This is a genomic window from Phytobacter sp. MRY16-398 (assembly GCF_003925915.1).
GTDB classification, from domain to species: Bacteria; Pseudomonadota; Gammaproteobacteria; order Enterobacterales; family Enterobacteriaceae; genus Phytobacter; species Phytobacter diazotrophicus.
This window is the reverse complement of record NZ_AP018756.1, coordinates 228674-690046: the sequence shown is the minus strand read 5'-3', so window position 1 is coordinate 690046 and position 461373 is coordinate 228674. Positions and strand designations below refer to the sequence as shown.

Annotated in this window: 441 protein-coding genes, 4 tRNA genes, 4 rRNA genes, 1 other RNA gene and 3 pseudogenes (1 of these 453 running past the window's edge); 177 read left to right on the top strand and 276 right to left on the bottom strand. The window is 53.4% G+C overall.

Annotated features, from left to right (window positions below; translation table 11 throughout):
- The 4 genes in view from MRY16398_RS03370 to MRY16398_RS03355 are tightly spaced (at most 31 nt apart) and all read right to left on the bottom strand, a layout consistent with a single transcriptional unit that may run on beyond the window.
- A protein-coding gene (locus tag MRY16398_RS03370) for an S-ribosylhomocysteine lyase (RefSeq protein ID WP_039077535.1) crosses the window boundary here: on the bottom strand, positions 1–437 show its 5' portion. 19 nt of this gene lie to the left of the window's left edge; 437 of the gene's 456 nt are visible here — the first part of the coding sequence; the start codon lies at positions 435–437; its stop codon lies beyond the left edge, outside the window.
- Positions 438–468: 31 nt separating this feature from the next.
- Entirely contained in the window at positions 469–1137 is a 669-nt protein-coding gene (locus MRY16398_RS03365) for a methionine ABC transporter permease (RefSeq protein ID WP_039077534.1), read from the bottom strand.
- Positions 1130–2143, bottom strand: coding sequence for a methionine ABC transporter ATP-binding protein (locus tag MRY16398_RS03360; RefSeq protein ID WP_039077533.1), 1014 nt, complete (start codon positions 2141–2143; stop codon positions 1130–1132). The genes MRY16398_RS03365 and MRY16398_RS03360 overlap by 8 nt, the downstream gene beginning before the upstream one ends.
- 8 nt (positions 2144–2151) lie before the next feature.
- Positions 2152–2958: a MetQ/NlpA family ABC transporter substrate-binding protein gene (locus MRY16398_RS03355; RefSeq protein WP_039077532.1), complete on the bottom strand. Its 807-nt coding sequence runs from the start codon at positions 2956–2958 to the stop codon at positions 2152–2154.
- Between the two features lie 220 nt (positions 2959–3178).
- Between MRY16398_RS03355 and MRY16398_RS03350 the strand changes: the two genes are divergently transcribed.
- The 4 genes from MRY16398_RS03350 (at position 3179) to sstT (ending at position 8290) form a co-directional block, all read left to right on the top strand.
- Positions 3179–4354 carry an aminotransferase class I/II-fold pyridoxal phosphate-dependent enzyme gene (locus tag MRY16398_RS03350; protein ID WP_125125626.1) on the top strand — a complete coding sequence of 392 codons (1176 nt, stop codon included), beginning with the start codon at positions 3179–3181 and terminating at the stop codon, positions 4352–4354.
- Between the two features lie 110 nt (positions 4355–4464).
- On the top strand, positions 4465–5463 hold the full coding sequence (locus tag MRY16398_RS03345) for a Gfo/Idh/MocA family protein (protein ID WP_125123830.1): 999 nt from the start codon (positions 4465–4467) through the stop codon (positions 5461–5463).
- A gap of 430 nt (positions 5464–5893) precedes the next feature.
- Positions 5894–6862 carry a TerC family protein gene (locus MRY16398_RS03335; protein WP_039077529.1) on the top strand — a complete coding sequence of 323 codons (969 nt, stop codon included), beginning with the start codon at positions 5894–5896 and terminating at the stop codon, positions 6860–6862.
- A 183-nt stretch (positions 6863–7045) separates the two neighbouring features.
- The gene (sstT, locus tag MRY16398_RS03330) at positions 7046–8290 is read left to right on the top strand and encodes a serine/threonine transporter SstT (RefSeq protein ID WP_125123829.1); all 1245 of its coding nucleotides are present in this window, start codon (positions 7046–7048) and stop codon (positions 8288–8290) included.
- Here sstT and MRY16398_RS03325 read toward each other — a convergent pair.
- The 3 genes from MRY16398_RS03325 to uxaC form a co-directional block, all read right to left on the bottom strand.
- Positions 8287–8841: a YgjV family protein gene (locus MRY16398_RS03325; RefSeq protein ID WP_039077527.1), complete on the bottom strand. Its 555-nt coding sequence runs from the start codon at positions 8839–8841 to the stop codon at positions 8287–8289. The genes sstT and MRY16398_RS03325 overlap by 4 nt on opposite strands.
- Positions 8842–9045: 204 nt before the next feature.
- Entirely contained in the window at positions 9046–10533 is a 1488-nt protein-coding gene (locus MRY16398_RS03320) for a UxaA family hydrolase (protein WP_125123828.1), read from the bottom strand.
- A gap of 17 nt (positions 10534–10550) precedes the next feature.
- Positions 10551–11963, bottom strand: coding sequence for a glucuronate isomerase (gene uxaC, locus MRY16398_RS03315; RefSeq protein WP_125123827.1), 1413 nt, complete (start codon positions 11961–11963; stop codon positions 10551–10553).
- A gap of 455 nt (positions 11964–12418) precedes the next feature.
- Between uxaC and MRY16398_RS03310 the strand changes: the two genes are divergently transcribed.
- Together MRY16398_RS03310 and exuR are read left to right on the top strand one after the other, a co-directional pair.
- A complete protein-coding gene (locus MRY16398_RS03310; protein WP_039077524.1) occupies positions 12419–13720 on the top strand; it encodes an MFS transporter in 1302 nt (433 codons plus the stop codon).
- Positions 13721–13856: 136 nt separating this feature from the next.
- Entirely contained in the window at positions 13857–14633 is a 777-nt protein-coding gene (exuR, locus tag MRY16398_RS03305) for a transcriptional regulator ExuR (RefSeq protein WP_039077523.1), read from the top strand.
- A gap of 209 nt (positions 14634–14842) precedes the next feature.
- Here the strand turns inward: exuR and MRY16398_RS31145 are convergent, their stop codons facing one another.
- Positions 14843–14971 (bottom strand): hypothetical protein, encoded by a 129-nt coding sequence (locus tag MRY16398_RS31145; protein ID WP_255423333.1) that lies wholly within the window; start codon positions 14969–14971, stop codon positions 14843–14845.
- A 3-nt stretch (positions 14972–14974) separates the two neighbouring features.
- Here MRY16398_RS31145 and yqjA point away from each other — a divergent pair, with 3 nt between their 5' ends.
- From yqjA to MRY16398_RS03260, 9 genes are all read left to right on the top strand, one after another.
- Entirely contained in the window at positions 14975–15640 is a 666-nt protein-coding gene (gene yqjA / locus MRY16398_RS03300; RefSeq protein WP_071194463.1) for a DedA family general envelope maintenance protein YqjA, read from the top strand.
- Positions 15640–16023, top strand: a complete 384-nt coding sequence (gene mzrA / locus MRY16398_RS03295; RefSeq protein WP_039077521.1) for an EnvZ/OmpR regulon moderator MzrA — start codon at positions 15640–15642, stop codon at positions 16021–16023. Before yqjA ends, mzrA begins: the two co-directional genes overlap by 1 nt.
- Before the next feature lie 145 nt (positions 16024–16168).
- The gene (locus MRY16398_RS03290) at positions 16169–16537 is read left to right on the top strand and encodes a DUF1090 domain-containing protein (protein WP_125125625.1); all 369 of its coding nucleotides are present in this window, start codon (positions 16169–16171) and stop codon (positions 16535–16537) included.
- A 39-nt stretch (positions 16538–16576) separates the two neighbouring features.
- Entirely contained in the window at positions 16577–16882 is a 306-nt protein-coding gene (locus tag MRY16398_RS03285; RefSeq protein ID WP_039077519.1) for a DUF883 family protein, read from the top strand.
- A gap of 2 nt (positions 16883–16884) precedes the next feature.
- Positions 16885–17283 (top strand): phage holin family protein, encoded by a 399-nt coding sequence (locus MRY16398_RS03280; protein WP_071194462.1) that lies wholly within the window; start codon positions 16885–16887, stop codon positions 17281–17283.
- Positions 17280–17570 (top strand): YqjK-like family protein, encoded by a 291-nt coding sequence (locus MRY16398_RS03275; RefSeq protein ID WP_039077517.1) that lies wholly within the window; start codon positions 17280–17282, stop codon positions 17568–17570. Before MRY16398_RS03280 ends, MRY16398_RS03275 begins: the two co-directional genes overlap by 4 nt.
- 212 nt (positions 17571–17782) lie before the next feature.
- A complete protein-coding gene (locus MRY16398_RS03270; RefSeq protein ID WP_039077516.1) occupies positions 17783–18175 on the top strand; it encodes a DoxX family protein in 393 nt (130 codons plus the stop codon).
- Positions 18176–18247: 72 nt separating this feature from the next.
- On the top strand, positions 18248–19234 hold the full coding sequence (locus tag MRY16398_RS03265) for a glutathione S-transferase family protein (protein ID WP_108700579.1): 987 nt from the start codon (positions 18248–18250) through the stop codon (positions 19232–19234).
- Between the two features lie 114 nt (positions 19235–19348).
- The gene (locus tag MRY16398_RS03260) at positions 19349–19711 is read left to right on the top strand and encodes a DUF805 domain-containing protein (RefSeq protein ID WP_039077514.1); all 363 of its coding nucleotides are present in this window, start codon (positions 19349–19351) and stop codon (positions 19709–19711) included.
- 13 nt (positions 19712–19724) lie between these two features.
- On the opposite strand, the gene yhaJ is transcribed toward MRY16398_RS03260, so the two are convergent.
- A complete protein-coding gene (gene yhaJ, locus MRY16398_RS03255; protein WP_039077513.1) occupies positions 19725–20621 on the bottom strand; it encodes a DNA-binding transcriptional regulator YhaJ in 897 nt (298 codons plus the stop codon).
- A 106-nt stretch (positions 20622–20727) separates the two neighbouring features.
- On the opposite strand from yhaJ, the gene MRY16398_RS03250 reads away from it, so the two are divergent.
- Together MRY16398_RS03250 and MRY16398_RS30510 are read left to right on the top strand one after the other, a co-directional pair.
- Positions 20728–21429 (top strand): pirin family protein, encoded by a 702-nt coding sequence (locus MRY16398_RS03250; protein WP_125123826.1) that lies wholly within the window; start codon positions 20728–20730, stop codon positions 21427–21429.
- A gap of 26 nt (positions 21430–21455) precedes the next feature.
- Positions 21456–21623, top strand: coding sequence for a hypothetical protein (locus MRY16398_RS30510; protein WP_165157949.1), 168 nt, complete (start codon positions 21456–21458; stop codon positions 21621–21623).
- 52 nt (positions 21624–21675) lie between these two features.
- Here MRY16398_RS30510 and MRY16398_RS03245 read toward each other — a convergent pair whose 3' ends face one another.
- The 6 genes from MRY16398_RS03245 to MRY16398_RS03220 form a co-directional block, all read right to left on the bottom strand.
- Complete coding sequence (locus MRY16398_RS03245; RefSeq protein WP_039077511.1) at positions 21676–22086, bottom strand: YybH family protein; 411 nt, start codon at positions 22084–22086, stop codon at positions 21676–21678.
- A 243-nt stretch (positions 22087–22329) separates the two neighbouring features.
- Positions 22330–22711: RNase P RNA component class A (rnpB, locus tag MRY16398_RS03240), an RNA gene on the bottom strand.
- Positions 22712–22743: 32 nt separating this feature from the next.
- Entirely contained in the window at positions 22744–23889 is a 1146-nt protein-coding gene (gene garK, locus MRY16398_RS03235; RefSeq protein ID WP_039077510.1) for a glycerate 2-kinase, read from the bottom strand.
- Positions 23890–24018: 129 nt separating this feature from the next.
- Complete coding sequence (gene garR, locus MRY16398_RS03230) at positions 24019–24909, bottom strand: 2-hydroxy-3-oxopropionate reductase (protein WP_039077509.1); 891 nt, start codon at positions 24907–24909, stop codon at positions 24019–24021.
- Positions 24910–24944: 35 nt separating this feature from the next.
- Positions 24945–25715 (bottom strand): 2-dehydro-3-deoxyglucarate aldolase, encoded by a 771-nt coding sequence (garL, locus tag MRY16398_RS03225; protein ID WP_039077508.1) that lies wholly within the window; start codon positions 25713–25715, stop codon positions 24945–24947.
- A gap of 30 nt (positions 25716–25745) precedes the next feature.
- Positions 25746–27080, bottom strand: coding sequence for an MFS transporter (locus tag MRY16398_RS03220; RefSeq protein ID WP_071194457.1), 1335 nt, complete (start codon positions 27078–27080; stop codon positions 25746–25748).
- Between the two features lie 422 nt (positions 27081–27502).
- Here MRY16398_RS03220 and garD point away from each other — a divergent pair, with 422 nt between their 5' ends.
- The 8 genes from garD to MRY16398_RS03180 all read left to right on the top strand — a co-directional run bounded on the left by garD (position 27503) and on the right by MRY16398_RS03180 (position 35588).
- Positions 27503–29074, top strand: coding sequence for a galactarate dehydratase (gene garD, locus MRY16398_RS03215; protein ID WP_125123825.1), 1572 nt, complete (start codon positions 27503–27505; stop codon positions 29072–29074).
- 190 nt (positions 29075–29264) lie between these two features.
- Positions 29265–30119, top strand: a complete 855-nt coding sequence (locus MRY16398_RS03210) for a tagatose bisphosphate family class II aldolase (RefSeq protein ID WP_125123824.1) — start codon at positions 29265–29267, stop codon at positions 30117–30119.
- Between the two features lie 50 nt (positions 30120–30169).
- A complete protein-coding gene (gatZ, locus tag MRY16398_RS03205; protein WP_125123823.1) occupies positions 30170–31441 on the top strand; it encodes a tagatose-bisphosphate aldolase subunit GatZ in 1272 nt (423 codons plus the stop codon).
- A gap of 14 nt (positions 31442–31455) precedes the next feature.
- Positions 31456–31923: a PTS galactitol transporter subunit IIA gene (gene gatA, locus MRY16398_RS03200; protein WP_039077503.1), complete on the top strand. Its 468-nt coding sequence runs from the start codon at positions 31456–31458 to the stop codon at positions 31921–31923.
- Between the two features lie 26 nt (positions 31924–31949).
- Entirely contained in the window at positions 31950–32234 is a 285-nt protein-coding gene (gene gatB / locus MRY16398_RS03195; RefSeq protein ID WP_039077502.1) for a PTS galactitol transporter subunit IIB, read from the top strand.
- A gap of 4 nt (positions 32235–32238) precedes the next feature.
- Complete coding sequence (locus tag MRY16398_RS03190; RefSeq protein ID WP_107223811.1) at positions 32239–33615, top strand: galactitol-specific PTS transporter subunit IIC; 1377 nt, start codon at positions 32239–32241, stop codon at positions 33613–33615.
- A gap of 45 nt (positions 33616–33660) precedes the next feature.
- Entirely contained in the window at positions 33661–34704 is a 1044-nt protein-coding gene (gene gatD / locus MRY16398_RS03185) for a galactitol-1-phosphate 5-dehydrogenase (protein WP_125123822.1), read from the top strand.
- Between the two features lie 110 nt (positions 34705–34814).
- Positions 34815–35588, top strand: coding sequence for a DeoR/GlpR family DNA-binding transcription regulator (locus MRY16398_RS03180; protein WP_039077499.1), 774 nt, complete (start codon positions 34815–34817; stop codon positions 35586–35588).
- Between the two features lie 128 nt (positions 35589–35716).
- On the opposite strand, the gene rsmI is transcribed toward MRY16398_RS03180, so the two are convergent.
- Positions 35717–36583 carry a 16S rRNA (cytidine(1402)-2'-O)-methyltransferase gene (gene rsmI / locus MRY16398_RS03175; protein ID WP_039077498.1) on the bottom strand — a complete coding sequence of 289 codons (867 nt, stop codon included), beginning with the start codon at positions 36581–36583 and terminating at the stop codon, positions 35717–35719.
- 62 nt (positions 36584–36645) lie between these two features.
- Between rsmI and MRY16398_RS03170 the strand changes: the two genes are divergently transcribed.
- From MRY16398_RS03170 to dolP, 4 genes are read left to right on the top strand one after another with little or no spacing between them, the layout of a single operon-like run.
- On the top strand, positions 36646–38763 hold the full coding sequence (locus tag MRY16398_RS03170) for a penicillin-binding protein activator (protein WP_125123821.1): 2118 nt from the start codon (positions 36646–36648) through the stop codon (positions 38761–38763).
- Positions 38721–39116 carry a YraN family protein gene (locus MRY16398_RS03165; RefSeq protein WP_039077496.1) on the top strand — a complete coding sequence of 132 codons (396 nt, stop codon included), beginning with the start codon at positions 38721–38723 and terminating at the stop codon, positions 39114–39116. The genes MRY16398_RS03170 and MRY16398_RS03165 overlap by 43 nt, the downstream gene beginning before the upstream one ends.
- A gap of 23 nt (positions 39117–39139) precedes the next feature.
- Positions 39140–39730, top strand: coding sequence for a DnaA initiator-associating protein DiaA (gene diaA / locus MRY16398_RS03160; RefSeq protein WP_039077495.1), 591 nt, complete (start codon positions 39140–39142; stop codon positions 39728–39730).
- 9 nt (positions 39731–39739) lie between these two features.
- Positions 39740–40315: a division/outer membrane stress-associated lipid-binding lipoprotein gene (dolP, locus tag MRY16398_RS03155; protein ID WP_125123820.1), complete on the top strand. Its 576-nt coding sequence runs from the start codon at positions 39740–39742 to the stop codon at positions 40313–40315.
- Positions 40316–40362: 47 nt separating this feature from the next.
- On the opposite strand, the gene MRY16398_RS03150 is transcribed toward dolP, so the two are convergent.
- Positions 40363–41400: a permease gene (locus MRY16398_RS03150; protein ID WP_071194453.1), complete on the bottom strand. Its 1038-nt coding sequence runs from the start codon at positions 41398–41400 to the stop codon at positions 40363–40365.
- A gap of 74 nt (positions 41401–41474) precedes the next feature.
- A complete protein-coding gene (locus MRY16398_RS03145) occupies positions 41475–42113 on the bottom strand; it encodes an NAD(P)H-binding protein (protein ID WP_125123819.1) in 639 nt (212 codons plus the stop codon).
- A 118-nt stretch (positions 42114–42231) separates the two neighbouring features.
- Between MRY16398_RS03145 and MRY16398_RS03140 the strand changes: the two genes are divergently transcribed.
- A complete protein-coding gene (locus tag MRY16398_RS03140) occupies positions 42232–42750 on the top strand; it encodes a type 1 glutamine amidotransferase domain-containing protein (protein WP_039077491.1) in 519 nt (172 codons plus the stop codon).
- Here MRY16398_RS03140 and MRY16398_RS03135 read toward each other — a convergent pair.
- Positions 42730–43173, bottom strand: coding sequence for a YhbP family protein (locus MRY16398_RS03135; RefSeq protein WP_071194451.1), 444 nt, complete (start codon positions 43171–43173; stop codon positions 42730–42732). The two genes, MRY16398_RS03140 and MRY16398_RS03135, sit on opposite strands and share 21 nt — an antisense overlap.
- Before the next feature lie 53 nt (positions 43174–43226).
- On the opposite strand from MRY16398_RS03135, the gene MRY16398_RS03130 reads away from it, so the two are divergent.
- Positions 43227–43520 (top strand): GIY-YIG nuclease family protein, encoded by a 294-nt coding sequence (locus tag MRY16398_RS03130; protein WP_071194450.1) that lies wholly within the window; start codon positions 43227–43229, stop codon positions 43518–43520.
- On the opposite strand, the gene MRY16398_RS03125 is transcribed toward MRY16398_RS03130, so the two are convergent.
- On the bottom strand, positions 43517–44020 hold the full coding sequence (locus tag MRY16398_RS03125; protein ID WP_039077488.1) for a GNAT family N-acetyltransferase: 504 nt from the start codon (positions 44018–44020) through the stop codon (positions 43517–43519). The genes MRY16398_RS03130 and MRY16398_RS03125 overlap by 4 nt on opposite strands.
- A complete protein-coding gene (ubiT, locus tag MRY16398_RS03120) occupies positions 44014–44538 on the bottom strand; it encodes a ubiquinone anaerobic biosynthesis accessory factor UbiT (RefSeq protein WP_108702279.1) in 525 nt (174 codons plus the stop codon). Before ubiT ends, MRY16398_RS03125 begins: the two co-directional genes overlap by 7 nt.
- Before the next feature lie 240 nt (positions 44539–44778).
- On the opposite strand from ubiT, the gene ubiU reads away from it, so the two are divergent.
- The 3 genes from ubiU (at position 44779) to MRY16398_RS03105 (ending at position 47812) form a co-directional block, all read left to right on the top strand.
- Positions 44779–45774 carry a ubiquinone anaerobic biosynthesis protein UbiU gene (gene ubiU / locus MRY16398_RS03115; protein ID WP_125123818.1) on the top strand — a complete coding sequence of 332 codons (996 nt, stop codon included), beginning with the start codon at positions 44779–44781 and terminating at the stop codon, positions 45772–45774.
- Between the two features lie 8 nt (positions 45775–45782).
- Positions 45783–46661 (top strand): U32 family peptidase, encoded by an 879-nt coding sequence (locus MRY16398_RS03110; protein WP_071194449.1) that lies wholly within the window; start codon positions 45783–45785, stop codon positions 46659–46661.
- Between the two features lie 143 nt (positions 46662–46804).
- A complete protein-coding gene (locus MRY16398_RS03105) occupies positions 46805–47812 on the top strand; it encodes a luciferase-like monooxygenase (RefSeq protein ID WP_125123817.1) in 1008 nt (335 codons plus the stop codon).
- An 87-nt stretch (positions 47813–47899) separates the two neighbouring features.
- Here the strand turns inward: MRY16398_RS03105 and mtr are convergent, their stop codons facing one another.
- From mtr to MRY16398_RS03040, 12 genes are all read right to left on the bottom strand, one after another.
- Positions 47900–49144, bottom strand: coding sequence for a tryptophan permease (gene mtr / locus MRY16398_RS03100; RefSeq protein ID WP_125123816.1), 1245 nt, complete (start codon positions 49142–49144; stop codon positions 47900–47902).
- Between the two features lie 137 nt (positions 49145–49281).
- Positions 49282–51201 carry a DEAD/DEAH family ATP-dependent RNA helicase gene (locus MRY16398_RS03095; RefSeq protein WP_039077483.1) on the bottom strand — a complete coding sequence of 640 codons (1920 nt, stop codon included), beginning with the start codon at positions 51199–51201 and terminating at the stop codon, positions 49282–49284.
- A complete protein-coding gene (yrbN, locus tag MRY16398_RS03090) occupies positions 51194–51274 on the bottom strand; it encodes a protein YrbN (protein ID WP_103245196.1) in 81 nt (26 codons plus the stop codon). Before yrbN ends, MRY16398_RS03095 begins: the two co-directional genes overlap by 8 nt.
- 107 nt (positions 51275–51381) lie before the next feature.
- Positions 51382–52266: a lipoprotein NlpI gene (nlpI, locus tag MRY16398_RS03085; RefSeq protein ID WP_039077482.1), complete on the bottom strand. Its 885-nt coding sequence runs from the start codon at positions 52264–52266 to the stop codon at positions 51382–51384.
- A gap of 108 nt (positions 52267–52374) precedes the next feature.
- Positions 52375–54510 carry a polyribonucleotide nucleotidyltransferase gene (pnp, locus tag MRY16398_RS03080; RefSeq protein ID WP_071194447.1) on the bottom strand — a complete coding sequence of 712 codons (2136 nt, stop codon included), beginning with the start codon at positions 54508–54510 and terminating at the stop codon, positions 52375–52377.
- 250 nt (positions 54511–54760) lie between these two features.
- A complete protein-coding gene (gene rpsO / locus MRY16398_RS03070; RefSeq protein ID WP_004385056.1) occupies positions 54761–55030 on the bottom strand; it encodes a 30S ribosomal protein S15 in 270 nt (89 codons plus the stop codon).
- Positions 55031–55174: 144 nt separating this feature from the next.
- Positions 55175–56122, bottom strand: coding sequence for a tRNA pseudouridine(55) synthase TruB (truB, locus tag MRY16398_RS03065; protein ID WP_107223801.1), 948 nt, complete (start codon positions 56120–56122; stop codon positions 55175–55177).
- The gene (gene rbfA, locus MRY16398_RS03060) at positions 56122–56526 is read right to left on the bottom strand and encodes a 30S ribosome-binding factor RbfA (protein ID WP_039077479.1); all 405 of its coding nucleotides are present in this window, start codon (positions 56524–56526) and stop codon (positions 56122–56124) included. Before rbfA ends, truB begins: the two co-directional genes overlap by 1 nt.
- 212 nt (positions 56527–56738) lie before the next feature.
- Positions 56739–59453, bottom strand: coding sequence for a translation initiation factor IF-2 (infB, locus tag MRY16398_RS03055; RefSeq protein ID WP_039077478.1), 2715 nt, complete (start codon positions 59451–59453; stop codon positions 56739–56741).
- A 24-nt stretch (positions 59454–59477) separates the two neighbouring features.
- Positions 59478–60965 carry a transcription termination factor NusA gene (nusA, locus tag MRY16398_RS03050; RefSeq protein ID WP_039077477.1) on the bottom strand — a complete coding sequence of 496 codons (1488 nt, stop codon included), beginning with the start codon at positions 60963–60965 and terminating at the stop codon, positions 59478–59480.
- 28 nt (positions 60966–60993) lie between these two features.
- Positions 60994–61446: a ribosome maturation factor RimP gene (gene rimP / locus MRY16398_RS03045; RefSeq protein WP_047373469.1), complete on the bottom strand. Its 453-nt coding sequence runs from the start codon at positions 61444–61446 to the stop codon at positions 60994–60996.
- A 208-nt stretch (positions 61447–61654) separates the two neighbouring features.
- A tRNA-Met gene (locus MRY16398_RS03040) sits at positions 61655–61731 on the bottom strand.
- Between the two features lie 379 nt (positions 61732–62110).
- Between MRY16398_RS03040 and argG the strand changes: the two genes are divergently transcribed.
- Positions 62111–63454, top strand: coding sequence for an argininosuccinate synthase (gene argG, locus MRY16398_RS03035; protein ID WP_039077476.1), 1344 nt, complete (start codon positions 62111–62113; stop codon positions 63452–63454).
- A gap of 182 nt (positions 63455–63636) precedes the next feature.
- On the opposite strand, the gene MRY16398_RS03030 is transcribed toward argG, so the two are convergent.
- The 6 genes from MRY16398_RS03030 to rlmE all read right to left on the bottom strand — a co-directional run bounded on the left by MRY16398_RS03030 (position 63637) and on the right by rlmE (position 69195).
- A tRNA-Leu gene (locus MRY16398_RS03030) sits at positions 63637–63723 on the bottom strand.
- 11 nt (positions 63724–63734) lie between these two features.
- Positions 63735–64067, bottom strand: a complete 333-nt coding sequence (secG, locus tag MRY16398_RS03025) for a preprotein translocase subunit SecG (RefSeq protein WP_071194444.1) — start codon at positions 64065–64067, stop codon at positions 63735–63737.
- Positions 64068–64293: 226 nt separating this feature from the next.
- Positions 64294–65631, bottom strand: coding sequence for a phosphoglucosamine mutase (gene glmM, locus MRY16398_RS03020; protein WP_039077474.1), 1338 nt, complete (start codon positions 65629–65631; stop codon positions 64294–64296).
- On the bottom strand, positions 65624–66478 hold the full coding sequence (gene folP / locus MRY16398_RS03015) for a dihydropteroate synthase (RefSeq protein ID WP_079497058.1): 855 nt from the start codon (positions 66476–66478) through the stop codon (positions 65624–65626). Before folP ends, glmM begins: the two co-directional genes overlap by 8 nt.
- Positions 66479–66578: 100 nt before the next feature.
- Positions 66579–68510 carry an ATP-dependent zinc metalloprotease FtsH gene (gene ftsH, locus MRY16398_RS03010; RefSeq protein WP_039077472.1) on the bottom strand — a complete coding sequence of 644 codons (1932 nt, stop codon included), beginning with the start codon at positions 68508–68510 and terminating at the stop codon, positions 66579–66581.
- A 55-nt stretch (positions 68511–68565) separates the two neighbouring features.
- Complete coding sequence (gene rlmE / locus MRY16398_RS03005) at positions 68566–69195, bottom strand: 23S rRNA (uridine(2552)-2'-O)-methyltransferase RlmE (RefSeq protein ID WP_039077471.1); 630 nt, start codon at positions 69193–69195, stop codon at positions 68566–68568.
- A gap of 121 nt (positions 69196–69316) precedes the next feature.
- Between rlmE and yhbY the strand changes: the two genes are divergently transcribed.
- Entirely contained in the window at positions 69317–69610 is a 294-nt protein-coding gene (gene yhbY, locus MRY16398_RS03000) for a ribosome assembly RNA-binding protein YhbY (RefSeq protein ID WP_039077470.1), read from the top strand.
- A gap of 153 nt (positions 69611–69763) precedes the next feature.
- Here yhbY and greA read toward each other — a convergent pair whose 3' ends face one another.
- Positions 69764–70240 carry a transcription elongation factor GreA gene (greA, locus tag MRY16398_RS02995; RefSeq protein WP_125123815.1) on the bottom strand — a complete coding sequence of 159 codons (477 nt, stop codon included), beginning with the start codon at positions 70238–70240 and terminating at the stop codon, positions 69764–69766.
- 249 nt (positions 70241–70489) lie between these two features.
- Here greA and dacB point away from each other — a divergent pair, with 249 nt between their 5' ends.
- Positions 70490–71923 (top strand): serine-type D-Ala-D-Ala carboxypeptidase, encoded by a 1434-nt coding sequence (gene dacB, locus MRY16398_RS02990; protein ID WP_125123814.1) that lies wholly within the window; start codon positions 70490–70492, stop codon positions 71921–71923.
- An 85-nt stretch (positions 71924–72008) separates the two neighbouring features.
- Here dacB and cgtA read toward each other — a convergent pair whose 3' ends face one another.
- The 4 genes from cgtA to rplU all read right to left on the bottom strand — a co-directional run bounded on the left by cgtA (position 72009) and on the right by rplU (position 74841).
- On the bottom strand, positions 72009–73175 hold the full coding sequence (gene cgtA, locus MRY16398_RS02985) for an Obg family GTPase CgtA (protein WP_039077467.1): 1167 nt from the start codon (positions 73173–73175) through the stop codon (positions 72009–72011).
- A gap of 15 nt (positions 73176–73190) precedes the next feature.
- Complete coding sequence (locus tag MRY16398_RS02980; protein WP_039077466.1) at positions 73191–74156, bottom strand: DMT family transporter; 966 nt, start codon at positions 74154–74156, stop codon at positions 73191–73193.
- Positions 74157–74251: 95 nt separating this feature from the next.
- A complete protein-coding gene (rpmA, locus tag MRY16398_RS02975) occupies positions 74252–74509 on the bottom strand; it encodes a 50S ribosomal protein L27 (RefSeq protein WP_003861831.1) in 258 nt (85 codons plus the stop codon).
- A 20-nt stretch (positions 74510–74529) separates the two neighbouring features.
- Positions 74530–74841 (bottom strand): 50S ribosomal protein L21, encoded by a 312-nt coding sequence (gene rplU / locus MRY16398_RS02970; protein ID WP_003025032.1) that lies wholly within the window; start codon positions 74839–74841, stop codon positions 74530–74532.
- 258 nt (positions 74842–75099) lie between these two features.
- On the opposite strand from rplU, the gene ispB reads away from it, so the two are divergent.
- Positions 75100–76071: an octaprenyl diphosphate synthase gene (ispB, locus tag MRY16398_RS02965; RefSeq protein ID WP_125123813.1), complete on the top strand. Its 972-nt coding sequence runs from the start codon at positions 75100–75102 to the stop codon at positions 76069–76071.
- 208 nt (positions 76072–76279) lie between these two features.
- A complete protein-coding gene (gene sfsB, locus MRY16398_RS02960; protein ID WP_039077464.1) occupies positions 76280–76552 on the top strand; it encodes a DNA-binding transcriptional regulator SfsB in 273 nt (90 codons plus the stop codon).
- A 52-nt stretch (positions 76553–76604) separates the two neighbouring features.
- Here sfsB and murA read toward each other — a convergent pair whose 3' ends face one another.
- From murA to mlaF, 7 genes are all read right to left on the bottom strand, one after another.
- Complete coding sequence (murA, locus tag MRY16398_RS02955; RefSeq protein WP_110295872.1) at positions 76605–77864, bottom strand: UDP-N-acetylglucosamine 1-carboxyvinyltransferase; 1260 nt, start codon at positions 77862–77864, stop codon at positions 76605–76607.
- Between the two features lie 53 nt (positions 77865–77917).
- A complete protein-coding gene (gene ibaG / locus MRY16398_RS02950) occupies positions 77918–78172 on the bottom strand; it encodes a BolA family iron metabolism protein IbaG (protein ID WP_039077462.1) in 255 nt (84 codons plus the stop codon).
- Positions 78173–78298: 126 nt separating this feature from the next.
- The gene (gene mlaB / locus MRY16398_RS02945; protein WP_039077461.1) at positions 78299–78592 is read right to left on the bottom strand and encodes a lipid asymmetry maintenance protein MlaB; all 294 of its coding nucleotides are present in this window, start codon (positions 78590–78592) and stop codon (positions 78299–78301) included.
- Positions 78592–79227, bottom strand: coding sequence for a phospholipid-binding protein MlaC (gene mlaC / locus MRY16398_RS02940; protein ID WP_039077460.1), 636 nt, complete (start codon positions 79225–79227; stop codon positions 78592–78594). The genes mlaB and mlaC overlap by 1 nt, the downstream gene beginning before the upstream one ends.
- A gap of 16 nt (positions 79228–79243) precedes the next feature.
- Complete coding sequence (mlaD, locus tag MRY16398_RS02935) at positions 79244–79795, bottom strand: outer membrane lipid asymmetry maintenance protein MlaD (protein ID WP_039077459.1); 552 nt, start codon at positions 79793–79795, stop codon at positions 79244–79246.
- A 4-nt stretch (positions 79796–79799) separates the two neighbouring features.
- Positions 79800–80582 carry a lipid asymmetry maintenance ABC transporter permease subunit MlaE gene (gene mlaE / locus MRY16398_RS02930; RefSeq protein ID WP_039077458.1) on the bottom strand — a complete coding sequence of 261 codons (783 nt, stop codon included), beginning with the start codon at positions 80580–80582 and terminating at the stop codon, positions 79800–79802.
- A 7-nt stretch (positions 80583–80589) separates the two neighbouring features.
- On the bottom strand, positions 80590–81402 hold the full coding sequence (mlaF, locus tag MRY16398_RS02925) for a phospholipid ABC transporter ATP-binding protein MlaF (RefSeq protein WP_108700569.1): 813 nt from the start codon (positions 81400–81402) through the stop codon (positions 80590–80592).
- A gap of 232 nt (positions 81403–81634) precedes the next feature.
- Between mlaF and MRY16398_RS02920 the strand changes: the two genes are divergently transcribed.
- The 11 genes from MRY16398_RS02920 to npr all read left to right on the top strand — a co-directional run bounded on the left by MRY16398_RS02920 (position 81635) and on the right by npr (position 89566).
- Entirely contained in the window at positions 81635–82612 is a 978-nt protein-coding gene (locus MRY16398_RS02920) for a calcium/sodium antiporter (protein WP_125123812.1), read from the top strand.
- Positions 82613–82626: 14 nt separating this feature from the next.
- On the top strand, positions 82627–83613 hold the full coding sequence (gene kdsD, locus MRY16398_RS02915) for an arabinose-5-phosphate isomerase KdsD (protein WP_039077455.1): 987 nt from the start codon (positions 82627–82629) through the stop codon (positions 83611–83613).
- 14 nt (positions 83614–83627) lie between these two features.
- A complete protein-coding gene (gene kdsC / locus MRY16398_RS02910; protein ID WP_039077454.1) occupies positions 83628–84194 on the top strand; it encodes a 3-deoxy-manno-octulosonate-8-phosphatase KdsC in 567 nt (188 codons plus the stop codon).
- Entirely contained in the window at positions 84191–84766 is a 576-nt protein-coding gene (lptC, locus tag MRY16398_RS02905) for an LPS export ABC transporter periplasmic protein LptC (protein WP_039077453.1), read from the top strand. Before kdsC ends, lptC begins: the two co-directional genes overlap by 4 nt.
- The gene (lptA, locus tag MRY16398_RS02900; protein WP_071194439.1) at positions 84735–85301 is read left to right on the top strand and encodes a lipopolysaccharide ABC transporter substrate-binding protein LptA; all 567 of its coding nucleotides are present in this window, start codon (positions 84735–84737) and stop codon (positions 85299–85301) included. Before lptC ends, lptA begins: the two co-directional genes overlap by 32 nt.
- A 6-nt stretch (positions 85302–85307) precedes the next feature.
- Positions 85308–86033 (top strand): LPS export ABC transporter ATP-binding protein, encoded by a 726-nt coding sequence (gene lptB / locus MRY16398_RS02895; protein ID WP_039077451.1) that lies wholly within the window; start codon positions 85308–85310, stop codon positions 86031–86033.
- A gap of 48 nt (positions 86034–86081) precedes the next feature.
- A complete protein-coding gene (rpoN, locus tag MRY16398_RS02890) occupies positions 86082–87515 on the top strand; it encodes an RNA polymerase factor sigma-54 (protein ID WP_071194438.1) in 1434 nt (477 codons plus the stop codon).
- A gap of 22 nt (positions 87516–87537) precedes the next feature.
- The gene (hpf, locus tag MRY16398_RS02885; RefSeq protein ID WP_039077449.1) at positions 87538–87825 is read left to right on the top strand and encodes a ribosome hibernation promoting factor; all 288 of its coding nucleotides are present in this window, start codon (positions 87538–87540) and stop codon (positions 87823–87825) included.
- Positions 87826–87905: 80 nt separating this feature from the next.
- A complete protein-coding gene (gene ptsN, locus MRY16398_RS02880; protein ID WP_039077448.1) occupies positions 87906–88397 on the top strand; it encodes a PTS IIA-like nitrogen regulatory protein PtsN in 492 nt (163 codons plus the stop codon).
- Positions 88398–88442: 45 nt separating this feature from the next.
- The gene (rapZ, locus tag MRY16398_RS02875; RefSeq protein ID WP_039077447.1) at positions 88443–89297 is read left to right on the top strand and encodes an RNase adapter RapZ; all 855 of its coding nucleotides are present in this window, start codon (positions 88443–88445) and stop codon (positions 89295–89297) included.
- Positions 89294–89566, top strand: a complete 273-nt coding sequence (gene npr, locus MRY16398_RS02870) for a PTS phosphocarrier protein NPr (RefSeq protein ID WP_039077446.1) — start codon at positions 89294–89296, stop codon at positions 89564–89566. The genes rapZ and npr overlap by 4 nt, the downstream gene beginning before the upstream one ends.
- A 38-nt stretch (positions 89567–89604) precedes the next feature.
- Here npr and mtgA read toward each other — a convergent pair whose 3' ends face one another.
- The 4 genes from mtgA to MRY16398_RS02850 form a co-directional block, all read right to left on the bottom strand.
- Entirely contained in the window at positions 89605–90309 is a 705-nt protein-coding gene (mtgA, locus tag MRY16398_RS02865) for a monofunctional biosynthetic peptidoglycan transglycosylase (protein WP_223886948.1), read from the bottom strand.
- Positions 90310–90329: 20 nt separating this feature from the next.
- On the bottom strand, positions 90330–90983 hold the full coding sequence (gene elbB, locus MRY16398_RS02860; protein WP_039077444.1) for an isoprenoid biosynthesis glyoxalase ElbB: 654 nt from the start codon (positions 90981–90983) through the stop codon (positions 90330–90332).
- Between the two features lie 231 nt (positions 90984–91214).
- Positions 91215–93554, bottom strand: coding sequence for an aerobic respiration two-component sensor histidine kinase ArcB (gene arcB, locus MRY16398_RS02855; RefSeq protein WP_039077443.1), 2340 nt, complete (start codon positions 93552–93554; stop codon positions 91215–91217).
- A gap of 89 nt (positions 93555–93643) precedes the next feature.
- Positions 93644–94567, bottom strand: a complete 924-nt coding sequence (locus tag MRY16398_RS02850; protein WP_039077442.1) for a TIGR01212 family radical SAM protein — start codon at positions 94565–94567, stop codon at positions 93644–93646.
- 679 nt (positions 94568–95246) lie between these two features.
- On the opposite strand from MRY16398_RS02850, the gene gltB reads away from it, so the two are divergent.
- Together gltB and gltD are read left to right on the top strand one after the other, a co-directional pair.
- Complete coding sequence (gltB, locus tag MRY16398_RS02845; RefSeq protein ID WP_125123811.1) at positions 95247–99707, top strand: glutamate synthase large subunit; 4461 nt, start codon at positions 95247–95249, stop codon at positions 99705–99707.
- A gap of 9 nt (positions 99708–99716) precedes the next feature.
- Positions 99717–101135: a glutamate synthase subunit GltD gene (gene gltD, locus MRY16398_RS02840; protein ID WP_079497052.1), complete on the top strand. Its 1419-nt coding sequence runs from the start codon at positions 99717–99719 to the stop codon at positions 101133–101135.
- 63 nt (positions 101136–101198) lie between these two features.
- Here the strand turns inward: gltD and nanQ are convergent, their stop codons facing one another.
- The 11 genes from nanQ to MRY16398_RS02785 form a co-directional block, all read right to left on the bottom strand.
- Positions 101199–101666, bottom strand: coding sequence for an N-acetylneuraminate anomerase (gene nanQ / locus MRY16398_RS02835; RefSeq protein ID WP_125123810.1), 468 nt, complete (start codon positions 101664–101666; stop codon positions 101199–101201).
- On the bottom strand, positions 101663–102538 hold the full coding sequence (gene nanK, locus MRY16398_RS02830) for an N-acetylmannosamine kinase (RefSeq protein ID WP_125123809.1): 876 nt from the start codon (positions 102536–102538) through the stop codon (positions 101663–101665). Before nanK ends, nanQ begins: the two co-directional genes overlap by 4 nt.
- A complete protein-coding gene (locus MRY16398_RS02825; protein ID WP_125123808.1) occupies positions 102535–103224 on the bottom strand; it encodes an N-acetylmannosamine-6-phosphate 2-epimerase in 690 nt (229 codons plus the stop codon). Before MRY16398_RS02825 ends, nanK begins: the two co-directional genes overlap by 4 nt.
- 6 nt (positions 103225–103230) lie before the next feature.
- Positions 103231–104721 carry an MFS transporter gene (locus MRY16398_RS02820; protein WP_125123807.1) on the bottom strand — a complete coding sequence of 497 codons (1491 nt, stop codon included), beginning with the start codon at positions 104719–104721 and terminating at the stop codon, positions 103231–103233.
- Positions 104722–104828: 107 nt separating this feature from the next.
- Complete coding sequence (gene nanA / locus MRY16398_RS02815) at positions 104829–105731, bottom strand: N-acetylneuraminate lyase (RefSeq protein ID WP_071194430.1); 903 nt, start codon at positions 105729–105731, stop codon at positions 104829–104831.
- A 145-nt stretch (positions 105732–105876) separates the two neighbouring features.
- Positions 105877–106659, bottom strand: coding sequence for a transcriptional regulator NanR (nanR, locus tag MRY16398_RS02810; protein ID WP_409349123.1), 783 nt, complete (start codon positions 106657–106659; stop codon positions 105877–105879).
- Positions 106660–106834: 175 nt separating this feature from the next.
- Positions 106835–108901, bottom strand: coding sequence for an FAD-binding protein (locus MRY16398_RS02805; RefSeq protein WP_125123806.1), 2067 nt, complete (start codon positions 108899–108901; stop codon positions 106835–106837).
- 11 nt (positions 108902–108912) lie between these two features.
- On the bottom strand, positions 108913–110136 hold the full coding sequence (locus MRY16398_RS02800; RefSeq protein ID WP_071194427.1) for an MFS transporter: 1224 nt from the start codon (positions 110134–110136) through the stop codon (positions 108913–108915).
- A gap of 57 nt (positions 110137–110193) precedes the next feature.
- Entirely contained in the window at positions 110194–111027 is an 834-nt protein-coding gene (locus MRY16398_RS02795; RefSeq protein ID WP_039077431.1) for a sugar phosphate isomerase/epimerase family protein, read from the bottom strand.
- A gap of 9 nt (positions 111028–111036) precedes the next feature.
- Complete coding sequence (locus tag MRY16398_RS02790; RefSeq protein WP_039077430.1) at positions 111037–112188, bottom strand: Gfo/Idh/MocA family protein; 1152 nt, start codon at positions 112186–112188, stop codon at positions 111037–111039.
- A gap of 15 nt (positions 112189–112203) precedes the next feature.
- Entirely contained in the window at positions 112204–112992 is a 789-nt protein-coding gene (locus MRY16398_RS02785) for a 3-ketoacyl-ACP reductase (RefSeq protein WP_052249198.1), read from the bottom strand.
- Positions 112993–113157: 165 nt separating this feature from the next.
- Between MRY16398_RS02785 and MRY16398_RS02780 the strand changes: the two genes are divergently transcribed.
- Complete coding sequence (locus tag MRY16398_RS02780; protein WP_071194425.1) at positions 113158–113808, top strand: TetR/AcrR family transcriptional regulator; 651 nt, start codon at positions 113158–113160, stop codon at positions 113806–113808.
- A gap of 32 nt (positions 113809–113840) precedes the next feature.
- On the opposite strand, the gene sspB is transcribed toward MRY16398_RS02780, so the two are convergent.
- The 5 genes from sspB to zapE all read right to left on the bottom strand — a co-directional run bounded on the left by sspB (position 113841) and on the right by zapE (position 117542).
- Positions 113841–114338, bottom strand: coding sequence for a ClpXP protease specificity-enhancing factor (sspB, locus tag MRY16398_RS02775; protein WP_039077428.1), 498 nt, complete (start codon positions 114336–114338; stop codon positions 113841–113843).
- A gap of 4 nt (positions 114339–114342) precedes the next feature.
- Complete coding sequence (sspA, locus tag MRY16398_RS02770) at positions 114343–114981, bottom strand: stringent starvation protein SspA (protein WP_039077427.1); 639 nt, start codon at positions 114979–114981, stop codon at positions 114343–114345.
- A gap of 314 nt (positions 114982–115295) precedes the next feature.
- Positions 115296–115688: a 30S ribosomal protein S9 gene (gene rpsI, locus MRY16398_RS02765; protein ID WP_002437466.1), complete on the bottom strand. Its 393-nt coding sequence runs from the start codon at positions 115686–115688 to the stop codon at positions 115296–115298.
- A 15-nt stretch (positions 115689–115703) separates the two neighbouring features.
- Complete coding sequence (rplM, locus tag MRY16398_RS02760; RefSeq protein WP_013364512.1) at positions 115704–116132, bottom strand: 50S ribosomal protein L13; 429 nt, start codon at positions 116130–116132, stop codon at positions 115704–115706.
- A 285-nt stretch (positions 116133–116417) separates the two neighbouring features.
- Positions 116418–117542 (bottom strand): cell division protein ZapE, encoded by a 1125-nt coding sequence (gene zapE, locus MRY16398_RS02750; RefSeq protein WP_125123805.1) that lies wholly within the window; start codon positions 117540–117542, stop codon positions 116418–116420.
- Between the two features lie 189 nt (positions 117543–117731).
- Between zapE and zapG the strand changes: the two genes are divergently transcribed.
- The 3 genes from zapG (at position 117732) to degS (ending at position 120829) form a co-directional block, all read left to right on the top strand.
- Complete coding sequence (zapG, locus tag MRY16398_RS02745) at positions 117732–118130, top strand: Z-ring associated protein ZapG (protein ID WP_039077425.1); 399 nt, start codon at positions 117732–117734, stop codon at positions 118128–118130.
- 170 nt (positions 118131–118300) lie between these two features.
- A complete protein-coding gene (gene degQ, locus MRY16398_RS02740) occupies positions 118301–119671 on the top strand; it encodes a serine endoprotease DegQ (RefSeq protein ID WP_039077424.1) in 1371 nt (456 codons plus the stop codon).
- A 90-nt stretch (positions 119672–119761) separates the two neighbouring features.
- A complete protein-coding gene (gene degS / locus MRY16398_RS02735; protein ID WP_039077545.1) occupies positions 119762–120829 on the top strand; it encodes an outer membrane-stress sensor serine endopeptidase DegS in 1068 nt (355 codons plus the stop codon).
- 87 nt (positions 120830–120916) lie between these two features.
- Here the strand turns inward: degS and mdh are convergent, their stop codons facing one another.
- On the bottom strand, positions 120917–121855 hold the full coding sequence (gene mdh, locus MRY16398_RS02730; protein ID WP_039077423.1) for a malate dehydrogenase: 939 nt from the start codon (positions 121853–121855) through the stop codon (positions 120917–120919).
- Between the two features lie 404 nt (positions 121856–122259).
- On the opposite strand from mdh, the gene argR reads away from it, so the two are divergent.
- The 3 genes from argR (at position 122260) to yhcN (MRY16398_RS02715) (ending at position 123714) form a co-directional block, all read left to right on the top strand.
- The gene (argR, locus tag MRY16398_RS02725; protein WP_039077422.1) at positions 122260–122730 is read left to right on the top strand and encodes a transcriptional regulator ArgR; all 471 of its coding nucleotides are present in this window, start codon (positions 122260–122262) and stop codon (positions 122728–122730) included.
- Positions 122731–123091: 361 nt separating this feature from the next.
- The gene (yhcN, locus tag MRY16398_RS02720; RefSeq protein WP_039077421.1) at positions 123092–123355 is read left to right on the top strand and encodes a peroxide/acid stress response protein YhcN; all 264 of its coding nucleotides are present in this window, start codon (positions 123092–123094) and stop codon (positions 123353–123355) included.
- 95 nt (positions 123356–123450) lie between these two features.
- Complete coding sequence (yhcN, locus tag MRY16398_RS02715; protein ID WP_039077420.1) at positions 123451–123714, top strand: peroxide/acid stress response protein YhcN; 264 nt, start codon at positions 123451–123453, stop codon at positions 123712–123714.
- A 61-nt stretch (positions 123715–123775) separates the two neighbouring features.
- On the opposite strand, the gene MRY16398_RS02710 is transcribed toward yhcN (MRY16398_RS02715), so the two are convergent.
- The 5 genes from MRY16398_RS02710 to aaeX form a co-directional block, all read right to left on the bottom strand.
- The gene (locus tag MRY16398_RS02710) at positions 123776–124042 is read right to left on the bottom strand and encodes a barstar family protein (protein ID WP_039077419.1); all 267 of its coding nucleotides are present in this window, start codon (positions 124040–124042) and stop codon (positions 123776–123778) included.
- A gap of 45 nt (positions 124043–124087) precedes the next feature.
- Positions 124088–125542: an NAD-dependent succinate-semialdehyde dehydrogenase gene (locus MRY16398_RS02705; RefSeq protein WP_107223886.1), complete on the bottom strand. Its 1455-nt coding sequence runs from the start codon at positions 125540–125542 to the stop codon at positions 124088–124090.
- A gap of 83 nt (positions 125543–125625) precedes the next feature.
- Entirely contained in the window at positions 125626–127593 is a 1968-nt protein-coding gene (aaeB, locus tag MRY16398_RS02700; protein ID WP_125123804.1) for a p-hydroxybenzoic acid efflux pump subunit AaeB, read from the bottom strand.
- 5 nt (positions 127594–127598) lie between these two features.
- Complete coding sequence (aaeA, locus tag MRY16398_RS02695) at positions 127599–128531, bottom strand: p-hydroxybenzoic acid efflux pump subunit AaeA (RefSeq protein ID WP_039077416.1); 933 nt, start codon at positions 128529–128531, stop codon at positions 127599–127601.
- Positions 128532–128538: 7 nt separating this feature from the next.
- Positions 128539–128742, bottom strand: a complete 204-nt coding sequence (aaeX, locus tag MRY16398_RS02690) for a p-hydroxybenzoic acid efflux pump operon protein AaeX (protein WP_039077415.1) — start codon at positions 128740–128742, stop codon at positions 128539–128541.
- 173 nt (positions 128743–128915) lie between these two features.
- Here aaeX and aaeR point away from each other — a divergent pair, with 173 nt between their 5' ends.
- A complete protein-coding gene (gene aaeR, locus MRY16398_RS02685; RefSeq protein WP_071194419.1) occupies positions 128916–129839 on the top strand; it encodes an HTH-type transcriptional activator AaeR in 924 nt (307 codons plus the stop codon).
- Positions 129840–129887: 48 nt separating this feature from the next.
- On the opposite strand, the gene tldD is transcribed toward aaeR, so the two are convergent.
- The 8 genes from tldD to csrD all read right to left on the bottom strand — a co-directional run bounded on the left by tldD (position 129888) and on the right by csrD (position 142183).
- The gene (tldD, locus tag MRY16398_RS02680; RefSeq protein ID WP_039077413.1) at positions 129888–131333 is read right to left on the bottom strand and encodes a metalloprotease TldD; all 1446 of its coding nucleotides are present in this window, start codon (positions 131331–131333) and stop codon (positions 129888–129890) included.
- Between the two features lie 86 nt (positions 131334–131419).
- On the bottom strand, positions 131420–135229 hold the full coding sequence (yhdP, locus tag MRY16398_RS02675) for an AsmA2 domain-containing protein YhdP (protein ID WP_125123803.1): 3810 nt from the start codon (positions 135227–135229) through the stop codon (positions 131420–131422).
- Positions 135230–135270: 41 nt separating this feature from the next.
- Complete coding sequence (gene rng / locus MRY16398_RS02670) at positions 135271–136740, bottom strand: ribonuclease G (RefSeq protein WP_039077411.1); 1470 nt, start codon at positions 136738–136740, stop codon at positions 135271–135273.
- Positions 136730–137323: a Maf family protein gene (locus tag MRY16398_RS02665; protein WP_039077410.1), complete on the bottom strand. Its 594-nt coding sequence runs from the start codon at positions 137321–137323 to the stop codon at positions 136730–136732. Before MRY16398_RS02665 ends, rng begins: the two co-directional genes overlap by 11 nt.
- Before the next feature lie 8 nt (positions 137324–137331).
- Positions 137332–137820 (bottom strand): rod shape-determining protein MreD, encoded by a 489-nt coding sequence (gene mreD, locus MRY16398_RS02660; protein WP_039077409.1) that lies wholly within the window; start codon positions 137818–137820, stop codon positions 137332–137334.
- Entirely contained in the window at positions 137820–138824 is a 1005-nt protein-coding gene (gene mreC / locus MRY16398_RS02655) for a rod shape-determining protein MreC (RefSeq protein ID WP_071194416.1), read from the bottom strand. Before mreC ends, mreD begins: the two co-directional genes overlap by 1 nt.
- Positions 138825–138889: 65 nt before the next feature.
- Complete coding sequence (gene mreB, locus MRY16398_RS02650; RefSeq protein ID WP_006818047.1) at positions 138890–139933, bottom strand: rod shape-determining protein MreB; 1044 nt, start codon at positions 139931–139933, stop codon at positions 138890–138892.
- A gap of 309 nt (positions 139934–140242) precedes the next feature.
- Positions 140243–142183 carry an RNase E specificity factor CsrD gene (csrD, locus tag MRY16398_RS02645; RefSeq protein ID WP_125123802.1) on the bottom strand — a complete coding sequence of 647 codons (1941 nt, stop codon included), beginning with the start codon at positions 142181–142183 and terminating at the stop codon, positions 140243–140245.
- Positions 142184–142463: 280 nt separating this feature from the next.
- On the opposite strand from csrD, the gene msrP reads away from it, so the two are divergent.
- The 17 genes and pseudogenes from msrP to MRY16398_RS02560 all read left to right on the top strand — a co-directional run bounded on the left by msrP (position 142464) and on the right by MRY16398_RS02560 (position 158505).
- Positions 142464–143465: a protein-methionine-sulfoxide reductase catalytic subunit MsrP gene (msrP, locus tag MRY16398_RS02640; RefSeq protein WP_039077406.1), complete on the top strand. Its 1002-nt coding sequence runs from the start codon at positions 142464–142466 to the stop codon at positions 143463–143465.
- Positions 143466–144065 (top strand): protein-methionine-sulfoxide reductase heme-binding subunit MsrQ, encoded by a 600-nt coding sequence (gene msrQ, locus MRY16398_RS02635; RefSeq protein WP_125123801.1) that lies wholly within the window; start codon positions 143466–143468, stop codon positions 144063–144065.
- Between the two features lie 234 nt (positions 144066–144299).
- Positions 144300–144549, top strand: a pseudogene (locus MRY16398_RS02630) (type II 3-dehydroquinate dehydratase).
- A gap of 21 nt (positions 144550–144570) precedes the next feature.
- Positions 144571–145047, top strand: coding sequence for an acetyl-CoA carboxylase biotin carboxyl carrier protein (gene accB, locus MRY16398_RS02625; RefSeq protein ID WP_125123800.1), 477 nt, complete (start codon positions 144571–144573; stop codon positions 145045–145047).
- 10 nt (positions 145048–145057) lie between these two features.
- Complete coding sequence (accC, locus tag MRY16398_RS02620) at positions 145058–146407, top strand: acetyl-CoA carboxylase biotin carboxylase subunit (RefSeq protein WP_039077403.1); 1350 nt, start codon at positions 145058–145060, stop codon at positions 146405–146407.
- Positions 146408–146521: 114 nt separating this feature from the next.
- Positions 146522–146764, top strand: a complete 243-nt coding sequence (locus MRY16398_RS02615; RefSeq protein WP_071194414.1) for a YhdT family protein — start codon at positions 146522–146524, stop codon at positions 146762–146764.
- A complete protein-coding gene (gene panF, locus MRY16398_RS02610) occupies positions 146754–148205 on the top strand; it encodes a sodium/pantothenate symporter (protein WP_125125623.1) in 1452 nt (483 codons plus the stop codon). Before MRY16398_RS02615 ends, panF begins: the two co-directional genes overlap by 11 nt.
- Before the next feature lie 11 nt (positions 148206–148216).
- Positions 148217–149098, top strand: coding sequence for a 50S ribosomal protein L11 methyltransferase (prmA, locus tag MRY16398_RS02605; protein WP_071194412.1), 882 nt, complete (start codon positions 148217–148219; stop codon positions 149096–149098).
- A 358-nt stretch (positions 149099–149456) separates the two neighbouring features.
- Complete coding sequence (dusB, locus tag MRY16398_RS02600; RefSeq protein ID WP_039077399.1) at positions 149457–150422, top strand: tRNA dihydrouridine synthase DusB; 966 nt, start codon at positions 149457–149459, stop codon at positions 150420–150422.
- 23 nt (positions 150423–150445) lie between these two features.
- Positions 150446–150742 carry a DNA-binding transcriptional regulator Fis gene (gene fis / locus MRY16398_RS02595; protein WP_000462905.1) on the top strand — a complete coding sequence of 99 codons (297 nt, stop codon included), beginning with the start codon at positions 150446–150448 and terminating at the stop codon, positions 150740–150742.
- A gap of 158 nt (positions 150743–150900) precedes the next feature.
- Entirely contained in the window at positions 150901–151065 is a 165-nt protein-coding gene (locus tag MRY16398_RS02590) for a DUF2556 family protein (protein ID WP_039077398.1), read from the top strand.
- Between the two features lie 141 nt (positions 151066–151206).
- Positions 151207–153285: a putative bifunctional diguanylate cyclase/phosphodiesterase gene (locus tag MRY16398_RS02585; protein WP_039077397.1), complete on the top strand. Its 2079-nt coding sequence runs from the start codon at positions 151207–151209 to the stop codon at positions 153283–153285.
- Between the two features lie 365 nt (positions 153286–153650).
- Positions 153651–153872, top strand: a complete 222-nt coding sequence (locus MRY16398_RS02580) for a putative periplasmic lipoprotein (RefSeq protein ID WP_039077395.1) — start codon at positions 153651–153653, stop codon at positions 153870–153872.
- 476 nt (positions 153873–154348) lie between these two features.
- Complete coding sequence (locus MRY16398_RS02575; RefSeq protein WP_039077394.1) at positions 154349–155374, top strand: amino acid ABC transporter substrate-binding protein; 1026 nt, start codon at positions 154349–154351, stop codon at positions 155372–155374.
- 70 nt (positions 155375–155444) lie between these two features.
- Positions 155445–156626: an amino acid ABC transporter permease gene (locus MRY16398_RS02570; RefSeq protein ID WP_039077393.1), complete on the top strand. Its 1182-nt coding sequence runs from the start codon at positions 155445–155447 to the stop codon at positions 156624–156626.
- 9 nt (positions 156627–156635) lie between these two features.
- A complete protein-coding gene (locus MRY16398_RS02565; RefSeq protein ID WP_071194400.1) occupies positions 156636–157739 on the top strand; it encodes an amino acid ABC transporter permease in 1104 nt (367 codons plus the stop codon).
- Positions 157740–157746: 7 nt separating this feature from the next.
- A complete protein-coding gene (locus MRY16398_RS02560) occupies positions 157747–158505 on the top strand; it encodes an amino acid ABC transporter ATP-binding protein (protein ID WP_039077391.1) in 759 nt (252 codons plus the stop codon).
- 160 nt (positions 158506–158665) lie between these two features.
- Here the strand turns inward: MRY16398_RS02560 and rrf (MRY16398_RS02555) are convergent.
- The 6 genes from rrf (MRY16398_RS02555) to MRY16398_RS02530 form a co-directional block, all read right to left on the bottom strand.
- Positions 158666–158781, bottom strand: a 5S ribosomal RNA gene (gene rrf / locus MRY16398_RS02555).
- Positions 158782–158818: 37 nt separating this feature from the next.
- Positions 158819–158894: transfer RNA gene (locus tag MRY16398_RS02550), tRNA-Thr, on the bottom strand.
- Positions 158895–158908: 14 nt separating this feature from the next.
- Positions 158909–159024 (bottom strand): 5S ribosomal RNA (gene rrf, locus MRY16398_RS02545).
- A gap of 194 nt (positions 159025–159218) precedes the next feature.
- Positions 159219–162120 (bottom strand): 23S ribosomal RNA (locus MRY16398_RS02540).
- A 216-nt stretch (positions 162121–162336) separates the two neighbouring features.
- Positions 162337–162412, bottom strand: a tRNA-Glu gene (locus tag MRY16398_RS02535).
- 85 nt (positions 162413–162497) lie between these two features.
- Positions 162498–164037, bottom strand: a 16S ribosomal RNA gene (locus tag MRY16398_RS02530).
- Together the 16S, 23S and 5S rRNA genes with 2 tRNA genes alongside form the textbook arrangement of a ribosomal RNA operon.
- Positions 164038–164510: 473 nt before the next feature.
- Here MRY16398_RS02530 and MRY16398_RS02525 point away from each other — a divergent pair.
- Positions 164511–165059 (top strand): gamma carbonic anhydrase family protein, encoded by a 549-nt coding sequence (locus MRY16398_RS02525; protein ID WP_039076835.1) that lies wholly within the window; start codon positions 164511–164513, stop codon positions 165057–165059.
- On the opposite strand, the gene MRY16398_RS02520 is transcribed toward MRY16398_RS02525, so the two are convergent.
- From MRY16398_RS02520 to dprA, 6 genes are read right to left on the bottom strand one after another with little or no spacing between them, the layout of a single operon-like run.
- Positions 165041–165298, bottom strand: coding sequence for a DUF1488 family protein (locus tag MRY16398_RS02520; RefSeq protein WP_071193701.1), 258 nt, complete (start codon positions 165296–165298; stop codon positions 165041–165043). The two genes, MRY16398_RS02525 and MRY16398_RS02520, sit on opposite strands and share 19 nt — an antisense overlap.
- On the bottom strand, positions 165295–166113 hold the full coding sequence (gene aroE, locus MRY16398_RS02515) for a shikimate dehydrogenase (RefSeq protein ID WP_107224659.1): 819 nt from the start codon (positions 166111–166113) through the stop codon (positions 165295–165297). Before aroE ends, MRY16398_RS02520 begins: the two co-directional genes overlap by 4 nt.
- Before the next feature lie 4 nt (positions 166114–166117).
- Positions 166118–166690 carry an L-threonylcarbamoyladenylate synthase type 1 TsaC gene (gene tsaC, locus MRY16398_RS02510; RefSeq protein WP_039076832.1) on the bottom strand — a complete coding sequence of 191 codons (573 nt, stop codon included), beginning with the start codon at positions 166688–166690 and terminating at the stop codon, positions 166118–166120.
- A complete protein-coding gene (locus tag MRY16398_RS02505; protein WP_107224658.1) occupies positions 166680–167237 on the bottom strand; it encodes a DNA topoisomerase family protein in 558 nt (185 codons plus the stop codon). The genes tsaC and MRY16398_RS02505 overlap by 11 nt, the downstream gene beginning before the upstream one ends.
- Before the next feature lie 26 nt (positions 167238–167263).
- Positions 167264–167737 (bottom strand): DUF494 family protein Smg, encoded by a 474-nt coding sequence (smg, locus tag MRY16398_RS02500; protein ID WP_039076830.1) that lies wholly within the window; start codon positions 167735–167737, stop codon positions 167264–167266.
- A complete protein-coding gene (dprA, locus tag MRY16398_RS02495) occupies positions 167709–168833 on the bottom strand; it encodes a DNA-protecting protein DprA (protein ID WP_125123799.1) in 1125 nt (374 codons plus the stop codon). The genes smg and dprA overlap by 29 nt, the downstream gene beginning before the upstream one ends.
- Before the next feature lie 127 nt (positions 168834–168960).
- Here dprA and def point away from each other — a divergent pair, with 127 nt between their 5' ends.
- From def to mscL, 5 genes are all read left to right on the top strand, one after another.
- Complete coding sequence (def, locus tag MRY16398_RS02490) at positions 168961–169470, top strand: peptide deformylase (protein ID WP_039076828.1); 510 nt, start codon at positions 168961–168963, stop codon at positions 169468–169470.
- Positions 169471–169484: 14 nt separating this feature from the next.
- Entirely contained in the window at positions 169485–170432 is a 948-nt protein-coding gene (gene fmt, locus MRY16398_RS02485) for a methionyl-tRNA formyltransferase (protein WP_125123798.1), read from the top strand.
- Positions 170433–170480: 48 nt separating this feature from the next.
- Positions 170481–171770, top strand: a complete 1290-nt coding sequence (gene rsmB, locus MRY16398_RS02480) for a 16S rRNA (cytosine(967)-C(5))-methyltransferase RsmB (RefSeq protein WP_039076826.1) — start codon at positions 170481–170483, stop codon at positions 171768–171770.
- 22 nt (positions 171771–171792) lie between these two features.
- A complete protein-coding gene (gene trkA / locus MRY16398_RS02475; RefSeq protein ID WP_039076825.1) occupies positions 171793–173169 on the top strand; it encodes a Trk system potassium transporter TrkA in 1377 nt (458 codons plus the stop codon).
- 139 nt (positions 173170–173308) lie between these two features.
- Positions 173309–173722, top strand: a complete 414-nt coding sequence (gene mscL / locus MRY16398_RS02470; RefSeq protein WP_039076824.1) for a large-conductance mechanosensitive channel protein MscL — start codon at positions 173309–173311, stop codon at positions 173720–173722.
- Here the strand turns inward: mscL and MRY16398_RS02465 are convergent.
- The 31 genes and pseudogenes from MRY16398_RS02465 to rpsJ all read right to left on the bottom strand — a co-directional run bounded on the left by MRY16398_RS02465 (position 173613) and on the right by rpsJ (position 188554).
- Positions 173613–173938, bottom strand: a pseudogene (locus MRY16398_RS02465) (alternative ribosome-rescue factor A). The gene mscL and the pseudogene MRY16398_RS02465 overlap by 110 nt on opposite strands.
- Positions 173939–173995: 57 nt before the next feature.
- A complete protein-coding gene (gene zntR / locus MRY16398_RS02460) occupies positions 173996–174421 on the bottom strand; it encodes a Zn(2+)-responsive transcriptional regulator (protein ID WP_125123797.1) in 426 nt (141 codons plus the stop codon).
- A 2-nt stretch (positions 174422–174423) separates the two neighbouring features.
- Complete coding sequence (locus tag MRY16398_RS02455) at positions 174424–174792, bottom strand: DnaJ family domain-containing protein (RefSeq protein ID WP_125123796.1); 369 nt, start codon at positions 174790–174792, stop codon at positions 174424–174426.
- Positions 174793–174899: 107 nt separating this feature from the next.
- On the bottom strand, positions 174900–175286 hold the full coding sequence (gene rplQ, locus MRY16398_RS02450) for a 50S ribosomal protein L17 (protein WP_001216372.1): 387 nt from the start codon (positions 175284–175286) through the stop codon (positions 174900–174902).
- A gap of 40 nt (positions 175287–175326) precedes the next feature.
- Positions 175327–176316: a DNA-directed RNA polymerase subunit alpha gene (locus tag MRY16398_RS02445; RefSeq protein ID WP_034461761.1), complete on the bottom strand. Its 990-nt coding sequence runs from the start codon at positions 176314–176316 to the stop codon at positions 175327–175329.
- Positions 176317–176341: 25 nt separating this feature from the next.
- Positions 176342–176962 carry a 30S ribosomal protein S4 gene (rpsD, locus tag MRY16398_RS02440; RefSeq protein ID WP_000135224.1) on the bottom strand — a complete coding sequence of 207 codons (621 nt, stop codon included), beginning with the start codon at positions 176960–176962 and terminating at the stop codon, positions 176342–176344.
- A gap of 33 nt (positions 176963–176995) precedes the next feature.
- On the bottom strand, positions 176996–177385 hold the full coding sequence (gene rpsK / locus MRY16398_RS02435; protein WP_002919257.1) for a 30S ribosomal protein S11: 390 nt from the start codon (positions 177383–177385) through the stop codon (positions 176996–176998).
- 16 nt (positions 177386–177401) lie between these two features.
- Positions 177402–177758: a 30S ribosomal protein S13 gene (gene rpsM, locus MRY16398_RS02430; RefSeq protein WP_003863308.1), complete on the bottom strand. Its 357-nt coding sequence runs from the start codon at positions 177756–177758 to the stop codon at positions 177402–177404.
- A gap of 146 nt (positions 177759–177904) precedes the next feature.
- Positions 177905–178021: a 50S ribosomal protein L36 gene (gene rpmJ / locus MRY16398_RS02425; RefSeq protein WP_000868187.1), complete on the bottom strand. Its 117-nt coding sequence runs from the start codon at positions 178019–178021 to the stop codon at positions 177905–177907.
- 30 nt (positions 178022–178051) lie between these two features.
- Positions 178052–179383 carry a preprotein translocase subunit SecY gene (secY, locus tag MRY16398_RS02420; RefSeq protein ID WP_039076820.1) on the bottom strand — a complete coding sequence of 444 codons (1332 nt, stop codon included), beginning with the start codon at positions 179381–179383 and terminating at the stop codon, positions 178052–178054.
- Between the two features lie 7 nt (positions 179384–179390).
- Positions 179391–179825 (bottom strand): 50S ribosomal protein L15, encoded by a 435-nt coding sequence (rplO, locus tag MRY16398_RS02415; RefSeq protein ID WP_039076819.1) that lies wholly within the window; start codon positions 179823–179825, stop codon positions 179391–179393.
- Between the two features lie 3 nt (positions 179826–179828).
- Positions 179829–180008 (bottom strand): 50S ribosomal protein L30, encoded by a 180-nt coding sequence (rpmD, locus tag MRY16398_RS02410; RefSeq protein WP_001140434.1) that lies wholly within the window; start codon positions 180006–180008, stop codon positions 179829–179831.
- Between the two features lie 3 nt (positions 180009–180011).
- Positions 180012–180515, bottom strand: coding sequence for a 30S ribosomal protein S5 (rpsE, locus tag MRY16398_RS02405; RefSeq protein ID WP_039076818.1), 504 nt, complete (start codon positions 180513–180515; stop codon positions 180012–180014).
- A gap of 14 nt (positions 180516–180529) precedes the next feature.
- Entirely contained in the window at positions 180530–180883 is a 354-nt protein-coding gene (gene rplR, locus MRY16398_RS02400) for a 50S ribosomal protein L18 (RefSeq protein WP_039076817.1), read from the bottom strand.
- Between the two features lie 9 nt (positions 180884–180892).
- Positions 180893–181426: a 50S ribosomal protein L6 gene (rplF, locus tag MRY16398_RS02395; protein ID WP_039076816.1), complete on the bottom strand. Its 534-nt coding sequence runs from the start codon at positions 181424–181426 to the stop codon at positions 180893–180895.
- Positions 181427–181438: 12 nt separating this feature from the next.
- Positions 181439–181831 (bottom strand): 30S ribosomal protein S8, encoded by a 393-nt coding sequence (gene rpsH / locus MRY16398_RS02390; RefSeq protein WP_039076815.1) that lies wholly within the window; start codon positions 181829–181831, stop codon positions 181439–181441.
- 33 nt (positions 181832–181864) lie between these two features.
- The gene (gene rpsN, locus MRY16398_RS02385) at positions 181865–182170 is read right to left on the bottom strand and encodes a 30S ribosomal protein S14 (protein ID WP_039076814.1); all 306 of its coding nucleotides are present in this window, start codon (positions 182168–182170) and stop codon (positions 181865–181867) included.
- 14 nt (positions 182171–182184) lie between these two features.
- Complete coding sequence (gene rplE, locus MRY16398_RS02380) at positions 182185–182724, bottom strand: 50S ribosomal protein L5 (protein WP_007702494.1); 540 nt, start codon at positions 182722–182724, stop codon at positions 182185–182187.
- A gap of 14 nt (positions 182725–182738) precedes the next feature.
- Positions 182739–183053, bottom strand: a complete 315-nt coding sequence (gene rplX, locus MRY16398_RS02375) for a 50S ribosomal protein L24 (RefSeq protein WP_035894981.1) — start codon at positions 183051–183053, stop codon at positions 182739–182741.
- A 10-nt stretch (positions 183054–183063) separates the two neighbouring features.
- On the bottom strand, positions 183064–183435 hold the full coding sequence (gene rplN, locus MRY16398_RS02370; protein ID WP_008457164.1) for a 50S ribosomal protein L14: 372 nt from the start codon (positions 183433–183435) through the stop codon (positions 183064–183066).
- A 162-nt stretch (positions 183436–183597) separates the two neighbouring features.
- Positions 183598–183852: a 30S ribosomal protein S17 gene (gene rpsQ / locus MRY16398_RS02365; RefSeq protein ID WP_000130100.1), complete on the bottom strand. Its 255-nt coding sequence runs from the start codon at positions 183850–183852 to the stop codon at positions 183598–183600.
- Positions 183852–184043, bottom strand: a complete 192-nt coding sequence (rpmC, locus tag MRY16398_RS02360) for a 50S ribosomal protein L29 (RefSeq protein ID WP_032614707.1) — start codon at positions 184041–184043, stop codon at positions 183852–183854. The genes rpsQ and rpmC overlap by 1 nt, the downstream gene beginning before the upstream one ends.
- Positions 184043–184453: a 50S ribosomal protein L16 gene (gene rplP / locus MRY16398_RS02355; RefSeq protein ID WP_007369814.1), complete on the bottom strand. Its 411-nt coding sequence runs from the start codon at positions 184451–184453 to the stop codon at positions 184043–184045. The genes rpmC and rplP overlap by 1 nt, the downstream gene beginning before the upstream one ends.
- Positions 184454–184465: 12 nt before the next feature.
- A complete protein-coding gene (rpsC, locus tag MRY16398_RS02350; RefSeq protein WP_000529945.1) occupies positions 184466–185167 on the bottom strand; it encodes a 30S ribosomal protein S3 in 702 nt (233 codons plus the stop codon).
- A gap of 17 nt (positions 185168–185184) precedes the next feature.
- Positions 185185–185517, bottom strand: coding sequence for a 50S ribosomal protein L22 (gene rplV / locus MRY16398_RS02345; protein ID WP_002919773.1), 333 nt, complete (start codon positions 185515–185517; stop codon positions 185185–185187).
- A 14-nt stretch (positions 185518–185531) separates the two neighbouring features.
- Positions 185532–185810 carry a 30S ribosomal protein S19 gene (rpsS, locus tag MRY16398_RS02340; RefSeq protein WP_001138115.1) on the bottom strand — a complete coding sequence of 93 codons (279 nt, stop codon included), beginning with the start codon at positions 185808–185810 and terminating at the stop codon, positions 185532–185534.
- Positions 185811–185826: 16 nt separating this feature from the next.
- Entirely contained in the window at positions 185827–186648 is an 822-nt protein-coding gene (rplB, locus tag MRY16398_RS02335; protein WP_039076813.1) for a 50S ribosomal protein L2, read from the bottom strand.
- A gap of 17 nt (positions 186649–186665) precedes the next feature.
- Positions 186666–186968, bottom strand: coding sequence for a 50S ribosomal protein L23 (rplW, locus tag MRY16398_RS02330; RefSeq protein WP_000617546.1), 303 nt, complete (start codon positions 186966–186968; stop codon positions 186666–186668).
- Positions 186965–187570, bottom strand: a complete 606-nt coding sequence (rplD, locus tag MRY16398_RS02325) for a 50S ribosomal protein L4 (RefSeq protein ID WP_039076812.1) — start codon at positions 187568–187570, stop codon at positions 186965–186967. The genes rplW and rplD overlap by 4 nt, the downstream gene beginning before the upstream one ends.
- Before the next feature lie 10 nt (positions 187571–187580).
- A complete protein-coding gene (rplC, locus tag MRY16398_RS02320) occupies positions 187581–188210 on the bottom strand; it encodes a 50S ribosomal protein L3 (protein ID WP_039076811.1) in 630 nt (209 codons plus the stop codon).
- Positions 188211–188242: 32 nt separating this feature from the next.
- Complete coding sequence (gene rpsJ, locus MRY16398_RS02315; RefSeq protein ID WP_001181005.1) at positions 188243–188554, bottom strand: 30S ribosomal protein S10; 312 nt, start codon at positions 188552–188554, stop codon at positions 188243–188245.
- 370 nt (positions 188555–188924) lie between these two features.
- Here rpsJ and MRY16398_RS02310 point away from each other — a divergent pair, with 370 nt between their 5' ends.
- Complete coding sequence (locus MRY16398_RS02310) at positions 188925–189410, top strand: prepilin peptidase (protein WP_125123795.1); 486 nt, start codon at positions 188925–188927, stop codon at positions 189408–189410.
- On the opposite strand, the gene bfr is transcribed toward MRY16398_RS02310, so the two are convergent.
- From bfr to fkpA, 11 genes are all read right to left on the bottom strand, one after another.
- Positions 189394–189870 (bottom strand): bacterioferritin, encoded by a 477-nt coding sequence (gene bfr / locus MRY16398_RS02305; protein WP_039076809.1) that lies wholly within the window; start codon positions 189868–189870, stop codon positions 189394–189396. The two genes, MRY16398_RS02310 and bfr, sit on opposite strands and share 17 nt — an antisense overlap.
- 70 nt (positions 189871–189940) lie before the next feature.
- The gene (gene bfd / locus MRY16398_RS02300) at positions 189941–190135 is read right to left on the bottom strand and encodes a bacterioferritin-associated ferredoxin (protein ID WP_039076808.1); all 195 of its coding nucleotides are present in this window, start codon (positions 190133–190135) and stop codon (positions 189941–189943) included.
- Positions 190136–190322: 187 nt separating this feature from the next.
- Positions 190323–191507 (bottom strand): elongation factor Tu, encoded by a 1185-nt coding sequence (gene tuf / locus MRY16398_RS02295; protein WP_047372876.1) that lies wholly within the window; start codon positions 191505–191507, stop codon positions 190323–190325.
- 70 nt (positions 191508–191577) lie between these two features.
- The gene (gene fusA / locus MRY16398_RS02290; RefSeq protein ID WP_041851438.1) at positions 191578–193692 is read right to left on the bottom strand and encodes an elongation factor G; all 2115 of its coding nucleotides are present in this window, start codon (positions 193690–193692) and stop codon (positions 191578–191580) included.
- An 88-nt stretch (positions 193693–193780) separates the two neighbouring features.
- Positions 193781–194251 carry a 30S ribosomal protein S7 gene (rpsG, locus tag MRY16398_RS02285; RefSeq protein WP_035894363.1) on the bottom strand — a complete coding sequence of 157 codons (471 nt, stop codon included), beginning with the start codon at positions 194249–194251 and terminating at the stop codon, positions 193781–193783.
- Between the two features lie 95 nt (positions 194252–194346).
- Positions 194347–194721 carry a 30S ribosomal protein S12 gene (rpsL, locus tag MRY16398_RS02280; protein ID WP_000246815.1) on the bottom strand — a complete coding sequence of 125 codons (375 nt, stop codon included), beginning with the start codon at positions 194719–194721 and terminating at the stop codon, positions 194347–194349.
- Between the two features lie 124 nt (positions 194722–194845).
- Entirely contained in the window at positions 194846–195133 is a 288-nt protein-coding gene (gene tusB / locus MRY16398_RS02275; RefSeq protein WP_041851437.1) for a sulfurtransferase complex subunit TusB, read from the bottom strand.
- Positions 195134–195140: 7 nt separating this feature from the next.
- Positions 195141–195500, bottom strand: coding sequence for a sulfurtransferase complex subunit TusC (gene tusC / locus MRY16398_RS02270; protein ID WP_041851436.1), 360 nt, complete (start codon positions 195498–195500; stop codon positions 195141–195143).
- Positions 195500–195886: a sulfurtransferase complex subunit TusD gene (tusD, locus tag MRY16398_RS02265; protein WP_125123794.1), complete on the bottom strand. Its 387-nt coding sequence runs from the start codon at positions 195884–195886 to the stop codon at positions 195500–195502. Before tusD ends, tusC begins: the two co-directional genes overlap by 1 nt.
- On the bottom strand, positions 195886–196608 hold the full coding sequence (locus MRY16398_RS02260; protein WP_041851434.1) for a helix-turn-helix transcriptional regulator: 723 nt from the start codon (positions 196606–196608) through the stop codon (positions 195886–195888). The genes tusD and MRY16398_RS02260 overlap by 1 nt, the downstream gene beginning before the upstream one ends.
- A 282-nt stretch (positions 196609–196890) precedes the next feature.
- Complete coding sequence (fkpA, locus tag MRY16398_RS02255) at positions 196891–197748, bottom strand: FKBP-type peptidyl-prolyl cis-trans isomerase (protein ID WP_125123793.1); 858 nt, start codon at positions 197746–197748, stop codon at positions 196891–196893.
- A 234-nt stretch (positions 197749–197982) separates the two neighbouring features.
- Here fkpA and MRY16398_RS02250 point away from each other — a divergent pair, with 234 nt between their 5' ends.
- Positions 197983–198201: a protein SlyX gene (locus MRY16398_RS02250; RefSeq protein ID WP_090084062.1), complete on the top strand. Its 219-nt coding sequence runs from the start codon at positions 197983–197985 to the stop codon at positions 198199–198201.
- Positions 198202–198360: 159 nt separating this feature from the next.
- Here MRY16398_RS02250 and slyD read toward each other — a convergent pair whose 3' ends face one another.
- From slyD to kefG, 4 genes are all read right to left on the bottom strand, one after another.
- Positions 198361–198954 carry a peptidylprolyl isomerase gene (slyD, locus tag MRY16398_RS02245; protein WP_041851431.1) on the bottom strand — a complete coding sequence of 198 codons (594 nt, stop codon included), beginning with the start codon at positions 198952–198954 and terminating at the stop codon, positions 198361–198363.
- A gap of 94 nt (positions 198955–199048) precedes the next feature.
- Positions 199049–199249 (bottom strand): YheV family putative zinc ribbon protein, encoded by a 201-nt coding sequence (locus MRY16398_RS02240; protein WP_125123792.1) that lies wholly within the window; start codon positions 199247–199249, stop codon positions 199049–199051.
- Between the two features lie 10 nt (positions 199250–199259).
- Positions 199260–201065 (bottom strand): glutathione-regulated potassium-efflux system protein KefB, encoded by a 1806-nt coding sequence (kefB, locus tag MRY16398_RS02235; RefSeq protein WP_041851429.1) that lies wholly within the window; start codon positions 201063–201065, stop codon positions 199260–199262.
- Positions 201065–201619 (bottom strand): glutathione-regulated potassium-efflux system ancillary protein KefG, encoded by a 555-nt coding sequence (kefG, locus tag MRY16398_RS02230; protein ID WP_072039772.1) that lies wholly within the window; start codon positions 201617–201619, stop codon positions 201065–201067. The genes kefB and kefG overlap by 1 nt, the downstream gene beginning before the upstream one ends.
- Positions 201620–201789: 170 nt before the next feature.
- Here kefG and MRY16398_RS02225 point away from each other — a divergent pair, with 170 nt between their 5' ends.
- Both MRY16398_RS02225 and MRY16398_RS02220 read left to right on the top strand, forming a co-directional pair.
- Positions 201790–203694, top strand: a complete 1905-nt coding sequence (locus MRY16398_RS02225) for an ABC transporter ATP-binding protein (RefSeq protein WP_125123791.1) — start codon at positions 201790–201792, stop codon at positions 203692–203694.
- 18 nt (positions 203695–203712) lie between these two features.
- The gene (locus MRY16398_RS02220; protein ID WP_041851426.1) at positions 203713–204645 is read left to right on the top strand and encodes a LysR family transcriptional regulator; all 933 of its coding nucleotides are present in this window, start codon (positions 203713–203715) and stop codon (positions 204643–204645) included.
- Positions 204646–204657: 12 nt separating this feature from the next.
- On the opposite strand, the gene mdcH is transcribed toward MRY16398_RS02220, so the two are convergent.
- The 10 genes from mdcH to prs all read right to left on the bottom strand — a co-directional run bounded on the left by mdcH (position 204658) and on the right by prs (position 214292).
- Positions 204658–205560: a malonate decarboxylase subunit epsilon gene (gene mdcH, locus MRY16398_RS02215; RefSeq protein WP_041851425.1), complete on the bottom strand. Its 903-nt coding sequence runs from the start codon at positions 205558–205560 to the stop codon at positions 204658–204660.
- Positions 205561–206175: a malonate decarboxylase holo-ACP synthase gene (locus tag MRY16398_RS02210; RefSeq protein ID WP_107223551.1), complete on the bottom strand. Its 615-nt coding sequence runs from the start codon at positions 206173–206175 to the stop codon at positions 205561–205563. It lies immediately after the preceding gene.
- Positions 206176–206178: 3 nt separating this feature from the next.
- The gene (locus tag MRY16398_RS02205; protein WP_041851423.1) at positions 206179–207138 is read right to left on the bottom strand and encodes an AEC family transporter; all 960 of its coding nucleotides are present in this window, start codon (positions 207136–207138) and stop codon (positions 206179–206181) included.
- A 130-nt stretch (positions 207139–207268) separates the two neighbouring features.
- The gene (gene mdcE, locus MRY16398_RS02200) at positions 207269–208069 is read right to left on the bottom strand and encodes a biotin-independent malonate decarboxylase subunit gamma (RefSeq protein WP_125125622.1); all 801 of its coding nucleotides are present in this window, start codon (positions 208067–208069) and stop codon (positions 207269–207271) included.
- Positions 208069–208902, bottom strand: a complete 834-nt coding sequence (locus tag MRY16398_RS02195; protein ID WP_041851421.1) for a biotin-independent malonate decarboxylase subunit beta — start codon at positions 208900–208902, stop codon at positions 208069–208071. The genes mdcE and MRY16398_RS02195 overlap by 1 nt, the downstream gene beginning before the upstream one ends.
- On the bottom strand, positions 208895–209194 hold the full coding sequence (gene mdcC / locus MRY16398_RS02190; RefSeq protein WP_041851420.1) for a malonate decarboxylase acyl carrier protein: 300 nt from the start codon (positions 209192–209194) through the stop codon (positions 208895–208897). The genes MRY16398_RS02195 and mdcC overlap by 8 nt, the downstream gene beginning before the upstream one ends.
- 9 nt (positions 209195–209203) lie before the next feature.
- Positions 209204–210061, bottom strand: coding sequence for a triphosphoribosyl-dephospho-CoA synthase (locus MRY16398_RS02185; RefSeq protein ID WP_041851419.1), 858 nt, complete (start codon positions 210059–210061; stop codon positions 209204–209206).
- Positions 210061–211716 carry a malonate decarboxylase subunit alpha gene (gene mdcA / locus MRY16398_RS02180; protein ID WP_125123790.1) on the bottom strand — a complete coding sequence of 552 codons (1656 nt, stop codon included), beginning with the start codon at positions 211714–211716 and terminating at the stop codon, positions 210061–210063. Before mdcA ends, MRY16398_RS02185 begins: the two co-directional genes overlap by 1 nt.
- A 211-nt stretch (positions 211717–211927) precedes the next feature.
- Complete coding sequence (locus MRY16398_RS02175) at positions 211928–213418, bottom strand: nicotinate phosphoribosyltransferase (protein ID WP_125123789.1); 1491 nt, start codon at positions 213416–213418, stop codon at positions 211928–211930.
- A 13-nt stretch (positions 213419–213431) separates the two neighbouring features.
- Positions 213432–214292 carry a ribose-phosphate diphosphokinase gene (prs, locus tag MRY16398_RS02170; RefSeq protein WP_125123788.1) on the bottom strand — a complete coding sequence of 287 codons (861 nt, stop codon included), beginning with the start codon at positions 214290–214292 and terminating at the stop codon, positions 213432–213434.
- 192 nt (positions 214293–214484) lie between these two features.
- On the opposite strand from prs, the gene MRY16398_RS02165 reads away from it, so the two are divergent.
- The 4 genes from MRY16398_RS02165 to MRY16398_RS02150 all read left to right on the top strand — a co-directional run bounded on the left by MRY16398_RS02165 (position 214485) and on the right by MRY16398_RS02150 (position 217451).
- A complete protein-coding gene (locus tag MRY16398_RS02165; RefSeq protein ID WP_041851415.1) occupies positions 214485–215204 on the top strand; it encodes an NUDIX hydrolase in 720 nt (239 codons plus the stop codon).
- A 90-nt stretch (positions 215205–215294) separates the two neighbouring features.
- Positions 215295–216311, top strand: a complete 1017-nt coding sequence (locus tag MRY16398_RS02160; RefSeq protein ID WP_108700536.1) for a hydrolase — start codon at positions 215295–215297, stop codon at positions 216309–216311.
- The gene (locus MRY16398_RS02155) at positions 216312–216530 is read left to right on the top strand and encodes a YheU family protein (RefSeq protein WP_041851414.1); all 219 of its coding nucleotides are present in this window, start codon (positions 216312–216314) and stop codon (positions 216528–216530) included.
- Between the two features lie 51 nt (positions 216531–216581).
- On the top strand, positions 216582–217451 hold the full coding sequence (locus MRY16398_RS02150; RefSeq protein WP_041851413.1) for a phosphoribulokinase: 870 nt from the start codon (positions 216582–216584) through the stop codon (positions 217449–217451).
- A 90-nt stretch (positions 217452–217541) separates the two neighbouring features.
- Here MRY16398_RS02150 and MRY16398_RS02145 read toward each other — a convergent pair whose 3' ends face one another.
- On the bottom strand, positions 217542–217946 hold the full coding sequence (locus tag MRY16398_RS02145; protein WP_041851412.1) for an OsmC family protein: 405 nt from the start codon (positions 217944–217946) through the stop codon (positions 217542–217544).
- A 309-nt stretch (positions 217947–218255) separates the two neighbouring features.
- Between MRY16398_RS02145 and crp the strand changes: the two genes are divergently transcribed.
- Positions 218256–218888 carry a cAMP-activated global transcriptional regulator CRP gene (crp, locus tag MRY16398_RS02140; RefSeq protein WP_000242758.1) on the top strand — a complete coding sequence of 211 codons (633 nt, stop codon included), beginning with the start codon at positions 218256–218258 and terminating at the stop codon, positions 218886–218888.
- Positions 218889–218941: 53 nt separating this feature from the next.
- Positions 218942–221020 (top strand): YccS/YhfK family putative transporter, encoded by a 2079-nt coding sequence (locus MRY16398_RS02135; protein ID WP_041851411.1) that lies wholly within the window; start codon positions 218942–218944, stop codon positions 221018–221020.
- On the opposite strand, the gene argD is transcribed toward MRY16398_RS02135, so the two are convergent.
- The 6 genes from argD to MRY16398_RS02105 form a co-directional block, all read right to left on the bottom strand.
- Entirely contained in the window at positions 221017–222237 is a 1221-nt protein-coding gene (argD, locus tag MRY16398_RS02130) for a bifunctional acetylornithine/succinyldiaminopimelate transaminase (RefSeq protein ID WP_125123787.1), read from the bottom strand. The genes MRY16398_RS02135 and argD overlap by 4 nt on opposite strands.
- Before the next feature lie 79 nt (positions 222238–222316).
- Entirely contained in the window at positions 222317–222889 is a 573-nt protein-coding gene (gene pabA / locus MRY16398_RS02125; protein WP_125123786.1) for an aminodeoxychorismate synthase component 2, read from the bottom strand.
- 30 nt (positions 222890–222919) lie between these two features.
- Positions 222920–223522, bottom strand: a complete 603-nt coding sequence (locus MRY16398_RS02120; protein WP_125123785.1) for a putative adenosine monophosphate-protein transferase Fic — start codon at positions 223520–223522, stop codon at positions 222920–222922.
- Positions 223512–223682 carry a YhfG family protein gene (locus MRY16398_RS02115; RefSeq protein ID WP_064572417.1) on the bottom strand — a complete coding sequence of 57 codons (171 nt, stop codon included), beginning with the start codon at positions 223680–223682 and terminating at the stop codon, positions 223512–223514. Before MRY16398_RS02115 ends, MRY16398_RS02120 begins: the two co-directional genes overlap by 11 nt.
- 106 nt (positions 223683–223788) lie before the next feature.
- Complete coding sequence (gene ppiA / locus MRY16398_RS02110; RefSeq protein ID WP_041851407.1) at positions 223789–224361, bottom strand: peptidylprolyl isomerase A; 573 nt, start codon at positions 224359–224361, stop codon at positions 223789–223791.
- Positions 224362–224513: 152 nt separating this feature from the next.
- On the bottom strand, positions 224514–225809 hold the full coding sequence (locus MRY16398_RS02105) for a cytosine deaminase (RefSeq protein ID WP_125123784.1): 1296 nt from the start codon (positions 225807–225809) through the stop codon (positions 224514–224516).
- A 240-nt stretch (positions 225810–226049) separates the two neighbouring features.
- Here MRY16398_RS02105 and nirB point away from each other — a divergent pair, with 240 nt between their 5' ends.
- From nirB to MRY16398_RS02060, 9 genes are all read left to right on the top strand, one after another.
- On the top strand, positions 226050–228593 hold the full coding sequence (gene nirB, locus MRY16398_RS02100) for a nitrite reductase large subunit NirB (protein ID WP_041851405.1): 2544 nt from the start codon (positions 226050–226052) through the stop codon (positions 228591–228593).
- The gene (gene nirD / locus MRY16398_RS02095; RefSeq protein WP_041851404.1) at positions 228590–228916 is read left to right on the top strand and encodes a nitrite reductase small subunit NirD; all 327 of its coding nucleotides are present in this window, start codon (positions 228590–228592) and stop codon (positions 228914–228916) included. Before nirB ends, nirD begins: the two co-directional genes overlap by 4 nt.
- Before the next feature lie 69 nt (positions 228917–228985).
- Entirely contained in the window at positions 228986–229795 is an 810-nt protein-coding gene (nirC, locus tag MRY16398_RS02090) for a nitrite transporter NirC (protein WP_108700531.1), read from the top strand.
- Between the two features lie 74 nt (positions 229796–229869).
- On the top strand, positions 229870–231234 hold the full coding sequence (gene cysG, locus MRY16398_RS02085) for a siroheme synthase CysG (RefSeq protein WP_125123783.1): 1365 nt from the start codon (positions 229870–229872) through the stop codon (positions 231232–231234).
- A 321-nt stretch (positions 231235–231555) separates the two neighbouring features.
- Positions 231556–232896: a fructoselysine/psicoselysine transporter FrlA gene (gene frlA / locus MRY16398_RS02080; protein WP_041851401.1), complete on the top strand. Its 1341-nt coding sequence runs from the start codon at positions 231556–231558 to the stop codon at positions 232894–232896.
- Positions 232897–232917: 21 nt separating this feature from the next.
- Complete coding sequence (gene frlB / locus MRY16398_RS02075; protein ID WP_041851400.1) at positions 232918–233940, top strand: fructoselysine 6-phosphate deglycase; 1023 nt, start codon at positions 232918–232920, stop codon at positions 233938–233940.
- 50 nt (positions 233941–233990) lie between these two features.
- On the top strand, positions 233991–234821 hold the full coding sequence (gene frlC / locus MRY16398_RS02070) for a fructoselysine 3-epimerase (RefSeq protein WP_071194939.1): 831 nt from the start codon (positions 233991–233993) through the stop codon (positions 234819–234821).
- Positions 234818–235603: a fructoselysine 6-kinase gene (gene frlD, locus MRY16398_RS02065; RefSeq protein WP_107223559.1), complete on the top strand. Its 786-nt coding sequence runs from the start codon at positions 234818–234820 to the stop codon at positions 235601–235603. Before frlC ends, frlD begins: the two co-directional genes overlap by 4 nt.
- A 96-nt stretch (positions 235604–235699) precedes the next feature.
- On the top strand, positions 235700–236431 hold the full coding sequence (locus MRY16398_RS02060; RefSeq protein ID WP_041851397.1) for a GntR family transcriptional regulator: 732 nt from the start codon (positions 235700–235702) through the stop codon (positions 236429–236431).
- 114 nt (positions 236432–236545) lie between these two features.
- Here the strand turns inward: MRY16398_RS02060 and trpS are convergent, their stop codons facing one another.
- The 12 genes from trpS to MRY16398_RS01995 form a co-directional block, all read right to left on the bottom strand.
- Complete coding sequence (trpS, locus tag MRY16398_RS02055; RefSeq protein ID WP_041851396.1) at positions 236546–237550, bottom strand: tryptophan--tRNA ligase; 1005 nt, start codon at positions 237548–237550, stop codon at positions 236546–236548.
- A complete protein-coding gene (gene gph, locus MRY16398_RS02050; RefSeq protein WP_125123782.1) occupies positions 237543–238304 on the bottom strand; it encodes a phosphoglycolate phosphatase in 762 nt (253 codons plus the stop codon). Before gph ends, trpS begins: the two co-directional genes overlap by 8 nt.
- Positions 238297–238974 carry a ribulose-phosphate 3-epimerase gene (gene rpe / locus MRY16398_RS02045; protein ID WP_041851394.1) on the bottom strand — a complete coding sequence of 226 codons (678 nt, stop codon included), beginning with the start codon at positions 238972–238974 and terminating at the stop codon, positions 238297–238299. Before rpe ends, gph begins: the two co-directional genes overlap by 8 nt.
- Before the next feature lie 79 nt (positions 238975–239053).
- Entirely contained in the window at positions 239054–239875 is an 822-nt protein-coding gene (gene dam / locus MRY16398_RS02040) for an adenine-specific DNA-methyltransferase (protein WP_041851393.1), read from the bottom strand.
- 125 nt (positions 239876–240000) lie between these two features.
- Positions 240001–241326 (bottom strand): cell division protein DamX, encoded by a 1326-nt coding sequence (damX, locus tag MRY16398_RS02035; RefSeq protein ID WP_071194941.1) that lies wholly within the window; start codon positions 241324–241326, stop codon positions 240001–240003.
- 90 nt (positions 241327–241416) lie between these two features.
- Positions 241417–242505 (bottom strand): 3-dehydroquinate synthase, encoded by a 1089-nt coding sequence (gene aroB / locus MRY16398_RS02030; protein ID WP_071194942.1) that lies wholly within the window; start codon positions 242503–242505, stop codon positions 241417–241419.
- Between the two features lie 55 nt (positions 242506–242560).
- The gene (gene aroK / locus MRY16398_RS02025) at positions 242561–243082 is read right to left on the bottom strand and encodes a shikimate kinase AroK (RefSeq protein WP_035892101.1); all 522 of its coding nucleotides are present in this window, start codon (positions 243080–243082) and stop codon (positions 242561–242563) included.
- A 294-nt stretch (positions 243083–243376) separates the two neighbouring features.
- Positions 243377–244615, bottom strand: coding sequence for a DNA uptake porin HofQ (gene hofQ, locus MRY16398_RS02015; RefSeq protein ID WP_125123781.1), 1239 nt, complete (start codon positions 244613–244615; stop codon positions 243377–243379).
- Positions 244578–244934 carry a HofP DNA utilization family protein gene (locus MRY16398_RS02010; protein ID WP_232034373.1) on the bottom strand — a complete coding sequence of 119 codons (357 nt, stop codon included), beginning with the start codon at positions 244932–244934 and terminating at the stop codon, positions 244578–244580. Before MRY16398_RS02010 ends, hofQ begins: the two co-directional genes overlap by 38 nt.
- Complete coding sequence (locus MRY16398_RS02005) at positions 244921–245385, bottom strand: HofO family protein (protein ID WP_125123780.1); 465 nt, start codon at positions 245383–245385, stop codon at positions 244921–244923. The genes MRY16398_RS02010 and MRY16398_RS02005 overlap by 14 nt, the downstream gene beginning before the upstream one ends.
- Positions 245369–245908, bottom strand: a complete 540-nt coding sequence (locus MRY16398_RS02000) for a PilN domain-containing protein (RefSeq protein WP_125123779.1) — start codon at positions 245906–245908, stop codon at positions 245369–245371. The genes MRY16398_RS02005 and MRY16398_RS02000 overlap by 17 nt, the downstream gene beginning before the upstream one ends.
- Positions 245908–246693 (bottom strand): type IV pilus biogenesis protein PilM, encoded by a 786-nt coding sequence (locus MRY16398_RS01995; protein WP_108700526.1) that lies wholly within the window; start codon positions 246691–246693, stop codon positions 245908–245910. The genes MRY16398_RS02000 and MRY16398_RS01995 overlap by 1 nt, the downstream gene beginning before the upstream one ends.
- A gap of 120 nt (positions 246694–246813) precedes the next feature.
- Between MRY16398_RS01995 and mrcA the strand changes: the two genes are divergently transcribed.
- On the top strand, positions 246814–249366 hold the full coding sequence (gene mrcA, locus MRY16398_RS01990) for a peptidoglycan glycosyltransferase/peptidoglycan DD-transpeptidase MrcA (protein WP_079497005.1): 2553 nt from the start codon (positions 246814–246816) through the stop codon (positions 249364–249366).
- A gap of 98 nt (positions 249367–249464) precedes the next feature.
- On the opposite strand, the gene nudE is transcribed toward mrcA, so the two are convergent.
- The gene (gene nudE, locus MRY16398_RS01985) at positions 249465–250025 is read right to left on the bottom strand and encodes an ADP compounds hydrolase NudE (RefSeq protein WP_041851386.1); all 561 of its coding nucleotides are present in this window, start codon (positions 250023–250025) and stop codon (positions 249465–249467) included.
- A 320-nt stretch (positions 250026–250345) separates the two neighbouring features.
- Between nudE and MRY16398_RS01980 the strand changes: the two genes are divergently transcribed.
- The 5 genes from MRY16398_RS01980 to pckA all read left to right on the top strand — a co-directional run bounded on the left by MRY16398_RS01980 (position 250346) and on the right by pckA (position 256503).
- On the top strand, positions 250346–252484 hold the full coding sequence (locus MRY16398_RS01980) for an intracellular growth attenuator family protein (RefSeq protein WP_125123778.1): 2139 nt from the start codon (positions 250346–250348) through the stop codon (positions 252482–252484).
- A 64-nt stretch (positions 252485–252548) separates the two neighbouring features.
- A complete protein-coding gene (yrfG, locus tag MRY16398_RS01975) occupies positions 252549–253229 on the top strand; it encodes a GMP/IMP nucleotidase (RefSeq protein ID WP_041851384.1) in 681 nt (226 codons plus the stop codon).
- Entirely contained in the window at positions 253229–253630 is a 402-nt protein-coding gene (gene hslR, locus MRY16398_RS01970) for a ribosome-associated heat shock protein Hsp15 (RefSeq protein WP_041851383.1), read from the top strand. Before yrfG ends, hslR begins: the two co-directional genes overlap by 1 nt.
- 24 nt (positions 253631–253654) lie before the next feature.
- Complete coding sequence (hslO, locus tag MRY16398_RS01965) at positions 253655–254533, top strand: Hsp33 family molecular chaperone HslO (protein ID WP_041851382.1); 879 nt, start codon at positions 253655–253657, stop codon at positions 254531–254533.
- Positions 254534–254883: 350 nt separating this feature from the next.
- Positions 254884–256503, top strand: coding sequence for a phosphoenolpyruvate carboxykinase (ATP) (gene pckA, locus MRY16398_RS01960; protein ID WP_041851381.1), 1620 nt, complete (start codon positions 254884–254886; stop codon positions 256501–256503).
- A gap of 57 nt (positions 256504–256560) precedes the next feature.
- On the opposite strand, the gene envZ is transcribed toward pckA, so the two are convergent.
- Together envZ and ompR are read right to left on the bottom strand one after the other, a co-directional pair.
- Entirely contained in the window at positions 256561–257913 is a 1353-nt protein-coding gene (envZ, locus tag MRY16398_RS01955; protein ID WP_041851380.1) for a two-component system sensor histidine kinase EnvZ, read from the bottom strand.
- Positions 257910–258629: an osmolarity response regulator transcription factor OmpR gene (gene ompR / locus MRY16398_RS01950; RefSeq protein ID WP_001157751.1), complete on the bottom strand. Its 720-nt coding sequence runs from the start codon at positions 258627–258629 to the stop codon at positions 257910–257912. Before ompR ends, envZ begins: the two co-directional genes overlap by 4 nt.
- A 216-nt stretch (positions 258630–258845) precedes the next feature.
- Here ompR and greB point away from each other — a divergent pair, with 216 nt between their 5' ends.
- From greB to feoC, 5 genes are all read left to right on the top strand, one after another.
- Positions 258846–259319, top strand: coding sequence for a transcription elongation factor GreB (gene greB / locus MRY16398_RS01945; protein WP_041851379.1), 474 nt, complete (start codon positions 258846–258848; stop codon positions 259317–259319).
- Between the two features lie 98 nt (positions 259320–259417).
- The gene (locus MRY16398_RS01940) at positions 259418–261748 is read left to right on the top strand and encodes a Tex family protein (protein WP_125123777.1); all 2331 of its coding nucleotides are present in this window, start codon (positions 259418–259420) and stop codon (positions 261746–261748) included.
- Between the two features lie 502 nt (positions 261749–262250).
- Positions 262251–262478, top strand: a complete 228-nt coding sequence (gene feoA, locus MRY16398_RS01935; RefSeq protein ID WP_041851377.1) for a ferrous iron transporter A — start codon at positions 262251–262253, stop codon at positions 262476–262478.
- 30 nt (positions 262479–262508) lie between these two features.
- A complete protein-coding gene (feoB, locus tag MRY16398_RS01930; protein WP_071194948.1) occupies positions 262509–264827 on the top strand; it encodes a Fe(2+) transporter permease subunit FeoB in 2319 nt (772 codons plus the stop codon).
- An 11-nt stretch (positions 264828–264838) separates the two neighbouring features.
- Positions 264839–265084: a [Fe-S]-dependent transcriptional repressor FeoC gene (gene feoC, locus MRY16398_RS01925; protein WP_041851375.1), complete on the top strand. Its 246-nt coding sequence runs from the start codon at positions 264839–264841 to the stop codon at positions 265082–265084.
- 28 nt (positions 265085–265112) lie between these two features.
- Here the strand turns inward: feoC and MRY16398_RS01920 are convergent, their stop codons facing one another.
- Both MRY16398_RS01920 and bioH read right to left on the bottom strand, forming a co-directional pair.
- On the bottom strand, positions 265113–265382 hold the full coding sequence (locus MRY16398_RS01920) for a YdgH/BhsA/McbA-like domain containing protein (RefSeq protein WP_041851374.1): 270 nt from the start codon (positions 265380–265382) through the stop codon (positions 265113–265115).
- 118 nt (positions 265383–265500) lie between these two features.
- On the bottom strand, positions 265501–266274 hold the full coding sequence (gene bioH / locus MRY16398_RS01915) for a pimeloyl-ACP methyl ester esterase BioH (protein WP_125123776.1): 774 nt from the start codon (positions 266272–266274) through the stop codon (positions 265501–265503).
- Between the two features lie 38 nt (positions 266275–266312).
- On the opposite strand from bioH, the gene gntX reads away from it, so the two are divergent.
- From gntX to gntT, 3 genes are all read left to right on the top strand, one after another.
- Entirely contained in the window at positions 266313–266996 is a 684-nt protein-coding gene (gene gntX, locus MRY16398_RS01910) for a DNA utilization protein GntX (RefSeq protein WP_125123775.1), read from the top strand.
- Between the two features lie 58 nt (positions 266997–267054).
- Entirely contained in the window at positions 267055–267630 is a 576-nt protein-coding gene (nfuA, locus tag MRY16398_RS01905) for a Fe-S biogenesis protein NfuA (protein WP_041851371.1), read from the top strand.
- 332 nt (positions 267631–267962) lie between these two features.
- Positions 267963–269279: a gluconate transporter gene (gene gntT, locus MRY16398_RS01900; RefSeq protein ID WP_041851370.1), complete on the top strand. Its 1317-nt coding sequence runs from the start codon at positions 267963–267965 to the stop codon at positions 269277–269279.
- Positions 269280–269346: 67 nt separating this feature from the next.
- Here gntT and malQ read toward each other — a convergent pair whose 3' ends face one another.
- Positions 269347–271434 (bottom strand): 4-alpha-glucanotransferase, encoded by a 2088-nt coding sequence (gene malQ, locus MRY16398_RS01895; protein ID WP_071194951.1) that lies wholly within the window; start codon positions 271432–271434, stop codon positions 269347–269349.
- Between the two features lie 9 nt (positions 271435–271443).
- Positions 271444–273837, bottom strand: a complete 2394-nt coding sequence (gene malP / locus MRY16398_RS01890; protein ID WP_107223566.1) for a maltodextrin phosphorylase — start codon at positions 273835–273837, stop codon at positions 271444–271446.
- A 639-nt stretch (positions 273838–274476) separates the two neighbouring features.
- Here malP and malT point away from each other — a divergent pair.
- Positions 274477–277182 carry an HTH-type transcriptional regulator MalT gene (malT, locus tag MRY16398_RS01885; RefSeq protein WP_041851367.1) on the top strand — a complete coding sequence of 902 codons (2706 nt, stop codon included), beginning with the start codon at positions 274477–274479 and terminating at the stop codon, positions 277180–277182.
- A gap of 40 nt (positions 277183–277222) precedes the next feature.
- Here malT and MRY16398_RS01880 read toward each other — a convergent pair whose 3' ends face one another.
- From MRY16398_RS01880 to glpE, 3 genes are read right to left on the bottom strand one after another with little or no spacing between them, the layout of a single operon-like run.
- Positions 277223–277981, bottom strand: a complete 759-nt coding sequence (locus MRY16398_RS01880; protein WP_041851366.1) for a DeoR/GlpR family transcriptional regulator — start codon at positions 277979–277981, stop codon at positions 277223–277225.
- 17 nt (positions 277982–277998) lie between these two features.
- Entirely contained in the window at positions 277999–278829 is an 831-nt protein-coding gene (gene glpG / locus MRY16398_RS01875; protein WP_125123774.1) for a rhomboid family intramembrane serine protease GlpG, read from the bottom strand.
- 59 nt (positions 278830–278888) lie between these two features.
- Positions 278889–279218, bottom strand: coding sequence for a thiosulfate sulfurtransferase GlpE (glpE, locus tag MRY16398_RS01870; RefSeq protein ID WP_041851364.1), 330 nt, complete (start codon positions 279216–279218; stop codon positions 278889–278891).
- 241 nt (positions 279219–279459) lie between these two features.
- Between glpE and glpD the strand changes: the two genes are divergently transcribed.
- On the top strand, positions 279460–280965 hold the full coding sequence (glpD, locus tag MRY16398_RS01865; RefSeq protein ID WP_041851363.1) for a glycerol-3-phosphate dehydrogenase: 1506 nt from the start codon (positions 279460–279462) through the stop codon (positions 280963–280965).
- Positions 280966–281013: 48 nt separating this feature from the next.
- On the opposite strand, the gene MRY16398_RS01860 is transcribed toward glpD, so the two are convergent.
- The 7 genes from MRY16398_RS01860 to asd form a co-directional block, all read right to left on the bottom strand.
- Positions 281014–282534, bottom strand: a complete 1521-nt coding sequence (locus MRY16398_RS01860; protein WP_125123773.1) for a PstS family phosphate ABC transporter substrate-binding protein — start codon at positions 282532–282534, stop codon at positions 281014–281016.
- Between the two features lie 131 nt (positions 282535–282665).
- Positions 282666–285113 carry a glycogen phosphorylase gene (gene glgP / locus MRY16398_RS01855; RefSeq protein WP_041851361.1) on the bottom strand — a complete coding sequence of 816 codons (2448 nt, stop codon included), beginning with the start codon at positions 285111–285113 and terminating at the stop codon, positions 282666–282668.
- 19 nt (positions 285114–285132) lie between these two features.
- Positions 285133–286566, bottom strand: a complete 1434-nt coding sequence (glgA, locus tag MRY16398_RS01850) for a glycogen synthase GlgA (protein WP_041851360.1) — start codon at positions 286564–286566, stop codon at positions 285133–285135.
- 91 nt (positions 286567–286657) lie between these two features.
- Positions 286658–287944: a glucose-1-phosphate adenylyltransferase gene (gene glgC / locus MRY16398_RS01845; RefSeq protein ID WP_041851359.1), complete on the bottom strand. Its 1287-nt coding sequence runs from the start codon at positions 287942–287944 to the stop codon at positions 286658–286660.
- A gap of 14 nt (positions 287945–287958) precedes the next feature.
- On the bottom strand, positions 287959–289935 hold the full coding sequence (gene glgX / locus MRY16398_RS01840; RefSeq protein WP_125123772.1) for a glycogen debranching protein GlgX: 1977 nt from the start codon (positions 289933–289935) through the stop codon (positions 287959–287961).
- Positions 289935–292118, bottom strand: a complete 2184-nt coding sequence (glgB, locus tag MRY16398_RS01835; protein ID WP_041851357.1) for a 1,4-alpha-glucan branching enzyme — start codon at positions 292116–292118, stop codon at positions 289935–289937. Before glgB ends, glgX begins: the two co-directional genes overlap by 1 nt.
- A 263-nt stretch (positions 292119–292381) precedes the next feature.
- Positions 292382–293488 carry an aspartate-semialdehyde dehydrogenase gene (asd, locus tag MRY16398_RS01830; protein WP_041851356.1) on the bottom strand — a complete coding sequence of 369 codons (1107 nt, stop codon included), beginning with the start codon at positions 293486–293488 and terminating at the stop codon, positions 292382–292384.
- 162 nt (positions 293489–293650) lie between these two features.
- On the opposite strand from asd, the gene MRY16398_RS01825 reads away from it, so the two are divergent.
- Complete coding sequence (locus MRY16398_RS01825; protein ID WP_041851355.1) at positions 293651–294244, top strand: YhgN family NAAT transporter; 594 nt, start codon at positions 293651–293653, stop codon at positions 294242–294244.
- A 320-nt stretch (positions 294245–294564) separates the two neighbouring features.
- Here the strand turns inward: MRY16398_RS01825 and gntU are convergent, their stop codons facing one another.
- From gntU to MRY16398_RS01800, 5 genes are all read right to left on the bottom strand, one after another.
- Positions 294565–295905 carry a gluconate transporter gene (gene gntU / locus MRY16398_RS01820; RefSeq protein ID WP_041851354.1) on the bottom strand — a complete coding sequence of 447 codons (1341 nt, stop codon included), beginning with the start codon at positions 295903–295905 and terminating at the stop codon, positions 294565–294567.
- A gap of 12 nt (positions 295906–295917) precedes the next feature.
- A complete protein-coding gene (gene gntK, locus MRY16398_RS01815; protein ID WP_064572416.1) occupies positions 295918–296439 on the bottom strand; it encodes a gluconokinase in 522 nt (173 codons plus the stop codon).
- A 136-nt stretch (positions 296440–296575) separates the two neighbouring features.
- Positions 296576–297571: a gluconate operon transcriptional repressor GntR gene (gene gntR, locus MRY16398_RS01810; protein ID WP_041851352.1), complete on the bottom strand. Its 996-nt coding sequence runs from the start codon at positions 297569–297571 to the stop codon at positions 296576–296578.
- A 102-nt stretch (positions 297572–297673) separates the two neighbouring features.
- On the bottom strand, positions 297674–298369 hold the full coding sequence (locus MRY16398_RS01805; RefSeq protein WP_041851351.1) for a pirin family protein: 696 nt from the start codon (positions 298367–298369) through the stop codon (positions 297674–297676).
- A 123-nt stretch (positions 298370–298492) separates the two neighbouring features.
- On the bottom strand, positions 298493–299530 hold the full coding sequence (locus MRY16398_RS01800; protein WP_125123771.1) for an oxidoreductase: 1038 nt from the start codon (positions 299528–299530) through the stop codon (positions 298493–298495).
- A 298-nt stretch (positions 299531–299828) separates the two neighbouring features.
- Here MRY16398_RS01800 and MRY16398_RS01795 point away from each other — a divergent pair, with 298 nt between their 5' ends.
- Complete coding sequence (locus MRY16398_RS01795) at positions 299829–300470, top strand: bactofilin family protein (protein WP_107223571.1); 642 nt, start codon at positions 299829–299831, stop codon at positions 300468–300470.
- Positions 300471–300685: 215 nt separating this feature from the next.
- Positions 300686–301177 carry an N-acetyltransferase gene (gene yhhY / locus MRY16398_RS01790; RefSeq protein WP_041851348.1) on the top strand — a complete coding sequence of 164 codons (492 nt, stop codon included), beginning with the start codon at positions 300686–300688 and terminating at the stop codon, positions 301175–301177.
- Positions 301178–301243: 66 nt separating this feature from the next.
- Here the strand turns inward: yhhY and ggt are convergent, their stop codons facing one another.
- Positions 301244–302998, bottom strand: a complete 1755-nt coding sequence (ggt, locus tag MRY16398_RS01785; protein WP_079496994.1) for a gamma-glutamyltransferase — start codon at positions 302996–302998, stop codon at positions 301244–301246.
- Between the two features lie 121 nt (positions 302999–303119).
- Between ggt and MRY16398_RS01780 the strand changes: the two genes are divergently transcribed.
- On the top strand, positions 303120–303572 hold the full coding sequence (locus tag MRY16398_RS01780; RefSeq protein ID WP_125125620.1) for a DUF2756 family protein: 453 nt from the start codon (positions 303120–303122) through the stop codon (positions 303570–303572).
- On the opposite strand, the gene ugpQ is transcribed toward MRY16398_RS01780, so the two are convergent.
- The 10 genes from ugpQ to livK all read right to left on the bottom strand — a co-directional run bounded on the left by ugpQ (position 303569) and on the right by livK (position 313767).
- A complete protein-coding gene (gene ugpQ, locus MRY16398_RS01775) occupies positions 303569–304309 on the bottom strand; it encodes a glycerophosphodiester phosphodiesterase (protein ID WP_125123770.1) in 741 nt (246 codons plus the stop codon). The two genes, MRY16398_RS01780 and ugpQ, sit on opposite strands and share 4 nt — an antisense overlap.
- The gene (locus tag MRY16398_RS01770) at positions 304306–305379 is read right to left on the bottom strand and encodes a sn-glycerol-3-phosphate import ATP-binding protein UgpC (protein ID WP_125123769.1); all 1074 of its coding nucleotides are present in this window, start codon (positions 305377–305379) and stop codon (positions 304306–304308) included. The genes ugpQ and MRY16398_RS01770 overlap by 4 nt, the downstream gene beginning before the upstream one ends.
- Before the next feature lies 1 nt (position 305380).
- Positions 305381–306226 (bottom strand): sn-glycerol-3-phosphate ABC transporter permease UgpE, encoded by an 846-nt coding sequence (gene ugpE, locus MRY16398_RS01765; protein WP_041851344.1) that lies wholly within the window; start codon positions 306224–306226, stop codon positions 305381–305383.
- On the bottom strand, positions 306223–307110 hold the full coding sequence (ugpA, locus tag MRY16398_RS01760) for a sn-glycerol-3-phosphate ABC transporter permease UgpA (protein WP_041851343.1): 888 nt from the start codon (positions 307108–307110) through the stop codon (positions 306223–306225). Before ugpA ends, ugpE begins: the two co-directional genes overlap by 4 nt.
- Positions 307111–307224: 114 nt before the next feature.
- Positions 307225–308541, bottom strand: coding sequence for a sn-glycerol-3-phosphate ABC transporter substrate-binding protein UgpB (gene ugpB, locus MRY16398_RS01755; RefSeq protein WP_041851342.1), 1317 nt, complete (start codon positions 308539–308541; stop codon positions 307225–307227).
- Positions 308542–308804: 263 nt separating this feature from the next.
- The gene (gene livF / locus MRY16398_RS01750) at positions 308805–309518 is read right to left on the bottom strand and encodes a high-affinity branched-chain amino acid ABC transporter ATP-binding protein LivF (RefSeq protein WP_041851341.1); all 714 of its coding nucleotides are present in this window, start codon (positions 309516–309518) and stop codon (positions 308805–308807) included.
- 1 nt (position 309519) lies between these two features.
- Positions 309520–310287 carry a high-affinity branched-chain amino acid ABC transporter ATP-binding protein LivG gene (livG, locus tag MRY16398_RS01745; protein WP_041851340.1) on the bottom strand — a complete coding sequence of 256 codons (768 nt, stop codon included), beginning with the start codon at positions 310285–310287 and terminating at the stop codon, positions 309520–309522.
- Positions 310284–311561 carry a branched chain amino acid ABC transporter permease LivM gene (gene livM / locus MRY16398_RS01740; RefSeq protein WP_041851339.1) on the bottom strand — a complete coding sequence of 426 codons (1278 nt, stop codon included), beginning with the start codon at positions 311559–311561 and terminating at the stop codon, positions 310284–310286. Before livM ends, livG begins: the two co-directional genes overlap by 4 nt.
- Complete coding sequence (livH, locus tag MRY16398_RS01735; RefSeq protein ID WP_041851338.1) at positions 311558–312484, bottom strand: high-affinity branched-chain amino acid ABC transporter permease LivH; 927 nt, start codon at positions 312482–312484, stop codon at positions 311558–311560. The genes livM and livH overlap by 4 nt, the downstream gene beginning before the upstream one ends.
- Before the next feature lie 173 nt (positions 312485–312657).
- Entirely contained in the window at positions 312658–313767 is a 1110-nt protein-coding gene (gene livK, locus MRY16398_RS01730; RefSeq protein WP_041851337.1) for a high-affinity branched-chain amino acid ABC transporter substrate-binding protein LivK, read from the bottom strand.
- 427 nt (positions 313768–314194) lie between these two features.
- Between livK and panM the strand changes: the two genes are divergently transcribed.
- Positions 314195–314587, top strand: coding sequence for an aspartate 1-decarboxylase autocleavage activator PanM (panM, locus tag MRY16398_RS01725; RefSeq protein WP_041851336.1), 393 nt, complete (start codon positions 314195–314197; stop codon positions 314585–314587).
- Between the two features lie 495 nt (positions 314588–315082).
- Here panM and MRY16398_RS01720 read toward each other — a convergent pair whose 3' ends face one another.
- On the bottom strand, positions 315083–316186 hold the full coding sequence (locus tag MRY16398_RS01720; protein WP_162303313.1) for a branched-chain amino acid ABC transporter substrate-binding protein: 1104 nt from the start codon (positions 316184–316186) through the stop codon (positions 315083–315085).
- Between the two features lie 252 nt (positions 316187–316438).
- Positions 316439–317704 (bottom strand): 4-aminobutyrate--2-oxoglutarate transaminase, encoded by a 1266-nt coding sequence (locus MRY16398_RS01715; protein WP_125123768.1) that lies wholly within the window; start codon positions 317702–317704, stop codon positions 316439–316441.
- A gap of 107 nt (positions 317705–317811) precedes the next feature.
- Between MRY16398_RS01715 and pdxR the strand changes: the two genes are divergently transcribed.
- A complete protein-coding gene (pdxR, locus tag MRY16398_RS01710; protein WP_125123767.1) occupies positions 317812–319332 on the top strand; it encodes a MocR-like pyridoxine biosynthesis transcription factor PdxR in 1521 nt (506 codons plus the stop codon).
- 62 nt (positions 319333–319394) lie between these two features.
- On the opposite strand, the gene rpoH is transcribed toward pdxR, so the two are convergent.
- From rpoH to ftsY, 4 genes are all read right to left on the bottom strand, one after another.
- Entirely contained in the window at positions 319395–320252 is an 858-nt protein-coding gene (rpoH, locus tag MRY16398_RS01705) for an RNA polymerase sigma factor RpoH (protein WP_041851334.1), read from the bottom strand.
- A 267-nt stretch (positions 320253–320519) separates the two neighbouring features.
- Entirely contained in the window at positions 320520–321578 is a 1059-nt protein-coding gene (gene ftsX / locus MRY16398_RS01700) for a permease-like cell division protein FtsX (protein WP_041851333.1), read from the bottom strand.
- Positions 321571–322239 (bottom strand): cell division ATP-binding protein FtsE, encoded by a 669-nt coding sequence (ftsE, locus tag MRY16398_RS01695; RefSeq protein ID WP_041851332.1) that lies wholly within the window; start codon positions 322237–322239, stop codon positions 321571–321573. The genes ftsX and ftsE overlap by 8 nt, the downstream gene beginning before the upstream one ends.
- Positions 322240–322241: 2 nt before the next feature.
- Positions 322242–323612 carry a signal recognition particle-docking protein FtsY gene (gene ftsY / locus MRY16398_RS01690; RefSeq protein WP_079496992.1) on the bottom strand — a complete coding sequence of 457 codons (1371 nt, stop codon included), beginning with the start codon at positions 323610–323612 and terminating at the stop codon, positions 322242–322244.
- Between the two features lie 190 nt (positions 323613–323802).
- On the opposite strand from ftsY, the gene rsmD reads away from it, so the two are divergent.
- The 4 genes from rsmD to zntA all read left to right on the top strand — a co-directional run bounded on the left by rsmD (position 323803) and on the right by zntA (position 327693).
- On the top strand, positions 323803–324405 hold the full coding sequence (gene rsmD, locus MRY16398_RS01685; protein ID WP_041851444.1) for a 16S rRNA (guanine(966)-N(2))-methyltransferase: 603 nt from the start codon (positions 323803–323805) through the stop codon (positions 324403–324405).
- Positions 324389–324664 (top strand): DUF1145 family protein, encoded by a 276-nt coding sequence (locus MRY16398_RS01680; protein ID WP_041851330.1) that lies wholly within the window; start codon positions 324389–324391, stop codon positions 324662–324664. The genes rsmD and MRY16398_RS01680 overlap by 17 nt, the downstream gene beginning before the upstream one ends.
- A 125-nt stretch (positions 324665–324789) precedes the next feature.
- A complete protein-coding gene (locus MRY16398_RS01675; RefSeq protein WP_041851329.1) occupies positions 324790–325416 on the top strand; it encodes a lysoplasmalogenase in 627 nt (208 codons plus the stop codon).
- A gap of 75 nt (positions 325417–325491) precedes the next feature.
- Positions 325492–327693: a Zn(II)/Cd(II)/Pb(II) translocating P-type ATPase ZntA gene (zntA, locus tag MRY16398_RS01670; RefSeq protein ID WP_125123766.1), complete on the top strand. Its 2202-nt coding sequence runs from the start codon at positions 325492–325494 to the stop codon at positions 327691–327693.
- A gap of 590 nt (positions 327694–328283) precedes the next feature.
- On the opposite strand, the gene MRY16398_RS01665 is transcribed toward zntA, so the two are convergent.
- The 4 genes and pseudogenes from MRY16398_RS01665 to tusA form a co-directional block, all read right to left on the bottom strand.
- Complete coding sequence (locus MRY16398_RS01665; RefSeq protein ID WP_041851327.1) at positions 328284–329570, bottom strand: TRAP transporter large permease; 1287 nt, start codon at positions 329568–329570, stop codon at positions 328284–328286.
- Between the two features lie 10 nt (positions 329571–329580).
- A complete protein-coding gene (locus MRY16398_RS01660; RefSeq protein WP_041851326.1) occupies positions 329581–330090 on the bottom strand; it encodes a TRAP transporter small permease in 510 nt (169 codons plus the stop codon).
- A gap of 23 nt (positions 330091–330113) precedes the next feature.
- Positions 330114–331096 (bottom strand): annotated as a pseudogene (locus tag MRY16398_RS01655) (TRAP transporter substrate-binding protein).
- 186 nt (positions 331097–331282) lie between these two features.
- The gene (gene tusA, locus MRY16398_RS01650; protein WP_041851324.1) at positions 331283–331528 is read right to left on the bottom strand and encodes a sulfurtransferase TusA; all 246 of its coding nucleotides are present in this window, start codon (positions 331526–331528) and stop codon (positions 331283–331285) included.
- A gap of 304 nt (positions 331529–331832) precedes the next feature.
- Between tusA and MRY16398_RS01645 the strand changes: the two genes are divergently transcribed.
- Positions 331833–332498: a 7-cyano-7-deazaguanine/7-aminomethyl-7-deazaguanine transporter gene (locus tag MRY16398_RS01645; RefSeq protein WP_041851323.1), complete on the top strand. Its 666-nt coding sequence runs from the start codon at positions 331833–331835 to the stop codon at positions 332496–332498.
- A 73-nt stretch (positions 332499–332571) separates the two neighbouring features.
- Positions 332572–333132 (top strand): DcrB family lipoprotein, encoded by a 561-nt coding sequence (locus tag MRY16398_RS01640; RefSeq protein ID WP_041851322.1) that lies wholly within the window; start codon positions 332572–332574, stop codon positions 333130–333132.
- On the opposite strand, the gene MRY16398_RS01635 is transcribed toward MRY16398_RS01640, so the two are convergent.
- Positions 333133–334335, bottom strand: a complete 1203-nt coding sequence (locus MRY16398_RS01635; protein WP_041851321.1) for an MFS transporter — start codon at positions 334333–334335, stop codon at positions 333133–333135.
- A 145-nt stretch (positions 334336–334480) separates the two neighbouring features.
- On the opposite strand from MRY16398_RS01635, the gene MRY16398_RS01630 reads away from it, so the two are divergent.
- Entirely contained in the window at positions 334481–335530 is a 1050-nt protein-coding gene (locus tag MRY16398_RS01630) for an AI-2E family transporter (protein WP_041851320.1), read from the top strand.
- Positions 335531–335537: 7 nt separating this feature from the next.
- Here the strand turns inward: MRY16398_RS01630 and MRY16398_RS01625 are convergent, their stop codons facing one another.
- Positions 335538–336044, bottom strand: a complete 507-nt coding sequence (locus tag MRY16398_RS01625) for a phenolic acid decarboxylase (RefSeq protein WP_041851319.1) — start codon at positions 336042–336044, stop codon at positions 335538–335540.
- A 99-nt stretch (positions 336045–336143) separates the two neighbouring features.
- Between MRY16398_RS01625 and MRY16398_RS01620 the strand changes: the two genes are divergently transcribed.
- The 7 genes from MRY16398_RS01620 (at position 336144) to nikR (ending at position 342506) form a co-directional block, all read left to right on the top strand.
- Positions 336144–337004, top strand: a complete 861-nt coding sequence (locus MRY16398_RS01620; RefSeq protein ID WP_041851318.1) for a LysR family transcriptional regulator — start codon at positions 336144–336146, stop codon at positions 337002–337004.
- Positions 337005–337174: 170 nt separating this feature from the next.
- On the top strand, positions 337175–338746 hold the full coding sequence (gene nikA, locus MRY16398_RS01615) for a nickel ABC transporter substrate-binding protein (RefSeq protein WP_079496988.1): 1572 nt from the start codon (positions 337175–337177) through the stop codon (positions 338744–338746).
- Positions 338746–339690 carry a nickel ABC transporter permease subunit NikB gene (gene nikB, locus MRY16398_RS01610; RefSeq protein WP_071194974.1) on the top strand — a complete coding sequence of 315 codons (945 nt, stop codon included), beginning with the start codon at positions 338746–338748 and terminating at the stop codon, positions 339688–339690. The genes nikA and nikB overlap by 1 nt, the downstream gene beginning before the upstream one ends.
- Positions 339687–340520: a nickel ABC transporter permease subunit NikC gene (gene nikC / locus MRY16398_RS01605; protein ID WP_041851315.1), complete on the top strand. Its 834-nt coding sequence runs from the start codon at positions 339687–339689 to the stop codon at positions 340518–340520. The genes nikB and nikC overlap by 4 nt, the downstream gene beginning before the upstream one ends.
- Positions 340520–341284: a nickel import ATP-binding protein NikD gene (nikD, locus tag MRY16398_RS01600; RefSeq protein ID WP_079496987.1), complete on the top strand. Its 765-nt coding sequence runs from the start codon at positions 340520–340522 to the stop codon at positions 341282–341284. Before nikC ends, nikD begins: the two co-directional genes overlap by 1 nt.
- Positions 341281–342069, top strand: a complete 789-nt coding sequence (nikE, locus tag MRY16398_RS01595) for a nickel import ATP-binding protein NikE (RefSeq protein ID WP_125123765.1) — start codon at positions 341281–341283, stop codon at positions 342067–342069. The genes nikD and nikE overlap by 4 nt, the downstream gene beginning before the upstream one ends.
- A complete protein-coding gene (gene nikR / locus MRY16398_RS01590) occupies positions 342057–342506 on the top strand; it encodes a nickel-responsive transcriptional regulator NikR (RefSeq protein ID WP_125123764.1) in 450 nt (149 codons plus the stop codon). The genes nikE and nikR overlap by 13 nt, the downstream gene beginning before the upstream one ends.
- Here nikR and MRY16398_RS01585 read toward each other — a convergent pair.
- Positions 342454–343560, bottom strand: coding sequence for an iron-containing alcohol dehydrogenase family protein (locus MRY16398_RS01585; protein WP_079496985.1), 1107 nt, complete (start codon positions 343558–343560; stop codon positions 342454–342456). The genes nikR and MRY16398_RS01585 overlap by 53 nt on opposite strands.
- A gap of 244 nt (positions 343561–343804) precedes the next feature.
- On the opposite strand from MRY16398_RS01585, the gene MRY16398_RS01580 reads away from it, so the two are divergent.
- Complete coding sequence (locus MRY16398_RS01580) at positions 343805–344599, top strand: SDR family NAD(P)-dependent oxidoreductase (RefSeq protein WP_079496984.1); 795 nt, start codon at positions 343805–343807, stop codon at positions 344597–344599.
- A 42-nt stretch (positions 344600–344641) separates the two neighbouring features.
- On the opposite strand, the gene MRY16398_RS01575 is transcribed toward MRY16398_RS01580, so the two are convergent.
- Both MRY16398_RS01575 and MRY16398_RS01570 read right to left on the bottom strand, forming a co-directional pair.
- Positions 344642–345616: an AEC family transporter gene (locus MRY16398_RS01575; RefSeq protein WP_107224403.1), complete on the bottom strand. Its 975-nt coding sequence runs from the start codon at positions 345614–345616 to the stop codon at positions 344642–344644.
- A gap of 178 nt (positions 345617–345794) precedes the next feature.
- The gene (locus tag MRY16398_RS01570; protein ID WP_071194981.1) at positions 345795–346067 is read right to left on the bottom strand and encodes a LysR family transcriptional regulator; all 273 of its coding nucleotides are present in this window, start codon (positions 346065–346067) and stop codon (positions 345795–345797) included.
- Between the two features lie 351 nt (positions 346068–346418).
- On the opposite strand from MRY16398_RS01570, the gene MRY16398_RS01565 reads away from it, so the two are divergent.
- The 5 genes from MRY16398_RS01565 to MRY16398_RS01545 all read left to right on the top strand — a co-directional run bounded on the left by MRY16398_RS01565 (position 346419) and on the right by MRY16398_RS01545 (position 352735).
- Positions 346419–347372, top strand: a complete 954-nt coding sequence (locus MRY16398_RS01565; RefSeq protein WP_071194982.1) for a hydroxyacid dehydrogenase — start codon at positions 346419–346421, stop codon at positions 347370–347372.
- A 10-nt stretch (positions 347373–347382) separates the two neighbouring features.
- Positions 347383–348081, top strand: a complete 699-nt coding sequence (locus MRY16398_RS01560) for an RraA family protein (RefSeq protein WP_071194983.1) — start codon at positions 347383–347385, stop codon at positions 348079–348081.
- Positions 348082–348149: 68 nt separating this feature from the next.
- The gene (locus tag MRY16398_RS01555; protein ID WP_079496980.1) at positions 348150–349544 is read left to right on the top strand and encodes a DASS family sodium-coupled anion symporter; all 1395 of its coding nucleotides are present in this window, start codon (positions 348150–348152) and stop codon (positions 349542–349544) included.
- A 16-nt stretch (positions 349545–349560) separates the two neighbouring features.
- Positions 349561–350721, top strand: a complete 1161-nt coding sequence (locus MRY16398_RS01550; RefSeq protein ID WP_108700501.1) for a metallo-dependent hydrolase — start codon at positions 349561–349563, stop codon at positions 350719–350721.
- A 139-nt stretch (positions 350722–350860) separates the two neighbouring features.
- Positions 350861–352735: a sigma 54-interacting transcriptional regulator gene (locus tag MRY16398_RS01545; protein ID WP_125123763.1), complete on the top strand. Its 1875-nt coding sequence runs from the start codon at positions 350861–350863 to the stop codon at positions 352733–352735.
- Positions 352736–353027: 292 nt separating this feature from the next.
- Here the strand turns inward: MRY16398_RS01545 and MRY16398_RS01540 are convergent, their stop codons facing one another.
- The 5 genes from MRY16398_RS01540 to idnD form a co-directional block, all read right to left on the bottom strand.
- A complete protein-coding gene (locus MRY16398_RS01540; protein WP_071194986.1) occupies positions 353028–354965 on the bottom strand; it encodes a methyl-accepting chemotaxis protein in 1938 nt (645 codons plus the stop codon).
- 144 nt (positions 354966–355109) lie between these two features.
- Positions 355110–356108, bottom strand: a complete 999-nt coding sequence (gene idnR / locus MRY16398_RS01535) for a DNA-binding transcriptional regulator IdnR (RefSeq protein ID WP_041851308.1) — start codon at positions 356106–356108, stop codon at positions 355110–355112.
- 69 nt (positions 356109–356177) lie between these two features.
- Complete coding sequence (locus MRY16398_RS01530) at positions 356178–357497, bottom strand: gluconate:H+ symporter (RefSeq protein ID WP_041851307.1); 1320 nt, start codon at positions 357495–357497, stop codon at positions 356178–356180.
- 64 nt (positions 357498–357561) lie between these two features.
- The gene (gene idnO / locus MRY16398_RS01525; protein WP_041851306.1) at positions 357562–358326 is read right to left on the bottom strand and encodes a gluconate 5-dehydrogenase; all 765 of its coding nucleotides are present in this window, start codon (positions 358324–358326) and stop codon (positions 357562–357564) included.
- A 24-nt stretch (positions 358327–358350) separates the two neighbouring features.
- Positions 358351–359382, bottom strand: a complete 1032-nt coding sequence (gene idnD / locus MRY16398_RS01520) for an L-idonate 5-dehydrogenase (protein WP_125123762.1) — start codon at positions 359380–359382, stop codon at positions 358351–358353.
- 215 nt (positions 359383–359597) lie between these two features.
- Here idnD and idnK point away from each other — a divergent pair, with 215 nt between their 5' ends.
- The gene (gene idnK, locus MRY16398_RS01515) at positions 359598–360122 is read left to right on the top strand and encodes a gluconokinase (RefSeq protein WP_041851304.1); all 525 of its coding nucleotides are present in this window, start codon (positions 359598–359600) and stop codon (positions 360120–360122) included.
- Between the two features lie 60 nt (positions 360123–360182).
- Here the strand turns inward: idnK and MRY16398_RS01510 are convergent, their stop codons facing one another.
- From MRY16398_RS01510 to MRY16398_RS01495, 4 genes are all read right to left on the bottom strand, one after another.
- Complete coding sequence (locus MRY16398_RS01510; RefSeq protein WP_125123761.1) at positions 360183–361310, bottom strand: metallophosphoesterase; 1128 nt, start codon at positions 361308–361310, stop codon at positions 360183–360185.
- Between the two features lie 204 nt (positions 361311–361514).
- A complete protein-coding gene (locus MRY16398_RS01505) occupies positions 361515–363050 on the bottom strand; it encodes a DHA2 family efflux MFS transporter permease subunit (protein WP_079496969.1) in 1536 nt (511 codons plus the stop codon).
- Between the two features lie 9 nt (positions 363051–363059).
- Positions 363060–364253, bottom strand: coding sequence for an HlyD family secretion protein (locus tag MRY16398_RS01500; protein ID WP_272879238.1), 1194 nt, complete (start codon positions 364251–364253; stop codon positions 363060–363062).
- Positions 364254–364276: 23 nt separating this feature from the next.
- On the bottom strand, positions 364277–365728 hold the full coding sequence (locus tag MRY16398_RS01495) for an efflux transporter outer membrane subunit (RefSeq protein WP_232034372.1): 1452 nt from the start codon (positions 365726–365728) through the stop codon (positions 364277–364279).
- 104 nt (positions 365729–365832) lie between these two features.
- Here MRY16398_RS01495 and MRY16398_RS01490 point away from each other — a divergent pair, with 104 nt between their 5' ends.
- On the top strand, positions 365833–366432 hold the full coding sequence (locus MRY16398_RS01490; RefSeq protein WP_041851300.1) for a TetR/AcrR family transcriptional regulator: 600 nt from the start codon (positions 365833–365835) through the stop codon (positions 366430–366432).
- A gap of 57 nt (positions 366433–366489) precedes the next feature.
- Here MRY16398_RS01490 and MRY16398_RS01485 read toward each other — a convergent pair whose 3' ends face one another.
- From MRY16398_RS01485 to MRY16398_RS01475, 3 genes are all read right to left on the bottom strand, one after another.
- A complete protein-coding gene (locus MRY16398_RS01485; protein ID WP_075203625.1) occupies positions 366490–367632 on the bottom strand; it encodes an iron-containing alcohol dehydrogenase in 1143 nt (380 codons plus the stop codon).
- Between the two features lie 290 nt (positions 367633–367922).
- The gene (gene map / locus MRY16398_RS01480) at positions 367923–368708 is read right to left on the bottom strand and encodes a type I methionyl aminopeptidase (protein ID WP_071194995.1); all 786 of its coding nucleotides are present in this window, start codon (positions 368706–368708) and stop codon (positions 367923–367925) included.
- Positions 368705–368956, bottom strand: a complete 252-nt coding sequence (locus tag MRY16398_RS01475; RefSeq protein WP_041851297.1) for a ParD-like family protein — start codon at positions 368954–368956, stop codon at positions 368705–368707. The genes map and MRY16398_RS01475 overlap by 4 nt, the downstream gene beginning before the upstream one ends.
- Positions 368957–369155: 199 nt before the next feature.
- Here MRY16398_RS01475 and MRY16398_RS01470 point away from each other — a divergent pair, with 199 nt between their 5' ends.
- The gene (locus tag MRY16398_RS01470; RefSeq protein WP_052249310.1) at positions 369156–369404 is read left to right on the top strand and encodes a biofilm development regulator YmgB/AriR family protein; all 249 of its coding nucleotides are present in this window, start codon (positions 369156–369158) and stop codon (positions 369402–369404) included.
- Positions 369405–369525: 121 nt separating this feature from the next.
- Here MRY16398_RS01470 and MRY16398_RS01465 read toward each other — a convergent pair whose 3' ends face one another.
- The 7 genes from MRY16398_RS01465 to MRY16398_RS01435 form a co-directional block, all read right to left on the bottom strand.
- Positions 369526–369834, bottom strand: coding sequence for a hypothetical protein (locus tag MRY16398_RS01465; RefSeq protein ID WP_041851296.1), 309 nt, complete (start codon positions 369832–369834; stop codon positions 369526–369528).
- 54 nt (positions 369835–369888) lie between these two features.
- Positions 369889–370128 carry a hypothetical protein gene (locus MRY16398_RS01460; RefSeq protein ID WP_071194997.1) on the bottom strand — a complete coding sequence of 80 codons (240 nt, stop codon included), beginning with the start codon at positions 370126–370128 and terminating at the stop codon, positions 369889–369891.
- 302 nt (positions 370129–370430) lie between these two features.
- Positions 370431–370682: a hypothetical protein gene (locus MRY16398_RS01455; protein WP_125123757.1), complete on the bottom strand. Its 252-nt coding sequence runs from the start codon at positions 370680–370682 to the stop codon at positions 370431–370433.
- A 65-nt stretch (positions 370683–370747) separates the two neighbouring features.
- Complete coding sequence (locus MRY16398_RS01450) at positions 370748–370963, bottom strand: hypothetical protein (RefSeq protein WP_041851293.1); 216 nt, start codon at positions 370961–370963, stop codon at positions 370748–370750.
- A 344-nt stretch (positions 370964–371307) separates the two neighbouring features.
- The gene (locus MRY16398_RS01445) at positions 371308–371532 is read right to left on the bottom strand and encodes a hypothetical protein (RefSeq protein WP_041851292.1); all 225 of its coding nucleotides are present in this window, start codon (positions 371530–371532) and stop codon (positions 371308–371310) included.
- 297 nt (positions 371533–371829) lie between these two features.
- Positions 371830–372561, bottom strand: a complete 732-nt coding sequence (locus MRY16398_RS01440; protein WP_041851291.1) for a MerR family transcriptional regulator — start codon at positions 372559–372561, stop codon at positions 371830–371832.
- A 244-nt stretch (positions 372562–372805) separates the two neighbouring features.
- Positions 372806–374026, bottom strand: a complete 1221-nt coding sequence (locus tag MRY16398_RS01435) for a diguanylate phosphodiesterase (RefSeq protein WP_125123756.1) — start codon at positions 374024–374026, stop codon at positions 372806–372808.
- Positions 374027–374372: 346 nt separating this feature from the next.
- Here MRY16398_RS01435 and ycgZ point away from each other — a divergent pair, with 346 nt between their 5' ends.
- From ycgZ to MRY16398_RS01420, 3 genes are all read left to right on the top strand, one after another.
- Positions 374373–374615: a regulatory protein YcgZ gene (gene ycgZ / locus MRY16398_RS01430; RefSeq protein WP_041851289.1), complete on the top strand. Its 243-nt coding sequence runs from the start codon at positions 374373–374375 to the stop codon at positions 374613–374615.
- Positions 374616–374746: 131 nt separating this feature from the next.
- On the top strand, positions 374747–375058 hold the full coding sequence (locus MRY16398_RS01425) for a hypothetical protein (protein ID WP_107224418.1): 312 nt from the start codon (positions 374747–374749) through the stop codon (positions 375056–375058).
- Between the two features lie 55 nt (positions 375059–375113).
- Positions 375114–375380, top strand: coding sequence for a biofilm development regulator YmgB/AriR family protein (locus tag MRY16398_RS01420; protein ID WP_041851440.1), 267 nt, complete (start codon positions 375114–375116; stop codon positions 375378–375380).
- 49 nt (positions 375381–375429) lie between these two features.
- Here the strand turns inward: MRY16398_RS01420 and MRY16398_RS01415 are convergent, their stop codons facing one another.
- Entirely contained in the window at positions 375430–376623 is a 1194-nt protein-coding gene (locus MRY16398_RS01415; protein WP_125123755.1) for a BaiN/RdsA family NAD(P)/FAD-dependent oxidoreductase, read from the bottom strand.
- A 230-nt stretch (positions 376624–376853) separates the two neighbouring features.
- On the opposite strand from MRY16398_RS01415, the gene pitA reads away from it, so the two are divergent.
- Positions 376854–378350, top strand: a complete 1497-nt coding sequence (gene pitA / locus MRY16398_RS01410; protein ID WP_041851286.1) for an inorganic phosphate transporter PitA — start codon at positions 376854–376856, stop codon at positions 378348–378350.
- Between the two features lie 38 nt (positions 378351–378388).
- Here the strand turns inward: pitA and uspB are convergent, their stop codons facing one another.
- Positions 378389–378724: a universal stress protein UspB gene (uspB, locus tag MRY16398_RS01405; RefSeq protein WP_041851285.1), complete on the bottom strand. Its 336-nt coding sequence runs from the start codon at positions 378722–378724 to the stop codon at positions 378389–378391.
- A gap of 518 nt (positions 378725–379242) precedes the next feature.
- Between uspB and uspA the strand changes: the two genes are divergently transcribed.
- Complete coding sequence (gene uspA / locus MRY16398_RS01400) at positions 379243–379680, top strand: universal stress protein UspA (protein ID WP_041851284.1); 438 nt, start codon at positions 379243–379245, stop codon at positions 379678–379680.
- A 484-nt stretch (positions 379681–380164) separates the two neighbouring features.
- Here uspA and rsmJ read toward each other — a convergent pair whose 3' ends face one another.
- A complete protein-coding gene (gene rsmJ, locus MRY16398_RS01395) occupies positions 380165–380917 on the bottom strand; it encodes a 16S rRNA (guanine(1516)-N(2))-methyltransferase RsmJ (protein WP_125123754.1) in 753 nt (250 codons plus the stop codon).
- Between the two features lie 129 nt (positions 380918–381046).
- Positions 381047–383089, bottom strand: a complete 2043-nt coding sequence (gene prlC / locus MRY16398_RS01385) for an oligopeptidase A (protein ID WP_108700488.1) — start codon at positions 383087–383089, stop codon at positions 381047–381049.
- A 231-nt stretch (positions 383090–383320) separates the two neighbouring features.
- Here prlC and MRY16398_RS01380 point away from each other — a divergent pair, with 231 nt between their 5' ends.
- Positions 383321–383770 carry a hypothetical protein gene (locus tag MRY16398_RS01380; RefSeq protein WP_052249309.1) on the top strand — a complete coding sequence of 150 codons (450 nt, stop codon included), beginning with the start codon at positions 383321–383323 and terminating at the stop codon, positions 383768–383770.
- 42 nt (positions 383771–383812) lie between these two features.
- On the opposite strand, the gene MRY16398_RS01375 is transcribed toward MRY16398_RS01380, so the two are convergent.
- On the bottom strand, positions 383813–385084 hold the full coding sequence (locus tag MRY16398_RS01375) for an acid phosphatase (RefSeq protein WP_125123753.1): 1272 nt from the start codon (positions 385082–385084) through the stop codon (positions 383813–383815).
- 193 nt (positions 385085–385277) lie between these two features.
- On the opposite strand from MRY16398_RS01375, the gene MRY16398_RS01370 reads away from it, so the two are divergent.
- From MRY16398_RS01370 to MRY16398_RS01355, 4 genes are all read left to right on the top strand, one after another.
- Positions 385278–386120: a 23S rRNA (adenine(2030)-N(6))-methyltransferase RlmJ gene (locus tag MRY16398_RS01370; RefSeq protein WP_041851280.1), complete on the top strand. Its 843-nt coding sequence runs from the start codon at positions 385278–385280 to the stop codon at positions 386118–386120.
- A gap of 228 nt (positions 386121–386348) precedes the next feature.
- Positions 386349–387701, top strand: coding sequence for a glutathione-disulfide reductase (gene gorA / locus MRY16398_RS01365; RefSeq protein WP_039080270.1), 1353 nt, complete (start codon positions 386349–386351; stop codon positions 387699–387701).
- A 305-nt stretch (positions 387702–388006) separates the two neighbouring features.
- Positions 388007–388372, top strand: coding sequence for a VOC family protein (locus MRY16398_RS01360; protein ID WP_039080253.1), 366 nt, complete (start codon positions 388007–388009; stop codon positions 388370–388372).
- A gap of 33 nt (positions 388373–388405) precedes the next feature.
- Positions 388406–389113, top strand: coding sequence for a helix-turn-helix transcriptional regulator (locus MRY16398_RS01355; RefSeq protein WP_125123752.1), 708 nt, complete (start codon positions 388406–388408; stop codon positions 389111–389113).
- A gap of 65 nt (positions 389114–389178) precedes the next feature.
- On the opposite strand, the gene MRY16398_RS01350 is transcribed toward MRY16398_RS01355, so the two are convergent.
- The 3 genes from MRY16398_RS01350 to MRY16398_RS01340 form a co-directional block, all read right to left on the bottom strand.
- On the bottom strand, positions 389179–389919 hold the full coding sequence (locus MRY16398_RS01350) for a class I SAM-dependent methyltransferase (protein ID WP_125123751.1): 741 nt from the start codon (positions 389917–389919) through the stop codon (positions 389179–389181).
- 144 nt (positions 389920–390063) lie between these two features.
- A complete protein-coding gene (locus tag MRY16398_RS01345) occupies positions 390064–391962 on the bottom strand; it encodes a methyl-accepting chemotaxis protein (RefSeq protein WP_125123750.1) in 1899 nt (632 codons plus the stop codon).
- A 794-nt stretch (positions 391963–392756) separates the two neighbouring features.
- Positions 392757–393704, bottom strand: a complete 948-nt coding sequence (locus MRY16398_RS01340; protein WP_125123749.1) for a bifunctional helix-turn-helix transcriptional regulator/GNAT family N-acetyltransferase — start codon at positions 393702–393704, stop codon at positions 392757–392759.
- Between the two features lie 299 nt (positions 393705–394003).
- On the opposite strand from MRY16398_RS01340, the gene MRY16398_RS01335 reads away from it, so the two are divergent.
- Positions 394004–394762: a glutamine amidotransferase gene (locus tag MRY16398_RS01335; protein ID WP_125125619.1), complete on the top strand. Its 759-nt coding sequence runs from the start codon at positions 394004–394006 to the stop codon at positions 394760–394762.
- 37 nt (positions 394763–394799) lie between these two features.
- Here MRY16398_RS01335 and MRY16398_RS01330 read toward each other — a convergent pair whose 3' ends face one another.
- The 6 genes from MRY16398_RS01330 to MRY16398_RS01305 form a co-directional block, all read right to left on the bottom strand.
- Positions 394800–395792 (bottom strand): fimbrial protein, encoded by a 993-nt coding sequence (locus tag MRY16398_RS01330; RefSeq protein ID WP_158276532.1) that lies wholly within the window; start codon positions 395790–395792, stop codon positions 394800–394802.
- A 601-nt stretch (positions 395793–396393) separates the two neighbouring features.
- Positions 396394–397377, bottom strand: coding sequence for a fimbrial protein (locus MRY16398_RS01325; protein ID WP_172600616.1), 984 nt, complete (start codon positions 397375–397377; stop codon positions 396394–396396).
- Between the two features lie 660 nt (positions 397378–398037).
- Entirely contained in the window at positions 398038–399012 is a 975-nt protein-coding gene (locus tag MRY16398_RS01320) for a fimbrial protein (protein WP_125123747.1), read from the bottom strand.
- Positions 399013–399657: 645 nt separating this feature from the next.
- On the bottom strand, positions 399658–400623 hold the full coding sequence (locus MRY16398_RS01315; RefSeq protein WP_172600615.1) for a fimbrial protein: 966 nt from the start codon (positions 400621–400623) through the stop codon (positions 399658–399660).
- 702 nt (positions 400624–401325) lie between these two features.
- A complete protein-coding gene (locus tag MRY16398_RS01310) occupies positions 401326–402312 on the bottom strand; it encodes a fimbrial protein (RefSeq protein ID WP_125123745.1) in 987 nt (328 codons plus the stop codon).
- Between the two features lie 291 nt (positions 402313–402603).
- Entirely contained in the window at positions 402604–403500 is an 897-nt protein-coding gene (locus tag MRY16398_RS01305) for a LysR family transcriptional regulator (protein WP_039080241.1), read from the bottom strand.
- Positions 403501–403644: 144 nt separating this feature from the next.
- Here MRY16398_RS01305 and aguB point away from each other — a divergent pair, with 144 nt between their 5' ends.
- The gene (aguB, locus tag MRY16398_RS01300; RefSeq protein WP_039080240.1) at positions 403645–404532 is read left to right on the top strand and encodes an N-carbamoylputrescine amidase; all 888 of its coding nucleotides are present in this window, start codon (positions 403645–403647) and stop codon (positions 404530–404532) included.
- The gene (gene aguA / locus MRY16398_RS01295; RefSeq protein ID WP_125123744.1) at positions 404532–405614 is read left to right on the top strand and encodes an agmatine deiminase; all 1083 of its coding nucleotides are present in this window, start codon (positions 404532–404534) and stop codon (positions 405612–405614) included. Before aguB ends, aguA begins: the two co-directional genes overlap by 1 nt.
- 101 nt (positions 405615–405715) lie before the next feature.
- Here aguA and MRY16398_RS01290 read toward each other — a convergent pair whose 3' ends face one another.
- Positions 405716–406120 (bottom strand): GNAT family N-acetyltransferase, encoded by a 405-nt coding sequence (locus MRY16398_RS01290; protein ID WP_110295427.1) that lies wholly within the window; start codon positions 406118–406120, stop codon positions 405716–405718.
- 82 nt (positions 406121–406202) lie between these two features.
- Complete coding sequence (locus MRY16398_RS01285; RefSeq protein ID WP_071195016.1) at positions 406203–406964, bottom strand: sulfite exporter TauE/SafE family protein; 762 nt, start codon at positions 406962–406964, stop codon at positions 406203–406205.
- A 156-nt stretch (positions 406965–407120) separates the two neighbouring features.
- Between MRY16398_RS01285 and MRY16398_RS01280 the strand changes: the two genes are divergently transcribed.
- Entirely contained in the window at positions 407121–408026 is a 906-nt protein-coding gene (locus MRY16398_RS01280; RefSeq protein ID WP_071195017.1) for a LysR substrate-binding domain-containing protein, read from the top strand.
- A gap of 252 nt (positions 408027–408278) precedes the next feature.
- Positions 408279–409928 carry an alpha,alpha-trehalase gene (locus tag MRY16398_RS01275; protein WP_039080235.1) on the top strand — a complete coding sequence of 550 codons (1650 nt, stop codon included), beginning with the start codon at positions 408279–408281 and terminating at the stop codon, positions 409926–409928.
- Between the two features lie 13 nt (positions 409929–409941).
- Here MRY16398_RS01275 and MRY16398_RS01270 read toward each other — a convergent pair whose 3' ends face one another.
- A complete protein-coding gene (locus tag MRY16398_RS01270; RefSeq protein WP_110295429.1) occupies positions 409942–411531 on the bottom strand; it encodes an STY4199 family HEPN domain-containing protein in 1590 nt (529 codons plus the stop codon).
- 152 nt (positions 411532–411683) lie between these two features.
- On the opposite strand from MRY16398_RS01270, the gene MRY16398_RS01265 reads away from it, so the two are divergent.
- Both MRY16398_RS01265 and MRY16398_RS01260 read left to right on the top strand, forming a co-directional pair.
- Positions 411684–412220, top strand: a complete 537-nt coding sequence (locus MRY16398_RS01265; RefSeq protein WP_125123743.1) for a GNAT family N-acetyltransferase — start codon at positions 411684–411686, stop codon at positions 412218–412220.
- Between the two features lie 67 nt (positions 412221–412287).
- A complete protein-coding gene (locus MRY16398_RS01260) occupies positions 412288–412686 on the top strand; it encodes a YdeI family stress tolerance OB fold protein (protein ID WP_039080232.1) in 399 nt (132 codons plus the stop codon).
- Between the two features lie 88 nt (positions 412687–412774).
- Here the strand turns inward: MRY16398_RS01260 and MRY16398_RS01255 are convergent, their stop codons facing one another.
- Positions 412775–413533, bottom strand: a complete 759-nt coding sequence (locus tag MRY16398_RS01255; protein ID WP_039080231.1) for an SDR family NAD(P)-dependent oxidoreductase — start codon at positions 413531–413533, stop codon at positions 412775–412777.
- Positions 413534–413651: 118 nt separating this feature from the next.
- Here MRY16398_RS01255 and MRY16398_RS01250 point away from each other — a divergent pair, with 118 nt between their 5' ends.
- The 3 genes from MRY16398_RS01250 to MRY16398_RS01240 all read left to right on the top strand — a co-directional run bounded on the left by MRY16398_RS01250 (position 413652) and on the right by MRY16398_RS01240 (position 417227).
- Positions 413652–414551 carry a LysR family transcriptional regulator gene (locus MRY16398_RS01250; protein ID WP_071195020.1) on the top strand — a complete coding sequence of 300 codons (900 nt, stop codon included), beginning with the start codon at positions 413652–413654 and terminating at the stop codon, positions 414549–414551.
- A gap of 53 nt (positions 414552–414604) precedes the next feature.
- A complete protein-coding gene (gene yhjD, locus MRY16398_RS01245) occupies positions 414605–415648 on the top strand; it encodes an inner membrane protein YhjD (RefSeq protein WP_039080229.1) in 1044 nt (347 codons plus the stop codon).
- Positions 415649–415910: 262 nt separating this feature from the next.
- Complete coding sequence (locus tag MRY16398_RS01240) at positions 415911–417227, top strand: MFS transporter (RefSeq protein WP_039080228.1); 1317 nt, start codon at positions 415911–415913, stop codon at positions 417225–417227.
- A gap of 161 nt (positions 417228–417388) precedes the next feature.
- Here MRY16398_RS01240 and MRY16398_RS01235 read toward each other — a convergent pair whose 3' ends face one another.
- Together MRY16398_RS01235 and pdeH are read right to left on the bottom strand one after the other, a co-directional pair.
- Positions 417389–419443 (bottom strand): AsmA family protein, encoded by a 2055-nt coding sequence (locus MRY16398_RS01235; protein WP_125123742.1) that lies wholly within the window; start codon positions 419441–419443, stop codon positions 417389–417391.
- Between the two features lie 72 nt (positions 419444–419515).
- Entirely contained in the window at positions 419516–420286 is a 771-nt protein-coding gene (gene pdeH, locus MRY16398_RS01230) for a cyclic-guanylate-specific phosphodiesterase (RefSeq protein WP_039080226.1), read from the bottom strand.
- Between the two features lie 231 nt (positions 420287–420517).
- Between pdeH and kdgK the strand changes: the two genes are divergently transcribed.
- Positions 420518–421447, top strand: a complete 930-nt coding sequence (kdgK, locus tag MRY16398_RS01225) for a 2-dehydro-3-deoxygluconokinase (protein ID WP_039080225.1) — start codon at positions 420518–420520, stop codon at positions 421445–421447.
- 200 nt (positions 421448–421647) lie between these two features.
- Here the strand turns inward: kdgK and MRY16398_RS01220 are convergent, their stop codons facing one another.
- The 9 genes from MRY16398_RS01220 to bcsR all read right to left on the bottom strand — a co-directional run bounded on the left by MRY16398_RS01220 (position 421648) and on the right by bcsR (position 437609).
- Positions 421648–423141 carry a M16 family metallopeptidase gene (locus MRY16398_RS01220; RefSeq protein ID WP_039080224.1) on the bottom strand — a complete coding sequence of 498 codons (1494 nt, stop codon included), beginning with the start codon at positions 423139–423141 and terminating at the stop codon, positions 421648–421650.
- A 218-nt stretch (positions 423142–423359) separates the two neighbouring features.
- Complete coding sequence (locus tag MRY16398_RS01215; protein ID WP_039080223.1) at positions 423360–424646, bottom strand: dicarboxylate/amino acid:cation symporter; 1287 nt, start codon at positions 424644–424646, stop codon at positions 423360–423362.
- A gap of 157 nt (positions 424647–424803) precedes the next feature.
- Complete coding sequence (hmsP, locus tag MRY16398_RS01210) at positions 424804–426810, bottom strand: biofilm formation regulator HmsP (RefSeq protein WP_039080222.1); 2007 nt, start codon at positions 426808–426810, stop codon at positions 424804–424806.
- A 217-nt stretch (positions 426811–427027) separates the two neighbouring features.
- Entirely contained in the window at positions 427028–430519 is a 3492-nt protein-coding gene (gene bcsC, locus MRY16398_RS01205; protein ID WP_125123741.1) for a cellulose synthase complex outer membrane protein BcsC, read from the bottom strand.
- A complete protein-coding gene (gene bcsZ / locus MRY16398_RS01200) occupies positions 430501–431607 on the bottom strand; it encodes a cellulose synthase complex periplasmic endoglucanase BcsZ (protein WP_125125618.1) in 1107 nt (368 codons plus the stop codon). Before bcsZ ends, bcsC begins: the two co-directional genes overlap by 19 nt.
- A 6-nt stretch (positions 431608–431613) precedes the next feature.
- Complete coding sequence (gene bcsB, locus MRY16398_RS01195) at positions 431614–434025, bottom strand: cellulose biosynthesis cyclic di-GMP-binding regulatory protein BcsB (protein WP_107224345.1); 2412 nt, start codon at positions 434023–434025, stop codon at positions 431614–431616.
- A gap of 25 nt (positions 434026–434050) precedes the next feature.
- Positions 434051–436648, bottom strand: coding sequence for a UDP-forming cellulose synthase catalytic subunit (gene bcsA, locus MRY16398_RS01190; protein WP_125123740.1), 2598 nt, complete (start codon positions 436646–436648; stop codon positions 434051–434053).
- The gene (gene bcsQ / locus MRY16398_RS01185) at positions 436645–437409 is read right to left on the bottom strand and encodes a cellulose biosynthesis protein BcsQ (RefSeq protein WP_079496939.1); all 765 of its coding nucleotides are present in this window, start codon (positions 437407–437409) and stop codon (positions 436645–436647) included. The genes bcsA (MRY16398_RS01190) and bcsQ (MRY16398_RS01185) overlap by 4 nt, the downstream gene beginning before the upstream one ends.
- A gap of 11 nt (positions 437410–437420) precedes the next feature.
- A complete protein-coding gene (bcsR, locus tag MRY16398_RS01180) occupies positions 437421–437609 on the bottom strand; it encodes a cellulose biosynthesis protein BcsR (protein ID WP_039080217.1) in 189 nt (62 codons plus the stop codon).
- A gap of 171 nt (positions 437610–437780) precedes the next feature.
- Between bcsR and bcsE the strand changes: the two genes are divergently transcribed.
- From bcsE to bcsG, 3 genes are read left to right on the top strand one after another with little or no spacing between them, the layout of a single operon-like run.
- Positions 437781–439340 (top strand): cellulose biosynthesis c-di-GMP-binding protein BcsE, encoded by a 1560-nt coding sequence (gene bcsE / locus MRY16398_RS01175; protein ID WP_125123739.1) that lies wholly within the window; start codon positions 437781–437783, stop codon positions 439338–439340.
- Positions 439337–439534 carry a cellulose biosynthesis protein BcsF gene (gene bcsF, locus MRY16398_RS01170; RefSeq protein WP_039080215.1) on the top strand — a complete coding sequence of 66 codons (198 nt, stop codon included), beginning with the start codon at positions 439337–439339 and terminating at the stop codon, positions 439532–439534. The genes bcsE and bcsF overlap by 4 nt, the downstream gene beginning before the upstream one ends.
- On the top strand, positions 439527–441206 hold the full coding sequence (gene bcsG, locus MRY16398_RS01165) for a cellulose biosynthesis protein BcsG (RefSeq protein WP_125123738.1): 1680 nt from the start codon (positions 439527–439529) through the stop codon (positions 441204–441206). The genes bcsF and bcsG overlap by 8 nt, the downstream gene beginning before the upstream one ends.
- A gap of 126 nt (positions 441207–441332) precedes the next feature.
- Here the strand turns inward: bcsG and MRY16398_RS01160 are convergent, their stop codons facing one another.
- The 7 genes from MRY16398_RS01160 to bcsO are packed head-to-tail and all read right to left on the bottom strand — an operon-like array spanning position 441333 to position 452674.
- Entirely contained in the window at positions 441333–442331 is a 999-nt protein-coding gene (locus MRY16398_RS01160) for a glycosyl hydrolase family 8 (RefSeq protein WP_025760133.1), read from the bottom strand.
- 8 nt (positions 442332–442339) lie between these two features.
- A complete protein-coding gene (bcsD, locus tag MRY16398_RS01155) occupies positions 442340–442819 on the bottom strand; it encodes a cellulose biosynthesis protein BcsD (RefSeq protein ID WP_025760132.1) in 480 nt (159 codons plus the stop codon).
- Complete coding sequence (locus tag MRY16398_RS01150) at positions 442819–446859, bottom strand: cellulose biosynthesis protein BcsC (RefSeq protein ID WP_125123737.1); 4041 nt, start codon at positions 446857–446859, stop codon at positions 442819–442821. The genes bcsD and MRY16398_RS01150 overlap by 1 nt, the downstream gene beginning before the upstream one ends.
- 13 nt (positions 446860–446872) lie before the next feature.
- Complete coding sequence (gene bcsB / locus MRY16398_RS01145) at positions 446873–449167, bottom strand: cellulose biosynthesis cyclic di-GMP-binding regulatory protein BcsB (RefSeq protein WP_071195029.1); 2295 nt, start codon at positions 449165–449167, stop codon at positions 446873–446875.
- Positions 449164–451278 carry a UDP-forming cellulose synthase catalytic subunit gene (gene bcsA / locus MRY16398_RS01140; protein WP_052249307.1) on the bottom strand — a complete coding sequence of 705 codons (2115 nt, stop codon included), beginning with the start codon at positions 451276–451278 and terminating at the stop codon, positions 449164–449166. Before bcsA (MRY16398_RS01140) ends, bcsB (MRY16398_RS01145) begins: the two co-directional genes overlap by 4 nt.
- Before the next feature lie 17 nt (positions 451279–451295).
- Positions 451296–452099, bottom strand: a complete 804-nt coding sequence (bcsQ, locus tag MRY16398_RS01135; RefSeq protein ID WP_025760128.1) for a cellulose biosynthesis protein BcsQ — start codon at positions 452097–452099, stop codon at positions 451296–451298.
- The gene (gene bcsO / locus MRY16398_RS01130; RefSeq protein WP_107224353.1) at positions 452090–452674 is read right to left on the bottom strand and encodes a cellulose biosynthesis protein BcsO; all 585 of its coding nucleotides are present in this window, start codon (positions 452672–452674) and stop codon (positions 452090–452092) included. Before bcsO ends, bcsQ (MRY16398_RS01135) begins: the two co-directional genes overlap by 10 nt.
- 573 nt (positions 452675–453247) lie before the next feature.
- On the opposite strand from bcsO, the gene MRY16398_RS01125 reads away from it, so the two are divergent.
- The gene (locus tag MRY16398_RS01125; RefSeq protein WP_125123736.1) at positions 453248–454159 is read left to right on the top strand and encodes a LysR substrate-binding domain-containing protein; all 912 of its coding nucleotides are present in this window, start codon (positions 453248–453250) and stop codon (positions 454157–454159) included.
- Here MRY16398_RS01125 and MRY16398_RS01120 read toward each other — a convergent pair.
- Positions 454151–454969 (bottom strand): oxamate carbamoyltransferase subunit AllH family protein, encoded by an 819-nt coding sequence (locus tag MRY16398_RS01120; RefSeq protein WP_125123735.1) that lies wholly within the window; start codon positions 454967–454969, stop codon positions 454151–454153. The two genes, MRY16398_RS01125 and MRY16398_RS01120, sit on opposite strands and share 9 nt — an antisense overlap.
- A gap of 239 nt (positions 454970–455208) precedes the next feature.
- On the opposite strand from MRY16398_RS01120, the gene MRY16398_RS01115 reads away from it, so the two are divergent.
- From MRY16398_RS01115 to MRY16398_RS01095, 5 genes are all read left to right on the top strand, one after another.
- Positions 455209–455871: a cysteine hydrolase family protein gene (locus MRY16398_RS01115; RefSeq protein ID WP_039080206.1), complete on the top strand. Its 663-nt coding sequence runs from the start codon at positions 455209–455211 to the stop codon at positions 455869–455871.
- Between the two features lie 67 nt (positions 455872–455938).
- Positions 455939–457486 (top strand): acyl-CoA synthetase FdrA, encoded by a 1548-nt coding sequence (fdrA, locus tag MRY16398_RS01110; RefSeq protein WP_125123734.1) that lies wholly within the window; start codon positions 455939–455941, stop codon positions 457484–457486.
- A 3-nt stretch (positions 457487–457489) separates the two neighbouring features.
- Complete coding sequence (locus MRY16398_RS01105; RefSeq protein WP_071195033.1) at positions 457490–458890, top strand: YlbE family protein; 1401 nt, start codon at positions 457490–457492, stop codon at positions 458888–458890.
- A gap of 268 nt (positions 458891–459158) precedes the next feature.
- On the top strand, positions 459159–459554 hold the full coding sequence (locus tag MRY16398_RS01100) for an allophanate hydrolase-related protein (protein ID WP_039080203.1): 396 nt from the start codon (positions 459159–459161) through the stop codon (positions 459552–459554).
- 19 nt (positions 459555–459573) lie between these two features.
- Positions 459574–461172 (top strand): regulator, encoded by a 1599-nt coding sequence (locus MRY16398_RS01095; protein WP_125123733.1) that lies wholly within the window; start codon positions 459574–459576, stop codon positions 461170–461172.
- The last annotated feature ends 201 nt before the right edge of the window (positions 461173–461373 follow it).

The following is a 461373-nucleotide window of genomic DNA, read 5'->3' as shown; positions in this document are numbered from 1 at the left end:
TCACTGATACCGGCTTCCAGCACCAGCTTCGCGTACTCCTGAGCGGAGAACAGCGAATGATCGCGATAGTTGCCGCAGGCAAGCGGTGTGACCGCAGGTACATCCGTTGCGGTAAGCACACGCTGCAAGACCCGTGTCAGCGCCGCCGCGATGTGTTTCGGATCGTGCTCATCCCACAGGATCAGATAGAAACCGGTACGGCAGCCCATCGGCGAAATGTCGATAACCCCTTCCAGCTCTTCGCGCAGGCCAAATGCCAGCAGGTGCTCCAGGGTGTGCAGCGCCGCAGTGGGAATGGCATCCACATTAGGTTGCAGGAAACGTAAATCGAACTTCTGCACCACGCTGCCAAGCCGGTGGCGTTCATAACCTGCCACGCGGACATACGGGGCTTTGACTTTGGTATGGTCGAGGGTAAAGCTCTCTACAACTGGCATGTTTATCTCCTGAATAGATGAAATAGCGGCCTTACTCGCGACGAATACGGCGGGCAAAGCGGGTTCCGAGGGTCTGGATAAGCTGGACAATGACAATCAGCACCAGCGCGGTGACCAGCGTGGCGAAGGCATCAAAGCGCTGGTAACCATAGGTAATGGCCAAATCGCCGATACCGCCGCCGCCCACGGTGCCGGCCATGGCGGTCGCCCCCAGCAGGCCAATGGTGGCGGTCGTGAGGGCCAGGATCAGAGATGACGCGGCTTCCGGCAGCATAAAGTGCCAGATGGTCTGTAAAGCGGTGGCGCCCATGGCATCGGCGGCTTCGAGGATCCCCTCGTCCACCTCCAGCAGCGAGCTTTCCACCAGCCGGGAAATATAGGGCGCAATAAAGACAATCAGCGGCACAATCGCACCCGCCGTACCAATAGTGGTGCCCACCACCAGACGGGTGAAGGGTAGAATGGTAATCAGCAAAATAATAAACGGCAGCGAGCGGACAACGTTGATTGTTGGGTTCAGCACCTGGTGCACAAATCGGTTGGGCAGAATGCCGCCTGGGCGGCAAACCACCAGCACAATACCCAGCGGAATACCGAGCAGCGAACCGAAACCCAGCGAAACAGCGATCATCACCAGGGTGTCATGCAATGCCAGCAGGAATTGATCGCCGGTGACAGCGGTGTCAATAAAATCAAACATGGGTGATTTTCACTCCTGCGTCGCGAAGATGGGCAATGGCGCGCCCGGTTTGCTCAGGCTCGCCAAGAATCTGTACGATCATGAACCCCAGAATGCGGCTCTGGACTTCGGACATGCTGGCAAAGAGGATATTCACCTCGATGGCATAGTCCTTGATGATGCGGTTGATAATGGGCTGTTGCGCCGTTGCGCCCACAAACTCAAGACGCAGGGCCTGCGCGCCGTTATCCCGTTGCAGCACAGCGGAGACGCGCTCCGGCAGCTTGTCGTGAATCACCGACTGCACGAAACTGGCGGTGACCGGATGCTGTGGCTGGGCAAACAGGTTAAAAACGTCGCCCTGCTCCACAATGCTGCCGTTTTGCATCACCGCGACCTTGTTACAGATTTTCTGGATTACCGACATTTCGTGAGTAATCAGCACGATAGTGATGCCATAGCGGCGGTTGATCTCCTGCAACAGTAGTAAGATCTGCACTGTGGTATGGGGATCCAGCGCCGATGTCGCCTCATCACACAACAGGACTGACGGGTTGGTCGCCAGCGCACGGGCGATACCGACACGCTGTTTTTGCCCGCCTGACAACTCGTTCGGGAAGCTATGCACCTTATCGCTGAGATTGACGAACTCCAGCAGCTCCGTCACGCGTGCCTGAATAAACGCCTTATCACGCCCCTGTAAAATGAGCGGAATGGCCACATTGTGAAAAACCGTTTTTGAATTCAGCAAATTAAAGTTCTGAAAGATCATGCCAATATCTTTCTTGATGGCACGCAGACGCTTACCGCTAAATTCCTGCAACACTTCGCCATTAATGACCACCTCTCCCTGGCCTGGCGATTCGAGACGATTGATTAAACGTAGCAAGGTACTTTTCCCTGCACCGCTATAACCAATAATCCCGAAAATATCGCCCTTAGCAATACTAAGGTTAATGTCCTTTAATGCCAGAACCGGGTTTCCTTTTCTGGAGAATGTTTTACTGACATGGCGAAACTCAATCATTGCATCGTTCATTTCAAATAATCAGGTTGCAGATAACCGTTATATTGCTCGTGAGTCAGAATGTAATTTTTGAAATCGGCTGAGTGATATCCGGCGACAATATCTTTAGCAAACTGCGCGTCTTTATTTTTCCCGGCGATGGTGACAACGTTTATAAACTGGCTCACCGGGGTTTCAAGCTGTAATGCCGAATTAAGTTTCAGGCCGCTGGAGACGGCAAAATTCCCCTGAATCAAACCGTAATCCACATCTGGCAGCGCACGTACCTGCTGGGCGTTATCCATCTCTTTGAGGACAATTTTATACGGATTTTCGAGGATATTACGCTGCGAGAAGGTGGCCGGGTCGCTGTCTGGTTTGAGTTTTACCCAGCCAAGGCTTTGCAGCACTAACAGGGCACGATATTCATTAGGTGGCTGATTAGGAACAGAAATCACTGTGCCTGCCGCCGGGGTTTTCAGCGTTTTGATTTTACCGCCATACAGCCCCATTGGCGGTGTGGGCACCTGCACGATACCGATGTTGTCGATCCCCAGACGCTCATTCACCGATTTTAAATACACCGGGTGCTGCATGATATTAGCTTCGATGTTGCCACGGGCAACCGCATCGTTTACCTGAATACCATCGCTGAAATCTTTATATTCGACTTTATAGCCTTTCTTAATCAGAAAAGGTGCGACACCTTTTTCAAACTGTTCTTTATAGGGTCCTGGATTAAAGCCAACACGAATAATATTATCCTGCGCCGCAGCCAGAAAAGAAGATGATGACAACAAAGCAAAGACAAAACCTAATACAACTGGCTTTTTCATAACACAATTTCCCTGTTGGTGTGCAATTAAAAGTGATTAAATCACAGCCGACTGTGCGTTGTAAGTCACATTACCGGATTTCATTTTGCTTTTTTAGCATAAATATAATCAGGAAATTCATATCTAAAAATCGCCAATGAATAGCTAATTTTGTTGCTTAGACAATCCACAAAAATAAATTAAAGATGGAAACATATTGATAAATCAATTCGAGAACACCATGCCTGATTTTAATGCCTCACCGCTGGTCGATGCGCTGGAAGAGAATTTATTCAGTGTACTGGAAAAACTGGCCGCCCAGGTGAACACCCCCGATTTACCGCTGATCGATCTTTCGAGCGGCAGCCCGGATCAACCTACGCCGCCGGAAATCATCGCCTCTCTGCAAGCGGCGATCCAGCGGCGTGAAAACCACGGTTATCCCTCATTCTGGGGCAAACCACAGGTCCGCCAGGCGATAGCCGACTTTTATCAGCGTCATTATGGCGTGACACTGGATCCCGACAGTGAAGTGGCGGTCTTTCAGGGCTCGCATATCGGCGTGGGTGGGATCCCTCGTGCGGTACTCAGTCCAGGGCAATACCTGATTTCTACTGACCCCTGCTACCCCATTTACCGCTCGGCGGCGTTGCAGTCGCAGGCACATTTTTACGGCCTGCCGCTTCACGCTGAAAACCAGTTCCTGCCCAATTTCAATGACGTGCCAGATGACGTTGCCGACCATGCCGGGTTGGTTGTCCTCAACTATCCGCATAACCCGACGGGTGCGCTGGCAACACCGGCGCTGTTCGCCAGCGCACTGCAATTTGCACAGCGTTACCACGTGCCCATCCTGCATGATTTTGCCTATGCCGCTATTGGCAGCGATGCCGCAGACACTCCGCTGAGCCTCTTTTCTCAGCCTGATGCGAAAGCGTGGGGAGTAGAGACGTATACCTTCTCGAAGACCTTTAATATGGCGGGCTGGCGCTTTGGTTTTGCGGTCGGTAACGCCTCGATAATCAAGGCATTTAAAAAACTGCATACCCACAGCTACAGCACCGTGTTTGGCGCGATTCAGGATGCGGCAGTCACGGCGCTCACCCTCCCCACTGCGCGTTTAGCGCAACTGGTATCGGTCTATCATCAGCGCCGCGAGCGTGTGTTACACCGCCTGGCGGCGCTGCGCTGGCCGGTAGGCGAAAAGCAAGGCACCTTTTTTCTGTGGCTTGCGGTACCGCCCGCGTTTAGCTCACAGCAATTTGCCCAGTTGTTATTGCAGGAAGCGCATGTGCTGGTCGCGCCTGGCGCTGGCTTTGGGCCAGGGGGAGAAGGGTTTATTCGCATTAGCCTGACGGCGGGGGATGATGCTTTGCAAAGCGCGCTGGATCGCATTGCCGGGCTGCATCTTTTTTAACAAAAAGAGTGACGTGCGAGACGTCTTCCATAACCGGGAGATGAACCTTTTTTCATCTCTGCGCATCATGTTACAGTGCCAGACAGTGCTCAGTTAAAGGAACTCGCTTAATGATACGTTTTGCTGTCATTGGCACAAACTGGATCACCCGCCAGTTTGTCGATGCCGCCCATGAAACGGGCAAATATAAACTCACGGCGGTGTACTCCCGTAGCCTCGAACAGGCGCAGGATTTCTCCAGGGATTACCCCGTCGAACATCTTTTTACTTCGCTGGAGGCCATGGCGCAAAGCGATGAGATTGATGCGGTCTATATTGCCAGCCCTAACTCGCTGCATTTCCCGCAAACCCGCCTCTTTCTCAGCCACAAAAAACATGTGATTTGCGAAAAACCGCTGGCGTCGAATCTGCGCGAAGTGGAAGAGGCGATTGCCTGCGCCAGAGAGAACCAGGTGGTGTTGTTCGAGGCGTTTAAAACCGCCAGCCTGCCCAATTTTGTGCTGCTGAAACAGTCGCTGGCGAAAGCGGGCAAACTGCGCAAAGCGTTTCTCAACTACTGCCAGTACTCTTCGCGCTACCAGCGCTATCTGGATGGCGAAAACCCGAACACCTTTAACCCGGCCTTCTCTAACGGCTCGATTATGGATATCGGCTTCTATGTTCTGGCGGCGTCTGTTGCGCTTTGGGGCGAACCGAAGGGCCTCCAGGCCACCGCCAGCCTGCTGGAAAGTGGCGTTGATGCCCATGGCGTGGTGGTACTCGACTACGGCGATTTCAGCGTCACGCTGCAACATTCCAAAGTCAGCGACTCGGTGCTGCCAAGCGAAATTCAGGGCGAAGCGGGTGCACTACTAATCGAAAAGATCTCAGAATGCCAGAAGCTCTCTTTCGTGCCGCGTGGCGGTAAAGCCCAGGATCTGACGCAGCCGCAACATATCAACACCATGCTGTACGAGGCGGAAACCTTCGCCAGCCTGGTCGAGCAGAATGAAGTCAACCATGCAGGCCTGGCCGTCAGCCGTATTACCACGAAGCTATCGACTGAAATCCGCCGTCAAACGGGGGTGGTTTTCCCGGCAGACGACGTGAGCGTGGAACTGCCTGCGTAAAGGTATGTAAAACAGATGTTACAGATCATTGACGGGAGGAATGGCCTGTCATATTTTGTTACGAGCAAAGGGGAGTAACTTCGTTGCCGGTGGGTCGTCATTACGATGCGTCTACCCTAAAGATTTCGAGTTGCAGCCACACAACGGCGGTTCGAAATATAACGGGTATAAGCATCCGGTCGCCGGGCGTCATTCATGTGACGTAAGTGAGACCTTGCCGAAAGGCGAGGACCCAATTGCACCTAAAGCATGCGGCTGACGTCTTTCGACGTTAGCCGTTTTTGTTTATACACATAATCATTCTGGATGCGTCGCGGCGGCAAGACTGAGAATCACCAGGAGCTTACTCAAGTAAGTGACTGGCGTGAGCAGCCGAAGCCAACAAAGAGGCAGCCAGAAGGATGAAGTGTAAGGTGCTGAGGAACCTCACATGAATACTGTCGGTACACCGCTACTCTGGGGCGGATTCGCCGTTGTTGTCGTTATCATGCTGGCTATTGACCTCCTGCTTCAGGGGCGACGTGGCGTGCACACGATGTCCATGAAACAGGCGGCCGTCTGGTCGCTGGTCTGGGTTAGTCTTTCTCTCTTATTTAACGCTGCCTTCTGGTGGTATCTGGTACAAAACGAGGGCCGCGCCGTTGCCGACACCCAGGCACTGGCATTCCTGACCGGTTACCTGATTGAAAAAGCGCTGGCGGTGGATAACGTCTTTGTCTGGCTAATGCTGTTCAGCTACTTCTCGGTACCTGCTGCGCTGCAACGTCGCGTACTGATCTACGGCGTGCTCGGCGCGATCGTCCTGCGTACCATCATGATCTTCGCCGGAAGCTGGCTTATCTCCCAGTTCGAATGGCTGCTGTATGTCTTCGGTGCCTTCCTGCTGTTCACGGGTGTGAAAATGGCGCTGGCAAAAGAAGATGAAGGCGGCATTGGCGATAAACCCCTGGTCCGCTGGCTACGCAGCCATCTGCGCATGACGGACAAGATCGAAAACGAGCATTTCTTCGTGCGTAAGAACGGCCTGCTGTTTGCCACGCCATTGCTGCTGGTGCTGATTCTGGTTGAACTGAGCGATGTGATATTTGCAGTCGACAGCATTCCGGCTATTTTTGCCGTCACCACCGACCCGTTTATCGTGCTGACGTCTAACCTGTTTGCCATCCTGGGTCTGCGCGCGATGTACTTCCTGCTGGCGGGTGTGGCAGAGCGTTTCTCCATGCTGAAATATGGCCTGTCGGTGATCCTGGTATTTATCGGTATCAAGATGCTGATTGTCGATTTCTTCCATATCCCGATTGCCATCTCGCTTGGCATCGTGGGTGGCATTCTTATGGTAACGCTGCTGATTAACGCATGGGTTAATCACCGCAACGACAAACGCAAGCTTGCTGAATAAGCAGCTCTAAGGGGCTGAGGTCACAACGTCCCTGGTACGCCCTCTTTTCGGAGAGGGCGTTTTTCTGATTTTTTCCCCCGCCAGTACCTGAAACAGCCCCCTGAGCAGCGAATTCTTTATACTCCATCCGTTACGCCTGCTGGCGCAGCACCGATGGAACACCAATAAAACCAAGGAAAAGGTATGCAAACACAACCTGCTACGACATGGTTGCAACGCGTGATGCGCGGCAATATCGTCAAACAAATTCTCGCCGGACTGATACTGGGCATTCTGTTGAGCTGGCTTTCACCTGACTCAGCGCGCGCCGTTGGCCTGCTGGGCACGCTGTTTGTCGGCGCGCTAAAATCGGTAGCCCCGATTCTGGTGCTGGTACTCGTAATGGCCTCGGTGGCTAATCACCAACAGGGGCAAAAAATCAGTATTCGCCCTATCCTGCTGCTCTACTTAATCGGCACTTTCTCTGCGGCATTAACGGCCGCGATCGTCAGCTTCCTGTTCCCTTCCCGGCTACATCTGGTGGCGGCCGCGACCGATGTCATTGCGCCTTCCGGTATTGTCGGCGTATTGGAAGGATTACTAATGAATATCGTGGCAAACCCTGTTGACTCGCTGGTCAAAGGGAATTACATCGGCATCCTGGTCTGGGCGGTTGGTCTCGGCTTTGCCCTGCGCCACAGTAGCGATACCAGTAAGAAGCTGATTAACGATATGTCGCAAGCGGTGACCTTTATGGTCACGCTAGTGATTCGCTTTGCGCCGCTGGGGATTTTTGGCCTTGTGGCATCCACCCTCGCGACAACGGGCGTTGGCGCGCTCTGGGATTATGCGCAACTGCTGATGGTCCTGGTCGGCTGTATGTTACTGGTTGCGCTGGTGATCAATCCACTACTGGTCTGGGTGAAGATGCGCCGGAATCCGTACCCACTTGTTTTTATCTGCTTGCGTGAAAGCGGCGTGACCGCTTTTTTCACCCGCAGCTCGGCGGCGAATATTCCGGTAAATATGGCGTTGTGCGAAAAGCTCGGGCTTGATAAAGACACCTATTCCGTCTCGATCCCATTGGGTGCGACGGTCAATATGGCAGGCGCGGCAATCACCATCACCGTGCTTTCGCTGGCAGCGGTGCATACGCTTGGGGTGGCCGTAGATTTGCCCACGGCGGTGCTGTTAAGCATAGTGGCTTCGCTCTGTGCCTGCGGTGCATCCGGGGTGGCGGGCGGCTCGCTGCTGCTGATTCCACTGGCCTGTAACCTGTTTGGTATTTCAGCCGATGTTGCCATGCAGGTCGTCGCCGTCGGCTTTATTATTGGCGTTGTGCAGGACTCTTGCGAGACCGCCATCAACTCCTCAACCGATGTGCTGTTTACCGCCGCCGCCTGTCTGACAGACGGCGAGCGCGCGTCGTTAGTGCCTCAGCGCGATTAACGCGCAGACGTACTCTCTTTTTGCAGCGCGGTTTCGACTTTAAACGGGTCGATGCCGCGTTTTTGCATCCGCCAGAAACGGATAATGTTCAGCCCGTTTACCACAAGGAAGCTGCCTTCGATCAGGGTGCCGCCAATCGATCCCAGCCACAGGTTATGGGTGACCCAGCAGGCGGTTGAACACCACATGACGCAACGCACGGAAAGCCCTTTGCAGCGAAACAGCGCCCAGGTACTGGCAACCGTACCGATAATCGGCAGCAGTTCGACCGGGTGGTGTAATTTTATCAAACCAAAAAACAGCGTCAGCGCAATAAATACAGCCATAACCCACAGCTTGCGGGTATGCATGGAGATAATTGTGCGTATGGCGTTGAGTTCTGCGCTCATACCGGCAGGCAGTGCGCCCATCAGAAAGAAATGCGCGCCGATGGTGGCGCTGTAAAGGGAAAGCTGGAGTTTGAAGCGTTTTTCGTCGCGGTTAATAAACGTGGTAATACCAATAAGAAAAGCAAGTACACCAACGCCCTGGGCTAACCAATACGCGCTCATGGAGGATCCTTGTTAATGACACCAAAAAAGAAACGACGCTTCATAATATGAAACGTCGTTTTTTAATTCTACTGCTGTGTTACCCAAAAGATGTCGTGCTACAGCCAGGCGGCAAGTCCGGAACCCCTGGAAGCTTACATAAGTAAGTGACCGGGGTGAGTGGATGTAGCCAACACCGCTGTAGCGCGAAAGATGAAGGGTAACTTATAACGTTACGCCGCTCTTGAAGATAGCCAGCTCGCGGAACTCGTTGCGTTCATTGCAGGTCTGCTTACCGTTGGCAAAATCCACGATCACATCCACGAACTCGCTCAGAAGCTGCGGCATGGTTTTTCCGTGAATAAGCTGGCCCGCATCGAAATCGATCCAGTGTTTCTTCTTCGCCGCCAGTTCGCTGTTCGTCGCGATTTTCACTGTCGGAACAAAGCCGCCGTAAGGGGTGCCGCGTCCGGTACTGAACAGCACCATGTGGCAACCCGCCCCTGCCAGTGCGCTGGTTGCAACCGCATCGTTACCCGGCGCGCTCAACAGGTTGAGTCCATGGGTTTTCAGGCGCTCGCCGTAACGCAGCACGTCGACCACCTGGCTGGCCCCCGCTTTTTGTGTACAGCCAAGCGATTTTTCTTCCAGCGTCGTGATGCCGCCTGCTTTGTTACCCGGCGATGGGTTTTCGTAGATCGGCTGGTTATGCGCGATAAAGTACTGTTTGAAGTCGTTCACCATGGTGACCGTCTTCTCGAAGGTCTCTTCGTCGCGGCAATGGCTCATCAGAATCTGTTCTGCACCGAACATTTCCGGCACTTCGGTTAATACCGTGGTGCCGCCGTTACCGATAATGTAGTCAGAAAAACGTCCCAGCATCGGGTTCGCTGTGATACCGGAAAGCCCGTCTGATCCGCCACACTCCAGACCAAATTTCAGCTCGCCCAGTTTGCCGGGCTCGCGCTTGTCGCGGCGCATGGCTTCGTACAATTCGTACAGATGCTCAATGCCCGCTTCCACTTCGTCGTCCTGGTGTTGGCAGATCATAAAGTGGACGCGGGACGGATCGTATTCGCCCAGCGTTTCGCGAAACGCATCAACCTGGTTGTTTTCGCAGCCCAGACCAATGACCAGCACCGCCCCCGCGTTCGGGTGACGCACCATATTTTGCAGCATGGTGCGGGTGTTAATATGGTCATCGCCCAGTTGTGAGCAACCGTAGGTATGGCTAAACAGGTGCACACCGTCGATATCTTCGGCGTTGTGCGTCTCTTTCAGAAAACGGGTCTGGATTTGACGGGCGATGCCGTTAACACAGCCTACTGTCGGCAGGATCCACAATTCGTTGCGAACCCCAACCTCCCCGTTTGCACGGCGGTAGATCTGAACGTCGCGATCGGCCGCCGGTGCATTTTCATCAATGAGATCAGGTTGATAGCTATACTCATCCAAATCGCTCAGATTGGTACGCACATTGTGAGAATGTATGTGTTCACCTGCGGCGATATCTGTTGTGGCATGGCCGATAGGAAGACCATATTTAACAACATTCTCGCCCGTCGGGATGGCCTGCAGGGCAAATTTATGTCCGCGTACCACTGCCTGACGAAGCAGAATCTCATGACCGTCAACCACAACCTCTGTGCCTTCGGCGAGATCCGCCAGCGCTACCGCGACATTATCCAGCGAGTGGATCTTGATGTATTGCATATCAACCTCAAACGGCCTTAGTTCAGTTCAATCGCGAAGTAGTCACGCGCATTGTTAAAGCAGATATTTTTCACCATCTCGCCCACCAGCTGGATATCAGCCGGAGCTTCACCCGCGTGCACCCAGCGGCCAATCATCTGGCACAGAATGCGACGGAAATATTCGTGACGGGTATAAGACAGGAAGCTGCGGCTATCAGTCAGCATGCCCACAAAGCGGCTCAGCAGACCGAGCTGCGCCAGTTGGGTCATCTGACGTTCCATACCGTCTTTCTGGTCGTTGAACCACCAGCCGGAACCAAACTGCATCTTGCCTGGCATACCTTCGCCCTGGAAGTTGCCGATCATGGTGCCCAGCACTTCGTTATCACGCGGGTTCAGGCAATACAGGATGGTTTTCGGCAGCAGGTTTTCTTCGTTCTGCTTGCTGAGTAATTTTGACAGTTCTTCCGCCAGCGGACGGTCATTAATGGAATCGAAGCCCACATCTGGCCCCAGCAGTTTGAACTGGCGCAGGTTGTTATTACGCAGCGCGCCAATGTGATACTGCTGTACCCAACCGCGACGGGCATATTCCGCGCCGAGGAATACCAGAACGGCCGTTTTGAACTGCGCGACTTCATGCTGGCTTAATGCTTCACCCGCCAGACGGCGTGCGAGGATGCTGTCCAGTTCCGCGTCGCTTGCTTCGGCGAAGAGCACAACGTCAAGCGCGTGGTCCGATACTTTACAACCGTGTGCTTCAAAGTGATCCAGACGTTTAGTCAGCGCCGTTTGCAGATCGGCAAAGCGACGGATATCGGTGTCAGACACTTCACCCAGCTTGCTCATGTAATCGTTAAACGTAGCCAGTTCAATATTGAAGGCTTTGTCCGGACGCCAGCTTGGCAGCACTTTGATGGTGAAGGTGGTGTCTTTGGCAACGGCAGCGTGGTGTTCCAGAGAGTCGATCGGATCGTCAGTAGTACCGACCATCTTCACATTCATCTGCTGCATGATACCGCGGGCAGTAAATTTATCCTGCGCCAGCAATTCATTGCCCAGATTCCAGATTTCATCCGCCGTAGACGGAGAAAGCAGCTTACCTGTAATACCAAATGGGCGACGAAGCTCTAAATGGGTCCAGTGGTATAACGGGTTGCCAATCGTATGCGGTACGGTTGCAGCCCAGGCGTCAAACTTCTCACGATCGCTGGCATCGCCGGTACACAGGCGTTCCGGCACACCATTGGTACGCATTGCACGCCACTTGTAGTGATCACCTTTTAACCAGATGTCATACAGGTTTTTAAAGCGGTAGTTATCTGCGATCTGCTGCGGCGGCAGGTGGCAATGGAAGTCAAAAATCGGCTGATCTTTCGCGTAGTCATGGTACAGGCGGCGCGCAAATTCGGTATCTAACAGAAAATCTTCAGTCATAAACGGGGTCATTATCGTCTTCCTCTCAACGAGTGCGTCTGATGCTTACCTTAATGCTGACAAAGTTATCACACCAATTTCCAGTGGCCGAAGACTTTTTCGTGAGTTAGATCAATAAACGATGACAAATATTTACAAGAATGCGCGTCAAAATCACCGCCAGGCCGCGCCAGTACTGGTCTGGTGCCGCAAAGTTAAAAACCACACAAAGAAAAACGCTTTTGTGATGTCACTCACCTTTTGAAGTTGTATGACAAGTTATCTTTCTGCCGTCGAATACATCAGCCGACGGAATGCATTGCCGGTGATTAATCATCGGTCTTTACGGTACGGATACCGAATTGAGCACGTTGAATAGCAAGGTTCGGGTCGTTCCGGTGTTTACCGGTTACGCCCTCCGTTTTCACCTCCCGACCGCAACCGGCAGGTGACCGCGCTAGCGGAATTAACATAACGATGAGGTTTACATGCGTAAAATTAAAGGGTTACGTTGGTACATGATAGCGCTGGTGACGATCGGCACCGTGCTGGGTTACTTGACGCGTAACACGATTGCTGCGGCAGCGCCCACGCTGATGCAAGAGTTGAATATCTCCACACAGCAATACTCTTACATTATTGCGGCTTACTCGGCGGCTTATACCATCATGCAGCCGGTCGCAGGTTATGTACTGGACATCCTGGGCACCAAGATCGGCTACGCAGTGTTCGCCGTGACCTGGGCCATCTTCTGTGGCGCTACTGCGCTGGCAGGCAGTTGGGGTGGTCTGGCGCTGGCGCGCGGTGCCGTTGGTGCTGCCGAAGCGGCAATGATTCCGGCGGGCCTGAAAGCGGCTTCTGAGTGGTTCCCGGCGAAAGAACGTTCTATCGCAGTGGGCTACTTCAACGTCGGTTCTTCTATTGGTGCGATGATTGCACCGCCGCTGGTCGTGTGGGCAATCGTCATGCATAGCTGGCAGCTCGCGTTCATTATCTCTGGCGTACTGAGCTTCGCCTGGGCAATGGCATGGTTGGTTTTCTACAAACACCCGCGCGATCAGAAAAAACTGACCGAAGAAGAACGCGAATACATCATTGGCGGTCAGGAAGCACAACACCAGACTTTCAACGGTAAGAAAATGTCCGTCCTGCAGATTCTGGGCACCCGTCAGTTCTGGGGTATTGCACTGCCGCGTTTCCTGGCAGAACCGGCATGGGGTACGTTCAACGCCTGGATCCCGCTGTTCATGTTCAAAGTCTACGGCTTTAACCTGAAAGAAATCGCCATGTTCGCCTGGATGCCAATGCTGTTCGCTGACCTGGGCTGTATCGTCGGTGGTTACCTGCCGCCGCTGTTCCAGCGCTGGTTCGGTGTGAACCTGATTGTTTCCCGTAAAATGGTAGTGACCATGGGTGCGTTGCTGATGATCGGCCCAGGCATGATCGGTCTGTTCACCAGCCCGTATGTTGCAATCGGCCTGCTGTGTATTGGTGGCTTTGCTCACCAGTCTCTGTCCGGTGCATTGATTACCCTGTCTTCCGACGTGTTTGGTCGTAACGAAGTGGCAACCGCGAACGGTCTGACCGGTATGGCGGCGTGGACAGCAAGTACCATGTTCGCTCTGGTGGTAGGTGCGCTGGCTGACACCATCGGCTTTAGCCCGCTGTTCGCCGTGCTGGCCCTGTTCGACCTGCTCGGTGCGGTAGTTATCTGGACGGTGCTGAAAAGTAAATCCGCCAGTGAATTAGCGCAGGAAAGTGCGGTCGGCGGTACCGCAACACAAAGCTAGTACACGCCTTCTTCGTACTACTGTTTCCCAAAAGCCGCCCACCGTTTCGGGCGGCTTTTTCTTGCCTTGTTGTGGTGAGAATGGCGTAAAAGTGGTATAACAAATCTACTAATGCCTTATCTTGCCTGGAGCGCATATGGAAATCACTGAATCACGTCGTTTGTACCAACAACTTGCCGCCGAGCTGAAAAGCCGGATCGAGCAGGGCGTCTATCTTGTGGGTGACAAACTTCCCGCCGAGCGCTTTATTGCAGACGAAAAAAGCGTCAGCCGGACCGTGGTTCGTGAAGCCATCATCATGCTGGAAGTTGAAGGTTATGTTGAAGTCCGTAAAGGCTCAGGCATTCATGTTATTTCCAATCAGCCTCGTCATACCCAGGCCCCTGACGAATCGCTGGAATTTGCTAATTATGGTCCGTTTGAGCTGCTACAGGCACGTCAATTGATTGAAAGCAACATTGCTGAATTTGCCGCGACCCAGGTGACCAAGCAGGACATCATGAAACTGATGGAAATCCAGGAAAGCGCGCGTAAAGAGAAGTGCTTCCGCGATTCCGAATGGGATTTACAGTTTCATGTGCAGGTAGCTCTTGCGACACAAAACAGCGCGCTGGCGGCGATCGTCGAAAAAATGTGGACCCAGCGTGTTCACAACCCGTACTGGAAAAAACTGCACGACCATATCGACTTGCGCACCGTGGATAACTGGTGTGACGATCATGACCAAATTCTCAAGGCGTTGATTCGCAAAGACCCGCACGCGGCTAAAGTCGCGATGTGGCAGCATCTGGAAAACACCAAACAGATGTTGTTTAACGAAACCAGCGATGATTTCGAATTCAATGCTGACCGCTATTTGTTTGCGGAAAACCCCGTGGTTCACCTTGATACCGTAGCAAGTGGCGTAAAATAATGCTTTTCTCTGTCAGGCGCACAGCCCCTCTGCGCCTGGCCACTTAAGGGTCAGTAAAAAGTATAGAGTGTCAGCCTTTGTAAATACCCTCGCCACCCCTCCTTTCGACAAGCAAAATCATTTTCTGACAAAGCGTAATTTCTCTGCCGCAGAACTATGGCATTTGTTACAATTGGACGCACTTTGCCACTGCGTGAGTTAGCGCTTGCTCACAGCGTTGTTACCGGAATAGTCAGGCTGCTGAATGCGCCACGAGCGACCATAATGTCACTATCAATAATGTCGCCGTGCTGTTTTACAGGTAATCGACGTGCCGTAAACCGATGTACCAGGAACATTGAATGGAACTTTTAAGCCAACTGCTGCATGCCCTCTGGAGCCAGGATTTCGAAACGCTGGCCAATCCATCCATGATTGGCATGCTCTACTTTGTGTTATTTGTCATCTTATTTCTTGAGAATGGCCTGCTTCCGGCCGCTTTCCTTCCTGGCGACAGTCTCCTGGTGCTGGTGGGTGTTTTGATTGCCAAAGGGGCGATGGGCTATCCACAGACCATTTTGTTATTAACAGCGGCCGCCAGTCTGGGCTGTTGGCTGAGCTATATTCAGGGCCGATGGCTGGGGAACACGCGAACCGTGCAAAACTGGTTATCGCACCTTCCGGCGCATTATCACCAACGTGCACATCATCTTTTTCATAAACATGGCCTCTCAGCGTTGCTGATTGGGCGTTTTATTGCATTTGTTCGCACACTGTTACCAACTATTGCCGGAATTTCGGGTCTTAGTAGCGCTCGCTTCCAGTTTTTCAACTGGATGAGCGGTTTGTTGTGGGTGCTGATTCTAACGACACTGGGGTATTTGTTGGGTATAACGCCAGTGTTTCGTAAATATGAAGACGCGTTGATGTCTTGTTTGATGCTCCTTCCCGTTGTGCTGCTGGTGATTGGCCTGATTGGCACACTGGTAGTGTTGTGGAAGAAAAAATACGGTAATCGGGGTCAATAATGGAATCGCAACGTCCCTTCCTGCGCTGGTTTTTTATGGGCATCGCCGCAATGGCGCTGTTCAGCGTACTCTTTTTGGGTTGGGTGACACTGCAAAACCGTGAGTCTACGCTGGCGATACGCCCAATCGCACAGAACACAAGCGTGCCGGATGGTTTTTCCATTTGGCATCATCTGGACGCAAACGGCATCCATTTCAAAAGCATTACGCCGCAAAACGACACGCTGTTAATCAAATTTGAGTCCAGTGCCCAGAGTGCTGCCGCCAAGGAAGTGCTGGACAGAACACTGCCCCACGGCTACATCGTCGCGTTACAGGATGACGAAAGCCAGACCTCTGCCTGGCTTTCACGTTTACGCGATACCACCCATCGATTTGGCTGATCCTCCAGGATTCTGAATCTTTTCACCTACTTTGGTGCTTTAGCCGTTAACGTTCTATGCTTGAGTTAATGGAACCAAAGTCCACGTTATGTCACTGGATGCTGGCGAGCCTTGTTTCGCCAGCCAACAATGGAAGGTTTCGACCATGAAATACCGCATCGCACTGGCGCTAACCCTATTATCTGTAAGCGCGATGTCTCAGGCCGCTTCCCCCTGTCAGGAGAAAGAGCAGGAGATTACGCGTGAAATCAGCTATGCCGAAAAGCACAACAATCAGAGTCGGGTTGAAGGGCTGAATAAGGCGCTGCACGAGGTTCGCACCACCTGTTCCGACAGTAAATTGCGTGCGGAGCACCAGCGCAAAATTGCCAGACAGAAAGACGAGGTTGCCGAACGTCGCGAAGATCTCGCCAAAGCGAAACAAAAAGGCGATGCGGACAAAATAAGTAAACGCGAGCACAAGCTGAAAGAGGCCGAGGCAGAACGTAAGGCGCTTGAAGCGCGTGACTACTGATTTTGATGGAAGTTAACACTCACTCACCTGGAGAGAATTATGTCTAAAGAGGCAAATACTGAACATCTGCGCGCTGAGTTGAAATCCCTGGCGGATACCCTTGAGGAAGTACTGAGCACCTCCGGGGACAAATCAAAAGAAGAGTTGAGCAAACTGCGCAGCAAAGCCGAAAAAGCCTTGCAGGAAAGCCGCTATCGTCTGGGCGAAACGGGGGATGCAATTGCCCGCCAGACCCGCGAAGCCGCTGCAAGAACTGACGAATATGTACGTGAAAACCCATGGGCCAGCGTGGGCATTGGCGCGGCGATTGGCGTCGTGTTAGGCGTGCTCCTGACGCGTCGCTGATTATGGCGGATTCACGACACGCGCAAGGACCGGGCAAAAGCGTACTGGGTATCGGGCAACGCATTGTTTCCATCATGGTAGAAATGGTGGAAACGCGGCTCCGGCTGGCAGTGGTCGAACTGGAAGAGGAAAAAGCAAACCTCTTCCAGTTGCTCATGATGTTAGGGCTGACCATGCTGTTCGCTGCATTTGGCCTGATGAGTCTGATGGTACTGGTTATCTGGGCCATCGACCCGCAATACCGACTCAACGCCATGATCGCCACCACGGTGGTGCTCCTGGTGCTGGCGTTGATTGGCGGTATCTGGACCCTACGTAAAGCCCGCGAATCCACAATTCTGCGCCACACGCGGCAGGAACTGGCCAATGATCGTCAGTTACTGGAAGAGGATAAACCATGAGTCACAAGGCCGAGCGTCTCAAGCGTAAAGCCCTTTTGCTCAGCCAAATTCAGCAGCAACGGCTGGATTTGACCGCCGCTCGCCGTGACTGGGTGGACGCCACCGGTGTCTATGATCGCGGGTGGAACACCTTCCTTAGCCTGCGTTCCTGGGCGCTGGTCGGCAGCAGCTTCATGGCCGTATGGTCGGTGCGCCATCCCAGCATGCTGATGCGCTGGGCGAAACGCGGGCTTGGGCTTTGGAGCGTCTGGCGGCTGGTAAAATCCACGCTTGATCAACAGCGTTAACAGACTCCCCGGCGGTACCATACTGGCCGGGGTAGCAGCCTTTTTTTACACCAACTTCATCAGTATCTTTGAAAAATTTCGACAGTTTTCCTTGCTAACAATCTTTTCCCGCCCCGTTTAATATCCTCTCCATCGACAGCAACCATGCGGCCAGCGCCCGTGATTGCCGAACTTTTCACTAAAAAAGACATTGTGGTTCCCTGGAGAGAAAGATGAAAAAATTAGAAGATGTTGGTGTACTGGTAGCGCGTATCCTGATGCCAATCCTGTTCATTACCGCAGGCTGGGGCAAAATCACCGGTTATGCCGGCACTCAGCAATATATGGAAGCCATGGGTGTCCCGGGCTTTATGTTGCCGCTGGTTATCCTGCTTGAGTTCGGCGGCGGTCTGGCCATTCTGTTCGGTTTCCTGACACGCACCACCGCGCTGTTCACCGCAGGCTTCACCCTGCTGACCGCGTTTATCTTCCACAGTAACTTTGCGGAAGGCATGAACTCCCTGATGTTTATGAAAAACCTGAGCATCACCGGTGGCTTCCTGCTGCTGGCTATCACCGGTCCGGGCGCATTCAGCATCGACCGCGTACTGAATAAAAAGTGGTAAGCGCTCTATACTGATAAAGACATGAAGCGAGGAGACATCTCCTCGCTTTTGCCATCTATAGGAGAATGCATCATGGGACAACTCATTGACGGCGTCTGGCATGATACCTGGTATGATACCAAGTCAACCGGTGGCCGCTTCCAGCGCTCAGTGTCCGCATTTCGTAACTGGCTCACCGCCGATGGCGCACCGGGTCCATCCGGCGAAGGCGGCTTTGCAGCGGAAAAAGACAGATATCACCTGTATGTTTCTCTCGCCTGTCCCTGGGCGCACCGCACGCTCATCATGCGCACGCTAAAAGGGCTGGACGATTTTTTACCGGTTTCGGTGGTGAATCCGCTGATGCTGGAAAACGGCTGGACGTTTGATGATAACTTTCCGGCAGCGACAGGCGACGCGCTTTATCAGCATGAATTCCTCTATCAGCTTTATCTTCATGCCGACCCGCAATACACCGGACGCGTAACGGTCCCGGTACTGTGGGACAAAAAGAACCACACGATTGTCAGCAATGAATCGGCTGAAATCATTCGCATGTTCAACACTGCGTTTGACGCGCAGGGGGCGCGTGCTGGCGACTATTACCCACCAGAATTGCGCACGCAAATTGACGAACTGAATAGCTGGATCTACGACAACGTCAATAACGGTGTCTATAAGGCCGGTTTCGCCACCAGCCAGCAGGCTTACGATGAAGCCGTCGAAAAGGTCTTCGAATCCCTCGCCCGGCTGGAACAAATCCTGGGGCAACATCGCTACCTGACAGGCGATCGGTTAACCGAGGCGGATATTCGCCTGTGGACAACGCTTATACGTTTCGATCCGGTGTATGTGACTCACTTTAAGTGCGATAAGCATCGCATTAGCGACTATCTCAACCTCTATGGCTTCCTGCGGGATATCTACCAGATGCCAGGCATCGCGGAAACGGTCAATTTTGACCATATTCGTACCCACTACTACCGCAGCCACAAAACCATCAATCCGACGGGGATTATCTCCATCGGCCCGTGGCAGGATCTTAACGAGCCTCACGGTCGGGACCTTCGTTTCGCATAATATTTTCGGGCGCAGCCGTTGCGCCCGAAAATATTTCACGCATCCTTTTATCCCCGTCTATTCTTACAGTGATCGCTGAGAAAACAACGTATTGAACGTCTTTCGAGGTAGAGAATGGATTGGTATTTCAAAGTGCTGAGCAACTACGTCCTCTTTCATGGCCGTGCGCATCGCCGGGAGTTCTGGATGTTTATGCTGGTCAACCTCATTCTCTTTGGCGTACTTGTCGTGGTGGATGAAATTTTAGGCTGGCGCACGGGTGGCATTGGCCTGTTAAGCCTGATCTACGCCCTGCTGGTTTTCCTGCCTTCCCTTGCCGTTCAGTCCCGCCGGTTGCACGATACCGATCGCACCGCCAAATGGCTGTGGTTGTGGTGTGTTCCTGTCCTGGGTTGGTTGATGCTGCTGGCCTTCTGGAGCCAGCACGGTACCCCCGAAGAAAATCGCTTCGGCCCTGAGCCAAAAGCGTTTCCTTAAGGGGCCGGGGGAATTATTTTCCGGAGAAGAGTTTCGGTATTTCGCGCAGACACCAGGCTTTCGCTTCGCCCATGCTGTCGCGCCGCCAGGCCATGATGATGTCGACTTCGCTGGTATATTCAGGACTGACGACGCGCAAACGCCCTTCTGCAATGTCCTGCTCAACCAACGGATAAGGCATCGTCGCCACACCCAACCCCGCCAGTAAAGCCTGACGTTTATCCTCAATGGTACTGACCGTCAGACGCGGCTGTTTGTCCAGCAACTGCACCGTCAGCACCGGGCGCTCGCGCGCGGTATCCGCAACCGCCACGCCGCGATATTTCACGCGAGTCACCTCAGACAACGGCTCCGGTTCGTGGTGAATCGGATGGTCTGGTGCCGCGACATAAACGTTCAGTACCTTGTACAGCTTGCGAGAGTTGATTTCCGACGAAGAGCGGAAATGCATATCCGGCGCGATCACGATATCCGCACGCCCCTGCTCCAGCCGCTCCCAGGCGCCTGCCAGCACCTCGGTAATGATCGAGAGTTGCGTGTTGGCTTTTGCCGCCAGTTTATCGACAAGCGGGAAAAGCTCGGGCGTCGGCACCAGTGCTTCGGTAACCAGCGTCAGGTGCGTTTCCCAACCGCGCGCCAGCGCTTCGGCATCGGTAGTGAGTTTGTCAGCCGCTTCGAGCAAAACACGGCCACGTTCCAGCAGCATGCGACCAACGTTGGTAAACTTCGTTCTATGGCCAGAGCGGTCAAACAGAACAACGTCCAGCTCTTCTTCCAGTTTTTGCATCGTATAGCTGAGCGCAGAGGGTACCCGCCCCAGTTCATCTGCCGCGGCGGCAAAGCTACCGCGACGGTCAATTGCGTCCATGACGCGTAACGCTTCCAGCGTAAGTGCCCTATCTTTCGCCATTTTTGTTCTCATTCAGGAAATTTGAACATACCGGGCAGAATATCTGGCTAACAATGCAGCGTCCATACCTTTACCATTGTTTTAGTGTAAAGAGAGGTCAAGAATTATGATTACTACCAGAACAGCCAAACAATGTGGACAAGCGGACTTCGGCTGGCTGCAGGCCCGCTACACCTTTTCCTTTGGACATTACTTTGACCCGAAACTTTTGGGCTACGCCTCCCTGCGCGTACTGAACCAGGAAGTACTGGCACCCGGTGCCTCATTCCAGCCGCGTACCTACCCGAAAGTCGATATTCTGAACCTGATTCTTGAAGGCGAAGCCGAGTATCGCGACAGCGAAGGTAACCATATTCAGGCGAAAACGGGCGAAGCGTTGCTCATTGCGACTCAGCCGGGCATTAGCTATAGCGAACATAATCTGAGCAAAGACAAGCCGCTGACGCGTATGCAGTTGTGGCTGGATGCCTGCCCGGAACGGGAAAATCCGACGGTGCAGAAAGTGATGATTGCCGATCAGGCTCGCCAGTTGCTGGCATCCCCAGACGGAAGCCAGGACAGCCTGCAATTACGCCAGCAGGTCTGGTTGCACCATATCGAGCTGGAAAAAGGTGAGGAGCTGACGTTTCAACTGCATGGGCCTCGCGCCTATTTGCAGTCGATCCACGGTACAATACACGCCGTCATGCCGTGCGAATCGCGGGAAGCGCTCACCTGTGGTGACGGTGCGTTTATTCGTGATGAGGCTAACATAACGTTAGTCGCCGATACGCCGTTGCGCGCTTTACTGATAGATTTACCCGTGTAAGCGCAAGAGTTTTACGGAGTACCAAGGTGAAAAAAAAGAGTGTTCAAAACAGAACGTCAAAACCCATTTCTACAGAGCAAACGACACCGGAAGCATCGCCGCAATCTTTTGATTACGACGATATGTTGACCGAACTGGAAGCTATCGTCGCCGATGCAGAGCAGCGGCTGGCGCAAGAAGACGAAGCAGCGTAACAGAAGCCCTGGTTTAAAAACCGGGGCTTTTTTTGTGAGGTTTGCGGAAAAATTAGCCTGACGGCAACGCGCTATCCAGCAAATCGGTGCCGTAAGAATTATCGATAGTGCATAACCAGCCCTGCGAAGCAGTGTGGCGAAAAACATATGTCGCACGACGGATTGTCTTAACAGTGCCGCCTTTGCCGTCCGGGTAACGCAGCAGGGTTTCCATGATGACCAGCGCGTTATCGGCGCCTTCAATGACCTGCATCTCCCCTTGTTCTACCACCAGATTCCCCTGGAAATAGTCAGCGATGGCCATAAAAGCGTTGCGAATATTGTCTTTTCCTTTGGCAATCATTCCCGGCTTTATGACCAGCGCGGCATCGTCCGCGTAAAACGTCATCAGGGTATCGTAATCTTTTGCTGATATCGCCTTGTCGCAGGCTTCGATGATTTTCCGTATTGGGTGTGAGCTCATGTCAGATGCGTCCTGTGAGTATGTTCCGGTACTCAGTAGAGCATTGTCAGCGGAAAATGTAACGGCGAGACGCGGATAGCTACCGGAAATAGGAGTATGGCGAGACCGTCGTCCCGGTAAACGCAGCGCCACCGGGGAATGTTCAGGCTTCCCCTCGCCCCACTGGAGCCAGAGGGAAGATCGTGCAGAAATTTGAAACCACAAAAAAGCAAAAACCCGCCGAAGCGGGTTTTTACCTGAAAAGATCGAAACTGACCGATAAGCCGGGTTCTGTCGTGGACAGTCATTCATCTAGGCCAGCAATCGCTCACTGGCTCAAGCAGCCTACCCGGGTTCAGTACGGGCCGTACCTTATGAACCCCTATTTGGCCTTGCTCCGGGTGGAGTTTACCGTGCCGCGAACTGTTACCAGCCGCGCGGTGCGCTCTTACCGCACCCTTTCACCCTTACCTGATCCCACTTGCGCGGGCCATCGGCGGTTTGCTCTCTGTTGCACTGGTCGTAGGCTGTTACACCCCCCAGGCGTTACCTGGCACCCTGCCCTATGGAGCCCGGACTTTCCTCCCCTTCGCCTGTCTCCCCCGAAGGAGGACAACGACGAAGCGGCGACTGTCTGGTCAGCTTCGGCGCGCAGTATAGAGGGTTTGCGAGCCGATGTCACCCCTCAGCAGACATGCCAACCTGTAAGGTGGCCGCAATGTTGCGGGATGCATGATAAATATTGTCAAACGCACCACGGAACGCCTCTTCCAGCGTACCAATGCTGGTCAGAACGCTGAATACCGCGTCAATACCATACTGATGCACAATGCCAACATCACGCGTCAGGCTTCCGGCAATACCGATAACTGGCTTGTGGTATTTTTTTGCCACGTTCGCCACGCCCACCGGCACTTTACCGTGGATACTCTGGCTGTCGATACGGCCTTCGCCGGTGACCACCAGGGTACAATCATGAATATGTTCTTCCAGATTCAAGGCCTGGGTTACGATTTCGATACCGCTACGCAGCTCCGCGCCGAGGAATGCCATCAACGCGGCGCCCATCCCACCCGCCGCACCGGCTCCCGGCACATTTTTCACATCAATATGCAGCGATTTTTTAATCACATCGGCGTAATGGGCAAGATTACGGTCCAGCTCAACGATCAGCGCTTCCGTCGCGCCTTTTTGTGGCCCAAAGATACGCGATGCGCCTTTTTCGCCGGTCAGCGGGTTTGTCACATCACAGGCAACACGAATGGTGCAGCCTTCAAGACGCGGATCGAGCCCGGAAACATCAATAGCATTCAGGCTTATCAGGCTACCGCCGCCGTTGCCGATGTCGGTACCATTGGCATCACACAGCTTCGCGCCAAGCGCCTGTACCATACCCGCTCCGCCGTCGTTCGTTGCGCTACCGCCGATGCCGATAATAATGTTTTTCGCCCCATGATCCAGCGCGTGCAAAATAAGTTCCCCGGTGCCGCGTGAAGTGGTGATCAGAGGGTTTCGTAATTCAGGGGGCACAAGTGCCAGACCGCTGGCGGCGGCCATTTCTATAAAGGCTGTTTTACCGTCGCCGGACATCCCCCAACGCGCATCCACATTTTCACCTAAAGGGCCGGTGACGCATGCGCTGTGCACAGAACCTTTTGTCGCGGCAATCATGGCTTCAACCGTTCCCTCACCGCCATCTGCGACCGGAACTGAAACGTATTGAGCATTCGGGAAAATTTCCCGAAATCCTTTTTCTATCGCCTGCGCTACTTCGGTAGCAGAAAGGCTTTCTTTATAAGAGTCTGGGGCGATTACGATTTTCATAGTTGATTAGCCTGACATTGCCGCGCAAGGCATTCATTTCACCTCACAGGCCATTCACGTCACCGCGATTTTCGACCTGCAAGGCGTTGATGCTTAAGAAATTCAGGGTGCGCTCCCGCACCCTTCTTATTAGCGAGAGATTTCTACTTTCGCCAGTTTTTCGTAGTAGCACGCGAGAGCGCTGTGGTCGTCGCTACCGTGACCATCAGCACGCAATGCCTGCATCATTTCCATGACTGCGGCAGTCAGCGGCAATTGCGCACCTACACCATGAGAGGTATCGAGTGCATTGGAGAGATCTTTGATATGCAGGTCGATACGGAAACCCGGTTTAAAGTTGCGGTTGAGTACCATCGGTGCTTTTGCTTCCAGCACGGTGCTGCCAGCCAGACCGCCGCGGATTGCCTGGAATACCAGCTCAGGATTCACACCCGCTTTCGTTGCCAGAGACAGCGCTTCAGACATTGCAGCAATGTTCAGCGCTACGATGACCTGGTTAGCCAGTTTGGTCACGTTACCCGCGCCAATATCGCCGGTATGAACAACGGAACCGGCCATGGCTTTCAGCAGATCGTAGTATTTGTCGAACAGCGCTTTGTCACCGCCAACCATTACGGACAGGGTACCGTCGATCGCTTTCGGTTCACCGCCGCTTACCGGCGCGTCCAGCATCTCGATGCCTTTTGCTTTCAGACCTTCGCTGATTTCACGGCTGGCCAGCGGAGCGATGGAGCTCATATCGATCAGAACAGTACCTGGTTTAGCGCCTTCAATGATGCCGCCTTCGCCCAGCGCAACTTCTTTTACGTGCGGGGAGTTTGGCAGCATGGTGATGATCACATCACACTGCTCTGCGATGGCTTTAGCGCTGCTTGCGGCTTCTGCGCCAGCGGCGATCAGTTCTGCGACCACATCGCTATTGCGGTCGGAGACCACCAGTGAGTAACCTGCTTTAATGAGGTTTTTACTCATTGGTTTACCCATGATGCCCAGGCCAATGAAACCAACTTTCATCGTCATAATTGCGTCTCTCTCTTTATTCAGTGGTGGTTTGGTTATTTTTTAAAGGCATCAGCCAGTTTCTGCGTACCCGCACGGAACACCCCCAGGTCGCTGCCAACAGCAACGATGGTCGCACCCCATTCCAGATAGCGGCGGGCATCTGCCTCAACAGGCGCCAGGATACCGCTCGGTTTACCATGTGCTTTTGCACGCGCAAAAATATGCTGGATGGTGCGCTGTACTTCCGGGTGCGCAGCATTGCCGATATAACCCAGGGTTGCCGCCAGGTCGCTCGGACCGACGAATACACCGTCAACGCCGTCGGTTTTGAGGATAGCGTCGAGGTTATCCACGCCTTCCTGGCTTTCGATCTGCACGATGATGGTGATGTTTTTGTTCGACTGCGCGAAGTAATCCGGTACGGTGCCAAACATATTGGCGCGGTGAGACACGGACACGCCGCGGATACCTTCAGGCGGATAACGGGTTGCCGCCACGGCGTTTGCTGCTTCTTCTGCCGTTTCAACAAACGGGACGAGGAAGTTGTAGAAACCAATATCCAGCAGACGCTTGATCACAACCGGATCGTTCGTCGGAATACGTACCACCGGTGCGCTGACGCTGCCTTTCAGCGCCATCAACTGCGGTACAAAAGAGAGCACGTCATTCGGGGCGTGTTCACCGTCCAACAGCAGCCAGTCAAACCCTGCCAGGCCCAGAACCTCAGTGCTGATATGACTACCCAGCGCCGACCAACAACCGATCTGAACCTGATTTGCCGCCAGCGCAGCTTTAAATTTGTTCGGGAAGATATCGTTACTCATCTTTTGCACCTTAATTTTTTAAGCCGTTGCTTACTTTTTCAATTCCATACGTTTGATGTCGCCTACCACAAACAGGTAGCACACCATCATCATCAGGGCCGAGCATCCGACAAAAATCAGCGCCCCGTTGAACGAATGCAACTCTTTGACCATGTACCCAATTACCAGCGGGGTCACAATCGATGCCACATTACCGAACACGTTAAACACGCCGCCGCACAGACCGACAATTTCTTTCGGTGCGATATCGGAGATAACCGGCCAGCCCAACGCGCCGAAACCTTTACCGAAGAATGCCAGTGCCATCAACGCGATAACCAGCACAGTGTTGTCGGTGTAGTTACACAGAATGATGCTGGAAGCCAACAACATCCCGACTACGATGGGGAATTTACGCGCCATGGTCAAAGTACAACCACGTTTAATCAGGTAGTCAGAGAACAGACCGCCCAGCACACCGCCCCCAAAACCACACAGGGCCGGAATGGACGCGACAAAACCCACTTTCAAAATTGACATGCCTTTATCCTGCACCAGGTAAATCGGGAACCAGGTCAGGAAAAACCATGTGATCGTGTTCAGGAAGTACTGACCGAAGAACACGCCGAGCATCATACGGCTGGATAACAGTTGCTTGATGTAATCCAGTTTCGGGCCAGATTGCTTATCGCTGTCGGTTTTTTTGTGGTCCATATCAACCACCGCGCCGTTAGCAGAAATGTAATCCAGCTCTTCGCGAGTCATACGTGGATGGTCAGTTGGGTTATGAATGTATTTAACCCAGGCCGCCGTCAGCACAAAACCAATCACGCCCATCACGGTGAAAACATGTTCCCAGCCCCACGCGAAGGTCAGCCAACCCAGCAGCGGAGAGAACAGTGCGAGTGAAAAATACTGCGCCGCGTTAAAAATCGCCGAAGCGGTACCGCGCTCTTTTGCCGGGAACCAGGCCGCCACAATACGGGCGTTTGCCGGGAAAGAAGGCGCTTCCGAGAAGCCCAGCATAAAGCGCATGATAAACATCGAGACCCCGGCCCATGCGAGCGGGAATACGTCGACAAAGCCTTGCAAGAAGGTAAAGAGCGACCAGAAGAACAGGCTCCAGGTGTACACTTTTTTCGAGCCATAGCGGTCAAGTAACCAGCCACCTGGGATCTGCATCAGCAGATACGCCCAGCCAAACGCAGAAAAAATGTAACCCATCGATACCGAGTCAAGATGCAACTCTTTCGCGACATCGGTCCCCGCAATAGAGAGCGTGGCGCGGTCCGCATAGTTAACTGCTGTAACAATAAATATAATGAGCAGAATTAAATAGCGAGTTGGTATTCCCCTTTTTACCTCAACTGAACTTTGCACAGACATATGGTTTCCCCTGGTGCAGCTTAATTTAAAGATATAATTTTCTTGATATGTAATTTACCCGATATATAAAAAGAAACTCACGAAAAGTAATATCAGGTAATAGCATGTTTGTATTTTATTACCGCACAGTATAATCACCGCCAGCCAGCCACGCACTGGTGGTTTGCTCAATTTTAATATGAACCATTAAGATTATTTTGAGCATATGCACACATAGCTGGGCGCTGATGCACAGATCTGGTAATTCACATCCTTACAGGACGGGTAATCACGAAAATAAGTGATTTAGATCACATTTTAATATTGAGACTCCTGACATTCTTATTTCATCAAACGAGGTTTTAACTTCTGATAATTACAGAATATCCTCCCTTTCTTTTTTTGAGTAATGCATCGTATCGTTAGCTGGAGATTACTTGATAATGGCCGACATTGAAATTAGACAGCAGTCGCCTACGGCGTTTTATATTAAAGTACACGACACCGATAATGTCGCTATCATCGTTAATGACAATGGATTAAAAGCGGGTATCCGTTTTTCGGATGGTCTCGAATTAATCGAACATATCCCGCAAGGTCATAAAGTTGCGCTGGTAGATATTCCTCATCATGGGGAAATTATCCGTTACGGTGAAGTTATCGGTTATGCGGTGCGTGATATTGCACGCGGAAGCTGGATTGACGAATCCACCGTTGAATTACCGAAAGCGCCGCCGTTGAACACACTGCCACTGGCGACTAAAGTGCCCGAGCCGTTGCCGCCGCTGGAGGGTTACACCTTCGAAGGCTATCGCAACGCCGATGGCAGCGTCGGTACCAAGAATCTCCTTGGCATCACCACCAGCGTGCATTGTGTGGCGGGTGTGGTCGACTATGTGGTGAAAATTATTGAACGCGACCTGCTGCCGAAATATCCGAATGTGGATGGCGTGGTCGGTCTGAACCATCTGTACGGTTGTGGCGTGGCGATTAACGCACCGGCAGCCGTTGTGCCCATCCGCACTATTCACAACATCGCGCTGAACCCGAACTTTGGCGGTGAAGTGATGGTCATCGGCCTGGGCTGTGAAAAACTGCAGCCTGAACGCCTGCTTAAGGGTACAGAAGATGTGAAAGCGATTCCGGTAGACGATGCCAGTATTGTCCGTCTGCAGGATGAACATCATGTCGGTTTCAAATCCATGGTTGACGATATTTTGCAGGTTGCGGTTCGTCATCTGGAAAAACTCAACCAGCGCCAGCGCGAAACCTGTCCGGCTTCTGAACTGGTTGTCGGCATGCAGTGTGGTGGTAGTGATGCCTTCTCCGGCGTGACCGCAAACCCGGCTGTCGGTTACGCCTCTGACCTGCTTATACGTTGCGGTGGCACGGTCATGTTCTCCGAAGTGACCGAAGTGCGTGATGCTATCCATCTGCTTACGCCGCGTGCAATCAATGAAGAAGTGGGCAAACGCCTGTTGGAAGAGATGGCCTGGTACGATAACTACCTGGACATGGGGCAAACTGACCGTAGCGCTAACCCGTCGCCGGGTAACAAGAAAGGCGGTCTGGCAAACGTGGTGGAAAAAGCGCTGGGCTCGATCGCGAAATCAGGTAAGAGCGCCATCTCCGAAGTGCTTTCTCCGGGACAGCGTCCGACCAAACGTGGTCTGATTTACGCGGCAACGCCGGCCAGTGACTTTGTCTGCGGCACGCAGCAGGTTGCGTCGGGTATCACCGTGCAGGTCTTTACCACTGGTCGTGGTACGCCGTACGGTCTGATGGCGGTGCCGGTTATCAAGATGGCAACCCGCACTGAACTGGCCAATCGTTGGTATGACCTGATGGATATCAACGCAGGGACTATCGCAACGGGCGAAGAGACTATCGAGGAGGTGGGCTGGAAGCTGTTCCACTTTATCCTTGATGTCGCAAGCGGTCGTAAGAAAACCTTTTCTGATCAATGGGGCCTGCACAACCAACTGGCTGTCTTTAACCCGGCTCCGGTGACTTGATTCATCAATAAACCTCATCGTTTAGCATGGCTTCGGCCATGCTTTTTTTTTTGCTTTTTTGCCGCCCTTAACTTTCGAAAACCTCCTTTCGCTTTCGTATCTTTCATTTTTCTGACTTAACTCACAAAAAAACGTTACGAAACCCTATATCTTCTTTCGAAGAAAATAAACGAAAGGTTTCGGAGGCAGGATGTACATCATTTCGACGAAAGCGATGCTTAACAAAGCGCAGCAAGAAGGCTACGCCGTCCCGGCATTCAATATCCACAATCTTGAAACGTTACAGGTAGTAGTAGAGACCGCCGCAGAGCTGCGTTCTCCCCTGATTGTTGCGGGCACGCCGGGTACATTCAGTTATGCCGGAACAGGCAACATCGTCGCCATCGCTGGCGATCTGGCAAAAACCTTTAATCAACCACTGGCCATACATCTCGATCATCATGAACAACTTGCTGATATAGAAAGCAAAGTCCTCAGCGGCGTGCGTTCCGTTATGATCGACGGCTCCCATCATCCTTTCGCCACAAATATTGAGCTGGTGAAAAAAGTCACTGATTACTGCCACCGCTATGACGTCAGTGTTGAAGCGGAACTGGGCCGTCTGGGTGGACAAGAGGACGATCTGGTCGTGGAGGGTAAGGACGCCCTTTATACCAACCCCGAACAAGCATTTGAATTCGTACGTCAGACGGGAATCGACTCGCTGGCTGTTGCTATCGGAACCGCTCATGGCCTGTATGCCGCTGAACCCAAACTCGATTTTGACCGCCTTGAAGAGATTTGCCAGCGCGTAAATATACCGTTGGTGCTGCACGGCGCCTCAGGTTTGTCTGCCGATGATATCCGCCGGGCCATTAGCCTTGGCATTTGTAAGGTCAACGTCGCGACAGAGCTGAAAATCGCCTTCTCGGGCGCGCTCAAGTCATATCTGGCTTCACATCCGGACGCCAGCGATCCGCGGCATTACATGGTGCCAGCAAAGGTTGCCATGAAAGAGGTGGTACGGAAAGTTATCGCCGACTGCGGCTGCGAAGGAAAATTGTGAAAGCAGTTAACTAATTATTGAAAGAATTCAGAAATAACCCGGAGGATATAGTGAAAGATATTATTGCCCGCCATAAGGCAGGGGAGCACCTCGGCATCTGCTCAGTCTGTTCAGCGCACCCGATGGTTATAGAAGCTGCGCTTCGCTTTGATGCTCATAGCGTTAACAAAGTGCTGATTGAAGCGACATCGAACCAGGTGAATCAGTTTGGCGGCTATACCGGGATGAGACCGGCAGATTTTCGGGATTTTGTTTTTACTATTGCAAAAGAGGTGGGGTTCCCACTGGAGCGGTTAATTTTAGGCGGCGATCATCTCGGGCCCAACTGTTGGCAGAACGAAACCGCAGAAACGGCAATGGAAAAATCCGTCGACCTTATTAAGGCCTATGTCACTGCAGGTTTCACGAAGATCCATCTTGATGCGTCAATGTCCTGCGCAGACGATCCCGTTCCTTTGGATCCGAAGGTCGTCGCCGAGCGTGCCGCACGTTTGTGCAAGGCCGCAGAAGAAACTGCCAGCGATGAGCTGAAAAAATCGCTGACCTATGTGATTGGGACCGAAGTCCCGGTTCCTGGCGGCGAAGCAAGCAGCATTGATACGGTTCACGTGACCCGAGTAGAAGATGCCGCCAGCACGCTTGAAACCCACCGGGCTGCCTTCCATGCGCTTGGGCTGGATGAAGCGATGAGCCGCGTTATCGGCATTGTCGTGCAACCGGGCGTCGAGTTTGATCACACCCAGATTATTCACTATCAACCTCACGAAGCCGAAGCTCTCTCCGCCTGGATTCGCCAGACACCAATGGTGTACGAAGCTCATTCGACAGACTATCAGTCCCGCCAGGCTTACCGTGCGCTGGTACGCGATCACTTTGCCATCCTGAAAGTTGGCCCTGCCCTCACCTTCGCCCTGCGCGAAGCCATTTTTGCTCTGGCGCAAATGGAAAACGAGCTGGTTATCCCGGAAAACCGCAGTCGTGTGCTGGAGGTGATTGACGAGGTGATGCTCAACGAGCCGGGCTACTGGAAAAAGTATTATCACCCGACATGGAGCCAGGCGATGGTGGACATCCATTTCAGCCTGTCTGATCGCATTCGCTACTATTGGCCACATCCACGCATCCGCCAGGGCGTAGAGAAACTTATCGCCAACCTGAGTGCCATCCCGCTACCGCTGGGGCTAATCAGCCAGTACTTGCCCGTTCAGTTTGAACGTCTATTGCATAACGAGATCGTCGCGACGCCGCAAAATCTTATCAATGACAAAATACAGGATGTATTACGCGCCTACCGTTATGGATGCGCCGAAGAAGCAGCCTGATTTCTGGAGAATGTATGAGTCAACTATTTGTCCGAACCGGAATTGAATTTAGCTCGTGTCAGCAGGCGTTGGCACACATAGGTGAAGAGATGCTGGCGAAAGGCGTCGTGCATGATTCTTATCCTGCGGCATTGCTGGAACGTGAAGCGATTTACCCGACAGGGATCGCCCTTGAACGCCATGCCGTTGCAATCCCGCACTGCGAGGCGACTCATGCAAAGTCAGCGGCAATTTATCTTATTCGACCGGATAAACCAGTGAATTTTCAACAGGCTGATGATGACGGCGACATTGCAGTTTCGCTGATCATCGCACTGATTGTTGAGAACCCTGCGGCACAGCTTAAGCTCCTGCGCCGCCTTTTTAGTGAGCTACAAAACCCGAATGCGCTTGAGGCGTTGATGACGACGCCTTCCGATCGCCTGGCAACGCTTTTTCGGGAAACGATCCTTGAGCCTGAGAATTGCGAACAGGCTTCATAAGATACTGATAATAAAAGGAGTACCCTATGAAACGTAAAATCATCGTCGCCTGCGGCGGCGCGGTCGCCACCTCCACAATGGCGGCAGAAGAGATCAAAGAACTCTGCGAAGCGAATAACATCAGCGTCGAACTGGTGCAGTGCAGAGTTAATGAGATTGAAACCTATATGGATGGCGTCGATCTTATCTGCACAACGGCAAAAGTGGATCGTACCTTCGGCGATATTCCGGTGGTACACGGCATGCCGTTCATTTCTGGTGTCGGCATTGAGGCACTCCAGCAAAAAATCCTGACCATTCTTGTGGGGTGAAGCCATGTTTAGCGAAATCATGCGCTATATCCTCGACCTGGGCCCCACCGTCATGCTGCCGGTGGTGATCATCATCTTCTCAAAATTATTGGGGATGAAGCTCGGGGACTGCTTTAAATCCGGTCTGCATATCGGGATTGGTTTTGTTGGCATCGGGCTGGTTATTGGCCTGATGCTGGATTCTATTGGTCCGGCGGCAAAAGCCATGGCAGAACAGTTTCAAATAAATCTGCATGTCATTGATGTCGGCTGGCCTGGCTCATCCCCAATGACCTGGGCCTCGCAGATTGCGCTTATTGCTATTCCTGTCGCGATTGCCGTGAACGTACTGATGCTAGTCACCAGGATGACCCGCGTGGTGAACGTTGATATCTGGAATATCTGGCATATGACTTTTACCGGCGCGATGCTGCATATCGCAACGGGTTCCTACTGGATCGGGATTTTGGGTGTCGTCGTGCATGCCGCCTTCGTCTATAAACTGGGGGACTGGTTTGCGAAGGATACCCGCGATTTCTTCGGCCTTGAGGGTATCGCCATCCCACACGGCAGCTCAGCTTATCTCGGCCCGATTGCCGTGCTGGTCGACACTATCATTGAGAAAATCCCCGGACTCAACCGCGTTCACTTTAGCGCGGATGATATCCAGAAACGCTTTGGTCCGTTTGGTGAACCGGTAACCGTCGGCTTTGTTATGGGTATTGTTATCGGCCTGCTGGCAGGCTATGACGCTAAAGGCGTACTGCAACTGGCCGTCAAAACAGCCGCCGTTATGCTGCTGATGCCACGTGTCATTAAGCCCATCATGGACGGTCTGACGCCGATTGCAAAACATGCCCGTAAACGTCTGCAGGCTAAATTTGGTAGCCAGGAGTTCCTGATCGGTCTCGATCCGGCACTGCTGCTGGGCCATACATCGGTTGTCTCTGCCAGCTTGATCTTTATTCCGCTGACGATCCTCATCGCAGTGCTGGTGCCGGGCAATCAGGTGTTGCCGTTCGGTGACCTGGCAACGATCGGTTTCTTTGTGGCGATGGCGGTTGCCGTGCATCAGGGGAATCTGTTCCGCACGCTGATTTCCGGGACAATTATCATGGGCATCACCCTGTGGATTGCCACCCAAACTATTGGCTTCCATACACAGCTTGCTGCGAATGCAGGCGCGCTGAAAGCCGGAGGGATGGTTGCCTCAATGGACCAGGGCGGTTCTCCAATAACCTGGCTGCTTATTCAGCTCCTCACCTGGCAGAACATCGTCGGCTTCACCGTCATTGGCGTGATTTATCTCGCCGGCGTACTGCTCACCTGGCGCAGAGCGCGCAACTTCGCAGCCGCGGAAAAGGCCGCCGCCGCGATACAACAAACGCACGTCACATCTTGATATTCAGGGGAGCCACCGCTCCCCTTTTCATTCCTGGAGAGAGTTATGAAATCAGTGGTTATTCACGCTGAGGGGAACATCTGCGTTGAAGAACGTCCTGAACCTCAGTTAAAGCATGACGATGACGTCAAAGTCAGAGTAGTCAGTTCCGGGTTATGCGGTTCTGATATCCCGCGGATTTTCGCAAAAGGAGCCCATTTTTACCCTATTACCCTGGGGCATGAATTCAGCGGCTATATCCAAGAAATGGGGAAAAGCGTTACCGACCTCGCAACGGGCGACGCGGTAGCCTGCGTGCCACTCCTTCCCTGCTTTGACTGCCCGGAATGCCGCAAGCAGTACTTTTCTTTGTGCAAACGCTACCAGTTTGTCGGGTCACGGAGCGACGGCGGCAATGCGGAGTACGTTGTGGTCAGACGGGCAAATCTGATTCGTCTGCCAGAAGAAATGGCCATTGAGGATGGCGCTTTTATCGAACCTATCACCGTCGGTCTGCACGCGTTTCATCTGGCGGGCGGGTGTGCCGATAAAAACGTGGTAATTGTCGGTGCCGGGACGATTGGTCTGCTGGCCATGCAGTGCGCACTGGCGCTGGGGGCGAAAAGCGTAACGGCAATTGACATCAACCCGGACAAATTAGCGCTGGCAAAAAGCCTCGGGGCGACGCACGCCTTTAATAGCCGCGAACTGAGCGCCGCGCAAATTCTCGAAAATCTGACCGACAACCGCTTTGACCAGCTTATTCTGGAGACCGCAGGCGCTCCACAAACCGTTTCACTGGCCATTGAGATTGCCGGTCCACGTGCCCAACTGGCACTGGTCGGCACGCTGCATAATGACCTGACGCTGACCGCAACCGTCTTCGGACAAATTCTGCGTAAGGAGCTAACAATTCTGGGGAGTTGGATGAACTACTCAGGCCCGTGGCCGGGGGAAGAGTGGGTGACCGCCACCCGCCTGCTCACGGAAAAACGCCTTACACTGGAACCCCTTATTGCCCATCGAGGTGGACCAGAGAGCTATGCCCAGGCCGTTCAGGCATTAAACGGCGCGCCAATGCAGGGAAAAATCCTACTGAAGCTGGATTAAATGCAGGAGCCAGCAACCTGAGCTGGCTCACATTTACTTTCGAAAGTTAGCGTTCAACTTTCACAATCCTTCGATTACACTATCCAGAGTTAATTCTCAGGCAAATCAACATGAACTCATTTGAACGAAGGAACAAAATCGTCGATCTGGTTAACGCCCAGGGAAGCGTACTGGTTATCGATCTTTCGAATACCTTTGGTATTTCAGAGGTGACGATCCGCGCAGACCTGCGTTTACTGGAAGAAAAAGGTCTGGTTACCCGTTTTCATGGCGGTGCCGCTAAACCAGGCACGCATATGATGGAAAGCGACAATCAGGAAGTGACGCTGGAAGACCGCTATAAACTTGCCAGCGATCCGAAAAAGCGTATCGCCCAGGCGGCAACCGGCATGATTGCAGAAGGGATGACCGTTATTCTGGATAGCGGAAGTACCACAATGCTCATCGCCGAAGCGCTGGCGAAAAAATCCAACATCACCGTCATCACCAATAGCCTTCCTGCTGCGTTTACCCTCTCTGACAACAAAGACATCACGCTGGTGGTCTGCGGCGGCACCGTGCGCCATAAAACGCATTCAATGCACGGCACCATCGCTGAGCGCTCTTTGCAGGGCATCAGCGCTGACCTGATGTTTGTGGGGGCGGATGGCATTGACACCACTAATGGCATCACCACGTTCAACGAAGGCTATTCGATTAGCGGCGTGATGGCGGCTGCGGCACATAAAGTGGTGGCGGTACTGGACGCCAGCAAGTTCAATCGCCGCGGGTTTAATCAGGTATTACCGATGGACAAAATCGACTGCGTGATTACCGATGAGGGCATCAGCGAGAAGGACAAAGTAGCACTGAACAAGATGGGTAAAGACGTGATGATTGTTTAACGCGTCCACTGCGATGACCGTAACGAAAACAGCCATGGTATGAATAATATGGCTGTTTTGGTCGAAAGCCCGGTGTTCGTAAACAGGAAATCGCCTGGATATAACCCTGTTATGCCCAGGCAGAAAGCTTACGCGTCGCCCTGCTGTTCCAGCGCGTATTTATAGAGCGCATTTTTCTTCACGCCGTGGATTTCCGCAGCCAGTGCAGCGGCTTTTTTCAGAGGTAGCTCAGCCTGTAACAGGGCCAGCGTACGCAGCGCATCGGCAGGTAAGGCATCTTCCTGCGCCTTATGGCCTTCGACGATCAGCACCATCTCACCTTTGCGACGGTTTTCGTCCTCTTTCACCCATGCCAGCAATTCCCCTACCGGTGCGCCATAAATCGACTCCCAGGTTTTGGTCAGCTCGCGGGCCAGCACTACGTAACGTGCTTCACCCAGCACGGCAACGATGTCCTCCAGGCTTTCCAGCAGGCGATGCGTTGACTCATAAAAAATCAGCGTGCGCGGTTCTGTCTCCAGCGATTTTAAGGTGTCGCGACGCCCTTTCGATTTGGCGGGCAGAAACCCCTCGTAACAAAAACGATCGGACGGTAACCCCGCCGCACTTAATGCTGCTATTGCAGCACAGGGCCCCGGCAGTGGAACGACCCGGATGCCCGCTTCACGGCAGGTGCGTACAAGATGGTAGCCAGGGTCGTTAATCAGCGGTGTGCCGGCATCGGAGACCAGCGCGATGTTTTGCCCTTCTTTTAGCTTCGCCACCAGCGTGTCGGCCTTTTGTTGCTCATTATGGTCGTGCAGGGCAAACAGACGGGCGTTAATGGCGAAATGTGAAAGCAGCAGTCCGGTGTGGCGCGTGTCCTCAGCAGCGATAAGATCGACATCCTGCAATACGGTGAGCGCACGCTGGGTAATATCACCCAAATTGCCGATGGGCGTAGGGACAATGTAGAGCTGGCCCTGATAATTGTCCGCAGATTCGTGTTGTTTCATTGTTCTATCCGTATTGCCGATTTAATATTGAGCATTGCGTAAAAAATATCACTGGATACAGTATGCTACCGTCAACATTTCTACGTTCGAAAGCCATGCGCTGCCTGCCTGTCGTGCTGGCCGCTCTGCTGTTCGCAGGCTGCGGCACACACCCGGTCGATCAAAGCACCGGGCACCTGGAGGGCAAGGCTGAGGCTGATTCGGGTTTTTATCTGCACCAGATGCAGCAAAGCTCAGATGATAGCAAGACCAACTGGCAATTACTCGCCATTCGTGCACTGCTGAAAGAAGGCAGGACCCAGCAGGCCAGTGAATTGTTGGGCCAATTACCTCAAGAGTTGAATGACGAGCAGCGCGCTGAGCAAACCTTGCTGAGTGCTGAGCTCAAACTCACGCAACAAGACTACGCCGGTGCGCAGGCACTGCTGAGCAAGGTCGATCTGAAAGGGTTTAGTCAGAATCAGCAAGCCCGTTACTGGCAGGATGTGATCACCGCAAGCCAGAACAAACCGTCGCCGACACTGCTGCGTGCCCTTATCGCACAGCAACCGCTGCTGACTGCGGCACCGGACAAACAAAAGAATATTGATGCGACCTGGCAGACGCTCTCTTCCCTGACGCCCGATCAGGCCAACGCCATTCAGGTGAGTCAGGACGAAACGGTGCTGCAAGGATGGCTGGATTTACAACGCGTATGGTCCAATAACCGCAACGATCCGAACATGCTAAAAGCGGGTATTGCGGACTGGCAGAAACGCTTCCCGCAAAATCCTGGCGCGGTTCTGTTACCGAGCCAACTGGCGAATGTACAAAATTTCCGTCCGGCATCGGTCAATCAAATCGCGTTGCTGCTGCCGTTAAATGGCCAGGCAGCCGTCTTTAGCCGCGCGATCCAGCAGGGTTTTGAAGCGGCGAAAAACGGCACCACTACTGTTTCTGGTCCGGCCGTGCCTGTTCAGGTAGCCCAGGCCGCGACAATGGCGACCACAGCAGACGTTGTCAGCCCCGCACAAACCAATGTCAGCGACCTGACCACGCCGCAGTCCGCGCCTGCGGCTAGCGCGCCGGTACAGGCTCCGGCAGACCAGACGCAACAAACGTCACCTGCTGAGCAAACCACACAGGCTCCTGCTGAACAAACCGATCCGGCCGCCCCGGCAGGACAACCGGTGAATACTCCTGCCGTTGCCAGCACCCCGGCCAATCCGACCGCCGTGCTGAAAGTCTATGACACCAGTTCACAGCCGCTTGACCAGGTGTTGAGCCAGGTACAGAAAGATGGTGCGAGCATTGTTGTTGGGCCATTGCTGAAAAATCACGTCGAAGAGCTAATGCGTAGCCAGACACCGCTGAACGTGCTGGCGTTAAACCAGCCAGAGAAAGTCGAAAACCGCCCGAATATTTGTTACTTCGCCCTCTCCCCGGAAGATGAAGCCCGCGATGCGGCACGCCACATTCACCAGCAAGGCCGTCATACACCGCTGCTGCTGTTGCCGCGTAGCTCACTTGGCGATCGCGTCGCCAGCGCTTTCGCCCAGGAGTGGCAAAAACTGGGCGGCGGTATCGTGCTGCAGCAAAAATTCGGCTCGACGGCAGAATTACGCATGGGTATTAACAGCGGTTCCGGTATTGCAATGACGGGTAGCCCTGTCACGGCCAGTCTGCCGCAGCAGCAGGGCGTAACCATTGGCGGGTTGAATATTCCGGCTCCGCCAACTGAAGCGCAGATCACCGGTGGCGGCAATATTGATTCTGTCTATATCGTCGCGACACAGGATGAAATCGCCCTTATCAAGCCGATGATTGCGATGCGTACCGGTAGCCAGAGCGGCATTGTTCTGTATGCCAGCTCCCGTAGCGCTCAGGGCGGTTCAGGCCCGGACTTCCGTCTGGAGATGGAAGGGTTGCAGTTTAGCGAAATACCGATGCTCGCTGGTAGCAACCCGGCACTGATGCAACAGGCGTTGATGCATACCAATAATGACTACTCCCTGGCGCGCCTGTATGCGATGGGCGCGGATGCCTGGACGCTGGCGAACCACTTCTCGCAAATGCGTCAGGTGCCAGGGTTTGAAATTAACGGTAACACGGGCGATTTGACCGCCACTCAGGAATGCGTGATTAACAGGAAGTTGTCATGGCTCAAATACCAGCAGGGGCAAATCGTCCCCGCCAGTTGACCCGTAAGCAGACCGGTGATGCGTGGGAGTTACAGGCGCGTCACTGGCTTGAGCGCAAGGGAATGCGCTTTCTTGCCGCTAACGTGCGCGAGCGCGGCGGTGAGATAGACTTGATTATGCAGGACAAGTCGACAACGGTGTTTGTGGAAGTGCGCTATCGCAAGTCGTCACTTTTCGGCGGCGCCGCGGCCAGTGTCACCGCCAGCAAGCAACGTAAATTACTGCATGCCGCCCGTTTGTGGCTGGCCCGGCACAATGGGAGTTTTGATACTGTGGATTGCCGGTTCGATGTGGTAGCCTTCACCGAAAATGAAGTTGAGTGGATACAAAACGCCTTTAACGACCGCTCATAATGACTGAATGATAGGGATCACCCGTGCTCGATAGAATTAAAGTTTGCTTTACAGAAAGCATTCAAACCCAGATTGCGGCGGCAGAAGCGCTGCCAGACGCAATTTCACGCGCGGCCATGACCATGGTCCATTCCCTGCTTAACGGCAACAAAATCCTCTGTTGTGGCAATGGAACTTCCGCCGCCAATGCACAGCATTTTGCTGCCAGTATGATTAATCGTTTTGAAACGGAACGCCCAAGTTTACCTGCCATTGCACTTAATACCGATAATGTGGTCTTAACGGCAATCGCAAACGATCGTCTGCATGACGAAATTTATGCCAAGCAGGTTCGGGCACTCGGACACGCAGGCGACATATTGCTGGCGATTTCCACGCGTGGAAACAGCCGCGATATTGTTAAAGCCGTTGAAGCCGCAGTAACGCGCGACATGAGTATCGTGGCGCTTACGGGGTATGACGGTGGTGAACTGGCCGGATTGTTGGGGCCGCAGGATGTCGAGATACGTATTCCTTCCCACCGCAGCGCACGCATACAGGAAATGCATATGCTGACGGTAAATTGTTTATGCGATCTGATAGATAACACGCTTTTCCCTCACCAGGATGATTAAGGAGTACATATGAAGGCATTTACGCCCCTCGCAGTCCTTATTTCCGCACTGCTGCTACAAGGCTGTGTAGGCGCAGTGGTGGTCGGTTCAGCAGCTGTCGGTACCAAAGCGGCAACCGATCCACGTACGGTTGGCACTCAGGTGGATGACGGTACTCTTGAACTTCGCGTTAACAGCGCGCTGTCTAAAGACGAACAGATTAAAAAACAGGCTCGCATAAACGTCACGGCGTATCAGGGAAAAGTCCTGCTGGTGGGTCAGGCGCCAACCATCGATCTCTCGTCACGTGCTAAGCAAATCGCCATGGGCGTAGACGGTGCAACAGAGGTCTACAACGAAATTCGCCAGGGCCAGCCAATTGGTATGGGAACGGCCGCCAGCGATACCTGGATCACCTCAAAAGTGCGTACGCAACTGCTCAGTAGCGACCAGGTGAAATCGTCCAATGTGAAAGTCACCACTGAGAATGGCGAAGTGTTCTTGCTGGGCCTGGTGACCGATCGTGAAGGCAGAGCCGCAGCGGATATCGCCAGCCGCGTCAGCGGTGTGAAACATGTCACCACCGCGTTTACAATGATTAAATAGCGTTGACTCTTCTCCCCGGCGGGCATAGCACCACCGGGGAGAATCAGTTAAAACAATGCCAGCGTTCCGGTAATCACCCCGCCTAATGCCACCAGCCCCCCTGTTAGCCACAGTGCTTTGGCCGGAAAGGATTTGCGCAGCATAATCAGCGACGGCAGGCTGACCGCAGGCAGCGTCATCAGTAGCGCCATTGCCGGGGCTGTCCCCATCCCCGCCAGCATCATTGTCTGGACAATCGGAATCTCCGCCGCCGTTGGGATCACGAACAGACAACCGGCTATCGCCATCGCAATCACCCACATCAGGGAATTATCAATTGCACCATCGGCATGCGGGAACAGCCAGACACGGGCGGCGCCCAGTACCAGCACGGCAAGGATATAAACCGGGATTGTGCTCCAGAACAGAACCCACAGCGCCTTTCCCCAGCGGGCAAAAAAGTGCCCTTCCGGTTCCGGCAACGAAAGATCGACCGGTGCCGTCTGCTGGATATCATCCTTGACCAGATACTGCACCAGTGTCGCCACGCCAATAACCATCACTAACCCGGCAATCAGTCGCATAGCGACAAAATGCCAGCCCAGCACAAAACCCATAAAAACCAGGGTTGCCGGGTTAAGTAGCGGGTTGCCCATCCAGAATGCCAGCGCGCCGCCCATCGAGACCTGCTGACGACGCATTCCCGCCGCAACGGGCGCTGCACAGCAGGAGCACATCATGCCCGGCAGGGAAAACAGCGTGCCAAAGAGTGTCCCGCTCAGTCGCTTTTGCCCAAGAGTACGAATCAGCCAGTTTCGCGGAATAAGCACCTGAATTAACGAACCCAGCAACACCCCCAGCACCGCCGCTTTCCAGACGGCAAGAAAATAGACCATGGCATAGTCAAGAGCCGCCTGGAATGGGCTGGCATCGGCCTGAGCGAGAATAGATTTACCAATACTGTGAGTTTCAGCGGCGGTGAAGGCTTTTCCGTAATAGGGCTGCCACTTCACATACCAGAGACCCACGATCACGACGAGAAAAAAGAGAGCGGGTTTCCACCATTGCACCGGTGTCGCCGCCCGAGATGAAGACTGACCAGTCATACCATTCTCCGGGGGATAAATGCAGAAATAATTACCCGGCGAATAGTACTCCTGGGCTATTTATTTGAAAATGATTAATCACTTGCCATCGCGCGCAGTCGGGCAGATGAGAGGATCTCCACACGTTGCGAAAAAGGAGAAAAGGCCGCTTTCAACATCGCGCTGGCCACATCCTGTGCAGCAATCGATTTCAAGTTCCCCGGCATGATGCGAAACAACGGGGCAAACAGTGACTCGTTAACACGATGCTTTTCACGGTTCCCCAGTAGCATCGACGGGCGCGCAATGGTCAAACGCTCCCACTCTTGCTCCATCAGCGCATTTTCCATCTCGCCTTTCACCCGATTATAGAAAAACGGCGAACGTGCATTAGCGCCCAGCGCACTCACCACCAGCATGTGCCGTGCCCCCAGGCGTAGCCCTGTTAACGCCGTGTCGACTACCAGTGTGTAATCGGCATGTATAAAGGCCTCTTTGCTACCCGCTTCACGTCGTGTCGTTCCCAGGCAGCAAAAAACAGTATCAACGGGCTCCGTCACCATGGCGAGTGCATCGGTTAACTGGGGATCATGAGGATTGAACACACCAGAGATCGGTTCTAATGGCCGACGCGTGGGGGCTGCAATGGCATCAACGCGAGCATCATTCGCCAGCATCCGCAGTAAAATTCCGCCAACCAACCCGGTTGCGCCCGTTATCAATACCCGACTCATATCCTCTCCTTTTGCAGAATAGTCTGCCTTGCAATGTCATCGCCCTGAACCAGGCTTAATAATCCTGATAGTCATTATTGTTGAAAATGACCAGCCTGAGCTGAATAACGGAGGATACATGAGCAAGAAAATTGCAGTCTTGATCACCGACGAATTTGAAGATTCAGAATTTACGTCTCCGGCAGAGGAGTTTCGTAAGGCAGGCCACGAAGTGGTTACGATAGAGAAGCAGGCGGGTAAGACAGTGAAAGGTAAGCAAGGCGATGCCAGCGTGACCATCGACGAAGCGATTGATGACGTCCGGCCCGCCGACTTCGACGCCCTGCTTCTGCCAGGCGGACATTCGCCAGATTCTCTGCGTGGCGACAACCGTTTCGTCACCTTTACCCGCGATTTTATTAACAGCGGTAAACCTGTGTTTGCGATTTGCCACGGACCGCAGCTTTTGATTAGTGCCGATGTTCTGCGCGGCAGAAAACTGACGGCGGTGAAACCGATCGTGGTGGATGTGAAAAACGCGGGAGGCGAATTCTACGACCAGGAAGTGGTGGTTGATAATAACCAACTGGTCACCAGCCGTACGCCGGATGATCTCCCCGCGTTTAACCGCGAAGCATTACGGCTGCTGGGTGCCTGAGTCACGTATCCAGTGAAGCTTTTTACCAAAGCCCAGCGTGTTATCGGTGAATTTCAGCTCGGTGAGGCGAATTTCCCACATCGGCGCCGATAAAACGCGGGCAACAGGAAAGCGTCGGTTGTACTGCGCACGCGGGCCGACGCTTTCCGCCTCCTCAAGACGCCGAATCTCCCCGGTGAATTGCACGCCGCGAATAAGTGCGACCGTCTTTGGTTGCCCATTCACGGTTCCGGCAATGTTTGCCTGCAGGCCGGTCATCTGCGAATGACGCGTATGGTCCTCACTCAGAAGATAAAATGCGACTTTTTGCGGATCATAGATATAAAAAGCATTCGCACACCACAACTCCCCCCTGTTGGCCACACACCAGGTCACAACATGCTGCTTCGCCAGCCAGCGACTAATGGCCGCAAGAGTTTCCATTTCTCTTCATCCTCGTGTTATTTTTCTTTCACATTAGCACAATGAATGACGTTATGACGCTCTGGTCTCTTTATCTCATCCGCACGGCGGACAACAGCCTTTATACCGGTATTACTACCGATGTGGCGCGTCGCCTTATGCAGCATCAAAGCGGCAAAGGCGCAAAAGCACTGCGGGGAAAGGGGGAACTCACGCTGGCATTCTCCGCGCCAGTGGGAGAGCGCTCGCTGGCGTTGCGTATGGAGTATCGCATCAAGCAACTGACAAAACGCCAGAAGGAGCGCCTCGTTGCCGGAGATGGCATCTTTGAAGCGCTATTAGAAGGCCTGGTTACCGCAGCCGATTAGAAGCGATTAAAGTGCTCGTGGTATTCCACCAGCCCCTTCACATGATTTAACGCATCGTCTGCCAAAGGGTGAAGCTGGAAAGCGCTTTCGGTATCCGGCCAACGGCAATGCAGACCGAACTTCGCCGCAGGCTCAAAGCCCAGATGGCCGAAAAAGTCAGGGTTACCCAGCGTCACCACGGCGGCATAGCCAAACTCATTGAGTGAGTCCAACCCTTCGTATACCAACTGGCGAGCAAGGCCCTGGCTACGATACGCCTCATCGACGGCCAATGGCGCAAGGCCAACCCACTGTAAATCTTCGCCCTGCACGGCAACCGGACTGAATGCGACATAACCGATGACCTGCCCTTCATCATCCGTTGCGACAAGCCCAAGTGTAATTAAGCCGTCTTCGCGCAGATCGTGCACCAGCGTCGCTTCGCGCTCATCCGCAAAAGTGCGGCGCAAAAGCGCGTCGATTCCCGGTGCATCAATCCCAATTTCTACTCGAATCAGCATGGTTCACCTACAGAAGATTGTGGCGTTGAGTCCGGCGCTTGCAGGCCGGCTTCAACAAAATCCGCCAGTTGCAGTAGCATGATGCGAAGTGCTTTCGGCATCTGCTCCAGCTCAATGGCGTCCATCAGGTTTTTCACATACAACCCAAGCTCCGTGTCACCTTCAATGACCAGTCGGCGTTGAAAGAACAGCGTATCCGGATCCTGTTTGCGCGCGGCGATCATCAACAGGTCGCTGGCATCTGCGCTGAAACTGACATCAGCCACGGCAGACTCACGCACGATTAATCGTGAATTTTCAACCGAGGTATACCACGTCAGGCCAATATCGCGAACCTGGATACTTAACCAGCGGCCTTCAAGAAACTCTAGCTCCCCGTCTGCCAGCGCCTGTTGGAACTGCCAGCATAAGACCTGTTCCAGAACCTGCCGTTTAATGGCGAAAGGCGTCAGCTTAACCGGCACGCTCAACAAAGACGGGCCAACGTGAACGAGACGTGAGCGCAGTTTTTCCAACACGAGCATTACTCCCTGAAATGAAAATTCCTTCTATTTTGCCATATCAGATAAACGACATGGCGGCGTAAATCAACAATTACGTAAGAAGAATGCCTCGATTATTGATGTCACCAATACACAATTAACTGCCTCAAATCAAAAATTGTCGCTACCAGGTTAACTAAAATCCCAGTTCATTAACAATTTAGCGCCCCACGTGGGTTGCCAGGGCCAATACAGCCCCTGATTTCAGGATAAATTATGGAGTTGCTCTGCCCTGCCGGAAACCTTCCGGCACTCAAAGCGGCCATCGAAAACGGTGCCGACGCCGTCTATATCGGCCTGAAAGATGATACCAACGCCCGCCACTTTGCCGGTCTCAATTTTACAGAAAAGAAACTGCAGGAAGCGGTCAGTTTTGTGCATCAGCACCGACGCAAACTGCATATCGCGATTAACACCTTCGCGCATCCTGATGGTTATCAACGCTGGGAGCGCGCTGTGGATATGGCCGCGCAAATTGGTGCGGATGCGTTGATTCTCGCCGATCTGGCTATGCTGGAATATGCTGCAACGCGTTATCCCCATATCGAACGCCATGTTTCTGTGCAGGCATCGGCAACCAATGAAGAAGCCATTCGCTTCTATCATCGCCATTTTGACGTCGCCCGCGTTGTCCTGCCTCGCGTTTTATCTATTCATCAGGTTAAACAGTTAGCCCGCGTCACCCCTGTGCCGCTGGAAGTCTTTGCCTTTGGCAGCCTGTGCATCATGGCTGAAGGGCGCTGCTATCTCTCCTCTTACCTGACGGGTGAGTCGCCAAATACCGTGGGCGCCTGCTCTCCGGCACGTTTTGTGCGCTGGCAGCAAACCCCGCAGGGGCTGGAATCACGCCTCAATGAAGTGCTGATCGACCGCTACCAGGATGGTGAAAACGCAGGCTATCCGACGCTGTGTAAAGGCCGCTATCTGGTCGATGGTGAGCGCTACCACGCGCTGGAAGAGCCCACCAGCCTGAATACGCTGGAATTATTGCCTGAACTGCTGGCGGCCAATATTGCCTCGGTGAAAATTGAGGGCCGTCAGCGCAGCCCGGCCTATGTGAGTCAGGTGGCCAAAGTCTGGCGACAGGCCATTGACCGCTGCATTGCCGATCCGCAGAACTTCGTGCCGCAATCCGTCTGGATGAACACGCTGGGTGCGATGTCAGAAGGCACGCAGACCACGCTTGGCGCTTACCATCGCAAATGGCAGTAGGAAACACGATGAAATATTCACTCGGACCCGTGCTCTGGTACTGGTCAAAAGAGACGTTAGAGGCGTTTTACCAGCAAGCCGCAAACAGCAGCGCAGATGTGATTTATCTTGGCGAAGCGGTGTGCAGCAAGCGTCGCGCCACTAAAGTGGGCGACTGGCTGGATATGGCGAAACAACTTGCCGACAGCGGCAAACAGGTCGTGCTCTCGACTCTTGCGCTAGTGCAAGCCTCGTCAGAGCTTAACGAACTCAAACGCTATGTCGATAACGGCGATTTCCTGCTGGAGGCCAGCGATCTCGGCGTGGTGAACCTGTGTGCCGAGCGCAAATTGCCCTTCGTCGCGGGACACGCGCTAAACTGCTACAACGCCGTTACGCTGCGTCTGCTGCTTAAGCAAGGGATGATGCGCTGGTGCATGCCGGTAGAACTTTCGCGCGACTGGCTCATTAACTTGCTCGATCAGTGCGAAACGCTGGGTATTCGCGATCAGTTCGAAGTGGAAGTGCTGAGTTACGGGCATCTGCCGCTGGCCTATTCCGCGCGCTGCTTTACCGCACGCTCGGAAGACAGGCCGAAAGATGAGTGCGAAACCTGCTGCATTAAATATCCAAATGGACGCCGTATGCTGTCGCAGGAAAATCAGCAGGTGTTCGTGCTTAATGGCATCCAGACCATGAGTGGTTACGTCTACAACCTGGGCAATGAACTCAAGTCGATGGCGGGTATCGTGGACATGGTACGGTTGTCACCCATGGGGGAAGAGACGTTTGCCATGCTCGACGCCTTTCGCGCCAATGAAAATGGACAAGCGCCTTTGCCGCTGACAGCAAACAGTGACTGTAACGGCTACTGGCGACGTCTGCCGGGTCTGGAGCTCCAGGCTTAAGAAACCGCTCACTTTGTTAACAACAGTCATCAGATTTTAATGCACTATTAAAGATGCAGCTTTTCTGGCCGACGCATCCTGGATGCGCCAGGCTGGAAGAAGACCTTCAATCTGATGACTATGCTGTAGCAAAGTGAGCCGTTATGACCGACAAAACGATTGCCTTCTCGGTGTTGGATCTGGCACCGATCCCACAGGGCGCTTCTGCTAAAGAGGCCTTCGCCCATTCTCTTGATCTCGCAAGGCTTGCTGAAAAGCGCGGATATCACCGCTTCTGGCTGGCTGAGCACCACAATATGGTGGGTATCGCCAGTGCGGCGACATCCGTCTTGATTGGCTATCTGGCGGCCAATACCACCTCTCTGCATCTGGGATCCGGCGGTGTCATGCTGCCAAACCATGCTCCGCTGGTGATTGCCGAACAATTCGGTACGCTTAACACGCTCTATCCGGGCCGTATCGATCTGGGTCTTGGGCGCGCGCCAGGTAGCGATCAACCAACCATGCGGGCACTGCGTCGCCATATGAGCGGCGATGTGGATAATTTCCCGCGCGATGTTGCCGAACTGGTGGACTGGTTTGATGCCAACGACCCGAATCCGCACGTTCGCCCGGTGCCGGGTTATGGCGAGAAAATTCCGGTATGGCTACTCGGTTCCAGTCTTTATAGTGCTCAACTGGCGGCACAGCTTGGTCTGCCGTTTGCGTTTGCTTCGCACTTTGCACCGGACATGCTGTTCCAGGCGTTGCATCTGTATCGCACCCAATTCAAGCCTTCCGCGCGACTGGAAAAACCGTATGCCATGGTGTGTATCAATATCGTTGCGGCAGACAGTAACCGCGATGCGGAATTCCTGTTTACCTCCATGCAGCAGGCTTTCGTGAAATTGCGCCGTGGGGAAACCGGCCAGTTGCCACCACCGATCCAAAATATGGATCAGTTCTGGTCGCCGTCAGAGCAATATGGCGTACAGCAGGCGCTGGGGATGTCACTGGTGGGCGATAAGGCGAAAGTGCGTCACGGGCTGGAGTCTGTACTGCGCGAAACCCAGGCTGATGAGATTATGGTTAACGGACAAATCTTTGATCACCAGGCGCGTTTGCATTCGTTTGATTTGGCGATGCAGGTGAAACAGGAACTGCTGGGTTAGGTTTTTCCCGGATGCAGCGCGCTGTGCTTTATCCGGGTTACCCCACCCGTAGCCCGGCTAAGCAGAGCGCCAGCCGGGACAGGAGCATTAACGGTAAACCGGCAAAAGATCAAAGCTCGACAGCACATGCACCAGCGCATTGCCCACGCCAAACACAAGGATCAGCGCAATCATCGGCTTGCCGCCCCAGACGCGAAAACGCGGGCTACCAAAGCGTTTACGCGATGCGTTAGCCAGTAAAGCTGGCACAATTGCCGCCCAGATTGTCGCCGCCAGCCCCGCATAGCCAATTGCGTAGAGAAAGCCATTTGGCCACAACAAACCACCGACAATCGGAGGCAGAAACGTCAGCAGCGCGGTTTTAAAGCGCCCCTGTGCCGAATCATCAAAACCGAACAGATCGGCCAGATAGTCAAACAGGCCCAGGGTCACGCCAAGGAAAGAACTCGCCACCGCAAAGTTGGAGAAGACCATCAGCAGCAGATCCAGACTGCGGCTGTTCAGCACGCCGCTTAACGCCTGCACCAGCACATCAATATTGCCGCCCTTCTGGGCAATGCCGATAAACTCCGGACGTGGAATATTCCCCATCGTGCCCAACAGCCACACCATATACAGGGCCAGCGCCAGCAACGTGCCATATACCAGGCAACGCGCGATAGTGCGCGGATCTTTACCGTAGAACTTCATCAGGCTCGGCACGTTACCGTGGTAACCAAACGACGCCAGACAAAACGGCAGTGTCATCAGCAAGTACGGCGTATAGGACGCATTGCTTTCCGCCACATTGAATAATGTCGCGGGCTGAACATGCCCCAGCAAACTGCCGAAGGTGAGGAAAAAAGTGATAACTTTCGCCCCCAGCACAATCGCCGTCATCCGGCTCACTGCGCGGGTAGATAGCCAGACGATAAAGGCGACCAGCAGCGCAAACCCAAGGCCTGCAACACGAGGCGGGACGTTTAACGACAGCTCAGCAAAGGTGTGATGCAGAATAGAACCGCTCGCTGAAATATAAGCGTAGGTCAGGATATAGAGCACAAAAGCGATGGAGAGACCGTTAATCACATTCCAGCCGTTTCCCAGCAAATCTTTGGTAATGGTATCGAAGCTCGCACCAATGCGGTAATTGAGGTTCGCTTCCAGAATCATTAGCCCGGAATGCAGCATACAAAACCAGGTGAACACCAGGGCCGCTATCGACCAAAAGAACCACGCGCCTGACATGACCACTGGCAGTGAAAACATCCCCGCACCAATCACCGTTCCGCCAATAATCACCACACCGGCAAGCAACGAAGGGGTCGCTTGTGTGGTTGTCAGTGTTGCCATGCTATCTTCTCCAGTAAGGTAAAATACCGATGCATTGTACCAGTACAAGAGTACATAACAGATAAAAGAAACCCCGATGTTTTGCACCGGGGTTGTATCAATTACTTTACGAAGTGTAAAGCTGGCTTACTGCGCGATTATGCGTCACCGAAACGACGACGGCTGGAGCCTTCTTCGCGGTCACGACGCGGAGCGCGACGTTCGCCACTGAAGTTACGACCTTCGCTACGACCGCCTTCACGACGCTCACCACCGAAGCTGCGACCACCTTCACGGCGTTCACCACCACCGAAGCTGCGGCCACCTTCGCGACGCTCACCACCGCCACGACGCTCAGGACGCGGCTGTGCATCACCCAGAAGCTGCATGTTCATCGGCTTGTTCAGGATGCGGGTGCGAGTAAAGTGCTGCAGTACTTCGCCCGGCATGCCTTTCGGCAGTTCGATGGTAGAGTGGGTACCGAACAGCTTGATGTTACCGATATAACGGCTGCTGATGTCGCCTTCGTTAGCAATCGCGCCAACGATATGACGAACTTCAACACCATCATCACGGCCAACTTCAATACGGTACAGTTCCATTTCGCCAGCATCACGACGTTCACGACGCGGACGATCTTCACCACCACGCTCAGGACGGTCACCACGCGGACCACGGTCGTTACGATCGCCACGGCGTTCAAAGCGGTCGTCACGCTCACGGAATTCACGCTTAGGACGCATCGGCGCGTCTGGCGGAACGATCAGCGCACGTTCACCCTGTGCCATTTTCAGCAGAGCAGCGGCCAGCGTTTCGAGATCCAGCTCTTCACCTTCCGCAGACGGCTGGATTTTCGCCAGCAGAGCACGGTACTGATCCAGATCGCTGCTTTCCAGCTGCTGCTGTACTTTCGCGGCGAATTTTTCCAGACGGCGTTTGCCCAGCAGTTCTGCGTTCGGCAGTTCTACTTCAGGAATAGTCAGCTTCATGGTGCGTTCGATGTTACGCAGCAGACGACGTTCGCGGTTCTCAACAAACAGCAACGCACGACCAGCGCGACCTGCACGACCGGTACGGCCGATACGGTGAACGTAAGACTCGGAATCCATCGGGATGTCATAGTTAACAACCAGGCTGATACGCTCAACGTCCAGACCACGTGCTGCCACGTCGGTTGCAATCAGGATATCCAGACGACCGTCTTTCAGACGCTCCAGAGTCTGCTCACGCAGGGCCTGGTTCATGTCGCCATTCAGCGCGGCGCTGTTATAGCCGCTACGCTCCAGCGCTTCTGCCACTTCCAGGGTCGCGTTTTTGGTACGAACGAAGATGATCGCCGCATCAAAATCTTCTGCTTCCAGGAAACGTACCAGCGCTTCGTTTTTACGCATGCCGTACACAGACCAGTAGCTCTGGCTGATGTCCGGGCGAGTAGTCACGCTGGATTGAATGCGCACTTCCTGCGGCTCTTTCATAAAGCGGCGGGTAATGCGGCGAATCGCTTCCGGCATGGTTGCAGAGAACAGTGCGGTCTGATGACCGTCCGGGATCTCTGCCATGATGGTTTCAACGTCTTCGATGAAGCCCATACGCAACATTTCATCGGCTTCGTCCAGCACCAGACCGCTCAGTTTAGAGAGATCCAGCGTACCGCGTTTCAGGTGGTCAAGCAGACGACCCGGGGTACCGACAACAATCTGAGGCCCTTGACGCAGGGCGCGTAACTGCACGTCATAACGCTGGCCGCCATAAAGGGCAACCACGTTCACGCCGCGCATGTGTTTAGAGAAATCTGTCATGGCTTCGGCAACCTGAACCGCCAGTTCGCGGGTCGGCGCCAGCACCAGGATTTGCGGTGCTTTCAGCTCAGGATCAAGATTGTTCAGCAGCGGTAATGAAAACGCTGCGGTTTTGCCGCTACCCGTCTGGGCCATACCCAGTACGTCGCGACCGCCCAGCAGATGCGGAATGCACTCTGCCTGGATTGGAGATGGTTTTTCGTAACCCAGATCGTTAAGGGCTTCAAGGATAGGAGCCTTCAGGCCCAGATCTGCAAAAGTGGTTTCGAATTCAGCCATGTAGTACGTGTGCCTCGATATTAATGGCGGCCAGTCTACATAACTCATCGTGAAAATTTTCGGTAATTTTCATTAAAAGTGTGAACCGGCTCAAAGTAGGTGTATTAACGAACAACAACGCCCTCACCCGCGAAGGTGATGGCAATCAAAGTAATGATTACGGGCTGATGTGTACGTCAGCTATTGCTGGTCCGATTCTGCCAGGTCATCTTGCTCCTGGCCCAAGAGCGCTAATTCCAACAATGCATAACGGTGCTCAACAAAATTATGAACGTTGTTAGCCACCGCTAATTTGAACAGTGCCGCAGCGCTGTCCTTTTCCCCCAGACTTAGGTAGTACTTACCTAAATAGAAGTTGGTTTCACTGAGATGCTCAGCGAGCGAGGTGTTATCCGTTGCGTCTGCCTTCAGGCGGTTCATTAGCTCTTGTTCGCTAATATCGCCAAGGTAGAACTCGACAATGTTCCATCCCCATTGCTCTTTGCCCGATTTTTCGAAGCGTTGTTTCAGCGCTTCTTTAGCCTGCTTCTCATCGAGCTTCCGCTCAACGATGTAAAGCCACAGACTCCGGAAAGGGTCATTGGGATCGTCTTGATAAAACGCCAGCAGATCATCTTGCGCTAACTTATCGCGACCGCCGTAATATAATGCGATACCGCGATTCAAGTGCGCGTAGTTGTAAGTTGGATCAAGCTCAAGTACAGAATCAAACGCTTCATAGGCAGCATCAAAATTGCCTGCCTGCGTTAAATAAATGCCTAAGTAATTGAATACTTCCGGCATATCCGGTCGGATGGCCAGCGCTTGTGAAAAATCATTTCGCGCCAGTGCTCTCAAACCAAGACTATCATACAATACTCCGCGCTCATATAAAAGCTGTGCGCGTTCATCATCGGATAAAGCCCGACTGGCAAGAATTTGTTCCATGCGCGCCAGAATCACTTCTTGCTGCAAAGTCGGTTGCAATGGCACCGCGAGGACTTCGCTCTTACGCCAGGCAGAGTTGCTGCATCCTGCCAGCGTTAAAGCTGTCGCAACGAAACACCAGCGCAAAAAAGGCTTCATTTCCCACTCCCGAAGACAACAATTGGATGAACGTCCTGTCCCCCGGCTGCAAACACGGCGTCCTGCCAGTTAAATAACCCTCCGCTTTCGCGGAGGGCAAACACCATTTTACTCGCCCTGCTCTGCTTGCGGCGCTTCCGGCGCTGCTTCAGGCTGAGTTTGTTCAGTGGCTTCTTTAATGCTAAGACGAATACGGCCCTGGCGATCAACTTCCAGAACTTTCACTGGTACTTCCTGACCCATCTGCAGATAGTCAGTCACTTTCTCAACGCGCTTGTCAGCGATCTGAGAGATATGAACCAGACCTTCTTTACCGCCGCCGATGGCAACAAACGCGCCAAAGTCAACAATGCGGGTCACTTTACCGTTGTAGATACGACCTACTTCGATTTCTGCAGTGATCTCTTCGATACGACGAATAGCGAATTTCGCTTTCTCGCCATCGGTCGCTGCGATTTTCACGGTGCCGTCATCTTCGATTTCGATGGTAGTGCCGGTTTCTTCGGTCAGCGCACGAATCACAGAGCCACCTTTACCGATGACGTCTTTGATTTTGTCCGGGTTGATCTTGATGGTGTGGATACGCGGTGCGAATTCAGAGATATCGCCGCGCGGCGCATTGATCGCCTGCTCCATCACGCTCAGGATGTGCAAACGAGCACCTTTAGCCTGGTTCAGCGCAACCTGCATGATCTCTTTGGTGATGCCTTCAATTTTGATATCCATCTGCAGTGCAGAGATACCGTCGCGGGAGCCCGCTACTTTGAAGTCCATATCGCCAAGGTGATCTTCATCGCCCAGGATGTCAGAAAGAACAACAAAGTTGTCGCCTTCTTTCACCAGGCCCATTGCGATACCCGCAACGGCTGCTTTGATCGGTACGCCTGCGTCCATCAGAGCCAAAGAAGCGCCACACACGGAAGCCATGGAAGAAGAACCGTTGGATTCGGTGATTTCAGACACCACACGAACGGTGTACGGGAATTTATCCGCTTCCGGCATTACAGCCAGTACGCCGCGCTTCGCCAGACGACCGTGACCAATTTCACGACGCTTCGGCGAGCCAACCATACCGGTTTCACCTACGGAGTACGGAGGGAAGTTGTAATGGAACAGGAAGCTGTCAGTGCGCTCACCCATCAGCTCATCAATGATCTGCGCATCACGGGCAGTACCCAGCGTTGCGGTAACCAGAGCCTGAGTTTCACCACGGGTAAACAGCGCAGAACCGTGAGTACGCGGCAATACGCCAGTGCGCACGTCCAGACCACGGATCATGTCTTTTTCGCGACCATCGATACGCGGTTCGCCTGCCAGTACGCGGCTACGAACAACATTTTTCTCGATAGCGTGCAGGATGTCGCCCAGCTCGTTGGCATCCAGGGTTTCATCTTCTGCAACCAGCGCAGCTACAACGTCAGATTTAATGACATCAACCTGAGCATAACGCTCTTGTTTGTCAGTGATGCGGTAAGCATCGCTCAGACGCGCTTCAGCCAGAGCAGCAACGCGTGCGTTCAGCGCTTCGTTGACGGCTTCTGGCTGCCAGTCCCAACGCGGTTTGCCCGCTTCTTTTACCAGGTCGTTAATGGCCTGGATAACAACCTGCTGCTGTTCATGGCCAAATACGACTGCGCCCAGCATCTGGTCTTCGCTCAGCAATTCTGCTTCGGATTCCACCATCAATACCGCACCTTCGGTACCCGCTACCACCAGGTCCAGTTTGCTGGACTTCAGTTCTTCCTGGGTCGGGTTCAGTACGTATTGATCGTTAATGTAACCCACGCGCGCTGCGCCAATCGGTCCATTGAACGGAATACCTGACAGAGACAGTGCTGCGGAAGCACCAATCATAGAAACGATATCCGGGTTAACCTGCGGGTTAACGGAAACTACGGTTGCAATAACCTGAACTTCGTTAACGAAGCCTTCCGGGAACAGCGGACGAACCGGGCGGTCAATCAGACGCGCAATCAGGGTTTCGCCTTCGCTTGGACGGCCTTCACGACGGAAGAAACCACCCGGGATTTTACCAGCAGCGTAGGTACGCTCTTGATAGTTAACAGTTAACGGGAAGAAATCCTGGCCCGGTTTAGCTTTTTTAGCGCCCACAACGGTAACGAATACCGCAGTGTCATCCATGCTAACCATAACGGCTGCCGTCGCCTGACGTGCCATCATGCCGGTTTCCAGCGTAACGGTATGTTGGCCGTACTGGAATTTACGAACGATCGGATTAAGCAAAATATTATCCTTTCTTAATCTTAATGAATGACAGCAACCCCCAGGGATGCTGTCGTTTAAACCCGATCTTCCTGCATCCTCGCGACTAATGACAACCCTAACCCCGCTCTCGTGGGTAAAGCCTCTCATTAGCCGCGCGAACCTCTGCAACGAAGATCATTCATAGCAACAATACATTATTGTACTGTTAATTACTGCCGTCTGGTTGAAAAAAGGGGCCTTACGGCCCCTTTCTTGAAACTCGCAAGAATTAGCGACGCAGACCCAGACGCTCGATCAGCGCGGTGTAGCGTGCAACATCTTTACGTTTCAGGTAGTCGAGCAGTTTACGACGCTGAGAAACCATACGCAGCAGACCACGACGGCTGTGGTGATCTTTTTTGTGCTCTGCAAAGTGGCCCTGCAGGTGGTTGATCTGTGCAGTCAGCAGTGCAACCTGAACTTCGGTAGAACCGCTGTCGTTTTCGCCACGACCAAACTCAGAAACGATTTTTGCTTTAGCTTCAACGCTTAGAGACATTTTGTACTCCAGTGATAAAAAAATGAGAGGGTGCCGATCTCTAATTCAGCAACCCCGGAATTAATACCAGATATTGTTAAACAATTGACCCGGCATTAAGCGCCAATATTCTACTCTCAGTGACTGGTTATCGCAAGACGAGGCTTAGACTGGCGGGTACTCAACCACCAGACGACGCGGAGCAACACGCCCTTCGTCATCCATTTCGCCCATACCGATAAATTTCGCCTCTTCACCTTCAGTGACACGCACCAGACCTTCATGCGGCACACCGGTTGTTCGCACAGGATTACCGTTGCGGAAGTAAACCGACGAAGTCAACGGAAGGTTAACAACAGGGTAGTCAGCTGCCGGGCTATCCATGGGCATTAACAGCGGATCGAGTAATTGAGCCGCCGGGATATCACGCTGCTCAGCTTGCGCGACCAGCTCATGCAATTGTTCCAGCGTCACCATTCGCTCAGCAGGATATTTACTCACCGCCAGACGGCGCAGATAAATCACATGTGCGCCACAGCCCAGTTTCTCACCCAGATCGTCAACAATTGTACGAATATAGGTGCCTTTCGAGCAGTGAACTTCCAGTTCCAGTTCATCGCCTTCGTGGCGGATGAACAACAGTTCATACACCGTAATAGGTCGGGCTTCACGTGGAACTTCGATACCCTGGCGCGCGTATTCATACAGCTTTTTGCCCTGATATTTCAGTGCAGAATACATTGAGGGTATTTGTTCGATATCGCCACGAAAGGTCTCCAGCGCGGCGGCCAGTTGCTCAGCGCTAAAATCGACCGGACGCTCTTCGACGATTTGACCATCAGCATCAGAAGTATCGGTGCGCTGGCCCAGCTTCGCAACCACACGGTAACGCTTGTCAGAATCCAGCAGATACTGGGAGAACTTTGTCGCCTCACCCAGACAAACCGGTAGCATACCTGTTGCCAGAGGATCCAACGCGCCAGTATGCCCGGCGCGATTGGCATTAAAGAGACGTTTAACTTTTTGCAGTACATCATTGCTGGATGCGCCTTGCGGTTTATCCAGCAACAGCACGCCGTGCACATCGCGACCGCGACGACGAGGACGACTCATCAGTCCTCCTTGCTGTCGTCCGTTGGGTTCACACGACGTTCATCGTCATGTTTCACCACGCTGGTGACGAGGTTAGACATACGCATCCCTTCCACCAGTGAGTTGTCGTAGAAGAAAGTCAGTTCTGGCACGATACGCAGGCGCATAGCTTTGCCGAGCAGCGTACGGATGAAACCGGATGCTTCCTGCAGCGCTTTGATGCCCGCTTTAACGGCGGCTTCATCTTTGTCGTTCAGGAAGGTCACAAACACTTTGGCATAGGCCAGATCGCGAGAGACTTCAACGCCCGATACAGTCGTCATCATGCCAACACGCGGGTCTTTAATTTCGCGCTGCAGGATGATGGCGATTTCTTTCTGCATCTCCTGGGCTACGCGCTGTGGGCGACCAAATTCTTTCGCCATAATAAATTCTCCAGACAAAAAAGGGGCTTATAGCCCCTTTTGAAATTCATACCGGGTGGCGCTGCGCTTCCCCGGTCTACGCTAATCAATTTTCTAAGCTTTTGGGATTCCGGCAAGGCGGCACGCTCATCAATCCCCGGGAGCATAGATAACTATGTGACCGGGGTGAGTGAACGTAACCAACACAGTGGCGGCCCAAAAGCCAACGAAAATTAATCGATGCTACGTTGGATCTCGATAATTTCGAACACTTCGATCATATCGCCAACGCGAACGTCGTTGTAGTTCTTAACGCCGATACCACATTCCATGCCGTTACGGACTTCGTTAACGTCATCTTTGAAGCGGCGCAGGGATTCCAGCTCGCCTTCATAGATAACCACGTTGTCACGCAGGACGCGGATTGGGTTATGACGTTTAATCGTGCCTTCGGTAACCATACAGCCCGCGATCGCACCGAATTTCGGTGATTTGAACACGTCACGAACCTCAGCCAGACCAATGATCTGCTGTTTCAGTTCCGGAGACAGCATGCCGCTCATCGCTGCTTTCACTTCGTCGATCAGGTTATAGATGACGGAGTAGTAACGCAGATCCAGACCTTCGGCTTCGATCACGCGGCGCGCAGAGGCGTCGGCACGAACGTTAAAGCCAACCAGAATGGCATTCGAAGCCGTTGCAAGGGTAGCATCGGTTTCGGTGATACCACCAACACCGGAACCTACGATCTTCACTTTCACTTCGTCAGTAGACAGTTTCAGCAGAGAATCGGTGATAGCTTCCACAGAACCCTGAACGTCCGCTTTCAGAACGACGTTCACTTCGTGGACTTCGCCTTCGGTCATGTTGGCGAACATATTTTCCAGTTTGGATTTCTGCTGACGCGCCAGTTTGACTTCGCGGAATTTACCCTGACGATACAGTGCAACTTCACGCGCTTTCTTCTCGTCGCGAACAACCGTCGCTTCATCACCCGCTGCCGGAACACCAGACAGGCCGAGGATTTCAACCGGAATAGACGGACCCGCTTCGCTAACTTCACGACCAAGCTCATCACGCATCGCACGTACGCGGCCATATTCAAAGCCACACAGAACGATATCGCCTTTATGCAGAGTACCTTCGCGTACCAGAACGGAAGCAACCGGACCACGACCTTTATCCAGGAAGGATTCGATCACAACACCGCTCGCCATACCGGTACGGATAGCTTTCAGCTCAAGGACCTCAGCCTGCAGCAGGATAGCGTCGAGCAGCTCGTCGATACCGGTACCCGCTTTCGCAGATACATGAACGAACTGGCTTTCGCCGCCCCACTCTTCCGGCATAATGCCGTACTGGGACAATTCATTCTTAACGCGATCCGGATCCGCTTCTGGCTTATCGATTTTGTTCACTGCAACAACAACCGGTACCTGCGCCGCTTTTGCGTGCTGAATAGCTTCGATTGTTTGCGGCATCACGCCATCGTCAGCAGCCACAACCAGAACCACGATATCCGTTGCCTGCGCACCACGTGCACGCATCGCGGTAAACGCGGCGTGGCCCGGGGTATCCAGGAAGGTGATCATGCCGTTTTCGGTTTCGACGTGGTATGCACCGATGTGCTGGGTAATGCCGCCCGCTTCACCTGAGGCTACTTTCGTTGAACGAATGTAGTCCAGCAGAGAGGTTTTACCGTGGTCAACGTGACCCATGATGGTCACGACTGGCGCACGCGGTTCAGCCGCAGCACCCGTATCACGGTCGCTCATTACCGCTTCTTCCAGTTCGTTTTCACGACGGAGGATAACTTTGTGGCCCATTTCTTCGGCTACAAGCTGCGCGGTTTCCTGGTCGATAACCTGGTTGATGGTGGCCATTGCGCCCAGTTTCATCATCGCTTTGATGACCTGAGAGCCTTTCACCGCCATTTTGTTAGCCAGCTCGCCAACGGTCAGCGTTTCACCGATCACAACGTCACGGTTAACTGCCTGCGCAGGCTTCTGGAAGCTCTGTTGCAGCGCAGAACCTTTACGCTGTTTGCCGCCTTTACCACCGCGAATGGCCGCACGGGCTTCTTCACGATCGGCTTTGCTTTCGGCATGCTTGTTGCCTTTTTTCGCTGGGCGTGCCGCTTTCGCGTTACGACCACGACCACGACCACCTTCGACTTCACGGTCGCTATCGTCCTCAGCCTGGCGTGCATGGTGAGAAGTGGTTACATGATAGTCGCTGCTTTCTTCTTCTTTATCGCTGCTGGCATTCCAACGGGATTCGTTTTCCTCAGCCATGCGACGAGCTTCTTCCGCTACGCGACGCGCATTTTCTTCCAGCTTACGACGAGCCTCCTCTTCCGCTTTGCGCTTAAGATCTTGCGCTTCAGCTTCACGACGGGCTTTTTCACCCTGGGCTGTCCTGGTCATTTCGTCAGATTGTTGGTTGCTCACTTTGCTATTTTCCGCAGCTTCACGTTTTGCTTTATCAGCAGACTCGCGTTTGGCTTTTTCATCCGCTTCACGCTTCGCTCTTTCTTCGGCATCACGTTTGGCTTTTTCCTCGGCTTCGCGCTTAGCAGCTTCCTCTGCTTCACGACGGGCCTTATCCTCCGCTTCACGCTTCGCCTCTTCTTCCGCTGCGAGACGTTCCGCCTCTTGTGGATCGCGTTTTACAAAGGTGCGTTTTTTACGGACTTCGATCTGCACCGATTTACTTTTCCCACCGGTGCCCTGAATGCTTAATGTGCTACGCGTCTTGCGCTGCAACGTCAGCTTGTCAGGACCTGAGCCGTGTTCACGGTTCAGATGCGCTAACAGCGTCTGTTTTTCTTGTGCCGTCACTGAGTCTTCAGCGGACTTACGGATCCCTGCATCAGCAAATTGCTGTACCAGGCGGTCCACAGAGGTCTGAATCTCAGCGGCCAGCGTTTTTACGGTTACATCTGTCATGCTGTTCCTTCCTGCTACAGTTTATTACGCTTCGCCACCAAACCAGCAAATATTACGTGCGGCCATGATGAGCTCCCCGGCTTTCTCGTCGGTCAAACCGTCGATATCGCTCAGGTCATCTACGCCCTGGTCGGCGAGATCTTCCAGCGTACAAACACCGCGGGCTGCCAGTTTAAACGCCAACGCACGATCCAAACCTTCCAGGTTCAGCAGGTCTTCAGCCGGTTCTTTATTACCGATGCTTTCTTCCTGCGCCAGAGCCAGGGTGGTCAGGGCATTTTTCGCGCGTTCACGCAGGGCTTCAACGGTATCTTCATCCAGACCGTCGATTTCCAGCAGCTCTTTCATTGGCACATAGGCCAGTTCTTCCAGCGTGGAGAAACCTTCTTCAACCAGAACAGTGGCGAAGTCTTCGTCAATGTCGAGGTAGCGAGTGAAGGTGTCGATCGCTGCATGGGCTTCTGCCTGATGCTTCGCCTGCAGGTCTTCAACGGTCATCACGTTGAGTTCCCAGCCGCTCAGCTGTGAAGCCAGACGAACGTTCTGGCCATTACGGCCAATCGCCTGAGCCAGGTTACCGGCTTCAACTGCGATATCCATGGTGTGCTTGTCTTCATCAACAACGATAGAAGCAACATCAGCAGGCGCCATGGCGTTAATAACGAACTGCGCCGGGTTATCATCCCACAGGACGATATCGATTCGCTCGCCGCCCAGTTCGGTTGATACTGCCTGAACACGTGCGCCACGCATCCCTACACACGCACCGACCGGGTCGATACGTTTGTCGTTGGTTTTCACAGCAATTTTTGCACGAGAACCAGGATCGCGAGCAGCCGCTTTGATTTCGATAACTTCTTCGCCGATTTCCGGTACTTCAATGCGGAACAGTTCGATCAGCATCTCAGGTTTGGAACGCGTCACGAACAACTGTGCGCCACGCGCTTCGGGACGTACAGCATAGAGCACGCCGCGAATACGGTCGCCCGGACGGAAGTTTTCACGCGGCAGCATGTCTTCACGCAGAATGACAGCTTCGGCATTGCTACCCAGATCAAGCGTGATGTTGTCGCGGTTCACTTTCTTCACCACACCCGTGATGATCTCGCCTTCATGCTCACGGAACTGGTCAACAACCATTGCACGTTCAGCTTCGCGCACTTTCTGCACGATAACCTGTTTTGCCGTTTGGGTGGTAATACGGTCAAAGGTGACAGATTCAATCTGGTCTTCAACAAAATCACCAACATTCATGCTTTCGTCTTCGAAGCGAGCCGCTTCCAGCGTAATTTCGCGCGTCGGCTGGGTAACTTCTTCGACCACAACCCAACGGCGGAACGTATCGAAATCACCGCTCTTACGATCGATCTCTACGCGGACATCAATCTCTTGCTCGTATTTTTTCTTGGTTGCTGTAGCCAGAGCACTTTCCAGCGCTTCGAAGATTTTTTCACGCGGCAGCGCTTTTTCGTTAGAAACAGCTTCAACAACAGCCAAAATTTCTTTATTCATCGGGGGCCTTTCACCTCAATCCAGACTGTTAAAAGTGGGGGACCAGGTTCGCTTTCTGAATGTTACTCAATGCGAACACTTCATCTTTACCTTCGACCGTAACGGTGATCATCTCGCCATCGACACCTTTGATAACGCCTTGCCATTTGCGACGGTTCTGTACCGCCATACGCAAGACCAGCGACACCTCTTCACCCGTAAAACGCGCGTAGTGTTCCGCTGTAAATAAGGGACGATCAAGGCCTGGTGAGGACACTTCCAGGTTATAAGCAACGGTAATAGGATCTTCAACATCCATCACCGCGCTGACCTGGTGGCTGACATCGGCACAATCATCAACATTGATGCCATCTTCACTATCAATATAGATGCGCAGTGTAGATGTGCGACCACGCACAAATTCAATACCAACCAGCTCGTAGCCCAGTGCTTCAACCGGTGCTGTGATCATCTCTGTTAATTTTTGCTCTAATGTGGACAAGCCCACCCCCAAGACATAAAAAAAGGGCGTAAAGCCCAGTTATTCCGTAGTCAGATAACAAAAAACCCCGATAAATCGGGGCTTTAAATAACTGAACCCTATAGCCGCAACTGCGGCCTGGAGAACCTTCCGGGAGTATTTTTTTCAAATCCAGCGACGAAGGCGTTAAGTCTTCATAGTATATTTGAAAAAGAACACTTAGGGAAAGTGGTTGCGGGGGCCGGATTTGAACCGACGACCTTCGGGTTATGAGCCCGACGAGCTACCAGGCTGCTCCACCCCGCGCCTGAAACGTGGCAAATTCTACTCGGTTAGCAGAAGATTTGCAAATAATGCTGGGATTTGGTACCGAAGACGGGACGTATAATCTGCGTACATTATATTGATAAACATAACTATCTGTCAACCCTGACAGGTTTGCCTTTTATGCGCCCGGACTTGTATTATCATGCGCAATGGCGGATGCATTTTCAGAGGGCATTATCAGCCATTATTGCGATGAAAATTGCACTCTTCTCTTCCTGTCATCGCCAAAAAATGTTTAAATGAAAACTCATTTATTTTGCATAACCATTCATTATCGCAACAACAGTGAATGGTATTAAACATCATGGCGTGGCTGTTAAGTCTCTCACCATAGGTATATTAAGCAGGGATTTATTTTATGACGACGATTCTCAAGCATCTTCCGGTTGGTCAACGTATTGGTATCGCCTTCTCCGGGGGCCTAGATACCAGCGCGGCATTGCTGTGGATGCGCAAAAAAGGTGCCGTTCCTTACGCATACACTGCGAATCTGGGTCAACCGGACGAGGACGACTATGACGCAATTCCTCGTCGTGCAAAGGAATATGGCGCGGAGAATGCCCGCCTGATCGACTGCCGTAAGCAACTGGTTGCCGAAGGCATTGCCGCAATTCAGTGCGGCGCGTTTCATAACACAACGGGCGGCCTGACCTACTTCAACACCACCCCGCTCGGTCGTGCGGTAACCGGTACCATGCTCGTTGCTGCAATGAAAGAAGATGGCGTTAACATCTGGGGCGATGGCAGTACCTATAAAGGTAATGATATTGAGCGTTTCTATCGTTATGGCCTGTTGACCAACGCCGAGCTGAAAATCTATAAGCCGTGGCTGGATACCGATTTTATTGATGAGCTGGGCGGCCGTCAGGAAATGTCCGAATTCATGATCGCCTGTGGTTTCGACTACAAAATGTCCGTGGAAAAAGCGTATTCCACCGACTCGAACATGCTCGGCGCAACGCATGAAGCGAAGGACCTCGAATTCCTGAACTCCAGTGTGAAGATCGTAAACCCGATCATGGGCGTTAAGTTCTGGGATGAAAATGTAAAAATCCCGGCAGAAGAAGTGACCGTACGTTTTGAGCAAGGCCATCCGGTTGCCCTGAACGGTAAAACGTTTAGCGATGATGTTGAGCTAATGATGGAAGCTAACCGGATCGGTGGCCGTCACGGTCTGGGCATGAGCGACCAGATTGAAAACCGTATCATCGAAGCGAAAAGCCGCGGCATCTATGAAGCGCCGGGGATGGCGTTGCTGCATATCGCCTATGAACGTCTGCTGACCGGTATTCACAACGAAGACACTATTGAGCAGTATCATGCGCATGGTCGTCAGTTGGGTCGCTTGCTGTATCAGGGCCGCTGGTTCGACTCTCAGGCACTGATGCTGCGTGATGGTCTGCAACGCTGGGTGGCGAGCCAGATTACGGGTGAAGTGACGCTGGAACTGCGTCGCGGTAACGACTACTCCATCCTGAATACTGTGTCTGATAACCTGACTTATAAGCCAGAACGTCTGACCATGGAGAAAGGCGATTCCGTATTCTCTCCGGATGATCGTATTGGTCAGTTGACGATGCGTAACCTGGACATTACCGATACACGTGAAAAACTGTTCGGTTATGCGCAGTCCGGTCTTCTTTCCGCCTCTTCTGCGACAGGTCTGCCGCAGGTAGAAAATCTGGAAAACAAAGCTAAATAAGCGCTGATCAAAAATGAGAAAAGCCGCGAAAGCGGCTTTTTTTATGCCATACATTTATGCAGTAACATCACGCCGTGGAGACGATAGCCATCAACCCGTGTCCGAGTCACATACATACAAGTGCATGGCCTTTTCTACAGACGAAAAAAAAGACGCTTATTAGCGTCTTTCTTTCGGAATATTGGTACCGAGGATGGGACTCGAACCCACAAGCCCGTTAGGGCACTACCACCTCAAGGTAGCGTGTCTACCAATTCCACCACCTCGGTACGACGACTTCTTATTTCGGGATATCGCTGCTCGGCTGCGCCGGAGCTGCTGGCTGAGTCTGCTCAGTTTGAGCCGGAGCACTCAGTCTTTCCCATTCACTTCCTTTATTGGTTTTGTTGGTATTAATGTTACCCAGCACCAGACTGATGATGAAGAACAGTGTCGCCAACACAGCAGTCATACGGGTCATGAAGTTACCAGAACCACTTGAACCGAACAACGTTGCAGAAGCGCCTGCGCCAAATGAGGCTCCCATATCAGCGCCTTTACCTTGCTGCAGCATGATTAAACCAACAAGGCCAATTGCCACAATAAGGAAAACAACTAAAAGAGCTTCGTACATAATCAACCTGTTCCTTGCGGGGTTGCCGCATGCCAATGCTTCAAACCAATAAAAGTGGGGTTGTTAATGTTTCCCACTGAAGCGGGTGTGAATACTAACCAAAGCGAATCACCTTCGCAAGGCCATTTTAATCGCATTTTATCAAGTGAGGAAAAAAACAGCAAAAACGGGGATGTCGCGCATTAAAAAGGCAGCAAACGCCGCCTTTTTAGACACTTAATGACCGTTAAACCGCTTTAACCGCATCGGCGATACGGTTGGCAAATGCGACAACGTGCTCTTCAACCTCGCCTTCCACCATGACGCGAATCAGTGGTTCAGTGCCGGATTTACGCAACAGCACACGGCCACGATTCCCCAGTGCCGCTTCAACCTCAGCGGTCACGCTTTTAACCTGCTCATCTTCAAGCGGATCAATATCACTGGAGGTGTAACGCACATTCACCAGTACCTGAGGGAACATTGTCATCCCGCTGCACAAATCATGCAGGCTCATATGATTACGCACCATCGCCGCCACAACCTGCAAGCCCGCGACAATGCCATCGCCTGTCGTGGTTTTGTCCAGCAGAATGACGTGGCCCGAGTTCTCCGCACCAAGGCGCCAGCCTTTTTCCTGCAATTTCTCCAGCACATAGCGGTCGCCCACTTTCGCACGTGCAAACGGAATGCCGAGCTGTTTGAGCGCCAGTTCCAGCCCCATATTGCTCATCAGTGTACCGACAGCACCGCCGCGCAGTTGGCCCTGACGCAGGGCTTCGCGAGCGATGATATAGAGAATTTGGTCACCATCGACTTTGTTGCCTTCGTGGTCAACCATGATCACACGGTCACCGTCGCCATCAAAAGCGATACCTAAATCTGCTTTTTCACTCAGAACGCGTTGCTGCAATGCCCGGACATCCGTTGCGCCGCAGTTTTCATTGATGTTGACGCCATCAGGCTCGCAACCCATTGCGATCACTTTCGCACCCAGCTCACGGAAGACACTCGGGGCAATGTGGTAGGTAGCGCCATTCGCGCAGTCCACAACGATTTTAAGCGTGTTCAGGCTGAGCTCATTCGGGAATGTGGCTTTGCAAAATTCGATATAGCGGCCAGCGGCATCCACGATACGGCTGGCTTTCCCCAGCTCTGCTGAATCCACGCAGGTCAGCTCTTTTTCCATCTCAGCTTCAATGGCTTCCTCTACCGCGTCCGGCAGCTTGGTACCGTCGATAGAAAAGAACTTAATGCCGTTGTCATAAAAAGGGTTATGTGATGCGGAGATGACAATACCCGCTTCCGCACGAAACGTACGGGTCAGGTATGCCACTGCGGGAGTGGGCATCGGCCCGGTAAAAGAGGCAGATAACCCCGCAGCAGCGAGACCCGCTTCGAGTGCGGATTCCAGCATATAGCCGGAAATTCGGGTGTCTTTGCCAATAATAATTTTGCGTGAGCCATGACGGGCCAGCACCTTACCAGCCGCCCAGCCCAGCTTAAGCACAAAGTCAGGGGTAATTGGCGCATCACCAACGCGACCACGGATGCCATCGGTGCCAAAATATTTACGATTACTCATAGCGTTTGTTTTCCTTCGCTGACGCTGACAGTGTGGCTTCCACCACCCGCATGGCTTCAACCGTTTCTTTTACATCGTGGACACGAATAATGTGCGCACCTTGCATGGCGGCAATCACCGCACATGCCAGGCTACCACTCAACCTTTCGTTCGGGCCAACATTCAGTAACTGGCCAACCATCGATTTACGCGACATTCCTACCAACAGGGGCAGGTTAAAATGATGAAACTCCGCCAGGCGGGCGAGGAGCGCGTAGTTGTGTGAGAGATTTTTACCGAAACCAAATCCAGGGTCGAGTAACAATTTCTCTTTTGAGATACCTGCCCGCTCGCACCGGGCAATATGATTTATAAAGAAGCTATTCACATCCGTAAATACGTCATCATACTTAGGCGCTTCCTGCATCGTTTTTGGCTGGCCCTGCATATGCATCAGGCAAACAGGCAAACCTGTTTCTGCAGCGGCTTCCAGCGCGCCGGGTTCAGTCAGCGAACGGATATCATTGATGATATGCGCCCCTACTCTTGCCGACTCACGGATAACGTCGGGTTTAGAGGTATCGACAGAAATCCACACTTCAAAGCGCTGCGCTATCGCTTCGACGACCGGAATAACGCGCTCCAGCTCTTCCTCTACACTGACATCTGCCGCCCCCGGACGCGTAGATTCGCCACCGACATCGACAATCGTTGCGCCAGCATTAATCATCAGATTGGCATGCCTGACCGCCTCGACCAACGTGTTATGCGTTCCGCCATCGGAAAAAGAATCCGGCGTTACATTGAGAATTCCCATCACATGCGGATGAGAAAGATCGAGGGTGGTGCCCTGGGCATGCAATTTCATGACGTAAAACCTTTTTGAATATTTGGTTGTGTAAAAAAGAAAAACCCCGGAGCAAGCCCCAGGGTTTCAGCAAAAGAACACATTATCGACAATAGAAAACTTACTTGTCGCCCAACTGTTCAGACATCGTGTTACCCGGGTTCGGCGTACGCGGTTCATCTACCGGACGCGGTGCACGCGGAGTGCCATTGCTGTCAGAATTGTTGGTGCCTGGTTCTTCCCAGCCAGCAGGCGGGCGAACATCACGGCGAGCCATCAGATCATCAATCTGCGGCGCGTCGATGGTCTCATATTTCATGAGCGCATCTTTCATCGCGTGCAGGATGTCCATGTTTTCATTCAGGAGTTGACGCGCACGATTGTAATTACGTTCAATCAGCGATTTCACTTCCTGGTCGATGATACGCGCGGTCTCATCGGACATATGTTTGGCTTTCGCGACGCTACGGCCGAGGAATACTTCACCCTCTTCTTCGGCGTACAGCAACGGACCGAGTTTGTCAGAGAAGCCCCACTGCGTCACCATGTTGCGCGCCAGGTTGGTCGCGACTTTGATGTCGTTCGACGCGCCGGTAGAAACATGTTCAACGCCGTAGATGATCTCTTCCGCCAGACGGCCGCCGTACAGCGTGGAGATCTGGCTTTCCAGCTTCTGACGGCTGGCGCTGATTGCGTCACCTTCAGGCAGGAAGAAGGTCACACCCAGCGCACGGCCGCGCGGAATAATCGTCACTTTATGCACCGGATCGTGTTCCGGCACCAGACGACCAATAATCGCATGGCCCGCCTCGTGGTAAGCGGTAGATTCTTTCTGCGCTTCCGTCATCACCATGGAGCGGCGTTCCGCACCCATCATGATTTTGTCTTTCGCTTTTTCGAACTCAACCATTGAAACGACGCGCTTGTTGCCACGAGCAGCAAACAGCGCTGCCTCATTCACCAGGTTCGCCAGATCCGCACCGGAGAAACCAGGCGTACCACGCGCGATAATTGCCGCATCAATATCCGGAGAGAGCGGTACGCGACGCATATGCACTTTCAGGATTTGCTCACGACCGCGAACATCCGGCAGACCCACAACGACCTGGCGGTCAAAGCGGCCCGGACGCAACAGCGCAGGGTCGAGAACGTCCGGACGGTTAGTCGCAGCAATAACGATGATACCTTCGTTACCTTCGAAACCATCCATCTCAACCAGCATCTGGTTAAGCGTCTGCTCGCGTTCATCGTGACCACCGCCTAAGCCAGCGCCACGCTGGCGACCGACGGCGTCGATTTCATCGATGAAGATAATGCATGGTGCTGCTTTTTTGGCTTGTTCGAACATGTCACGCACACGGGATGCACCGACACCAACGAACATTTCCACAAAGTCAGAACCAGAAATGGTAAAGAATGGAACCTTCGCTTCACCCGCGATAGCTTTTGCGAGCAGCGTTTTACCAGTACCCGGAGGGCCGACCATCAGAACGCCTTTCGGGATTTTACCGCCCAGTTTCTGGAAGCGGCTCGGCTCACGCAGGTACTCAACCAGTTCACCCACTTCTTCTTTCGCTTCGTCACAGCCTGCGACATCGGCAAAAGTGGTTTTGATCTGGTCTTCCGTCAACATTCGCGCTTTGCTTTTACCGAACGACATGGCGCCTTTGCCACCGCCGCCCTGCATTTGGCGCATAAAGAATATCCAGACCCCAATCAGCAACAGCATCGGGAACCAGGAAATAAAGATTGAAGCCAGCAGGCTCGGTTCTTCCGGCGGCTCGCCAACCACTTTGACATTTTTAGTCAGCAGGTTATCAAGCAGTTTCGGATCGTTCACCGGGATGTAAGTCGTGTAACGGTTACTATCTTTCTTGGTAACGTTGATCTCACGTCCGTTGATACGCGCTTCGCGAACCTGGTCCTGGTTGACCTCCTGCAGGAAGGTAGAATAATCCACCTTACGGCCATTAGACTCGCTGGGCCCAAAGCTCTGGAATACTGACATCAGCACAACGGCAATGACCAGCCAGAGTATTAGGTTTTTCGCCATGTCACTCAAGGGATTAACCTCATATTACAACTGTGTTAAAAACAGCGTCAGGTTACTATAGTTTTCGCCCGGTCGCTACAATGTACACTTCTCGTGAACGGGCACGGGAAGAGTCCGGCTTACGAACTTTCACTTTCGTAAACAGAGAGCGAATTTCCCTAAGGTACTCATCGAAACCTTCGCCCTGAAAGACTTTCACAACAAAACCACCACCAGGCGCTAACACATCCCGGCACATCTGCAGCGCCAGTTCCACCAGGTACATAGAGCGGGGAATATCAACTGCTGGGGTTCCGCTCATGTTTGGTGCCATATCTGACATGACAACTTGTACTTTACTGTCCCCGACTCGATCCAGTAATGCTTTCAGGACTAATTCATCACGAAAGTCACCCTGAAGAAAGTCCACACCAACGATTGGATCCATAGGTAAAAGATCACACGCGATGATACGGCCTGTGCCCCCGATTTGCGTGACCGCATATTGCGACCAGCCACCAGGAGCAGCACCGAGATCGACAACCGTCATTCCCGGCTTAAAAAGTTTGTCACTTTGCTGTATTTCATCAAGTTTAAACCAGGCACGGGAACGCAACCCTTTTTTCTGCGCCTGTTGAACATATTTATCGCTAAAGTGTTCCTGAAGCCAGCGACTCGAGCTGGCAGAACGCTTCTTACCTGTCATTTCACATTCCGTCTGGGTTCATCGTATACAGCAACGTAAAATTACACGCGGCGATTTGGTGATATATGGGAGATGGCGGTAGAATGACCCGTTTTCAATCCCAACGTAAGCAAAATATACGATGAATCTGAGTACTAAACAAAAACAGCACCTGAAAGGTCTGGCACATCCGCTCAAGCCTGTAGTTATGCTTGGCAATAATGGTTTGACCGAAGGGGTACTGGCCGAGATCGAACAAGCGTTAGAGCACCATGAACTTATCAAGGTCAAAATCGCTACCGAAGACCGCGAGACTAAAACCTTGATCGTGGAAGCTATTGTACGCGAAACCGGCGCCTGTAACGTACAGGTCATCGGTAAAACGCTGGTGCTTTATCGTCCTGCTAAAGAGCGCAAAATCTCGCTGCCGCGCTAAGAATATCCTTAATTGAACACAAAATCTGTGTAAAACGAGGGGTTTTCGCTAACAGACGAGCAAAATGCCATGCTCACTGAGTTGTTAAAAGGCCGCAATGCGGCCTTTTTCTTTTCTTTACAATACGTCAACAACTGCGGTTAACGAAATTATTCAGAGGTATTCCACTTTGATAATTTCGAATTCGACATCACCGCCCGGGGTACGAATGACAACGACATCGTCTTGTTCTTTACCGATCAGGCCACGCGCGATCGGTGAATTTACGGAGATCAGATTCTGCTTAAAGTCAGCTTCGTCGTCACCCACGATGCGATAAGTCTGCTCTTCCTCGGTATCCAGATTAAGCACAGTTACCGTACTACCAAAAATCACACGCCCATTGTTCGGCATTTTAGTGATATCGATAACCTGTGCGTTGGACAGTTTCGCTTCGATATCTTTGATACGCCCTTCACAAAAGCCTTGCTGTTCGCGGGCCGCATGGTATTCCGCATTTTCTTTCAGGTCACCATGCTCACGCGCTTCCGCGATCGCGGCAATAATTTCAGGACGGCGCACAGATTTCAAAAAATCCAGCTCTTCGCGCAGTTTTTCGGCACCACGTAAGGTCATCGGAATAGCTTGCATTTGTTATACCTCTTAAACATTCCTGTAAGGAGCAGTCTCCCGCCCCGGCTGCTATGTCTGCCCGGATTCAGGCGCATAACCCCCGACCAGAAGCAAAAGAAAACTGACCCGGAGACAAAGCCCCAGGTCAGCAGTAATTTTTCAATTTGATACGCATTTTACCCGGAAGTTCACTATGGGTCATCGTTTACTTTCCGGGTCGATGCGCCGTAGTATGACGGCTTGTTTCCAGGTTGTTAGCGCGAGATTATGCGATTTTCCAGATTTTTCATCGGATTGACCACAAGTATAGCCCTGAATGCCCAGGCCGCGAATGTCGACGAGTACATTAACCAATTACCGGACGGCGCGAACCTTGCCCTCATGGTGCAAAAGGTAGGTGCACAAGAACCGGACATCGATTATCACGGCAAGCAAATGGCTTTACCGGCGAGTACGCAAAAAGTCATTACCGCGCTGGCTGCTTTATTACAGCTTGGCCCTGATTTCCGTTTCACCACCACGCTGGAGAGTAAAGGTACGGTTACCGATGGTGTATTGAAAGGGGACTTGGTAGCGAGATTTGGCGGCGATCCGACGTTAAAACGTCAGAATATCCGCAATATGGTCGCTATCCTGAAAAAATCCGGTGTGCAAAAAATCGAGGGTAATGTTCTCATCGATACATCGATTTTTGCCAGCCATGACAAAGCCCCCGGCTGGCCATGGAACGACATGACCCAGTGTTTCAGCGCCCCGCCCGCCGCCGCTATTGTTGACCGCAACTGTTTCTCTGTTTCGTTATACAGCGCGCAGAAACCCGGAGACCTCGCCTATATCCGCGTCGCATCGTACTACCCCGTGAACATGTTCAGCCAGGTTCGTACACTGGCACGCGGCGCATCCGAAGGGCAATACTGCGAACTGGATGTTGTACCAGGCGATTTAAACCGCTTCACGCTCACCGGCTGCCTGCCACAACGTACTGACCCGCTTCCACTGGCTTTTGCTATTCAGGACGGCGCCAGTTATGCGGGGGCCATAATCAAGGCAGAACTCAAGGATGCAGGCATTACCTATACGGGAACCCTGCTGCGCCAGACCCAAGTCAACGAACCTGGTACAGTTATCGCCAGCACGCAATCAGCCCCTTTGCACGATTTGCTGAAAATCATGCTGAAAAAATCGGACAACATGATTGCCGATACCGTTTTCCGCATGATTGGTCATGCCCACTTTGGCGTACCGGGAACCTGGCGCGCTGGTTCTGATGCAGTTCGTCAAATTCTGCGTCAGCAAGCCGGTGTGGACATCGGAAACACGATCATTGCGGATGGCTCCGGCCTGTCGCGCCATAATCTGATTGCCCCTGCCACTATGATGCAGGTACTCCAGTATATTGCCCAGCATGACAGCGAGCTTAACTACATCTCTATGCTACCGCTTGCGGGCTATGATGGCTCATTGCAGTATCGCGCGGGCCTGCATGAGGCTGGTGTGGACGGCAAGGTTTCCGCTAAAACAGGTTCACTGCAAGGCGTTTACAATCTGGCAGGCTTTATTACTACCGCCAGTGGGCAGCGAATGGCCTTCGTGCAATATCTGTCAGGTTATGCGGTAGAACCCGCCGATCAGCGTAACCGCCGTATTCCACTGGTTCGCTTTGAAAGCCGTCTGTACAAAGATATCTACCAGAACAACTAATAAAAAAGCCGGGTAGCGTTAACGCTTTCCCGGCTCAGAGTGCCTGTAACCCCGTCAGGCTTGCGCCTGCGGGGAAGTAGCAGAATCAATGCTTATAGATGAACTCAACGCCTTCTTCGTCATCTTCGTCCCAATCATCATCGTCCAGGTCGTCTTCTTCATTTTCTTCAAGCTGCTGACGGTGGTAATCGTCCCACATAAACTCGACTTTCTCTGGCTGCTTCTCTTCCTGCGCCTGAGTGATCGGATTTTCGATGATAAAGGTCATCACATCCCAGCAGAGATCCTTAACACCTTGCTGGCTGGCCGCAGAGATAAGGTAATATTTATCTTCCCAGCCCAATGCTTCGGCGATCTCCTTGGCTTTGGCTTCTGCTGTGGCTTTGTCCATCAGGTCAATTTTATTGAAGACCAGCCAACGCGGTTTAGCCGCCAGTTTTTCGCTGTATTTTTCCAGCTCGCCAATGATGATCCGCGCGTTATCAACCGGATCAGAGCCATCAATCGGATCGATATCGATCAGATGCAGCAATACGCGGCAGCGCTCAAGATGCTTGAGGAAGCGAATGCCCAGACCGGCACCTTCAGATGCCCCTTCAATCAGCCCCGGGATGTCCGCGACAACAAAGCTTTTTTCGTTATCCATACGCACGACGCCAAGGCTTGGCACCAGCGTGGTAAACGGATAGTCAGCCACTTTAGGTTTTGCCGCAGAGACCGCTCGGATGAAAGTCGATTTGCCCGCATTCGGCATACCCAGCATCCCCACATCCGCCAGCAGCATCAGCTCCAGCATGAGGTCGCGTTTATCACCCGGCGTACCCATCGTCTTCTGACGCGGCGTACGGTTAACGGATGATTTGAAACGGGTATTACCCAGACCGTGCCAGCCGCCTTTCGCCACCATCAGACGCTGACCGTGTTTGGTCATATCACCCATGGTTTCGCCAGTGCCCTGGTCAATCACACGCGTACCCACGGGTACTTTCACCGTCACATCTTTACCGCGTTTACCCGTGCAGTCACGGCTTTGACCGTTCTGCCCACGTTCAGCGCGAAAAGATTTTTCAAAGCGGTAGTCAATCAGGGTGTTCAGGTTCTCGTCTGCTTCCAGCCACACGTCGCCACCATCACCACCGTCACCGCCATCCGGGCCACCGTTAGGAATGTATTTTTCGCGACGGAAGCTCACACAACCGTTACCACCGTCACCCGCCACGACCAGGATGACCGCTTCATCAACAAACTTCATTTTACTCTCCGTAACTCATTCGCCTGAGCGGGGCAAAGTGACAATCACTTCGCGCTTGCGCCAGCGTCCCCAAAGACGATGGCCAATGGCGGAATACATTGCTCCCGCAACCACGACAAACGCACCGAGATAACCGATAAGGTTTAACATCGGTCTGGCGAAAACATCGGGCCAGGCCATTGATAATAAATCTGAAAAAAACAGCGTAAACAGCGGCGTCAGGGTGATGAGCGCGCTGACCTGCGCGGCCTGCCAGCGCGCCATTGCTTCCGCCAGCGCGCCATAGCCAACCAGTGTATTCAGGCCACAAAAAAACAGACACGCAAGTTGCCAGTTGCTGAGCTGGGAAATCACTCCGGGCCTGGCTAACGGCAGTAACGCTATCGTACATAAAGTGTACAGCAAAAAGAGTATCTGTTGTGAAGCCAGACGCCTCAATAATACTTTTTGCGCGACACCATAACTGACCCAAACCGTTGCCGCCCCGACACCGAAAATAACGCCCCAGGTGTAGTCGGTCAGTTTGGTAAAAATCTCTATCAGGCTGGTATTGAAAAACATGACCAGACCGCAAAGCAACATAATTGCGCCTATCACCTGCGTCCCGCGCATCTTCTCTTTCAGGATAAAGACGCTGGCTACCATCATGCCGACCGGTGAAAGCTGACCAATCACCTGGGACGCCGTGGGGCTAAGATATTGCAGGGAAGAACTAAACAGGATGAAGTTACCGAACAGACCGCCCGTCGCAATAGCCAGCATTACCAGCCAGCGCGGCTTACGAAAGATACGCAGCGGTGGAAGCTTGCCTTTAACGGCCAGAATGGCCCCCAGGCCAATGCTCGCCATTAGAAAGCGATAAAACACCACCGTCGGGGGTTCCATCACTGTCAGCACCTGTTTCATTGCAATTGGCAGTGCACCCCAACACATTGCGGTGGTGAGCGCCAAAAGAATACCAATGCCAGCCTGCTGCTTCATGCCCGTTTTCCCTACAGAAACTTTTCCGGACTTCTAATGTAAAAAGCCCCGCAACGTGTTGCGGGGCTTTCATCCGTTACCGGACCACGAAAAACTTACTCAGCAACGATGCTGATGTATTTACGGTTGTTCGGGCCTTTAACTTCAAATTTCACTTTACCGTCTGCTTTAGCAAACAGAGTGTGGTCACGACCGCAACCTACGTTAGTACCAGCGTGGAATTTGGTGCCACGTTGACGAACGATGATGCTACCCGCCAGAACGGATTCGCCACCGAAACGCTTAACGCCGAGGCGTTTAGCTTCTGAATCGCGACCGTTACGAGTTGAGCCGCCAGCCTTTTTATGTGCCATTTAAATCTACTCCTCAGGTCTTAGGCGCTGATGCCAGTGATTTTCACATCAGTGAACCACTGACGATGGCCCTGTTGCTTACGATAGTGTTTACGACGACGAAACTTAACGATTTTAACTTTCTCGCCACGACCGTGAGCAACAACTTCAGCTTTGATTACGCCGCCATCAACGAAAGGAACGCCGATTTTGACTTCTTCACCGTTTGCGATCATCAGAACTTCAGCGAATTCAACAGATTCGCCAGTTGCGATGTCCAGCTTTTCCAGGCGAACGGTCTGACCTTCGCTTACTCGGTGTTGTTTACCACCACTTTGGAAAACCGCGTACATAAAAAACTCCGCTTCCGCGCACATCATCGTGTGATTCAGAGTGCGCTATAAATATTCACAATAGGGCGCGAATATTACGCAAAACGCGAGCCTTTGACAAGAGCGATCGTCAATCCATGCAGAAAAAAAACACAATGCGTAGGGTAACGTTTATCTGGCGCGTTTTTTCAGTACAATCAACAATACTATTCTAACCCGTAACCCTTCGTTATCCCATTTTGATATGTGGTAAACAGGACTGAAAGCCCGGCTTTTGCGATGAATTTAGAAAAAATCAATGAGTTAACCGCGCAAGATATGGCGGGTGTTAATGCGACAATCCTGCAACAGCTCAACTCTGATGTTCAGCTAATCAACCAGTTGGGTTATTACATTGTTAGCGGCGGCGGTAAACGTATCCGTCCAATGATTGCCGTACTGGCAGCGCGTGCCGTTGGCTACGAAGGCAACGCGCATGTGACCATCGCCGCGTTAATCGAATTTATCCACACGGCGACGCTGCTTCACGACGATGTTGTGGATGAATCAGATATGCGCCGCGGCAAAGCCACCGCTAACGCTGCGTTTGGTAACGCGGCCAGCGTACTGGTCGGTGATTTTATTTACACCCGCGCCTTTCAGATGATGACCAGCCTTGGCTCGCTAAAAGTACTGGAAGTCATGTCCGAAGCGGTGAATGTAATAGCCGAAGGTGAAGTTCTGCAGTTGATGAATGTCAATGACCCGAACATCACCGAAGAGAACTACATGCGCGTAATTTACAGCAAGACCGCGCGTCTGTTTGAAGCGGCAGCCCAGTGTTCTGGTTTACTGGCGGGTTGCAGTGGCACACAAGAAAAAGCGTTGCAGGATTATGGCCGCTATCTGGGTACTGCCTTCCAGCTCATCGATGATTTGCTGGACTACAGTGCAGATGGTGAAACGCTGGGTAAAAACACCGGCGATGACCTCAACGAAGGTAAACCGACTCTCCCCTTGCTGCATGCGATGCATAATGGCACTGCAGAGCAGGCACAAATGATTCGTGAAGCCATTGAGCAGGGCAACGGACGACATCTTCTGGAACCTGTTCTGGAAGCTATGGCAGCCTGTGGTTCGCTGGAATGGACGCGTCGTCGCGCGGAGGAAGAGGCGGATAAAGCTATCGCTGCTCTACAGATTCTTCCGGACTCCCCATGGCGTGAAGCCCTCATTGGCCTGGCCCATATCGCGGTCCAACGCGATCACTGATCACCTTGCTTTCCCGCTGACAACGGGAAAGCGCCAATAAGTTCCTATAAAAATCAACTTAGATTCAAAAACCCATGTTTTTCAGCCTTGATGGATTCTTAAAGCTATCACTCTTACTTGAACTTTTTAGAGCAAAAGCTCTTATATAGTCATGTTAAGCAATAGAATATTGCCATAGCGTTTTAATGGCTTTCACCAGGGAGAGAAAATGGAAAGTAAATTCATTGACTGGCACCCGGCGGATATCATTGCCGGACTGCACAAAAAAGGGACATCACTGGCCGCAGAATCACGCAAGTGTGGTTTGAGTTCATCGACATTGGCGAACGCGCTAACACGCTCCTGGCCAAAAGGAGAGCTCATCATTGCCCGCGCGCTGGATACCGATCCCTGGGTGATATGGCCATCGCGCTATCACGATCCCGTAACCCATGAATTTATCGACAGAACCAGCATGATGCGGCAAAGGAAGCCAAAATAAACAGGATAACCCCCTTCCCGAAACGGGTTGGGGGTTTTAGTGCAAAGAGAGATTATTCGCCTTTTACGCGCTCAATATGGGCGCCCAGCGCACTCAGCTTGTCTTCAATGCGTTCGTAACCGCGATCGATATGGTAAATACGATCCACGATTGTCGTCCCTTCCGCGATACAACCCGCCAGCACGAGGCTTGCAGACGCGCGCAGGTCGGTCGCCATCACTTGCGCGCCGGAGAGTTTTTCAACGCCGTGACAAATCGCGGTGTTGCTTTCGATTTCCGCATGCGCGCCCATACGAATCAGTTCCGGGATGTGCATAAAACGGTTTTCGAAGATCGTCTCGGTGATCACACCCGTGCCTTCCGCAACCAGGTTCAGCAATGTGAACTGTGCCTGCATGTCTGTCGGGAACGCCGGGTGCGGCGCAGTGCGCACGTTGACGGCCTTCGGACGCTTACCATGCATATCCAGGCTTACCCAGTCGTCGCCCACTTCGATTTCCGCACCGGCTTCGCGCAGCTTAGCCAGCACGGCGTCAAGGGTATCGGGTTTCGCGTTACGGCAGATGATTTTGCCACCAGAGATTGCGGCAGCTACCAGGAAGGTGCCTGTTTCAATGCGGTCCGGCAGCACACGATAGACACCGCCGCCCAGACGCTCAACGCCTTCAATGGTGACACGGTCGGTACCCTGACCGCTGATTTTCGCCCCCAGCGCATTGAGGAAGTTCGCAGTATCAACGATTTCCGGCTCACGCGCGGCGTTTTCGATGATAGTTGTCCCCTCAGCCAGGGTTGCCGCCGTCATGATGGTGACGGTCGCGCCAACGCTGACCTTATCCATGACGATATGCGCGCCTTTCAGGCGACCATTAACGCTCGCTTTGACATAACCTTCTTCCAGCTTAATTTCTGCACCAAGCTGTTCCAGACCCGTGATATGCAGATCTACCGGACGCGCGCCAATGGCACAGCCCCCCGGTAAGGAAACCTGTCCCTGACCAAAACGCGCGACCAGTGGTCCCAGCGCCCAGATAGAGGCACGCATGGTTTTGACCAGATCGTAAGGTGCGCAGAATACGTTAACCTTGCTCGCATCGATCCAGACTGAACCGTTGCGTTCAACTTTGGTACCCAGCTGGCTCAGCAGCTTCATGGTGGTATCAATGTCTTTCAGTTTCGGAACGTTGCGGATCTCTACCGGTTCTTCTGCCAGCAGTGCGGCAAAAAGGATCGGTAACGCGGCGTTTTTAGCACCTGAAATTGTGACTTCGCCCTGGAGCCGGGTTGGCCCCTGTACACGAAACTTATCCATTCATCTGATCTCTGTTAAGAATTCACACGCGCTGCGGGCGTAATACCCGTAGCTCAAAAACCGTTTAGTTTGCGATCGCGTGCCCACTCTTGCGGGGTATACGCTTTGATCGAGAGTGCGTGAATGCGGTTGTCCGCTATATATTCCGCTAATGGGCCATACACGGCCTGCTGTTTTTTGACCCGGCTCATGCCGTCAAAAATCTCACCCACAGCAATAACCTGAAAGTGACTGCCGTCGCCAGTGACGTGGGCTTCCTGGAGAGAGAGTGCGTTCATCAGCACTGTCTGAATTTCATGATTTTCCATGGGCGTTAATTTCATCTGATAGTGAAAACAGCCCCACATCTTAGAGGAAAGTGAGGCGGTCTTAAATAAGCAAAAAGCCCCGTTGGTATACCAAACGAGGCTTTAAAGAGTAACGTACTGAAAAAATTAGCGAGGCAATACGTCTGCAGGCAAATTATATAATGCTGCAAGCGTCTGCAAATTCTCGCTGATCCCTTCGAGTGAAACTTGGTGACCCTGAATTTTCCCCTGAGCAATCAGGTGAATTAATAGCGCCACACCAGCAGTATCAACGCGCGATACGGCGTGAAGATCGATGCAGGTTGTCCCTTTCATTGCCTCCTGACGAGCATTCCACAGAGGATTCAGCACATCCTGATCGAGCTCGCCCTGCAACACCAGCCGTTCACCTTCACGCACCCAGCTTAATTGCGGCGTCATTATTTCTTCTGGTCCAGAGTAATTTTCTGGTGAGAAATGGACTGCAACTGCGCGGTCAGACCATCGATACCTTTGGTGCGCAACAGGTCGCTCCATTCATTTTGCTTAGTGGTGATCATGCTCACCCCTTCGGCAATCATGTCATACGCCTGCCAGTTACCGGACTGCGTGTTTTTGCGCCACTGAAAGTCCAGACGCACTGGCGGACGACCGTTAGGATCGATAATGGTCACACGGATCGGCACGATCGTGGCATCACCCAGCGGTTGCTCCGGGGCAATCTCGTATGTCTGACCGTGGTACATTGCCAGCGCCTGGCCATAGGCCTGTTTCAGATATTCACGGAAAGCAGCGAAGTAGGCTTCGCGCTGCGCAGGGGTTGCGTCTTTATAGTAACGCCCCAGTACCAGAGCACCGGCATATTTAATCTGGACGTATGGCAGTAATTCCTGGTCAACCACATCACGTAAATAATCAGGATTCGCGCGAATCTTCGGCTGCTCATTTTTGAGGCGATCAAATGTTTTCTTTGCCGCTTCCTGCATTGCTTTGTACGGATTAGCTTGCTCCGCCGCGTTGGCGAGCCCAAGTGGCGCGATAACCAGCATGGCAACCATTAATAGACGTTTAAACATGCGTCAACTCTCCTCGTTAATTCGTCTTACCAGCAGACGGTGCGCTGGAAGTATCATCCTGCGGTTTTGACTGCGCATCGCCAGAATTCTTATTGTCACTGCCTTTACTGTTGTAAAGGAATTGTCCGATCAGGTCCTCAAGCACCATGGCGGATTTCGTATCCTGGATTGTGCTGCCTTCTTTAAGCATAGAAGTTCCCAGCTCAGGATCCTCAAAACCTATGTTCAAAGCCAAATATTGCTCACCCAGCAAACCTGACGTGCGAATAGCCAGCGAACTTGTATCCGGAATCTGGTTATAACGTTCTTCGATATCCATCGCGACGCGCGGCAGATAGGTTTTCGGATCAAGTTCAATATCCGCAACACGGCCAACCACTACGCCACCAATACGGACCGGCGAGCGTGCTTTCAGACCGCCAATGTTGTCGAAGGTTGCGTACACGCGATACGTCGGTTCGGTGCGCATAGAGGCGACATCGGCCGCTTTCAGGCAGATAAACAGCCCCGCCAGCAGCGCCAGTAACAGAAAAATGCCTACCCAAATTTCACTTTTTTTCGTTTGCATGAACTCAATTCCCAAACATCAATGCGGTGAGCACAAAATCCAGACCAAGAACGGCCAGTGAAGAGTGCACAACGGTACGCGTCGTTGCCCGACTGATCCCAGCAGAAGTCGGGATCGCGTCGTAACCATTAAATAAAGCAATCCAGGTTACAGTGATAGCAAAGACGACGCTCTTAATCAGACAGTTCACCAGATCCAGTCGCCAGTCGACGGCATTTTGCATCGCCGACCAGAAGAACCCTGAGTCGATTCCTTTCCAGTTCACACCCACCAGCGAGCCGCCCCAGATACCAACTGCAACGAAGATAATCGTCAGCAATGGCAAGGAGATAACACCCGCCCAAAAGCGAGGGGAAATCACGCGCCGCAGTGGGTCAACAGCCATCATTTCAAGGCTTGAAAGTTGCTCAGTCGCGCGCATCAGGCCAATTTCCGCAGTCAGTGCAGACCCCGCACGCCCTGCATAAAGCAGCGCAGCGACAACGGGCCCCAGCTCACGCAACAAGGAGAGTGCCACCAGCATACCCAGACTGGTTTCCGCGCTGTAGGTCGTCAGCACCAGATAACCCTGCAAGCCAAGCACCATGCCGATAAAGACGCCGGACACGATAATAATGAGCATCGACAGGACACCCACATTATAGAGTTGGCGCACCAGCAACGGCGCGTGTTTGCCAAATTCCGGCTTACCGACCAGCGCGTTGAAGAGCATTAAACCAGCGCGGCCAAACGTCGCGATCGTCTTAATCCCGCGATGTCCAAGCGACGCCAGTGCATGTAACAACATGAGTGGCTTAACTCCCTGTCTCAAATAAATCGGATTGATATTGACCTGCGGGATAGCGGAACGGCACGGGTCCGTCGGCAATGCCGTCGAGGAACTGACGGACACGAGGGTCGGCGTTTTCTTGCAAGCCTTGCGCGCTGCCCTGCGCCACAATTTTCCGGTCTGCAACTATATACGCATAGTCGGCGATGCTCAGCACTTCCGGCACGTCATGGGAGACGACAACACAGGTTACGCCCAGCGCGCTATTCAGTTCAGAGATAAGCTTCACCAGCACACCCATGGTAATAGGATCCTGGCCGACAAAAGGTTCGTCGAACATGATTAAATCAGGTTCCAGCGCGATAGCCCTTGCCAGCGCCGCACGACGCGCCATCCCGCCAGAAAGTTCAGAAGGCATGAGTTTTGCCGCACCGCGCAGCCCTACCGCCTCCAGTTTCATCATGACCGTACTTTTCAGCAACGCAGCCGGTAAGTTCGTATGTTCGCGCAGCGGATAGGCGACATTATCGAACACGGTCATATCAGTAAATAATGCGCCGGACTGGAACAACATGCTCATCCGTTTACGCACGGTAAACAGCCGGGAGCGACTCATCTCGGGGATATTCTCGCCGTCAAAGAGGATCTCACCCGCGTCTGGCGGTATCTGTCCACCAATAAGACGAAGCAACGTTGTTTTACCAATCCCGGACGGACCCATGATGGCGGTGATTTTACCGCGCGGCACCGTCAGCGAGATATTGTCGAAAATACGCCGACTTCCACGGGAGAAACTCACGCCACGGATATCGACCAGATTCGCCACAGTCTGGCTCATTCTTTCTTCCTTATAAGCCTTGATTGGGTCTAAGCATGATGCCGGATAACAGCAAGAACCCACCATTTTTACAGAATATTACCCGTATGAGTTAGCGAAAGCTGGCATTTGTTTTACTTTTGAGCCGCATAAAGTCAAAATTAAGAATTCTCTACGCCGCTTAAAATTCCCGGTTTTCCCCGGCAATCGCAGCCTGCGGACCGGCAGATTATACCTCAAGAAAGGACTTTAGATGCTTTTAGCGACGGCGCTGTTAATTATTGGTTTACTGTTAGTGGTATACAGCGCTGACCGATTGGTATTCGCCGCCTCGATTTTATGCCGCAGTCTGGGCGTTCCACCGTTACTCATTGGGATGACAGTGGTGAGTATCGGCACCTCTCTTCCGGAGATGATTGTCTCCGTTGCTGCCGCCATGCATGGTCAGCTTGATCTGGCGCTGGGTACGGCCCTCGGCTCTAATATCACCAATATTCTGTTGATTCTTGGACTCGCTGCGCTTCTGCATCCATTTACCGTCCATTCCGATATCCTGCGCCGTGAATTGCCGCTAATGTTAATAACCAGCATGCTGGCAGGGTTCGTCCTGTTTGACGGGCAACTTACCCGGCTGGACGGCCTGTTTTTACTTCTGCTGGCCGTGCTATGGCTGGTATACATTGTTAAAATCGCCCGTCTGGCTGAACTGCAAGGTAGCGATACGCTAACACGTGAACAAGTTGCAGAGTTGCCGCGTGGCGGCAGCCTGTCAGTGGCATTCTTGTGGCTTGGCGTTGCACTTATCATTATGCCGATGTCAACGCGTATGGTCGTAGACAATGCCACGGTGGTCGCAAACTATTTCGCGATGAGCGAATTAACCATCGGGCTGACGGTAATTGCCATTGTGACCGGACTGCCGGAACTGGCGACAGCTATTGCCGGGGCACGTAAAGGAGAAGACGATATTGCGATCGGTAATATCATCGGCTCGAATATTTTCAACATCACGCTGGTGCTGGGTTTACCCGCACTGATAGCGCCGGGTTATTTTAACAGCCTGGCTTTTACGCGAGATTACGGCGTGATGTTACTGGTGAGCGTCATTTTTGCCCTCACCTGCTGGCGGCGTAAGCAGCAGACAGGCAAAGGAACTGGCGCATTATTATTAGGCGGTTTTATCACCTGGTTGGCACTACTGTACTGGGTTACGCCGCGTTTGACAGGATAACTGGACACACATTTATGTCGCATATCGATCTGCAACCGGGCTTCGACTTTCAGCAGGCTGGCCGGGACGTTTTGCAAATTGAACGTGAAGGCCTGGCTCAGCTTGATCAATACATCAATCAGGATTTTGCACAGGCCTGCGAGAAAATTTTCTATTGCAGCGGCAAAGTCGTCGTAATGGGAATGGGAAAATCCGGTCACATCGGCCGCAAAATGGCCGCAACATTCGCCAGTACCGGGACCTCTTCTTTCTTTGTTCATCCGGGAGAAGCGGCGCACGGCGATCTGGGTATGGTCGGTTCGCAGGATGTGGTGATCGCGCTGTCGAACTCCGGTGAGTCGAATGAGATCCTGGCGTTGATCCCTGTGCTCAAACGACTCAAAGTCTTTCTGATCTGTATGACAAGCCGTCCGGACAGCAGTATGGGCCGCGCGGCTGACATTCATCTGTGCGTGAAGGTGCCGCAAGAAGCCTGTCCATTAGGGCTGGCACCGACATCCAGTACTACCGCCGCACTGGTCATGGGAGATGCCCTGGCCGTCGCGCTGTTGAAAGCCCGGGGTTTTACAGCAGAGGATTTTGCGCTTTCCCACCCTGGCGGTGCGCTTGGGCGTAAGCTCCTGCTGCGGGTCAATGACATCATGCATACCGGGGATGAAATTCCGCATGTGAGTAAAGAGGCCACGCTGCGTGACGCCCTGCTCGAAATCACGCGCAAGAATTTAGGCCTGACAGTTATTTGCGACGATCTGATGAAAATCGAAGGCATTTTTACTGATGGCGATTTGCGCCGTGTATTTGATATGGGCGTGGATGTGCGAAATTTAGGCATTGCTGAGGTCATGACGCCAGGCGGTATTCGCGTACGTCCTGGCACACTGGCGGTGGACGCGCTCAATTTGATGCAGTCCCGCCATATCACCTCTGTTTTGGTTGCCGATGGCGACCAATTGCTGGGTGTGTTACATATGCATGATTTGCTGCGCGCGGGCGTGGTGTGAAAAAGGATCGAAGAATGAGTAAGGTTGGAGCGTCGCTTGCGACATGCTACGGACCCGTCAGTACGCAGGTAATGGCGAAGGCAGAAAAAATTAAGCTGTTAATTCTTGATGTAGATGGTGTTTTATCTGATGGATCTATCTACATGGGTAATAATGGAGAAGAGTTGAAAGCGTTCAACGTCCGCGATGGTTACGGTATCCGTTGTGCATTAACGTCCGACATTGAGGTTGCCATTATTACTGGCCGAAAAGCTAAACTGATGGAAGACCGCTGCGAAACGCTGGGCATTACGCACCTCTATCAAGGGCAATCAGATAAGTTGTTGGCTTATCGCGAGTTATTGAGCAAACTTTCGCTGACGCCGGAACACGTTGCGTATGTGGGAGACGACCTCATCGACTGGCCTGTGATGGCTGAAATCGGTTTAAGCGTGGCGGTGGCGGATGCGCATCCGTTGCTCATTCCTCGGGCGAATTATGTCACCCGTACAGCAGGCGGGCGTGGTGCGGTTCGTGAAGTGTGTGATTTGTTATTGCTGGCGCAAGGCAAGCTTGATGAGGCCAAAGGGCAATCAATATGAGTAAAACCAGACGTTGGGTCATCATTGTGCTGTCACTGGTCGCACTGATACTGATTGGGGTGAACCTGGCCGATCGCGAACAGCCAGAACAAGTGACCGTTAACAATACTGACCCAACGTATAAAAGCGAGCATACCGATACGGTAGTCTACAGTCCGGAAGGTGCCTTGAACTATCGGCTGATAGCACAGCATGTTGAATATTATTCCGCTGATGCAATCACCTGGTTTACCCAGCCGGTGCTAACAACTTTCGACAAAGATAAAATTCCCGAGTGGTCCATTAAGGCGGATAAAGCGAAGCTGACCAATGACCGGATGCTTTACCTTTACGGACATGTTGAGGTCAACGCCCTGACCGCGGATGCTCAACTGCGAAAAATTACGACGGATAATGCACAGATAAACCTGATCACGCAGGATGTCGCCTCTGATGATCAAGTTACGTTATACGGAACAACATTTAATTCCACCGGCCTGAAAATGCGCGGCAATTTACGCAGCAAAAACGCCGAGCTTATTGAAAAGGTTAGAAGCTCCTATGAAATTCAGAACAAACAAACTCAGCCTTAATTTTGCCCTGGCCAGTGTCCTTTTTGCCGCCAGTCTTCCGGCGCTTGCGGTGACCGGCGATACCGAGCAACCGATCCATATCGACTCCGATCAGCAGGCGCTGGATATGCAGGGGAATGTGGTGACCTTCACCGGTAATGTTGTCGTGACCCAGGGCACCATCAAAATCAATGCCGACAAGGTTGTGGTAACACGCCCTGGCGGACAGCAAGGTAAAGAAATCATTGATGGTTACGGTAATCCTGCCACCTTTTATCAGATGCAGGATAACGGCAAACCTGTGAAAGGCCACGCCTCCCAGATGCACTATGAGCTGGAAAAAGATTTCGTGGTCCTGACAGGCAATGCCTACCTTGAACAGCTTGATAGCAACATCACGGGCGACAAAATTACCTATCTGGTGAAAGAGCAGAAAATGCAGGCTTTCAGCGATAAAGGCAAACGCGTGACGACGGTTCTGGTGCCGTCGCAGTTGCAGGATAAGAGCAACAATAAAACCCCGGCTCCGGCTCCGGCGCAAAAAAAGAGTAACTAATTCGTTATGGCAACATTAACTGCAAAGAATCTCGCCAAGGCCTACAAAGGTCGTCGTGTGGTGGAAGATGTCAGTCTGACAGTCAATTCAGGCGAAATTGTCGGGCTGCTCGGTCCTAACGGTGCAGGTAAAACCACGACGTTCTACATGGTCGTTGGTATCGTGTCGCGTGATGCGGGCAATATCATCATTGATGATGAAGATATCAGTCTGCTGCCGCTACATGCCCGGGCACGTCGCGGTATCGGCTATTTGCCGCAGGAAGCCTCTATTTTCCGGCGCCTGAGCGTATTTGACAATCTCATGGCGGTACTGCAAATTCGCGACGATCTCACATCCGAACAGCGTGTGGATCGGGCGAACGAGCTGATGGAAGAGTTTCATATTGAACATCTGCGCGACAATATGGGGCAGGCGCTTTCTGGTGGTGAACGTCGTCGTGTCGAAATTGCTCGCGCGCTGGCCGCAAACCCGAAATTTATCCTGCTGGATGAACCGTTTGCTGGCGTTGATCCGATATCGGTTATTGATATCAAACGCATTATTGAGCATCTGCGTGATAGCGGGCTTGGCGTGTTGATTACCGACCACAACGTTCGCGAAACGTTGGCGGTGTGTGAGCGGGCTTATATTGTCAGCCAGGGGCATTTGATCGCGCACGGTACGCCTCAGCAAATCCTTGAAGACGAACATGTTAAGCGCGTATATCTTGGGGAAGACTTCAGACTCTGATAGGGTAGGGTTTATTGACGTGTTTAGTCGGAGAGTACTGCTCTGAATATGAAGCAAGGTTTGCAATTAAGGCTCAGCCAACAGCTAGCCATGACGCCACAGTTGCAACAGGCTATTCGCCTGCTGCAACTGTCCACGTTGGAACTTCAGCAAGAACTCCAGCAAGCTCTGGAAAGTAATCCATTGCTTGAGCAAACCGATCTTCACGAAGAAGTGGATGCACAACAATCCCAGGACAACGAAGGGCTGGACACGGTTGACGCTCTTGAGCAAAAAGAGATGCCCGAAGAGTTGCCCCTGGATGCCAGTTGGGACGAAATCTATACCGCTGGCACCCCTTCCGGTAGCAGCACCGATTACCTTGACGATGAACTGCCTATTTACCAGGGAGAGACCACCCAGTCGCTACAGGATTACCTGATGTGGCAGGTGGAACTCACCCCCTTCTCGGATACCGATCGCGCCATTGCGACCTCCATTGTCGACGCTGTTGATGACACGGGTTATCTCACCGTTCCCCTGGAAGACATCCTGGAAAGCATGGGTGATGAAGAGATCGGTCTGGATGAAGTCGAAGCGGTACTGAAACGTATTCAACGTTTTGATCCGGTCGGTGTTGCGGCCAGGGATCTGCGCGATTGCCTGTTGATCCAACTCTCTCAATTTGCCAAAGAGACCCCCTGGTGCGATGAAGCGCGTTTAATCATCAGTGATCACCTGGATCTGCTCGCTAACCATGACTTCCGAACGCTGATGCGCGTCACACGTCTGAAAGAAGATGTGCTAAAAGAGGCGGTCAATTTAATCCAGTCTCTTGATCCACGCCCTGGCCAGTCAATCCAGACCGGCGAGCCCGAATATGTCATTCCTGACGTGCTGGTGCGCAAGCACAATGGGCGCTGGACGGTCGAGCTGAACTCCGACAGCATTCCACGTTTGCAAATCAACCAGCACTACGCCGCTATGTGCGGTGGGGCGCGTAACGATGCCGACAGCCAGTTTATCCGCAGCAATCTGCAGGAAGCGAAATGGCTGATCAAAAGCCTTGAGAGCCGGAATGACACCCTGTTAAGGGTAAGCCGCTGCATTGTTGAACAGCAGCAGGCGTTTTTCGAGCAAGGCGAAGAATTTATGAAACCGATGGTTCTGGCCGATATCGCTCAGGCCGTCGAGATGCATGAATCAACGATTTCCCGTGTCACGACCCAAAAATATCTGCACAGTCCGCGTGGCATCTTTGAGCTTAAATATTTCTTCTCCAGTCATGTGAATACCGAAGGCGGCGGCGAAGCCTCGTCAACGGCTATCCGTGCACTGGTGAAGAAATTAATTGCCGCAGAGAATCCTGCGAAGCCGTTGAGTGACAGTAAGCTGACTACCATGCTCTCAGATCAGGGTATTATGGTAGCGCGGCGAACCGTTGCGAAGTATCGAGAGTCTTTATCCATTCCGCCGTCTAATCAGCGCAAACAGCTGGTGTGACCTAACCGATAAGGAAGACACTATGCAGCTTAATATCACTGGACATAACGTCGAGATAACCGAGGCCCTGCGCGAATTCGTCACCGCGAAATTTGCCAAACTCGAACAATATTTCGAAAGGATCAATCAGGTCTATGTTGTGTTGAAAGTGGAGAAAGTGACTCATATCTCGGACGCGACCCTGCACGTAAACGGGGGGGAGATTCATGCAAGTGCGGAAGGACAAGACATGTATGCTGCTATCGACGGTTTAATTGATAAACTGGCGCGGCAGCTCACGAAACATAAAGATAAACTGAAACAACACTAATTGTCCGGGCACTCGTCTGGCGCGTATCACCCTGCCGCAACCCGGCAGGGTGTCTGCACTGGCGACGCTTAGGTGAAATTATGATGAACAACGATTCCGCTCTTCAATTGAGCAATGTCCTTAACCAGGAATGTACCCGTAGTGGCGTTCACTGCCAGAGCAAGAAACGTGCCCTGGAAATTATCAGTGAACTGGCTGCAAAGCAGTTGAGCCTGCCACCACAAGTGGTCTTCGAAGCGATCCTGACGCGTGAGAAAATGGGCAGTACCGGCATTGGTAACGGTATCGCCATCCCTCACGGAAAACTCGAAGAAGATACTCTTCGTGCCGTTGGTGTTTTTGTACAACTGGAAACACCTATCGCCTTCGATGCCATTGATAACCAGCCAGTCGATCTGCTCTTCGCGCTTCTGGTTCCCGCCGATCAGACCAAAACCCACCTGCATACGCTTTCGTTGGTGGCCAAGCGTCTGGCGGACAAAACCATCTGCCGCCGCCTGCGCTCAGCGCAAAGCGATGAGGAGTTGTATCAGATCATCACGCTGACAGAAGGCGAAAATGACGATGCGTAACGCAACAGCCGCCTTTCTGTCATTGGTTCTGAGGAGAATTGGCTCATGGTCCTGATGATCGTTAGTGGTCGTTCGGGCTCTGGTAAGTCAGTGGCCCTGCGCGCCCTGGAAGACATGGGATTTTACTGCGTCGATAACCTGCCGGTCGTCCTGTTGCCAGAGCTGGCAAGAACGCTGGCTGACCGCCAGACGTCAGCCGCCGTCAGCATCGATGTGCGTAATATGCCGGAATCCCCGGAAATTTTTGAGCAGGCGATGAGCAGCCTGCCAGACTATTTCTCACCGCAACTGCTGTTCCTGGATGCCGATCGTAACACCTTGATCCGCCGCTACAGCGACACGCGTCGTCTGCACCCTCTTTCCAGCAAAAACCTGTCTCTGGAAAGCGCCATCGATGAAGAGAGCAATCTGCTGGAGCCACTGCGCTCACGCGCGGATCTCATCGTCGATACATCGGAAATGTCTGTTCATGAGCTCGCCGAGATGCTCCGCACCCGCCTGTTGGGTAAACGCGAGCGCGAGCTGACGATGGTGTTCGAGTCCTTTGGCTTTAAGCACGGTATCCCTATCGATGCCGACTATGTGTTTGACGTACGCTTCTTGCCTAACCCGCACTGGGACCCGAAATTACGCCCAATGACCGGGCTGGATAAACCGGTTGCCGCCTTCCTTGACAGACATACGGAAGTGCACAATTTTATCTACCAGACCCGCAGTTATCTCGAACTGTGGTTACCGATGCTGGAAACCAATAATCGCAGCTATTTAACGGTGGCGATTGGGTGTACCGGCGGTAAACACCGTTCCGTCTATGTGGCTGAACAACTTGCGGACTATTTCCGCTCGCGCGGTAAAAACGTTCAGTCTCGTCATCGTACGCTGGAAAAACGGAAAACATGACCGTAAAACAAACTGTGGAAATCACCAATAAGCTGGGTATGCACGCCCGCCCGGCGATGAAACTGTTTGAACTGGTTCAGGGCTTTGATGCTGAGGTGCTGCTGCGTAACGACGAAGGAACCGAAGCCGAGGCCAATAGCGTGATTGCGCTACTCATGCTGGACTCCGCCAAGGGCCGGCAGATAGAGATAGAAGCGACAGGCCCCCAGGAAGAAGAAGCGCTGGCGGCCGTCATTGCGCTTTTTATTGCCGGGTTTGATGAAGACTGACTGCACGGGTTTTCCCTCTCCCAATGGAGAGGGTATCGTCAATGCAGTTTATTGCGTTCCAGGAACTCTTCTCCGCCAAGCTGACGCATCTGGCGCATAATCCACGCCTGACGGCTGCGCACATACCCTGAGGGCGCATCCGCGCGAAAACGTACCGGGTTTGGCAATACCGCCGCCAGCAATGCCGCCTCAGCCATCGTCAACTTGCTGGCGGGTTTATGAAAGTAACGCTGCGAAGCGGCTTCCACACCAAAGATGCCATCGCCAAATTCAGCAATATTCAAATAGACCGTCAGAATACGCCGCTTGGTCCAGACAGCCTCCGTGATCAGCGTTAATCCCGCTTCAAAGCCTTTACGCACCCAGCTTTTACCGTCCCAGAGCAGCAGGTTTTTAATGGTCTGCTGGGAAATGGTTGACGCACCGCGAATACGATTTTCATGCTGTTCATTGTGCGATAAGGCTTTTTCAATCGCGCCAAAATCCAGCCCCCAATGATCCGGGAAACGCTGATCTTCGGCGGCAATCACCGCCAGCGCCGCCCAGGGTGAGATCTCATCCATACCGACCCAGTCCGAGTGAGCGACATAGCCGAAATCCCCGGTAAGCCACGCCCCAAACTGCCGTTCGACCATCACGGCTGAAAACGGCACCGGCAAAAAACTGAACAGAAGAATACCGCCGCCCCAGAAAATGCCCAGCGCCAGCACCACCCGGAGTAATAGCTTTTTGATTTTCGCCATTAGCGGGCCACGCGCCCCTCTCATTCAGTGAGCACCAGAACGCGAGAGACCAGTTTTTCGATCCCGGCGGCCGCCTCCGCAATATTCTGCGCCAGCATATACGCAGGCGTGGTCACCACTTTGTTGTCCTCATCGACCACAATGTCGTCGACAGGGCAAGGCACGTGTTCAGCCCCCATATCTTCCAGTACTTCAGCGGTATCGATATCCGTACCAATCGTCAGACGCAGCGGGAAAGCAAAGATTTTTGGCAGCATCGCAGGCGCAATGCACATAAAGCCGAGCGGTTTCCCCGCCTGGTGCATCTCCAGAGCCAGTCGTTTCAGATCCGGATCGACCACGCTTTCACTACCGAGACTGGCAAAGCTGCTCAGGTTTTTCGCTGCGCCAAATCCGCCAGGAACGATCAGCGCATCCAGATCGTTTATTGATGCCTGCGCGATAGGAAGGATCGCACCGCGAGCAATTCGGGCCGCTTCGATCAGCACGTTCCTGCTTTCCCCCATCGGTTCACCCGTAAGATGATTAATGACATCGGTCTGGGGCTTGTCCGGTGCAAAACATACAGCCTCAGCGCCTTCGCGAGCGATCGCCAGTAGGGTGATGACCGCTTCATGGATCTCCGATCCGTCATAAACGCCTGATCCGCTGAGAACAACACCGATTTTTTTCATTTTGCTCATCCTTTATGCAACGTACTCGGGATAATTAAAAATTTTGATAAGGGCGCTACGCTTCACACATTTCGCTGATTCATGTAACAAATACTTTAAGATTTGCTATCTTATGTGCGTGCAGTTCAAATTTTCCCGACTGCGCCCTTGATAAAAAATAGATAACTTTACGGCGCAGCCACGATTTCCCTGGTGTTGGCGCAGTATTCGCGCACCCCGGTTAATCCGGGGTCATTTTTTTCCAGCGTTTGCCACCCACGCTTTCAAGACGTCAACATCGTGCTGCCATTCCTGCTTCATCTCTTCAACCCATTCACCGACGTTATCCCACCAGGCAGGCAGGTCGGGTGACTGAATTTGTTGACCCAGTTGTTGCAGGTGGCGAAGACCGACCGATCCCGCGGCACCTTTGATCTTATGCCCCTCTTCGACGATCCCTTTTTGATCCCGCGCGGTAAGGTTAGACTCCAGTACACTCAGATAGCCCGGCATCATTTTCTCGAATACCGCCAGCCCATCGGTGATCAGCTTCGGACCGACCAGCTCGATATACTGTTCAAGCATCGGGATATCCAGCAGGTTTTGTGATTTTTGACCCTCGGTAACAGACATTGCGTCTTTCTCCTCTTCTTCGCCCGCATCCCAGAATTTCTTAATCATGGCAGTTAATGCCGGGACCGCCAGCGGCTTGCTTAAGACGTCGTCCATCCCTGCATCCAGATACTCTTTTTTATCTTTCAGTACGTTGGCGGTAAGCGCCACCAGCGGCGGTAAATCGTCGCGGGCAAACTGGCTGGTGAGGATGCGCGAAATGTCCAGCCCGGTCATATCCGGCAACTGAATATCCAGCAGTACCAGGTCATATTCTCCAGGTTTGAACATCTCCAGTGCGGCCTTACCGGTCATTGCCACATCCACACTGTTGCCCAGCTTTTCCAGTACGGAACGGGCAACGATCACGTTAAGCTCAATGTCTTCCACCAACAGCACATGCAGCGCTGGCAGCGGCATATCATCGTCTTCAAACGCATCTTCCACTTCCTCTGCCACCGCAGGCGCGTGAACAGTCAGGGTGAAGATCGAACCTTTGCCCGGCTGGCTGGTAACAACAATGTCACCGCCCATGTTTTTCGCCAGGCGACGCGATACCGCGAGACCAATCCCGGTACCGGTAGCAGGCTTGCCGCCATGGCTATCTTTCACCTGATAATACATGGCGAAAATTTTATCCAACTCTTCGCGAGGAATACCAATCCCGGAATCTTCGACCTCGAAGTGCAGCATATCGCCTTCGTCATAGCGCACACGGACGGTGACTTGCCCCTCACGGGTAAATTTGACGGCGTTGCTGATAAGGTTCCACAGGATCTGCCGCAACCGCGTGCCGTCAGTGACCACCTTATGCGGTAACGGCAGGGCAGGCTCCATGACAAAGCGCAGACCTTTCTGGTGCGCCTGCAGGCCGGAAAGGTTTTCCAGGTCGGCGAGGAAGCTGGTGAAATCCACCGGCTGGTTATCGAGCTGGACTTTACGACGCTCCATTTTATCCATATCAATAATATCGTTGAAGATATTGCCCAGAGTGACGGCAGAGACATGGATGGTTTTCAGGTATTTTTCCTGCTCGGCCGTTAAATCGGTATCCAGCAGAATACGGCTCAACCCGACGATGCCATTAAGCGGCGTGCGCAGTTCGTGGCTGATAGTAGAGATAAAGGTGGTTTTATCGCGGCTGGCACGCTCCAGGGCGTCCTGATAGCGCTTACGCTCGGTGATATCACGCCCGAAGCCCATCAAGCCGTGGCGCTTACCTACGCGGTCATAATAGGGCACCTTGCGAATTTCAAAACAGGCTTTGCGTCCATCCGGATAATCCAGCCACTGCTCATAGGTCAGCGAAACATTGTGGCGAAACACCTTCTCATCGGTCTCAATGACCTTCTCCGCCGCTTCCGGCGCGTAGACATCCTGTGGTTTAAGGTTAATCAGTTGCTTCTCGCTTTTGCCCGTCAGCAGTTCCATTGCCCGGTTACAGCCGGAAAATTCTTTGTCTTCGTTGCGATAGAAAACCAGGTCCGGGGAGGCATCAAGGAAAGAGCGTAAAAAGGTGGATTGCTGTTCAAGCTGAATCTGCGTCTGCTCGCGCTCCTGCATCTCCACTTTAAGCTGCTCAAATGTCGCCTGACGTTCAGCTTCGGCTTTCTCGCGATCCGCCATCTCCTGGTTGAGCCGGGTGATGTTGTCTTTAAGCTGGATATTCAGTTTGAGGTCGCGGTCGCGCATCTCTTCCAGCTTGTCCACCAGCCGCGACAGGCGCTGACGTGACTCTTCAAGCTGCTCAACGACAACCGATAAGAAATAGACCGCCCAGGGGGTAATTAACAAGCCAAAAAAGATAGAGCGAATGACGTCGATGCTCGCCACCTGCCCCTGTAAGACCATCGTCACCGCCATTTGTACGACGATAGCCAGTACCACCAGCGCCAGGGCAAGTAACAGGGAGAAACGAACCAACCCGAGCTTCATCATCAGGTCGACGTAATATTGCGCCAGTAAACGGATTTGCTTCATAGCGATTTCCTTAAACAATTCCGTTCAATAATACCCAATTCTGAGCAACACGTTGAAGGTTGTGCGAAAAATGCGGAGCCAGGCAACCGTCACGGTTGGATCCAGGGGCGACCCACTGCGGAACCTTGCACACCATGTTCAGTAAGATAGCGATCAAGCTCAACCATTCCCGTCCAGCGATTTTCGCACCACAACGGCGCCAGAAGCGTCGGGCGACGGGCGCTGGCAGAGACGCGATGGTAAATCACCTCCGCTGGCGTGGCGCGAATCATCTCCCCGGCGGTGACAGTGTAGTCTTCCAGTTCAATACCCTGCAGACGGCCCGCCTCCCAGGCTTTCGCCATAATGCTGCCCTTCACAATATGCAGGGGATGCAGCTTGATACCGTCTACGCCAGTCTCTACCACGCGATGGAGCGTTTGCAGGCATTCCGACTGCCCTTCCCCCGGCAAACCGACAATAAGGTGGCTACAGACTTTCAGCCCGCGCTCGCGGGCCAGACGGGTGGTTCGCTGGTAACAGGCGAAATCATGCCCACGGTTAATACGGTGCAGCGTTTTATCGTGCGCGGTTTGCAGACCCAGCTCCAGCCAGACTTCATACCCCTGATCTTTGTATTCGCTTAGCAAATCCAGCACCGCCTCGGGTACACAGTCCGGGCGTGTGCCGACACACAGGCCAACAATGCTGGCCTGGCTTATTGCCTGTTGATACATGGAACGCAGCACCTGTACTTCGGCCCAGGTGCTGGTGTAAGCCTGGAAATAGGCGAGGTAGCGTTTAGCGCGATTCACCAGGTTCGCCTGATGTGCCAGTTGTTCGGCAATCGAACGATGCTGCTGCTCTTCATCGGCAAAAGAAGCGACATTGCAGAACGTACAGCCGCCCCGGCCGATGGTGCCATCCCGATTCGGGCAGCTAAAACCGCCGTGAAGCGTCAATTTATGAACCTTTTGTCCATGACGACGGGCAAGATCCCCACCAAACATATTGACTAATTTTTGTAACTGCATAATCTGACAGGCCGTGCCTTTGAAAAGAGGCCAAGCCTGCCATTTTTAGCTTTCGACGGCGATGATGTGGATCAATCGCCCGGCAAGGCTTTTATTCATTGCATAAACAGTCAAGATTACCGCAATTTCATGCACTCCTCGGGCAATTACTTTTCCTTATGTTCAGACGATATTTTGCAGAAATAGTGTCACAAGTGAAAAACAGTGCGTTCATGTGCTCATAAGAACATTCTCAGAATAATATTCTGAAATCCACATTTCCCTTAGTAGGGTAACGCATTAACAACGCTTCCCGATAGTGAGTCAGATCACATTACTCTGCCGCTCCGCGCTGGGCTTATTGATTGTAAATAAGGTTAAATTCATTTACATATCAATTAATTAAACATCCTTTAGCACATTATTAGATAAATAAGCCTGGCATTTGACCTGTGTACGGATTCCCGATAAGTTGGGAATCCGCTGGAAGCTTTCTGGATGAGTGGTCTGCTCATCATATTTATGCAGTTATTGAGATTCCCTCTTAAGCAAGTCCTCAACACTTGTGTACCGATGCGAAAAGGAAATTAAAGAGGGCGACATGCGAGGCTTTATTTAGCCCCGTCGCCATGCTCTTGCTGTGCCCGCGCGCAATCGGTATCGGATGGGAGTCCCGCAGAGCCTGGGGAGGTTCACTGATATGTTGTACGATAAATCCCTTGAGAGGGATAACTGTGGTTTCGGCCTGATCGCCCACATAGAAGGCGAACCTAGCCACAAGGTAGTGCGTACCGCTATTCACGCACTGGCCCGCATGCAGCACCGTGGCGCAATCCTCGCTGATGGTAAAACCGGCGACGGTTGCGGTCTGCTGCTGCAAAAACCCGATCGTTTCTTCCGTATCGTTGCGGAAGAGCGCGGCTGGCGTTTAGCCAAAAACTATGCTGTTGGTATGCTGTTCCTGAATAAGGATCCAGAAAAAGCCAGCACATCTCGCCGTATTGTAGAAGAAGAACTTCAACGTGAGACCCTGTCTATTGTCGGCTGGCGCGATGTGCCAACCAACGAAGGGGTACTCGGTGAAATCGCCCTCTCCTCGCTGCCTCGTATTGAGCAAATTTTTGTTAACGCCCCGGCTGGCTGGCGCCCGCGTGATATGGAGCGCCGTCTGTTTATTGCCCGCCGTCGCATTGAAAAGCGTCTGCAGGAAGATAAAGAGTTCTACGTTTGTAGCCTCTCTAACCTGGTGAACATCTATAAAGGTCTGTGTATGCCGGCTGACCTGCCGCGCTTCTACCTGGACCTGGCGGATCTGCGTCTGGAATCGGCCATTTGCCTGTTCCACCAGCGCTTCTCCACCAACACCGTACCGCGCTGGCCGCTGGCACAGCCGTTCCGCTATCTGGCGCATAACGGTGAAATCAACACCATCACCGGTAACCGTCAGTGGGCACGCGCGCGTACCTACAAATTCCAGACCCCGCTGATCCCGGATCTGCATGATGCCGCGCCGTTCGTCAACGAAACCGGCTCTGACTCCAGCTCCATGGATAACATGCTCGAACTGCTGCTGGCCGGCGGGATGGATATCGTGCGCGCCATGCGCCTGCTGGTACCACCAGCCTGGCAGAACAACCCGGATATGGACCCGGACCTGCGCGCCTTCTTCGATTTTAACTCCATGCATATGGAACCGTGGGATGGCCCGGCGGGCATCGTCATGTCCGATGGCCGTTTCGCGGCCTGTAACCTGGACCGTAACGGCCTGCGTCCGGCACGCTATGTCATCACCAAAGATAAGCTGATCACCTGTGCCTCCGAAGTGGGCATCTGGGATTATCAGCCTGACGAAGTGGTCGAAAAAGGCCGCGTCGGTCCGGGCGAGCTGATGGTTATCGATACCCGTGGCGGTCGCATTCTGCACTCCGCAGAGACCGATGACGATCTGAAAAGCCGCCATCCTTATAAAGAATGGATGGAGAAAAACGTTCGCCGTCTGGTGCCGTTTGAAGATCTGGCCGATGACCAGGTTGGCATCCGCGAAATGGATGACGACCTGCTGACAAGCTATCAGAAGCAGTTTAACTACAGCTTCGAAGAGCTCGATTCTGTTATCCGCGTACTCGGTGAAAACGGCCAGGAAGCGGTCGGCTCAATGGGTGACGATACCCCGTTTGCTGTGCTCTCCAGCCAGCCGCGTATCATTTACGACTACTTCCGCCAGCAGTTCGCACAGGTGACGAACCCACCGATTGACCCGCTGCGTGAAGCCCATGTGATGTCGCTGGCCACCAGTATCGGTCGTGAGATGAATGTCTTCTGTGAAGCAGAAGGCCAGGCACACCGTCTGAGCTTCAAATCGCCGATCCTGCTGTACTCCGATTTCACGCAGCTCACCACCATGAAAGAGGAGCACTACCGCGCAGATGTGCTGGACATCACTTTCGATGTGACCGAAACCTCGCTGGAAGAGACAGTGAGAGCGCTGTGCGATAAAGCAGAACAGATGGTGCGTAACGGCACCGTGCTGCTGGTGCTGTCTGACCGTAACATCGCTAAAAACCGTCTGCCGGTACCGGCCCCGATGGCGGTTGGCGCGGTGCAGACCCGTCTGGTTGAGAAAAGCCTGCGCTGCGATGCCAACATCATCGTAGAAACCGCCAGTGCCCGTGACCCGCACCATTTTGCAGTGCTGCTGGGCTTCGGCGCCACCGCGATTTATCCGTACCTGGCGTACGAAACGCTGGCAAAACTGGTCGATACCAAAGCCATTGAGAAGAATTACCGCACGGTGATGCTGAACTACCGCAACGGCATCAACAAAGGGCTGTACAAGATCATGTCCAAAATGGGCATCTCGACGATTGCCTCTTACCGTTGCTCAAAACTGTTCGAAGCCGTCGGTCTGCACGAAGAGGTTTCCGAACTCTGCTTCCAGGGCGTGGTCAGCCGTATCAGCGGCGCAGGTTTTGCTGACTTCCAGCAGGATCTGCTGAACCTCTCCAAACGCGCCTGGCTGGCACGTAAACCGCTCGAAGCGGGCGGTCTGCTGAAATACGTTCACGGCGGTGAATACCACGCCTATAACCCGGATGTGGTGCGCACCCTGCAGCAAGCCGTCCAGAGTGGCGAGTACAGCGACTATCAGCAGTACGCCAAACTGGTGAATGAGCGTCCGGCAGCGACCCTTCGCGACCTGCTGGCTATCACGCCGAACGGCGAAACCGTCAGCATCAACGACGTTGAACCGGCAAGCGAACTGTTCAAACGCTTTGATACCGCGGCAATGTCCATCGGCGCATTGAGCCCGGAAGCGCATGAAGCGCTGGCAGAAGCCATGAACAGCCTCGGCGGCTTCTCCAACTCCGGTGAAGGCGGCGAAGACCCGGCGCGCTATGGCACCAACAAAGTTTCACGCATTAAACAGGTCGCTTCCGGTCGCTTCGGCGTCACCCCGGCGTATCTGGTCAATGCTGACGTGATTCAGATTAAAGTCGCTCAGGGTGCGAAACCGGGTGAAGGCGGTCAGTTACCGGGCGATAAAGTGACCCCGTACATCGCTAAACTGCGCTATTCCGTACCGGGCGTGACGCTGATTTCTCCGCCGCCGCACCACGATATCTACTCTATCGAGGATCTGGCGCAACTGATTTTCGACCTGAAACAGGTCAACCCGAAAGCGATGATCTCCGTGAAGCTGGTTTCCGAACCGGGCGTCGGCACCATCGCGACCGGCGTGGCGAAAGCCTATGCGGATCTCATCACCATCGCCGGTTACGATGGCGGTACCGGTGCGAGCCCGCTGTCATCGGTGAAATACGCGGGCTGTCCGTGGGAACTGGGCCTGGTGGAAACCCAACAGGCGCTGGTGGCCAACGGTCTGCGCCACAAAATTCGTTTACAGACAGATGGCGGTCTGAAAACCGGCCAGGACATCATCAAAGCGGCAATCCTGGGTGCGGAAAGCTTCGGCTTTGGTACCGGCCCGATGGTGGCGCTGGGCTGTAAATACCTGCGTATTTGCCACCTGAACAACTGCGCAACCGGCGTAGCAACTCAGGATGAAAAACTGCGTAAAAACCACTACCACGGTCTGCCGTTCAAAGTGACCAATTACTTTGAATTTATCGCCCGTGAAGTGCGTGAGTTAATGGCGCAGCTCGGCGTGAAACGCCTGGTGGATTTGATTGGTCGCACCGATCTGCTCAAAGAACTGGACGGTTTCACCGCCAAACAACAGAAGCTGGATTTGTCGAAACTGCTGGAAACCGCCGAGCCGCATCCTGGCAAAGCGCTCTACTGCACCGAAAACAACCCGCCGTTCGACAACGGCGTGTTGAACGCGCAGTTGCTGCAGCAGGCCAAACCGTTTGTCGACGAACGTCAGAGCAAAACGTTCTGGTTTGATATCCGCAACACGGATCGTTCTGTCGGCGCGTCTTTGTCTGGCTACATCGCGCAAACGCATGGCGATCAGGGGCTGGCGGCGGATCCGATTACCGTGCACTTTAGCGGTACCGCAGGCCAGAGCTTTGGCGTCTGGAACGCTGGTGGCGTTGAGCTGTATCTGACTGGCGATGCCAACGACTACGTAGGCAAGGGCATGGCAGGCGGTTTAGTCGCGGTACGTCCGCCGGTAGGCTCTGCTTATCGTAGCCACGAGGCCAGCATTATCGGTAACACCTGCCTGTATGGCGCAACCGGTGGTCGTCTGTATGCCGCAGGCCGCGCGGGTGAACGTTTCGGCGTGCGTAACTCCGGCGCGATTACTGTCGTGGAAGGCATCGGCGATAACGGTTGTGAATACATGACCGGCGGTATCGTCTGTATCCTCGGTAAAACAGGCGTGAACTTTGGCGCAGGGATGACCGGCGGCTTCGCCTATGTCCTGGATGAAGACGGCGAGTTCCGCAAACGTGTGAACCCGGAACTGGTGGAAGTGTTGAGCGTCGATGACCTCGCCATCCACGAAGAGCATCTGCGCGGTCTGATTACCGAGCATGTGCACCATACCGGTTCATCTCGCGGCGAAGAGATTCTGGCTAACTGGCCAGCCTTCGCGGAGAAATTTGCACTGGTTAAACCGAAGTCCAGTGATGTGAAAGCACTGTTGGGTCATCGTAGTCGTAGCGCAGCAGAGCTGCGTGTGCAGGCGCAGTAAGGGGCAGCAATGAGTCAGAACGTATACCAGTTTATCGACTTACAGCGCGTGGATCCGCCAAAGAAACCGCTGAAGATCCGTAAGATTGAATTTATTGAAATCTACGAGCCATTTTCGGAAGGCCAGGCCAAGGCGCAGGCAGATCGCTGCCTCTCCTGTGGTAACCCGTACTGCGAATGGAAATGTCCGGTCCATAACTACATCCCGAACTGGCTGAAACTGGCCAACGAAGGGCGTATTTTTGAGGCCGCTGAACTGTCTCACCAGACTAATACCTTGCCGGAAGTCTGCGGGCGCGTTTGCCCGCAGGACCGCCTGTGTGAAGGTTCCTGTACGCTGAATGATGAGTTCGGCGCGGTCACCATCGGTAACATCGAGCGCTACATCAATGATAAAGCGTTCGAGATGGGCTGGCGCCCGGATATGACCGGCGTGAAGCAGACGGACAAACGCGTGGCGATTATCGGTGCAGGCCCGGCAGGTCTGGCATGCGCCGATGTGCTGACCCGTAATGGCGTCAAAGCAGTGGTGTTTGACCGCCATCCGGAAATCGGTGGTCTGCTCACCTTCGGTATCCCGGCATTCAAGTTGGAAAAAGAGGTGATGACCCGCCGTCGCGAAATCTTCACTGGCATGGGGATTGAATTCAAGCTGAATACCGAAGTCGGTCGCGACGTACAGCTTGATGACTTGCTGAAAGATTATGACGCGGTATTCCTTGGCGTCGGCACCTATCAGTCGATGCGTGGCGGTCTGGAAAACGAAGATGCCGATGGCGTATTCGACGCGCTGCCATTCCTCATCGCGAATACCAAACAACTGATGGGCTTTGGTGAATCGACTGACGAACCCTTCATCAGCATGGAAGGCAAACGCGTTGTTGTTCTGGGTGGTGGCGACACCGCAATGGACTGCGTGCGTACTTCTGTTCGTCAGGGTGCCACCAATGTGATTTGTGCTTACCGCCGTGATGAAGAAAATATGCCGGGTTCAAAACGCGAAGTGAAAAACGCGCGCGAAGAGGGTGTGGAATTCCAGTTCAACGTGCAGCCGCTGGGTGTCGAAGTGAATGCCAACGGTAAAGTCTGCGGCGTGAAAATGGCGCGTACCGAAATGGGTGCGCCAGATGCCAAAGGCCGTCGTCGTGCGGAGATCGTTGCGGGTTCCGAACATGTGGTACCGGCTGATGCGGTCGTGATGGCGTTTGGTTTCCGCCCACACAGCATGGAATGGCTGGCGAAACACAGCGTCGAGCTGGACTCTCAGGGCCGCATCATCGCCCCGGAAGGCAGCGAGAACGCGTTTCAGACCAGCAACCCGAAAATCTTTGCCGGTGGCGATATCGTTCGTGGCTCCGATCTGGTGGTCACAGCCATCGCCGAAGGCCGTAAGGCGGCAGACGGCATCCTCAACTGGCTTGAAGTATAAGGGTTTTCCCGGAAATCCAGGGCAGGCAAGAAAAAGCCGGATGGTACACCATCCGGCTTTTTTTTATGCCGTAAGCAGGCTGGCACAGACCTTAATTACCACCTTTTTAATCTCTTGCGCAGTACCCACCATACACCCCGGCTTATGTGGCTCATCCGGCATAAAAATCGCAAACATGCCAGGCGTTAGTGTGACAACCTGCCCGTCACAAATCGCGGCGCAAAGCTGATAATCGTCCTCAACATGCCAGTCATCGCACTGTCGTGCAGACCCTGGAATGCCATACAAAATGCGCTCTTCACCCGCCAGCAATAGCTGGATATCAATGTAATGCGCATGCAGCTCGGCCTTCTTCTGTTCCGCGGGTTGTGTGGAAAATTGCATGATGTTCATAAAGATAGCGTCACCCTGTAGCGGGTAACTGCCCGGCGGCTTTTCCTGCACGCGCGCATCCAGTGCCAGCGTCAGGGCATTCAGCAGCACCGGATGCAACCCCGAGTGAGCGAGCGACGCCACTTCACCTGTCATCATTTTTTCACTCCTTGCGCCAGCAGCGCGGCACCCAGTAATCCTGCGTCATGGCGATAGTGCGCCTCACTTAACACCACCCGATAGACTGATGGCTCCAGGGCCAGACACGCACGCACTAGCGCCAGATACCCCGGTGCAAGGCCAATACTGCCGCCCACCACCACACGTTGGCAGTCCGTGGTCGCCTTCACATCGGCAACGAGGCGCGCCAGCGTCTGCGCCGAGCGCTGAACCAGTTCGCGCGCCTGCGCATGCCCATTCGCCGCATGGGCAAAAATGGCTTTCGCATCGCAGCCTGCCAGATCACCCTGCGCCGCTGCCGCGATACCGCGTCCGGAAGCGATCGCTTCAACGCATCCCACTCGCCCACAGCCGCAGCGCGGACCGCCAGGATCGGCAAGCGTATGGCCCAAATGGCCTGCCAGCCCCTCATGGCCCATACGCAGCACACCATCGCTCACTACACCGCCGCCTACGCCAGTGGAAACCGTGATAAACACCATATCGTCGATGTTCTCGCCCAATGCGTGGTACTCCGCCCAGGCAGCGGCCTGCGCATCATTCACCGCCAGCGCAGGCAAGCCCGTTATCTCCGTCAGGGTCGAAACCAACGGGAAATGCAGCAGACCACCCAGATTTTGTGGATTGATCGCCTGCAAGGTACCTTCACGAATAATTCCGGTTGAGGCAACCGCCACCTGCCGGGCCTGAGAGGCAAGTGGGGCGACCAACGCCAGGAGTGCCGCCCGCAGGGCATCCGGGGTTTTACTGGCGGGCGTGGGCAACTCACGGCGTTGGTGAATCTGCAGGTCACCGTCCACCAGCGCGGCAGCAAGCTTGGTGCCACCGATATCAATCGCCAGCGTGGTCATGTCGCTGCCTCCTGGAGTGCATCGCAATACCACTGGCAAATGTACTCCAGCCGCGTAATGGCTGAGCCGACGGTCACCGCCCATGCTCCATGGCGCTTCGCCTGCGCCGCCAGTTCGGGCGAGTTATAGCGCCCTTCCGCCATCACCCGGCATCCGGCCTGACTGAGCGTGGTGACCAGCGCCAGGTCCGGTTCTGCGGGGGTGTGTTCGCTGGTGTAGCCAGACAGCGTGGTGCCAATCAACTCCGCTCCTGTTTGCTGGCAATACAAACCATCCTGCTCGCAGGAACAATCGGCCATCGCGATAAGCCCGTGGTGATGAATACGCGCCAGCAGGTCACGCACCGCAACCGGGCGAATACGATCGGTACCATCAATGGCGATAATATCTGCCCCCGCCTGTGCCAGCGCATCGACATCCTCAGCGTAAGGGGTAATGCGCACAGGGGAGTCCGTTAAGTCGCGTTTAATGATGCCGATGATGGGTAGTGTTACAGCCTGACGGACGGCACGCAGGTTGTTAATGCCTTCAATACGTACCGCCACCGCCCCGGCCTGCTGGGCGGCCAGTGCCATCGCCGCCACGATGTCCGGCTTATCCAGCGGGCTATCCGGAACAGGCTGGCAGGAGACCACCAGCCCACCCTGGCGGCCAATTTGTGCATCCATTTTCGCTATCAGAGACATGTCTGGTTATCCTTTCGTTTTTAATAACCCGTTCTTACCATCGCTGTGGCTGACCGCGCCGCTGAATGGCTTACCATCGATCGCATCATGGGTTCGCAGCGCTTCGGGGCGTAGCCAACGCTGTACGCGCGACGGCATATCCAGCCCAATCAATAGGATCACCACAAATGTCAGGCTAAAGGAGAGCGATCCCAGTGCGGTACCCAGATCCAGACGCTGAGCGATCAGCGCCCCCAGGATTGGTGCCAGTGCGCCGCCCAGGGCCCCAACGTTGTAGGTAAATCCCAAACCTGCCGCACGCTGGTCGGTATCGAAGTAGCCGCCGATCAGTTTAGGCAGAATGCCTGAGATCCCCTGCCCCAGCATTTGCTGGAAGAAGAGCAGAAAACCGAGAACCCATACGCTGGTGCCACCAATGGCAAACACCGGGATGATCAGAATTTGGGAGGCGAGAAGACTGTAGACGTAGGCTTTGCGCGTCCCCAACCAGTCGCCCAGAAAACCGCCAACACAACAGCCCACCGCAGCGCCAAAGCCGCTAAAGAACAGCACCTTAGCTACCGTCGCAGGCGAATAGGCCAGTTCGGTTTTGAGGTAAGTCGGCAGCAGCGACTGGATGGGCCACGAGTAGAGAAACGCAAAGAGCACTACCACCATCAGCATTACGCCGGTTGGCCAGCGTTTTCCGCTGCTTTGCACCATAAAGCTGATAAAGATAAACGCGCACACCAGGCCAAGAATCGCCACCAGCGCGGCATTCTTCATTTCACCAGCAAAGCAGTACCACAATGAGGTCGCGGCAATGAGTGTCATCGCCACGTTAATCACGCGATGTTTGCCGCGATACAGAATATCCACCATCGTGCATACCGGCGCTTTACCCGCATGTCTCTCTTTCCAGTCTTCCGCTTCCGGAATGTTTTTCCTCAGCCACAGGGCAAAGACGATGGGCAAAATGCCGATGAAAAACAGCGCGCGCCAGCCCCAGACGGGTACCACCAGGCTGTAGACCTGCGCCGCGATAACGGCCCCGACGGAGAAGCCGGAAATCAAAAAGCCGCTGGCTTTGTTTCGCAACTGTCGGGGCCAGCTTTCAATCACATACGTCGCGCTGGAGCCATACTCTCCGGCCATCCCCATACCGATCACCAGCCGGGCGATAAACATGGTGGTGAAGCCGGGGGCCAACCCGCAGGCCAGCGTACCGCATGAGAACAGAAGGATACTGGTGACCATCGCCAACCGTCGGCCGTAGCGGTCACCCATTGCGCCCAACATCAGCCCTCCAAACCAACGGGAGATAAAGGCTGCGGAGATGAGGCTTGCCGCCTGTACCGTCGTCAGACCAAATTCGCTCTGAATTTCCGTTAACACCAACGCGATAAGGACAAAATCAAAACCGTCGAGCAGATAGCCCAGCCAGGCGGCGCAGAAAGCCCGCCATTGCGCCCGATCAAGATGGCGATACCACGGGATATTTTGCATAGCAGTACTCATGTGATACTCCCGCGATGGGCGTTGCCCATCGCTTATGTAGACCGACAGAGTTAAGAGCGGCTCCGTCTGTCCGGCCAGCGCAGCGCCTCCGGACAGACAGATCCGGATCACTGTTGTTGTTCTTTCTCTTGTTGCAGTGCTGCCGCCAGCGCTTTAAGTTCTGGCAAATATTTTTCCGCCACCGGCGCGAACGGCTTACGACACAGCGGTACCGCCAGGACATCCATGTAGTGCAGCACCGTTTTCAGGCCGCGGAAAACACCGACTTTGATCAGTAGCTCGATAACCTCATTGCATTGCGCCTGCAGGCGCTGCGCGGTGGCAATGTCGCCCGTTTGCAGCGCGCGAACGATACCCAGATAGCGCCAACCCATGATGTTGTAAGTACTGCCGATACCACCATCCGCGCCCGCCATCAGCCCGGATGCAAAGATCTCGTCATAACCGTTATAGAGCACCAGATCCGGATTCGCCCGGCGGATCTGCTCCATCTGGAAGAGATCGCCCGATGTTTGTTTCAGCGCGCCCACGCCCGGCAGGGTAACCAGCGTGTCGATTTGATCCAGCGTGAGTTTCACCCCACTCAGCGCCGGAATGTTGTAAACCACCATCGGCAGACCATTAGCGGCGTCGATCACTGCACGATAGTGGTCGCAGTGCTCTTCAAAGCTGAACGGATAGTAGAACGGAGTAACGGCAGAGACGGCGTCAAAACCATAGCGGCTGGCCGCCTGCGCAAGCTGCCGGGTTTCGTGGGTGCTGACGGTGCCGACATGGGCAATCAGCGTCAGTTTGCCTTTCGCCTCTTCGGCGACGATCTCCAGTACCTGTTCACGCTCAGCAATGCTTTGCACGAACGCTTCCCCGGTGGATCCCCCCACGTACAGCCCATCGATCCCCTGATTGATATTAAAACGCACCAGACGGCGCAGGCTCTCGGTATCCAGCTTTTCGCTGGCATCAAACGGGGTCAACAGCGCGGCCATCACCCCTCTTAACTGAGCAGTCATCATCTTCTCCTGTTGCATGAGTGCGCTTTGACTATATACCTTTATACCTATTATACCAGTGCAAATGATCGCCATCTGGGAGAGAAAACGCTAAATGGGATCTAACGCACTAAACGATCGCTAGCGCGCAAAAGGGATCGGTCAATCAGTTGCTGGATTTTTGCTGTTTATCGAACGCGTGCCAGGTGGCGAAAACGCTGTTGAGGTGAACATGCAACGCGCGATCGGCGGCATCGGGATCGCGCTGGCGAATGGCATTGACGATCTCAATATGCTGCTGATAACTGAGGTTATTGTGCTGATGCAGCTCTTTTTCAGGCACCGTGGGGCGAGCGGCAATCAGCCAGTCCAGCAGGGCAACATGGATCGTCAGAAAGATAGGATTACCGGGGATTTCAGCCAGTACGCGATGGAATTCAACATCGGAGCGAATAAATAGCGCGTTGTCGTCCAGCGACTGACTGTTCAGCTCCAGCGCCTTACCGAGACGTTCAATTTGCTCATCCGTGGCATGTTCCGCCGCATGGCGCACCAGGCTGGATTCGAAAAACAGGCGTAGCTGCTCAAAATGGGCAATACCACCGGGACGGGAGAGAAAATCTTTCGCCATGCCGGAAAGCTCGCCAATGATGGTATCGGCAGATGGGCGGGAAACGCGGGCGCGTTCACCGTTGCTGATTTGCACTAATCCTTTACGCTTGAGCGCCGCCAGCGCTTCGCGTACCGAGGGGCGGCCCACATTGAAAAACGCCATCAGCTCACGCTCGGAGGGCAGCACATCGCCTTCGGCAAACTCCCGGCGGCGGATCATCTGTTCGAGCTCTTCTTCCACCATCTCGGATAATTTTTTGCGCGCCAACGGACGGCGACGCAGCGTGCGCCCGATATTTTCAGCAGTGTTTTCAGCGTGCGAATCTGATGATTTCATAGCGCCCATGGCAGTGGAGTATGACAAATGTGATAGCAACTTCATCATATCACAGGAATATCTGGCTGGCGAAGTTAGCACCAGAGGGGGAAGTCGGCGAGTGATGAGTGGGAATATTCCCGGGTGGCGCTTCGCTTACCCAGGCTACTCGCACTAGCGTAGCCTGAGTAAAGTACTAACGTCGGTAGATCTCCTCCGTCAGATAATCTGGCCAGTTCTTTTCAAAGAAGATCGTCGAGAGGTCATCAAGCGTACGTAATGGCCGCTGCTCGACAACAAACTCGCCGTTGCGCCATGTCACCTGTATTTGCTCCTGCCGGTGCTCCGCCTTTTCAGAGATGAAACGAAACTCAGACAATACCCCTTCACGTGTTTGCGGTGCGACGTCTCCCTGTGCAGAGCACAACATCCGTGCGCCACGGCTACCGCCGCCACGGGCAATATAGCTTTCCAGCGCCACCAGTAACGCTTCCGATGCCAGCGCCATCTGACGCCACTGGAGGCTAAACGCCGTCTGGTTTGGATGGGTTATTGCCACCCCATTTTGCGCAATACGTTGATTGAGTCGACGGGCCGCCTGAACAGCGCCAGGTACCTGCCCGGCATCACAGACAAACCCGGCACGCTCACTCATGCGCTGCTGGATTTCGTCACGAATATCGTCAATCCGCAACGCCTGAGGATGGCTGCTGTCACGCTGGATCTGCTGCAAAAGCTCAGCCGTTTCACGGGCAAAAAGAGATTCCGATGCAGCCCGTGGCGTCGCTGCGATATGCTTCGCGCAGCGCAGCCCAAAGACCTGTCCGGCATTGAGCGCCGCACCGCCGGGGCGCGTTACTCCGTGCGTCCCCGCCGCTTCGCCAATCGCATAGCAGCCACTTAACGTCGAATGGCCCCATGTATCTACCGCAATCCCGCCATTCATATGCTGGTGATTGACATTAAACGGCAGCGGCTGTGTTGTCAGGTCATGACCATGATGTTTATAAAGCTCAATGGCCAGCGGGTTCATCCGCTGCAGGCGAGCAATCGGTAGCTCCAGACAGGCATCGTTATTGCACAGATAGCGGTAAACATCCTCGTCCAGATTGCCAAGGGCAAAGGGTTCATCGCCCGGTACTGGCAGCGGATTGCGGTTAAAATCCATATAGATCGTGCGCCCGGCCTGCGACTCATTATAGATAGCCAAATCCACCAGGCTGGAGCCAAAATCCAGCATTCGCGTGGCGTGAATCGGCCACTGATATCCCTTACGGAAGATATTCGAGGCCAGCTCCCGCGTGGTGCGATAGTAGCGGGCAAGAAAGTTATGCTCCTGGCCCTGCGCATCTATCGAGTAGATATAAGGCATGCTCTGCACGTAGGTGCCGGAGAGGTTCCAGGGGAACTCATCGCGCCGCGTACCGATACCAAACTGATGTTCCGTCAGGTTGACCGTCGCAATCCCCGCCTCCAGTGCCAGCCCCAGCGAACCAAAACAGCGCTTCGGGTAGACGCTGTCGCGGAACAGTTCACCCGGTCCACCGGCCGCCAGGATTACAGTCGCGCTACGCATCAGACATAGCCCCCACGGGTTATCCTCCTGCCGTGCGCCTTTCACAATGGCAAGCACTCCGGCGACCCGGCGCTGCTCCCCTTCCCCTTCGGTGAGCAGACGTACGGCTGTCGCATGATCGACAAACGGCACACCCAGCAGTACCGCCTCTTCCGCCAGCACTTTGACCATCAGGCGGGAAGTACGTGGCCCACAACTGGTTGCGCGGCCCACTTCATCGTGATCGGTCTGGTAGCGCAATACGGCGCCGTAGCGGTCCTCCGGCAAGGGAAGCCCCATGCTTTTCAGGCCGATAAAAGCCTCTACCGAGCCGACCGCTTCAACATACGCCGTGTCGGCATCCATCGCTCCACCCGCGCCAATTGCACTGGCGAGGGCTGTAAAATTATCGCCACGAAAACTGGTCGAGGCGGTATGCAGGGTCTGTTTATCCGATCCGGAGCAGGCCGATGTTCCCCAAAACAAGGTTTGGGTCGCCACCAGAACATCCACTTTGCGGCGACGCAACTCCACCGCCGCGCGCAGCCCGGCGGCGCCGCTGCCAATCACTAACGCCTCGCTGTGGTAGAGCGGAATGCGGTATCCCGCCACGTCCAGCGTCTGTTGCGGCTGCGCCATCGTGACATGGCGCGGCATGGAGACATTCGTAAGCGCTTCCAGGATCGATTGCGGGATCGCTGTGGTCATGTTTTACCTCGTTAAACGCGTGATGACAGCCCGGATATTTCCATCTCTTTCACTGGCCTGGGCGCTTTACGCACCCCCAGCAGCAGTACCGAACTGACGACCATCACGCAGGCCGCTACAAACCAGACGGCAGACATGGAATATTTATCCGCGAAATAGCCCGCCAGGACGGGTGAAATCCCACCGGCCGTCATGCCGACATTCATCACAAAGCCAATGGCGGAGCCGCGAAGCTGTGGCGGTACCAGTTCGGCGGTAAAGGAGAGGACCAGCGGTGTGATGGGGTAACCAAGCAGCCCGAGGAACAACACCAGAATCACCACGGCGAAGACCGGCAGTTGCAGTACCATCGCGGCCATCAACAGACTGCTGGCGAGCGTGATGCCTATCAACACCGCACGCTTACGCGAGAAGTCGCCACGGTCACATAAACGCCCAAGCAGGAAGCCCCCCAGCGCGCCGGTCAGCCCCAGCAGGCTGGCAATGGTTCCTGCGGTACTGATTGGCAGTTGTTTTACATTCATCAGGAAGGTCGGCGCCCACAGCAACACAATCCACCAGCCGCTCAGCAGCAGGAAGTAATAGAACGCCATCAGCATGACGGACTGGTTACGAAACAGTTGTTTTAACGGCACTTTTTCTTTTGTCGTGGCGACAACCACTTTTTTCGGCTCGTTTTTCACCATGAAGGCGTACGCCAGCGCTACCAGCAGACCCAGCGCCCCGGCGACATAGAACACAACGCGCCAGCCGTACACCGGGCCGAGCATTGCACCGAGCCAGGTACCGAAGAAGCCGCCAATCGGATAACCCATCCAGTAAAGGGACATCACCGTGGTGCGCTGTTTCTCGGTGGTAACGTTGGCCACTTCCAGCGATGCGGCGGGCCAGAAGACACCCTCGCCGATACCGGTCATCACACGGTAAAAGATAAGCGATGTCAGACTACCGGCCACCCCCGTCAGGATCGTCGCGAGCGAGAACATCACTAAACCAAGAATAAGCACCGGTTTGCCGCTGAGTTTGTCGGCGATAATCCCGGAGATAAATAAGAAACCAATAAAGCCATAGAAGAATGAACTCATCAGGATCCCGGACTGGGCTCTACCGAGCCCAAAATCCGTCGCGATAAGTCCAATGGCGGAGGAGACAGTCATACGGTCGACGGAGTACATCATGTAGCCAAGGCCACACAGCACCGACACCAGTATCATCTTTTTTGTATCTGTATTCATAATTCCCTCGACTAACCTGGTAAGACTGACGAGACATCAGATACAGCCAAAATCTGATTAACAATGCGTTAAATGACGCGCTTTGCAGGTAGCGAGCACCGTATCCGGGTCACGTTGCCACCAGTCGTGTTCGGAGAAAATCTCCACTTCATGCGCCCCCTGATACCCCAGCGCCTCCACCGCCTGACGGGCCGCGCGAATGTCGATCACCCCATCGCCCATCATGCCGCGATCGAGCAGCAGATGCTGTGTCGGCACCAGCCAGTCGCAGATGTGAAAACCCAGGATACGTTTCCGTCCGGCGCGTTCGATCTGCTGGAAAAACTTTGGATCCCACCAGGTGTGATAGAGATCGACGGCCATTCCTAACCCATCATCACCGAGCTCATCACACAGATCGTTGGCCTGCTCAAGGGTGTTTATGCAGGCGCGGTCCGCGGCATACATCGGGTGTAGCGGCTCAATCGCCAGCGGCATTCCCACCTTGCGCGAATACTCCAGCAGGCGGCCCAGACCATCCCGTACCTGGCTACGCGCGCCGGCAATATCTTTCGAATCACCCGGCAGGCCGCCCACCACCAGCACCAGACAGGCGGCATTCACTGCCAGTGCTTCATCTACCGCCCGGCGGTTATCGTCATCCGCCGCACGGCGTGCCGCCTCATCGATGCCGGGAAACATCCCGCCGCGGCAATAGCCGCTGACGGTCAGTTCGTTACTGCGGATCATCTGCGCGGTACGTTCTAACCCCAGCGCCTGAACCTGATCGCGCCACGGCGAGATGCCGCGAATTTCATGACGGGCGCAGCCGTCGATGATCTTATCCAGCGTCCACTGCTTACGGACGGTGGCGGTATTCATCGATAAACGACGTGGATCGGGCTGTTGCATACGGCCTCCTTAGCGCACCAGTGACGGAACATCGACCCAGCGGCGTTCTTTCCAGCTTTGCAGCGCCAGTTCAACCAATTGCACCCCTTTTGCCCCTTCCAGCAGGTTCCAGCGGAAGTCGATTTCACCATGAACATGGCGCAGAAAGAGTTCCCATTGCACTTTGAAGGCGTTGTCATAGGTGGTGGTATCAGGTACTGGTGCCCAGTCTTCGAAGAAGTCATGTGTCTGGCGAACATCCGGGTTCCAGACAGGTTTCGGGGTGTTCACACGTGATTGCGTCAGACAATCAGTCAGCCCCGCGACCGCAGAACCGTTCACGCCATCCACCTGGAAAGTCACCAGGTCATCGCGGCGCACCCGGACACACCAGGAGCTGTTGATCTGCACGATAGTGCCATTGTGCAGTTCAAATGTGGCGTAGGCGGCGTCATCAGCGGTGGCTTTGTAGGCGTTCCCCTGCTCATCAAAACGTTCCGGAATATGGGTCGCGCCCAGGCAACTGATGCTTTTGATTTCGCCAAACAGGTTGTCGACGACATAACGCCAGTGGCAGATCATATCGAGGATGATGCCGCCGCCATCTTCCTGACGGTAGTTCCATGACGGGCGCTGGGTCGGCTGCAAATCACCTTCAAACACCCAGTAACCAAACTCGCCGCGAACCGACAGCACTTTACCGAAGAAGCCCGCCTGATTGAGCATTTGCAGTTTACGCAGCCCCGGCAGCCACAGTTTGTCCTGTACCACGCCGTGGCAAACGCCCTGCTGCTCTGCATAGTGATATAACTCGACGGCTTCTGACAGGCTGACCGCTACCGGTTTTTCGCAGTAAATATGTTTACCGGCGGCAATGGCTTTTTTCAGTAAACCGGGGCGCGCCTGCGTCGTGGCGGCATCAAAGAAGATCGTATCGTTTGGGTTGGCCAGCGCCGCATCCAAATCCGTGCCCCAACGACTGATACCGGTTTGTTTCGCCAGTGCGGCAATTTTTTCTTCATTACGACCAATCAGGATCGGGTCCGGCATGAGCCTGTCGCCGTTTGCCAGCTCAACGCCGCCCTGTTCACGAATTGCCACGATGGAGCGGATCAGATGCTGATTTTTGCCCATCCGCCCGGTTACGCCATGCATGATGATGCCAACGGAAATTGTCGCCATTGCTGTGCCTCGCAATTAAAAGTGGGATTTGTTCAGGCCGCCGTCGACATCAATAATTTGACCGACAGTGAAAGGTAAGTTGCCGTTTGCCAGCGCATCGACGACCACGGCAATGTCCGTCGGCTGGCCCCAGCGTTTCATCGGCACCAAACCGCCGCCGATCAACTGGTCATACTTCGGTTTCACACCGCTGGTCATGTCAGTTTCGATGATACCAGGGCGAATTTCATAAACACCGATGCCTTCTTCCGCCAGGCGCAGCGCAAAAAGTTGCGTCACCATGCTGGCGGCTGCTTTCGATACGCAATATTCCCCGCGAGAAATCGATAAGCTGTGGGCGCTACAGGAAGTGATGTTGATAATAGAGCGGTGCTGATTATTAAGCTCACCCTGCGAAAGCATGGCGCGCGCCGCTTTTTGGCAAAAGAAGAACATTGCCCTGGTGTTGACGTCCTGACAGTATTGGTAATTATCCGGCGTGACCTCAAGCAGATCGCCACGCTGCTTTGCCGCCGTCCCGGCGTTGTTGACAAGGCAGTCCAGTCGCCCCCAGCGTTGCAAAACGGTGTCCAGCATCCCTTGCTGGAGAATTAAATCTGAAACATCACCCGGTAACGCCAGAGCTTCGATGCCAAATTGTTCTAATTCCGCTACCATGGCTTGTTGTCGGGCGCGACCTTCTTCGTTATCGCGTCCGTTGATTGCGACGTGAAACCCGGCTCTGGCAAGCGCCAACGCGCACGCTTTACCAATTCCCCGTGTCGAGCCTGTCACTAATGCTACCGGACGTTGCGAATGGATCATGAGCATACTCCCTGATGAGTGCCAAACATTTCAACTAAACAGTTGAAACTGTAAAAGCAGTATAGAAAGAGAGAAAAATTAAATTCATGATCGACTTCTCAAAATCAACCAACTGGTTGATTTATTTAAAACTACAATTAAAACAATAAATTGAATGGAGGATCTATGAAAGGGGAAGCCAGAACAAAGCGCAGGCATGATCCAGATCTCACAAAAAGCCTGATCCTTGATGCAGCCAAAAAGGAGTTCGCTGAAAAGGGTTTTGACGGGGCGAGGATTGATCAGATCGCCGCGACGGCGAACGTGAACAAACAGCTGATTTACTATTATTTCGACAACAAAGATACGCTGTTTACCCATGTTTTGCAGGCAGCGTACCAGGATATTCGTACCAAAGAGGCCGCACTGGAACTCGATCATCTGCCTGCCCGCGACGCGGTACTTGAACTGATGGATTTTACCTGGCACTACTACCTTGAGAACCCGGAATTTATCCAGTTGCTCAACAGTGAAAACCAGCTTAAGGCGCGCCATCTTAAGGAAGTGGATACGATTGTCCCCATCAACAGTAGCTGGCTTTCGATAACCCAGCGCATTCTTGAACGCGGTCAGCAGGATGGGACGATCCGCCCAGGTATTGATGCGATGCAGCTAAACATCACAATGTCGGCTTTGGGATTTTTCTATCTGATTAACCAGTCGACGCTGTCGATCATCTATCAGCAGGATCTTAAGCGTCCGGAAGCGCTGGTAACAAGGCGGAAGGTAATGCGCGAAACGATCGCGTGTTGGCTGGCGCCGGGGTTGCTGCCGTAAAAAAAGCAGGGTCGATTGACCCTGCCTTTGTGTTACTTCACGACACGCAGCGATGGACGCCCGCCGCGTGGTGGGGGATCATCATCCGGATCGTTATCGTCCGCATGATCGGGTTTGTCGCCATCGATCACCGACATCACCGTCTCGCCATCCGGCAGAGAGGTTTCGTCGTCGTCGTTCACCGTGACCACGTCTTCATCGTATGCCGTTTCAGGTTCGAACATCGTTCCCGCGCCGTTTTCACGTGCGTAGATAGCAAGAACAGCGGCCAGCGGCACAGCAACCTGACGCGGGACGCCACCAAAGCGCGCATTAAAACGCACTTCATCATTCGCCAGTTCAAGATTACCCACGGCTCGCGGCGCAATGTTCAACACGATCTGCCCGTCGCGCGCATACTCCATGGGCACGCGCACACCCGGCAACGTTACGTCGACGACCAGGTGCGGGGTGAGCTGGTTATCGAGCAACCACTCATAAAAAGCCCGCAACAGGTAAGGACGGCGCGGTGTCAGTTGCGACAAGTCCATTCGATTAACCCCGGCCCAGGCGCATTTCGCGCTCGGCTTCTGTCAGAGACGCGAGGAATGAATCGCGTTCGAAAACACGTGTCATGTAGCCTTTCAGCTCTTTAGAGCCTGCGCCGCTGAGTTCAATACCCAGAATCGGCAAACGCCACAACAACGGCGCCAGGTAGCAATCCACCAGGCTGAATTCATCACTCAGGAAATACGGCTTCTGGCCGAACACCGGAGCAATCTGCATCAGTTCTTCACGCAATTGACGGCGGGCGTTATCGGCCTGCGCGCCACTGCTGGACATGATCACTTCCATCAGCGAGTACCAGTCTTTCTCAATGCGATGCATGTAAAGACGGCTTTCACCACGCGCAACCGGATAAACCGGCATCAGCGGCGGATGAGGGAAACGCTCATCCAGGTATTCCATGATAATGCGTGATTCCCACAGAGTGAGTTCACGATCGACAAGAGTCGGTACGCTTTGATTCGGGTTGAGGTCAATCAGATCCTGAGGAGGATTATCCTTTTCCACGTGCTCAATTTCGAAGCTGACACCTTTTTCTGCCAGCACGATACGGACCTGATGGCTATAGATGTCAACAGGACCAGAAAACAGCGTCATTACCGAACGTTTGTTGGCAGCGACAGCCATGAAAACCTCCAGGTATATTCAGTATTTTTACTGCTACCAGTCTTACTTTGACCGGCGAGATGTTGGTAACCCACCCACGCGCACAGTCACTCTCGTTTAAACATCAAACAAAAAATGAACAATCCCAGGCATTTGGGCAGAAAATTGGATGATAGTTTACCAGATTTTGCGGGCTTTGTGGTGAGGGGATTCTGGAAATGCTGAAAAAGAAGAGAGAATCAACTCATTACTGTGGATAACGTGATTTTTATCCATAAAAAAACCCGGTAGAAACCGGGTTTTTTCGCCAATCGTTCTGCTTTCGCAGAAAGCAATTAACGTTTGGAGTACTGCGGACGGCGACGTGCTTTACGCAGGCCGACTTTCTTACGTTCAACCTGACGAGCGTCACGAGTGACGAAGCCAGCTTTACGCAGTTCAGAACGCAGGGACTCGTCGTACTCCATCAGAGCGCGGGTGATACCGTGACGGATCGCACCAGCCTGACCAGAGATACCACCACCTTTAACAGTGATGTACAGATCGAGTTTCTCAACCATGTCGACCAGTTCCAGCGGCTGACGAACTACCATGCGGGCAGTTTCACGACCGAAGTACTGTTCCAGAGAACGCTGGTTGATTACGATTTTACCGTTGCCCGGTTTGATGAACACGCGAGCAGCAGAGCTTTTGCGGCGACCAGTGCCGTAGTATTGATTTTCAGCCATTGCCTATAATCCCGATTAGATGTCAAGAACTTGCGGTTGCTGTGCCGCGTGGTTGTGCTCGTTGCCAGCGTAAACTTTCAGTTTACGGTACATAGCACGACCCAGCGGGCCTTTTGGCAGCATGCCTTTAACCGCGATTTCAATCACACGCTCAGGACGGCGGGCAATCATCTCTTCAAAGGTCGCTTCTTTGATACCACCGATGTGGCCAGTGTGGTGGTAGTACATTTTGTCTTCACGCTTGTTGCCAGTTACAGCAACTTTTTCTGCGTTCAGAACGATGATGTAGTCACCAGTATCAACGTGCGGAGTGTATTCCGCTTTATGCTTACCGCGCAGGCGACGTGCCAGTTCAGTAGCCAGACGGCCCAGAGTTTTACCTGTCGCGTCAACAACATACCAGTCGCGTTGTACGGTTTCTGGTTTAGCTGTAAAAGTTTTCATTAAAAGCTTACCCAAATAATAAGTTACACGTTGGTGAACACCCAAACGTTTAGTCAGTTGAGGTTCACACGACATTGTCCAGCAAACCTACCCCTTCGAATAGCCTATGCCGGCGCAGAGAAAGTTTTGGGAAAAAAACCTTCTTGTAACGTGGGGTCGCAGGATTATAGAGAAGTCGGGGTCAAAGATCGACCCCTATTTGTGATTTGAAGAGGCTTTTTCGGTGTTGGGGCTGTGCGGTCTGATGCCCTCCCCCCAGCCCCTCTCCCACAGAGAACCGGGCAGTTATGGCATATGTTGCCGCTTGAGGTACTCCTCGCTCTGCATCTCCTGCAGACGAGACAGACAGCGCTGGAACTCGAACTTCAGTCGCTCGCCCTGATAAATCTCGTACAGCGGAACCGCCGCGCTCACCACCAGCTTCACATGCCGTTCGTAGAATTCATCCACCAGTGCGATAAAACGCCGCGCCTCACTATCCATTAACGGTGTCATGACAGGGACATCAAATAGCATGACGGTGTGATACAGACGAGAGAGGGCAATATAGTCGTGCTGACTGCGGGCATCCACACACAGCGTGGCGAACGATACCGCCAGCGTCTGATTTTCCACCCCCAGCGTCGCCAGCGGACGGTGATTGACCTCTAATACTGGAGAATGAGCCCGTTTTGCCCCTGCCAGCGCTTGCCAGAGGTGATCCATCTGTTGCTGCGTCTCTTCATTTAATGGCGAAAGCCACAGATGGGCCTGGGTCAATGTACGCAGACGATAATCCACACCCGCATCGACATTCATCACATCGCAGTACTGTTTGATGGCATCAATGGCCGGTAAAAAACGCGCCCGTTGCAACCCGTTACGATAAAGTTCGTCCGGCGGAATATTCGAAGTGGCGACCAGCGTAATCCCTCTGGCGAAGAGTGCCTTCATTAGCCCGCCGAGCAACATGGCGTCGGTGATATCCGATACGAAAAACTCATCAAAACAGAGCACATCGGTTTCGGCTTTGAAATGGTCGGCGACAATTTCCAGCGGATCGCTATGCCCCTGTAGTTGCGTTAATTCCTCATGCACACGCAGCATAAAACGGTGGAAATGCAGACGCTGTTTCCGTTCCCCAGGCAGGCTTTGATAAAAGAGGTCCATTAACCAGGTTTTACCGCGCCCGACGCCCCCCCACATATAAAGGCCGCGTACGGGGGTAAGCGTCGTGGGCTCACGCTTACCTAACAATTTGCCAAATTTCGCCATCAAGCCACCGCTTTGCGGGGCGGATTGTTCTTTGGTCACAATTTGCTGGTAAATGAGATCAAGACGGCTAACAGCTTCTTTTTGCACATCATCCGGCTGATGGCTACCCTCGTTGAGGGCATTGAGGTAACGCGATGTCGGGGTAAGGCTCTGCATGGTGTTATCGTTATTCCTTGAAAATCGATCCTGCCCACAGGGTTGGCGAAAAAAAGGTCGTTCTACCCTACGCGATGCCGCGTCGGGATTCCACTTCTGCGCGAATAGCGGTTATAGTGGCATAATCAGGCGCAGGCAAGGAGCTTGCAGCTATTACCCTACGGAACCATAAGACAATGGGAGAAGTACATGACCTGGGAATACGCGCTAATTGGGTTAGTCGTCGGCGTCATCATTGGTGCTGTGGCCATGCGTTTTGGAAACCGGAAATTACGCCAGCAACAGGCAATGCAGTACGAGCTGGAAAAAAATAAAGCAGAACTTGAAGAGTACCGTGAAGAGCTGGTCAATCACTTCGCTCGCAGCGCAGAACTCCTCGACAATATGGCGCATGATTACCGCCAGCTTTATCAGCACATGGCAAAAAGTTCCAGCAGCTTACTGCCGGAAATGTCTGCTGAGGAAAACCCATTCCGTAACCGTCTGGCGGAGTCCGAAGCGGGCAACGATCAGGCACCGGTACAGATTCCTCGCGACTATTCCGAAGGTGCCTCCGGCTTGCTGCGCGGCAACGCAAACCGCAAATAATCACTTTATTACCGCATTTTTAACGGGCGCACAGGTTGCGCCCGTCTTGTCTTTATAATCACAGCTATCATTTAGTCATTAACCTCATTGTTACCCGATTGAAATTTCAATAACATCAAACTGTTTTGCATCGTTTTCCCTTTCACTTCAGGTTACGAGAGCCAGCATCAATGAAGAAACAAACCCAGCTGTTGAGTGCGTTAGCGTTAAGTGTCGGGTTATCTCTCTCGGCACCCATCCAGACTATGGCAGCGATGCCATCGCAGGTTCCAGGCCAGGGAGCGCTTCCCAGCCTCGCGCCAGTGCTGGAGAAAGTTTTACCTGCCGTGGTGAGCGTGCAGGTGGAAGGAACGGCGGTACAAGGACAGAAAGTCCCTGATGAACTGAAAAAATATTTTGGCGACGAGTTGCCCGAACAGCAGCAGGCTCAGCCTTTTGAAGGGTTGGGTTCCGGGGTCATCATTGATGCAGCAAAAGGTTACGTGTTGACGAACAACCACGTCATTAACCAGGCGCAAAAAATCAATGTCCAGCTCAACGATGGTCGCGAGTTCGAGGCCAAATTGATTGGCGGCGATGATCAAAGCGACATTGCACTGTTGCAGCTACAAAACCCCAGCAACCTCACGCAAATCGCGATCGCCGATTCCGATAAGTTAAGAGTGGGTGACTTTGTCGTTGCCGTGGGGAACCCGTTCGGGCTGGGGCAAACAGCGACATCCGGGATTGTTTCTGCTCTGGGCCGAAGCGGACTTAATCTCGAAGGACTGGAAAACTTTATCCAGACCGATGCCTCGATTAACCGCGGTAACTCCGGCGGCGCATTGCTGAACCTGAACGGTGAGCTTATTGGCATCAACACAGCAATCCTTGCGCCGAGCGGCGGCAGCGTCGGTATCGGTTTTGCGATTCCCAGTAATATGGCACAGACACTGTCTCGCCAGTTGATTCAGTTCGGCGAAATCAAACGCGGCCTGCTGGGTATTAAAGGGACCGAGATGAGTGCTGATATCGCCAAAGCCTTTAACCTGAATGTGCAGCGTGGCGCCTTTGTCAGCGAAGTGTTGCCGAACTCCGGCTCAGCGAAAGCGGGCATTAAATCTGGCGACGTGATTGTCAGCCTTAATGACAAGCCGCTGAACAGCTTTGCCGAACTGCGTTCACGCATTGCAACGACGGAACCAGGCGCAAAAGTGAAGTTAGGCATCCTGCGTGATGGCAAACCGCAGGATATTGAAGTCACACTGGATAAGAGCACCTCGTCTTCCGCCAGCGCTGAACTGATCTCCCCGGCGCTGCAGGGCGCCTCGTTGAGTGATGGTCAACTCAAAGACGGTACGAAAGGTATCAATATTGAGAACGTAGAAAAAGGCAGTGCGGCTGCTCAGGCAGGCCTGCATAAAGACGATGTCATTATTGGCATTAACCGTACGCAGGTGCAGTCCATTGCCGAGCTGCGTAAGGTTCTTGAAACCAAACCGTCGGTAATTGCTCTGCAAATCATCCGCGGCAATGAAACACTCTATTTATTGCTACGTTAAGCAAATACGATCCCGGACATCACCGCTGCATGTGATGTCCGGAAAACTCGTGCTATGCTGCTGCGACTCCCTAATGACGACGCCTGCATCATGTTTTTGAAGCTCTTACGCTCGGTTGCAATTGGTTTAATGGTTGGTGGCATTATCCTCGCCGCCCTGCCTTCGCTACGCCAGCATAACCCGCTAACCGCAACGCAATTTGACAGTACCGATGAAACGCCCGCCAGCTACAACCCGGCGGTTCGCCGCGCCGCGCCCGCGGTAGTCTATGTCTATAACCGTAGTATGAATACGTCATCCCATAATCGTCTGGAAATTCGTACCCTGGGTTCCGGTGTGATTATGGATCAGCGTGGCTATATCGTTACGAATAAACATGTTATCAACGATGCAGACCAGATCATCGTTGCCTTGCAGGATGGCCGCGTTTTTGAGGCGCTTCTGGTGGGGTCAGACTCCCTTACCGACCTGGCGGTACTGAAAATTAACGCCACTGGCGGCCTGCCGGTGATTCCGATCAATCCGCGTCGTGTACCGCACATTGGTGATGTGGTATTGGCGATTGGTAACCCCTATAACCTGGGGCAAACCATTACTCAGGGGATCATCAGTGCCACCGGGCGTATCGGCCTGAACCCAACCGGTCGCCAGAATTTCCTGCAAACGGATGCCTCCATCAACCACGGCAACTCCGGCGGCGCGCTGGTGAACTCGCTGGGTGAGTTAATGGGTATCAATACTCTCTCTTTCGACAAAAGCAACGATGGCGAGACGCCGGAAGGTATTGGTTTCGCTATCCCCTTCCAGCTCGCGACAAAAATCATGGATAAGTTGATTCGCGATGGTCGGGTGATCCGTGGCTATATCGGTATCGGCGGAAGAGAAATCGCCCCTATGCATACCCAGAACGGCGGTATCGATCAAATTCAGGGAATCGTGGTTAATGAAGTCTCGCCAGATGGTCCGGCAGCCCGGGCAGGCATTCAGGTGAATGATGTTATTGTCAGCGTGAATGGTAAGCCTGCGGTCTCGGCACTGGAAACCATGGACCAGGTCGCGGAAATTCGTCCCGGGTCAGAAATACCGGTTGAAGTGATGCGTGATGACAAGAAACTGAAACTACAGGTCACGATCCAGGAATATCCAGCGACCAACTAAAAGCGATAAAAAAACCGGAGCCCAATGAACTCCGGTTTTTTTTGCGCGTCTCTGGAGGCAAACGGCGTACCAGACGGCGGCAGCTATTTATTTGTTAACAAAATCTTCGCCGAGCTGAATATCTTTTTTCAGGGTTTCCAGCATCCCTTCCAGCGCCTGCTGTTCAAAGGCGCTTAATTTGCCAATCGACTGGCGTTCTTCAATACCATTTTTACCTAACAGCAGCGGCTGAGAGAAGAAGCGGGCATACTGGCCATCGCCTTCAACATAGGCACATTCAACAACACCTTTTTCGCCCTGCAACGCACGCACCAGCGACAGGCCAAAGCGCGCGGCTGCCTGGCCCATAGAGAGTGTTGCAGACCCGCCACCCGCTTTTGCTTCGACCACCTCAGTGCCCGCGTTCTGAATACGTTTTGTCAGATCGGCAATTTCCTGCTCAGAGAAGCTGACACCCGGAATTTGCGACAGCAGCGGCAGAATGGTGACGCCTGAATGTCCGCCCACGACCGGCACTTCAACCTCGCCTGGCTGCTTACCTTTCAGCTCAGCCACAAAGGTATTGGAGCGAATGATATCCAGCGTTGTCACGCCGAACAGTTTGTTTTTGTCATACACACCGGCTTTTTTCAGCACCTCTGCGGCAATCGCCACTGTAGTGTTAACCGGGTTAGTGATCACGCCAATACAGGCTTTGGGGCAGGTTTTGGCAATTTGCGCGACCAGGTTTTTCACAATACCGGCATTCACATTAAAGAGATCGGAACGATCCATACCCGGTTTACGCGCGACGCCCGCGGAAATCAGCACCACATCCGCACCGTGCAGGGCAGGCGTTGCGTCTTCTCCAGAAAAACCTTTAATTTTCACTGCGGTAGGAATATGGCTGAGGTCAACAGCAACCCCAGGGGTTACAGGAGCAATATCATAGAGCGAGAGTTCTGAACCTGAAGGCAGTTGTGTTTTAAGTAGTAGAGCTAACGCCTGGCCGATGCCACCAGCTGCGCCGAGGACTGCAACTTTCATCATAAACTCCTTATTATGGTTAGCTAAATATTTTGTTACTCCATTGCGGCGACCTTAATTCACCCTGATAATTATGGCAACGAACCAGCCAAAATTCTGCGGCATGGCACGCTTTTAAAATATTATAATGGGCTTTCACGACCGTCGGACCGGCAAACCAAGCAACTAAGATTGAGAGTTTACAATATAGCGCTGATATCCATCTAAACAATATCATTTCAGTAACATTTATTTTACTTTTGCTTGAATTTGCGACACATGACACAGTAGGTTCCATAACGTAATTTGATAAAATTTACGTGAACTATAAGAAAATTTGAGTTATTTCCACAGTAGATTATTTGCATAAAAATTCATCCATGTGCATAATAATGTAGTTTTCACGGCCTTAATACGGGTGACTTATGCGAAGCTCGGCAAAACAAGAAGAATTAGTTAAAGCGTTTAAAGCGCTACTTAAAGAAGAGAAATTTAGTTCTCAGGGAGAGATTGTTCTGGCGTTACAAGAACAGGGCTTTGACAATATCAATCAGTCTAAAGTGTCCCGCATGTTGACTAAATTCGGCGCGGTGCGTACGCGCAACGCCAAAATGGAGATGGTGTACTGTTTGCCTGTCGAAATGGGTGTTCCAACCACCTCCAGCCCGCTCAAAAATCTGGTGCTTGATATCGATTACAACGACGCCGTTGTTGTTATTCATACCAGCCCAGGCGCTGCACAACTGATTGCGCGCTTACTGGACTCGCTGGGCAAAGCGGAAGGTATTCTGGGTACTATTGCCGGTGACGATACCATTTTCACTACCCCGGCAAGCGGCTTTACGGTCAAAGAACTTTACGAAGCCATCCTCGTTCTCTTCGAACAAGAGCTTTAATTCCTTCCCCCGGTTTCGTGCCGGGGAAGTGCCTCTGTTAGGGTCACACCTCTTTCTGATCCCCTTTGCTTTAACACAATGTGCGAATTTCTGTCGCATTTCATTCACGCAATGAATGTTTTCGCACAAAAAATCAAAATCACACATCCACTTGATTTTAAATATTAAAAAATAAAACCCCGCTCAAAATCACCCGTTTTTTATGCCTTTTTGACTATAAAAAAAGGTTTCTTTACCACTTACTTACAATAGCAATAATTAGCTCAGTATTAATTTTACACGTTATTAGTGTATACTTGATTTTGTGATGAGGGTCACGAAACAAAGCCCTCAGGAATTAAGATTCGACGAGGTAAGCATTATGAAAATCAAATCAACTGTAGCAACACTCAGCATCCTTTCTGTTCTGTCATTTGGCGCATTTGCAGCAAGCTCTATCGATGCTGGCCAGGCGCAAAATCGCCAATCATTAGGCACCGTCTCCGTCGGTGGCATTGCATCATCCCCGATGGATATGCGTGCGGAACTGAACAAAAAAGCTGAAGAACAGGGTGCGTCTTCTTATCGCATCATCGAAGCACGTACCGGCGATAGCTGGCATGCCACTGCTGAACTGTATAAATAATTAACCGACAACCCTATGTCATCATCACTCAGCGGCACCAGGCATAAAAATAGCGGTATAAACCTTCTCGCCGTTGAGTATTGAGGAGAAAGACAATGAAACGTAACGCAATCATCGCAGCCCTTGGTTTAGCTTCACTGATCTCTTTTGGTGCCAGCGCAGCCACCCAACTGTCCGATAACCAAACACAAAACATGCAGGCCATTGGGACCATTTCTGTTTCCCAGACCGCAAGTTCTCCAATGAGCATCCGTGACGAATTATCTGCTAAAGCGGACGCGGCAGGCGCGAAAGCCTACCACGTGACCGAACTCCAGGAAGGTGATACCTGGCACGCAACGGCGGAACTCTACAAATAAACCCTCGTCGTCTACTCCGACGACTTGCCCCCGCCTGTCGGGGGCTTTTTTTTGTGCTGCATTAGCGCACGTTAAAACGCAACTGCCCTTCCAGCTCTTCCTCCGCTTCATCAAACAGCAGAATGAGCGCGCCGAAACGCCGCCGCAGGGTTTCGCTAAGATGAATGAACTCAATTTCAACCGGTAACGGCAACTTTTCCGTCACCACTATCCATAATGAATCCAGATCGGTAATGCTTGCCCCATTGAGAGCAAACCGGCGGGAAAATTCGCGATAGAACTTACTTTGCGTGTCGATCTCAGCAAAATCGAAGGTATAGGTATTCATTGTCCGCCATCCAGCCCTGTCGGGCGGCTTACGCCACCCGTTTCACTATAATCCCCCGAGATGCAGGGTTTTGACTTCCATAAACTCTTCCAGCCCCAGAACGGAGCCTTCCCGCCCCAGGCCGGACTCTTTTACACCGCCAAAGGGGCCCAGCTCGGTAGATACCGCGCATTCATTGATACCAATCATCCCACTTTCAATCGCCTGGGAGACGCGAAATACGCGGGATAAGTTTTGGGTGTAGAAATAGGCTGCAAGACCAAACGGCGTTGCGTTAGCGCGCTGGATAACTTCATCCTCGGTCGTAAAGCGAAAACAGGCGGCGACCGGGCCAAACGTCTCTTCGTTCGCAAGCTTCATGCCATCGCTACAATCCCCCAGGACGGTGGGCTGCCAGAAATTCCCCCCTAACGCGTGCGCTTTACCCCCAGCCAGAACTTTCGCCCCTTTTGCGACGGCGTCTTCCACGTGTTCACGCACTTTATCCACCGCAGAAGATTCAATAAGCGGGCCAACCACCACACCGTCGTCAAGACCATTCCCGACTTTAAGGGCATTGACCGCCTCTGCCAGTTTCTGCGTGAAGGTGTCATACACCGACTCATGAATATAAAAACGGTTAACGCTCACGCATACTTGCCCGGCATTACGGAATTTATTGGCAACCGCCCCTTTTACCGCCGCATCAATATCTGCGTCTTCAAAGACGATGTAAGGCGCGTTGCCCCCGAGTTCCATGGAGACTTTCTTCATGGTTTCAGCTGCGTTACGCACCAGCGTTTTACCGACGGCGGTAGATCCGGTAAAGGAAATTTTGCGTACATCATGGCTCGCCATGATCGCATCGCTAATTTCCGATGTATTCCCGGCCACCGCATTTAGCACACCGTCCGGCACACCCGCTTTTTTCGCCAGCGCCAGCAGCGCAAAGGCACTGAGCGGCGTGTTATTGGCGGGTTTAATCACGCCCGTACACCCTGCGGCTAACGCAGGTCCCAGCTTACGGGTCAGCATCGCCATCGGGAAATTCCATGGGGTTATCGCTGCCACAACGCCAATGGGTTCGCGGGTAGCAAAAATACGCGATCCGGGTTTTATCGGCGGGATAATTTCGCCATTAGCACGCTTCGCTTGCTCGGCGAACCATTGAATAAAGCTTGCAGCATAGTCCACCTCACCTTCGGCTTCTTTTAAGGGCTTGCCCTGTTCGGTGGTCATCAACCTTCCCAGCCAGCTTTTGTTTTCAATGATCAATTCGTACCAGCGATAAAGGATAGCGGAACGCTCTTTTGCCGTTTTCGCACGCCAGGCGGGAAAAGCCCTGGTGGCTGCGGCGATAGCGGCTTCCGTCTCTTTTTTCCCGGCTTTTGCTACCTTTGCGACAACCTCGCCGGTCGCCGGGTTCAGTACGTCAAATGTCGTGTCCAACGATTTCCAGACGCCATCGACAAGATAGCCCGTCTGGAAAAGTTCGCTGTCCTGCAATGCCTGCGTTGTCATTTGTCCTCCTGATCTGTGATTTACAAAAGCTCCCGTAAAGTATAGCCATAAAAAAACCGACGCTTCTGGCGTCGGTTTTGGGTCTAGCTGCTGGTTAGGGCGTGCTGATATTTATGTAACATTCCGGTAAGTCGTTTTACCGGCTCGGTCACCTGCGGCGGCGCATCCCAGTGCTGCAATTTCGCCTGATAGACTTCCAGCTCCTCCAGCAACTGCGAGAAATAGTGCCGTCGTCTGCTGTCAGATCGGGCGGAGATGACGCTGTCAGCCGTACGGCGAAGCTGTCGATGGAACGCCGAAAGCTCATCATTCACCGGTACAGGCGCATCACGTAAACGCTGATGAGCAATGATCAATGTCAGCGCCAGGCGGAATTTCGCCACATCGCCAGGGAATTTATTCAACAGTAAAAAAAGCTGCTGATAGAGCGCAGGAAGATGGTTCTCTTTACGTCGCGCGCTGTTGGTTGTCATCGCCGAAACGGCCGCCGAGACAAACTGATTGAGCAACATCCGTCCGGTACGTGCCTGCGAATTATCCCGCACAAGCAAAATGACGATCAGCGCCAGCCCGCAGCCGATAATTTGCCCGAGCGCGCTATCAAGAAATTGGCTGAACTTAAACGTCATCGGGTTATCAAGCACGATAATGTTGATGGTACTTGCCAGCGCCCCCAGCGAACCCAGCCGCCGTTTCTGCACCTCGACACCGGCAAAAAAAGCCAGTACAGCCAGGCTGATGCAGAGCAATAGCATGCTCTGCTGCGTCGAAGGGATGATAAACAGAAAATAGAGCGCACCGACCGGCAGGGCGACCAACGTCCCTATCAGAAAATCAATAGCCACCATTTTCGGATTTGGCAGACGCATTGCCAGCGACGTCACCACCGCGATCATCACCATGGTTCCACTGCCGGAAGTCCAGCCGCTCCACAACCAGAATAAGGTTCCTAATCCGCAGGATAGAGTGGTACGCCAGAAGTTGACCATCGCATGATGGCGTTCCGCCGATGCCGGTTTGATAACCACTTCGCCGCGCAGGACTTCTTCTTCCGTCGCACTGATTTTGGTGTTGCTCACCACGCCGCGTTTGAGCAGCAAATACCGTGTTGCCGCCCCCACCCAGCTATAGATGGTGACTGGTGTTTCACGTTCACCGGTCCAGGCAATCACCCGGCGCATCCGCTTCATTTGTCTATGCACATCCTGAACGGTTTCTACGGGCTCATCGAACAGTTCGCGGAACGTGTCGGTAATCAATTCGGGTCGCGTATTTTGGATCAGATACGTTTCACAGGCCTGGGTAATCAGCGTAAGCGACAACGTATTGATCGCTGTCAGACGGCGGTTGGCGCGCCCCCAGCGGGAAGATTCAATTTTCAGGTTGCTGCGCATCCCTTCCAGGGCAGTCGTGCGCCGCACCAGCGCTCCCCAGGCTTTATCCACATCTTCAGGGTCACCATGTTTAATGCACAACTGCATTAGCTGGTATTGGGCCACCAGCAAACTGTCCAGCTCGCGGTCAATCTCGCGTTTAATCGAACGGGGCGAAAACAGCAAATCTGCCGTAATGGCGCAGACAATACCGATAACGATTTCACTGCAACGCTCAACGGCAAACTGAGGGGCCAGCAGCGGTTCGCTCTGGATCGTCACAACAATAATCAGCGCCGTATAGCCTGCCAGTCCCCAGGCATAAGAGTTCTCCACACGGACGAGCGAAGAAACCCAGGTACAAAACCCCGCCCAGATACAGCAGACCGTCAGCATCAGGAATGGAGCGCGGATCATGGCGATGATGATGGTCAGACCGGCGATAGAGCCAATAAAAGTACCGACAATACGCAGCATACCGCGGTAACGAATCGCGCCCGACCAGGGTTCTCCCCCGGCAGCAAAAGCCGGACCTGCCGCCACAATCGCCGCCGTCAATACTGCCCAGCGCGGTGTTTCCAGTTGGAAATGAAAACCGACAAACAGCGCCAGTACGATAGCGCATGCGAGTTTGAGGGCGAAGCGAACGTGGTAGCTGGCGATGGAAAACATAGCCATAGGGATTAACCAAATTCACGCAGGCGATGAGCCAGTTTGCGGAAAAATGAGTCGTGGCTCTCATCGCGATCGGTTTGCCCCGTTACCACAACCGTAGCCGTCGTGCCTGCTGGCCAGAGATTCCCCTGCTGCTCATCCAGGCGAATACGTACCGGCACGCGTTGCGCCAGACGTACCCACTCAAGATTCGAATCAATGGTCGCCATCCCTTTGCTGTCATTGCTGCTGCTGGCATTGGTCACCCCGGCGGCCACGCTCTCTACCGTGCCTTTCAGAACCCGGTTACTGCCCAGCGGAGTGATTTCGGCCCGGAAGCCAGGATGAACGCCCTCCAGTTTGGTCTCTTCCATATAAGCCTGAACATAGAAGGAGTTCTGTTTGACCAGCGCGACGGCCGTTGAACCACGGGTAATAAACTCCCCGGCGTAGACATTGAGGTTGGTAACCCAGCCGTCTGCCGGTGCGCGAATCACCGTGCGTTCCAGATCCAGTTTTGCCAGGTCGCGTGTGGCCTGCGCTTTCGCCAGTTGATGTAATACTGTCTGCAGGACGTTGTTGGCCTGATCGATTTCTTCGCGGGACATCGCCTGAACGCCAAGCTGGTTACGGCGGCCTGCTTCACGGCGCTTTTCACTTTCCAGCGCCTGGTAGTAAGCGACATCCGCTTCGGCCTCTTCCAGCGCTTTCTGATAACGCGGCTGATCGATGGTAAACAGCACCTGGTCTTTTTTAACCAGTTGGTTATCGTGAACGCTGACGTCGGTAATTAATCCGGCGACGTCAGGCGCGATAGCGACCACGTCGGCGCTAAAGCGCGCATCGCGGGTCCAGGGGGATTCTGTGTAGTACACCCATGCGCGGAAAATAGCGATGAAAGCGAGGATAACCAGCGCCAGGGTGATGGCGGTACGAAAGAAATTTCTTGTTAGTGTTTTCACTTCTACCTCAAACAAACAGACGCGACAGCAGGTAAAACAAGCAGCAGTAGAGCGCAGTATTGAACAACGCCGGATGCCAGACAAAATCATAGATCCCGGTTGGGATCAGCATGCGGCGCACCAGCCAGAAGATCGCCAGTGACAAAAGCAATTCAAAAAAAATCGGTGGGAACGACAGACCGAACACCACGATAACGGGAAACAGACTCATGTTGACCTTGATTAGAGAGAATGCAGGCGACAATATTTCTTATACGCACCGCAGCGGAGCAGGAAGCAAGGCGAGATCGGCACGTTAATTATTCAGCGAATAGTATATTAACGTAACTGTTATGCTGTTATCTATATTATGTGATCTAAATCACTTTTAAGCCAGAGTGAATAATGGAACGACTTAAACGCATGTCGGTATTCGCCAAAGTGGTGGAACAAGGCTCGTTTACTGCCGCGGCCCGGCAGTTGCAAATGAGCGTATCTTCCATCAGTCAAACGGTGGCGAAGCTGGAAGATGAGCTACAGGTTAAGCTGTTAAACCGCAGTACACGCAGCCTTGGGCTCACCGAAGCCGGGAAAATTTATTATCAGGGTTGCCGACGCATGCTGCATGAAGTGCAGGATGTCCATGAACAGCTTTACGCCTTCAATAACACGCCCATCGGTACGCTGCGCATTGGTTGTTCTTCAACCATGGCGCACAATGTTCTGGCGCAGATGACCGCCGCGATGCTGAAAGAGTACCCCGGTTTATCGGTGAATCTGGTGACGGGCATTCCCGCGCCGGATCTGATTGCCGACGGGTTGGATGTCGTCATCCGGGTGGGCGCATTGCAGGATTCCAGCCTGTTTTCACGTCGTCTGGGCGCGATGCCGATGGTCGTCTGCGCTGCTAAAAGTTATCTGGCCCAGTACGGTATTCCGGAAAAACCCACGGATCTTGTTAATCATTCATGGCTGGAATACAGCGTCAGACCAGATAATGAATTTGAGCTGATCGCACCAGAGGGCATTTCCACTCGCCTGATCCCCCAGGGCCGCTTTGTCACCAACGATCCGATGACCATGACACGCTGGCTTACCGCCGGGGCCGGGATCGCCTATGTACCGTTGATGTGGGCGATCAACGAGATCAATAACGGGACGCTGGAGATCTTGTTCAGCCGCTATCAGTCCGATCCGCGTCCGGTATGGGCTCTGTATACGGAAAAAGACAAACTGCCGCTAAAGGTGCAGGTGTGTATTAACTATTTGACGGATTATTTTAACGAGGTCGCGAAGCTGTATCAGGGCGTACAGGGGCGGAGATTGTAGGATGCGATCCCGGATGACGGCACTGCGCCATCCGGGAATAAACCGAACTTACGCCGTCCCACCGACGGTCAGGTTGTCCACTTTCAGCGTCGGCTGACCGACACCCACCGGCAGGCTCTGGCCTTCTTTGCCGCAGACACCGACGCCGTTATCCAGTTTCAGATCATTACCCACCATGGAGATCTGCTGCATGGCTTCAATGCCCGAGCCAATCAGGGTTGCCCCTTTCACCGGCTTCGTCACCTTGCCTTTTTCAATCAGATAGGCCTCTGAGGTAGAGAACACGAACTTACCGGAGGTGATATCCACCTGACCACCGCCAAAGTTCGGCGCATAAATACCAAACTCGACCGACTCGATGATCTCCTGCGGCGTTGATTTCCCTGCCAGCATGTAGGTGTTGGTCATACGCGGCATCGGCAGATGCGCATAGGATTCGCGACGACCGTTACCGGTTGGCGCAACGCCCATCAGACGGGCATTCAACTTATCCTGCATGTAGCCTTTCAACACACCGTTTTCAATCAGCACATTGTACTGGCCCGGCGTACCTTCGTCGTCGATAGAGACGGAACCTCGGCGATCGGCAATGGTGCCATCATCAACAACAGTACAAAGCTCAGAGGCTACCAGCTCGCCCATGTGACCACTGAATACTGATGTGCCACGGCGGTTAAAGTCGCCTTCCAGACCGTGCCCGACCGCCTCGTGCAGCAATACGCCCGGCCAGCCAGCGCCCAGCACCACAGGCAGTGTTCCGGCAGGCGCCGCCACAGCAGAGAGATTCACCAGTGCCATCCGCACGGCTTCTTTTGCCCAGGCATCGGCACGGACATCGCCATCGACATCTTTCAGGAACCAGTCATAGCCAAAACGACCGCCGCCACCGCTGGAGCCGCGTTCACGTTTGCCGTCATCTTCCACCTGCACACTCACAGAGAGGCGTACCAGCGGGCGAACATCCGCCGCCAGCGTACCGTCCGTCGCGGCAACCAGAATTAATTCATACACACCGGTCAGGCTGGCGGACACTTCCTGTACACGCTTATCCGCTGCACGGGCCACTTTGTCGACGCGGCGCAGAATATCCAGCTTCTCTTCCCGGCTCATGCTTTGCAGCGGGTCAATGCTGGCATAGAGTCCCTGATGCTCAACGGCGCCGAGCGTTTGCACGCGCCCATCGCCCGACTCACGCACGATGGTACGTGCCGCCTGCGCGCTCTGCTCCAGCGCCAGCAGACTAATTTGGTCAGCGTAGGCAAAACCGGTTTTCTCGCCGCTTACCGCACGCACACCAACGCCCTGGTCGATGTTGTATGACCCGTCTTTGATGATACTGTCTTCCAGCACCCAGGATTCGTGATAGCTCGACTGAAAATAGAGGTCACCGTAGTCGAGTCGGCGCTCGGTCAGTTGACCAAGGATGGAAAATAGATCCTGATGATTCAGGCCATTCGCTGCGAGCAATTGTTCACTTACCAGGTTCAGACTCATCGTTTGCTACTCGTCGTTGCCGCCACATCGGGCAATAAAAAAAGTGTGATATAAGGAGCTTGAGGCAATTCGCCGACGCCGTCAAATCATTGCTTTTTATCTGTACGCGGCTGGCGTAAGACTTCATTGATTTGTGGTTTGTCTACCGGACCGGTGATGCGATAACGCAAAATGGAGACTTTATTCCACAGCGGCCCCAAAACTTTACTGGCGGCGAACACCGCAGCACCGATAATCGGGTTAACGGCAAAGGCAGCCGCAACGCCTACCGTTGCTGAGATTTCCGGTGCGACAACTGCCTCGACATCTAACTGGCGCTGTACCAGATCCACCGACCCTTTCATCGCAATATCAGCTTCCAGGCCGTCCACCAGCGTATCGTCAGTATGCAGAACACCATCTTTGATCCAAGCGGCGCTGCGGATAGAGTCAAAATAGAACCCTTCACTGCTGAACGTGTCGCTGAAATCGAAACGAAGCTTGCGCAGCAACGCATCGACGCTAAACAGGCGCAACAGTTGCCCGGCGTGCCCGGTACTGATATCGGTAATATCCCCTTTGCCGAGGCGGGTGCGCAGAATACCGTTAAGCGACTCTTCCTGCGGCTGCCATGGCGCGCTACGCCAGTGTAAATCATAGTTCACATCAAACGGCGCATTGCGCACAGGCGTTGAAATCCCGAAGAAATTCATCGCCGAATCGATTTTGTCACCGTGCAGTGTACCTTTCAGTGAGGTACGTTCCCCGCCGATTTTGTTGACCCACTCGCCATCGGCAGTGAGGCGGGCAAAGCCGCTGTCGATGAGACCATTTACCAGCGACAGGGTATCTCCGTTGATCGCGAAATCGCCCTCAATACGGCCATATTTTTGTCCCCACAGCCAGCACTCAGCACAACGCAGTTGCAGATCCGGCCAGCCGGTGAAGTCCACCTGCGTCTTGCCGCGCAGCAACGTCGACGGCGAAGAGATATCGTTGTCATCCGACGCTGTCGCTGACGGGTTGTAGTAAAGGTAGCGAATCGCAGCCTGCCACGGTGCGTTATCGCGCAGCGTAAACGTCCCGTTAATTTCACGCCCTTGAGCTTCGACAACCGACCCTGACGCCTGTGGCTGCGAGACAATGCTCAGGTTGTTCCACTGCTGACCTGCCAGGGTGAGCGCCGGAGTGCGCAGCGTGACACTGGCCGGGAACGACGTTGCGTTACTGACGTTACTGGCAACGCCCTGGCGCAGCAGACCCAGCCACTGCGCGCCGTTCATTGGCGGCAGATTCAGTTCAAGACCGGCCTGCTCAGGCAGTGGCGGCAGCGTGCGGCTATCAGATGTCCAGATTGCCCTGTCGAGGGTGAGTTTCTGGTTGAGTAACCAGCGACTGTTAAAATGGTTGCTATTGCCTGCGCTGCCGGTCAGATCGAAACTGCGCAGATTGCCTTCAACATTCACCTTCACCGGTAATGCTTTGCCCGCAGGTTTATCAAGCGGCGGCGGCAGGCGACTGGCGATATCCGTCAAATCACCGTCGATACTGACGTTATATTTTGCCCCGGCGCTGTGCGGCATTTCGATGTCCACTTTGCCTTTCCAGCCCACACTGCCGCTCACCGCATCACTGAGCTGCTGCGGCATGACGCCCGTTTTCGCCGGTTGCCAGTTACCATTCAGATTGACCGCCACCTGATAGGCTTTCGCCCCTTCGGTGGTCGTGAAATCAATGTTCACAGGCTGGTTAAACCACATCGCCTGCAGTGGCTCGCTTTTCAGATTACCGTTAACAAAGCTGAACGAGCCCCGCAAATCTTTCACCGTGCTGTTAAGCGGTTTAATGAACAGATTATTGTGGTTGAGGACGACATCGCCTTTCGCGGTCGTTATCTCGCCGTCCAGCGGAATATCAAGATGTAAGCGAGCACTCACATCACCATCCAACTGGAGCTCATCGAGGGCTGTAGAAAGCGTATCTTTCAGCGGCGTATCTTTAAAATAGGGCCCAACCGCTTTCCCTGGCCCGTTGATATCGGCATCAATGAGCAGTTTCTCTTTAATATAATCCGGAATGACAGCCGTCAGGTTTGTGGCTTTAACACCGCCTAATGCCACTTCATCCGTCTTCATCCACAGGCCGTCATTGATGAAATCGAGTTGAATATCGAAATTTTTCAGCGCAGGCCAGTCTGGCTGGAAGGCAAAGGTGGCGTTACGTAACGGCACCAGCACCTCAAACTGCCCTTCATTATGCTTATAAGGAAATAGCCGTGGGTTGCCGCCATAGACCAGCGTCGCGTTATCAGCCTGCCCGCCCTGAATCGCCGCGCTCAGGTAATCCACCAGCGCTTTGCCCATCAGGTTTTCCGGGAAGTAGCGCCATGCCTGGCCGCCATCGGTAACATTAATGCCTGCCAGAATACCCAGCCACGGCTCGTCGTCTTTAGGCTGCAAGTAGCGGAAATCGCCCCTGGCGTGAATCGCATTCGCCTGCACGTCGATATCATGTCCATCAATCTGCAGACCACGCTCATCGTTTTGCCAGGCGAGGGTCGCTACCCCTTTTTCAATCTCCAGCGGCGCACGGAAAACCGTGGCATAAGGCATTTTTGCCTTTGCCATGTCGAAAGTCACGCGCCCATTTTCAACGCTACCAGACAACGTACCGGAAAGGTTCTCGACGCCGGGCAGCAGCTCCCACTGCTTCCAGGAGATGTCTTTCCAGTTTGCCTGGAAGCGCGTTTTTTCCGTCGCCTGTAGCGGAATATCCAGCGCCAGGTTTTCCAGCAGCCCTTCCGGGGCCATTGTTCGCCAGACTTTTCCCAGTTGTGGTGAAATTTTTTCGGCAATCGGCAACATCCCATCAAGCGCACCCAGATCGAGGCGACTGGCGCGGACGCGTAATTCATCACTACGCTGATCTTTTTCCCCACCCGCTTCCCTGGCCGGCACCCACGCAAAGGCCAGAGAGCCTTGCGGCCACGGGTGTCCATCCATTGTGATGCGCGTAGTGGGAATATCAAACTGCCAGCCCTGCTGCTGACGCGAGACGTGTGCCGTCAGGTTATCAACCAACAGTTGGTGATTATCTTTGTCCCCGGGCCAGCTTGCGCCGCCTTTTTTAAGCCAGACATCACCACTTTCCACCACACCTTTATTGAGGGTCATCCAGCCTTCGAGACTGAATTGGGCGCTCTCCAGGGCAACGTTGTCCTGCATCCATTTATTAAGCCAGGGCTTAACGTCGATGTCGTCCGCCTGTAGCCACAGCCGACCGTTATTGAGGATGCCCCTGTCATCGCGAAGATCCATTCTCACTTGCATAATGCCATGCTGTCCGGTCAGGCTGGACAGGCTCACCTGGCCTTCTGCACGGTGTCGGTCATCGCTATTAAGCCAGGTCAATTGAGGGATCGCGAGTTCGGCACGCTGGCCGGAGAGGGTCAAAAAGCTAAGGCGACTGTCGCGCAGAACGAAGTGATCGAACTGGCGAAGGAAAAGATCGCGGATACGGTCAGTTTCTATCGCTTTACCATCATCATTGCGCTGTAACGGGGTATTCGTGCGCACAGCCAACTGATAAAACGTGAGATCGCGGAACTGCCAGCGCATTTGTAGCAGGCTTTGCCAGACGTCCAGCGCCAGGGTGACGCGTTTAACGGACAGATCGCCGCCGTCATTGAGGGTGGCTTTAACGTCACGAACGTCGAGGATGGGGCCGAAATTTTCCCAACTGGCGTTCAACTGACTGGCATCGACCACAATACCGGTGTGCGCCTGAATTTTCGCCAGGATTTCAGGGCGCCAGTTATCCAGATGGGGCAGGATAAGGCGCAAGCTACTTACCAGCAGCGCCACTATCACCACCAGCGTCGCACCTGTAAGCAGCAATATCCCCGGCAATCGCCTCACGCACCTCTCCTTGTTAACAAACGTCTGGACGTAATCGTCTTTTACATCATCACCACATCAAACTGCTCCTGATTATAGAGCGGCTCAATTTGCACTTTAACTTGCTTACCGACAAAGATTTCGACCTCAGCCAGCGCATGAGACTCTTCCCCTTTCAGGGTTTCCGCCACAGCAGGAGAAGCATAGACCAGGAAACGATCCGAGTCGTAAGCATGGTGTACGCGAACGATCTCGCGCATGATTTCGTAGCAGACGGTTTCCACCGTTTTTACTGTGCCTCGTCCATGGCAGGTTGGGCATTCATTACAGAGAACATGTTCCACGCTTTCACGCGTACGTTTACGGGTCATCTCAACCAGGCCGAGCTGAGAGAAACCGTTTATGCTGGTCTTCACACGGTCCTTGCTCAAGGCTTGTTCCAGTGAATGCAGGACACGGCGGCGATGGTCATCGTTATTCATATCAATGAAATCAATGATGATAATGCCGCCAAGGTTACGTAAACGCAGTTGGCGAGCGATAGCCTGTGTGGCTTCGATATTGGTATTGAAAATGGTGTCATCGAGATTACGGTGGCCAACGAACGCCCCGGTGTTGATATCCACCGTCGTCATCGCTTCGGTCTGGTCAATAACCAAATAGCCACCGGATTTCAACTCCACTTTTCTTTCCAGCGCGCGCTGAATTTCATTCTCAACGTCATAGAGATCGAATATCGGCTGGCGACCGCTGTAATGTTCAATCATGCTGGTCATTTCCGGCATGTATTCAGCGGTGAACTCCAGCAGCATCTCATAGGTCAGACGTGAGTCAACGCGGATCCGGTCAAGTTGAGCATCGGCAAAATCACGCAGCACACGCTGCGCCAGCGCCAGTTCGCCGTAGAGCTTGCACCGGGTCTGCTGACGCTTTTTGCGCTCCATGACTTTCGTCCATACCCGCTTGAGGTAGGCTGCATCGGAGGCGAGATCCTCATTGCACACCCCTTCTGCCGCCGTGCGAATGATGAATCCGCCCTGCTCATCGCAATACTCAGAGACGACCTGCTTGAGTCGCTCTCGTTCAGCCTCGCTTTCAATACGCTGAGAAACCCCAACGTGTGATGCACCAGGCATGAAGACCAGATAGCGAGAAGGTAGAGTGATGTCTGTGGTCAGGCGAGCACCTTTGGTACCCAGCGGATCTTTCACCACCTGCACCATCAGGTCCTGCCCCTGACGCACCAGCTCAGAGATATCGCGAACGGTGAAGTTCTTCTGCTCTTCCCCCGCCACACATTCGGTGTGAGGCATAATGTCCGAGGCGTGAAGAAACGCGGCCTTATCCAGACCAATATCTACAAAAGCCGCCTGCATACCAGGCAGTACGCGACTGACCCGACCCTTGTAGATATTGCCTACTATCCCGCGCCGCGCTTCACGTTCAATGTGAATCTCTTGCAGAATACCGCCATCGATATAGGCCACGCGTGTTTCCGATGGCGTAATGTTGACTAACAATTCAGCCGTCATGATTGTCTCTTCCCTCGCGCAATGCGTTAAAGTTGCTCAACAGTTCCCAGGTCTCTACCAGCGGTAAACCCACCACAGCGTGATAACTCCCGTTTATTTTCCTGACGAAACAGCCGCCCAGCCCCTGAATTCCGTACGCACCGGCTTTGTCCATCGGCTCACCGCTGGCAACATAGGTAGCAATATCATCATCAGAAAGGGTTCGGAACGTCACCTCGGTTGTCACCAGACAATCCAGCAGGTGTTGGTTGTCCGCCAGCGCGACGGCCGTCATCACCTGATGGGTCTGACCAGAGAGCTGTCGCAGCATTTTAGCAGCATGCGAGGAGTCTTTCGGTTTTTCAAGCACTTCACCATTAAATATGACAATCGTGTCAGCCCCCAGCACGGGCAAATCGCGAGAAACCATCGCCACACCTGCGAGCGCCTTTTCCCTTGCCAGCCGCACAACATAATGTTGGGCGCTTTCTTGCGCCCGACGTTGCTCTTCAATACCGGGAATAATTCGCTCGAAGGTCACGCCCAGTTGAGTGAGCAGTTCCTGACGACGCGGGGAACCAGAGGCAAGCCAAATCGATGTCATAAAAACCTTTATTGCACGGCAAACTGCTGGCGAATTTTACGCATAAGCAGGAAAAGCCACGGCCAAAGCACGCCATTAACGAAGCTACTCCAGAAAATTTCTGGTTTGAAGGAGACATTAATGACCAAAAACTCTGCCCAGAAGACGATGACTTCGGTTGCCAGCGACAAGACCATCACCACCAGCGCCTGTTGCCATAGCGCCAGGTTACGGAACAGTTGAAATTTAAGCGCGACCAGATAGGCGATAATGCTCAGAGACAACGCACGTACACCAAGCGTGGATCCGCTAATGAGATCCAGTATGGCACCCATAACGAAACCTGTGCCGACATTTACGCGGTGCGGTAGCGCCAGAATCCAGTAAAGCAGGATAAGTAACACCCAGTTTGGCCGGTAGACAAGAATGTCATCCGGCCAGGGCATAATTTGAAGCAACAATGCGATAAGAAACGAGAGCCAGATAACCCATCGCCCCTGGCTACGGTAACTTGCCACTATTGGCCTCCCCGGGAGCCTTGAGACGGTGACGGCGGCCCGGCAATACCGGTTGCAGGTGCAGGGATCGGCGCAGGCGGCCCCATCGCATCCGGGGCAGGCAACACTTGCGGCATCATCTGCATCAAACGTTCGTTAGCCACGCGGTGTACTTCTTCCGGCGTCATCGGATTCGTGCCGTTACGATCGGCACCCCACAGCAAAAGCAAGTAGCGCAAACGCTGCAAGCCTGCGGTAGGACGCGCCTGGATAACGGTATACGCCCGCTGCGTGTCGAGTTTTACGGAAGAGACCACCCCAACAGGATAACCTTCCGGGAAGCGCCCACCGAGACCGGACGTCACCAGCACATCCCCTACCCGAATATCGGTATTGGCTGGCAGATGTTCCAGTTGCAGATCGTCAGTACAGCCATTGCCTGCGGCAATAACGCGAATATCGTTACGCAGCACCTGAATCGGCAGTGCATGGGTCGCATCACAAATCAACAGGACCCGGCTGGTCAGTTTGGCTACTGCGACAACCTGGCCTACTACACCTTTATCGCTGATCACCGGCTGGCCTTCATAGACACCGTTAGCGCTGCCCTTGTCGATAACAACCTGGTCGCTATACGGATCGTTGACCGTTGAAATAACCTGGGTGACCATTTTCTGTTCGTCCTGACGCAGCGGCGAACCCAGCAGCTCGCGCAGTCGCGCGTTCTCCTGTTTATATTGCCCTAACATCAGCAGCTCGCTGTTTTTCAACAACAGTTCCTGACGCAATGCCCGATTTTCAAGCTCAAGTTGATCGCGCGACGAGATCGTTTGTGAAACGCTATCTAATAATTCGCGAGGACCATTGGAAATAAAGTAGAAAGGACTGACGGCAGTATCCATGTACGTTCGAATTTGACTGAACGTACCGAGGCGGCTGTCGGCAATAATAACTCCGAGCGCCACTACCACCGCCAGGAAAAGGCGAATCTGTAGCGACGGGCCACGGCTAAAAATTGGCTTCATAGGCTTTGCGTATTCTCAGGCCAGACAAATCCGGGGCGATATCTTCGCCCCGAATCTGAATCAGACTATTCTTCGCTGAACAAATCGCCGCCGTGCATATCGATCATTTCCAGCGCCTTGCCGCCGCCACGCGCTACGCAAGTCAGTGGATCTTCTGCAACTACGACAGGAATACCTGTCTCTTCCATTAACAGGCGGTCAAGGTTGCGCAGCAGCGCGCCACCACCGGTCAGAACCATACCGCGCTCAGAAATATCGGACGCCAGTTCTGGTGGGCACTGTTCCAGTGCGACCATCACCGCGCTAACAATACCGGTCAGAGGTTCCTGCAGTGCTTCCAGAATTTCGTTAGAGTTCAGTGTGAAGCCACGCGGAACACCTTCTGCCAGGTTACGGCCACGAACTTCGATTTCGCGGACTTCGTCACCCGGGTAAGCAGAACCGATCTCGTGCTTAATACGCTCAGCGGTTGCTTCACCGATCAGAGAGCCGTAGTTACGGCGAACGTAATTAATGATCGCTTCATCGAAACGGTCACCACCGATACGTACAGAGGAGGAGTAGACCACGCCGTTCAGAGAGATAACGGCCACTTCTGTGGTACCACCACCGATATCGACAACCATAGAACCGGTTGCCTCAGAAACCGGCAGGCCTGCACCGATTGCGGCAGCCATAGGTTCTTCAATCAGGAAAACTTCACGCGCACCAGCACCCTGAGCGGATTCACGGATCGCACGACGCTCTACCTGGGTCGCGCCAACCGGCACACAAACCAACACGCGCGGGCTCGGACGCATAAAACTGTTGCTGTGCACCTGCTTGATGAAGTGCTGGAGCATCTTTTCTGTCACGAAGAAATCGGCGATCACGCCATCTTTCATCGGGCGGATAGCCGCAATGTTGCCCGGCGTACGGCCCAGCATCTGCTTAGCTTCATGACCTACCGCGGCTACACTTTTCGGTGAACCGGCACGATCCTGGCGAATGGCTACCACGGAAGGCTCATTCAATACGATGCCTTGTCCTTTTACATAAATCAGGGTATTCGCGGTACCCAGGTCAATGGACAGGTCATTGGAAAACATGCCACGAAATTTTTTCAACATACTAAGGGATAATCCTGAAAGCTGGGGCGGAAAACAAAATCCGCTTACTTTACCAACCACACGCAGCAGCGACAAGGCGCAAAAATCATCTGCTACGGTGAAAATTAGTGCAGTTTGTTTCCTTTGTTACAAACAACCTGACTCCTTCAGGAATGAACCATGGCGGGAGCAATCCTTGCCCTGCGTTTGTAACCTGTCAAAGGTTAAAACTAGCGTTCGCGCTGTGGCAATCTGGCGGGCAGGCAAGCACACCCCCATACGTACGATACAGCGCGCGTTATTCTACGTGAAAACGGCTTAAACGGCAGTTCAAACCGAGTATCTTTGCGAATATTTTTTCACATTGGTGTCAAGCGGCTGGGAGGAAGCAAAAAAATCCCCCTGACCACCCGAAACGCCACGTTCAATCAGCGTCTGCCATTCGCCACGGGAACGAACACCAGTGGCGAAAACGCGCGTATGCGTACCTTTGCAGGCTTCCACGAGACTTTGCACCAGTAGCTGATTTTCCGTGCGTTTCTCAATGTTCCTGACAATCCCAGGATGAAGTTTTAGCAATTCGACATCCAGCGCTTTAATCCAGCTGGTACTGACCAGGGTGAGACCCGCCTGCGTGACAGCAACTCGCGAGCCTAACGCATTAATCAACCGCACCACCGGTTGTAACCGGCTGATATGTTGACAAACATCAGCCTCGGCAAGTTCAAAAATAATCCGTCGACGCTGTGATTTTTCACATTGCATCAAGGTATCGCGCAGCCAGCGCTGAAAACGTGGTCGAATAAGCGACTCCACGGTCACCTGCATGGCGAGGGTTTCTTCCGGCCAGTACCCCAGATAAGGAATGAGGCGTCCAATTTGCAGTCGGTCATACTCCTCCGACAGACCAAACTGCAGCACCATGGGCATATATTCCGCAGAAATAACTTCCTGGTCGCTATCATAGATGCGGCACATCAGTTCGCGATGGTGAACAATCCCTTCGCGATTAACTGCTGGCTTCTGGTAGACCCGCGGGCCGCCACGGCTAAGCATTTGCTCAATGAGCGTACGCCAGCGAACGTTGCCGCGCCCCTGCTCCGGCAGCGTATCGTCGTAAACCGACCAGCTATTCCCCCCTTGCAATACCGCATTGCGGGTCGCAGCTTCGGCATGCTCCATGACCTGTTCTGTTGACTGTCCGCTGCGCCAGGCGCAAATGCCAATGTGCATCATATCTTCACGATCGAGCATTTTGCTGGGTTGCAGGCCATCCACGGCCTTTAAAATCTGCCCGGCGATACTTTCCGCTTCTTTTAATGTGCGGTGCGGTAACAGCACGGTAAAGTCGCTGCGGTGGTACCGCGCCAGCAGCGCGCCGGGATAACGCATAATAAATGTTGATAACAGGTTAATGAGCATAAACAGATGCTCTTCGACGGCCGGGCGCCCCCAGCTATCGCGCAGTAATTCAAAATCGGGTAACCGGATCATCATGACAACGCCGTGCGCGCCGACTTTCTCCTGATCCTCAAGCAATGTGGCCAGTTGATTATCAAAGAACAGACGGTTATTGAGCCCGGTTTTGGTATCCTGGGCGGCGTAGGAGCGGATCAGCGTATCGATATGACTGCGCTGATCGCTGGCGAACTGGATCTCTGAGAGCAGAACATCCAGCGCGCTACTGGCGCGGGATGGCCATTCATAAATAGAACCACGCGCCTGCGCCCCGCGCTCCCCATTAAGAATGCGGGTGGAGCGAAGTTCGAGTAATTCCTGCCCCGATAGCTGTCGGCGCAGCCAGCGTACAGAGAGGAAAATAATCAGGACCATAAAACCGATCGCCAGCGTCAGCGGTACGGTGGTTAAGAGAGAACGGAAATAGTTAGCCATCGGATCCTGGTAGACCAGCGTGATGGTCATGCCCGGATTTTTAAGGGAGTTAATTTCTAATTCACGATACTGGTAATTACTCCCGGCGGGGCGATAACTGCTTTTGCGGGTGTGCTGCAGAACGGTTTGCTTTCCCTGACGTACCTCAATCCCCACAATGTCTACTGGCACCATCAGTTCATCCAGATGGGATGAGATGGCCGAAGGAGACATAAAAATCAAACGGGTATCGACCACCGCCGCAACCGATTCAACGCGGTTAATCACCTTCGACTGAATGGCGTTGTAAAAGCTCAGTGAGCAGCCAAACAGGGTGACAAATATTGCCAGGCCCGTTAGTAGCGTCACAAAAGCTGAGAATTTCGTCGTTAATCGCATCCTTGTGTTAACTCCGTAGTGTAAAAGAACGAGACGCGGCAAACCCTGAAAACAAAGTAAGCGCTAACTTGAAAAACGAGCCCGGCATACTAGCAGGCCTGACGCTTCTGGCAATCAGTATTGCATACAACTATGCGAGTATAGCCCTCAGAATTTATTTGCCAATCATCCAGGGGAGCAAAGGCCACCTGTAGGCAGTAAACGGCCAGATTTCAATTTTTCGTGATAATCCCCCGCCCCCATATTCGCCGTGCTACAAGTAATAAAAAGGGGGAAATTTATGCACAAGAAAAAACTTACTGAATCCGATGTCACCGCCGAATCCGTTTTTATGCTGCGACGTCGTCAGATCCTGAAAACGCTGGGCATTAGCGCCGCTGCCCTGAGTCTGTCTCCCACTGCGCGCGCCGATCTGCTTGACTGGTTTAAAGGAAATGATCGGCCTAAAGCCCAGCCCGGCAAACCACTCCAGTTCAGTAAACCGGCTCAGTGGCAAAACACGCTGACATTAACGCCGGAAGATAAAGTGACGGGCTATAACAATTTTTATGAGTTTGGGCTGGATAAAGCCGATCCTGCGGCTAACGCGGGAAGCATGAAAACCAATCCATGGACGCTCAAAATTGACGGTGAAGTAGCCAAACCTCTTACGCTTGATTATGACGCGCTTACCACGCGTTTCCCGCTGGAAGAGCGCATCTACCGCATGCGTTGTGTTGAAGCCTGGTCGATGGTGATTCCATGGACCGGCTTTCCGCTGCATAAGCTGCTGTCGCTGGTCGAGCCCACCAGCAACGCTAAATATGTGGCTTTTCAAACCCTCTATGCCCCCGATGAGATGCCCGGTCAGAAGGATCGCTTCATTGGCGGCGGTCTGGAATATCCTTACGTAGAAGGGTTACGTATAGATGAAGCGATGCACCCCCTCACATTATTGTCGGTTGGCGTTTATGGCAAAGCGTTGCCGCCACAAAATGGCGCGCCGATCCGCCTGACCGTCCCGTGGAAATACGGCTTTAAAGGCATTAAGTCGATAGTCAGTATTAAGCTAACGAAAGAGCGTCCCCCCACCACCTGGAACCTTGCGGCGCCAAATGAGTACGGTTTTTTTGCCAATGTAAATCCGCATGTCGACCATCCTCGCTGGTCACAGGCAACCGAGCGCTTTATCGGATCCGGCGGCGTGCTGGATGTAAAACGCCAGCCTACGCTTCTCTTTAACGGCTATGCGGATGAAGTGGCGTCCCTTTATCGTGGTTTGGATCTGCGGGAGAATTTTTGAGTGCGTTTAACAGCAAAACAGATTATCTGGCTTAAAGTATTGCTGCACCTGGCAGGTTTTCTGCCGTTTGTCTGGTTGTTCTGGGCATCGTCGCAGGGGTATTTTAGTGCCGACCCGGCAAAAGACATTCAGCATTTTACCGGCAGAATGGCGCTGAAATTTTTACTGGCAGGCTTGCTGGTTGCGCCACTGGCGCGTTACGCTAAACAACCGTTGCTTATTCGCACCCGTCGTTTACTGGGATTATGGTGTTTTGCCTGGGCAACATTGCATCTGACCAGTTACGCGCTGCTGGAACTGGGGATCAACAATCTGGTTTTGCTTGGCCGGGAACTGACAACGCGCCCCTATTTAATGTTAGGAATTGTGAGCTGGCTTATCCTGCTGGCCCTGGCAGCGACATCTACCCAGTGGGCACAGCGAAAAATGGGTAAACGATGGCAACAATTGCATAACTTCGTCTATCTCGTCGCGATCCTGGCCCCTATCCATTACCTGTGGTCAGTGAAGATATTATCGCCGTTGCCGCTCCTTTATGCAGCCGCTGCATTCGGGCTATTAGCGTGGCGATACAAGAAGTTCCGCCAGTGGTGGCGCTAAAGTTTCGATATGTGCACTCCTCCGCAGTTCCATTATCAATCGCAGGGATAAAACCAAATGCGGTTGATAATCTTCCCTGATAAGACCAGTATTTAGCTGCGAAATGCTACGAAATAGTTATAATGTGCGACTTTGGTTTTGCCTGGCGGGCTTTTTAAGGTCCAAAAAGGTGACAACCACGCAATGAAGGTATATTTTGTTTTTTACCGGAAAATTGCAGGAGATAGCAGCACGATGGCTGGCAAGTTGCGCATTTTGCTTTTAAACGGCCCCAATCTTAACATGCCGGGAGCACGCAAGTCGGAAACCTATGGCACCCTTCGACTTTACTGAGTTCACTCTGAGCAATATGCATGCGCACGAACCATCTCGCCATCATTCCTGGCTCTCCGAAATCGCTACTGGCGTGGTCTTCGGACCTTATGCTGGCAGTTGTACATACGCTTTACAGACGGCGGTAACACGCCTGTCACAATCAAACTAAACAAGAGTACGGAACCCACTCATGGATATTCGTAAGATTAAAAAACTGATCGAACTGGTTGAAGAATCAGGCATCGCTGAACTGGAAATTTCTGAAGGCGAAGAGTCTGTACGCATCAGCCGCGCACCGGTGAACACGGGCTTCCCGGTGATGCAGCAAGCTTATGCGGCTCCGGTTATGCAGCAGTCAGCCCCTGCGCTTTCTGGCGCAGTCGCTCCCGCAGCTCCGGCTACGGCAGCAGAACCTGCGGCTGCGCAAATCAGTGGTCACATCGTACGTTCCCCGATGGTCGGGACCTTCTACCGCACGCCGAGCCCGGACGCTAAAGCGTTCTGTGAAGTCGGCCAGAAAGTCAATGTCGGCGATACCCTGTGCATCGTTGAAGCCATGAAAATGATGAACCAGATCGAAGCCGACAAAGCGGGCGTAGTGAAAGCCATTCTGGTTGAAAGTGGCCAGCCGGTAGAGTTTGACGAGCCGCTGGTCGTCATCGAATAACGAGGCGCACATGCTGGATAAAATTGTCATCGCCAACCGCGGCGAGATTGCACTGCGTATTCTTCGTGCCTGTAAAGAACTGGGTATCAAGACTGTCGCCGTGCATTCGACTGCGGACCGCGATTTAAAACACGTACTCCTGGCGGATGAGACGGTCTGTATTGGCCCGGCTCCGTCCGTAAAAAGCTACCTGAACATCCCGGCTATCATCAGCGCGGCGGAAATCACTGGCGCGGTGGCGATTCACCCCGGTTATGGTTTCCTTTCAGAGAACGCCAACTTTGCCGAGCAGGTTGAGCAGTCCGGCTTTATCTTCATCGGCCCGAAAGCCGACACTATTCGCCTGATGGGCGACAAAGTGTCTGCCATTACCGCGATGAAGAAAGCGGGCGTACCGACCGTACCGGGCTCCGACGGCCCGCTGGGCGACGATATGGATGTCAACCGCGCGCATGCCAAACGCATTGGCTATCCGGTTATCATCAAGGCGTCCGGCGGCGGCGGCGGTCGCGGTATGCGTGTCGTTCGCGGTGACGCTGAACTGGCACAGTCCATTGCCATGACCAAAGCTGAGGCCAAAGCGGCGTTCAACAATGACATGGTGTACATGGAAAAATACCTGGAAAATCCTCGTCATATCGAGATCCAGGTACTGGCTGATGGCCAGGGTAACGCCATTTATCTGGCTGAACGTGACTGCTCCATGCAGCGTCGTCACCAGAAAGTTGTCGAAGAAGCACCGGCTCCGGGCATTACTCCGGAACTGCGCCGCTATATCGGTGAGCGTTGCTCCAAAGCCTGTGTGGATATCGGTTACCGTGGAGCAGGTACGTTTGAGTTCCTGTTCGAAAATGGCGAGTTCTATTTCATCGAAATGAACACCCGTATCCAGGTGGAACATCCGGTGACCGAAATGATCACTGGCGTGGACCTGATCAAAGAGCAGCTGCGTATCGCTGCCGGTCAGCCACTGTCCATCAAACAGGAAGAAGTTGTGGTAAAAGGCCATGCGGTAGAGTGCCGTATCAACGCCGAAGATCCGAATACCTTCCTGCCGAGCCCGGGTAAAATTACCCGTTTCCATGCGCCAGGCGGTTTTGGCGTGCGCTGGGAATCACATATCTACGCCGGTTACACCGTACCGCCGTACTATGACTCAATGATCGGCAAGCTGATTTGCTTTGGTGAGAACCGTGATGTGGCAATTGCGCGTATGAAAAATGCGTTGCAGGAGCTGATCATTGACGGTATCAAAACCAACGTGGATCTGCAGATGCGCATCATGAGCGATGAAAAATTCCAGCAGGGTGGTACCAACATCCACTATCTGGAGAAGAAACTCGGTCTGAACGAAAAGTAAGACTGGGTGACTTGTCATGTAAAAGGCCGGATTTTCCGGCCTTTTTTATTTCAGGGGATCGCTGACTATCCATAAGGTACAATCCCCGCTTTCTTTATCCACATGGGACACAAAATGGACAAACGTTTTGTTCAGGCCCACAAAGAAGCGCGCTGGGCGCTGTGGCTGACCCTCCTCTACCTCGCCGCATGGTTGGTGACTGCTTACTTACCAGATTCAACGGTCGGGTTTACCGGATTACCTCACTGGTTTGAAATGGCCTGCCTGTTAACGCCGCTGGTTTTTATTCTGCTGTGCTGGGCGATGGTGAAGTTTATTTATCGCGATATTCCCCTGGAGGACGATGATGCAGCCTGAAGTCATTCTTCCCCTTGTCGCTTATCTGTTAGTGGTGTTTGGTCTGTCTGTATACGCCATGCGCAAAAGGACTACCGGCACCTTTCTGAACGAGTATTTTCTCGGCAGCCGTTCAATGGGCGGCATAGTACTGGCAATGACGTTAACCGCGACCTACATCAGCGCCAGTTCCTTTATCGGCGGCCCAGGCGCTGCCTATAAATACGGACTGGGTTGGGTGTTGCTGGCGATGATCCAGTTGCCCGCTGTCTGGCTTTCGCTGGGTATTCTTGGCAAGAAATTCGCCATTCTGGCGCGGCGCTACAATGCAGTGACGCTCAACGATATGCTGTTCGCCCGCTACCAGAGTCGTCTGCTGGTCTGGCTGGCAAGCCTGAGCCTGCTGGTGGCGTTCATCGGCGCAATGACCGTGCAGTTTATTGGCGGCGCACGTTTGCTGGAAACCGCAGCGGGCATCCCTTACGAAACCGGTCTGCTGATTTTTGGCATCAGCATTGCGCTGTATACCGCGTTTGGCGGTTTTCGCGCAAGCGTACTGAACGACACAATGCAGGGCATGGTGATGCTGATTGGCACCATCGTCCTATTGGTGGGCGTGGTGCATGCGGCGGGTGGTTTAGGTCATGCGGTGGAGACATTGCAGACTATCGATCCGAAACTGGTCACGCCGCAAGGGGCCAACGATATTCTGTCGCCAACCTTTATGACCTCATTCTGGGTGCTGGTCTGTTTTGGCGTGATCGGTTTACCGCACACGGCGGTACGCTGCATCTCCTATAAAGATAGCAAAGCGGTGCATCGCGGAATTATCATCGGCACGATTGTGGTGGCGATCCTGATGTTCGGCATGCATCTGGCTGGCGCGCTGGGCCGCGCGGTGATCCCTGACCTGACCGTACCGGATTTGGTGATCCCCACGTTAATGGTTAAAGTGCTGCCGCCGTTTGCCGCCGGGATCTTCCTGGCAGCGCCGATGGCAGCGATCATGTCGACGATCAACGCCCAGTTGCTGCAAAGTTCCGCTACGATCATTAAAGATCTCTACCTCAACCTCCGCCCGGAGCAGCTAAAAAACGAGACGCGCCTGAAACGAATGTCGGCAGTCATTACCCTGATGTTAGGCGCTCTGCTGCTGCTTGCCGCCTGGCGACCGCCGGAGATGATCATCTGGCTGAACCTGCTGGCGTTTGGTGGGCTGGAGGCCGTATTCCTGTGGCCGCTGGTGCTGGGACTTTACTGGGAACGTGCAAACGCGGCAGGCGCGCTGAGCGCCATGATCGTCGGCGGCGTGCTGTATGCCGTGCTTGCTACGTTTAAGATCCAGTACCTGGGCTTCCATCCGATTGTGCCTTCGTTACTGTTAAGTTTACTGGCGTTTGTGGTCGGCAACCGTTTCGGTCAGCCTGTTTCACAACCCGCTACGATTTCTACTGATAAATAAAGAGTTTTGCCATGCCGTGGATCCAACTAAAACTGAATACAACTGGCGCTAACGCCGAAGACCTGAGCGACGCGCTGATGGAGGCCGGCTCGGTCTCCATTACCTTTCAGGACACGCATGACACGCCGGTCTTTGAGCCGCTGCCGGGCGAGACGCGCCTGTGGGGTGATACCGACGTTATTGGCCTGTTCGATGCCGAAACCGACATGAAAGAGGTTGTGGCGATGCTTGAGCAACATCCGCTGCTTGGTGCGGGTTTCGCACATAAAATTGAACAGCTCGAAGATAAAGACTGGGAGCGCGAGTGGATGGACAACTTCCATCCGATGCGCTTTGGTGAACGTCTGTGGATCTGCCCGAGCTGGCGCGATGTGCCGGACAAAAACGCGGTAAATGTGATGCTCGATCCGGGCCTGGCGTTCGGTACCGGCACGCACCCAACCACCTCATTATGTCTACAGTGGCTTGATGGTCTGGATTTAGCGGGTAAAACAGTGATCGACTTTGGCTGCGGCTCCGGCATTCTGGCGATTGCCGCGCTGAAACTGGGGGCGGCAAAGGCGATCGGTATCGATATCGACCCGCAGGCGATTCAGGCCAGCCGCGACAATGCCGAGCGTAACGGCGTTTCTGAGCGCCTGGAACTGTATCTGCCGCAAGACCAGCCTGACGCGATGCAGGCGGACGTGGTGGTCGCCAACATTCTGGCAGGCCCTTTGCGTGAGCTTGCCCCGCTTATCAGCGTACTGCCGATCTCAGGCGGCCTGCTCGGCCTTTCCGGCATTCTCGCCAGCCAGGCTGAAAGTGTCTGTGAAGCCTATCGCGATACCTTCGCACTCGACGCTGTGGTGGAAAAAGAAGAATGGTGCCGCATCACCGGCCAGAAAAAGTAAGTCGTCGACCAGGCAATAAGGCCACGAAGCATTCAGCAACATAATGCTCCATAGGGTGAAAATGGGAGTCTGATCTCATTTTCACCCTCTTTTTTGACGATTAAAACAGCAAGATATGCCGCTGAATCAGGGTTATGGTGAAGAAAAACAGAGAAGTTTGACGAATTTATATTTGTTCACAAATTCGCCATTTTAATATAACTCAATGATTTTAAATCATTAATATTTTCACCTATCGCCTTTCGCTGTGATTCATTGATCTGCGACAGTGGATTGGTCAAAGTTTGGCCTTTCATCTCGTGCGAAAAATGCGTAATATACGCCGCCTTGCAGTCACAGTATGGTCATTTCTTAACTCATGCGCATCGGACACCACCAGCTCAGAAATCGACTGATCGCAGCGCCAATGGCTGGCATTACTGACAGACCGTTTCGGACGTTGTGTTACGAGATGGGAGCCGGATTAACGGTATCCGAGATGATGTCCTCCAACCCTCAGGTTTGGGAGAGTGACAAATCAAGGCTGCGGATGGTGCATATCGATGAGCCCGGTATTCGTACCGTGCAAATTGCCGGTAGTGACCCGGAAGAAATGGCGGAAGCCGCACGTATCAACGTGGAAAGCGGCGCCCAGATTATTGATATCAATATGGGCTGCCCGGCAAAGAAAGTGAATCGCAAGCTTGCGGGCTCTGCCCTGCTGCAATACCCGGATCTGGTGAAGTCTATCCTGAACGCGGTAGTGAAAGCAGTGGATGTGCCCGTCACGCTTAAGACTCGCACTGGCTGGGCTCCGGAACACCGTAACTGCGTAGAAATTGCCCAACTGGCTGAAGACTGTGGCATTCAGGCTCTGACCATTCATGGACGCACCCGCGCCTGTTTGTTCAATGGAGACGCTGAGTACGACAGTATTCGGGCAGTTAAGCAGAAGGTTTCCATTCCGATTATCGCGAATGGTGACATCACTGACCCGCTTAAAGCCAGAGCTGTACTCGACTATACGGGGGCTGATGCCCTGATGATAGGACGTGCAGCTCAGGGAAGACCCTGGATCTTTCGGGAAATCCAGCATTATCTGGACACTGGGGAGCTGCTCGCCCCACTGCCTTTGGCAGAGGTAAAGCGCTTGCTTTGCGCGCATGTTCGGGAATTGCATGACTTTTATGGTCAGGCAAAAGGGTACCGAATTGCACGTAAACACGTCTCCTGGTATCTCCAGGAGCACGCTCCAAATGACCAGTTTCGGCGCACATTCAACGCCATAGAGGACGCCAGCGAACAGCTGGAGGCGTTGGAGGCATACTTCGAAAATCTTGCGTAATGAAATAAAGAGCTGACAGAACTATGTTCGAACAACGCGTAAATTCTGACGTACTGACCGTTTCTACCGTTAACTCTCAGGATCAGGTAACTCAAAAGCCCCTGCGTGACTCGGTTAAACAGGCACTGAAGAACTATTTTGCTCAACTGAATGGTCAGGATGTTAATGATCTGTATGAGCTGGTACTGGCTGAAGTTGAACAGCCACTGTTGGACATGGTGATGCAATACACCCGCGGCAATCAAACCCGCGCTGCCCTGATGATGGGTATCAACCGTGGTACGCTGCGTAAGAAACTGAAAAAATACGGCATGAACTGATAGTTATCAGAGACTGCTTGTTAAAAGGCGCGGACCGGCATGGGGACGCGCTTTTTTTTCGCTGGAATTCCGCCAAAAAACTTATCTTTCCTCAACGCCTGCCGATAACATTTTCGTGTATATTCCCAACGAATGGTTGCACGAAAAGGATATGCGGGATGATTCGAAAGTATTTTTGGCTGGTTATTTTTGCCCTTTCTGTCCTGTTGCTGGATGCATTGATCATGCAGTGGATCGAATTCCTGACAACAGAGGTAGATAAATGCCGAAACATGGATTCCGTCAATCCTCTCAAGCTGGTGAACTGTGCTGATTTAAATTAGCTGTTTTCCCGCCCGGCCTCTTGCTTCGTGCAAGCAGAGAAACCGTTTTGAGTCATCCACTTGCAATGATAATGTCACCACCTTTTTTGTCTTCTCAAGTGTAGTTACGCATAATACTTTTGTGAATGAGTTGATGACATCATGCTGGTTAGCCAATACGACCAAATCCTGGTTGTTGTTTCTTTTATTGTTGCCATTCTGGCTTCCTATACTGCGCTAAATATGGCAGGTCGTGTGTCCACCAGCTCAGGGTCTTCATCATGGGTGTGGTTGACCGGCGGCGGTGTAGCAATGGGCATTGGTATCTGGGCCATGCATTTTATCGGCATGCTGGCGATGGATATCTCAATGCACCTGAGCTATGACCCGTTATTGACGGCGATCTCCATGCTCATTGCCATCGGCGCCTCATTGTTCGCACTCTGGTTAGTCAGCGGTAATGAACTGACCATGCTGCATCTTCTCCCCGGTTCCTTTGTGATGGGGATGGGGATCGTTGCCATGCACTATACCGGCATGGCAGCGCTGAAAGTGGAGCCCGCCATTGTCTGGGATATGTTCTGGGTCGCCATCTCGGTCATCATTGCATTAACCGCTTCTTTTGCCGCGCTATGGCTGACGTTCCGTCTTCGTCATGAAGCCGCTCAGGTGGCCTTAATGCGCTTTGGCGCGGCCATCCTGATGGGGATCGCTATTGCCGGTATGCACTACAGCGGCATGATGGCCGCGCGATTCCCAAACCAGGAGCCAATGAGTCACCATGGCGTTAACGGCAACTGGCTGGCAGTGCTGGTAAGCGTCGTGGCATTTTCCATCCTCGGCATCACTCTACTCGTTTCCATGCTGGATGCACGCCTGCAGGCGCGGACATCTCAGTTGGCCTCGTCACTGGCAGAAGCGAACCGCGAGCTGGCCCAACTGGCGCTACACGATACCCTAACGCGCCTGCCTAACCGCGTGCTGCTGGAAGACCGTCTGGATCAGGCGATAAATAAAGCCAGACGTGAAGGTTCTTTCTTCGCGCTGATGTTTATGGACCTGGACGGCTTTAAAACCGTTAACGACGCCTATGGGCACGACGTGGGCGATAAATTGCTGGTTGCAGTGGCTGATCGTCTCAAGCAGCAACTCAAAGGGCAATTTACGCTGGCTCGTATGGGGGGTGACGAATTCGTCCTGCTGACAGAGGTAAGTGCCCCGGATGAAGCAGCGACGCTTGCAGGCTCGCTGGTGCGCGTTATCGACAAGCCGTTTAATATCGACCCGTATGACATGATGGTCACCCTGAGCGTGGGCATCGCACTCTATCCGCACGATGGTAAAAATGAGCGCGAGCTGATGTTTAACGCCGACGCGGCGATGTATCACACCAAGCATATGGGGCGAAACGGCTATCACTTCTTCCAGCCGTCCATGAATACCCTGGCGCAGACGCAGTTACAACTGATGAACGACCTGTGGCTGGCAATGGAACGTAAAGAGTTCCGCCTGGTTTATCAACCGAAATTCCAGGCGCCAGCCGGACCAATCATTGGCTTTGAAGCCCTGCTCCGCTGGCAGCATCCAAAACGAGGGATGCTCTCTCCGGATGTCTTTTTACCGTTAGCCGAGAAGACGGGCCTAATTGTCCCGCTCGGAAACTGGGTCATTGATGAAGCATGCCGCCAGTTAAGCGAATGGCGTGCGCAGGGTAATATTGGCTGGTCGGTAGCAGTCAACTTATCAACACTGCAATTTGAACAACCGTCGCTGGTTCAGACCATCATGGATAGCCTGCAAAAGCATGAGGTGCCACCTGACACGCTAATACTTGAGGTCACCGAGACCACAGCGATGACGAACCCTGACGAGAGCGTTCGCGTCTTGACGGAACTTACCGATGCAGGCGTTCAGGCATCCATTGATGACTTTGGTACGGGCTATTCCAGCTTGCTTTATCTTAAGCGACTTCCCGCGTGTGAACTGAAAATTGATCGCGCTTTTGTCAGAGAACTCAACAGTGATGGCGACGATGCAACCATCGTCTCGGCTATCATCGCGCTGGCGAAAACGTTAAATCTGAAAGTGGTGGCGGAAGGGGTTGAAACCACAGAACAGCAGGCCTTTTTGACTGAGCTGGGGTGCAATACGCTACAAGGTTATCTGTTAGGTCGCCCGGTCACGCCTGAGGTTATCAGCGCTCAGGGAAATACATTATGCCAACAGGAACCTGTTTGTTAAATATCAATAGAGTAGATAAAAGGGGGGGTTAATTTTGCACCCTTTTATCTATTAGCCAGTCGGCGTTTTTAACCTACCTTGTTATTGCCATTTCCATTATTTTTATTAAAATCATTGGCTCACAATAGATAACGAACTTTAAATTTTTATATTTCCTTATTCCCCTGCATACTCTCTTCATCCCCTTCATTTTTTCTGCATTATTCGATGAAATATCGTTATTCTCTTCACGATGTTTACACTGCTCATACTTTGAGATTATTGAACGGGGCATTCTTAATCTTCGCGATGTTAAAATAGCGTATCGATTCTGCGCTGGTGTCGTTATTTGATACCGGGGATCGGGACTATTTAGAGGTAACATCATGAAAAGATTAATTTCCGTTGTTCTGCTTACCGCTACCCTGGCAGGTTGTGCGCACGACTCACCTTGCGTCCCTACGTATGATGATCAAGGGCGTCTGGTCCATACCAATACCTGTGTAAAAGGAACGACTCAGGACAACTGGGAAACCGCAGGTGCGATTGCGGGAGGGGCTGCGGCTCTGGCAGGCTTAACGCTGGGTATCGTCGCGTTAACTAAGTAATTTATCCAAAGCGCGGTTATGCCGCGCTTTGCTTTATTACAGTGCATTTCTTTTTATCGGCGTAAATTTTTAGCATCAAAAATGAGCAACTCATTTAAATAATTCTCCACTCCTGCCTGATTTCCCACCACATTTTAAATTATTTCATCTCTGCTCGTGACGCGTTTCACAAAGTAATGCGTTTAGCTTTCTTGCTTATATTACCCCCTGAAACTTATTTGTTAGCAGAATCGGCTAAGTGAAAGTTTTTTGCTCTGTTTTGTGGCGCAGGTTGGAATTTTGCACCATAGCAGGGCGTTGAGGTTATTTTTTCCTGTCTACACTCTCCATATTGTGCTCGCGGCTCGCATTTTTCCGCGTTCGCAAAAACTGGCACTACCTTTGCTTTAAAGAGTATGGCCAAAGCCACAGACAGGTTTAAGGCGTTTCCCGGACGCCTTCATATAACGATAATTTTTCGCCACACAGGATGCATTATGAAAAAGATGATGATTGCCAGCCTGGCAGCTGCCGGCGTGCTGTTTGCCGTTGCAAATCAAGCCCATGCTGGCACAACTCTGGATGCCGTTAAGAAGAAAGGCTTCGTACAGTGCGGTATCAGTGACGGTCTTCCTGGCTTCTCTTACGCGGATGCTAACGGTAAATTCACCGGTATTGATGTAGATGTTTGCCGTGGCGTTGCCGCCGCCGTATTTGGCGATGACACGAAAGTAAAATACACCCCGCTGACCGCAAAAGAGCGTTTCACCGCACTGCAATCCGGCGAGGTAGACATCCTTTCCCGTAACACAACCTGGACCTCTTCACGCGACGCCGGTATGGGGATGTCCTTTACTGGCGTAACCTATTACGACGGTATCGGCTTCCTGACCCATAACAAAGCTGGCCTGAAAAGCGCCAAAGAGCTGGACGGCGCAACCGTATGTATTCAGGCGGGTACCGATACCGAGCTCAACGTGGCGGATTACTTTAAATCCAACAATATGAAATACACGCCGGTGACCTTTGACCGCTCTGATGAATCCGCAAAAGCGCTGGAGTCAGGCCGTTGCGATACGCTGGCATCTGACCAGTCTCAGTTGTACGCACTGCGTATCAAGCTGAGCAATCCGGCTGAATGGATCGTCCTGCCGGAAGTGATCTCCAAAGAGCCGCTGGGCCCGGTCGTTCGTCGCGGTGATGAAGATTGGTTCTCCATCGTTCGATGGACCCTGTTTGCCATGCTGAACGCAGAAGAAATGGGCATCAACTCGAAAAACGTTGACGAGAAAGCGGCTAAACCAGCAACGCCAGACATGGCGCACCTGCTGGGTACCGAAGGTGATTTTGGTAAAGACCTGAAACTCGACAACAAATGGGCCTACAACATCATTAAGAAAGTGGGCAACTACTCTGAAATCTTCGAGCGTAACGTCGGTGCTGACAGTGCGCTGAAAATCAAACGCGGCCAGAATAATCTCTGGAACAACGGCGGTATTCAATACGCTCCGCCAGTACGTTAAGACGTAAGTGCTGTAACGGGCGCTGCCTATGCGGCGCCCTCTCCAGAGTCATGGTTACCGAGGTTTTCTTATGTCCCAACGCCGCCCAACCGTTAAAGGATCACTCTCCTTTTCAAACCCTGCGGTTCGTGCCTGGCTGTTTCAAATTATCGCTATTCTTGCTGTTGTCGGCATCGCGATCTATTTGATACACAATACCGTTACTAACCTGAACAGCCGCGGTATTACTTCTGGTTTTGCATTTCTTGATCGTGCTGCCGGATTTGGCATTGTTCAGCACCTTATCGACTACGAACAGGGTGACACTTATGGCCGCGTCTTCTTCGTTGGCCTGCTCAATACCTTGCTGGTATCAGCGCTGTGTATTGTTTTCGCGTCATTTATCGGCTTCTTTCTGGGGCTTTGCCGTCTTTCAGAAAACTGGCTGTTGCGTAAGCTCTCTACGATTTATATCGAGACATTCCGTAATATTCCCCCGCTGCTGCAAATCTTCTTCTGGTATTTCGCCGTATTGCGTAATTTACCTGGCCCACGTCAGGCTATTGGCGCTATGGATTTGCTGTTCCTCAGTAACAGGGGGCTCTATATCCCATCACCCCAACTGGGGGAAGGGCTATGGGCGTTTATTGGCACGATTGTTATCGCACTGGCCATCAGCATCGGTCTGTACCGCTTTAACAAAGCTCACCAGATTAAAACCGGACAATTGCGCCGCACATGGCCAACGGCACTGGGGTTGATTATTGTGCTCCCATTGCTGGCTCATTGGGTATTTGGCGCGGCGCTTCACTGGGACATCCCGCACTTGCGCGGTTTCAACTTCCAGGGCGGTATGGTGTTAATTCCGGAACTGGCGGCACTAACGATTGCACTGTCGGTTTACACCTCGGCATTCATTGCTGAGATTATCCGCTCAGGCATTCAATCTGTCCCCTACGGTCAACATGAAGCGGCACGTTCGCTTGGCTTGCCCAACCCGGTGACGTTGCGTCAGGTCATCATTCCGCAGGCACTGCGTGTCATTATTCCACCGCTGACCAGCCAGTATTTAAATATTGCAAAAAACTCGTCTCTGGCGGCCGCGATTGGTTATCCGGATATGGTGTCGTTATTCGCCGGTACGGTGTTGAACCAGACAGGCCAGGCCATCGAAACGATCGCGATTACCATGTCGGTTTACCTGATTATCAGTCTGTCGATTTCGTTGCTTATGAATATCTATAACCGCCGCATCGCATTAATTGAGCGCTAAGGACATCTGATGACAAAAGCTATTCTGTCTCAATCTACGCGCCAGACCCGTGCAGGAAGCAGCGGTATTGTGCTGTGGATAAAGAAAAATTTATTTTCAAGCTGGTTGAACGCACTGCTGACGCTCTTCTGCCTGTGGCTGATGTGGGAATTGATTCCACCGTTGCTGAACTGGGCTCTTTTTCAGGCGAACTGGATAGGATCAACGCGCGCAGACTGTACCAAAGCGGGTGCGTGCTGGGTGTTTATTCATGAGCGTTTTGGTCAGTTCATGTATGGCCTCTATCCGCATGAGCAACGCTGGCGCATTAACCTCGCCCTGATTGTCGGACTCCTTTCTATTGCACCGATGTTCTGGAAAAAGCTACCGAGCCGTGGTCGCTATATCGCTTGCTGGGCTGTGGCCTATCCGCTCGTGGTGTGGTGGCTGATGTACGGTGGTTTTTTGGGACTCGATCGCGTGGAAACGCGCCAGTGGGGCGGGTTAACGCTGACGTTGATCATCGCCTCTGTGGGTATCGCTGGCGCTTTGCCTCTGGGCATATTGCTGGCGCTCGGGCGTCGCTCAAAAATGCCGGTCGTGCGGGTATTGTCAGTGATTTTTATCGAGTTCTGGCGTGGCGTACCGCTGATCACTGTACTGTTCATGTCCTCGGTCATGCTGCCGCTGTTTATGGCGGAAGGCACAAGTATCGATAAGCTGATCCGTGCGCTGGTCGGGGTGATTCTGTTTCAGTCCGCCTACGTCGCCGAAGTCGTGCGTGGCGGCTTGCAGGCTCTGCCAAAAGGGCAATACGAAGCTGCCGAGTCACTGGCGCTGGGATACTGGAAAACACAAGGGCTGGTGATTTTACCGCAGGCACTGAAACTGGTTATTCCGGGTCTGGTGAATACCATTATCGCGCTGTTTAAAGATACCAGCCTCGTTATCATCATCGGCCTGTTCGATCTTTTCAGTAGCGTCCAGCAGGCAACGGTTGACCCCGCCTGGCTCGGTATGTCGACCGAAGGTTATGTATTTGCCGCGTTAGTTTACTGGATTTTCTGTTTTAGCATGTCGCGCTATAGCCAACATCTGGAGAAGCGCTTCCATACCGGGCGTTCAGCGCATTGAGGAAATTATGAGTCAAATTACTATGCAACCTGCCGATGCGATGATTACGCTCGAAGATGTGAATAAATGGTACGGGCAATTTCACGTACTTAAAGATATTAACCTTAAGGTAAAGCAAGGGGAACGCATCGTTCTGTGCGGCCCTTCCGGCTCAGGGAAATCCACGACTATTCGTTGCATTAATCATCTGGAAGAGCATCAGCAGGGTCGTATCGTAGTGGATGGCATCGAATTAAACGAAGATATTCGTAATATCGAGAAGGTTCGCCAGGAAGTGGGGATGGTATTTCAGCACTTCAACCTTTTCCCGCATCTGACGGTATTACAGAACTGTACGCTGGCACCGATCTGGGTGCGGAAGATGCCGAAGAAGGAAGCCGAAGCGCTGGCCATGCATTATTTAGAGCGCGTCCGTATTGCTGAGCACGCCCATAAATTCCCGGGGCAAATTTCTGGTGGACAGCAGCAGCGTGTGGCTATCGCCCGCTCACTCTGTATGAAACCGAAAATTATGCTCTTTGATGAACCAACCTCTGCGCTTGACCCTGAGATGGTGAAAGAAGTGCTGGATACTATGATTGGTCTTGCTGAATCGGGAATGACAATGCTGTGTGTGACTCACGAAATGGGCTTTGCACGTACCGTTGCTGACCGGGTGATCTTTATGGATCGTGGTGAAATCGTTGAGCAGGCGCCGCCGCAGGAGTTTTTCGCTAATCCTAAGTCCGAACGCACCCGAGCTTTTCTGTCTCAGGTTATCCACTGATAGTTGTTATAGAAATGCAAAAGGCCATCCCTGCGGATGGCCTTTTTTATTGAGTCAGTTCCCGCCGGTTGTACTGGAAAAGAAGCTGCAAACGCGCTGATAAACCTATATCAAAAACAAAAGGCCCAGTCTTTCGACTGGGCCTTTTGTTTTAATTGATGTCTGGCAGTTCCCTACTCTCACATGGGGAGACCCCACACTACCATCGGCGCTACGGCGTTTCACTTCTGAGTTCGGCATGGGGTCAGGTGGGACCACCGCGCTAAAGCCGCCAGACAAATTCTTTCTAAGCGCCGAACTTTAACCTTAAAACTGGTGCTGATACCCAGAGTCGAACTGGGGACCTCACCCTTACCAAGGGTGCGCTCTACCAACTGAGCCATATCAGCACGCTTAATTTGATGCCTGGCAGTTCCCTACTCTCACATGGGGAGACCCCACACTACCATCGGCGCTACGGCGTTTCACTTCTGAGTTCGGCATGGGGTCAGGTGGGACCACCGCGCTAAAGCCGCCAGGCAAATTCTGTTACCGGAAACGAATCTTTTTCACTGTGGCTGCGTTGGCTGCATTCGCAAAGTCAGTCACATACTCATGTATGCTCCTTCCTTTCCTTCATTTGCCGCCTTGCCTCAGCGTAAAATCTTTCGTTCCCGAAAATCTGTATCTAAGCTGAAAATTCTCTCAATCCGCCAAAACATCTTCGGCGTTGTAAGGTTAAGCCTCACGGTTCATTAGTACCGGTTAGCTCAACGCATCGCTGCGCTTACACACCCGGCCTATCAACGTCGTCGTCTTCAACGTTCCTTTAGTGTCCTTAAGGACAAGGGAGAACTCATCTCGGGGCAAGTTTCGTGCTTAGATGCTTTCAGCACTTATCTCTTCCGCATGTAGCTACCGGGCAGTGCCATTGGCATGACAACCCGAACACCAGTGATGCGTCCACTCCGGTCCTCTCGTACTAGGAGCAGCCCCCCTCAATTCTCCAGCGCCCACGGCAGATAGGGACCGAACTGTCTCACGACGTTCTAAACCCAGCTCGCGTACCACTTTAAATGGCGAACAGCCATACCCTTGGGACCTACTTCAGCCCCAGGATGTGATGAGCCGACATCGAGGTGCCAAACACCGCCGTCGATATGAACTCTTGGGCGGTATCAGCCTGTTATCCCCGGAGTACCTTTTATCCGTTGAGCGATGGCCCTTCCATTCAGAACCACCGGATCACTATGACCTGCTTTCGCACCTGCTCGCGCCGTCACGCTCGCAGTCAAGCTGGCTTATGCCATTGCACTAACCTCCTGATGTCCGACCAGGATTAGCCAACCTTCGTGCTCCTCCGTTACTCTTTGGGAGGAGACCGCCCCAGTCAAACTACCCACCAGACACTGTCCGCAACCCGGATTACGGGTCCACGTTAGAACATCAAACATTAAAGGGTGGTATTTCAAGGTTGGCTCCACGCAGACTGGCGTCCACGCTTCCAAGCCTCCCACCTATCCTACACATCAAGGCTCAATGTTCAGTGTCAAGCTATAGTAAAGGTTCACGGGGTCTTTCCGTCTTGCCGCGGGTACACTGCATCTTCACAGCGAGTTCAATTTCACTGAGTCTCGGGTGGAGACAGCCTGGCCATCATTACGCCATTCGTGCAGGTCGGAACTTACCCGACAAGGAATTTCGCTACCTTAGGACCGTTATAGTTACGGCCGCCGTTTACCGGGGCTTCGATCAAGAGCTTCTCCTTACGGATAACCCCATCAATTAACCTTCCGGCACCGGGCAGGCGTCACACCGTATACGTCCACTTTCGTGTTTGCACAGTGCTGTGTTTTTAATAAACAGTTGCAGCCAGCTGGTATCTTCGACTGATTTCAGCTCCGCCCGCAGGGGCTTCACCTACATATCAGCGTGCCTTCTCCCGAAGTTACGGCACCATTTTGCCTAGTTCCTTCACCCGAGTTCTCTCAAGCGCCTTGGTATTCTCTACCTGACCACCTGTGTCGGTTTGGGGTACGATTTCGTGTTACCTGATGCTTAGAGGCTTTTCCTGGAAGCAGGGCATTTGTTACTTCATCACCGTAGTGACTCGTCATCACACCTCAGCCTTGATTATCCGGATTTGCCTGGATAACCAGCCTACATGCTTAAACCGGGACAACCGTCGCCCGGCTAACATAGCCTTCTCCGTCCCCCCTTCGCAGTAACACCAAGTACAGGAATATTAACCTGTTTCCCATCGACTACGCCTTTCGGCCTCGCCTTAGGGGTCGACTCACCCTGCCCCGATTAACGTTGGACAGGAACCCTTGGTCTTCCGGCGAGCGGGCTTTTCACCCGCTTTATCGTTACTTATGTCAGCATTCGCACTTCTGATACCTCCAGCATGCCTCACAGCACACCTTCACAGGCTTACAGAACGCTCCCCTACCCAACAACACTTAAGTGTCGCTGCCGCAGCTTCGGTGCATGGTTTAGCCCCGTTACATCTTCCGCGCAGGCCGACTCGACCAGTGAGCTATTACGCTTTCTTTAAATGATGGCTGCTTCTAAGCCAACATCCTGGCTGTCTGTGCCTTCCCACATCGTTTCCCACTTAACCATGACTTTGGGACCTTAGCTGGCGGTCTGGGTTGTTTCCCTCTTCACGACGGACGTTAGCACCCGCCGTGTGTCTCCCGTGATAACATTCTCCGGTATTCGTAGTTTGCATCGGGTTGGTAAGCCGGGATGGCCCCCTAGCCGAAACAGTGCTCTACCCCCGGAGATGAATTCACGAGGCGCTACCTAAATAGCTTTCGGGGAGAACCAGCTATCTCCCGGTTTGATTGGCCTTTCACCCCCAGCCACAAGTCATCCGCTAATTTTTCAACATTAGTCGGTTCGGTCCTCCAGTTAGTGTTACCCAACCTTCAACCTGCCCATGGCTAGATCACCGGGTTTCGGGTCTATACCCTGCAACTTAACGCCCAGTTAAGACTCGGTTTCCCTTCGGCTCCCCTATTCGGTTAACCTTGCTACAGAATATAAGTCGCTGACCCATTATACAAAAGGTACGCAGTCACCCCATCAAGAGGCTCCCACTGCTTGTACGTACACGGTTTCAGGTTCTTTTTCACTCCCCTCGCCGGGGTTCTTTTCGCCTTTCCCTCACGGTACTGGTTCACTATCGGTCAGTCAGGAGTATTTAGCCTTGGAGGATGGTCCCCCCATATTCAGACAGGATACCACGTGTCCCGCCCTACTCATCGAGCTCACAGCCTGTGTGCTTTCGTGTACGGGGCTGTCACCCTGTATCGCGCGACTTTCCAGACGCTTCCACTAACACACAAGCTGATTCAGGCTCTGGGCTGCTCCCCGTTCGCTCGCCGCTACTGGGGGAATCTCGGTTGATTTCTTTTCCTCGGGGTACTTAGATGTTTCAGTTCCCCCGGTTCGCCTCATTAACCTATGGATTCAGTTAATGATAGTGCAACGGATTGCACTGGGTTTCCCCATTCGGACATCGCCGGGTCAAAGGTTCATATCACCTCGCCGGCGCTTTTCGCAGATTAGCACGTCCTTCATCGCCTCTGACTGCCAGGGCATCCACCGTGTACGCTTAGTCGCTTAACCTCACAACCCGAAGATGTTTCGTAAAACATCATCGTGTCGCGAAAATTTGAGAGACTCGAACACACCGTCATCTGTTCTTATTACGGAGAACAGACACTGTGTGTCGTTTCAATTTTCAGCTTGATCCAGATTTTTAAAGAGCAAATATCTCAAACATGACTCGGAAGTCAGTTTTGAGATATCGGTGGCAACGCCTTTCACACATTACCGCGCAAGTGGCGTCCCCTAGGGGATTCGAACCCCTGTTACCGCCGTGAAAGGGCGGTGTCCTGGGCCTCTAGACGAAGGGGACACTTAAGTCTCGCTCGCAAGACGCCTTGCTTTTTACTTTTCATCAGACAATCTGTGTGAGCACTACAAAGGCAGGTTCTTTAAGGTAAGGAGGTGATCCAACCGCAGGTTCCCCTACGGTTACCTTGTTACGACTTCACCCCAGTCATGAATCACAAAGTGGTAAGCGCCCTCCCGAAGGTTAAGCTACCTACTTCTTTTGCAACCCACTCCCATGGTGTGACGGGCGGTGTGTACAAGGCCCGGGAACGTATTCACCGTGGCATTCTGATCCACGATTACTAGCGATTCCGACTTCATGGAGTCGAGTTGCAGACTCCAATCCGGACTACGACATACTTTATGAGGTCCGCTTGCTCTCGCGAGGTCGCTTCTCTTTGTATATGCCATTGTAGCACGTGTGTAGCCCTGGTCGTAAGGGCCATGATGACTTGACGTCATCCCCACCTTCCTCCAGTTTATCACTGGCAGTCTCCTTTGAGTTCCCGGCCGGACCGCTGGCAACAAAGGATAAGGGTTGCGCTCGTTGCGGGACTTAACCCAACATTTCACAACACGAGCTGACGACAGCCATGCAGCACCTGTCTCACGGTTCCCGAAGGCACTAAGGCATCTCTGCCAAATTCCGTGGATGTCAAGACCAGGTAAGGTTCTTCGCGTTGCATCGAATTAAACCACATGCTCCACCGCTTGTGCGGGCCCCCGTCAATTCATTTGAGTTTTAACCTTGCGGCCGTACTCCCCAGGCGGTCGACTTAACGCGTTAGCTCCGGAAGCCACGCCTCAAGGGCACAACCTCCAAGTCGACATCGTTTACGGCGTGGACTACCAGGGTATCTAATCCTGTTTGCTCCCCACGCTTTCGCACCTGAGCGTCAGTCTTTGTCCAGGGGGCCGCCTTCGCCACCGGTATTCCTCCAGATCTCTACGCATTTCACCGCTACACCTGGAATTCTACCCCCCTCTACAAGACTCAAGCCTGCCAGTTTCGAATGCAGTTCCCAGGTTGAGCCCGGGGATTTCACATCCGACTTGACAGACCGCCTGCGTGCGCTTTACGCCCAGTAATTCCGATTAACGCTTGCACCCTCCGTATTACCGCGGCTGCTGGCACGGAGTTAGCCGGTGCTTCTTCTGCGGGTAACGTCAATCAACACGGTTATTAACCGCATTGCCTTCCTCCCCGCTGAAAGTACTTTACAACCCGAAGGCCTTCTTCATACACGCGGCATGGCTGCATCAGGCTTGCGCCCATTGTGCAATATTCCCCACTGCTGCCTCCCGTAGGAGTCTGGACCGTGTCTCAGTTCCAGTGTGGCTGGTCATCCTCTCAGACCAGCTAGGGATCGTCGCCTTGGTGAGCCATTACCTCACCAACAAGCTAATCCCATCTGGGCACATCCGATGGCAAGAGGCCCGAAGGTCCCCCTCTTTGGTCTTGCGACATTATGCGGTATTAGCTACCGTTTCCAGTAGTTATCCCCCTCCATCGGGCAGTTTCCCAGACATTACTCACCCGTCCGCCACTCGTCACCCGAGAGCAAGCTCTCTGTGCTACCGTTCGACTTGCATGTGTTAGGCCTGCCGCCAGCGTTCAATCTGAGCCATGATCAAACTCTTCAATTTAAAAGTTTGATGCTCGTAGAATTAAACTTCGTAATGAATTACGTGTTCACTCTATGAGACTTGGTATTCATTTAGTGTCCGAAGACATTAAGAATCCATGTCACTTTGAGTGCCCACACAGATTGTCTGATAAATTGTTAAAGAGCAGTGCAACGCGGCTTTCGCTCACCGTTGCGAGGTGGCGTATATTACGCTTTCCTCTTTCAGAGTCAACCCGTTATTTCAGGATTTTTCTCTTCGTTGTTCCGACCATCTCGTGAAGTGTTTCACATTGTCGTCTCAACGGAGGCGCATTATAGGGATCCCATTTTTTTGCACAAGCCTTTTTTCGATCTTTTTTACTGATTGTTGTTTTTTCGCCCTTTTCGATGAGATCCCGTACGATCTGCTCGAATTATGACAAGTAAAAGGCTTGCACAAGGCCGTTATTGCCACCAAAGTCTACTTCACAACCTGTTTTTGATGAGGTAGCTATGTCCGCAGTTTTACGTCCTTATAGAAATTTGTATCCTCAAGTCGGTGAAAAAGTGATGGTCGATGCCACCAGCGTCGTGATCGGCGATGTACGAATTGCTGATGATGTCGGCATCTGGCCACTGGTCGTTATCCGCGGTGATGTCAACTATGTAGAGATAGGGGCACGCAGTAATATCCAGGACGGTAGCGTATTACACGTTACGCATAAGTCTTCTTATAACCCGGAAGGTAACCCGCTGATCATTGGCGAAGATGTGACGGTGGGACATAAAGTCATGCTGCATGGCTGCATTATCGGTAACCGCGTTCTGGTCGGAATGGGGTCCATTTTATTAGATGGCGCGGTTATAGAGGATGACGTGATGATTGGCGCGGGCAGCCTGGTTCCGCAAAATAAACGCCTCGAGAGCGGTTACCTATACCTTGGCAGCCCTGTGAAACAGATCCGCCCGCTAAAAGAAGAAGAGATCGCAGGGTTAAAATACTCGGCGAACAACTACGTGAAATGGAAGGATGAGTATCTGGCTCAGGATAACCAGATATAACCCTGCTCGTCTTCCTGCTGCTCACGGATCAACTGTTCGGCCTCGTCTTCCAGATCCCAGCGGTTTTCCCGGAATAACGCCAGCCACAGCGCTGGCGAATCGCCTCCAAAACGTTCCGCCAGGACCTCAGCACGCATAATGCAGGTAAGTTGTAAACCATTAACCAGGGCAGGAAAACACACCGCCTGCTGGGCATCATTCCACTCTTCCCTGTCGGGAAATTGAATAGCCTGGTTCATTCCGCCAGTTCCCTCTGAAGCTGTTTAATAACAGATTCGATATCTGGCAATACGCCATGCCATAACAGCACGGAATGCGCAGCTTGCCCCACCAGCATCCCTAAACCATCGGCGCATCGCTGCGCCCCATTTTGCTGGCACCAGGCAAGGAAAGGTGTGCTGCCTTTTTGATAGAACATGTCGTAGCAAAAAAGCTCTGCATGAATGAGAGATTCGGGTAACTCGGGCACGCCTCCATCAATACCACTGGAGGTAGCATTAATGATGAGGTCGAATTCATGGCCTGCCAGCTCGGATAACGCAAGCGCATTCACGCTGCCGGTATGAGCAAAAAGCGTTGCCAGTTCTTGTGCTCGAGCCAACGTCCGGTTGGTTATTGTCACTGCGCAATCCAGCGAAAGCAGTGGGAGCAGTACGCCTCGTGCAGCGCCACCCGCACCAATTAGCAGGATGCGAAAGCCGGGTTTGATAAATGACAAGCGCTCCAGATCGCTCAATAACCCGATCCCGTCAGTGTTGTCACCCAGCAAGCGCCCATCATCAAGACGCTTTAATGTATTTACCGCCCCCGCAAGCGCAGCGCGTTCGGTAAGTTCATCTGCCCGACTGAAAGCTTCTTCTTTAAAAGGCACGGTAATATTGGCGCCTTTTCCTCCCGCAATAAAGAAAGCCTCAAGCGTATTGACGAAATCATCCACTGGCGCCAGTACGCGACCATAAGGATGTTCAATCTTTAACTGAGCCGCAAATTGCGCGTGAATAAACGGCGATTTGCTGTGTGCGACGGGGTTACCAAATACAGCGTAGGATTCCATAGCGTTAACCTTGACGAAATAATTCACCGGTAAGGGCGTCGCGAATTTCAGAAGGATTCTGGCGGCCACCCGTTTTCCCTTCCACGACAGGGAAGTCGGCACCAAATTGCTGGCGTACTTCGTCATCCGTTCTGCAAGGAGGTAAACCGGTCAAGTTTGCACTGGTTGATACCAGTGGTTTGCCGTACGCCTCGCACAGCGCGATAACCAGCGGGTGATCGGTAACGCGCACAGCCAAAGAGTCGAAACGCCCGGTCAGCCAGCGCGGCGTGGTAGCTTTGGCAGGAAAGACGAATGTTACCGGTCCTGGCCAGCAGGCGAAAACAGCCTGCCGCTGAGTCTCATTCAGCATGCTGTCGTCTATATAGGGCTTTAACTGCTCGAAACTGGCGGCGATCAGGATCAGTCCTTTCTCGACCGGGCGCTGTTTCAACTCAAGCAGACGATTTACGGCAATCTCACTGTCCGGGTCACAACCAACACCGAAAACCGCTTCTGTGGGATATGCGATGACTTTTTTATTTTTCAGGACCGCCACCGCAGCAGCAATGGGATCCAAATGCAGGTTATTCTTCACGAGTCTGTTCCGCCGTTACCGGCTTTCCACATTGTTTACTGGCGCAGAAACATCTGATGCCTTGCGCCGTTTTTTTCTCAATCAGTAGCGGGTAGTGGCATGTTGGACACTCCCCTGCCACGGGTTTGAAATTGATGACGAACTGACAATCGGGATAACGATCGCAGGAATGGAAGGTTTTGCCAAATCGCGACCGTCGCTGGATCAAGTGCCCGGTCTGACACTGTGGACACGTGATCGCGGTGTCATCGGGTTTGTCGATTTGTTCGGTATGTTCACACTCAGGATAGTGGCTACAGCCAATGAACATCCCAAACCGCCCCTGTCGCAGTACCAGTACGGCACCACAGACGGGGCAGTCTTGTCCATCCAGAATTTTAACGACGTGTCCATCCGCCTGACTTTTCAGCGGACGAACATAATCGCATTCCGGATAATGAGAACATCCGAGAAACGGACCATGCTTGCCGGAACGAATAACGAGTTCAGCCCCGCACTGTGGGCAGGGCTCGTTGTTACGCACCGTAAACAGTGCTGATTTGGCCATAAGGACTCTGGAAGCTGCAAAAATGATTAATGCAGCATACCTTCATTCACTTCAAAGAGTAATTCTTCCATTTGCTGGTAGGCGTTTTCACACCCTGGAATGTTAAACAGAACCATCAGAATGACCCATTTAAGGTCTTCCAGTTCGAATTCTGCCGTATCCAGCGCCAGCACACGTTCAATCACCATTTCACGTGTTTCGAGGTTTAGCACCTGAATCTGCTCCAGGAATAATAAAAATCCCCGGCAACTGGCATCCAGCCGTTCACACTCTTCTGGCGTATAAATACGCACCGAGAGCGGGTCAGAAGCGAGCTGCATCGGTTCGGCGAGGCCTTCCTGATAATCAGCCAGCTTTTCAAGCCACAGAAGCGCGTTATAGATATCTTCACGATCAAAACCAGCGTCGGTAAGGTCCCGTTCCAGTTTGTCCTGATCCACCCGCATTTCAGCTTCGTTATGGATGTAAGTCTCAAACAAATACATTAGTACGTCGAACATGGCTTGCCCTCCTTAATCGGACATAGCCGCCGGGTACAGCTGCGATCCACCCTGCTAACTCCAGTTCAAGTAGCTGAGCCACAGTTACTGGCACAGGTTGGCCGGCACGTTCAGCGACGACGTCAACAGGTGTTACCTCATCTCCTACGTTAGCCAGGAGCTCGGGAAATGGCAATGCCACCTCTTCTTGATCTGGCGAATAAATTGAATTTTCGTTACCTGGCTGCAACCAATGTAGCCCGTATTGCAAACTTTCCAGAATCTCTTCTGGCGAGACAACCAGGAGCGCGCCCTGCTGTATCAACCAGTGCGGCCCCTCACTGCCGGGATTTCCTACCGGACCGGGGAGCGCAAAAACTTCACGCCCCTGTTCCACCGCACAGCGCGCAGTCACTAATGAGCCGCTGCGTAAAGCAGCTTCAATAACCAGCACCCCACGACTAAGCCCACTAATGATGCGATTACGTCGAGGGAAATTGCCCGGATTAGGTGTAGTCTTGAGGGAAAATTCGGAGACGAGCGCCCCACCATTGGCAACGATGTCAGCAGCCAGGGAGATATGACGCCGTGGATACACGGTAAAAAGGCCATGCCCCAATACACCAACGGTTTTACCCTGCGCGTTAAGCGCTGCGCGATGCGCAACGCTGTCGATCCCAAGCGCCAGTCCACTGGTAATGGTTAAACCGCTCCGTGCCAGAGCTTCACAAAACTGAGTCCCCCAACGCTCGCCGTACCATGAATGTGCTCGACTGCCAACGACAGCAATCTGCTGGCTCGCCAGCACATCTGGATCCCCTTTAATAAAAAGCGCACCAGGATAATCAGCAATCGCCCGTAACTGCGGAGGATATTGCTTCTCGCAGGCCAGAATAAGATGATGCTGTGGCTGCTCAAGCCATAGCAAACTCTCTTCAATTTCCCGCGAGCTCATGGCCAGAAACCGTCTGGCCTGTTTTGCCGTCAGGCCGCTTGAGGTTAACGTCTCAGCATCAATCACAGCGCTATTTGCCAGGCTTTGCGCCGCCCTGAGCATCCCCTCACCGAACAGATCGCCTGTATATATCAGGCGCAACCATATTTCTGTAGAAGTCATCTGCATCCCTGCCATAAATAGCTCGCCCAATCCTTGCGATTGGTCACCGATGCTGTCAATCGGAGGGGGATTTGTCTAGAATAGAGGGAATAATCTTTCTTACTCTTGAACACGACTCTGGATATTTATGGCAGTTTTGCAAGTGTTACATATTCCGGACGAGCGTCTTCGCAAAGTCGCCGCGCCGGTAAAAGAAGTTAATGCAGAAATTCAGCGTATCGTCGACGATATGTTTGAGACGATGTACGCCGAAGAAGGTATCGGTCTGGCTGCAACCCAGGTAGATATTCATCAACGTATTATCGTTATTGATGTCTCTGAAAACCGCGATGAGCAACTGGTGTTAATTAACCCGGAACTGCTGGAAAAAAGCGGCGAGACGGGAATTGAAGAGGGTTGCCTCTCTATTCCAGAGCAGCGTGCGCTTGTTCCGCGTGCCGAAAAAGTGAAAATCCGCGCGCTGAACCGCGAAGGTCAAACCTATGAGCTGGAAGCGGATGGCCTGTTGGCTATTTGCATTCAGCATGAGATGGATCATCTGGTCGGAAAATTGTTTATTGACTATCTGTCACCACTCAAGCAACAACGTATTCGCCAGAAAGTTGAAAAACTTGATCGCATGAAAGCGAGAGCTTAAGGATAAGAATCCACGTGTCAGATTCACTACGCATTATATTTGCCGGCACACCTGATTTTGCAGCGCGTCACCTCGACGCGCTGCTCTCTTCTGAGCATCAGATCGTTGGCGTATTCACTCAGCCTGATCGTCCTGCCGGACGCGGCAAAAAATTGATGCCGAGCCCGGTCAAAGTACTGGCTGAGGAGAAAGGGATTCCGGTATTTCAGCCAGTGTCTCTTCGTCCACAGGAAAATCAACAGATCGTTGCCGATTTGCAGGCCGATGTCATGGTGGTTGTCGCCTACGGCCTCATCCTGCCGAAAGCTGTTCTGGAGATGCCTCGTCTCGGCTGCCTGAACGTACACGGTTCTTTGCTCCCACGCTGGCGTGGTGCGGCACCGATCCAACGTTCCCTCTGGGCGGGTGACACGGAAACTGGCGTCACCATCATGCAAATGGATGTCGGGCTGGACACGGGGGATATGCTTTATAAGCTCTCCTGCCCAATCACTGCCGAAGACACCAGTGCGACACTCTACGATAAGCTGGCACAACTTGGCCCGCAGGGTTTGCTCGCAACGCTGACGCAAATTGCAACCGGTACGGCAACGCCCGAGATTCAGGACGAAACGCAGGTTACCTATGCTGAAAAACTTAGCAAAGAAGAAGCGCTTCTTGACTGGTCTTTGCCTGCTGAACAGCTTGAGCGTTGTATTCGAGCCTTCAATCCCTGGCCAATGAGCTATTTCGTCATTGAGGATCAGCCCGTTAAGGTCTGGAAGGCGTCGGTGATAAATAGCCAGGCTAAAGCCGAACCCGGCACCATTATTGAAGCTAATAAGCAAGGTATTCAGGTTGCAACGGCTGAGGGCATTTTGAATCTTGAATCGCTCCAACCCGCCGGTAAAAAAGCGATGAATGCCCAGGATTTACTAAACTCCCGGCGGGAGTGGTTTACGCCGGGCAATCGTCTGGTCTGACAATTATCTTTAAGCCCGGTACTACCGGGCGTTTTTATTTTCGTGGCTATGAAAAAAAATATTAATTTACGCAGCATGGCGGCACAGGCTATCGAGCAGGTCGTTGAACAAGGGCAATCCCTGAGTAATGTTCTTCCGCCGCTACAGCAAAAAGTCTCCGATAAAGACAAAGCACTGCTGCAGGAGCTCTGCTTTGGCGCACTGCGAACGCTCCCGCAACTGGACTGGCTTATCAACAAGCTGATGTCCCGCCCAATGACGGGTAAACAGCGTACCGTGCATTATCTGATTATGATTGGCCTGTATCAGCTACTGCATACCCGTATTCCGGCTCACGCCGCGCTGGCAGAGACCGTTGAAGGTGCCGTTGCTATCAAGCGTCCACAGCTTAAGGGCCTGATTAATGGTGTATTGCGTCAGTTCCAGCGCCAGCAAGAAGCCTTACAGGCTGAGTTTGAACAGAGTGAACAACGCTTCCTGCACCCAACATGGTTGCTAAAACGCCTGCAAAAAGCGTATCCACAACAGTGGCAACATATTGTCGAGGCCAATAATCTGCGTCCACCTATGTGGTTGCGCGTCAATCGTAACCATCACTCCCGTGACGCCTGGCTGGCGCTGCTGGCCGAAAGCGGAATGGAAGGATTCTCACATCCGGATTATCCCGATGCTGTACGCATGGCATCCGCGGTTCCTGTAAGCGCATTACCCGGTTTTGATGAGGGCTGGGTCACTGTCCAGGATGCGTCCGCACAGGGCTGTATAACTTTCCTTGAACCGCAAAATGGTGAACGCATCCTGGATTTGTGTGCCGCCCCAGGCGGTAAAACCACACATATCCTTGAAGCCGCTCCGCAAGCCCGCGTTCTGGCTATCGACATTGACGAGCAACGTCTTTCCCGCGTCTATGACAACCTTAAACGTCTGGGAATGAAGGCTGAGGTGAAGCAAGGCGATGGACGTCACCCTGCACAATGGTGCGGCGATGAGAAATTCGACCGTATTTTGCTGGATGCGCCCTGCTCAGCAACGGGGGTTATTCGTCGCCATCCGGATATCAAATGGTTGCGCCGGGATCGTGACATCAGCGAACTTGTACAATTACAGGCTGAGATTCTTGATGCTGTCTGGCCACATCTTAAACCTGGCGGGACGCTGGTGTATGCCACGTGCTCAGTTTTGCCGGAAGAGAACAGCCAACAAATTGCCGCATTCCTTTCACGTACGCCTGATGCTCGCTTAAACGTAACGGGAACACCAGAACGGCCAGGTCAGCAGAATCTGCCTGGAGCCGAAGAGGGTGACGGCTTCTTTTACGCTAAGCTTTCCAAACAATAAGTAGGATAACGGGTCGCAGCTGATGAAAATCATAATACTGGGCGCGGGGCAAGTCGGCGGAACGCTGGCGGAAAACCTGGTCGGTGAAAATAATGACATCACCGTCGTGGATACTAACGGCGATCGTCTGCGTAGTCTGCAGGACAAATTTGATTTACGCGTCGTCCAGGGGCATGGTTCACATCCACGCGTGCTGCGCGAGGCTGGTGCTGACGACGCAGATATGCTGGTTGCGGTAACCAGTTCTGACGAAACAAATATGGTTGCCTGCCAGGTGGCCTATTCATTGTTTAATACGCCAAACCGTATTGCACGCATCCGCTCCCCGGACTATGTGCGTGACGCAGACAAGTTGTTCCATTCTGAAGCTGTGCCTATTGACCACCTCATTGCCCCGGAGCAATTGGTCATCGACAGTCTTTATCGATTGATTGAATACCCGGGGGCGCTTCAGGTTGTGAATTTCGCCGAGGGGAAAGTTAGCCTCGCTGTCGTAAAAGCCTATTACGGCGGTCCCCTGGTAGGAAACGCGCTATCAACCATGCGCGAGCATATGCCGCATATTGATACTCGCGTCGCCGCTATTTTCCGTCATGACCGCCCTATTCGCCCACAGGGTTCAACGATTGTCGAAGCCGGTGATGAAGTCTTTTTCATCGCCGCGTCTCAACATATTCGTGCCGTGATGAGCGAGTTACAGCGTCTTGAAAAACCCTATAAGCGCATCATGCTGGTTGGTGGCGGGAATATCGGCGCTGGCCTGGCAATGCGCCTGGAAAAAGATTACAGCGTTAAATTGATCGAGCGCGATCAACAACGCGCGGCGGAACTGGCGGAAAAACTACAAAACACCATTGTATTTTATGGTGATGCGTCGGATCAGGAACTGCTCGCAGAAGAACATATTGACCAAATGGATCTCTTCATTGCCGTCACCAACGATGATGAGGCGAATATCATGTCCGCCATGTTGGCCAAGCGAATGGGCGCCAAGAAAGTCATGGTGCTCATTCAACGCCGTGCCTACGTCGATCTGGTGCAGGGCAGCGTGATCGATATTGCGATTTCACCACAGCAGGCCACTATTTCTGCGTTGCTAAGCCATGTGCGCAAAGCAGATATCGTCGGTGTGTCATCGCTGCGCCGCGGTGTTGCCGAAGCGATAGAGGCTGTGGCACATGGTGATGAGAGTACCTCGCGTGTCGTCGGACGTGTTATTGATGAGATTAAGCTGCCACCAGGCACAATTATCGGTGCCGTCGTGCGCGGTAATGATGTGATGATCGCCAACGATAATTTACGTATCGAACAGGGTGACCACGTCATCATGTTCCTTACCGACAAAAAATATATTACCGACGTTGAGCGCCTGTTCCAGCCCAGCCCTTTCTTCCTGTAATTATCGGGCGCCAGACCGGCGCCTTTTATTTAACCATGGTTTTATCAATGTTAATAAAATTCAGCAAATTTTTACCCTCAATGGAAAACGAGAATACATTTGTTAGACTTAACTTGTCTGACAGCACAAGGAGAAGAGCATGAGCTTGCTAAAAGAATTTCGCGAATTTGCGATGCGGGGAAATGTAGTTGATTTGGCAGTAGGTGTGATCATTGGGGCAGCATTCGGCAAGATTGTGTCGTCATTGGTTGCTGATATTATCATGCCGCCATTAGGGTTACTGATTGGTGGAATAGACTTTAAGCAATTTGCCCTAACTTTACGCGAAGCACAAGGCGATGTCCCGGCAGTCGTAATGCATTACGGTGTCTTCATCCAGAATATTTTCGACTTTATTATTGTCGCGTTTGCTATTTTCATGGCGATTAAATTGATTAACCGTCTCAAACGTAAACAGGAAGATGAACCCAAAGCACCGCCGGCTCCTGGCAAAGAGGAATTGCTGTTAACAGAAATCCGCGATCTGTTAAAAGAACAAAATAAACGCTCCTGATTAAGCTGTTTTAAGCAGAAGGCCAGTGGTAAATAAGCGATTCGCTTGCTTGCCACTGGCCTCCCAGTTCCCTTTCTTACCATGTTTGTCTTTGCGTAAATAACTCCCTTTCCCCTTCTTATTCTTCTCAACTCGCTGTCTGAACAAAGGGTCATGAAGCAATGCCTCGATGGCGTTATTGTTAATTTGCCCTTTCTTATGCTGATAGTGGCTCATAATTTCTCCAGATTGTGGTTTAAAACGGCGCAAGTGTAGGCTTGCTGGCAATAAAAATCAATGTCCAGAAGGAGCGCTGCTGGCCCCCTGCTCCAGGGCCTCGAGTATTGAGCAATAGACGCTACTGTGCGCACTCCCACAGCAAGCATCATTCAATTTCTGTAGAGAGCGTTGCATAATCTGCAATTCTTGAATTCTCGCTTCAACCTCGCTCAATCGCGCCTGAACAATGCTCTTGGATTCCTGGCAAGTGTGATGCTCAGGATCGATACGTATAGAGAGCAATTCACGAATAGACTCAAGCGTAAATCCAAGCTGGCGTGCATGTCGGATAAATTTCAGACGCTGTAAGTCATTGTCCGAATAAAGGCGAAAGCCACCCTCCGTTCTGATCTCGTGATCCATCATCTGCTGTTTTTCATAGTAGCGAATGGTGTCCGGGGTAACGTCAGCCAGTTTGGCTAATTCTCCAATGCGAAACATCTCTACTCCTCATCTAATTTCAGCATCAATGTTTCCGCATATTCGCCGCGAAGGAATTCCGTACTTAGTCCAGCTTGCTTTAATTTCAGCTCCAGAAGCGTCAATCTTCGACTTACTTCATGATAATCCGGATGATCCTGATGTATATGAGCCAGTAAGTCTGACAAAGCGAGTGCTTCGTTACGATATTCAAGTTCAGGCGGAAGACAGCCCGCATTTTTGAGTAAACGAAACCCTGCGCGTAGTTCAGGCGGGACATGTGAATCATCGTCCAGGACAAGCGGTTTACCGTTACCAGGCAAATGCTCAAATTCACCTTTTTTCTGCGCATCGAGGATATGTCGTTCTGCCCACTGGTCAAGTAACCACATACCACCTCCAGGAGAGGAACGAAAAACTTATAGATATTGTAGAGAATATGTAGGTTTTGAGGATATAAAAAAACCCGCCGAAGCGGGTTTTCTTACGTTACTGCAGATTACTCTGCAGCAGCTTCTGCTTTCGATTCAGAACGATCAACCAGCTCGATGTATGCCATCGGCGCATTGTCGCCTGCACGGAAGCCACACTTCAGAATGCGAGTGTAACCACCGGCACGGCTCGCGAAACGCGGGCCCAGTTCGTTAAACAGTTTTGCCACGATCTCGTTATCACGAGTGCGGGCGAATGCCAGACGACGATTAGCAACGCTATCAGTCTTGGCAAGAGTAATCAGCGGCTCAACTACGCGACGCAGTTCTTTCGCTTTCGGCAGGGTCGTCTTGATGATTTCATGACGAACCAGCGAACCTGCCATGTTGCGGAACATAGCCTGGCGATGGCTGCTGTTGCGGTTCAGTTGACGACCACTCTTACGATGGCGCATGACCTTATCCTTCTCAGTAAAACCTTAACCTGTGATCCGGTTACTCGTCAGCAATGCTTGCCGGCGGCCAGTTTTCCAGGCGCATGCCCAGAGACAGACCACGTGAGGCCAGCACATCTTTAATCTCGGTGAGAGATTTTTTACCCAGGTTCGGCGTTTTCAGCAACTCAACCTCGGTACGCTGTACCAGATCACCGATATAGTGGATAGCTTCTGCCTTGAGGCAGTTAGCAGAGCGGACAGTCAATTCCAGATCGTCAACAGGGCGCAGCAGGATCGGATCGAATTCTGGTTTCTCTTCTTTCACTTCCGGCTGACGTACATCACGTAAATCAACGAAAGCTTCCAGTTGTTCAGCCAGAATGGTGGCCGCACGACGAATCGCCTCTTCAGGATCGATTGTGCCGTTGGTTTCCATTTCGATGACCAGCTTGTCCAGGTCGGTACGCTGTTCTACACGCGCTGCTTCAACATTGTAGGCAATACGCTCTACAGGGCTGTAGCATGCGTCGACCAGCAGACGGCCGATTGGGCGCTCATCTTCTTCCGAATGAATTCGGGCAGAAGCCGGCACATAACCACGACCGCGCTGAACTTTGATACGCATGCTAATAGACGCGTTCTCATCGGTCAGGTGGCAGATCACGTGCTGCGGCTTGACGATTTCGACATCACCGTCGTGGGTAATGTCGGCTGCAGTCACAGGGCCAATGCCAGATTTATTCAGAGTAAGAATAACATCATCTTTACCCTGAACTCTCACCGCCAGCCCTTTCAGGTTGAGCAGGATTTCAAGGATATCTTCCTGAACGCCTTCTTTGGTGCTGTACTCATGAAGTACACCATCAATCTCAACCTCGGTCACCGCGCAACCCGGCATCGATGAGAGCAGAATACGGCGCAGTGCGTTACCCAGAGTATGGCCAAAGCCACGCTCTAAAGGCTCAAGGGTCACCTTGGCGTGCGTCGAACTCACTTGCTCGATATCTACCAGGCGCGGTTTTAGAAACTCTGTCACAGAACCCTGCATTGTGTCCTCTCTTTGGTACTAAGCTTTACTTGGAGTAAAGCTCGACGATCAGGTGTTCGTTAATGTCCGCAGACAGATCAGAACGCTCCGGCTTACGCTTGAACGTGCCTTCCATCTTGCCAGCATCAACTTCCAGCCAGGTTGGCTTTTCACGCTGCTCAGCCAGCTCCAGAGCGGCTTTCACGCGAGACTGCTTTTTCGCTTTCTCACGAATGCTAACAACGTCATTCGGACTAACCTGATAAGAAGCGATGTTAACAACACGACCGTTTACCATGATAGCCTTGTGGCTAACCAGCTGGCGTGCTTCTGCACGAGTGGCGCCGAAGCCCATACGGTATACAACGTTGTCCAGACGACCTTCCAGCAGAGCCAACAGGTTTTCACCGGTGTTGCCTTTCAGACGTGCTGCTTCTTTATAGTAGTTACGGAACTGACGCTCCAGCACACCGTAGATACGGCGAACTTTTTGCTTTTCACGCAACTGCACACCATAGTCAGACAGACGCGGTTTACGCGCACCGTGCTGGCCAGGAGCTTGTTCAATTTTACACTTGGTATCGATCGCGCGAACGCCAGACTTAAGGAATAAGTCGGTGCCCTCACGACGGCTCAGCTTGAGCTTAGGACCCAAATATCTTGCCATTTTCTTTCTCCAACAATCCTAGAAACGACAGCGTTATACGCGACGTTTTTTCGGCGGACGACAACCGTTATGAGGGATCGGAGTCACATCAGTAATATTAGTGATGCGGAAACCAGCGGCGTTCAGAGCACGAATAGTAGATTCGCGACCCGGACCCGGACCTTTGACCATAACTTCCAGATTCTTGATGCCGTATTCTTTAACGGCTTCTGCACAACGCTCTGCTGCAACCTGAGCTGCGAACGGAGTGGATTTGCGAGAACCACGGAAACCGGAACCACCGGCTGTTGCCCAACCCAATGCGTTACCCTGACGATCAGTAATAGTAACGATGGTGTTGTTGAAAGAAGCATGGATATGAGCCACGCCGTCAGAGACTTGTTTTCTTACACGTTTACGTGCACGAATTGGTGCCTTTGCCATTATTCAATCACCCCGATTATTTCTTGATCGGTTTGCGCGGACCCTTACGGGTACGTGCGTTGGTCTTAGTACGCTGACCGCGCACTGGCAGACCACGACGATGACGCAAACCGCGATAGCAACCAAGATCCATCAGGCGCTTGATGCTCATGCTGATTTCACGGCGCAGATCACCTTCAACGACAAATTTGGCAACTTCGTCACGCAGCGTGTCGATTTGTTCTTCAGACAGCTCACTGATCTTAACATCTTCAGCGATACCCGCTGCAGCCAGGATGGCTTTGGAACGGGTCTTGCCGACGCCGTAGATCGAAGTTAATGCGATCACGGCATGTTTCTGATCAGGAATGTTAATGCCTGCTATACGGGCCACTATGCACTCCTATAATTTTACTTGTACGCACCATGCTGAAAAGCCCGTTTTCAGGATACTCAAATGGAAACGCACAGACATACAAAAGATTGGCTGGCTAATCTAGCCAGCTCAACCCAACTTTGCAAGAAAAATATGCGAAATAATCAGCCTTGGCGCTGTTTATGTTTCGGCTCGGCACTGCAAATCACGCGGATGACGCCATCACGCTTAACGATTTTGCAGTTACGGCATAATTTCTTGACGGAAGCACGAACTTTCATTTTTACTCTCCGTAACTTCTCGGGCGACCATTAACGGCCATAGCCTTTCAGGTTCGCCTTCTTCAATGCAGACTCGTACTGACTTGACATCATCAGAGTTTGCACTTGAGCCATAAAGTCCATAATCACGACAACAACGATAAGCAGCGAGGTCCCACCGAAGTAGAACGGCACTTTCATCGCATCACGCATGAACTCCGGGATCAGGCAGATAAAAGTAATATACAACGCACCAATCAAAGTCAGGCGTGTCATTACCTTATCGATATACTTCGCCGTTTGCTCTCCCGGACGAATTCCTGGTACAAATGCACCGGACTTCTTCAGGTTATCTGCTGTTTCACGCGGATTGAAAACCAACGCCGTGTAGAAGAAACAGAAGAAGATGATTGCAGACGCATAGAGTAACACATAAAGCGGTTGCCCAGGCTGCAAATACAGCGAAATTGTTGTCAGCCAGTTCCAACCAGTACCGCCCCCGAACCATGACGCGATGGTTGCCGGGAACAGAATAATACTGGAAGCGAAAATTGCCGGGATTACCCCCGCCATATTCACTTTCAGCGGCAAATGTGTGCTCTGAGCAGCATAGACACGACGCCCCTGCTGACGTTTAGCGTAGTTTACCACAATGCGGCGTTGACCACGTTCAACGAATACAACAAAGAACGTCACTGCAAATACTAATACTGCAACCAACAGCAACAGGAGGAAGTGCAGGTCGCCTTGACGCGCTTGCTCGATAGTATGGGCAATGGCTGGCGGGAGTCCCGCAACGATACCGGCGAAGATAATGATTGAGATACCGTTACCGATACCACGCTCAGTAATCTGTTCGCCGAGCCACATCAGGAACATTGTCCCTGTAACCAGACTCACAACAGCGGTGAAATAGAATGCAAAGCCCGGGTTAATAACCAGGCCCTGCATACCAGGCATATTCGGCAAACCGGTAGCAATACCGGTTGCCTGAAATATTGCCAGCACCAGAGTGCCGTAACGGGTGTACTGGCTAATCTTACGACGACCAGATTCCCCTTCTTTCTTCAGTTCTGCCAGGGCCGGATGAACGACCGTCAGCAGCTGGATAATAATTGATGCCGAGATGTACGGCATAATACCCAGAGCGAAGATAGAAGCACGGCTGAGAGCACCACCAGAGAACATGTTAAACATTTCAATGATGGTGCCTCGCTGTTGCTCAAGCAGTTTGGCAAGTACAGCGGCATCAATACCAGGGATCGGAATAAAAGAGCCAATACGGAACACAATAAGCGCACCGATAACAAACAGCAGTCTGCGTTTCAGCTCGCCTAAGCCACCTTTGGCACTTTGAAAATCTAATCCCGGTTGTTTAGCCATCTGCTACTTATTCCTCGATTTTACCGCCAGCAGCTTCGATAGCAGCACGAGCGCCTTTAGTAACACGCAGGCCACGAACAGTTACCGGAGTAGAAACTTCACCAGACAGGATCACTTTCGCGAACTCGATCTGAATACCGATAATGTTTGCTGCTTTCAGCGTGTTCAGGTCAACTACGTCGCCTTCTACTTTAGCCAGATCAGAGAGGCGGACCTCTGCAGTGATCATTGCTTTACGAGAAGTGAAACCGAATTTCGGCAGACGACGGTACAGAGGCATCTGACCACCCTCGAAACCGCGACGTACGCCACCGCCAGAACGAGAGTTCTGACCTTTGTGACCACGACCACCGGTTTTACCGAGGCCAGAACCGATACCACGACCCAGGCGTTTACCCGCCTTTTTGGAGCCTTCGGCCGGAGACAGAGTATTTAAACGCATCTCTTACTCCTCAACTTTAACCATGAAGGAAACCGCGTTGACCATACCACGAACAGCAGGAGTATCCTCGCGCTCTACGGTGTGACCAATACGACGCAGACCCAGGCCAAGCAGCGTTGCCTTGTGTTTCGGCAGACGACCGATTGCACTGCGGGTTTGAGTAATTTTAATAGTCTTTGCCATGGTTTATTTCCCCAGAATTTCTTCAACGGATTTACCACGCTTGGCAGCGACCATTTCTGGAGAATTCATATTTTCCAGGCCATCAATAGTTGCACGAACCACGTTGATCGGGTTGGTGGAACCATATGCTTTAGCCAGAACGTTATGAACCCCAGCGACTTCCAGAACGGCGCGCATTGCACCACCGGCGATGATACCGGTACCTTCGGAAGCCGGCTGCATGAATACACGAGAACCCGTGTGAGTACCCTTAACCGGGTGCTGCAGGGTGCCGTGGTTCAGCGCGACGTTAATCATATTGCGACGGGCTTTTTCCATCGCTTTCTGGATCGCTGCTGGAACTTCACGCGCTTTACCGTAACCAAAACCTACGCGACCGTTACCGTCACCTACCACAGTCAGAGCTGTGAAGGAGAAAATACGACCACCTTTAACGGTTTTAGATACGCGGTTTACCGCGATCAGCTTTTCCTGCAGTTCGCCAGCTTGTTTTTCGATGTGAGCCATCTTACACCTCTACCTTAGAACTGAAGGCCAGCTTCACGGGCAGCATCTGCCAGTGCCTGGACACGACCATGATATTGGAACCCGGAACGGTCAAAGGACACATCTTTGATGCCTTTTTCCAGAGCGCGTTCAGCGACAGCTTTACCCACAGCTGCAGCCGCGTCTTTGTTACCGGTGTACTTCAGTTGTTCAGAGATAGCTTTTTCTACAGTAGAAGCAGCTACCAGAACTTCAGAACCGTTCGGTGCAATTACCTGTGCGTAAATATGACGCGGGGTACGATGTACCACCAGGCGAGTTGCGCCCAGCTCTTTGAGCTTGCGGCGTGCGCGGGTCGCACGACGGATACGAGCAGATTTCTTATCCATAGTGTTACCTTACTTCTTCTTAGCCTCTTTGGTACGCACGACTTCGTCGGCGTAACGAACACCCTTGCCTTTGTAAGGCTCAGGACGACGGTAGGCGCGCAGATCAGCTGCAACCTGACCGATCAACTGTTTATCAGCGCCTTTCAGCACGATTTCAGTTTGAGTCGGGCACTCTGCAGTGATGCCAGCCGGCAGTTGATGGTCAACAGGATGAGAGAAACCTAAAGCCAGGTTTACTGCATTCCCTTTAACCGCTGCACGGTAACCTACACCAACCAGCTGCAGCTTCTTAGTGAAGCCTTCGGTAACACCGATAACCATTGAGTTCAGCAGGGCACGCGCGGTACCAGCCTGAGCCCAACCGTCTGCGTAACCATCACGCGGACCGAAAGTCAGAGCGTTATCTGCATGTTTCACTTCAACAGCATCGTTGAGAGTACGAGTCAGCTCGCCGTTTTTACCTTTGATCGTGATAACCTGACCGTTGAGTTTTACATCAACGCCGGCAGGAATAACGACCGGTGCTTTAGCAACACGAGACATTTTTTCCTCCGATTAGGCTACGTAGCAGATAATTTCGCCACCAAGACCAGCCTGGCGCGCTGCACGATCAGTCATAACACCTTTAGAGGTAGAAACAACTGCAATACCCAGACCACCCATAACTTTCGGCAGCTCATCTTTTTTCTTATAGATGCGCAGACCTGGGCGGCTGACACGCTGAATGCTTTCTACAACAGCTTTGCCCTGGAAGTATTTAAGAGCTACTTCCAGTTCAGGCTTGGTGTCGCCTTCGATTTTGAAATCTTCAATAAAACCTTCTTCCTTCAGCACATTGGCAATTGCCACTTTCAGCTTGGAGGAAGGCATGGTGACCGCAGCTTTGTTCGCGGCCTGACCGTTACGGATACGGGTCAGCATATCCGCGATCGGATCTTGCATGCTCATCTGTCTTTACTCCCGTGATTCAATTGGTGACAATTACCAGCTAGCCTTTTTCAGACCCGGGATTTCACCGCGCATAGCGGCTTCACGGACCTTAATACGGCTCAACCCGAACTTCCGCAGGAAAGCGTGCGGACGACCAGTTTGACGGCAGCGATTACGCTGACGAGACGGGCTGGAATCACGCGGCAGAGTCTGCAGCTTGAGAACGGCATTCCAACGATCTTCGTCGGTTGCGTTCACATCAGAGATGATAGCTTTCAGTTCAGCGCGTTTAGCGAAGAATTTATCAGCTAAAGCTACGCGCTTTACTTCGCGTGCTTTCATTGATTGCTTAGCCATTAAGTAACCCTACCTTACTTGCGGAACGGGAAGTCAAAGGCAGCCAGCAGAGCACGGCCTTCTTCATCAGATTTCGCAGTAGTGGTAATGGTAATATCCAAACCACGCACGCGGTCGACTTTATCGTAGTCGATTTCTGGGAAGATGATCTGCTCACGGACACCCATGCTGTAGTTACCACGACCGTCGAAAGACTTAGCGGACAAGCCACGGAAGTCACGGATACGCGGTACAGCAATAGTGATCAGGCGCTCAAAGAACTCCCACATGCGTTCGCCACGCAGAGTTACTTTACAGCCGATCGGATAGCCCTGACGGATTTTGAAGCCTGCAACAGATTTGCGTGCTTTGGTGATCAACGGTTTTTGACCGGAGATTGCTGCCAGGTCAGCTGCTGCGTTATCCAGCAGTTTCTTGTCAGCGATCGCTTCACCAACACCCATGTTCAGGGTGATCTTCTCGACCCGAGGGACTTGCATGACAGAATTGTAGTTAAACTCAGTCATGAGTTTGTTAACTACTTCGTCTTTGTAGTAATCATGCAGTTTCGCCATCGTACTACTCCAAATTACTTGATAGTTTCGCTGTTAGACTTGAAGAAACGGACTTTTTTGCCGTCTTCGAATCTAAAGCCTACACGGTCAGCCTTGCCGGTTGCCGCATTGAAGAGTGCAATGTTAGAGATCTGAATAGCTGCTTCTTTCTCAACAATGCCGCCTGGTTGGTTCAGGGCCGGAACCGGCTTCTGATGTTTCTTAACCAGGTTGATACCTTCAACAATGACCTTGCCGGAAGACAGGACATTCTTAACTTTACCGCGTTTACCTTTATCTTTACCGGTTAACACGATAACTTCGTCATCACGACGGATTTTCGCTGCCATGATTCGCTCCTTAGAGTACTTCTGGTGCCAGAGAGATAATTTTCATGAACTTCTCGTTGCGAAGTTCACGAGTTACCGGCCCAAAAATACGCGTACCGATAGGCTGCTCGCTGTTATTGTTTAAAATAACGCATGCATTACCATCGAAGCGAATGACAGAACCGTCCGGGCGACGAACACCCTTCTTGGTGCGCACCACTACCGCCTTCAGCACATCACCTTTTTTGACCTTACCACGCGGAATTGCTTCTTTGATGGTGATCTTGATGATGTCGCCTACGCCTGCGTAGCGACGGTGCGAGCCACCCAGAACCTTGATACACATTACGCGACGTGCACCGGAGTTGTCGGCGACGGTCAGCATAGTCTGTTCTTGGATCATTTTAGTGCTCCGCTAATGTCAACTACTACTGAGACCCTAAAAACGGGTCGTTAAAAAAGCCCCATATCGGGGGCGCGGCATTATAACACCGCTTCTTAGATATGGGTAGAAAAAATAAACGGCCCATCGCTGGACCGTTTATTATTGAGAATGCGTACTGTATTACAGAACCGCTTTCTCTACAACGCGAACCAGCGTCCAGGACTTAGTCTTGGACAGCGGACGGCATTCGCGGATTTCAACCACGTCGCCGATACCGCATTCGTTGTTCTCGTCATGTACGTGCAGTTTGGTCGTACGCTTGATGAATTTACCGTAGATCGGGTGTTTCACAAAACGTTCGATAGCAACAACAATGGATTTCTCCATTTTGTCGCTAACTACGCGACCTTGCAGAGTACGGATTTTATCGGTCATTACGCACCCGCCTTCTGAGTCAGTAAAGTCTTAACGCGTGCAACATCACGACGAACCTGCTTCAGCAGGTGAGTCTGTTGCAGCTGGCCACTTGCAGCCTGCATACGCAGGTTGAACTGCTCACGCAGCAGGTTCAGCAGCTCAGCGTTCAGCTCTTCAACGCTTTTTTCACGCAGCTCATTTGCTTTCATTACATCACCGTCTTAGTTACAAAGGTGGTTTTAATCGGCAGTTTTGCTGCTGCCAGCTCGAAGGCTTCACGGGCCAGCTCTTCCGGAACGCCGTCCATTTCATACAGGACTTTACCCGGCTGAATCAAGGCAACCCAATACTCCACGTTACCTTTACCTTTACCCATACGAACTTCCAGCGGCTTCTCGGTGATCGGTTTGTCCGGGAATACACGGATCCAGATCTTACCCTGACGCTTAACTGCACGTGTCATGGCACGACGTGCTGCTTCAATCTGACGAGCGGTCAGACGACCACGGCCAACAGCTTTCAGACCGTAAGTGCCGAAGCTCACATCCGTGCCCTGCGCCAGACCACGGTTGCGGCCTTTGTGCACCTTACGGAATTTTGTACGCTTTGGTTGTAACATCAGCGACGCTCCTTATTTACGGCCTTTACGCTGCTGCTTTTTCGGTTGAGCAGCCGGTTTTTCCGGTTGTTCAACAGCAGCCATACCACCAAGGATCTCACCTTTGAAGATCCACACTTTAACGCCGATTACACCATAAGTGGTGTGCGCTTCAGAGGTGTTGTAGTCAATGTCAGCACGCAGAGTGTGCAGCGGAACACGACCTTCGCGGTACCATTCAGTACGTGCGATTTCCGCGCCGCCCAGACGGCCGCTAACTTCAACTTTGATACCTTTAGCGCCCAGACGCATTGCGTTCTGTACAGCACGCTTCATAGCACGACGGAACATTACACGACGTTCCAGCTGAGAAGTGATGCTGTCAGCAACCAGTTTTGCGTCCAGTTCAGGTTTACGAACTTCGGCGATATTGATCTGAGCAGGAACGCCAGCGATATCCGCTACGACCTTGCGCAGTTTTTCTACGTCTTCGCCTTTCTTACCGATAACGATACCCGGGCGAGCGGTGTGAATGGTCACACGGATGCTCTTAGCCGGACGCTCGATAACGATACGAGATACGGACGCTTTAGCCAGTTCCTTAGTCAGGTACTGGCGTACTTTAAAATCGCTGTCCAGGTTGTCAGCGAATTCTTTGGTGTTCGCGAACCAGGTAGAGTTCCAAGGTTTGACAATACCCAGGCGAATACCATTAGGATGTACTTTCTGACCCATTGCTAGTCTCCAGAGTCTCAGCGATCGGACACAACCACAGTAATGTGGCTGGTGCGCTTCAGGATGCGATCTGCACGACCTTTTGCACGCGGCATAATGCGCTTCATGCTCGGGCCTTCGTCTACGAAAATTTTCGCAACTTTCAGATCGTCAATGTCAGCGCCATCGTTGTGTTCAGCGTTAGCAATGGCAGATTCCAGAACTTTCTTGACCAGTACAGCCGCTTTCTTATTGGTGTAGGTCAGAATATCCAGGGCCTGCGACACTTTCTTACCGCGAATCAGGTCAGCAACAAGGCGTACCTTCTGAGCAGAAGAACGAGCATGGCGATGTTGAGCTAAAGTTTCCATCTCTTCCTCCTACCTTATTTCTTCTTCGCTTTTTTATCAGCAGCGTGGCCGCGATAAGTACGAGTCGGTGCGAATTCACCCAGTTTGTGACCGACCATTTCGTCGGAAACAAATACCGGAACGTGCTGACGACCATTATGGACAGCGATGGTCAAACCGATCATGTTAGGAAAGATCGTTGAACGACGGGACCAAGTGCGCAGGGGCTTCTTGTCTCCGCTTTCCACCGCTTTCTCTACCTTCTTCAGCAAGTGCAGGTCAATAAAAGGACCTTTCTTGAGAGAACGTGGCATGGCTTATCCTCTAATATTATTTGCTACGGCGACGTACGATAAATTTATCAGTACGCTTGTTGCTGCGGGTCTTCTTACCTTTGGTCTGAACGCCCCACGGAGTTACCGGGTGCTTACCAAAGTTACGACCTTCACCACCACCATGTGGGTGGTCGACTGGGTTCATCGCAGTACCGCGAACGGTAGGACGAACACCACGCCAGCGTGCAGCACCTGCTTTACCCAGAACGCGCAGCATATGCTCAGCATTGCCAACTTCGCCCAGAGTAGCGCGGCAGTCTGCTTCGACTTTACGCATTTCACCAGAACGCAGACGCAGGGTGACATAAGCACCATCACGAGCAACGATCTGAACGTAAGTACCAGCGGAACGTGCCAGCTGACCGCCTTTACCTGGTTTCATTTCTACGTTATGAACGGTAGAACCAACCGGGATATTGCGCATCGGCAGGGTATTGCCTGCTTTGATTGCAGCATCAACGCCAGACTGAATCTGGTCGCCAGCTTTCAGGCCTTTAGGGGCCAGGATGTAACGGCGTTCGCCATCTTTGTACAGAACCAGCGCGATGTTCGCGGAACGGTTCGGATCGTACTCAAGACGCTCAACAACTGCCGGGATACCGTCTTTGTTGCGTTTGAAGTCAACCAGACGATAAGCCTGCTTGTGGCCACCACCGATGTGACGAGTGGTGATACGGCCATTGTTGTTACGACCACCGGATTTGCTGTTTTTTTCCAGCAGCGGAGCAAAAGGTTTGCCCTTGTGCAGCTCAGGGTTAACCACTTTAACTACGTGGCGACGACCCGGAGATGTCGGTTTACATTTAACAACTGCCATTGTATTACTCCTCCGACTTACTCAGCGCCGCCAACGAAGTCCAGATTCTGGCCTTCTTTCAGGGTGACGTAAGCTTTTTTCCAGTCGCTACGACGACCGATACGCTGTCCGTGACGTTTAACTTTCCCTTTAACAACCAGGGTGTTAACGACTTCGACTTCGACTTCAAACAGTTTCTGCACAGCAGCTTTGATTTCTGCTTTGGTCGCGTCTTTAGCAACTTTGAGAACGATGGTGTTAGTTTTTTCCATCGCAGTAGACGCTTTTTCAGAAACGTGCGGTGCGCGCAGCACCTTCAGCAGACGTTCTTCACGAATCATGCCAGCATCTCCTCAACTTGCTTAACAGCATCAGCAGTCATTACGACTTTGTCGAAGGCGATCAGGCTAACCGGGTCGATACCAGTTGCATCGCGTACGTCAACCTTGTGCAGGTTGCGCGCAGCCAGGAACAGGTTTTCGTCCAGCTCACCGGTGATGATCAGCACATCTTCCAGAGCCATGTCTTTCAGTTTCTGTGCCAGCAGCTTAGTTTTAGGCGCTTCTACAGAGAAAGATTCGACAACGATCAGACGATCCTGACGTACCAGTTCGGACAGAATGCTTTTCAGCGCGCCGCGGTACATCTTTTTGTTAACTTTTTGACTGTGGTCCTGCGGACGCGCAGCGAAAGTTACGCCACCAGAACGCCAGATCGGGCTCTTGATAGAACCAGAACGCGCACGGCCGGTACCTTTCTGGCGCCACGGTTTTTTACCGGAACCAGTTACTTCAGCACGAGTCTTCTGAGCACGAGAACCCTGACGTGCACCAGCTGCATAAGCAACAACAACCTGGTGTACCAGCGCTTCGTTAAAATCACGACCGAAGGTAGTTTCGGAAACAGTCAGCGCGCTCTGCGCGTCTTTCAATACTAATTCCATTGCTATCTCCTCACGCCTTCACAGCTGGTTTAACGATCAGGTCGCTACCGGTTGCACCCGGGACCGCACCTTTAACCAGCAGCAGGTTGCGCTCAGCGTCAACACGTACTACGTCCAGGCTCTGAACAGTGACACGTTCGTTACCCAGCTGACCTGCCATTTTCTTGCCTTTGAACACTTTGCCCGGAGTCTGGTTCTGACCGATAGAACCCGGAACGCGGTGAGACAAGGAGTTACCGTGGGTAGCGTCCTGGGTACGGAAGTTCCAGCGCTTAACGGTACCTGCGAAACCTTTACCTTTAGAGGTGCCAGTTACGTCAACTTTTTTAACTTCGGCAAACAGCTCAACGCTAATGCTCTGACCTACGGTGAACTCTTCGCCGTCAGCAAGACGGAATTCCCACAGACCACGGCCAGCTTCTACGCCAGCTTTAGCGAAGTGACCCGCTTCCGGCTTGGTTACACGGTTAGCTTTTTTAGCACCAGTGGTAACCTGAACAGCGCGGTAGCCATCGTTAGCCAGATCTTTAACCTGAGTAACGCGGTTTGCTTCAACTTCGATTACGGTTACTGGGATAGATACGCCATCTTCAGTGAAGATGCGGGTCATACCCACTTTTTTACCGACTAAACCAATCATTGTTTCAACCTCTCAATCGCTCGATGACCTGATTAACCCAGGCTGATCTGCACGTCTACACCGGCAGCCAGGTCCAGACGCATCAGAGCATCAACGGTTTTCTCGGTTGGCTCAACGATGTCAACCAGACGCTTGTGAGTGCGGATTTCGTACTGATCGCGCGCGTCTTTGTTGACGTGCGGGGAGATCAGAACGGTGAAGCGCTCTTTGCGGGTCGGCAGCGGGATCGGACCACGGACTTGCGCACCAGTGCGCTTAGCAGTCTCGACGATTTCCGCGGTTGATTGATCGATCAGACGATGATCAAACGCTTTCAGGCGGATACGGATTCTTTGGTTCTGCATGAGACCAGAGCTCCAATTATTTTATAGACGAAATGATTACTCCTCATACCCATTACGATTGATGGGAGAGTGTAACCGTTCTTACATAGCCCCCCGATTGGGAGCATTGTTTGATAGCCAAATGCGCTATCAGGGTTCATATCGAACCAGCCGTCAATTACGACAAGCCCGCGCATTATACGTAAATCTCGCATTTACGCAAGGGGCGTTTATAAATTAAACGCCTGTGCGTGAAGCGTCGCACATCGCTTGCCGCGCTATGCAAGGCAGTTATCTTTTCTGGAGCTTGTACGCAAGAGCGCGCTTGCCCCTCTTTTGCCGTTTATCTCTGTCGCTGATGCTCAATCATCAGCGAGCATGCGGAGGTTATATGGCAGTTACAATTCTCTTTATATGTATTTATCTTGTACTTAATACATTACTGGTTTGGTATGACGTCCGGCAGAGCCTTCTACCCGATCGCTTCACCTGCCCTCTTCTCTGGAGTGGGCTGTTTTATTGTGGCTGGTTCAATCCCATGCTGTTACAGGAAAAGGTATTAGGGGCTATTGCGGGTTATGTCGGATTCGCGGCACTTTATTGGGGGTATCGCTTCCTACGTAATAAGGAAGGACTCGGCTATGGTGATGTGAAATTTCTGGCGGCCCTGGGTGCCTGGCATGGCTGGGAAGCCTTACCCATGCTTGTCTTTGTTGCCGCATCACTTGCGTCCGGCGCCGCTTGCCTTATGTCCATAAGACGCAGAAGCATGCAGATAATAAAAAACCCGCTGCCTTTTGGTCCATTCCTGGCGGGCGCGGGTTTGTTCATGGCTTACCAAAGCATCTTTAGGACGATGGTTAATCTTGAACCTTGATTTGCGACTGGAGATAGTTCTGCAAACCAATCTTACCGATAAGGTCCAGCTCGGTTTCCAGCCAGTCAATGTGGCCTTCTTCATCGGCCAGGATTTCAATCATCATGTCCCGGCTGACATAATCATGCACGCTGTCAGCATAGGCAATGGCTTCACGCAAATCTCTGGCGCCTTCCAGCTCCAGTCGTAAATCGGACTGTAGCATCTCTTCAACGTCTTCACCGATACCGAGTTTGCCCAGATCTTGCAGATTTGGAATGCCTTCAAGAAACAAAATACGCTCGATGTATTTATCGGCGTGTTTCATTTCATCGATGGATTCATGATATTCAACATCATTAAGGCGCATCAGACCCCAGTTCTTGAACATTCTCGCATGGAGAAAATACTGGTTGATTGCGACAAGCTCGTTTCCCAATAACTTATTGAGATAATTTATAACTTTGACATCACCTTTCATTATAGTCCCTCCGCTTCCACTCATTGAAGCGTAGATCGGGCTACAGGGAAGTCAAAAAAAAGCAGAAGACTCAGGCGGTTTCTTTATATTCCGGGATCTGCAGCAACTCATCCTGCATGATTTCGCGAGCAGCGCGTACGCACTTACCACACTGATTTCCCACAGGAATAAACTTGCGCAATTGCTGGAATGATTGAGGATGGAACTGGCGTACAGCCTGGCGAATTTTTTTATCACTTACACCATTACACAAACAAACGTACATAATCACTCCCGTTCAATTTATGCGCAAAGTGTAAATGAGAATAGTTATGATTACAATAGCACAGGGATCTTTGTATGGTGGGATCATGAGAAAAAATGCGAACAAATATGATGGCAGACAGCAAGAAGGCAGGCAGCAAAAAGGGCGCCTTAGCGCCCTTTTCAATTCAAAACTAATTAACGAGTAATTAGCCCAGAACTTTTGCTACAACGCCCGCGCCTACAGTACGGCCGCCTTCACGGATTGCGAAACGCAGACCGTCGTCCATCGCGATCGGGTGGATCAGGGTAACAACCATTTTGATGTTGTCGCCCGGCATTACCATCTCTACGCCTTCCGGCAGTTCGATGGTGCCAGTCACGTCAGTTGTACGGAAGTAGAACTGCGGACGGTAGCCTTTGAAGAACGGAGTATGACGGCCGCCTTCGTCTTTGGACAGAATGTACACTTCGGATTCGAACTTGGTGTGCGGCTTGATGGTGCCCGGCTTAGCCAGTACCTGACCACGTTCGATTTCTTCACGTTTGATACCACGCAGCAGAACACCAACGTTCTCACCAGCACGGCCTTCGTCCAGCAGTTTGCGGAACATTTCAACGCCGGTACAGGTAGATTTCGCAGTATCTTTGATACCAACGATTTCAACTTCTTCACCAACTTTGATGATACCGCGCTCTACACGACCGGTAACAACGGTACCACGACCGGAGATGGAGAATACGTCTTCGATCGGCAGCAGGAACGGCTTGTCAATCGCACGCTCTGGTTCCGGGATATAGGTATCCAGGTGGCCAGCCAGTTCGATGATTTTCGCCTCCCACTCAGCTTCGCCTTCCAGCGCTTTCAGAGCAGAACCACGAACGATCGGAGTGTCGTCGCCCGGGAAATCGTACTGAGACAGAAGTTCACGAACTTCCATTTCAACCAGTTCCAGCAGCTCTTCGTCATCAACCATGTCGCATTTGTTCAGGAACACGATGATGTACGGAACGCCTACCTGACGACCCAGCAGGATGTGCTCACGAGTCTGCGGCATCGGGCCGTCAGTCGCAGCAACAACCAGGATCGCGCCGTCCATCTGCGCAGCACCGGTGATCATGTTTTTAACATAGTCGGCGTGGCCTGGGCAGTCTACGTGTGCGTAGTGACGGATCGCAGTATCGTACTCAACGTGAGAGGTGTTGATGGTGATACCACGTGCTTTTTCTTCCGGCGCGTTATCGATCTGGTCGAATGCACGAGCCTGGCCACCGTAAGTTTTGGACAGAACGGTAGTGATTGCAGCAGTCAGAGTAGTTTTACCGTGGTCAACGTGGCCGATGGTGCCGACGTTAACGTGCGGTTTTGTACGTTCAAATTTTTCTTTAGACACGGCTATATTCCTTACTATAGTGCTCCCCCCTTATGGAGAGAGCACGGGACTTTGGTTTTAACCCTGCGGCTTATTTACCACGGGCTTCGATTACGGCCTGAGCAACGTTGTTCGGGGCATCATCATACTTCAGGAATTCCATAGTGTACGATGCGCGACCTTTGGTCAGAGAACGCAGCTGAGTTGCGTATCCGAACATTTCAGACAGCGGTACTTCAGCGTGGATCTTAACGCCAGTCACTTCGGATTCCTGACCGCGCAGCATACCGCGACGACGGCTCAAGTCACCAATAACGTCACCAGTGTTCTCTTCCGGAGTCTCTACTTCAACCTTCATGATCGGCTCAAGCAGAACTGGTTTTGCTTTCTTAAAGCCTTCTTTAAAGGCAATAGACGCAGCCAGTTTAAACGCCAGTTCAGAGGAGTCAACGTCATGGTAAGAACCGAAGTGCAGACGCACGCCCATGTCAACTACCGGGTAACCAGCCAGCGGACCAGATTTCAGCTGCTCCTGGATGCCTTTATCAACGGCCGGGATGTATTCGCCAGGAATTACACCACCTTTAATGTCGTTGATGAACTCGTAACCTTTCGGATTTGAGCCCGGCTCCAGCGGGTACATGTCGATAACAACATGACCATACTGACCACGACCACCAGACTGTTTCGCGTGTTTACCTTCAACATCGGTAACTTTCTGGCGAATCGCTTCACGGTAAGCAACCTGAGGTTTACCTACGTTAGCTTCAACGTTGAATTCACGTTTCATACGGTCAACGATGATATCGAGGTGCAGTTCACCCATACCAGCGATGATGGTCTGGTTAGATTCTTCGTCAGTCCATACACGGAAAGACGGGTCTTCTTTAGCCAGACGGCCCAGAGCCAGACCCATTTTTTCCTGGTCAGCTTTGGTTTTCGGTTCTACTGCGATGGAGATTACCGGTTCCGGGAATTCCATACGCTCCAGAATGATCGGGTGATCCGGGTTACACAGGGTGTCACCGGTGGTCACGTCTTTCAGACCGATAGCTGCAGCGATATCGCCCGCGCGAACTTCTTTGATCTCTTCACGTTTGTTCGCGTGCATCTGCACGATACGACCAAAACGTTCACGAGCCGCTTTCACGGAGTTCAGTACGGTATCACCAGAGTTAACCACGCCAGAGTACACGCGGAAGAACGTCAGGTTACCTACGAACGGGTCGGTAGCGATTTTGAATGCCAGCGCAGAGAACGGCTCGTCATCACTTGCGTGACGTTCAGCCGGGGTATCTTTACCGTCGTCCAGAATACCGTTGATTGCCGGTACGTCAGTCGGTGCAGGCAGGTAATCAATTACCGCATCCAGCATCGCCTGAACACCTTTGTTCTTAAATGCAGAACCACAGGTTACCAGGATGATTTCGTTGTTCAGAACACGCTGACGCAGCGCTTTCTTGATCTCTTCCTCGGTCAGCTCTTCGCCGCCCAGGTATTTTTCCATCAGCTCTTCAGACGCTTCAGCTGCGGACTCGATCAGGTTCTGGTGCCATTCGTCAGCCAGGTCCTGCATGTCAGCCGGGATATCTTCGTAAACGAAGGTAACGCCCTGGTCTGCATCGTTCCAGTTGATGGCTTTCATTTTCACCAGGTCAACAACACCGGTGAAACCTTCTTCAGCACCAATCGCCAGCTGCAGCGGAACAGGGTTCGCGCCCAGACGGGTTTTGATCTGACCAACAACTTTCAGGAAGTTCGCGCCCATACGGTCCATTTTGTTAACGAACGCGATACGCGGAACTTTATATTTGTTTGCCTGACGCCATACGGTTTCAGACTGCGGCTGAACACCACCAACTGCGCAGTAAACCATTACCGCGCCATCAAGAACACGCATGGAACGTTCTACTTCGATGGTGAAGTCAACGTGCCCCGGGGTGTCGATGATGTTTACGCGATGCGGTTCATACTGTTTGGCCATACCAGACCAGAATGCAGTAGTTGCAGCGGAAGTGATGGTGATACCACGTTCCTGCTCCTGCTCCATCCAGTCCATGGTAGCGGCGCCGTCGTGAACTTCACCGATTTTGTGGTTTACACCGGTGTAGAACAGAATACGTTCGGTAGTCGTGGTTTTACCGGCGTCGATGTGCGCACTGATACCGATGTTACGGTAGCGTGCGATGGGTGTTGTACGAGCCATTTGATTCCTCGTTTATTGCTTTAGACGTTCAGATTAAGTGAGCCAGAGCGGGCACCGAAGCGCCCGCCTGGTGACTAAACCGAAGGGATTACCAACGGTAGTGTGCGAACGCCTTGTTGGCTTCTGCCATACGGTGAACGTCTTCACGTTTCTTAACTGCAGTACCTTTGTTGTCTGCAGCATCAGAAAGTTCGTTCGCCAGGCGCAGAGCCATGGATTTATCACCGCGTTTACGAGCAGCTTCAACGATCCAACGCATTGCCAGAGCATTGCGACGGACCGGACGGACTTCAACTGGAACCTGATAAGTAGAACCACCAACGCGGCGAGACTTAACTTCTACAGTCGGGCGCACGTTTTCGAGAGCGACTTCGAATGCTTCCAGTTCGTTTTTACCAGAACGCTGAGCCAGGGTCTCAAGCGCGCTGTATACGATAGATTCGGCAGTAGATTTTTTACCATCTACCATCAGGATATTTACAAATTTAGCCAGCAGTTCTGATCCGAACTTCGGATCCGGCAGAATTTTACGCTGACCAATGACGCGACGACGTGGCATGGAAATACTCCGTTGTTAATTCAGGATTGTCCAAAACTCAAAGAGTTTAGTTTGACATTAATTTAAAACGTTTGGCCTTACTTAACGGAGAACCATTAAGCCTTAGGACGTTTCACGCCATACTTGGAGCGTGCTTGCTTACGGTCTTTAACACCGGAGCAGTCAAGCGCACCACGAACGGTGTGGTAACGAACACCCGGGAGGTCTTTTACACGACCGCCACGGATCAGGATCACGGAGTGCTCCTGCAGGTTGTGACCTTCACCACCGATGTAGGAAGTCACTTCAAAACCGTTAGTCAGACGAACACGACATACTTTACGCAGTGCGGAGTTCGGTTTTTTAGGAGTGGTAGTATATACACGAGTACATACGCCACGTTTTTGCGGGCATGCTTCCAGCGCAGGCACGTTGCTTTTCGCAACTTTGCGTGCACGTGGTTTGCGTACCAGCTGGTTAACTGTTGCCATTAAATAGCTCCTGGTTTTAGCTTTTGCTTCGTAAACACGTAATAAATCGACCTCATATAATATGAGGACGCAGAATTTTATGGCTGTGCTGAAAAGGTGTCAAGAAATATACAACGATCCCGTATCACCAACGCATCTGAGTCTCGTGTTTTACCGCCAGGCTAACGAAATCATTATAGCCAACCCTGACGACACTGCTCGAAATTTGACCAGACAGACCCCGCGCATCAATATCTTCATTCAGCGCATGCACCGTTATGGGGGCATTTAGCAGCAACTCAAGGTACTGCCCGCCTTCCAGAGCCGCAATCACACCATCGGAAAGCAATAAAAGATCGTCCCCACTGCGTACGGTTCGCAGTAACGTTGCCATATCACATTGCCAGGGAGAATGAGTCAAAGTGTGCAACATAAATGCCTCAAAACGTCATGACAACATCGTACCCATCTAATTGATCGCGAAGCGCATCCGGCTCCAGCAGTTGCGCTGGTAACACAAATTGCGTCGCATCACTCAGGCCACGCTCGCGAAGCGATGTCTGGCAAACCCAACAGGTTTCGATGTCATAAAGAGGAAGAACTTTAAAGGTCGCGATGTAATCTCGTGCCAGGATAGCGTTCGGCTGCTGATTCACCAGCAACTGGAAGACACCGTCACCGATAAAAAACACGCCGATATCATCGGTAAAAGCGGACGCGGCCATTAATGCATCAAGGCCTTCACGTCCGGCAGCAGATCCATGCGGCGCAGAGCTAAAGATAAAAGCGATACGTTTCATTAAAATTGCACCACACGATCGCACGTTAATGCCGCTTCGGCCAGCGCCCCCAGGCCCGAGAGCGTGAACCCCGGCTGGAGATTAGCGCAAGGCAAGCCCTGTTGACTGGCCTCGTTTTCATCAACAACGCCCCGACGCAGCGCCGCCGCAACGCAGATATGCAATGCAACCTGATGCTGCTCATGCAGACGTTGCCATGCGCGAACGAGATCAAACTCGTCCGAGGCGGGAGAGGTCAACACGTTCGCATTGCTGACCCCGTCCTGGTAGAAAAAGACACAACCCAGCTCATGCCCACTGGCGAGCAGCGCGCAGGCAAACTGCCAGGCACTGCTCGCCTGCTGGGAACCATAAGCCGGGCCGGTGACCATTAAGGCAAAACGCATTACCGATCCTGCCCGGAGAAGTCGCCGCTTTTGAACTGACGGATATACAGATAAACGGTGTGCTTGGAGATATTCAAACGATCCGCCACCTGGTTGATGGCATCTTTGATATCGAAGATACCTTTTTCGTAAAGGTTCAGAACGATTTGGCGATTCTTGGCGTTATTGGAAACGTTACGATCGGCATTCACTTCTTCAATCGTGAACTCAAGGGTCTGAGTTACCAGATCCTCTACCGAAGAGGCAAAGTTGACAGACGAACCTGCATCCGGTGTTTCTGGCGGGATAAAGGTGTTCATGATTTGCGAGAACGGCACGTCAAGGTTCATGTTGATGCACAACAGACCAATGACCCGATGATCGCGATTACGAATAGCAATAGTCACCGATTTCATTAAAACGCCGCTTTTCGCGCGCGTGAAGTAGCACTTGGACACGCTACTGTCCGCACCGGTCATATCATGCAGCATACGCAATGCAAGGTCAGTAATCGGCGAACCGATTTTACGCCCGGTGTGCTCGCCGTTAGCGATACGAATGGCGGAACATTTCAGATCCTGCAGGGAGTGCAAAACAATTTCGCAGTGAGAACCAATGAGCATCGCTAACCCGTCCACAACGGCTTCGTATGACTTAAGAATATCGAAGTCTGTTTGATCGAAAGGACGTTGATCCAGTAAATCAAGTTCACTGGTTTCGTTGGTTAAAAGCGACCTGGACATGAAAAAAAGCACTCCTTTTCAGGAGCCTGTCGTTATGTTTTCAGGGCAGGCTCGACATTTACACAGAGGATTAAATTAATACAGCGTGGGTGACGCTTTCCAGAATTATATACATTTTATGCTTCAAACTGCTTCTTTGTTGGCGGCATCAGCGCTGTCTGGTCACAGATTTGAGTATGCGTGGGAAATACTGGTATTCCCGCCCCGAAGCAATATGAATGATGTGTATCTCTGTGCTGCAATAAAAAAACCGCCGCTCAAAAGGCGGCGGCGTTTACATCATTATTTTTTGCTTGCGTCAGCGGGCTTATCGCCCGTAGCGGCTGGCGCATCAGGCGCAGCTGCTGCATCTGGCGCGGCAGATGCGTCTGCTTTCGGTGCTGGTTTGATATCCAGCAGTTCTACGTTAAAGACCAGCGTAGAGTTAGCCGGAATACCCGGAACGCCGTTTTTACCGTAAGCCAGTTCTGGCGGAATCACGAGTTTGATTTTGCCGCCTTTCTTGATGTTTTTCAGCCCTTCGGTCCAGCCAGGGATAACACCATCAAGACGGAAAGAGAGCGGCTCGCCACGGGTATAAGAGTTGTCGAACTCTTTACCGTCAATCAGCGTACCTTTGTAGTTAACAACTACGGTATCGCTGTCTTTCGGCGCATCACCCGTACCTTCTTTCTCTACCTGATAGAGCAGGCCAGTAGAAGAGGTTTTAACGCCTTTCTCTTTAGCGAACGCATCACGGAAAGCTTTGCCCTTGGTTTCGTTTTCCAGAGCGTCTTTTTCCATTTTTTCCTGCGCGGCTGTCTTCACGCGGGTTTCAAACGCCTGCAGAGTCTGTTCGATCTCCTGGTCGGTCAGTTTGCTCTTATCAGCAAACGCATCCTGAACACCTGCGATCAGCTGATCTTTGTCCAGTTTGATGCCCAGTTTTTCTTGCTCTTTCAGGGAGTTTTCCATGTAGCGGCCCAGTGACGCACCCAGCGCATACGCGGATTTCTGGTCGTCATTTTTAAATGCCGCTTTGCTGTCAGCTGCTGCTGCAGTTGCATCTTTCGTTGCGGTTTCAGCAGCGAAGGTCAGCGGCGCATTCAGTGCAACGGCCATCGTGGTCGCCAGCAGCGTGACTTTAAACAGTAATTTCATCCATATCTCCAGGGCCGGGGCATCTCACCCCAGGGTTAAACGTAAATGAGAAACGTACTATAAAACGTTGTGGGCGAAATCAACATAAGGTCTCCCCCTGAAATCGCCTGTTTTCAGACTATTTTTGTTTAAATTAGTTTCGCGTCGCCAGTCGGATGCTGCAGACGGGGTGAAAGTTCAGTAAAATCCGTCATCCTGGCGATAACCGTGCAGAACATTGATACGAGGTACACCATGAACGATTTAACAATGGAAGCGCGGATGGCAGAACTGGAAAGCAAACTGGCCTTCCAGGAGATGACCATTGAAGAGCTCAACCAGACGGTCATTGCCCATGAACTGGAAATGACGAAGCTGCGCGAACATATGCGCTTAATGGCAGAAAAACTCAAAGCCAGCCAGCCCTCACACATCGCTTCACAGTCCGAAGAGACGCCTCCGCCCCATTATTGAGACGTAAAAAAAGCGGGAATCTCCCGCTTTTTTTGTGCCCAAACATTTACCGAGTCACCGCAACACATAAAGCTACTGGACTCCCCGGAGCATAGATCACTCTGTGACCGGGGTTCGCAAGCGTAGCCCATGCCGCTGTGGCTGGAAAGACGACGGGTATTAGTGGCAGCCGCAACCGCCATTACCGCCGCAACCACCTTTGCCATGCTCATGACCGTGGTCATGATCGTGGCCGTGGCCGCCGCAGCAACCGTCGTGACCATGGTCGTGATCGTGATCATGACCGTGAGCACCGTGAACGTGACCATGAGCCAGTTCTTCTTCGGTTGCTTCGCGAATAGCAACAACTTCAACGTTGAATTTCAGGTTCTGGCCAGCCAGCATGTGGTTACCGTCAACCACCACGTGATCGTCTTCCACTTCGGTAATTTCTACCGGTACCGGGCCCTGGTCTGTTTCAGCCAGGAAACGCATGCCAACCTGCAGCTCGTCAACGCCCATGAAGACGTCTTTAGGAACGCGCTGAACCAGATTTTCGTCGTATTGACCGTAAGCGTCATTCGCGCCTACAGCAACATCAAATTTGTCGCCGACGTCGTGACCTTCCAGCGCTGTTTCCAGGCCAGAGATCAGGGAACCATGACCATGCAGGTAGTCCAGCGGCGCACTCACCGGAGACTCATCAACCAATACACCGTCTTCTGTACGTACCTGATAGGCCAGGCTGACCACCAGGTCTTTTGCTACTTTCATGATATCTCCTGAGCGTGGGAAAATTGCTGGCGCAGATTGTAACGGAAATCCGCCCCTGTGTACCCTTTAGCTTAAAAAAACTCTGGGTATATCGCTAGTCCGGATGAAAGATCCCGATAACTTGCTCATCTTTGCGGACATGTTCACGGGCGTCTTTATCCGCCTCACGCATCTGGTGACCGCACTTAACGCATTCAACTATATCGACATTATTCTCGCGCCACATTGCCATCGAATCCTGCGCCTGGCAGGACGGGCATACGGCCCCGGCAATAAAACGTTTACGTACTGCCATGGGTTCCCCCTTATTCAAACTCGTCCCAGCCATCCAGTTGGCGACGCTCTTGCTGCATTTCACGCTGAAAAATCTCTTCCAGCTCTCGTCTCGCTTCCCGCACACGGGAAATTTGCATTGTGTCGGTATGCACTGGCATCAGCTCACGCAGCATACGCATATCGAGACGCTTAAAGTGCAACTGCGCACGGTGGGCCTGATGCGGGTGCATCCCCACCGAGATAAGCGTCTTACGGCCTAATTCAAGCGCACTGGAAAACGTCTCACGGGAAAATTGTGTCACGCCCACCTGCAAGAGCTCATGTGCTTCCACACGGCCCCGCGCACGCGCCATGATCTTAAGCTGCGGGAAATGTTGCTGACACAGTTCCACCAGCTTCATCGTATCTTCCGGATCGTTACAGGTGATGACGATGGACTGGGCCTCTTCCGCCCCCGCAGAACGCAACAATTCAAGCTGCGTGGCGTCACCGTAATACACTTTATAGCCATATTTACGCATCAGGTTAACGGCGCTGATATCCCGCTCCAGTACCGTTATGCGCATTTTATTGGCCATCAGCAGACGACCAATCACCTGACCGAAACGCCCGAATCCCACCACAATCACCTGCGGTTTATCATCGTCCACCCACGGCATTTCGTCTTCATCTTCTGGCTGGTTAAAGCGCCGGGACAGCAATTTATCGATGAGCTTCATCAGCGCTGGCGTGGTCATCATGGATAAGGTGACCGTCACCAGTAGCAACGCCATTTGATCATTGTGGAACAGGCGTTGCGAGGATGCCGAGGAAAAAAGCACAAAAGCAAATTCTCCCCCCTGGCTCAACACCCCGGCAAACTGCATTCGCTCGGAACTGCGCAGACCATAGATACGCGCCAGGGAATAGAGCACTCCCGTCTTCACCGCCACCAGCACGGCAACACTCGCCAGTACCCAAAGCAGATGGGTATAGAGCACGCCAAGGTTGAGCGCCATGCCGACGGAAATAAAGAACAACCCTAACAGCAGTCCTTTAAACGGATCGATGGCTATTTCCAGCTCATGACGGTATTCACTTTCCGCCAGCAGCACACCCGCAATGAAGGTGCCCAACGCCATCGATAGCCCCAGCGCATCCATAAACAGCGCCGATCCGAGGACCAGTAACAATGTAGCGGCTGTAAAAACTTCCCGTACGCCGGATGCGGCAATAAAGCGAAACACCGGGCGCAACAGATAGCGCCCGCCAACCAGCACACCCGCAAACACCAGCACCTTGATGCCTATTTTTACCCAGTCAGGATGGTCATCACCGTTACCCGCCAACAGCGGTACCAGCGCCAGCGCCGGGATCACCGCTAAGTCCTGAAACAGGAGCACCGAAAAGCCAAGCTGGCCGGATTCGCTACGGTTCATCCCTTTTTCACGCATCAACTGGAGCGCCATCGCGGTAGAGGACATTGCCAGACCAATCCCGCCAATCACCGCCGCCTGCCAGGAGAATTGTGTCAGCATCAGTAATCCGGCCAGCACGGCCGCGCTCATCAGCACCTGTGCGGCGCCTACGCCAAAGATAGAGCGACGCAGCGCCCAAAGTTTTGACGGATTTAACTCCAGTCCAATGATGAACATCAGGAAGACGACACCAAGTTCCGAAAAGTGCAGGATTTCATCGACATCGCTGATGAAACCGAGCCCCCAGGGGCCAATGGCAATCCCCGCCAGCAAGTAACCGAGCACCGCGCCGATTCCTAACCTGGCAGCAAGCGGAACCGCCACCACCGCAGCGAAAAGAAACAGGACGCCGGCCAGCAATAAATCCGAACCTTCCATTACAGGCCTCCCGTCATGATTGGCGAGGCCAGCCAGTCGCCGTAGGCTTTCGCATGGTTTGCCAGCGCCTCTGGCGGCTGCCTGCGCGCCCAGTAAATAATGATGGGATTCATCCAGTGCATGCGGCACATGGCCGCCGTTAACTCAAAAGGGCGCAGAATATCGCTTATGGGATAACGGTTGAGCCCGTCATGGCGATAGGCCGCCTCCGGCTCACCGGTGGTGATGACACTACGCCAGTACTTTCCCGCGAGCTGACTCCCTCCCGGGCCGCTGGCGAATTCGCGCGTAAGCACGCGATCAAACCACTCTTTCAGCAACGCCGGGCAACTGTAGGTATAAAGCGGATGTTGGAAAACAATAACCTCATGCTCGCGCAACAGCGCCTGCTCCCGGGGAATATCAATAAAAAAGTCTGGATAGTGTGCATAGAGGTCATGCACGGTGACATTGTGCAGTTGCTTTGCCGGCTTGAGCAAAACTCGATTTGCCACCGAGTCCTGTGATTCCGGATGGGCATACAGCAGCAGTACTTTCGCTGTCTGGGACATCATCCCCCTCCCGGGTGTAAAACCTGTCATTTTTATTACCGCATTCAGCGGCCAGAATGATTTTGTCTAAATTCTTTGTTTTGGGCTACCATTGCGGGCCTGGTGAGGCGAAACCGCTCACTACTTACATTATCATAATGACAAATTAACATAGTCTGAACATACGGCGCCTTATGATTGTTTTCTCCTCGTTACAAATTCGTCGCGGCGTGCGTGTCCTGCTGGATAACGCCACAGCTACCATCAACCCGGGTCAGAAAGTCGGCCTGGTGGGCAAAAACGGCTGCGGCAAATCTACGTTGCTGGCGCTTTTGAAAAACGAGTTCAGCGCTGATGGCGGTAGTTTTACCTTTCCCAATAACTGGCAACTGGCGTGGGTAAATCAGGAAACCCCTGCCCTGCCGATGCCTGCACTCGACTATGTGATTGATGGCGATCGCGAATACCGTCGTCTCGAAGCAGAGCTGAACGCCGCCAACGAACGCAATGACGGACACGCCATCGCCACCGTCCACGGCAAGCTCGACGCTATCGACGCCTGGACTATCCGTTCGCGCGCCTCCAGTTTGCTACACGGTCTGGGTTTTTCTAACGAGCAGCTCGAACGTCCGGTCAGCGATTTCTCAGGCGGCTGGCGTATGCGTCTTAACCTCGCGCAGGCGCTGATTTGCCGCTCCGACCTGCTGCTGCTCGATGAACCGACCAACCACCTCGATCTCGATGCGGTAATCTGGCTGGAAAAGTGGCTAAAGAGCTATCAGGGCACTCTGATTCTTATCTCCCACGATCGTGACTTTCTCGATCCGGTGGTCGATAAAATTATTCATATCGAACAGCAAACCATGTTCGAATACACCGGAAACTACAGCTCCTTCGAGCGTCAGCGCGCAACCCGTCTGGCGCAGCAGCAGGCAATGTACGAAAGCCAGCAGGAGCGCGTGGCGCATCTGCAAAGTTTCATCGATCGCTTCAAGGCCAAAGCCAGCAAAGCGAAGCAGGCGCAAAGCCGCATCAAAATGCTTGAGCGTATGGAGCTTATCGCCCCGGCCCACGTGGATAACCCGTTCCACTTTAGCTTCCGTGCGCCAGAAAGCCTGCCCAATCCGCTGCTGAAAATGGAAAAAATCAGCGCCGGCTATGGCGACCGCGTCATCCTCGACTCTATTAAGCTCAACCTGGTGCCAGGGTCGCGTATCGGGTTGCTGGGCCGCAACGGTGCGGGTAAATCGACGCTGATTAAACTACTGGCCGGTGAACTGACGCCGTTTAGCGGCGACATCGGTCTGGCGAAGGGCATCAAGCTTGGCTATTTCGCCCAACATCAGTTGGAGTTCTTGCGTGCCGACGAATCGCCGTTACAGCATCTGGCGCGTATGGCCCCGCAGGAGCTGGAGCAAAAGCTGCGTGATTATCTCGGCGGTTTTGGTTTCCAGGGTGACAAAGTCAGCGAAGAGACTCGCCGCTTCTCCGGGGGCGAAAAAGCACGCCTGGTACTGGCGCTGATCGTCTGGCAGCGCCCGAACCTGCTGCTGCTCGATGAACCCACCAACCACCTTGATCTCGACATGCGTCAGGCGCTGACCGAAGCGTTAATCGAATTTGAAGGCGCGTTGGTGGTGGTGTCGCATGACCGTCATCTGCTGCGCTCCACTACGGACGATTTATACCTGGTGCACGACGGGAAAGTCGAACCGTTCGATGGCGATCTGGAAGATTATCAGCAGTGGCTGAGCGACATTCAGAAACAGGAAAGCCAGCCGACCGACGCACCGAAAGACAATGCCAACAGTGCGCAGGCCCGCAAAGACCAGAAACGCCGTGAAGCCGAATTGCGAACCCAAACGCAACCACTGCGCAAAGAGATCACCCGCCTCGAAAAAGAGATGGAAAAACTCAATGCCCAGCTAGCGCAGGCGGAAGAGAAGCTCGGAGACAGCGGCCTGTATGACCAAAGCCGTAAAGCAGAACTTACCGAGTGTCTGCAGCAACAGGCGAAGGCAAAAGCGGGTCTTGAAGAGTGCGAAATGGCGTGGCTGGAGGCGCACGAGCAGCTCGAGGCCATGCTGCAAACCGATTAATCACGCAGGCAGGCTGAGATGAACCCCGACATCACCAGTGATCTCACCTTTCGCAAGCTGGCCATTTTTATGGCCTTCATGGAGAAAGGCAATATCGCCCGAGCCGCCGAGGCGCTGAACCTTAGCGGTGTGAGCGTGCATCGCGCGCTGCATACGCTGGAGGAGAACGTACGCTGCCCGCTGTTTGTCCACAAGGGGCGTAACTTATTGCCCCTTCCGGCGGCCTGGACATTACTGGAGTATTGCCAGGAGGCCACGCAAATCATGGAGCGCGGTCTGGCAGAAGCTCGCAAGATGGCGGGTATCGGCCAGAATCGTTTGCGCGTCGGCACCCTCTATTCACTCACGCTGGAAACCGTCCCCCAGTTGATCATGGGGATGAAGCTGCGCCGCCCGGAACTTGAGATGGATTTGACGATGGGGTCGAACGAGACCCTGTTACATAAACTGGAGGAAGGATCGCTGGACGCGATACTGATCTCGATTTCTGAATCGGAACTGGATTCAGCCAACCTCGAAATGCTGCCGCTCTTCCACGATGAAATCTTTCTGGCTGCACCGGCGGCCGCGAAACTGAATACCTCCGCTCCAGCCGATTTACGCGACTATCGCCAGCAAAAATTCGTCGCTCTTGCCGAAGGGTTTGCCACCTATGCCGGGTTTCAGGAAGCCTTCCATATCGCCGGGTTTGAGCCAGAGATTGTGACGCGGGTGAATGATATCTTTTCTATGCTGAGCCTGGTGCAGGCGGGCGTGGGCTTCACGTTGATGCCGGGGCGAATGAAGAAGGTGTATGAGAATTCCGTGCAGCTACTCAAACTCGCACAGCCCTACCAGATGCAGCAGCAAATAGCCATTGTCTTTGCCCGCAACCGCGAGCATGACCCGAACTTACTGGCGCTGGCGGCGGAAGGCCGTATGTACGCCAGAAACCGGCAGGACAACGCCTGAACCGAACACGGCTTATTCCTGCGATCTGAGCCGTTTTGCGAGGTGTTCTGCGACCGACACGCCGCTGCGATCTAATGAAATCGTCTCTCCCGTCCATGCGGCCTGACGGGTTAAGCAGGTCAGTATGCCGCCGGGCGGCATCTCAATCGCCAGCCGGGCTTCACGTTCGTTTGCCGCAATCATCGCCTCCTGCCAGCGCACGGTGCGCGCCATGTTCATCGCCAGATCATCGGCAATTTTATCAGCCTGCCACAATACGCGCCCGGTGCTACCGCTAAGGTAAGCACAGCTCGGGCGAGCAAGTGTCACCTTGCGAAATGCCTCCGCCAGTTTTTGGGCCGGTTCAGCCAGCAGCGCACAGTGTGACGGTACGCTGACATCAAGACGTCGGACTTTATTTGCGCCTTTGGCGAGCGCTTTCTGCCCCACACTCGCCATCGCCGCGTCGCTACCGGCAATCACAATCTGGGTCTCGGCATTCAGATTGGCAATATACGCCCCGCTCCCTTCCACCAGTGCTTCCACCTGCGGTAGCGTCAGGCCCATGATCGCCGTCAGACCATAACCGTGGGGCCAGGCCTGTTCCATTAAATCACCGCGTAATGCCACAAGCCGCAGAGCGTCTGCGTAGTCCAGCGCTCCGGCGATGACCGCGGCCGGATAGGCGCCAATCGAAAGGCCGCTGACAATATCGGGCGAAACGTCCCGGCGCATAAGTTCACGCGCCCAGGCAACCCCGGCTATCAACAAACAAAGCTGAACGGCGCGCGTATGCTGTAAGGCTTCTGCAGTATCCAGCGTATCGATTTCTGCGCCCAGCACCTCACGTGCCTGCGCCAGTTCCGTTCCCGGAAGCGCGCGCAACATCCCCGGATGCTGCGTCCCCTGCCCGGGAAAGGTGAACAGAATTTTCATTTAATTTCCCTCAAACCAGGGATCGCTGACCAACTGCGGCCCACGATTCGTTTTCAGAAGCACCCGGCCATCACGCAGCCACTCACTCAGCGCAAAGCCGCCCTGCGGAACATTGACCTGCGTATCAACACGGCATAAGGCGCCTGAAATCTGCTGCTGCCAGCGAAGCAACGCCTCGCGTGCCAGCGGTTGCGGCGCACGGATCATCAGGTCAAGGTCGCTGGCCGCATGCAAAACCGGGATCCCGGTTGCCAGGCTATAGCCGCTACTGCCCGTAATTCCCCAGACCCACGGCCAGCGCTGCTGAGCCAACTGGAACGCAACCTGCACTGGCGGCTGAGTGATAAACGGCGAACGGACCAGCGTCTGCGTATCAACGAGTTCTTCCGGAGAGACAACGCGGACAACGTGCTCCGGGGCAACCCAGGCCGCTGCGCGTTGCTCACGTTTGAGGCCGCGTATCCCGACAGGTACGCGTCCATTAGGATTCACATCACGCCGCACCACCACCGGCAAACCGGGGTGCCATATCTCTTCAACCCAGGCTTCGGTAACGCCTTCCAGGGCGCTACGCTCGGCCAGCCAGACAAGATCGTGCGGTCGTAATGTTTTCATGGTTTAGATTCCTGAGGTCAGCGAGATAAACAGCGGCAACGACAGAATACACAGTACTGAGCTTAACAGCAGCACGGCTTCTGCATCCGGCGATTGCACGCCAAATCGGTTACCGAATACCACGCCGAAGAAACCGGCAGACAGCGCAATCATCAGGATTGCGGTGATCGCCACCGAACCGTGCAGGCCAAAAATCAGCACGATGCCCCAGGCGATAAAGGGCTGAATCAGCAGCTTGGCAATGGTCGAGGTGATGACCATCGTGTTGATCTGCAGTTTACGGGCAGAGAGGATCACCCCGGTCAGGAATAACGCCGCTGCGGTTGCAGACAGGCCCAGCGGTTTAATCGCCGCCAGCAGGAGTTCCGGCATTTTGATACCAATCGCAGAGAGGATCACACCCAACAGCGGCCCCATCACGATCGGTTTTTTCAGCGAGCGCCACATCAAAACCGGCAGCATTGCCAGCGTGGAACCGGAGTTACCTCCCTGCGCACGGGCCTTTTCACGCTCCAGAATCAGCAGGCAGAACGGGGTCATCAATACTGAGCCACAGGCAATCGACACCGCGACAGAAAGCGACGTAGAAGAACCTTCGCCCAGCACGCTACCCAGAATAGGCAGCCCCAGCGCCGCATAGTTCGGCAGCGCGACGGTCAGGGTCAGCACGGCGGCATCCTGCGGCGATTTTTTAAAGACACGGGTCGCCAGGAAGTAGATAACCGCGTAAGTAACCCACATCGCCAGCGTCAGGACCAGAATCAGTGGAGACTGGGCAACGATACCGGTCCACGGAGTTTGTACCGTGGCACTGAACAGAGCTGCGGGGAGTGCAAAATCCATGACGAAAATATTGAGCAGGGAAACATTCTTGTTATCCACCATTTTGGCCTTGCCCGCCCAGAAGCCCAGCAACATGATGATAAAAATCGGTGCGAGGGCATGAACAATTACATAAGTCATAAATCACCTGTAATAAATAAAGAAACGTTTAGCACTGGTGCGATGATTATTATTTTCAGGATGCACGTTCCCGCGTGGGCACAGTGGCTGTGCCCACGGAGTTAATGCATCTGGCAGGTCTCTTTTTTACTTACCAGCTCGCTTTCATGCGTTCACGCACAAGCGCAGAGCTGCGGCGATTGTCAGCGCCCAGACGGTTTTTCAGGGTGGCATCCTGACGAGCGGCGTTGATAGCCTCTTGCAGCGTGGTTTTCACCAGCGCCAGATCGGACGACGATGGCGCATCCGGATTGCTGATATCCAGCAGATTTTCCAGCAGCCCCAGGGTGGCGTAGTTACTGATGTCATACGCCATCGGTGGGATGGTTGCCGCCAGTTTTTCCAGCGCCTCTACGGTACGCAAGGTGATACGCGCGGCGGACTCTTTACCCATCGCGTGAATCAAAACGCCTTTGTCGTTGAAGGCAATCAGCCGGTTAGCCTGATAACCGTGCGCCAGAAACGCGCCGGACATCGCTTTACCAACAATGAGACCAATCACCGGATGGCCCGCCAGGCGCGCATTGGCATAGGCCGCAGCGGCACCGGCCAGCGACTGGTGAATACCAAAACCTTCTTCACGGCGACCGTACGCCTGGCTTGGCACATCAATTACCGCCACAATCGGGCGTTTTACGGCTTTATCCGCATCAGCGGCGACCGTTTCGCTGATAACTTTCGCCAGCGTCCAGCCTTCCAGCAGGCCCACCTCGCCTTTGGCGGCGCGCGGGAAATGGTTATTCGCATCAGGGACAACGGCAACAAAGCGCACCGTTTCACCGTTCAGTTCACCATCGGCTACCTGTACGGACGGGCATAAGCCTGCCAGGCGCTGGGCGTTTGGGGCGAGAGTTTCCAGCCAGAGTTCGCCACGGCTTATTGCAGTACTCATCATTTCACCTCCCGGGCAAAAAGGGCTTTAATCTGTTCGGCATCAGCCTGTTTGCGGGTGTCGAAATTGGTCAGACGGGCAAGGTAGTCGTCGTAGTTATCGGTGCGATGTTTTGCCGGTACACCTTTGGCAATCGCCTCGTTCATGGCTTGTTTCACCGCGTTTACACCATCGCCCACCAGCGCATCCACCAGCCCGCTTTGATAGCGTACTTCTCCACCGGTCATGCTCCAGATAAACGGACGGTCGCGGGAGTCGTACTCTTCAATACCCGCTTCCTGTTCGATGACCTGCGGACCGTTCAGCCCCAGGCGGGCTTCGCGGGTGACAATCAGATAACTGCACAACGCTGCGGCAATGGACATCCCACCGAAGCAGCCCACGGTCCCGGCCACAATACCGATCACCGGGGTATAGCGGCGCAGGTCAACAATCGCGGCATGAATATCAGCAATCGCCGCCAGGCCAAGGTTGGCCTCCTGCAGACGAACGCCACCGGTTTCCAGACTCAGCACCGCCTGAGTCGGGATACCGTTGCGGTTATCTTCTGCCGCCAGTTCCAGCGCCGCTGCCATTTTGGCACCGGAGACTTCGCCCATGCTGCCGCCCTGGAAGGCGCCCTCAATGGCGACGACCACGGCAGGTTTGCCGTTGATGGTGCCTTTCGCCACCACCATGCCGTCATCGGCCTGCGGCACGATGCCCTGCGCGCCCAGCCACGGGGAGACAATCCCTTCAAACGGGTCGAGCAGCTCACGGTAGCTGCCTTCATCCAGCAATGCATGCGCACGCTGGCGTGCTTTTAGTTCGATAAAACTGCGATCATCACGCATAGCTCACCTCTTCAAAGACCTGTTCAATACGAATGCGCGCGACGCCAGGCGTGGCGCCGAAATCGTGAATGATCAGTTTGCCCGCAGGCAGGCTGCTGACGGTTTGCAGACGGTTGAACAAGGCTTCCCAGCGGCCACGGCTGTTGTCGACGGAAGTCGTGATATCTATAGTGAGTGTCTGGCTCTGGTCGGCGGTGAATAACACCTCCATATCCCCTGAACCAACAACCCCTGCCAGCGCTTTGCCATTTAAGGTACGGCTGGCGGGCACGGTTAATGTGATTTTTTCCATAACATCCTCTTAATGCTTGAAATAGGGCGTCCCGATACGGTCAAGAAACAGAGTGGCAGCCAGTAAGTCTGCCGCACCACCCGGAGAGGCGTTCAGCGCCAGCATTTGACGATCCAGGAGGTGGAGCGCCTGCTGTCCTTCCGGGGTCGCACTGCCCCCCGCGGTTAAAACGGCACGCGCGCCGTGCTGCATGGCCTCAAGCCCTTCCATCCCGGCACGGGAGAGCACGCAGGTATCGGTAAGCGAGGTCATGATGGCCATCAGGGCATCAATCCGGGCGTGAGATTCACTGCCACCGTTATTCCGGCTCAAACGCAATTGCGGTAAGGCGAGCTGCAAAATATGCGGGAAGGCCTGTTGTGCCTCTTCTCTGGCACCGGGTACGCGATAGCGATGTGTAGCGCGAAGCCCTTTACTGAAAATTTTGGGCGCGGCGGCGTCCGGCAGTTTCGCCAGTGTGGCGGCGGTCGCTGCAATAACAGACGCGCTCGCATCGCCACCACGCATCGCCACCGCGCTGACCAGCAGCCCCAGCGCCCAAATCGCACCACGGTGGGTATTCACGCCACCTGTTGCCGCCATCATCTGCTGTTCGCCAACACGTCCGAGTCGTCCAATGGTTTGTCGTAGCGCAATGTCCGCCGGACGTTGCCAGCTTTGTTGCGCCAGCGCCTGAAACGTGGGGGTCAGGCTATGGGCAGAGCGTTCCATCAGCGCAAGCGTTAAGTCGTGGTGCGCGCCGTTCCCCCGACTGTCCACCAGACCGGGTTTCGGGCTTAATCGTGCTTCGTCAATCAGACACTGCGTGGCGGTTCGCGCCAGCCATTCGGCACCGCCTTCAACCTGAATCTGTGGCAGAAGTTTCATTACCAGCTCCGGAATTTCGCAGGCGGGTTATAAAGACCACCGGACCATTCCACCAGGTCTGCCACGCTGCTTGCCGCCAGTAACGAACGGGTGGCCTCGGTGCGGCGAATACCCATATCTTCCGGGTAAACCACTTTGCCACTGCGGCGCAGTTCGGCGACGCGTTTGGCGTCTACGCCCAGGCCAATATCGGTGATACCCGCCACGGCGGCGACCATCGCACGGCGCTCTTCAAGGCTTTCAGCACGATAGAGGTAAGCAATGCCTTCTTCCGTCAGCACATGGGTGACGTCATCGCCATAAATCATGACCGGCGCCAGCGGCATACCGGACGTTTTGGCCACCTCTACAGCATCAAGCGTTTCCACAAAGGTGGGTTTTGCACCGGCCTGGAAGGTCTCAACCATCTGCACCACCAGCTTTTTACCGCGCTGCATGGGGTCAGGTTCGGTGATCATATTCAGCCAGGCAGGCGTCGCATGACGACGACCATGCGGGTCATGGCCCATATTTGGCGCACCGCCGAAACCAGCCAGACGCCCACGGGTCACCGTCGACGAGTTTGCCAGGCCATCCACCTGCAGGGTCGAGCCGATAAACATATCCACCGCGTACTGCCCCGCCAGTTGACAGAAGGCGCGGTTGGAGCGCATAGAACCGTCTGCGCCGGTAAAGAACACGTCCGGGCGGGCGCGGATGTACTCTTCCATCCCCAGTTCGCCGCCGAAGCAGTGCACGCTCTCCACCCAGCCGCTTTCAATGGCCGGGATCAGCGTCGGATGCGGGTTCAGCGTCCAGTGCTTACAGATTTTGCCTTTCAGACCAAGCTGTTCGCCGTAAGTCGGCAGCAACAGTTCAATCGCCGCGGTGTTAAAGCCGATACCGTGATTCAGCGACTGCACCTGATGCTCGGCGTAGATACCTTTGATGGCCATCATCGCCATCAGAATGTGTTCCTGTTTGATCAGGCGCGGGTCGCGGGTAAACAGCGGTTCAATAAAGAAAGGCTTATCAGCCACAACCACGTAGTCAATCCACGAGCCAGGGATGTCCACACGCGGTAAATCGCATTCGTCATCCACCAGTTCATTGACCTGGGCGATAACAATACCGTCGCGGAAGGCGGCCGCTTCCACCAGCGCCGGGGTGTCTTCGGTACTCGGCCCGGTGTAGAGATTGCCTTTACGGTCCGCTTTGTAACCGGCAATCAGTGCCACGTTTGGCGAGAGGTCAACATACAGGCGGGAATACAGCTCGATGTAGGTATGAATAGCGCCGATTTCCAGCAGGCCATCTTCCAGCAACTGTGAGATACGCAGGCTTTGGGTACCCGAGAAAGAAAAGTCCAGCTTGTGGGCGATGCCTTTTTCGAAAATGTCGAGATGTTCACTGCGTCCGACGCTTGGCATGATCATATGCAGGTCATGGACTTTTTGCGGGTTGACCGACGCCAGCGCGCGGGAGAGAAAATCGGCCTGTTTTTGGTTATTCCCTTCCAGTACCACTTTGTCGCCCGGCGCGATCAATTTTTCCAGCATGGCGACCAGATCGTCGGTCGGCAGCACCTTGCCCTGTACGGGTACGGATGCCAGGCGACGCTGTTTTTCCGTGCGCCGCGTATTCCACATCCGTTCTGGTGTTTGTCCAGATAACATTATTAACCTCCTGATTCAGCGAATCATTTTGATTTTCTTAACACTGAGTAAAGTGTGCGCGCTGGTGAGAAAGGCATCAATTAAGGATAAAAGACGATTGTTAGCCTGAGAGTAATAATCAAAGTGATGATTTGTGACGAGGATCATTTTAAGAGGGGAAAATCTGTAGCAAGTAGGGGGCACAATGCGCCCCCGGAATGGAGTAGAGCGGTTAGCGCTGGGCGGTCAGGCGCTGGCGAATCTGTTCAAAATGGTCAACGTTATACAGTTTGCCGTCCAGGAAACGCGTTTTCAGTTCACCGGTTTTTTCCTGCTCCCAGGTTTGTTCATCATGCAGTTGCAGCTCACCCTGCGCGTCTCTTTCTACCCGTAACAGCCCGCGCGCTGAACGTTTCAGGCCGCTGTCAGTTTTCGGCTCTTTGAAGATCATCCGCCCTTCGCCGTTAACCACGCCCCATGTCGCTTTCATCGCAAAACCAAATGTATCGCGTGTGTTGTACTGATAGGTAAATGATCCCACCCCGAAGACAACATTTGAGCTGGCAAAACCTTTGGCTTCCAGGCGACGCAGGATTTCATCTGCCCGCGCAAGAGTAATGGAGTCGCCATAAATCAGGCCAACATGCGGGTCGAGTACCTTGTAGCCCTTCTCATTCACGGTGCCGCCGAAGATCTCCCATAACACTTCCACAGAACCTTTCTCCTCCGGGGTGCGCGTGTTGCGGGTATCATCATCCGCCCCGGTGCCACACAGGATCTCAACTGGGTCACCGCTGTCCGGGCGGAACACGACGCGCCCTTCACGATTAAGGATTATCTGTTTCAGTTCACGGGTGTATTCCGTCATCACCCGCCAGTAATCCCAGGTATCCGAGACGATTGAGACAAAGCCCTGCGGATAGAGATCGACTATCAAACGACGGAAGGTTTCAATTTCTTGTTCCTTCTCGCCCATGCACATCACGCTATGCTCGGTGGCCGGAATGCTCGCGCCGATAAAATAGTCCTCGCCAGCGGTGTAGTGATCACGGGCGTAGAGCAGCGACGGAATGCTGTCGGTACCTTTAAAACTCAGCAGGTGCCCGGCACCGGCCTGCATTGTGTCCTGGAGACCCGCCATGCCACGGAAAGAAAAGTCGTGGCACTGGAAATCAATATGTGACATATCGCTGCAGGTTTTTACCGCCCACTGTTCACAGACTTTACGGTAGTGGTGCGCAATGGTGGCGTTGGTGGAGGCTTTCCACAATTCAGCGGAGAGCACCGTCTCAAGATAATTCACCAGCCAGAAGAACTCGTCACGGGTATTGGTGATGGTCAGCACCGGCACTTTCATCGGCACTTTGCTGCCCTCATCAAGAGATTTAACGTGCAGAGGCAGATAACCCAAATTGTGCAGTGCGCGAATGTGGTCAACCGGCACGGCGTCTTTGCCCAGGTAGCTGTCCATCACCGCTTTGTATTCATTTACCACGTCTTCTTGTGGGCGGGCAAAAAAGGCATCGTTGAACAAATCGACCATAAACCACTGCAAAAACCCCTGCAGGCCAAAGAACACCAGCTTACCGTCCGCCACGGGAGATGAGAAAAAGCGATCGCTGCGCGGCGTAAAGTTGGAGTACACCTGCGTGGTCCCTTGCGGGTACTGCGCGCGGTGGGAAACTTTGTAACCGTCGATAGCCAGGATGGGGTTCATTTTCATGGTGTTATCTCCCTTAAGCGCAAAAAATAGTGTCGATATCGATAAGCTCAACGCGAGGGTCGCGAAGCTCAGAAGAGGCAAAAGAAGTAGTGGTATAAATGGCGTCAATACCATTGTTCAGCAGGTTCTCCACTCCTTTAGAAAACACGCCGTGGGTTACATATAAACTCACGCTGCGCGCGCCGGCATCACGTAGTACCTGAGCAGAGCCGATAAAGGTACCGCCCGCATCGCAAAGGTCATCCACAATTAGCACATCTTTGCCTGCCACATTGCCGGAGACGAGGGAAAAACCGGTCAGGTTACCCGTTGCAACATCACGCTCTTTCGTGAGGATGGCATAGTCCCGCGCCCCACTGGCTTTGGCTACGTTATGAATTTTCTTCAATGCCCCGGCATCGGGTGCTACAAGCATCAATTTGCCTGTGTTTATCGCCTGAAGCAGATTTTCGCTTTTCATCAGGCAGGTTTCCTGTGCAATCACCACGCTATTGTTGATGGCCGCCGCTGCCGCATCACTGTGGGGATCCAGCAGAAAAACTTTGTTGAAGTTCAGTGTGTTCAATTGGTTAGCGAATACTTTAAGCGCAAAACTGTCGCCGTTAACCATGTGTCGGTCCTGGCGCGCCCAGGGCAGCCATGCCAGTTCAAGATGGCTTACGGCGATGTCCGTAACGTGACGCACGGCATCAACCAGTTGGGCTAACAGCATGAAATCGTTCATATCGCGCATGGCGGCAACGCGAACCCGCATGACCTGAGCAAAACGTGGCAGTTCACCGATGACTTTCAGCCATACCGCGCCGTCGGGAAAGACACCCCGTTCGATTTCAACGGGTTGATTATCAAGTGTTAACGCGATTCTGCTGGTCATGATTCACCTCACCATTGATTAGTGTCATTAAGACACTTATAATATTGTCCATGGGACACTTATTGGCAAGAGATTTTTTCCCTACCGCGCAAATAAAAAGTTAACAAATTGATATTTAAGGAGTTAAAAGTTAGCTTGCCGCCATTGGGTGGGCTGATAAACTTGTGGCGTGTTTAATAAGCCGAGTAAGCGATGATCAGCGAAGCAGAGTATCTGGATTCTTATGATGCCAGCCGGTTCCCTTCCCCCCTGGTGACGGTAGACAGTGTGCTGTTCACGCTGCACGAGCAGGCGCTTCGCGTTTTGCTGGTGAAACGAGCGAGTCACCCTCAACAGGGGCGTTGGGGCCTGCCTGGCGGATTTATCGATATGGAAAAAGATGAATCCACGCGAGCCACGGCATTACGTAAACTGACAGAAAAAACGGGCGTCTCCCCTTCCTGGCTGGAGCAACTGGATACGTTTTCCGGGGCAAAACGCGATCCCCGTGGCTGGAGTCTGACCATCGCCTGGTATGCGTTAATCTCCTGGGTAGCCTGCGCGCCGCATATCGCGAGCGTCAGCGATGCCAAATGGATGCCCGTAACCGGGCTGGATGATATCGACCTGGCCTTCGATCACCGGGAGATAATTCAGACGGCGCTACAACGGTTACGACAGAAAACCATGTACTCTTTACTGCCAGTGTATTGTCTGCCTGATACCTTTACCCAGACACAATTGCAGGAGGCGACGGAGATTATCCTCGGCCAGCCTATCCAGCGAAAAAGCCTGATTCGCCGATTTGAGGCCTCAGGCATGTTTGAAGAGACAGGCGAGAGCGTAGCGACAGGTGCGCGAAAAGCACGCTTGTGGCGACGAAAGCCGGGTGTCGATATTCATCTCTTTTCCCGAAATTTACTGACGGACTAGTATGGCCTGCACGATGTCCCGCGAAATGAAAAAACGGCGCAACATCGAGCAGCTATAGTTGTCCCATTCTTGATTCTATTGTTCTTTACTATGGCTGAAATTACACCTTCACGACTCTCGGAAATGGCTGCTGATAGCTCTGCGTTCCGCCCACTGCGCGGCGGAAGCAATCCGCATTTCCAGACCATGCTCCCGCGATTGATCCGCCGGAAACTGGGCTTTACGCCGACCTGGCAGCGCCTGGAACTGCCCGATGGCGATTTTGTGGATCTCGCCTGGAGCGAAGACCCTGTGCTGGCAAGACATAAACCACGGCTGGTGGTCTTTCACGGGCTGGAAGGCAGCCTGCACAGTCCCTATGCTCATGGACTGATAGAAGCAGCAAAAGCGCGCGGCTGGCTGGGCGTGGTGATGCATTTCCGTGGCTGCAGCGGTGAACCTAACCGCCTTAACCGCATTTATCACTCTGGCGAAACCGAAGATGGCACCTGGTTTTTGCACTGGCTACAACGGGAGTTTGGCCAGGTCCCTACCGCGGCGGTGGGCTATTCGCTGGGCGGCAATATGCTGGCCTGCCTGCTGGCTAAAGAGGAAAATCGCGTACCCCTGGATGCTGCGGTCATTGTCTCTGCTCCCTTTGTACTGGAAGCGTGCAGCGCCCATATCGAAACCGGCTTTTCACGGGTGTATCAGCACTATCTGCTCAACCTGCTGAAAGCCAATGCGTCGCGCAAATTAAAAGCCTATCCGGGTTCCTTACCCATTGATTTACGGCAGTTGAAACGTCTGCGTCGTCTGCGCGATTTTGATGATGCGATTACGGCGCGCATCCATGGTTTTGCCGATGCGATTGACTATTACCGCCAGTGCAGCGCCATGCCGTTGCTGAATAAAATCAGCAAACCGACGCTGATCATCCATGCTAAAGATGACCCCTTTATGGATCAAAATGTGATCCCCGATACGCAGACATTACCGCCGTCGGTAGAATATCAACTCACCGAACATGGCGGTCACGTGGGGTTTGTGGGCGGCACGTTACTTCACCCGGAAATGTGGCTGGAAAAACGTATCCCCGACTGGCTGCAAACTTATCTGGAAAGCTAAATGATTATTCCCTGGCAGGACCTGGCGCCTGAGACGCTCGACAGCCTGATTGAAAGCTTTGTCTTGCGTGAAGGCACCGATTATGGTGAACATGAGCGCTCACTCGAACAAAAGGTCGCCGATGTGAGACGGCAACTTAAAAACGGTGAGGCCGTACTGGTGTGGTCAGAACTGCACGAAACCGTCAACATTATGCCGCGCTCGCAGTTTCGCGAGTAACTCACTGGCGGCTGGCTTCGTCTACAACAATGGTTTACTCAGGGAGCTGCTATGTCCGCTAAACATCCGGTTATTGCCGTAACAGGTTCCAGCGGTGCGGGAACCACCACCACCAGCCTCGCGTTTCGCAAAATCTTTGCTCAACTGAATTTGCATGCCGCCGAGGTTGAAGGTGACAGTTTTCATCGCTATACCCGCCCTGAAATGGACATGGCAATTCGTAAAGCCCGCGATTTAGGTCGACATATCAGCTATTTTGGCCCGGAAGCGAATGACTTCGGCCTGCTGGAACAAACGTTTATTGAGTACGGACAAACCGGCACAGGCCAGGCACGAAAATATCTGCACACCTACGATGAAGCCGTTCCCTGGAACCAGGTTCCCGGTACGTTCACCCCCTGGCAGCCCCTGCCGGAGCCAACAGATGTGCTGTTTTATGAAGGGTTGCACGGCGGCGTGGTAACGCCCCAGCACGATGTCGCCCGCCACGTCGATCTGCTGGTAGGCGTGGTGCCCATCGTCAACCTCGAGTGGATGCAAAAGTTGGTACGCGATACCAGCGAGCGCGGTCATTCCCGTGAGGCAGTGATGGACTCGGTGGTTCGATCGATGGAAGACTACATCAATTTCATCACCCCACAATTTTCCCGCACCCATATTAATTTCCAGCGCGTGCCGACGGTGGATACCTCCAACCCGTTCGCCGCCAAAGTGATCCCATCGCTCGATGAGAGCTTTGTGGTGATTCATTTTCGAAATCTTGAAGGGATCGACTATCCCTGGTTGCTGGCGATGTTGCAGGGTTCGTTCATTTCACACATGAATACGCTTGTGGTGCCTGGCGGCAAAATGGGGTTAGCAATGGAGCTGATCATGACACCGCTGGTCCAACGGCTGATGGAAGGGAAGAAGATTCAATAGGCCTCCAGCCGACACAAGCGCTGTAGCCCCGGTAAGCGCGGCGCCACCGGGGAATGTGTCGGATACGCGACGCTTATCCGACCTATGTTCTCAGGCCTCAATCACCTCATATGAATGCGTGATTTTCACCGCTTTCTCCAGCATTAATGCCACGGAGCAATACTTCTCGGCAGAGAGATCCACCGCGCGCGATACCGCCGCCTCTTTCAGCTCTTTGCCGGTCACGATAAAGTGCAAATTGATATGCGTGAACAGACGCGGAGCCTCTTCACGACGCTCTGAGGTCAGCTTCACTTCGCAATCTTTCACATCGTGGCGGCCTTTCTGCAAAATAGATACAACATCGATAGCGCTGCATCCGCCTGCTGCCATCAGCACCATTTCCATCGGGCTTGGGGCTTTGTCGCCTGAGTTACCATCCATCAGGATCTGGTGCCCGGACGCAGACTCGCCAAGGAACGTTAAACCTTCTACCCATTTCACACGAGCTTGCATTTTTAATTCACTCCGGAGTTACAGTTTTCTTTACAGATTACGCGCACATAAGAAAACTCGCAACGGAAGGCGACCTGCGTCAAGCTGAAGCGAGACACCAGGAGACACGCGACAAAAGCTATGCTAAAACAATCACGATGCTACAGTGATACATTGACGTTATGCATGTATGCAGAGGACATCACATATTACAGGCCGCAGGCATGTCTGACGGTCCACTTCCCAGGTATGGGGAAGATAGATTGCAACCCCGGACGCGATATGTGAATCCAGCGTCTGGAGCCAGCTTATAACAGAGGATAACCGCGCATGGTGCTTGGCAAACCGCAAACAGACCCGACTCTCGAATGGTTCTTGTCTCATTGCCACATTCATAAGTACCCGTCGAAGAGCACGCTGATTCACCAGGGTGAAAAAGCGGAAACGTTGTATTACATCGTCAAAGGCTCAGTGGCTGTGCTAATCAAGGATGAAGAAGGTAAAGAGATGATCCTCTCTTACCTTAACCAGGGAGATTTTATCGGTGAACTGGGTCTGTTCGAAGAGGGTCAGGAGCGCAGTGCATGGGTACGCGCTAAAACCGCTTGTGAAGTGGCCGAAATCTCCTACAAAAAATTCCGCCAGTTAATTCAGGTGAACCCGGATATCCTGATGCGCTTATCTTCCCAGATGGCGCGTCGCCTGCAGGTCACCTCGGAAAAAGTCGGTAACCTCGCCTTCCTTGATGTGACGGGCCGTATCGCACAGACGCTGCTGAATCTGGCGAAACAACCGGATGCAATGACCCACCCGGACGGTATGCAAATTAAAATTACCCGCCAGGAAATTGGTCAGATCGTTGGCTGTTCCCGCGAAACCGTCGGCCGTATCCTGAAAATGCTGGAAGATCAAAACCTGATCTCCGCGCACGGTAAAACCATTGTCGTGTACGGTACACGTTAATTCTCAAGCGGCGCATCGCCCTTAACGATGCGCCGTTTTTGTCTCTCTTCCCCATGTGGCGCAGGCTGATTTATCACCCCGAAATCAACTATGCACTGCGACAAACGCTGGTGTTATGCCTCCCTGTGACCGTGGGTCTGATCGCAGGTCGTCTCGATCTTGGTCTGCTGTTTTCTCTCGTTCCCGCCTGCTGCAATATTGCCGGTCTGGATACTCTGCATAAACGTTTCTTCAAACGCGTCATTATCGGCGGCACACTCTTTGCTGGCAGTAGCCTCACCGTACAGCTATTACTGACGCAAAATATTCCGCTGCCGCTGATTCTGACCGGATTAACGCTCTTGCTCGGCGTCACAGCAGAAATCAGCGCATTACACGGGCGGCTTCTACCCGCCTCGCTCATTGCCGCCATCTTTACTCTCAGCCTCGCCGGTAACATGCCCATCTGGGAGCCGTTGCTGATTTATGGGCTGGGTACCCTGTGGTACGGCGCGTTTAACGCCTTCTGGTTCTGGTTGTGGCGAGAGCAACCGCTGCGTGAATCCTTGAGCCTGCTGTATCGCCAACTGGCGGACTATTGCGAAGCGAAATACAGTTTACTGACGCAGCACGTCGATCCAGAAAAAGCCCTTCCGCCACTCCTGGCACGCCAGCAAAAGGCGGTGGATATGATTAGCCAGTGTTACCAACAACTGCATATGCTGGCGGCAAATAACAACAACGACTACAAGCGGTTACGCCGCGTCTTCCAGGTGGCGCTGGACTTACAAGAACATATTGCCGTCAGCCTCCACCAACCGCAGGAAGTGCAGGAGCTGGTCGAACGCAGCCATGCCGAGGAAGTTATCCGCTGGAATGCGCAAACCGTTGCCGCGCGGTTACGGGTCATAGCCGATGATATTCTTTATCACCGCTACCCCAAACGCTTCAATATGGATAAACAGATTGGCGCGCTGGAGAAAATTGCCCGCCAGCACCCGGATAACCCGGTTGGGCAGTTTTGCGCCTGGCATTTCAGCCAGATAGCCCGGGTTCTGCGTACCCAGCGCCCGCTCTATGTCCGTGATCTGATGGCGGAGAAGCAGCGCCGTTTGCCCCTGATCCCGGCTCTCAAAAGTTATCTGTCGTTGAAATCCTCCGCCTTACGTAATGCGGCACGCATTAGCGTCATGCTCAGTATTGCCAGCCTGATGGGCAGCGCGCTCCATCTGCCTAAACCTTACTGGATCATGATGACGGTGATGTTTGTTACGCAAAACGGTTATGGGGCGACACGCGTGCGCATCCTGCACCGGGCGGCAGGCACCATGGCCGGGCTGATCATTGCCGGCGCGACGCTGCACTACCACGTACCGGAAGGCTTCACGCTCACCGCGATGCTGATTGTGACGCTGGTGAGCTATCTGATTATCCGCAAAAGCTACGGCTGGGCGATGGTCGGTTTTACTCTCACCGCGGTCTATACACTCCAGTTGCTTACACTGAATGGCGACCAATTTATTGTTGCCCGTCTTATCGATACGTTGATCGGCTGCCTGATAGCTTTTGGTGGCATGGTCTGGCTGTGGCCTCAATGGCAAAGCGGCCTGCTGCGAAAAAATGCTCATGACGCGCTGGAAACTTACCAGGATGCCATTCGGCTGATCCTGAGCGATGATCCCCAGGCGACGCCGCTGGCCTGGCAACGCATGCGGGTAAACCAGGCGCACAATGCGCTCTTTAACTCGCTGAATCAGGCCATGCAGGAGCCGGGTTTTGATACGCGTTACCTGGCAGACATGAAACTGTGGGTCACGCACAGTCAGTTTATTGTCGAACATATTAATGCAATGACCACGCTGGCGCGGGAGCACACCATGCTCACGCCGGAACTGGCTCAGCGTTATCTGCAGTCCTGCGAAATTGCCCTGCAACGTTGTCAGCAGCGGCTGGAGTATGATGGTCCGGGAAGTTCAGGAGATGTGAATATTCTGGAGGCGCCAGAGAGCATGACGCATGGCCCAATGAGTACGCTGGAGCAACATCTGCAACGGATCCTGGGGCATCTTAACACCATGCACACCATTTCGTCGGTGGCATGGCGTCAGCGCCCACATCACGGCATCTGGTTAAATCGCCGCTTGCGCTCTTAAGCGTTAACCACTTTGGCTACAGCTTTAGCGAAGCGCAGCATACCTTCTGCGATATCGTTCTCTTCAATGATAAGCGACGGCGCAAAACGCATTACGTCAGGACCGGCATTAAGCACCATTAGCCCTTCATTTGCCGCCGCGTTGAGGAAATCACGCGCACGGCCTTTGTATTGCGGTTTCAGTTCCGCGCCAACCAGCAGCCCCATGCCGCGAATTTCGCTGAACAGGTCATACTGCGCATTGATGTCTTCAAGATGCTTAACGAGCAGTTCACGTTTCACATTGACGCCATTTAAGACCTCTGGCGTATTAATGATGTCGAATGCCGCACCGGCAACAGCACAGGCCAGCGGGTTACCGCCGTAGGTTGAACCGTGGGAACCCGGATGGAACGCGCTGGCAATCTCCTGAGTGGTGAGCATGGCGCTTACCGGGAAACCACCGCCGAGCGCTTTGGCGCTGGTCAGGATATCCGGGGTGACACCATAGTGCATGTAGGCGAAGAGGTCGCCGCTGCGCCCCATTCCACACTGCACTTCATCAAACACCAGCAGCGCTTTGTGTTCATCGCACAGCTCACGCAAACCCTGTAAAAACTCTGGCGTTGCCGCCGTCACCCCGCCTTCCCCCTGAATCGGTTCAACCACGACCGCACAGGTATGATCGTCCATGACCGCTTTTACCGCATGCAGGTCGTTATAGGGCACATGAATGATATCCGCCGGTTTCGGGCCGAAGCCGTCCGAGTATTTCGGCTGACCGCCCACGGTCACGGTGAACAGTGAACGGCCATGGAACGCGTTGTGGAAAGCGATGATTTTGGTTTTATGCGGACTGTGGCGGGTAGATGCATAATAACGCGCCAGTTTGAATGCCGTTTCGTTGGCCTCGGTGCCGGAGTTCATAAACACCACGCGCTCGGCGAAGGTGGCGTCGATCAGCTTACGCGCCAGGCGCAATGCGGGTTCATTCGTAAACACGTTGCTGGTATGCCACAGCGTTTCGCCCTGTGTTTTTAACGCTTCCACCAGCGCCGGATGGCAATGCCCCAGCGCGGTAACGGCGATACCACCCGCAAAATCAACGTACTCTTTACCCTGCTGATCCCACACGCGGCTACCTTTTCCTTTCACCGGAATAAATTCGGCCGGTGCGAAAATTGGTAGAATGACTTCGTCAAATGTTGCGCGCGTGATTGCACCCTGCTGAGTTGCCATGTAACCCCACCCTTTTTAAACAAGAAGTAGAAGTGAAAATATAATCACGAAATATGCATAAAAAATCACTCAATGGCAACTAAAAATCGGCGCGATGCAAAAAGTTATTCAATAACGCATGTCCCTGCTCGCTAAGAATACTTTCCGGGTGAAACTGCACGCCTTCCAGATCCCACTGACGATGGCGAATCCCCATGATCTCTTGCGTCTCGCTCCAGGCGGTCACCTCAAAGCAGTCCGGTAATGAAGGCGGATCGATCAACAAAGAGTGGTAGCGCGTGACGGTTAACGGATTATTCAGGCCGCGAAAAACGCCCTGCCCGGTATGGGTTATCGGAGAGGTTTTCCCGTGCATAACCTGTTGCGCCCGGACAATGCGGGCGCCAAAAACCTGGGCGATGGCCTGATGACCGAGGCAGACGCCGAGAATCGGCAACGTGCCAGCATAGTGGCGAATAACCTCCAGCGAGATACCCGATTCATCCGGCGTGCAGGGGCCTGGGGATATCACGATCTTTTTGGGGGCCATAATCGCAACATCCGCCAGGGTGATCTCATCATTACGCCTGACCTCGACCTGTGCCCCCAGTTCGCAAAAGTACTGATACAGGTTCCAGGTAAAAGAGTCGTAATTATCAATAAGCAGGATCATGGCGGCCTCATCATTTTAAGCCGCCCTATTCTACTCAGTTTCGACGGCTTCGCTTACCACTTTGCCGAAGATCTCGCACAGCGGTTTTAGGTCACCCATCGCCCCGGTCTGGTTCGCTTTACTCCAGTTTTCCGGGTCGACGCCACGCCAGTCCAGCCGGTATCCGGCATGCAGCGCAAGCTGTTCAAAGAAAATCCGCTGGGCAATGCCATTGCCAATACGAAATGGGTGCAGCACATTGATTTCACAGTAGTAATGCGCCAGTCGCTCAATAAATTCTTCCTTCCCAAGCCCCTGTAGCCACTCTTCGTCTTCAAGCGACTGCATTAACGCATTACCCTCTTTTTCGATGTATTCGAAATGGCAGAAACGCGTATCTCCCTGATAGATATCTACTTTGCGCACCTGTCCCGCCCAGTCGAAGACATCCTGGTAAATATGACGGTGAATGGCGCACAGATGTGGCAGCCCTCGGGCCAGCGGACCCAGTTCCAGCGTGGCGGCACGTAACGCGGTGAGCTCCCATGCCGCCTGTTCCAGCCGTTGCGCCTCGCGAATACCCAGCCTGTTGCGCATAACATTGATGCCAGAGTAGAAGTAAGGATCGCGACCGTCGCCGAATTTATCGCTCATAGTGCCTCCTTAGCTCTTCAATACGCGCCAGCGCTTCATCGGCTGTAAGCGTTACCAGCGGGCTTTCAACGCCTTCAAGACGCCTGCTGGCCTGAAAATTGACATTACGGTCTTGCTCCCAGAGACGGGATTTTTGTCGGTCGGTGAGTTTTTTGGTCATAACGCCTCCCTGATGTCTCGCTCATGTGCCACAAGTATAAGCAGCAATTTCGCGTCACGCAGGGAGGAGAACGCGCACAGGCCGGACGGCCCGTGCGAAAAAAAGATTATGGCAGGACTTTAGCAGAGAGGATAACAACCGGTTTTGTCGGCACATTCTGGTAAGGACCGACGTCGTGGGTTGGAACCTGAGAAATCTTGTCGGCGACATCCATCCCTTTGACAACTTTACCAAATACCGCATAGCCAAAATCACGTTGACCATGGTCCAGGAAGGCGTTGTCAGCGACGTTAATGAAGAATTGACTGGTGGCGCTGTCTTTATCTGCGGTACGGGCCATGGAGATGGTGCCGCGCGTATTGCGTAAACCGTTATCGGCTTCGTTTTTAATGGGCGGGTTAGGCTGTTTTTGCTGCATTTGCTCAGTAAAACCGCCACCCTGAACCATAAAACCCGGAATAACGCGGTGAAAGGTGGTGTTGTTATAAAAACCGTTATTCACATAATCCACAAAGTTTTTCACCGACACGGGGGCTTTCTGACTGTTCAGCTCCAGTTCGATGTTGCCGGCTGACGTGGTGAGCAGAACATGGGGATCACCTTTTGCCGCCAGTGCGGAAGAGGAGATTGCAGAAAGGGCACAAACAGCCGCAATTGCCGCCAGAGTCGATTTAACCATGAGGTTTCCTTAACGAAATACAGGTAAGAAAGCGAGTGGCTTGATTCTAAAGAGCACTCCGCCACCAGGCCAGCCTTTTACTTAATTTTACGCAATTGAAACATATGTTACGCAGGCTGACCACGCATTGTGTGGTCATTCTGCTATCAGCTTCACTCACTCTTGCGATGAAACGCCACTTCTTCACCGCCGCTGTCCGTCTGAATCCAGGTTTGCGCAGGTTGCGTGGTAGCAATCACCCGCCCCTGGCGAATGGACCAGCGCACCGGCGACTGACATCGCACCGCATCAAAACCGCTCTCAACCGGTAAAATGATCATATTCGCCGGGTTACCCGGCTCAATACCGTAATCATCCAGACCAAAGGTTCTGGCGCTATTATCGGTAATCAACCGCAGGCCATCGTCGATTTGCTGATACCCCATCAACTGGCAAACATGCAGACCCATATGCAGCACCTGCAACATATTGCCCGTGCCGAGTGGATACCAGGGATCAAAGACATCATCATGGCCGAAGCAGACGTTAATCCCGGCGGCCAGCATCTCCTTCACGCGGGTGATCCCACGCCGCTTCGGATAATCATCAAAACGCCCCTGCAGATGGATATTCACCAGCGGATTGGCGACAAAGTTGATACCGGAGAGTTTCAGCAAGCGGAAAAGGCGAGAAGTATAGGCACCGTTATAGGAGTGCATCGCCGTCGTGTGACTGGCGGTAACGCGCGACCCCATTTCCATTTTCAGCGCCAGCGCGGCGACCGTTTCGACAAACCTCGACTGTTCGTCGTCGATCTCGTCACAGTGAATATCCAGTGGTCGGTCATATTTCTGCGCCAGTTCAAAGGCGATATGCAGTGATTCCACCCCATACTCGCGGGTAAATTCAAAATGGGGAATCGCCCCTACCACATCCGCGCCAAGCTGTAAGGCCTCTTCCAGCAACGCTGCGCCGTTGGGGTAAGACAAGATACCCTCTTGCGGGAAGGCGACGATTTGCAGGTCTATCCAGGGGGCGACTTCCTGTTTCACTTCCAGCATTGCTTTGAGCGCTGTCAGCGTCGGGTCGGAGACATCGACATGGGTGCGTACATGCTGAATACCGTTCGCCATTTGCCATTTTAACGTCTGCCAGGCGCGCTTTTTCACATCATCATGGCTGAGTAACGCTTTGCGTTCCGCCCAGCGTTCAATCCCCTCAAATAGCGTTCCCGACTGATTCCACTTTGGCTCGCCTGCGGTTTGGGTGGTATCCAGGTGAATGTGCGGTTCAATAAACGGCGGCAGCGCCAGCCCGCCCCTGGCGTTTAAGACTTCATAACTTTCATGCTGTGGGGCGCTCATCGGGGTGATGTCACCGAAGTGGCCCTTATCAATCGCGATTTGCCATAGCCCTTTTCGCCCAGGTAAATGAACGTTCTGAACCAGCCAAAGTGGTGTTGCCGTCATGCTTCTACCCCCTGGTTATCACTGAAACGTTGTTTCAGGCAATTGCCATAAATTCACATCTTTTTTTGTACACAATTTCCACAATTCTGAAAAGCCTGACAGATCCGCGACTTATAAAAAATCATCAAAATCAATTATCTACCCATTAAGTGGTAGGTGAAGATGTATTTGACCTGCATCAATAAGTGCCAAGGCTGAATCGTTAAGGTAGGCAGTAATAGAAAAGAAATCGAGGCAAAAATGAGCAAAGTCAAACTCGCTATAATCGGTAACGGCATGGTCGGCCACCGTTTTATTGAGGATCTCCTCGATAAAGCAGATGCCAGCCAGTTCGATATTACCGTTTTTTGTGAAGAACCCCGTAAAGCCTACGATCGCGTTCACCTGTCTTCCTACTTTTCGCATCATACTGCGGAAGAACTGTCGCTGGTACGTGAAGGTTACTACGAAAAGCACGGCGTTAACGTTCTCGTTGGCGAACGTGCGATTACCATCAACCGCCAGGAGAAAGTGATCCACTCCAGCGCCGGTCGTACCGTCTATTATGACAAACTGATCATGGCGACTGGCTCTTACCCATGGATCCCGCCCATTAAAGGCTCCGAAACCCAGGATTGCTTTGTTTACCGCACCATTGAAGACCTCAACGCCATTGAATCCTGCGCTCGTCGCAGCAAACGTGGTGCGGTGGTCGGCGGTGGCCTGCTCGGTCTGGAAGCCGCCGGCGCACTGAAAAACCTCGGCGTTGAAACGCACGTTATTGAATTTGCTCCCATGCTGATGGCTGAACAGCTCGATCAGATGGGCGGTGAACAGCTTAAACGCAAGATCGAAAGCATGGGTGTGCGTGTGCACACCAGCAAAAACACCAAAGAGATCGTCCAGGAAGGGACAAGCGCGCGTAAAACCATGCGCTTTGCCGACGGTACCGAGCTGGAAGTCGACTTTATCGTCTTCTCAACCGGTATTCGCCCGCGCGACAAACTGGCGACCCAATGTGGGCTGGATGTCGCGCAGCGTGGCGGTATCGTGATTAACGACACCTGTCAGACCTCTGATCCGGATATCTACGCGATTGGCGAATGTGCGAGCTGGAATAGCCATGTGTACGGTCTGGTCGCACCGGGCTACAAAATGGCGCAGGTCGCCGTGGACCATATCCTCGGCAATGCTAACGCCTTTGCGGGTGCAGACATGAGCGCCAAGCTGAAACTGCTGGGCGTGGACGTTGGCGGTATCGGCGATGCGCATGGTCGCACGCCGGGCGCACGTAGCTACGTTTACCTCGACGAAAGCAAAGAAGTCTACAAACGCCTTATCGTTAGCCCTGACAACAAAACCCTGCTCGGCGCGGTATTGGTGGGTGACACCAGCGACTTCGGCAACCTGTTGCAACTGGTGCTGAATGCTATCGAACTACCGGAAAACCCGGATGCCTTGATCCTGCCAGCACACGCCAGTAGCGGCAAACCGTCTATCGGCGTGGATAAACTGCCGGACAGCGCACAAATCTGTTCCTGCTTCGACGTCACCAAAGGCATGCTGGTCGCCGCCATCAACAAAGGCTGCCACACCGTTGCCGCACTGAAAGCAGAAACCAAAGCCGGTACTGGCTGCGGCGGCTGTATTCCGCTGGTCACCCAGGTGCTGAACGCCGAGCTGGCGAAACAGGGCATCGAAGTCACCAATAACCTGTGTGAACATTTCGCCTACTCCCGTCAGGAGCTCTATCACCTGATTCGCGTTGAAGGCATTAAATCTTTCGACGAATTGCTGGCGAAATATGGCAAAGGCTACGGTTGTGAAGTGTGTAAACCAACCGTGGGTTCTCTGCTGGCCTCCTGCTGGAACGAATACATTCTGAAACCGCAGCACACGCCGCTGCAGGATACCAACGACAACTTCCTGGCAAACATCCAGAAAGACGGCACCTACTCCGTTATCCCGCGCTCTGCCGGTGGCGAAATCACCCCGGAAGGGCTGATGGAAGTGGGCCGTATCGCCCGCGAATTTAATCTCTACACCAAAATCACCGGCTCACAGCGTATTGGCTTGTTTGGTGCGCAGAAAGACGATCTGCCGGAAATCTGGCGTCAGTTGATTGAAGCAGGCTTCGAAACGGGTCACGCGTATGCTAAAGCGCTGCGAATGGCGAAAACCTGCGTGGGCAGCACCTGGTGCCGCTACGGCGTGGGGGACAGCGTGGGCTTCGGCGTTGAGCTGGAAAACCGCTACAAAGGCATCCGCACTCCGCACAAAATGAAGTTCGGCGTTTCCGGCTGTACCCGTGAATGTGCCGAAGCACAGGGTAAAGATGTAGGCATTATCGCTACCGAAAAAGGCTGGAACCTGTATGTTTGCGGCAACGGTGGGATGAAACCACGCCATGCGGATTTACTGGCGGCGGATCTCGACCGTGAAACCCTGCTCAAATACCTCGACCGTTTCATGATGTTCTATATCCGCACGGCCGACAAACTGACCCGTACGGCCTCCTGGCTGGATAATCTGGAAGGCGGCATCGCTTACCTCAAAAGCGTCATCATCGACAACAAACTGGGTCTGAACGACCAGCTTGAAGCCGAAATGGCGCGCCTGCGCGACGCCGTTATCTGCGAATGGACAGAAACCGTCAACAACCCGCAGGCACAGGTTCGCTTCAAACACTTTATCAACAGCGACAAACGCGACCCGAACGTTCAGGTTGTGGCAGAACGCGAGCAACATCGTCCGGCAACGCCATATGAACGCATCCCGGTCAAAATGGTGGAGGAAACCGTATGAGCCAGTGGAACACTATCTGCAAAATTGACGATATCGTCCCGGCAACCGGCGTCTGTGCCCTGCTGAATGGCAAACAGGTGGCCATTTTCCGCCCGCGTCACGATGACCAGGTTTACGCGATCAGCAATATCGACCCGTTCTTTCAGGCAAGCGTGCTGTCGCGCGGCCTGATTGCCGAGCACAACGGGGAGTTGTGGGTCGCCAGCCCGCTGAAAAAACAGCGTTTCCGCCTGCGTGACGGCATGTGCCTTGAAGATGAAAGCCGTTCTGTCGACCATTTCGACGCCCGTGTAAAAGACGGTGTGGTGCAACTTAAAGCGTAATTTCCAGTGGGGGTGCAATGCCCCCGCTTTTTAAACCTTTTTCTTTTTTAACTTTGGGTAATCAACACTATGTTTACAGACACTATTAATAAGTGTGCGGCTAACGCTGCGCGCATTTCACGCCTCTCGACAAATAATCCTGTGGGTTTCTGGATAAGCTCCGCTATGGCTGGCGCTTATGTGGGCTTAGGGATTATTTTGATTTTTACCCTCGGTAACTTACTTGACCCGTCAGTGCGTCCGCTGGTGATGGGCGCAACCTTCGGTATCGCCTTAACACTGGTTATCATCGCAGGGTCCGAACTCTTTACCGGCCATACCATGTTCCTGACTCTCGGTGTGAAAGCAGGCACCATCACTCAGGGCCAGATGTGGACCATTCTGCCGCAAACCTGGCTGGGTAATCTGTTAGGTTCCGTTCTGGTTGCGCTGCTGTATAACTGGGGGGGTGGTAGCTTACTGCCGCTGGATACCAGCCTTGTGCATACCGTTGCACTGGCCAAAACCAACGCGCCCGCAGGCGTGCTGTTCTTTAAAGGCGCGCTGTGTAACTGGCTGGTTTGCCTGGCAATCTGGATGGCGATTCGTACCGAAGGCGCCGCAAAGTTCCTCGCCATCTGGTGGTGTCTGCTGGCCTTTATCGCCTCTGGCTACGAGCACTCCGTTGCCAACATGACGCTGTTTGCCCTCTCGTGGTTTGGTCACCACAGCGAATCGTATACCCTCTCTGGAATTGGTCATAACCTGTTGTGGGTAACCCTGGGCAATACTTTCTCCGGTGCCGTGTTTATGGGCCTGGGTTACTGGTATGCTACGCCGAAAGCGGAGCGTCCGTCTGCAACCCAGACAGCGAAGAGCCAACCAATAACAACCCATTAATAAAGACACAAATAATTCGAGCTGCAGGCAACGCACCTGTGGCTCGCAGAATGATGTGTATTTGAGGTGATGTCGTGGACCATTTACCCATTTTTTGTCAATTACGCGACCGCGCCTGCCTGCTGGTAGGCGGCGGGGATGTTGCCGAACGTAAAGCCCGACTTTTGATGGATGCTGGTGCACGGCTTACCGTTAACTCACTCACCTTCGTTCCCCAGTTTCATGTGTGGGCGAACGAAGGGATGCTGACGCTGGTAGAAGGCGGTTTCGACGAGCGCCTGCTCGACCCTTGCTGGCTGGTGATTGCCGCGACCGATGATGAAGCGGTTAACCAGCAGGTCAGCGACGCGGCGGAATCCCGCCGTATCTTCTGTAACGTGGTGGATGCGCCGAAGCAGGCGAGCTTTATCATGCCCTCGATTATTGACCGTTCTCCATTGATGGTTGCTGTCTCTTCTGGCGGTACCTCTCCGGTGCTGGCGCGTCTGCTGCGTGAAAAACTTGAATCGGTTCTTCCCCAGCATCTTGGGTACGTTGCCAGCTATGCTGGCAAACTGCGTCGCCGCGTAAAAGAGCACTTTGCCAGCGTTGCCGAACGCCGCCGCTTCTGGGAAAAACTGTTTGTTAATGACCGTCTCGCACAGTCGCTGGCAAATCAGGATTCTCCGGCTGTTGAAGCCATTACCGGGCAACTGCTTGCCGAGCCGCTGGATCATCGTGGCGAAGTGGTGCTGGTCGGCGCAGGCCCGGGCGACGCCGGTTTGTTGACGCTCAAAGGGCTGCAACAAATCCAACAGGCCGACGTGGTGGTGTATGACCGTCTGGTCTCAGATGAAATCATGAATCTGGTACGTCGCGATGCCGACCGGGTGTTTGTTGGCAAACGCGCGGGTTATCACTGTGTGCCGCAGGAAGAGATTAATCAGATTCTGCTGCACGAAGCGCAACGGGGCAAACGTGTAGTGCGCCTGAAAGGGGGCGATCCGTTTATCTTCGGACGCGGCGGTGAAGAGCTGGAAACCCTGTGCCATGCAGGCATTCCCTTTTCGGTTGTCCCAGGCATTACCGCAGCCTCAGGGTGTTCTGCTTACTCCGGCATTCCGTTAACCCACAGGGATTATGCCCAGAGCGTACGCCTGGTCACGGGGCATTTAAAAACCGGCGGCGAACTGGACTGGGCAAATCTGGCGGCAGAAAAACAGACGCTGGTCTTCTATATGGGGCTGAACCAGGCGGCGACCATTCAGGAAAAATTGATTGAGCACGGCATGCAGGCAGATATGCCCGTCGCGCTGGTAGAAAACGGCACCTCGGTAAAACAGCGTGTCGTCAGCGGAGCTTTGACGGAGCTGGGTGAACTGGCCCGGCAGGTAGACAGCCCGGCGCTTATCATCGTTGGCCGCGTCGTCGCCCTGCGCGACAAGCTAAAGTGGTTTTAACATTTCCTTCCACAGGTTAGTCATTTCGCAGAGGTAACCCGGATAGGCGCTTGCGCCGCATCCGGGAGTCCCGGCAGCCCAACTCCATAATTCCGGAACCTACCTAGATTATTTCAATATTAAAATCAATAACTTAAACATCATATAGCGTCACAATTGCTCTCTCGTCGCAAATTTGTGATCTCTCTCGCCAATACAATTCATCATGTGTTGTTATATTGATTATGTGTCGTCATATACTGAAACAAGCCGTTGGCTGTCGGCGGATTTCAGGCGACACCCTTTTGACCCTACATACAACATTCTAAGAAAGGTATTGATATGGAAAGCCAGGAACTTCAACGCAAGCTCGGCTTCTGGGCCGTGCTCGCTATCGCCGTCGGGACAACCGTCGGTTCCGGTATTTTCGTTTCAGTGGGAGAAGTTGCAAAAGCGGCAGGATCGCCGTGGTTAACCGTACTCGCCTTTGTGATTGGCGGTCTGATCGTCATTCCACAAATGTGTGTCTACGCCGAACTCTCAACCGCCTACCCTGAAAACGGCGCGGATTATATTTATCTGAAAAATGCGGGCAGCCGTCCGCTGGCCTTTCTCTCCGGCTGGGCCAGCTTCTGGGCCAACGATGCCCCCTCATTATCGATTATGGCGCTGGCGGTGGTCAGTAATCTCGGCTTCCTGATGCCGCTCGATCCGCTCACCGGCAAGCTGGTGGCAACGGCGTTAATCATCATGTTTATGCTGCTGCATCTGCGCTCCGTCGAAGGCGGCGCCGCCTTCCAGACGCTGATCACCATCGCCAAGATTATTCCCTTCACCATCGTTATCGGCATTGGCATTTTCTGGTTCAAAACCGACAACTTCGCCGCGCCAGCAACTACGGCCACCGTTACTGCGGCCTCCGGCATTATGGCACTGCTGGCGGGCGTATCGGCCACCAGTTGGTCTTATACCGGTATGGCCTCCATCTGCTATATGACCGGCGAAATCAAAAACCCCGGCAAGACCATGCCGCGCGCATTGATTGGCTCCTGCCTGCTGGTTCTGGTGCTCTACTCCCTGCTGGCGCTGGTTATTTCCGGTCTGATGCCTTTTGAAAAACTGGCGGCCTCCGAAACGCCCATCTCCGACGCCCTGACCTATATTCCGGCGCTGGGCAGCATGGCGGGCATCTTCGTGGCGATCACTGCGATGATCGTTATTCTTGGCTCGCTTTCCAGTTGCGTGATGTACCAACCGCGTCTGGAGTATGCGATGGCGAAGGACAAGCTGTTTTTCAAATGCTTCGCCCATGTTCACCCGAAATACAACACCCCGGATGTATCAATTATTTTGCAGGGAGCGCTCGGGATCTTCTTCATCTTCGTCTCCGATCTGACCAGCCTGCTCGGCTACTTCACGTTGGTGATGTGCTTCAAAAACACCCTCACCTTCGGCTCGATTATCTGGTGTCGCAAACGCGACGACTACAAACCGCTCTGGCGCACGCCCCTGTTTGGCCTGATGACGTTCCTTGCCATCTGCTCAAGCCTGATCCTCGTCGCCTCTACCTTTGTCTGGGCGCCCATTCCTGGTCTGATCTGCGCCCTGATCGTTATCGCCACCGGTCTGCCCGCTTATGCCTTCTGGGAAAAGCGCAATCGTCGGCTGGCCGCACTTTCGTAAACCCGTCTGGAGAAACGTTACATGTTGGATATTGATAAAAGCACCGTGGATTTCCTGGTTACCGAAAATATGGTGTCGGAAGTGGAGAAAGTTCTGCAACAGGATGTTCCCCGCGTTCACGGCATCGTGGATGAAATGCTGCGTCGCGGCATTGACCGGATCTATTTCGTGGCCTGTGGCTCGCCGCTCAACGCTGCGCAAACGGCGAAGCATCTTGCGGATCGTTATTCCGATTTACAGGTTTACGCGATGTCTGGCTGGGAGTTTTGCGATAACACTCCTCACCGCCTGGACAACCGCTGCGCGGTGATAGGGGTGTCGGATTACGGCAAAACCGAAGAGGTCATTAAAGCGCTGGAACTAGGCCGTGCCTGTGGCGCACTGACCGCTGCCTTTACTAAAAAACCGGACAGCCCGATCACCGTCCCTGTGGAGTATGTTGTGGACTACCAGGCCGACTGCATCTGGGAAATCCATCTGCTGCTCTGCTACAGCGTGGTACTGGAGATGGTGACCCGCCTCGCGCCGCATGCGGAAATCGGCAAAATCAAAACCGATCTGCAGAAACTGCCGCAGGCGCTGGGCTACCTGGTGCGTAACTGGGAAGAGAAAGGTCGTCAGCTTGGCGAGCAGGCAAGCTCATGGCCGATGATCTATACCGTTTCCGCCGGCCCGCTGCGCCCGCTGGGCTACAAGGAAGGGATTGTTACCCTGATGGAGTTTACCTGGACGCACGGCTCGGTTATTGAGAGCGGGGAATTCCGCCACGGCCCGCTTGAAGTGGTGGAGCCTGGCGTTCCCTTCCTGTTCCTGCTCGGCAATGACGAAAGCCGCCACACCACTGAGCGTGCCATCCGCTTCGTCAAAGAGCGTACCGATAACGTCATCGTGATTGATTACGCCGACATTGCCCAGGGCCTGCACCCATGGCTGGCACCCTTCTTGATGTTCGTGCCGATGGAGTGGCTCTGCTACTACCTGTCGATTTACAAAGATCACAACCCGGATGATCGTCGCTATTACGGCGGCCTTGTGGAGTATTGATTTCGCTATCCGGCCCGACCGGGCCGGTTTTCCTTAAAAGGAGCAGAGCAATGAAAACAGGCATGTTTACCTGCGGTCACCAGCGTTTACCGGTGGAAGAGGCGTTTCGCGACGCGCATGAACTGGGCTATGACGGTATCGAATTGTGGGGCGGGCGTCCCCACGCTTTCGCCCCCGATTTGAAAGCGGGCGGGATTAAGCAAATCAAAGCACTCGCCCGCACATACCAGTTGCCCATTATCGGCTACACGCCAGAGACCAACGGCTACCCGTGGAATATGATGCTGGGCGATGAACGGATGCGCCGCGAAAGCCTGGATATGATCAAACTGGCGATGGATATGGCCAAAGAGATGGGCGCAGGCTTCACATTGATTTCCGCTGCCCATGCCGGCTATCTGACCACACCGGATGTTATCTGGCAGCGTCTGGCCGATAACCTGCATGAACTGTGCGAGTATGCGCAGGACATTGAGATGGATCTGGTGCTCGAACCGCTTACGCCCTATGAGTCCAACGTGGTCTGCAATGCCAATGACGTGCTACGCGCTTTCTCGCTTGTCCCCTCGCCACGCCTGTACAGCATGATTGACATCTGCGCCCCCTGGGTGCAAGGCGAACCGGTGATGAGTTACTTCAATAAGTTGGGGAATAAACTTCGCCATTTGCATATCGTCGACAGCGACGGCGCAAGCGACAGCCACTATATCCCCGGTGAAGGCAAAATGCCGCTGCGGGAGCTGATGCGCGATGTTATCGCCAGCGGCTACAACGGTTATTGCACGATCGAGCTGGTGACCATGTACATGAACGAGCCGCGTCTCTTTGCCCGTCAGGCGCTGGAGCGCTTTCGCGCGTTGCTGCCGGAGGAAAGCGCATGAAACGGCTGGCGACCATTGGCGATAACTGTGTCGACATCTATCCGCATCTCGGTAAAGCCTTTTCCGGCGGCAATGCGGTGAATGTGGCGGTTTACAGCACCCGTTACGGCATGCGGCCTGGCTGTGTGACATGGGTTGGTGAAGACGACTATGGTCGGATGTTAAAGGACGACCTGGCAAAGATGGGGGTCGACACCAGCCATGTGCATGTCAAACGCGGCGTCACCGCGCAAACGCAGGTAGAGCTGAAAGGTAATGATCGGGTGCTGGGCGACTATACCGAAGGTGTCATGGCAGATTTCACTCTGCAGGAGAGTGATTTTGCCTGGCTTGATGGCTATGACATTATTCACTCCGCTATCTGGGGCCACGCTGAAAGCGCCTTTCCCCGGCTGCATGCGGCGGGCAAGCTGACGGCTTTTGACTTTGCCGATAAATGGGACAGCCCGCTCTGGCAAACCCTGCCGCCGCATCTCGATTTTGCCTTCGCCTCGGCGCCGCAGGAGGACACGGCGTTAAGGGAGCGAATGCAGGCGATAGTTGCGCACGGCGCAGGCATCGCTGTCGTCACGTTGGGTGAAAATGGCAGCATCGTCTGGGATGGCGAGCAGTTTTACCGCCAGGCCGCGGCTTGCGTTGATGTCATCGATACCATGGGCGCAGGGGACTCGTTTATTGCAGGCTTCCTCTGCGCTGTGGCCTGCGGCAGGCCGCTGACGGTGGCGATGGAGCAGGGTACATTCAGCGCGGCGCGTACCATTCAATACCATGGCGCATGGTAATACTGTGCTGGCATGAGCCGCATCATGCCAGCGCTCTGTTACTCGCTGATAAACAACCCTATAATTCCCCTATTCCATTCTTTTCAGGGTTGAGCCATGCCAGCTACGGACCGCTATTCTCACCAACTGCTCTACGCCACGGTTCGCCAGCGCCTGCTGGATGACATTGCCCAGGGCGTCTACAAAGCCGGACAACAGATCCCCACCGAAAGTGAACTGTGCGCGCAGTACAACGTCAGCAGGATCACGATCCGCAAGGCCATAAGCGATCTGGTGGCAGATGGGGTGTTGATTCGCTGGCAGGGGAAAGGAACGTTTGTACAAAGCCAGAAGGTGGAAAATGCCTTGCTGACCGTCAGCGGCTTTACCGATTTTGGCGTCTCGCAGGGCAAACCGACGAAAGAAAAGGTGATTGAACAGGCGCGCATCTCTGCCGCGCCGTTTTGCGAAAAGCTGAACATTCCGGGTAACAGTGAAGTTTTCCACTTAAGCCGGGTGATGTATCTGGACAAGGAACCGCTATTTATCGACAGCTCATGGATCCCGCTGTCACGCTATCCGCAATTTGACGCGTATTACAGCGAGGGAGAATCAACCTATCAGCTATTTCAAAAACATTTTGACACGCGGGTAGTAAGCGACAAAAAGACGATCGATATTTTCGCCGCCACCCGTTCACAGGTGCAATGGCTTAAGTGCGAACTGGGCGAGCCGCTGTTTCGCATCAGCAAAATCGCCTTCGATCAAAACAGTAAACCGGTCCATGTTTCCGAACTTTTCTGCCGCGCGAACCGTATTACGCTAACGATTGATAACCAGCACGCGTAGGTAAGAGATCCCGGATGCGGCGTAAACGTCTTATTCGGACAACCATCCGGATCCATCCTGCACAGTCGATCCCCTCACCCCATTGGGGAGAGGGGAACATACGCACCGGCGGACTTACGGCTTCGCCACGAATCCAATAGCTTCGTAGACTTTTTTCAGCGTTTCAGACGCACGGGCGCTGGCTTTTTCAGCGCCCTCTTTCATGATCTTCTGCAAAAACGCTTCGTCATCACGATAGCGGTGATAACGCGCCTGCAGCTCAGTCAACATACCGGACACGGCGTCCGCGACTTCGCCTTTCAGATGACCATACATTTTGCCTTCGAAGTGCTGCTCCAGTTCCGGAATACTCTGGCCGGTTACGGCAGAGAGAATATCCAGCAGGTTAGAAACGCCCGCTTTGTTCTGGATGTCGTAACGCACGACCGGTGGCTCGTCACCGTCGGTCATCGCACGTTTGATTTTCTTCACCACCGATTTCGGATCTTCCAGCAGGCCGATAACGTTATTGCGGTTATCGTCAGACTTGGACATTTTCTTCGTCGGTTCCAGCAGGGACATCACGCGCGCGCCGGATTTCGGAATGAACGGCTCCGGCACTTTAAAGACGTCGCCGTAGATCGCGTTAAAACGCTGGGCGATGTCGCGGCTCAGCTCCAGGTGCTGTTTCTGGTCTTCGCCGACCGGAACCTGATTGGTCTGGTACAACAGAATATCCGCAGCCATCAGTACCGGATAATCGAACAGACCGGCGTTAATGTTTTCGGAGTAACGCGCTGATTTATCCTTGAACTGGGTCATACGGCTCAGTTCGCCGAAATAGGTGTAGCAGTTCAGCGCCCATCCCAACTGTGCATGTTCCGGCACGTGTGACTGAACGAAAATGGTACTTTTCTCAGGATCGATACCGCATGCCAGATAGAGCGCCAGCGTGTCCAGGGTCGCTTTGCGCAGTTTTTCAGGATCCTGACGCGCGGTGATAGCATGCAGGTCAACGATGCAATAGATGCAATGGTAGTCATCCTGCATGTTTACCCACTGACGCAGCGCACCCATGTAGTTACCAATGGTCAATTCACCTGAAGGCTGTGCGCCACTAAATACGATGGGTTTAGTCATGTTTCACGTCCTGATTTTCACTGTGCGGGAGCCCGAGTGCGGGCAGTAGTTCGTTGAAGCGGTCGTACACGTAGTCCGGCTCACTCAATGTAATGGCTTCGCCGTAATTGTAACCATAGGTCATGCCGACAGAGCAACAGCCGGCAGCCTGGGCGGCGAGAATATCATTACGAGAATCGCCAACGAACAGCAATTCGTTCGGCGCCAGACCCAGCTTTTCCGCCACCAACAGCAGCGGTTCCGGATGCGGCTTTTTGTTTTTCACGTCATCACCACCGATGACCACGCTGAAATAGTGCGCAATACCCAGCGTTTCAAGGAGCGGGGCAACAAATGGCGTAGGCTTGTTGGTGACCAGCGCCAGCGGGAAACCTTTTTCGTGCAGTGCAGCCAGCGTATGGGCCACATCAGGGAACAGAAAACTGCCCTCTTCCACCGACTCAGCGTAGTAGCGGTCAAACAGCTTACGCAGCATCACGGCCTGCTCTTCCTGTGGAATATCCGCATGGTTAATCGCCGGTTTACCGGACGCAGCGCGTTGCGCGTTGCGCTCCTGCAGCGACCAGGTCAGAGCGCGTGACATCAGCACATCTGCGCCATTACCAATCCAGGTGATGACCCGATCTTCACCCGCCTGAGGCAGTTCCAGCGCATATAATGCGTTATCTACCGCTGCCGCCAGCCCCGGCGCGCTGTCTACCAGCGTACCGTCGAGGTCAAAGGCTATCCCACGAATTACCCGCATTTTATCCATGACTTACCTTTGCCAATTCACTGCGCATTTCATCAATGACTTTTTTGTAATCCGGCTGATCAAAAATCGCCGAGCCCGCCACAAACATATCTGCACCTGCGGCAGCTATTTCAGCGATGTTGCTGACCTTCACACCGCCATCCACTTCCAGGCGAATATCCAAACCGGATTCATCAATCCGACGGCGCACTTCGCGCAGTTTATCAAGCGTATGTGGAATGAAGGATTGACCGCCGAAGCCAGGGTTCACTGACATCAGCAAAATGACATCCAGCTTATCCATGACATAGTCCAGATAACTCAGCGGCGTGGCAGGGTTAAAGACCAGACCGGCTTTACAGCCGTTCTCTTTGATCAATTGCAGCGTACGATCAACATGCTCAGAAGCTTCCGGATGGAACGTAATAATGCTTGCCCCGGCGGCGGCGAAATCCGGCACCAGACGATCAACCGGTTTCACCATCAGATGCACGTCAATCGGCGCCGTAATACCGTACTTACGCAGCGATTTCAGTACCATCGGTCCAATGGTCAGGTTCGGCACATAGTGGTTGTCCATTACATCGAAGTGAACCACATCGGCACCGGCAGCCAGCGCACTGGCAGTGTCTTCACCCAAACGGGCAAAATCAGCCGACAGAATCGAGGGGGCGATCAAATACTGTGTCATCCGCATCTCCTTGAGAAGAATCTACATTCATTTTACAGGGTGTAGACAAACGCATTTCTGACGGCGAAGCCGCTCTGGCTCAGACAGTTGCCGGGCGATAGAGCGCCAGCAGTTCATCCACCTTTTTACGTGTCCCACCGTTGCTGCTGATACTGCGTCGTACTTTCACAACGTGCAGTTTCGCCTGGCTATACCACTCACGCGTCAGCGCGGTGTCGTGGTTGGAAATCAGTACCGGGATCCGGTTATTCACAAGGCTCTCGGCAATGGCCGCCAGATGGGCCTGTTGCTCCAGGGTAAAGCTATTCGTATGGTACGCCGTAAAGTTCGCCGTGGCTGAGAGCGGAGCATAAGGCGGATCGCAATAGACCACCGAATTCGCATCCGCACGCGCCATGCTCTCGGCATAGGATTCGCAATAGAAGAAGGCATTTTGCGCCTTTTCCGCGAAATGGTACAACTCAGCTTCCGGGAAGTACGGTTTTTTATAGCGGCCAAAGGGTACGTTAAATTCGCCGCGCAGATTGTAACGACACAGGCCGTTATAGCCGTGGCGGTTAAGGTACAAGAATAACAGCGCGCGCCGGAAAAGATCCTGGCTCTGGTTAAACTCAGTGCGCAACTGATAATAAGTTTCCGACTGGTTTGTCGCAGGCGTAAAGAGCTCCCGCGCGCCCTGAACATATTCATCCGCGCGTTCTTTGACGATGTTATAAAGGCCAATCAGATCGCTGTTGATATCCGCAAGAATGTAACGGGAAAATGAAGTATTGAGAAATACCGAGCCAGCACCAACGAAGGGTTCGATCAGGCATTCGCCTTTTGGCAAATGTCGTTCAATATCGGCAAGCAGAGGGTACTTTCCCCCTGCCCATTTCAGAAAAGCGCGATTTTTTTTCATGCTGGATGATTGATTACACTCTCTCCGGCTGTGGAGACAGCTCCGACAGCATCCTGCGCTTTATACACGTTATCATCCAGGCAAGGCCTGGGTGTGGCCTGCCTGAATGATGTTGTGACGTGAAATTATTTCAGGTCGGCCTGTACCTGATGAATAGGCTTGGCCCACGGGTTCTTAGCCTGAACATCTGATGGCAGTGCGGCAACAGCGCGTTTTGCATCATCCTTAGAGGCATACACACCGCTGACCAATACATACCACGGCTGGCCATTACGTGTTGTCTGATAAACCACAAAGTTTTTCAGATTTTCTTTTTTGGCCCAGGCATTCAGGTTGTTGTAATTAGAAGAACTGCTCAACTGCAGTGTGTAATGGTCGGCTGGCGCAGATTTCAGTGAGCCCACGTTACCCGTCGCCACGCTCGCACTGGCTGCAGGTGCAGCAGCAGTAGCTGCCGGTGCCGCAGGTGCAGTCGTGCTGGTTGTCGCTTTCGGCGTCGTCGCGGCCACGGTCGGCGCTTTGACCGGTTCAGAGGCCACAACTTTCGGTTGCGCTGCCGGAGCCTGAACAACAGCTTTCGGCTCTGCCTTCACCACCGGCGGTTTAACCTGCTGCTGTGGTTTCGGTTCGACAACCGCTTGTTTGTGTTCCGGGCGAGTCGTTGCCGTATGGTTTTCTGCGGTTGCTGCGGTATGAGTCGCATTCCCGCCGCCGTTACGTACTGGCGCAACGGTTGCAGGTTCCGTCGGCAGCGTGCTGTTTGCCACCGCGTTGTTGATCTGCGCCTGGTTTTGCGGCGAAGTGAGCGCGTTGTTCAAATCACCCTGCACTTCAAGACGCTGCTGGGCACCCGTGGTTGCAGGTGCCTGGCTTTGAGAAGGCGTAGAGGAGATGGGCGGCAGGGAAATATCCTGCGCTCCATTGCCATTGCCCGTCGTCGGCTGTGCAGCACCCGCAGTTTGTTCTGCAGAGGTGGTGCCCGGCGCGGGCTGAGTAGCGTTAGCCTGATCGGCAGTACCACCGTTCCCCGAAAGGTCGATGTTTTTACTGCCAGATGAACTCTGTTGGGCCGTACTGTTGCTGGAAGGGGCTTTCAATGCGGAACCGATGCCGACAATCAGCAGCAGCAGCACCAGAACACCGACCCCCATCATCACGTACTGACGTGATGCAGGTTTTGCGGCGGCGGCTTTTTTACGCTTACGTGGGCGACGCTCTGCGCGCTCCTCGTCCAGTGAGTTTTCTTCCGCTTCATAATCTTCTTCTGCGTATTCTTCGCGATCATCGCGCGTCTTACGTGTTCTCGAAGGGCGACGCTCGTCAGCATCAAGTTCAACATCATCAAAATTGATCTGCGGCTCATCAACACGTTCAGAAGATTGACGAGAACGACCAGTACGACGATCGCTGGGATCGGGTTTCAGCTCGTCTTCTGGTTTGAATTCATCCATTTAACACCCCACTCAAAGGCTCATGCTAACAACAATTGCATTCGCCCGAAGTTAAACGCCACGCACGCGCAGCAAGACCTTTCTAATAAATTACGCCTGCTGACAATCAGCAATAGCGCCAAGTACAACGTCTTGTGACACTCCGCCACGAACTTCGCTTTTCCCTATTGCCAGCGGGAGCACCAAACGTAGCTCGCCGGCCAGAACTTTTTTGTCACGCAGCATGTGCGGGATATATGCCTGTGCGGTCATTTCCTTCGGTCCATGAACCGGCAGACCTGCGCGCTCAAGCAGGGTAATAATGCGTTGGGTATCATCTTTACTGAACTGCCCAAGGCGCTCGGAGGCACGTGCTGCCATCACCATTCCAGCAGCGACTGCTTCACCATGCAACCAGTTGCCGTAACCCATCTCGGCTTCAATGGCATGCCCAAAGGTATGCCCCAAATTCAGTAAAGCACGTAAGCCTGTTTCCCGCTCGTCAGCCGCCACAACTTCGGCTTTCAGCTCACAACAACGGCGAATACAGTACGCCATTGCCGGGCCATCCAGACGCAACAGCGCGTCCAGATTTTGCTCAAGCCAGTCAAAAAAAGCACCATCAAGAATGATGCCGTATTTGATAACTTCGGCGAGACCAGAGGAAAGTTCACGCGCAGGCAGCGTTTTCAGGCAGTCGAGATCCACCACCACCGAGGCTGGCTGATAGAACGCGCCAATCATGTTTTTGCCCAGTGGATGGTTTACCGCCGTTTTGCCGCCAACAGAAGAGTCGACCTGCGAAAGCAACGTTGTGGGGACCTGAATGAAACGCACGCCACGCTGATAGCTGGCTGCGGCAAAACCGGTCAGATCGCCCACTACACCCCCACCCAGCGCGACAAGCGTTGTGTCACGACCGTGAGGTTTTTGCAAAAGCGCAGTGAAAACCGAGTCCAGCACCGTCAGGCTTTTATACTGCTCACCATCGGGTAAAACCACGCTATCGACTTTGATACCGGCCTTTTCAAGGACATGGCGAATCTTGTCGAGATAGAGTGGAGCCAGCGTTTCATTAGTGACCAGCATGACCTGGTCACCGGATTTCAGGGGCGAGAAGGAAGCTGGATCGTCGAACAAACCAGCCGCGATGGTGATAGGGTAACTACGATCCCCGAGAGTGACTGTGATCCTCTCCATGACGCGACATCCACCTTATTTGCTTAAACCCGCAGGCCTGTGTATTACGCCAGAATTAGTTGCTTTCCAGCATGTGAATAATCTGGTTTGCGACGACTTTCGCGCTCTGATCGTCTGTGCGAATGGTAACGTCGGCAATCTCTTCATACAGCGGATTGCGTTCATCAGCCAGCGCTTCCAGCACTTCACGCGGCGGCGTTTCCACCTGTAAAAGCGGACGTTTTTTGTCACGTTGAGTACGAGCCAGCTGCTTCTCGATAGTGGTTTCCAGATAAACCACTACGCCACGGGCGGAGAGACGATTACGGGTTTCGCGAGACTTCACAGAGCCACCACCGGTTGCCAGTACAATTCCCTGTTTTTCCGTTAGCTCGTTAATGATTTTTTCTTCGCGATCGCGGAAACCTTCTTCACCTTCTACATCGAAGACCCAGCCCACATCAGCTCCGGTTCGTTTCTCAATCTCTTGATCAGAATCGTAAAATTCCATATTGAGTTGTTGAGCTAACTGACGCCCAATAGTGCTTTTGCCGGCACCCATAGGCCCAACCAGAAAGATATTGCGTTTCTCTGCCATTTTTTCGGTACTACTAAGACTATTCGTTGATGATAAATCCGCTCCGTAGACACCGTGCGAAGCCGGACATGAACTGAAACCTCATATGCGATAGTGCGAGAGTCAGACCAAAAATTATCTCAGTACTGAGACTGGTTTGGCAACTGAATAAATTGCCGACCAGACGTTAACACTACTTATGGTAAGACGGAGATAGCTGACGCTCAAATCGGTACTCCTTGTAAGCTAAATCATCTCTCACGTCAAACACCTGTAGCGAGTTAGGCAGAAAAAGCGATACAGAATATGTATCGATCAACGAACTGGCACGAGCCTTGGTGTAATAAAGACCACCAGTTCACGGCGCTCATTATCTTTACCATCATGACGAAACAGTCGGCCAAACCAGGGTATCCCCCCTAAAATTGGTACACTGTCGGAACCGAGCTTGTTCTTTTGTGAGAAAATGCCTCCCAGCGCCAGGGTATCACCGCTTTTTATTTCGACCTGGGTTTCAATCTCCTGTTTATCAATCGCCAGTACCTCGCCATCAGCCTGCTGGAGCACCTGGCCCGGCATGTTCTGGGTAATACGCAACTTGAGACGCACACGGCTATCAGGCAGCACGGTCGGCGTCACCTCCATACCCAGCACCGCTTCTTTAAACTCTACCGACGTTGCGCCGCTTTCGCCGCTGGAGACCTGGTATGGGATTTCACTGCCTTGTTTAATGCTGGCAGGCTGCATGTGAGAGGCCAGTAATCGTGGGCTGGCGATGATCTCCAGTTGCTGTTTTTGTTCCAGTGCGGATAACTCAATATCCAACAACCGCCCGTTAATACTGCCGATATTAAAACCGACCCGGGTGCTGGCACTTTCAACCGACAGATCGCTTGAAAGCGATGACACCTGCCCGCGTTTTCCGGGCTTTGTCGCCTCCCCCAGCCCCCACTTCACGCCAAGTTCACGCAGACTCTTTTCATTTATGGTGACAATATGTGCGGCCAGTTCAACCTGTTCAACGGGCAAATCCATCTGCGCAACCCACTTTTCCAGCACGTTAAGCGAGGCCTTATGATCGCGAAGTAACAGCCGGTTGAGCCGATTGTCTACCATGATCGTTCCTTTTGGCCCAAGGAGCTTTTCGCCAGCCTTTGCCAACTCACTGGCCTGCGCATAACGCAGCGTCAGGCTACGCTCTTCCAGCGGCAGACTCTGTTTTTGCTTTTCCAGCGCCGCCTCACGCGCATCGTACTGTTGCTGTTGCCAGCTTGCGGAATGCACATACAGGATGTTGCCCTCTCTACGTAGTGTCAGCCCTGCGCTGGCAATCACCGTGTTCAGTGCCTGCTTCCAGGGAACATCGACAAGATGCAAGGAGAGTGTCCCGCTGACGTCCGGCGAGATCACCAGATTATGTTTTTCCTGCCCGGCAAGCGCCTGTAGGACCTGGGTAACGGGAACATCATCTACCATTAATGTCACGGGGGCGGGTGTTGCCGCGCTCGCTGCCAGGCTACTGAGGCAAAGAGCCACCACTGCTGTTCTTTTCATGCTGAGATCCTTCTCGTTTCCAGCGCCAGTGCGCGGGTTCACAACCTTCCCCTGTCGCGATGCGCATCTCTTCTTTATTAAATTCCACCACGCGCCAGCCTCCCGCAAGCGTTTCCCCCTTCTGCACGCGTCGCCATCTGCCGGCGGGATCGCGCACAATCCCTGTCGCGGCCTGAGACCTGCTTACCACGCCCTGGTAATGCCAAAGCGCAAGCTGACTGACCATGCAGCGATCGGGAGGCGGCTTGAAAGGATCACGCATACCCGCCAGCATTAGCACCAGCAAACATGACGCTGCGATGCGTTTAGCCGCCATCATCGCTCTCCACCTGGAGCACAAAACGCAGCGCCTTGTCCTGCGCGGTGATGGAAAAAGCAGGTGCGAGCATTTGCCGTTCGGCAAGCCAGGAAAACGTCCGGGGAATCGATACCCACTGCGCCTCCAGCACCATCTCGCCCCCCCGATGGGCAGGACGCCAGCCAATCAGTTGGGCATCAGGAGTATGAAAATCCAGCGGTGAAAAAGCCTTTGGGATATCTGCTTGAGCATGCGTTATCTCCGGTGGTTTAAGGGCCAGAATCTCTCGCCAGCTTTCCTGCAATGCCGCCTGCTGCACAAGATGTTGTTGCTCCCGTGCCGTTTGTTCACGCGTTATGGGCTGAATCTGCCACCACCACACCGCAAGCAGGAGAAGCACCATAAGCAATAATCCGTACCCGGCACGGGTTGCTGGCGAGAGGGCGTACCAGAGATCAAGGCTGCGCGGCATGCTCATCTTCCTTATTAAGCTGATAGTGAAACTGCCAGCGCCCTTGCGCATCTTGCCCGGTCGAACCGGTTTGGCGAAGACGAAAACCGGCGGTCGTGTCCAGCGCCTGCTCCAGTTCGCTTAATGACTGAAACGTTCTGGCAATCCCCGACACGCTGAGTTGCCCTTGCTGAAAATGCACCTCCGTAAGCCAGGCGCTGTCGGGCATTTTTTCCGCCAGTTCTGCCAGCCGTTGCTGCCATTGGCGGGTCTGGTTGTGCCGCTGCATTCTGGCCTGCTGTTTTAACCACAACTGGTGTTGCGCCTGGAAATGCGGCTGTTTTGCCTTAAGCGCTGACAGCATTTGCGCGTCAGATTGCAGCCACAACGTAGCGATCTGCTTGTCCTGGCCCGCCTTTACCTGACACCCCAGGGTAATCAGCGCCATCAGGCCCACAGCATACGCCAGCAGTTGCCCCCAAAAGCGCCGACATGCCTGTTGTCGCTGCTCTCGCCAGGGCAGCAGGTTGATCATCTGTTCCATTAGCGAACCGCTCCCAGGGCCAGGCCAATCGCTACCGCGAAACGCATGCCATTTGGCGGTAAAGGCGGTTGCCGCTGCACAAGGACGCTCCAGGGGTCAAACTCGGGCGTTGCCGCTGTGCATAGCGCAACGTCGGCAATGTCCAGCCCGAGGCTTGCGCTTAGCGCGTTTACGGTGGGCTGATCTTCGTGCGACCGACGCCCCCATCCGGTGCGCGTTGCCCACAGCCATTGCGCGTCGCCTTCCCAAATAAGACAACGTGCCGGAGGCGGTAAAAAAGGGACAAGATGCTGTAACGCGCAGGCATCAGGCGTCAGGGAGGTCAAATTCAGGTGCAGAGAGGTTGCCAGTTCCAGCATTTCGGCCACGTCTTTATGCTGCGCCGCCGTCACGCTATAGGCCTGCGCCAGTGAATCTTCGGTATAGTCGAAACGCAAATCTGCCGCTGCCATTTCAAGTTCACGCGCCATGGCGTGAGAAACCCAGCTTGCCAGTTCGTTTTCCCGCAAGGCCATTGCCGGGCGGGGGAGCTTACGCTGCAATGTGCGCGCTGCCGGAAATGCCAGCCGTACCCGGTGGCGCTGCGGTAACGATTTTCGCCACGGTAAGAGCGTGGTCAACAACTGTTGTGGAGCCTTAAGCTGCCCGTTTTCAACTGTGCCCAATGGTAACGGGATGTGCCACCAACGGCGTAGCGCCAACCCTGTTCTGCCTGGGGTTAATGCGACGATGAAAACACTATCTTGCTGAATATGCAGTCCAATCTGCCAGTGCCCGAATGCCATAAATCGCGACCTCCTTATCGCCAGGAAAGATGACGGCTATATCAATGCATCAGGCTTGCATTTATACTACCGCGCGGTTGTTTATAAACTGCCCAAATGAAACTAAATGGGAATCCTCCGGTGAAGTTCGTAAAGTATTTATTGATCCTTGCAGTGTGTTGCATTCTGCTGGGAGCAGGCTCGATTTATGGGTTGTACAAATTCATTGAGCCACAGCTACCTGACGTCGCGACGCTGAAAGACGTGCGACTACAAATCCCGATGCAGGTCTATAGCGCCGACGGCGAATTGATTGCGCAGTACGGTGAAAAACGTCGTATTCCGCTGACGCTGAATCAGATTCCGCCAGAAATGGTGAAAGCGTTTGTCGCCACAGAAGACAGCCGCTTCTATGAACACCATGGCGTTGATCCGGTGGGGATTTTCCGTGCGGCCAGCGTAGCGCTTTTCTCTGGTCACGCCTCACAGGGCGCCAGCACCATCACGCAACAGCTCGCACGTAACTTCTTCCTGAGTCCGGAACGCACGCTGATGCGTAAAATCAAGGAAGTGTTCCTGGCTATCCGCATCGAGCAGTTATTGAATAAAGACGAGATCCTCGAGCTTTACCTCAATAAGATTTACCTCGGTTATCGTGCTTATGGTGTGGGTGCGGCGGCACAGGTCTACTTTGGTAAACCCGTCGACCAGCTCACCCTGAGTGAGATGGCGGTCATTGCCGGGTTGCCCAAAGCGCCATCCACCTTTAACCCGCTCTATTCGCTTGACCGCGCAACGGCTCGCCGTAATGTGGTACTGGCCCGTATGCTGAGCGAGGGCTATATCAGCCAGACGCAGTATGACCAGGCGCGCGGCGAAGCCATTGATGCGGATTACCATGCGCCGGAAATTGCCTTCTCGGCGCCGTACCTCTCAGAAATGGTGCGTCAGGAGATGGTGAATCGCTACGGCGATAAAGCATACGAAGACGGTTATCGTGTTTACACCACCATCACCCGTAAAGTGCAGTTGGCGGCGCAGGATGCCGTGCGCAATAACGTGATGGACTACGATATGCGCCACGGTTATCGCGGCCCGTCGAATGTGCTGTGGAAACCGGGCGAAAGCGCCTGGGACAGTAAAAAAATCACCGACACCCTAAAAGCGTTGCCGACCTACGGGCCGCTGGAGCCTGCTGTCGTGACGGCCGCCAATGCGCAAGAAGCCACCGCGATGCTGGGCGACGGGACCTCCGTATCACTGCATATGGACGGAATGCGCTGGGCACGCCCTTATCGTTCCGACACCGCACAGGGCCCAACCCCACGCAAAGTGACCGATGTGGTGCTGGCAGGTCAGCAGATTTGGGTGCGCATGGTAAATGAAGGCTGGTGGCTGGCCCAGGTGCCGGATGTTAACTCTGCCCTGGTCTCCATCAACCCGCACGATGGCGCCGTGCTGGCGCTGGTTGGCGGCTTTGATTTCAATCAGAGCAAATTTAACCGCGCCACCCAGGCGCTGCGTCAGGTTGGCTCTAACATCAAACCATTCCTTTATACCGCGGCGATGGACAAAGGCCTGACGCTGGCCAGTATTCTGAACGATGTGCCTATCTCACGTTGGGATGCAGGGGCGGGTTCCGACTGGCGTCCGAAAAACTCGCCAGATGAGTATGCCGGGCCAATTCGCCTGCGTCAGGGGCTGGGGCAGTCGAAGAACGTGGTGATGGTACGCGCTATGCGTGCAATGGGGGTAGATTACGCCGCCGAGTATTTACAGCGATTCGGTTTCCCGGCACAAAACATCGTGCATACGGAGTCGCTGGCGCTGGGTTCCGCGTCGTTCACGCCCATGCAGGTAGCACGCGGCTATTCAGTCATGGCGAACGGCGGTTTCCTCATCGATCCGTACTTCATTACCAAAATTGAAAACGATCAGGGTAATGTTCTGTTCGAAGCCCGGCCGAAGGTCGCCTGCGCGGAGTGTAATATCCCAGTAATTTATGGGGATACACCGAAGTCAGACGTGCTGGAAAACAAAGATATGGAAAACGTCGCTATCTCTCAGGAGCAGCAGAATCCTTCCATACCGATGCCGCAACTGGAGCAAGCCAATCAGGATCTGGTGGTGAAGAGCGGTGGTCAGGAGTATGCACCGCACGTGATCAGTACGCCGCTATCGTTTTTAATCAAGAGCGCGCTTAACAGTAACATCTTCGGTGAACCAGGCTGGCAAGGCACAGGCTGGCGCGCAGGTCGCGATCTCAAACGTAATGATATCGGTGGTAAAACCGGGACCACCAACAGCTCGAAAGATGCCTGGTTCTCCGGTTATGGTCCGGGCGTAGTGACGTCGGTCTGGATCGGTTTTGATGATCACCGTCGCGATCTGGGACGCACCTCCGCGTCGGGCGCTATCAAAGATCAGATCTCGGGTTACGAAGGCGGCGCGAAGAGTGCGCAGCCAGCATGGGATGCTTACATGCAGGTTGTTCTCAATGGCGTACCGGAGCAACCGCTCACGCCACCGCCAGGAATAGTGACGGTAAATATCGACCGGAGTACAGGGCAACTGGCAAGTGGAGGCAGCAGCCGTCAGGAGTATTTTATTGACGGGACGCAGCCGACACAGCAGGCCGTGCACGAAGTGGGAACCACCATTATTGATAATGGCGAGACGCACGAATTGTTCTGATAAAAGCCTGCCAGGGCTCCCCGGATGGGACGCAAAAACGTTTTATCAGGGCGGGCCGCAGTTCTGACAGACATAAAAAAAGCGCTTACGCGCTTTTTTTATAACCTGCCCTGCCCTTTAAGCCACTCTCTTAATAAGAACAGCGCGCTTACATTGCGGGCCTCATTGAAATCAGGCTCTTCCAGCAAGTCCATTAAATGGGCCAGTGGCCAACGCACCTGCGGTAACGGCTCTGGCTCATCACCGGGCAGCGACTCAGGGTATAAATCCTCAGCAACCATGATATTCATTTTGCTGGAGAAATAAGACGGAGCCATGCTGAGTTTTTTCAGGAACGTTAATTCCTTCGCGCCAAAACCCACCTCTTCTTTAAGCTCGCGGTTGGCCGCCTCATACATATTTTCACCGGGATCGATCAATCCCTTGGAAAACCCAAGCTCATAAGATTCGGTACCCACAGCATATTCGCGAATGAGAATGATATGATCGTCTACAATAGGCACAATCATCACCGCTTCTCGTGACGAGGGACGCATACGTTCATAGACACGACGTACGCCGTTGCTGAATTCCAGGTCCACACTTTCGACGTTAAAAAGTCGTGAAGACGCGACGGTTTCAACGTTAAGAATGGTGGGTTTTTGCAATGATTCGCTCATTATTATCGGTCTTTCCAGAGATTACTGGCATTATTGTGCGACATGCGACACTGTTTCGGCAATGTTCTTCGCGCCTCATTTACATTCCTGTAACTTAGCAGAAGCTATTTCCCAAATAAACCTAAAAGTCAAGAGGTTGAAATAAAACTAAGAATTTGCTGATATTCGCTCTATTGCGGCTTTGCTACTATTTTGCATGTTGTCAGGCGCTCACCTATTAGACTAACGATTTGCCCGATAACGCTCCAGCCATATTCATTGAATTTACGGGAAAGGGTGCAACTGACTACACCTGCTAGTAAAAGTAAGATGGGGAAAGCATGAGCACCATTTTGATTTATTTCGCTGCTATGCTGGCCTGCGTATGCCTTGTTGGGTGGTTTTACAGAGCGCGATCGCAAAGACGATACCGCCTGCCACATCTGCAAGCTTTCGCTGGCGCGACAACCCGCAAATTAACTCCTGATGAGCGCAGCGCTGTTGAAAGCTATCTGGAATCGCTCTCCCGTACCCGTCAGGTACCGGGCCCGACCGGTGCGACGGCTGCCCCGATCTCCCTCACCCTCAACGCGCAAAGTAATACCGTCATCAGCGTCACCCGTGCGATCACCCGTTACGGGATTACGACCGATGCCCCCAACAAATGGCGCTACTATCTCGATTCTGTTGAAGTCCATCTGCCGCCGTTCTGGGAGCAGTATATCAATGACGAAAACAGCGTTGAGCTTATCCGTACCGACACTCTTCCGCTGGTCATTTCGCTAAATGGCCACGCCCTGAATGAATTCCGTCCGGAAGAACACAGCCTGGTGCCAGAACAGGTTCCCTCGTCCCACTCAGCTATCCGCGGCGAAGAGACGGAGCAAATTGAGCTACTTAATATTCGCCATGAAACGGTGGAAGAGTATGCGCTGAGCCGCCCGGACGGCATGCGTGAAGCCTTACTGATTTCAACATCGTTTTTACTGTTCTTTTTCTGCCTGGTCACCCCGGACGTGTTTGTCCCGTGGCTTGCCGGTGGCGGAATTATGCTGCTTGCGGCCGGGCTCTGGGGCATCTTCGCACCGCCCGCGCAAACTGCGCTGCGCGAAATCCACTGCCTGCGCGGCACGCCCAAACGGTGGGGGCTTTTTGGTGAGAACAATCAGGAACAGATCAACAATATCTCGTTAGGCATTATTGATCTTATCTACCCAAAACACTGGCAACCTTTTATCGCCCAGGACCTGGGGCAACAAAGCGATATTGATATCTATCTCGATCGTCACGTGGTTCGACAGGGGCGCTTTTTATCGCTGCATGATGAGGTCAAGAACTTCCCCCTCCAGCATTGGGTGCGCAGCGCCGTGATTTCAGCCGGAGCGCTGCTGGTTCTGATTATGCTGCTGATGTGGGTTCCGCTGGATATGCCCATCAAGTTTACCCTTTCATGGATTAAAGGGGCGCAGACCATCGAAGCCACGAAAGTTAGTCAACTTGAAGAAGCAGGGCTGCGTATTGGTGACTCGCTAAAGATTCACGGCACCGGCATGTGTAGCATCCATTCGTCAAGCAACTGGAGCGCGCGCCAAAGCTCGCCTTTTGCGCCGTTCGACTGTTCACAAATTATCTGGAACGACGCGCCGCCGCTGCCCTTGCCGGAATCAGAAACCGTCACCAAAGCGACGGCACTGGTGGAAGCCGTCAACCGCCAGTTGCATCCGAAACAGGATGACGGCTCTCGCGTGAGCCCGGCGCTGCGTACGGCAATCCAAAAATCAGGCATGGTCTTACTGGATGATTTTTCTGAGATTGTGCTGAAAACGCAGGATCTCTGTTCAGCAGAGGATGACTGCCTGCGGCTTAAAAACGCGCTGGTCAATCTGGGGAACAGTAAAGACTGGGATACGCTGACGTCACGCGCCAGCGCGGGCAAACTCACCGGCGTGAATGTGTTGCTGCGCCCGGTCAGCGCAGAATCGCTGGATAACCTGGTCACCACCTCCACCGCACCCTTTATTTTGCGCGAAACGACCCGCGCGGCACAGGCGCTTAACAGCCCGGCACCAGGCGGCTTCCTGATTGTGAGTGAAGAAGGAAGCGAGCTGGTAGATCAGCCCTACCCTGGTGTCGCGTTGTATGACTATCCTGCCGCCGAACAGTGGGCAGAGTTCCAACGCCTGGCGGGAATGCTGATGCAAACCCCTTTTACCGCCGAGGGCATCATCACCAATATTTCGACTGACGCCAACGGTACTCGTCATATCAGCCTGCACCGTATGCCAAATAGCACAACCGGGCTCTGGCGCTACGTCAGCACCGCGCTGCTGCTTCTGGCAATGATTATCTGCTGCGTTTATAACGGCGTCCAGGCGCTGCGCCGCTACCATCGAAACCGCACGCGTCTGGCTGAAATTCAGCAATACTACGAAAACTGCCTGAACCCCGGGCTTATCCCCGCACCCGATAGCCTGACCTGATAAATGTCATGCGCGCCGGGTATGCTAACCTGTCGCGCATCGTTATTTCTGGCTGGAGTTTCTTATGCATTTTGATATCGACTGGCAGAACGTGGATACCGTTCTGCTGGACATGGACGGTACGCTGCTCGATCTCGCCTTTGATAATTATTTCTGGCAAAAACTGGTGCCAGAGACGTTTGGCGCAAAGCAGGGCATTTCACCCGCAGAGGCTCAGGCCATTCTTCGTCAGGAATATCATGCCGTTCAGCATACGCTAAACTGGTATTGTCTGGATTACTGGAGCGAACGCTTAGGGCTGGATATCTGCGCTATGACAACACAGCAGGGGCCGCGCGCCGTACTGCGTGAAGATACAGTCCCTTTTCTTGATGCGCTGCAAAAAAGTGGTAAGCGTCGCATTCTGTTGACCAATGCGCATCCGCATAATCTCGCGGTGAAACTTGAGCACACCGGTCTGGCATCACACCTTGATTTATTACTTTCCACCCACACATTTGGTTATCCGAAAGAGGATCAGCGTTTGTGGCAAGCCGTGGCGCAAGAGACCGGCTTAAACGCCGAAAGAACGCTGTTCATTGATGACAGTGAACCCATTCTGGATGCCGCCGCAAAATTTGGCATTCGTTACTGCCTGGGCGTAACCAACCCGGATTCAGGTCTGGCGGAGAAAAGCTATTTACGTCATCCTGGCATGAACGATTATCGCCACCTGATTCCCTCGCTGAGCGTGAAGGAGGGGTAATGAAAGAACAGTCAGCACCTGATGTTCGCCTCGATAAATGGCTGTGGGCCGCGCGTTTCTATAAAACACGCGCCTTAGCCCGCGAGATGATCGAAGGCGGCAAAGTGCATTACAACGGTCAGCGCAGCAAGCCGAGTAAAATCGTCGAACTGAATGCCACGCTGACGCTCAGGCAGGGCAATGACGAACGTACGGTGATTATTAAAGCTATTACCGAACAACGCCGCCCCGCCGCAGAAGCCGTCGAAATGTATGAAGAGACTGCGGAAAGCGTAGCGAAGCGCGAAAAAATGGCGCTGGCACGGAAGATGAATGCGCTTACAATGCCGCACCCCGATCGCCGTCCGGATAAAAAAGAACGCCGCGACCTGATGAAATTTAAATACGGTGACAGCGAGTAACGCGCACCCGCAAGAGAGAAAACTATGGCTCAACATGACCAATTACACCGTTACCTGTTCGAGAACTATGCCGTACGCGGTGAACTGGTAACCGTCTCCGAAACCTGGAAGCAGATCCTGGAAAACCATAGCTATCCGCAGCCAGTGAAAAACATTCTCGGCGAGTTGCTGGTCGCGACCAGCCTGCTGACTGCCACCCTGAAATTTGCGGGCGATATTACCGTTCAGCTACAGGGTGATGGCCCAATGAGCCTGGCCGTCATCAACGGTAACAACCGTCAACAGATGCGTGGTGTCGCGCGCGTACAGGGCGACATTGCTGACGATGCCGATCTGAAAACGCTGGTTGGCAATGGCTATCTGGTCATTACCATTACGCCAGAAGAAGGTGAACGTTATCAGGGCGTCGTCGGTCTGGAAGGCGATACGCTGGCAGCGTGTCTGGAAGATTACTTCCTGCGTTCCGAACAACTGCCGACCCGCTTGTTCATCCGTACAGGCGATGTGGAGGGTGCACCGGCCGCAGGCGGTATGCTACTGCAGGTTTTACCCGCTCAGGATACCCAGGCGGTGGATTTTGAACACCTGGCAACGCTGACTGAAACGATCAAAGCAGAAGAGCTGCTTACGCTTCCGGCGCAGGATGTTCTGTGGCGTTTGTACCACGAAGAAGAAGTCACCCTGTACGACCCGCAGGATGTGGAATTCAAATGCACCTGCTCTCGTGAGCGCTGTGCTGGCGCATTAAAAACCCTGCCAGATGAAGAAGTTGACAGCATTATTGCCGAAGAGGGCGAGATCGACATGCATTGCGATTACTGCGGTAATCACTATCTGTTTAACGCCATGGATATCGCTGAAATCCGTAACAACGCCTCGCCTGCCGACCCGCAGGTCCACTAAGACCTTCCTTAATCGTCAGCAAAAGCGCCACCTGAACGGTGGCGCTTTTGCATAGCACGTCACGTTTCCGTTAAAATGTTTTCTGAAAGTCTTACGTAATTTACTTTCATGAAAGCGATTACAGTCACAAAGCTGCCGTTAAAAATATCGCTTTACGTCGCTTTAGTGACATTTTCTCGATTATTCTGGCTATTATTGCCAGAAACTGTGTCGCCACGTGACCCATGTCACAGCGTTTTCCGCGTTCCAGGGCTTGTCGAGATACGTAAATCTATGAGCCCCGTCGCGGTCAGGGAATGAGCAACAACCCTACAATTTCAGGCAGTACATATTGGCTAAGGAGTAGTGACATGCGCGTTAACGTTTTAACCCCGCAAGATCTCAAGGCTTATGGTATCAACGATGTTCAGGATATCGTCTATAACCCCGACTACGATACGCTGTATCAGGAAGAGCTCCGTCCAGACCTGGAAGGATACGAGCGCGGAGTATTGACGAATTCTGGTGCTGTCGCCGTCGACACCGGTATTTTCACCGGCCGTTCGCCGAAAGATAAGTATATTGTCCGTGATGACACCACCCGAGACACCGTCTGGTGGTCTGATAAAGGCAAAGGCAAGAACGACAACAAACCGCTCTCGCCCGAAGTCTGGCAACACTTGAAAGGGCTGGTGACGCAACAACTCTCCGGTAAACGTCTGTTTATTATCGACGCCTTTTGTGGCGCCAATGCGGATACCCGTCTCTCCGTTCGCTTCATCACAGAAGTCGCCTGGCAGGCACACTTTGTGAAGAACATGTTTATCCGTCCGACAAACGAAGAACTCGCTGAGTTTAAACCTGATTTTATTGTCATGAACGGGGCGAAATGCACAAACCCGTTATGGAAAGAACAGGGATTGAATTCAGAAAACTTCGTTGCGTTCAACCTCACCGAACGCATTCAGTTGATTGGCGGTACCTGGTACGGCGGCGAAATGAAAAAAGGGATGTTCTCGATGATGAACTACCTGCTGCCGCTGAAAGGCATCGCATCGATGCACTGCTCGGCAAACGTCGGCGAGAAAGGCGATGTCGCCGTTTTCTTTGGCCTGTCAGGCACCGGGAAAACCACCCTTTCTACCGATCCAAAACGCCGCCTGATTGGCGATGACGAGCATGGCTGGGACGACGACGGCGTCTTCAACTTCGAAGGGGGTTGCTACGCAAAAACCATCCGACTGTCAGAGGAAGCGGAACCGGATATTTTCCACGCCATCCGTCGGGATGCTCTGCTGGAAAACGTCAGCGTACGCGCCGACGGCAGCATCGATTATGACGATGCCTCGAAAACAGAAAATACCCGTGTGTCGTACCCGATCTACCACATCGACAACATCGTTAAACCCGTTTCAAAAGCAGGGCATGCAACAAAAGTTATCTTCCTGACCGCAGACGCGTTCGGCGTGCTGCCGCCTGTTTCCCGCCTTACCGCAAGCCAGACGCAGTATCACTTCTTGTCAGGCTTTACGGCTAAACTGGCGGGCACGGAACGTGGCGTAACGGAGCCTACGCCCACCTTCTCCGCCTGCTTTGGCGCAGCATTCCTGTCGCTGCACCCTACGCAGTACGCAGAGGTGCTGGTGAAACGTATGCAGGCCGTCGGTGCGCAGGCATACCTGGTGAACACTGGCTGGAACGGGACCGGCAAACGCATCTCCATTAAAGATACGCGCGCGATTATCGATGCGATTCTGAATGGTGAACTGGATAACGCCGAGACCTTCACTCTGCCAATGTTTAACCTGGCTATCCCCACAACATTGCCCGGCGTGGAGACAAAAATCCTCGACCCACGTAATACTTACGCATCGCCGGAGCAGTGGCAGGAGAAAGCAACGCAACTGGCTAAACTGTTCGTCAGTAACTTTGAGAAGTATACGGATACCCCTGCGGGTGCCGCACTGGTGAGCGCCGGACCGAAGCTGTAACTTTCCAACGCAAGCCAAACAAAACCCGCCTTCAATTCACTGAAGGCGGGTTTTCTGTTAGTTCTCTTTGCCCGGCGTGTTCAGGCGAGTAATGGGAATCGGCAGCCAGGCACGGATCGACAAGCCTCCCCGCTCACTGGTACCAAGCTCAAGCAAACCGTTGTGGTTATCGACAATACGCTGAACAATCGCCAGCCCAAGACCCGTACCGCTGGTGCTACGCGCACTGTCGCCACGGACAAACGGCTGGAACAGATGTTTGCGCTGCTCCGGCTTGATGCCAGGGCCGTCATCCTCCACCTGGAACCAGGCGCGATTAAGCTCCGTACCACTACTGACCTTGATCCAGCCATTACCGTAACGGGCAGCGTTCACCACCATATTGGCAACGGCACGCTTAATCGAAAGCGGGTGCATACGAACCAGAATTTCGCTGTCATTAAGCGCCGTATCAATTTCACGCTCATAGCCACTCTCGGCCGCTACCACTTCGCCCAGGACCGCGTTTAATTCGGCAATTTCCATCGGCATCTCCTGCCCGGTTCGCAGGTAGTCGATAAACTGCTCGATGATGGCGTTGCACTCTTCGATATCTTTATTGATCGATTCCGCAAGGTAGCCATCTTCTTCGGCCATCATCTCTGTGGCCAGACGAATACGCGTCAACGGCGTACGCAAATCGTGGCTCACCCCGGCCATCAGCAGGGTACGGTCATCCGCCAGTTGCTTGACCCCTGACGCCATCTGGTTAAACGCGCGCGTCACAGAACGCACTTCGGAGGCACCGTATTCACGCAGCGGCGGCGGAATATGTCCTTTGCCCACTTTTAGCGCGGCATGTTCCAGGTCGACCAGCGGTCGGTTCTGTATTCGGATAAACAGCCATGCGCCCCCTATCGCCAGCAGCATAATAGCCAGCGTGTAGCGGAACAGCGGGGAGAAATCGCCCTGATGAATTTCCGTCAACGGCACGCGTACCCAAATATTGGGTGACAGCCACGTTTTCAACCAGACAACCGGCGAGCTCTTGTTAACCTCAACGCGCACTTCCGTTGGGCCACCCAATTGCTGCGCCATCTGCTGGCTTAAAAATTCATAGTGCTGTGCCCAACGCAGGCCTGCGTCTTCTGCGGCTTCATTGGAATAGAGTGAGATACCGAGTTCGCGATAAATTTCACGGCGAAATGCCGGAGGAACCACCAGTTGTGTACCGTCCTCCAGTTGCAGTTTATCGGTCATCAACATACGAACTTCGTAGGCGAGAACCTTATTAAACTGCTGGAGGCTGGGCAAAATCGCGAAATTCAGCACCACGAGGTAGGTCGTCACAAGGCTGACGAACAGCAATGTGACGATCAACAACAGCGTGCGGGCAAAAGAACTGCGCGGTGAGAAGCGCATTCGCCTCATGCTTTAGAACCGTCCGGCACAAAGACGTAGCCCAGACCCCAAACGGTCTGAATGTAACGTGGGTGAGCCGGATCCTCTTCCACCATGCGACGCAGGCGGGAGATTTGCACGTCGATAGAACGCTCCATCGCGGAGTATTCACGACCACGCGCCAGGTTCATCAGCTTATCGCGCGACAGCGGCTCACGCGGATGGCTCACCAGCGCTTTCAGCACGGCGAACTCACCGCTGGTCAGCGGCATCGGCTCATCTTCGCGGAACATCTCGCGGGTACCGAGGTTCAGCTTGAACTTACCAAATGCGATAACCGCTTCTTCCTGCGAAGGCGCACCAGGCAGTTCATTTGCCTGACGACGCAGTACCGCACGGATACGCGCCAGCAGTTCACGCGGGTTAAACGGTTTTGGAATGTAGTCATCAGCACCGATTTCGAGGCCAACGATACGGTCAACTTCTTCCCCTTTCGCCGTCACCATAATGATCGGCATCGGGTTACTCTGGCTACGCAGGCGGCGACAGATGGACAGGCCATCTTCACCCGGCAGCATTAAGTCGAGAACCATCAAGTGGAATGATTCGCGGGTCAACAGGCGGTCCATTTGCTCCGCGTTAGCGACGCTACGAACCTGGAAGCCCTGCTCGGTAAGATAACGCTCAAGCAGCGCGCGCAGGCGCATATCGTCATCCACTACCAGAATCTTATAATTCTCTTGCATTGTTTTTACTCCCAAAGGTTCCGACAATTATGAATACGTATTCTAAAAAAGTGCGCGTCGAGGACCAGCTAAATCTGGTATAAATTCTAGTCGAAATTGTTACAAAGCATATTTAACAGTAGCTTATATGCACATTGCATCACAGAAATGATGATTAATCCGCACCTTAAGGGGCGGTGATTTGTAAAGAAATCAGAGAAAAAAGAAGGCCACGAAATGAAAACGCCCCTGATCACCCGAGAAGGCTACGACAAGCTGAAACAGGAACTGGATTTTCTCTGGCGTCAGGAGCGCCCGGAAGTCACCAAAAAAGTCACCTGGGCGGCGAGTCTCGGCGATCGCAGTGAAAATGCCGACTACCAGTACAATAAAAAGCGCCTGCGTGAAATAGACCGCCGCGTTCGCTATCTGACAAAGTGCCTGGAAAACCTGAAAATTGTCGATTACTCACCGCAACAGGAAGGCAAAGTCTTCTTCGGCGCGTGGGTGGAAATCGAAAATGACGATGGCAACACATTACGTTTTCGCATTGTCGGTTACGACGAAATTTTTGGTCGCAAAGACTACATCTCTATCGACTCGCCAATGGCGCGCGCGCTGCTGAAAAAAGAGGTCGGCGATGTCGCTGTGGTGCAAACGCCCGCCGGGGAAGCCACCTGGTACGTTAATGAAATCGAGTATGTAAAGTAACGCACCAGGAACTATCCGGTAGCCCCCGGCGCGACTGGCATTTTTCTGTCTCAGTCCGTATAACTATCCCCTGATTTTGTTCAGAAGATGATATTGAAATGATGAATGATTCGCTCTGCCGCATTATTGCGGGTGAACTTCAGGCCAGATCCGAACAGGTAGAAGCTGCCGTTCGCCTGCTTGATGAAGGGAACACCGTGCCGTTTATCGCGCGTTATCGTAAAGAAGTCACCGGCGGTCTGGATGACACGCAGCTGCGTAATCTGGAAACCCGCCTGGGATATTTGCGTGAACTCGAAGAACGCCGCCAGGCCATCCTGAAGTCGATTGGCGAGCAGGGTAAGCTCACCGATGAATTGAGCAAAGCCATCAACGGTACACTCAGTAAAACCGAACTCGAAGATTTGTATTTACCGTACAAACCCAAGCGCCGCACCCGTGGGCAAATCGCCATTGAAGCAGGCCTTGAGCCGCTGGCGGATTTGCTATGGAACGAGCCTTCACACGACCCGGAAAGCGAAGCCGCAAAATACATCGATGCCGACAAAGGCGTTGCCGACACCAAAGCAGCGCTGGATGGCGCACGCTACATCCTGATGGAGCGCTTTGCCGAAGATGCGCAGTTACTGGCGAAAGTGCGTGATTATCTGTGGAAAAACGCCCATCTGGTCGCCACCGTAGTGAGCGGCAAAGAAGAGGAAGGCGCAAAATTCCGCGATTATTTCGATCACCATGAGCCGATTTCCACCGTGCCGTCACACCGCGCGCTGGCCATGTTCCGTGGCCGCAACGAAGGGGTATTGCAGCTCTCACTGAATGCCGATCCGCAGTTTGATGAGCCGCCAAAAGAGAGCCATTGCGAGCAAATTATTCAGGATCACCTTGGCCTGCGGCTGAATAATGCGCCGGCAGATAGCTGGCGCAAAGGCGTTGTCAGTTGGACGTGGCGCATTAAGGTGCTGATGCACCTGGAAACCGAACTGATGGGTACCGTGCGTGAACGTGCGGAAGATGAAGCGATCAACGTCTTCGCCCGTAACCTGCATGACCTGCTGATGGCCGCACCCGCTGGCCTGCGCGCCACCATGGGTCTCGATCCGGGTCTGCGTACCGGTGTGAAAGTCGCCGTTGTCGACGGCACGGGTAAGCTGGTCGCCACTGACACCATTTACCCACACACCGGCCAGGCAGCAAAAGCCGCCGTGGTGGTCGCCGCGCTGTGCGAAAAACACAACGTTGAACTGGTCGCTATCGGCAACGGAACTGCATCGCGTGAAACCGAACGTTTCTTCCTGGACGTGCAGAAACAGTTCCCGAAAGTCACCGCACAGAAAGTGATCGTCAGCGAGGCCGGAGCGTCGGTCTATTCCGCCTCTGAGCTGGCGGCACAGGAGTTCCCGGATCTGGACGTTTCGCTGCGCGGCGCGGTTTCTATCGCCCGTCGTCTGCAGGACCCGCTGGCCGAACTGGTGAAAATCGATCCGAAATCTATCGGGGTTGGTCAGTATCAGCATGACGTCAGCCAGACCCAGCTTGCCCGTAAACTGGATGCGGTGGTGGAAGACTGCGTAAACGCCGTCGGCGTGGACCTGAACACCGCGTCTGTTCCCCTGCTGACTCGCGTTGCCGGTTTAACCCGCATGATGGCGCAGAATATTGTCGCCTGGCGTGATGAGAATGGTCAGTTCCAGAATCGCCAGCAACTATTAAAAGTCAGCCGACTGGGGCCAAAAGCCTTTGAGCAGTGCGCGGGCTTCCTGCGTATCAACCATGGTGATAACCCGCTGGATGCCTCTACCGTGCACCCGGAAGCGTACCCGGTTGTGGAACGTATTCTGGCGGCGACAGAGCAGTCTCTGCGCGATCTGATGGGCAACAGTAGCGGTCTTAAGTCACTGAAAGCGTCCGACTTTACCGACGAGCGCTTCGGGGTACCGACCGTTACTGACATCATCAAAGAGCTGGAAAAACCAGGCCGTGACCCGCGCCCGGAGTTCAAAACCGCCCAGTTTGCTGACGGTGTTGAAACGATGAATGACCTGCTGCCTGGCATGGTGCTTGAAGGTGCGGTGACCAACGTTACCAACTTCGGTGCGTTTGTGGATATCGGTGTGCATCAGGATGGCCTGGTACATATCTCTTCGCTTGCCGATAAATTTGTTGAAGATCCGCATACCGTCGTGAAAGCAGGGGATATCGTCAAAGTAAAAGTGCTGGAAGTGGACCTGCAGCGCAAACGTATTGCGCTGACCATGCGCCTTGATGAGCAGCCGGGAGACAGCAATTCACGGCGTGGTAATGGTGGCGCTCGCGAGGCAGGCAACCGCCCTGCCGCCCGTCCGGCGAAACCACGCGGGCGCGAGTCGCAGCCTGCTGGCAACAGCGCCATGATGGATGCGCTGGCAGCCGCCATGGGCAAAAAACGTTAAACCCTTCGCCCTCTCCTTCGGGAGAGGGACTCCCCTTTCCAGATGTTCAAATCTAAACAAACAGGTGTAGTGCGTTATTTCTTACCTGCCAGTAACTCTTTGAATAATCTATGGATTAATTTTCAAAATTATTAACTAATTTTATATTGGTTATATTTTAGTTAATAAAACCGCCTCATAACTCTTTATTATTTAAACTTTATTCTTATTATTAATTTAACCTTAAGTCCGGGTAATAAATTAAATATCCCTTCACTGTTTCTTATTTATTATTGCAAACGGGAAAGGCAAAACAACATAAATTTTGAGCCATATCAACAATGGCTCGGATTGTGGTTCCGCTTTGCGCAATATCGCGGTTTAATAGTGATGATAAAAACTATTCTCATTATCATTGTATGAGTGGAGTGACACTCATTGCTGTGCTGGCTAACTAACTGGTTTCATGCGCTTTACTGGCGCATGGTGGGAATGTTGTTTGCGATACAGATAAGTAGGTCCTATGCAATTCTCTCCTGACAGTGCGTGGAAAATAACGGGGTTCTCTCGCGAAATTAGCCCTGCGTGGCGCCAGAAACTCCTCTCATTAGGCATGTTGCCCGGCTCATCATTTAATGTCGTGCGCGTAGCCCCCCTTGGTGATCCTATTCACATTGAAACCCGACGCGTTAATCTGGTCTTGCGTAAGAAAGATCTCGCGTTTCTGGAACTGGAAGCCGTTTCCCGCTAATGGCCCGGCCATGAAAGAGAGAGAAGAACAATGAAAAAATTGACCGTGGGATTAATTGGTAATCCTAATTCCGGCAAGACCACATTATTCAATCAGTTAACTGGTGCGCGCCAGCGCGTGGGGAACTGGGCGGGTGTCACGGTTGAGCGCAAAGAGGGGCAATTCTCTACCACCGACCATCAGGTTACGCTGGTGGATTTGCCCGGTACCTACTCCCTGACCACTATCTCGTCACAGACCTCACTGGATGAGCAAATTGCCTGTCACTACATTCTGAGCGGCGATGCGGACATCCTGATTAACGTCGTGGATGCCTCAAACCTCGAGCGCAACCTCTATCTCACGTTGCAGTTGCTGGAACTTGGCATCCCCTGCGTAGTGGCGCTGAATATGCTGGATATTGCCGAGAAGCAAAAAGTCCGCATTGATATCGACGCCCTCTCCGCTCGCCTCGGCTGCCCGGTTGTTCCGCTGGTGTCCACCCGTGGTCGCGGTATCGACGCGTTAAAAATCGCGCTTGATCGCCATCAGAAAAATAAACAAATCGAGCTTGTCCACTATGCCCAGCCGCTGTCGCGTGAAGCCGATGAGCTGGCGCAAGGCATGGCCGCGGACATGCCCATCCAACAACGTCGCTGGCTGGGCCTGCAAATGCTGGAAGGCGATATCTACAGCCGCGCTTACGCTGGTGATGCCGCCCACAAGCTGGATATTTCACTGGCACGCCTGCAGGACGAAATCGATGATCCCGCACTGCACATTGCCGATGCCCGTTATCAAACCATTGCCGCCATTTGCGAGGCGGTCAGTAACACCCTGACGGCGGAATCCAGCCAGTTTACGGCAGCCGTTGACCGAATCATTCTGAACCGCTTCCTTGGCTTACCGATTTTCCTGTTTGTGATGTACCTGATGTTCCTGCTCGCCATTAACATCGGTGGTGCGTTACAGCCGATTTTTGATGCGGGTTCAGTGGCGATTTTCGTCCACGGTATCCAGTGGCTGGGCTATACGCTGCATTTCCCGGAATGGCTGACCGTTTTCCTTGCTCAGGGGCTGGGCGGTGGTATCAACACGGTGCTACCGCTGGTACCGCAAATCGGCATGATGTACCTGTTCCTCTCATTCCTTGAAGACTCTGGCTATATGGCACGTGCGGCCTTCGTCATGGACCGTTTGATGCAGGCGCTGGGGCTGCCGGGTAAATCCTTCGTGCCGCTGATTGTCGGCTTTGGCTGCAATGTTCCCTCAGTGATGGGGGCCAGGACCCTGGATGCGCCGCGTGAACGTCTGATGACCATGATGATGGCACCGTTTATGTCCTGCGGCGCGCGTCTGGCCATTTTCGCTGTCTTCGCATCGGCCTTCTTCGGCCAGCAGGGAGCGTTACTGGTCTTTTCGCTGTACGTGCTGGGCATTGTGATGGCAATCCTTACCGGCCTGATGCTTAAACACACCATCATGCGTGGCGAAGCGTCACCGTTCATTATGGAACTACCGGTCTACCACGTGCCGCACCTGAAAAGTCTGGTCTTGCAGACCTGGCAGCGTCTGAAAGGCTTTGTGCTGCGGGCCGGTAAAGTCATTGTGATCGTGAGCATTTTCCTCAGTGCTCTCAATAGCTTCTCTTTGAGCGGTAAAACGGTTGATAACATTAACGATTCTGCGCTGGCGTCAGTAAGCCGCGTCTTTACCCCCATACTGGAACCGATTGGCGTGCACGGTGACCACTGGCAGGCGACCGTTGGCCTGGTGACGGGGGCAATGGCGAAAGAAGTGGTGGTCGGGACGCTCAACTCACTCTATACCGCCGAACACATTCAGAAAGCGGAATTCAATCCCGCAGAATACAGTCTCGGCGATGAACTGATCGCTGCACTCGACGAGACCTGGAGCAGCCTGAAAAACACCTTCAGTCTGAGCGTACTGGCCAACCCTATTGAAGCCAGCAAGGGCGACGGTGAGATGGCAGAAGGCACTATGGGCGTGATGAGTGAGAAATTCGGCAGCGCCGCTGCGGCCTACAGCTACCTGATTTTCGTTCTGCTCTACACCCCGTGCATATCCGTAATGGGCGCCATTGCCCGTGAATCGAGCCGTGGCTGGATGGGGTTCTCCGTGCTGTGGGGGCTGAATATCGCCTATTCACTTGCCACGCTGTTCTATCAGGCCGTGAGTTTTGAGGAGCACCCGGTTTACAGCCTCACCTGTATTCTCGCGGTGATCTTGTTCAACGTCATCGTGATTGGCGGTCTGCGTCGCGCCAGAAGTCGCGTGGATGTGAATCTCCTGGCCAGCCGCAAAACCGTCGCCAGTTGTTGTGAAAGCCCGGCGGGCGACTGCCACTAAGGACACGAAACATGGCATCGTTAATTGAGGTTCGCGATATGCTTGCTTTACAGGGCCGGATGGAAATCAACCAGCTCTGTAACGCGCTGCATCTCTCCCGGCCAATGGCCGATGCCATGCTGACGCGCATGGAAGCCATGGGCAAAGCAGTACGTATTCAGGAAGAGGCGGACGGGTGTCTGAGCGGCGAGTGCAAACAATGCCCGGAAGGAAAATCGGCCTGCCAGCGTGAATGGTGGTCACTGACAGGATGCTGATAGCGGGTCAGGCGACCCGCTCATAACATTACTTATAGACATCCGCCGTAGCATGGATGTCTTTTTCATTCTTCTCGCCGCTGGTCACAACGAAATATTTGCCGCCCAGCTCATCCGCTTTTTTTGACAGCTCTTTTTTCGCGTCCATGGGTGCCGAGGTATCAGACGTGGTAATCGTCCCCACTTTTGTCAGATTCATACCCGCGACCTTATCTTTTTCGAGTTCCTGCGCCGCCATAACGCCAAACGACAGGGAGCCAATCACCAGAGATGCAACAATACCTGTAACAAGTTTCATAGACTTGATTCTCCTCGGGTTTTTTAGATTGTGATGCTGTGGTAAAGAAAGATAAGCCAACCGCAGCAACGCTCTGAGTATTGTCGTGAAACGGCATTTTTTCCAGGTGGCACAATAATTACACCGCGAAACTATTAAATTCTGTCAATGCTCTGCAGAAATCGTCCGGGTAAGAAATAAAAGGCGCATGGGCAGCTTTAGGAAATATCAGCGACTGGCTTTGTGGCCAGCGCGCATCCAGCGTGGCAACAATTTTGCGCGGCACCAGCCCATCTAATCGCCCGTAAAGCCGCAAGAAGGGAATCTCCAGCCCTGACAGCGCGTCGCGCAGATCTTCTGTTTTGAGGATCTCCAGCCCACCGTTCAGCACCTCTGTTGAGGGCATCGGTAACGACAATACCGCCTGCTTGAGCTGACGTGCATCCTGACGGGCTGTCTCCGTACCCATCGTCTGCAGAGCGAGAAAGCGCTCGACCGTACGTTGAAAATCCTCGCTGAGCTGTCGCTGGAAACCGGCCAGCACATCCGGTTTGATGCCAGGCCATTCATCCTGCGCGCCAAAACAAGGGGATGATGCAACCGTCACCAGGCCGCTGACACGCTCAGGGGCAAGAAGCGCAACCTTGCTTGCGACAAGCCCGCCGAGGCTCCAGCCCAGCCAGACGGCGCGCTGCGGCGCCTGCGCCAACACACACTCCGCCATCTCCTGCAATGTCATTGCCGAAAATCCGCTACTGCGCCCATAACCCGGCAGGTCCACCAGATGCAGTGTAAATTGCGAGCGTAGTTGCGGCACAATGCAATCCCAAACCTGCGCGTTCAGCCCCCATCCGTGCAACAGCACAAGATGGCAATTTCCTTCGCCTTTGGTTTCCCACCAGATGTTGTTCATCAGTTATCGTTCTCTTTCTTAAAACAGGGAGGGTGAACATGCTAACAGCGCCGGGCTTGTGCTGGCTATGTCGAATGCCGCTGGCGGTAGCGCACTGGGGCTTGTGTTCCTGCTGCACTCGGGCGGTAGTTGCCCCCCTGTCCGTTTGTCCAGGCTGTGGTTTGCCTGCCGCGAGCCGTACACTGCCTTGCGGCAGATGCCTGCAAAAACCGCCGCCGTGGCAACGTCTGGTGGCGGTCAGCGATTACGCATTGCCATTGAGTATGCTGGTGCATCAGTTCAAATTCGTGCGACGCCCCGAAATGGCAAATGCGCTGGCCCGGCTGTTGGTACTGGCAGTCATCAACGCACGCAGAACAACACAGTGGCAGAAACCCGATATGCTTATCAGCGTACCGCTTTATCGGCATCGCCAGTGGCGCAGAGGATATAACCAAAGTGATCTGCTCTGTCGTGCCCTTGCCCACTGGCTATGCTGTCGCTATGAACCGAGCGCCATTGTCCGCATTCGGGCAACGTCCATTCAGCATCATCTCAGCGCCCGGCTACGCAAACGCAACCTGAAAAATGCCTTTCGCCTTGAATTGCCCGTCCAGGGACTCCATATGGTTATCGTGGATGATGTCGTTACGACCGGCAGCACCGTCGCGGAAATAAGTCGGTTGCTCCTGCGCAACGGCGCGGCGTCTGTTCAGGTATGGTGCCTTTGTCGAACCTTGTAGACCCTCGATGATGGGCGTATTATAACCAAGTAAAATAGTCAACTATTAGGCCATTGCTATGATCCGTATCTCTGATGCTGCGCAAGCGCATTTTGCTAAACTGCTGGCAAATCAGGAAGAAGGGACACAAATCCGTGTATTTGTGATTAACCCAGGCACGCCAAACGCTGAATGCGGCGTCTCTTATTGTCCGCCAGATGCAGTGGAAGCAACTGACACCGCCCTGAAATTTGAACAACTGACCGCCTATGTCGATGAGTTAAGTGCACCGTACCTGGAAGATGCGGAAATTGATTTTGTCACCGATCAGTTGGGTTCCCAGCTCACCCTGAAAGCACCAAACGCGAAGATGCGTAAAGTGTCCGAAGACGCACCGCTGATGGAACGTGTTGAGTATCTGCTGCAATCGCAGATCAACCCGCAACTGGCAGGCCACGGCGGCCGCGTCACGCTGATGGAAATTACGGATGAAGGCTATGCCATCCTCCAGTTTGGCGGTGGTTGTAACGGCTGTTCAATGGTGGATGTAACGCTGAAAGAAGGGATCGAAAAGCAGTTGCTTAACGAATTCCCGGAACTGAAAGGTGTACGCGATCTTACCGAACACCAGCGCGGCGAGCACTCCTACTACTAAGCCGACTTTTATCTGATGCTCTCCCGATGCGGGAGAGCATGTTACCTGTATCTTTCCCCGCTATCTCGCGCCTCTTTTTTGCACTCATTTCCAGCCTGGAATATGACAGGCATCTCACTTCGTAAATTTTGACCCGCCGGGTGATTCTCTTTTCATGAATGTTACCCGTATCATCTGTGCCAGTACCAAAAATATAAAAACATCCAGCTATCCTTTTAAAAAGTGGATGTAAGGCATATCGGTACTCCAGCGCTTCGTTTTTACAGGGCTAAAACCTGCAATAACCGCTGAAAAACTGACGTTACCCATAACAAATTAAGGCCAGGTAAATCATGCCATTAGTCATCGTTGCTATCGGTGTAGTCTTGTTGTTGTTATTAATGATCCGCTTCAAATTGAACGGATTTATCGCTCTGATCCTGGTGGCACTCGCCGTCGGTATGATGCAGGGCATGCCTCTGGACGCAGTTATCAAATCTATCAAAGCCGGTGTGGGCGGAACGCTGGGCAGCCTTGCGCTGATCATGGGCTTCGGCGCCATGTTGGGTAAACTGCTGGCGGACTGCGGCGGCGCACAACGCATCGCCACAACGCTGATTGCAAAATTTGGCGAAAAACACATTCAGTGGGCCGTCGTACTGACCGGCTTTACCGTGGGTTTTGCGCTGTTCTATGAAGTGGGCTTCGTCCTGTTACTGCCGCTGGTTTTCACTATCGCTGCCGCAGCCCGTATCCCGCTGCTGTATGTGGGTGTCCCGATGGCGGCCGCGCTTTCCGTTACTCACGGTTTCCTGCCTCCACACCCTGGCCCGACCGCAATCGCTACCATCTTCCATGCGGACATGGGTAAAACGCTGCTCTACGGTACACTGCTCGGTATCCCGACAGTGATTCTGGCCGGCCCGGTCTATGCTCGCTTCCTGAAAGGCATCGACAAGCCTATTCCGGAAGGGCTGTACAACAAGAAAACCTTTACCGAAGAAGAAATGCCGGGCTTTGGCGTCAGCGTCTGGACCTCTCTGGTACCGGTGGTACTGATGGCGCTGCGTGCGGTTGCTGAGATGCTGCTGCCGAAAGGCCATGCGATTCTGCCTTACGCTGAGTTCTTCGGCGATCCGGTGATGGCGACCCTTATTGCGGTACTGATTGCCGTCTTCACCTTCGGCCTGAACCGTGGTCGTTCCATGGACGACATCAACGAAACGCTGACCAGCTCAATCAAAATCATTGCCATGATGCTGTTGATCATCGGCGGTGGCGGCGCATTCAAACAGGTTCTGGTTGATAGCGGCGTGGATAAATACATCGCTTCGCTGATGCATGAAACCAACATCTCGCCAATCTTTATGGCGTGGTCAATTGCCGCCGTACTGCGTATCGCGCTGGGTTCTGCAACCGTTGCAGCCATTACCGCAGGCGGGATTGTTGCGCCGCTGATTGCCACCACTGGCGTGAGCCCTGAACTGATGGTTATCGCGGTTGGTTCCGGTAGCGTGATTTTCTCTCACGTGAACGATCCAGGCTTCTGGTTGTTCAAGGAGTACTTCAACCTGACCATCGGGGAAACCATGAAGTCCTGGTCCGCACTGGAGACCATTATCTCTGTCTGCGGTCTGGTTGGCTGTCTGCTGCTGGGAATGGTGGTGTAAGTTCTACCGTCCAACTGGTTGTTAAAAAGAGAACCCGCCGAGTGGCGGGTTCTTTGTATTTACTTATTTACTTCTTCCCTGCCGCTTTCCGGCGTTTATCCAGGTCTTTAATCAGCTTGTTGACGTTCTCATCGGCAAACATTTTTTCCAGTGACACGGCGAGCTTACGCCGCCAGTTTTTGTACTGGTAGCTGGTGCCCGGAATGTTCACCGGTCCGGCCATATCCAGCCAGTCTTCCGGCTGCAGCCCAAGCAACGCACTATTGCTGTCAGCGATATAGCGTTGCATACCACGATTAAGTACCGCACTCATTGGCATACGTGAGGCTTTATGCCCCACCCGTTTTGGCAAACAACCATGGGCGTGGAGCGCATCCAGCAGCCCCTGTTTTGCCAGTTCGCGATCGAGATACAGCCCACGCAGCACCACTTCATCCGGGTACAGACCCAGCGTTTTACCGAGCGTCAGGTCACCACTTTCCCAGTATCCCCGCAGCGTCGGCAAATCATGAGTGGTCGCCACCGCCATTGACTGTGCCGGGTAAGCTTTAGGAGCACGGTAGCGCTTCTCGTGGTCATTTTCAAAATAGAGGACTTTGTAGGAGTAAACGCCGCTGTCGCGCAGCTTGCTGACGATCTCCACCGGCACCGTCCCCAAATCTTCGCCAATGACCATGCACTGATGACGCTGACTTTCCAGTGCAAGGATCGACAACAGGTCGTCCACCGGGTACTGCACATACGCCCCGTGATCTGCCGTTTCGCCATAGGGGATCCACCACAGGCGCAGCATCGACATCACATGATCGATACGCAGCGCGCCACAGCTTTTCATATTGGCGCGCAGCAGCTCAATAAAGGGTTCGTAAGCGCGCGCGGCAATAATGTGCGGGTCCATCGGCGGCAATCCCCAGTTTTGCCCCAGCGGGCCGAGAATATCCGGCGGTGCCCCCACAGAGGCTTTCAGGCAGTACAACTCACGATCGCACCAGGTTTCCGAACCGCCTTCGGCAACGCCCACGGCGAGATCCCGGTACAACCCAATAGGCATATTGTGGCCCTGGCTCTCCTGCCAGCACTCGGCAAATTGCGTATACGCCAGCCACTGCAACCACAGGTAAAAGTTCACTTCATCGGCATGGCTTTCGCAAAAGGCTTTAACCGCCGGGCTGTCGGTTGACTGAAAATCTTCCGGCCAGGCAGGCCAGCCCCAACGTAGCGGATCTTCTTTCACCTGGTTGGCATGTAGCGCATCAAATGCCGCCTGCCAGTACAGACTTTCCCCCTCTTCCTTCACGAAGGCGTGAAACGCAGCGCGCAAATCGTCATCATCTTTACGCTGTGAAAACTGCACCCAGGCCAGGCGTAATGCCGCCAGTTTGAGGGCGGTCACACCTGCGTAATCGACAAACTCCGCGTCGCGAGCGGCATCCAGCGCCTTGCGCGTCGTAGGGAGTTTCCACCACGCCTGCGCCTCTTTGCTCAACTGAAAATCTTCTACCGCATTAACATCGATATAAATGATATTCAGCCAGCGGCGAGATGAAGGGCTGTAGGGGCTGGCGCTTTCCGGGTTGGCCGGATAGAGGGCGTGAATAGGGTTCAGGCCGATGAACGCGCCACCGCGCTGCCCCACCTCGCCCAGCATGACTTTCAGATCGCCAAAATCGCCGATCCCCCAGTTACGCTCAGAACGCAAGGTATAAAGCTGTACACACGCCCCCCAGAGTTTTTTCCCTTCCAGCAGCGCCTGCGGTTCATAGCAGCGCTTTGGGGTAACAATTAAGCGACAATGCCAGCTCTGCTCACTTTGCCGCAGCGTCAAGGTGTGATACCCCTGCGGTAACTTCGTTGGCAGGGTGAGGTTTTTCCCTGCGTCGACCAGGCCTTTATGCTGCTGACCGTCTTCGGTGGTGATTATCCAGTTGAAAGTACCGTTTCCCTCAATCGGCAATGACTTCTTCTTTCCCTGGGTGTGCACCAGCACATTCGGGACCGGCGTTACCGCGACAGGTGTCGCGGTAACAGCGTGCATAGCGTCAAGCAAACGTCGTTTGGTTTCCGCACCAATAGACTGTGGTTTGCCATGCGCATTGATGTAATCCGGGCTAATTCCCGCCGCCAGTGCGGCATTATCAAGACGTTTGCTCACTATGGCGTTTCCTTAGCGTTTTGCCTGCCAGATACGGGTTTGGTAATCACGGATCGAACGATCCGAACTGAACATGCCGCAACGTGCGGTATTCAATATTGTAGCCCTCGTCCAGGCTTCTTCATCGCGATAGAGCGTATCAACCCGTTTTTGCGCTTCAACGTAAGCGGCGAAATCCGCCAGAACCAGATAGGGATCGCCGCCCTGCTTACCGATGCTGTGCAGCATCTGGTCGAACGCATGCTTGTCGCCCTCGCTATATTTGCCGCTCTCAAGTTCTTTGAGCACCGCATCCAACAGCTTGTCTTTCTTACGCCATTTCACCGGATCGTAGCCTTTGGCTTTCAACGCCTTCACCTCTTCCACGGTATGACCGAAGATGAAGATGTTTTCATCGCCAACCTGCTCGGCAATCTCCACGTTGGCACCGTCAAGGGTTCCGACGGTGAGCGCACCGTTCAGCGCCAGCTTCATATTGCCGGTACCCGAGGCCTCTTTACCTGCGGTAGAAATTTGTTCAGACACATCTGCCGCCGGGATAAGACGTTCCGCCGCCGAAACGCAATAATCCGGCAAGAAAACCACTTTCAGCTTATCGCCCACCGTCTTATCGTTATTGATTACAGCGGCCACTTTATTGATGGCGTAAATGATATTTTTCGCCAGGTAGTAGCCCGGCGCGGCTTTCGCACCGAAGAGGAATACGCGTGGTACGCGGTCTGCCTGCGGATTTTCACGAATCTCTTTATACAGCGCCACAATATGCAGCAGGTTCAGATGCTGGCGTTTATATTCATGCAGACGTTTGATTTGAATATCAAACAGCGCATGCGGATTGATCTCAATGCCGGTACGCGCTTTGACGAACGCCGCAAGCTGCACCTTATTTTCCTGTTTGATAGCGCGATATTGCGCGCGGAATTTCGCGTCGTCGGCAAATTTTTCCAGATTAATAAGCTGGTCGAGATCGTTCGCCCACTCATTTTTCAGCGACTTATCCAGTAATGCCGCCAGAGCCGGGTTGCACTGTTTAATCCAGCGACGCGGTGTAATACCATTAGTGACATTGTGGAATTTCGTCGGCCACAGTTGGTGATATTCCGGGAACAGATCTTTGACGACTAAATCTGAGTGCAGTGCCGCAACGCCGTTCACCGCAAAGCCGCCGACGACACACATATTGGCCATCCGCACCTGTTTGTTGTGCACCACTGCCAGTTTCGCCCACACGTCCTCATCGCCAGGCCAGGTTTGCTCAACCAGTACCTTAAAGCGATCGTTAATCTGTTTGATGATTTGCATATGGCGAGGCAGCAGCGCTTTTACCAGTTTTTCATCCCAGCACTCCAGCGCTTCCGGCATCAGCGTATGGTTGGTGTAGGCGAAGGTTTTGCTGGTAATAGCCCAGGCGTCATCCCAGCTCAGTTGATGTTCATCAATCAGCACGCGCAACATTTCCGGGATCGCAATGGTCGGATGCGTATCGTTAAGCTGGATAACTTCAAAGTCCGGCAACTGGGCAATTTTGCGCCCGGCCAGGTGATGACGACGCAGAATGTCCGCCACGGAGCAGGCACACTGGAAATATTGCTGCATCAGACGCAGCTTCTTGCCCGCCTGGTGGTTGTCATTTGGGTAGAGCACCTTGGTCAGTTTTTCTGCATCGATACCCTGCTGCTCGGCACGCAGGAAATCACCGTCGTTGAATTTGGTCAGATCGAACGGGTGCGCATGGGTCGCCTGCCACAGTCGCAGCGGCTGTGCTACGCCGTTACGATAACCCAGTACCGGTAAATCCCAGGCTTCGCCGACAATCGTAAATTCCGGCGTCCAGTGGCCGTCTTTACTCACTTTACCGCCAATGCCCACCTGCACGTTCAATTGCGCATTATGGCTAAACCAGGGGTAGCTGCGACGCTGCCAGTCATCCGGCGCCTCTTTCTGCTGACCATCGTCAAAAGACTGACGGAACAAGCCATACTGATAGTTCAGGCCATAGCCGGTGGCAGACTGGCCTACCGTTGCCATCGAGTCCAGGAAGCACGCCGCCAGACGCCCTAACCCACCGTTACCCAGCGCCGGGTCGGTTTCTTCTTCCAGCAGATCGCTCAGATTGATACCGCTTTCCTGCAGAATATCGCTCACCTCTTGATACCAACCAAGGTTGAGCAAGTTGTTACCTGTCAGGCGGCCAATCAGAAATTCCATTGAAATGTAGTTTACATGACGCTGGTTTTTCGCCGGTTTAGCCAGCGGTTGTGCCACCAGCAATTCTGCCAGCGCGCCGCTAACGGCCTGCCACCACTGGCGAGATGTCATCTCCTGGGCTGTGTGCAAACCAAAATGTTGCCACTGACGCGTCAGGGCCGCCTCAAATTGCGCTTTGTTAAACGTGGGCTTTGACATAGAGAATTCGGATCCTGTAATTGAAAAAACAACGTTAGCGCTAGTGTGCCAGGCTCATGAAACGACTTCCTCATCCTGCCAGGGATTCAACGGGGAGGAGCAGCAGGGATGAGCGAAAAGTGTGATCTCTGCCACCTAAAGTTAGCTGTTTTTTTAAGCATTCTTCAAGCATTTACTGTTTCAAGCGGGAGGAAAAAACACGGCGATGCGTCGTTCACTTACCGTGGGGATAACGGGGGAGAATGTCAAAGAATTGAAATATTGTTTCAGGGAAATTATCACTCGCGGCATCAACATAATTTGAGTAAATAATATTTTCTTAAATGATAATTTCGCCTTTTGCTATTTGTGCGATTACCTCGCCGTTTTGGGAAATATTTCACCAAAGCCCCCAAAAGATGCAAAACTATTTCGCCTTATTTTGACGCGTTTTGCTGCAAATCGGGCTGCATACCCTTTCGCCACGGGTGCTGTCTCTTTTTTCGCAACTCAAACAGAAATGTGACATAGTGCAAATTCACAATCGTCAGATCCGGACATAACTTGCAATAATTCGGAATTTATCCGACCTTATTTATATTAATTACGAAGCGCAAAAAAATCGTTTTTCCCCTTTGTCCTCACAGTGAAGTGATAACTATGTTGATTCCGTCTAAATTAAGTCGCCCGGTACGCCTCGACCATACTGTCGTTCGTGAGCGTCTGTTGGCTAAACTTTCCGGCGCGAACAATTTTCGGCTTGCGCTGATCACTAGCCCTGCTGGGTACGGAAAAACAACGCTCATTTCCCAATGGGCTTCCGGTAAAAATGACGTGGGCTGGTTTTCGCTGGATGAAGGCGACAATCAGCAGGAACGTTTTGCCAGCTATTTCATTGCTGCTATTCAACAGGCCACGGGTGGGCATTGCGTCACCAGTGAGGCAATGGCGCAAAAACGCCAGTACGCCAGCCTCTCCTCCCTCTTTGCTCAGTTGTTTATTGAGCTGGCAGAGTGGCAACGCGCGCTCTATCTGGTGATAGATGACTACCACCTCATCACCAACCCGGTGATTCATGAAGCCATGCGTTTCTTCTTGCGCCATCAGCCGGAAAACCTGACGCTGATTGTGTTGTCGCGCAATTTACCGCAGTTAGGCATTGCCAATCTGCGCGTACGTGAACAACTGCTGGAGATCGGCAGCCACCAACTGGCCTTTAATCATCAGGAAGCGAAGCAATTTTTTGATTGCCGCCTGACTTCCCCCATCGAAGCGGCAGAGAGCAGCCGTCTGTGTGATGACGTTGCCGGCTGGGCCACCGCGCTCCAACTCATTGCCCTTTCCGTACGCCAGAATCACAGTGCCGCGCAGCAATCCGCTCGTCGTCTGGCGGGGATCAACGCCAGCCATCTGTCCGATTATCTGGTGGATGAGGTGCTGGATAATGTCGATGCCAGCACGCGTCTGTTCTTACTGAAAAGTTCGCTATTGCGCTCGATGAACGATGCGCTGATTGTCCGTGTCACCGGCGAAGAAAATGGTCAGATGCGGCTGGAAGAAATTGAGCGCCAGGGGTTATTCCTGCAGCGCATGGATGACTCCGGTGAATGGTTCAGCTACCACCCGCTGTTCGGCAATTTCCTGCGCCAGCGCTGCCAGTGGGAACTGGCGACTGAACTACCGGAAATTCATCGCGCGGCGGCAGAAAGCTGGATGGCACAGGGATTCCCCAGCGAAGCCATCCACCACGCGCTGGCGGCGGGCGACGGCATTATGTTACGGGACATTCTGCTGCATCACGCCTGGGGCTTATTCAACCATAGCGAACTCAGCCTGCTGGAAGCCTCGCTGAAAGCGCTACCGTGGGAGAGCCTCCTGGAGAACCCGCGCCTGGTGCTGCTACAGGCCTGGCTGATGCAAAGCCAGCATCGCTACAGCGAAGTGAATACCTTGCTGGCCCGTGCCGAACAGGAGATGACCACCCAAATGGACGCCTCCCTGCACGGTGATTTCAACGCATTGCGCGCGCAGGTCGCGATCAATGATGGCGACGCCGCCGAAGCGGAACGCCTGGCGATGGTGGCGCTCGATGAACTGCCGCTTGCCAATTACTACAGCCGTATTGTCGCCACGTCGGTACACGGTGAAGTGCTGCACTGCAAAGGGCAACTGACCAACTCGCTGGCGTTGATGCAGCAAACCGAGCAGATGGCGCGCCGCCATGACGTGTGGCATTACGCCTTGTGGAGCCTGATTCAGCAGAGCGAAATTCTGTTTGCACAAGGGTTCTTGCAGGCTGCCTGGGAGACCCAGGAAAAAGGCTTTGTTCTGGTGCGCGAACAGCACCTTGAGCAGTTGCCGATGCACGAGTTCTTACTGCGCATTCGTTCGCAATTACTCTGGGCCTGGGCGCGTCTTGACGAATCTGAAGCCGCCGCTCGCCAGGGGATGGAGGTTCTCGCCTCCTTCCAGCCGCAGCAACAGTTACAGTGTCTGGCGCTGGTGATTCAAAATTCGCTGGCTCGCGGTGACCTGGATAATGCTCGCGCGCATTTACACCGTCTGGAGAACTTGCTGGGTAACGGCCAGTATCACAGCGACTGGGTGTCGAACGCCGATAAGGTCCGGGTGATTTACTGGAACATGACGGGCGATCGTAAATCAGCAGAGCAGTGGCTTCGCCAGACGCCTAAACCCGAATTTGCCAATAACCACTTCCTGCAAGGGCAGTGGCGCAATATCGCCAGAGCGCAAATTCTGCTTGGCGATTTCGACCCGGCTGAAATGGTGCTTGAAGAGCTCAACGAGAACGCCCGCAGCTTGCGCCTGATGAGTGATTTGAACCGCAACCTGCTGTTACTGAATCAGTTGTACTGGCAGTCCGGGCGTAAAAACGACGCACAGCGCGTGCTGCTTGAGGCACTGCAACTGGCCAACCGCACCGGGTTTATCAGCCACTTTGTTATTGAAGGCGAGGCCATGGCGCAGCAACTGCGTCAGCTTATTCAACTCAATACACTGCCGGAACTGGACCAGCACCGCGCGCAGCGTATTCTGCGTGACATCAACCAGCATCACCGGCATAAGTTCGCCCATTTTGACGAGAGCTTCGTTGAACGCTTGCTGAACCATCCGGAAGTGCCGGAGTTGATCCGCACCAGTCCGCTAACCCAGCGAGAGTGGCAGGTATTAGGGCTTATCTACTCAGGCTACAGCAATGAGCAAATCGCCGGTGAACTCGCCGTGGCGGCGACCACCATTAAAACGCATATCCGTAATTTGTATCAGAAGCTGGGGGTTGCCCACCGTCAGGATGCCGTATTGCATGCCCAGCGGCTGCTGAAAATGATGGGGTACGGTGTCTGAGTATCAGGTCGGGCTGCACAACGCCGCCCGACGCGACTGCTTAGCATAACTCTAACTGGACGTTATTACTGGTGATCACCTGCATGACGCCAGCGGGTGGCATGATGTCCGTGTAAACGGCATTGACCATACTGATACTGCCCATGTTGACCATTGCGTTGCGTCCAAACTTCGAGTGATCCACCACCAGCATCGCATGGCGCGAGTTTTCAATTATCGCCCGTTTGGTGCGCACTTCATGATAGTCAAACTCCAGCAGCGAACCATCAGCGTCAATGCCGCTGATGCCAAGAATGCCGAAGTCCAGACGGAACTGAGAAATAAAGTCCAGCGTGGCTTCGCCGACAATCCCACCGTCACGGCTACGCAACTCACCGCCAGCGAGAATGACGCGGAAATCTTCTTTTTTCAGCAGCGTGTTCGCCACGTTGAGGTTGTTCGTCACCACGCGTAAATCGCTGTGATCGAGCAGCGCGTGCGCCACGGCTTCAGGGGTGGTGCCAATATCAATAAACAACGTTGCGCCGTTTGGGATCTGACTGGCCACTTTACGGGCAATGCGTTCTTTCTCTGCCGTTTGCGTCGCCTTACGATCGTGCCAGGAGGTATTGACGGAGCTGGAAGGTAGCGCGGCCCCCCCGTGGTGGCGCAGGATTTTGTTTTGATCGGCCAGATCGTTCAGATCGCGGCGAATAGTCTGCGGACTTACCGAGAATTGCTCTACCAGTTCTTCCGTGCTGACATATCCCTGCTGTTTAACCAGTTCAATGATCGCGTCATGACGTTGTGTTTGTTTCATGAAATGTCTCTGGATAATTATGTTCGTTTTCGCGCATTCAATGTATCTACCAGCGCCATCGCAAGGCCAATCAACAGCCCGCCGGTGTGTGCGCCGATAGCCGTATCCACTGCTGAGATGCCAAACCAGTCAGCAACCAGTAACACGACCGTAAAAATAGCCAGTCCACGAGGCAGCCAGACCGGGCGTTGCGGGTCCAGCTCACCACGTAGCCACACATAACCAATCAATGCATAGACCACACCTGACAAACCGCCAAACCACGGGCCAGCCAGTTTGTACTGTAAAAAGCCGCTCAGTAACGCGCTGATAAGGGTGATCACCACCAGCTTGCCGCTTCCCAGGCGTTTTTCCACCGCTCCGCCAAGATACCACCACCAGAACAGGTTAAAGATGATATGAACCAGCGAAAAGTGCATTAGCGCATGGCTAAAATAGCGCCAGGCTTCAAATTGCACCGAGGCATCGTAGGGCCAGGCAAGCCAGACCATCACATCCTGATCGCTATACAGACTCATCAGAATAAAGACCAGGACGCAGGCCGCGAAGACAGCGAGAGTCATTGGCCCACCCCGTTCCCTCAGCGCCGCGCGCAGGGTAAAACCACGGTACTGCAGACCGCTGCCCGTCTCGCCGGATTGCCAGCTTGCGGCGAGATAACGCGGATCGGTGGGGTTTTCCAGAAAACGCGCCAGTTCAGCTTTCACGCGCTCTGCCTGGCTTTCATCCGCCAGCCAGATATCGCATTGTGAGTGGTGTTGAATGGTAAGAATGACGCCCTGGGTTTGCATGTAATCAACAAACGCCTGGGCGATACGCGGATTGGTAAATGATGTAATCATCAACATGGCAGGCGGTCGCTTTGTCCCTGGAAAAGAGCACAGTATAGCGGCAGAGTCTTCACTCTCTAAAGGGATCCCTGCTCGACTTCCGCTGGAAAGTGACGGTGCCAGGCATCAAAGCCGCCATCAACACTGAATACCGCATCATAGCCTTGCTGGAGCAGGTATTGCGCCGCGCCTTTACTGCTATTGCCGTGATAGCACATCACCATCACCGGGGTATCGAAGTCGGTTTCGCGCATAAACGCACCGAGGGTGTCGTTTGTTAAATGAAAAGCGCCCGGCGTGTGGCCAATCGCATAGCTTTGTGGGTCACGAATATCAACCATTACCGCCTGCTTAAGCTGCAGTTTCTGGTGGGCCTCTTCAACATTAATACAGACAAATTGATCCATTCTGATCTCTTTTCTTTTTCGTATGGCAGGTGGTACGCCTGCTTCCTTTCCACACGTTCAGGGAGGAAAAAACAGGCAACATAAGTTTACCGCTTAGTGTACGTCCTCCAGGCGGAGAAACACCATTATGTTATGTATATCACTCTAAATTGTTTTTCTGATGTTACCAAAAGCGCGATCTTTTGCTATTATGAGCGATATCGAACATTTGTGAGCTTTAACGAAAGCGCGTGAGGGCAGCATGGAAACCAAAGATCTGATCGTTATTGGCGGGGGCATCAACGGTGCCGGTATCGCGGCAGACGCCGCCGGGCGAGGTTTATCCGTGCTGATGCTGGAAGCCCAGGACTTAGCTTGCGCAACTTCCAGCGCCAGCTCAAAATTGATTCACGGTGGCCTGCGCTACCTTGAACACTATGAGTTTCGGTTGGTTAGCGAGGCGCTGGCCGAGCGCGAAGTGCTGTTAAAAATGGCACCGCACATCGCCTTTCCGATGCGTTTCCGCTTACCGCATCGCCCGCACTTACGTCCGGCATGGATGATCCGTATCGGTCTTTTTATGTACGACAACCTGGGTAAACGCACCAGTTTACCCGGATCGCAAAGTTTGCGTTTTGGCTCAGAATCGGTCCTCAAACCTGAAATCGTGCGCGGTTTCGAATATTCTGACTGTTGGGTCGATGATGCCCGTATGGTCCTGGCGAATGCGCAGATGGTTGTGAAAAAAGGCGGCGAAGTGCGTACCCGTACGCGCGCTGTCTCAGCAAAACGTGAAAACGGTTTGTGGATTGTTGAAGCGGAAGATATCGACACCGGGGAAAAATTTAGCTGGCAAGCACGCGGTCTGGTCAATGCCACCGGCCCATGGGTTAAACAGTTCTTTGATGACGGGATGCATTTGCCGTCTCCGTATGGCATTCGTCTGATCAAAGGCAGCCATATCGTGGTGCCACGCGTTCATTCACAGAAGCAGGCTTATATTCTGCAAAACGAAGATAAACGTATCGTCTTCGTGATCCCGTGGATGGATGAGTTCTCCATCATTGGTACAACCGATGTGGAATATAAAGGCGACCCGAAAAACGTCGAAATCGACGAAAGTGAAGTGAATTACCTGTTGAAGGTCTATAACGCGCACTTTAAAAAGCAACTGACGCGCAATGACATTGTCTGGACTTACTCCGGCGTGCGCCCGCTGTGTGACGATGAGTCCGACTCCCCACAGGCAATCACTCGCGACTACACGCTGGATATTCACGATCAGGACGGTAAAGCGCCGCTGCTGTCCGTCTTTGGCGGCAAGCTTACGACCTACCGCAAGCTGGCTGAACATGCGATGGAAAAACTGGCCTCCTACTATGAAGGTATCGGCCCGGCCTGGACCAAAAACTGTGTATTGCCTGGCGGGGAGCTGGGGGGCGATCGCGATGACTACGCCGCGAAACTGCGTCGTCGTTACCCGTTCATTACCGAGTCGCTGGCCCGCCATTATGCCCGGACTTACGGCAGCAACAGCGAGCTGATTCTGGGGCAGGCAGGCTCAATTGAAGACCTGGGCGAGCATTTCGGCCATGAGCTTTACGAAGCCGAACTGCGTTACCTTGTTGAGCACGAATGGGTGCGCCGTCTGGACGATGCTATCTGGCGTCGTACCAAACTGGGCATGTGGCTCAATGCCGAGGAGCAATCCCGTGTGGCGCAGTGGCTGACCCGCCACAGCAAAGCGGAATTATCGCTGGCCTCTTAATCTTGAATGCCCCCGCTGACGCACGTTCAGCGGGGTTCTTTTAGGATGCTAGTTTGCCGGACTGTGCAACGGCACGTACCCCACATCCTCCACCAGCGCCTGCCCCTGCGGGCTTAAAAACCACGCCACCAGCTTTTGCGTTTCCGCCGTTGGGTTTTCACGCGTCACCATGTAAACATCCACAACGAAAGGGTATGTCTCGTTACGAATGTTCTCTTTCGTCGGCGCGACGCCATCGATGGCTAATAACTTGATGCCCGCATTGGCATTCATCTTCGTGGCATAGTAGCGGAAGGTGTAACCTATTGCCCCTTTGCTGTTTTGGTACTCAGCCACTTTACGGATCACGCCCCCCATTCCCCTCGCCACTTCAGTCTCTTTTGGCGGCAGCATGGGCATCTCTTTCATCACTTTCGCCAGCATCGTGGACTGACTTCCGGAATCTTCCGGCCGTTGCCAGACTTCGATATCACGCGCGTCACCGCCCACGTCGCTCCAGCGTGTCGTTTTGCCACTGAAAATGTCGCGCACCTGCTGCTGAGTCAGACTGTCGACAGGGTTATCGGCATGTGTAATGAACACAAAGGCTTCACGAGCAAACGGCGTGTAGGTCAGATTGAAGTTCGCCGCCTGTGCCCGCTTTTTCTGCCCCTCAGAAGGTTGGGCGACAAAGATGATATCGGCTTTATCGGCAATAATATTTTTATAGGCGTCTGGCGTGCGTGACAGGGACAGGCAGCAGGCCTGAATACCATAAGAGGTCATGTCGTCCGGGAAACGGTTCAGCGCAAAGAAGGCCGAGGCGTATAGCGGGTAGGCTGCGGTCGCACCATCAAGGCGTGGGTGTTTGTCCGCGAAGGTAAAAGGAGCGGCACCGCGCAACGCCGTGAGTTTGTTATTGGGCCTGTCAGGGTAATAATCCCAGCGATCAAGAGATTCACTGACGGCATGCTCACTTGTTACCCGAGGGAATTTCTTCTGTCGTAACGCCGCCTGCCAGCAGGCCACCAGACTCAATATAATCAGCGCTAACACCAGCAGATTTCGCAAGCAAAGCGAGGCGCGAGAATCGGGCGCGTAGCGATGACGCCAGTAACAGCCGAGGGTAAAGCAGGCCTGGGTACCCACCGGGATAATCACCATCGCCCAAAACCAGCCGGTTAACAGCGCAATAAGGTTAATGCCCATCCAGGGTAGACCGAGTTTAAACATTATCCCAAACCAGCGGCTGCTAAAGCCCAGGCCAGACCGCTGCATAATGACTATCCAGCACAGCAATACGAGCAGCGCAGGCAGCAGTAACAAACTCTGGCGTAAGGCATTGTTCTCTTTCGGTTGGGTAAAGCGCGCCCACAGCCAACCCATAAGAAACATCATGACGCCACCCAATGCGTAAAACACACATGTGGCGATATCACCGTTCGCAAATGAGCGTGAAAGATCCAGCGCAATAAGCGCTTTTTTGAGTAACTCCTGGACAAATAGACACGCCGCCGCCGCGCCATGTGCTAACAACGGAACGCCAATAAACATCAATAAAAGCGATCTTACCCACCATCCGAATCCCATATCCTGCCACCTCATCCTTGTTTGTCGGCCAATTATAAAGGCGCGGCCTGGCAGCTCATCCCCCTGCATATTCTGAAAAAAAACGGAGCCCTGGGGCTCCGTGAGATATTTATGGCGAAAACGAAGGTGACTTACAGGCGTACCGGATCGATATGCCAGATCTGCTCGGCATACTCCTGAATCGTTCGGTCAGATGAGAAGTAGCCCATATTAGCGATGTTGTGCATCGCCTTCATGGTCCACTCTTCCGGGTTACGATAGAGCTCGTCTACTTTGTCCTGACAGTCAACGTAGCTGCGGAAATCGGCCAGTACCTGATAATGGTCGCCAAAGTTAATCAGCGAATCCACGAGATCGCGATAACGACCTGGCTCATTCGGGCTGAACAGGCCGGTCGCAATTTGCGTCAGTACCTGATGCAGCTCCTCATCTTTTTCGTAGTATTCACGCGGTGAATAGCCTTTACGGCGCAGCTCTTCAACTTCTTCGGCGGTATTACCAAAAATGAAGATGTTATCCGCCCCCACATGCTCAAGCATTTCTACGTTCGCACCGTCCAGCGTACCGATGGTCAACGCGCCATTGAGGGCAAACTTCATGTTACTGGTGCCGGACGCTTCCGTCCCAGCCAGCGAGATCTGCTCAGAAAGATCCGCCGCCGGAATGATCACCTGCGCGAGACTTACGCTGTAGTTGGGAATAAAGACCACTTTCAGCTTATCGCCAATCTGCGGATCGTTATTGATCACCGCCGCCACATCATTGATAAGGTGAATGATGTGCTTCGCCATGTAGTACGCCGACGCCGCTTTACCGGCGAAGATATTGACGCGTGGTACCCACTCTGCGGTCGGATCTGCTTTGATACGGTTGTAGCGGGTGATCACGTGCAGCACATTCATCAACTGACGCTTATATTCGTGGATACGTTTGATCTGCACATCGAAGAGCGCTTTCGGGTTGACCACCACATTAAGCTGCTGGCCTATTACCGCCGCCAGACGCTTTTTGTTCTCCAGCTTGGCATGGCGAATCGCCTGGTTCACCGTCGGGTAGTCGATATGCTGTTCCAGCTCGCTGAGCTGGCTCAGATCGGTACGCCAGGTACGGCCAATATTCTCATCCAGCACGCCTGACAACGGCGGGTTCGCCAGCGCCAGCCAGCGACGCGGTGTGACACCGTTGGTCACGTTTGTAAAGCGCATCGGGAAAATGTTGGCGAAATCGGCAAACAGGGACTGCACCATCAGGTTGGAGTGCAATTCAGACACGCCATTCACTTTATGGCTCACCACCACGGCCAACCACGCCATGCGCACGCGACGCCCGTTCGATTCATCGATAATCGACACACGACTCAGCAGGCCAATATCGTTAGGGTACTGTTCCTGAATGGTTTTCAGGAAGTAGTCATTAATTTCAAAGATAATTTGCAGGTGGCGCGGCAGGATCTTACCGAGCATATCAATCGGCCAGGTTTCCAGCGCTTCGCTCATCAGCGTGTGGTTGGTGTAGGAGAACACCTGGCAGGTCACCTCGAACGCTTCATCCCATGAGAATTTATGCTCATCAATCAGCAGACGCATCAATTCAGGGATCGACAATACCGGGTGGGTATCGTTCAGGTGAATCGCGGTTTTCTCCGCCAGATTGGCGTAGGTTTTGTGGAGCTGGTAATGGCGGCTCAAAATATCCTGAACGGTTGCCGACACCAGGAAGTACTCCTGACGCAGGCGCAACTCCCGGCCAGAATAGGTCGAGTCATCCGGATAGAGCACGCGAGATACGTTTTCGGAGTGGTTTTTATCTTCCACCGCCGCAAAATAGTCACCCTGGTTAAATTTACCCAGGTTGATTTCGCTACTCGCCTGCGCATTCCACAACCGCAGGGTGTTGGTCGCGTCGGTATCGTAACCAGGAATAATTTGATCGTAGGCCACGGCCAAAATCTCTTCGGTCTCCAGCCAGTTAGACTTTTTGCCTTCCTGCTGCACGCGCCCGCCAAAACGCACTTTGTAGCGGGTGTTATGGCGTTTGAATTCCCATGGGTTACCGTATTCCAGCCAGTAATCCGGAGACTCTTTTTGCCGGCCATCAACAATGTTCTGCTTGAACATGCCGTAGTCGTAGCGAATACCATAACCGCGTCCAGGCAGCGCCAGCGTTGCCAGAGAATCCAGGAAGCAGGCCGCAAGACGCCCTAACCCCCCGTTACCCAATCCTGGGTCGTTTTCTTCGTCAATCAGCTCTTCCAGATCCAGCCCCATCTCTTCCAGAGCGTTTTTGACATCGTCATAAATACCTAATGACAACAAGGCGTTGGAAAGGGTGCGGCCAATCAAAAACTCCATCGACAGGTAGTAAACCTGGCGCATTTCCTGAGAGAGCTGTGCACGGTTGGAACGTAACCAGCGTTCTACCAGGCGGTCACGCACCGCAAACAGCGTGGCGTTCAGCCACTCATGTTTGTTGGCGATGACCGGATCTTTACCAATGGTAAACATCAGCTTGTAGGCGATCGAATGTTTTAACGCTTCGATGCTCAGTGTGGGTGATGCATATGTAAAAGGTGCATTCATACAAGTGATTCCTGGAAAACTATTTCAACCGATAGTAAAGATCGCGATAGGATTGCGCGGCGACCTGCCAGCTAAAATCCATGCCCATCGCCTGGCGCTGAACAAAACGCCAGAGAGAGGGACGGGACCACAACACGAAAGCACGCCGAATCGCGCGAAGCAGCGACCAGGCATTACTGTCTTCAAATACAAAACCACTGGCGATTCCATCTGCCAAATTCTCCAATGAGCTATCGGTCACGGTATCCGCCAGCCCGCCCGTGCGACGAACTAACGGCAACGTGCCGTACTTCAATCCATAAAGTTGCGTTAACCCACACGGCTCAAAACGGCTCGGAACCAGGATGACATCCGCCCCGCCCATAATGCGATGTGAAAACGCCTCGTGATACCCAATTTGCACGCCGACTTGCCCTGGATGCTCCGCCGCCGCCGCAAGGAAACCTTCCTGCAGAACCGGATCGCCCGCGCCAAGTAGCGCCAGTTGCCCGCCTTGCTCCAGCAAACCGGGTAATGCCTCCAGCACCAAATCCAATCCTTTCTGGCTGGTTAAGCGACTCACTACCGCAAAAAGCGGCGCTTTGTCGTTCACTTTCAGCCCCATGGCGATCTGTAGCTGGCGTTTGTTCTCCGCTTTTTCCTCCAGCGTATCCCGCGTATAACGCGATGAAAGCAGCAGGTCTGTTGCCGGATCCCAAATTTTTTCATCCACGCCGTTCAGAATACCGGACAGGCGCCCTTCAACTTGCCGCTGACGCAGCAGCCCCTCCATGCCGTAGGCAAACTGCGGCTCGGTAATTTCGCGAGCGTAGGTCGGGCTGACCGCCGTAATATGATCGGCGTAATAGAGACCGGCTTTCAGGAAAGAGATCTGTCCGTTGAATTCCAGCCCATGCATATTAAAGAACGACGATGGCAACTGTATTTCACTCATATGTTGCGCGTAATACATCCCCTGATAAGCCAGGTTATGTACCGTGAACACAGACTTCGCCGGTCTCCCCTTCGCCGCCAGATAAGCGGGCGCCAGCCCTGCATGCCAGTCGTGGGCATGGACGATATCGGGCCGCCAGAACGGGTCCAGCCCGCTGGCCATCTCTGCGCCGACCCAGCCAAGCAAGGCAAAACGCAGAACGTTATCGGTATAAGCAAAAAGATTGGTATCGTGATACGGGCTCCCGGGACGATCGTAAAGATGCGGCGCATCAATTAAGTAGATCCCCACCCCGTTGAAATGTCCGAACAGCAATGAAATACGACCAGCAAATGTATCCCGCCGCGAGACCACTTGAGCATCAGTCACGCCGCGACGAACATCCGGGAATGCAGGCAGCAAAACGCGCGTATCAACGCCATCGGCAATTTGCGCCGCAGGCAATGCGCCAATAACATCAGCCAGACCACCGGTCTTCAGCAACGGAAACATCTCAGAACATACATGTAAAACCTGCATTATCGCTCCTGTCAAAACCGCTAACACTTAGCGGGCGCTAGCGGGAAAAACAGCGCGCGGACCCCTTCCGCGCAAGGTTATCTCGATGCTGTTACTCTTGTTGCAATTTACGCAGCATTTCGCGCGTCACCAGTACAATGCCCTCTTCGGAGCGGTAGAACCGACGGGCGTCCTCTTCTGCGTTTTCACCAATGATCGTCCCTTCCGGGATGACACAGGCCCGGTCAATAACGCAACGCCGCAAGCGACAGGAACGGCCGACCCAGACCTCCGGTAAAAGAACAGCAGAGTCGATATTGCAGAACGAATTCACACGTACCCGTGAGAACAATACCGATTGCACCACTACCGATCCGGATATCACACATCCACCAGAAACCAGTGAGTTCAGTGTCATACCGTGACTTCCCGATCTGTCCTGAACAAATTTCGCCGGTGGTAAAGATTCATTATAGGTACGTATTGGCCAGTTACGGTCATACATGTCCAGTTCAGGTACAACTGATGCGAGATCGAGGTTTGCTTTCCAGTACGCTTCGAGGGTTCCTACGTCACGCCAGTAGGGTTCTGAGTCAGGGTCCGAATGCACACAGGATAATGGGAAGGGATGTGCATAAGCCATGCCAGACTTGGTTATCAGCGGGATGATATCTTTGCCGAAATCGTGACTGGAGTTTTCATTCTTGTCGTCTTGTTCAAGCAACTCGTAAAGGTACTCAGCATCGAAAACATATATCCCCATGCTGGCGAGCGATTTCGTGCTGTCATTGGGCATAGAAGGCGGGCTGGCGGGTTTTTCAACGAACTCGATAACTTTGTCGTTTTCATCCACAGCCATAACGCCAAACGCGCTTGCCTCTTCGATGGGCACCGGCAGACAGGCCACGGTGCAACGCGCACCTTTTTCGACATGATCAATAAGCATGCGTGAATAGTCCTGCTTATAGATATGGTCACCGGCCAGAATGACGATGTACTCCGCACCATAGCGGCGAATGATGTCGAGGTTCTGCGTGACCGCATCGGCGGTGCCGCGATACCAGCTCTCACCATGCACACGCTGCTGCGCAGGTAGCAGATCGACAAATTCGTTCATCTCTTCGTTGAAGAAGGACCAGCCACGCTGAATATGCTGCACCAGCGTGTGGGATTGATACTGCGTGATCACACCAATACGACGAATACCGGAGTTAATGCAGTTGGATAATGCGAAATCGATAATACGGAACTTACCGCCGAAGTGAACCGCGGGTTTGGCGCGTTTTTTTGTCAAATCTTTAAGGCGGGTCCCGCGCCCTCCCGCAAGTATCAGGGCTACAGATTTTAATGGCAGCTGGCGCGCTAACATTAAGGGATCGTTCTTATCTAATCTAACCATGACTAACTCCTTTTTTATGACCTTTCAAAGACGCACACTCCGTGCGCGGGCCCATGCCAGACAGCCATCACTACCGGATTATCCTCACCGGCAAACGGAGGAACAGCACGCCATTCCCCTTCTGGTAGCACAATCTCAGCAACGTCATGCGTGCCGTTAATCGCCAGCAGTACACGATCGGACAGCAGGATTTGCAGGCGGTGGACACCGCTTTGCCACTCCGCAACGCTGAGAGGTTGCGCTTCCTGATTAAGCCAACGCACGTTGCCATCGCCCTCTTCCCACCATGCATCCCGGGTTAAGGCGGGAATGCGCTGGCGAAGGTGAATCAACGCGGCGGTAAATGCCATTAGCCCACTGTTTGCGTTTTGCCAGTCAAGCCAGGTCAACGCATTGTCCTGACAGTAAGCGTTGTTATTACCGTGCTGGCTATGACCATGTTCGTCACCGGCCAACAACATTGGTGTTCCCTGGGAAAGTAGCAGTGTTGTTAACAGGGCATGGACGCTTGCTCGCCTCCTTTCTGTCACGTCAAGACTGCTACTTAACCCTTCTATACCATGATTATTACTGTGGTTATTGTTAGTACCGTCGCGATTTTCCTCGCCATTCGCTTCGTTATGCTTATGGTTGAAACTCACGCAGTCACGCAACGTAAACCCGTCATGCGCCGTCACCAGATTGACCGACGCGTGGGGCAGACGCCCTTCGCGACGGAACATATCGCTGGATGCGGCAAAACGCCCGGCAAATTCCCCAGGCGAGAGTGACTGCTCCAGCCAGAAGCGGCGGGCAGCATCACGAAAATGATCATTCCATTCGGCAAATAAGGGCGGGAAATTACCCACCTGGTAACCGCCTTCGCCAATGTCCCACGGCTCCGCAATAAGCTTCACCTGTGAGAGTAACGGACAGTTTTTAATTGCCTCGAACAAGGGCGCCTGCTGGCTGAATCCCGGCGTGCGCCCCATAACCGTTGCCAAATCAAAGCGAAAGCCGTCGATATGGAACGTCTCAACCCAATATTTCAGACAGGCCAGGGCATAGGCCACGCCGCTTGGGTTGTTCAAATTCAGGGTGTTACCGCAACCGGTCCAGTTTTCATAATCACCGTCGCCCCTTATCCAATAATAGCTACGGTTATCAATTCCGCGCAGGGAGAGCGTCGGACCATGCAGGTCAATTTCAGCGCTGTGGTTAAGCACAATATCAAGGATGACTTCAATACCGTTTTGATGCAGGGACTTAACTGCCTCACGAAACTCATTGATGGCTAACTCAGGAGAGGTGGCATAACGCGGGTCAAGTGCAAACAGCGCCAACGGGTTATAGCCCCAGTAGTTGCTTAACCCCAGCCGTTGCAGACGCGGCTCGCTGATAAAATGCGACACCGGCATCAGTTCCAGCGCGGTGATACCCAGCGTCTTGAAGTGGTTGATCATGACCGGATGACCAAGGGCTTTATAGGTACCGCGGATCTCTTCTGGCAAATCCGGGTGCAGCCAGGTCAATCCTTTGACATGGGCTTCATAGATGACCGTATTGCCCCATGGCGTGCGTGGCGCGGCATCATTCCCCCAGTAAAACGCGTCATCCACGACCACGCTTTTCGGCGCGATTGCCGCGCTGTCATGCGGATCAGGAGCGTCATAGCCGCCGTGCAACAATGGGCTGTCTTTCACGTCACCGTCGACACGGCGCGCACAGGGATCGAGCAGTAACTTCGCCGGGTTAAAGCGATGCCCCTGCCCCGGTTCCCACGGACCGTGTACGCGATAGCCATAACGCGTACCAGGCCGCGCATCTGCCAGGAAACCGTGCCAGACATCGCCGCTGCGGGCGGGCAAGTCATAACGTTGTTCGTTGCCTTCGTCATCAAAAATGCACAGTTCGACTCGCTCCGCATGTGCTGAAAATAGCGTGAAATTCACGCCATTTCTCTCTACATGGGCCCCAAGTGGCGTCGCGTTGCCTGCGGTCAGTTTGGTCATCACCCCTCCCGCACAAACCAGACAGTTGCCAGCGGCGGGATCGTCACAGAGAGAGAGTGCGCCCTGCCGTTCACCGGGATCTCATCACTCTGTACACCACCGCCATTGCCGGCATTGCTGCCGTGGTAGTGCATCGAGTCCGTGTTCAGCTCTTCACGCCAGCGCCCTGGCTGGTTGATACCAAAGCGGTAGTTATGACGCGGAACCGGTGTGAAATTGCTGACGACAATGATCTCGTTGCCGGCTTTATCGCGACGTACAAAGACAAACACCGAGTTCTCATGGTCATCCACCACCAGCCATTCAAAGCCATACGGATCAAAATCCAGCTCATGCAACGCTTTGTGATGACGGTAGACGTGGTTCATATCCCGCACCAGACGCTGCACGCCGTGGTGCCAGTTATCGCCCCCTTCAAGCAGATGCCAGTCGAGGCTACTGTCATGGTTCCACTCACGCCCTTGCGCAAACTCGTTACCCATAAACAGCAGTTTTTTACCGGGGAAGGCCCACATCCAGGCGTAGTACGCGCGCAGGTTGGCAAACTTCTGCCACGCATCGCCGGGCATACGGTCAAGAATGGATTTCTTGCCGTGTACCACTTCGTCATGGGAGAGCGGCAACACGAAATTTTCCGTGTAGTTGTAGAGCATGCCGAAGGTGAGTTTGTCGTGATGGTGTTTGCGATAGACCGGATCGAGCTTCATGTAATCCAGGGTGTCGTGCATCCAGCCGAGGTTCCACTTGTACCAGAAACCCAGGCCGCCCAGTGATGGCGGACGCGAGACGCCGGCAAAGTCGGTGGACTCTTCTGCCATACTCACTGCGCCAGGAACCTGCTCGCCAAGGATACGGTTGGTGCTACGCAAAAATTCGATGGCCTCAAGGTTTTCCCGACCACCAAATTCGTTGGGGATCCACTCGCCTTGTTTACGGCTGTAATCGCGGTAAATCATGGAGGCGACCGCGTCCACGCGCAGAGCGTCGATACCAAAGCGCTCAACCCAATAGAGTGCATTGCCCACCAGATAGTTGCTGACTTCGCGGCGACCGTAGTTATAAATCAGGGTATTCCAGTCCTGATGGTAACCTTCACGCGGATCGCTGTGTTCATAGAGCGCGGTTCCGTCAAACTCGGCCAGGCCAAAGTCATCGGACGGGAAATGACCGGGCACCCAGTCCAGAATCACGTTCAACCCGGCAGCGTGGGCCGCTTTGATAAAGTAGATAAAATCGTCGCGGGTGCCAAAGCGGCGCGTCGGGGCATAGAGACCCGTCGGCTGATAGCCCCAGCTTCCGTCAAACGGGTGCTCATTAACAGGCAGCAGCTCCAGATGGGTGAACCCCATCCATTTTGCATACGGCACCAGTTGGTCCGCCAGCTCGCGGTAGCTCAGCCAGAAATTATTGTCCGTGTGGCGACGCCATGACCCCAAATGCACCTCATAGATGGAGATGGGCGCATCAAACTCGTTGGCCTTTTTACGCGCCTCTGTCTGCTCTACCTTTTCCGGCAGATCGCAAATCATGGAGGCCGTTTCCGGGCGCATCTGGGCTTCAAAGGCATACGGGTCAGATTTGATCCGCAGATTGCCATGCGCATCAATCATCTCAAACTTATAGAGCTGGCCGTTGTGCGCCCCCGGAATGAAAAGCTCCCAGATACCGCTTTCACGACGCAGGCGCATCGGATGGCGGCGACCATCCCAGTAATTGAATTGCCCGACCACGGAAACACGGCGGGCGTTTGGCGCCCAGACAGAGAAGCGAGTCCCGGTCACGCCGTCCATCGTATCGGCATGTGCGCCCAGCGTTTCGTAAGGCCTGAGGTGGGTACCTTCGGAAAGCAGCCAGGCGTCCATATCCTGAATCAATGGACCAAAGCGGTAAGGATCGTCGATAAGATTTTGCTGGCCATGCCAGATAACGGCTAACTGGTATCGAAAGGGGTTTTTGCGGCGCGGCATAACGCCACTAAAGAAACCACGTGAATCAAGGCAATCCAGATTGCCCACTTTGCGCCCGGTTTTGGGTTCGATTACCCAGACCTCGGTCGCATCAGGTAATAATGCGCGAACTTCCAGCCCGGCTTCCGTCTGGTGCATGCCGAGTACGGAAAAGGGGTCTGCAAAATGGCCTTCAATTAGCGCATTAATCACGTCTCTATCTACAAAAACAGACATGGTTTAATCCTTGTTGTCTCTGTCACACCTTCCCGGCAAGGTTATACGCCCAGCTGTGACATTCTTTTTGACCTGAACGGCGCAAGCACATAATGTGCATCCTCTCTGCTCCGTCCCACCTTCAGGCAAGATGCGTAAACACCCCACTTAAAGCATAGCCAACGCTTTATCTGACTCCCGAGAAAAATATCAACATCTGCGTACACTCCGTTAATACGCAAAAAAAAGGGGTGACAAGCACCCCTTTTTAAATAAATTTTTGATTACGCCAGTTGGCGTAGTATGCGGCGTAGCGGCTCCGCTGCGCCCCACAGGAGCTGGTCCCCTACGGTGAATGCGGAGAGGAAGTCTGACCCCATATTCAGCTTACGCAGACGCCCAACAGGGGTCGTCAGCGTGCCGGTTACCGCCGCAGGCGTCAGTTCGCGCATGGTGATTTCACGGTCGTTCGGCACCACTTTCGCCCATGGGTTATGGGCCGCCAGCAGTTCTTCGATGGTCGGGATAGACACATCTTTTTTCAATTTAATGGTAAATGCCTGGCTGTGGCAGCGCAGTGCGCCAACGCGGACACACAGGCCATCAACCGGAATCGTGGTGGTTGTGCCCAAAATCTTGTTGGTTTCAGCCTGGCCTTTCCACTCTTCGCGGCTTTGGCCGTTATCGAGCTGTTTGTCGATCCACGGAATCAGGCTGCCTGCCAACGGCACGCCGAAGTTGTCGACAGGCAGTTCGCCGCTGCGGGAAAGCTGGGTGACTTTGCGTTCGATATCGAGGATGGCAGACGCCGGATCTGCCAGTTCAGCAGCCACGAGGCCGTGCAGTTGCCCCATTTGCGCCAGCAGTTCACGCATATGACGCGCACCGCCGCCGGAAGCCGCCTGATACGTCGCCACAGAAACCCATTCAACCAGATCATTGGAGAACAGACCGCCCAGTGACATCAGCATCAGGCTGACAGTACAGTTGCCGCCAACGAAGGTTTTGATGCCTTTGTTCAGACCGTCGGTGATGACAGCCTGGTTCACCGGGTCAAGAATGATGATGGCGTCATCTTTCATACGCAGAGAAGAGGCAGCATCGATCCAGTAACCCTGCCAGCCGCTTTCACGAAGCTTTGGATAAATTTCGTTGGTATAATCGCCGCCCTGGCAGGTGACAATGATGTCGAGGGCCTTCAGCGCTTCCAGATCGAATGCGTCCTGCAACGTACCGGTAGACTTACCGCCGAACGTCGGGGCTGCCTGACCAAGCTGGGAAGTTGAAAAGAAGACCGGGCGAATGGCGTCGAAGTCGCGCTCTTCTACCATGCGTTGCATGAGTACGGAGCCGACCATTCCGCGCCAACCGATAAAACCAACATTTTTCATAGCGTATTTCCTGCGAAGGTGTGTGCTGTTAGTGCGAGCCAGTATCCAACTGGCGCTAATAGTCCACCTTACAAAATGCACGCAAAGTCGCAAGTGAAATTAATCAATGATGGGCAAGCCATCAGAAATACCGCTAATCAGCGGCAAAATGGGTAATTGATAATGAGCGAAATCATTTCGGTGGCAGTGTTGTTGATCCTGATTATGGACCCTCTCGGGAACCTGCCGATATTTATGTCAGTACTCAAGCATACTGAGCCGAAGCGCCGCCGAAAAATCATGATTCGCGAGCTGCTCATCGCACTGGTGCTGATGCTGGTTTTCCTCTTCGCGGGCGAAAATATTCTGGCGTTTCTCAACCTACGCGCCGAAACGGTCTCGATTTCCGGCGGCATCATCCTGTTTCTGATCGCCATTAAGATGATTTTCCCCAGCGAGTCCGGCAGCAGCATGGGGCTGCCGGCGGGTGAAGAACCGTTTATCGTACCGCTGGCGGTTCCGCTGGTGGCCGGGCCAACGCTGCTTGCCACCCTGATGCTGCTTTCACACCAGTACCCTAATCAGATGGGCCATCTGGTGATTGCCCTGTTGATAGCTTGGGGCGGAACCGTGGCGATCTTGCTGCAATCATCGCTGTTCCTGCGTTTGCTCGGCGAGAAAGGGGTGAACGCGCTGGAGCGTTTAATGGGGCTGGTTCTGGTGATGCTCGCAACCCAGATGTTCCTGGACGGCATCCGCCTGTGGATGAAGGGCTAGGTAAAAGCAAAACGGCAACGGAGGTAAAAGCAAAACGGCAACCTGAGTTGCCGTTTTTGGTGTTTGCTCCCTCTCCCCGTGGGAGAGGGCCGGGGTGAGGGCATCAGACCGCACCAGAATAAAAGCAAAAAGGCAACGCAAGTTGCCTTTTTTAGTGTTTGCTCCCTCTCCCCGTGGGAGAGGGCCGGGGTGAGGGCATCAGACCGCACCAGAATAAAAGCAAAAAGGCAACGCAAGTTGCCTTTTTTGGTGTTTGCTCCCTCTCCCCGTGGGAGAGGGCCGGGGTGAGGGCATCAGACCGCACCGTCTCCCTGCAATTCTTAACTCAACAACGTAAACGCAATCATCCCGACAATCGCCCCTGTGGTGCCCAGAATCGTTTCCATTAACGTCCAGGTTTTCAGCGTCTGCGCTTCGGTGGCGCCGGTAAACTTACCGAACAACCAGAAACCCGCATCATTCACATGGCTCACCACAATGGAACCACCCGCGATACAAATCGACAGGGCCGCCAGTTGCGCACCGGAAAAATGCAGTTGCTCAATCACCGGCATCACCAGACCCACCGCCGTCAAACAGGCAACGGTCGCCGACCCCTGAATAATGCGCACGGCGGCTGCCAGCACAAAACAGGTCACGGCAATCGGCAGCCCCATACCGGTCAGCGCTTCGCCCAGCGCCGGGCCAACACCGGAATCTACCAGCACCTGCTTGAATACACCGCCCGCACCAATCACCAGCAGGATAATCCCGGCAGGCTGCAATGCCTGACCGCAGATCTCCATGACCCGGTCTTTCGCCATGCCCTGGCGAATCGCCAGACCGTAGATTGCCACCAGGCAAGCCACCAGAATCGCGGTGAACGGGTGACCGATAAACTCCAGCCAGTTGTAGAGGTCCGAACCCTCTGCCACAAAACGTGCAGCGATAGTTTTCAGCCCCACCAGCACCAGCGGCAGCAGAATCAGCGACAGACTAAAGCCGAATGACGGCATTTTACCCTCGCCCAGATGCGGCTCAGTGATGTCGTCGGGGATATGCAGCGCGACATAGCGGCTGATAAAGTTGCCCCACAGCGGCCCGGCGATCAGCATTCCAGGAACGGCAGCGCACAGCCCAATCAGGATCATCCAGCCAAAGTCGGCGTGCATCTGGGAAGCCAGCAGCATCGGCGCAGGCCCAGGCAGCAGAAACGCTGCGGCTGCCGCCACGCCCGCAAACAGCGGAATCACCAGCTTCACAAGGTTAGTGCCGGTATGGCGCGCCATAGAGAAGGCAACGCTTATCAGCAACACCACCGCCACTTCAAAGAACAGCGGCAGCGCGCAAATCAACCCCGCCAGGCCAATCGCGAAATGCGCGCGATTGTGACCAAAAGATTTGAGCATCTTCACGGCAATCTGATCGACCGCGCCGGTCTCATGCAGAATTTTGCCGAACATCGCCCCTAAAGCCACCACGATGGCGAGGAAGCCCAGCGTCCCGCCCATCCCTTTTTCCATGGTCGCCGCAATCTTGATCAACGGCATACCGGAAAAAAGCCCTGCACCAATAGAAACCACCATCAAAGCAACGAAAGCGTGCATACGCGCTTTCATGACTAAAAACAGCAGCAGCAACACAGAGCCAACTGCTGTTAAAACAAGCGTCAATGTACTCACAACAAACTGCCTTTATTTGTTAATCACTTCAATTGTGCTGGCGACAACACCTTCCAGGGGCTGGTCAATGTCAACGATCAGTACGTCGCGCTCATCCGCACCCGGCTCTTCCAGGGCTTCAAACTGGGTCACCAGCATTTGCGTTTTAAAGAAGTGGCCTTTACGCGCTTTCAGGCGGCTTTCGATAACATCGAAGTCACCTTTCAGGTAGATAAAGGAGAGATTAGGGTTGCCGTCACGCAGCAGGTCGCGGTAACGTTTTTTCAGCGCCGAACAGACAATCAGCGACACTTTGTTGGTGCGCTGCATTGCAAAGGCCGCATCGTTGAGCGCCTGCAACCAGGGTTTACGGTCATCGTCATTCAACGGCTCGCCTGCGGCCATTTTCATGATGTTGGCGCGTGGATGAAGGAAGTCGCCGTCAAGAAACGCGGCATGGAGTTGATGCGCCACTTCACTGGCGACAGCGGATTTACCACTGCCAGATACGCCCATCAGGACATAGACGTGGTGATCATGGTTAGTCGTGCTCAAAGCGTAGCTCCCACAGGTACAAAGTGAATTGTTACGGGTAACAGTTATCGGTAACATTGTCCTGCCGGGGTTATGGATAAGCAATAACCATTCGTGCCAGAAGTGAATAAGTGTGAGCTACTTCAAATTTGTCAGACTAAATAGATCCACCCGGTGACAATGTGAAACCTAAATCTAACAATTTTGGCGTAACAGATTCACCACGAATGCGCGCCAGCAGGCGTTCTGCACCAATACGTCCCATACGTTCACGCGGCGTAAGGACGCTCGCCAGACGCGGCTCCATTACCTGGCCAATGTCGTGACCGTGGAACCCGGCGATCGCCATATCATCAGGAACTTTCAGCCCCAAACGCTGGCATTCGAACGCCGCGCCGACCGCAAGGTCATCGTTGGTGCAAAAAATTCCGTCCAGTTGCGAGTATTCGCGACGCGCCTGCCGCATAAGCTCAATGCCCGCGGTATAGGACGAGGACTGTTCTACCATCACGCTGTATGGCGTCAGACCCGCATCAAGCATCGCCTGCTCATACCCCTTCTGTTTGATGATAGTACGTTCGTCGAGACGTGCGCCCAGGTAGGCCACCCGGCGATGACCACGTTCAATAATGGCCGCCGTCATCTGCCGCGCCGCTTCAAAGTTGTCGAAGCCAACGGCGATGTCCAGGCAAGGCGACTTGCTGTCCATCAGTTCAACAACAGGGATACCCGCCACTTCAATCATTTTCAGCGTGCGAGGCGTATGGGTACGTTCAGTGAGGATAAGGCCGTCAATATTCCACGACAGCATCGATTCAAGCCGCTCTTCTTCCAGCTCAGGCTTATAGCCGAAGTGCGCCAGCATGGTTTGATAGCCAAACGCATCCGTCACGCTTTCGATGCCGCGCAGGACTTCTGCGAACACCTGGTTGGTTAAAGAGGGAAGCAGCACGCCAACCGCACGGCTGGTGGCATTGGAGAGAATATCCGGAGCCCGATTCGGAATGTAGCCCAGTTCATCAAGTGCAGCCGCTATTTTAGACCGAAGCGCCACGGAGACTTGCTCCGGGTTGCGTAAAAATCGGCTGACCGTCATTTTGGTCACGCCAACGCGATCGGCCACATCCTGAAGTACGGGTCTTTTCTTTTTCATCGTCCTGAATTGATAAACGGGGAAACATCAGGCCAGTTTATCACGGACAGCACGCAACCTTCTGGTGTTAACCAGAAGGTTGCGTCATTTATTTAAGCCCGATCAAACTGGCGGCAGGTCGAAAAGTAAAATTTCGCTGTCGCTATCGGCATGAATGGACAGAGCCTGCTCGTCCCAGATGGCCAGGCCATCGCTGGTGGTCGCTTTCGTGCCGTTAATGGATACCTCACCTTTCACCACCTGAATCCAGATTTTGCGGTCTGCAGAAACCTGATACACAGACTGCTCATCTTTCAACAGCGCCCAGCGATAAAGCTCCATGTCCTGATGCACTTTCAGCGAACCGTCGCGAGCATCCGGCGACAGCACCAGTTGGCGGCCCTGCGTTGCATCAAAGCGGCGTTGTTCGTAACGCGGCGTGATGCCATTTTCTTCTGGAATAATCCAGATCTGGTACAGACGCAGCGGTTCAGTGGCGCTGGGGTTGTACTCAGAGTGCCGCACGCCGGTGCCAGCGCTCATGATCTGGAACTCACCCGCCGGAACCTGTTCTTTATTGCCCATGCTGTCTTGATGCTCGACCGCACCTTGCAGTACATACGTCAGGATTTCCATATCTTTATGGGGATGGGTGCCAAACCCTTGCCCGGCATCGATCACGTCGTCGTTAATCACGCGCAGTGCAGAAAAACCCATAAAGTTTGCATCGTAATAGTTGGCAAACGAAAAGGTATGCCAGGAGTCAAGCCAGCCATGATTTGCGTGGCCACGGTCGTTTGCTTTGCGTAAATAAATCATGTTTTCACCCTCATGTTCGTTTCGATGGAGTAAGTGTGGACCCGATCGCTGACCAATCATAGAGGGTGAAAATTGACTCCTCTGTTCAAAAAAAATGAACGACTTTCGTAACCTTAAGACCACTTATTTTGCGAGGGTTACCGTGGATGGAGAGGCCTGTTCGAAGGCGCGCTCCAGGATCTCCAGGTTGGTCAGAACATCAGATTCCTTGACGTAATTATCCGCCCCGGTGATCAACGTGGCATAGAGCGCATCATAGACCCGGCCATAGTCACCAATTTCCGGTTTCAGCTCCTCACGCACCGTTTCACCCGCGTCATTCACATACTCCAGCACGCCGATACTGTCATCTGCCGCAAATCCCGCTTCACCAGGCATGATATTGGCCTTCAGGCTGGTCTCCTGCTGGTCGATGCCGTACTTGATAAATGATCCTCTGGTCCCGTGGACAATAAACTTCGGATAGTCGATTTTGACCAGATAGCTGGTTTTTACGATGGCTTTCAGATCGCCATAAAAGAGCTGCGCTTCAAAGGTGTCATCCGGGTTGGCCTTGTTGCGCAGGCTACGAATGTCATACGCCACATGGTCCGGGCGACCAAACAGTGAAATAATTTGATCCATCGTATGCACGCCAAGCCCGTAGAAGGATCCGTCCTGCGGCAGGCCCGGTTTCGTTTCTGCAACCGGGCGGTAGTAATCGAAGTGGCTCTCCACTTCAACAATTTCACCTAACTTGCCGCTCTCAATGGCTTTTTTGGCCATCAAAAAACAGGTGTCAAAGCGGCGATTCTGATACGGCGTGACGGTCAGGCCTTTGCTTTTTGCCAGTTCAAAGAGGGTGACGGCTTCGGCAATCGTTGGCGTGAATGGCTTTTCTACCAGCACGTTTTTCCCGGCTTCCAGCGCCCGTTTCGCGTACTCAAAATGGCTGTCCGCGTGGGTACAAACAATAACCAGCCTGACCTGCGGATCATTGAGCACCTCATCAAGATCGCTGGTGAAGTGAATATGCTGATACTGCGGATGCTGTTCTTCCGGTTTCGCATGGCGGCGAAAGATATGCGCCACATGCCAGGTATCTTTGCGATTCAGAACGTAAGGGAGGTGGTAGCGGGTGGTGCTTTTACCAAAGCCGATAAATGCGCAATGCAGAGTCATAATGCTGTCCTTGTTTAGCGTCGCAGCCTTAAACCTTAGCGCAAGACGCCCACCGATAAAAACCACTGTCATCAACGAACAAGACATACAGCCAAATCATCCTGAACTTACGATGCATTTACCGTGATTATAAAAGCAGAATAAACAACCACTTCCATTCTTAAAATCCTCTGACACGTCTTGATCTCATTGACCAAATTGCCGATAAAAGTGCCGCGAAAAGCAGGATGTTTCTCGCAATAACGGGTCAGCCACGCATCGGGCTGGCTGCCATGGAAAGCGGCTCAGGGAAGTATGCATGGACAGAAAATATCTCCTGCTAAACCTCACCCTTCTGGTCTGGCTGTTTGCGCTTTTGGCCTGGTGCGTTGGCGCATCCTCGCTGGCGCGTTACGCAGGACTGCTGGCCTTTGCCACCTTTAGCGCTTTTATCCTGAGAGGATTCATAACAGGCATGTTCAAAAAACATAAAAACAGCGAAAACCCCGGCGCGATAGCTGCCACCCCTTCTACCGTTAATCAACACCAGGCCGAGACGGAAACATCTACGGTGATCGCCCGTGATGTTCATCTTGAAGGCAATATTGCTTCATCCAGCCCGGTGTACGTTTACGGCAGCGTACGGGGTGATATCGACGTGAAAGAGAGTCTGGTCAACGTCATGCGTGAAGGACGGGTCGAAGGCAACATTAACTGCCAGCAATTGATTATCGACGGCGCCGTGACAGGCCAGTGTACGGGCGATGCAGTAGATATTGCCGAAAACGGTACGCTAACCGGCACGCTGGTTTATCGCACGCTGAGCATAAAACAGGGCGGCACCTTTACAGGCCAGGCGGAACTGCGTGCCCCACGACAGGAGCAGACGAACGTTGTGGGGCTGGTGCTCGACACCACCACGGAGGGCGCAAGCAAAAAGGCTGAGGGAAAACGCAGTTAAAAAAAAAAGCCAGCACCCGGCTGGCTAAGAAATACTGGAAGCAATGTGAGCAATGTCGTGCTTTCAGGATTACCGCATCGGTTTCCCTGAACGCATGGTAATAATAATCATTATCATTCGCACTTGTCTACCCTTTTTTGCAAAAAATGGCAGTTGACGCACTTTGTAAACTTCGTGATGTTGAAGAGGATATTTCACTAAAAGAGGAAAAAGGAATGAGTGACATTGTGATACGCCATATTGAAGCCAGCGATGCAGAAGCATTACGCCACATCAATTCACATCCTGGGGTGTATCACGACACGCTACAAATTCCTCATCCTTCCATGGCGATGTGGCAAGAAAGGGCCGCCGTCAAACCAGGCCGACGCCACCTCGTTGCCTGTCTTGACGAAGAGGTCGTCGGACACCTGGCTCTGGATATCATGGAAAATCCCCGGCGCGGCCACGTTGCCACCTTTGGAATTGGCGTTTCAGCGGAAAAGCATGGGCGTGGCGTAGGCAGCGCGTTAATGCGCGAAATGGTGAACCTGTGCGACAACTGGCTGCGAATAGAACGTATTGAATTGACCGTCTTCGTTGATAATGCGCCAGCGCTGACGCTGTATCAGAAGTTTGGTTTTGAAATTGAAGGAACCGGAAAGCGCTTCGCCCTGCGCAACGGCGAATATGTGGACGCCTATTTTATGGCACGGATAAAACAGTAAGCCTCCACGATTAACAAACCGCTCAACCCATCCCCTCTCCCTTTCAGGAAGAGGGGATTGAGAAACTTAATATCCCGCCGTTAAATCATCCACCGTACGCGGGTCAGACGCACCGTACAGCGTGCCGTCCGGGCCAACCATAATGCTCTGCGTACTGCCCATCGCCTCTTTCACAACAACCTTCTGCCCTTTCTGCTCAAGCAGCTTGAGGGTGTCCGGGCTAAAGCCTTTTTCGACGCGCAGCTCATCCGGCAGCCACTGATGATGAAAGCGCGGGGCGTTGGTCGCCTCGGCGACGTTCATCCCGAAATCGATGCTGTTTACCACGATTTGCAGCACAGTTGTGATAATTCGGCTACCGCCAGGACTCCCCGTAACCAGCCAGGTTTTCCCGTCTTTCACCACGATAGTCGGCGACATGGAAGAGAGCGGACGCTTGCCCGGCCCCACCGCATTCGCATCGCCCCCCACCAGCCCATAGACATTCGGCACGCCAGGTTTGGCCGAGAAATCATCCATTTCGTTGTTCATCAGGATGCCAGTATTTCCCGCCACAATCCCGCTACCAAAGGTTGTGTTGAGGGTGTAGGTTACCGCGACGGCATTACCGTCTTTATCCACCACCGAATAGTGCGTTGTTTGGTTACTCTCGTAGGGCTCAAGCTTGCCCGGACGAATCTGGCTCGATGGCTTCGCTTTATTGACGTCTATTTGCTGAGCCAGCGATTTTGCATAATCCTTGTTGGTCAGCGCCTGCCAGGGCACCTTCACAAAATCCGGATCGCCAAGATATTCAGACCTGTCGGCATAGGCGTATTTTTCCGCCTCCGCCATTACCTGCAAGGTATCCGCGCTGCCGAAGCCATATTTTGCGAGGTCAAAGTTCTCAAGGATATTGAGGATCTGCACGATATGGATCCCCCCGGAAGAGGGCGGCGGCATGGAGAAAACCTGGTAGCCGCGATAGTCGCCGCTGATGGGGGTGCGCTCGACGGCTTTGTAATTGGCCAAATCTTCTTTCGTGATAAGCCCGCCGTTTTTACTCATCTCCTGAGCAATCTGATCGGCAATCGAGCCTTTATAGAATGCGTCCGGCCCTTTTTCGGCAATCATCTCCAGGCTCTTTGCCAGGTTCGCCTGAACCAGTTTGTCGCCTTTTTTCAGGGGCTCGCCGTCTTTCCAGAAAATGGCTTTACTGTTTTCATGGTTTGGCAGCACTTCACTGCCATAGGTTTTGAGATCGTCAGCCAGGGCGTCATTCACCACGAAGCCCTGCTTTGCCAGCTTAATGGCCGGCTGTACGACTTTATTCAGCGGCAATGTGCCATATTTTTCCAGCGCCAGCGAAAAGCCCGCCACTGTGCCCGGCGTACCGGAAGCTAAGTGTGACGTGAGAGACTTTTTGCTGTCCGGGTTGCCCTGGTCGTCAAGAAACATATCGCGCGTTGCTGCTGCCGGGGCCATTTCACGAAAATCAATTGCGGTCGTTTTGCCATCTTTGGTACGGATCATCATAAACCCGCCGCCACCGAGATTACCGGCCTGCGGGTGCGTTACGGCCAGCGCATAGCCAACCGCCACGGCGGCATCCACGGCGTTGCCCCCCTGTTTGAGGATATCGACGCCAACACGGGTTGCGGTTTCGTCAACGGACGCCACCATCCCCTGTTTCGCACGAACCGGATGAAAGACATCCGCCTCAACGCCATACGACACCGGAGCCGGTGCCGCAACGGGCGGAGGTGCCGCCGCAACGCTAAAACATCCTCCCGCCATCAGAGCGGCTATCGCCACCCAACGCGCAAACTTCTGTTTCATCATCGTCGTTCTCCTGAGAAGGGGCTACAGTCCCCGCTTAAGTCTGGTTCAGAACTCCTAAAAGATCATCGTAGTGCGTGAAACGGAGTAAACTTAGAAGAACCTTCAGAAGGAGGAGAAGATGATGAAACGACTATTTATTCTGGCCGCGTTCTTGCCATTGGCCGCTTTCGCACAGCCGCTCAATACCACCAATAACCCGAACCAACCGGGTTATCAGATACCGAGTCAGCAGCGAATGCAGACGCAAATGCTTAATCAGCAACAGCAGCAAAAAGGGATGTTAAATCAGAATTTGCAGACGCAAACGCGCCTGCAACAGCAGCATCTGGAAGCGCAGATTAATAATAATTCCCAGCGGGTAAGGCAGGCGCAGCCGGGGGAGCTCGATCCGGGTACCCAGCAGATGCTCCCCAATACAAACGGCGGCATGCTGAACCAAAGCGTTAATAACGATGCGACACTGAGTCAGCAGCAACATATGCTGCCCGCTAACCAGGCCGGCAGCAGCATGCTGAATCAAAACCATACCAGCACGCCGCAAGCGAATATCCCGCTAAAAACCGTTACGCCTTAAGGCTGAAAATCCGGCCCGATGACTGCAATGTTGTCGGTACAGATGCAATCAACGCCCCAGCGTAGCAGTTGAGATGCACGCTGGGGGCGATTGACGGTATAAACCAGAATATGTAACCCGGCATCCCGCAGCATATCCACGCGTTCTTCATCAAGAAGCGTGTGATTAAGATGGATGGAGAAACATTCCAGACGGGTGGTCAGCTCCCGCCAGTCATCGCGCCATTCATCCAGCAGCAACCCCCGAGGTAGTTCCGGTGCCGCCGCTTTCGCCGCCTCCAGCGCATCAATTTCAAACGACGACAGCAGCGGTGTCGGCATATCAGCCCAGAGTTCGCGCGCCGCGAGTGCCACCACTTTGCCCGTCAGCGAGCCAGTGCCGGTCGTCGGTTTAATCTCGATATTCGCCATCATGCCGTACTGACGACAGCGGTCGGCAACCTGCGACAGCAGCGGCAGCGGTTCACCTTTGAATTCGCCGCCAAACCAGCCGCCTGCGTCTACTTTCAGCAGATCGTTCCATTCCAGATCCCCGGCAACACCCCAGCCGTTGCTGGTACGCTCGAGATTATCGTCATGCAGCAGAAAAATATGCCCGTCTTTCGACAACTTCGCATCGAACTCGATCATCGTGTGACCGTAGCGAGCGCCCACATCAATTGCCGCCAGCGTATTTTCCGGGGCGAGTTTCCCACCGCCACGATGGGCGGCGACGTGGGGGTAAGGCCAGTTGCTCATACACGTTGTCCTGTTTCACCGTCAAAAAGGTGCAGGTGATTCTCCGGCAAATGCAGCCACAGCGTACTGCCCTGCTTCGGTCTGTCCTGATGTGCAAGGCGCACCACCAGCTTATGGTCGCCCCAGCGACCGTGGGCCAGGTTGTCTGCGCCAAGCATCTCAAGCGTATCCATCACCAGCGGTACGCCACCTGCGGACTGTGAGCTTAACGCAATATGTTCCGGGCGGATACCCAATGTCATTTTACGCCCGGCATAGCCCCGGTAGTACCAGTTAATGGGCAGCGCCATACCGCTATCCAATTCAAAATGGGTACCGGTGTTGCTGATACGCCCATCCAGCAAGTTCATCGCCGGGCTACCGATAAAACTCGCCACAAAGCGGCTGGCCGGTTTTTCATACACTTCAACAGGCGTGCCGATCTGTTCCGCCACCCCTTTATTCATCACCATCACGCGTTGCGCCAGCGTCATTGCCTCTACCTGGTCGTGGGTCACGTAGAGCGACGTCGTTTTCAGGCGACGATGTAAATACTGCAGTTCCAGCCGCATCTGGACGCGTAGTTTCGCATCAAGGTTTGATAGCGGTTCATCAAAGAGAAACACCGCCGGATCGCGCACAATGGCACGCCCCATCGCCACACGCTGACGCTGGCCGCCGGATAATTCGCGCGGACGGCGCTTTAACAGACCATCCAACTCCAGAATACGGGCCGCCTCTTTTACGCGCTCGGCAATGTGCTCTTTACCCATGCCGCGAATTTTTAGCCCCCAGGCCATGTTCTCTTCCACGCTCATATGCGGGTAGAGCGCATAGTTCTGGAACACCATCGCAATACCACGATCTTTCGGCTCCGTTTCCGTCACGCGCTGGCTATCAATCCAGATATCGCCCGTGCTGACGCGCTCAAGGCCAGCGACCATGCGGAGCAGCGTCGACTTTCCGCAACCGGATGGCCCCACCATTACAATAAATTCGCCGTCCGCCACGTCCAGCGTCAGCGGCTGGATAACCTGCGTTTTGCCGTTATCCCAGCTTTTGGTTACGGCCTGTAATTTTAATCCTGCCATCTTATTTCTCACTGTCGACCAGGCCACGCACAAAGGCACGCTGCATGGCAAAAACGATAACCACCGGGGGAATCAGCGTGAGCAGCATTGCCGCCATCACCTGGTTCCATTGTGTTGAGCCCTCACCTACGGCAATCATGCCTTTAATGCCCGCAACAGCCGTGCCCAGATTGACGTCGCTGATGATAAGCAGAGGCCACAAATATTGGTTCCAGCCGTAGATAAAGGTAATGACAAACAGCGCCGCCAGATTGGTTTTTGATAGCGGCAGCACGATGTCCCAGAAAAAGCGCATCGGCGAGGCACCATCAATACGTGCCGCTTCCATCAGTTCATCGGGAAGCGTCATAAAGAACTGGCGAAACAGAAATGTCGCCGTAGCGGAAGCCATCAGCGGTAGCGTTAACCCGGTGTAGCTGTCGAGCATTTTCAGGTTCGCAATCACTTCCACCGTCGGGAAGATACGCACTTCAACCGGCAGCATCAGGGTGATAAAAATCATCCAGAAGAAGAGGTTACGCAGCGGGAAACGAAACCAGACGATGGCAAAAGCGGATAGCATCGAAACGGCGATTTTCCCCACGGTAATGGAGAACGCCATGATGAAGCTGTTAAGCATCATCAGCCAGAACGGCGCACTGTTAGCCCCCACGCCGTTAATCCAAATTGCTTTCATGTTTTCCAGCAGGTGCGTGCCGGGAATCAGGGTCATTGGCGTTTCAAAAACGGCTTTGTTATCCAGCGTTGCCGCCACAAAGGCGACATACAGGGGAAACAGGATCGTCACAATGCCCAGGATAAGCAGAAGGTGGCTGAAAAAAGTCAGCCCTGGACGATTCTCAATCATTGGTAGCGTACCTTGCTTTCAACATAACGGAACTGAACGACCGTCAGCACGATCACCAGGAACATCAATACCACGGACTGTGCAGCGGATGCGGACAGATCCAGACCGGCAAAGCCCTCACGGTAAATCTTATAAATCAGCGTGGTCGTTGCCTGTACCGGGCCGCCCGCCGTCGCGGCATCAATCACCGGGAAGGTATCGAAGAAGGCGTACACCAGGTTGACCACCAGCAGGAAGAAACTCACCGGGGCAATCAGCGGCAGCGACAGCTTAAAGAAGCGGCGAATCGGCCCTGCGCCATCAATCGCCGCGGCTTCCACCAGGGAACGGGGGATAGATTGCAGCGCTGCGAAGAAGAATAAAAAGTTGTAACTAATCTGCTTCCAGATAGAAGCAAAAACCACCAGGAACATGGCCTGCCCACTATTTTGCGCGTGGTTCCAGTTATAGCCAAATTGTTCAAGAACGTGGGTTATCAAACCGCGACCGGGATTGAAGAGAAAGATCCACAACACAGCGGCGACCGCCGGGGCGACGGCATACGGGAGCAGCATCAATGTCTGGTATACACGGCTGCCGCGTACCACGTTGTCGACCAGCGCGGCAAAGAACAGGGAGGAGAACAGACCAAAAAAAGTGACCAGCGCGCTAAAACGCATCGTCGTCCAGAAGGACTCGAGGTAATAGCTGTCATGGAACAGGGCTACAAAGTTATCCAGGCCAACAAACTGGCTCGACAGGCCGAACGGATCAACGCTTTGAACCGAATACCACAGCGCTTCGCCCGCAGGCCAGATAAAGAAAATAATGGTGATAACCAGTTGAGGCGCGACCAGCAGGTAAGGCAGCCAGCGCGAACGAAACACCGGACGGGATGAGGACATAGTTATGCTCTGAGTTGTATTTTCCCCTCACCCTAACCCTCTTCCCACAGGGGCGAGGGGTGGGTTTGCGCCCTCTCCCTTTCAGGAAGAGGGCCGGGGTGAGGGTGTAAGCTATTAAGACTTAGTCGACTGTTCGAAGCGGCGAAGTAGCTGATTACCACGCTCTACGGCCGAATCCAGTGCCTGCTGCGGCGTTTTCTTACCGGTCCAGACGCTTTCCAGCTCTTCATCCACAATGGTACGAATCTGCGGCATGTTGCCCAGACGCAGACCTTTGGTGAACGGCAACGGCGGCTTGTTCAACATCTGACGCGTTGCGATGTCCGCACCCGGGTTCTTGTCATAGAAGCCTTCTTTACGGGTCAGATCATATGCAGCGGTCGTAATCGGCAGGTAGCCGGTTTTCTGGTGCCATTCAGCAGCGATTTCCGGTTTAGCCAGGAACTCAAGGAACTGCGCAACACCCGTATAGGTCGGCTTATCTTTGCCCTGCATAACCCACAGGCTGGCCCCGCCGATGATGGCGTTCTGCGGTGCGCCTTTCACGTCAGCGTCGTAAGGCATCATGCCTACACCGTAGTTAAATTTGGCGTAATGACGGATATCCGCCAGCGAGCCAGAGGAGGCAGTAGTAATCGCGCAGTCACCGTTATAGAACTTCTCGGTAGACTCGTCTTTACGACCGAAGTAGCTGAAATCCCCTTTCTTGTTCAGCTCTTCGAGCATGGCGATGTGTTTCACCTGCTCCGGTTTGTTGAACTCCAGAACCGCATCCGTACCATCGAAACCGTTGTTTTTGGTCGCAACCGGCAGGCCGTGCCAGGCGCTAAAGTTTTCAATCTGAATCCAGCCCTGCCAGCCGCTGGCGTAACCGCACTTCATCCCTGTGGCTTTCAGTTTGGCCGTGTACGCAGCCAGATCCTGCCAGGTTTTTGGTGGCTGCTCCGGATCTAAGCCCGCTTTTTTGAAGGCATCTTTGTTGTAATACAGCACCGGCGTGGAACTGTTGAACGGCTGAGACAGCAGGTGGCCCGTTTTAGAATCGGTGTAGTAGCCGGCCACGGTCGGCACAAACTGAGACTCATCAAAGTTGATACCCGCGTCTTTAAATACTTCATAGACCGGCTTAATGGCTTTCGATGCCATCATGGTCGCCGTACCCACTTCGTAAACCTGCAGCAGAGCGGGCGCATTACCGGTTCGGAACGCAGCGATACCCGCACTCAGGCTCTGCTCGTAGTTACCTTTGTACACCGGCACAATTTTGTAATCCGGGTGGGTGTCGTTAAAACGTTGCGCCAGGGAGTCGACTTCTTTGCCTAACTCGCCTTCCATGGAATGCCAGAATGGGATTGTCGTGACAGCCATTGCGTTGCCTGCAAAGATCAACCCAAGAGCCAGTCCTAAAGCTGTGTGTCGTAACGGTGTCATTCGGTTTTCTCTCTTGTTGTGCCGGATGCGCGATATCACGCGTTTTATGCTCGCGAGGTAACATGACATGCTCGAATGACAGAAAAATAACCTTTTAATTACAATAAAGTGACAGCCAGACGTCAGAGAGATGATGGATTCATGAAAGCAGAGGGGAAAATATATTAGGATGTGCGGCCTGATGCCCTCACCCCGGTCCTCTCCCACGGGGAGAGGAAGAAAACACTAAAAACGACAGCCTGATGGCTGCCGTTTTGCTTTTATTAACCGCCCAGATAGGCGCTACGCACCGCTTCGTTCGCCAGCAGCGCATCGCCGGTATCTTCCAGCACGACATGACCGTTTTCCAGCACGTAGCCGCGATCGGCGAGTTTCAGCGCCTGGTTGGCGTTCTGCTCGACGAGGAAGATGGTCATCCCTTCTTTGCGCAGTTGTTCGATAGTATCGAAAATCTGCTGAATGATGATCGGCGCAAGACCCAGAGAAGGTTCGTCCAACAGCAACAGGCGCGGTTGGCTCATCAGCGCACGGCCAATTGCTAGCATCTGCTGTTCACCGCCGGACATCGTGCCCGCACGCTGAATACGACGCTCATGCAGACGCGGGAACAGCTCGTAGACCCACTTGATGCGATCCTGGAACTGGTCGCGATCGGCAAAGAAGCCGCCCATCGCCAGGTTCTCTTCCACGGTCATACGGGAGAAGACGCGACGCCCTTCCGGCACAATCGCCACCGCTTCGCGCATAATTTTCGCCGTCTGCCAGTCGGTAATGTCTTTGCCATCAAACACAATACGACCGCTGGTCGCGCGAGGATCGCCACACAGGGTTCCCAGCAGCGTGGTTTTACCCGCGCCGTTGGCACCGATCAGGGTGACAATCTCACCCTGATTGATATGCAGGCTGACATCATGCAGCGCCTGGATTTTGCCGTAGTGGGCGCTAACTTTGTCAAAGGACAACATGACTTTTTCCATCTTATGCCTCACCAAGGTATGCGCGGATCACGTCCGGGTTATTACGAATTTCTTCCGGCGTACCGTTAGCCAGTGGCGTGCCCTGGTTGACGACATAAATACGATCGGAGATCCCCATCACCAGCTTCATATCATGCTCGATGAGCAGGATGGTGGTGTTGTGGTTGTTACGCAGCTCAACGATTAACTCGTCCAGCTCTTTGGTCTCTTTCGGGTTCAGCCCTGCCGCCGGTTCGTCCAGCATCAGGATTTCCGGCTGCGTCACCATGCAACGGGCAATCTCCAGACGACGCTGGTCGCCATAGGCCAGGTTACTTGCCTGACGGTTGGCATGCTCAAGCAGACCAATACGCTCAAGCCAGATGGCAGCACGATCCAGTGCTTCACTCTGCGCGCGGCGGAAAGATGGCGTTTTCAGCAGACCGGAGAAGACACCGGTTTTCAGTTGCTGATGCTGTGCCACCAGCAGGTTTTCAATCACCGTCATTTCACGGAACAGACGCACGTGCTGGAAAGTACGCACTACGCCCATGCGGGCAATTTGCTGGCCCGGCAGCCCTTCCAGATGCTGGTCGCGCAGCATAATGGTGCCGCCCGTCGGTTTGTAGAAACCGGTCAGGCAGTTAAAGACGGTGGTTTTTCCCGCACCATTAGGGCCAATCAGCGAGACGATTTCCTGCGGATGTAAATCCAGCGCCACATTGTTGACGGCCAGCAGGCCGCCAAAGCGCATCATCAGGCCGTTTACGGATAACAATGGCTGACTCATGCCTGTTCTCCCTTTGCCTGACCGTTTTTCAGTTTCAGTTGCGGACGGGTCATCGGCAGTAAGCCTTGAGGACGCCAAATCATCATCAGTACCATCAATCCACCCAGCATCAACATGCTGTATTCATTGAAATCGCGCATCAGCTCGCGGGAAACCACCAGCAGAATCGCTGCCAGGATAACCGCAAACTGCGAACCCATACCGCCCAGCACCACAATGGCCAGCACAAAGGCAGACTCGGCAAAGGTGAAGGATTCCGGGCTGACAAAACCCTGGCGCGCGGCAAACAGCGTACCGGCAAAACCAGCAAACGCGGCGCTGATAGTGAAGGCAGTCAGTTTGATGCGAGTCGGGTTGAGGCCCAGAGACCGGCAGGCAATTTCGTCTTCACGCAGCGCTTCCCAGGCACGGCCGAGCGGCATACGCAGCAGACGGTTAATCACAAACAGGGTGAGTACGACCAGCAGCAGCGCAACCATATAGAGGAAGACGACACGGTCGCTGGGGTCATAAGGCACGCCAAAGAAGTTGCTGAATGTATCCCAACCGCCCTCGCGCGCGGTGCGGCTAAACTCCAGACCGAACAGCGTCGGCTTCGGAATCTGGCTGATCCCGTTCGGGCCACCGGTAATTTCGGTATTGTTCAGCAGCAGGATACGGACGATTTCGCCGAAACCGAGGGTGACAATCGCCAGGTAATCTCCGCGCAGACGCAGTACCGGGAAGCCAAGCAGGAAGCCCGCCGCCGCCGACACCAGGCCCGCCAGCGGCAGACATGTCCAGAAACCGAGACCATAATAGTGGTTAAGCAGCGCGAAGGTGTAGGCGCCGATAGCGTAGAAACCGCCATAACCCAGCACCAGCAGACCGGACAGCCCCACCACCACGTTCAGCCCAAGGCCGAGGATGATGTAAATCATAGTCATGGTGGCGATATCCACCGTACCGCGCGACACCACAAACGGCCATGCCACGGCAGCCACCAGCAGGGCCACCAGGAAGAGTTTCTGTTTAACGGTCGAACCGTCGATCGCCGGCAGAATGAATTTCGGCCCTGAGACGTTTTTCAGCGTCTTCTGGTAAACAGGGCGCAGCAACTGGAAGAAAAAGACCACAGCCGTGCCAATGAACACCCATTCCCAGCGAATGCTCGCTGCGGTGTTAACCACCAGCTTCGTGCCATCCAGCTCTAACTGCACGCCCATAAAGACGCCCGCCAGCACGAAAAACATGGCGGCGGAGAGCAATGCCATCGCAAAATGCATCGGTTTCATACTTTTTCAACCTCCGGGCGACCCAGGATACCGGTCGGCATCACCAGCAGCACGACGATCAGCAGGGCAAAGGCCACAACGTCTTTATATTCCGTACTCAGGTACGCCGAGGAGAGTGCTTCGGTGATGCCCAGAATCAGGCCGCCGATCATTGCACCCGGAATGCTACCGATCCCGCCCAACACCGCTGCGGTAAAGGCCTTCATCCCCGCCATAAAGCCGATATAGGGGTTGATTACGCCATAGAACTGACCGAGCAACACGCCCGCCACTGCCGCCATCGCTGCACCAATCACAAAGGTCAGAGCAATCACGCGGTCAGTATTGATGCCAAGCAGGCTCGCCATTTTCAGGTCTTCTGAACAGGCGCGACAGGCGCGGCCCATGCGGGAATAACGGATAAACACCGTCAGGGCCAGCATCGAAACAAAGGTCACGATCCAGATAACCAGTTGCATGGTGGTGATGGTGGCCGCGAAATTATCACTGCTACCGACCGTCCACTGGCCGTTAAACAGGCTCGGCAACGCCACGTCACGTGAACCTTCGGTCAGGCTGACATAGTTTTGCAGGAAGATTGACATCCCGATGGCGGAAATCAGTGCAATCAGGCGCTTGGAGTTGCGCACCGGGCGGTAGGCCACGCGCTCAATACTCCAGCCATAAGCACTGGCAATGACGATAGCGCCGACAAAGCCTGCGGTAATCAACAGCCAACTGGCGTCGATTCCCATCATCATCAAAGCGGCAATAATCATAAAGGAGACATAACTGCCGATCATATAGACCTCGCCGTGGGCGAAGTTGATCATGCCGATAATGCCATACACCATGGTGTAACCGATGGCGATCAATGCATAGGTGCTTCCCAGCGTCACGCCGTTAAACATCTGCTGCAAGAAGTAGAGAAACTGCTCGGACATAACGTAACCTTTCTAAACCCGACAAGCCGGGATGTTGAACCCCCACTCTAAATAATTCGAGTTGCAGGAAGGCGGCAAGTTTGTTCATCCCCGGAAGCGTACAAACTGTACGTGACCGGGGTGGATAAACGCAGCCAACGCATCTGCGGCGCGAAGTATGATGAGTGGTTGCCTTATTTGGCTACCGTGGACGAACCATCGGCGTGCCACTGGAAGACTCCGAAATCAAATCCTTTCAAATCGCCTTTCTCATCCCAGTTCAGCGGCCCAATCACGGTTTTAGCTCCGTTAGCTTTTAAATCTTTCACCAGCGCGAGCGGTTCATTACTGCCAGAACGCTCCATTGCCTGCGCCAGAGACTGCACTGCGGCATAGGTGATCCAGACATACGGACCACTCGGGTCTTTCTTCTCGGCTTTTAACGCATCGACGATGGCTTGGTTAGCCGGATCCTGATCGTAGCGCTTCGGCATCGTTACCAGCATGCCTTCCGCCGCATCGCCCGCGATGTTGGAAAGGGATGCGTTACCTACGCCTTCCGGCCCCATAAACTGGGTCTGCAGGCCATTCGCACGCGCCTGACGCAGAATTTGTCCCATTTCCGGGTAATAACCACCGTAGTAGACGAAATCGATATTTTCTTTCTTAAGGCGAGCAACCAGCGCGGAGAAGTCTTTCTCACCGGCGGTGATACCGTCAAAGAAAACGATGTTCGCACCGCCAGCTTTCAGCCCTTCCTGAACGGAACGCGCCAGACCTTCACCGTACTGCTGCTTGTCGTGAATGATGGCAATACGCTGCGGCTTCACCGTGCCGAGGATATATTTCGCGGCGGTCGGCCCCTGAGAGGAGTCCAGCCCTGCGGTACGCATAATGTGCTGATAACCGCGCTGGGTGAGTTCCGGATTGGTCGCGCCGGGGGAGATCATCAAAATGCCTTCGTCTTCGTAGATGTCAGACGCAGGCTGCGTTGACGATGAGCAGAGATGTCCAATAACGTATTTGATGCCGTCGTTAACGACTTTATTCGCCACCGCAACGGCTTGCTTCGGGTCACAGGCGTCGTCGTATTCCACAGCGACCAGTTTGTCGCCCTTAACGCCGCCTTTAGCGTTGATATCTTTGATGGCCTGGCGCGCACCGTTGAACTCCATATCGCCCCATTGAGCAATCGGCCCGGACATCGCCCCCACAACCGCAACTTTTATATCCTTCGCCATGGCCGCGTGAGACATCGCAAGTGCAACCATCCCCGCGATTAATGTCTTCGCGTTCCTTCTCATTCTAAAATCCTCGTTCGTGATGTCGTGTGTAAATATATTGTTTTTTTATGGTTAAAAAGCATTCTGTACTTTTTATAGACAACGCTATTTTTACCAGTGCCATGAATGGCTTAGCGCAGTTTTTTGGCAAAAACCAGACTAAATACTCTATTTTTCAGGCGATTAAGCAGAGATAATATTCTGAATTCCGCTGGAGATAAACCAAAAAAGTTCAGTTTACAGCATAAAATAATGGCACAATGAGCGGAATAAAACGCTACCTTTCAGGGGAAAATGCTGCCTGTTTTTCAATCCCTAATGTTTAAATCTGCCGCAACGCCAGCCTCAAAAGTAATCGCCTGCAAACCGAAAAATGAAAAAGTAACAGCCCACGTCAGAGGAAATTGTTTACACTGCAGTTATCTTTTGAGACATGGACAAGCTGTGAATGAAATTGACCATTATCCGTCTGGTAAGTTTTACCGAGCAGGATCTTATTGATTTAGCTAAAGTCTGGCCGGAATACTCCCCTGCATCGCTGGAAGTTGACGAAACGCACCTTATTTATGCGGCGCGTTTTAACGACCGATTATTAGGCGCTGTTCGCGTGACCCTGAGTGGTACCCAGGCGGCACTGGATTCCCTGCGCGTACGTGACGTCACCCGTCGCCGCGGTGTTGGCCAATATTTGCTCGAAGAAGTGATCCGCGATAATCCATCGGTCACCACCTGGTGGATTACCGAAGCCGGCGTAGAAGATCGTAGCGTGATGGCCGCATTCGCTCAGGCGACGGGCTTTACCGCGCAGAATGATGGCTGGGTGAAGCATATAGACGCGTAACCGGATAAGCGCAGCGCATCAGGGAAAGCGCAAAGATGTAAAAACGGCAACCTTCGGGTTGCCGTTTGCATTTATCTCTGTGCGGCCTGATGCCCTCACCCCGCCCCTCTCCCACGGGGAGAGGGAGATGAGTAAGTGACCGGGGTTAACGGACGTGGCCAATGCGCTTGCGGTGCGAAAGGCGACGGAGATACAAAGCTCACTTTTGTCGTTCTGCGCTGACCAAGAATTTCGTGCTGCAAGAAGGCGGCAAGGACGCTAATCCCCGGGAGCTTACATCAGTAAGTGACCGGGGTTAACGGACGTGGCCAACACACTTGCGGTGCGAAAGGCGACAGAGATACAAAGCTCACTTTTGTCGTTCTGCGCTGACCAAGAATTTCGTGCTGCAAGAAGGCGGCAAGGACGCTAATCCCCGGGAGCTTACATCAGTAAGTGACCGGGGTTAACGGACGCGGCCAACACACTTGCGGTGCGAAAGGCGACGGTCAGGGTTTATTTCGCGTCAGTCGCGGTACCATTCGCATGCCAGGTAAACACGCCAAACTCAAAGCCTTTCAGGTCACCCTTCTGATCCCAGGACAATGGTCCCATAACGGTCTCAACAGTGTTGCCTTTCAGCCAGGTTGCGATAGCCGCCGGGTCGGAGGACTGGTTCAGGCCAGCCGCCAGAGACTGCAGCGCAGCGTAGGTGGTCCACACGAACGCGCCGCTCGGATCCTGTTTCTTCGCTTTGATCGCATCTACGATAGGTTTGTTCGCCGGAACCTGATCGTAGTTTTTCGGTTTGGTTACTAACATGCCTTCGGCAGAATCGCCCGCGATGTTAGACAGGGAAACGTTCGCTACGCCTTCCGGCCCCATGAATTTGGTTTGCAGACCGGCAGCACGAGACTGACGCAGGATCTGGCCCATTTCCGGGTGGTAGCCACCGTAGTAAACGAAGTCGATGTTCTCTTTTTTCAGACGCGCAACCAGCGTGGAGAAGTCTTTCTCGCCAGCGGTGATACCGTCAAAGAACACCACGTTCGCGCCGCCTTTTTTCAGGCCATCCTGCACAGCACGCGCCAGACCTTCGCCGTACTGCTGTTTATCGTGAATAACAGCAATGCGCTGCGGTTTAACGTGTTCCAGAATGTATTTTGCAGCCGTCGGGCCCTGATCAGAGTCCAGACCGGTGGTACGCAGAGTCAGTTTATAACCGCGAGCGGTCAGCTCAGGTGCGGTCGCTGCTGGCGTAATCATCAGAATACCTTCGTCTTCATAAATATCGGACGCAGGCTGAGTGGAAGAGGAGCACAGGTGACCAATAACATATTTGATGCCGTCGTTAACCACTTTGTTCGCTACTGCAACGGCTTGTTTCGGGTCGCACGCATCATCATATTTGGTAATAACCAGCTTGTCGCCTTTGATACCGCCTTTGGCATTGATATCAGCAACAGCCTGCTCAGCGCCAGTAAACTCCTGATCACCGTATTGCGCAACCGGGCCAGACATCGCACCCACGACAGCAACTTTAATATCTTTCGCGAATGCCATGTTGCTCATCGCTAACGCGACACATCCTGCCAGTAACGCTTTACCCTTCATATTCATCCTGAGATTCCCCATTGTTTATGGTGATTGCATTTGTTGTGATGTTGTTGTTCGACACATTATTTTGCTGACGGTCATAAGCAAAGAATATGATAGTAGCCAGCACGGATGCCGCCCGTGTCTTGGCAGCATTCTCTGCTAAAACATACCCCATTTTCTGAAATTTGGAACAACAATTTTGAAGGTTATATAACAGGCGGATGACAGTGAGTAAGAAAGCCGCCAGGCGGCGGCTTTCATTGTTCTGGTCAATTAGTGAGTCAGTGACTGGTAGATAATATCCAGCGCTTTACGGAACTGAACTTCCGGAATAGTCAGCGGATAGAGGAAGCGAATCACGTTACCGTAGACACCGCAACTCAACAGCAACAGCCCGGCGGCCAGCGCTTTATCCTGCACCTGCTTAGTGAATTCCGCCGACGGTTCACCGCTTTGCGGATCGTTAAACTCCACGGCCACCATAGAACCCTGGGCGCGAATATCCGCAATGTACGGACAGTCCGCTTTCGCTTTGGTCAGCACTTCAACCAGATGCTTACCCAGGTGGTTCGCGCGTTCGCAAAGATTTTCCTCTTCAATCACATCCATCACGGCATGCGCAGCGGCAACGGCCAGCGGGTTACCGGCATAAGTACCGCCTAACCCCCCCGGCGCGGGTGCGTCCATCACCTCCGCACGCCCTGCCACTGCTGACAGCGGCAGGCCGCCCGCCAGGCTTTTCGCCATGGTGATTAAGTCAGGTTTAATGCTGTAATGTTCCACCGCGAAGAGTTTACCGGTACGCGCAAAGCCGGACTGCACTTCATCGGTAATCAGCAAAATCCCATGGGTATCGCACAACTTACGCAGCGCCTGCAGAAAGTCGTCTGGCGCGATATTAAAGCCGCCTTCGCCCTGTACCGGCTCGAGTAAAATGGCTGCAACCTGATCGGGGGCGATATCCGCTTTAAAAATACGATCCAGGCTTTTCATAGCGTCTTCAGTACTGACACCGTGCAACGCATTCGGGAATTGCGCATGGAAAATGGAACCAGGGAACGGGCCAAAACCGATTTTGTACGGTGCCACTTTGCCGGTCAGCGCCATGGTCATATAGGTACGTCCATGGAAACCGCCGCCGAAAGTAATCACACCAGGACGTTTGGTATAGGCGCGGGCGATTTTGACCGCGTTTTCCAGCGCTTCCGCCCCGGTCGAGAAAAAGGCTGTTTTGGCCGGGCCTTCTACCGGTACGCGTTCGTTAATGCGTTCCGCCAGCGAGACGTAGCTTTCGTAAGGGACAATCTGATAAGCCGTGTGGGTAAAGGCCTGCAACTGCTTTTCCACTGCTGCGACAATTTTAGGATGGCGATGGCCGGTATTGAGCACCGCAATCCCGGCGGCGAAATCGATGACTTCGTTGCCTTCCACATCCCACAGAGTGGCATTTTCTGCTTTCTCGGCATAGAAGCCGCACATCACGCCAATACCACGCGGTGTCGCCTGTAAACGGCGTTGATGTAATTCGTTATTCTTCACCTTAAACTCCCCCGTCATTGATTCATTTCGCAGCAACCCTGTTTTGCAACAATGACACAAGCGGTCCTATAATCGAGTACCAGTTTTGAATAATTAAGGGATCCAATTTGCGTTCGCTCGTGTGTGATTTACTGCAGTTGCGTCTGGACGAACAAACCGAAGGCAAACTGCATAAGAAATTATATAACGCGATTCGCCTGTCGATCCTCGAAGGGAGCCTGCCCCCGCAAAGCCGCCTGCCGCCGAGCCGGGATTTAGCCGCAGAACTCCACCTTTCGCGCAACACGGTCCTGACGGTTTACGAACAACTTGTGGCGGAAGGATATGTCGTTTCCCGTGCCGGAAGCGGCACCTTTGTGGCACAGACGGTGCCGGACAGCCTGCTCACGGCGCCGCTGTCGCCTGCCGGACACGATGCGGGCGATCTTCCTTCTCATCTTTCCTCACGCGGTCAGGCGTTATTGCAAAAAAGCAGCGCCAGCCCACGCCAGTGGGGGGCATTTTTACCCGGCGTGCCCGATGTCAGCGCCTTTCCACATGCCCTGTTTCGTAAAATCCAGGCACGTATCAGCCGCAAACCGCAGGCCAGCCAACTCTCCTACAGCGATGCAGGCGGTAGCCAGGCATTGCAGCAGGCGCTGGTGGAATATCTGCGCGTTACCCGCTCCGTGCGCTGTAGCGCCGGGCAAATCCTGATAACTGAGGGTATTCACCAGGCCATCGATCTGGTATCGCGCATGTTGTGTAACCCCGGCGATAGCGCATGGATTGAAGAGCCAGCCTACTGGGGCATTCGTAACGTTTTGAAGATGAACGGTGTCGAACTCCAGGCAATCGACGTCGATCTTTCCGGCATGCAGCCACCGGAGAGCGGAAACACGCCACCCAGGCTGATATTTGTAACCCCCTCTCATCAGTACCCGCTGGGCTGCGTCATGAGCCTGGAGCGACGCCAGCGCCTGCTGGCGCTCGCCCGGCAAACGGGAAGCTGGATTGTTGAGGATGATTACGACAGCGAATTTCGCTTTTCCGGTCAGCCGATCCCCGCGCTCCAGGGGCTGGTAGATGACGCGCCGGTTATCTACACCGGGACATTCAGCAAAACGCTCTACCCCGGTCTGCGTCTGGGTTATCTGGTGTTGCCGCGTCCCCTGATGCAGGCGTTAAAGACGGCGCATGCAGAACTGTATCGCGGCGGCCGGTTGCTGGACCAGGAGGCGCTGGCGCAGTTTATTACCGAGGGGCATTACACGGCACATATCCGACGGATGCGTCTGCTCTATGCCCGCCGACGCGCCCGACTGGCAAGCCTGATTGTCGAGGCGCTGGGTAAAGAGGCGCTGAGCGAATATAACGACAATGCCGGGCTGCATCTGGTGCTTTCACTGCCCGCAGAGTGTGATGATGTTGCCCTTGCCAGGCGCGCGAATGAACGAGGTGTTCTGGTGCGGGCACTGTCGCGGTACTACTCTGGCGATAAGCCGTTGAAAGGGTTGTTGATGGGGTTTGCCGCCATGGAGGAAGAAGAGATGGAATCGGCGTTCCAGCTCTTGCTGGCCTGCCTGACTCCGGAGGTGGCGTCGCCTTATCCGGACTATATAACCCCGGCCCTGAAAGCAAAAAACTGAACGCCAGAAAACAAAAAGCCGGGTAGCTCTCGCTGACCCGGCCCATTCTTTAATGCACAGCGTTACGCTTCGATCGCGGCACGCAGTTTCTTCATCGCGTTCTTTTCCAACTGACGCACACGCTCAGCGGAAACACCGTAACGATCTGCCAGTTCCTGCAGCGTTGTTTTGTTCTCTTCATCCAACCAGCGAGCACGAATAATGGCCTGGCTACGCTCGTCGAGACCCTGCATCGCATCCGTCAGCTTATTAGCAGCCTGCTCTTCCCAGTTGTCGTCTTCAATGCCATCCGCAAAGTTAGACGATTTATCCTGCAGATAGAGTACCGGTGCCATAGGCTGGCTATCGGAAGATTCATCATCTGGCGACATATCGAAAGTCATGTCCTGCGCCGCCATACGTGATTCCATTTCACGCACGTCTTTGCTGGTCACGCCCAGTTCACGGGCAACCATTTCCACTTCGTCCTGGTTAAACCAGCCCAGACGCTGCTTGGTTTTACGCAGGTTAAAGAACAACTTACGCTGTGCTTTCGTGGTCGCGACTTTCACAATACGCCAGTTACGCAGCACGTATTCGTGAATCTCAGCTTTAATCCAGTGCACGGCGAAAGAGACGAGGCGCACACCCACTTCCGGGTTGAAGCGACGTACGGCTTTCATCAGGCCGATATTACCTTCCTGGATCAGATCCGCCTGCGGCAGACCATAGCCCGAATAGTTACGAGCAATATGAACAACAAAGCGCAGGTGTGACAGGATCAGCTTCTTAGCTGCTTCCAGATCGCCCTGGTAATGCAGCTTTTCAGCCAGTGCCCTTTCTTCATCAGCCGTCAACATCGGCCATGCGTTAGCGGCCCGGATATAAGATTCCAGGTTACCAACAGGGGCTAAAGCTAAAGTTTGCATTTCTTTGGTCATTCAAATCCTCTCAAATTACATTCGACTGGCGGCGGTCTGTCCCCATCAGGCAACACACATGCCAGCGTTAATGAGCAACGAGAATAGCATCCACTCTTGTATCAGACAGTGATTTTATCCACAAGTTCCAGGCTGGATTGTGAATAAATTAGGCACAAAATGTGACATAAGAATGAAAAACCGCGGCAAAGGAAAGGAGATATGCGCTATACGCTTTCCCTGCGACGGGAATACTGCATTGCAGGGAAAGAGTATATCAGACTTTTTTTACTGCGGAGTAAAGTGACGTAAATGTTGCACAGTTGCCAGCCAGGCAGCAACCCAGCCAATCATTGAGCACACCAGCAGCAACAGCAGGCATTCATCGAACGACAGGCCGTTCAGATCGAACTTCGTTCCGAATACCTGCGCCACCTCGCTCACCGCAGAGGAGAGCCGTAGCACCAGAATCTCAGAAAGAATCAGTGACAGGAAGGCGCCACTAAAGCCCAACAGCGCTCCACCGTACAGGAAAGGACGCAGAATAAAACCGTCCGTTGCGCCAATCAGTTTTTGCACGTTGATCGTATCGCGGCGGGCAAAAATGCTAAGACGCACGCTGTTGCCAATAACGAGGAACACCGCCGCTACCATCAGCACACCAATCATTGCCGATACCCGACCAACCAGCCCGGTTAGCGCCGCAAGACGGGCAAACCAGCTGTCGTCCATCCGCACTTCATCAATACCGTGCAGTTTCGAAATACGGTCACGCAGCGTGTTTAGCGCATTCGTGCTCTGGAAGTCGAGCTTGGGGATCACCACCGCCACCGCAGGCAGCGGGTTCTCTTCCAGCATATCCAGCGCGCCGCCAAAACCAGACCAGTTGCGGAACTCGCCGAGCGCATCCTCACGGGACAGGTAGTTGACCTTCTCCACACCCTGCTCCGCCTGAAGCTGCCCTACCACCTGAGCCGCAGCGTCGTCATCCAGCGCCTTATCGAAATAGACTGTAATTTGCGGTGACGGATAATACTGCGAGGCGGCCTGGTTAACGTTTTTGTACACCATATAGCAGACACTCGGCAGCGTCAGGGAAATGGCAATCACCATTACCGTCAGGAACGTGGCAAAAGGTTTGCTTTTCAGGTCCTGTAACGCGCCCTGGAAGGCATAACGCACCTGTTCGTTAAAGACGTTGGTTTTACGCGAACTGACTTTCGGCGCACCTTTACCACGGCGCGGCGCGTTACGGCCTGCATCACCGGTACCGCTCGCCGATTTACGAAAACGATCCAGTTTGCTGCCAAATTGCCGCATTTGATTCAATGCATCACGCTTATTCACCCGCCAGGCCTCCATGCAAATGGCCATCGCTTAAAGTCAGCATGCGGTACGAACGCCGGGAAATCAGCCCCAGATCGTGCGTCGCCATTAACACGGTGACCCCAACACGATTGAACTCCTCAAACAGACGTAAAATCCCTTCGGAAAGGGCGTCGTCCAGGTTACCGGTCGGTTCGTCCGCCAGCAGTACCGCAGGTTTGTTCACTACCGCGCGGGCAATACCCACGCGCTGTTGTTCACCACCGGAAAGCTGAATCGGAAAACTCTTCGCTTTGTCGAGCAGACCTACCTTGTCCAGTGCTGCGGAAACACGGCGACGAATGTCGTCACCGCTGGCCCCGGCAATGATCAACGGGATAGCCACGTTGTCATAAACCGTCCTGTCCATCAGCAAATGGTGATCCTGGAAAATCATCCCGATCTGCCGACGCAGAAACGGCACTTCCCGGTTTTTCAGGCGCGTAATATCGTGCCCGCCAAAGACGATTTTCCCGGCGCTTGGCCGCTCAATGCCACAGATAAGCTTGAGCAGGGTACTCTTCCCTGCGCCGGAGTGGCCGGTCAGAAAGGCCATCTCGCCCGGTTGCAGATGGAATGTCACCCCCTGCAACGCTTGTCTCCCACCGAGATAGGCTTTGCTGACGTGTTCAAAGCGAATCATTGTTAATCCTCTCGGGCAAAAAGTGCCTCTATAAAATCGCCCGCGTTAAACGGACGTAGATCCTCAATACGTTCGCCGACCCCGATGTAGCGGATAGGAATGCCAAACTGATCCGCTACCGAGAAAATCACACCACCCTTCGCCGTACCGTCCAGCTTGGTAAGGGTGATACCCGTCAGGCCAACGGCTTCATGGAACAGTTTGGCCTGGCTTATCGCATTCTGCCCGGTGCTGGCATCGATGGTCAGCATCACCTCATGCGGTGCGTCTTCGTCCAGCTTTTTCATCACGCGGACGATTTTTTTCAACTCTTCCATCAGGTGCGCTTTATTCTGCAAGCGCCCGGCAGTATCGGCGATGAGTACATCCACATGACGCGCTTTGGCGGCCTGGATGGCATCGAAAATCACCGAGGCTGAGTCGGCCCCCGTATGCTGGGCGATAACCGGAATATTGTTACGCTGCCCCCACACCTGCAACTGCTCAACCGCCGCAGCACGGAAGGTGTCGCCAGCCGCCAGCATCACCGATTTACCCTGTTGTTCAAACTGACGCGCCAGTTTACCAATGGTGGTCGTTTTACCCACCCCATTGACGCCAACCATCAGAATAACAAACGGTGTTTTGCCTTCAACATTCAGCGGTTCATCAACTTTGGCAAGGATGTCACCCATCTCTTCTTTGAGCAAACCATACAGTGCCTCGGCATCACGCAGTTGTTTGCGCGACGCGCCTTCCGTCAGACTCGTAATGATTTTACGGGTGGTTTCTACCCCGACGTCGGCAATCAGTAACTGCTCTTCCAGCTCTTCAAAGAGATCATCGTCGATTTTTTTGCCACGGAACAGACTGATAAATCCGGAACCGAGATTCTCTTTGGTTTTCAGCAGGCTGCGTTTGAGTCGCGCGAAGAAACCCTCTTTGGTCGGCTTCTCTTGTTCAACAACGGTCTCTTCCACAACCTCTTCTGCAGGTTCGTCAACCGGCACCACCACCAGCGCTTCCTCAGCCGCGTCCGCAGCCAGAGCCTGGGCTTCCAGCTCTTCATCGCTGATCGGCGCGTCTTCGTCAACAGGCTCCTGCTCCGGCTGCCACTCTTGCGCGGCACTTTCCGGTTCGCTCACCTCTTCCGGCAGCGGCAGTTCTTCGCGCGCCACGACCTCAGGTTGTGGTTCCTCTTCTACTGGCTGTGGCTTTTCACTTTCAACCAGTTTTTCAGTAACCTCAACGACCTCTTCTGCAAAGGTTTCGCTCTCTTCCTGGGTATGCGGCGGCTGCGTTTCGGCTGCCTGCTCCGCTTCTTTTTCTTTTACCTGATCTTTTTGCCCAAAGCCCAGCCAGGAAAAAAAGCCACGTTTCTTCTCATCTGCCATTTGCGACTACACTCCTCGCGGTTTATTCATGGCGCAGCCCGTACTGGCGCAACAGGGCTGAAAAATAGGGTTAATTAGAGAGATAGTCTATCACTTTCCTTAACTCGCATCACCGCCTGCGGATTAAGGTTTCGCGCCGCGCCGGGCGCCGCTAGAATAGCAGGCCGAAATGATGAGCTAAGCGATGACCATGAAGAAACCCAATCGGGCCGCCACCGGCCAGATACGTATTATTGGTGGGCAATGGCGGGGACGCAAACTCCCGGTGCCGGACAGCCCCGGATTGCGCCCGACAACTGACCGTGTGCGCGAAACCCTATTTAACTGGCTGGCGCCGTCCATGGTCGACGCGCGTTGTCTCGACTGCTTTGCCGGCAGCGGCGCGCTGGGCTTAGAGGCCTTGTCACGCTACGCCGCCAGCGCCACGCTGCTCGAAATGGAACGCGGGGTCGCTCAGCAATTGCAGCAAAACCTGGCGACATTAAAAGCCGCCAACGGCAAAGTGATCACCGGGAATACCCTGGCCTGGCTGGCCCAAAGCGGCACGCCGCATGACATCGTGTTTGTCGATCCGCCGTTTCGCAAAGGGATGCTCGAAGAGACCTTAACCCTGCTGGAAAACAACGGCTGGCTGGCCAATGGCGCGCTAATCTACGTCGAAAGCGAAGTAGAGAATGGCCTGCCGCTGGTGCCTGCAAGCTGGAGTTTGCACCGGGAGAAAGTCGCGGGGCAGGTCGCCTACCGCTTATATCAGCGTGAATCACAAGGAGAGGAAAATGAGCATACTGATTAATCTGGGACGGCTGTTAATGCTCTTTGTCTGGGCATTTTTACTGCTGAACCTGTTTTCCCCGTTTCCTAAACCGCTCAATATTTTCGTCAACGTGGCGCTGTTTTTCACCGTGTTTATGCACGCCATTCAGGCGACCATGATGAAAAAAACGCTGCCGAAAGACGGTCCGCAAATGACACGGTTCGAAGAGTTTCGCATCTTTGTCTTTGGCGTTTTTGAGCTGCTTATCTGGCTGAAAAAACTGAAAGCAAAAAAATAAATGGCACATTTTTAAGATTCCCCTGTCTTCCGTAACATTGTCATTCACCTGCTACGACCACTAAACTCATTAGTAGAGCCGTGGGCATGGTGCTCGCGATACAATAACGGATTCAGGGACTTATTATGCTTTGGTCATTTATTGCTGTCTGTTTTTCCGCCTGGCTGTATGTTGACGCTTCCTACCGTGGGCCTGTCTGGCAGCGTTGGGTATTTAAACCTGTCACGCTGCTGCTGCTGTTATTACTGGCCTGGCAAGCCCCGATGTTTGATGCCATCAGCTACCTTGTGCTTGCCGGGCTGTGCGCCTCGCTGATTGGCGATGCGCTAACCCTACTGCCGCGCCAGCAACTGCTCTACGCCATTGGCGCCTTCTTCCTCGCCCACCTGCTTTACACCATCTATTTTGCCACGCAGATGTCGCTCTCCTTCTTCTGGCCGTTGCCGGTGGTGCTGCTGATCGTTGGCGCCCTGCTGATTGCGGTGATTTGGTCGCGCCTGGAAGAGCTGCGTTTGCCTGTTTGCACATTTATCGCCATGACGCTGGTAATGGTCTGGCTGGCCGGTGAGCTGTGGTTCTTCCGTCCCACCAGTCCGGCGCTCTCTGCCTTTGTTGGCGCGGCGCTGCTGCTAATCAGCAACGTCGTCTGGCTGGGTAGCCATTACCGTCGCCGCTTCCGTGCCGATAACGCGATTTCCGCAGCCTGCTACTTTGCCGGGCACTTCCTGATCGTGCGTTCGCTGTACATTTAAAACGCTTGACTCTGGAGTCGACTCCAGAGTGTATCCTCCGGTTAATGAGAAAATTATCATTCACCGGAGGATGCCATGACGCCCCTCGATAATAAAAAACCCCCGCAGTTTGCGGCCATGAAACTTCGTCCACTGGCGGAGAAAACCGCGCCCTGCACGTGCGACATCCCCTGTGAAACGCCTGAGGCGCCCCTCGAAAGCGCCAACGGCGAACGTTATAGCTGGCTGGTGACAGGGATGGACTGCGCAGCCTGCGCCCGTAAGGTGGAAAATGCCGTCCGCCAGATAGCCGGGGTTAATCAGGTGCAGGTCGCCTTTGCCACCGAAAAACTCACGGTGATTGCCGATAACGATATCCGCAAGCAGGTAGAAAAAGCCGTGCAACAGGCCGGTTACGCCGTGCAGGATGAAAACGCCCCCAAAGCGGCTGCGCCGTCGCGCTGGCAGGAAAATATGCCGCTTCTGATCCTGATTGTGCTGATGGGTATCAGTTGGCTGCTGGAGCAGTTTAACCATCCGCTGGGCCAGACGGCCTTTATCGTGACGACCCTTGTGGGGCTCTTTCCCATTGCGCGTCAGGCATTGCGCCTGATGCGCAGCGGTAGCTGGTTTGCTATTGAAACCCTGATGAGCGTTGCCGCTATCGGTGCGCTGTTTATCGGTGCGACGGCAGAAGCCGCCATGGTGCTGCTGCTGTTCCTGGTGGGCGAACGGCTTGAAGGTTGGGCGGCCAGTCGCGCACGAAAAGGGGTGAGCGCGCTGATGGCGCTAAAACCCGACACCGCCACACGCATCCACAAGGGGGAGCGGCAGACCGTTAGTGCTCAGGCATTGCGCCCCGGCGATGTTATCGAGGTCCCGGCTGGCGGGCGTTTACCGGCTGATGGCAAGCTTTTAACGCCGTTCGCCAGCTTTGATGAAAGCGCATTAACCGGTGAATCCCTGCCCGTCGAGCACAGCAACGGCGAGAGTATTCCTGCGGGGGCGACCAGCGTTGACAGACTGGTGACGCTGGAAGTGGTTTCCCGCCCCGGTGAAAGTGCCATTGACCGCATCCTCAAGCTGATAGAAGAAGCCGAGGAGCGCCGCGCGCCTATTGAGCGCTTTATCGATCGCTTTAGCCGGATTTATACCCCAGTGATTATGGCCATCGCCCTGCTGGTCGCCGTGCTGCCGCCGTTGCTGTTCGCGGCAAACTGGCTGGCGTGGATCTACAAAGGGCTGACGTTGCTGCTGATCGGTTGCCCGTGCGCGCTGGTTATCTCAACGCCTGCCGCCATTACCTCAGGCCTGGCAGCGGCGGCACGTCGTGGGGCGCTGATTAAAGGCGGCGCAGCGCTGGAACAACTCGGTCGTATTCAGCATGTGGCGTTTGATAAAACCGGCACATTGACCGTCGGTAAACCGCAGGTTGTCGGCGTGTATCCACTTGCCGGGGTTAATGAAGAGACACTGCTGACATTGAGCGCTGCCGTGGAGCAGGGGTCGACCCATCCACTGGCGCAGGCTATTGTGCAGGAAGCCCGGACGCGCAAACGGGCGCTGCCGCAGGCTACCGAACAGCGCACGCTGACAGGTAAAGGTATTGAAGCACTGGTGGAGGGCCAGCACATCCGCCTGAGCGCGCCGGATAAGCTGCCGCCAGAGACGCTGGATGGCGCGCTATTGGCGGATATCAATGCCCGCGAAAGCCAGGGGGAAACGGTGATCGTCGCCCTTCGTGATGGCGTCGCTATTGGCTCCCTGTCGCTGCGCGATACCCTGCGAGAGGATGCGCGGGAAGCCATCGCCGCACTGCGTAATCTGGGCGTGGAGGGGGTGATGTTAACGGGCGATAACCCGCGTGCCGCTGCCGCCATTGCCGGAGAGTTGCAGATGGACTTCCGCGCCGGGCTATTACCCGAGGATAAAGTGAGCGCAGTCACCTTACTCAATAAGGATGCTCCGCTGGCGATGATTGGCGACGGCATTAACGATGCCCCGGCGATGAAAGCCGCGACGATAGGCATTGCGATGGGCAGCGGGACGGACGTGGCGCTGGAAACCGCCGATGCGGCGTTAACCCATAACCGCCTCACCGGACTGGCGCAGATGATTCATCTTGCCCGCGCCACACAGGCCAATATCCGGCAGAACATTGCTATCGCTCTGGGGCTGAAAGCGATTTTCCTGGTAACAACATTGCTGGGGATAACGGGCCTGTGGCTGGCGGTACTGGCAGATACCGGCGCGACGGTATTGGTAACCGCCAACGCACTGCGTTTATTACGCAAATAAAAAAATCCCGGATGTCGCTTCGCTAACCCGGGATACCACCGGTTTTCTCCCTCTCCCCCTGGGAGAGGGTTGGGGTGAGGGGAATATGCGGCTCGGGAGGTGGGTTCCGTTCACCTTATGTTCATGGCGAAATGTCACCTCCGGACACGTGAACGGGTAAAGGGGAACACCGCGTTCCCCTTTACAATCCCCGCGGCCCCGCAAAGAAATCGGTGCTTCGCACTGCGTTCGCCTCCCGCCCCGCTGCCTGCGGTCGGTTTGACTCGAGTTACTCGCCCCATCCCTGGGGCTCGCCCTTCGGGCCAACGCGTTGCGTTGTTCAAAATCGTTCCGGACGATTTTGTCCTGTCTCGACAAACCTCAGTCCGCCATCCCTGGCGGCCTGACCTTGCCATCGGGTCTTCGTCTCACCGATTTCAGCGGGGACTCAACCCCCTCGCTGCACGCTCTGCGCCAGGGGGGCACAAAGATGTCGCTGTGGTTGTCATGCGGGAAAACGAGTCAGCCATGGCTAACAAGGTTGAAGACGTTCACAGTATCTACTCTTTTACCGTAGCCCGGGTAAGGCATCAGCCGCACCCGGGAAGTTTTTACTGCATTCCCAGCACTCCTGGCAGCCAGAGAGATATCGCCGGAATATAGGTCACCATCCCCAGCACAATCAGCAACATCGCGTAAAACGGCAACATCGCCTTCACCACCGTTTCAATCTTCTGCTTACTCACCGCACTGGCGACGAACAACACCGATCCCACCGGTGGGGTAATCAATCCGATCCCGAGGTTGACCATCATGATCATGCCAAAATGTACCGGATCGATCCCCAGCGCATTCGTTACCGGCAGCAGCACTGGCGTCAGGATCAAGATGATCGGCGCCATATCCATCAAGGTGCCAATCAGTAGCAGCATGATATTGAGATACATCAGAATGACGTATTTATTGTCCGATAACGACGTGAAAAATTCGGTGATACGCATCGGAAGCTGCATATAGGTCATCACGGCGCCAAAAGCGGCCGCAAAGCCGATAAGAATCATCACAATGGTGACCGTCTTCACGGTACGGCACATCAGCTTCGGCAGCTCATTCCATTTGTAATCACGGTAGATAAACATGGTGACGAAGAAGGCCCACAGGCAGGCGACAGCGGCAGATTCTGTGGCGGTAAAAATCCCGGAAAGAATGCCGCCGAGAATAATCACTACCGTCATCAGTCCCCATAGTGCATCAACGAACATCCTGATTGCCTGCTTAAAGGGAATCCGCTCCCCTTTCGGGTAACCGCGTTTGTGGGCAAAACCCAGACACAGAATCATCAGGCTCACGCCCAACAGCAAACCCGGCAGAACGCCCGCAATAAACAGCGTCGCAATGGATACCGTGCCCCCCGCCGCCAGCGAGTAAATGACCGAGTTATGACTGGGCGGAATCAGGATAGCCTGCACCGATCCGCTGGCCGTTACCGCCGCCGCATATTCACGCGGGTAGCCCTTCTTTTCCATTTCCGGGATCATCACGCTACCGATGGATGCCGTATCGGCGACCGACGAGCCGGAAATCGCGCCAAAAAAGGTCGATGCGACAATGTTCACCAGAGACAACCCGCCGCGAATGAACCCGACAAACAGATAGGCAAAATTGACCAGCCGCCGCGCGATGCCACCCTCCGCCATGATCGCGCCCGCCAGAATAAAAAACGGAATCGCCAGCAACGTGAATTTATTCACCCCGCTGGTTATCTGGATCATCAGCGCTTCCAGCGGAAGATCTATCCACAGCGCGCCGGCAACGGCACTCAACCCGACGGCAAACGCCACCGGCATACCCAGCGCCAGCAGAATGGCGAGGGTGAATAACAATACAAATGCGTCCATTGTTCACCCCTTACCCATGGTTGCCAATCAGTACGACCGGGCGGTTTTCCTGCGAGCCGAACAATAACCGTTCGAGCACAAACAGGATCAGAATGGCCGAACCTATCGGCAACGGCAGATAACTTTCGCCTGAGGTCAGCAGGGGAAACTCCGCCACAGGTTGTTCCCACAGCTCAACGCACAGCCAGTAGCTGTACCAGCACATGATGAGAGAGATGAGCAGCATCAACAGATCGACAAGCCGCGCGCATACCATCTTTAGCGTGTCAGGCAGACGATCCGTGAGCATGTTAACCGCAATGTGGGAACCGGCGCGGTACCCCACCGCCGCGCCAATGAACGTAAAAGTGACCATGCAGATGATGGCAATAGGTTCCGGCCATGACTCTCCGCGATTCAATACGTAACGCGAGAAAATGCCAATCGGAATAACAATCGTCATCACCAGCAGTGATATGCCGGCCACCGTCATAGCAAGCAGGTACAGGCGATCCATCCACTTTAAGTAGAGTTCTGACATACGTTCTCCGCAGAAAAGTGGGGTTATTTGACGTCAGCGATAGCTTTCATCAGATCCTGATGCTTATCGCCATACTGGGCGCGCACCGGCTCTGTCGCTTTGATAAACACCGATTTATCAATGTCATGAAATTGCACGCCGCCCGCTTTCATTTTATCCAGCGCCTGCTGGGTATAGGCTTCCCAGAGTTTGCGCTGTTCGAACTGGGCTTCACGCGCCAGGGTGAGGATTTTTTTCTGATCATCGGCGCTGAGTTTGTCCCATTTCACTTTGGAGTAGAGCAGCATTTCAGGGGTGATAAAGTGGCCGCTGAGGGTATAGTTTTTGGCAACCGGCATATAGTTATGGGCGATAAACGTCGGCGGGTTATTTTCCGCGCCATCAATCACCCCCGTTTGCATGCCGCTATAGACCTCGCTCACCCCCATCGCCACCGAGTTAGCGCCCATCTGTTTTAACGTTGCCAGAGCGACGGGGCTGCCCTGCACGCGAATTTTCATGCCGTTCAGATCTTCGGGCTTAACCACCGGTTTTTTAGTGATGAGATTGCGCGTGCCGGAGTCCATCCAGCCCAGAAATACCAGCCGGGATTTCGGATTGGCCGTCAGCTTATCGCCAATCTGTTTACCGATATCGCATCAATGACCTTGTGCATATGGTCTTCATCCCGGAAGACATACGGCAGGGTGAAAACTTCAATATCCGGGAGAATAGCGGCAACAGGGGCCATCGAGACGCGAATCATGTCGATAGCGCCCATTTGCGCCTGCTCGATCATCTGTTTTTCATCGCCCAGAACGCCGCCGGGAAAGACTTTAATCTCCAGCTTGCCGTCCGTTTGTTGTTTGAGTTTTTCACCCATGTTCTGCACAGCAACAATATTGGGATAGCCTTCCGGATGCACATCGGCAGCTTTAATCGTCTGCGCATTAACGGCGGATACAGATAACAGTGACACGGTGGACAGGCACAACGCGGCCAGCAACGGCTTGAAAGTCGTTTTCATCGGGTCTTCTCCAGGGTAGTGAAAGGTAAATGTTAAAACAATGTTTTATTTTTACGCTTAAAAACTAGACTACCGCTGGAAAAGGGAGGGTGAAGCGCCTCACAAAAAGCGCTAAAAAATGAAACGGCGGTTTAAATTGGTGGCAAGGATCGCAAACTGCGTAAAAACGCGGCCTGTAATGGGGAGTTATTGCCCTTTACGCACCAGATAGCGATACGGCAGCGATTGCGTCTCATGGGCCACCAGTTCGTGTTCCATAAAGCGGCAGAACCCCGGAATGTCACGGGTGGTCGCCGGATCGTCAGCAATCACCAGCAGGGTTTCACCCGGCAGCATATTGCGTACGGTTTTGCGCACCATCATCACCGGCTCAGGGCAACGCAGGCCCAGCGCGTCAAGAGTATGGTCGGCGGTAGTAAAGAGGTCGGTCATTTTCGTCTCACACGGGAAAAAACGGCATTAGTTTACGCTGCCCATTTTGTGACGCAAGCCAGGTTAACGATTGCGTTAAAAATAACCATTGCATCGGCGTAATGTTGCAGTATCATTCTGCGGCTTTGCACAGTATCAACACGCGCTATTGGCGCAGCCGTTTGATTAAGGCCAGCGCACAGGCACCCCGGCGTACACCGAGTACGTGAGGATGACGAGCACTGCCGATGTGAAAATGGCAAGAAAAATAGCGTGTTACATGTTTATTGGGTTCCCTCACCCCAAACACTAAAAAGGTCACAATATGACGCAGTTTTCACAAACTCAGCGCATGAAAGCGCTGTTCTGGCTATCCCTTTTTCACCTGCTGGTGATCACCTCCAGTAACTATCTGGTACAGCTACCGGTTAACATTTTCGGCTTCCATACCACCTGGGGCGCATTCAGTTTCCCGTTTATTTTCCTGGCGACAGATTTAACCGTGCGTATTTTTGGCGCGCCGCTCGCCCGACGGATTATTTTCGCCGTGATGGTACCTGCGCTGGTTATCTCCTACGGCATCTCTTCTCTGTTTTACATGGGAAGCTGGCAAGGCTTTGAAGCACTGACCCATTTCAACCTGTTCGTCGCCCGTATCGCCACCGCCAGCTTTATGGCTTACGCGCTGGGGCAGATCCTCGACGTGCATGTCTTTAACCGCCTGCGTCAGAACAAACGCTGGTGGCTGGCGCCTGCGGCCTCAACGGTGTTCGGTAACGCCAGCGACACCCTCGCCTTTTTCTTCATCGCCTTCTGGCACAGCCCGGACCCGTTTATGGCCGAACACTGGATGGAAATCGCCCTGGTGGATTACGCCTTTAAGGTCATTATCAGCATCGCCTTCTTCCTGCCGATGTACGGTGTGTTGTTGAATATGCTGTTGAAAAGACTGGCAGACAAATCTGAAATATCAGCGTTACAGGCCAGTTAAGAGTACGCGATGCCAGTTGTGGTAAGATGGCCCGCATGAGCCGTTATGGCTGTTTATCGAAAGGAAGAAGTCAATGCGCAATCTGGTTAAATATGTCGGTATTGGCCTGCTGGTAATGGGTCTGGCGGCCTGCGACAACAGCGACAGCAAAAAAACACCCGCTCAGGGGGCATCTGCAGAAAGCAACGCGACCGGGCAACCGGTAACGCTGCTTGATGGCAAACTCAGCTTCTCGCTGCCCGCAGACATGACCGATCAAAGCGGTAAACTGGGTACGCAGTCTAATAACATGCACGTTTACTCTGACTCAACCGGTCAGAAAGCGGTGATTGTGATTGTAGGCGACGACACTCAGGAAGGGCTGGATACGCTGGCAAAACGTCTGGAAGACCAACAGCGCAACCGCGACCCGCAGTTGCAGGTCGTGACCAACAAATCTATCGAGCTGAAAGGCCAGAAAATGCAGCAGCTCGACAGCATCATCTCTGCCAAAGGTCAAACGGCCTGGTCTACCGTAGTGTTGGGTAAAGTGGATAACAAACTGCTGACTTTGCAGGTGACGCTGCCGGCAGATAACCAGCAGCAGGCACAGACCGCAGCGGAAAACATTGTTAACACCCTGGTCATCAAGTAATCAGGAAGCGGCCTCCAGCGGAGGCCGTTTTTTTAGCCGCCACGTCAGCACGAACGCTCCCGCTACCAGCACCGCCGTCAGCAGATACACCATCGATACTCCCGACCAGGCCATCAACAGCCCGGCAAGCGGCCCGGTAATTCCCAGCGACATATCCATAAACACCGTGTAGGTGCCCAGCGCCGCGCCCTGATTGTGCTGCGGCACTGCTTTGACCGCCACCACCCCCAGCGCCGGGAAGACCAGCGAGAAGCCGGCCCCGGTCAGGAATACCCCGATTTTCGCCACCAGCGGAGCATCGGCGATGCCCACCAGAATCAGGCCGACCACCTCCACCGCCAGGCTTATCATCGCCACATTCAGGCCGCCCAGGCGGTTGATGCTGTTCGGAAACACCAGCCGCGAACCCACGAACGCCAGGCTAAACAGCGTCAGGGCGAAGGCCGCGCCATCCCACCCTTTCGCGTCATAAAAGAAGGTGATAAAGGTGGCAATAACCCCAAAACCAGCCGTACCCAACGCCAGCCCCATCCCATAAACCCAGACATAGCCGAGCACCGCACGAAATGGCAGTGGTTTACCTTTGCTGGCTTTTACTGCCGCACGCGGCAACGCGCAGGCAATCGCAATAAACGCCACTACCATAATGAACCCGCCCAGCCCGCTCAGTCCGGCGTAGTTGTAGCAAATGACGCCAAGCGGCGCCCCCAGCGCCATTGCGCCATAGGTCGCGATACCATTCCAGGAAATAACACGGGCAATATGCAGTGAACCGACCACCCCCACGCCCCAGAGCATCGACCCGGTCCCGGCGAAGCTTTGCCCGACACCGAGAATAATGCGCCCGACGCAGAGCAGCACCAGGCTGACCAGCGGCGAGCCGCTTTGCAGATCCGCCAGCAGATACCCCAGCCCACAAATAAACGCGCCGCAGAGACCAAACACCACCACTTTTTTCGGGCCGAGCATATCGGCGTAGCGTCCGGCGTGCGGACGACTGATAAGGGTGGCGAAGTATTGCAGGCTAATGACCAGCCCTGCCCAGAAGGCGCTATAGCCCAGCGTTTCATGGACATAGCCGGGCAAAACTGCCAGCGGTAAGCCTATCGTGAGGTAACTTGCGAAGTTGAAGATAACGACGGAGAGAATCCGCAGATTAAGACGTAATCCGCTTAGCGCCGGTTCAGCGGCTTGTTCGGGCATGGGGGTTCACCAGATTTTCACAACGATGTTTCACTATTACCACGTCATGGCCTGGAAATCAGCATGGAGATTAAGAATATGTGCCTCGGGCGAAGCGTCCGCCAGTGGCTACACTTATCGGGCGGTATAGAAAAAGGAATTGCCCATGACACAGCCCCAACCCGATCGTGCGGGTTTACACATTCTGCTTAAACTGGCCTCACTGGTCATTATTCTGGCCGGTATTCATGCCGCTGCCGATATCATTGTTCAACTGTTACTGGCGCTCTTTTTCGCCATTGTGCTTAATCCGCTGGTCACCTGGTTTATTCGCCGGGGCGTAAAACGGCCTGTCGCCATCGCCATTGTGGTACTGGTGATGCTTGTCTTCCTGACCGCGCTGATTGGCGTGCTGGCCGCCTCGGTGAATGAGTTCATGACGATGCTGCCGAAATACAATCGGGAGTTCACGCGCAAATTCCTCCAGCTTCAGGATGCGCTCCCTTTCCTGCACCTGCATGTTTCGCCAGAACGGATGCTGCAACGAATGGATTCCGAGCGCGTAATGAGTTTTGCCACGACAATGATGACGCAACTGTCTAACGCAATGGCGAGCATCGTTTTACTGGTAATGACCATGGTATTCATGCTTTTCGAAGTGCGTCATGTGCCCTATAAAATGCGTTTCGCGCTGAATAACCCTCAGATTCATATCGCCGGTTTGCACCGCGCGCTTAAAGGTGTGTCTCACTATCTGGCGTTAAAAACGCTGCTCAGCCTGTGGACGGGGGTGATCGTCTGGGCGGGGCTGGCCATTATGGACATCCAGTTTGCGCTCATGTGGGGGGTACTGGCGTTTCTGCTTAATTACGTGCCGAATATCGGATCGGTGCTTTCGGCTATCCCACCGATGGTGCAGGCGCTGCTCTTTAACGGCCCGTATGAGTGGCTGCTGGTCGGCGGCCTGTTTCTCGTCGTGCACATGGTTATCGGCAATATTCTGGAACCACGCATGATGGGTCACCGACTCGGTATGTCGACACTGGTGGTTTTTCTTTCGTTATTGATTTGGGGTTGGTTGCTCGGTCCGGTGGGGATGCTGCTCTCTGTGCCGCTCACCAGCGTCTGTAAAATATGGATGGAAACCACCACCGGCGGGAGCAAGCTGGCCATTATGCTTGGCCCAGGCAGGCCGAAAAACCGCCTGCCCGGCTAACCCTGCGTTAGCGCAGGTTGTTAGGAAAATCCGCCGGAAGCTCACTGGCCGCGCAGGCGATGACGCTGTCATTGTCTGCGCCGCAGTCGCGCACAAAGGTAATCGTCGCAAACTCATCAATCACCTCGGTCGGATAGGCCGGGCCCGCCGCACGATAGGATTCCATCAGCGGAATATGATCGTTCTGGAAGCACACGGTTTTTTCCGGATTGTTGATCACCCAGCGAGGGAAGAAGATCGTGCCATGGAACAGGCGATCGCCGAGGTTGACGATCAAACTCACATCAGTACCGGTCGGCTCGGTCCAGGAGATTTTATAAATGCTCTCACCAACGCGTACAATGTAAGCCTGCTGGTTTTTCACCCAACGGTTTGCCACGATACCGCTATGAATACGGTAGTCCAGCGTGGTCTCGTTTTTGACATAAATCTCGTAGTTCCAGCCGTTATCGTAGGTATAAACCAGATGTTTGCCGACGAAACCGCTCAGATCATGTTTATCAAAGCTGCTCATAATTGTTCTCCTCTTAAGTGATGAGCAGATCGTACCGCTTCAAAAAATGAATGAATAACGCTATGTTTGAATTAAATTCATTCATTTTTTAGATGAGTCATGCATAAAACCACCCTCGAACAATGGTCGCTGCTGCAAAAAGTGGTGGAGCTGGGCAGTTTTGCGAAGGCCGCCGAAGAGACCCACCGTAGTCAGTCATCCGTGAGCTACAACCTGGCGCTCTTGCAGGAGCGTCTGGGCGTGGCGCTGCTGGTACAGGAAGGCCGCCGTGCGGTGCTCACCCCCTCCGGCGAACTGTTGCTTAACCAGGTAAAACCGCTGCTGAAAGCCTTCGACTACGTTGAAACCCGGGCGGCCACACTGCGCAACGGCCAGCGTACCCGGCTCGACCTGGTCGTAGACAGCATCTTTCCCCGCTCACGGCTGTTTGCCATTTTGCGCCAGTTCCAGCAGCGCTATCCGCAAACTCAGGTGCATCTGACCGAAGTCCTCGAAAACGCCTCCGTGGAGCGCCCCGCCTATGCCGAAGCCGACGTAATGGTGCTGACCCGTCGCCAGGACCTGACCGGGCGCGGCGAATGGCTGATGAATATTGATTTTGTCGCTGTCGCCCACCGGGATCATCCGTTGTGCGCCGAAACCGCGATCACTGAGGATGTCCTCGCCGCCTGGCCATTAATTCGCATCGCCGACCGGGAGAATCGCCTGCCGCAGGAGAGCGGTGAGTCATGGACTTTTTCTACCATCGATGCCGCCGTGGAAGCGGTGCAGTATCAGGTGGGTTACGGCTGGCTGCCGGAGGAGCGCATCGGGTCTCTGCTAGCCAGCGGCGTGCTGAAAATTTTGCCGCTCAGCCACGGTTCGCGCCGCGCCACGCCGCTGCATTTGATTGTGAAAAAGGATCTGATGCCGCTCGATGAGCAGGTGGACACGCTGCTGCAACTGTTTAAGGGGCAGTAGTTAAAGATGGGGAGTTTACTGTCGGCGGAGGGGTTCCGCTGACCAGTCCCCTTCGCTCGCTTCACGATCTCCACATTTTTATCATGCCTTTTTGATCCCGCGCACCGCATTCGTATGATGAATCAATAAAATCGTCATACTCCTTTTGTGGCAGATTTTCAGGGAAAACCATGTCGTCCTTTCGCTCTCTTAGTGCGTTACTGCTGGCCTGTACTGCGTTTTTTGCCCAGGCTTCATCCCCTCAGGAATTGACCACCGCATGGCCGGTCAACGTAGGACCGCTTAATCCGCATCTCTATACGCCAAACCAAATGTTCGCCCAAAGCATGGTCTACGAGCCGCTGGTAAAATATCAGGCCGATGGCACGGTAAAACCCTGGCTGGCTAAAAGCTGGACCTCCTCTGAGGATGGTAAAACCTGGGTCTTTACGCTGCGTACGGATGTCACGTTCTCCAACGGCGAGCCATTTAACGCCCAGGCCGCGGTGGAAAACTTCCGTGCGGTGCTCGATAACCGCCAGCGTCATGCCTGGCTTGAGCTCGCCAACCAGATAACTGATGTGAAAGCGCTTAGCGACAACCAACTGCAAATCACCCTGAAAAGCGCCTATTATCCGTTCCTGCAGGAGCTTGCCCTGCCCCGCCCGTTCCGCTTTATCGCCCCCTCTCAGTTTAAAAACCACGAGACCATGAACGGCATCGAGGCCCCGATTGGCACCGGGCCGTGGGTATTGCAGACGTCGCGCCTGAATCAGTACGACGTGATGGTGCGTAACGAACACTACTGGGGCGAAAAACCGGCATTGAGCAAAATCACCATCAAAGTGATCCCGGACCCCACCAGCCGCGCGGTGGCCTTTGAAACCGGCGATCTCGATCTGTTATACGGCAACGAAGGGCTACTGCCGCTCGATACCTTTTCCCGGTTTAGCCAAAACCCGGCGTTACGCACCCAGCTTTCCGCCCCGGTCGAAACGGTGATGCTGGCGCTGAACTCCGCCAAAGCGCCGACCAATGAGCAGTCCGTCCGTGAGGCGCTCAACTACGCGGTCGATAAAAAGACGCTGATTGATAGCGCGCTGTACGGCACCCAAAAAGTAGCCGACACGCTGTTCGCCCCCACCGTGCCATACGCCAATATTGGTCTGAAAGCGCGTGAATACTCCCCGGCAAAAGCTCGCGCGCTGCTGGACGCTGACGGCTGGAAACTGCCGGATGGCAAAACGATCCGTGAAAAAGCGGGGCAGCCGCTGCATGTCGAACTTGCGTTTATCGGCACCGACGCGATGAGCAAATCAATGGCCGAAATTATCCAGGCTAACCTGCGCGATATCGGCGTGGACACGGCACTTGTGGGCGAGGAAGAGAGCAGTATTTATGCCCGCCAGCGCGATGGTCGTTTCGGCATGATTTTCAACCGCACCTGGGGCGCGCCTTATGATCCGCACGCCTTCTTAAGCTCCATGCGCGTCCCCTCTCACGCCGATTACCAGGCGCAGCTTGGCCTGCCGGATAAGGCGCAGATCGACAAAGAAATTGGCGAGGTGCTGACGACACGCGATGAAACCGAGCGCCAGGCGCTTTATCGCGACATCCTGACCCGCCTGCACGACGAAGCGGTCTATCTGCCCATCAGCTACGTCTCAACGCTGGTGGTGGCGAAGCCTGAACTGGGCGTCATTCCTTTCGCCCCTATCGCCAGCGATATTCCTTTTGAACACATTACCCCGGTGAAACCCTGATGCTGCGCTATGTCATTCGCCGTTTGTTACTGCTTATCCCGATGATCTTCGCCGCGTCGGTGGTCATCTTCCTGCTGCTACGCATGGGGGCGGGCGACCCGGCGCTGGATTATCTGCGCCTGTCGAACCTGCCGCCTACGCAGGAGATGGTGGCCTCAACGCGCATCATGCTGGGGCTGGATAAACCCCTGCCGCAGCAGTATCTGCACTGGCTGTGGCAGGCGCTGCATCTCGATTTCGGTATCTCGTATGCGACCCAGCGCCCGGTGCTGGAGGATGTTCTGCATTTCCTGCCCGCCACACTACAACTGGCGGGTGTCGCGCTGATATTGATTTTGCTCACCTCCGTACCGCTGGGCATTTGGGCTGCACGCCACCGCAACAGCCTGCCGGACTATATCGTGCGTCTGATTGCCTTTCTTGGCGTCTCGATGCCCAATTTCTGGCTGGCCTTTCTGCTGGTGATGTTCTTTTCGGTCTATCTGCAATGGCTACCGGCAATGGGTTACGGCGGCTGGCAACATATCCTGCTGCCCGCCATGTCGATTGCCTTTATGTCACTGGCGATCAACGCGCGCCTGTTGCGCGCCAGTATGCTGGAGGCCGCCGGACAGCGGCACGTCATCTGGGCGCGGCTGCGCGGATTGAGTGAAAAGCAGACCGAGCGTCAGCATATTTTGCGTAACGCGTCGCTGCCGGTGATCACCGCCCTCGGTATGCACGTGGGTGAACTGATTGGCGGTACGATGATTATCGAAAGCATCTTTGCCTGGCCGGGCATTGGCCGCTATGCCGTGTCGGCCATCTTCAACCGTGACTACCCGGTGATCCAGTGTTTTACGCTGGTGATGGTCATCGTATTCGCTCTGTGTAACCTGTTGGTAGATGTGCTCAGCGCCGCGCTCGACCCACGGATTCGTCACCATGAAGGAGCGCACGCATGAATTTTCTGCGTTCTGCCCGCTGGTCGGTGCGCTTTGCCGTACTGATTCTGGCGCTGTTGTTGGTCATCGCGGTGACCTGCCAGTGGTGGCTACCCTATGATCCGCAGGCGATTAACTTGCCCGCCCGCCTGTTACCCCCCGGTAGCGAACACTGGCTGGGTACCGACCATCTGGGGCGCGATATTTTCTCCCGGCTGCTGAGCGCCACCCGCGTCTCCTTAGGGTCGGTCATGGCCTGTCTTCTGCTGGTGCTGACGCTGGGGTTGACGCTCGGCGGCTGCGCGGGGCTGGCCGGTGGCCGCATCGACCAGGCGATCATGCGCGTCGCGGATGTCTTTATGACTTTCCCCACCTCTATCCTGTCGTTCTTTATGGTCGGCGTATTGGGAACCGGGCTGACGAATGTGATTATCGCCATCGCCCTCTCCCACTGGGCCTGGTACGCTCGCATGGTGCGCAGCCTGGTTCTCTCTCTGCGCAGCCGCGAGTACATTCTGGCCGCCCGCCTGAGCGGGGCGAGCTATACGCAGGTGTTTATCGATCATCTGGCAGGCGCCGTGGTGCCTTCGCTGCTGGTGCTGGCGACGCTGGATATCGGCCATATGATGCTGCACGTGGCGGGGATGTCGTTCCTGGGGCTGGGCGTCAGCGCCCCCACCGCCGAATGGGGGGTGATGATTAACGATGCCCGTCAGTATATCTGGACGCAACCGCTGCAAATGCTGTGGCCGGGTCTGGCGCTGTTTGTCAGTGTGATGGCCTTTAATATGGTGGGCGATGCCCTGCGCGACCGCCTCGATCCACATCTGGAAACGGAGCATGCCCACTGATGCCTGCGCAACTTGAACTGCGAAATTTCACCCTTGAGGCGCAGCGTCCCCTCACCCATGACGTCTCACTCACCCTTCAGCGCGGGCGCGTGCTGGCGCTGGTCGGCGGAAGCGGCAGCGGGAAATCGCTGACCTGTGCCGCCGCGCTCGGCGTATTGCCTGCGGGTGTGCGGCAAACGGCGGGCACGCTGCTGGCAGATGGTCAGCCCATCTCGCCGCAGGCGCTGCGTGGGCTTAAGGTGGCGACCATTATGCAAAACCCGCGCAGTGCCTTTAACCCACTGCGGACCATGGCGGCGCACGCCAGGGAAACCTGCCGGGCGCTGGGCAAACCGGCGGATGACGCCACGCTTATCGCCGCCCTGGGCGACGTTGGGCTGGAGGCGCCGGAACGGGTACTGACGCTCTACCCGTTTGAGATGAGTGGCGGCATGTTGCAGCGCATGATGATCGCAATGGCGCTGCTCAGCGATGCGGCCTTTATTGTCGCCGATGAACCCACAACCGACCTCGACGCCGTGGCGCAGGCCAAAATTCTCGATCTGCTCGAACGTCTCTTACAAACCCGCCACTGCGGCATGTTGCTGGTTACCCATGATATGGGCGTAGTGGCGCGGCTCGCCGACGACGTGGCGGTGATGGAGGCAGGGCGTATTGTCGAGCAGGGCAGTGTCGATGTGCTGTTTCGCACCCCGCGACATCCGGTGACACGCAATCTGGTGGCGGCGCATCTGGCGCTGTACGGGATGGAACTTAACCAATGAATTTACTCACCATGTCTAACGTCACCCACCGCTATCACGCCCACCCGGTGCTGGAGAATATCTCCCTTTCGATCAACAGTGGGGAAAGCCTTGCGCTGTTAGGGCGTAGCGGGTTTGGCAAAAGCACGCTGGCACGCCTGCTGGTTGGGCTGGAAAGGCCCGTCAGCGGTGAAATCAGTTGGCAGGGAACCCCGCTTTCCCGCATGTCCGGGGCGATGAAAAAAGACTTCCGCCGGGATATTCAACTGGTCTTTCAGGACGCCATCAGCGCCGCCAACCCCCGCAAAACGGTGCGCGACATTCTTGCCGAACCGTTGCGCCATCTGTTCAGCTTAAGCAAAACGGAACAGCGCGCCCGCATCGAACAGTTGATGCGTGATGTGGAACTGGAAATCAGCCTGCTTGACCAGCGCCCACCGCAACTGAGCGGCGGGCAGTTACAGCGCGTCTGCCTGGCCCGCGCGCTGGCGACCCGCCCGACGCTGCTCATCCTTGATGAGGCCGTGTCCAGCCTGGATCTGATCTTGCAGGCAGGCATCATTCGCCTGCTGAAAAAACTGCAACAGCACTCGGGCATCGCCTGCCTGTTTATCACCCACGATTTACGCCTGGTGGAGCGTTTTTGCCAGCGCGTGGTGGTGATGGAGAACGGCCATATCAGCGAAGATATTGCCGTCACCCACCCCTTACGCTTTACCTCTCTGGCCGGACAGGCGCTGCAACAGGCCGTCTTGCCCGCCTATCCCAAAACCCGAACGCCAGGAACACTGCCATGCAACGCGTAACCGTTACTCTTGATGATGACCTGCTTGCTACTCTCGACGATCTGAGCCAGCGCCGTGGCTATCACAATCGCTCCGAAGCGCTGCGGGATATTTTACGCGACGCACTCACCCAGCAAGCGGCCTGCGAGCAGGACACACGGGGCTATGCGGTGCTGTCATATGTGTATGAACATGAAAAGCGCGATCTGGCGAGCCGCATTGTCGCCACGCAGCACCACCATCATGACCTCTCCGTCGCCACGTTACATGTGCACATCAACCATGACGACTGCCTGGAGATCGCCGTCCTGAAAGGTAAAATGGGCGATGTGCAGCAATTTGCCGATAGCGTCATCGCCCAGCGCGGTGTGCGCCATGGCCACCTTCAGTGCGTTACGGATGACACTACCCCGCCAGATCACGCGCATACGCACGGGTTGAAACATATTGTTCTGTAAGACGCAGCGCCTGCTCAATACGCGTGGGTTCGAGTGTGAACGGTAAATGCTCCAGAGCATCACGCGGGAAGGGAATGCTGCGCGCCACCGCCTGGATGACCGCCAGGCGGATCTCTTTCAGCGGTGCCAGGGTTAGCGGCATCTCATACTGACGCAGCAGCGCCAGTAACACCGGATCGGGCTGGCTATTTTCATTTTCCAGAATGGATTGCACCAGCAGACTGAATCCCACACGTTCACCGTGTAGCCATTGACGCAAAGCCGGCTCCTGGGTGAGCCGGTTATGGATCGCATGCGCCACACCCGGCGTGGGGATTTCGCCGCGCACGCTGTTTGCCATACCGGCCACGGCAATATTGGCGTCAATAACGTTGATCAGCGCATCCGACACCACCTGAGCTTTATTATCGCGAATAGCCTGTTGACCATGTTTTTCATAAATTTCGACGGCCAGACGCGCGTTTTGCACTTTTAATTGCAGCCCCAGATTATCGGGGTTTTTCTGCAAATAAGGACGAAACTCGTACCATTTCGCCAGCGCATCGACGATGCCCGCTTTTAAATAACGTACATCGCTGCGGGCAATAACTTCGCTGTCCACCAGCACCAGGCGCGGCAGTGTGCGTAAAGCCTGGCTACTGATCTGCGCGCCTTCGTCCGTATAGAACACCGATAAAGGCGACCAGGCCGCACAGGTCGCTGCCAGCGTCGGAATGGTGATGGATTCGCCGCCCTCAAGGGTATCGGCGACGGCTTTGGCGGTATCCAGAACGCGCCCGCCGCCCACGCCGACAATAAACTGCACCCCCAGTTTTTTTGCCCGCTGCACATAGCGGGCAACGCTATCTTCGGTACAGTAGCCGGTCATGATCTCCGTCTGCCAGCGGATACCGCTGGCGCGTAAGCTCTCTTCAAGCCCTGGGTTAACCTGCGCCCATGCCTTTACGCTGGTAATTATCAAAATATGCTGGGTAAGCGGCGCAATATATTTTCCTGCGTCATGACGAATACCAGACTGGTGAAACCAGGTCTGCGGAGTTTTTATCGCAAGCATTGGCATGTCCATGTGTGCGCGAATTATTTCGCTTTATCTCACCATGCTACAAAAATAAAAATTAAAAACAATAATCTCTATTTCTTCTATTTTCATATCGATATCAAAATATCAGCTAAGCAATATTGGCGTTATTTGTGAATGTATTCTTTTGTATAACCCAGGATGTTCGTCCCAACGTCGCTGTTCAGGCTAAGTGCTACGCTTATTCCATCGTATCCACATTAAGATGAAGGAGCAGAGGATGAAAATTGATCTGAGTGGGAAAGTCGCACTGGTCACCGCCTCGACCGGTGGCATTGGTTTCGCCATAGCCACGGGGCTTGCCGAAAGCGGTGCGGAAGTGATCCTCAACGGACGTAGCGAGGCGTCAGTGAATAAAGCGCTCCAGGCGCTGAATGAGCGTGTACCGGGCGCAAAAGTGCGTACCGCCATTGCCGATCTGAGTTCGGCAGAGGGGGTTGAAACCTTATTAAGCGCGGCAACGGATGCCGATATCCTGGTCAATAACGCCGGGATTTACGGGCCGCAGGATTTTTATGCCACCGATGATGCGACCTGGGAAAATTACTGGCAAACCAATGTGATGTCGGGCGTGCGTCTTTCCCGCGCGTTGCTGCCAGCGATGGTGAAAAAAGGTTGGGGCCGCGTGGTCTTTATCTCCTCGGAATCGGCGCGCAACATTCCTGCCGATATGATTCATTACGGCGTGACCAAAACGGCCCAGCTCTCGCTGGCGCGCGGGCTGGCGAAGTTTGTCGCCGGTAGTGGCGTGACGGTCAACAGCGTGTTACCCGGCCCGACCCTTTCCGATGGCTTTGCCGCCATGATGCAGGACGAAGTGGCAAGAACTGGCAAGTCACTGGAAACGCTGGCGAAAGAGTTTGTGATGGCTCACCGTCCCAGCTCCGTTATTCAGCGGGCAGCGACGGTTGAAGAAGTGGCGAACATGGTGGTCTACGTTTGCTCGACTCAGGCATCGGCGACCTCAGGCGCGGCGCTGCGCGTTGACGGCGGCGTGGTGGATGACATTCTTTAACGCGTTTCTGGCAGGGCACGCGGTGTGCCCTGCCGGGAGAGTTTACGGCCATGCCGGATAGAAGCGGCTCATCAGGATCATCAGCATTGGCGTAGTCAGGGTAGAAAGTAGAGTGGAAATCAACATGCTGGTTGCCGTCGCCCCTTGCAGCACTTTGAATTTCTGCGCCATCAGATAGACGTTTATCCCCACCGCCATTGACCCCAGTAAAACCACCACCTGGCTCTCCTGCTGCGGCAGATGCAGTGCGTAAGCGAGCGCCCAAATCAGCGCAGGCATCAACACCAGTTTAATCAGGCAGATAGCCGCGCTTTCCCGCAGCCCCTGGCTGATGTTGTAATGCGAGAGGCTCATGCCCAGCGTGACCAGGGTTAACGGCGCGGCAATTTGCCCTAACATGCTGACGGGGCCATCAATAAATTGCGGCAAGGTATGGTGAGTTGCGCTCCAGGCAAAGCCAGAAAAAATGCCGATAATCAGCGGATTACGCAGCACGTTGACCAGCGTTTTGCCGATGCCTTTCCAGGAAAAACTGCCGCTCTGCGCCCACTCCACCGAGACAGTTACCAGCGTCCACAGAATCAGGCTGTTAAACACCAGTACCAACGCGACCGAGGCGAGGCTGGCCTGCCCCAGCAAAATCACCGCGACCGGGATCCCGAGCATTACGTTATTGGAAAAAATACCCCCAAGGCCAAATACCGATGCCGAGATGGCATCAAGGCCAAACAGGCTTTTTGCGACAATGCGCCCGACAATGTAGATCAACAGGCAACTGCCGAAATAGGCGATCAGCAAGCGCATATCCACCGGCGGGCTTTGGTAGAACTTGCTCATGACCTTAAATAACATGCAGGGCAAGGCAATCGAAAAACAGAAGCGGTTAAATACCCCACTGGCGGCTTCCGGCCAGCCGGCAAAACGCCCAAGACAATAACCCAACGCAATTAAGGAAAATAAAGGCGCAGACAGGATCATCTGCTGCGTAAGCTGCCCCAGAAAATTCGTCGTTTCCATCCGTTACCCTGCCCGTATCACCGTAAAAATGAATGATTTTTTATGTTTTTTGGCAGTATAGGGGTTTTGCCATGAAGAGTCAGTCTGGCTGAAACGGTGTTAGTGCCTTATTACAACATTTACGCTTTCTAATGCGGCATTTGCACATCATTGTGCGCAGAACCTTGCCAGCGCATTTTCAATCCTGCCGGAGTGGTGATTTAATATTTTCCACCTCATAGAGTACGGCCATAATCTTCGCCGATAACGCATAAAACTGTTTACCCTTTTCGGTTAATATCACCGATCGAATACTCCTTCCGCGTTGAATAAGCGTAAAACCAATATTATTTTCCAGCATTTGCAAACGTTCAGATAAACAGACCTGGCTAATACCTAAAAAACCGGCGGCTGCGGGTATGTTTCCACTACGCACCGCAGAAAGAAATGCATTCATTAATTCGAGAGTCATGATTTATTGCCATTACTGTTTACTCAATGAGCGAACCTGTTAGCCAGTATAATTATCACGCAAAGCTTCCTTGTCAATAAAATTAGCGCATAAAAGACGTCATAAAAAATAGTGTGATAACGCCGCGATCTGACATTTAAAAATGAAATTCATGCATTTCAAAATGAAATAGATGTGTTTTCCACTGGCTTTAAATATGTGATTAGCATCACCAATAAGAATATCACACAAAAATAACAAAAAATAAAAAAGACATAAATATCATATTGTTAAAAATAATTTAACTCATCAGGAACGCCCCTGGCACGCCATCTGCAATTATCAGTGCCAAACAACAATGGAGAGCGTCAGATGACTTATAAAATTTTACTTCCACAAGAAATCATGCAGGAAGGGAGAGAATATCTTGAGAGCCGGGGTTATGAACTTATTACAGGTTCCGGGATGGAAGAAGAAGATATCATCCGTGATATTCCGGAGTGCGACGGTATTATTGTTCGCCTTTCAAAAATGTCCGATCGCGTATTTGAAGCCGCGAAAAAACTGAAAGTTGTTGCCCGCCATGGTGCCGGTTATGACACAGTTGATCTGGAGTCGGCCAAACGCCACGGTGTGACCGTATTAAACGCGCCGATTGCTAACAGTATGTCTGTTGCCGAGCTGGCCATTTTTTACATGCTGCATTGTTCACGTAATTTCAAGCTGGTCGAAGAGAAAATGCTTGAGGATTACTACTGGGCAAAACTGCGCACGCCAAAAGTAGAGCTGGACGGTAAAACCGTAGGCCTGGTCGGCGTGGGCAACATTGGTTCCCGTGTCGCCATCAAAGCCCTGCATGGCTTCAATATGAAAGTCATCGCGTATGACCCGTACAAAACGCAGGACCAGGTGCCGGAAGGCGTTGAGTTAACCAGTGACTTTGAACGAATTTTCAAAGAGAGCGATTTTGTCTCCCTGCACTGCCCTACCACGGCGGAAACCACCGATTTTGTTGGCGAAAAGCAGTTCTCGCTGATGAAACCGACCGCGTATTTCATTAATACCGCACGCGGCAAACTGGTCGATGAAAAAGCGCTATACCACGCACTTTCAACGCACGCCATCGCCGGTGCGGGTGTCGATGTGCTGAAAAAAGAGCCGTTCGACCCCGCCGATCCGATTTTCACCCTCAGCAATATCGTTATTGGTCCGCATATCGGCGCGGCCACAAAAGAAGCGACTGACCGCGCCTCTTTGCACTCCGCTATTGGTATCGATGAAGTGTTATCAGGTAAAAAACCGTCCTGGCCGGTGCCGGGTTTTTAAGGAGAAAATCATGTCTATCGGTAATCGCATTTTCACCAAACGTCCGGCATTCGACGTTGAGTTATTAAAACATTACGAGAAACTGCCCGCCGCGAATATCGCCGACACCATGAACCGTATTGCGGTCCTCGGCAATGGTATTAAACGTATTTCATCACCGAAGAAGCCGGTCATGGCGGGCTATGCCATTACGGTGAAAGCACGCGCTGGCGACAACCTGATGCTGCACGCCGCGCTGGATATGGCAACGGAAAATGATGTCATCGTGGTCTCTAACGAAGGCGATCGCTCCCGTGCGTTGATGGGCGAAATCATGGTGGCTTATGCCCACTACACCAAAAAAATCGCCGGTATCGTGCTTGATGGTCCGATCCGCGATATCGATGCCCTGTCCGTACTGGACTTCCCTCTCTTCGCCACCGGTTCGAACCCGGCAGGTCCGTTTAAAGAAGGGCCGGGTGAAGTGAACACACCCATCGCCGTAGGCGGCGTGGCGGTCTGTCCGGGTGATTTAATTGTGGGTGATGCTGACGGTGTGATCGTCATACCGCTGAACGATGCAGCAGCCCTGCTCGACAAAGCCACCGACTACGCCAAATTTGATGCGGGCAAAGTGGAAGCGGCGAAGAACGGCACCGCCAACCGCGCATGGGTAAGAAAATCATTAGACGAAAAAGGCGTTGAGTTTATTGACGACGTCTACCGCTAATTCGTGCAAATAATGAAATGCTGCACGTCGTGTGACGGCGTGCGGCTATTAAATACAGGTAATGTAAAATGCTTTATCTTAAACTCTTACCCATTATCTTTTTTCCCATTCTGTTTTGGGTTATTCCTCACCCGGAAGGCGTTTCTGCCCAGACCTGGGAAATGGTCGGTATCTATCTGGCGATGCTGTGCGGGCTGGTCCTGCGCCCGTTTACCGACGCTGTCATCATGCTCATCATCCTCGGTTTCGCCTCGCTGGTGATTGAACCAGGCCCGCTGTTCGCCGGATTCGGTAGTCCGATGGTGTGGTTTATCATCAGCGCTTTTATTATCTGTAAGGCTTTCGTGATCACGGGGTTAGGCAAACGTATCGCCTACCTGCTGCTTCAGCGCTATGGCAAAAATACCCTGACGCTGGGCTACCTGATGATGGTGACAGACACCGTGCTCGCTCCGGCAACCGGCTCGAACATGTCGCGCTCCGGCGGCATCACCTACCCCATTTTCCGTAATATCGCCGAAGCGCTGGGTTCAAAGCCGGATGATGGCAGCCGCAAGATTGGCGCCTATCTCACGATCCTGATGTATGTGGTGTCGATGGGTACCTCCAGCCTGTTTCTGACCGGGATGGCGACCAACTCCATTACCGTCTCGCTTGCAAACGAGATAATGCACGTCAATCTCGAGTGGATGGTGTGGTTCAAAGCCGCCATCGTACCGGCGGGCATTGTGCTGTTAGCCGCGCCCTGGATCCTCTATAAGCTCTATGCGCCTGAGCTGAAAACCATTACCAACGTTAACGAAATCGCGACCAAAGGGTTGCAGGAGCTCGGCCCGGTCAAGCGCGAAGAGAAGCTACTGATCGTCTTCTTTTTGCTGGGCATTATCGGCTGGATGACCGGCTCCCTTACCGGGATTGAGTTTATTCCAGTCGGTCTCGCCTTCCTCGCCTGCTTGTTGCTGTTCGGCGTATTGAGCTGGAACGATGTGGTCAGCGAAAAATCGGCCTGGCAGACCTTCGTCTGGTACGGCGCGTTTTACGGGTGTGCGGTCGCGCTCTCCAAAGGCGGTTTCTACGTCTACCTGGTGGATGTGATCAAAAACTACCTCGACCTGTCACAACTGAGTGAAATAAGTGCCCTGGGTGTGCTGGTGTTTATCAGCCTCGCGGTACGTTACTTCTTCGTGTCGAACAGCGCCTTCGTTGTGTCGTTCTATCCGGTGCTCTTTACCCTTGGGATGACCACTCAGGCACATCCGATGTATGTCGCGCTGTCCCTGGCCTTCTCTGCGGGGTACGGGGCGCTGCTCACTCACTACGGCAACGGTGCGGGGGTGTTTACCTTCTCCAGCGGTTATGTTCCGCAAAAAACCTTCTGGCTACTCGGCACCATCATGGTGCTGGTTAACGTCCTGGTCTTCTTCCTGATTGGTATTCCTTACTGGAAAATGATCGGTATCTGATTAAGGAGCGCGCGAAATGAAATTGGATATTCTGATTAAAAATGGTCTGGTGGCTGACCTGGATAGCGGCAGTTACATCAACCAGAACATCGGTATTGTCGGCAATCGTATTGTGGATTTGCATACCGCCGACAGCCAGGCGGAAACCGTCATCGATGCGGCAGGCTGTATTGTTCTTCCTGGGCTGATTGATTTCCATGCCCACGTTTTTCACGGCGGCACCGCCATCAGCGTTAACCCGGATGTGCTATGCCTGCCCAACGGCGTAACCAGTGTGGTGGACGCCGGGAGTAGCGGCTGGGTTAACTATAAACTGTTTCGCAACAGCGTCATTCATACGGCGCAGACGCGCATCAAAAGCTACCTGAACGTGGTAAATGTAGGGCTCTCCACGCTGGGTGGTGGGCCGACGGGGTATCTGGAAAATACCAACCCGGCGAACTACAACGTCGAGAAAATCAGCCAGACGCTGAATGAGAACCGCGACAACATTCTTGGATTAAAACTGCGTTACAGCCAGGATATCGCGACCGGGCGCAATTTTAGTAGCGATCCATTTTATGCCGCCGTGGCGCTGGCACGAGAGCTTAAAACAACCCTCTGTGTCCATGTGACCGACTCCCGGTTGCCCGCAGATGAGCTGATCGGCCATTTCCAGACCGATGATATTTATGCCCACTGTTTCCACGGCACGGGTAATGCCATCCTCAAGGAAAGCGGAGAGGTGTTCCCTGCCATCAAGGAGGCCAAAGCACGCGGCGTGATTTTCGACTGTTCTAACGGTGTGGCCCATTTTGACTTCACGGTAGCCCGCAACGCCATGGAACAGGGCTTTAACCCGGATATCATTAGTACCGACCTGACGCTACGTAATAGCCTGCGCACGGACAAGGTATTCAGCCTGCTTTTTATTATGTCGAAATATCTCAACATGGGGATGTCGTTCTTCGATGTGGTTCGCGCGGTGACCCGCACCCCCGCACGCCTGATGAAAATGGAAGGGCAGATCGGCACGCTTGCGCCGGGGGCCTTTGCCGATATCGCCATCGTGAAATTGCGTAAAGAAAAGATCGTGTTTGAAGATACCAAAGGAACACAACTGGAAGGTGACCGTTATATCGATAACTGCGCCACCATCAGTAATGGGCAAATAGTCTATCGCCGACAGCGTTTTTAAAAGAGAAGGCAGTGTGTCTGTCTTTTGCCTGCGCACCGCAAATGCGCAGGCTTTTTTCGTTTTGCCAGGCAGCGCTTTGTGGCGTAAAGAGCGTGAGGATATGATGACTCCCGCATAAATCGATCACTCTGGATAACCAATGAAAAATAACGAAATTGCGATTTTCTCGGTGTCAAAAACTATCACCCAGCGCATATCCAACGTGCTTATCGAAAGAAAGATCGACATCCCCGTTTACGAGTTTCACTATTTTGACGTGGTGGAAAAAGCGCAGCAGCTTGTTGCGGGTGGCACCAAAATCATCATTAGCCGGGGCGGTACGGCAGCGCTATTACGCAACAGTCTTTCTATTCCGGTTATCGAAATCACCCACGAGCTGCACGGTATTTATCGCATTCTGCAGGAGGCGCGGAAAAAATCGCAGAAGATTGCCGCCGTAGGCTTTCCGCAGTTCTGTAATGTGCTGCGTCGTTATCAAAATATGACGAACGAAGACTTCAAAATCTGTCAGGTTTACAACCACTATGATATCGAGAATGTCGTAAAAAACCTGGCGGATAACGATTACCAGTTAGTGATTGGCGGCCTGACCGTCGCAGAGATGGCGAAGAAGTATGATTTGAATGTCATCATGGGCGATACCGATAATATTTCTATTGAACAGGCGCTGGATGTCGCTGAAAGCCTGTTGAAGTACATTAACAATGAAAACATGAAGTTAACCATGTCCTGGTCTGCGCTTAATCAGTCGCATGAGGGCATTATGTGTCTGGACCAGTCAGGGGAAATTATCCATATCAATGCCCGTGGCTTTGCGTTATTTCAGTGCAATATTGGGGATAAAATCTTTAAAAAAGAGGCCTTCAAAAGCATTTATGGCAGCATCATCAATGAAATAGATATCAAAGAGCATGCTATCGAGATTGACGGCGAGACGGTCAATATTGCGGTGAAGCACTTTTCCAATAAGCACGGCTTTTATACCGTCATCACTGGTAGCAAGCAGGAACATAACGGCTGGTCCTCTTCCCGCACCAGCAAAAAGAGTGACCACAAAGGCTTTACCACCACGTATTCATTTGCCGACATTATCGGGCAATCCCCGGTGATGGAAGCCGCGATAGCCCGGGCCAAAATCTACGCCGCTCACGATCTTCCCATTAATATTCTGGGAGATACCGGCACCGGTAAGGAGCTGTTTGCCCAGAGTATTCATCACGCCAGTCCACGTAGCGCTGAACCCTTTATTGCCATTAACTGTGCCGCCATTCCTGAAAGTCTGTTAGAGAGCGAGCTGTTTGGCTATGCCGATGGCGCCTTCACCAATGCGCGTCGGGGCGGTAAGCCGGGTATTTTCGAGATGGCGATGAATGGCACTGTCTTTATTGACGAAATCAGCGAAGCGCCGCTCCCGGTGCAAATCAAGCTACTGCGCATTTTGCAGGAAAAGCGGTTCAGCCGGGTGGGCGGCGACTCCCTCATCAGCGCCAGGTTCCGCTTAATTACCGCCAGTAATAAAGAGTTGGGCGCACAGGTGGCAGCCGGTGAGTTTCGCCAGGACCTCTGGTATCGCATTAATGTCCTTACGCTACAGTTGCCTGCACTCAGAGAGCGAACCGGCGATGTGATGCTGATTATTGAAGACCTGCTGGCAAAACATAACAAAGCACTGAGCTTCACTGATGAAGCGGTGGATTTTCTCAACAGCTACGCGTGGCCTGGCAATATCCGGGAGCTACAGGCGGTGATTTTACGGTTGATTGTATTGTTTGATATGCACGTTGTGGATGTCGATGCGCTGCAGTCGCTATGCCATATGTCAGTGTCTGCTGATGATGAAGACATCGTCCCGCAGCCCGGTGACGTGGATTTGCTGAAAAAGCAGGAGCAGAAGCTGATTGGTGCGGTGATGAAACGTACCGGCGGCGATAAATCACAAGCCGCGGTGATGTTGGGGATAAGCCCGACAACGCTGTGGCGTAAGATGAAGGAATATGGAGTGGAAGGGGTTTGACATACCCCATACCGAGGGTAATTCCCGGATGGCGGCGCAAGCGCCTTGTCCGGGCTACGACCGGTTTTCTCCCTCTCCTCCGGGGAGAGGGTTGGGGTGAGGGGAATATGCGGCTCAGGTGGAGGGTTCCGTTCCCCTTTACAATCCCCGCGGCGTCACAAAGATGTCGCTATGGTTATCATGCGGGAAAACGAATCAGCCATGGCTAAAAAAATTGAAGACGTTCACAGTATCTTCGATTGGTAGCCCCGGTTAGCGCAGCGCCACCGGGGACAAAATCATAACCCACTCATTACGAATAGCTTTTCCGCGCATCCGAGAAAAACGCCAGCGTCTCCTCCAGACTCTTCGCCTGCTCCTCCAGCGACATGGCCGCCGCAGAGATCTGCTGCACCAGAGACGCATTCTGCTGGGTGGCGCTATCCATCTGATTGACCGCCTCGCTCACCTGACTCACGCCTTTCGTTTGCTCATCCAGCGCCTGCACAATCTCGGCAATCACCTGATGCACACTGGAAACCGAGGTAATGATTTGCTTCATCATCGCCCCCGTCTCATTCACCAGCGTAACCCCTTTACTGACGCGCCCGGACGACTCCTCAATCAGCGCTGAAATCTCTTTGGCCGCACTGGCGCTGCGCTGTGCAAGGCTGCGCACTTCACCGGCCACCACCGCGAAGCCTCTGCCCTGCTCACCGGCGCGGGCCGCTTCAACCGCCGCGTTCAATGCCAGAATATTGGTCTGAAAAGCGATGCTGTCGATGATGCTGTTAATATCGCCAATCTTGCCGGCGCTCTCATCAATCTTGCCGATGATATCCACCACTTGTGCCACCAGCGATTCACCCTGCCCGGCAATTTGCGCCGCGTTCTGCGTCAGTGATGTTGCCTTGTGCGCATTCTCCGCGTTGTTTTTGACGGTCACGGAAATCTGCTCCATGCTCGCCGCCGTCTGCACAATCGCCGCCGCCTGCTCCTCGGTTCGCGAAGCTAAATCGAGGTTGCCTGCCGCGATTTCACTGCTTCCCGCCCGCACGGAATGGCTGGCATCGCTGATGCTGCCCACAATACGCCGGAGCTGGGCTTGCATGGTGTGCAGGGCATAAAAGATGCTGCTGCTATCGCCGTTACGTACCGCAATCTGATGACTCAAATCCCCTTGCGCCACGGACAGCGCAATCTCTGAGGCTTCCGTCGGCTCGCCGCCTACCGGGCGCGCAACCTTGCGGGTAAACACCATCGCTACCACCACGCTGACAATGATAATACTCAGGATCATCAGCAGGATGGCGTTACGCAGGTAGTGCCACGCTTCGGCCATGACGACGCTGACTGGCGTCACAATCGCCAGCTTCCATGGCGTCTGACTGTTACCAATGTCGATGGTGCGCCAGGTCACAAACGCCGGTTCTTTTAGCAGGGCATCGTCGGTGCGCACCACCGCTTCCGCGCCGATTGTCCCCGTCCAGGGTTTACCCGTTGCCGCCTTATCAGGGCTGGAAACCACTTTGTTATCCGCCGAGAGCAACAGCGCGTAACCCGTCCCTTCCCACGGCTTGATGGCGCCAATCATTTTTTGCAGCGTTTCCAGCGAGAAATCCGAAGTCACAGAGCCCTGAAACTTACCGTCGCGGATAATCGGCGCCGCGATGGAGGTCAGCATCACATCCACACCGTTATAGGGGTAGATGTACGGCTCGATAATCACCTCTTTCTGGCGCTGACGCGGCAAAAGGTAGTAGTCGCCGCTGCCCGGTGTTTCATAATCCACCAGGTTGTGTAGCGCCGGGTTACCACTGTTATCACGGTCAACATAGCGGGCGTAGCGGCCAGCCGGATCCTGATCCGCTTTTCCCGCAAACTCCGCGTCTTTGCCGTCAAACGTATTGGCTTCAAAGGCCAGTGACATCGACAAAAAATCAGGGTGCTGATGCAGATAATCGGCCAAAAGCTGGTCCAGGCCACGCCGTTCTGTCAGCCCGGCCTGATGTAATGCCCAGGCGCTGTTGCCTAAATCGCGCGCGGCGTTCAGCGCAGAGTCGAGCTGTTGCTGAACACGTAATGATTCAGTGAGCGCAATTTGCTGGAGATGTCTTTTGGCGACCGCTTCTTGCTGGCCCATAGATTGCCAGAGCAACAGGCCAATGGTGACCAGGAACCCGGTGGTGATGGTGACAAAAATAGACGCCAGCATGAGTGTTCTGGCTGTGAGTTTTTTACGTGTGCTCATGTTTCCCCGCTCGGGCAATCGCCCTGTGGCAAATAACCCAATTAACTCATGCTTCATATATCGGTAAAGCCTGCTTAACACTTCACAGAAATTTACATGAAATTTTTTTACCCGGGAGGAGGTTCATTGAGGGCGCTGAGGAAATCAGAGGGTCTTTCCCTGATAGATTTGATAACCCAAATCGACAGTGTTGTGGTTGAGCGCGTCATTTTTTAGCTTATTCAATAACATCTGTGCTGCCATTCTGCCGATATCAAAGCGCGGCGTGATCACGCTCGCCAGGCTTGGGATCATCTGTTTCCCCATTTCCAGGCCATGAAAACCGGCGATGGAAATGCGCTCCGGGACGGCAAGGTCGTGCTCGCGGCAGTAAAACAGCGCGCCCATCGCAATATCGTCATTCGTGCAAAAAACGCCATCCAGATCCGGGTGGGTTTTAAAGGCTTCGGCCATAAGCTGCGACCCAAGGTAGATAGACGAGCTCGCGCGGGGGTTGATACGGTAAGCCTCCAGTTGATGCTGATTCATGGCATCGCAATAACCGCAAAAGCGCTGCTCATCACGCATATCGTCTTTCGAACCCAGATAGATAATTTTACGCCGCTGACGCTTAGCCAGCATGGTGCTCACCATGTCAAAGGCGGCCTGACGATTATCAAACCCCACTTCCATATCCATTTTGGCGCCCTGCACATCCATCAGTTCAACAATCGGGATTTTGGCGGAGCGCAGAAACTTAACGGTACGAACGGTATGGTGCTTTTCGGAAAGAATAATGCCGTCGATATTGTAGGAGAGCAGATTGATCACCGACTCCTCTTCGGACTCTTTGTTGTAATTATAGTTAGCGATAAGTGTCTGATAATTATGGTCAGATGTCACAGACTCAATGCCCGCGAGAATGTCAGCAAACAACTGATTCTGGAACGAGGGGATCAGCACACCCAGCGTATAGCTTTGCGCATTGAGCAACATGCCGGGCGCACGATTGGGTATGTAGTTGATCTCTTCCATGATCATCGCGATGCGCTCGCCGGTGGCCCTGGATACGGTTTTAGGCGAGCGGATATAGCGGCTGACGGTCATTTTGGTGACCCCCGCCAGCGTGGCGATATCCTGAAGTGAAATTCTGTGATTTCTCATCGTCTCTCCCTCCCCAGGGGAAGCGGTTTATCCACTTCCCCGGGAATACCGTCATTGCGAAAAATGAAGTTAATGCAGGATGGCGTTAAGCGTCAGCACACCCAGTAAACCCATAAACGAAATTAGCGTTTCCATTACTGTCCATGTACGCAGTGTCTCACCAACGCTGAGATTAAAGTAGCCTTTGAACAGCCAGAATCCAGGATCGTTGACGTGTGACGCAATTACGCTACCCGCACCGGTAGCCAGCACCATCAGCGCCGGATCGGCATGGGTGACATTGATTATTGGCAGCACAACGCCAGCGGTCGTGATGGCCGCCACGGTGGCAGAGCCCAACGCGATACGCAGCACGGCGGCAACGGTCCAGCACATCAGCAGCGGCGAGAGGGTTGTGCCCGTCATCAATTGTGAGATGTATTTGCCTACTCCGCTATCAACCAGCACCTGTTTGAACGCCCCACCGCCCGCAATAATGAAGACAATCATTGCGATAGCACCGATGGAGGCGCCGACCATTTCCATCACTTTTTCGAGATTACGGCCATTGCGCAACCCGAGAGTGAAAATGGCGATCACGATGGCGATAAACAGGGCCACCGCCGGGTTACCGACAAACTCAAAGAAGAGACGCGCGCTATTGCCTTTTGGCAGAGTAATTTCACAAACCGCGGCAATTGCCATCAGGATCACGGGCATTACCGCCGCGAAAATACTGTTCCAGAAGCCCGGCATTTCATGATCGGCAAAAATATGCGGGTTGAATAACCCCTCCGGCGGCGCTTTTTCAAAACGCGTCAGCAGTTTCGAAAACAGCGGCCCGGCGACAATCACCGTCGGAATAGTGATGATCATGCCATACAGCAGGGTTGTCCCCAGATTGGCTTCGAAAATGGTGGCGATAGCGGTCGGCCCCGGATGCGGCGGCAGAAAACAGTGGGTAACGGACAGCGCGGTCACCATAGGTACACCGACATAGAGCAGCGGCAGACCAGACGACGCTACCACGGTAAACACCAGCGGCAACAGCAGGACAAAGCCCACTTCGAAAAACATCGCCAGCCCCACGACCAGACCGGTAATCACCAGCGCCCATTGCACCCGCTCTTTACCGAATGTCGCAATCAGCGTCGTGGCAATACGCTGAGCGGCACCGGTGTCAGAAATCAGCTTCCCCAGCATGGCGCCAAAGCCAAGAATCATCGCCAGGCCGCCTAACGTTCCGCCAATTCCCCCCTGAATGGAGTGCAGCACGGCCTGCGCATCCATACCTTCGGCAAATCCCACAACGGCGGCAACCAGCACCAGGGCGATAAACCCATTAACTTTAAAACCAATCATTAAGACCAGCAGCAGCGCTACGCCTGCCGCGATAATCAGTAATGGCATAATCTTGTCTCTTGTTATGTGCCGAACCAGCAGCGCCGCAGCGCTGCATCTTAGTACTAACGAGTCACACAGCGACCAGCATGCCGCCGTCAACGAACAGAAGATGACCGTTAACAAAATCAGAGGCTTTAGAGGAGAGGAACACCGCAGCGCCAATCAGCTCTTCCGGGTTACCCCAACGCGCAGCAGGCGTACGTTTGCAGAGCCAGCCGGTGAAGGCTTCGTCTTCGACCAGCGCTTTGGTCATCTCGGTTTTGAAATAACCCGGAGCAATACCATTCACCTGAATGTTGTGTCGTGCCAGCTCAACGCACATGCCACGGGTCAGCATTTTTACCGCGCCTTTGGACGCGGCGTACGGCGTGATGGTGTCGCGTCCCAGTTCACTCTGCATGGAACAGATGTTGATCACTTTCCCGGCCTGACGCTCAACCATGCGACGGGTGACCGCTTGCGATACCAGGAAAACCGCCGTCTGGTTAACCGCGATCACGTCATTCCACTCTTGTTCCGGGAAGTCATTAAACGGGTGGCGGCGCTGGATACCGGCATTATTGACCAGAACATCAATCGGCCCGGTTTGTTCTTCGATACGTGCAATAGCGGCATCGATTTCTGCTTTTTTGGTCACGTTAAACGGGGCGGCCACAGCGCGGATATCCGCTGCGCGCAGTTTTTCAACAGCGGCATCAGCCCGCTCCTGATTTATATCGTTAACGATGATTTGTGCGCCGTATTTCCCAAGGCCGGTTGCTAATAAGTAGCCAATACCCTGTGCGGAACCGGTAATCAGGACATTCTTGCCCGCCAGTGAAAAAAGGTCGTTCATGGTCTTATTCCTTATCACGATTCATTAAAAAACGAGTTGAACTTTGGCGGCCTGGATTTTATCGCCCGCGAATTTCAGCGCCTGCTCCAGCTCGGTGAAGGGGTATTCGCCGCTTAATAACGGCAGGGGATCCACCACGCCATTCGCCAGCCAGGAGACAGCGGTATTAAATTCAGTGGTGAAACGGAAGGAGCCTTTCAGGGCAATCTCTTTGGCGATGAGCATCATCATCGGGAAATCCGCTACCGCGCCGCCCATCCCTACCTGAACCATCGCCCCTCTGGCGCGCGTCACTTCCAGGCAAGTGGTAATGGATGTTGGATTCCCCGACACTTCGAAGCTGACATCGAAGTAACCTTTTTCCGCTTTCCACGGCGTCAGATCGGCGCTACGCGGATCGAGGAGCGTGTCGGCCCCCATTTTTTGCGCCAGTTCCAGCGAGCGAGGGCTGATATCCGCGCAGACGATTTCTGCCGCGCCCAGCGTTTTCACCGCGCTGACAATCAGGCAGCCAATCGGACCTACGCCTGAGATAAAGACACGTTTGCCTTGTAAGTCACCGGCCTGATGAGCAGCGTGAATAGCAACCGCCAGCGGTTCGGCAAAAGCCATGATTTTGGCATCGGCATTACTGGAGAAAGGAACGCATTGCGCAGTATCCACCACTTTAAAGCGGGTAAAACCACCGTCAACATGCGGGAAATACATGGCGCTGCCAAAGAAACGCATTTCCGTACACTGATTTTCTTCTTTCGCCAGGCAATATTTACAATGACCACAAGGTTTTGATGGATTTACCGCAATAGTCTGGCCTTCCTGTAATTTTTCTGAATCTGAATGAACAATTTTGCCAATAACTTCATGGCCTAACACCATCGGTGCTTTAACAGAAAAATTACCGACCTTGCCTTCCTGATAATAATGTAAATCGGATCCACAAATCCCCCCACGGGTTATTTGTACCAATGTACCCTTATTATTCCATTCAATTTCCTGGTCGGTAACGTCAACAGTTTGCTTTCCCGCTACAACGCAGGATTGAGTTTTAATCTTCATGTTTCCTCTCTGGTCAGGACGTGGCCTGGTGGGCATTTAAACGGTTTTCCCTGACCTGAATTGTGACGGATGTCACGCTCAAAAATTGTTACACTGCAATGTTACGCATAACGTGACGCGCTTTATAATTCTGCTTTTCATGTGCAGAAAAACATAAACGCATCGCTATTTGCACGGTAATATCCGCGTCATCAAAATGAGACAGGAGTAATTAAATGCGCGGTGAGAGTTATATTTTAATGGGGGTATCGGGAAGCGGAAAAACACTGATTGGAGCCAAAGCCGCCGCCGTACTTGGTGCGAAATTTATTGATGGGGACGATCTCCATCCGGCAAAGAATATCGATAAAATGTCAGCCAGCATTCCCTTAACCGATGAAGACAGATTACCATGGCTGGAACGATTAAATGACGCGTCTTATAGTCTGTATAAAAAGAATGAAACCGGTTTAATTGTTTGTTCGGCATTAAAAAAACGCTACCGCGATATTCTGCGTAAAGGCAGTCCAAATGTGCATTTTCTGTGGCTGGATGGTGATTATGAAACCATTCTGGCGAGGATGGCGAAACGGCAGGGACATTTTATGCCGGTTGAATTACTGAAAAGTCAGTTCGCAGCGCTGGAACGCCCGGAACAGCAAGAAGATGACGTCATGCGCATAGACATCAACCATGAGGTCGATAACGTGGTGGAGCAGTGCGTGCAGGCAGTTGCTACGCTGCGGGCAAAAAAGGGATAACCCACTACAGCGTTATCAATAGTGATAGCGGCAAGCCGTCACCACACGACTGCCTCCATTTCAACGCGCCGTGGATGCCGCTGAGTGCAGAATTAGCTCGGTAATTTCAGAAGGTCGGCCAAGCCGTAGCGGAAAACCGTTCCACAGCCCGGCACCGTTACTGACATACAGCGTCATTGGGCCGACCGCGTAACGACCAGAGATATAGCCGTTGTTGAGGGGTTTCACCAGTTGGTCAAGCCCCAACACCATCCCACCGTGAGTGTGACCGGAGAGCTGCAACTTCACCCCCGCGGCGGCGTTATCATCGGCGGTACCTGGCCGGTGGTCGAGCAGGATCACGGTGTCATCGGGGCGAGTACCTTCCAGCGCACGTTTTAAGTCCGGCCCATCAAAACCGTAATTTTCCGCCACTTTATCCGGCACGCCGGCCAACACAAACGAGGCGTCACCGCGCACAATACGTACATGCTGGTTGGTCAAAAAGGGAATGCTCAGCGTCTGCCAGGCTGGCACCCAGCTTGCGTAGTCGAAATAGTATTCATGATTGCCGGTGATGGCATAGACGCCATCCGCCGCCCGCAGTTGTGTCAGCGGTTCGACGTCTGGCAGGCGATCCTCTACGGAACCGTCTGACATATCGCCGGTAATCGCAATGAGATCCGGCTGCAGGGCGTTGGTTCTGGCAACAATCTGCTCCACCCACTGGCGGGGCAACAGGCGCGTGGCATGAATATCAGCCAGTTGTACCAGCCGGTAGCCGTCAAAAGCAGGCGGCAGTCCGGGAATTGTCACATGGACGGTACGAACGTCAGGCACGCGCGTGGCCTGCCAAACGCCAACCCCTGCCAGCACCACGGACAGGACCAGCAGAGGCAGCGTGATGGGCAAGCCGGGGAGGGTTTTACGGGTCAGTAGCCCGACAAGTAAAGCGAGCGTATCGCGCAGCAGAAGGAAACTGGCGAACAGCACCACGGCGCCGAACAATCCACCAGCCAGCATCACAACCGGGCGCGGCCATTCTGGTGAAAATGAACTCCCCCACAGCCAGCGGCTAAAAAAGCGGAACTCACAAATGCCCACCAGCACAAGGAACAGGCCAAAGCGGAGAACAGGAGACAGTGGAAGCCACCAGATAAAACGAGAACCAATATAGAGTGCCGGTAACAACATCCAGATAAAAAACATCGTTATCTCCCTACCTGCGTTTGCATCACAAAGCGCGCCTAAATGAACCCTTTTAAAATTAGCACGTTGTTGTAATGCGCCGGTTGCTGTTTTCTTACGCGCTGCGGTGGTTAATTGGGGGGTTTTAGTAAGGGGGAAAATAAAAAACGCTCTGATAATCCGCAAGAAACCTTATCAGAGCGTAGGGCGAAATGAACAGAGCCCTCAATGAACCGCGGAGATATCCACTTTTTTCGGTTTTGGCGCGAGCCAGATAATCATTGCGGCCACGACGAAAATCACCGCAATTGCCATAAAGATTTGATTCGTTGCGACCATTACGCTCTGCCCCTGCAATAGCCAGTCAATCGAACCACGCACTTCCCCCATCTGCATTCCACTGTTGGTCATCGCCTGGGTCGCGACTGCGCCTCTGTCTGTCAACCCCGCCAGTTCCGCATGCACGTAGCGGGTCCGGTTTTCCCACGAGGTGTTGACCATCGAGGTGGCAAACGCGCCCGAAAGAGTACGGATAAAATTCATCAGCCCGGCGGCGGAATCCATCTCGCGATCCAGCACACACCCCAGTGCAATGGCGGTAAGCGGCACGAAGAACAGCGGCATACCAATCCCCTGGAACAGCATTGGCAAACTGATCTGTGAGAAGGTCATGCTCATGTCCGCCTGGCTGCGAAATAGCGTCCACAATCCCAGCCACAGTACCCCGGCAAAGACCAGCGGACGCGGGTCCATTTTGGTTGCCAGGTTGGCGATCAGCGGCGCGAGGAATACCGCCAGCACCCCCATTGTCGCCGTCGAATAGCCTGCAATGGTGGCGGTGTAGCCCATATAAATTTGCAGCCATAGCGGCGTAAGTACGGTAATGCCAAAGAATGCGCCAAACGCCAGCGACAGCGTTACCATGCTGGTTGTGAACCCCCGATGGCGGAAGACTTTCAGATCGACCACCGGGTTACGCTCCGTCAGTTCCCAAATCAGGAACGAGATAAAGCCAATCAGCGCGATAATGGCCAGCACGATAATGCGGGTCGAGGCAAACCAGTCATGGTCTTTACCTTCATCGAGCATGATCTGCAGGGCCGACACCCATACCACCAGCAGAACCAGCCCCACCACGTCGATAGGTGATTTCGCGGTTTGCGTTTCATAGCGTTGCAACATCTTCCAGCACATTAGCCCCGCCACGATGGCGAACGGCGTCTTGCAGATAAAGATGTAGTGCCAGCTAAACTGGTCGCAAATGACACCGCCAAGAATCGGCCCCATGATGGGCGCAACCAGCGTGGTCATACTCCAGATGCCAATGGCCACATGACCTTTGTTTCTGGGGAAGATCCGCATCATCAGCGTCTGAGACAGTGGCATCAGCGGGCCGCCGGAGAAGCCCAGAAAGACGCGGAACAGCACTAGCATATTCATACTGCTCGCCATGCCGCACAGAGTAGAGAAGACGCCAAACATCAGCAGGCAGATAACAAATACCCGCAATGCGCCAAACCGTGAGGCCAGCCAGCCGGTGAGCGGGACCGAGATCGCCTCCGCTACCGCGTAGGAGGTAATAACGTAAGTGCCCTGGCTGGTCGACGTGCCCAGGCTACCGGCGATGTTCGACACCGAAACGTTGGCGATGGTGGTGTCCAGGATAGCCAGAAAATTGGCCATCGCCAGGCAGAGCGTCCCAAGCACCAAAGCCCCGCCTGTCAGCGGCTGCGGGAATGTCTTTTGCGAAGTGTCACTCATTCTGGCGCCTTAATCCTGACGAGCCGTCGCCAGCCCTTCGCTGTCAGACGTGTTCAGTTTTTTGATTTTGCGGGTATCGATAGTGGCAATCATCGACAAACCAACCTGCAGCGGGTGTTTTGCCAGCTCGCTTTTATCCAGCGTGATACGCAGCGGCAGACGCTGAACCACCTTGATCCAGTTACCGGTAGCGTTTTGCGCCGGTATCATGGAAAACGCCGAGCCGGTACCGCCGGACACGCCGCTCACCACGCCGTGATACACCACTTTGTCGCCATAGATATCGGCGGTCACTTCCACCGGCTGACCAATTTTCACATGGCGTAGCTCCACCTCTTTGAAGTTGGCATCCACGTGAACATCATGCAGCGGCACCACGCTCATCAGCCGTTCGCCGTTCTGTACGCGCTGGCCGACCTGCACCTGACGGCGAGCAATAACGCCATCCACAGGCGCTTTAATGACAGTACGCGCCAGGTCCACCTGCGCCTGTTCAACCTTCGCCTTTGCCAGCATCACTTCCGGGTTGGTTTCGACGGTAGCATTGATGGTCAGCGCGGCATTGGCTTTTTTCGCCCCGATGGTGGACAAGCGGTTAGCTGTGGCCTGCGCCGCAGCCGCTTTGGCGACATTGAGGTTGGACTCGGCCTGCGCCATCGCGTTACGCGCGTTGGTCAGCTCCTCGCCGGAAACCGCCCCGGATTTTGCCAGTGCCTCACGCCGTTTTAAGTCCACCTGTGCTTTGGTGAAATCCGACTGTGCGGCAACAAGCCGGGCCTGTGCCTGGGTTTCATCGGCTTCACGTGCCTTCACTTGTGCGGCAAGGCCTTCGTCGGTCGCCATATAGCTGCTGACCCGGCGGCGCGATTGCCCCAGATTAGCCTCAGCCTGCGCCAGCGCCAGACGGGCGTCGGTGTCGTCCAGTTGCACCAGTACATCCCCCTGCTTCACCGCCTGGGTATCGACGACGTTGACGGTTTGCACAATCCCGGTAACCGACGGCGTAACCTCAGCCACTTCGGCGGCGCTGTAGGCGTTGTCGGTAGAGACATAGCGCGAGCCAACAAAGTAGTACCAGAGGCCATATCCCACAGCGGCAATCACAATTGCCGCCGCCAGCCCCATAAAGCCCTTTTTACGTGATGATGTGGCGCGCGACGCATCAAAGTTGTCGTCAGTCGCCGCGATTTTTGCCTGTGCCATAGAAAAACTTCCTGCCATTCAAATTAGGATTTGGATGCGACAAACCCACCGCCTAGCGCGTGGATCAATGAAACGTCGAGAGAAAATGCCTGAGATTGCAAATTCACCAGCGCGCGCTGGGTATCCAGCATGGCGTCTTCCGTTGTCAGGACATCCAGATAGGTCGCCAGACCACCGCGATAGCGCTTATCGGCGATGTCATACGCCGCCCGTGCGTTATCAAAGGCGCTTTCGGTCTTCGCCAGACGTTCTTTTAGCGCTTTCGAACGGGTCACCACATTGGCGACATCGTGCAAGGCCAGCGTCAGCGTATTGTTGTAGGTCGCTACCGACTCTTCGTAATTCGCCTCCGCCGACGTTAACTGCCCGGAGAGCCGCCCGCCGGTAAAGATCGGCAGATACAGCGCCGGGCCGATGCTGCCCGCATCATTACCTGAACGGGTTAAGTTATTGAGACCAAAGGACTGATAACCAATAAACCCGGTAATACTGATATCGGGATAGTGCGCCGCTTTAGCGACATGAATACGTTTGGCGGCTGCCTCCACGCGCCAGCGCGCGGCGCTGATATCCGGGCGGTGGCCGAGGATATTGATGCCGGTATTGGCAGGCAGGTTGAATGATTCATCAAGGTGAATAGCGGGACGCTGAATGGACAAGGCGCGGTCCGGGCCGTCACCGAGCAGGGCGGCAATGGCGTTTTTCTGCAACTGAATAGATTCATCGGCGGCAATCAGCTCCGCTTCTGCCCGCTCTTTCAGCGCCTGCATTTGCCTGACGACTCCGTCGGTTTCCAGGCCGTTGCTGTTACGCTCGGCCATCAACTCCACGGTTTTGCTGCGGATTTCCAGCGCATTTTGCGTAGTGTCCCGGTTCAGATACAAGCGAGCCAGTTCCGCATATGCCTGTACCAGCGAGGTCTGAATCAGCAGTTTTGCCGACTGCATTTCCGCTTCTGCAGCCGCGTAGTCTGAGGTGGCCGCTGCCACCGCCGCACGGTTTTTCCCCCAGAAATCGAGGTTAAAGCTGAGATTTGCCGTCACTGAACCGTAATCGTTCCAGCCGTGTGGCGGCATATAGGATTGGTAAGCGTAACTGACTTTGTCTTTCGAGGCCGATGCCGCCGCGCCGAGCTGAACGGAGCGTATCGCGCCAATCTGTTCGGCAATACCCGCCGCATTACGCAGGCGGGCTTCCGCCACTTTTAGCGTGGGTGCCAAAGCCAGCGCGTTGGTCATCAGGCTGTCCAGTTGGCTGTCGTGATAGCGCAGCCACCACTGGGTATCGGGCCACTGCCCCTTTTTTGCGGTAGTCAACGACTGCGAAGAGGCCAGCTCCCCGGCGCCTTTTATATGGCCGAGTCGACTGTCCGGCGCGGTGGAACACCCCGCCAGCAGGAGCATTACAGTAAGAAGAGTTAACCGGGTGCCTGGAGGTAACAGAGTGCGGCGTAAATGTAAGTTATTAATTTTCAAGATACATCCTTTTTTTGTACCGTACTGTACGGTTTTGTTATAAATTGACATAACTTCACAGTCAAGCGAAACTTGCGGGATGGACGAAGAGAGAAGAGAAGCGTATGCGGGTTAAGAGTGAAACAAAGCGACAAACCATACTGGACGTTGCCACCAAAGCCTTTATTGAGCTCGGTTTTAACAACACATCAATGTCAGAAATTGCCAGCCGTGTCGGTGGGTCAAAATCGACGCTCTATAACTATTTCAGCTCCAAGGAAGAGATCTTCTCGGCCGTCATGGAAACCTCAGCGAAAAGGGAAATCGCCGATGCGTTTGAATCCTTAGATTTCAAACAAGATATTGAAATCACACTAAATAAATTTGGCCGCCAGTATCTCGCCTCCATCATGCGTGGCAACATTCTGGCTATCTGGCGCATGGCCGTCAGCGAGTCGGAGCGCAGCGACATTGGCCAACGCTTTTACACGCAGGGGCCGCAGCGTGGCTGGAAGCTGTTAAGCGATTATCTGGGCAAAAAAATCGAAGAAGGCGTTCTGCGTAAATCCGACAGCGGGGTTTGCGCCATGCATCTAAAAGGATTGATTGAAGCCGAACTGTACCTCAGCGTGGTTCTCGGGGTCGAGGCCGCGCCGGATAGTAAGAAAATCGAAGAAGTGACCGCCCGCGCAGTGACGGTTTTTCTGCTCGCCTATCGGGCCTGATTCAGGGCAAAAAAAAGCGTATGTCGCCATACGCTTTTGTTCCTGTCACTCTGAATATCAGGCACCGTAATAGGCGCTGGAATAGAGTGTTTTCACATCTTGTACCGTTGGCTGATTGGGATTGGTCAGGGTGCACGGATCATCCACCGCGTTGTGACTCATCCGGTCGAGTACCTGCATAAATGCGGCCTCTTTAATTTCAACCTCGCCACATTGCCCAAGGGTTTCTGGAATATTCAGACGCTTATTCAGGTCCTTAATGGCGGTAATCAGGTTGCCAATGCCCAGCGCTTTCTCCAGCTTCTGGTACTTATTGGTATAGATAGAATTATATTGAATGATATACGGCAGCATAATGGCGTTCGCCAGACCATGCGTAATACCAAACTCCCCGCCAATCTTATGCGCCATAGAATGCACCAGCCCCAGAGACGCATTGGTGAACGCAATGCCCGCCAGTGCAGAGGCATTATGCATGTGCATACGCGCATTCAGGTCATTTGGCGACAAATAGGCGATTTCCAGATATTCGAACACCAGGCGAATGGCTTCGACCGCATAGGGATCGGTAAAGGAGTTGGCGGCAGTCGAGACATAGGCCTCAAGCGCGTGTGTCATCACATCCATCCCGGTATGCACGGTGACATGCGGCGGCATTTTTGCCGGAATGGTCGGGTCCAGAATGGCGATATCCGGCACCAGATCTGCCGCCACAATCGGGTATTTGATGTGATGAGCCGTATCGGTGATAACCGAGAACGCGGTGATTTCAGAGGCGCTGCCACTGGTGGACGGAATGGCGACAAAACGGGCCTTATTACGCAGTGCGGGCATGGAGCCGACGGGAATAATGTCTTCAAACGTCAGGTGCGGATGCTCGTAGAAACACCACATCACTTTTGCCGCATCCAGCGCGGAACCACCGCCGAGCGCCACAATCCAGTCCGGTTCAAACGCCAGCATGGCTTTCGCCCCACGCCAGACCGTTTCAACAGAGGGGTTGGGTTCGACATTATCAATGACGGTGCACTCCATCCCGGCTTTCTTTAGCTCGCTGATGGCCCTGTCCAAAAAACCAAAGCGCTTCATTGAACTGCCGCCCGTAACCAGCGCGGCTTTTTTCCCTTTAAGGGTTGCCAGATGTTCTAATGCGTTTTCGCCATAAATAATACTGCGCGGAATAGAGAATGAAAGTGTCATAGAAGACTCCATAAATTTAAGATAAAAGATTGGGTTTTATTTTGCGCGCAGGCAGAAAAAGGAACGGGAAATAAGATGTGCGCAGAGTAAAAGCAAATCTTTGGCAGGACACCGGACGATTGTGGCAGCAATGCCCGAAGGAATTTGTGATGAAAGCGGAGGAATTAGACCGTACCGTTCTGGGCGTCTTTTTTCGCGTGCACAAGAAGAAGATGGGCGTTAACCAAAGTGCGCTAAAGCGCGGGCAGGCGGTTCAGCGATTGTCTGCCCCGCCTGAAAAAAAGTGGCAATTACAGCCCCGGATACTCGGGTGAAGGATCCGGCCAGGGTGTTAACAAATCAAAACCGCTGTCGGTAACCGCCACCATATGTTCCCACTGCGCCGAAAGAGAACGGTCTTTGGTGACCACCGTCCAACCGTCGGACAGCACACTTGTCGCGGCTTTACCGGCGTTGATCATAGGCTCAATGGTAAAAATCATCCCTTTTTTCAGTACCAGCCCTGTACCCGGGCGACCATAGTGCAGGATCTGCGGTTCTGCGTGATATTCCTGCCCCACGCCGTGACCACAATACTCTTTCACCACTGAAAAACCGGCAGACTCCGCCACCTGCTGAATAGCCGCGCCGATATCGCCAAGCGTCGCGCCGGGGCGTACGGCTTTAATCCCGGCAACCATCGATTCATAGGTGATATGGGTCAGTCTCCTGGCACGCACGGAGGGCTCACCCACAAAATACATGCGACTGGTATCGCCGTACCAACCATCCTTGATGATCGCCACGTCAATATTGATGATGTCACCCTCTTTGAGACGTTTCTCCGACGGAATGCCGTGGCACACCACATGGTTGACCGACGTGCAGACGGTGCGGGTATAGCCGTTGTAACCAATGTTCGCCGGGATCACCTTTAATTCGTGGCGAATGAAATCGTGGCACAGTTTGTCGATCTCATCGGTTGTCACGCCCGCGCGAACGTGGGGTTTGATCATCTCCAGCACTTTTGCCGCAGCGTGTCCCGCCGCGCGGGCCATTTCAATCTCTTCCTGAGAGTGCAGTTTGATGTTCGTCATCTGGCTTCATGCTCCATTTGCAATGACAGCGGCTCATCGTCAACCAGCTTGTTGATATCCACGCTGCCCTTAAGCTCCGCCCGAACCAGCAGGCGAGTGAGTTCCTGATGCGTCAAATGCGGATACAGCTCTGAAAGCATGCCGATTTTCAGCCAGTGCTCTGCCTGTGCATTGATTGAACGGCTCAGTGCGTTACTGGCAAGACGCAGGTTTTCGTGCATCAGGTCCGAGATTTTAACGATACCCATGGTCAATACTTCACCTTATACGAATCATATATGAAACATATAATACATACTCTAAACCTGAAGGGGAATTTATTAATTCGCCTGCTAAAGACGGAAAAACCCGCTTTTCGCTATGCAATTTGCCAAAAGCAGCCTAGATTTTGTGAACAAGGGGATTTTTCCGATTTACCGCAACAGTCGCAAAAGGAAGAGAGCACACATGGCCCTTCACCCGGCAACACAGTTTCTGAATTCGTCACAAACCATTCGGCTACCGGTTTTCAGCGCCGAGCTTGCTTTTATTAAAAACGTTGAAGAAAAGCTGGCTTCGTTAAATTTACCGGTCAGTAACAAAGCGGTGATTCTGGCGATTATTCGCCATCTTGAAGAGGAGAGTGACCCGGAAAAAACAAGGATGTACCGCAGTGCTCTGGAAATGGTTGTCAGTAGAACGCCGGACGATCTTTGAAAAGCGTGACGACAAAACCCTCACTTCGAAAAGAGAAAAACAACAGCTTATCTGCTCAGGTATTTTTATCTGCGATCGTCACGGTTCAGCGGAAGCTGAAAAAGTCATAATAATTCGATAGTTAATGTTTTTTATCACCAATACCTGGCGAAACACTATTCATTTTTAGCAGTTTGCTATTTTTTACGGTTTGCTGATTCCAGCCAGTCCCCTTGTCTGCCGTATGGTCAACAAGTTTGATACTTTCCTGAACCTCTTTAATAGCAGCCAGAATGGCTTCCCGCCGTGATTCCCGCGGTTCCTGTTCGAGATTACGGGCAAGTTGAGCAATGAGTGCCTCGTGGGAAATAGGGGCATCCGCTTCAAGCAGCTCGAGAATGGCATCACCCATAACCAGTTCCACCAGACTCTCTTTGACATTTTTAATCATGCTGACTCCAGAATGCATTTCATGCGAATTCGCGATGACGGCAGCCGCAGATAATTAATCAGCCTCGCGGCTCAGTAATACTCGCAAGATATCAGCATAATGCGCTTCAAGTTCGGGGCGAGTATTTTTTTCAATACATCCAGCAACAGCAATGCAGAGACTATGGCGAGTAATATACCGCCCTTCACGTAACATTTGGATAACAATAGCGCCTAATGTCTGCTCCAGACTAAGCTTCCCATTACCCGAGTCGCCCGCCGTCTCCTGCGGGCCGTCACTGTGTGAGTTATTCATATTTCACCTTACTTATGCATTCAGGAAAATACCTTACGGACAGTAACCATTAACAATGCTAAACAATAAGCATGGCGGGCATTGTGGCATTAGCCGCACATAATTGAAAGGATATCCGATCCTGTTAGCAAAGATAACTGCCCCGGAACAGTGACATTAAAAGCATGATACGTTAAAAAACAGTGTGTCTCACAATGTCAGACGTTTAAGATTTTACTTATCTAATTAATATCAAAGCCAAATAACTTACTGAAACAACAACAATAAAAAAGCCGAAGGTGGTTATTCACCTTCGGGATGGTTTAATGAATCTGATAGCTGCTGTGGTAAATTCCGCAGTGAGATTGCGGTGAAAAACGCTGGTGCGTTCGCACCTCATCAATCGCCCTTGAATAGCTCATTCGCAGGTTCCGGTCAGTTACATTAACCCGGTTATCATCCAGAGTGTGAATTAGTGTGTCATGCGTTATTTCCGCGCCACACTCAAGTAATTGAACCAACGCCTCACTAATAAGAATTTCTGTGGCTTTGTCGGTCGTTTTTACTGTCATCATCGCCTCCTCATGATTTGAATGTCAGGCTGCGGATATCGTCAATTCGCGCAGCCTGGTACATTTATTTACTGCATTTTACGCAAAACCATTTTTCTGGCTTCCTGATAAATAGCCTTACGCTCTGCAATATTTGTTTTCTCCTCTTCCATCAGAAGAGTCAGGCTTAACCCGCGCGTGGTCACGGGTAAATTGTTTTTAATTAAATATGCTGCTGCGAAGCCTATCGCTTCACGAATCAGTTCATCCCGGGTCAAATTTACGTTACCGGATGGTTTAGTCATATAAACGAAAAAGTCTCCTGTTTCTTTTAGAAAGAAAAATTTACATATGTCAGATACAAGCAATCAGACCTGAATAATTAATGACATTGGATACGTAAATATCTCGCCACCCGTATTCCATAAAGAATCGGGGTATCCGGAAAATCATTATGAGCCCGATAAATAAAGGCAAAGCGTCCTCTTCCCTGTGCCAGTTAGCAGGGCAGAGTGTCAGGATATAAATGAAATCCAAACGCGAGTAGCAGCCCGATTAACGTGCCTGAACAAGACCCGTAAAAGAGTGCTTAGCCTTTCCCCGGGCTGTTTTAAAGCCGATTTTTACGGCACGGGTACGTTACTGAAAACTAATTTTCAGTAAGTGAGCTATGGTCATGGCGGGCATTTTTGAGCAGCGAATGCCCCAGCCAGATTTGAGATAATTGGTATTCATTCGTCACCTCCTCAGCGTGTTGCGTTAACATCAGCATTAGTGACTCACGTGATATTGCCTTGTTACTGGCTATATGAGAAAGTACTGCTTCACCGATCGCGATATAACCTAATTCATGTTTATCAATGGTTTTTACCAAACCCACCTCCTTTATTTTCAGCCATAAATAATGGCTTGCATTTTTATTATAGCCAGGCGTTTATTCGCCAAATAATATTCAGGGGATTCTTAACAAGGTAATAGAATGGATGAAAGGCTTGAACAGGCTGTGATCAGGGGGAATTATGCTGCGGGATATAAAGCGAGGAACGGAACAGAGCGAAAGGATTATCACGCAGCGGTGGCTGAACAATGCGAGAAGAATAAACGGAGGGCGGAAGTGAGCGACTCACCTCCAGTACAGGAGACAGAACAGCGTGCGCGTTACATTTCCGCTCTATGCCCCATGCAACGCGATGGCGAATCCCTGCTCCCGCCAGTGGGTAAACTGTTCTTGCTGATGACGCGATAACGCTTTACCGGTCCAGACAAAAATGTGCAGGCCTGGAAAAAGCTCCGGACGAAGAGTTTCCAACGGCTCCGCGAGGACGTCAATATTCCAGTCATGCTGAGACAACCGCCAGGCTTCCAGCCACATACGGGTGCGATCATCATTGCCCCAACCAATAAACAGCGCATCTTTTCCCATCTTCTTACGAGAACGGGTAAGGCACAGGACGGCGTAATCAATTAACACGCCATCTAATAAGCTACACATGGCGCGAGCCGTACTCTGATCGAGCGAAAGCCGTTGGCGTACAGGGACAAAGACATGATCGATAAGAACATCGGCGGTATGCTCCCGTCCCATCGCCATAATTAAGGCACGTAATTTTGCAGGGCGAACCTGCCTTAATACAGACATGACCTCTTCCTGAAGCGACTCCCAGCCATCATGGGAATCTACTTTTTTATCTTCAAGAAGCGCTTTGACTTTGCCGACCGGGACGCCGCTTTCAATCCAACGTTTAATTTCCTCAATCCGTTGAATATCTTCTTCGTCGAATTGTCGATGGCCCCCTTCACTACGCTGAGGTTTCAACAATCCATAGCGACGCTGCCACGCACGCAGCGTGACAGGATTTATTCCACATCGTTCAGCGACATCGCCAATACTGTAAAAGGTCATTGCTTCCCTCAATTCAAACCCAATACGTTACACTTCACATTCACTCTTCTGTACAGATTGTACAATTTTCATAACTTGTACAAACCAGAAAGTGCTTATGAGCAAGCATAACCGGAAACGGGCCATGTGCAAAAATGGATTTTATTTCACCGAAGCCAGCGCACGCAGAGAAAAGGCTGGCTTCCCCATACCGCCGGAAACACGTTGCGGCAAGGGAAAGCCAGTTGCTCACAGCAGATGGAATTTAAAGGCCACCTCTTTTTTCCGGCCACGCAATGGCAGGAATAGCCCCGGATGCAGGAGGGGCAAAAAGATAACCCTGGAATTGAGAGATACCCGCAGACTCCAGCCACATCCACTCTTCTGCCTTCTCCACCCCCACGGCCGAAACCATGATTTCCAGAGAAACGCAGCATTTGATGATGGCCTGAATAATGGCCTGCCGGGGGCCGCTTTTATGGACATCTTTGATCAGGTCGCGGTTAATTTTGATCCGCTCAGGCTGAAATTGCGCCAGCAACAGCAGGCCTGCAAATCCGGCGCCAAAGTGATCAATGGCCACCCGAAACCCGGCTGCTTTCAATAACCTAACGGCATTCGTAAACTCATCCAGGCGGGAAATAATTTCATTTTCGGTGAACTCCACAATGACCTGTTCAGGCACCAGACCGTTGGTTTTAATGGCATCTAAAAGAAAACTAACCGCTCCGGGAACATTCACCAGCGTCATTGGCAGCAGGTTCACGGAGAGTGTCTGAGTCCCCAGATTCAGTGCGGCCGCCATCGCAAACGCCACCTGTTTACTTTTGAGATCGGCCTCATAGATTTCATCACGGCTAAGCCCTTCAAACCAGGCTTGCGCCGAGCGGCCCTCAGGGGTACGGATCAGGGCCTCAACTGAAACCACTTGCCGGGCGAAGGGATCGATAATGGGCTGGAAGGCAAAATAACAGCCGGCCTCGCGGTCAGGGGGCAAGATTTGAGAGAATGAATCCTTTTCATCCGTCACAAATTCCCAGGCATCACCCGGTGGAATCTCAAAATAATTCTCTTTTTCCAGGTCTTCTACAAACGTGCGAAAGAACTGAAGTGCGCGATCTTCATAGGTCAGTTGGTATCTGGAGGTGCCTTTATCAAGCACATGCTGCAGAACTTCCTCTCTGTCATATTCACGTAAATCAAAGAGTTCCATTCCTGACTTACCAAATCGCCGCAAGGGCGCGTAGTCGCGCAACAACTCAACCAGGTTGTAGTGCCGCTTATCGTTACAAATATGCTGATAAATAGCAGAAACACTTTCCTCAGGGCCTTCAAGCAACTGGAAAAAGTGGGTGCCGTTGAAAAGCAAAATCCCGGTGATATCTGCCTCACCATTTTTGAGATTCGCCGCAGCAACCATCTCCTCCAGCACGCTAAAGGAGACGTTATCGCAGATATGGCTGCGGTAAATAAGAGTTGTGAGCATGAGCTATCCAAGAGAAAGCGTTGTAATTACCACAATGACAGAGGCTTACGCAGGGGACCTTGTAAACAACCATGACCAACGGCGGGTATACAACAGGTGAATGTGGAGACGACAGTCCCAACATCCATGTGGTTTTTTATGTCATCGCAGATAAACGCGTCCCAAAAGTGTAGCCTGGAACAGTGAAATGTGCTGATTTTCTGCTTCCTATCTTATTGAAAATAAAGATATAGCATTTATTGCTTAAAATCATTGTTAAATTTGTACAATTTTTATGTACAGCTTTTCTATAGTTGTATAGCTTAACGACTTCAATTATTGACAACGGGTTATACAGGAGTGATGTATGCATCAGAACGGCTATCTTCCGGACACAGCGAATGCCATCGCTCGCTATTTCAGCGCCGCGGATCTTCCGTCACAACAAGAGACGTTAGGGCAGATTGTAGTGGACATCCTGCGGGATGGTCGGCATCTGAACCGTAAATCACTTTGTACCAAGTTACTGAGCCGTCTTGAGCAGGCGTCAACGCCAGAAGAGGAACGCCATTATCAGGGGCTTATCAGCCTGCTTTTTGGTAATGATTAAGCCAAATGCAGTAAAAGTATCCTGATAAATCAAGTCACTTCTGAGGGTTAAGGTGTCAGCCTGATTCCTGTCCAGAGATGACTTCATGCCGCGTTTCATTCATGAACAGAGCGGCAAGCAGAGATGCAGTTATGAATAGTAGTGATAATGAACAACTGACAGATGAATTGATTGGAGAGGCGCTACTTTTTCTTCTTAAAGAAAATGGCCCGATAAACACCCTGGCCCTCATTGCCCGGCTGCAAGAGATGGAGAGCCGCGAGCAGGATAGCCAGAGACGGGCGGTGCTTATGCGTCTGATCGAGGAAATCAGCAGTAATAAATTTGCCTCATCCCGTGTTCAGAATGGGAATGAGCAAGACGAGAACATCAGAGACGCCGGAGATAATGTCTATCCATTATTCGGCAATCGCCAACGGCAGGGCCGCAGTAAAAAGCAGTGATAGCTGATGGCCCCATTACGGAAAACTCTACTAAGGCGTGAAAATGAACCAGGTGATGATTGAAAAATCAGAGCTTTATAAGAATTTGCCCAACAAGACATTGTCTGATTATTTTCGTAACGCTGGCGATTTATTGGCCGAAGAGGCGATTATTCTCGGGGGCGTGATCCGCAGCATTCTGGCTTACGATGGTCAAGTGACCAACAAAGCCATCATCCTGCGGCTGATTAACCTGATGGAAAATACAGAAGATGTCGTCAGAAAGGACATTCTTCGCAAAACCCTGGAGATCGTGGTCGATCATACGATGGACGATATCTGATCTTCGCAGGATCGGAAGGCACAACGGATCATGACCATCCAAAGACCACTTATTCTTCAGCCAGCGCCTGCGCACACGCCCAGGCGCTGGCCCATGCCCACTGAAAGTTATAGCCGCCCAGCCAGCCGGTAACATCCATCACTTCACCAATAAAATAGAGCCCCGGTACCTTGCGGGCTTCCATCGTGCGTGAAGAGAGTTCGTTGGTATCGACACCGCCGAGCGTCACTTCCGCCGTGCGATAGCCTTCGGTGCCGTTAGGCTGCACGCGCCAGTTCGTCAGCGCGTCGATCAACGTTTCCTGGTCGCGGCTATTGAGCTGCTTAAGCGTGACATCCGGGATCTGCCCCAGTTGTTGCAGACACTCCACCAGCCGTTTCGGCAGTTGCATCGCCAGCGTGTTTTTCAGGCTTTGATTCGGGTGCGCCTGGCGCTGCTCGTTAAGCAGACTGTCGAGATCGCACTCCGGCAGCAGGTTGATAGTGACAAACTCCCCCGCCTGCCAGTAGCTGGAGATTTGCAGCACCGCTGGCCCGGAAAGGCCGCGATGGGTGAAAAGCAGGTTCTCTTTAAATACCGTGCCGTCTTCTGCGGTAATCACAGACGGCACCGAGACGCCGGAAAGCACCTGAAATTGTTCCAGCAAGGGTTTATGCAATGTAAACGGCACCAGTCCGGCACGCGTCGGCAGCACGTTCAGGCCAAACTGTTCAGCGAGCTTATAGCCAAACGGCGATGCACCCAGACCTGGCATAGAAAGCCCGCCGGAAGCGACCACCAGTTTTTTCGCCGCCACAGTGTCACCATTAACTTGCAACGTGTAGCCATCGTCATCACGGGAAACACTCAGGACTTCACTACGCAAACGCAGCATCACCTTGCCTTTTTCACACTCCGCCACCAGCATGTCGACAATCTGTTCAGCAGAGTCATCACAAAAGAGCTGGCCCAGCGTCTTTTCATGCCAGGCGATCCCGTACTTGCCCACCAGGTCAATAAAGTCCCATTGGGTATAACGGGCAAGGGCAGATTTGCAGAAATGGGGGTTCTGGCTGAGATAAGCCGCAGGCTCGACATAAAGGTTAGTAAAGTTGCAGCGACCACCGCCGGACATCAGGATCTTGCGGCCAGGTTTCTTGCCATTATCCAGTAATAGCACGCGTAACCCCGCCTGCCCCGCCTGAGCTGCACAAAACATTCCCGCCGCACCGGCACCGATAACAATGGCATCAAACCGTTCCACACTAAAATCCTCTTCATTAGGTCGCGGCGGATTGTAAATAGTTCAGGGTGGTCACACCAGCACGAATACGCAGACAAATATCCATTACATTGAAAAATATAAGAATATGCTTAAAGCAAAGGAGGCTAACCAGAAAGAATGTCAAAAAAAGTCCATTTTTCACTTTGCCGATGCTGCCAAACTCCCTGATAATGCGCCGCGTTCATGTCCTCAAAATGGCGTAACGTCCTATGCTACATTTATTTGCCGGTCTGGATCTCCATACCGGGCTGTTACTTTTGCTTGCTCTGGGTTTTGTTCTGTTCTACGAAGCGATCAATGGCTTCCACGACACGGCGAACGCAGTGGCAACGGTTATCTATACCCGCGCTATGCGCTCACAGTTGGCTGTTGTTATGGCAGCGGTATTTAACTTCTTCGGCGTACTGCTGGGTGGGTTAAGCGTGGCCTATGCGATTGTGCATATGCTGCCGACCGATTTGCTGCTTAACGTCAGTTCAGCACATGGCCTTGCGATGGTCTTCTCTATGTTGCTGGCCGCGATCATCTGGAACCTCGGTACCTGGTATCTCGGCTTACCTGCATCCAGCTCCCACACCCTGATTGGCGCGATTATCGGTATTGGTTTAACCAATGCCCTGATGTCCGGCACCTCGGTAGTGGATGCGCTTAACATTCCAAAAGTGCTGAACATTTTTGCCTCCCTGATTGTCTCGCCAATTGTTGGCCTGATTTTCGCGGGCGGGCTGGTGTTCCTGCTGCGTCGGTTCTGGAGTGGCAGTAAAAAGCGCGCGCGTATTCACCTGACGCCAGCAGAGCGTGAAAAGCAAGACGGCAAAAGAAAGCCGCCTTTCTGGACGCGTATCGCGCTGATTCTTTCTGCTATTGGCGTGAGCTTCTCTCACGGCGCGAACGATGGTCAGAAAGGTATTGGTCTGATCATGCTGGTACTGATTGGCGTCGCACCTGCGGGCTTCGTGGTTAACATGAATGCCTCAGGTTATGACATCACCCGTACCCGTGACGCGGTGAACAACGTAGAAGTGTACTTCCAGCAGCATCCGGAACTTCTGCAGAAGGCAACGGGCGTAGCACAACAACCGCTGACGCCTGCGGAAACAGCGGCAACACCGGCACAGTTCCACTGTCATCCGAGCCGCGCCATTATCGCGCTGGATCGTGCTAAAGAGATGCTGACCGGGATTGAAAGCTACGACAAACTCGGCGTGGAGCAGCGCAGTCAGTTGCGTCGCATCATGCTTTGTCTGTCGGATATCACCGACCAGGTCGCGAAGCAGCCTGACGTCAATGCCGACGACCAGCGTCTGCTTAAGAAGCTGAAAAGCGACATGCTGAGCACCATCGAATACGCGCCAATCTGGATTATCATGGCCGTCGCGCTGGCGTTAGGTGTGGGTACGATGATTGGCTGGCGTCGTGTGGCGACCACCATCGGCGAAAAAATCGGTAAGAAAGGCATGACTTACGCGCAGGGCATGTCCGCACAGATGACTGCCGCAGTCTCCATCGGTCTGGCAAGCTATACCGGTATGCCCGTCTCCACCACGCACGTACTCTCGTCCTCAGTAGCAGGGACGATGATCGTCGATGGCGGCGGTCTGCAACGCAAAACCGTCACCAGCATTTTGATGGCCTGGGTCTTTACCCTACCGGCGTCAATCATCCTTTCGGGCGTGCTTTACTGGTTAGCCCTCAAGCTGATTTAACAACGAAACGGGTCAGGAAACTGGCCCGTTTTTTTTGCTCAGTGCCAAATCATCAGAGCAATCAGGCTCACCAGAATCAGCCCACAGAGCGCGCTGGTTAAGATGAACTGCCCGCGTACTCGCTCACAGCGGCGAATAAACTCTTCATCATGATGGTCGCGATAGCGCTGGCCATAAATGTACCAGACTAAACGCATCTGCTTGCTGGGTTGTCCATGGGAGGTAAAAAAGCCTCCGCCATCAACGTACTGGTAAAGCAAGGGGTCACAACCACGAAGTACCACTAACAATGCGCGCAATGACGAAAAATAACGCGCCATGTTAACCACACAAACGATGCACAAAGCCCAAAACAGCGCGACGGTGCTGATCATATCTCCTCCCCCGGCGAACCGCCCACGGAAACGTGATCCGGGATTACCGCTCCCAGATAATCAACCAAGTCATTCAGTGAAGAGTATTACCAATAGCCGATCGAGATCACAAACTGAAATCCAAACGGCTCATTAAATAGTGTAGGAGATTTGTTTATTTTTTTGCCACAACGTTAATCAATCTTGTGCATCTGGTTGTAAATATTGGTTAAGTGAATCGTGATCCAGGCAGATTGACGATAACTTCACAGAGTTATAAGGTAGAAATATTCCCACACTCTACGTAATTCGGGTTGCAGGAAGGCGGCAAGAGAATGAATCCCCTGAGCATAGAAGACCGTGCGATGGGATAAACGAACGTAGCCAACGCATCTGCGGCGTAAAGTACGAAGAGTATAAAATGAAATGCTTAAGGCCGGGCGCTACCCGTGCAGGTGGTACGCAGGACGCGGGAAACAGTGCTGTGTCAGGGGTGAGTAACCCTATGGTCATCGACAACTTATGGAAGGAGTAACACTATGGCTTACAAACACATTCTCATCGCAGTCGATCTTTCTCCTGAAAGCAAATTGCTGGTCGAAAAAGCAGTATCCATGGCGCGGCCTTATAACGCGAAGGTGTCACTGATTCATGTCGATGTAAATTATTCTGATCTCTACACCGGTCTTATCGACGTTAACCTCGGCGATATGCAAAAACGTATCTCTGATGAGACACACCATGCGCTGACCGAACTGTCTACCAATGCGGGCTATCCGATCACGGAGACCTTAAGCGGTAGCGGTGATTTGGGGCAGGTACTGGTAGATGCCATTAAGAAATACGATATGGATCTGGTGGTTTGCGGGCATCATCAGGACTTCTGGAGCAAACTGATGTCCTCCGCACGTCAGCTCATCAATACTGTCCATGTGGACATGCTGATTGTTCCGCTGAAAGATGAAGATGAAGAATAACCGTCCCTCTTTTCTTGCCTGCTAACGCCCGCTGCTGCGGGCGTTTTATTTTCTGGCGCTGATTTCCCCGCCAAAGGCCGATAAAACCGCCTTGTGCAATTACATGTAGCCCCGGTACGCGCACCACCAGGGGTCCCGGACGGCGGCTGTCGCCTTGTCCGGGCTACAAAACCCCAGACCGCTAAGCACTAAACTGTTCCCTCTCCCTCAAAGGGCTGAGGAATCCCCACAAAAATGCGAGCACGAACGGTCCCCTCTCCTCTTTGGGGAGAGGGCTAGGGTGAGGGGGAAAATGCGGCTCTGATGGTCATTCCGTTCACCTTATGTTCCTTACTTTTCTGTCGCGACAGAACCCGTGAACGTGCCAGGGTGGCTCACCGCCGCCACCCTGGCGACCCCAAAGAAAATCGCCGCTGGCGCGGTCCATGATGCTTATGTCGTCTGACTTTCGGGCCGGGCAGCAGACCGCACTGCCCTCACCAATTCACTCCGGCGTCCCGGAATAAATATCAAACCGATGCCCCTTGGTGACCACCGCATTGGTAGTCGCCACATCGGCGAGCGGTGGCGCATAATCCGGGCGCTTCACCACCACACGTTTCGTCGCCAGCAGACGCGCAGGCTCCAGCAGGCCATCCGCGTCCAGATCCGGCCCCACCAGCGACTGGAACACCCGCATCTCTTTCTTCACCAGCGCGCTTTTTTGCTTATGCGGAAACATCGGATCGAGATAAACCACCTGCGGACGCGGAGTAATATCCGCCAGCCCGGTCAGGCTGGAAGCATGAATCAACTGCAACCGCTCCTGTAACCAGGCGCCAATTTCCGGGTCCGCGTAGCCACGCGCCAGGCCATCATCCAGCAGTGCGGCAACCACCGGGTTACGCTCTAACATCCGCACCCGGCAGCCGACTGACGCCAGCACAAAGGCATCACGCCCCAGCCCCGCCGTCGCGTCCACCACATCAGGCAGATAATCGCCCTTGATGCCAACGGCCTTCGCCACAGCCTCGCCGCGCCCACCGCCAAATTTACGCCGATGGGCCATCGCCCCACCCACGAAATCGACAAAAATACCGCCGAGCTTCGGCTCATCGCGTTTGCGCAGTTCCAGATGCGACGGTGTAAGCACCAGCGCCATCAGGTTATTTTCGTCATGTTCCAGGCCCCAGCGGGACGCAAGAACAGATAAGGCGCCGTCTCCGGCGCCTGTTTCATCTATCAAACAGATTTTCACTACATAAACCCTAAATAATTCAAGCGGCAGGAAGGCGGCAAGTGCGTGAATCCCCAGGAGCTTACAAGAGTAAGTGACTGGGGTGAGCAAACGTCGCCAACGCACATGCAGCTTGAAGTATGACGGGGATTAGCCTTCGATACCATAATGCTCCAGCATCGCATCCAGTTGCGGCTCACGGCCACGGAAACGCTTGAACAGCTCCATCGGCTCTTCGGAACCACCACGGGTCAGAATATTGTCGAGGAACGACTGTCCGGTTTCGCGGTTGAAAATCCCCTCTTCTTCAAAGCGTGAGTAGGCATCTGCCGCCAGCACATCCGCCCACAGGTAGCTGTAATACCCTGCGGCGTAGCCCCCTGCAAAGATATGGCTGAACGCGTGCGGGAAGCGGCCCCATGACGGGCTTGGCACCACGGCAACCTGTTTTTTAATTTCAAACAGCGTGTCGAGGATTTTGGCCCCCTGCTCCGGGCTAAACTCGGCGTGCAGGCGGAAATCGAACAGGCCGAACTCTAGCTGGCGCAGGATAAACAGCGCCGCCTGGTAGTTTTTCGCGGCCAGCATTTTATCCAGCAGATCCTGTGGCAGCGGCTCGCCCGTTTCATAATGACCCGAGATAAATGCCAGCGCTTCCGGCTCCCAGCACCAGTTTTCCATAAACTGGCTCGGCAGTTCGACCGCATCCCATGGCACACCGCTAATACCAGCAACCCCCGGCGTTTCGATACGGGTCAGCATATGATGCAGACCGTGACCAAATTCATGGAACAGCGTGATCACTTCATCATGGGTGAACAGCGCCGGTTTGCCGCTGACCGGACGGTTGAAGTTACAGGTAAGGTAGGCCACTGGTTTTTGCAGCGAACCGTCTGCCAGGCGCATTTGCCCAACACAGTCATCCATCCACGCGCCGCCGCGTTTGTGCTCACGGGCGTAGAGGTCAAGATAGAAACTACCGCGCAGTTCATTGCTTTCGTCATACAGCTCAAAGAAACGCACATCCGGATGCCAGACATCGACATCGTGACGCTCTTTCGCGGTAATACCGTAAATCCGTTTCACCACTTCAAACAGGCCGCTTACCGCTTTGTTTTCCGGGAAGTACGGGCGCAACTGTTCGTCGCTAATGCTGTACAGATGCTGCTTCTGTTTTTCGCTGTAGTAAGCGATATCCCACGGTTGCAGCTCATCCACACCAAACTCTTTTTTGGCGAACGCACGCAGTTGCGCCAGCTCTCTTTCACCCTGCGGACGGGCGCGTTTGGCGAGATCGGTCAGGAAGTCGAGTACCTGCGCCGGGTTTTCCGCCATTTTGGTCGCCAGCGATTTATAGGCATAGCTTTCAAAACCGAGCAGTTGGGCCAACTCGTGACGCAGGGCGAGAATTTCCGCCATCACCGGGCTGTTATCCCATTTACCTGCATTCGGCCCCTGGTCAGAGGCGCGGGTGCTATAAGCGCGGTACATCTCTTCGCGCAGCGGTTGGTTGTCGCAATAGGTCATCACCGGCAGATAGCTCGGAATATCCAGCGTCAGCAGGTAACCCTCTTGTTCTTTCGCTTCGGCCTGCGCTTTAGCAGCGGCCAGCGCGCTTTCCGGCATACCGGCCAGCTCGGCTTCATCGGTCACCAGTTTCGTCCAGCCCATGGTCGCATCCAGCACGTTGTTGCTGTACTGATTGCCCAGCTCAGACAGGCGCGCGGCGATTTCGCCGTAGCGTTTTTGTTTCTCTTTTTCGAGGCCGATACCGGACAGTTCGAAATCACGCAGGGCGTTATCAACGGATTTTTTCTGCGCAATGCTCAGGGTGGCGTAGTGATCGCCATTGCGTAAGTCGCGGTAGGCGTTGTACAGCCCTTCATGTTGCCCAACCCAGGTGCTGTATTCCGACAGTAACGGCAGCGTCTGCTCATAGGCTTCACGCAGTTCCGGGCTGTTTTTCACAGAATTCAAATGGCTCACCGGGGAGAACAGACGCCCCAGCACATCGTCCACTTCCGCCAGCGGCTGGCACAGATTTTCCCAGGTGTACGGCGCACCATGGGCTACCACGCTTTCCACCGCGGTACGGCAATCATCCAATGCTTTCGTCACGGCAGGCACGACGTGTTCAGGCAGGATTTTTGAAAACGGCGGTAATTCGAAACGCGTGAGTAATGGATTGGTCATAAGCGCAGTCCTGTCCTGTTAAAGAGAGTGAGTGAAGCGCACGATCCGGCGCTCTGCATAACGTTGTAGCATGGGGTTAAGTGTAGAGGATTTCAATGGCAGGCGTTGCGCTGAACTGCTTATCGCTGCAATACCCATTTGCACATACGATGTCGTTTCCGCTATGAAATCAAAGTAATAAGAACCGTCGTACAGGGCGTATACTCATCACAACGGCGAAAAGGAGACCGCATGTTGAATTTCATTATGACAATACTGCCGCTACTGGCGCTTATCGGGCTGATACTTGTGTTTCCAAAATGGCGACATCGAAAAAACGACACACAAGCCAATCATGGGTTGCGAAAGATATCCATCACCACCAAAACCTTTCGGCCGGGTAAAGGGGGGCAGCTATTACCCACGGATTATTATTTCGATGAAGGGTACTTCTATGAAGTTCAGCTTGATGTGAAAAAATCTGTTCCACTGAGCGCGATAACCAAGATCGAGCGCGACAATATCAAAGTGAATAATCGTTCTTTCTGGATAGTGACTTACATGACTGACGGGCAGATGAAGCAGGCAAGATTCCGCCATAACTACACCCTGTTTAACACCGACTTTGCCGATTTCCTGGAGGCGGTTAAACGTGCTAACCCTGCCGCCAGCGTGCGCGAGCTGACCGCTTTTAGCCTCTGATTACCAATACGGTGCAGGCAACGCCCGCACCGTTGTCAAAACTTACTTCGCTTTATGCGCCATCGCATAGGCCGCAGGCAGATTCAGGCGCTGCCAGAAGTTCTGATCGGCAGTTTCGCTAGAGAGCGGGTAACCGTCTGGCAGCGCGGTTTTCACCATCAACTCGCGCCGCGCTGTCGCTGACAGGTTTGGCAGCGCCGCCTCCAGCAGCACTTCCGCCCCTTCCGGTACTTTCACTGCCTGCGTCTTCCCTTTTTGCTGCGGCAGGTCGTAGGTCATGGTAAAGCGGTAAAATTCTTTCATCGCCGGATCGCGGTACGGATCGTCTTTCCCAGCCGTTTTCGCACACTCCGCAAGCGACGCACCGCACTCTTTCTCCAGCGCCGTACGCAACTGATCGCGCGCTTCGTTGAACAGCTTGCGGTACGCCGGATCGTTGAGGTAATGCGCCACTTTACGCTGGGCCACCATTCTTGAACCCATCACATCCAGCGGATAGTGTACGCCCAGCACGATGCGGGAATAGCCATAGCGGGCACCGCGCTCCACCAGCGAATCAAAGCGCTCCGGGATCATCTCCGCCATCAACAGCGCATCGGTGTAACCGGTATTGGTATGGCCGCTTGGGAAGGAACCGCCATCGGCGGAGTACGGTTTGTTGTCTTTCACCACCACATCATCCGGGACCTGGTGAATGGTGTTGCCCTGAATAAGGAACGGACGCTTGTAGTCGAAGTGCTTCTTCGCCGCGCCGGTGCTGACTTCGCTGGCTTTAATTAGCGCAGCCGCTTTGCCCAGCTCTCCCTTGTCATAGGCGTCAAGAAACGCTTTACCCAGACGCGGACCGAGCGCGTCGGAGAGGAAGTACAAGTAGCTGATACCTTCTGCATCCGCCAGCGCCTGATGGCGCAGCCCCTGGGTGGCATCGAGATTAATCGTCTCAACGGTTTTCAGGTTGGCATCCAGTACAGGAGCAGGCAGCTTGTTGAACGAGGAGAGCAATTCAATGCCGGCCTGCTGGTTATCTTTTACTTTGAAATCATAGCCGCTGGCTTTCAACCAGGCGGTGTCGGCCTGTTTTGCACTTTGCGACGCTTTTTCCAGGTGCTCACGCTCCACCTTTGCGCCGTCCCCTTTTAGCGCAGCACGCAGCGCGGCCAGAGACTGGTTTTCCAGGCTATCAAACGCCTGGCTTTCCGAGGCCGGCGTGGTGGTATTGGCAATGTCGTGCGCAGTAGAGAGCGGCACATCTGTCGCCATCGCCTGATGAGCAAGCAGCAGTGAGACAGTTAACAGCGTTAAACGGATTTTCATTTTTTATCCTTTTATTCAAACGATTACCTTGCCTGCGCTCGACGCTAGCCCTGTAAGTTGACGCTTTTGTGACAGGGATAAATTTTGAAACGTTTTACGACTGCCTGAAACAACCGCAGGGTTCAACGACATTCCCGCGCAATCTACGGTAAACTGTGGCTAATCTCGTTCATATTCTGGAATTTCTATCTCCATGCTCAGTTATCGCCACAGCTTCCACGCAGGCAACCATGCCGACGTTCTCAAACACACCGTTCAGAGCCTGATCATTGAAGCGCTCAAAGAAAAAGAGAAACCGTTTCTCTATCTCGATACCCACGCGGGCGCGGGCCGCTATCAGCTTTCCGGCGAACATGCCGAACGCACCGGGGAGTATCTGGAAGGGATTGGACGCATCTGGCAGCAAGACGATATTCCGGCTGAGCTGGAGCCGTACATGAGCGTGCTGCGCCACTTTAACCGCAACGAGACGCTGCGTTACTACCCAGGCTCGCCGCTGATTGCCCGTCAGTTGTTGCGCGAGCAGGACAGCCTGTTCCTGACCGAGTTGCATCCGAGCGACTATCCACTGCTGCGTCAGGAGTTCCAGAAAGACGAACGTGCCCGCGTTGAGCGTGCCGATGGCTACCAGCAGTTGAAAGCCAAACTGCCGCCAGTTTCCCGTCGCGGCCTGGTGCTGATAGACCCGCCGTATGAAATAAAAACCGATTATCAGGCGGTGGTATCCGGCATTAGCGAGGGCTACAAGCGCTTTGCAACCGGCACCTATGCTCTGTGGTACCCGGTGGTGCTGCGCCAGCAAATCAAACGCATGGTGCATGACCTGGAAGCAACGGGCATTCGTAAAATTCTGCAGATTGAACTGGCGGTGCGCCCGGACAGCGACCAGCGTGGGATGACCGCCTCCGGTATGATCGTGGTTAACCCGCCATGGAAATTAGAAGCACAGATGAATAACGTGCTGCCGTGGCTGCACAGTAAACTGGTGCCCGCCGGAACAGGCCACACCCTCGTTAACTGGATTGTTCCCGAGTAATCGCAGCAATCGAAGGAACCTTGCTGGCTGCGCGTTACAATCGCGACACTTTCGACCTCGTTCAGGATTAAGAGCCTACCCAGTAGGCGTACATTGTTGCAGCGAGTTTGGACACGGACAACGCGGAACAACCGGAGCGTACACGCTGTACGTGAGGATTGTGAGCACTGCCCAGGTCCAAAATGGCCAATAAAATAGCCTAATTGGATAGGCTCTAAGGAATTAACCATGAGCAAACATTACGACTATATCGCCATTGGCGGTGGCAGCGGTGGCATTGCCTCTATTAACCGTGCCGCCATGTACGGCCAGAAGTGCGCGCTGATTGAAGCCAAAGAGCTTGGCGGCACCTGTGTGAATGTGGGCTGTGTTCCGAAAAAAGTGATGTGGCACGCGGCGCAAATCCGCGAGGCTATTGATCTGTACGGGCCGGACTACGGCTTCGACACCACCGTCAATCATTTCGACTGGAATAAACTGGTTGCCAGCCGCACGGCCTACATTGACCGTATCCACACCTCGTATGACAACGTGCTGGGTAAAAACAATGTCGATGTGATTCGTGGTTTCGCCCGCTTTATTGACGCGAAGACTGTCGAGGTTAATGGCGAGACGATCACCGCCGATCACATCCTGATCGCAACCGGTGGTCGCCCGAGCCATCCGAAAATTCCGGGTGCGGAATACGGTATCGACTCCGACGGTTTCTTTGCCCTGCCCGCGCTGCCTAAACGCGTGGCGGTGGTCGGTGCCGGCTATATCGCCGTTGAACTGGCCGGGGTGATTAACGGGCTGGGCGCAGAAGCGCATCTGTTCGTGCGTAAGCACTCTCCGCTGCGCAGTTTCGATCCGATGATCAGTGAAACGCTGGTTGAGGTGATGGCTGCCGAAGGCCCGACGCTACATACCCAGGCAGTCCCTAAAGCCGTGGTGAAAAACGCCGACGGCAGCCTGACGCTGGAGCTGGACGATGGACGCAGCCAGACGGTGGATTGCCTGATTTGGGCGATTGGTCGTGAACCGGCGAACGACACCTTCAATCTGGACGTCACCGGGGTGAAAACCGACGAGAAAGGTTTCATCGTGGTGGATAAATTCCAGAATACCTCCGTGCCGGGTATTTACGCTGTCGGCGATAACACGGGTGCGGTTGAGCTGACCCCTGTCGCCGTGGCCGCAGGCCGTCGCCTGTCTGAACGCCTGTTTAATAACAAGCCGGACGAGCATCTGGATTACAGCAATATCCCGACCGTGGTGTTCAGCCATCCGCCGATCGGCACCGTGGGTTTAACCGAACCGCAGGCGCGCGAGCAGTATGGCGATAGCGAAGTCAAAGTGTATAAATCGTCGTTTACCGCGATGTATACCGCGGTGACCTCTCACCGCCAGCCGTGCCGCATGAAGTTAGTGTGCGTTGGCCCGGAAGAGAAAATCGTCGGCATCCACGGCATCGGTTTCGGGATGGATGAAATTCTGCAAGGCTTCGCGGTCGCCCTGAAAATGGGTGCCACCAAGAAGGACTTCGACAATACCGTGGCGATTCACCCAACGGCGGCAGAAGAGTTTGTCACCATGCGGTAAGCCCCACCCCGGGTGGCGGCTGACGCCTTACCCGGGCTACGACCGGTTTTCTCCCTCTCCCCCGGGGAGAGGGTTGGGGTGAGGGGAATATGCGGCTCGGGAGGTGGGTTCCGTTCACCGTATGTTCATGGCGAAACGGAACCTCCTGACACGTGAACGGGTAAAGGGGAACACCGCGTTCCCCTTTACAATTCCCGCAGCACCGCCTCCGGGAATTTCTCTCCCCCGCCGATCACTCCTGACACTATGCTGTCAGGAGGGGGGTGCCATTATCTCGTTGTCGAAAACACAACGAGGGCAAGAAAATGAGCAACGTTATCAACTGGTTTGAGATTCCGGTTCAGGACCTGCAACGGGCAACCGCGTTTTATGAACATTGCATCGACGCGCAATTTCGTCAGGAGCATGTCGCCGGTATGTCGATGGCGGTCTTTCATTATCAGGAGCCTGCAATCGGCGGGGCGCTGGTAAAATCTGAGGCGTTACAACCTTCCGCAAACGGCACCGTGGTCTATCTCTACACCGCAGATATCGCCGCGTCCCTCAAAAAAGTGGCGGAAAAAGGCGGCACCTGCTGTTTCGGGCCAGAAATTTTACCGGATGATATTGGCACCATCGCACTTATCATTGACAGTGAAGGGAATAAAGTCGGGCTGCATCAACCGGCCTGACAACATTAACCGACCACTGACAGGAAATTTGCCATGAGCCGCCGTGCCGATCGTCTGTTCCAGATAGTCCAGATCCTGCGTACACGTCGTCGGGTCACGGCCGCTCTGCTGGCGGAGAGGCTGGAGGTGTCAGAGCGTACCGTCTATCGGGACATTCGCGATCTGTCGCTGTCCGGTGTGCCCATTCAGGGCGAGGCAGGGAGCGGCTATCGCCTGATGCCAGGGTTTGATATTCCCCCGCTGATGTTCACCGGTATGGAAGTGGAAGCGCTGATTGCCGCGATTGGTATGCTACAAACCTGGAGCGGCGACACACTGGCTAAAGCGGCGGGTTCGGCACAGGAAAAGCTGCTGGCGGTACTGCCGACAGACCGGCGCCTCCTGGCCGAACGAAACCGCATCCTGACCCCGGACTTTGGCAAGTACCCACAGACGCGGCGCTGGTTTGATGTTTTCCATCAGGCCATGCGCCAGCGCGATGAGGTCTGGATCCGATATGAGAACGAGCAGGGTGAAGGTTCTGAGCGGGCGGTTCATCCGCTGGGCCTGTCGTTCTGGGGAGAAGTATGGGTACTGGTGGCCTGGTGCACGTTGCGTCAGGATTATCGCTGTTTCCGCCTCGATCGCTGCCAGGCCGTGACCTTAACCGGGAAACAGTTTGCCGAACGGCCCGACCGCTCCCTTGAAGATTTTATCCACCAGCAGAAGGCGAGAGCTAAGCGATACAGTGAAAAGCAGTAATAACAGTCGCACCGCCTGACATGACACTCTCAGTCCGCCATCTCCCGAATTCCCGCGCCGGAAAATTACCCTATTTTCCCGGCTCTGATGTTAATCGGCCATATAAAGGTCCGCGTTTGTACCGGGTCGCCCCAGAGGTCGCGTACGTCGTCGTAAAAGCGGGTTAACAGCCCCTCCTGCCCGGCGTCACGTGCACGCTTCACCGCAGACCAGGTGGAGAGATAGCCCATCAAGGCGTCGAGATCCCACTGCAAACGAATCGCCATTTCCGGGACGGGAATTTCCGTAAAGGGGAAGGCGATGTCCGCATAACCGTTATCCACCCGTTGCCTTTCCGGGGGCCAGTAGGGGCCAATTTCGTCATAGTAGAATTGACGAACGCGCGCCCGGAGGGTCTCGTCAGGGTTGAGCACGCCGTAGCTGATAATCGCAATCACCGCATTCGGCGCCGCAACCCGCCGGACTTCCCGGTAAAAGGCCGGTAAATCAAACCAGTGCGCCGCCTGGGCGACGGTAATCAGATTGATATCGCGTAGCGCTTGCGCAAGCTGCTCCGCCGGGCCTTGCAGATATGTAATGCGGGCATGAGATGTCGCGTTGTCGATTTGCGTCTGGCTGGGATCAATCCCCGTCACCTTATCGAAGGCTGAGGCCAGTAACGTAGTCAACTGGCCCGTACCGCAACCGACATCCAGCGCATGGTGATGTTCCGGCGTTATTGAAAGCAGGTAATCCAGCAAGACTGCGGGATATTCCGGGCGATAGCGGGCGTAATCGGCGCCGCCGCTTGCAAACCAGTTCGGCATGGGGTGTCCTCTGTTTAGTAAAAATACAGTAGTGCGAATGGCTTTTTGCGACAAGGGGAATACACAGCGGGCATTAACGGGAAGGGTAAGTGGCGGATGCCAGAGAGAAGAAAGCCGACTCCGCAGAGTCGGCTATGTTGTCTGTCAGAGCTTGAAGCTGCCGACGACGTTTTCGAGTTGTACGGTTTGTTCTTCCATCGACTGCGCAGCCGCCGCCACCTCTTCGACCAGCGCCGCATTCTGCTGCGTGGCGCTATCGAGCTGGTTAATGGCGATATTGATCTGGGCAATCCCGCGACTTTGTTCATCGCTGGAAGAGCTGATTTCTGAGATCAGCACGCCCACACCTTCAACTTTTTCCATCAGGCCATCCATCGTCGTACCCGCCTGACGAACCAGTCCGCTGCCCTGCTCAATGCTGCTCACCGACTCTTCAATCAATTTCTTGATCTCCTGAGCTGAGCGGGCACTGCGCTGCGCCAGTGAACGAACTTCGCCAGCGACCACGGCGAAACCACGCCCGTGCTCGCCCGCCCTTGCCGCTTCCACCGCGGCGTTAAGCGCCAGGATGTTGGTCTGGAAGGCGATGCCGTCAATCACACTGATGATTTCCACCACTTTCGAGGAGGACTCATTGATGTTATTCATCGTGGAGACGACTTTGTTAACCACATTGGCCCCTTGTTTTGCCGCAACGGAGGCCTCTTCCGCCAGCTTGTTCGCCTGCAACGCGTTCTCTGCGTTCAGGCGCACGGTACTGGTCAGCTCTTCCATTGATGCCGCCGTTTCCACAATCGATGCCGATTGGTCTTCGGTGCGCGAGGAGAGGTTCAGGTTGCCACTGGCAATCTGGCGCGAAGCCGAAGAGATCGCCATCGAGCTACTCCCTACCTGCTGCATCAACTCATTAAGGAACGAAATGAACTTATTGAAGTTGTTGATAATGGCGTTAAATTCCGGGCTCTTACTTTGCGCAAGACGCTGCGTTAAATCCGCACCGCCGCTGGACAGCGCTTCAATATTACGGTTGAGCAGCGTCACATTATGGAAAATATTGCGCACGATGATCATCATGATAAGGACGATAAGTATGCCAATAATCGCCTGTACGATGGTCAGCTTGGTCATAATAGCGTCAGACATACTTACCAGGTGGCTGCTCGGAATGTCGACCGCCATAAACCACGGGCTGCCGCTGATTGGCAGAACGAACAGGGAATGCGCCCCGTCTTCACCGTCATAGCTGCCACGCACTTCTGTTGTTTTCCCCTGGCCTAACAGGCTAACTAACGGTGCCGCCGCCGGAATGCCCAGATCGCGAACGTTTGACAGGGCCGGTTTATCCTGTACGGAGGAACCGTTACCGACGATTTTGCCGTCCGCCTCAACAATCAGTACGCTGCCGTTTACCGCTTTACCCATGTCGACAGCAAGCTGGTTAAAGAAGCCCAGCGTCACATCGATGGTCGCCACGCCCCACGCTTTGCCGTCTTTCCAGATCGCCATTGCACAGTTAGTTCGCGGCTGAGGGCTGGCTGCGTCCTGATAGGCTTTCGCCCACGCACATTCGCCTTTTGGCGCATTCATACCGTCTTTATACCAGGGCTGCTCCCAGTATTTTGCCGACTCTGGTTGGTTCCTGACGGTGTTGACCTGCAAATTGCCGCCCCCGTCGCGGGCATAGAAGGTACTGAATTTATCCCGAGCCGGATCGCGCTGCCCAGGCAGAGGCCAAATCCCGCCGCCGAAGACGTTTAAATCGCCGTATTGGTTTACCAGGCGCGGCAGTAATTCGTCAATTTGCTCGCTTTGCAGCCCAACAACCAGTTCAGTGATGGAGCGTTGCTGCGCCTTAACGCGGTTCATCTGCTCTTTTATCGCGTTACTTTGTAATTCAACCGTCGCCTGAATATTTTTGGTCTCCGTTTCGATAATCTGCGGAGAAACGAATAACTTGATAACAATATAGGTAACTATCAATAAGATAACGAAAAAGCTTATAAGCAACAGGCCTATTCGGCCCTGGGTATTTTTCCATGTCATAATGGCAGCACTCGATCTGGTTGAATTAGGGGTTATAACGACATTTATTTGAAATTCTTTAATCTAAATCGTGCTACGGTTTCATATAAAACGAATTTCATATTACAAAATGACGTTTTAAAAAAAAACGCTCTACCGTTCACAATTTTTAAGTGCGATGCCTTGTTTCTATAAAAGATAATATGCCCGTATAAATCATTTCCCGTGAATGAACATACATCGATGATATCAATATCATTTTCATCAATATGCGAACATTCTCATGAAACAGAATAGTACGGGCAGCAATATGCGCGTTCGTACACTTTTCAAGCAGAAGAAATGTTTACGCTCTGGCACAGCAAAGCAACGTCTCTATGCGGTTCTGGCAGGGAGAAACGCAACCATATGTGAGCCAGTCGCATGCTTTTACTGCGCTTTTGCGCGCGATGATACGCCGCCTGCCGGGCTATGGATTTCGGTACCGTTTTAAATGCCAGTGCATGGCGATCATCCCATCAAGCAAGATATAAAAGCATTTTGATTGCCGTGAGTAACCTTATATTTCGTCGGGCAATATACTTAAATTAAATATTCGCCATGATATCCGAAACGAATACCATTCCCATCCAGGCATCCACATCTTTAAAAAGATGTCCGCATCAAACTAATATTTACGGATCGTCAGATTAAATATTGCCAGGTCAGGCATCGACGGTCAGAAATTCATAGAATAGTTGCCGGGTTGATAATACGTACAAAATAACGGCTGTTTATCGGGATGGGCAATTTTTCAGACACTCGCAATATTCGTTTCATATGCGCTTGCGGGTAAACTGCTGTTCCAGCATCTCATTGCCCCACTGTTCCCCTCGCCACTCTTTTGTCAGCCGGAAGCCGAAGGATTCGTAGAGTCGCCGCGCCGCATCAAGCCCGCTAAAAGTCCACAGTTGCACAGCCGCGAAGTGCTGGCTGTCGCAAAAATTCATCGCCTCAGTTAGCAACCGACGACCCACGCCACCGCCACGGCAATCGTCATCCAGGATAAACCAGCGAAGATGCGCCTCGTTGTCGCCCAGATCCTGCCCATCAATCGCGAGCGAGCCCACAATCCGTCCATGATGAATGGCAAGCCAGATACGATTGCACGCAACATCCAGACGCCCGGCGAAGTCAGCCAGCCCGGCCGCCACTTTGCTTTCAAAAAAGTACCCGAAGCCATAATGGCGAGAGTAGTAGCTGGCATGCATTTCGCTGATTCGGCCAATCATGCCGGGACGATAGCCAGCAACAATCTCAATCTCATCTTGTTGTAACGGCGCTTCACCGTTCCGGCAGGCCGCCAGCGCATGTGCATAAGCTGAAAGGCCCTCGGCAACCGCGTGCTGCCGGGAAGGGGTGAGATGCGCCAGCGCCTCGATCACCCGCATACTGCCGTACTGATTAATGCGAGCGACGCTCTCTTTTCCCTGCGCGGTCAGTTGCAGCTCTTTAAAACGCGCATCATCTTTGGACGGAACTTCCTGAATTTCACCTGCGCGGACGAGCTTACCGAGCATACGACTTACGCTGGATTTCTCCAGCCCCAGCATCTGTACCAGTTGTGCGGCGGTCATGGCTCCCAGGCTTTCAATCTCCAAAAGGGTATGCACCGCTGAGGGAGAATAGTCTGTGGCGGCAAGGGTGGCATTCATAAACCCGAGTTCACGGACCATAAGACGGGAGGCAACACGGATTTCGTTAATCAGACTGGCGTTTTGCATGCTTATGACCCTTCGCATCAATAGTTGTACAATACAACCATCTAAGGGCATAGCTGTCAATATGAACTGACGTACTCACCCCCGCGAGCGTAAAAAAGCTAAAAATAGCCAAAAAAAGCATAAGCCGTGCTGTGTTTGTTTTTTCACCACTAAAACAAACGAATAGCCCCGGCACGGGCCTGTAAAGCGCCCCGCTCGCCGCTTCGCCTTTACAATCCCCTTCCCGCTAAGCCCTTCACAGGCCGAATTTTTCGGCGCATAGTTGAACAAATGTTCAGCAGAGGAAGAGAGTGGTTGTAATGACAGACCGTCCGTTAATTATCCTGCAAGTAGGTTTTCCTTCAGAGTCTATTCGTGAAGTCCACGGCGATATCCCCTCCTGGTTCTGTCGTGCCATTCAGCACCCTCTTGAGAAAACAGAAGTTATCCGCGTGTTTGAAGGCGAAGCGCTTCCGCCGCCGGATGCCAACCATGTGGCCGTGATTACCGGTTCATGGGCGATGGTGACGGACCGTCTCCCCTGGAGTGAAGCCGCTGCCGGGTGGATACGCGAAGCCATGTCGATTGGCATGTCGCTGTTCGGTGTCTGCTACGGCCATCAGTTGATGGCGCATGCGTTGGGCGGCGAAGTGGAGTGGCATCCGCAGGGGCGTGAGGTCGGCAGCCAGGCGATTCAACTTCATCCGCATGCCAGTAACGATGTGCTGCTGAGCACCTTGCCGCGTGAATTTCCCGCGCATCTGACTCATATGCAGACCGTCTCTCGCCTGCCGGAAGGGGCGCTGGCGCTGGCATCATCCGCCCATGACCAGCACCAGATTGTCCGCTACGGACCCAACGCCATGTCGACACAATTCCACCCGGAGTTCACTCCGGAGATCGCCGCTGACATGATTCGCCAGCGCGAAACCGTGCTGACCGAAGAAGGCTTTGACCCGCTGGCACTGCTATCAGGTGTGTTGCCCTCGCCGGAAGCCACAGAATTATTGCGCCGCTTTGTACATCAGGCGTTTAATCGTGAGGCACCGCAGCAGGAAGTGCTGGCGCAGAGTGCATAACCAATAAAGAGGCACCTACGATGCCTCTTTAAATATTTTATTCATAGGTAATAACAAACTCACTTTTAGCCCTTATCGTTCCGGGATTGATACTCCCATTCTTGGTAAAATAATGGGCTTTAAATTTTAGCTTCGTATTTTGAGAAGGCCACCATTTGACTAATACTTCTTTTCCTATTTCGAGAGGCGTGTCATCAAACATGATCTGAACGCCAACATTTTCGTTCCCCGAATTCATATTTTTCAGTACATCGTTACTTGCCACGCCAGGCATTTTATCACCATTAAAGGTGATCTTCGCTTTAGAGACATTATTTATGCAATCTATATTGATGGTAAATTCCTTGTTTGCGCCCTGATAACGCCAAAGTGATCTCATTAAATCGCTACGCCTTACCTCCGGTAGTTTCACAGTACTATCATACGTTTTGACATCACAGGTAGGAACGAGGGGTACAATATCGCCATTGAAGACATAGTGAAGATTCCCCATAGTAATGCCCGTTGGCACCAGACCCGTATAATGCCGCAGAGTAATTGAGGCTATATTTGTTCCCTGTGGGATAGGGTCATAGGGAGTTGTACTGTTTCTTAATAATCTGACTGAAATGGGTACTGTTGGATAATCGACATATTGCACTGTCGGCCCCGGAAAAAGCTTGCAATCGCCATCAACCCAGACACACACATCCTTAGCAGCATTTCCTTCGATCCATCCTGAATTATTAATATTTACCTGTAATGTAAACCCCCGAATGGCTAATTGAGGATTAAAATTGACCCACCAAACTCTAACGCTGTCTTTCATTGCTTCAGTTGGTCTACCTGTCGCTTTCAAGGAAGCCGTAGGACTCGCTGGAGACGTGATATTTCCGAGCGTTTTAGGAAATGTTGAAGCGTTCATATACACCGTGGTTTCCGTATTCGTCCACGTAAAATCCGTCCATTCCTCTGCACCGGCATACTGACTGATTGAACCAATGAAAAGGCCGGATATGAGACAACGCATTAAGCTATTTCTTTTAATCACTCTCTCCATCCTTGAAATCACAAATAAAACAATAAAAAACCACCTTCATCAAAATAATATAAAACAGAAAGATGCAGAGAATATTGTTTAAGGAAATTACGTAGAAGCTCACAATCTGTCAACAATCTACCGTTATTCGAAAATAAAATAAGAATATGCACACATAATTTACTAACATTAATGAGAATACGGGCGTTTTACTATTTACATGGTGAATATTTTGATTAAAACAGATAAATTTAATACAGGGATGATTTGAATTTATGGCTCTTCTGCTCAAACTCCTCAATCAACCATTGCAATACCGACTGATCATCAAATAAACGATACGCTAACAGGATGAAGTCATAAGACGGCGCGCCATTTCGCGATACAGCAGGCAGATCAGATAACCCACAAATACGCATCTACCCGCCAGCAGTTCTGCACCAGGGCGATAATGGTGCCGGGCCTGCAGCCAGCATCAATATGGTCCGCGCCGGGGTTGACCGCAGCAGGGGATGGGTTTGTGATTCGGGGGGCAGGTGGTTGAAAAGGCAGGTATGCAGGCAGTGATGATAAACCACAGGGGGCATGGCAATGCCCCCTGAAAAGGAAAAGATTATTGGTAGGTAAAGGTAAATTCACTGTTAGCTTTGATGGAGCCGCTCTGTACGGTGCCGCCCTTATAGTAATAATAAGCGTTAAATTTCAAATTCTCGCTGTCAGCCGCCGCGCTTAGTAATTCAATATTCTCACCAATTTTCATCGCATTGTTGTTATGCACAAGTTGAATGCCGATATTATCGTTGCCACTGAGTTTATTCACCAGAACATCTTCGCTGGCAATACCGGGCATCTTATCACCGTTAAATTTGACGGTGACCTTGGGCGTATATTCACAGGCGAGATTGATATTAAATTCTTTGGTCACCCCGGTGTATCGGCCTGCGCCATGCCTCACTAGATCGGAACGCCGGACGTCGGGCAGTGTCACATTATTATCAAAGTTTTTAACATCGCATGTTGGTACAATTGCACTGATCTCACCACTAAGTTTATAACTTAGGGTAATACCCATCCGACCATTTGAATTGCCCCAGATACCGCTTGATCGCTGGTACGTGACGATAGTAGCTATAGTTGTATTATCAGGTATGGAAGTCATAATGGCTGCGTTAGAAGTTCGGCGAACCCTTATTCGTATGCTCCTTGTATTACCGCTATTGCTACCAGCAACAGGGCTACAATTATAATTCGTATTTCCGCCAGGCCAAATACAAGCATACTTAACCGCCGAAGGCGTTTGCCAGGCACCTCCTCCTAACGATACTTCAACAGTGTAATCTGCATTCGTGAATGCAGGATCGATTGTGATACTTTGTATGCGCAAAGCATCCAACTCATCTGTGGTTGCGTGCCCAAAACATGATGATATAAACGAACTACTGATTAGTGGGGTATCTGATGAATTTTTCGGCATACCTGTAGCGGCCATCGTATAGGTTTCTTCTAACGGACGGCAACCAAACGCCATTGCAACTCTTGGCATGAATAGCATAGCCACCCATACTGTGCTAATAAAAATCACAATATATCTTTTCATTTTCCTTAATCCTTTTCCATTTTGAACATTCATTAAATTTATACATAAGCCACAACGCATACCTCAAAAAAATGTCTGCATTAAACATTAAAAAAACCAAAAGCACTTACAACAGGTAAAAAACAAGGCAGATATAATATTAGAAAGAACAAAAGTTACATCATCGAGACCACACAAGCAAAGTGTCATTCCAGTCGAATATAACTTCCAGATAATTAAAACAAAAAAATCACCCTCTTATAAATTGAATGATAATTTAAATAAATACTACCTAATTAGTTATTTGGCGCGTAAATGAATTGCCGTATTTTATCTTTTAACCAACCCTCACCACTTTCAATTCTTTTATCAGCCACTGCAATACCGACTGATCATCAAATAAACGATGCGCTAACAGGATTAAGTCATAAGACGGCGAGCCATTTCGCGATACAGCAGACAGATCAGATAACCCACAAATACGCATCTACCCGCCAGCAGTTCTGCACCAGGGCGATAATGGTGCCGGGCCTGCAGCCAGCATCAATATGGTCCGCGCCGGGGTTGACCGCAGCAGGGGATGGGTTTGTGATTCGGGGGGCAGGTGGTTGAAAAGGCAGGTATGCAGGCAGTGATGATAAACCACAGGGGGCATGGCAATGCCCCCTGAAAAGGAAAAGATTATTGGTAGGTAAAGGTAAATTCACTGTTAGCTTTGATGGAGCCGCTCTGTACGGTGCCGCCCTTATAGTAATAATAAGCGTTAAATTTCAAATTCTCGCTGTCAGCCGCCGCGCTTAGTAATTCAATATTCTCACCAATTTTCATCGCATTGTTGTTATGCACAAGTTGAATGCCGATATTATCGTTGCCACTGAGTTTATTCACCAGAACATCTTCGCTGGCAATACCGGGCATCTTATCACCGTTAAATTTTACGCTAACCTTTGGCTTATTTTCACAGGCGAGATTGATATTAAACTCTTTGGTCACCCCGGTGTATCGTCCCGCTCCATGCCTCACTAAATCGGCACGTCTGACGTCCGGCAGTGTCACATTATTATCAAAATTTGTTATATCGCAGGTAGGGATAATAGGGGTAACAGCGCCATCAAATCTAAAATATAAAGTAGCTGGAGAGGATGTCCACCCAGAAGGGTAGATGCTCGAATAATGCAATAAGGTGATAGTCGCAATATTTGTACCGGCAGGTATTGGGTCATAAGCAGCCGTACTGTTTCTTAATAACCTCACCGAAACTGGCAACGTCGACTTTGTCACGCTGGTTGAGATAGACATTATAATGCAATTTGCATCCACCCAAACGCATTTACCTACGGCAGCCGTATTTGACATCCAGGATGAATTACTTACTTTAACCTGCAGAGTGAACCCGCGAGCAGTGAGATTAGGGTTTATTGTCACAGACTTGATTTTTACTGAATCCCGGTGATCACTATTTGGCCAACCGTTGGCCAACACCGTCGCGGAAGCACTGGCTGCGGAGGTGATGTTTCCTAATGTTGCAGGAAAGGCAGACGCATTCATATACGCAGTCGCGTTGTCCTGAATAAAACTAAAACCTATAGCAACTTTAGATATTAACCCACACGCCAAAACTGGCACGATCAAAAACCAATGCATTATTTTATTCATAAAGCGCCTTAAAGCATTTAATATTCACCAGAGGAATAGATGCATTTAAATTATAAATTTAATCTATGCACCCCAACATAGCCAGAGCATTATTCATCAATAATATTATTTTTCGACAAAGTTACCCATCCCGTACACTAACTGTCAAGTCTTTAAACAGAGTAATTATGAAAATAAGAAATGAATCGTTGTTTTTTAAAAAAACCATTTATTCCCCAGACGTCAATGCATAGCCTTAATACATTCACAACCGAAATGAGAAAATTATAACAATCGACATATACAAACTTTTTATTTCATACATTAATCAATCCGTTCCACCTTTAGTGTGTGAATCAGCCACTGCAATACCGACTCATCATCAAATAAACGATGCGCTAACAGGATTAAGTCATAAGACGGCGAGCCATTTCGCGATACAGCAGGCAGATCAGATCCCCCGCAGACACGCATCTACCCGCCAGCAGTTCTGCACCAGAGCGATAAAGGTGTCGGGCCCGCAGCCAGCATCAACATGGTCCGCGCCGGGGTTGACCGCAGGAGATGGGTTTGTGATTCGGTGGTCAGGTGGTTGAGGGGCAGGTATTCAGGCAGTGATGATAAACCACAGGGGGCATGGCAATGCTCCCCCTGAAAAGGAAAAGATTATTGGTAGGTAAAGGTAAATTCACTGTTAGCTTTGATGGAGCCGCTCTGTACGGTACCGCCCTTATAGTAATAATAAGCGTTAAATTTCAAATCTTCGCTGTCAGCCGCTGTGCTTAGTACTTCCATATTCTCGCCAACTTTTATCGCATTGTTGTTATGCACAAGTTGAATGCCGATATTATCGTTGCCACTGAGTTTATTCACCAGAACATCTTCGCTGGTAATACCAGGCATCTTATCACCGTTAAATTTGACGCTAACCTTTGGCTTATTTTCACAGGCGAGATTGATATTAAACTCTTTGGTCACCCCGGTGTATCGCCCTGCGCCATGCCTCACTAAATCGGCACGCCTGACTTCCGGCAGTGTCACATTATTATCAAAGTTTTTAACATCACAAGTGGGAATGACAGGAGTAATTTCACCACTGGTATAAAAATCAAGATATGCCACTGCCCCCCCGTTTGGCTCACTGACTGAATATTGAGTGAGCGTAACCCTCGCGATAAATGTACCAGAGGGAATTGCAGTATATACGTTCGAGCTATTACGCTTCAGTCTTACATAAACAGGAACTGTCGGTTCGTTATCTCTACTTTGATGTTGAGAGGTATTACAATCTGCCGTGTAATAGACGCAACGGCCATTAGAAGAAGCTGAATTCTTCCATGAGTTATTGATTCCAATTTGAACTGTGAACTCCCTGGAAGAAATACCGGAACCAACTCTTACAGATGAAATCTTTACCTTATCTTGTAACATTGAGATAGGTGTTCCGTTAGCCTTTACAGAGGCTCCACCACTGGCACCAGACGTGATGTCCCCTAATGTATTTGGCACCTTCGAATTACTAAGATAAGCTGTAGCGCTATCTGTGAGAAAAATAAAAGCCAGAGCGGTTTCTGAAAAAACAAACCCAAATAAAGCAGTTATAACTAATAACCAGCAATTTCTTTTTTCCATAAACACTCCTTTTAAAAAATACATAAACCCCACAAATAATAAATCATAATAACTTCATGAGATTAATGAATCACAAACATCATGTAAGTGAAATTTAGCAGTACAGAAATATTAATTTCGCGACAAGTTACTCACCCCAACTGGCATCGTCAAGTACTAATTCCTCACAAAAGACAAAATAGGCATAAAACCATTATTATTTGAGATGCGATAATTATAATGAATATTTTGGATACAAATAAACAATTCACACATATATTTATTAAGTCAATGGTTTTAGAAGGTGAAAAACAATACCTGCATAATTATTTTCTTTATCAATCAATCATTCCCCCTTTCCATTCTTTTATCAGCCACTACAATACCGACTCATCATCAAATAAACGATGCGCTAACAGGATTAAGTCATAAGACGGCGAGCCATTTCGCGATACAGCAGGCAGATCAGATCCCCCGCAGACACGCATCCGCCCGCCAGCAGTTCTGTACCAGGGCGATAAAGATGTCGGGCCCGCAGCCAGCATCAATATGGTCCGCGCCGGGGTTGACCTCAGGGGGATGGGTTTGTGATTCGGTGGTCAGGTGGTTGAAGAGGCAGGTATGCAGGCAGTTCGGTATGTTACAGTGCGGTAATCGTTACGGCTCGTGCGGCGCCACAGCAGAAAGCGCCGGGGCATGATAATGCCCCAGAAAAGGAACAGGTTATTCGTAGGTAAAGGTGAACTCGGTCTGGGATTTAATGGGGCCGCTCTGTACTGCACCGCCTTTATAGTAATAATAGGCGTTAAATTTCAAATTCTCGCTGTCAGCCGCCGCGCTTAATAATTCAATATTCTCACCAATTTTCATCGCATTGTTTTTATAGAAAAGTTGAATGCCTATATTATCGTTGCCACTGAGCTTATTCACCAGAACATCTTCGCTGGCAATACCGGGCATTTTATCACCGTTAAATTTGACGGTCACCCTGGGCATATTTCCACAGGCGAGATTGATATTAAATTCTTTGGTCACCCCGGTGTATCGTCCCGCGCCCTGCCTCACCAGATCGCTACGCCTGACGTCGGGCATTATCACATTACTATCAAAGTTTGTTATATCGCAGGTGGGGATAATAGGGGTAACAGCACCGTCAAATTTAAAATATAAAGTGGCTACAGGACTCGACCGCCCCGACGGATACGCGCTTGAAAAATGCCATAAAATGACAGTCGCAATATCTGTACCGGCAGGTATTGGGTCATAAGCAGCCGTACTGTTTCTTAATAACCTCACCGATATGGCTTGCGTCGCCCTATTATTTACAGGCGTTGAGGTAGATCCATTGATGCTGCAATTGGCATCCACCCAAACACATTTTCCTACGGCAGCACTGGCCGACATCCATGATGAGTTAGCCACCTTGACCTGAAGAGTGAACCCGCGAGCAGTGAGATCAGGGTTTATTGTCACAGACTTAATTTTTGCTGAATCCTTGGAATTACTATTTGGCCAGCCACTGGCCAACACCGTCGCAGAAGCACTGGCTGCGGAGGTGATGTTTCCTAATGTCGCAGGAAAGGCAGACGCATTCATATATGCAGTCGTTGTTGCATTGTCCGGAACAAAATCAAACCCTATTGCAACCTGCGGCAATAGCCCATATAGCAAAAATGGCACAATCAGGAAGCAACGCATTGTTTTATTCATAAATTGCCTAAAGAGACCTGGCATTCACCACGGAAATTAATAATATTGAATTATTTTTACAATCTATATATGCTCGACATTTAAAGCACACCCTAACAATAATATTGCTTTCTGAGAAAGTTACCTATTCCAGACACTGTCTGTCAAGTATTTTGGCTGGGAAGATATGTAAATAAGAAATGGATTGTTATTTTAAAAAACACATTCGATGAATCAATATTAGAAATAAATACATTCACACAAATAATGCGGAATACTATAATAATTACCTCATGTAAATTTTCAGCCCGATTAATCCATCCGCACCGTCTTTAGCTCCTCAATCAACCACTGCAATGCCGACTGATAATCAAATAAACGATGCGTTAACAGGATTAAGTCATAGGACGGCGCCCCCTCGGGTAATGCCATAATCCGTAGCGGCATCATCGCGGCAAGCTCCTTCGCAATACGATACGGCACACACATCAGATAACCCGACGCCACCGCCACTCGACCTCCCACCGCGTAACTCTGCACTACCGTCGTGAGAGGGCGATAAAGGTGCTGCGTCAGCAGCCAGCTATCAATATGGTCCGCACCAGAGCTTACCGCCGGGAGATGAATTTGCGCTTCTGTGACCAGGTGTTTGAGGGTCAATTGTTCTGGCAGATCGCTACGCTCCAGCGAGGCAATCGCCACATAATGGTCGGAAATTAGCGGGTGTTTATTAAAATACTGCGGGATGTATTGCAGGTTATCCACGCCGATAAAGGCATCCAATTGCCCGCGCTCCACCCGTTCAAACTTAATGGTTTCGGAGAGAATATCGACGGACAGACGGACATTCGGCGCAGTGTGTTTAAATTTCGCCGTCAGGGCAGGCATGTACATAAACTCGAAGTAATCCACCGCGCCAATATAGAAAGTGTGCGGATCTTTGGCCGGGTTGAAATTGCCTTTCCCCCGCGTGGCCGCCTCCAGTTTGCTCAGGGCATTTTCAATCACCGGGATCATCGACGCCGCATAAGGGGTCGGTTCCATACCATTGCGGGTACGGACAAACATCTCATCATTAAGCTGCTCGCGCAGGCGATTGAGCGCATGGCTGAATGCCGATTGCGTAATATTGGCTTTGCGCGCGGCCCGCGTGACGTTTTTTTCTTTAGCCAGAATCGGCACCAGGCGTAGCAAATTCAGATCCATCATGACTATGCATCCTGTTCATTATTTCATGCAAATAATACATTTTATGCATAACGCTGGAGATTGCTATAGTCATTGCAACGTAAAGTAAGCACGCCTGGTGTTTATAAACTGCACACTTCAACATCTGCTTTTATGGAGACGCTCATGAGAAATGTAACGGTTGCCGCTACTCAAATGGCCTGTACCTGGGAACTGGAAAAAAACGTTGCCAACGCTGAGCGTCTGGTACGTGAAGCGCACAGCAAAGGCGCGCAGGTTATCCTGATTCAGGAGCTGTTCGCTGCTCCCTATTTCTGTATTGATCAGAGCCCGGAACACTATGCGCTGGCGCAGGAAGTGGCCACCAGCCCGCTGATCAAACATTTCTCTGCCCTGGCAAAAGAGCTGGAAGTTGTGCTGCCGTTAAGCCTGTTCGAAAAACACAACAACGCGTACTACAACTCGCTGGTGATGATCGATGCCGATGGCACCGTGATGGAAACCTACCGTAAAACGCATATTCCGAACGGCCCGGCTTATCAGGAAAAACAGTTCTTCATCCCAGGCGACACCGGCTTCAAAGTGTGGAATACCCGCTACGCGAAAATCGGCGTGGGCATCTGTTGGGATCAGTGGTTCCCGGAAACCGCACGCTGCCTGGCACTGAACGGCGCGGAGATCATTTTCTACCCAACGGCGATTGGTTCTGAACCCGCGTACCCGGACATCGACAGCCAGCCGCACTGGACGCGTGTTCAGCAGGGTCACGCGGCGGCAAACCTGGTGCCGGTTATCGCCTCTAACCGTATCGGTACCGAAGCGAGCAAATACATCGAAGGTCTGGAAATGACCTTCTACGGTTCCTCGTTCATCGCCGATCAGACCGGTGAACTGGTCGCGCAGGCCAACAAAACTGACGAAGCCGTGCTGGTGCACACCTTCGACCTGGACGCGATTGCCGCACAGCGCGCATCATGGGGCCTGTTCCGCGACCGTCGCCCGAACATGTACGGCACCATCGCCACCTCTGACGGCAGCGAAAGGAGCAAATAATGTCCGCGCTGACAACTCCACGTCAGGATGGCTTCGCCATGCCTGCAGAATGGGCACCGCATCAGGCAGTGTGGATGTGCTGGCCTTATCGTACTGACAACTGGCGCGCCAACGGTGCGCCAGCGCAAAAGGCGTTCGCCGCCGTGGCTGAGGCTATTTCCCGCAGGACGCCTGTTATTATGGCAGTACCGCGTGCCGAAATGGAAAAAGCACGCAGCACCATGCCAGCCAGCGTGACGCTGGTTGAGATGGAAAGCGACGATGCCTGGATGCGCGACACCGGCCCAACCGTGGTGCGTAACCCGGCGGGAGAGATTCGTGCCGTAAGCTGGACGTTTAACGCGTGGGGCGGTCTTCTCGGCGGCCTTTATGAAAGCTGGGATAAAGACCAGCAAGTAGCAGGCCATGTGGCGCAGTATCACCAGATGCCGTGCTACAACACCGGCCTGATTCTGGAAGGCGGCTCCATTCATGTGGATGGTGAAGGTACGCTGATGACCACCGCAGAGTGTCTGCTCAACCCGAACCGCAACCCGCACCTGTCGCAGGCGGAGATTGAGCAGCAGTTGCGTGAGTATCTTGGCGTTGAGACCTTTATCTGGCTGCCAGAAGGGGTATTTAACGACGAGACCGACGGTCACATCGATAACATGTGCTGTTTTGTCCGCCCCGGCGAAGTGGCGTTGCACTGGACCGATGACGAGAACGATCCGCAGTACTCCCGTTCCGTTGCGGCACTCAACGTCCTGGAAAACACCACGGATGCGCGTGGTCGCAAGCTGAAAGTCTGGAAAGTGCCATCACCGCAGCCGCTGTATGCCAGCGCAGAAGAGACCTGTGACGTTGAGAAAGGGACGGCGATTGAGCGCACCGAAGGTAATCGTCTGGCGGGTTCCTACGTGAATTATCTGGTTAGCAACGACCATATTATTTACCCGCTGCTGGACCCGGCCACCGATGCGCAGGCCGAAGTGCTGTTCCGTCAGATGTTCCCGGATTTCCTGATTACCGGCATTCCGGCTCGTGAAATTCTGCTCGGCGGTGGCAATATTCACTGCATTACGCAGCAGATCCCGCGTTAATTCCGTAGACCCTCACCCCAGCCCTCTCCCTAAAAGGGAGAGGGTGAAAAGCCAGCCCGCAGCCCGCATGATCGATCCCCTCTCCCTGCTCGATCGGTCCTTTACCCCCGCACCATCCGCACATACTCCACCCCTTTTTTGAAGAAGTGTTCGCCTTCGGGACGGAAACCGAATCTGTTGTAGAAGTTGACGGCCCCGATACGCGCATCCAGACACACGTCATGTACGTCGGCTGTCGCCATCTTTTCCAGCACCGACTGCAACAAAAAGCCGCCAAAGCCCTGCCCCTGATACGCTTCCAGCGTGGCGAACTTACGAATCTGGCAAACCGAGGCATCCAGCATAAAGACCGACAGGCAGCTCACCAGTTTACCGTTATGCAGCACGCCAAAATGCAGCGCATCATCGTCACCTTCCACCCGTGATGCATCGCGCGGAAGGTGCGGCCATAAAACCGGATGGCGGATATCAAGGCAGTTGTCGAGGGTCGTCGTCACGAATTCCATTATCGTCTCACGCAAATATGGCGAAAACACAGACGATAACACGCAACGATATCAGCCGATCATTCGATAACCTGATGTACCGTTAATGCAGCGTCTCCCATAACAGCTTTATCAACAGCGTTGCGGCAAGAATCAGAAAAAGACGGCGAATCCACAGGTTTCCGCCGCGCAGGGCAACTCGTACGCCCACCAGCGAACCACAAATAGCGGAAATCCCTAACGGTATCGCAATATCGTAATGAATAAGCCCGTTAGGAATTAAAAAGAACAGCGTGGAAAAATTGGTGCCGAAATTCACTACCTTTGCGCAGGCTGTTGCCCGTAAAAAATCAAAATGGAAAAAACGGATAAACAAAAAGAGCAGAAAACTGCCGGTACCCGGACCGATAAAACCGTCATAAAAGCCAATCGCAAAACCTAACAGCACACCCTTCGCCAAATCACCTCGGGTGGGTTCCCGGCTGGTATCACTATGACCAAACTGCGGTTTAAACCAGGTGTACGCCAGCATGATCGCCAGCACCACAATCACTATCGGACGCATCCAGTCGGATGGCATAAAATCCAGCAATCTAATGCCCGTGTACGCGCCGATAACCGCACTTATTGCGGTCGGCAAAATCAATGACCACGGCAATCGCAGGCGCGCGGTGAATTGCTTGATAGACATCAGGTGCCCCATCACGGAGGAGCACTTGTCGATTCCCATTATTTCGGCAGGTGTGAACTGCGGCAGGGTAGAATAAAACGTCGGCATGGTAATCAGCCCGCCCCCGCCCACCGCCGCATTAATAATCCCGGCAATAAACGCCACGGGTATTAATACCAATAACTCACTGCTCATCTGTTTTCCCTGGTATCAGCGCTCAGGCCGCACGCGCGGTGCAGCCTTAAAAGAGTGGAATAGCGTTTTATTTATAATCTGGCGGCAATGGTAAGGTTGCGATGTATACCTGTCCAATATATAAATCTCTATGTATTTATATATCTGGAAATATAAATGGAATTCCGTCACCTTCGCTATTTCCTGGCCGTGGCTGAGGAGCTGCACTTTACCCGTGCCGCAGAAAAGCTCAATATCGGCCAGCCGCCATTATCACAGCAGATTCAGGCTCTTGAAGAAGAGCTGGGCGTTCTGTTATTCAATCGCACCCGACGCAAAGTCGTGTTGACAGAAGCGGGCGAGCATTTCGTGATTAAAGCCAGAGAGATGCTGCGACTCAGCAGCGACCTCCCCGCCGAACTACGGGCCATCGCGCAGGGTAAAAGCGGCGAGTTACGTATTGGGTTTACCACCACCGGGCTGCTGGTCGATGAACTCAGTGCGCCGCTCAAAGCTTTCCGCCGTCACTATCCCGAGGTTCGGGTCACGCTCAGTGAGATGTACTCACAGCAGCAATTCACCGCTCTGCTCAATGAGGATATCGACGTGGGATACATTCGCGTCACGCCGGGAACCACCCGCGATGGCCTGAATATCCGGGTGCTCAGGCGCGACCAGCTCTGCGTCGTGCTGCCTGATGATCACCCCAAAGCCGCCTGTGAAACCCTGACCATTACTGATGTGAAAGATGAGCCTTTCATCTTTTATCCCGACACGACCGGCGCATCCGTGCCGGATAAAGTCAGGCGTATGTGCCAGAAATCGGGCTTCACTCCCTATGTCGTCCAGGAGGCGGCGGAAGTGTTGACGCATATTGGACTTGTCGGCGCAGGCGTGGGTGTTTCCGTCTTACCCAGACCCATTGATCAGCTCAAGCCGAAGGGAGTGAAATTTATCCCGCTTGCCGAAGATGACGCAGAGTTATGCATGGCGATCGTCACCCGAGAGAGTGAAAATAACCCGCGAACGCTAAATTTTTTGCGGTTACTGACTGGCGTGAATGCGGGAAAGTTACCAGGCTAAAGGGATTGCCCTGAATATTCATAACCTGTTGCATTTTGAATGTTCTGAATTCTGTCGTTTCGCTTTCGGAGGAGCGGCAATTAAGGGATTGAAATTATAAAAATTAATTGATTTCGCTCTTTTTCCACCCGCGCCTAAACGTGATCTAGCGCACGCTTTGCACCCCAAAGATCGAAGCGAATGTCTAAGCTTATAGATATGCCGGGAAACACCCGTAAACTCTTACGACGACCTCCGGAGGCCAGTATTATTATGTTCAACCAGAAACTTCACAGCGCTGAATCCGTAGAATTTGGGATCGCACAAGAACCCCGCTACGAAATCGATCCCTGCGAGTTAAAACTGGCTGAAATGATCGACGCGGAGCCGGAACCGGAAATGATCGAGGGGCTGCCTGCTTCGGACGCCCTGACCCCATCCGATCGTTATCTTGAACTGTTTGAACACGTGCAGTCATCGCGTATTTTTGCCGATAGCAAAACATTCCCGGACTGTGCGCCGAAAATGGATCCGCTCGATATTTTAATTCGCTATCGCAAAATTAAGCGCAAACCCGATTTTGACCTGCGGCTGTTTGTTCAGGCGCACTTCTGGATGCCGGAAACCTATGGCAGTGAATACGTTTCGGACCCGGAAAACTCCCTCAAAGAGCATATCGACCAGCTCTGGCCGGTGCTGACGCGTGAGCCGCAGGACCATATCCCGTGGTCATCACTGCTTGCTCTGCCACAGGCCTATATCGTCCCCGGTGGGCGATTTAGCGAGACCTACTATTGGGACTCCTACTTCACCATGCTGGGGCTGGCGGAAAGTGGTCGCCACGACATGCTGAAATGTATGGCGGACAACTTCGCGTGGATGATTGAACGCTACGGTCATATCCCAAACGGTAACCGTACCTACTATCTCAGCCGTTCGCAGCCGCCGGTGTTCGCCCTGATGGTAGAACTGTTTGAAGAGGATGGCGTGCGCGGTGCGCGGCGCTACCTGGACCATCTGCTGATGGAGTATGACTTCTGGATGGATGGCGCGGAGTCGCTGCTGCCGAACCAGGCCTATCGCCACGCGGTACGTATGCCTGACGGCTCCCTGCTCAACCGTTACTGGGACGACAGGGACACGCCGCGTGATGAATCCTGGCTGGAGGATGTGGAAACCGCGAAGCACTCCTCTCGCCCGGCTAACGAGGTCTATCGGGATCTCCGTGCGGGTGCGGCTTCCGGTTGGGACTATTCGTCACGCTGGCTGCGAGACGCCAATCGCCTGGCGAGTATTCGCACCACCCAGTTCATCCCCATCGACCTGAACGCCTTCCTGTTCAAACTGGAGAGCGCTATCGCCAATATTGCCGGCTTAAAAGGTGAACGGGAGCAGGAGGCGGAATTCCGTCTTAAAGCCAGCGACAGACGGGCGGCGGTCAATCGCTACTTGTGGGATGAGGAGAAAGGCTGTTATCGCGACTATGACTGGCGTCGTGGCGAAATGGCGCTCTTTTCCGCTGCCAGCCTGGTCCCGCTGTATGTCGGCATGGCTACGCATGAGCAGGCAGATAAACTGGCTGAGGCCACGCGCACGCGCCTGATGACGCCTGGCGGTATTCTGGCGACGGAGTATGAAACCGGTGAGCAGTGGGATAAACCCAACGGTTGGGCGCCCTTACAATGGATGGCGATTCAGGGCTTCAAACTGTACGGCAACGACGCGTTGGGTGACGAAATCGCCCATAACTGGCTGCGCACCGTTAACCATTTCTACCAGCGCCACCACAAGCTGATTGAGAAATACCATATCGCCAGCAGCACGCCGCGCGAAGGGGGTGGGGGTGAATATCCGCTCCAGGATGGCTTTGGCTGGACAAACGGTGTGGTTCGTCGCCTCATCGGGTTATACGGGGAGCCGTAGCTCCCCCGTTGATTCAGTCGATAGCATCATAAATAGCCGACTGAATATCCGCCCATTTCTTCGTGTTATCGTCAGGCGCAGCCTCATAACGCAGTTGCGCCTGTTCCATTTCATAACGCTGACGTCTCACGACGGGTTCCGATGTACAGAACGCCTGCAGGTAGTTCTTACGCAGCGATGTCAGCTTCGTGCCGGAAGCCATCTCATGCCCCATGTTTTCGATAAACCGGCGGCATGGGCGGTTTTCTTCCATCTGTAGCCGATAACGCAGCAACATCTCCAGCACATCCGTGTAATCGTTCGCCATCGCCTGCTCGGTCCACGACAGTTTCCAGCTCATGCCCGTACGGAGAAACAGCGACACGACGCGGGTATCGTTGCGGTCAATTGCGGAACGGAAGTTGCTCTCATCGCGGGGGATGCCCATTTTGGTCAACTCTTCTTTGGGCGTCGCTTTTTCCTTATCCTGAGAGATAGGCACCGTAATCCGCCCCTGCCCTGACACCGGCACCGATACTGATGAGTCGCTAAACAACCAGAATGCTCCCGCCACGATGACCAGCACCGCAACGCCGACTGCGCCCCACAGTGCTTTGGAAAGCATCTGTTCACGCTCCTCGCGGGTACGCGCGGCGCGTTTTTCCGGCCTTTCAATTCCATCGCGAATTTGCATAGCATCACCTCCCGCCGCCCGATCTTTCTTGCGCGCCTGTTCCCAGAATGTATCTAAATCATCTTCCGCCTCTCGCAACAAGCTTGCGGGATTAACCTGTATGCGCCCGTCTTCCCATGCCCGCTGCACTGGCCCGGCAATCTGCGGGTAATAGTTCTCCAGTAGCATCAACTGGTTCGAGGTTAACGGTTGCCCCGCGACGACAGCGCTGCGTATTTGCCGAATATCGTCCAGAAAGGTTTGCAATGTTTTGCGCGGCTCAAGAAACAGACTCAATACCGGTGAATCGTTAAAAAGCCGGGCATAATGCTGGCTAAATTCTTTCTTATCAATTAATAACAGCGCCAGTTCGCTAAATAACATACCACTGAGTACATCGTTGCGATCGCCGACTTTCAACCAGCGCCGAACGCAATCGGCGCCAAATCGCGTTTTCAGGTGGTTACTCAGCCGCAACGCATCCGGCCAGGCATTTGTTACCAGCGATTTGAGCATCAACTCCAGCGCCCGTAACTGTTTTAACCCCTGCTGCTGCCCTTCTTTGTCTGCATTGAGGGTTGTCGCATAGGTCAGCAATGGCTGCTTCGCCCGCAGATGTTCCAGCGTGCGCACGAAACGCAGCGCGACAATAAGCTGGTTCTCTGTAACGTTCTGCCCCTTTTCATAATACGGCACCAGTTGTTGCAAATGGCGTAGCTGTAAGGTGAACTGGGTTAATTCCGCATCATTAAGCCTTAATCGTTTTGCGACAGCGCCCCATCCGCCGAGGCTCAAACGTGCAATATCGAGTTGTTCAAGAAACCAGCGAGGATCCTTCCCTTCGTCAAAATGCACATTAAGCAGCATTAATATTTCTTTCGATGCCTGACGAATAATTCCTGTGCATTGCTCGAATTGTTCCCCCAGGTTCTGCGAGGATGTATGGGTCATTCTTTTCCTTTAAGTACAACCGGTGAAATAATTAACTGGAAAAAAAGAAACGTTAATTTTTCTTTATTTATGGATACTTAAAACATAGACCAGTTAATGATTATTATCAGTGATAGCGGTTTTAACACGAAAAAAACAATGGAGCTATTTTTATGCCGACGCTGGTCACGCCACGGCTCATTTGCACGCCGATAACACCGCAAGACTGGCCTTTTTTCCTCGCATTGCAGCAGGATCAGCAGGTCATGCGTTATGTTGCCGAAGACCGCCCGCAGGAAGCCATCCGCGAGGCGTTTGAATCCCGCCTGCCTGCCTGGTCTCCCGGCAGTGAGCACTGGTTATGTCTTGTGGTGCGCGACAACGCCACGCAAACCCCGCTTGGGGTGACGGGCTACCGCCATCACGAAGCAGACTGCGCCGAAGTCGGGTTTCTGTTTGCCCCCCAGGCGCAGGGAAAAGGTTACGGGCTGGAGTCATTACAGGCGGTTTGCCGCTATGCCTTCACCAAAGGGGGCATTCGTCGCCTTGTCGCGACCGTAACGGCAGGAAACGACGCCTCAAAGCGTTTACTGGAAAAGGCAGGATTTGTGCAGGAAGGTGAACTACGCGAAGCCTTCTGGCTGGCGGGCCGCTGGCATAACGACTGGCTGTTTGGTCTGCTGCACCATGAATACCGTGAAAGCAGATAATTCACCTGTCATCTTCCTCTCTCTGTGCCAGGCTTAGGCAGTGTTTTGGCAATAAAGAGGAGAGCATATGAAGAAGATTCTGCTGATAACAAGTTTTACAGCATTATTCTCCATGGCGGCATTCGCGCAGGATGCACCAGGTTTAAAGACGGACAAGGCGCCGCCGCCGCCGCATAAAATGGAAGATGGCTATCGCGGTATGGAAGATGCCCGTAGCATGACCATTAAACAGGCGAAAACCATGCATGACGGCGCTTCCGTTTCGCTCAAAGGGAACCTCGTGAAGAAAACGGGGGAGGATCTCTACCAGTTCCGCGACAAAACCGGGCAAATTGACGTGTATATCCCAATGGCCGTTTTCGATGGCAAAAATGTCTCCCCGGACGAACTGGTGGGCATTAGCGGGTCGTTAGATGCTAAACAGAAACCAGCCCGAATCAAAGTCACCCACTTTCAGAAGCAGTAAGTCTCACCGCCCGGTGGCATAACGCCGCCGGGCAAAGGATAATGCATACGTCTGAGACCGATAGCTAAACCACGTTAAACGACGACCTTTACAGGAACATCCCGCCCGAGACTTCCACCCGTTGAGCATTCATCCACGCCAGATCGTCGCTCAGCAGAGCCGCCATCGCGCCGCCAATATCATCCGGCTTACCGACGCGCCCCAGCGCCGTTTGCCCGGCAATATGTTTATTAATTTGCGGGTTATCACGGACTTCACCGCCGCGGAAATCGGTCTCAATCGCGCCAGGGGCAATGATATTGACGGAAATCCCGCGCGGGCCCAGCTCTTTAGCCTGATAGCGGGTCAGCACTTCCATTGCCCCTTTCATCGCGCCATAGGTCGCGTATCCTGGCAGCGCAAAACGCGCCAGCCCGCTTGAGACATTGAGGATGCGTCCGCCATCTGCCAGCAATGGCAACAGGCGCTGTGTCAGGAAGAATGGCCCTTTAAAATGAATGTTCATTAATTCATCAAATTGCGCTTCACTGGCCTCAGCAAAGGGAACCGCGATGCCAACACCGGCATTGTTTAATAAATAATCAAACGTATCCCGATTCCAGACGTTTTTTAGCTGATGCTGTACGTCCAGGGCGAAAGCCTCGAAACTTGCAACATCGCCGACATTCAATTGTAAAGCCACCGCTTTCACGCCTTTTCCCTCAATTTCCGCCACAACTTCATCAGCCGCCTGCTGATTGCTGTTGTAGGTCAGGATAACGGCGGTTCCGCGTTCTGCCAGCTTCAGCGCTGCGTTTTTCCCCAGTCCACGGCTGCCGCCTGTTACTAATGCGATACGTTGTGTCATAAGAAACCTCGTTTTGTTTGGTGTTGACTGTGGAAAAAGCTTATTAGCTGGTGGTAAAACAATAAAGGCGCTGAATTACGCTTCACTGTTTCATTTGCAACAACAATGGATGCGTTCGATGGATAAAATTTATGCAATGCAATTGTTCATCCGCGTGGCAGAACTGGAGAGTTTTTCCCGCGCGGCAGACTCATTAGGCCTCCCTAAAGGCAGCGTATCGCGGCAGGTTCAGGCGCTGGAAAACCACCTTGGTACACAGTTGCTGCATCGCACAACGCGACGGGTGCAGCTCACCCAGGACGGGATGGTCTATTACGAGCGGGCGAAAGATTTGCTCGCCAATATGGACGAACTTGACGGACTTTTTCTGCACGATCCGTCGAGCATCAGCGGGCGGTTGCGAGTTGATATGCCCGTGGCCGTGGCGAAAAATCTGGTGATTCCACGGCTACCGGCGTTTTTGCAGCAATATCCCGGTATTGAACTGGAGCTAAGCAGCAGCGACCGGCTGGTGGATATTATTCGCGAGGGGTTTGACTGCGTGGTGCGCGTCGGCACGCTGAAAGATTCCGGCCTGATTGCCCGCCCGCTGGGTAAGCTTTCCATTATCAATTGCGCCAGCCCCGACTACCTGGCGCGTTTCGGCTACCCGGAAAGTCTGGACGATCTCTCTTCGCATGCGGTTGTGCATTACGCCCTCAACCTCGGCGCGCGTCCGCAAGGCTTTGAAGTCTGCCTCGATAAACAGACCACGTGGGTGAAAACCGGCGGCATTTTGACAGTCAACAGTACTGAGACTTATCACGCCGCCTGCCTCGCAGGGCTTGGCATTATCCAGGTGCCGCGCGTCGGCGTGCGGGAAGCGCTACGCGCAGGAAAGCTGGTGGAGATCCTGCCGCAATATCGTGCAGAACCTATGCCGGTATCACTTATTTATCCCCATCGTCGTAATTTGTCGCGCCGCGTGCATCTGTTTATGGAATGGCTGGCCGGAGTGATGAAAGATTACGTTGATTAGACGCAGTCTATAATTTTATTCACTGCGAGTTAAAAAGAAGGAAAATTGCCCTGATGACGCCGGAAAACAGCGAAAAACGTCCGACCCAGGATCTGGATTACGAGCCAGTCAGAAAAATGGATACATCGGGAACATCAACGAAAGACACCCCTCCCAGCGCGGGTGACAACAAGGCGCCCTCACCGCTGGAAACGGTCACCCAGGTGGCGAAAAAAGTGCAGCGCCGTCCAATGATTGCGCACCTGATCCGCGCCACTGAACGCTTCAATGATCGTATGGGAAACCAGTTTGGCGCGGCCATCACCTATTTCTCATTTTTGTCGATGATCCCCATCCTGATGGTCTCCTTTGCCGCTGCCGGGTTTGTGCTGGCCTCACATCCCACGCTATTGCAGGACATTTTCAATAAGATCCTGACCAACGTCAGCGACCCGACGCTGGCGACAACCCTGAAAAGCACCATCAATACCGCCGTGCAGCAGCGTACCACGGTGGGGATTGTCGGGCTGGCGATTGCGCTTTACTCCGGCGTTAACTGGATGGGCAACCTGCGCGAGGCGATACGCGCCCAGTCGCGGGATGTCTGGGAGCGTAACCCACAGGATCAGGAAAAAATCTGGGTGAAGTACTTCCGCGATTTTATTTCGCTGATTGGCCTGCTGGTGGCGCTGATTGTCACGCTTTCCATCACCTCGATTGCCGGTTCGGCGCAGCAGATGATTATCTCCGCCCTCTATCTTGATAATATTGAGTGGCTGAAACCTGCATGGCGACTGATTGGTCTGGCGATCTCTATATTCGCCAACTATTTGTTGTTCTTTTGGATTTTCTGGCGGCTACCGCGCCACCGTCCACGGAAAAAGGCGTTGATTCGCGGTACGTTTATTGCGGCGATCGGCTTTGAGGTGATCAAAATTGTGATGACCTACATGCTGCCATCGCTGGTGAAATCTCCCTCTGGCGCCGCCTTTGGTTCTGTACTGGGTTTGATGGCGTTCTTCTACTTCTTTGCCCGGCTGACGCTGTTTTGCGCCGCCTGGATTGCCACTGCGCACTACAAAGACGATCCACGGATGCCAGGCAAAACACACCGCTAAATCCCTAACTGGGCTGAATATTTCAGCCCAATTCATCATTTCAGCATTAATATCCAAGCCGTAACTTTTATTTAACCTAAAACCAGTTTTAAATTCTATTATTGAAATTATGTGAAGCATTTCATAGAAGCGAAATCGCAGGTCTGAAAATTATCCGCTTTTTGCCTGGTTTTTGTACGTTTCCGCACTTTGTTACAGATTGAAATGTCGCTTTTGCTGTGGCTAATATGGTCGTTCGTTCGCCAAAAAATAAGAAAATTTTATGCAAGCCACAGCCACAACCTTAGACAACGAGCAGGAAATCACGCCGGTAAACTCACGCAGTAAAGTCGTTATCGCTTCACTGATTGGCACCGCTATCGAGTTCTTCGATTTCTATATCTATGCCACTGCGGCGGTTATCGTTTTCCCGCATATCTTCTTCCCGCAGGGTGACCCGACCGCCGCAACGTTGCAGTCGCTCGCCACCTTTGCGATTGCTTTCGTCGCGCGTCCAATTGGTTCCGCCGTGTTTGGTCACTTCGGCGACCGCGTAGGGCGTAAAGTCACCCTGGTGGCGTCGTTGCTGACGATGGGGATCTCCACCGTATTAATTGGCCTGCTGCCAGGCTATGAAACCATCGGCGTGATGGCTCCGCTGCTGCTGGCGCTGGCACGTTTTGGCCAGGGTCTGGGGCTGGGTGGTGAATGGGGCGGCGCGGCGCTTCTGGCGACCGAAAACGCACCGCCACGCAAACGCGCGTTGTATGGCTCTTTCCCACAACTGGGCGCGCCGATTGGTTTCTTCTTTGCGAACGGCACCTTCCTGCTGCTCTCCTGGTTACTGACCGACGAGCAGTTTATGAGCTGGGGCTGGCGCGTACCCTTTATCTTCTCCGCCGTGCTGGTGTTGATTGGCCTGTATGTTCGCGTGTCTCTGCATGAAACGCCGGTATTTGCGAAAATCGCCGCCGCGAAAAAACAGGTGAAAATCCCGCTGGGCACCCTGCTGACCAAACATGTCCGTGTGACCGTGCTGGGCACCTTCATCATGTTGGCCACCTACACGCTGTTTTACATCATGACCGTCTATTCCATGACATTCAGCACCTCGCCTGTCGGGCTGGGTATGCCGCGAAACGAAGTGCTGTGGATGCTGATGATGGCGGTCATTGGTTTTGGTGTGATGGTGCCGGTTGCCGGGCTGCTGGCCGATAAATATGGCCGTCGCAAAAGCATGATCGCCATTACAACCCTGATCATTCTGTTTGCGCTGTTCGTCTTCCCGCCGCTGTTAGGCTCCGGCAACCCGGCGTTGGTAATGGCTTACCTGCTGATCGGTCTGAGCCTGATGGGGCTGACTTTTGGCCCGATGGGTGCGCTGCTGCCGGAGCTGTTCCCGACCGAAGTGCGCTACACCGGTGCATCGTTCTCGTATAACGTGTCATCAATTCTGGGGGCGTCCGTTGCGCCTTATATCGCCACCTGGCTGCAGGCGAACTACGGTCTGATGTATGTGGGGATTTATCTGGCGGCGATGGCAGCCCTGACGCTGACCGCGCTGTTGTTGACTCACGAGACCAAACACCAGTCGCTGTAATGGTCATTACGTCTTTCCCGGATGCGGCGTCAACGCCTTATCCGGGCGACGATGTTACAACGGCACGGTAAAAGCTGGCACTCCGCCGACATTCACTCGATCGGTCCCCTCTCCCTTTGAGGGAGAGGGTTAGGGTGAGGGGCAACCACCGCACCAATCTCTTACTTTTTCATCTGTGCCAGAATCGCCCGGCACTGGTTGGCTTCGCCTTCTGATGGCGAAATCAATGCCAGCAGTGCAGCCGCAGGTGTCACCAGCGTTGCCAGCGCTGCGGCCACCGCACCACGGGCAATCAGCGGCCCCGGTTTTACCCCCGCCTGCGGATTTTTAAATGTTCCGCGCACATACAAAGGTGAACGCAGCGTAACGATACGCACCCCTTTACTTTCCGGGTTAATGGTCAGGTCCAGTTGCTCCGAGGCGAAACTCGCCGTACCCGTCACATTCACCAGCGCGTTTTCGGTATCAAAAGCGAAGATTTGCGGACGCGCCACGCCATTAACCAGATCGAGATTCGCCGCCGCGCAGTTCACCCGCACCTCATCGTCGCCAAAGATCTTGCCGATAACGTAGTTACCCACATTCAGCCCGGCAATCTCCATCAGATTACGGCTGATAAGCCCGTCATTCATCAACAGCTTAAGGTTACCGTTGCTGGTGCCAAGCAGCGCCGCTACGGAGTTCCCTGTCCCCCGGAAATCCGCATCGCCATTCATCTCACCGAGGGTTTTCTGCATCAGCTCGACATTTGGCATCAGTTGTTTCAGTTTTAACCGTCGCGCCTGGATTTCCGCACGCCCCTGCATCGGCTTTTTATCCCCTTCAAGGCGAATATTGGATGAGATCGTCCCGCCCGCTAAGCCGAATTTCAATGGCTGCAGTTTCAGATCCGCATTCTGTAAAATGATATGGGTTGTGAGGTCGCTTATCGGCAATGTGCTGCCATGCTCAATGCGCTTCCCTTTAAAACGCACGTCGGCATCCATCGTGTTCCATTTGTCGGTTTCAAAGCGATCGTAAGGCAACACCTTCCCGGCGGGCTGGATATTTTTTTCACCCTTCTTCTGCTCTGCCTGTTTCGCTTTATCTCCCCCTTTACCGGAGTCCACGCCGATCAAGGGGCCAAGGTCGGCCAGACGAAGCTGCCGAGACTCCAAATCGCCTTCCAGTTTCGGACGTGGTTTACCGGTGGTATAGGTGAGTGAGCCATGTATGTCGCTTTCGCCGATACGCCCGTTAAAATCGCGATAATCATAGACACTGCTTTTTTCGCTATCTATCTTCGCCACCAGATGACCATCCGTTTCAAACGGCGGGGTATCCGGCAGCAGCACGCCTGTCAGTTCGTAGAGATCCCCCAGGGTATCGCCAGCGAATTTCAACTGGAGGTCGACGCCGCCCATTTTCATCGGGTCGTTAACCTTGCCGACAAAGGCTACACGGGTGTTGCCGGAGCGGAAATCAGCCTGCACCGGGAAAGGCGTGTCTTCGCTGCGTAGCGCCAGCATGCCACCGATTTTCCCCGTGCCTGTCAGCGGTTGGCCGTTATAACGCCCCTGGGCTTTCAGCCCGAAAACATAATCTGCCACGCGCGTTTTATCTTTACTGTTGCCCGTGACTTCATTGAAAGGGAGCGGTTTGCCTAACGGATCGACGAGGATCTCGATATCCGCTTTGCTCACCTTGTCGTTAACAGCGATACGCCCTTGATCGAAGAGAATATTATCCAGGCGGAACGACCAGCCGGAAGGTTGCGCATTGGGATCGTTGTTTTCTGCACTGGCGAGCTTAAAGGTCCAGTTGTTGTTCTTTTCAGACAGGCGGATCAGGCGCGCATCCGGCTTTTGCAGTTTGATCCACGGCAGGTAAACGGTTTTCGTTAATAGCGCCAGCGGTGCGAGAGTGGCTTCGACGCGCGGTAGGTGCACCATGGTGACTTCGGGGATCTCAGGTGGGTTACCGAGGACAATATCGTCGGCATGAATGTGCGGCCAGGGTATCCAGCTACGCCAGCCCGTCTCCTCTTTTTGTCGCTCCCACACCACGCCCAAATCACCGCGAATCGCAAAGGGGCGATTAAGTTCGGTAGAGACTTTCTGATTAATGGTCGGTTTGAGACGGTTCCAGTCAAAGGTGGCAATGATAATAATGGCCACCACAATCAATAAAACCAGTGTTCCAGTGACAGCAATAATCGCTTTGCTTGTTTTTGTCATGCGGGCACCCTTTCTTTATTGCCTTGCCTGTCATAAAGATAGCCGAGGCTGGCAGAAAGGGGTGCCCTGCGATCAGAGCTCCAGCAGTACGTTTTCCAGCGTATTCAGTGGAACCGGGCGCGAAAGGAAGTAGCCTTGTGCGGCAAAAGCCGGAGAATTCTGAACGTCACGCCACTCGTCAAGGGTTTCAACACCTTCAACAATCACCCCCTGGCAGTAGCGATTCATTAACTGAATGAGCAGCGCGAACAGGTTGCGTCCTTCGGGCGTCTTGCGCAGCATAATAAACAGGTCGCGCGACACTTTGATGTAGTCATAATGCATTTCGCTAAGCGCCGAGAAGTTGGCCATTCCGGTACCAAAATCATCCAGCCACAGCGGTCCCATTTCACTGATCGTGGCGAACGTGGAGTCTTGCGGCAGGCGGATATGTTCCACCAGTTCAAAACGGATCCACGGCACGGTGTCGATGAGGGCTTTTAATGCTTTATTCGAGCGCATGGCTATCAGCGTGGGCCCATCGACATTTACGGATGCCAGCACGCCGTGCTGCTCGAAAAAGTCTTTCTGTTTGGCCAGCAGAGCGATCTGTTCGTGTACCACGTCGACACGATGACGCACCGCGACCTCGGAAAAATAGCGGTCCGGTGGGATGCGCTGATCGGGCTGGCTCGGATGCGTCACAATGGTCAGCACCTCAACCGCCATCAGGCGACCATCAGTTTTGTAAATTGGCTGATAAGTATAAGCACGCTCACACTGCAGCCAAAAACGACGTTCCTGTAGGCTTTCTATGCTCGCCTCGGAGTAGTTCAGCCGCTGGATAACCTGCTTTAACTTCATTTCTTCTTCCTGTTGAAAATGAGTAGCCCCGGAGCTCTCGTCATTGGGTTATCGGCCCCTGAGGTGAGAACTTTACCTTCATGACCCACGCAAAATGAAAAAGCACTTTGCGGAATCAGCAGAGAATACGTTCTGTGTCAAAAAAATAATGGAACGTCGTTTTAATATAGTTGACCACGAAACGCGCACAACGCACACTACCGTTAATTCATCTGATTCAGGTTCCGGACTATGTCTAAGAAAATTGCCGTCATCGGCGAATGCATGATTGAACTGTCACAAAAAGGCGCGGAAGTGAATCGCGGTTTCGGTGGCGACACACTCAATACGTCGGTTTACATCGCTCGTCAGGTAGACGCTGCGGCGTTATCCGTGCATTACGTTACTGCGCTGGGTACCGACAGTTTCAGCCAACAGATGCTGGAATCCTGGCAGGCAGAAAACGTCGATACCACCCTGACTCAGCGCATGGAAAATCGACTGCCCGGCCTGTATTACATCGAGACCGATGACACCGGCGAGCGCACCTTTTACTACTGGCGTAACGAAGCCGCGGCAAAATTCTGGCTGGAAAGCGAGCAATCTGCCGCCATTTGTGAAGAGCTGGCGACTTTTGATTATTTGTATCTCAGCGGTATCAGCCTGGCGATTTTAAGCCCGGCAAGCCGTACTAAGCTGCTGTCACTGCTGCAGGAATGTCGCGCAAACGGCGGTCAGGTGATTTTCGATAACAACTACCGCCCGCGTTTGTGGGCCAGCAAAGAAGAGACCCGTCAGGTCTATCAGCAAATGCTCGCTTGTACTGACATCGCTTTCCTGACGCTCGATGACGAAGATCTGCTGTGGGGCGCACAGCCGGTGGAAGACGTTATCGCACGCACTCAGCAGGCGGGCGTAAAAGAGGTGGTGATTAAACGCGGTGCGGACTCCTGCCTGGTCGCAATCCAGGGAGAAGCCCTGAAAGAAGTGCCAGCGGTGAAATTGCCAAAAGAGAAAGTGGTGGATACTACCGCAGCGGGTGATTCATTCAGCGCCGGGTATCTGGCCGTGCGCCTGACCGGTGGCGATGCTGAAGCTGCTGCCAGACGCGGCCACTTAACGGCCAGCACGGTAATTCAATACCGTGGCGCGATCATTCCACGCGACGCCATGCCGAACTAAGGATTTTCCCTGCCTCCTGTCCGGGGCAGGTCTTTTTCCCCTCACCCTAACCCTCTCCCCAAAGAGGAGAGGGGACCGATCGTGCTCGCATTTTTGTGGGGATTCCTCAGCCCACAGGGAAAGGGGACTATTTCGTGCGGTCTGAACGTTTGGTAGCCCGGATCAGGCGTTTACGCCGCATCCGGGAACACCCACAACGCTTACTGCTGCGGCGGAATATCCGACACATCCTGATGGGCATCATCCACGTTGGCTGGCGCGGCATTCTGCTCACCAGAAGACATCAACTCTTCCCAGCTAGCCTGCAGATCCTTCATGTTGTACTCCGGCTCGCCTTTCGGCTGCAGCAATACCAACGCCATATCCTGCGAGAGCTGCTGACGTAAATCCTGATTCAGCATTTCTTTCGTCAGGCTACTCAGGAAGTTCTGGCGCAATTTTTGGTACTGCTCGGGCGCGATATCCACCACCTGGTTTTGCAGCGAACGCATCCGCTGGCTAATCAGGATGTCGGTATCCGTGCGGGCATAAGTGGCAAACAGCTTCTGAAGCTCAAGATTTTTTTGCGCCACCAGCGCATCAAACTCTTCTTGCGGCAGGCCGCGATCGCGCACTTTCGCCAGCTCGCGGGCCACGATATCCAGATTGCTGTTGAGCCTATCGTTTGGCGAGTCAAGATTGATGGCACACTGCGCACGCTGGAACAACACCCGACAGTCGAAGCTCAGACCAATGTCTTTCACGTTGGTCTTCGCCAGATACTGCTGCACGTGCCAGAACAGCGCCTCACGGGCTAAATCAGCACGCCAGTAGCGTTGCAAGGCCGCAGATTCACGAATCGGCTGCCAGGCGGTATCCCACATGATGGAAAGACGATCCTGACGCACAGAATCCGTCATGATACTTACTGGCTGACGCGGTAGTGGCGATAAGGTTGGCACCGGGGCCGGTGTTTCGCGCTTGCCTTTAAGATCGCCAAACGCTTTGTTAATCTGCTCGGCAACCGCGCGGCTATCAACGTTACCCACCACAATCAGCGTCATCGCGTCCGGGGTGTACCATTTCTGATGGAAGGCCTGGAGCTGTTTTGCATCCAGCGGTTGTTTGAGCGTTTCAGCCGGATCATGGCCGAGCAATGACGACCCTTTCAGGCGATAGCGCCACCAGTTGTCTTTGGTGTTACCCGGCCAGGTCGCCACCATATCTTCGCTCGCCAGCGCATGGTTAATCGTCTCTGGCGTAATGGTGAGGCGCCCGGTGCTGTCTGACAGCCAGACCAGCGCTTCTTTGAGCAAATCGTTGCGGTTATTCGGCAGGCTCAGATTGAACATCGTGTATTCATACGAGACCAGCGCGGGAGGTAACGGACGCTTCGGGTCGATACCCTGCTGCCACAGTGAACGTACCTGTGCAGGTTGCAGGCTACCGCTTTGGGTCAGCGCAATACGTGGAAGAAAATGGCTAAAGCCGCTCTGTTGCGTACTCTCGGTGAGCGAACCGGTATTAATAGACAGACGTACTTCGATGCGATCGCTGGGGCGTTGTGGTGTGGCCAGGACTTGCCATTGCAAACCATTTGCCAGTGTCCCCTGTTGCCAGGCCGGGTCGGGCTGGAGCGCATCTGCCTGCACATAACCGACGGCTGCCATCATGAGCAAACCGCCTGTTAACAATCGAATTTTTGTGCCCTGCATGAGAACCCCTGATCAACGTTCCTGGTTAAAAAGTCAGCCCCGACATGTCTGGAGGCTAAAGATACTTTAACACTTCGCTGTTAGACCTCACGAATTGCAAAATGTCACACAGCGAAGTGAAAAATCCCGGGCAATTCGTTCTGAATTGTGACGGGCCAGGGGGTAATTATGCGCAGGCACCCGTAGCCCGACAAGGACTACGGGGCTAAGTAGCGAAATTAAGAGGAAATTTCGCCGGTTTTGCTGCTTGATGCACGATTATTCAGCGTATCCGTTAGCTTTTTCTGATCGAGCTCTTTTACCCATTTCGCCACGACCACGGTCGCCACGCCATTACCGACCAGGTTAGTCAGCGCACGCGCTTCTGACATAAAGCGGTCGATACCCAGAATCAGCGCCAGCCCTGCTACCGGTAAATGGCCCACCGCGGAAATGGTTGCCGCCAGTACGATAAAACCGCTCCCGGTCACCCCCGCTGCGCCTTTTGACGAGAGCAACAGGACCACCAGCAAGGTTATCTGATGGAAAATATCCATATGGCTGTTCGTGGCCTGGGCGATAAAGACGGCCGCCATCGTCAGGTAAATAGAGGTTCCGTCGAGGTTAAACGAGTAGCCGGTAGGGATAACCAGCCCCACGACGGACTTGCGACAACCGAGGCGTTCCATCTTCTCAAGCATACGCGGCAGCGCAGACTCGGACGAAGAGGTTCCCAGCACGATCAGCAGTTCTTCGCGGATATAACGGATAAATTTGAAAATGTTAAAACCCGTTGCGCGGGCAATCGAACCCAGCACCACCACCACGAACAGAATACAGGTGATATAGAAGCAGATAATGAGCTGCCCCAACTGGATCAGCGTGCCAACACCGTACTTACCGATGGTAAAGGCCATCGCGCCAAACGCACCAATCGGTGCAAGACGCATAATAAAGTTGATGATGCCGAAAATGACCTGCGAGAAACTTTCAATCACGTTGAAAATTAGCTGACCCTTGTTGCCCAGACGGTGCAGCGCGAAACCAAACAGCACGGCAAACAGCAGCACCTGCAAAATGTTGCCGCTGGCAAACGCGCCAATCACACTGCCCGGGATAACGTCCATGAGGAAGGCGACGATACCCTGCTCTTTGGCCTGTTCTGCATACACCGCAACCGCTTTAGCATCCAGCGTTGAGGGGTCAACATTCATCCCCGCACCTGGCTGCACAACGTTGACGATAATCAGGCCGATAATCAGTGCCAGCGTACTGACCACTTCAAAATAGAGCAACGCCACCGCACCTGTGCGGCCTACCGCCTTCATGCTTTCCATACCGGCGATACCTGTCACTACCGTACAGAAGATGACAGGGGCGATAATCATTTTAATCAGCTTAACGAAGGCATCACCAAGCGGTTTCATTTGCGCGCCCAGTTCCGGGTAGAAATGGCCGAGCAAAATACCGATAGCGATTGCCGTCAGTACCTGGAAATACAGACTTTTAAACAGAGAGGTTTTCATAGGGTGTCCTTGAGGTATAAACCACAGGCTTTTTGGGGATTTCTCGCGCCTGCGGGTTAAAAATAACACCCAGAAAACATGACAGAAATATACTCACATCAAATTTGAAACAATGATGTTAAAAAGTTAGAGCTGACTCGTACAAGCCAGCAACATTTCAACCATTTTCAGCATTGTCTGGCATCGAAAAATAACGCGCTTCAAATGCTTCCGGCGTCATGGCGCGATCAAACAAAAATCCCTGTACGATTTCTACACCCGCATTTTGCAGCCATTCGCGCTGCGCTTCGGTTTCAACCCCTTCGGCGATAATGTGTAAATCCAGGCTTCGCGCCATATGGATAATCGACGCCACCATGCTGCTGTCGTCGGGCAAGCCTTCAACAAAAATTTTGTCGATTTTAAGTACATCTACCGGCAGTGACTTCATATGGTGTAATTGACGTAACCCGGCATAGCCCATGCCGAAATCGTCCAGCGCAATACGCACCCCCGCATTCCGCAGCGGGCGCAGAATGGTCACCGCCGCCTGTGGGTCATCAATGCGACGGCTCTCAGTCACTTCAAGAATCAAGGTGTTGGGTTTAATTCGATAGCGATTGAGCAGTTCCAGCATGTCCGGCACCATATCGTGGTGCATCAGTTGCAACGCCGAGAGATTCACCGACAGCGGCATCATCAGCCCGCGCTCTTGCCAGGCAGACAACAGACGGCACGACTCTTCCAGCACCCAATAACCCACGGTAACCATTAGCCCGCACGACTCGATACGTTCGATTAACCCTTCAGGCAGCTCCCAACTGCCATCCGGTTGCTCCATACGCAGTAATGTTTCGGCGCTCACCACCGCATTCGTGGCGAGGTCCACCTGCGGCTGAAGCCAGATGGCAAACTTGCGATTTTCAAGCGCGGTCAGGATATTGCTCTCTTCCGTCAGCCGTTTTTGCGCCTCTTCCATCTCTTTTGGATCGAAGAATTGAATCTGATTTTTCCCTTTGCGTCGCGATGTAAACGCCGCTGAAGCCGCACGTCGATAAAGCTGTTCTGCGGTCTGGTCGCCATGGAACATCGCCACACCGATGCTGGCACTCGGGCGCAACTGAATGCCGTGAATGGGCACGCGCTCATTAATAACAGTGAGTACTTGCTGACCTAATGTTATGGCGTGCCATGGCTCTTTCACCCCATGGGCGATAATGGCGAAGTCATAGGCACTGACCTGGGCGAGCACCATCCGCGGTGAAATGACAGATTTCAGCTTCTCCACCAGCGTCAATAGCAGCATCTCGCGCTGTGACTCTTTCAGCACACCCGCCGTATCCTGCAACGTTTCACAGGCGATAAACATCAGCGCGGTAGTCTTCTGCCGTGCCACCACCTGATCCAGCAGCGCCATCAGGAAAGCTTTGTTTGGCAGTTCCGATACCGGGAAGAGGGTCGACTGGGTGTTCAGCTCATCATGCTGACGCAACAGGTTTTGCTGATTACGGTTATAGCTGCGAACCAGGCTGCCAATCTCATCATCCTGATGGTGACGCGGCAACGCCAGTTGGTGCCCGACCTGGTCCTGCTGCGGTACATCGCTCAGTTCGCGGGCGATTTTGCGCAGCGGATGGACGATCAATCGGTTAATACACCAGGTGATCGCCACCGTCATAATCAACGTCAAAAGTAAGTAAGCAGTTACCAACGTCGAAAGGGTGCTCATCACGAATTTATAGACGCGATAAGAGTCCGCTTCGAGCACCAGATAGGCAATCGGCTGTGGATTGGCGGGGCGCTGCAGGGAGTAAATGGGCAATGAAATCTGGATAGGCAGTTCAAACACCCGCGCGATCATCATAGGCACCGGGCGCTCGGGAATAAATCGCAGGCGCAACGCCTGAAACTGATTGGGCAGCACCACATCCGCGCGGATCACCACCCCGGCAGGCTTAATTTGCTTAAGCACCGATTCCGCTTCCGGGAAATCGGCCTTTAATATGGCTTCGGACAGCGGTTCGCGTACCGAACGGGCAATACTTTCCAGTTGCGTAGCCGTGTTGTAGCGATTCTGCTGCACAAAATGAAACAGCAAAATGACGCAAAAAATGAAAATAAACACCATCGCCACGGAAAAAACCGCAGTCATCTGTTTAATCGTTAAAGAACGGCTGACACGCAAAATCACTCTCCAGAGATACACAAGCGCAGGGCAATAAAATACAACTCCGCCGCCAGAGTATACCCTATCGTGACAGTTTGAGATAAAGAGGCGTCAAGATTGCCTCAGCGCCAACGCTATGAGGAAAAAGCGTCAGCAATACACGGAATAATAAGCACAAATTTCATATGGCGGGCCATATTGCCCGCCACGCTTCCCCCAGGAATTATCCTCATTATCACCAGTCAGCGTATGGCGTCAGCGTTTGCGGCGGCATGTCCATATCGCCCTGCCATCCGGCGGCGGAATAACGGATAAAAAGCATACCCTGGCTTGGCGTGTAATCTTTCGCCTGCTGAATATTCACGCCAAGGCCAACGGACCAGTTCGCGTTAATACGCCGTTCAACCAATGCCTGGGCGGTATAACCCACGCCGCTCGATGAACTCCCTTCCTCCAGCGCGGTTCTGGCGTCGGTACGATAATCCGCCGGGATCAAATTCAGTAACGGATAGCTTCGTTCCGTTTTCTTACGCGAATGTGACCAGGAGGCAGACCCACCCAACTCCCAGGACCAGTTCTCCGTACGTTGACGCCAGGTCACGGGCACCGAAAATGACAAATATTCTTGCGGGCTATAATAGCCCCCTTGCCCCAGGGTGTAGTGGCTCAGATCTTTGTCGTAGTGCCAAATCATATTATTAAGGCCAATGGTCAGACGGCGGTTATTCTCATTGATAAGCTTGTAGTAATACCCCGCCATCCAGCGCACTCGCCAGTTGTCAGCCACATTTTTCCCGGTCAACTGATCGGCGCCTAAAGAGGCCCAGACGCCGTGCGCCTCGCCACGGTCATAGCTCATGCTGGCGGTGGCGCCGTTCGCCCGCACGCCGCCCCATGTGGTACCGGGATGATCGCCATTGCCGTTATCTTTCTGCCCGCCAAACGCCAGTAAGGAGCTGGAAATCGGACGACGATGCACATTCAGCGTGTAGCCAATCGCCCCGATATCATTGCTGTAGCTCAGGCCGCCGACGATATCCACCACGTTAAAGCCAATCGGCGTGGTGCCAATATCCATATCCCAGGTCTTATTGCGCCAGCCTACCGCAACGCTCACGCCGTTAGCCGTCTGGGTGCGGTCACCGCCCTCACAGGCCACTTCATTACAGGTTCCCCAGTGCGGCGAATATGTCCCGTCATCTTTAAGCGAGAACTTTCCGGCATCCATATTCACCATATCGGTACGAAAGAACATCCTGCCGTCAGCCAGCGGCGCATCGGCCTGCAGCATAGTGGTGTGGGCTTTTAAATCAGAGTAGCCGCCCGTACCGCTCGACCCCCAGTAGTTATGCTCCAGCGTGACATTCACATCCTGCTGACGATAAAGTTCTGCGGCATCGCTGCGCACGCCGCGTTTCAGCCAGTCATCTTTCTCATTGTTACGGGTTTTATAGGTGAATTCGTCATTGCTGGTGGGACGGGTTGCCGCCACGCCCGATGCAACCATCGCGTCTTTATAGGTTTCCAGCGCCGCCTGCGGTTGCCCCTCCAGCACCTGGAAACGCGCCGCATCACGCAGCACCAGCGCGCTTTCCATCGAAGGCGGTAGCCCCTTCGCCTGCGGCACAATCTCGCTGAGAGTCTGACGGGCGGGGTCATTATCGCCCACCGCCGCCTGCACCATTGCCACCCGGCGTTGGGTATTGATCGTCCGTGGCGCAGTCGGGGTGGCGGCCGGTAATGTCGCCAGCAGTCCACGCGAAGCCATGCGGTTGCCGTCGGCGGCATAAATTTCTGCCAGCCCCAGTACCGCATCTTCATTGGTCGGCTCGCGATTCAACACGCGCTGATAGGTCGAAATCGCCGTGGGATTATCGCCTCGCTGTTGCGCCCAGTCGGCAAGCGTCAAATCAATACGCGTCGACGCAGGCTGCTGTTGAAGAAAAGCGATTGCTTCTGGCTCATGGCCCGCATCGCGCAACTGATTAGCCCGCGCCAGGCGTTGATTGGCTTCCAGCCTGTCGGAGAGTTCCTGAATATTGCTGTTCCACTTGTCGCGCGACAGCGTGTTGAGGTGCGCCAGCGCCGCGCTCTCCTGATTATTGCCGGAAAGATAGAGGCCGTAAGCGTAAACCTGCTCAGGGTCTGTGGGCTTATTGCGCGCCAGCGCGCGCATCTGCGCGTCGGCTTCAATCTGTTGACCGGCGGAGCGCAAATCACTGGCCAGACGGTAGGTCACCCATACACTATCCGGGTCCAGAGCCAGACGACGTTTTTGCAATACGGCGGCCTGCGCCCAGTTGCCCTGATTTTCCAGCCGCTCCGCCTCTTGCGCGAGTCGGTCGTTGGTCAGGCTGCGTTCAATATCGTTAATGCTGCGCCGCTGGCTGGCGCTCAGTGACTGAATAAAGGCATCGGCTTTTTCCGGCGACTGCGCGCGGTAAATATTCGCCAGACCGCGTACCGCGTTGCTGTTGCCGCTATCCATACGCAGTGCCTGGTAATAGAAACGCTCTGCGACGGCGGTATCCTTGCGGGCCATTGCCGCATCGCCCAGCCCCAGCACCGCGTAGCTGTCGGTATTATCAATCGCACGCGCCTGCTGGTAGAGGCGTTCCGCCTGGGCCGGATTTTTCGCCGCCAGTTGCGCATCGCCTTGTTGGATCAGCAACCAGTAACGGTTCACCTTGAGCAGGCTGTCCCATTTGCCGCGATTATCGCTATTGGGATCGAGGGCGATGGCCCGCTCAAACTGCGCCACCGCCCGGGCACGATCGCCCTTCTGGGAATAGGCCTGCCCCAGCGCCCCGACAGCTTCGCTGTCCTGATGATTTTTGCTTACGGCATCCTGCAATGCGCCAATCGCCGTGCCGCCCTTGCCCGCTTCCACGGCCGCCAGCCCGCTGGCACGCTCCCGAAATGCCGGGTCAGCCAACTGTTTCTGTTGTGCATCAAGCTGCTGGCGCGCCGTCACAACCGTATCCCCTTCACTGAACACGCTCAGGAAACGTTTGAGAGCCGCCACGCTTTTTTCGCTGACGGCCATGCCCTGAATCTGCTGATACCAGAGATTGGCTGCGGCATCGCGCCCGGTGTTGTTTTTCGCCATTTGCTCAAGAACGGCATAGCCTTCTTCGTTGCGCCCGTCGGCGATCAACAGCCGTGCCAGCGTACTTTGCAAATCGGCATTTCCCGGATTGCTGGCATTAAGGGCTTTCAACTGAGTAATGGCTTCGTTGTGTCGCGCCGGAACTTTCGCCACCTGAATCCAGTATTCCGCCGCCAGATCGCCTGCTGGCGCACTGCCGTTAAACATCTTCTCGTAAGCGGCAACGGCCTCCTGCGGATGGCCCGTGGCCGCCTGTAAACGCGCTTCCTGCAAGGCCTGTCGCCCTTCGGGTGTCGACAGCGCCATCGTGATACGCGACGCTTTGGTCGCGCTGGCGTTTGGTGCGAGAGCGTTCAGCCGCGCCATCTGCTTTTGCGCTCCGGCATTATCACCCTGACGCAGCAGATAGCGCAGACGCGCGGCAATCACGTCCGGGTCGTCGGGGGCCATTAACTCAAGGCGATATAACGACTGGCGTACTAAATCTTCACGTTTGGTGGTTTCGCCCAGGCGTACCTGTTCAAGCAGTTGTTGTTGCGCGCCCGGTGCCGCCTGCGCGAAAGTCATCACTGAGATGCCGAGCGTGAAAGACAATAAACTTAATGTGAGCTTGCGCATTGCTGGCCCCAGTCAGGTTGTAACTCACCGCGAGGGGTGAAGCGGAAACGATGCTCGTCCCAACCTTGTCCGAAAAGGGTCAGAACATAACTGTAATACGCGTCTTTGCCGGGGAAGCGATCCGCCACCCGCTGACGCTGCGCCGCCTGAGCATCACGATCCTGTAAAAACGGCAGGAGTGCCGCGGAGAAACCCACAGGGCCATTACCCTGTACCTTGCCGGTCGCCACGTTGACTCTTTCTGGCGGCACACCCTGTTTCGCCGTCATGGTTTCCATGGGTTTGAGGCGCGCCAGCATACGCGCCTTTTGCGGGTCGCTGTCATGCATCATGCCTACCCATGCATACACGCGAATCGCATCGTAACCCCCGATAACCGGCTTATCGGCGGTAAGCTGCCAGCCCTTATTTTTCTGATAACTCACCCAGTCAGGGGAGAACCCTTTCGGCGCGCTTTCCATAATTAACCGCAGGTTGGTCTCCCGTAGCGTCGTCCAGGGCGCGCCATAACGGGTAAAGTACTGGGCCAGTTGGGGCGGCAGATAGCCAGGGTTGAAGCGCCAGGCATCGTTATCAGCAAACCCGATCTTGCCGGGAAGCAGCATGGAGCCAAGGCCGGGTACCGTGGTCACCTCTTCTTTGGCAATGCGTGAGAGCAGCGCTTTTCCGATCCCGGTATAGTCCGGCATGTTCCACAGCCGTCCGGCTTCCAGCAGAGACCAGGCAATCCAGATATCCGCATCCGACGCGGAGTTGGTATCCAGTACCGTCCATTCGGTTTCATTTTTCCGCCCCCACAGCCATGCGGGAAGCCGCGCGCTTAAATCCCCTTCCGCCAGGTTATTTTGCGTCCAGCTCAGCACCGTTTTAAAGGCATCGCGATCGTTCGCCGCAAGGGCAAAGAACAGGGCATAGCTTTGCCCTTCGGAGGTGGTTATCTGGCGGGCATCACTTGGGTCGATGACGCGTCCGCCATCGCTAATATAGTCCTGTTTAAAGCGCTCCCATGCGGGCCAGTTACAGGCGGCGCTTGCCTGCGCCGCCGCCAGCATAAGCGCCGCCATGACCATCCAGCGTAGCGCTTTCATCACCGCTTACTCGTGATCCGGGTCGAGACGACGACGGCTAATAATACGCAGCAGACGCCACAGCACCCATGCCAGCAATACCACGCTCACCGCGGCCAGAATCGCCAGCAGTACCGGATGGTTCGCCAGCGCATACCAGATACGTTCGAACCACGGCAGATGCCCCACGTAGTAGATGTCACCCACACGCAGACCGTTCACCCCCGATTCACGAATCACCGACACGGAGCCGAAAATCGAGGCACGTTTACCGCTGTCATTCATCGCATCGTTTAACAACTCGTAGCCGCGCGGGCTATCCGCCAGCAGTGCCACCACGCTGCGCTGATCGTTATAAGGCGACTGGAAGCCGATAATGGCCGCCATCGGGCCGCTGGACGACACCGAGGTTTGCGCATCCGCCTGACGATCAACATCATCAGGCGTCACGCCAGGGAACGGCGTCTGGCGCAGCGGCGTTTTCACCCAGCTTTGCGCCGCGTGAACCAGCAGGTCGATACGCTTGTCGTCTTTCAGTTTTTCCGGGAGCGCGCCGATGATCATGATGTCGGCGTCTTTCCCCTGAATCTGCGTACCGTCATTGGTCAATGTCACGTTAATGGCCGGGAAGCCCGTTTGCGCACCGACGGTAGCCAGCGAGTCCAGCAGCGTGGTCAGTTGCCCCTCCGTCGGGGTTGGCGGCACCACAACAATGGTTTCAGACAGGTCAGCCATTCGGGTGAACGGGAAGCCTGCATTGGCAAATGCGCGCAGATCCGGCATCGCCAGGAAATGGTAGTACTTCGAGAAGTCGATGGTGGAATCGTCGCCAATCACCACACGGTTTTGCACCGGCTGGAAGGTGACGCAGTTGTCGATAGTGCCACCCGGCATGGGATTCATATACTGGAAGTCAAAGCGCAGTTGGTTCACCGCCCCCAGTTTCAGCGCCGGAATAGAAACATCGGTTTTACCATCCAGCAGCCCCTGTAACACCGGCAGGCGCAGCAGCAGTCGGTTGGTATCCTGATTGCTGACCAGACTGAAATATTGCAGGAACTGGTTGTTCAGGCTGATATCCATGCGCGAATTGTCTTTGGTCGGCGGCGCGGTATAACGATAGTTCAGGTGCATATCGATACCGTTACTGCGCAAGAGATAGAGATCCGGCGGCAGGTTCAACGCGACATTGATCGACGCCGGTTGCAGCCCCGTGGACTGCAACTGCTCTTCATAGGTTTTCAGTTCACCAAAGGTGACCGCACGGTCAGTGCGTATCCAGTTCGGCGCATCATAGGGTTTACGCGCCAGCAGTGGTTTCACTTCATCAACGGTGACACTGTTGCCACGGAACAACACGTTCCCCTGAGCGATACCTTTTGCCGCCTGTAACAGGTCTTTGTCATCGCGCCCAAATACCACCAGTAATTTCACATAAGGATTGTTCGGGTGGCTCATCATGGTGATGGTTGGGGCGTTCACCGCCGGTGCGTCACGCAGGAAATCCGGACGCTTGTCGTTGGTGGCGAAAATAATCGCATTACGATCCGGCAGACCGTTGTACATGACCGGGAAATTCTGCCCCCGCCAGCCGGTACGCGAACCAAACCAGGAGGCAATGACCGCCGCCGCCTGCTGCTCAGCCAGATCCGGCGCACCGGCGAAGACCATCGGCAGCGTTAACGGACGGGTGTCACGCGGGTCGAAGAACGGGATCGGGAAGTGCGACAGGTCGTTTTGCACGGCCAGCGTCTGGTAAGAAAGTTCCAGCGAGCTACTGCGGCCAATATCCATCCACAGCGTCGTGCTGGCCGGGTTTTCACAGACATCGCGATAGTGACCGACAAACTCCAGCCGCACGCGGTTGAAGTCGGTAATGTAAAGCGGGTCGATGGGCACCTGCGCAAAGGTCTTTTTACCCAGTTGTTCTTTGGTGACCGGCAGCACGCCCATCAGTTCGTCATTCAGGTAGACCTTTAGCTGCGACTGAACCGGCAGCAGTGACGGTGATGGGGTATATTCGAGATTGAGCAGCGCTTTCGACACCACTTCATCGCTGCGCGTGCCGAACTCAATGCCATTGTTCGGGTTGACACCGCGCAGCACCATACTGCCTGGCGGCGGCGCAATCTCAGCAAACGTCAGCTTGACCTCGCGCGATGGCGCATTTGAAAGCGTCACGGCCGGCGTCACCTGCCCTGTGGCATGGCTTCCGGTCGGGGGTGCCGGTTGCGTTTGTCCCTCTGTCGGGGTGGTAGGGACCAGCGTTTCCGATTGTGTTGGCGCAGGCGTCGCGACCGGCTGGGTCGCAGGCGCGACGGCAGGCACGGTGGGGGCCGCTTGCGCCGCCGGGTTACCGGGTGCCGCATACGTCATCAGGGAGGGTATAGCGCTCATCCCCACAGCCACTGCACAAATCCAGGAAAGTTTTCTTTTCATCGCGTTTTCATCATTGTTGAGCCAATCACGTCACGGGGTGCTGTATTACCGCTTCACGTTCCGGGCGACGCGGTATAAACGACACAATCCAGGCAACCAGTATGGTTAGCGACCGGAAAATCATTTTCACAGACGGTGGAGCAAATTCCGCGAGATGGCGATAACCACGGAAGCCCAGTTTTAAAATATCCATTAAGCTTTCCAGTGGCTTATCTTCCGGGAAGCTGTCCTGCCACAACGCCCATGTATCCGCACGGGCAAACGTACACTGCACAAAATCGATATGCTGTTTCGTGGTCAGCGGCATTAATTGCAGCCCCACCTCATTGCCGGAAACGCGCACGACCATTGTCGGGAAGACATACTCTTGTTGGCCGCGTTTTAACAGCAGGCTGACTTTCTGCCCTTCCAGTACCTGGGCCTGGCCGTTGATTTTGATCCCCAGGCCGCCGTCGGAAAAATCATGCACGGTACAGGAGAACAGATGACCGTCTTCGCGGGCGATAGCCGCAGGCATGGCGATCTCCACGCGGTGCGCGCGACGAACCTGCTTGCTTTCCACCGATACCGCCACCGCGCCACCGAGGATAATCAGGTTGTAGAACACCCATGCGATACTGACGAAGACCGTTAAAATCTCGTTTTGCGGGCCGTAGAAATAACGCCAGATGCCCACCAGCACGCCGACGATGTTCAGCAAAACAAGGAAGATATAGGGCCGGGAGATAACCCAGTCGACATACTCTTCTTCGACCAGTCCCCCTTTTGCGGTGACGTTGAATTTGCCCTTGTGCGGGTTAAAGAGCGCCACCAGAGTCGGCGGTGCGATATACCAGGCCAGTACCGTTTCGTAGATTTCACTCCAGAACGAATGGCGATATTTACCCTGAATTTTGGAGTTGGTCAGGCTGGCGTGGATCATGTGCGGCAAAACAAACAGCGCAATCATGATGGCTGGCGCATAGATGATGTAGGCATGCAGCAGCAGGAACGCCAGCGGCGCGGTGAGAAACACCAGGCGCGGGATCCCGGAGAGGAAGTGCAGCATGGCGTTGACGTAACACAGACGCTGCGCCAGTTTCAGCCCTTTGCCGAGCAGGGGATTATCGAGACGGAAAATCTGAATCATCCCGCGCGCCCAGCGGATACGCTGGCCGATGTGCGCCGACAGACTCTCCGTTGCCAGACCGGCGGCCTGAGGAATACGCATATAGGCAGAAGTATGTCCTCTGCGATGCAGGCGCAGCGAGGTATGGGCATCTTCGGTGACCGTTTCCACCGCGATACCGCCAATCTCATCCAGCGGACCACGACGAATGACCGCACACGAGCCGCAGAAGAAGGTGGCATCCCACATATCGTTGCCGTCCTGAACCAGCCCGTAGAACAGAGTTCCTTCGTTTGGCGTTTTACGGAAACGGCCAAGGTTGCGCTCGAACGGGTCCGGCGAGAAAAAGTGGTGCGGCGTCTGCATCATCGCCAGATCTTTTTCTTTGATAAACCAGCCCATGGTCATTTGCAGGAAAGAGCGCGTCGGCACGTGGTCGCAGTCAAAAATCGAAACGAAATCGCCTTTGGCATATTTCAGCGCATTATTGATGTTCCCGGCTTTCGCGTGCTCATGGGTGGTACGGGCGATGTATTCCACACCCACGGTCTGGGCAAACTGACGAAACTCTTCCCGACCGCCGTCATCAAGGATCCAGATTTTGAGTTTATCTTTCGGCCAGTCGATACCCATCGCCGCATAAATGGTGTTTTTCACCACATTTAAATCTTCGTTATAGGTGGGCACAAAAATATCGACCGACGGCCAGAGAGCCATATCTTTTGGCAGCGGCACCGGCTGACGATTAAGCGGCCAGGCCACCTGGAAATAGCCGAGAATGAGCACAATCCACGCATAGGTTTCGGCGAACAGCAACACGATACCGCACACCAGGCTGACCGGGTCATCCCAGTTCAGGGTGGAGGTATAGCGCCACCAGATGTAGCGGCAGGAGACCGTTAGCGACAGGACGATCAGCATCAGCGCGGAGAAACGCCCCGGAATACGACGAACCAACAGGGCCACGCCCCATAACAGCAGCAGGAAAATGAGCTGCGACAGTGGGTTAAACGGCTGGGTAATGCAGACGATCGCCAGAATCAGCGAGAAGGTGATGATGATCCCCAGAATGAAACGTCGCGTTCGCCGGCTGAGATGCCCCAGTTCTTTTTGGTTATCCAGGTGGCGGGTCTGGTCAGAAACGCGGGTGGGCAGAGAATCCAGCCAGCGATGGTAACGTTCGCGCAGCTTATGGACGCGTTCAGGTTTCTGCGCCTGCGCTGCCACATGCTGTGGCAAAGTTGCCAGCAGCCAGAGGACCTGCAACAGATAACGTGCCGGGTCAAGCGGACGCGGTTTGTCCGGATTAATGTGTGGAAACAGCGCCTGATGCTGCTCACGCACCCGCTGCCAGCGATCATTTTCCAGCGGCAGAAACAGCCATGCCAGTGCTACCCAGAAACAGCCGCATGCCGCACTGAACCCCGACGCCTTATTCCGGCGATAAAAGCGGTAACGCTCGCTTAAGCGGGCATATACCGGGGGGGTCAGAAACAAGGCGGCCAGACGACTCATTCAGGCACCCTCGCGTGTTGTTCCCCCGGCGTGGCTGCGGGCGAACAGTGCAGCAAACACCAGTTTGCCAGCGTCAGGATCTCTTCCGCCGCCAGTGAATCACTCCGGTATTCTCCCAACGGCTGTTTGGCTGCCAGACATTCCACCATCGCTTCATCACGGTGGATGAGGACGGGCATCAGGTTGCGCTGGCTTTGAAGCCACACCTGATACAGGTCATCCTGCAATTGGCTGCCAATACGTAAATCATTAATCAGAATGTGCGCGCCTGTCGGCAGCCGCTGTTGGTGCAGGCGCACGTGACAGTTGGTATCCGGTTTCACCACCGCCAGCGTGTGGTCGCAATATTCAAGAAACTGGCGCGCCAGCGGCGAGCAGCCGTGCGGTAAGTCAACCAGCACCCATTGGTAGCGCTGCTGTGCTTTCAGCGCCTGTAATAGCGTCGTTAGCTGGCCCGGGGGCTGATATAAGAGGTGCTGGTTTTCCCATTCGGCATCCGTCAGGCGGCCAAAGGGCAGGATGTCGATGCTGGAGGTATAACGCAGGCCCGCGTCGCGCCAGTCTTTGCCGTCCAGAAGCGCGCGCGCCCAACCGTCGGCGTGGTCGAAATCAACATTAAATGAGAGGCGCAGGAGGTTATCGGGGCAGGCGTCAATAACAAGTACCGATTCCCCTAAAAGTTGTAATGCCCAGCCAAGCGCCGCGGTAATTGATGTGGTGCCCACACCGCCGCGTACCCCTTGTAACCCCAATACAGCCATCCACGGCTTCCTTATTGTTGACGAGCAAATTCTGCCAGCAGGGGCCAACGTTTAATAGCCGCCGCCAACTGTTCTCGTTGGGAAATATCGGCATAATCTATTTCGGGCAGAGAAAACACCTTACTGAGCGCCAAAAAATCATTTTGAAACGTATAACCCAGCGTCGAATCCATCTGAGTTTTAGGTTCATCGTTATGCATTCAGACACGACCCTTATAATCAGGAAAAGATTGCGTACATTCTTAGTAAGGTATTTGCGACGAAATTCGTTTACATGCTAAATCTGATGTTCTTTAATTTCAATGTTAGGTTTATTTCTCTGCTTTCGCTAGTAAACTGAGATACAGATAAATTACGCGTAGAGGGACACCGTGGACCCCATATTTTCTATTGGCATCCAGTCGCTATGGGACGAATTACGTCACATGCCTGCCGGCGGCGTCTGGTGGATTAACGCCGATCGCGAAGAAGACGCAATTAGCCTTGTTAATCAAACAATTGCATCGCAATCTGAAAACGCGAAAGTCGCGGTTACGGGTATGGGTTATGATTTGCAGAACATCCTCAGATTAGAATCCGATCGCGGCCCCAAAAAAATACAACTTTTTTCCATGCCAAGTCATGAAAAAGGTCTATACTTTTTCTCCCGCGATTTACTTTGTTCTATTGAACCTGAGAATTATTTACTCATTTTGCTGTGTGCAAATAACGCCTGGCAGAATATTTCGGCAGAGAAATTACACCACTGGCTAATACGAATTCATGAGTGGACGAAATATCATAACTGCGCATTGCTGGTAATAAACCCTGCAAACAATAGCGACAGGCAATCATCAGTATTGATAGGTAAATACCGTTCATTGTTCGGTTTGGCTAGTTTGCGTTATACAAGCGGAACGCATCTTTATGATGTGGCCTGGTGGTGTAACGACAGAGGCGTGAGTGCCCAGCAACAACTTATTCTTGAACATCGCGATGGTCACTGGCAATTAGCGAAGCAGGAAGAGGCCTCCGTCCAGCCGCGCAGTGATGAAAAACGAGTGCTCAGTAATGTCGATGTGCTGGAAGGGGCGCCCGCGCTTTCTGAACACTGGACGCTATTTAAAACCAACGAAGGAATGTTTGACGAGGCGCGAACCAGCCAGGCCGCGACCCTTATTTTCGCCCTGAGTCAGAATAACCAAATCGAAACCATTGCCCGTCAGATTCATACTCTGCGCCGCCAGCGCGGTAGCGCACTGAAGATTATCGTTCGTGAAACCAGGGCCAGCCTGCGCGCCACCGATGAACGTTTGCTGTTGCGGTGTGGCGCAAACATGGTCATCCCCTGGAACGCCCCACTCTCCCGCTGCCTGACGCTTATCGAAAGCGTACAGGGGCAACAATTTAAACGCATTGTGCCGGAAGATATCTCTACGCTGCTCTCAATGACACTGCCGCTCAAGCTGCGCGGCTTCCAGCCGTGGACCACGTTCTGCGAAGCGGTAGCCAATATGGTGAATAACACGCTGTTACCGCCAGACGGCAAGGGGGTACTGGTGGCGCTGCGCCCGGTGCCCGGTATTCGCGTTGAACAAGCGCTAACGCTCTGCCGCCCGAACCGTGCCGGGGATATTGTCACCATCGGCGATAATCGCCTGTTGATGTTTTTGTCGTTCTGTCGTGTGAATGATCTCGACACCGCCCTTAACCACATTTTCCCGTTACCTACAGCCGACATCTTCTCTAACCGCATGGTGTGGTTCGAAGACAACCAGATTGCGGCCGAGCTGGTGCTGTTGCGGGAAGTCGGGCCGGAAAAATGGGGCAGTCCGCTGGCGGGTACAAGCGATGAGCCGAAAATCATGAATGCCGAGCATGACGGGCAAGTCTGGCGACGTATCCCCCAACCCCTGCGACTGTTAAGTGAAGAGACGGGGAGCGCATCATGATGTCCATCGCCGATATTATTGAACTCGTTATCCTTTGCGCGCTGATTTTCTTCCCGCTGGGCTATCTGGCACGCCACTGGCTGTACCGCATTCGTCTTATTGCAAGAATAATGTTTATTAAACCTCGCTACGTTAAACCGGCCGGCATATTGCGTCGGGAATCGTTCGTCAAGGCAGACCGAAAACATGACTAATCAAACGCTGACGCCTTCCAGACCCTCGACGCTGTGGCAACACTGGCGCGGTTTATCCGGCTGGAATTTCTATTTTTTGGTGAAATTTGGTTTGCTGTGGGCGGGCTACCTTAATTTTCATCCATTGCTGAACCTGGTGTTTATGGCCTTTTTGTTGATGCCATTGCCAGGTCCGGGCCTGCACCACCTGCGCCACTGGATTGCCCTCCCGATTGGTTTCGGCCTGTTCTGGCATGATACCTGGCTACCGGGTATCGATAGCATTATGAGTCAGGGCTCCCAGGTGGCAGGCTTTAGCGCCGATTACCTGCTCGATCTGGTAACGCGTTTTATTAACTGGCAGATGATTGGCGCGCTGTTCGTGTTGCTGATCGCCTGGCTGTTCCTGGCGCAGTGGATACGCGTCACGGTATTTGTTGTCGCTATTATGATCTGGCTGAATGTGCTGACGATTGTCGGCCCGGCCTTCACCCTGTGGCCGCAAAGCACCCAACAAAACACTCTTGCCACAACGGGCGGTACGGTGGCGCCGACCGTCGCGAATACCGCGGCAACACCCGTGGTGGGCGATATTCCGGCACAAACCGCGCCGCCTACCTCAGAGAACCTGAATGCCTGGCTCGCCAGTTTCTATGCCTCCGAAGAGAAACGCCAGACGCCGTTCCCGACACAGTTGCCGGCAGATGCACAGCCTTTTGATCTGCTGGTTATCAACATCTGTTCGCTCTCCTGGTCAGATATTGATGCCGCAGGTTTGTCATCGCACCCACTGTGGTCACATTTCGATATCGTCTTTAAGCAGTTTAATTCGGCCACTGCCTATAGCGGCCCGGCGGCCATTCGTCTGCTACGCGCGAGCTGCGGTCAGACATCGCATAAAAATCTCTACCAGACAGCCGGCGCCCAGTGCTACCTGTTTGATAACCTGGCCAAACTGGGCTTCACCCAACAGTTGATGATGGATCACAACGGCGTGTTTGGTGATTTCCTCAAAGAGATCCGCGACAACGGCGGCGTGCAGGTGCCGTTGATGAATCAGGCAGGCTTGCCGCCGGTTCTGTTGTCGTTTGATGGCTCCCCGGTCTATGACGATACCGCCGTGTTGAACCGCTGGATGGAGAACGAGGCGAACAATAATGGTCAGCGTACCGCGACCTTCTATAACCTGCTGCCACTGCACGACGGTAACCATTTCCCCGGCGTGCGCCAGACGGCGGATTATAAAATTCGCGCCCAGAAATTGTTTGATGAACTGGATGCCTTCTTCACGCAACTGGAGAAATCCGGGCGTAAGGTGATGGTGGTGATGGTGCCGGAACATGGCGCGGCGCTGCAGGGCGATAAGATGCAGGTTTCCGGCCTGCGTGATATTCCAAGCCCATCAATTACCCACGTCCCAACGGCAATCAAGTTCTTTGGTATGAAGGCGCCGCATGAAGGGCCTGCGATTGAGATCAATCAACCGAGCAGCTTCCTGGCGATATCAGAACTGGTAACACGCGTGCTGGATGGCAAGATATTCACCGAAGATCGTGTGAACTGGGATCAGTTGACCAGCGGCCTGCCGCAGACAGCGCCGGTTTCAGAAAATGCTAACGCCGTGGTGATTCAGTACCAGAATAAGCCGTATGTTCGGCTGAACGGCGGCGACTGGGTGCCCTATCCGCAGTAGATTATTTCCCCTCGCCCTGGCCCTCTCCCCAAAGAGGAGAGGGGACCGTTCGTGCTCGCATTTTTGTGGGGATTCCTCACCCCTCAAGGGAGAGGGTGAGGAGACATCACCAGGAAAAGCGGAAAATTACTGTTGCTGCTGTGCCAGCCAGACCAACATTTTCAGACTGGCAGAATAATAATCATCCTGTGCGTTGATTTGCGGCTCGCCAGACGTTTGCCCCATCGTCAAATCACGTACCGCCAGCAAACCGCCATTCATATTGTACGGGGCGGTATCGTTGGTTGTAACGTTCACCCAGGCCGGGGTGCGGCTACGATCATAACCCTGCCACCAGTTGCGCCACGGCGTCAGCAGCGAACTTTGCGGGTTCCACCATGAGAGATACAACGGAATACGAATGGCGTCGAAACTCATGCGCGGCGGCCACTCTTTAGCAGGGCTCAGTTTGCCATCCGCCGACAGTGATACCCAGTCGGTAGGCAAATGTGATTGACCCCAGCCCATTTTGCCAAGCAGCGTAGTGCTATCACGGATCAGATCATTCCAGACCACCAGATGACTACGGTTGGCGAACGCTTTCCATGCCGGGAAGATAAAATAGGACGGGTTCAGGTTCACATAACTGTTGAGATTGAACCCCTTCGCCCCCGGCAGCATCACCCGATAACCCGCATAATTGATCACCGTATGTTTAATCATCGCCTGGGTAATGGCATCCGATGCGGTGGCATAGCTGTTATCATTCCAGCGCTGACTGGCTTTTAACAACGCCCATGCAATTAACGCATCGCCATCTGTTGCGTCATTCTTATCGGCAATCGGATCCGGCTCGACGGGATTAAAACGCCAGTAGAACAGACCATTGTCCTTGTTCCTGAGCGTCTTATCTGTCCATCCCCAGATGCGGTCAAACGCCGCTTTATCATTGCTGGCCACCGCCATCAGCATGGCGAAACCCTGGCCTTCCGTGTGAGAGACGTTTTTATTGCCGGTATCAACAATACGGCCATCCGTCATCAGAAAGCGCGCTTTGTACGCTTCCCAGGCCTGTCCCGCCTGTGAAAACGAGGAAAAAAGCACACTCACCATCATCACCATCATGGCGAAAACGCGTTTAAACATACTCAGACTCATTGTGGGTTAGCGTAGCGGAACACAACGTCCGATACGGAGTAAAGCCGTTCGCGGCTAAAAGCGAGATGCGATTGCCCGCCCTGTCCCTGCAGCCAACGGGAATAAAGCCCTTCCAGTATGGCGCAAAATGCGTAACACCAACGCGTCTGGCTGTTCTCATCCCGGGAAACCGGTAACCCCTGATGGCGGAACGATAATCCCTCTTCGCTGGCATCAATATCAATATAGCCCCAATTAAACTCCGCAAGCAGCGCGTTGATGTTGGTTTCGAGTTCGCCAATGGTTTGTGAGGCAGGCAGAGGAAAACGTTCCGCCAGCGATGCCCCCATCTGGCGCAAAAAGGGTTGGCTTTCCGCTTCCCCTACGTTTCTCACCATGCCATCAACCATTACCGACAGCAGGTCAAACCAACCGGCTGGCGTTTGCTGCCGTTGAAAATAAGACAGCAGTAAAGGATTAGCCGTACTCGACGTCATTATTTATCTCCCAACATATAGCGGAACCAGATCCCGGCAGTACTTTCGTTATAGTCGCCAAAGGTGTCGTAACCGACCTTGCCGCCGACGGTCATGTTCTTGTTCAGGTTGTAATCAATCCCTGCCCGGAAGGTATAGCCAATCCCGTTTTGCGATTTGCTGCCATACTGCGCTTCTTTTGCAAAACCAGTTTTCACGTAATCTGTTAAAGCGCTTTGCATTGCGGAGTCTGTCGGGAAGTAATTGCTAGCATCCTGGGTGTAGGATTGATACCCCACAGAGCCTCCAAGGCTAAGCTTCCAGTTGTCAATTTTCTGTGAAAAATCAACTGGTAATGACACGCTGACATAATTTTGGGGGCTAAAATAGCCGCCCTGCCCGAAAGTGAAGTAACTGAGGTTTTTCGAGAAATCCATCCAACTGACGCTTAAACCTGTTTGCAGTTGACGGAAATCATCATGCCATGGGCGCAGATAGACTCCGGCGTCTGCGTTCATACTGGTGTTGCTCGCCACATTTTCACCAATGTAACTGTAACCACCACCGCCAACGAAGAAGCCTGCGTCACCGTCGTCATAGCTTAATTGCACGGTACCGCCGTTTTTAGTCACCTGGCCCCAGGTTTTGCCTGAGTAAGCGTCTTTCAAACCAACATACGAGAGCAAACTATCAGTCACGGCGCGGCGCTCGCCGGTGAAGATCAATGAGAGGTAGTTAGATAACTTAGGTGACCATTTCACCCCACCGACCAGTGTATTCAGATCCTGGCCCAGCGGCGTGCTGCCAATATCCAGGCGATAGCTGTCACCGCTAAGCGCCATATTAAGCTCTACACCGTTCCCATTTTGCGAGTCTGTTGAAACATCGCCTGGCTGCGAGACGTCAGCCTTTAGTGAGGAACGGTTCAGATAGTTTCGTAGCGCCCCCCCCTCTGCGGCATTTAGCGCGGCAAGGTTCGTCAAACCTCTCGATGTGAATTGACCAAAATCGGCCGAAGAGACCTCGCTAAGCCCATCCAATGCAGCGGCAGCCGGATGCAACGCCAAATATTGCGCTTTCTGATCTGCTGTCATGCTCGCCAGCGAATTGATCTCATTATTGATTGTCGATGCTAAATTTGATGCCGCATTCGCCAGCGGGTTCGAGCCATAGCGTCGCCAGGCATCGCCAGAAGCACTCCCGGCACTCAGGGTGATCGGCGTGGCGGTAAACTCGAAGCGCGACTCACCAAACGGCGAACTTGACCAGGTCAGCGGCGTTTTGGCTTCGGTCAGTTTACTGGTGCCCGACTCACCGTCACGGCCACGGATATCGACCTCGCCCTGCAACCACATCCCTTTCTTCTCATCAAGCTCCTGCATCATGTTATCAACCTGACGCAGCGTGCGGCTTTGCGCGGTCTCGACCGGCAAATCGGTACGGGTTGTGCCCGGTAAACTGCTCCCCGGCTCACGAGCCACTTGCGCGACCTGCCACGGCAGAATAGTGCCGTACAACGCCTGTGGAGAACTCGACTGCGGCGGCGTTTTACTGGTAGTGGTAAACGGATTATCTGCCAACAGTATGCCGCCAATCGTCGGCGTAGCCGCGCTGTTAGACGACTCCAGCCCCACCAGCTTGCCGCGTGCGCTACGTAAGTAGGTCATCGCCTGCTGGTGGTTGCCTTTTGCCTCTTCCAGACGCGCCAGCAACAGCATACGTTCTGGTGAGCTGTCGCTACGCAGACCGCTGGCAAGGGTAGTAGCTTTCTGCACGTTATTCTCGGACAGCGCAACGTCGATAGCCCCCACACGCGCCGCCTGATCCTCGGTATCACGGGTCATCAGGTAGTCGTAGAGTACGCCCGCTTCTTTGTTCATTTTGCCTGTCTGGTACAGACGGCCCATGGCGAACATCAAATCGGTGTTTTGCGGGTCGCTTTGCAGCGCACGGATCAGCTTGTCATACGCCGCGGCGTAGTTGCCCTCTTCACGCAGTTTGTCGGCTTCATTAATCACGTAGCCATTGCGGATACCCGCAAGCTGAGCAGGCGTACTGCGCGCCTGTAGCTCCGGGTTCGACATCAGGGTTTGCGCTTCCTGAGTGAGCCCCGCCTGGTTCAGTACCGCTATCTGATCGGCATAATCCCCGGCGTTGCCTTCTACGCCATCTTTAATACTGTTGCGCACCAGCGATACGGCGGTGGTGATGTCACCCGAACGGGCAAGCATCCGCGCCAGTTTCCCTGCATCGACCGGGCTTTTCGGCGGCTGACTGGCCAGCGCTTTCAGCGTATTGGACGCCGCGGTCATGTTCCCTTGTGAAAGGTAACGTTCTGCCGTTGCCATTTGCAGGTTGTAATTCACACTTTCCGACAGATCGCGCATCTGGCTATTACGGCTGGACGGCGGAATACGCGCCAGCAGAGAGTTGGCCTGCTGCCAGGCCCCGCTTTCGCTGGCATAGAGCGCAGCGGCGTACAGTGAATTGCTGTTAGCACCATCGCGACCCGCCGGGATCATCACCGTGGCCGCTTCACCTTCCTGTCCGGATTTTTGCAGCAGGCGGGCAAGGTCGAGACGCAGCCACGGATCATCCGGCACGCGGGCAACGCCCTGGCGCAGTACCGAAATCGCCTGGTCAGTATTACCGGCCTGGACCAGTTGCTGTGCCTGACGGCGAATCGGATCGCCAGGCGCCCCCGCGACCACACGCGGCTGCAGTTTTTCCTGCAGGCTGGCGGGTAAAGTACGCAGCATCGCCTGCGCTTCTTCCGTTTTATTCTGGTCGCGCAGGACGTAATAGAGGTTTTCCCGTGCCGGGGCGTTCTGCGGCTGCTCGTTGAGAAGACCTCGCAGGGTCTGTTCGGCCTGCGAAAAGTCTTTGTTCTGCCGCAGTACGGAAGCACGGAACAGTTTTCCTGCCGTGCCACGCTCCCCACTCTCTTGTGCCAGCGGGGCCGAAAGCGCCAGCGCCTGGCTAATATTACCCTCTTTCAATGCCTGCTGCGCCTGGGCGAGCTGGCCGTAAAACGCCGCGTCTGCGGCCTGATTTTTACGCTCATCAGAAGCATCCCCGCCCTGACTGGCTGCCCGATTCAGGTACTGTGCCGCCGCTTTGTAATCACCGCTACGCTGGGCGATGTAGCCCATCCCGGCAAGGGCGTCAGCATCGTTAGGGTTGGTTTGCAGCACCTGCTCAAATTTGTTTTTTGCCGCACTGTTATCACCGCTATTCAGCGCGGTATAGCCCGCGCCTTTCGCCGCGCCGCCGACATTTTTACGGTAATAGTTCTGGACATCAGTATCCTGCGGATGCCGCTGGAGCCAGGTGTCGTAGAAGCGCTCATCGCCTGCCTGCGGCCCCAGCCATAACAGCGCCTGACGTAACCCGTCATCGGCCTCTTTACTGCCGCTGGCCATCGGTTCGAGCAACAAAATGCCGTCGCGGCGCGTCTCTTCACGCCAGGTCAGGATTTTGCCGAGTGCAATGCGCGCAGAGGTATCCTGCGGGTTATGCATCACGAAATTTTTCAGTTGCGACACGGCCTGCGGATAAAGGGTTTTGTCTCCCGCCATCGTCTGGTAGTACTCAGGGACGAGGCTGGGTGGCGGCGTATCGCCGTTAAACATGCTGCGCCAGGTCGCCAGCGCCGCCGGTACGTTACCGCTGCGCGCCTGCTGGCGGGCAAGGCTCAATTGCCCCTGCGGAACCTGCGTCAGTTGTTTGGCATTATCCAGCGCCTGCAACCCCGGATCGTCAGGAGAAACCTGCGCCAGCCGCGTACGCCACTGGGACGAGACTTGCAGATCGCCATTTTGCTGCGCCCATAACGCCATCAGGTACATCGCCTGGGTGTTATTGGCATCCACCATCAACACTTTACGCAGCGACTCCATCGCCAGGTCATCGTGGGATTTCTCATGCCAGTAATTCGCCTGGTCAAATAAGGCTTTGAGCGCGGCATCATTCGCGGCGGCATGAGCCAGCCCTGGTATACCGAAAGTGAGCGCGCTGGACAGGCACAGCGTCGTCAAACGGCGGGCGGTTTTTATCATCATTCTTGTCACCCTCTTATTTGCGGTTGTCCAAATCCAGACGTCGTTTTGCGCGATTTCTCAGCAAGACAAAGATCGCCGAGCCAACAATGCAACCAAATAGCAGTCCTAAAATCGCCAACAGCGCCGAGTGCTGATTCGCATACCAAATTACCCGCATTTGCGTTGGCATCTCGCCACTCGGGAACTGCTCACCCACGCGGAAGCTGCGCACGCCGTTCTCATTGGTGATCACCGCTGCGTCGCCACGGATCCCGGCGTTAATTTTCGCTGAGGCGAGGTCACCGTGCAGACGTGAGAGCTGCTCGTCATTGCTGCCGATAGCCAGTACCACCAGACGATCGTTATTCCACGGTGAACGGAAGCTGACAAACCCGCGCCAGGCTTCGTTGGAGGAGAAGTAGCGGTCGGCTTCCAGCCCGTCTGATGCCCAGTCCCCTGCTATCCACCGTTTGATACGCTCCCAGGTCGTCGGCTCACGTACACCCAACGTCGAGTCGTGCATCACAAACGGCGAGGTATTGAGGATCGCGCGGTTAAAGTCATGCTGATCCAGGCCCGTGACCGCCAGCACATCGCGGTCGTTCAGCAGTTCAACACCCGCCCCGCCAGTGGGTACGCCGAGCAACACGCGGTTGCGGCCCAGCGCCGTTCCCGTCGCGTTACCGGAACGTGCCGTCATATCTAAAAGCGTGGCAATCTGCGTTTCAGTCGGTTTTTCCGGCAGCATCAGCACCGTTTCCGAATAATCCGCAAGCCGGGTGAACGGGAAGGACGCGCCCACAAAATAAGAGAGGTTCGGCAACAGCGCGAAGTGACGCGTATGGCTGAGATCAATCCACGAGTCGTCTTCGATACGGCTCTTAATGTTATTGTTCAGCAGCACACTACACGGGGCGCTCGCCTTGGGTTGAATGTTGAAGTACAGCGAGAGCTGGTTGTCGCCATAGATCATGTACGGCTCCAGCGGCATATCAAACTTCTCCTGCCGCGCATCACCGCCAAGCTTATGCCACAACGTTTCCAGCGCCCCCTGCTTATTCACCGGCAGGTTATGCAGGAAGGTATCGTTCATGGTCATGCTGAGCCACGAACGGTCTTCATCAATCCAGCTTTCCGTCGGGAAACGGTAACCAATGTGCAGAGGAATCGTTTCGCCATCCCACAGGAACAGATCCGGTGCCGCACGGAATGCTACGCGTAACGCATCGTGCCACAGACCCGTGGTGGTCAGGCTCTGATCTTTACGGATCAGTTCTGACAGTTTTACCGGACGATCGGTAGGGATCCAGCGCGGCGCATCGTAAGGTTTACTCGCCGGGATCGTTTGGGTGGTGACATCCACCGACGGCGTCTGCATGGCGAAATTGCCGCGGGTTAAACGCCATGCCGCCGCACGCAGGCTGGCATCATCTTTACCCACCACCAGCAGCAGCTTATAAACCGGGTTTGCCGGGTTATCGACCACTTTGAGTAGCGGCTGCTCGGTAGTCGGTAGCGTCAGGCCACCAATTTGCTCGCCCGGATGACCAATCAGGATGCCGTTCTTTTCCGGCAAGCGGTCATGATAGGCGGCAAACGACACGCCACGGTAGTCTGCCTGGATCCCCATCCACGATGAGATCAGCGCACTGGCGCTTAAGGTATCGCCGCTGAGCTTCGCCGGGAAAGCCATGGCGATCGCCGCCGGGGTCATTTGCATGCTGTCAAAGAACGGGCGCGGGAAATGGCTTAAATCGGCGCCAATGTCCAGTTGCTGCCCTTCCAGCTCGAAACGGGAATCCGCCATGATGGTGACGCGATATTTATCGCTCAGGTCGCGCTGGCACTGCATGGCATCGCCATCGTTGATTTTAAAACTCAGGTTGTTGCTCGACACCATCAGCGCCGAGGGAATATCCAACTGATAACGCGCGGTGTCGCTGTCAGTCACGGTCAGCGGTACCGTCCCCAGCGGCTGACCATTGAGCATCAACTGCATGGTGGCATTGCGCGCCACCATCGCGGGCGACACTTTCAGGTTCAGTTCAAGGCGCGCCGTGGTAATCACCTGGTCCACGGGCAGAGTAAAGGAGGCGCCCCCCTGGAACTGACCACCCGTCAGGGAAATCCCTTCCGGGAAACCCATCTGCGCGAGACTGATGCTGTTAACCACCGAAGGAATAAATACCGGTGCGCCCGGCGGCGGCACGGGTGGCGTCTCCGCCGGCTCGTTTAATTTCAGTAGCGACTCGATGGAGGTGTCTTCGGCATGCAGCGGCATCATAAAGAGTGCGCCGACCAGCACAGCCAGTGTTGTCAGACGTTTCATGCGTTGCCCTCCTCCTGGGAAGCGGCCTGGTCCTGGCCGGCGCGCAAACGGCGGTTTTCGCGACGGTCTTTCCAGGTCAGCCAGAAGAGGTCAAACACACAACGCATAATGGTCCCCAACGAACGGAACGGGTTGTCCTGAGGTTTCGGTGGGTGAATCCATGCATCCGCACGGGAGAGCACCACGCGCACCAGTTCACGACGGCGGGCGAGCGGGATGTCTTCAAACATCAGACGAATCGATTCTTCATCCGTGGCGATGGTTTTTACCGGAATGAGGATCGCGCCGGATTGCAGCAGCAGCTCAATCTCTTCAATCTCATCATCGAGATGGCGATCATCCGGCGCCACAATACGGCAGCCGCCCATCGACAGGTCAGCGGTATGGCTGCGCGACACCACGCCGCTGGCATGGTGGAGCAGTACCGGGATTTCCGCATCAATTCGAATGGTTTTGCGCGTCTGTCGGGTTTCGCGCGCGACGGCAATCGCGGCCAACAGAAAGATCAGACTGTACAAGCCCCAACCGACGTTTAGGGCGATAACGCGCGGATCCACGCCAAAGTAGTCATGAGCACAGGCGCGAACGATACCGGCAATCACCCCGGCCGCCAGCAGCAGGGCGATAATCAAATGCGGGCGCACCACGCTAAAATCAAAGTACCCCACGTCCAGCAGCGCACCCTTGTCGGTCACGTTGAATTTGCCGCGTTTCGGGAAAAACATCGTCACCACAGTCGGCAATGCAATGTGGAAGGCCAGCACCAGGTCGTAGATCTCCCCCCAGAAGCTATAGCGATGCCGCCCGTTCATGCGCGAGTTGACGTAAATCGCGAGGAACAGATGCGGGAGCGCATAGGCGAAAACCAGGCTCGCTGAGGAGTGAATGATGTTCAGGTTAAACAACAGATAGGCCAGCGGCGCGGTCAAAAACGCAATACGCGGCAGCGCGAACTGGTAGTAAAGCATGGCGCTCAGGTAGCACAGGCGCTGTTGGATAGTCAGGCCGCGACCAAACAGCGGGTTATCCAGACGGAAAATCTGCGTCATCCCACGCGCCCAGCGGGTACGCTGGATAACGTGCAGCACCAGACGTTCAGTCGCCAGGCCGGCAGCCAGTGGGATATCCAGGAATGCCGAGCCCCAACCACGGCGCTGCAATTTGAGCGCGGTGTGAGCGTCTTCGGTAACGGTCTCTACGGCAAAACCGCCAATCTCTTCCAGCGCGCTACGGCGAATCACCGCACAGGAACCGCAAAAGAAGGTGGCGTTCCAGTTGTCGTTGCCCTGCTGAATCGGCCCGTAGAACAGCGACCCTTCGTTAGGGATGTTACGCCCAACGGAGAGGTTACGCTCGAACGGGTCCGGCGAGTAGAAATAGTGCGGTGTCTGCACCAGCGCCAGTTTCGGATCTTTCAGGAAACCACCCACCGTCGCCTGCAGGAAGATGCGTGTCGCAACGTGGTCGCAGTCGAATACGGTAATCAACTCACCCTGCGTCAGCTTCATGGCGTGGTTGAGGTTACCGGCTTTGGCGTGATTGTTGTCGTTACGCGTGATGTACCCGACGCCAACGTCTGCGGCAAAAACAGCAAACTCGCGGCGTTTGCCGTCATCCAGCAGGTAGATATTCATCTTATCGCGAGGATAATCAATGCATTGCGCCGCCAGCACCGTATCACGCACCACATCCAGTGGCTCGTTATAGGTAGGAATATAGACATCCACCGTCGGCCACTGGCTCATATCATCCGGCAGCGGCACAATTTCGCGTTTTAACGGCCAGACCGTCTGCAGATAGCTCAGCAGCAACATGACCCAGACGTAGACCTCCGCCAGAAACAGTCCCATTCCAAGAATGGTTTCAATTTCGGAATTAAAATGCAGGGTTTGCGTCAGGCGGAAATACATATAGCGCGTCGATAAGAGCACCGACATGACCACCATAATGACCGACACGCTGCGTTTTTTGCTAAACCCCATCAAAAACAGCACACCGATGCTGAGCAGACCAAAAATATACTGTTTCTGGCTGTCCATAGGCGTAATGATGACCAGCAGCGCAACAGGTAGCATTGCCAGTACCAGCAAAACATAAAGGAACTTTTTCATAGGTTGCCCTGCGCGAATTAGAAGCCAGACATTTTCGGTTTACTGTGAACCGTGCCGTCTCCGATTTTTACGCCTAAGATTCCGGCGACTCTTTTTGCAATGAGTTCGATATCGAATGCAGCGGCGGATGCAGGACTAAAGTCGAAAACCGACTGCTGCGAGGCATTCGCTTCTATGACGCTTTCATCACGATGAATAACGCCTAAAAGTTGATTACCTAATTTCTGTTCCATAAATGCGGTGACATCCCGGCTGACCTGACGACGGTTGTCGCTCTGGTTGAGCACGAAGTAATGGCCCGCTTTTCGATTGAGGACATCCCCGGTCAGACGGTGATTTTCAACGTGAGGCAACAGGGAAAGAGAGGCGGTATCTGCCTGCATGATGACCAGATGCAGATCGGCCAGGCGAGACATGGCTTTCAGTGCAGCAGAGGGGCCGGGAGGAAAATCGGCCACAATGATCAGGCCCGGATAATTCAGCAACGTGTTGAGGCCACGAATCAGAAAATGTTCGTCATTCGTCAGACGTTCTTCAAATACCAGGCGTTGATCTTCGCTGGCTTCGCCATAAGGCAACACAAAGATATTCCCGCCTGCGGTCAATACGAACTGACTCCAGTCCGAGGACTCGGCTGATTTGGCGACATAACCACGCTCGTCAGACAGCGGCACGCCAAAGTGCAGACGCAGTGCGTTCTGCACGTCAAAATCCAGCGCCAGGACCTTACTGCCAGAACGCGCAAGGGCGTAAGCCAGATTAGCCGTGAGCGTCGTTTTCCCAACACCACCCTTCGGTGAACAAACACAAATCAACGGCATGAAGCGATCCTTTCTAGCAAAGATTGTAAAGGTTGGTTTTTTTCTACGGTGGGTTTTGCTTCTGGCGCTTTCGTTGCAAACAGCCGGGAATAATCAGCAGGCGCTGTCGCAGACGGAGCAGGTGCGGTGGTGGTCGTTGGTACAACCGGGTTAGCCGCCGGTTGGGCAGAAGGCGCAACGGGTGCCGCCGATTGCGATGCAAGTTGTCCGGCAACTTCACGGAAAATAGACGGGGCGGTCACCGCCGGTAAGTCTGTGTCGACAGGGGGAAGAACGCTTTCGGTGCTGTTTTCGGTGGTTTCGGTGCTTTCAATACTGTTGATAGTATCGATACTTTCGACGCGCTCATGACGTTCGTCGCTCGCGAAGACATCCGGGGCGACAGCCTGCGGTTGCGGCAGCGAAACGTGACCACCCATCGCCAGTTTAGACTCCTCTGTTGCAGGAGCTAGCTGATTCATGATCGCCCAACTTCCATGGTCAGGAGAGAGGTTCTGCGCCGACAGATCCTTGAATTCGTATTTTTGGTTGCGGGTCTTATCCTTAAACCTCTGCAAATCATCATAATGGTTCATAGCTATACTCATGATTTACAAAATAAACTATATACCCACCACCTACATAACCTGAGCGATCAGTTATTGGTAGATTCGTTTTATAATTAGGCTGCTCGCCTGTTGTGTGGGTACGTAGATGCTTTGGCTATTAACAATTCGCCTTATTATCGCGTGATTAAATTACACCAGTGCTAACACGCTGTTTATTTCTAGCAAATATATAAATTTCACCTGTACACATGCTATCTTTTTTTTCCCTAAAAATCATTAAAGTAGTTAATAGCAACTCATTACGTTGAACATCAACCTAAGAATCAACTTAATGTGGATAACTAACACAAAAAACCAAATAATACACGGCATGCAGGGTTTTACACCAGTATGAATAGTGAGCGATTTAATTATTGGTTACCTACTGAAATATATAGAAATACTTATTTCATTTAGAACCGGGATAAAAAACGGCAACTCACGATAACTGTGAGAATTAGCGCAACACGCCTGTTTTTAGTAGGGACCGGATAGCAAGCTGGTCTGAATGCAGGTAATGCGTTAAAAAATAACAACGCGCTATCCGGCAAGGGAGACGGCATGTTGATTAGTGCACAAGCATTGAATGTAATCATCACCATTGCACGCTGCGGTAGTTTTGCCGCAGCCGCAGAGGAACTGCATAAAGTACCGACGGCGCTTAGCTATACGGTTCACAAGCTGGAAAGTGAATTGGGACTCAAGTTATTCAAACGCCTCGGGAAACAGCTCGAATTAACGGAAGCTGGCCGTTATTTCATTAGTAAAGGCCAGATTATCCTGACTCAACTGGATGATCTCCAGTTTGCCACCCAGCGTATTGCCGCTGGTGTCGAGACTCGTCTCAATATTACCCTTAATAATATTGTCAGCCTGCGACCGGTTTACACCCTACTCTCTGAAAGCGAATTACTGTTCCCACAAACCGAAATTCATATCGCGATTGATGTACATGATGGCGTCTGGGACGCCTTACTGGAAAAACGGGCGGATATCGCCATTGCCGCGCCCAACCAGGTCGCCTTACCCGGTGAAATATGCTGCCTGGAAATTGGCACGGTCGAATGGCTATTCGCCATCGCGCCCGATCACCCTCTTACCGCCATTCATCGTCCGCTGCGTGCCGACGATCTGCGTCCTTATCCTGCGGTGTGCATCCCGGATACCTCGGTAAAACTTGAACCCAAAGTTGCCTGGCAGCTACGGGGACAAAAAGCGGTGGTCGTGCCTGACTATCATGCGAAAATCTCTATGCATCTCAAAGGGCTGGGCATTGGTTTTCTGCCACGCCATATTTGCCAGCCCTATATTGATGATGGCCGACTCGTACATCTGCATGTTGAAGAGAGCAAACAACCGACGCCGCTGTTTCTGGCCTGGCAAAGCCGCCCGCCGCGCCCCTGTTTTAACTGGTGGCTGCAGCAGTTAAAACAGCCGGAGGTGCAGAAAGCGTTATTTACGCCGTTAAGCTAAGGCGTGCGCTGCCGTGAGGATGCCCGCCAGCATGTCGTGACCAGAAGAGTGCCCGTAGTCGGCGACGCGGGCGATGGCCTGCGGCCCTGTCTCGTTTTCGCCTCTCGCCAGCGCCAGCAGTTGGGCGCTGTAATGATGATTACAGCCCTGTTCCAGCATGGCGCGGCTGATATCGGTCGTACGGTCGAGTAAGGGGAGCAGCGCCGCGTTGAATGCCGCTGCGTGCGCAAAGCGCCAGTTATGAAGAATCAGCGACACGCCCAGCAGGAAATCATCTCCGGCGGGGGTGAGCCCCTCCCCCCGACCAATAAAGCCCATAAGGCATTCATTGAGATCCCCTTCACCCGTGCGCAGCCAGTGGACCAAAGAGGTCTGTGCGCGTATTAACGTCGCGTCCGTACGCAGCGCGAGGCGAATGCCTTTTTCCGGCTGATGGCTGAAAAAGGCGGCGATCTGAGCTGCCAGGCGCGCCAGCATTTGCGCTTCGCCGCAGGGTATTAGCCGCGTGGAAACCGGCATGGCTGAGCCCAGTTCGATACGCGCTTTTGTGCCGTACAGGCAGGTTTCATCACGCCAGCGTAGCCGTTCCCCCACGGTAAAAAAGGGGCGCAGGTCAACGCAGTCAGTCATCATTCCCGCCGGGGCCAGCGGCATATCGCTCGCCTGCACCACCCATAGCCTCCCTTGTGGCGTTTGCACGTTACAGGCGCGCTGAAAAATCGAATGGACCCGAAGCCAGGGAACTATCGGGCGCCATGGGGGTAACGCGTCGCAGAGTTGTATCGCCGCAATATCTCTTCCTGAGGTCATGATTACGCCTGTCAATAGGTGCGAGGTCACAAATCCGCTATCTTGTTTTGGGTGCTTTTTTTACCCAAATCCGACGCTTGTACGCCTAAAGCCTCGCCAGTTCACGATTTACGCATTATGGCGTTTTCGCGTACAGAGATGCCTCATATTTTTTGAGGTTCAGGCAGAAAAGCTTTTTGCGCACACGGCGTTATCACTCCGTACACTCCAATGAAAGGCGAATCAACAAAGGAACGTTTATGCGCACGATTAAAGCTCAACCTTTTGACTTTCAGTTCGATCCCGCCACCACCGCCCTCGTGGTGATTGATATGCAGCGCGACTTTGTTGAACGCGGTGGTTTTGGCGAAGCTCTTGGCAATGACGTCTCCCTTGTTCGCCGTGCGATCGAACCCTGTGCCGCATTGCTGAAAAGCGCTCGCGAGGCGGGTCTGCTGGTTATTCATACCCGGGAAGGACACCGTGATGACCTCAGCGACTGCCTGCCCGCCAAACGCACCCGTGGCGGTAAAACCTTTATTGGCGAGCCCGGTCCGATGGGCCGCATTCTGGTGCGAGGCCAGCCGGGCCACGACATCATTCCCGAACTCGCGCCACAGCCCGGCGAGCCGGTGATTGATAAGCCAGGCAAAGGGGCGTTTTACGCCACTGACCTGCATCTCATCCTGCAATCTCACCGCATCGCCTCGCTCATTATCTGCGGCGTCACCACCGAGGTGTGTGTGCAGAGTACCGCCCGTGAAGCCAACGATCGTGGCTATGAGTTGGTGATTCCGGAAGATTGCTGCGCCTCCTACTTTCCGGAATTTCATCAGGCGGCGCTGGCGATGATCAAAGCCCAGGGCGCCATTGTCGGCTGGGTGAGCCATTCAGCGGAGGTCATTGCGGCGCTGCGCCCATGACGCTCCGGCAGACCGATACAACGTAGTAAGCAGCAAAATGAGTACCGTTTTTGCTCAAGGATAAAAGATGACACTGCACTATCAATGTTTCCCGAACCTGTATAAGGACTCCGTTTCCCTTATGCAGATCTCCGCCAAACTCAACGCGCTGGATGGGGTAGATCAAGCATCTGTCGCCATGGCGACCCCGGCTAATATTGAACGCATGCGTGACGCGGGCATGGACATTGTCATCGACGCGCGCCCTAACGATCTGTTAATCGCGCTGGAAGCCAGCAAAGCCGCTGCGCAAGCGGCGCTGGAACTCGCGGCCTCCTTGCTGCGCCCGTCGGCAGTCGAGCCTGTTTCCGGCGCGACACAGCGTGTACCTGTCAGTATCGCTATGGGTCTGCACGACGCGCTGGAGGCCAATTTTGCCCTGATTTCTGTGCCAGGCCGCTATGCCGCTGCCGAAGCCTTGAAAGCGCTGAGCAACGGTCTGCACGTGATGATATTCAGCGATAACGTTCCGGAAGATCAAGAAGCCGCCATCAAGCGTTATGCCAGTCAGAATCAGTTGTTGGTCATGGGGCCGGATTGCGGCACCGCCATTATCAACGGTATGCCACTGGGCTTTGCCAATGTGGTACGACGCGGCGCTATTGGCCTGGTGGCAGCATCCGGGACCGGACTACAAGAGGTCAGTTGCCATATTCACCATCTTGGCGCTGGCGTGTCGCAGGCCATCGGCACGGGCGGGCGCGATCTGCACGAAGCTATCGGCGGTCTGAGCATGATTCAGGGCATCACCCTGTTAGCAGAAGACCCTGAAACACAACTTATTGTTCTTATTTCTAAACCACCAGCACCAGGGATTATGCAAAAAGTACTGGCCTGCGCACGCCAGTGTGAAAAACCCGTCGTCGTCCATTTTCTGGGCGCCGACGAGCACAGTTTGCAATATGAAGGCGTCATACCCGCACTCAGTCTGCGTCACGCAGCGGAGATCGCGGTAGCCACGTTAGAGGGTAAAAAGGCGCCCAAAGAGACCAGCACCAGGGAATCTCTCCTCGCCAAAGCCCGGGACAGCATTGGGGCAATGGCGGCAAAACAAAAAGACATTCGCGGCGTATTCGCCGGTGGCACATTCTGTTACGAAGCACAACTCGCCCTGCTGGCGGCGGGGCTGTCATGTGAATCCAACGCCCCTGTTCGTGGGGCCACGGAATTACGCAGCCGTCAGCAGGGTACCGGACATAGTCTGGTCGATATGGGGGATGACGAATTCACCCAGGGCCGACCGCATCCCATGATTGACCCCAAACTGCGCAACGCACGCCTGTTGTCGGAAGGTCTCGATCCCACCACGGCAGTCCTGTTGTTTGACATTGTTCTGGGCTACGGCGCCAGCGCAGATCCTTGCGCCACGTTATTGCCTGTGCTGGATACGCTGCGGCAAGAAGCCGCACAAGCGCAGCGACACCTTCTGCTGATTGCGCACGTTTGCGGGACCGAAGACGATCCTCAGGATCGTCAGCAGCAAATTGAATGTTTAGAACAGGCTGGCGTTCTGGTGGCGGACAGCAATATCGAGGCCGCGAGACTGGCGGCTTTTGTAGCCCTTCAACGGAAATAGATTATGACGACGTTATTTCAACAACCGCTCAGCGTGCTCAACCTGGGTCTGGAGAGTTTCGCCAATAATCTGCGAGATGCAGGAGGTGATGTGTTGCATCTGCAATGGCAGCCCGCCGCATTCGGCGACGAAGAGGCTAACTGGATGTTGGCGAAATTAATGGCGGATACCCGCGTGGATGCGGCAAATGACATCGCGTTGCAGCGCTACCTGGATGCGCAACCGGTGCTGATCGGAATCAGTACAGCGCAGGAAGCCATTCCGGCGCTGGCAGCAGAACGCAAAATTTTGCACGCAGGTCCGCCCATCGCCTGGGCAGACATGTGTGGCCCAATGCAAGGGGCGATTGCCGGGGCGATTGTGCTCGAAGGGTGGGCCGACAGCGTTGAGCAGGCCATGCTAATGGCGGCAAATAGCGAGGTCGCGCTGGAACCCTGCCATCACCACCACGCCACCGGGCCAATGGCGGGGATTATCAGTCCTTCCATGCCTGTCTGGATAGTAGAGAACAAAACGCATGGCAACCGGGCCTACTGTAATTTCAACGAAGGGCTCGGGAAAGTGCTGCGCTTTGGGGCCAATCACGAAGAGGTCCTGACCCGCCTGCGCTGGATGGCCGATGTGCTGGCGCCTGTGCTCAAGAAAGCCCTTGCCATGAGCGGCGATATTGAACTTAAGCCAATGATTGCCCAGGCGCTACATATGGGTGATGAATGCCATAACCGCAACGTTGCGGCCAGCGGGTTATTCTTTCGCCGCCTGGCCTCCCATCTGGCCCGCATTGAAAAGGGCCCGGAAGTGCTGGAGTTTATCGCGGCTAACGATCACTTCTTCCTGAATCTCTCCATGGCGGCCTGTAAATCGATGCTTGATGCCGCCAGCAATGTCCCGCACAGTTCCATGGTCACGGTGATGGCACGCAACGGCGTCAACTTCGGTATCCGTCTTTCCGGGACCGGCGATCGCTGGTTTCAGGCTCCGGCTAACCCGGTTGATGGCCTGTTCTTCCCCGGTTTTGGCGTTAATGATGCGGCGGCGGATCTGGGCGACTCGGCCATTACGGAAACCGCAGGCATTGGCGGTTTTGCCATGGCGGCGTCACCGGCTATCGTGAAATTTGTTGGCGGCACCCCGGCCGATGCGGTGAGACACAGCCAGGCCATGCATGAAATTACCTTAACCACCCAGCCGGCATTTACCCTGCCCGCCCTCAATTTTGTGGGCAGCGGCTGCGGCATTGATGCGCGGCGCGTTGTCGATAGCAATATTCTGCCCATTATCAATACCGGAATCGCCCATAAGCTGGCAGGGGTCGGACAAATTGGCGCGGGTATTACCACCGCACCGCTGGCCTGCTTCATTGCCGGGCTGACGGCTCTGTCGCAAGGGAACGATCGTGTGTAGCGGTAAGGTCACTGTCGTCGCTGTCGGCGGCAACGCAGCGCTGGCTTAGCCAGCTTTCACTCGCCGAAGCAGAAGCGCTGCTGCAAAGCTGCGAATTTGGCGCAGGCAGCATGGCCCCGAAAAATTGAAGCCATGCTGACTTATTTACGCGCTCAGCCGCAGGGGCTGGGCCTGATTACCACGCCGCAGGGCATTTCCCGCGCGCTAAGCGGCAACGGTGGCACCCGTTTTACCCGCTAACGCTGCACACTTTTCTGAGCAAAAAACCATGATAAGTAATAAGATTTTACTGGCCGTTAATGGCACATTAATGCGTGGCCTTGTGCTTAATCCTAATATGATTGCCGCACAGGCTGAGTTTGTTCGTGAAGACACTACCGCCGCCTGCTACCGCTGCTGGAGCATTAATGATAATCACCCAGGCATGATTCGCACACCCGGAGAGGGCGGGCAGATTGCGCTGGAAATTTGGGCGGTGCCGCCTGCCGGGCTTGGCGAGATCCTGCTAAAAGAACCTGCCGGATTGTGTGTCGGTAAGGTCGAGTTGAGTGACGGTAGTGAAGTACTGGGTGTGCTGGCCGAACCCTGGCTGGTAGAAGGACAAAAAGAAATTACCTCTTTGGGAGGCTGGAGAGCTTATACCGGCCACTTTATGACAGCTTGATAACGTCAGGAGTAGGATCATGGCGCAAGGAAATCTCGCTCATCGGCCACAGCTTTGGGTCGCGGGCGATTTAAATGCTTTTTTTGGTCTGTTCACGAATGTGTTATTGAATGTGCTGGTGCTCTCCGGGCTGGCACTGTACGTCGCGCAAATCCCGGCAACAACGGTTTATGGTCGTATCCTGCCTGCTCTGGGCATTGCACTTCCCCTCGGAAATCTCTTCTATGCCTGGCTTGCCTGGAAATTAGCCCAGCGCGAAGGCCGCAATGATGTTACCGCCCTGCCTTATGGCCCCAGCGTGCCGCATATGTTTATCGTGGTCTTTGTGGTGATGCTGCCTACGCTGCTAATTCATAAAGACTGGATGCTGGCGTGGAAGCTGGGTCTTATCTGGGCGATGTTCGTCGGCGTTATTGTCCTGCTCGGCGTTGTCGTTGGCCCGACCATCCGTAAATATACTCCGCGTGCCGCTATGCTGGGGACGCTGGCCGGGATCGCGATTGCTTTTATCGCGATGCGCCCGGCTTATCAGATGTTTGATACCGCATGGATTGGCGTCATCTGCTTCGCCATTATCCTGCTCAACTGGGTCGGGAATGTCCGCCTGCCGTTCGGTTTACCGGGTGGGCTGGCCGTGGTCATCGTTGGCTGCGTGCTCGGCTGGGGGGCTACGCTGCTGGGTCTGAGCGACATCATGAACCCGGCTGCCGTAAAAGAAGCAACCAGCAATTTTGCGCTCCATCTGCCTTCCATTACCGGCGATGTGTTCAGCGTGCCGTCGGAGCTGATCTGGCCGCTGCTGGTGACGGCTATCCCGCTGGGTATCTTCAACTTTACTGAAATCCTCAATAACGTGGAGTCTGCCGCCGTAGGTGGCGACAGTTATAACCTGCGTGCGGTGCTGGCGGCAGATGGCGTGGGGGCGATTGTCGGTGCGCTGCTGGGCTCGCCGTTCCCGCCTGCGGTCTATATCGGCCACCCCGGCTGGAAAGCGATGGGCGGGCGTATCGGTTATTCGCTGGCGACCGGTATTGCGATGGCGATTGTCTGTTTCCTGGGGCTTACCGCACTGCTGCTGTCGATCATTCCGCTGGTCGCGATAGTGCCAATTCTGCTGTTTATCGGGCTGGTGATTGGCGCACAGGCGTTCCAGGTGTCGCCGAAACGTCATGCACCCGCCATTATTCTGGCGCTGGTGCCGAATATTGCGGAGTGGGCGAAAACGCAGGTCGATGGCGCACTGAATGCGGCGGGAGCAAACACGGTGAATCTGCCTGCTGAGGTGATGACCAATATGGCCAATAACGGCGTGCTCTATAACGGTATGGCCACCACCGGTGGGGGTGCCGTGCTGGCAGGGCTGATGATGGGGGCGATTGCCGCGTTTATCATTGACCGTCGTTTTAACTGGGCCGCGGTGTATGCCGCTGCCGCCACGGTGCTTTCCTTCTTTGGTTTTATTCATGGACACCAGATGGCGGTTAACGCCTCGCCAACGGTGACTTTCGCCTATGCTGTGGTGACGGTGATGCTAACCTTCCTCGCCTGGCGTCAGGTGCGCGAGCAGGGCAAGCTGGACTGGTCACCGATTGATAACGACAGTGAGCCGATGAGCTAAAACCCGCAGTCCCCGGTGGCGCTGTGCTTACCGGGGCTACGAACGGTAGATATTGTGAACGTCTTCAACCTTTTTAGCCATGGCTGACTCGTTTTCCCGCATGACAACCACAGCGACATCTTTGTGCCACCCTGGCGCAGAGCGTACAGCGAGGGGGTTGAATCCCCGCTGAAATCGGTGAGACGAAGACCCGATGGCAAG

Excerpts from the sequence above, each read along its gene's own strand:
- gatD (WP_125123822.1), top strand. The coding sequence starts at position 33,661 with ATGAAATCAGTGGTTATTCACGCTGAGGGGAACATCTGCGTTGAAGAA.
- crp (WP_000242758.1), top strand. The coding sequence starts at position 218,256 with ATGGTGCTTGGCAAACCGCAAACAGACCCGACTCTCGAATGGTTCTTG.
- MRY16398_RS01475 (WP_041851297.1), bottom strand. The coding sequence starts at position 368,956 with ATGGGTATCGTTAAAATCTCGGACCTGATGCACGAAAACCTGCGTCTT.
- gntR (WP_041851352.1), bottom strand. The coding sequence starts at position 297,571 with ATGAAAAAGAAAAGACCCGTACTTCAGGATGTGGCCGATCGCGTTGGC.
- aguA (WP_125123744.1), top strand. The coding sequence starts at position 404,532 with ATGTCCGCGCTGACAACTCCACGTCAGGATGGCTTCGCCATGCCTGCA.
- MRY16398_RS01270 (WP_110295429.1), bottom strand. The coding sequence starts at position 411,531 with ATGACCCATACATCCTCGCAGAACCTGGGGGAACAATTCGAGCAATGC.
- MRY16398_RS03265 (WP_108700579.1), top strand. The coding sequence starts at position 18,248 with ATGGGACAACTCATTGACGGCGTCTGGCATGATACCTGGTATGATACC.
- fusA (WP_041851438.1), bottom strand. The coding sequence starts at position 193,692 with ATGGCTCGTACAACACCCATCGCACGCTACCGTAACATCGGTATCAGT.
- MRY16398_RS03270 (WP_039077516.1), top strand. The coding sequence starts at position 17,783 with ATGAAAAAATTAGAAGATGTTGGTGTACTGGTAGCGCGTATCCTGATG.
- frlD (WP_107223559.1), top strand. The coding sequence starts at position 234,818 with ATGAAACGGCTGGCGACCATTGGCGATAACTGTGTCGACATCTATCCG.
- MRY16398_RS02310 (WP_125123795.1), top strand. The coding sequence starts at position 188,925 with ATGGCAGTTACAATTCTCTTTATATGTATTTATCTTGTACTTAATACA.
- MRY16398_RS02060 (WP_041851397.1), top strand. The coding sequence starts at position 235,700 with ATGCCAGCTACGGACCGCTATTCTCACCAACTGCTCTACGCCACGGTT.
- rpsC (WP_000529945.1), bottom strand. The coding sequence starts at position 185,167 with ATGGGTCAGAAAGTACATCCTAATGGTATTCGCCTGGGTATTGTCAAA.
- MRY16398_RS03095 (WP_039077483.1), bottom strand. The coding sequence starts at position 51,201 with ATGGCTGAATTCGAAACCACTTTTGCAGATCTGGGCCTGAAGGCTCCT.
- MRY16398_RS03190 (WP_107223811.1), top strand. The coding sequence starts at position 32,239 with ATGTTTAGCGAAATCATGCGCTATATCCTCGACCTGGGCCCCACCGTC.
- dam (WP_041851393.1), bottom strand. The coding sequence starts at position 239,875 with ATGAAAAAAAATCGCGCTTTTCTGAAATGGGCAGGGGGAAAGTACCCT.
- MRY16398_RS01550 (WP_108700501.1), top strand. The coding sequence starts at position 349,561 with ATGAAATTGGATATTCTGATTAAAAATGGTCTGGTGGCTGACCTGGAT.
- MRY16398_RS01800 (WP_125123771.1), bottom strand. The coding sequence starts at position 299,530 with ATGACTCTGCATTGCGCATTTATCGGCTTTGGTAAAAGCACCACCCGC.
- MRY16398_RS01260 (WP_039080232.1), top strand. The coding sequence starts at position 412,288 with ATGAAGAAGATTCTGCTGATAACAAGTTTTACAGCATTATTCTCCATG.
- MRY16398_RS01360 (WP_039080253.1), top strand. The coding sequence starts at position 388,007 with ATGAGCAACGTTATCAACTGGTTTGAGATTCCGGTTCAGGACCTGCAA.
- mtr (WP_125123816.1), bottom strand. The coding sequence starts at position 49,144 with ATGGCAACACTGACAACCACACAAGCGACCCCTTCGTTGCTTGCCGGT.
- MRY16398_RS02575 (WP_039077394.1), top strand. The coding sequence starts at position 154,349 with ATGAAAAAGATGATGATTGCCAGCCTGGCAGCTGCCGGCGTGCTGTTT.
- sstT (WP_125123829.1), top strand. The coding sequence starts at position 7,046 with ATGCAAACACAACCTGCTACGACATGGTTGCAACGCGTGATGCGCGGC.
- pckA (WP_041851381.1), top strand. The coding sequence starts at position 254,884 with ATGCGCGTTAACGTTTTAACCCCGCAAGATCTCAAGGCTTATGGTATC.
- MRY16398_RS02590 (WP_039077398.1), top strand. The coding sequence starts at position 150,901 with ATGATTCGAAAGTATTTTTGGCTGGTTATTTTTGCCCTTTCTGTCCTG.
- envZ (WP_041851380.1), bottom strand. The coding sequence starts at position 257,913 with ATGAGGCGAATGCGCTTCTCACCGCGCAGTTCTTTTGCCCGCACGCTG.
- yhbY (WP_039077470.1), top strand. The coding sequence starts at position 69,317 with ATGAATCTGAGTACTAAACAAAAACAGCACCTGAAAGGTCTGGCACAT.
- rplP (WP_007369814.1), bottom strand. The coding sequence starts at position 184,453 with ATGTTACAACCAAAGCGTACAAAATTCCGTAAGGTGCACAAAGGCCGC.
- MRY16398_RS03105 (WP_125123817.1), top strand. The coding sequence starts at position 46,805 with ATGACCGACAAAACGATTGCCTTCTCGGTGTTGGATCTGGCACCGATC.
- yhjD (WP_039080229.1), top strand. The coding sequence starts at position 414,605 with ATGACGCCGGAAAACAGCGAAAAACGTCCGACCCAGGATCTGGATTAC.
- hslR (WP_041851383.1), top strand. The coding sequence starts at position 253,229 with ATGAAAGAACAGTCAGCACCTGATGTTCGCCTCGATAAATGGCTGTGG.
- degQ (WP_039077424.1), top strand. The coding sequence starts at position 118,301 with ATGAAGAAACAAACCCAGCTGTTGAGTGCGTTAGCGTTAAGTGTCGGG.
- kefB (WP_041851429.1), bottom strand. The coding sequence starts at position 201,065 with ATGGAAGGTTCGGATTTATTGCTGGCCGGCGTCCTGTTTCTTTTCGCT.
- MRY16398_RS01675 (WP_041851329.1), top strand. The coding sequence starts at position 324,790 with ATGCTTTGGTCATTTATTGCTGTCTGTTTTTCCGCCTGGCTGTATGTT.
- MRY16398_RS02580 (WP_039077395.1), top strand. The coding sequence starts at position 153,651 with ATGAAAAGATTAATTTCCGTTGTTCTGCTTACCGCTACCCTGGCAGGT.
- MRY16398_RS01585 (WP_079496985.1), bottom strand. The coding sequence starts at position 343,560 with ATGCTTGCGATAAAAACTCCGCAGACCTGGTTTCACCAGTCTGGTATT.
- mdcE (WP_125125622.1), bottom strand. The coding sequence starts at position 208,069 with ATGAGTACTGCAATAAGCCGTGGCGAACTCTGGCTGGAAACTCTCGCC.
- ftsH (WP_039077472.1), bottom strand. The coding sequence starts at position 68,510 with ATGGCGAAAAACCTAATACTCTGGCTGGTCATTGCCGTTGTGCTGATG.
- rpsQ (WP_000130100.1), bottom strand. The coding sequence starts at position 183,852 with ATGACCGATAAAATCCGTACTCTGCAAGGTCGCGTAGTTAGCGACAAA.
- rplD (WP_039076812.1), bottom strand. The coding sequence starts at position 187,570 with ATGGAATTAGTATTGAAAGACGCGCAGAGCGCGCTGACTGTTTCCGAA.
- MRY16398_RS01125 (WP_125123736.1), top strand. The coding sequence starts at position 453,248 with ATGTTGATTAGTGCACAAGCATTGAATGTAATCATCACCATTGCACGC.
- ispB (WP_125123813.1), top strand. The coding sequence starts at position 75,100 with ATGAATTTAGAAAAAATCAATGAGTTAACCGCGCAAGATATGGCGGGT.
- MRY16398_RS01310 (WP_125123745.1), bottom strand. The coding sequence starts at position 402,312 with ATGAATAAAACAATGCGTTGCTTCCTGATTGTGCCATTTTTGCTATAT.
- accC (WP_039077403.1), top strand. The coding sequence starts at position 145,058 with ATGCTGGATAAAATTGTCATCGCCAACCGCGGCGAGATTGCACTGCGT.
- MRY16398_RS01220 (WP_039080224.1), bottom strand. The coding sequence starts at position 423,141 with ATGCAGGGCACAAAAATTCGATTGTTAACAGGCGGTTTGCTCATGATG.
- MRY16398_RS02585 (WP_039077397.1), top strand. The coding sequence starts at position 151,207 with ATGCTGGTTAGCCAATACGACCAAATCCTGGTTGTTGTTTCTTTTATT.
- yhaJ (WP_039077513.1), bottom strand. The coding sequence starts at position 20,621 with ATGGCGAAAGATAGGGCACTTACGCTGGAAGCGTTACGCGTCATGGAC.
- MRY16398_RS01485 (WP_075203625.1), bottom strand. The coding sequence starts at position 367,632 with ATGACACTTTCATTCTCTATTCCGCGCAGTATTATTTATGGCGAAAAC.
- nikC (WP_041851315.1), top strand. The coding sequence starts at position 339,687 with ATGAATTTTCTGCGTTCTGCCCGCTGGTCGGTGCGCTTTGCCGTACTG.
- MRY16398_RS01345 (WP_125123750.1), bottom strand. The coding sequence starts at position 391,962 with ATGACATGGAAAAATACCCAGGGCCGAATAGGCCTGTTGCTTATAAGC.
- MRY16398_RS01570 (WP_071194981.1), bottom strand. The coding sequence starts at position 346,067 with ATGACTCTCGAATTAATGAATGCATTTCTTTCTGCGGTGCGTAGTGGA.
- lptA (WP_071194439.1), top strand. The coding sequence starts at position 84,735 with ATGAAATTCAGAACAAACAAACTCAGCCTTAATTTTGCCCTGGCCAGT.
- fis (WP_000462905.1), top strand. The coding sequence starts at position 150,446 with ATGTTCGAACAACGCGTAAATTCTGACGTACTGACCGTTTCTACCGTT.
- ycgZ (WP_041851289.1), top strand. The coding sequence starts at position 374,373 with ATGCATCAGAACGGCTATCTTCCGGACACAGCGAATGCCATCGCTCGC.
- MRY16398_RS03130 (WP_071194450.1), top strand. The coding sequence starts at position 43,227 with ATGACGCTCTGGTCTCTTTATCTCATCCGCACGGCGGACAACAGCCTT.
- rpmJ (WP_000868187.1), bottom strand. The coding sequence starts at position 178,021 with ATGAAAGTTCGTGCTTCCGTCAAGAAATTATGCCGTAACTGCAAAATC.
- mlaE (WP_039077458.1), bottom strand. The coding sequence starts at position 80,582 with ATGTTGTTACATGCACTGGCGTCGCTTGGACATCGCGGGATTAAGACG.
- rplQ (WP_001216372.1), bottom strand. The coding sequence starts at position 175,286 with ATGCGCCATCGTAAGAGTGGTCGTCAACTGAACCGCAACAGCAGCCAT.
- MRY16398_RS03210 (WP_125123824.1), top strand. The coding sequence starts at position 29,265 with ATGTACATCATTTCGACGAAAGCGATGCTTAACAAAGCGCAGCAAGAA.
- MRY16398_RS01660 (WP_041851326.1), bottom strand. The coding sequence starts at position 330,090 with ATGTCAGAACTCTACTTAAAGTGGATGGATCGCCTGTACCTGCTTGCT.
- MRY16398_RS03245 (WP_039077511.1), bottom strand. The coding sequence starts at position 22,086 with ATGAGCTCACACCCAATACGGAAAATCATCGAAGCCTGCGACAAGGCG.
- rapZ (WP_039077447.1), top strand. The coding sequence starts at position 88,443 with ATGGTCCTGATGATCGTTAGTGGTCGTTCGGGCTCTGGTAAGTCAGTG.
- nusA (WP_039077477.1), bottom strand. The coding sequence starts at position 60,965 with ATGAATAAAGAAATTTTGGCTGTTGTTGAAGCTGTTTCTAACGAAAAA.
- MRY16398_RS02000 (WP_125123779.1), bottom strand. The coding sequence starts at position 245,908 with ATGGAACAGATGATCAACCTGCTGCCCTGGCGAGAGCAGCGACAACAG.
- ftsY (WP_079496992.1), bottom strand. The coding sequence starts at position 323,612 with ATGGCAGATGAGAAGAAACGTGGCTTTTTTTCCTGGCTGGGCTTTGGG.
- MRY16398_RS02570 (WP_039077393.1), top strand. The coding sequence starts at position 155,445 with ATGTCCCAACGCCGCCCAACCGTTAAAGGATCACTCTCCTTTTCAAAC.
- MRY16398_RS03360 (WP_039077533.1), bottom strand. The coding sequence starts at position 2,143 with ATGATTGAGTTTCGCCATGTCAGTAAAACATTCTCCAGAAAAGGAAAC.
- accB (WP_125123800.1), top strand. The coding sequence starts at position 144,571 with ATGGATATTCGTAAGATTAAAAAACTGATCGAACTGGTTGAAGAATCA.
- hofQ (WP_125123781.1), bottom strand. The coding sequence starts at position 244,615 with ATGAAAAGAACAGCAGTGGTGGCTCTTTGCCTCAGTAGCCTGGCAGCG.
- gorA (WP_039080270.1), top strand. The coding sequence starts at position 386,349 with ATGAGCAAACATTACGACTATATCGCCATTGGCGGTGGCAGCGGTGGC.
- idnK (WP_041851304.1), top strand. The coding sequence starts at position 359,598 with ATGCGCGGTGAGAGTTATATTTTAATGGGGGTATCGGGAAGCGGAAAA.
- ubiU (WP_125123818.1), top strand. The coding sequence starts at position 44,779 with ATGGAGTTGCTCTGCCCTGCCGGAAACCTTCCGGCACTCAAAGCGGCC.
- MRY16398_RS01460 (WP_071194997.1), bottom strand. The coding sequence starts at position 370,128 with ATGAATAACTCACACAGTGACGGCCCGCAGGAGACGGCGGGCGACTCG.
- exuR (WP_039077523.1), top strand. The coding sequence starts at position 13,857 with ATGGAAATCACTGAATCACGTCGTTTGTACCAACAACTTGCCGCCGAG.
- malP (WP_107223566.1), bottom strand. The coding sequence starts at position 273,837 with ATGTCAAAGCCCACGTTTAACAAAGCGCAATTTGAGGCGGCCCTGACG.
- MRY16398_RS01770 (WP_125123769.1), bottom strand. The coding sequence starts at position 305,379 with ATGGCAGGATTAAAATTACAGGCCGTAACCAAAAGCTGGGATAACGGC.
- bcsZ (WP_125125618.1), bottom strand. The coding sequence starts at position 431,607 with ATGAAAGCGCTACGCTGGATGGTCATGGCGGCGCTTATGCTGGCGGCG.
- MRY16398_RS03250 (WP_125123826.1), top strand. The coding sequence starts at position 20,728 with ATGATTACTACCAGAACAGCCAAACAATGTGGACAAGCGGACTTCGGC.
- MRY16398_RS03170 (WP_125123821.1), top strand. The coding sequence starts at position 36,646 with ATGCTACCGTCAACATTTCTACGTTCGAAAGCCATGCGCTGCCTGCCT.
- MRY16398_RS02205 (WP_041851423.1), bottom strand. The coding sequence starts at position 207,138 with ATGACTTATGTAATTGTTCATGCCCTCGCACCGATTTTTATCATCATG.
- nudE (WP_041851386.1), bottom strand. The coding sequence starts at position 250,025 with ATGAGCGAATCATTGCAAAAACCCACCATTCTTAACGTTGAAACCGTC.
- tldD (WP_039077413.1), bottom strand. The coding sequence starts at position 131,333 with ATGAGTCTGAACCTGGTAAGTGAACAATTGCTCGCAGCGAATGGCCTG.
- MRY16398_RS01450 (WP_041851293.1), bottom strand. The coding sequence starts at position 370,963 with ATGACTAAACCATCCGGTAACGTAAATTTGACCCGGGATGAACTGATT.
- ugpA (WP_041851343.1), bottom strand. The coding sequence starts at position 307,110 with ATGTCCTCATCCCGTCCGGTGTTTCGTTCGCGCTGGCTGCCTTACCTG.
- MRY16398_RS02195 (WP_041851421.1), bottom strand. The coding sequence starts at position 208,902 with ATGCGTGATGATCGCAGTTTTATCGAACTAAAAGCACGCCAGCGTGCG.
- mtgA (WP_223886948.1), bottom strand. The coding sequence starts at position 90,309 with ATGGCGAAAATCAAAAAGCTATTACTCCGGGTGGTGCTGGCGCTGGGC.
- glgC (WP_041851359.1), bottom strand. The coding sequence starts at position 287,944 with ATGGTTAGATTAGATAAGAACGATCCCTTAATGTTAGCGCGCCAGCTG.
- bioH (WP_125123776.1), bottom strand. The coding sequence starts at position 266,274 with ATGAACAACATCTGGTGGGAAACCAAAGGCGAAGGAAATTGCCATCTT.
- bcsB (WP_107224345.1), bottom strand. The coding sequence starts at position 434,025 with ATGAAAAGAAAACTTTCCTGGATTTGTGCAGTGGCTGTGGGGATGAGC.
- zapG (WP_039077425.1), top strand. The coding sequence starts at position 117,732 with ATGACCTGGGAATACGCGCTAATTGGGTTAGTCGTCGGCGTCATCATT.
- MRY16398_RS01640 (WP_041851322.1), top strand. The coding sequence starts at position 332,572 with ATGCGCAATCTGGTTAAATATGTCGGTATTGGCCTGCTGGTAATGGGT.
- yhcN (WP_039077421.1), top strand. The coding sequence starts at position 123,092 with ATGAAAATCAAATCAACTGTAGCAACACTCAGCATCCTTTCTGTTCTG.
- MRY16398_RS01825 (WP_041851355.1), top strand. The coding sequence starts at position 293,651 with ATGAGCGAAATCATTTCGGTGGCAGTGTTGTTGATCCTGATTATGGAC.
- MRY16398_RS01250 (WP_071195020.1), top strand. The coding sequence starts at position 413,652 with ATGGATAAAATTTATGCAATGCAATTGTTCATCCGCGTGGCAGAACTG.
- uspA (WP_041851284.1), top strand. The coding sequence starts at position 379,243 with ATGGCTTACAAACACATTCTCATCGCAGTCGATCTTTCTCCTGAAAGC.
- rsmI (WP_039077498.1), bottom strand. The coding sequence starts at position 36,583 with ATGAAACAACACGAATCTGCGGACAATTATCAGGGCCAGCTCTACATT.
- tusD (WP_125123794.1), bottom strand. The coding sequence starts at position 195,886 with ATGCGTTTTGCCTTAATGGTCACCGGCCCGGCTTATGGTTCCCAGCAG.
- glgX (WP_125123772.1), bottom strand. The coding sequence starts at position 289,935 with ATGACCAAACTGACCGCAGGCAACGCGACGCCACTTGGGGCCCATGTA.
- nanK (WP_125123809.1), bottom strand. The coding sequence starts at position 102,538 with ATGACCACGCTGGCGATTGATATCGGTGGCACCAAGCTTGCTGCCGCG.
- argR (WP_039077422.1), top strand. The coding sequence starts at position 122,260 with ATGCGAAGCTCGGCAAAACAAGAAGAATTAGTTAAAGCGTTTAAAGCG.
- mlaF (WP_108700569.1), bottom strand. The coding sequence starts at position 81,402 with ATGAGCCAGACTGTGGCGAATCTGGTCGATATCCGTGGCGTGAGTTTC.
- argG (WP_039077476.1), top strand. The coding sequence starts at position 62,111 with ATGACGACGATTCTCAAGCATCTTCCGGTTGGTCAACGTATTGGTATC.
- MRY16398_RS01335 (WP_125125619.1), top strand. The coding sequence starts at position 394,004 with ATGACAGACCGTCCGTTAATTATCCTGCAAGTAGGTTTTCCTTCAGAG.
- rplF (WP_039076816.1), bottom strand. The coding sequence starts at position 181,426 with ATGTCTCGTGTTGCTAAAGCACCGGTCGTTATTCCTGCCGGCGTTGAT.
- dacB (WP_125123814.1), top strand. The coding sequence starts at position 70,490 with ATGCGATTTTCCAGATTTTTCATCGGATTGACCACAAGTATAGCCCTG.
- MRY16398_RS02780 (WP_071194425.1), top strand. The coding sequence starts at position 113,158 with ATGAAAGGGGAAGCCAGAACAAAGCGCAGGCATGATCCAGATCTCACA.
- pabA (WP_125123786.1), bottom strand. The coding sequence starts at position 222,889 with ATGATCCTGCTTATTGATAATTACGACTCTTTTACCTGGAACCTGTAT.
- MRY16398_RS01625 (WP_041851319.1), bottom strand. The coding sequence starts at position 336,044 with ATGAGCAGCTTTGATAAACATGATCTGAGCGGTTTCGTCGGCAAACAT.
- MRY16398_RS01455 (WP_125123757.1), bottom strand. The coding sequence starts at position 370,682 with ATGATGACAGTAAAAACGACCGACAAAGCCACAGAAATTCTTATTAGT.
- kdsC (WP_039077454.1), top strand. The coding sequence starts at position 83,628 with ATGAGTAAGGTTGGAGCGTCGCTTGCGACATGCTACGGACCCGTCAGT.
- bcsA (WP_052249307.1), bottom strand. The coding sequence starts at position 451,278 with ATGAAAAAGTTCCTTTATGTTTTGCTGGTACTGGCAATGCTACCTGTT.
- gltD (WP_079497052.1), top strand. The coding sequence starts at position 99,717 with ATGAGTCAGAACGTATACCAGTTTATCGACTTACAGCGCGTGGATCCG.
- nirB (WP_041851405.1), top strand. The coding sequence starts at position 226,050 with ATGAGCAAAGTCAAACTCGCTATAATCGGTAACGGCATGGTCGGCCAC.
- MRY16398_RS02615 (WP_071194414.1), top strand. The coding sequence starts at position 146,522 with ATGGACAAACGTTTTGTTCAGGCCCACAAAGAAGCGCGCTGGGCGCTG.
- aguB (WP_039080240.1), top strand. The coding sequence starts at position 403,645 with ATGAGAAATGTAACGGTTGCCGCTACTCAAATGGCCTGTACCTGGGAA.
- MRY16398_RS01575 (WP_107224403.1), bottom strand. The coding sequence starts at position 345,616 with ATGGAAACGACGAATTTTCTGGGGCAGCTTACGCAGCAGATGATCCTG.
- MRY16398_RS01100 (WP_039080203.1), top strand. The coding sequence starts at position 459,159 with ATGATAAGTAATAAGATTTTACTGGCCGTTAATGGCACATTAATGCGT.
- MRY16398_RS01315 (WP_172600615.1), bottom strand. The coding sequence starts at position 400,623 with ATGGAAAAAAGAAATTGCTGGTTATTAGTTATAACTGCTTTATTTGGG.
- ggt (WP_079496994.1), bottom strand. The coding sequence starts at position 302,998 with ATGATGAAACAGAAGTTTGCGCGTTGGGTGGCGATAGCCGCTCTGATG.
- rplC (WP_039076811.1), bottom strand. The coding sequence starts at position 188,210 with ATGATTGGTTTAGTCGGTAAAAAAGTGGGTATGACCCGCATCTTCACT.
- MRY16398_RS01350 (WP_125123751.1), bottom strand. The coding sequence starts at position 389,919 with ATGCCGAACTGGTTTGCAAGCGGCGGCGCCGATTACGCCCGCTATCGC.
- aaeR (WP_071194419.1), top strand. The coding sequence starts at position 128,916 with ATGGAACGACTTAAACGCATGTCGGTATTCGCCAAAGTGGTGGAACAA.
- sspA (WP_039077427.1), bottom strand. The coding sequence starts at position 114,981 with ATGGCTGTCGCTGCCAACAAACGTTCGGTAATGACGCTGTTTTCTGGT.
- rlmE (WP_039077471.1), bottom strand. The coding sequence starts at position 69,195 with ATGACAGGTAAGAAGCGTTCTGCCAGCTCGAGTCGCTGGCTTCAGGAA.
- MRY16398_RS02455 (WP_125123796.1), bottom strand. The coding sequence starts at position 174,792 with ATGTGGTTACTTGACCAGTGGGCAGAACGACATATCCTCGATGCGCAG.
- bfr (WP_039076809.1), bottom strand. The coding sequence starts at position 189,870 with ATGAAAGGTGATGTCAAAGTTATAAATTATCTCAATAAGTTATTGGGA.
- nikA (WP_079496988.1), top strand. The coding sequence starts at position 337,175 with ATGTCGTCCTTTCGCTCTCTTAGTGCGTTACTGCTGGCCTGTACTGCG.
- aaeB (WP_125123804.1), bottom strand. The coding sequence starts at position 127,593 with ATGGCTATGTTTTCCATCGCCAGCTACCACGTTCGCTTCGCCCTCAAA.
- yrfG (WP_041851384.1), top strand. The coding sequence starts at position 252,549 with ATGCATTTTGATATCGACTGGCAGAACGTGGATACCGTTCTGCTGGAC.
- gatA (WP_039077503.1), top strand. The coding sequence starts at position 31,456 with ATGAGTCAACTATTTGTCCGAACCGGAATTGAATTTAGCTCGTGTCAG.
- MRY16398_RS02175 (WP_125123789.1), bottom strand. The coding sequence starts at position 213,418 with ATGAAAATGAACCCCATCCTGGCTATCGACGGTTACAAAGTTTCCCAC.
- feoA (WP_041851377.1), top strand. The coding sequence starts at position 262,251 with ATGCAATTCTCTCCTGACAGTGCGTGGAAAATAACGGGGTTCTCTCGC.
- frlB (WP_041851400.1), top strand. The coding sequence starts at position 232,918 with ATGTTGGATATTGATAAAAGCACCGTGGATTTCCTGGTTACCGAAAAT.
- rng (WP_039077411.1), bottom strand. The coding sequence starts at position 136,740 with ATGACGGCTGAATTGTTAGTCAACATTACGCCATCGGAAACACGCGTG.
- gph (WP_125123782.1), bottom strand. The coding sequence starts at position 238,304 with ATGGATAAAATGCGGGTAATTCGTGGGATAGCCTTTGACCTCGACGGT.
- kefG (WP_072039772.1), bottom strand. The coding sequence starts at position 201,619 with ATGATGTCCCAGACAGCGAAAGTACTGCTGCTGTATGCCCATCCGGAA.
- idnO (WP_041851306.1), bottom strand. The coding sequence starts at position 358,326 with ATGAACGACCTTTTTTCACTGGCGGGCAAGAATGTCCTGATTACCGGT.
- MRY16398_RS03260 (WP_039077514.1), top strand. The coding sequence starts at position 19,349 with ATGGATTGGTATTTCAAAGTGCTGAGCAACTACGTCCTCTTTCATGGC.
- MRY16398_RS01305 (WP_039080241.1), bottom strand. The coding sequence starts at position 403,500 with ATGATGGATCTGAATTTGCTACGCCTGGTGCCGATTCTGGCTAAAGAA.
- rplW (WP_000617546.1), bottom strand. The coding sequence starts at position 186,968 with ATGATTCGTGAAGAACGTCTGCTGAAGGTGCTGCGCGCACCGCACGTT.
- gatB (WP_039077502.1), top strand. The coding sequence starts at position 31,950 with ATGAAACGTAAAATCATCGTCGCCTGCGGCGGCGCGGTCGCCACCTCC.
- csrD (WP_125123802.1), bottom strand. The coding sequence starts at position 142,183 with ATGCGATTAACGACGAAATTCTCAGCTTTTGTGACGCTACTAACGGGC.
- MRY16398_RS01630 (WP_041851320.1), top strand. The coding sequence starts at position 334,481 with ATGACACAGCCCCAACCCGATCGTGCGGGTTTACACATTCTGCTTAAA.
- MRY16398_RS02800 (WP_071194427.1), bottom strand. The coding sequence starts at position 110,136 with ATGAATACAGATACAAAAAAGATGATACTGGTGTCGGTGCTGTGTGGC.
- ibaG (WP_039077462.1), bottom strand. The coding sequence starts at position 78,172 with ATGGAAAATCATGAAATTCAGACAGTGCTGATGAACGCACTCTCTCTC.
- aroE (WP_107224659.1), bottom strand. The coding sequence starts at position 166,113 with ATGGAATCCTACGCTGTATTTGGTAACCCCGTCGCACACAGCAAATCG.
- MRY16398_RS01645 (WP_041851323.1), top strand. The coding sequence starts at position 331,833 with ATGACGCAGTTTTCACAAACTCAGCGCATGAAAGCGCTGTTCTGGCTA.
- mlaC (WP_039077460.1), bottom strand. The coding sequence starts at position 79,227 with ATGTTTAAACGTCTATTAATGGTTGCCATGCTGGTTATCGCGCCACTT.
- MRY16398_RS01320 (WP_125123747.1), bottom strand. The coding sequence starts at position 399,012 with ATGAATAAAATAATGCATTGGTTTTTGATCGTGCCAGTTTTGGCGTGT.
- MRY16398_RS03350 (WP_125125626.1), top strand. The coding sequence starts at position 3,179 with ATGCCTGATTTTAATGCCTCACCGCTGGTCGATGCGCTGGAAGAGAAT.
- secY (WP_039076820.1), bottom strand. The coding sequence starts at position 179,383 with ATGGCTAAACAACCGGGATTAGATTTTCAAAGTGCCAAAGGTGGCTTA.
- MRY16398_RS01355 (WP_125123752.1), top strand. The coding sequence starts at position 388,406 with ATGAGCCGCCGTGCCGATCGTCTGTTCCAGATAGTCCAGATCCTGCGT.
- MRY16398_RS02825 (WP_125123808.1), bottom strand. The coding sequence starts at position 103,224 with ATGTCTCTGATAGCGAAAATGGATGCACAAATTGGCCGCCAGGGTGGG.
- MRY16398_RS02165 (WP_041851415.1), top strand. The coding sequence starts at position 214,485 with ATGATCAGCGAAGCAGAGTATCTGGATTCTTATGATGCCAGCCGGTTC.
- MRY16398_RS01995 (WP_108700526.1), bottom strand. The coding sequence starts at position 246,693 with ATGGCATTCGGGCACTGGCAGATTGGACTGCATATTCAGCAAGATAGT.
- infB (WP_039077478.1), bottom strand. The coding sequence starts at position 59,453 with ATGACAGATGTAACCGTAAAAACGCTGGCCGCTGAGATTCAGACCTCT.
- rpmC (WP_032614707.1), bottom strand. The coding sequence starts at position 184,043 with ATGAAAGCAAATGAGCTGCGTGAAAAAAGCGTTGAAGAGCTGAACGCT.
- mdcC (WP_041851420.1), bottom strand. The coding sequence starts at position 209,194 with ATGGAAAAAATCACATTAACCGTGCCCGCCAGCCGTACCTTAAATGGC.
- MRY16398_RS01275 (WP_039080235.1), top strand. The coding sequence starts at position 408,279 with ATGTTCAACCAGAAACTTCACAGCGCTGAATCCGTAGAATTTGGGATC.
- gltB (WP_125123811.1), top strand. The coding sequence starts at position 95,247 with ATGTTGTACGATAAATCCCTTGAGAGGGATAACTGTGGTTTCGGCCTG.
- MRY16398_RS31145 (WP_255423333.1), bottom strand. The coding sequence starts at position 14,971 with ATGTTCCTGGTACATCGGTTTACGGCACGTCGATTACCTGTAAAACAG.
- MRY16398_RS03140 (WP_039077491.1), top strand. The coding sequence starts at position 42,232 with ATGAGCAAGAAAATTGCAGTCTTGATCACCGACGAATTTGAAGATTCA.
- MRY16398_RS01510 (WP_125123761.1), bottom strand. The coding sequence starts at position 361,310 with ATGTTTTTTATCTGGATGTTGTTACCGGCACTCTATATTGGTTCTCGT.
- def (WP_039076828.1), top strand. The coding sequence starts at position 168,961 with ATGGCAGTTTTGCAAGTGTTACATATTCCGGACGAGCGTCTTCGCAAA.
- damX (WP_071194941.1), bottom strand. The coding sequence starts at position 241,326 with ATGGATGAATTCAAACCAGAAGACGAGCTGAAACCCGATCCCAGCGAT.
- MRY16398_RS01980 (WP_125123778.1), top strand. The coding sequence starts at position 250,346 with ATGAGCACCATTTTGATTTATTTCGCTGCTATGCTGGCCTGCGTATGC.
- aroK (WP_035892101.1), bottom strand. The coding sequence starts at position 243,082 with ATGGCAGAGAAACGCAATATCTTTCTGGTTGGGCCTATGGGTGCCGGC.
- MRY16398_RS03125 (WP_039077488.1), bottom strand. The coding sequence starts at position 44,020 with ATGCTGATTCGAGTAGAAATTGGGATTGATGCACCGGGAATCGACGCG.
- MRY16398_RS02790 (WP_039077430.1), bottom strand. The coding sequence starts at position 112,188 with ATGGCGACAATTTCCGTTGGCATCATCATGCATGGCGTAACCGGGCGG.
- MRY16398_RS02210 (WP_107223551.1), bottom strand. The coding sequence starts at position 206,175 with ATGAAAACATTACGACCGCACGATCTTGTCTGGCTGGCCGAGCGTAGC.
- bcsA (WP_125123740.1), bottom strand. The coding sequence starts at position 436,648 with ATGAGTCGTCTGGCCGCCTTGTTTCTGACCCCCCCGGTATATGCCCGC.
- MRY16398_RS01470 (WP_052249310.1), top strand. The coding sequence starts at position 369,156 with ATGGCCCTTCACCCGGCAACACAGTTTCTGAATTCGTCACAAACCATT.
- cgtA (WP_039077467.1), bottom strand. The coding sequence starts at position 73,175 with ATGAAGTTTGTTGATGAAGCGGTCATCCTGGTCGTGGCGGGTGACGGT.
- nirC (WP_108700531.1), top strand. The coding sequence starts at position 228,986 with ATGTTTACAGACACTATTAATAAGTGTGCGGCTAACGCTGCGCGCATT.
- rplM (WP_013364512.1), bottom strand. The coding sequence starts at position 116,132 with ATGAAAACTTTTACAGCTAAACCAGAAACCGTACAACGCGACTGGTAT.
- MRY16398_RS01340 (WP_125123749.1), bottom strand. The coding sequence starts at position 393,704 with ATGCAAAACGCCAGTCTGATTAACGAAATCCGTGTTGCCTCCCGTCTT.
- yrbN (WP_103245196.1), bottom strand. The coding sequence starts at position 51,274 with ATGAAAATTACCGAAAATTTTCACGATGAGTTATGTAGACTGGCCGCC.
- MRY16398_RS03165 (WP_039077496.1), top strand. The coding sequence starts at position 38,721 with ATGGCTCAAATACCAGCAGGGGCAAATCGTCCCCGCCAGTTGACCCGT.
- MRY16398_RS01370 (WP_041851280.1), top strand. The coding sequence starts at position 385,278 with ATGCTCAGTTATCGCCACAGCTTCCACGCAGGCAACCATGCCGACGTT.
- folP (WP_079497058.1), bottom strand. The coding sequence starts at position 66,478 with ATGAAATTGCATGCCCAGGGCACCACCCTCGATCTTTCTCATCCGCAT.
- rpmD (WP_001140434.1), bottom strand. The coding sequence starts at position 180,008 with ATGGCAAAGACTATTAAAATTACTCAAACCCGCAGTGCAATCGGTCGT.
- bcsD (WP_025760132.1), bottom strand. The coding sequence starts at position 442,819 with ATGACGTCGAGTACGGCTAATCCTTTACTGCTGTCTTATTTTCAACGG.
- prlC (WP_108700488.1), bottom strand. The coding sequence starts at position 383,089 with ATGACCAATCCATTACTCACGCGTTTCGAATTACCGCCGTTTTCAAAA.
- mreB (WP_006818047.1), bottom strand. The coding sequence starts at position 139,933 with ATGTTGAAAAAATTTCGTGGCATGTTTTCCAATGACCTGTCCATTGAC.
- MRY16398_RS01420 (WP_041851440.1), top strand. The coding sequence starts at position 375,114 with ATGATTGAAAAATCAGAGCTTTATAAGAATTTGCCCAACAAGACATTG.
- rplX (WP_035894981.1), bottom strand. The coding sequence starts at position 183,053 with ATGGCAGCGAAAATCCGTCGTGATGACGAAGTTATCGTGTTAACCGGT.
- MRY16398_RS01490 (WP_041851300.1), top strand. The coding sequence starts at position 365,833 with ATGCGGGTTAAGAGTGAAACAAAGCGACAAACCATACTGGACGTTGCC.
- MRY16398_RS01880 (WP_041851366.1), bottom strand. The coding sequence starts at position 277,981 with ATGAAACAAACACAACGTCATGACGCGATCATTGAACTGGTTAAACAG.
- arcB (WP_039077443.1), bottom strand. The coding sequence starts at position 93,554 with ATGAAGCAAATCCGTTTACTGGCGCAATATTACGTCGACCTGATGATG.
- gntX (WP_125123775.1), top strand. The coding sequence starts at position 266,313 with ATGCTAACAGCGCCGGGCTTGTGCTGGCTATGTCGAATGCCGCTGGCG.
- glgP (WP_041851361.1), bottom strand. The coding sequence starts at position 285,113 with ATGAATGCACCTTTTACATATGCATCACCCACACTGAGCATCGAAGCG.
- slyD (WP_041851431.1), bottom strand. The coding sequence starts at position 198,954 with ATGAAAGTAGCAAAAGACCTGGTGGTCAGCCTGGCCTATCAGGTACGT.
- MRY16398_RS02250 (WP_090084062.1), top strand. The coding sequence starts at position 197,983 with ATGAACGATTTAACAATGGAAGCGCGGATGGCAGAACTGGAAAGCAAA.
- ftsE (WP_041851332.1), bottom strand. The coding sequence starts at position 322,239 with ATGATTCGCTTTGAACACGTCAGCAAAGCCTATCTCGGTGGGAGACAA.
- MRY16398_RS03310 (WP_039077524.1), top strand. The coding sequence starts at position 12,419 with ATGCGTAAAATTAAAGGGTTACGTTGGTACATGATAGCGCTGGTGACG.
- MRY16398_RS02150 (WP_041851413.1), top strand. The coding sequence starts at position 216,582 with ATGTCCGCTAAACATCCGGTTATTGCCGTAACAGGTTCCAGCGGTGCG.
- MRY16398_RS01720 (WP_162303313.1), bottom strand. The coding sequence starts at position 316,186 with ATGAATATGAAGGGTAAAGCGTTACTGGCAGGATGTGTCGCGTTAGCG.
- nikE (WP_125123765.1), top strand. The coding sequence starts at position 341,281 with ATGAATTTACTCACCATGTCTAACGTCACCCACCGCTATCACGCCCAC.
- yhhY (WP_041851348.1), top strand. The coding sequence starts at position 300,686 with ATGAGTGACATTGTGATACGCCATATTGAAGCCAGCGATGCAGAAGCA.
- MRY16398_RS01235 (WP_125123742.1), bottom strand. The coding sequence starts at position 419,443 with ATGACAAAAACAAGCAAAGCGATTATTGCTGTCACTGGAACACTGGTT.
- pitA (WP_041851286.1), top strand. The coding sequence starts at position 376,854 with ATGCTACATTTATTTGCCGGTCTGGATCTCCATACCGGGCTGTTACTT.
- sfsB (WP_039077464.1), top strand. The coding sequence starts at position 76,280 with ATGGAAAGTAAATTCATTGACTGGCACCCGGCGGATATCATTGCCGGA.
- livM (WP_041851339.1), bottom strand. The coding sequence starts at position 311,561 with ATGAAACCGATGCATTTTGCGATGGCATTGCTCTCCGCCGCCATGTTT.
- MRY16398_RS02155 (WP_041851414.1), top strand. The coding sequence starts at position 216,312 with ATGATTATTCCCTGGCAGGACCTGGCGCCTGAGACGCTCGACAGCCTG.
- MRY16398_RS01580 (WP_079496984.1), top strand. The coding sequence starts at position 343,805 with ATGAAAATTGATCTGAGTGGGAAAGTCGCACTGGTCACCGCCTCGACC.
- MRY16398_RS02260 (WP_041851434.1), bottom strand. The coding sequence starts at position 196,608 with ATGTCCAGGTCGCTTTTAACCAACGAAACCAGTGAACTTGATTTACTG.
- garD (WP_125123825.1), top strand. The coding sequence starts at position 27,503 with ATGGCCGACATTGAAATTAGACAGCAGTCGCCTACGGCGTTTTATATT.
- rplO (WP_039076819.1), bottom strand. The coding sequence starts at position 179,825 with ATGCGTTTAAATACTCTGTCTCCGGCCGAAGGCTCCAAAAAGGCGGGT.
- ompR (WP_001157751.1), bottom strand. The coding sequence starts at position 258,629 with ATGCAAGAGAATTATAAGATTCTGGTAGTGGATGACGATATGCGCCTG.
- pdeH (WP_039080226.1), bottom strand. The coding sequence starts at position 420,286 with ATGAAGTTAAAGCAGGTTATCCAGCGGCTGAACTACTCCGAGGCGAGC.
- sspB (WP_039077428.1), bottom strand. The coding sequence starts at position 114,338 with ATGGACTTGTCGCAACTGACACCGCGCCGTCCTTACCTGTTGCGGGCT.
- trpS (WP_041851396.1), bottom strand. The coding sequence starts at position 237,550 with ATGACTAAACCCATCGTATTTAGTGGCGCACAGCCTTCAGGTGAATTG.
- MRY16398_RS03280 (WP_071194462.1), top strand. The coding sequence starts at position 16,885 with ATGGCGGATTCACGACACGCGCAAGGACCGGGCAAAAGCGTACTGGGT.
- MRY16398_RS01530 (WP_041851307.1), bottom strand. The coding sequence starts at position 357,497 with ATGCCATTACTGATTATCGCGGCAGGCGTAGCGCTGCTGCTGGTCTTA.
- MRY16398_RS01560 (WP_071194983.1), top strand. The coding sequence starts at position 347,383 with ATGTCTATCGGTAATCGCATTTTCACCAAACGTCCGGCATTCGACGTT.
- rpsI (WP_002437466.1), bottom strand. The coding sequence starts at position 115,688 with ATGGCTGAAAATCAATACTACGGCACTGGTCGCCGCAAAAGCTCTGCT.
- tusB (WP_041851437.1), bottom strand. The coding sequence starts at position 195,133 with ATGTTGCACACTTTGACTCATTCTCCCTGGCAATGTGATATGGCAACG.
- rpmA (WP_003861831.1), bottom strand. The coding sequence starts at position 74,509 with ATGGCACATAAAAAGGCTGGCGGCTCAACTCGTAACGGTCGCGATTCA.
- MRY16398_RS01680 (WP_041851330.1), top strand. The coding sequence starts at position 324,389 with ATGAGCATACTGATTAATCTGGGACGGCTGTTAATGCTCTTTGTCTGG.
- MRY16398_RS01215 (WP_039080223.1), bottom strand. The coding sequence starts at position 424,646 with ATGAAAACCTCTCTGTTTAAAAGTCTGTATTTCCAGGTACTGACGGCA.
- greB (WP_041851379.1), top strand. The coding sequence starts at position 258,846 with ATGAAAACGCCCCTGATCACCCGAGAAGGCTACGACAAGCTGAAACAG.
- MRY16398_RS03285 (WP_039077519.1), top strand. The coding sequence starts at position 16,577 with ATGTCTAAAGAGGCAAATACTGAACATCTGCGCGCTGAGTTGAAATCC.
- prmA (WP_071194412.1), top strand. The coding sequence starts at position 148,217 with ATGCCGTGGATCCAACTAAAACTGAATACAACTGGCGCTAACGCCGAA.
- MRY16398_RS03345 (WP_125123830.1), top strand. The coding sequence starts at position 4,465 with ATGATACGTTTTGCTGTCATTGGCACAAACTGGATCACCCGCCAGTTT.
- bfd (WP_039076808.1), bottom strand. The coding sequence starts at position 190,135 with ATGTACGTTTGTTTGTGTAATGGTGTAAGTGATAAAAAAATTCGCCAG.
- rbfA (WP_039077479.1), bottom strand. The coding sequence starts at position 56,526 with ATGGCGAAAGAATTTGGTCGCCCACAGCGCGTAGCCCAGGAGATGCAG.
- ptsN (WP_039077448.1), top strand. The coding sequence starts at position 87,906 with ATGATGAACAACGATTCCGCTCTTCAATTGAGCAATGTCCTTAACCAG.
- MRY16398_RS01795 (WP_107223571.1), top strand. The coding sequence starts at position 299,829 with ATGGACAGAAAATATCTCCTGCTAAACCTCACCCTTCTGGTCTGGCTG.
- rplB (WP_039076813.1), bottom strand. The coding sequence starts at position 186,648 with ATGGCAGTTGTTAAATGTAAACCGACATCTCCGGGTCGTCGCCACGTA.
- malT (WP_041851367.1), top strand. The coding sequence starts at position 274,477 with ATGTTGATTCCGTCTAAATTAAGTCGCCCGGTACGCCTCGACCATACT.
- prs (WP_125123788.1), bottom strand. The coding sequence starts at position 214,292 with ATGACCAGCAGAATCGCGTTAACACTTGATAATCAACCCGTTGAAATC.
- gntT (WP_041851370.1), top strand. The coding sequence starts at position 267,963 with ATGCCATTAGTCATCGTTGCTATCGGTGTAGTCTTGTTGTTGTTATTA.
- msrP (WP_039077406.1), top strand. The coding sequence starts at position 142,464 with ATGCACAAGAAAAAACTTACTGAATCCGATGTCACCGCCGAATCCGTT.
- MRY16398_RS03150 (WP_071194453.1), bottom strand. The coding sequence starts at position 41,400 with ATGACTGGTCAGTCTTCATCTCGGGCGGCGACACCGGTGCAATGGTGG.
- mdcH (WP_041851425.1), bottom strand. The coding sequence starts at position 205,560 with ATGAAAATTCTGTTCACCTTTCCCGGGCAGGGGACGCAGCATCCGGGG.
- rpsK (WP_002919257.1), bottom strand. The coding sequence starts at position 177,385 with ATGGCAAAGGCACCAATTCGTGCACGTAAACGTGTAAGAAAACAAGTC.
- MRY16398_RS01240 (WP_039080228.1), top strand. The coding sequence starts at position 415,911 with ATGCAAGCCACAGCCACAACCTTAGACAACGAGCAGGAAATCACGCCG.
- bcsF (WP_039080215.1), top strand. The coding sequence starts at position 439,337 with ATGATGTCCATCGCCGATATTATTGAACTCGTTATCCTTTGCGCGCTG.
- livG (WP_041851340.1), bottom strand. The coding sequence starts at position 310,287 with ATGAGTCAGCCATTGTTATCCGTAAACGGCCTGATGATGCGCTTTGGC.
- feoB (WP_071194948.1), top strand. The coding sequence starts at position 262,509 with ATGAAAAAATTGACCGTGGGATTAATTGGTAATCCTAATTCCGGCAAG.
- MRY16398_RS01375 (WP_125123753.1), bottom strand. The coding sequence starts at position 385,084 with ATGAAAATCCGTTTAACGCTGTTAACTGTCTCACTGCTGCTTGCTCAT.
- MRY16398_RS02705 (WP_107223886.1), bottom strand. The coding sequence starts at position 125,542 with ATGACAACGCAGGCATTGCAGGACAGCGAACTTTTCCAGACGGGCTAT.
- nlpI (WP_039077482.1), bottom strand. The coding sequence starts at position 52,266 with ATGAAGCCTTTTTTGCGCTGGTGTTTCGTTGCGACAGCTTTAACGCTG.
- MRY16398_RS02445 (WP_034461761.1), bottom strand. The coding sequence starts at position 176,316 with ATGCAGGGTTCTGTGACAGAGTTTCTAAAACCGCGCCTGGTAGATATC.
- MRY16398_RS01505 (WP_079496969.1), bottom strand. The coding sequence starts at position 363,050 with ATGAGTGACACTTCGCAAAAGACATTCCCGCAGCCGCTGACAGGCGGG.
- ppiA (WP_041851407.1), bottom strand. The coding sequence starts at position 224,361 with ATGGTTAAATCGACTCTGGCGGCAATTGCGGCTGTTTGTGCCCTTTCT.
- bcsQ (WP_025760128.1), bottom strand. The coding sequence starts at position 452,099 with ATGCCGTTGATTTGTGTTTGTTCACCGAAGGGTGGTGTTGGGAAAACG.
- rpoN (WP_071194438.1), top strand. The coding sequence starts at position 86,082 with ATGAAGCAAGGTTTGCAATTAAGGCTCAGCCAACAGCTAGCCATGACG.
- MRY16398_RS03335 (WP_039077529.1), top strand. The coding sequence starts at position 5,894 with ATGAATACTGTCGGTACACCGCTACTCTGGGGCGGATTCGCCGTTGTT.
- dusB (WP_039077399.1), top strand. The coding sequence starts at position 149,457 with ATGCGCATCGGACACCACCAGCTCAGAAATCGACTGATCGCAGCGCCA.
- zntR (WP_125123797.1), bottom strand. The coding sequence starts at position 174,421 with ATGTTTCGCATTGGAGAATTAGCCAAACTGGCTGACGTTACCCCGGAC.
- MRY16398_RS01440 (WP_041851291.1), bottom strand. The coding sequence starts at position 372,561 with ATGACCTTTTACAGTATTGGCGATGTCGCTGAACGATGTGGAATAAAT.
- MRY16398_RS02135 (WP_041851411.1), top strand. The coding sequence starts at position 218,942 with ATGTGGCGCAGGCTGATTTATCACCCCGAAATCAACTATGCACTGCGA.
- bcsO (WP_107224353.1), bottom strand. The coding sequence starts at position 452,674 with ATGAACCATTATGATGATTTGCAGAGGTTTAAGGATAAGACCCGCAAC.
- nikD (WP_079496987.1), top strand. The coding sequence starts at position 340,520 with ATGCCTGCGCAACTTGAACTGCGAAATTTCACCCTTGAGGCGCAGCGT.
- glpG (WP_125123774.1), bottom strand. The coding sequence starts at position 278,829 with ATGTTGATGATTACATCATTTACCAATCCGCGTATCGCCCAGGCGTTT.
- mreC (WP_071194416.1), bottom strand. The coding sequence starts at position 138,824 with ATGAAGCCAATTTTTAGCCGTGGCCCGTCGCTACAGATTCGCCTTTTC.
- glgB (WP_041851357.1), bottom strand. The coding sequence starts at position 292,118 with ATGTCTGTTTTTGTAGATAGAGACGTGATTAATGCGCTAATTGAAGGC.
- tusA (WP_041851324.1), bottom strand. The coding sequence starts at position 331,528 with ATGACCGACCTCTTTACTACCGCCGACCATACTCTTGACGCGCTGGGC.
- dolP (WP_125123820.1), top strand. The coding sequence starts at position 39,740 with ATGAAGGCATTTACGCCCCTCGCAGTCCTTATTTCCGCACTGCTGCTA.
- MRY16398_RS01325 (WP_172600616.1), bottom strand. The coding sequence starts at position 397,377 with ATGAAAAGATATATTGTGATTTTTATTAGCACAGTATGGGTGGCTATG.
- rpoH (WP_041851334.1), bottom strand. The coding sequence starts at position 320,252 with ATGACCAAAGAAATGCAAACTTTAGCTTTAGCCCCTGTTGGTAACCTG.
- MRY16398_RS01380 (WP_052249309.1), top strand. The coding sequence starts at position 383,321 with ATGTTGAATTTCATTATGACAATACTGCCGCTACTGGCGCTTATCGGG.
- MRY16398_RS02565 (WP_071194400.1), top strand. The coding sequence starts at position 156,636 with ATGACAAAAGCTATTCTGTCTCAATCTACGCGCCAGACCCGTGCAGGA.
- rplR (WP_039076817.1), bottom strand. The coding sequence starts at position 180,883 with ATGGATAAGAAATCTGCTCGTATCCGTCGTGCGACCCGCGCACGCCGC.
- MRY16398_RS02240 (WP_125123792.1), bottom strand. The coding sequence starts at position 199,249 with ATGGCAGTACGTAAACGTTTTATTGCCGGGGCCGTATGCCCGTCCTGC.
- ugpE (WP_041851344.1), bottom strand. The coding sequence starts at position 306,226 with ATGATTGAGAATCGTCCAGGGCTGACTTTTTTCAGCCACCTTCTGCTT.
- trkA (WP_039076825.1), top strand. The coding sequence starts at position 171,793 with ATGAAAATCATAATACTGGGCGCGGGGCAAGTCGGCGGAACGCTGGCG.
- MRY16398_RS01290 (WP_110295427.1), bottom strand. The coding sequence starts at position 406,120 with ATGGAATTCGTGACGACGACCCTCGACAACTGCCTTGATATCCGCCAT.
- MRY16398_RS02010 (WP_232034373.1), bottom strand. The coding sequence starts at position 244,934 with ATGATGGCGGCTAAACGCATCGCAGCGTCATGTTTGCTGGTGCTAATG.
- glpD (WP_041851363.1), top strand. The coding sequence starts at position 279,460 with ATGGAAACCAAAGATCTGATCGTTATTGGCGGGGGCATCAACGGTGCC.
- MRY16398_RS03110 (WP_071194449.1), top strand. The coding sequence starts at position 45,783 with ATGAAATATTCACTCGGACCCGTGCTCTGGTACTGGTCAAAAGAGACG.
- bcsQ (WP_079496939.1), bottom strand. The coding sequence starts at position 437,409 with ATGGCTGTATTGGGGTTACAAGGGGTACGCGGCGGTGTGGGCACCACA.
- MRY16398_RS01940 (WP_125123777.1), top strand. The coding sequence starts at position 259,418 with ATGATGAATGATTCGCTCTGCCGCATTATTGCGGGTGAACTTCAGGCC.
- aroB (WP_071194942.1), bottom strand. The coding sequence starts at position 242,505 with ATGGAGAGGATCACAGTCACTCTCGGGGATCGTAGTTACCCTATCACC.
- MRY16398_RS03355 (WP_039077532.1), bottom strand. The coding sequence starts at position 2,958 with ATGAAAAAGCCAGTTGTATTAGGTTTTGTCTTTGCTTTGTTGTCATCA.
- map (WP_071194995.1), bottom strand. The coding sequence starts at position 368,708 with ATGACGAACATCAAACTGCACTCTCAGGAAGAGATTGAAATGGCCCGC.
- MRY16398_RS01620 (WP_041851318.1), top strand. The coding sequence starts at position 336,144 with ATGCATAAAACCACCCTCGAACAATGGTCGCTGCTGCAAAAAGTGGTG.
- rpsS (WP_001138115.1), bottom strand. The coding sequence starts at position 185,810 with ATGCCACGTTCTCTCAAGAAAGGTCCTTTTATTGACCTGCACTTGCTG.
- fdrA (WP_125123734.1), top strand. The coding sequence starts at position 455,939 with ATGACACTGCACTATCAATGTTTCCCGAACCTGTATAAGGACTCCGTT.
- uxaC (WP_125123827.1), bottom strand. The coding sequence starts at position 11,963 with ATGACCCCGTTTATGACTGAAGATTTTCTGTTAGATACCGAATTTGCG.
- MRY16398_RS03275 (WP_039077517.1), top strand. The coding sequence starts at position 17,280 with ATGAGTCACAAGGCCGAGCGTCTCAAGCGTAAAGCCCTTTTGCTCAGC.
- dprA (WP_125123799.1), bottom strand. The coding sequence starts at position 168,833 with ATGACTTCTACAGAAATATGGTTGCGCCTGATATATACAGGCGATCTG.
- bcsC (WP_125123741.1), bottom strand. The coding sequence starts at position 430,519 with ATGCGCAAGCTCACATTAAGTTTATTGTCTTTCACGCTCGGCATCTCA.
- MRY16398_RS01805 (WP_041851351.1), bottom strand. The coding sequence starts at position 298,369 with ATGATTTATTTACGCAAAGCAAACGACCGTGGCCACGCAAATCATGGC.
- nikR (WP_125123764.1), top strand. The coding sequence starts at position 342,057 with ATGCAACGCGTAACCGTTACTCTTGATGATGACCTGCTTGCTACTCTC.
- idnR (WP_041851308.1), bottom strand. The coding sequence starts at position 356,108 with ATGAGAAATCACAGAATTTCACTTCAGGATATCGCCACGCTGGCGGGG.
- MRY16398_RS02820 (WP_125123807.1), bottom strand. The coding sequence starts at position 104,721 with ATGAGTACTGCTATGCAAAATATCCCGTGGTATCGCCATCTTGATCGG.
- nirD (WP_041851404.1), top strand. The coding sequence starts at position 228,590 with ATGAGCCAGTGGAACACTATCTGCAAAATTGACGATATCGTCCCGGCA.
- mlaD (WP_039077459.1), bottom strand. The coding sequence starts at position 79,795 with ATGCAAACGAAAAAAAGTGAAATTTGGGTAGGCATTTTTCTGTTACTG.
- rsmD (WP_041851444.1), top strand. The coding sequence starts at position 323,803 with ATGAAGAAACCCAATCGGGCCGCCACCGGCCAGATACGTATTATTGGT.
- livF (WP_041851341.1), bottom strand. The coding sequence starts at position 309,518 with ATGGAAAAAGTCATGTTGTCCTTTGACAAAGTTAGCGCCCACTACGGC.
- rpsE (WP_039076818.1), bottom strand. The coding sequence starts at position 180,515 with ATGGCTCACATCGAAAAACAAGCTGGCGAACTGCAGGAAAAGCTGATC.
- MRY16398_RS02710 (WP_039077419.1), bottom strand. The coding sequence starts at position 124,042 with ATGAATACCTATACCTTCGATTTTGCTGAGATCGACACGCAAAGTAAG.
- MRY16398_RS01565 (WP_071194982.1), top strand. The coding sequence starts at position 346,419 with ATGACTTATAAAATTTTACTTCCACAAGAAATCATGCAGGAAGGGAGA.
- MRY16398_RS02505 (WP_107224658.1), bottom strand. The coding sequence starts at position 167,237 with ATGGCCAAATCAGCACTGTTTACGGTGCGTAACAACGAGCCCTGCCCA.
- rpsO (WP_004385056.1), bottom strand. The coding sequence starts at position 55,030 with ATGTCTCTAAGCGTTGAAGCTAAAGCAAAAATCGTTTCTGAGTTTGGT.
- MRY16398_RS02805 (WP_125123806.1), bottom strand. The coding sequence starts at position 108,901 with ATGACCACAGCGATCCCGCAATCGATCCTGGAAGCGCTTACGAATGTC.
- greA (WP_125123815.1), bottom strand. The coding sequence starts at position 70,240 with ATGCAAGCTATTCCGATGACCTTACGTGGTGCCGAAAAACTGCGCGAA.
- bcsG (WP_125123738.1), top strand. The coding sequence starts at position 439,527 with ATGACTAATCAAACGCTGACGCCTTCCAGACCCTCGACGCTGTGGCAA.
- MRY16398_RS01425 (WP_107224418.1), top strand. The coding sequence starts at position 374,747 with ATGAATAGTAGTGATAATGAACAACTGACAGATGAATTGATTGGAGAG.
- frlA (WP_041851401.1), top strand. The coding sequence starts at position 231,556 with ATGGAAAGCCAGGAACTTCAACGCAAGCTCGGCTTCTGGGCCGTGCTC.
- argD (WP_125123787.1), bottom strand. The coding sequence starts at position 222,237 with ATGGCAACTCAGCAGGGTGCAATCACGCGCGCAACATTTGACGAAGTC.
- garK (WP_039077510.1), bottom strand. The coding sequence starts at position 23,889 with ATGAAAATCGTAATCGCCCCAGACTCTTATAAAGAAAGCCTTTCTGCT.
- glmM (WP_039077474.1), bottom strand. The coding sequence starts at position 65,631 with ATGAGTAATCGTAAATATTTTGGCACCGATGGCATCCGTGGTCGCGTT.
- MRY16398_RS02795 (WP_039077431.1), bottom strand. The coding sequence starts at position 111,027 with ATGCAACAGCCCGATCCACGTCGTTTATCGATGAATACCGCCACCGTC.
- hpf (WP_039077449.1), top strand. The coding sequence starts at position 87,538 with ATGCAGCTTAATATCACTGGACATAACGTCGAGATAACCGAGGCCCTG.
- MRY16398_RS03145 (WP_125123819.1), bottom strand. The coding sequence starts at position 42,113 with ATGAGTCGGGTATTGATAACGGGCGCAACCGGGTTGGTTGGCGGAATT.
- murA (WP_110295872.1), bottom strand. The coding sequence starts at position 77,864 with ATGGATAAGTTTCGTGTACAGGGGCCAACCCGGCTCCAGGGCGAAGTC.
- glgA (WP_041851360.1), bottom strand. The coding sequence starts at position 286,566 with ATGCAGGTTTTACATGTATGTTCTGAGATGTTTCCGTTGCTGAAGACC.
- nanR (WP_409349123.1), bottom strand. The coding sequence starts at position 106,659 with ATGAAATCATCAGATTCGCACGCTGAAAACACTGCTGAAAATATCGGG.
- elbB (WP_039077444.1), bottom strand. The coding sequence starts at position 90,983 with ATGAAAAAAATCGGTGTTGTTCTCAGCGGATCAGGCGTTTATGACGGA.
- MRY16398_RS02520 (WP_071193701.1), bottom strand. The coding sequence starts at position 165,298 with ATGAACCAGGCTATTCAATTTCCCGACAGGGAAGAGTGGAATGATGCC.
- MRY16398_RS01780 (WP_125125620.1), top strand. The coding sequence starts at position 303,120 with ATGAAACGACTATTTATTCTGGCCGCGTTCTTGCCATTGGCCGCTTTC.
- rpsD (WP_000135224.1), bottom strand. The coding sequence starts at position 176,962 with ATGGCAAGATATTTGGGTCCTAAGCTCAAGCTGAGCCGTCGTGAGGGC.
- zapE (WP_125123805.1), bottom strand. The coding sequence starts at position 117,542 with ATGCAGAGCCTTACCCCGACATCGCGTTACCTCAATGCCCTCAACGAG.
- rplN (WP_008457164.1), bottom strand. The coding sequence starts at position 183,435 with ATGATCCAAGAACAGACTATGCTGACCGTCGCCGACAACTCCGGTGCA.
- nfuA (WP_041851371.1), top strand. The coding sequence starts at position 267,055 with ATGATCCGTATCTCTGATGCTGCGCAAGCGCATTTTGCTAAACTGCTG.
- MRY16398_RS02185 (WP_041851419.1), bottom strand. The coding sequence starts at position 210,061 with ATGAAACTTCTGCCACAGATTCAGGTTGAAGGCGGTGCCGAATGGCTG.
- smg (WP_039076830.1), bottom strand. The coding sequence starts at position 167,737 with ATGTTCGACGTACTAATGTATTTGTTTGAGACTTACATCCATAACGAA.
- panF (WP_125125623.1), top strand. The coding sequence starts at position 146,754 with ATGCAGCCTGAAGTCATTCTTCCCCTTGTCGCTTATCTGTTAGTGGTG.
- MRY16398_RS02105 (WP_125123784.1), bottom strand. The coding sequence starts at position 225,809 with ATGACGGCAACACCACTTTGGCTGGTTCAGAACGTTCATTTACCTGGG.
- MRY16398_RS03220 (WP_071194457.1), bottom strand. The coding sequence starts at position 27,080 with ATGTCTGTGCAAAGTTCAGTTGAGGTAAAAAGGGGAATACCAACTCGC.
- mdcA (WP_125123790.1), bottom strand. The coding sequence starts at position 211,716 with ATGTTATCTGGACAAACACCAGAACGGATGTGGAATACGCGGCGCACG.
- MRY16398_RS02665 (WP_039077410.1), bottom strand. The coding sequence starts at position 137,323 with ATGACATCGATTTGGCTTGCCTCTGGTTCCCCGCGTCGTCAGGAACTG.
- bcsR (WP_039080217.1), bottom strand. The coding sequence starts at position 437,609 with ATGCATAACGATGAACCTAAAACTCAGATGGATTCGACGCTGGGTTAT.
- secG (WP_071194444.1), bottom strand. The coding sequence starts at position 64,067 with ATGTACGAAGCTCTTTTAGTTGTTTTCCTTATTGTGGCAATTGGCCTT.
- livH (WP_041851338.1), bottom strand. The coding sequence starts at position 312,484 with ATGTCCGAGCAGTTTCTCTACTTCTTGCAGCAGATGTTTAACGGCGTG.
- livK (WP_041851337.1), bottom strand. The coding sequence starts at position 313,767 with ATGAGAAGGAACGCGAAGACATTAATCGCGGGGATGGTTGCACTTGCG.
- MRY16398_RS02160 (WP_108700536.1), top strand. The coding sequence starts at position 215,295 with ATGGCTGAAATTACACCTTCACGACTCTCGGAAATGGCTGCTGATAGC.
- MRY16398_RS02785 (WP_052249198.1), bottom strand. The coding sequence starts at position 112,992 with ATGATCCATTCGCAACGTCCGGTAGCATTAGTGACAGGCTCGACACGG.
- hslO (WP_041851382.1), top strand. The coding sequence starts at position 253,655 with ATGGCTCAACATGACCAATTACACCGTTACCTGTTCGAGAACTATGCC.
- MRY16398_RS02560 (WP_039077391.1), top strand. The coding sequence starts at position 157,747 with ATGAGTCAAATTACTATGCAACCTGCCGATGCGATGATTACGCTCGAA.
- MRY16398_RS01500 (WP_272879238.1), bottom strand. The coding sequence starts at position 364,253 with ATGGCACAGGCAAAAATCGCGGCGACTGACGACAACTTTGATGCGTCG.
- MRY16398_RS01920 (WP_041851374.1), bottom strand. The coding sequence starts at position 265,382 with ATGAAACTTGTTACAGGTATTGTTGCATCTCTGGTGATTGGCTCCCTG.
- aaeX (WP_039077415.1), bottom strand. The coding sequence starts at position 128,742 with ATGAGTCTGTTTCCCGTTATCGTGGTGTTCGGTCTGTCGTTCCCACCG.
- kdsD (WP_039077455.1), top strand. The coding sequence starts at position 82,627 with ATGTCGCATATCGATCTGCAACCGGGCTTCGACTTTCAGCAGGCTGGC.
- asd (WP_041851356.1), bottom strand. The coding sequence starts at position 293,488 with ATGAAAAATGTTGGTTTTATCGGTTGGCGCGGAATGGTCGGCTCCGTA.
- MRY16398_RS01150 (WP_125123737.1), bottom strand. The coding sequence starts at position 446,859 with ATGATGATAAAAACCGCCCGCCGTTTGACGACGCTGTGCCTGTCCAGC.
- glpE (WP_041851364.1), bottom strand. The coding sequence starts at position 279,218 with ATGGATCAATTTGTCTGTATTAATGTTGAAGAGGCCCACCAGAAACTG.
- frlC (WP_071194939.1), top strand. The coding sequence starts at position 233,991 with ATGAAAACAGGCATGTTTACCTGCGGTCACCAGCGTTTACCGGTGGAA.
- MRY16398_RS01635 (WP_041851321.1), bottom strand. The coding sequence starts at position 334,335 with ATGCCCGAACAAGCCGCTGAACCGGCGCTAAGCGGATTACGTCTTAAT.
- MRY16398_RS03320 (WP_125123828.1), bottom strand. The coding sequence starts at position 10,533 with ATGCAATACATCAAGATCCACTCGCTGGATAATGTCGCGGTAGCGCTG.
- npr (WP_039077446.1), top strand. The coding sequence starts at position 89,294 with ATGACCGTAAAACAAACTGTGGAAATCACCAATAAGCTGGGTATGCAC.
- MRY16398_RS03325 (WP_039077527.1), bottom strand. The coding sequence starts at position 8,841 with ATGAGCGCGTATTGGTTAGCCCAGGGCGTTGGTGTACTTGCTTTTCTT.
- MRY16398_RS01860 (WP_125123773.1), bottom strand. The coding sequence starts at position 282,534 with ATGGGATTCGGATGGTGGGTAAGATCGCTTTTATTGATGTTTATTGGC.
- panM (WP_041851336.1), top strand. The coding sequence starts at position 314,195 with ATGAAATTGACCATTATCCGTCTGGTAAGTTTTACCGAGCAGGATCTT.
- nanA (WP_071194430.1), bottom strand. The coding sequence starts at position 105,731 with ATGACTGCTCAGTTAAGAGGGGTGATGGCCGCGCTGTTGACCCCGTTT.
- garR (WP_039077509.1), bottom strand. The coding sequence starts at position 24,909 with ATGACGATGAAAGTTGGTTTCATTGGCCTGGGCATCATGGGTAAACCA.
- MRY16398_RS01435 (WP_125123756.1), bottom strand. The coding sequence starts at position 374,026 with ATGCTCACAACTCTTATTTACCGCAGCCATATCTGCGATAACGTCTCC.
- MRY16398_RS01545 (WP_125123763.1), top strand. The coding sequence starts at position 350,861 with ATGAAAAATAACGAAATTGCGATTTTCTCGGTGTCAAAAACTATCACC.
- MRY16398_RS01115 (WP_039080206.1), top strand. The coding sequence starts at position 455,209 with ATGCGCACGATTAAAGCTCAACCTTTTGACTTTCAGTTCGATCCCGCC.
- MRY16398_RS02225 (WP_125123791.1), top strand. The coding sequence starts at position 201,790 with ATGATTGTTTTCTCCTCGTTACAAATTCGTCGCGGCGTGCGTGTCCTG.
- zntA (WP_125123766.1), top strand. The coding sequence starts at position 325,492 with ATGACGCCCCTCGATAATAAAAAACCCCCGCAGTTTGCGGCCATGAAA.
- MRY16398_RS01285 (WP_071195016.1), bottom strand. The coding sequence starts at position 406,964 with ATGAGCAGTGAGTTATTGGTATTAATACCCGTGGCGTTTATTGCCGGG.
- rpsL (WP_000246815.1), bottom strand. The coding sequence starts at position 194,721 with ATGGCAACAGTTAACCAGCTGGTACGCAAACCACGTGCACGCAAAGTT.
- MRY16398_RS02220 (WP_041851426.1), top strand. The coding sequence starts at position 203,713 with ATGAACCCCGACATCACCAGTGATCTCACCTTTCGCAAGCTGGCCATT.
- MRY16398_RS01265 (WP_125123743.1), top strand. The coding sequence starts at position 411,684 with ATGCCGACGCTGGTCACGCCACGGCTCATTTGCACGCCGATAACACCG.
- degS (WP_039077545.1), top strand. The coding sequence starts at position 119,762 with ATGTTTTTGAAGCTCTTACGCTCGGTTGCAATTGGTTTAATGGTTGGT.
- MRY16398_RS01120 (WP_125123735.1), bottom strand. The coding sequence starts at position 454,969 with ATGACCTCAGGAAGAGATATTGCGGCGATACAACTCTGCGACGCGTTA.
- nikB (WP_071194974.1), top strand. The coding sequence starts at position 338,746 with ATGCTGCGCTATGTCATTCGCCGTTTGTTACTGCTTATCCCGATGATC.
- mlaB (WP_039077461.1), bottom strand. The coding sequence starts at position 78,592 with ATGACGCCGCAATTAAGCTGGGTGCGTGAAGGTGAACGGCTGGTGTTG.
- rplE (WP_007702494.1), bottom strand. The coding sequence starts at position 182,724 with ATGGCGAAACTGCATGATTACTACAAAGACGAAGTAGTTAACAAACTC.
- MRY16398_RS02850 (WP_039077442.1), bottom strand. The coding sequence starts at position 94,567 with ATGCAGTTACAAAAATTAGTCAATATGTTTGGTGGGGATCTTGCCCGT.
- ugpQ (WP_125123770.1), bottom strand. The coding sequence starts at position 304,309 with ATGAGCAACTGGCCTTACCCCCACGTCGCCGCCCATCGTGGCGGTGGG.
- MRY16398_RS01540 (WP_071194986.1), bottom strand. The coding sequence starts at position 354,965 with ATGAGCACACGTAAAAAACTCACAGCCAGAACACTCATGCTGGCGTCT.
- MRY16398_RS02120 (WP_125123785.1), bottom strand. The coding sequence starts at position 223,522 with ATGAGCGATAAATTCGGCGACGGTCGCGATCCTTACTTCTACTCTGGC.
- MRY16398_RS01160 (WP_025760133.1), bottom strand. The coding sequence starts at position 442,331 with ATGTTTAAACGCGTTTTCGCCATGATGGTGATGATGGTGAGTGTGCTT.
- rplV (WP_002919773.1), bottom strand. The coding sequence starts at position 185,517 with ATGGAAACTTTAGCTCAACATCGCCATGCTCGTTCTTCTGCTCAGAAG.
- MRY16398_RS01665 (WP_041851327.1), bottom strand. The coding sequence starts at position 329,570 with ATGGACGCATTTGTATTGTTATTCACCCTCGCCATTCTGCTGGCGCTG.
- rsmB (WP_039076826.1), top strand. The coding sequence starts at position 170,481 with ATGAAAAAAAATATTAATTTACGCAGCATGGCGGCACAGGCTATCGAG.
- rpsN (WP_039076814.1), bottom strand. The coding sequence starts at position 182,170 with ATGGCTAAGCAATCAATGAAAGCACGCGAAGTAAAGCGCGTAGCTTTA.
- MRY16398_RS02980 (WP_039077466.1), bottom strand. The coding sequence starts at position 74,156 with ATGAAGCAGCAGGCTGGCATTGGTATTCTTTTGGCGCTCACCACCGCA.
- rpsG (WP_035894363.1), bottom strand. The coding sequence starts at position 194,251 with ATGCCACGTCGTCGCGTCATTGGTCAGCGTAAAATTCTGCCGGATCCG.
- MRY16398_RS02005 (WP_125123780.1), bottom strand. The coding sequence starts at position 245,385 with ATGCCGCGCAGCCTTGATCTCTGGTACGCCCTCTCGCCAGCAACCCGT.
- idnD (WP_125123762.1), bottom strand. The coding sequence starts at position 359,382 with ATGAAGATTAAAACTCAATCCTGCGTTGTAGCGGGAAAGCAAACTGTT.
- MRY16398_RS01465 (WP_041851296.1), bottom strand. The coding sequence starts at position 369,834 with ATGATTAAAAATGTCAAAGAGAGTCTGGTGGAACTGGTTATGGGTGAT.
- MRY16398_RS03135 (WP_071194451.1), bottom strand. The coding sequence starts at position 43,173 with ATGGAAACTCTTGCGGCCATTAGTCGCTGGCTGGCGAAGCAGCATGTT.
- mzrA (WP_039077521.1), top strand. The coding sequence starts at position 15,640 with ATGGAATCGCAACGTCCCTTCCTGCGCTGGTTTTTTATGGGCATCGCC.
- nanQ (WP_125123810.1), bottom strand. The coding sequence starts at position 101,666 with ATGATGACAGGTGAAGTGGCGTCGCTCGCTCACTCGGGGTTGCATCCG.
- mscL (WP_039076824.1), top strand. The coding sequence starts at position 173,309 with ATGAGCTTGCTAAAAGAATTTCGCGAATTTGCGATGCGGGGAAATGTA.
- MRY16398_RS03290 (WP_125125625.1), top strand. The coding sequence starts at position 16,169 with ATGAAATACCGCATCGCACTGGCGCTAACCCTATTATCTGTAAGCGCG.
- MRY16398_RS02145 (WP_041851412.1), bottom strand. The coding sequence starts at position 217,946 with ATGCAAGCTCGTGTGAAATGGGTAGAAGGTTTAACGTTCCTTGGCGAG.
- MRY16398_RS03180 (WP_039077499.1), top strand. The coding sequence starts at position 34,815 with ATGAACTCATTTGAACGAAGGAACAAAATCGTCGATCTGGTTAACGCC.
- rpsH (WP_039076815.1), bottom strand. The coding sequence starts at position 181,831 with ATGAGCATGCAAGATCCGATCGCGGATATGCTGACCCGTATCCGTAAC.
- MRY16398_RS01105 (WP_071195033.1), top strand. The coding sequence starts at position 457,490 with ATGACGACGTTATTTCAACAACCGCTCAGCGTGCTCAACCTGGGTCTG.
- feoC (WP_041851375.1), top strand. The coding sequence starts at position 264,839 with ATGGCATCGTTAATTGAGGTTCGCGATATGCTTGCTTTACAGGGCCGG.
- lptC (WP_039077453.1), top strand. The coding sequence starts at position 84,191 with ATGAGTAAAACCAGACGTTGGGTCATCATTGTGCTGTCACTGGTCGCA.
- rpsJ (WP_001181005.1), bottom strand. The coding sequence starts at position 188,554 with ATGCAGAACCAAAGAATCCGTATCCGCCTGAAAGCGTTTGATCATCGT.
- MRY16398_RS01280 (WP_071195017.1), top strand. The coding sequence starts at position 407,121 with ATGGAATTCCGTCACCTTCGCTATTTCCTGGCCGTGGCTGAGGAGCTG.
- MRY16398_RS01555 (WP_079496980.1), top strand. The coding sequence starts at position 348,150 with ATGCTTTATCTTAAACTCTTACCCATTATCTTTTTTCCCATTCTGTTT.
- MRY16398_RS02525 (WP_039076835.1), top strand. The coding sequence starts at position 164,511 with ATGTCCGCAGTTTTACGTCCTTATAGAAATTTGTATCCTCAAGTCGGT.
- MRY16398_RS02920 (WP_125123812.1), top strand. The coding sequence starts at position 81,635 with ATGCTTTTAGCGACGGCGCTGTTAATTATTGGTTTACTGTTAGTGGTA.
- lptB (WP_039077451.1), top strand. The coding sequence starts at position 85,308 with ATGGCAACATTAACTGCAAAGAATCTCGCCAAGGCCTACAAAGGTCGT.
- bcsB (WP_071195029.1), bottom strand. The coding sequence starts at position 449,167 with ATGAAACGTCTGACAACACTGGCTGTGCTGGTCGGCGCACTCTTTATG.
- rpe (WP_041851394.1), bottom strand. The coding sequence starts at position 238,974 with ATGACACAGTATTTGATCGCCCCCTCGATTCTGTCGGCTGATTTTGCC.
- rplU (WP_003025032.1), bottom strand. The coding sequence starts at position 74,841 with ATGTACGCGGTTTTCCAAAGTGGTGGTAAACAACACCGAGTAAGCGAA.
- MRY16398_RS01255 (WP_039080231.1), bottom strand. The coding sequence starts at position 413,533 with ATGACACAACGTATCGCATTAGTAACAGGCGGCAGCCGTGGACTGGGG.
- yhcN (WP_039077420.1), top strand. The coding sequence starts at position 123,451 with ATGAAACGTAACGCAATCATCGCAGCCCTTGGTTTAGCTTCACTGATC.
- tusC (WP_041851436.1), bottom strand. The coding sequence starts at position 195,500 with ATGAAACGTATCGCTTTTATCTTTAGCTCTGCGCCGCATGGATCTGCT.
- MRY16398_RS01095 (WP_125123733.1), top strand. The coding sequence starts at position 459,574 with ATGGCGCAAGGAAATCTCGCTCATCGGCCACAGCTTTGGGTCGCGGGC.
- ugpB (WP_041851342.1), bottom strand. The coding sequence starts at position 308,541 with ATGACACCGTTACGACACACAGCTTTAGGACTGGCTCTTGGGTTGATC.
- fkpA (WP_125123793.1), bottom strand. The coding sequence starts at position 197,748 with ATGAAATTACTGTTTAAAGTCACGCTGCTGGCGACCACGATGGCCGTT.
- kdgK (WP_039080225.1), top strand. The coding sequence starts at position 420,518 with ATGTCTAAGAAAATTGCCGTCATCGGCGAATGCATGATTGAACTGTCA.
- yqjA (WP_071194463.1), top strand. The coding sequence starts at position 14,975 with ATGGAACTTTTAAGCCAACTGCTGCATGCCCTCTGGAGCCAGGATTTC.
- uspB (WP_041851285.1), bottom strand. The coding sequence starts at position 378,724 with ATGATCAGCACCGTCGCGCTGTTTTGGGCTTTGTGCATCGTTTGTGTG.
- garL (WP_039077508.1), bottom strand. The coding sequence starts at position 25,715 with ATGAGTAACGATATCTTCCCGAACAAATTTAAAGCTGCGCTGGCGGCA.
- mdh (WP_039077423.1), bottom strand. The coding sequence starts at position 121,855 with ATGAAAGTTGCAGTCCTCGGCGCAGCTGGTGGCATCGGCCAGGCGTTA.
- MRY16398_RS02115 (WP_064572417.1), bottom strand. The coding sequence starts at position 223,682 with ATGACCAAAAAACTCACCGACCGACAAAAATCCCGTCTCTGGGAGCAA.
- truB (WP_107223801.1), bottom strand. The coding sequence starts at position 56,122 with ATGAGTCGTCCTCGTCGTCGCGGTCGCGATGTGCACGGCGTGCTGTTG.
- MRY16398_RS03365 (WP_039077534.1), bottom strand. The coding sequence starts at position 1,137 with ATGTTTGATTTTATTGACACCGCTGTCACCGGCGATCAATTCCTGCTG.